The 461,373-nt window shown below is 40.4% G+C and carries 417 protein-coding genes, 7 tRNA genes, 6 rRNA genes, 14 pseudogenes and 7 riboswitches (1 of these 451 only partly in view); of the genes and pseudogenes, 304 read left to right on the forward strand and 140 right to left on the reverse strand.

Going from position 1 to position 461,373, the window contains the following annotated elements:
- The first annotated feature begins 120 nt into the window (after nt 1–120).
- Nucleotides 121–696 carry a hypothetical protein gene (locus NSS77_RS07090; protein ID WP_342470965.1) on the forward strand — a complete coding sequence of 192 codons (576 nt, stop codon included), beginning with the start codon at nt 121–123 and terminating at the stop codon, nt 694–696.
- A 12-nt stretch (nt 697–708) separates the two neighbouring features.
- On the opposite strand, the gene NSS77_RS07095 is transcribed toward NSS77_RS07090, so the two are convergent.
- On the reverse strand, nt 709–2,478 hold the full coding sequence (locus tag NSS77_RS07095) for an IS1182 family transposase (RefSeq protein WP_342470967.1): 1,770 nt from the start codon (nt 2,476–2,478) through the stop codon (nt 709–711).
- Nucleotides 2,479–2,778: 300 nt separating this feature from the next.
- Nucleotides 2,779–3,999 (reverse strand): IS110 family transposase, encoded by a 1,221-nt coding sequence (locus tag NSS77_RS07100; protein WP_342468463.1) that lies wholly within the window; start codon nt 3,997–3,999, stop codon nt 2,779–2,781.
- Nucleotides 4,000–4,336: 337 nt separating this feature from the next.
- Here NSS77_RS07100 and NSS77_RS07105 point away from each other — a divergent pair, with 337 nt between their 5' ends.
- The 3 genes from NSS77_RS07105 (at nt 4,337) to NSS77_RS07115 (ending at nt 7,530) form a co-directional block, all read left to right on the forward strand.
- Nucleotides 4,337–4,897, forward strand: coding sequence for a DUF4256 domain-containing protein (locus NSS77_RS07105; protein WP_342470968.1), 561 nt, complete (start codon nt 4,337–4,339; stop codon nt 4,895–4,897).
- A gap of 181 nt (nt 4,898–5,078) precedes the next feature.
- Nucleotides 5,079–5,912, forward strand: coding sequence for a radical SAM protein (locus NSS77_RS07110; RefSeq protein ID WP_342470969.1), 834 nt, complete (start codon nt 5,079–5,081; stop codon nt 5,910–5,912).
- Nucleotides 5,913–6,204: 292 nt separating this feature from the next.
- Complete coding sequence (locus tag NSS77_RS07115) at nt 6,205–7,530, forward strand: globin-coupled sensor protein (protein WP_342470970.1); 1,326 nt, start codon at nt 6,205–6,207, stop codon at nt 7,528–7,530.
- An 89-nt stretch (nt 7,531–7,619) separates the two neighbouring features.
- Here the strand turns inward: NSS77_RS07115 and NSS77_RS07120 are convergent, their stop codons facing one another.
- Nucleotides 7,620–8,588: a DMT family transporter gene (locus tag NSS77_RS07120; protein ID WP_342470971.1), complete on the reverse strand. Its 969-nt coding sequence runs from the start codon at nt 8,586–8,588 to the stop codon at nt 7,620–7,622.
- 135 nt (nt 8,589–8,723) lie between these two features.
- On the opposite strand from NSS77_RS07120, the gene NSS77_RS07125 reads away from it, so the two are divergent.
- The 7 genes from NSS77_RS07125 (at nt 8,724) to corA (ending at nt 16,434) form a co-directional block, all read left to right on the forward strand.
- On the forward strand, nt 8,724–9,605 hold the full coding sequence (locus tag NSS77_RS07125; RefSeq protein WP_342470972.1) for a LysR family transcriptional regulator: 882 nt from the start codon (nt 8,724–8,726) through the stop codon (nt 9,603–9,605).
- A gap of 88 nt (nt 9,606–9,693) precedes the next feature.
- On the forward strand, nt 9,694–10,644 hold the full coding sequence (locus tag NSS77_RS07130) for a bile acid:sodium symporter family protein (protein ID WP_342470973.1): 951 nt from the start codon (nt 9,694–9,696) through the stop codon (nt 10,642–10,644).
- Between the two features lie 119 nt (nt 10,645–10,763).
- Complete coding sequence (locus NSS77_RS07135; protein ID WP_342470974.1) at nt 10,764–13,019, forward strand: spore germination protein; 2,256 nt, start codon at nt 10,764–10,766, stop codon at nt 13,017–13,019.
- A complete protein-coding gene (locus tag NSS77_RS07140; RefSeq protein WP_342470975.1) occupies nt 13,016–14,125 on the forward strand; it encodes an endospore germination permease in 1,110 nt (369 codons plus the stop codon). Before NSS77_RS07135 ends, NSS77_RS07140 begins: the two co-directional genes overlap by 4 nt.
- Nucleotides 14,115–15,281, forward strand: coding sequence for a Ger(x)C family spore germination protein (locus NSS77_RS07145; protein WP_342470976.1), 1,167 nt, complete (start codon nt 14,115–14,117; stop codon nt 15,279–15,281). The genes NSS77_RS07140 and NSS77_RS07145 overlap by 11 nt, the downstream gene beginning before the upstream one ends.
- Before the next feature lies 1 nt (nt 15,282).
- Nucleotides 15,283–15,450 (forward strand): hypothetical protein, encoded by a 168-nt coding sequence (locus NSS77_RS07150; RefSeq protein WP_342470977.1) that lies wholly within the window; start codon nt 15,283–15,285, stop codon nt 15,448–15,450.
- 33 nt (nt 15,451–15,483) lie between these two features.
- Nucleotides 15,484–16,434: a magnesium/cobalt transporter CorA gene (gene corA, locus NSS77_RS07155; protein ID WP_342470978.1), complete on the forward strand. Its 951-nt coding sequence runs from the start codon at nt 15,484–15,486 to the stop codon at nt 16,432–16,434.
- On the opposite strand, the gene NSS77_RS07160 is transcribed toward corA, so the two are convergent.
- Nucleotides 16,435–16,698 carry a YqhV family protein gene (locus tag NSS77_RS07160; protein ID WP_342470979.1) on the reverse strand — a complete coding sequence of 88 codons (264 nt, stop codon included), beginning with the start codon at nt 16,696–16,698 and terminating at the stop codon, nt 16,435–16,437. It abuts the gene before it with no gap.
- Nucleotides 16,699–16,764: 66 nt separating this feature from the next.
- On the opposite strand from NSS77_RS07160, the gene NSS77_RS07165 reads away from it, so the two are divergent.
- Nucleotides 16,765–17,100, forward strand: a complete 336-nt coding sequence (locus NSS77_RS07165) for a thioredoxin family protein (RefSeq protein ID WP_342470980.1) — start codon at nt 16,765–16,767, stop codon at nt 17,098–17,100.
- Between the two features lie 40 nt (nt 17,101–17,140).
- On the opposite strand, the gene NSS77_RS07170 is transcribed toward NSS77_RS07165, so the two are convergent.
- Nucleotides 17,141–17,368, reverse strand: coding sequence for a phosphate-starvation-inducible protein PsiE (locus NSS77_RS07170; RefSeq protein WP_342470981.1), 228 nt, complete (start codon nt 17,366–17,368; stop codon nt 17,141–17,143).
- Between the two features lie 179 nt (nt 17,369–17,547).
- On the opposite strand from NSS77_RS07170, the gene NSS77_RS07175 reads away from it, so the two are divergent.
- On the forward strand, nt 17,548–18,057 hold the full coding sequence (locus NSS77_RS07175) for a pyridoxamine 5'-phosphate oxidase family protein (protein ID WP_342470982.1): 510 nt from the start codon (nt 17,548–17,550) through the stop codon (nt 18,055–18,057).
- Nucleotides 18,058–18,103: 46 nt separating this feature from the next.
- On the opposite strand, the gene NSS77_RS07180 is transcribed toward NSS77_RS07175, so the two are convergent.
- Nucleotides 18,104–18,796 carry a glycerol acyltransferase gene (locus NSS77_RS07180; RefSeq protein ID WP_342470983.1) on the reverse strand — a complete coding sequence of 231 codons (693 nt, stop codon included), beginning with the start codon at nt 18,794–18,796 and terminating at the stop codon, nt 18,104–18,106.
- Nucleotides 18,789–19,514 carry a glycosyltransferase family 2 protein gene (locus tag NSS77_RS07185; protein ID WP_342470984.1) on the reverse strand — a complete coding sequence of 242 codons (726 nt, stop codon included), beginning with the start codon at nt 19,512–19,514 and terminating at the stop codon, nt 18,789–18,791. The genes NSS77_RS07180 and NSS77_RS07185 overlap by 8 nt, the downstream gene beginning before the upstream one ends.
- Nucleotides 19,515–19,848: 334 nt before the next feature.
- Between NSS77_RS07185 and NSS77_RS07190 the strand changes: the two genes are divergently transcribed.
- Nucleotides 19,849–20,979 (forward strand): glycosyltransferase, encoded by a 1,131-nt coding sequence (locus tag NSS77_RS07190; protein ID WP_342470985.1) that lies wholly within the window; start codon nt 19,849–19,851, stop codon nt 20,977–20,979.
- 42 nt (nt 20,980–21,021) lie between these two features.
- Here the strand turns inward: NSS77_RS07190 and NSS77_RS07195 are convergent, their stop codons facing one another.
- Nucleotides 21,022–21,324 carry a DUF1805 domain-containing protein gene (locus tag NSS77_RS07195; protein WP_342470986.1) on the reverse strand — a complete coding sequence of 101 codons (303 nt, stop codon included), beginning with the start codon at nt 21,322–21,324 and terminating at the stop codon, nt 21,022–21,024.
- 191 nt (nt 21,325–21,515) lie between these two features.
- Between NSS77_RS07195 and NSS77_RS07200 the strand changes: the two genes are divergently transcribed.
- From NSS77_RS07200 to NSS77_RS07210, 3 genes are all read left to right on the forward strand, one after another.
- Nucleotides 21,516–21,656, forward strand: a complete 141-nt coding sequence (locus tag NSS77_RS07200) for a YpzG family protein (protein WP_342470987.1) — start codon at nt 21,516–21,518, stop codon at nt 21,654–21,656.
- Between the two features lie 525 nt (nt 21,657–22,181).
- Nucleotides 22,182–22,784: a hypothetical protein gene (locus NSS77_RS07205; protein ID WP_342470988.1), complete on the forward strand. Its 603-nt coding sequence runs from the start codon at nt 22,182–22,184 to the stop codon at nt 22,782–22,784.
- A 98-nt stretch (nt 22,785–22,882) separates the two neighbouring features.
- Nucleotides 22,883–24,151 (forward strand): cytochrome P450, encoded by a 1,269-nt coding sequence (locus NSS77_RS07210; protein WP_342470989.1) that lies wholly within the window; start codon nt 22,883–22,885, stop codon nt 24,149–24,151.
- Between the two features lie 141 nt (nt 24,152–24,292).
- On the opposite strand, the gene NSS77_RS07215 is transcribed toward NSS77_RS07210, so the two are convergent.
- Entirely contained in the window at nt 24,293–25,822 is a 1,530-nt protein-coding gene (locus NSS77_RS07215) for an NAD(P)H-hydrate dehydratase (RefSeq protein ID WP_342470990.1), read from the reverse strand.
- A gap of 199 nt (nt 25,823–26,021) precedes the next feature.
- On the opposite strand from NSS77_RS07215, the gene NSS77_RS07220 reads away from it, so the two are divergent.
- Nucleotides 26,022–26,636: a DedA family protein gene (locus tag NSS77_RS07220; protein ID WP_342470991.1), complete on the forward strand. Its 615-nt coding sequence runs from the start codon at nt 26,022–26,024 to the stop codon at nt 26,634–26,636.
- Between the two features lie 81 nt (nt 26,637–26,717).
- Here the strand turns inward: NSS77_RS07220 and NSS77_RS07225 are convergent, their stop codons facing one another.
- The gene (locus NSS77_RS07225) at nt 26,718–27,881 is read right to left on the reverse strand and encodes an MFS transporter (RefSeq protein ID WP_342471219.1); all 1,164 of its coding nucleotides are present in this window, start codon (nt 27,879–27,881) and stop codon (nt 26,718–26,720) included.
- Nucleotides 27,882–28,111: 230 nt separating this feature from the next.
- On the opposite strand from NSS77_RS07225, the gene NSS77_RS07230 reads away from it, so the two are divergent.
- Nucleotides 28,112–29,326: an MFS transporter gene (locus NSS77_RS07230; RefSeq protein WP_342471220.1), complete on the forward strand. Its 1,215-nt coding sequence runs from the start codon at nt 28,112–28,114 to the stop codon at nt 29,324–29,326.
- 34 nt (nt 29,327–29,360) lie between these two features.
- Here the strand turns inward: NSS77_RS07230 and NSS77_RS07235 are convergent, their stop codons facing one another.
- From NSS77_RS07235 to NSS77_RS07260, 6 genes are all read right to left on the reverse strand, one after another.
- Nucleotides 29,361–30,545 (reverse strand): NAD(P)/FAD-dependent oxidoreductase, encoded by a 1,185-nt coding sequence (locus NSS77_RS07235; RefSeq protein ID WP_342470992.1) that lies wholly within the window; start codon nt 30,543–30,545, stop codon nt 29,361–29,363.
- A gap of 37 nt (nt 30,546–30,582) precedes the next feature.
- Entirely contained in the window at nt 30,583–31,005 is a 423-nt protein-coding gene (locus NSS77_RS07240; RefSeq protein WP_342470993.1) for a DUF1641 domain-containing protein, read from the reverse strand.
- A gap of 443 nt (nt 31,006–31,448) precedes the next feature.
- Nucleotides 31,449–31,997 (reverse strand): isoprenylcysteine carboxylmethyltransferase family protein, encoded by a 549-nt coding sequence (locus tag NSS77_RS07245; RefSeq protein ID WP_342470994.1) that lies wholly within the window; start codon nt 31,995–31,997, stop codon nt 31,449–31,451.
- Nucleotide 31,998: 1 nt separating this feature from the next.
- On the reverse strand, nt 31,999–33,081 hold the full coding sequence (locus tag NSS77_RS07250) for a 3-oxoacyl-[acyl-carrier-protein] synthase III C-terminal domain-containing protein (RefSeq protein WP_342470995.1): 1,083 nt from the start codon (nt 33,079–33,081) through the stop codon (nt 31,999–32,001).
- A 72-nt stretch (nt 33,082–33,153) separates the two neighbouring features.
- Nucleotides 33,154–33,834 (reverse strand): hypothetical protein, encoded by a 681-nt coding sequence (locus NSS77_RS07255; protein ID WP_342470996.1) that lies wholly within the window; start codon nt 33,832–33,834, stop codon nt 33,154–33,156.
- Nucleotides 33,835–33,975: 141 nt separating this feature from the next.
- Complete coding sequence (locus NSS77_RS07260; RefSeq protein ID WP_342470997.1) at nt 33,976–34,737, reverse strand: MerR family transcriptional regulator; 762 nt, start codon at nt 34,735–34,737, stop codon at nt 33,976–33,978.
- A gap of 145 nt (nt 34,738–34,882) precedes the next feature.
- Between NSS77_RS07260 and NSS77_RS07265 the strand changes: the two genes are divergently transcribed.
- The 7 genes and pseudogenes from NSS77_RS07265 to NSS77_RS07295 all read left to right on the forward strand — a co-directional run bounded on the left by NSS77_RS07265 (nt 34,883) and on the right by NSS77_RS07295 (nt 40,877).
- A complete protein-coding gene (locus tag NSS77_RS07265; RefSeq protein WP_342470998.1) occupies nt 34,883–35,518 on the forward strand; it encodes a GntR family transcriptional regulator in 636 nt (211 codons plus the stop codon).
- A 153-nt stretch (nt 35,519–35,671) separates the two neighbouring features.
- The gene (locus tag NSS77_RS07270) at nt 35,672–36,874 is read left to right on the forward strand and encodes a glycine betaine/L-proline ABC transporter ATP-binding protein (RefSeq protein WP_342470999.1); all 1,203 of its coding nucleotides are present in this window, start codon (nt 35,672–35,674) and stop codon (nt 36,872–36,874) included.
- Nucleotides 36,867–37,718 (forward strand): proline/glycine betaine ABC transporter permease, encoded by an 852-nt coding sequence (locus NSS77_RS07275; protein ID WP_342471000.1) that lies wholly within the window; start codon nt 36,867–36,869, stop codon nt 37,716–37,718. Before NSS77_RS07270 ends, NSS77_RS07275 begins: the two co-directional genes overlap by 8 nt.
- A gap of 18 nt (nt 37,719–37,736) precedes the next feature.
- Nucleotides 37,737–38,108, forward strand: a pseudogene (locus NSS77_RS07280) (glycine betaine ABC transporter substrate-binding protein); the annotation flags it as partial.
- A 144-nt stretch (nt 38,109–38,252) separates the two neighbouring features.
- Nucleotides 38,253–39,533: an IS4 family transposase gene (locus tag NSS77_RS07285; RefSeq protein WP_342471212.1), complete on the forward strand. Its 1,281-nt coding sequence runs from the start codon at nt 38,253–38,255 to the stop codon at nt 39,531–39,533.
- Between the two features lie 219 nt (nt 39,534–39,752).
- Nucleotides 39,753–40,262, forward strand: a pseudogene (locus tag NSS77_RS07290) (glycine betaine ABC transporter substrate-binding protein); the annotation flags it as partial.
- A 471-nt stretch (nt 40,263–40,733) separates the two neighbouring features.
- A complete protein-coding gene (locus NSS77_RS07295; protein ID WP_172597779.1) occupies nt 40,734–40,877 on the forward strand; it encodes a hypothetical protein in 144 nt (47 codons plus the stop codon).
- 215 nt (nt 40,878–41,092) lie between these two features.
- On the opposite strand, the gene NSS77_RS07300 is transcribed toward NSS77_RS07295, so the two are convergent.
- Both NSS77_RS07300 and nagZ read right to left on the reverse strand, forming a co-directional pair.
- Nucleotides 41,093–41,536, reverse strand: coding sequence for a hypothetical protein (locus NSS77_RS07300; protein WP_342471001.1), 444 nt, complete (start codon nt 41,534–41,536; stop codon nt 41,093–41,095).
- Between the two features lie 120 nt (nt 41,537–41,656).
- Entirely contained in the window at nt 41,657–43,327 is a 1,671-nt protein-coding gene (gene nagZ / locus NSS77_RS07305) for a beta-N-acetylhexosaminidase (RefSeq protein ID WP_342471002.1), read from the reverse strand.
- A 215-nt stretch (nt 43,328–43,542) separates the two neighbouring features.
- Between nagZ and NSS77_RS07310 the strand changes: the two genes are divergently transcribed.
- From NSS77_RS07310 to NSS77_RS07330, 5 genes are all read left to right on the forward strand, one after another.
- Entirely contained in the window at nt 43,543–44,211 is a 669-nt protein-coding gene (locus NSS77_RS07310) for a nuclease-related domain-containing protein (RefSeq protein ID WP_342471003.1), read from the forward strand.
- Between the two features lie 26 nt (nt 44,212–44,237).
- A complete protein-coding gene (locus tag NSS77_RS07315) occupies nt 44,238–45,083 on the forward strand; it encodes a putative RNA methyltransferase (RefSeq protein ID WP_342471004.1) in 846 nt (281 codons plus the stop codon).
- Between the two features lie 70 nt (nt 45,084–45,153).
- Nucleotides 45,154–45,756, forward strand: a complete 603-nt coding sequence (locus tag NSS77_RS07320) for a 1-acyl-sn-glycerol-3-phosphate acyltransferase (RefSeq protein ID WP_342471005.1) — start codon at nt 45,154–45,156, stop codon at nt 45,754–45,756.
- Between the two features lie 43 nt (nt 45,757–45,799).
- Nucleotides 45,800–46,279 (forward strand): low molecular weight protein-tyrosine-phosphatase, encoded by a 480-nt coding sequence (locus NSS77_RS07325; protein ID WP_342471006.1) that lies wholly within the window; start codon nt 45,800–45,802, stop codon nt 46,277–46,279.
- 127 nt (nt 46,280–46,406) lie between these two features.
- Nucleotides 46,407–47,126, forward strand: coding sequence for a YebC/PmpR family DNA-binding transcriptional regulator (locus tag NSS77_RS07330; protein ID WP_342471008.1), 720 nt, complete (start codon nt 46,407–46,409; stop codon nt 47,124–47,126).
- A 197-nt stretch (nt 47,127–47,323) separates the two neighbouring features.
- Here NSS77_RS07330 and NSS77_RS07335 read toward each other — a convergent pair whose 3' ends face one another.
- Nucleotides 47,324–47,827 carry a hypothetical protein gene (locus NSS77_RS07335; protein WP_342471009.1) on the reverse strand — a complete coding sequence of 168 codons (504 nt, stop codon included), beginning with the start codon at nt 47,825–47,827 and terminating at the stop codon, nt 47,324–47,326.
- A gap of 234 nt (nt 47,828–48,061) precedes the next feature.
- Between NSS77_RS07335 and NSS77_RS07340 the strand changes: the two genes are divergently transcribed.
- From NSS77_RS07340 to NSS77_RS07350, 3 genes and pseudogenes are all read left to right on the forward strand, one after another.
- Complete coding sequence (locus tag NSS77_RS07340; protein WP_342471010.1) at nt 48,062–49,141, forward strand: AI-2E family transporter; 1,080 nt, start codon at nt 48,062–48,064, stop codon at nt 49,139–49,141.
- 85 nt (nt 49,142–49,226) lie between these two features.
- On the forward strand, nt 49,227–49,385 hold the full coding sequence (locus NSS77_RS07345) for a hypothetical protein (protein ID WP_342471011.1): 159 nt from the start codon (nt 49,227–49,229) through the stop codon (nt 49,383–49,385).
- Between the two features lie 271 nt (nt 49,386–49,656).
- A pseudogene (locus NSS77_RS07350) lies at nt 49,657–51,168 on the forward strand (IS1182 family transposase); the annotation flags it as partial.
- A 117-nt stretch (nt 51,169–51,285) separates the two neighbouring features.
- Here the strand turns inward: NSS77_RS07350 and NSS77_RS07355 are convergent.
- The 3 genes from NSS77_RS07355 to NSS77_RS07365 form a co-directional block, all read right to left on the reverse strand.
- Nucleotides 51,286–52,302, reverse strand: a complete 1,017-nt coding sequence (locus tag NSS77_RS07355) for an inorganic phosphate transporter (protein ID WP_342471013.1) — start codon at nt 52,300–52,302, stop codon at nt 51,286–51,288.
- Nucleotides 52,303–52,324: 22 nt separating this feature from the next.
- Nucleotides 52,325–52,945: a DUF47 domain-containing protein gene (locus NSS77_RS07360; RefSeq protein WP_342471014.1), complete on the reverse strand. Its 621-nt coding sequence runs from the start codon at nt 52,943–52,945 to the stop codon at nt 52,325–52,327.
- A 210-nt stretch (nt 52,946–53,155) separates the two neighbouring features.
- Nucleotides 53,156–54,322: an SAM-dependent methyltransferase gene (locus tag NSS77_RS07365; protein ID WP_342471015.1), complete on the reverse strand. Its 1,167-nt coding sequence runs from the start codon at nt 54,320–54,322 to the stop codon at nt 53,156–53,158.
- Nucleotides 54,323–54,602: 280 nt separating this feature from the next.
- Between NSS77_RS07365 and putP the strand changes: the two genes are divergently transcribed.
- From putP to zupT, 11 genes are all read left to right on the forward strand, one after another.
- Complete coding sequence (putP, locus tag NSS77_RS07370; RefSeq protein WP_342471016.1) at nt 54,603–56,093, forward strand: sodium/proline symporter PutP; 1,491 nt, start codon at nt 54,603–54,605, stop codon at nt 56,091–56,093.
- A 173-nt stretch (nt 56,094–56,266) separates the two neighbouring features.
- Nucleotides 56,267–57,913, forward strand: a complete 1,647-nt coding sequence (locus NSS77_RS07375) for an IS1182 family transposase (protein ID WP_342471017.1) — start codon at nt 56,267–56,269, stop codon at nt 57,911–57,913.
- Nucleotides 57,914–57,995: 82 nt separating this feature from the next.
- The gene (hflX, locus tag NSS77_RS07380) at nt 57,996–59,276 is read left to right on the forward strand and encodes a GTPase HflX (RefSeq protein WP_342471018.1); all 1,281 of its coding nucleotides are present in this window, start codon (nt 57,996–57,998) and stop codon (nt 59,274–59,276) included.
- Between the two features lie 290 nt (nt 59,277–59,566).
- Nucleotides 59,567–61,054 (forward strand): peptide MFS transporter, encoded by a 1,488-nt coding sequence (locus NSS77_RS07385; protein ID WP_342471019.1) that lies wholly within the window; start codon nt 59,567–59,569, stop codon nt 61,052–61,054.
- Nucleotides 61,055–61,245: 191 nt separating this feature from the next.
- Nucleotides 61,246–62,199, forward strand: coding sequence for an ABC transporter permease (locus NSS77_RS07390; RefSeq protein WP_342471020.1), 954 nt, complete (start codon nt 61,246–61,248; stop codon nt 62,197–62,199).
- Nucleotides 62,189–63,145 (forward strand): iron chelate uptake ABC transporter family permease subunit, encoded by a 957-nt coding sequence (locus NSS77_RS07395; RefSeq protein WP_342471021.1) that lies wholly within the window; start codon nt 62,189–62,191, stop codon nt 63,143–63,145. The genes NSS77_RS07390 and NSS77_RS07395 overlap by 11 nt, the downstream gene beginning before the upstream one ends.
- Entirely contained in the window at nt 63,142–63,909 is a 768-nt protein-coding gene (locus NSS77_RS07400; protein ID WP_342471022.1) for an ABC transporter ATP-binding protein, read from the forward strand. The genes NSS77_RS07395 and NSS77_RS07400 overlap by 4 nt, the downstream gene beginning before the upstream one ends.
- A gap of 166 nt (nt 63,910–64,075) precedes the next feature.
- Nucleotides 64,076–65,104, forward strand: coding sequence for a siderophore ABC transporter substrate-binding protein (locus tag NSS77_RS07405; protein ID WP_342471023.1), 1,029 nt, complete (start codon nt 64,076–64,078; stop codon nt 65,102–65,104).
- A gap of 169 nt (nt 65,105–65,273) precedes the next feature.
- Complete coding sequence (locus NSS77_RS07410; protein ID WP_027725900.1) at nt 65,274–66,476, forward strand: transposase; 1,203 nt, start codon at nt 65,274–65,276, stop codon at nt 66,474–66,476.
- A gap of 243 nt (nt 66,477–66,719) precedes the next feature.
- Nucleotides 66,720–67,331, forward strand: coding sequence for a phosphatase PAP2 family protein (locus NSS77_RS07415; protein ID WP_342471024.1), 612 nt, complete (start codon nt 66,720–66,722; stop codon nt 67,329–67,331).
- A 125-nt stretch (nt 67,332–67,456) separates the two neighbouring features.
- Nucleotides 67,457–68,272 (forward strand): zinc transporter ZupT, encoded by an 816-nt coding sequence (zupT, locus tag NSS77_RS07420; protein WP_342471025.1) that lies wholly within the window; start codon nt 67,457–67,459, stop codon nt 68,270–68,272.
- Nucleotides 68,273–68,320: 48 nt separating this feature from the next.
- Here zupT and thrB read toward each other — a convergent pair whose 3' ends face one another.
- Both thrB and thrC read right to left on the reverse strand, forming a co-directional pair.
- On the reverse strand, nt 68,321–69,241 hold the full coding sequence (thrB, locus tag NSS77_RS07425) for a homoserine kinase (protein ID WP_342471026.1): 921 nt from the start codon (nt 69,239–69,241) through the stop codon (nt 68,321–68,323).
- Complete coding sequence (gene thrC, locus NSS77_RS07430) at nt 69,238–70,290, reverse strand: threonine synthase (protein ID WP_342471027.1); 1,053 nt, start codon at nt 70,288–70,290, stop codon at nt 69,238–69,240. The genes thrB and thrC overlap by 4 nt, the downstream gene beginning before the upstream one ends.
- A 243-nt stretch (nt 70,291–70,533) precedes the next feature.
- Here thrC and NSS77_RS07435 point away from each other — a divergent pair, with 243 nt between their 5' ends.
- The 3 genes from NSS77_RS07435 to NSS77_RS07445 all read left to right on the forward strand — a co-directional run bounded on the left by NSS77_RS07435 (nt 70,534) and on the right by NSS77_RS07445 (nt 73,889).
- The gene (locus tag NSS77_RS07435; RefSeq protein ID WP_342471028.1) at nt 70,534–71,772 is read left to right on the forward strand and encodes an MFS transporter; all 1,239 of its coding nucleotides are present in this window, start codon (nt 70,534–70,536) and stop codon (nt 71,770–71,772) included.
- A gap of 186 nt (nt 71,773–71,958) precedes the next feature.
- A complete protein-coding gene (locus tag NSS77_RS07440) occupies nt 71,959–72,819 on the forward strand; it encodes a MurR/RpiR family transcriptional regulator (protein WP_342471029.1) in 861 nt (286 codons plus the stop codon).
- Nucleotides 72,820–72,962: 143 nt separating this feature from the next.
- Complete coding sequence (locus tag NSS77_RS07445) at nt 72,963–73,889, forward strand: manganese-dependent inorganic pyrophosphatase (protein WP_342471030.1); 927 nt, start codon at nt 72,963–72,965, stop codon at nt 73,887–73,889.
- Nucleotides 73,890–73,932: 43 nt separating this feature from the next.
- Here NSS77_RS07445 and NSS77_RS07450 read toward each other — a convergent pair whose 3' ends face one another.
- On the reverse strand, nt 73,933–75,309 hold the full coding sequence (locus NSS77_RS07450; RefSeq protein ID WP_342471031.1) for an FAD-dependent oxidoreductase: 1,377 nt from the start codon (nt 75,307–75,309) through the stop codon (nt 73,933–73,935).
- Nucleotides 75,310–75,435: 126 nt separating this feature from the next.
- Here NSS77_RS07450 and NSS77_RS07455 point away from each other — a divergent pair, with 126 nt between their 5' ends.
- The 3 genes and pseudogenes from NSS77_RS07455 to NSS77_RS07465 all read left to right on the forward strand — a co-directional run.
- Nucleotides 75,436–75,774 carry a DsbA family protein gene (locus NSS77_RS07455; RefSeq protein WP_342471032.1) on the forward strand — a complete coding sequence of 113 codons (339 nt, stop codon included), beginning with the start codon at nt 75,436–75,438 and terminating at the stop codon, nt 75,772–75,774.
- Between the two features lie 54 nt (nt 75,775–75,828).
- Nucleotides 75,829–77,112, forward strand: a pseudogene (gene istA, locus NSS77_RS07460) (IS21 family transposase).
- A pseudogene (locus tag NSS77_RS07465) lies at nt 77,112–77,522 on the forward strand (ATP-binding protein); the annotation flags it as partial. The pseudogenes istA (NSS77_RS07460) and NSS77_RS07465, both read left to right, overlap by 1 nt.
- 49 nt (nt 77,523–77,571) lie before the next feature.
- Here NSS77_RS07465 and NSS77_RS07470 read toward each other — a convergent pair.
- The 3 genes from NSS77_RS07470 to NSS77_RS07480 are packed head-to-tail and all read right to left on the reverse strand — an operon-like array spanning nt 77,572 to nt 79,889.
- On the reverse strand, nt 77,572–79,167 hold the full coding sequence (locus NSS77_RS07470; protein WP_342469277.1) for an IS66 family transposase: 1,596 nt from the start codon (nt 79,165–79,167) through the stop codon (nt 77,572–77,574).
- Between the two features lie 49 nt (nt 79,168–79,216).
- On the reverse strand, nt 79,217–79,573 hold the full coding sequence (tnpB, locus tag NSS77_RS07475; RefSeq protein WP_141603366.1) for an IS66 family insertion sequence element accessory protein TnpB: 357 nt from the start codon (nt 79,571–79,573) through the stop codon (nt 79,217–79,219).
- Complete coding sequence (locus NSS77_RS07480) at nt 79,563–79,889, reverse strand: hypothetical protein (protein ID WP_096550474.1); 327 nt, start codon at nt 79,887–79,889, stop codon at nt 79,563–79,565. Before NSS77_RS07480 ends, tnpB (NSS77_RS07475) begins: the two co-directional genes overlap by 11 nt.
- A 90-nt stretch (nt 79,890–79,979) precedes the next feature.
- Between NSS77_RS07480 and NSS77_RS07485 the strand changes: the two are divergent.
- The 15 genes and pseudogenes from NSS77_RS07485 to NSS77_RS07555 all read left to right on the forward strand — a co-directional run.
- A pseudogene (locus NSS77_RS07485) lies at nt 79,980–80,336 on the forward strand (ATP-binding protein); the annotation flags it as partial.
- Between the two features lie 66 nt (nt 80,337–80,402).
- On the forward strand, nt 80,403–80,798 hold the full coding sequence (locus tag NSS77_RS07490) for a DsbA family protein (RefSeq protein ID WP_342471033.1): 396 nt from the start codon (nt 80,403–80,405) through the stop codon (nt 80,796–80,798).
- Between the two features lie 116 nt (nt 80,799–80,914).
- Complete coding sequence (locus NSS77_RS07495) at nt 80,915–81,553, forward strand: FMN-dependent NADH-azoreductase (protein WP_342471034.1); 639 nt, start codon at nt 80,915–80,917, stop codon at nt 81,551–81,553.
- 311 nt (nt 81,554–81,864) lie between these two features.
- Complete coding sequence (efeO, locus tag NSS77_RS07500) at nt 81,865–82,734, forward strand: iron uptake system protein EfeO (RefSeq protein ID WP_342471035.1); 870 nt, start codon at nt 81,865–81,867, stop codon at nt 82,732–82,734.
- The gene (gene efeB, locus NSS77_RS07505; RefSeq protein ID WP_342471036.1) at nt 82,731–83,984 is read left to right on the forward strand and encodes an iron uptake transporter deferrochelatase/peroxidase subunit; all 1,254 of its coding nucleotides are present in this window, start codon (nt 82,731–82,733) and stop codon (nt 83,982–83,984) included. The genes efeO and efeB overlap by 4 nt, the downstream gene beginning before the upstream one ends.
- The gene (locus tag NSS77_RS07510; RefSeq protein ID WP_342471037.1) at nt 83,959–85,704 is read left to right on the forward strand and encodes an FTR1 family protein; all 1,746 of its coding nucleotides are present in this window, start codon (nt 83,959–83,961) and stop codon (nt 85,702–85,704) included. The genes efeB and NSS77_RS07510 overlap by 26 nt, the downstream gene beginning before the upstream one ends.
- A 378-nt stretch (nt 85,705–86,082) precedes the next feature.
- Nucleotides 86,083–86,994: a UDP-N-acetylmuramate dehydrogenase gene (gene murB, locus NSS77_RS07515; protein WP_342471038.1), complete on the forward strand. Its 912-nt coding sequence runs from the start codon at nt 86,083–86,085 to the stop codon at nt 86,992–86,994.
- Nucleotides 86,995–87,124: 130 nt separating this feature from the next.
- The gene (locus tag NSS77_RS07520) at nt 87,125–87,907 is read left to right on the forward strand and encodes an exodeoxyribonuclease III (protein WP_342471039.1); all 783 of its coding nucleotides are present in this window, start codon (nt 87,125–87,127) and stop codon (nt 87,905–87,907) included.
- A gap of 217 nt (nt 87,908–88,124) precedes the next feature.
- Complete coding sequence (locus tag NSS77_RS07525) at nt 88,125–88,409, forward strand: late competence development ComFB family protein (RefSeq protein ID WP_342471040.1); 285 nt, start codon at nt 88,125–88,127, stop codon at nt 88,407–88,409.
- Nucleotides 88,410–88,533: 124 nt separating this feature from the next.
- Nucleotides 88,534–88,947, forward strand: a complete 414-nt coding sequence (gene mntR / locus NSS77_RS07530; protein WP_342471041.1) for a transcriptional regulator MntR — start codon at nt 88,534–88,536, stop codon at nt 88,945–88,947.
- Between the two features lie 23 nt (nt 88,948–88,970).
- Complete coding sequence (locus NSS77_RS07535; RefSeq protein WP_342471042.1) at nt 88,971–89,825, forward strand: S1-like domain-containing RNA-binding protein; 855 nt, start codon at nt 88,971–88,973, stop codon at nt 89,823–89,825.
- A gap of 105 nt (nt 89,826–89,930) precedes the next feature.
- Nucleotides 89,931–90,845, forward strand: coding sequence for a DUF1002 domain-containing protein (locus NSS77_RS07540; protein ID WP_342471043.1), 915 nt, complete (start codon nt 89,931–89,933; stop codon nt 90,843–90,845).
- 52 nt (nt 90,846–90,897) lie between these two features.
- Nucleotides 90,898–91,176 (forward strand): GNAT family N-acetyltransferase, encoded by a 279-nt coding sequence (locus NSS77_RS07545; RefSeq protein ID WP_342471044.1) that lies wholly within the window; start codon nt 90,898–90,900, stop codon nt 91,174–91,176.
- 111 nt (nt 91,177–91,287) lie between these two features.
- Complete coding sequence (locus NSS77_RS07550) at nt 91,288–91,590, forward strand: hypothetical protein (protein WP_342471046.1); 303 nt, start codon at nt 91,288–91,290, stop codon at nt 91,588–91,590.
- 415 nt (nt 91,591–92,005) lie between these two features.
- Nucleotides 92,006–93,793, forward strand: coding sequence for an IS1182 family transposase (locus NSS77_RS07555; RefSeq protein ID WP_342471047.1), 1,788 nt, complete (start codon nt 92,006–92,008; stop codon nt 93,791–93,793).
- Here NSS77_RS07555 and NSS77_RS07560 read toward each other — a convergent pair.
- Together NSS77_RS07560 and NSS77_RS07565 are read right to left on the reverse strand one after the other, a co-directional pair.
- Nucleotides 93,786–95,306: an acetyl-CoA hydrolase/transferase family protein gene (locus NSS77_RS07560; protein WP_342471048.1), complete on the reverse strand. Its 1,521-nt coding sequence runs from the start codon at nt 95,304–95,306 to the stop codon at nt 93,786–93,788. The genes NSS77_RS07555 and NSS77_RS07560 overlap by 8 nt on opposite strands.
- A gap of 326 nt (nt 95,307–95,632) precedes the next feature.
- Nucleotides 95,633–96,283 carry a LytTR family DNA-binding domain-containing protein gene (locus tag NSS77_RS07565; protein WP_342471049.1) on the reverse strand — a complete coding sequence of 217 codons (651 nt, stop codon included), beginning with the start codon at nt 96,281–96,283 and terminating at the stop codon, nt 95,633–95,635.
- A gap of 482 nt (nt 96,284–96,765) precedes the next feature.
- On the opposite strand from NSS77_RS07565, the gene NSS77_RS07570 reads away from it, so the two are divergent.
- The 3 genes from NSS77_RS07570 to NSS77_RS07580 all read left to right on the forward strand — a co-directional run bounded on the left by NSS77_RS07570 (nt 96,766) and on the right by NSS77_RS07580 (nt 99,411).
- Nucleotides 96,766–97,566, forward strand: coding sequence for an AraC family transcriptional regulator (locus NSS77_RS07570; protein ID WP_342471050.1), 801 nt, complete (start codon nt 96,766–96,768; stop codon nt 97,564–97,566).
- Between the two features lie 90 nt (nt 97,567–97,656).
- A complete protein-coding gene (gene yidC / locus NSS77_RS07575) occupies nt 97,657–98,415 on the forward strand; it encodes a membrane protein insertase YidC (RefSeq protein WP_342471051.1) in 759 nt (252 codons plus the stop codon).
- Nucleotides 98,416–98,526: 111 nt separating this feature from the next.
- Nucleotides 98,527–99,411 carry a D-alanyl-D-alanine carboxypeptidase family protein gene (locus NSS77_RS07580; protein ID WP_342471052.1) on the forward strand — a complete coding sequence of 295 codons (885 nt, stop codon included), beginning with the start codon at nt 98,527–98,529 and terminating at the stop codon, nt 99,409–99,411.
- Between the two features lie 57 nt (nt 99,412–99,468).
- Here NSS77_RS07580 and cls read toward each other — a convergent pair whose 3' ends face one another.
- The 3 genes from cls to NSS77_RS07595 form a co-directional block, all read right to left on the reverse strand.
- The gene (gene cls / locus NSS77_RS07585; protein WP_342471054.1) at nt 99,469–100,923 is read right to left on the reverse strand and encodes a cardiolipin synthase; all 1,455 of its coding nucleotides are present in this window, start codon (nt 100,921–100,923) and stop codon (nt 99,469–99,471) included.
- Between the two features lie 115 nt (nt 100,924–101,038).
- Entirely contained in the window at nt 101,039–101,830 is a 792-nt protein-coding gene (locus tag NSS77_RS07590; RefSeq protein WP_342471055.1) for a YwqG family protein, read from the reverse strand.
- Nucleotides 101,831–102,001: 171 nt separating this feature from the next.
- Nucleotides 102,002–103,171, reverse strand: a complete 1,170-nt coding sequence (locus NSS77_RS07595; RefSeq protein WP_342471221.1) for an MFS transporter — start codon at nt 103,169–103,171, stop codon at nt 102,002–102,004.
- A 242-nt stretch (nt 103,172–103,413) separates the two neighbouring features.
- Here NSS77_RS07595 and NSS77_RS07600 point away from each other — a divergent pair, with 242 nt between their 5' ends.
- Nucleotides 103,414–103,545, forward strand: coding sequence for an Lmo0850 family protein (locus NSS77_RS07600; RefSeq protein WP_342471056.1), 132 nt, complete (start codon nt 103,414–103,416; stop codon nt 103,543–103,545).
- A gap of 44 nt (nt 103,546–103,589) precedes the next feature.
- On the opposite strand, the gene NSS77_RS07605 is transcribed toward NSS77_RS07600, so the two are convergent.
- Entirely contained in the window at nt 103,590–104,783 is a 1,194-nt protein-coding gene (locus tag NSS77_RS07605; protein WP_342471057.1) for an FtsW/RodA/SpoVE family cell cycle protein, read from the reverse strand.
- A gap of 206 nt (nt 104,784–104,989) precedes the next feature.
- On the opposite strand from NSS77_RS07605, the gene NSS77_RS07610 reads away from it, so the two are divergent.
- From NSS77_RS07610 to NSS77_RS07635, 6 genes are all read left to right on the forward strand, one after another.
- Complete coding sequence (locus NSS77_RS07610; protein WP_342471058.1) at nt 104,990–105,739, forward strand: hypothetical protein; 750 nt, start codon at nt 104,990–104,992, stop codon at nt 105,737–105,739.
- Nucleotides 105,740–105,844: 105 nt separating this feature from the next.
- Nucleotides 105,845–106,918 carry a D-alanine--D-alanine ligase gene (locus NSS77_RS07615; protein WP_342471059.1) on the forward strand — a complete coding sequence of 358 codons (1,074 nt, stop codon included), beginning with the start codon at nt 105,845–105,847 and terminating at the stop codon, nt 106,916–106,918.
- Between the two features lie 12 nt (nt 106,919–106,930).
- Nucleotides 106,931–108,301, forward strand: coding sequence for a UDP-N-acetylmuramoyl-tripeptide--D-alanyl-D-alanine ligase (murF, locus tag NSS77_RS07620; protein ID WP_342471060.1), 1,371 nt, complete (start codon nt 106,931–106,933; stop codon nt 108,299–108,301).
- Between the two features lie 105 nt (nt 108,302–108,406).
- On the forward strand, nt 108,407–109,096 hold the full coding sequence (locus NSS77_RS07625; RefSeq protein WP_342471222.1) for an alpha/beta fold hydrolase: 690 nt from the start codon (nt 108,407–108,409) through the stop codon (nt 109,094–109,096).
- 333 nt (nt 109,097–109,429) lie between these two features.
- Entirely contained in the window at nt 109,430–110,854 is a 1,425-nt protein-coding gene (locus tag NSS77_RS07630) for a DEAD/DEAH box helicase (protein WP_342471061.1), read from the forward strand.
- 464 nt (nt 110,855–111,318) lie between these two features.
- Complete coding sequence (locus NSS77_RS07635) at nt 111,319–111,468, forward strand: hypothetical protein (protein ID WP_342471062.1); 150 nt, start codon at nt 111,319–111,321, stop codon at nt 111,466–111,468.
- Nucleotides 111,469–111,542: 74 nt separating this feature from the next.
- Here NSS77_RS07635 and NSS77_RS07640 read toward each other — a convergent pair whose 3' ends face one another.
- The gene (locus NSS77_RS07640; protein WP_342471063.1) at nt 111,543–113,126 is read right to left on the reverse strand and encodes a long-chain-fatty-acid--CoA ligase; all 1,584 of its coding nucleotides are present in this window, start codon (nt 113,124–113,126) and stop codon (nt 111,543–111,545) included.
- 184 nt (nt 113,127–113,310) lie between these two features.
- On the opposite strand from NSS77_RS07640, the gene NSS77_RS07645 reads away from it, so the two are divergent.
- Both NSS77_RS07645 and NSS77_RS07650 read left to right on the forward strand, forming a co-directional pair.
- Nucleotides 113,311–113,790: a PH domain-containing protein gene (locus NSS77_RS07645; protein ID WP_342471064.1), complete on the forward strand. Its 480-nt coding sequence runs from the start codon at nt 113,311–113,313 to the stop codon at nt 113,788–113,790.
- A complete protein-coding gene (locus NSS77_RS07650; RefSeq protein ID WP_342471065.1) occupies nt 113,780–115,288 on the forward strand; it encodes a PH domain-containing protein in 1,509 nt (502 codons plus the stop codon). Before NSS77_RS07645 ends, NSS77_RS07650 begins: the two co-directional genes overlap by 11 nt.
- A gap of 106 nt (nt 115,289–115,394) precedes the next feature.
- Here the strand turns inward: NSS77_RS07650 and NSS77_RS07655 are convergent, their stop codons facing one another.
- On the reverse strand, nt 115,395–116,000 hold the full coding sequence (locus NSS77_RS07655) for a rhomboid family intramembrane serine protease (RefSeq protein ID WP_342471066.1): 606 nt from the start codon (nt 115,998–116,000) through the stop codon (nt 115,395–115,397).
- A 70-nt stretch (nt 116,001–116,070) separates the two neighbouring features.
- On the opposite strand from NSS77_RS07655, the gene acpS reads away from it, so the two are divergent.
- The 26 genes from acpS to tsaD all read left to right on the forward strand — a co-directional run bounded on the left by acpS (nt 116,071) and on the right by tsaD (nt 135,371).
- Nucleotides 116,071–116,427 (forward strand): holo-ACP synthase, encoded by a 357-nt coding sequence (gene acpS, locus NSS77_RS07660; protein WP_342471067.1) that lies wholly within the window; start codon nt 116,071–116,073, stop codon nt 116,425–116,427.
- A 101-nt stretch (nt 116,428–116,528) separates the two neighbouring features.
- The gene (locus tag NSS77_RS07665) at nt 116,529–117,539 is read left to right on the forward strand and encodes an outer membrane lipoprotein carrier protein LolA (protein ID WP_342471068.1); all 1,011 of its coding nucleotides are present in this window, start codon (nt 116,529–116,531) and stop codon (nt 117,537–117,539) included.
- Nucleotides 117,540–117,637: 98 nt separating this feature from the next.
- A complete protein-coding gene (alr, locus tag NSS77_RS07670) occupies nt 117,638–118,756 on the forward strand; it encodes an alanine racemase (protein WP_342471069.1) in 1,119 nt (372 codons plus the stop codon).
- 138 nt (nt 118,757–118,894) lie between these two features.
- Nucleotides 118,895–119,167, forward strand: coding sequence for a transcriptional regulator (locus tag NSS77_RS07675; RefSeq protein WP_342471070.1), 273 nt, complete (start codon nt 118,895–118,897; stop codon nt 119,165–119,167).
- A 5-nt stretch (nt 119,168–119,172) separates the two neighbouring features.
- Complete coding sequence (locus NSS77_RS07680) at nt 119,173–119,523, forward strand: type II toxin-antitoxin system PemK/MazF family toxin (protein ID WP_342471071.1); 351 nt, start codon at nt 119,173–119,175, stop codon at nt 119,521–119,523.
- 306 nt (nt 119,524–119,829) lie between these two features.
- Entirely contained in the window at nt 119,830–120,231 is a 402-nt protein-coding gene (locus NSS77_RS07685) for an anti-sigma regulatory factor (RefSeq protein WP_342471072.1), read from the forward strand.
- Between the two features lie 15 nt (nt 120,232–120,246).
- Complete coding sequence (locus tag NSS77_RS07690) at nt 120,247–121,245, forward strand: PP2C family protein-serine/threonine phosphatase (RefSeq protein WP_342471073.1); 999 nt, start codon at nt 120,247–120,249, stop codon at nt 121,243–121,245.
- Nucleotides 121,246–121,319: 74 nt separating this feature from the next.
- The gene (locus tag NSS77_RS07695) at nt 121,320–121,664 is read left to right on the forward strand and encodes an STAS domain-containing protein (protein WP_342471074.1); all 345 of its coding nucleotides are present in this window, start codon (nt 121,320–121,322) and stop codon (nt 121,662–121,664) included.
- The gene (rsbW, locus tag NSS77_RS07700; RefSeq protein ID WP_342471075.1) at nt 121,651–122,124 is read left to right on the forward strand and encodes an anti-sigma B factor RsbW; all 474 of its coding nucleotides are present in this window, start codon (nt 121,651–121,653) and stop codon (nt 122,122–122,124) included. The genes NSS77_RS07695 and rsbW overlap by 14 nt, the downstream gene beginning before the upstream one ends.
- Nucleotides 122,099–122,881 (forward strand): RNA polymerase sigma factor SigB, encoded by a 783-nt coding sequence (gene sigB / locus NSS77_RS07705; protein WP_342471223.1) that lies wholly within the window; start codon nt 122,099–122,101, stop codon nt 122,879–122,881. Before rsbW ends, sigB begins: the two co-directional genes overlap by 26 nt.
- 186 nt (nt 122,882–123,067) lie before the next feature.
- A complete protein-coding gene (locus tag NSS77_RS07710; protein WP_342471076.1) occupies nt 123,068–125,257 on the forward strand; it encodes a Tex family protein in 2,190 nt (729 codons plus the stop codon).
- 140 nt (nt 125,258–125,397) lie between these two features.
- Nucleotides 125,398–125,865 (forward strand): SprT family protein, encoded by a 468-nt coding sequence (locus tag NSS77_RS07715; RefSeq protein ID WP_342471225.1) that lies wholly within the window; start codon nt 125,398–125,400, stop codon nt 125,863–125,865.
- Between the two features lie 193 nt (nt 125,866–126,058).
- Nucleotides 126,059–126,133: transfer RNA gene (locus tag NSS77_RS07720), tRNA-Asn, on the forward strand.
- Nucleotide 126,134: 1 nt separating this feature from the next.
- Nucleotides 126,135–126,206: transfer RNA gene (locus tag NSS77_RS07725), tRNA-Glu, on the forward strand.
- A 12-nt stretch (nt 126,207–126,218) separates the two neighbouring features.
- Nucleotides 126,219–126,294 (forward strand) — tRNA-Asp (locus NSS77_RS07730).
- An 11-nt stretch (nt 126,295–126,305) separates the two neighbouring features.
- A tRNA-Gln gene (locus NSS77_RS07735) sits at nt 126,306–126,380 on the forward strand.
- Between the two features lie 9 nt (nt 126,381–126,389).
- A tRNA-Lys gene (locus NSS77_RS07740) sits at nt 126,390–126,461 on the forward strand.
- 65 nt (nt 126,462–126,526) lie between these two features.
- A tRNA-Leu gene (locus NSS77_RS07745) sits at nt 126,527–126,612 on the forward strand.
- 36 nt (nt 126,613–126,648) lie between these two features.
- Nucleotides 126,649–126,722 (forward strand) — tRNA-Gly (locus tag NSS77_RS07750).
- A gap of 120 nt (nt 126,723–126,842) precedes the next feature.
- Nucleotides 126,843–128,395 (forward strand): 16S ribosomal RNA (locus NSS77_RS07755).
- A gap of 195 nt (nt 128,396–128,590) precedes the next feature.
- Nucleotides 128,591–131,517 (forward strand): 23S ribosomal RNA (locus NSS77_RS07760).
- A gap of 59 nt (nt 131,518–131,576) precedes the next feature.
- Nucleotides 131,577–131,692 (forward strand): 5S ribosomal RNA (gene rrf / locus NSS77_RS07765).
- Together the 16S, 23S and 5S rRNA genes with 7 tRNA genes alongside form the textbook arrangement of a ribosomal RNA operon.
- 1,020 nt (nt 131,693–132,712) lie before the next feature.
- The gene (gene tsaE, locus NSS77_RS07770) at nt 132,713–133,162 is read left to right on the forward strand and encodes a tRNA (adenosine(37)-N6)-threonylcarbamoyltransferase complex ATPase subunit type 1 TsaE (RefSeq protein WP_342471226.1); all 450 of its coding nucleotides are present in this window, start codon (nt 132,713–132,715) and stop codon (nt 133,160–133,162) included.
- Nucleotides 133,159–133,866 (forward strand): tRNA (adenosine(37)-N6)-threonylcarbamoyltransferase complex dimerization subunit type 1 TsaB, encoded by a 708-nt coding sequence (tsaB, locus tag NSS77_RS07775; RefSeq protein ID WP_342471077.1) that lies wholly within the window; start codon nt 133,159–133,161, stop codon nt 133,864–133,866. Before tsaE ends, tsaB begins: the two co-directional genes overlap by 4 nt.
- Entirely contained in the window at nt 133,863–134,306 is a 444-nt protein-coding gene (rimI, locus tag NSS77_RS07780) for a ribosomal protein S18-alanine N-acetyltransferase (RefSeq protein ID WP_342471078.1), read from the forward strand. The genes tsaB and rimI overlap by 4 nt, the downstream gene beginning before the upstream one ends.
- Nucleotides 134,307–135,371 (forward strand): tRNA (adenosine(37)-N6)-threonylcarbamoyltransferase complex transferase subunit TsaD, encoded by a 1,065-nt coding sequence (gene tsaD, locus NSS77_RS07785; RefSeq protein WP_342471079.1) that lies wholly within the window; start codon nt 134,307–134,309, stop codon nt 135,369–135,371.
- Here tsaD and NSS77_RS07790 read toward each other — a convergent pair.
- Nucleotides 135,361–137,013 carry an IS1182 family transposase gene (locus NSS77_RS07790; protein ID WP_342470373.1) on the reverse strand — a complete coding sequence of 551 codons (1,653 nt, stop codon included), beginning with the start codon at nt 137,011–137,013 and terminating at the stop codon, nt 135,361–135,363. The genes tsaD and NSS77_RS07790 overlap by 11 nt on opposite strands.
- Before the next feature lie 828 nt (nt 137,014–137,841).
- Nucleotides 137,842–139,782: an ABC-F family ATP-binding cassette domain-containing protein gene (locus NSS77_RS07795; RefSeq protein ID WP_342471080.1), complete on the reverse strand. Its 1,941-nt coding sequence runs from the start codon at nt 139,780–139,782 to the stop codon at nt 137,842–137,844.
- A 136-nt stretch (nt 139,783–139,918) separates the two neighbouring features.
- Between NSS77_RS07795 and NSS77_RS07800 the strand changes: the two genes are divergently transcribed.
- The 3 genes from NSS77_RS07800 (at nt 139,919) to tatC (ending at nt 141,789) form a co-directional block, all read left to right on the forward strand.
- Nucleotides 139,919–140,551 (forward strand): redox-sensing transcriptional repressor Rex, encoded by a 633-nt coding sequence (locus tag NSS77_RS07800; protein WP_342471227.1) that lies wholly within the window; start codon nt 139,919–139,921, stop codon nt 140,549–140,551.
- Nucleotides 140,552–140,642: 91 nt separating this feature from the next.
- On the forward strand, nt 140,643–140,897 hold the full coding sequence (locus tag NSS77_RS07805; RefSeq protein WP_096549778.1) for a twin-arginine translocase TatA/TatE family subunit: 255 nt from the start codon (nt 140,643–140,645) through the stop codon (nt 140,895–140,897).
- 19 nt (nt 140,898–140,916) lie between these two features.
- Nucleotides 140,917–141,789: a twin-arginine translocase subunit TatC gene (gene tatC / locus NSS77_RS07810; protein WP_342471081.1), complete on the forward strand. Its 873-nt coding sequence runs from the start codon at nt 140,917–140,919 to the stop codon at nt 141,787–141,789.
- Nucleotides 141,790–141,861: 72 nt separating this feature from the next.
- Here tatC and NSS77_RS07815 read toward each other — a convergent pair whose 3' ends face one another.
- A complete protein-coding gene (locus NSS77_RS07815; protein WP_096549776.1) occupies nt 141,862–142,593 on the reverse strand; it encodes a type II CAAX endopeptidase family protein in 732 nt (243 codons plus the stop codon).
- A gap of 243 nt (nt 142,594–142,836) precedes the next feature.
- Between NSS77_RS07815 and groES the strand changes: the two genes are divergently transcribed.
- The 4 genes from groES to NSS77_RS07835 all read left to right on the forward strand — a co-directional run bounded on the left by groES (nt 142,837) and on the right by NSS77_RS07835 (nt 148,110).
- The gene (gene groES / locus NSS77_RS07820) at nt 142,837–143,118 is read left to right on the forward strand and encodes a co-chaperone GroES (protein ID WP_342471082.1); all 282 of its coding nucleotides are present in this window, start codon (nt 142,837–142,839) and stop codon (nt 143,116–143,118) included.
- 106 nt (nt 143,119–143,224) lie between these two features.
- Entirely contained in the window at nt 143,225–144,847 is a 1,623-nt protein-coding gene (gene groL, locus NSS77_RS07825; protein WP_342471083.1) for a chaperonin GroEL, read from the forward strand.
- Nucleotides 144,848–145,456: 609 nt separating this feature from the next.
- Nucleotides 145,457–146,662: an EAL-associated domain-containing protein gene (locus NSS77_RS07830; protein ID WP_342471084.1), complete on the forward strand. Its 1,206-nt coding sequence runs from the start codon at nt 145,457–145,459 to the stop codon at nt 146,660–146,662.
- A 158-nt stretch (nt 146,663–146,820) separates the two neighbouring features.
- Complete coding sequence (locus tag NSS77_RS07835; RefSeq protein ID WP_342471228.1) at nt 146,821–148,110, forward strand: glycoside hydrolase family 18 protein; 1,290 nt, start codon at nt 146,821–146,823, stop codon at nt 148,108–148,110.
- A gap of 247 nt (nt 148,111–148,357) precedes the next feature.
- Here the strand turns inward: NSS77_RS07835 and NSS77_RS07840 are convergent, their stop codons facing one another.
- Nucleotides 148,358–150,184 carry an IS1182 family transposase gene (locus NSS77_RS07840; protein ID WP_342471085.1) on the reverse strand — a complete coding sequence of 609 codons (1,827 nt, stop codon included), beginning with the start codon at nt 150,182–150,184 and terminating at the stop codon, nt 148,358–148,360.
- Between the two features lie 248 nt (nt 150,185–150,432).
- On the opposite strand from NSS77_RS07840, the gene NSS77_RS07845 reads away from it, so the two are divergent.
- Entirely contained in the window at nt 150,433–150,765 is a 333-nt protein-coding gene (locus NSS77_RS07845) for a metalloregulator ArsR/SmtB family transcription factor (protein ID WP_342471086.1), read from the forward strand.
- Nucleotides 150,766–150,812: 47 nt separating this feature from the next.
- Entirely contained in the window at nt 150,813–151,772 is a 960-nt protein-coding gene (locus tag NSS77_RS07850) for a cation diffusion facilitator family transporter (protein ID WP_342471087.1), read from the forward strand.
- A 30-nt stretch (nt 151,773–151,802) separates the two neighbouring features.
- Here the strand turns inward: NSS77_RS07850 and NSS77_RS07855 are convergent, their stop codons facing one another.
- Complete coding sequence (locus NSS77_RS07855; protein WP_342471088.1) at nt 151,803–153,644, reverse strand: DNA ligase D; 1,842 nt, start codon at nt 153,642–153,644, stop codon at nt 151,803–151,805.
- 96 nt (nt 153,645–153,740) lie between these two features.
- Here NSS77_RS07855 and NSS77_RS07860 point away from each other — a divergent pair, with 96 nt between their 5' ends.
- Nucleotides 153,741–154,565: a Ku protein gene (locus tag NSS77_RS07860; protein ID WP_342471089.1), complete on the forward strand. Its 825-nt coding sequence runs from the start codon at nt 153,741–153,743 to the stop codon at nt 154,563–154,565.
- A 61-nt stretch (nt 154,566–154,626) separates the two neighbouring features.
- Here the strand turns inward: NSS77_RS07860 and NSS77_RS07865 are convergent, their stop codons facing one another.
- On the reverse strand, nt 154,627–156,072 hold the full coding sequence (locus tag NSS77_RS07865; protein ID WP_342471090.1) for a tryptophanase: 1,446 nt from the start codon (nt 156,070–156,072) through the stop codon (nt 154,627–154,629).
- A 270-nt stretch (nt 156,073–156,342) separates the two neighbouring features.
- Between NSS77_RS07865 and NSS77_RS07870 the strand changes: the two genes are divergently transcribed.
- Entirely contained in the window at nt 156,343–157,503 is a 1,161-nt protein-coding gene (locus tag NSS77_RS07870) for an endonuclease Q family protein (RefSeq protein ID WP_342471091.1), read from the forward strand.
- A 176-nt stretch (nt 157,504–157,679) separates the two neighbouring features.
- On the opposite strand, the gene NSS77_RS07875 is transcribed toward NSS77_RS07870, so the two are convergent.
- Nucleotides 157,680–158,426, reverse strand: a complete 747-nt coding sequence (locus tag NSS77_RS07875; protein ID WP_342471092.1) for an alpha/beta fold hydrolase — start codon at nt 158,424–158,426, stop codon at nt 157,680–157,682.
- 221 nt (nt 158,427–158,647) lie between these two features.
- Between NSS77_RS07875 and NSS77_RS07880 the strand changes: the two genes are divergently transcribed.
- The 10 genes from NSS77_RS07880 (at nt 158,648) to NSS77_RS07925 (ending at nt 171,268) form a co-directional block, all read left to right on the forward strand.
- Nucleotides 158,648–159,535 (forward strand): LysR family transcriptional regulator, encoded by an 888-nt coding sequence (locus NSS77_RS07880; protein WP_342471093.1) that lies wholly within the window; start codon nt 158,648–158,650, stop codon nt 159,533–159,535.
- 16 nt (nt 159,536–159,551) lie between these two features.
- The gene (locus NSS77_RS07885; RefSeq protein WP_342471094.1) at nt 159,552–159,677 is read left to right on the forward strand and encodes a hypothetical protein; all 126 of its coding nucleotides are present in this window, start codon (nt 159,552–159,554) and stop codon (nt 159,675–159,677) included.
- Nucleotides 159,674–160,429, forward strand: coding sequence for a tetratricopeptide repeat protein (locus tag NSS77_RS07890; RefSeq protein ID WP_342471095.1), 756 nt, complete (start codon nt 159,674–159,676; stop codon nt 160,427–160,429). The genes NSS77_RS07885 and NSS77_RS07890 overlap by 4 nt, the downstream gene beginning before the upstream one ends.
- Before the next feature lie 185 nt (nt 160,430–160,614).
- Complete coding sequence (gene hemG, locus NSS77_RS07895) at nt 160,615–162,006, forward strand: protoporphyrinogen oxidase (protein ID WP_342471096.1); 1,392 nt, start codon at nt 160,615–160,617, stop codon at nt 162,004–162,006.
- Nucleotides 162,007–162,085: 79 nt separating this feature from the next.
- Nucleotides 162,086–162,189, forward strand: a riboswitch (SAM riboswitch).
- Nucleotides 162,190–162,290: 101 nt separating this feature from the next.
- Nucleotides 162,291–164,138: a bifunctional homocysteine S-methyltransferase/methylenetetrahydrofolate reductase gene (locus NSS77_RS07900; RefSeq protein ID WP_342471097.1), complete on the forward strand. Its 1,848-nt coding sequence runs from the start codon at nt 162,291–162,293 to the stop codon at nt 164,136–164,138.
- Nucleotides 164,131–167,562 carry a methionine synthase gene (gene metH, locus NSS77_RS07905; protein WP_342471098.1) on the forward strand — a complete coding sequence of 1,144 codons (3,432 nt, stop codon included), beginning with the start codon at nt 164,131–164,133 and terminating at the stop codon, nt 167,560–167,562. Before NSS77_RS07900 ends, metH begins: the two co-directional genes overlap by 8 nt.
- 212 nt (nt 167,563–167,774) lie before the next feature.
- Nucleotides 167,775–168,263, forward strand: a complete 489-nt coding sequence (locus NSS77_RS07910; protein WP_342471099.1) for an N-acetyltransferase family protein — start codon at nt 167,775–167,777, stop codon at nt 168,261–168,263.
- A 153-nt stretch (nt 168,264–168,416) separates the two neighbouring features.
- The gene (locus tag NSS77_RS07915) at nt 168,417–169,442 is read left to right on the forward strand and encodes a fatty acid desaturase (RefSeq protein WP_342471100.1); all 1,026 of its coding nucleotides are present in this window, start codon (nt 168,417–168,419) and stop codon (nt 169,440–169,442) included.
- A 285-nt stretch (nt 169,443–169,727) separates the two neighbouring features.
- Entirely contained in the window at nt 169,728–170,663 is a 936-nt protein-coding gene (locus tag NSS77_RS07920; protein WP_342471101.1) for a sensor histidine kinase, read from the forward strand.
- Complete coding sequence (locus NSS77_RS07925) at nt 170,660–171,268, forward strand: response regulator transcription factor (RefSeq protein ID WP_342471102.1); 609 nt, start codon at nt 170,660–170,662, stop codon at nt 171,266–171,268. The genes NSS77_RS07920 and NSS77_RS07925 overlap by 4 nt, the downstream gene beginning before the upstream one ends.
- Before the next feature lie 53 nt (nt 171,269–171,321).
- Here the strand turns inward: NSS77_RS07925 and NSS77_RS07930 are convergent, their stop codons facing one another.
- A complete protein-coding gene (locus NSS77_RS07930) occupies nt 171,322–172,299 on the reverse strand; it encodes a proline dehydrogenase family protein (RefSeq protein WP_342471103.1) in 978 nt (325 codons plus the stop codon).
- A 118-nt stretch (nt 172,300–172,417) separates the two neighbouring features.
- Nucleotides 172,418–172,630 (reverse strand): hypothetical protein, encoded by a 213-nt coding sequence (locus NSS77_RS07935; RefSeq protein WP_342471104.1) that lies wholly within the window; start codon nt 172,628–172,630, stop codon nt 172,418–172,420.
- A gap of 217 nt (nt 172,631–172,847) precedes the next feature.
- Here NSS77_RS07935 and NSS77_RS07940 point away from each other — a divergent pair, with 217 nt between their 5' ends.
- From NSS77_RS07940 to purD, 24 genes are all read left to right on the forward strand, one after another.
- Complete coding sequence (locus tag NSS77_RS07940; protein ID WP_342471105.1) at nt 172,848–174,308, forward strand: nicotinate phosphoribosyltransferase; 1,461 nt, start codon at nt 172,848–172,850, stop codon at nt 174,306–174,308.
- Nucleotides 174,286–175,152 (forward strand): ammonia-dependent NAD(+) synthetase, encoded by an 867-nt coding sequence (nadE, locus tag NSS77_RS07945; RefSeq protein WP_342471106.1) that lies wholly within the window; start codon nt 174,286–174,288, stop codon nt 175,150–175,152. Before NSS77_RS07940 ends, nadE begins: the two co-directional genes overlap by 23 nt.
- 225 nt (nt 175,153–175,377) lie before the next feature.
- Nucleotides 175,378–175,722 (forward strand): hypothetical protein, encoded by a 345-nt coding sequence (locus NSS77_RS07950; protein WP_342471107.1) that lies wholly within the window; start codon nt 175,378–175,380, stop codon nt 175,720–175,722.
- A 297-nt stretch (nt 175,723–176,019) separates the two neighbouring features.
- The gene (locus NSS77_RS07955) at nt 176,020–176,964 is read left to right on the forward strand and encodes a MoxR family ATPase (protein ID WP_342471108.1); all 945 of its coding nucleotides are present in this window, start codon (nt 176,020–176,022) and stop codon (nt 176,962–176,964) included.
- A gap of 2 nt (nt 176,965–176,966) precedes the next feature.
- Nucleotides 176,967–178,148, forward strand: coding sequence for a DUF58 domain-containing protein (locus NSS77_RS07960; RefSeq protein WP_342471109.1), 1,182 nt, complete (start codon nt 176,967–176,969; stop codon nt 178,146–178,148).
- The gene (locus tag NSS77_RS07965) at nt 178,145–180,313 is read left to right on the forward strand and encodes a transglutaminase domain-containing protein (RefSeq protein WP_342471110.1); all 2,169 of its coding nucleotides are present in this window, start codon (nt 178,145–178,147) and stop codon (nt 180,311–180,313) included. The genes NSS77_RS07960 and NSS77_RS07965 overlap by 4 nt, the downstream gene beginning before the upstream one ends.
- Before the next feature lie 67 nt (nt 180,314–180,380).
- Nucleotides 180,381–181,928, forward strand: a complete 1,548-nt coding sequence (guaA, locus tag NSS77_RS07970) for a glutamine-hydrolyzing GMP synthase (RefSeq protein ID WP_342471111.1) — start codon at nt 180,381–180,383, stop codon at nt 181,926–181,928.
- A gap of 323 nt (nt 181,929–182,251) precedes the next feature.
- Nucleotides 182,252–182,353: riboswitch (purine riboswitch) on the forward strand.
- Nucleotides 182,354–182,483: 130 nt separating this feature from the next.
- Nucleotides 182,484–183,788 carry an NCS2 family permease gene (locus NSS77_RS07975; protein ID WP_342471112.1) on the forward strand — a complete coding sequence of 435 codons (1,305 nt, stop codon included), beginning with the start codon at nt 182,484–182,486 and terminating at the stop codon, nt 183,786–183,788.
- Nucleotides 183,789–184,228: 440 nt separating this feature from the next.
- A 16S ribosomal RNA gene (locus tag NSS77_RS07980) occupies nt 184,229–185,781 on the forward strand.
- A gap of 238 nt (nt 185,782–186,019) precedes the next feature.
- Nucleotides 186,020–188,946: ribosomal RNA gene (locus NSS77_RS07985) — 23S ribosomal RNA — on the forward strand.
- 65 nt (nt 188,947–189,011) lie between these two features.
- A 5S ribosomal RNA gene (gene rrf, locus NSS77_RS07990) occupies nt 189,012–189,125 on the forward strand.
- Between the two features lie 700 nt (nt 189,126–189,825).
- On the forward strand, nt 189,826–190,026 hold the full coding sequence (locus NSS77_RS07995; RefSeq protein WP_342471113.1) for an NETI motif-containing protein: 201 nt from the start codon (nt 189,826–189,828) through the stop codon (nt 190,024–190,026).
- A gap of 80 nt (nt 190,027–190,106) precedes the next feature.
- Nucleotides 190,107–190,206: riboswitch (purine riboswitch) on the forward strand.
- Between the two features lie 153 nt (nt 190,207–190,359).
- Nucleotides 190,360–190,848, forward strand: a complete 489-nt coding sequence (gene purE / locus NSS77_RS08000) for a 5-(carboxyamino)imidazole ribonucleotide mutase (RefSeq protein ID WP_342471114.1) — start codon at nt 190,360–190,362, stop codon at nt 190,846–190,848.
- Nucleotides 190,845–191,966: a 5-(carboxyamino)imidazole ribonucleotide synthase gene (purK, locus tag NSS77_RS08005; RefSeq protein WP_342471115.1), complete on the forward strand. Its 1,122-nt coding sequence runs from the start codon at nt 190,845–190,847 to the stop codon at nt 191,964–191,966. The genes purE and purK overlap by 4 nt, the downstream gene beginning before the upstream one ends.
- 19 nt (nt 191,967–191,985) lie before the next feature.
- On the forward strand, nt 191,986–193,284 hold the full coding sequence (purB, locus tag NSS77_RS08010; RefSeq protein ID WP_342471116.1) for an adenylosuccinate lyase: 1,299 nt from the start codon (nt 191,986–191,988) through the stop codon (nt 193,282–193,284).
- Between the two features lie 43 nt (nt 193,285–193,327).
- The gene (gene purC / locus NSS77_RS08015; protein ID WP_342471117.1) at nt 193,328–194,038 is read left to right on the forward strand and encodes a phosphoribosylaminoimidazolesuccinocarboxamide synthase; all 711 of its coding nucleotides are present in this window, start codon (nt 193,328–193,330) and stop codon (nt 194,036–194,038) included.
- A 2-nt stretch (nt 194,039–194,040) separates the two neighbouring features.
- On the forward strand, nt 194,041–194,289 hold the full coding sequence (gene purS / locus NSS77_RS08020) for a phosphoribosylformylglycinamidine synthase subunit PurS (protein WP_342471230.1): 249 nt from the start codon (nt 194,041–194,043) through the stop codon (nt 194,287–194,289).
- A gap of 2 nt (nt 194,290–194,291) precedes the next feature.
- Nucleotides 194,292–194,969, forward strand: coding sequence for a phosphoribosylformylglycinamidine synthase subunit PurQ (gene purQ / locus NSS77_RS08025; protein WP_342471118.1), 678 nt, complete (start codon nt 194,292–194,294; stop codon nt 194,967–194,969).
- Nucleotides 194,962–197,187 carry a phosphoribosylformylglycinamidine synthase subunit PurL gene (purL, locus tag NSS77_RS08030; RefSeq protein WP_342471119.1) on the forward strand — a complete coding sequence of 742 codons (2,226 nt, stop codon included), beginning with the start codon at nt 194,962–194,964 and terminating at the stop codon, nt 197,185–197,187. Before purQ ends, purL begins: the two co-directional genes overlap by 8 nt.
- Complete coding sequence (gene purF, locus NSS77_RS08035) at nt 197,163–198,587, forward strand: amidophosphoribosyltransferase (protein ID WP_342471120.1); 1,425 nt, start codon at nt 197,163–197,165, stop codon at nt 198,585–198,587. The genes purL and purF overlap by 25 nt, the downstream gene beginning before the upstream one ends.
- Nucleotides 198,588–198,599: 12 nt before the next feature.
- Nucleotides 198,600–199,658 carry a phosphoribosylformylglycinamidine cyclo-ligase gene (purM, locus tag NSS77_RS08040; RefSeq protein ID WP_342471121.1) on the forward strand — a complete coding sequence of 353 codons (1,059 nt, stop codon included), beginning with the start codon at nt 198,600–198,602 and terminating at the stop codon, nt 199,656–199,658.
- The gene (gene purN, locus NSS77_RS08045; RefSeq protein ID WP_342471122.1) at nt 199,655–200,224 is read left to right on the forward strand and encodes a phosphoribosylglycinamide formyltransferase; all 570 of its coding nucleotides are present in this window, start codon (nt 199,655–199,657) and stop codon (nt 200,222–200,224) included. Before purM ends, purN begins: the two co-directional genes overlap by 4 nt.
- Nucleotides 200,225–200,273: 49 nt before the next feature.
- The gene (purH, locus tag NSS77_RS08050; RefSeq protein ID WP_342471123.1) at nt 200,274–201,800 is read left to right on the forward strand and encodes a bifunctional phosphoribosylaminoimidazolecarboxamide formyltransferase/IMP cyclohydrolase; all 1,527 of its coding nucleotides are present in this window, start codon (nt 200,274–200,276) and stop codon (nt 201,798–201,800) included.
- 111 nt (nt 201,801–201,911) lie between these two features.
- Nucleotides 201,912–203,168: a phosphoribosylamine--glycine ligase gene (purD, locus tag NSS77_RS08055; protein ID WP_342471124.1), complete on the forward strand. Its 1,257-nt coding sequence runs from the start codon at nt 201,912–201,914 to the stop codon at nt 203,166–203,168.
- A gap of 170 nt (nt 203,169–203,338) precedes the next feature.
- Here the strand turns inward: purD and NSS77_RS08060 are convergent, their stop codons facing one another.
- Nucleotides 203,339–204,613, reverse strand: coding sequence for an ISL3 family transposase (locus tag NSS77_RS08060; RefSeq protein ID WP_342469082.1), 1,275 nt, complete (start codon nt 204,611–204,613; stop codon nt 203,339–203,341).
- A 130-nt stretch (nt 204,614–204,743) separates the two neighbouring features.
- Nucleotides 204,744–205,214, reverse strand: coding sequence for a DUF2892 domain-containing protein (locus NSS77_RS08065; RefSeq protein WP_342471125.1), 471 nt, complete (start codon nt 205,212–205,214; stop codon nt 204,744–204,746).
- A gap of 173 nt (nt 205,215–205,387) precedes the next feature.
- On the opposite strand from NSS77_RS08065, the gene NSS77_RS08070 reads away from it, so the two are divergent.
- The 10 genes from NSS77_RS08070 to gatB all read left to right on the forward strand — a co-directional run bounded on the left by NSS77_RS08070 (nt 205,388) and on the right by gatB (nt 218,417).
- Nucleotides 205,388–207,121: an adenine deaminase C-terminal domain-containing protein gene (locus tag NSS77_RS08070; RefSeq protein WP_342471126.1), complete on the forward strand. Its 1,734-nt coding sequence runs from the start codon at nt 205,388–205,390 to the stop codon at nt 207,119–207,121.
- 17 nt (nt 207,122–207,138) lie between these two features.
- A complete protein-coding gene (locus NSS77_RS08075) occupies nt 207,139–208,191 on the forward strand; it encodes a DUF3048 domain-containing protein (protein WP_342471127.1) in 1,053 nt (350 codons plus the stop codon).
- A gap of 13 nt (nt 208,192–208,204) precedes the next feature.
- The gene (locus tag NSS77_RS08080) at nt 208,205–208,522 is read left to right on the forward strand and encodes a YerC/YecD family TrpR-related protein (protein WP_141603113.1); all 318 of its coding nucleotides are present in this window, start codon (nt 208,205–208,207) and stop codon (nt 208,520–208,522) included.
- 171 nt (nt 208,523–208,693) lie between these two features.
- Nucleotides 208,694–209,386 (forward strand): heptaprenylglyceryl phosphate synthase, encoded by a 693-nt coding sequence (locus tag NSS77_RS08085; RefSeq protein ID WP_342471128.1) that lies wholly within the window; start codon nt 208,694–208,696, stop codon nt 209,384–209,386.
- 63 nt (nt 209,387–209,449) lie between these two features.
- On the forward strand, nt 209,450–211,687 hold the full coding sequence (gene pcrA / locus NSS77_RS08090; protein WP_342471129.1) for a DNA helicase PcrA: 2,238 nt from the start codon (nt 209,450–209,452) through the stop codon (nt 211,685–211,687).
- 30 nt (nt 211,688–211,717) lie between these two features.
- Complete coding sequence (gene ligA, locus NSS77_RS08095; RefSeq protein ID WP_342471130.1) at nt 211,718–213,724, forward strand: NAD-dependent DNA ligase LigA; 2,007 nt, start codon at nt 211,718–211,720, stop codon at nt 213,722–213,724.
- A 14-nt stretch (nt 213,725–213,738) separates the two neighbouring features.
- Nucleotides 213,739–214,887, forward strand: coding sequence for a CamS family sex pheromone protein (locus NSS77_RS08100; protein WP_342471131.1), 1,149 nt, complete (start codon nt 213,739–213,741; stop codon nt 214,885–214,887).
- A 227-nt stretch (nt 214,888–215,114) separates the two neighbouring features.
- A complete protein-coding gene (gatC, locus tag NSS77_RS08105) occupies nt 215,115–215,408 on the forward strand; it encodes an Asp-tRNA(Asn)/Glu-tRNA(Gln) amidotransferase subunit GatC (protein WP_342471132.1) in 294 nt (97 codons plus the stop codon).
- A gap of 101 nt (nt 215,409–215,509) precedes the next feature.
- On the forward strand, nt 215,510–216,970 hold the full coding sequence (gene gatA, locus NSS77_RS08110) for an Asp-tRNA(Asn)/Glu-tRNA(Gln) amidotransferase subunit GatA (RefSeq protein WP_342471134.1): 1,461 nt from the start codon (nt 215,510–215,512) through the stop codon (nt 216,968–216,970).
- 1 nt (nt 216,971) lies between these two features.
- Nucleotides 216,972–218,417 carry an Asp-tRNA(Asn)/Glu-tRNA(Gln) amidotransferase subunit GatB gene (gene gatB / locus NSS77_RS08115; RefSeq protein WP_342471135.1) on the forward strand — a complete coding sequence of 482 codons (1,446 nt, stop codon included), beginning with the start codon at nt 216,972–216,974 and terminating at the stop codon, nt 218,415–218,417.
- A 53-nt stretch (nt 218,418–218,470) separates the two neighbouring features.
- Here gatB and NSS77_RS08120 read toward each other — a convergent pair whose 3' ends face one another.
- Nucleotides 218,471–218,842 carry a hypothetical protein gene (locus tag NSS77_RS08120; RefSeq protein ID WP_342471136.1) on the reverse strand — a complete coding sequence of 124 codons (372 nt, stop codon included), beginning with the start codon at nt 218,840–218,842 and terminating at the stop codon, nt 218,471–218,473.
- Between the two features lie 90 nt (nt 218,843–218,932).
- Here NSS77_RS08120 and NSS77_RS08125 point away from each other — a divergent pair, with 90 nt between their 5' ends.
- The 4 genes from NSS77_RS08125 (at nt 218,933) to NSS77_RS08140 (ending at nt 223,126) form a co-directional block, all read left to right on the forward strand.
- A complete protein-coding gene (locus NSS77_RS08125) occupies nt 218,933–219,496 on the forward strand; it encodes a thioredoxin family protein (protein WP_342471137.1) in 564 nt (187 codons plus the stop codon).
- Between the two features lie 139 nt (nt 219,497–219,635).
- Nucleotides 219,636–220,550: a diacylglycerol kinase gene (locus tag NSS77_RS08130; RefSeq protein ID WP_328216001.1), complete on the forward strand. Its 915-nt coding sequence runs from the start codon at nt 219,636–219,638 to the stop codon at nt 220,548–220,550.
- A gap of 204 nt (nt 220,551–220,754) precedes the next feature.
- On the forward strand, nt 220,755–222,101 hold the full coding sequence (locus tag NSS77_RS08135) for a cytochrome ubiquinol oxidase subunit I (protein WP_342471138.1): 1,347 nt from the start codon (nt 220,755–220,757) through the stop codon (nt 222,099–222,101).
- Complete coding sequence (locus NSS77_RS08140) at nt 222,098–223,126, forward strand: cytochrome d ubiquinol oxidase subunit II (protein ID WP_342471139.1); 1,029 nt, start codon at nt 222,098–222,100, stop codon at nt 223,124–223,126. Before NSS77_RS08135 ends, NSS77_RS08140 begins: the two co-directional genes overlap by 4 nt.
- A gap of 148 nt (nt 223,127–223,274) precedes the next feature.
- Here NSS77_RS08140 and NSS77_RS08145 read toward each other — a convergent pair whose 3' ends face one another.
- On the reverse strand, nt 223,275–223,754 hold the full coding sequence (locus tag NSS77_RS08145; protein ID WP_342471231.1) for an HXXEE domain-containing protein: 480 nt from the start codon (nt 223,752–223,754) through the stop codon (nt 223,275–223,277).
- Nucleotides 223,755–223,924: 170 nt separating this feature from the next.
- Between NSS77_RS08145 and rlmD (NSS77_RS08150) the strand changes: the two genes are divergently transcribed.
- Entirely contained in the window at nt 223,925–225,292 is a 1,368-nt protein-coding gene (gene rlmD / locus NSS77_RS08150; protein ID WP_342471140.1) for a 23S rRNA (uracil(1939)-C(5))-methyltransferase RlmD, read from the forward strand.
- A gap of 428 nt (nt 225,293–225,720) precedes the next feature.
- Nucleotides 225,721–226,257 (forward strand): hypothetical protein, encoded by a 537-nt coding sequence (locus NSS77_RS08155; RefSeq protein WP_003515960.1) that lies wholly within the window; start codon nt 225,721–225,723, stop codon nt 226,255–226,257.
- 379 nt (nt 226,258–226,636) lie between these two features.
- Here the strand turns inward: NSS77_RS08155 and NSS77_RS08160 are convergent, their stop codons facing one another.
- Nucleotides 226,637–226,942 (reverse strand): hypothetical protein, encoded by a 306-nt coding sequence (locus tag NSS77_RS08160; protein ID WP_342471141.1) that lies wholly within the window; start codon nt 226,940–226,942, stop codon nt 226,637–226,639.
- Nucleotides 226,943–227,600: 658 nt separating this feature from the next.
- Here NSS77_RS08160 and NSS77_RS08165 point away from each other — a divergent pair.
- The 9 genes and pseudogenes from NSS77_RS08165 (at nt 227,601) to NSS77_RS08205 (ending at nt 238,454) form a co-directional block, all read left to right on the forward strand.
- Complete coding sequence (locus NSS77_RS08165; protein ID WP_340715080.1) at nt 227,601–229,097, forward strand: TIGR02677 family protein; 1,497 nt, start codon at nt 227,601–227,603, stop codon at nt 229,095–229,097.
- A gap of 47 nt (nt 229,098–229,144) precedes the next feature.
- Nucleotides 229,145–230,275 carry a TIGR02678 family protein gene (locus tag NSS77_RS08170; RefSeq protein WP_117017513.1) on the forward strand — a complete coding sequence of 377 codons (1,131 nt, stop codon included), beginning with the start codon at nt 229,145–229,147 and terminating at the stop codon, nt 230,273–230,275.
- On the forward strand, nt 230,265–234,416 hold the full coding sequence (locus NSS77_RS08175; protein ID WP_342471142.1) for a TIGR02680 family protein: 4,152 nt from the start codon (nt 230,265–230,267) through the stop codon (nt 234,414–234,416). The genes NSS77_RS08170 and NSS77_RS08175 overlap by 11 nt, the downstream gene beginning before the upstream one ends.
- Nucleotides 234,417–234,428: 12 nt before the next feature.
- A complete protein-coding gene (locus tag NSS77_RS08180) occupies nt 234,429–235,721 on the forward strand; it encodes a TIGR02679 family protein (RefSeq protein WP_340704958.1) in 1,293 nt (430 codons plus the stop codon).
- Nucleotides 235,722–235,969: 248 nt separating this feature from the next.
- Nucleotides 235,970–236,062, forward strand: a complete 93-nt coding sequence (locus tag NSS77_RS08185; protein WP_232019924.1) for an ImmA/IrrE family metallo-endopeptidase — start codon at nt 235,970–235,972, stop codon at nt 236,060–236,062.
- Nucleotides 236,063–236,507: 445 nt separating this feature from the next.
- Nucleotides 236,508–236,690 (forward strand): annotated as a pseudogene (locus NSS77_RS08190) (hypothetical protein); the annotation flags it as partial.
- Nucleotides 236,691–236,731: 41 nt separating this feature from the next.
- Entirely contained in the window at nt 236,732–236,977 is a 246-nt protein-coding gene (locus tag NSS77_RS08195) for a DUF2703 domain-containing protein (protein WP_342471234.1), read from the forward strand.
- 5 nt (nt 236,978–236,982) lie between these two features.
- Nucleotides 236,983–238,035 (forward strand): ACR3 family arsenite efflux transporter, encoded by a 1,053-nt coding sequence (gene arsB, locus NSS77_RS08200; protein WP_061857590.1) that lies wholly within the window; start codon nt 236,983–236,985, stop codon nt 238,033–238,035.
- Between the two features lie 17 nt (nt 238,036–238,052).
- On the forward strand, nt 238,053–238,454 hold the full coding sequence (locus NSS77_RS08205) for an arsenate reductase ArsC (protein ID WP_014097261.1): 402 nt from the start codon (nt 238,053–238,055) through the stop codon (nt 238,452–238,454).
- A gap of 214 nt (nt 238,455–238,668) precedes the next feature.
- Here the strand turns inward: NSS77_RS08205 and NSS77_RS08210 are convergent, their stop codons facing one another.
- Nucleotides 238,669–238,884, reverse strand: coding sequence for a DUF4368 domain-containing protein (locus NSS77_RS08210; protein ID WP_328216870.1), 216 nt, complete (start codon nt 238,882–238,884; stop codon nt 238,669–238,671).
- A gap of 272 nt (nt 238,885–239,156) precedes the next feature.
- Here NSS77_RS08210 and NSS77_RS08215 point away from each other — a divergent pair, with 272 nt between their 5' ends.
- Both NSS77_RS08215 and NSS77_RS08220 read left to right on the forward strand, forming a co-directional pair.
- Complete coding sequence (locus NSS77_RS08215) at nt 239,157–239,330, forward strand: hypothetical protein (protein WP_342471144.1); 174 nt, start codon at nt 239,157–239,159, stop codon at nt 239,328–239,330.
- A gap of 591 nt (nt 239,331–239,921) precedes the next feature.
- Entirely contained in the window at nt 239,922–240,383 is a 462-nt protein-coding gene (locus NSS77_RS08220) for a DUF4064 domain-containing protein (RefSeq protein WP_342471145.1), read from the forward strand.
- Between the two features lie 316 nt (nt 240,384–240,699).
- Here NSS77_RS08220 and NSS77_RS08225 read toward each other — a convergent pair whose 3' ends face one another.
- Nucleotides 240,700–241,113 carry a hypothetical protein gene (locus tag NSS77_RS08225; protein ID WP_096549690.1) on the reverse strand — a complete coding sequence of 138 codons (414 nt, stop codon included), beginning with the start codon at nt 241,111–241,113 and terminating at the stop codon, nt 240,700–240,702.
- Nucleotides 241,114–241,301: 188 nt separating this feature from the next.
- Between NSS77_RS08225 and NSS77_RS08230 the strand changes: the two genes are divergently transcribed.
- The 3 genes and pseudogenes from NSS77_RS08230 to istB all read left to right on the forward strand — a co-directional run bounded on the left by NSS77_RS08230 (nt 241,302) and on the right by istB (nt 244,190).
- The gene (locus NSS77_RS08230) at nt 241,302–241,604 is read left to right on the forward strand and encodes a hypothetical protein (RefSeq protein ID WP_342471146.1); all 303 of its coding nucleotides are present in this window, start codon (nt 241,302–241,304) and stop codon (nt 241,602–241,604) included.
- Nucleotides 241,605–241,915: 311 nt separating this feature from the next.
- A pseudogene (gene istA, locus NSS77_RS08235) lies at nt 241,916–243,445 on the forward strand (IS21 family transposase).
- Nucleotides 243,438–244,190, forward strand: a complete 753-nt coding sequence (istB, locus tag NSS77_RS08240; protein ID WP_342471147.1) for an IS21-like element helper ATPase IstB — start codon at nt 243,438–243,440, stop codon at nt 244,188–244,190. The pseudogene istA (NSS77_RS08235) and the gene istB overlap by 8 nt, the downstream one beginning before the upstream one ends.
- Before the next feature lie 56 nt (nt 244,191–244,246).
- Here the strand turns inward: istB and NSS77_RS08245 are convergent, their stop codons facing one another.
- The 4 genes and pseudogenes from NSS77_RS08245 to NSS77_RS08260 all read right to left on the reverse strand — a co-directional run.
- Complete coding sequence (locus NSS77_RS08245) at nt 244,247–245,842, reverse strand: IS66 family transposase (RefSeq protein WP_342469277.1); 1,596 nt, start codon at nt 245,840–245,842, stop codon at nt 244,247–244,249.
- Nucleotides 245,843–245,891: 49 nt separating this feature from the next.
- Complete coding sequence (gene tnpB, locus NSS77_RS08250) at nt 245,892–246,248, reverse strand: IS66 family insertion sequence element accessory protein TnpB (RefSeq protein WP_141603366.1); 357 nt, start codon at nt 246,246–246,248, stop codon at nt 245,892–245,894.
- Entirely contained in the window at nt 246,238–246,564 is a 327-nt protein-coding gene (locus NSS77_RS08255; RefSeq protein WP_096550474.1) for a hypothetical protein, read from the reverse strand. Before NSS77_RS08255 ends, tnpB (NSS77_RS08250) begins: the two co-directional genes overlap by 11 nt.
- Before the next feature lie 88 nt (nt 246,565–246,652).
- Nucleotides 246,653–246,814: pseudogene (locus tag NSS77_RS08260) on the reverse strand (IS21 family transposase); the annotation flags it as partial.
- 111 nt (nt 246,815–246,925) lie between these two features.
- Here NSS77_RS08260 and NSS77_RS08265 point away from each other — a divergent pair.
- Nucleotides 246,926–247,258, forward strand: coding sequence for a DUF402 domain-containing protein (locus NSS77_RS08265; protein WP_342471235.1), 333 nt, complete (start codon nt 246,926–246,928; stop codon nt 247,256–247,258).
- A gap of 187 nt (nt 247,259–247,445) precedes the next feature.
- On the opposite strand, the gene NSS77_RS08270 is transcribed toward NSS77_RS08265, so the two are convergent.
- Nucleotides 247,446–247,793 carry a DUF4183 domain-containing protein gene (locus tag NSS77_RS08270; protein WP_141603368.1) on the reverse strand — a complete coding sequence of 116 codons (348 nt, stop codon included), beginning with the start codon at nt 247,791–247,793 and terminating at the stop codon, nt 247,446–247,448.
- 106 nt (nt 247,794–247,899) lie between these two features.
- Between NSS77_RS08270 and NSS77_RS08275 the strand changes: the two genes are divergently transcribed.
- Nucleotides 247,900–248,280 carry a DUF4183 domain-containing protein gene (locus tag NSS77_RS08275; RefSeq protein ID WP_141603369.1) on the forward strand — a complete coding sequence of 127 codons (381 nt, stop codon included), beginning with the start codon at nt 247,900–247,902 and terminating at the stop codon, nt 248,278–248,280.
- Nucleotides 248,281–248,841: 561 nt separating this feature from the next.
- Here the strand turns inward: NSS77_RS08275 and NSS77_RS08280 are convergent.
- From NSS77_RS08280 to NSS77_RS08295, 4 genes are all read right to left on the reverse strand, one after another.
- On the reverse strand, nt 248,842–250,077 hold the full coding sequence (locus NSS77_RS08280; protein ID WP_342471148.1) for an IS256 family transposase: 1,236 nt from the start codon (nt 250,075–250,077) through the stop codon (nt 248,842–248,844).
- 402 nt (nt 250,078–250,479) lie between these two features.
- Nucleotides 250,480–252,210 carry a M48 family metalloprotease gene (locus NSS77_RS08285; RefSeq protein WP_342471149.1) on the reverse strand — a complete coding sequence of 577 codons (1,731 nt, stop codon included), beginning with the start codon at nt 252,208–252,210 and terminating at the stop codon, nt 250,480–250,482.
- Nucleotides 252,211–252,234: 24 nt separating this feature from the next.
- Nucleotides 252,235–252,843 (reverse strand): YIP1 family protein, encoded by a 609-nt coding sequence (locus tag NSS77_RS08290; protein ID WP_041269747.1) that lies wholly within the window; start codon nt 252,841–252,843, stop codon nt 252,235–252,237.
- Between the two features lie 5 nt (nt 252,844–252,848).
- On the reverse strand, nt 252,849–253,262 hold the full coding sequence (locus NSS77_RS08295) for a stage II sporulation protein M (protein ID WP_342471236.1): 414 nt from the start codon (nt 253,260–253,262) through the stop codon (nt 252,849–252,851).
- A 308-nt stretch (nt 253,263–253,570) separates the two neighbouring features.
- Between NSS77_RS08295 and NSS77_RS08300 the strand changes: the two are divergent.
- Nucleotides 253,571–255,216, forward strand: a pseudogene (locus tag NSS77_RS08300) (IS1182 family transposase).
- A 42-nt stretch (nt 255,217–255,258) separates the two neighbouring features.
- A pseudogene (locus NSS77_RS08305) lies at nt 255,259–255,394 on the forward strand (IS982 family transposase); the annotation flags it as partial.
- 45 nt (nt 255,395–255,439) lie between these two features.
- Here the strand turns inward: NSS77_RS08305 and NSS77_RS08310 are convergent.
- Both NSS77_RS08310 and NSS77_RS08315 read right to left on the reverse strand, forming a co-directional pair.
- The gene (locus NSS77_RS08310) at nt 255,440–255,850 is read right to left on the reverse strand and encodes a DNA cytosine methyltransferase (protein ID WP_342471150.1); all 411 of its coding nucleotides are present in this window, start codon (nt 255,848–255,850) and stop codon (nt 255,440–255,442) included.
- Nucleotides 255,851–255,930: 80 nt separating this feature from the next.
- Complete coding sequence (locus NSS77_RS08315; protein WP_342471151.1) at nt 255,931–256,233, reverse strand: DNA cytosine methyltransferase; 303 nt, start codon at nt 256,231–256,233, stop codon at nt 255,931–255,933.
- A gap of 180 nt (nt 256,234–256,413) precedes the next feature.
- Here NSS77_RS08315 and NSS77_RS08320 point away from each other — a divergent pair, with 180 nt between their 5' ends.
- The 6 genes from NSS77_RS08320 to NSS77_RS08345 all read left to right on the forward strand — a co-directional run bounded on the left by NSS77_RS08320 (nt 256,414) and on the right by NSS77_RS08345 (nt 261,143).
- Nucleotides 256,414–256,644, forward strand: a complete 231-nt coding sequence (locus NSS77_RS08320; RefSeq protein ID WP_342471152.1) for a hypothetical protein — start codon at nt 256,414–256,416, stop codon at nt 256,642–256,644.
- 253 nt (nt 256,645–256,897) lie between these two features.
- Complete coding sequence (locus tag NSS77_RS08325) at nt 256,898–258,259, forward strand: transposase (RefSeq protein ID WP_342471153.1); 1,362 nt, start codon at nt 256,898–256,900, stop codon at nt 258,257–258,259.
- 63 nt (nt 258,260–258,322) lie between these two features.
- Nucleotides 258,323–258,631, forward strand: coding sequence for a DUF3784 domain-containing protein (locus NSS77_RS08330; RefSeq protein WP_244878053.1), 309 nt, complete (start codon nt 258,323–258,325; stop codon nt 258,629–258,631).
- A 34-nt stretch (nt 258,632–258,665) separates the two neighbouring features.
- Complete coding sequence (locus tag NSS77_RS08335) at nt 258,666–259,046, forward strand: DUF393 domain-containing protein (RefSeq protein WP_048623302.1); 381 nt, start codon at nt 258,666–258,668, stop codon at nt 259,044–259,046.
- 166 nt (nt 259,047–259,212) lie between these two features.
- Nucleotides 259,213–260,574 carry a transposase gene (locus NSS77_RS08340; protein WP_342468410.1) on the forward strand — a complete coding sequence of 454 codons (1,362 nt, stop codon included), beginning with the start codon at nt 259,213–259,215 and terminating at the stop codon, nt 260,572–260,574.
- A gap of 272 nt (nt 260,575–260,846) precedes the next feature.
- The gene (locus NSS77_RS08345) at nt 260,847–261,143 is read left to right on the forward strand and encodes a hypothetical protein (protein WP_100664556.1); all 297 of its coding nucleotides are present in this window, start codon (nt 260,847–260,849) and stop codon (nt 261,141–261,143) included.
- Between the two features lie 472 nt (nt 261,144–261,615).
- Here the strand turns inward: NSS77_RS08345 and NSS77_RS08350 are convergent, their stop codons facing one another.
- Nucleotides 261,616–262,782, reverse strand: coding sequence for an IS256 family transposase (locus tag NSS77_RS08350; protein ID WP_342471154.1), 1,167 nt, complete (start codon nt 262,780–262,782; stop codon nt 261,616–261,618).
- A 237-nt stretch (nt 262,783–263,019) separates the two neighbouring features.
- On the opposite strand from NSS77_RS08350, the gene NSS77_RS08355 reads away from it, so the two are divergent.
- Nucleotides 263,020–265,191 carry a YhgE/Pip domain-containing protein gene (locus NSS77_RS08355; protein WP_342471155.1) on the forward strand — a complete coding sequence of 724 codons (2,172 nt, stop codon included), beginning with the start codon at nt 263,020–263,022 and terminating at the stop codon, nt 265,189–265,191.
- 263 nt (nt 265,192–265,454) lie between these two features.
- Nucleotides 265,455–265,592 carry a LacI family DNA-binding transcriptional regulator gene (locus tag NSS77_RS08360; RefSeq protein WP_233504918.1) on the forward strand — a complete coding sequence of 46 codons (138 nt, stop codon included), beginning with the start codon at nt 265,455–265,457 and terminating at the stop codon, nt 265,590–265,592.
- 502 nt (nt 265,593–266,094) lie between these two features.
- Here NSS77_RS08360 and NSS77_RS08365 read toward each other — a convergent pair.
- Nucleotides 266,095–267,323, reverse strand: a pseudogene (locus NSS77_RS08365) (IS256 family transposase).
- A 65-nt stretch (nt 267,324–267,388) separates the two neighbouring features.
- On the opposite strand from NSS77_RS08365, the gene NSS77_RS08370 reads away from it, so the two are divergent.
- Nucleotides 267,389–267,613 (forward strand): hypothetical protein, encoded by a 225-nt coding sequence (locus NSS77_RS08370; RefSeq protein ID WP_342471156.1) that lies wholly within the window; start codon nt 267,389–267,391, stop codon nt 267,611–267,613.
- Complete coding sequence (locus NSS77_RS08375) at nt 267,613–267,906, forward strand: hypothetical protein (protein WP_342471157.1); 294 nt, start codon at nt 267,613–267,615, stop codon at nt 267,904–267,906. The genes NSS77_RS08370 and NSS77_RS08375 overlap by 1 nt, the downstream gene beginning before the upstream one ends.
- Before the next feature lie 87 nt (nt 267,907–267,993).
- On the opposite strand, the gene NSS77_RS08380 is transcribed toward NSS77_RS08375, so the two are convergent.
- Complete coding sequence (locus NSS77_RS08380) at nt 267,994–269,394, reverse strand: PLP-dependent aminotransferase family protein (protein ID WP_342471158.1); 1,401 nt, start codon at nt 269,392–269,394, stop codon at nt 267,994–267,996.
- A 157-nt stretch (nt 269,395–269,551) separates the two neighbouring features.
- Between NSS77_RS08380 and NSS77_RS08385 the strand changes: the two genes are divergently transcribed.
- The 3 genes from NSS77_RS08385 (at nt 269,552) to NSS77_RS08395 (ending at nt 272,891) form a co-directional block, all read left to right on the forward strand.
- Nucleotides 269,552–269,965 (forward strand): DUF2000 domain-containing protein, encoded by a 414-nt coding sequence (locus tag NSS77_RS08385; protein ID WP_342471159.1) that lies wholly within the window; start codon nt 269,552–269,554, stop codon nt 269,963–269,965.
- Nucleotides 269,966–269,980: 15 nt separating this feature from the next.
- Entirely contained in the window at nt 269,981–271,267 is a 1,287-nt protein-coding gene (locus NSS77_RS08390; protein WP_342471160.1) for an amino acid permease, read from the forward strand.
- A 322-nt stretch (nt 271,268–271,589) separates the two neighbouring features.
- Nucleotides 271,590–272,891, forward strand: a complete 1,302-nt coding sequence (locus NSS77_RS08395) for an NCS2 family permease (RefSeq protein WP_342471161.1) — start codon at nt 271,590–271,592, stop codon at nt 272,889–272,891.
- A 1,349-nt stretch (nt 272,892–274,240) separates the two neighbouring features.
- Here NSS77_RS08395 and NSS77_RS08400 read toward each other — a convergent pair.
- The 5 genes and pseudogenes from NSS77_RS08400 to NSS77_RS08420 all read right to left on the reverse strand — a co-directional run.
- Nucleotides 274,241–274,774: a hypothetical protein gene (locus tag NSS77_RS08400; RefSeq protein ID WP_342471162.1), complete on the reverse strand. Its 534-nt coding sequence runs from the start codon at nt 274,772–274,774 to the stop codon at nt 274,241–274,243.
- 310 nt (nt 274,775–275,084) lie between these two features.
- Nucleotides 275,085–275,654, reverse strand: a complete 570-nt coding sequence (locus tag NSS77_RS08405; RefSeq protein ID WP_141601949.1) for a manganese catalase family protein — start codon at nt 275,652–275,654, stop codon at nt 275,085–275,087.
- 29 nt (nt 275,655–275,683) lie between these two features.
- A complete protein-coding gene (locus NSS77_RS08410; protein WP_342468387.1) occupies nt 275,684–275,947 on the reverse strand; it encodes a spore coat protein CotJB in 264 nt (87 codons plus the stop codon).
- Nucleotides 275,944–276,168 (reverse strand): spore coat associated protein CotJA, encoded by a 225-nt coding sequence (locus tag NSS77_RS08415; RefSeq protein ID WP_141601935.1) that lies wholly within the window; start codon nt 276,166–276,168, stop codon nt 275,944–275,946. The genes NSS77_RS08410 and NSS77_RS08415 overlap by 4 nt, the downstream gene beginning before the upstream one ends.
- Before the next feature lie 252 nt (nt 276,169–276,420).
- Nucleotides 276,421–276,777, reverse strand: a pseudogene (locus NSS77_RS08420) (ATP-binding cassette domain-containing protein); the annotation flags it as partial.
- 219 nt (nt 276,778–276,996) lie between these two features.
- On the opposite strand from NSS77_RS08420, the gene NSS77_RS08425 reads away from it, so the two are divergent.
- On the forward strand, nt 276,997–277,989 hold the full coding sequence (locus NSS77_RS08425) for a lipoate--protein ligase (protein ID WP_342468388.1): 993 nt from the start codon (nt 276,997–276,999) through the stop codon (nt 277,987–277,989).
- Between the two features lie 179 nt (nt 277,990–278,168).
- Here NSS77_RS08425 and NSS77_RS08430 read toward each other — a convergent pair whose 3' ends face one another.
- Nucleotides 278,169–278,699, reverse strand: coding sequence for an ECF transporter S component (locus NSS77_RS08430; protein ID WP_342462921.1), 531 nt, complete (start codon nt 278,697–278,699; stop codon nt 278,169–278,171).
- A 210-nt stretch (nt 278,700–278,909) separates the two neighbouring features.
- Between NSS77_RS08430 and NSS77_RS08435 the strand changes: the two genes are divergently transcribed.
- A complete protein-coding gene (locus tag NSS77_RS08435; RefSeq protein ID WP_342468389.1) occupies nt 278,910–279,407 on the forward strand; it encodes a GNAT family N-acetyltransferase in 498 nt (165 codons plus the stop codon).
- A 266-nt stretch (nt 279,408–279,673) separates the two neighbouring features.
- On the opposite strand, the gene NSS77_RS08440 is transcribed toward NSS77_RS08435, so the two are convergent.
- Complete coding sequence (locus tag NSS77_RS08440) at nt 279,674–280,411, reverse strand: SDR family NAD(P)-dependent oxidoreductase (protein ID WP_328220161.1); 738 nt, start codon at nt 280,409–280,411, stop codon at nt 279,674–279,676.
- Between the two features lie 378 nt (nt 280,412–280,789).
- Here NSS77_RS08440 and NSS77_RS08445 point away from each other — a divergent pair, with 378 nt between their 5' ends.
- Nucleotides 280,790–281,272, forward strand: a complete 483-nt coding sequence (locus tag NSS77_RS08445; protein WP_342468390.1) for an N-acetyltransferase family protein — start codon at nt 280,790–280,792, stop codon at nt 281,270–281,272.
- Nucleotides 281,273–281,357: 85 nt separating this feature from the next.
- Here the strand turns inward: NSS77_RS08445 and NSS77_RS08450 are convergent, their stop codons facing one another.
- Nucleotides 281,358–281,705 (reverse strand): hypothetical protein, encoded by a 348-nt coding sequence (locus NSS77_RS08450; RefSeq protein WP_342468391.1) that lies wholly within the window; start codon nt 281,703–281,705, stop codon nt 281,358–281,360.
- Between the two features lie 289 nt (nt 281,706–281,994).
- Here NSS77_RS08450 and NSS77_RS08455 point away from each other — a divergent pair, with 289 nt between their 5' ends.
- Genes NSS77_RS08455 through NSS77_RS08475 form a run of 5 tightly spaced genes read left to right on the forward strand, consistent with a single transcriptional unit; the run spans nt 281,995 to nt 285,697 of the window.
- Nucleotides 281,995–282,522: a sigma-70 family RNA polymerase sigma factor gene (locus NSS77_RS08455; protein ID WP_342468392.1), complete on the forward strand. Its 528-nt coding sequence runs from the start codon at nt 281,995–281,997 to the stop codon at nt 282,520–282,522.
- A complete protein-coding gene (locus NSS77_RS08460) occupies nt 282,523–283,293 on the forward strand; it encodes a hypothetical protein (RefSeq protein ID WP_342468393.1) in 771 nt (256 codons plus the stop codon).
- Nucleotides 283,280–284,116, forward strand: coding sequence for a hypothetical protein (locus NSS77_RS08465; protein ID WP_342468394.1), 837 nt, complete (start codon nt 283,280–283,282; stop codon nt 284,114–284,116). Before NSS77_RS08460 ends, NSS77_RS08465 begins: the two co-directional genes overlap by 14 nt.
- Nucleotides 284,097–284,825 (forward strand): hypothetical protein, encoded by a 729-nt coding sequence (locus tag NSS77_RS08470; RefSeq protein WP_342468395.1) that lies wholly within the window; start codon nt 284,097–284,099, stop codon nt 284,823–284,825. Before NSS77_RS08465 ends, NSS77_RS08470 begins: the two co-directional genes overlap by 20 nt.
- A complete protein-coding gene (locus tag NSS77_RS08475; protein ID WP_342468396.1) occupies nt 284,822–285,697 on the forward strand; it encodes an ABC transporter ATP-binding protein in 876 nt (291 codons plus the stop codon). The genes NSS77_RS08470 and NSS77_RS08475 overlap by 4 nt, the downstream gene beginning before the upstream one ends.
- 69 nt (nt 285,698–285,766) lie before the next feature.
- Here the strand turns inward: NSS77_RS08475 and NSS77_RS08480 are convergent, their stop codons facing one another.
- From NSS77_RS08480 to NSS77_RS08490, 3 genes are all read right to left on the reverse strand, one after another.
- Nucleotides 285,767–285,967: a hypothetical protein gene (locus NSS77_RS08480; RefSeq protein WP_342468397.1), complete on the reverse strand. Its 201-nt coding sequence runs from the start codon at nt 285,965–285,967 to the stop codon at nt 285,767–285,769.
- Between the two features lie 79 nt (nt 285,968–286,046).
- Nucleotides 286,047–286,616 (reverse strand): hypothetical protein, encoded by a 570-nt coding sequence (locus tag NSS77_RS08485; protein ID WP_342468398.1) that lies wholly within the window; start codon nt 286,614–286,616, stop codon nt 286,047–286,049.
- 72 nt (nt 286,617–286,688) lie between these two features.
- Complete coding sequence (locus NSS77_RS08490; RefSeq protein WP_342468399.1) at nt 286,689–287,294, reverse strand: TetR/AcrR family transcriptional regulator; 606 nt, start codon at nt 287,292–287,294, stop codon at nt 286,689–286,691.
- Nucleotides 287,295–287,458: 164 nt separating this feature from the next.
- On the opposite strand from NSS77_RS08490, the gene NSS77_RS08495 reads away from it, so the two are divergent.
- From NSS77_RS08495 to NSS77_RS08505, 3 genes are all read left to right on the forward strand, one after another.
- The gene (locus tag NSS77_RS08495) at nt 287,459–288,850 is read left to right on the forward strand and encodes a DHA2 family efflux MFS transporter permease subunit (RefSeq protein WP_342468400.1); all 1,392 of its coding nucleotides are present in this window, start codon (nt 287,459–287,461) and stop codon (nt 288,848–288,850) included.
- Nucleotides 288,851–289,078: 228 nt separating this feature from the next.
- Nucleotides 289,079–290,194: a hypothetical protein gene (locus NSS77_RS08500; RefSeq protein ID WP_342468401.1), complete on the forward strand. Its 1,116-nt coding sequence runs from the start codon at nt 289,079–289,081 to the stop codon at nt 290,192–290,194.
- A 117-nt stretch (nt 290,195–290,311) separates the two neighbouring features.
- Nucleotides 290,312–290,467, forward strand: coding sequence for a DUF1540 domain-containing protein (locus NSS77_RS08505; RefSeq protein WP_342468402.1), 156 nt, complete (start codon nt 290,312–290,314; stop codon nt 290,465–290,467).
- 156 nt (nt 290,468–290,623) lie between these two features.
- On the opposite strand, the gene NSS77_RS08510 is transcribed toward NSS77_RS08505, so the two are convergent.
- The gene (locus NSS77_RS08510; protein WP_342468403.1) at nt 290,624–290,881 is read right to left on the reverse strand and encodes a hypothetical protein; all 258 of its coding nucleotides are present in this window, start codon (nt 290,879–290,881) and stop codon (nt 290,624–290,626) included.
- A gap of 449 nt (nt 290,882–291,330) precedes the next feature.
- On the opposite strand from NSS77_RS08510, the gene NSS77_RS08515 reads away from it, so the two are divergent.
- From NSS77_RS08515 to NSS77_RS08575, 13 genes are all read left to right on the forward strand, one after another.
- Complete coding sequence (locus tag NSS77_RS08515) at nt 291,331–291,723, forward strand: hypothetical protein (protein WP_342468404.1); 393 nt, start codon at nt 291,331–291,333, stop codon at nt 291,721–291,723.
- A 106-nt stretch (nt 291,724–291,829) separates the two neighbouring features.
- Entirely contained in the window at nt 291,830–292,564 is a 735-nt protein-coding gene (locus NSS77_RS08520) for a hypothetical protein (protein WP_342468405.1), read from the forward strand.
- A 20-nt stretch (nt 292,565–292,584) separates the two neighbouring features.
- Nucleotides 292,585–292,833, forward strand: a complete 249-nt coding sequence (locus NSS77_RS08525) for a hypothetical protein (protein ID WP_342468406.1) — start codon at nt 292,585–292,587, stop codon at nt 292,831–292,833.
- Nucleotides 292,834–292,848: 15 nt separating this feature from the next.
- Complete coding sequence (locus NSS77_RS08530) at nt 292,849–293,193, forward strand: DUF3267 domain-containing protein (RefSeq protein ID WP_342471237.1); 345 nt, start codon at nt 292,849–292,851, stop codon at nt 293,191–293,193.
- A 183-nt stretch (nt 293,194–293,376) separates the two neighbouring features.
- A complete protein-coding gene (locus NSS77_RS08535) occupies nt 293,377–293,604 on the forward strand; it encodes a hypothetical protein (protein ID WP_342468407.1) in 228 nt (75 codons plus the stop codon).
- 327 nt (nt 293,605–293,931) lie between these two features.
- Nucleotides 293,932–294,441 (forward strand): type 1 glutamine amidotransferase domain-containing protein, encoded by a 510-nt coding sequence (locus NSS77_RS08540; RefSeq protein ID WP_342468408.1) that lies wholly within the window; start codon nt 293,932–293,934, stop codon nt 294,439–294,441.
- Nucleotides 294,442–294,993: 552 nt separating this feature from the next.
- Nucleotides 294,994–296,217, forward strand: coding sequence for a Fic family protein (locus NSS77_RS08545; protein WP_342468409.1), 1,224 nt, complete (start codon nt 294,994–294,996; stop codon nt 296,215–296,217).
- A gap of 347 nt (nt 296,218–296,564) precedes the next feature.
- Nucleotides 296,565–297,926: a transposase gene (locus tag NSS77_RS08550; RefSeq protein ID WP_342468410.1), complete on the forward strand. Its 1,362-nt coding sequence runs from the start codon at nt 296,565–296,567 to the stop codon at nt 297,924–297,926.
- Between the two features lie 133 nt (nt 297,927–298,059).
- Complete coding sequence (locus NSS77_RS08555) at nt 298,060–298,518, forward strand: GNAT family N-acetyltransferase (protein ID WP_342468411.1); 459 nt, start codon at nt 298,060–298,062, stop codon at nt 298,516–298,518.
- Between the two features lie 217 nt (nt 298,519–298,735).
- Nucleotides 298,736–299,731, forward strand: a complete 996-nt coding sequence (locus NSS77_RS08560) for a helix-turn-helix transcriptional regulator (RefSeq protein ID WP_342468412.1) — start codon at nt 298,736–298,738, stop codon at nt 299,729–299,731.
- Nucleotides 299,732–300,219: 488 nt separating this feature from the next.
- Nucleotides 300,220–300,894: a DUF2225 domain-containing protein gene (locus NSS77_RS08565; RefSeq protein ID WP_342468413.1), complete on the forward strand. Its 675-nt coding sequence runs from the start codon at nt 300,220–300,222 to the stop codon at nt 300,892–300,894.
- Nucleotides 300,895–300,919: 25 nt separating this feature from the next.
- Nucleotides 300,920–301,276 (forward strand): hypothetical protein, encoded by a 357-nt coding sequence (locus NSS77_RS08570; protein WP_342468414.1) that lies wholly within the window; start codon nt 300,920–300,922, stop codon nt 301,274–301,276.
- A 190-nt stretch (nt 301,277–301,466) separates the two neighbouring features.
- Entirely contained in the window at nt 301,467–301,913 is a 447-nt protein-coding gene (locus NSS77_RS08575) for a YjdJ family protein (RefSeq protein WP_342468415.1), read from the forward strand.
- Nucleotides 301,914–302,019: 106 nt separating this feature from the next.
- Here the strand turns inward: NSS77_RS08575 and NSS77_RS08580 are convergent, their stop codons facing one another.
- Entirely contained in the window at nt 302,020–302,769 is a 750-nt protein-coding gene (locus tag NSS77_RS08580; protein WP_342468416.1) for a glucose 1-dehydrogenase, read from the reverse strand.
- A 433-nt stretch (nt 302,770–303,202) separates the two neighbouring features.
- Here NSS77_RS08580 and NSS77_RS08585 point away from each other — a divergent pair, with 433 nt between their 5' ends.
- Genes NSS77_RS08585 through ssuD form a run of 4 tightly spaced genes read left to right on the forward strand, consistent with a single transcriptional unit; the run spans nt 303,203 to nt 306,967 of the window.
- Nucleotides 303,203–303,970: an ABC transporter ATP-binding protein gene (locus NSS77_RS08585; RefSeq protein WP_342468417.1), complete on the forward strand. Its 768-nt coding sequence runs from the start codon at nt 303,203–303,205 to the stop codon at nt 303,968–303,970.
- A 13-nt stretch (nt 303,971–303,983) separates the two neighbouring features.
- Nucleotides 303,984–304,985, forward strand: coding sequence for an aliphatic sulfonate ABC transporter substrate-binding protein (locus NSS77_RS08590; protein ID WP_342468418.1), 1,002 nt, complete (start codon nt 303,984–303,986; stop codon nt 304,983–304,985).
- 31 nt (nt 304,986–305,016) lie between these two features.
- Nucleotides 305,017–305,808: an ABC transporter permease gene (locus tag NSS77_RS08595; RefSeq protein ID WP_342471238.1), complete on the forward strand. Its 792-nt coding sequence runs from the start codon at nt 305,017–305,019 to the stop codon at nt 305,806–305,808.
- Nucleotides 305,809–305,836: 28 nt separating this feature from the next.
- Nucleotides 305,837–306,967 (forward strand): FMNH2-dependent alkanesulfonate monooxygenase, encoded by a 1,131-nt coding sequence (gene ssuD, locus NSS77_RS08600; protein WP_342468419.1) that lies wholly within the window; start codon nt 305,837–305,839, stop codon nt 306,965–306,967.
- 101 nt (nt 306,968–307,068) lie between these two features.
- Here the strand turns inward: ssuD and thiO are convergent, their stop codons facing one another.
- Entirely contained in the window at nt 307,069–308,205 is a 1,137-nt protein-coding gene (gene thiO, locus NSS77_RS08605; RefSeq protein ID WP_342468420.1) for a glycine oxidase ThiO, read from the reverse strand.
- 118 nt (nt 308,206–308,323) lie between these two features.
- A riboswitch (TPP riboswitch) is annotated at nt 308,324–308,431 on the reverse strand.
- Nucleotides 308,432–308,782: 351 nt separating this feature from the next.
- On the opposite strand from thiO, the gene NSS77_RS08610 reads away from it, so the two are divergent.
- Together NSS77_RS08610 and NSS77_RS08615 are read left to right on the forward strand one after the other, a co-directional pair.
- Nucleotides 308,783–309,463 (forward strand): response regulator transcription factor, encoded by a 681-nt coding sequence (locus tag NSS77_RS08610; protein ID WP_342468421.1) that lies wholly within the window; start codon nt 308,783–308,785, stop codon nt 309,461–309,463.
- Nucleotides 309,453–310,787, forward strand: coding sequence for a HAMP domain-containing sensor histidine kinase (locus tag NSS77_RS08615; protein ID WP_342468422.1), 1,335 nt, complete (start codon nt 309,453–309,455; stop codon nt 310,785–310,787). The genes NSS77_RS08610 and NSS77_RS08615 overlap by 11 nt, the downstream gene beginning before the upstream one ends.
- Nucleotides 310,788–310,879: 92 nt before the next feature.
- Here NSS77_RS08615 and NSS77_RS08620 read toward each other — a convergent pair whose 3' ends face one another.
- From NSS77_RS08620 to NSS77_RS08635, 4 genes are read right to left on the reverse strand one after another with little or no spacing between them, the layout of a single operon-like run.
- Complete coding sequence (locus NSS77_RS08620) at nt 310,880–311,437, reverse strand: ferric reductase-like transmembrane domain-containing protein (RefSeq protein WP_342468423.1); 558 nt, start codon at nt 311,435–311,437, stop codon at nt 310,880–310,882.
- On the reverse strand, nt 311,434–312,372 hold the full coding sequence (locus NSS77_RS08625) for an FAD:protein FMN transferase (protein ID WP_342468424.1): 939 nt from the start codon (nt 312,370–312,372) through the stop codon (nt 311,434–311,436). Before NSS77_RS08625 ends, NSS77_RS08620 begins: the two co-directional genes overlap by 4 nt.
- Nucleotides 312,344–312,607 carry a hypothetical protein gene (locus NSS77_RS08630; protein ID WP_342468425.1) on the reverse strand — a complete coding sequence of 88 codons (264 nt, stop codon included), beginning with the start codon at nt 312,605–312,607 and terminating at the stop codon, nt 312,344–312,346. The genes NSS77_RS08625 and NSS77_RS08630 overlap by 29 nt, the downstream gene beginning before the upstream one ends.
- A 14-nt stretch (nt 312,608–312,621) precedes the next feature.
- Nucleotides 312,622–313,299 carry a copper amine oxidase N-terminal domain-containing protein gene (locus NSS77_RS08635; protein WP_342468426.1) on the reverse strand — a complete coding sequence of 226 codons (678 nt, stop codon included), beginning with the start codon at nt 313,297–313,299 and terminating at the stop codon, nt 312,622–312,624.
- Between the two features lie 115 nt (nt 313,300–313,414).
- Here NSS77_RS08635 and NSS77_RS08640 point away from each other — a divergent pair, with 115 nt between their 5' ends.
- On the forward strand, nt 313,415–313,567 hold the full coding sequence (locus NSS77_RS08640; RefSeq protein WP_342468427.1) for a hypothetical protein: 153 nt from the start codon (nt 313,415–313,417) through the stop codon (nt 313,565–313,567).
- 157 nt (nt 313,568–313,724) lie between these two features.
- On the opposite strand, the gene NSS77_RS08645 is transcribed toward NSS77_RS08640, so the two are convergent.
- Nucleotides 313,725–314,408: a hypothetical protein gene (locus NSS77_RS08645; RefSeq protein ID WP_342468428.1), complete on the reverse strand. Its 684-nt coding sequence runs from the start codon at nt 314,406–314,408 to the stop codon at nt 313,725–313,727.
- A gap of 205 nt (nt 314,409–314,613) precedes the next feature.
- Between NSS77_RS08645 and NSS77_RS08650 the strand changes: the two genes are divergently transcribed.
- A complete protein-coding gene (locus NSS77_RS08650; RefSeq protein ID WP_342468429.1) occupies nt 314,614–315,462 on the forward strand; it encodes an ADP-ribosylglycohydrolase family protein in 849 nt (282 codons plus the stop codon).
- Nucleotides 315,463–315,658: 196 nt separating this feature from the next.
- Entirely contained in the window at nt 315,659–316,705 is a 1,047-nt protein-coding gene (locus NSS77_RS08655) for a site-2 protease family protein (protein ID WP_342468430.1), read from the forward strand.
- 28 nt (nt 316,706–316,733) lie between these two features.
- Here the strand turns inward: NSS77_RS08655 and NSS77_RS08660 are convergent, their stop codons facing one another.
- Nucleotides 316,734–317,360, reverse strand: a complete 627-nt coding sequence (locus NSS77_RS08660) for a LysE family translocator (RefSeq protein WP_342468431.1) — start codon at nt 317,358–317,360, stop codon at nt 316,734–316,736.
- A 160-nt stretch (nt 317,361–317,520) separates the two neighbouring features.
- Here NSS77_RS08660 and NSS77_RS08665 point away from each other — a divergent pair, with 160 nt between their 5' ends.
- A complete protein-coding gene (locus NSS77_RS08665) occupies nt 317,521–318,186 on the forward strand; it encodes a hypothetical protein (RefSeq protein WP_342468432.1) in 666 nt (221 codons plus the stop codon).
- 64 nt (nt 318,187–318,250) lie between these two features.
- Here the strand turns inward: NSS77_RS08665 and NSS77_RS08670 are convergent, their stop codons facing one another.
- The 3 genes from NSS77_RS08670 to NSS77_RS08680 all read right to left on the reverse strand — a co-directional run bounded on the left by NSS77_RS08670 (nt 318,251) and on the right by NSS77_RS08680 (nt 321,992).
- Entirely contained in the window at nt 318,251–319,897 is a 1,647-nt protein-coding gene (locus tag NSS77_RS08670) for an IS1182 family transposase (RefSeq protein WP_342468433.1), read from the reverse strand.
- Between the two features lie 211 nt (nt 319,898–320,108).
- Nucleotides 320,109–320,699, reverse strand: coding sequence for a PepSY domain-containing protein (locus tag NSS77_RS08675; protein WP_342468434.1), 591 nt, complete (start codon nt 320,697–320,699; stop codon nt 320,109–320,111).
- A 459-nt stretch (nt 320,700–321,158) separates the two neighbouring features.
- A complete protein-coding gene (locus tag NSS77_RS08680; RefSeq protein WP_342468435.1) occupies nt 321,159–321,992 on the reverse strand; it encodes a methyl-accepting chemotaxis protein in 834 nt (277 codons plus the stop codon).
- A gap of 198 nt (nt 321,993–322,190) precedes the next feature.
- On the opposite strand from NSS77_RS08680, the gene NSS77_RS08685 reads away from it, so the two are divergent.
- The gene (locus NSS77_RS08685; protein WP_342471239.1) at nt 322,191–322,937 is read left to right on the forward strand and encodes a glucose 1-dehydrogenase; all 747 of its coding nucleotides are present in this window, start codon (nt 322,191–322,193) and stop codon (nt 322,935–322,937) included.
- 53 nt (nt 322,938–322,990) lie between these two features.
- Nucleotides 322,991–323,578 (forward strand): TetR-like C-terminal domain-containing protein, encoded by a 588-nt coding sequence (locus NSS77_RS08690; protein ID WP_342468436.1) that lies wholly within the window; start codon nt 322,991–322,993, stop codon nt 323,576–323,578.
- Between the two features lie 321 nt (nt 323,579–323,899).
- Here NSS77_RS08690 and NSS77_RS08695 read toward each other — a convergent pair whose 3' ends face one another.
- Nucleotides 323,900–324,808, reverse strand: a complete 909-nt coding sequence (locus tag NSS77_RS08695) for a cation diffusion facilitator family transporter (RefSeq protein WP_342468437.1) — start codon at nt 324,806–324,808, stop codon at nt 323,900–323,902.
- A gap of 225 nt (nt 324,809–325,033) precedes the next feature.
- On the opposite strand from NSS77_RS08695, the gene NSS77_RS08700 reads away from it, so the two are divergent.
- The 4 genes from NSS77_RS08700 to NSS77_RS08715 are packed head-to-tail and all read left to right on the forward strand — an operon-like array spanning nt 325,034 to nt 327,997.
- Nucleotides 325,034–326,155 carry a helix-turn-helix domain-containing protein gene (locus tag NSS77_RS08700; protein WP_342468438.1) on the forward strand — a complete coding sequence of 374 codons (1,122 nt, stop codon included), beginning with the start codon at nt 325,034–325,036 and terminating at the stop codon, nt 326,153–326,155.
- Complete coding sequence (locus tag NSS77_RS08705; protein WP_342471240.1) at nt 326,155–326,340, forward strand: PLD nuclease N-terminal domain-containing protein; 186 nt, start codon at nt 326,155–326,157, stop codon at nt 326,338–326,340. The genes NSS77_RS08700 and NSS77_RS08705 overlap by 1 nt, the downstream gene beginning before the upstream one ends.
- Nucleotides 326,337–327,221, forward strand: a complete 885-nt coding sequence (locus NSS77_RS08710; protein WP_342468439.1) for an ABC transporter ATP-binding protein — start codon at nt 326,337–326,339, stop codon at nt 327,219–327,221. The genes NSS77_RS08705 and NSS77_RS08710 overlap by 4 nt, the downstream gene beginning before the upstream one ends.
- Nucleotides 327,218–327,997: an ABC transporter permease subunit gene (locus tag NSS77_RS08715; RefSeq protein ID WP_342468440.1), complete on the forward strand. Its 780-nt coding sequence runs from the start codon at nt 327,218–327,220 to the stop codon at nt 327,995–327,997. The genes NSS77_RS08710 and NSS77_RS08715 overlap by 4 nt, the downstream gene beginning before the upstream one ends.
- A gap of 48 nt (nt 327,998–328,045) precedes the next feature.
- Here NSS77_RS08715 and NSS77_RS08720 read toward each other — a convergent pair whose 3' ends face one another.
- Nucleotides 328,046–328,483, reverse strand: a complete 438-nt coding sequence (locus NSS77_RS08720; protein ID WP_342468441.1) for a hypothetical protein — start codon at nt 328,481–328,483, stop codon at nt 328,046–328,048.
- Nucleotides 328,484–328,643: 160 nt separating this feature from the next.
- Between NSS77_RS08720 and NSS77_RS08725 the strand changes: the two genes are divergently transcribed.
- On the forward strand, nt 328,644–329,516 hold the full coding sequence (locus NSS77_RS08725; RefSeq protein ID WP_342468442.1) for a DNA/RNA non-specific endonuclease: 873 nt from the start codon (nt 328,644–328,646) through the stop codon (nt 329,514–329,516).
- 100 nt (nt 329,517–329,616) lie between these two features.
- Here NSS77_RS08725 and NSS77_RS08730 read toward each other — a convergent pair whose 3' ends face one another.
- Nucleotides 329,617–331,308: a methyl-accepting chemotaxis protein gene (locus NSS77_RS08730; protein WP_342468443.1), complete on the reverse strand. Its 1,692-nt coding sequence runs from the start codon at nt 331,306–331,308 to the stop codon at nt 329,617–329,619.
- A 625-nt stretch (nt 331,309–331,933) separates the two neighbouring features.
- Between NSS77_RS08730 and NSS77_RS08735 the strand changes: the two genes are divergently transcribed.
- The 3 genes from NSS77_RS08735 (at nt 331,934) to NSS77_RS08745 (ending at nt 336,178) form a co-directional block, all read left to right on the forward strand.
- Nucleotides 331,934–333,928 (forward strand): methyl-accepting chemotaxis protein, encoded by a 1,995-nt coding sequence (locus NSS77_RS08735; RefSeq protein WP_342468444.1) that lies wholly within the window; start codon nt 331,934–331,936, stop codon nt 333,926–333,928.
- Nucleotides 333,929–334,187: 259 nt separating this feature from the next.
- On the forward strand, nt 334,188–335,171 hold the full coding sequence (locus NSS77_RS08740; protein ID WP_342468445.1) for a tRNA-dihydrouridine synthase: 984 nt from the start codon (nt 334,188–334,190) through the stop codon (nt 335,169–335,171).
- A gap of 146 nt (nt 335,172–335,317) precedes the next feature.
- Nucleotides 335,318–336,178 (forward strand): zinc finger protein, encoded by an 861-nt coding sequence (locus tag NSS77_RS08745; RefSeq protein ID WP_342468446.1) that lies wholly within the window; start codon nt 335,318–335,320, stop codon nt 336,176–336,178.
- Between the two features lie 74 nt (nt 336,179–336,252).
- Here NSS77_RS08745 and NSS77_RS08750 read toward each other — a convergent pair whose 3' ends face one another.
- Nucleotides 336,253–336,693 (reverse strand): spore coat protein, encoded by a 441-nt coding sequence (locus NSS77_RS08750; protein WP_342471241.1) that lies wholly within the window; start codon nt 336,691–336,693, stop codon nt 336,253–336,255.
- A 724-nt stretch (nt 336,694–337,417) separates the two neighbouring features.
- On the opposite strand from NSS77_RS08750, the gene NSS77_RS08755 reads away from it, so the two are divergent.
- The 4 genes from NSS77_RS08755 to NSS77_RS08770 are packed head-to-tail and all read left to right on the forward strand — an operon-like array spanning nt 337,418 to nt 340,834.
- Nucleotides 337,418–337,891: a hypothetical protein gene (locus NSS77_RS08755; RefSeq protein ID WP_342468447.1), complete on the forward strand. Its 474-nt coding sequence runs from the start codon at nt 337,418–337,420 to the stop codon at nt 337,889–337,891.
- Nucleotides 337,892–337,933: 42 nt separating this feature from the next.
- Nucleotides 337,934–339,325 (forward strand): hypothetical protein, encoded by a 1,392-nt coding sequence (locus tag NSS77_RS08760; RefSeq protein ID WP_342468448.1) that lies wholly within the window; start codon nt 337,934–337,936, stop codon nt 339,323–339,325.
- Nucleotides 339,326–339,352: 27 nt separating this feature from the next.
- A complete protein-coding gene (locus NSS77_RS08765) occupies nt 339,353–339,490 on the forward strand; it encodes a hypothetical protein (protein WP_342468449.1) in 138 nt (45 codons plus the stop codon).
- A complete protein-coding gene (locus NSS77_RS08770; protein ID WP_342468450.1) occupies nt 339,491–340,834 on the forward strand; it encodes an ArsB/NhaD family transporter in 1,344 nt (447 codons plus the stop codon).
- A 107-nt stretch (nt 340,835–340,941) separates the two neighbouring features.
- Here the strand turns inward: NSS77_RS08770 and NSS77_RS08775 are convergent, their stop codons facing one another.
- Entirely contained in the window at nt 340,942–342,009 is a 1,068-nt protein-coding gene (locus NSS77_RS08775; protein WP_342468451.1) for a CotH kinase family protein, read from the reverse strand.
- A gap of 93 nt (nt 342,010–342,102) precedes the next feature.
- Here NSS77_RS08775 and NSS77_RS08780 point away from each other — a divergent pair, with 93 nt between their 5' ends.
- Both NSS77_RS08780 and NSS77_RS08785 read left to right on the forward strand, forming a co-directional pair.
- Nucleotides 342,103–342,705: a hypothetical protein gene (locus NSS77_RS08780; protein WP_342468452.1), complete on the forward strand. Its 603-nt coding sequence runs from the start codon at nt 342,103–342,105 to the stop codon at nt 342,703–342,705.
- Between the two features lie 129 nt (nt 342,706–342,834).
- Nucleotides 342,835–344,487, forward strand: a complete 1,653-nt coding sequence (locus NSS77_RS08785) for an IS1182 family transposase (RefSeq protein ID WP_342468453.1) — start codon at nt 342,835–342,837, stop codon at nt 344,485–344,487.
- A 20-nt stretch (nt 344,488–344,507) separates the two neighbouring features.
- Here NSS77_RS08785 and NSS77_RS08790 read toward each other — a convergent pair whose 3' ends face one another.
- Both NSS77_RS08790 and NSS77_RS08795 read right to left on the reverse strand, forming a co-directional pair.
- A complete protein-coding gene (locus NSS77_RS08790) occupies nt 344,508–346,130 on the reverse strand; it encodes a methyl-accepting chemotaxis protein (RefSeq protein WP_342468454.1) in 1,623 nt (540 codons plus the stop codon).
- Nucleotides 346,131–346,407: 277 nt separating this feature from the next.
- The gene (locus NSS77_RS08795) at nt 346,408–347,355 is read right to left on the reverse strand and encodes a zinc-binding dehydrogenase (RefSeq protein WP_342468455.1); all 948 of its coding nucleotides are present in this window, start codon (nt 347,353–347,355) and stop codon (nt 346,408–346,410) included.
- A gap of 201 nt (nt 347,356–347,556) precedes the next feature.
- Between NSS77_RS08795 and NSS77_RS08800 the strand changes: the two genes are divergently transcribed.
- From NSS77_RS08800 to ltrA (NSS77_RS08815), 4 genes are all read left to right on the forward strand, one after another.
- Nucleotides 347,557–347,841 (forward strand): phage holin family protein, encoded by a 285-nt coding sequence (locus NSS77_RS08800; protein WP_342468456.1) that lies wholly within the window; start codon nt 347,557–347,559, stop codon nt 347,839–347,841.
- A 130-nt stretch (nt 347,842–347,971) separates the two neighbouring features.
- On the forward strand, nt 347,972–349,210 hold the full coding sequence (locus NSS77_RS08805) for a Zn-dependent hydrolase (RefSeq protein ID WP_342468457.1): 1,239 nt from the start codon (nt 347,972–347,974) through the stop codon (nt 349,208–349,210).
- Between the two features lie 186 nt (nt 349,211–349,396).
- Nucleotides 349,397–350,452 (forward strand): NAD(P)/FAD-dependent oxidoreductase, encoded by a 1,056-nt coding sequence (locus NSS77_RS08810; protein WP_342468458.1) that lies wholly within the window; start codon nt 349,397–349,399, stop codon nt 350,450–350,452.
- 649 nt (nt 350,453–351,101) lie between these two features.
- Nucleotides 351,102–352,358, forward strand: coding sequence for a group II intron reverse transcriptase/maturase (gene ltrA / locus NSS77_RS08815; protein WP_342471176.1), 1,257 nt, complete (start codon nt 351,102–351,104; stop codon nt 352,356–352,358).
- Nucleotides 352,359–352,646: 288 nt separating this feature from the next.
- Here ltrA (NSS77_RS08815) and NSS77_RS08820 read toward each other — a convergent pair whose 3' ends face one another.
- Nucleotides 352,647–353,771 carry an IS4 family transposase gene (locus NSS77_RS08820; protein WP_342468459.1) on the reverse strand — a complete coding sequence of 375 codons (1,125 nt, stop codon included), beginning with the start codon at nt 353,769–353,771 and terminating at the stop codon, nt 352,647–352,649.
- 210 nt (nt 353,772–353,981) lie between these two features.
- Nucleotides 353,982–355,121 carry an IS110 family transposase gene (locus tag NSS77_RS08825; protein WP_342468460.1) on the reverse strand — a complete coding sequence of 380 codons (1,140 nt, stop codon included), beginning with the start codon at nt 355,119–355,121 and terminating at the stop codon, nt 353,982–353,984.
- 357 nt (nt 355,122–355,478) lie between these two features.
- Here NSS77_RS08825 and NSS77_RS08830 point away from each other — a divergent pair, with 357 nt between their 5' ends.
- Entirely contained in the window at nt 355,479–356,570 is a 1,092-nt protein-coding gene (locus NSS77_RS08830; protein WP_342468461.1) for a glycosyltransferase, read from the forward strand.
- A 154-nt stretch (nt 356,571–356,724) separates the two neighbouring features.
- Complete coding sequence (locus tag NSS77_RS08835) at nt 356,725–358,377, forward strand: IS1182 family transposase (protein WP_342468462.1); 1,653 nt, start codon at nt 356,725–356,727, stop codon at nt 358,375–358,377.
- 182 nt (nt 358,378–358,559) lie between these two features.
- Here NSS77_RS08835 and NSS77_RS08840 read toward each other — a convergent pair whose 3' ends face one another.
- From NSS77_RS08840 to NSS77_RS08860, 5 genes are all read right to left on the reverse strand, one after another.
- The gene (locus NSS77_RS08840; RefSeq protein ID WP_342468463.1) at nt 358,560–359,780 is read right to left on the reverse strand and encodes an IS110 family transposase; all 1,221 of its coding nucleotides are present in this window, start codon (nt 359,778–359,780) and stop codon (nt 358,560–358,562) included.
- 265 nt (nt 359,781–360,045) lie between these two features.
- Nucleotides 360,046–361,068 (reverse strand): glycosyltransferase, encoded by a 1,023-nt coding sequence (locus NSS77_RS08845; protein WP_342468464.1) that lies wholly within the window; start codon nt 361,066–361,068, stop codon nt 360,046–360,048.
- Between the two features lie 5 nt (nt 361,069–361,073).
- Entirely contained in the window at nt 361,074–361,586 is a 513-nt protein-coding gene (locus NSS77_RS08850; RefSeq protein WP_342468465.1) for a hypothetical protein, read from the reverse strand.
- A gap of 30 nt (nt 361,587–361,616) precedes the next feature.
- The gene (locus NSS77_RS08855; protein ID WP_342468466.1) at nt 361,617–362,078 is read right to left on the reverse strand and encodes a hypothetical protein; all 462 of its coding nucleotides are present in this window, start codon (nt 362,076–362,078) and stop codon (nt 361,617–361,619) included.
- A 256-nt stretch (nt 362,079–362,334) separates the two neighbouring features.
- Nucleotides 362,335–362,526, reverse strand: coding sequence for a hypothetical protein (locus NSS77_RS08860; RefSeq protein ID WP_342468467.1), 192 nt, complete (start codon nt 362,524–362,526; stop codon nt 362,335–362,337).
- A gap of 970 nt (nt 362,527–363,496) precedes the next feature.
- Here NSS77_RS08860 and NSS77_RS08865 point away from each other — a divergent pair.
- A pseudogene (locus tag NSS77_RS08865) lies at nt 363,497–363,691 on the forward strand (hypothetical protein); the annotation flags it as partial.
- Nucleotides 363,692–364,056: 365 nt separating this feature from the next.
- Nucleotides 364,057–364,248, forward strand: a complete 192-nt coding sequence (locus NSS77_RS08870; protein WP_342468468.1) for a hypothetical protein — start codon at nt 364,057–364,059, stop codon at nt 364,246–364,248.
- Nucleotides 364,249–365,289: 1,041 nt separating this feature from the next.
- On the opposite strand, the gene NSS77_RS08875 is transcribed toward NSS77_RS08870, so the two are convergent.
- Nucleotides 365,290–365,610, reverse strand: coding sequence for a hypothetical protein (locus NSS77_RS08875; RefSeq protein ID WP_342468469.1), 321 nt, complete (start codon nt 365,608–365,610; stop codon nt 365,290–365,292).
- Between the two features lie 482 nt (nt 365,611–366,092).
- On the opposite strand from NSS77_RS08875, the gene NSS77_RS08880 reads away from it, so the two are divergent.
- Nucleotides 366,093–366,878 carry an enoyl-CoA hydratase-related protein gene (locus NSS77_RS08880; RefSeq protein WP_342468470.1) on the forward strand — a complete coding sequence of 262 codons (786 nt, stop codon included), beginning with the start codon at nt 366,093–366,095 and terminating at the stop codon, nt 366,876–366,878.
- A gap of 107 nt (nt 366,879–366,985) precedes the next feature.
- On the opposite strand, the gene NSS77_RS08885 is transcribed toward NSS77_RS08880, so the two are convergent.
- Entirely contained in the window at nt 366,986–367,678 is a 693-nt protein-coding gene (locus tag NSS77_RS08885) for a Crp/Fnr family transcriptional regulator (RefSeq protein ID WP_342468471.1), read from the reverse strand.
- Between the two features lie 164 nt (nt 367,679–367,842).
- Between NSS77_RS08885 and NSS77_RS08890 the strand changes: the two genes are divergently transcribed.
- Nucleotides 367,843–368,076 (forward strand): DUF2249 domain-containing protein, encoded by a 234-nt coding sequence (locus NSS77_RS08890; RefSeq protein ID WP_342468472.1) that lies wholly within the window; start codon nt 367,843–367,845, stop codon nt 368,074–368,076.
- Between the two features lie 141 nt (nt 368,077–368,217).
- Complete coding sequence (locus tag NSS77_RS08895; protein WP_342468473.1) at nt 368,218–369,984, forward strand: IS1182 family transposase; 1,767 nt, start codon at nt 368,218–368,220, stop codon at nt 369,982–369,984.
- Between the two features lie 61 nt (nt 369,985–370,045).
- Here the strand turns inward: NSS77_RS08895 and NSS77_RS08900 are convergent, their stop codons facing one another.
- From NSS77_RS08900 to NSS77_RS08915, 4 genes are all read right to left on the reverse strand, one after another.
- Nucleotides 370,046–370,843, reverse strand: coding sequence for a TatD family hydrolase (locus tag NSS77_RS08900; RefSeq protein ID WP_342468474.1), 798 nt, complete (start codon nt 370,841–370,843; stop codon nt 370,046–370,048).
- 162 nt (nt 370,844–371,005) lie between these two features.
- Complete coding sequence (locus NSS77_RS08905) at nt 371,006–372,247, reverse strand: aminopeptidase (protein WP_342468475.1); 1,242 nt, start codon at nt 372,245–372,247, stop codon at nt 371,006–371,008.
- Nucleotides 372,248–372,318: 71 nt separating this feature from the next.
- Nucleotides 372,319–372,858, reverse strand: a complete 540-nt coding sequence (locus NSS77_RS08910; RefSeq protein WP_342468476.1) for a ribonuclease H-like YkuK family protein — start codon at nt 372,856–372,858, stop codon at nt 372,319–372,321.
- A 136-nt stretch (nt 372,859–372,994) separates the two neighbouring features.
- A complete protein-coding gene (locus NSS77_RS08915) occupies nt 372,995–374,518 on the reverse strand; it encodes an alpha/beta hydrolase (protein ID WP_342468477.1) in 1,524 nt (507 codons plus the stop codon).
- Between the two features lie 229 nt (nt 374,519–374,747).
- Between NSS77_RS08915 and NSS77_RS08920 the strand changes: the two genes are divergently transcribed.
- A complete protein-coding gene (locus NSS77_RS08920) occupies nt 374,748–374,939 on the forward strand; it encodes an ABC transporter permease (protein ID WP_342468478.1) in 192 nt (63 codons plus the stop codon).
- Nucleotides 374,940–375,049: 110 nt separating this feature from the next.
- On the opposite strand, the gene sstT is transcribed toward NSS77_RS08920, so the two are convergent.
- Both sstT and NSS77_RS08930 read right to left on the reverse strand, forming a co-directional pair.
- Nucleotides 375,050–376,267: a serine/threonine transporter SstT gene (sstT, locus tag NSS77_RS08925; protein WP_342468479.1), complete on the reverse strand. Its 1,218-nt coding sequence runs from the start codon at nt 376,265–376,267 to the stop codon at nt 375,050–375,052.
- 194 nt (nt 376,268–376,461) lie between these two features.
- Nucleotides 376,462–376,878 carry a DUF1284 domain-containing protein gene (locus NSS77_RS08930; protein WP_342468480.1) on the reverse strand — a complete coding sequence of 139 codons (417 nt, stop codon included), beginning with the start codon at nt 376,876–376,878 and terminating at the stop codon, nt 376,462–376,464.
- 195 nt (nt 376,879–377,073) lie between these two features.
- Between NSS77_RS08930 and NSS77_RS08935 the strand changes: the two genes are divergently transcribed.
- The 3 genes from NSS77_RS08935 (at nt 377,074) to NSS77_RS08945 (ending at nt 378,523) form a co-directional block, all read left to right on the forward strand.
- Nucleotides 377,074–377,274, forward strand: a complete 201-nt coding sequence (locus NSS77_RS08935) for an alpha/beta-type small acid-soluble spore protein (protein WP_342468481.1) — start codon at nt 377,074–377,076, stop codon at nt 377,272–377,274.
- 472 nt (nt 377,275–377,746) lie between these two features.
- Nucleotides 377,747–377,884, forward strand: a complete 138-nt coding sequence (locus tag NSS77_RS08940; protein WP_342468482.1) for a hypothetical protein — start codon at nt 377,747–377,749, stop codon at nt 377,882–377,884.
- 501 nt (nt 377,885–378,385) lie between these two features.
- Nucleotides 378,386–378,523 carry a hypothetical protein gene (locus tag NSS77_RS08945; protein ID WP_342468482.1) on the forward strand — a complete coding sequence of 46 codons (138 nt, stop codon included), beginning with the start codon at nt 378,386–378,388 and terminating at the stop codon, nt 378,521–378,523.
- A 144-nt stretch (nt 378,524–378,667) separates the two neighbouring features.
- Here the strand turns inward: NSS77_RS08945 and NSS77_RS08950 are convergent, their stop codons facing one another.
- The 3 genes from NSS77_RS08950 to NSS77_RS08960 form a co-directional block, all read right to left on the reverse strand.
- Nucleotides 378,668–379,963, reverse strand: a complete 1,296-nt coding sequence (locus NSS77_RS08950; RefSeq protein WP_342468483.1) for an arsenic transporter — start codon at nt 379,961–379,963, stop codon at nt 378,668–378,670.
- A gap of 137 nt (nt 379,964–380,100) precedes the next feature.
- Entirely contained in the window at nt 380,101–380,994 is an 894-nt protein-coding gene (gene dapA / locus NSS77_RS08955) for a 4-hydroxy-tetrahydrodipicolinate synthase (RefSeq protein WP_342468484.1), read from the reverse strand.
- Between the two features lie 109 nt (nt 380,995–381,103).
- A riboswitch (Lysine riboswitch) is annotated at nt 381,104–381,282 on the reverse strand.
- A gap of 363 nt (nt 381,283–381,645) precedes the next feature.
- Nucleotides 381,646–382,293 (reverse strand): restriction endonuclease, encoded by a 648-nt coding sequence (locus NSS77_RS08960; protein WP_342468485.1) that lies wholly within the window; start codon nt 382,291–382,293, stop codon nt 381,646–381,648.
- A gap of 156 nt (nt 382,294–382,449) precedes the next feature.
- Here NSS77_RS08960 and NSS77_RS08965 point away from each other — a divergent pair, with 156 nt between their 5' ends.
- Entirely contained in the window at nt 382,450–383,514 is a 1,065-nt protein-coding gene (locus NSS77_RS08965) for an LLM class flavin-dependent oxidoreductase (RefSeq protein WP_342468486.1), read from the forward strand.
- A 107-nt stretch (nt 383,515–383,621) separates the two neighbouring features.
- Here NSS77_RS08965 and NSS77_RS08970 read toward each other — a convergent pair whose 3' ends face one another.
- Complete coding sequence (locus NSS77_RS08970; RefSeq protein ID WP_342468487.1) at nt 383,622–384,545, reverse strand: ketopantoate reductase family protein; 924 nt, start codon at nt 384,543–384,545, stop codon at nt 383,622–383,624.
- Between the two features lie 487 nt (nt 384,546–385,032).
- On the opposite strand from NSS77_RS08970, the gene NSS77_RS08975 reads away from it, so the two are divergent.
- The 3 genes from NSS77_RS08975 (at nt 385,033) to NSS77_RS08985 (ending at nt 388,584) form a co-directional block, all read left to right on the forward strand.
- Nucleotides 385,033–385,881 (forward strand): DegV family protein, encoded by an 849-nt coding sequence (locus tag NSS77_RS08975; protein ID WP_342468488.1) that lies wholly within the window; start codon nt 385,033–385,035, stop codon nt 385,879–385,881.
- 140 nt (nt 385,882–386,021) lie between these two features.
- Entirely contained in the window at nt 386,022–386,498 is a 477-nt protein-coding gene (locus NSS77_RS08980) for a flavin reductase family protein (RefSeq protein WP_342468489.1), read from the forward strand.
- A 190-nt stretch (nt 386,499–386,688) separates the two neighbouring features.
- Nucleotides 386,689–388,584 carry a PrkA family serine protein kinase gene (locus NSS77_RS08985; RefSeq protein WP_342471242.1) on the forward strand — a complete coding sequence of 632 codons (1,896 nt, stop codon included), beginning with the start codon at nt 386,689–386,691 and terminating at the stop codon, nt 388,582–388,584.
- Nucleotides 388,585–388,640: 56 nt separating this feature from the next.
- Here the strand turns inward: NSS77_RS08985 and NSS77_RS08990 are convergent, their stop codons facing one another.
- Entirely contained in the window at nt 388,641–390,287 is a 1,647-nt protein-coding gene (locus NSS77_RS08990; protein WP_342468490.1) for an IS1182 family transposase, read from the reverse strand.
- A gap of 266 nt (nt 390,288–390,553) precedes the next feature.
- Between NSS77_RS08990 and yhbH the strand changes: the two genes are divergently transcribed.
- The 3 genes from yhbH (at nt 390,554) to NSS77_RS09005 (ending at nt 394,030) form a co-directional block, all read left to right on the forward strand.
- Nucleotides 390,554–391,714: a sporulation protein YhbH gene (gene yhbH / locus NSS77_RS08995; RefSeq protein ID WP_342468491.1), complete on the forward strand. Its 1,161-nt coding sequence runs from the start codon at nt 390,554–390,556 to the stop codon at nt 391,712–391,714.
- Nucleotides 391,707–393,134, forward strand: coding sequence for a SpoVR family protein (locus tag NSS77_RS09000; protein WP_342468492.1), 1,428 nt, complete (start codon nt 391,707–391,709; stop codon nt 393,132–393,134). The genes yhbH and NSS77_RS09000 overlap by 8 nt, the downstream gene beginning before the upstream one ends.
- A gap of 209 nt (nt 393,135–393,343) precedes the next feature.
- A complete protein-coding gene (locus NSS77_RS09005) occupies nt 393,344–394,030 on the forward strand; it encodes a hypothetical protein (protein WP_342468493.1) in 687 nt (228 codons plus the stop codon).
- A 68-nt stretch (nt 394,031–394,098) separates the two neighbouring features.
- On the opposite strand, the gene NSS77_RS09010 is transcribed toward NSS77_RS09005, so the two are convergent.
- The 3 genes from NSS77_RS09010 to NSS77_RS09020 all read right to left on the reverse strand — a co-directional run bounded on the left by NSS77_RS09010 (nt 394,099) and on the right by NSS77_RS09020 (nt 397,751).
- Nucleotides 394,099–395,712: a catalase gene (locus NSS77_RS09010; RefSeq protein WP_342468494.1), complete on the reverse strand. Its 1,614-nt coding sequence runs from the start codon at nt 395,710–395,712 to the stop codon at nt 394,099–394,101.
- A 17-nt stretch (nt 395,713–395,729) separates the two neighbouring features.
- Nucleotides 395,730–397,400 carry a ribonuclease J gene (locus NSS77_RS09015; RefSeq protein ID WP_342471243.1) on the reverse strand — a complete coding sequence of 557 codons (1,671 nt, stop codon included), beginning with the start codon at nt 397,398–397,400 and terminating at the stop codon, nt 395,730–395,732.
- Between the two features lie 117 nt (nt 397,401–397,517).
- Nucleotides 397,518–397,751, reverse strand: coding sequence for a glutaredoxin family protein (locus NSS77_RS09020; RefSeq protein WP_342468495.1), 234 nt, complete (start codon nt 397,749–397,751; stop codon nt 397,518–397,520).
- 236 nt (nt 397,752–397,987) lie between these two features.
- On the opposite strand from NSS77_RS09020, the gene NSS77_RS09025 reads away from it, so the two are divergent.
- Together NSS77_RS09025 and NSS77_RS09030 are read left to right on the forward strand one after the other, a co-directional pair.
- Nucleotides 397,988–398,656 (forward strand): hypothetical protein, encoded by a 669-nt coding sequence (locus NSS77_RS09025; protein WP_342468496.1) that lies wholly within the window; start codon nt 397,988–397,990, stop codon nt 398,654–398,656.
- A 146-nt stretch (nt 398,657–398,802) separates the two neighbouring features.
- The gene (locus NSS77_RS09030) at nt 398,803–399,930 is read left to right on the forward strand and encodes a TIGR04053 family radical SAM/SPASM domain-containing protein (protein WP_342468497.1); all 1,128 of its coding nucleotides are present in this window, start codon (nt 398,803–398,805) and stop codon (nt 399,928–399,930) included.
- Between the two features lie 125 nt (nt 399,931–400,055).
- Here NSS77_RS09030 and NSS77_RS09035 read toward each other — a convergent pair whose 3' ends face one another.
- Both NSS77_RS09035 and NSS77_RS09040 read right to left on the reverse strand, forming a co-directional pair.
- Nucleotides 400,056–400,553: a L,D-transpeptidase family protein gene (locus NSS77_RS09035; RefSeq protein WP_342468498.1), complete on the reverse strand. Its 498-nt coding sequence runs from the start codon at nt 400,551–400,553 to the stop codon at nt 400,056–400,058.
- Between the two features lie 192 nt (nt 400,554–400,745).
- Complete coding sequence (locus NSS77_RS09040; protein ID WP_342468499.1) at nt 400,746–401,810, reverse strand: diguanylate cyclase; 1,065 nt, start codon at nt 401,808–401,810, stop codon at nt 400,746–400,748.
- Between the two features lie 172 nt (nt 401,811–401,982).
- On the opposite strand from NSS77_RS09040, the gene NSS77_RS09045 reads away from it, so the two are divergent.
- A complete protein-coding gene (locus tag NSS77_RS09045) occupies nt 401,983–402,876 on the forward strand; it encodes a DMT family transporter (RefSeq protein ID WP_342468500.1) in 894 nt (297 codons plus the stop codon).
- Nucleotides 402,877–402,977: 101 nt separating this feature from the next.
- Here NSS77_RS09045 and NSS77_RS09050 read toward each other — a convergent pair whose 3' ends face one another.
- Nucleotides 402,978–403,547 (reverse strand): YitT family protein, encoded by a 570-nt coding sequence (locus NSS77_RS09050; RefSeq protein ID WP_342468501.1) that lies wholly within the window; start codon nt 403,545–403,547, stop codon nt 402,978–402,980.
- Between the two features lie 227 nt (nt 403,548–403,774).
- Between NSS77_RS09050 and NSS77_RS09055 the strand changes: the two genes are divergently transcribed.
- The 3 genes from NSS77_RS09055 to ltrA (NSS77_RS09065) all read left to right on the forward strand — a co-directional run bounded on the left by NSS77_RS09055 (nt 403,775) and on the right by ltrA (NSS77_RS09065) (nt 408,131).
- Nucleotides 403,775–404,464, forward strand: a complete 690-nt coding sequence (locus NSS77_RS09055) for a hypothetical protein (protein WP_342468502.1) — start codon at nt 403,775–403,777, stop codon at nt 404,462–404,464.
- A 189-nt stretch (nt 404,465–404,653) separates the two neighbouring features.
- A complete protein-coding gene (locus tag NSS77_RS09060; protein ID WP_342468503.1) occupies nt 404,654–406,300 on the forward strand; it encodes an IS1182 family transposase in 1,647 nt (548 codons plus the stop codon).
- A gap of 574 nt (nt 406,301–406,874) precedes the next feature.
- Nucleotides 406,875–408,131: a group II intron reverse transcriptase/maturase gene (gene ltrA / locus NSS77_RS09065; RefSeq protein ID WP_342471167.1), complete on the forward strand. Its 1,257-nt coding sequence runs from the start codon at nt 406,875–406,877 to the stop codon at nt 408,129–408,131.
- A gap of 359 nt (nt 408,132–408,490) precedes the next feature.
- Here the strand turns inward: ltrA (NSS77_RS09065) and NSS77_RS09070 are convergent, their stop codons facing one another.
- Complete coding sequence (locus NSS77_RS09070; RefSeq protein WP_208650901.1) at nt 408,491–409,762, reverse strand: IS4 family transposase; 1,272 nt, start codon at nt 409,760–409,762, stop codon at nt 408,491–408,493.
- 426 nt (nt 409,763–410,188) lie between these two features.
- Between NSS77_RS09070 and NSS77_RS09075 the strand changes: the two genes are divergently transcribed.
- Nucleotides 410,189–411,211, forward strand: a complete 1,023-nt coding sequence (locus NSS77_RS09075; protein ID WP_342468504.1) for a pirin family protein — start codon at nt 410,189–410,191, stop codon at nt 411,209–411,211.
- Nucleotides 411,212–411,255: 44 nt separating this feature from the next.
- On the opposite strand, the gene NSS77_RS09080 is transcribed toward NSS77_RS09075, so the two are convergent.
- Together NSS77_RS09080 and NSS77_RS09085 are read right to left on the reverse strand one after the other, a co-directional pair.
- Nucleotides 411,256–411,696: a universal stress protein gene (locus NSS77_RS09080; RefSeq protein ID WP_342468505.1), complete on the reverse strand. Its 441-nt coding sequence runs from the start codon at nt 411,694–411,696 to the stop codon at nt 411,256–411,258.
- 218 nt (nt 411,697–411,914) lie between these two features.
- Nucleotides 411,915–412,475: an FAD-dependent oxidoreductase gene (locus tag NSS77_RS09085; RefSeq protein WP_342468506.1), complete on the reverse strand. Its 561-nt coding sequence runs from the start codon at nt 412,473–412,475 to the stop codon at nt 411,915–411,917.
- Nucleotides 412,476–412,656: 181 nt separating this feature from the next.
- On the opposite strand from NSS77_RS09085, the gene NSS77_RS09090 reads away from it, so the two are divergent.
- From NSS77_RS09090 to thiT, 10 genes are all read left to right on the forward strand, one after another.
- Entirely contained in the window at nt 412,657–413,343 is a 687-nt protein-coding gene (locus tag NSS77_RS09090; RefSeq protein ID WP_342468507.1) for an arginase, read from the forward strand.
- Nucleotides 413,344–413,405: 62 nt separating this feature from the next.
- Nucleotides 413,406–413,648 carry a hypothetical protein gene (locus NSS77_RS09095; protein WP_342468508.1) on the forward strand — a complete coding sequence of 81 codons (243 nt, stop codon included), beginning with the start codon at nt 413,406–413,408 and terminating at the stop codon, nt 413,646–413,648.
- Between the two features lie 191 nt (nt 413,649–413,839).
- Nucleotides 413,840–415,312 (forward strand): S-layer homology domain-containing protein, encoded by a 1,473-nt coding sequence (locus tag NSS77_RS09100; RefSeq protein ID WP_342468509.1) that lies wholly within the window; start codon nt 413,840–413,842, stop codon nt 415,310–415,312.
- A gap of 180 nt (nt 415,313–415,492) precedes the next feature.
- The gene (locus tag NSS77_RS09105) at nt 415,493–416,713 is read left to right on the forward strand and encodes an ATP-grasp domain-containing protein (protein WP_342468510.1); all 1,221 of its coding nucleotides are present in this window, start codon (nt 415,493–415,495) and stop codon (nt 416,711–416,713) included.
- A complete protein-coding gene (locus NSS77_RS09110; protein ID WP_342468511.1) occupies nt 416,710–417,411 on the forward strand; it encodes an amino acid racemase in 702 nt (233 codons plus the stop codon). The genes NSS77_RS09105 and NSS77_RS09110 overlap by 4 nt, the downstream gene beginning before the upstream one ends.
- A 191-nt stretch (nt 417,412–417,602) precedes the next feature.
- Nucleotides 417,603–418,742: a DEAD/DEAH box helicase gene (locus tag NSS77_RS09115; protein ID WP_342471244.1), complete on the forward strand. Its 1,140-nt coding sequence runs from the start codon at nt 417,603–417,605 to the stop codon at nt 418,740–418,742.
- A 10-nt stretch (nt 418,743–418,752) separates the two neighbouring features.
- On the forward strand, nt 418,753–419,982 hold the full coding sequence (locus NSS77_RS09120; RefSeq protein ID WP_342468512.1) for an aminopeptidase: 1,230 nt from the start codon (nt 418,753–418,755) through the stop codon (nt 419,980–419,982).
- Between the two features lie 225 nt (nt 419,983–420,207).
- Nucleotides 420,208–421,383, forward strand: coding sequence for an exonuclease SbcCD subunit D (locus NSS77_RS09125; RefSeq protein ID WP_342471245.1), 1,176 nt, complete (start codon nt 420,208–420,210; stop codon nt 421,381–421,383).
- Nucleotides 421,380–424,457, forward strand: coding sequence for an SMC family ATPase (locus NSS77_RS09130; protein WP_342468513.1), 3,078 nt, complete (start codon nt 421,380–421,382; stop codon nt 424,455–424,457). The genes NSS77_RS09125 and NSS77_RS09130 overlap by 4 nt, the downstream gene beginning before the upstream one ends.
- A 64-nt stretch (nt 424,458–424,521) precedes the next feature.
- Nucleotides 424,522–424,627, forward strand: a riboswitch (TPP riboswitch).
- A gap of 87 nt (nt 424,628–424,714) precedes the next feature.
- Entirely contained in the window at nt 424,715–425,278 is a 564-nt protein-coding gene (thiT, locus tag NSS77_RS09135; protein ID WP_342468514.1) for an energy-coupled thiamine transporter ThiT, read from the forward strand.
- Nucleotides 425,279–425,372: 94 nt separating this feature from the next.
- Here the strand turns inward: thiT and NSS77_RS09140 are convergent, their stop codons facing one another.
- On the reverse strand, nt 425,373–426,344 hold the full coding sequence (locus NSS77_RS09140) for an acyltransferase family protein (RefSeq protein ID WP_342471246.1): 972 nt from the start codon (nt 426,342–426,344) through the stop codon (nt 425,373–425,375).
- Nucleotides 426,345–426,597: 253 nt separating this feature from the next.
- Here NSS77_RS09140 and map point away from each other — a divergent pair, with 253 nt between their 5' ends.
- Nucleotides 426,598–427,353, forward strand: a complete 756-nt coding sequence (gene map, locus NSS77_RS09145; RefSeq protein WP_342468515.1) for a type I methionyl aminopeptidase — start codon at nt 426,598–426,600, stop codon at nt 427,351–427,353.
- A gap of 35 nt (nt 427,354–427,388) precedes the next feature.
- On the opposite strand, the gene NSS77_RS09150 is transcribed toward map, so the two are convergent.
- A complete protein-coding gene (locus NSS77_RS09150; RefSeq protein ID WP_342468516.1) occupies nt 427,389–428,117 on the reverse strand; it encodes a hypothetical protein in 729 nt (242 codons plus the stop codon).
- Between the two features lie 109 nt (nt 428,118–428,226).
- Between NSS77_RS09150 and NSS77_RS09155 the strand changes: the two genes are divergently transcribed.
- Entirely contained in the window at nt 428,227–428,982 is a 756-nt protein-coding gene (locus NSS77_RS09155) for a polyphosphate kinase (RefSeq protein ID WP_342468517.1), read from the forward strand.
- A gap of 180 nt (nt 428,983–429,162) precedes the next feature.
- The gene (locus tag NSS77_RS09160) at nt 429,163–429,723 is read left to right on the forward strand and encodes a GNAT family protein (protein ID WP_342468518.1); all 561 of its coding nucleotides are present in this window, start codon (nt 429,163–429,165) and stop codon (nt 429,721–429,723) included.
- Between the two features lie 92 nt (nt 429,724–429,815).
- On the opposite strand, the gene NSS77_RS09165 is transcribed toward NSS77_RS09160, so the two are convergent.
- Nucleotides 429,816–430,397, reverse strand: coding sequence for a carbonic anhydrase (locus NSS77_RS09165; protein WP_342468519.1), 582 nt, complete (start codon nt 430,395–430,397; stop codon nt 429,816–429,818).
- A 609-nt stretch (nt 430,398–431,006) separates the two neighbouring features.
- On the opposite strand from NSS77_RS09165, the gene motA reads away from it, so the two are divergent.
- A complete protein-coding gene (gene motA / locus NSS77_RS09170) occupies nt 431,007–431,807 on the forward strand; it encodes a flagellar motor stator protein MotA (protein WP_342468520.1) in 801 nt (266 codons plus the stop codon).
- Nucleotides 431,791–432,576: a flagellar motor protein MotB gene (motB, locus tag NSS77_RS09175; RefSeq protein ID WP_342468521.1), complete on the forward strand. Its 786-nt coding sequence runs from the start codon at nt 431,791–431,793 to the stop codon at nt 432,574–432,576. The genes motA and motB overlap by 17 nt, the downstream gene beginning before the upstream one ends.
- A 144-nt stretch (nt 432,577–432,720) precedes the next feature.
- Here the strand turns inward: motB and NSS77_RS09180 are convergent, their stop codons facing one another.
- Nucleotides 432,721–432,942 (reverse strand): DUF1128 domain-containing protein, encoded by a 222-nt coding sequence (locus tag NSS77_RS09180; protein WP_342471247.1) that lies wholly within the window; start codon nt 432,940–432,942, stop codon nt 432,721–432,723.
- 160 nt (nt 432,943–433,102) lie between these two features.
- On the opposite strand from NSS77_RS09180, the gene NSS77_RS09185 reads away from it, so the two are divergent.
- Both NSS77_RS09185 and NSS77_RS09190 read left to right on the forward strand, forming a co-directional pair.
- A complete protein-coding gene (locus tag NSS77_RS09185) occupies nt 433,103–433,435 on the forward strand; it encodes a YtxH domain-containing protein (protein ID WP_342468522.1) in 333 nt (110 codons plus the stop codon).
- Between the two features lie 20 nt (nt 433,436–433,455).
- Nucleotides 433,456–434,388 carry a YihY/virulence factor BrkB family protein gene (locus NSS77_RS09190; protein WP_342468523.1) on the forward strand — a complete coding sequence of 311 codons (933 nt, stop codon included), beginning with the start codon at nt 433,456–433,458 and terminating at the stop codon, nt 434,386–434,388.
- A 61-nt stretch (nt 434,389–434,449) separates the two neighbouring features.
- On the opposite strand, the gene NSS77_RS09195 is transcribed toward NSS77_RS09190, so the two are convergent.
- The gene (locus tag NSS77_RS09195) at nt 434,450–436,354 is read right to left on the reverse strand and encodes a heavy metal translocating P-type ATPase (protein ID WP_342468524.1); all 1,905 of its coding nucleotides are present in this window, start codon (nt 436,352–436,354) and stop codon (nt 434,450–434,452) included.
- A 236-nt stretch (nt 436,355–436,590) separates the two neighbouring features.
- Here NSS77_RS09195 and NSS77_RS09200 point away from each other — a divergent pair, with 236 nt between their 5' ends.
- Nucleotides 436,591–437,964, forward strand: a complete 1,374-nt coding sequence (locus NSS77_RS09200) for an L-cystine transporter (protein WP_342468525.1) — start codon at nt 436,591–436,593, stop codon at nt 437,962–437,964.
- Between the two features lie 142 nt (nt 437,965–438,106).
- Here the strand turns inward: NSS77_RS09200 and NSS77_RS09205 are convergent, their stop codons facing one another.
- From NSS77_RS09205 to NSS77_RS09225, 5 genes are all read right to left on the reverse strand, one after another.
- Nucleotides 438,107–439,657 carry a fumarate hydratase gene (locus NSS77_RS09205; protein WP_342468526.1) on the reverse strand — a complete coding sequence of 517 codons (1,551 nt, stop codon included), beginning with the start codon at nt 439,655–439,657 and terminating at the stop codon, nt 438,107–438,109.
- A 183-nt stretch (nt 439,658–439,840) separates the two neighbouring features.
- On the reverse strand, nt 439,841–440,287 hold the full coding sequence (locus NSS77_RS09210) for a pyridoxal-phosphate dependent enzyme (RefSeq protein WP_342468527.1): 447 nt from the start codon (nt 440,285–440,287) through the stop codon (nt 439,841–439,843).
- Nucleotides 440,288–440,565: 278 nt separating this feature from the next.
- Nucleotides 440,566–440,754: an SE1561 family protein gene (locus NSS77_RS09215; protein ID WP_141601829.1), complete on the reverse strand. Its 189-nt coding sequence runs from the start codon at nt 440,752–440,754 to the stop codon at nt 440,566–440,568.
- Nucleotides 440,755–441,162: 408 nt separating this feature from the next.
- On the reverse strand, nt 441,163–442,302 hold the full coding sequence (nspC, locus tag NSS77_RS09220) for a carboxynorspermidine decarboxylase (protein ID WP_342468528.1): 1,140 nt from the start codon (nt 442,300–442,302) through the stop codon (nt 441,163–441,165).
- Nucleotides 442,302–443,528, reverse strand: a complete 1,227-nt coding sequence (locus tag NSS77_RS09225; RefSeq protein WP_342468529.1) for a saccharopine dehydrogenase family protein — start codon at nt 443,526–443,528, stop codon at nt 442,302–442,304. Before NSS77_RS09225 ends, nspC begins: the two co-directional genes overlap by 1 nt.
- Before the next feature lie 333 nt (nt 443,529–443,861).
- Here NSS77_RS09225 and NSS77_RS09230 point away from each other — a divergent pair, with 333 nt between their 5' ends.
- The 4 genes from NSS77_RS09230 (at nt 443,862) to NSS77_RS09245 (ending at nt 448,333) form a co-directional block, all read left to right on the forward strand.
- A complete protein-coding gene (locus NSS77_RS09230) occupies nt 443,862–444,242 on the forward strand; it encodes a GntR family transcriptional regulator (RefSeq protein WP_342468530.1) in 381 nt (126 codons plus the stop codon).
- A gap of 13 nt (nt 444,243–444,255) precedes the next feature.
- Complete coding sequence (locus NSS77_RS09235; protein WP_342468531.1) at nt 444,256–445,359, forward strand: DUF5808 domain-containing protein; 1,104 nt, start codon at nt 444,256–444,258, stop codon at nt 445,357–445,359.
- A 158-nt stretch (nt 445,360–445,517) separates the two neighbouring features.
- Nucleotides 445,518–447,230 (forward strand): glycosyltransferase family 4 protein, encoded by a 1,713-nt coding sequence (locus NSS77_RS09240; protein WP_342468532.1) that lies wholly within the window; start codon nt 445,518–445,520, stop codon nt 447,228–447,230.
- Complete coding sequence (locus NSS77_RS09245; RefSeq protein WP_342468533.1) at nt 447,227–448,333, forward strand: glycosyltransferase; 1,107 nt, start codon at nt 447,227–447,229, stop codon at nt 448,331–448,333. The genes NSS77_RS09240 and NSS77_RS09245 overlap by 4 nt, the downstream gene beginning before the upstream one ends.
- Nucleotides 448,334–448,415: 82 nt before the next feature.
- Here the strand turns inward: NSS77_RS09245 and NSS77_RS09250 are convergent, their stop codons facing one another.
- A complete protein-coding gene (locus NSS77_RS09250) occupies nt 448,416–449,693 on the reverse strand; it encodes a nucleotide sugar dehydrogenase (RefSeq protein WP_342468534.1) in 1,278 nt (425 codons plus the stop codon).
- Nucleotides 449,694–449,883: 190 nt separating this feature from the next.
- On the opposite strand from NSS77_RS09250, the gene NSS77_RS09255 reads away from it, so the two are divergent.
- From NSS77_RS09255 to NSS77_RS09265, 3 genes are all read left to right on the forward strand, one after another.
- Nucleotides 449,884–450,855, forward strand: a complete 972-nt coding sequence (locus tag NSS77_RS09255; protein ID WP_342468535.1) for a glycosyltransferase — start codon at nt 449,884–449,886, stop codon at nt 450,853–450,855.
- A 74-nt stretch (nt 450,856–450,929) separates the two neighbouring features.
- Nucleotides 450,930–452,036: a DegT/DnrJ/EryC1/StrS family aminotransferase gene (locus NSS77_RS09260; RefSeq protein WP_342468536.1), complete on the forward strand. Its 1,107-nt coding sequence runs from the start codon at nt 450,930–450,932 to the stop codon at nt 452,034–452,036.
- A complete protein-coding gene (locus NSS77_RS09265; RefSeq protein WP_342468537.1) occupies nt 452,033–452,989 on the forward strand; it encodes a Gfo/Idh/MocA family oxidoreductase in 957 nt (318 codons plus the stop codon). Before NSS77_RS09260 ends, NSS77_RS09265 begins: the two co-directional genes overlap by 4 nt.
- Nucleotides 452,990–453,053: 64 nt before the next feature.
- Here NSS77_RS09265 and NSS77_RS09270 read toward each other — a convergent pair whose 3' ends face one another.
- The 3 genes from NSS77_RS09270 to rlmD (NSS77_RS09280) form a co-directional block, all read right to left on the reverse strand.
- A complete protein-coding gene (locus NSS77_RS09270; RefSeq protein ID WP_342468538.1) occupies nt 453,054–453,740 on the reverse strand; it encodes a DapH/DapD/GlmU-related protein in 687 nt (228 codons plus the stop codon).
- A 75-nt stretch (nt 453,741–453,815) separates the two neighbouring features.
- Nucleotides 453,816–454,919, reverse strand: coding sequence for a glycosyltransferase family 2 protein (locus NSS77_RS09275; protein ID WP_342468539.1), 1,104 nt, complete (start codon nt 454,917–454,919; stop codon nt 453,816–453,818).
- Between the two features lie 181 nt (nt 454,920–455,100).
- Nucleotides 455,101–456,486: a 23S rRNA (uracil(1939)-C(5))-methyltransferase RlmD gene (gene rlmD / locus NSS77_RS09280; protein WP_342468540.1), complete on the reverse strand. Its 1,386-nt coding sequence runs from the start codon at nt 456,484–456,486 to the stop codon at nt 455,101–455,103.
- 145 nt (nt 456,487–456,631) lie between these two features.
- Nucleotides 456,632–456,766: riboswitch (FMN riboswitch) on the forward strand.
- A gap of 227 nt (nt 456,767–456,993) precedes the next feature.
- Between rlmD (NSS77_RS09280) and ribE (NSS77_RS09285) the strand changes: the two genes are divergently transcribed.
- Genes ribE (NSS77_RS09285) through ribE (NSS77_RS09295) form a run of 3 tightly spaced genes read left to right on the forward strand, consistent with a single transcriptional unit; the run spans nt 456,994 to nt 459,349 of the window.
- Nucleotides 456,994–457,638: a riboflavin synthase gene (ribE, locus tag NSS77_RS09285; protein ID WP_342468541.1), complete on the forward strand. Its 645-nt coding sequence runs from the start codon at nt 456,994–456,996 to the stop codon at nt 457,636–457,638.
- A gap of 14 nt (nt 457,639–457,652) precedes the next feature.
- Nucleotides 457,653–458,840 (forward strand): bifunctional 3,4-dihydroxy-2-butanone-4-phosphate synthase/GTP cyclohydrolase II, encoded by a 1,188-nt coding sequence (locus tag NSS77_RS09290; protein ID WP_342468542.1) that lies wholly within the window; start codon nt 457,653–457,655, stop codon nt 458,838–458,840.
- Between the two features lie 41 nt (nt 458,841–458,881).
- Nucleotides 458,882–459,349, forward strand: a complete 468-nt coding sequence (gene ribE, locus NSS77_RS09295) for a 6,7-dimethyl-8-ribityllumazine synthase (RefSeq protein ID WP_342468543.1) — start codon at nt 458,882–458,884, stop codon at nt 459,347–459,349.
- Nucleotides 459,350–459,710: 361 nt separating this feature from the next.
- On the opposite strand, the gene NSS77_RS09300 is transcribed toward ribE (NSS77_RS09295), so the two are convergent.
- Nucleotides 459,711–460,481, reverse strand: a complete 771-nt coding sequence (locus NSS77_RS09300) for a polysaccharide deacetylase family protein (protein ID WP_342471248.1) — start codon at nt 460,479–460,481, stop codon at nt 459,711–459,713.
- Nucleotides 460,482–460,641: 160 nt separating this feature from the next.
- Between NSS77_RS09300 and recX the strand changes: the two genes are divergently transcribed.
- Nucleotides 460,642–461,373, forward strand: partial view of a recombination regulator RecX gene (gene recX / locus NSS77_RS09305; RefSeq protein ID WP_342468544.1) — the 5' portion only. 69 nt of this gene lie beyond the right edge of the window; 732 of the gene's 801 nt are visible here — the first part of the coding sequence; it begins with the start codon at nt 460,642–460,644; the stop codon falls past the right edge of the window.

A 461,373-nucleotide genomic window follows, 5' to 3' on the forward strand; every position in this document is an offset into this window, starting at 1 on the left:
ATATTCCCTGTTTTGTCATGATGTAAACCGTTTAGTAGTTTTTTGAAGGGGCAGGAAGCATATAATATATATAGAAATGTTTTCCTGAACCAGGAGTTTTAAAAACAGTGGGGGGAGAAAATGGATCGAAATGAAATAAAACATTTGCGAATCAAGCAGTTGGCAGTTGTAAATGGAGCCATGATAACCGTTTTACTCCTCTTTTCTGCCATCATTCGTTTTGCCCCTGGCAGCTTTGCTTATTTCACCTTGGCTTTCGCTATACTCTCTTTTATTTATGCTGTGGTTGCGTTGGTAAAGAAGGATTCTCCAAAGTCGATCATTCCGCTCTTTGAAAAAGTGGCCGCATATGAAAGAGAAAAGTTGGGAGACGGATGGTATAAGCAAAGAAAAGCAGTCATTGTGTGCTATTTTATCATCGGATGCAATTTATTGGCGTCATCATTCTCTTCCTGGAATAACAGTTCCATAGAAAATATTCAACCGGATACCTTTTTTATGGGGGTCATCTCCATTTTGACTTTGGGAATGGTCAATCTCTTGATGCTGTTTCATAACCGGAAAATCGATCATTCAACAAAGGAAGATTTAAAAGGGTATACTTGGAAGTCCACCCTTATTGCTGCCGCAGTGGGAATTGCAGTTGTAACATTATTGATTGTATTTACGATTCATTATATTTTTTCAGGTATATAAAAAATTGGAAAATCAAGAAACGGGCTTGTCTAAAAAGTCCATAAAAACAGAGCGAATGGAGAAAACAATGAGTTTTTCCATTCGCTCTGTTTCCTTATTTTTGAAATTGGTTTGGGAATTTGCGGCCCATTTCAGTATGTTGTGGGCCATTGCCACAATCCCGAATTCTGTTCGGACTTTATGAAGCCCCCGTAACAGAAATCGAGTGAAACGCAAATTGCCCTTGATGTTCCCGAACACACTTTCGACATCCACTTTACGCTTCGCATAAAGAGCTGCCTTTTGTTCGTCACCAAGAGCTGCTTTGGCTTTCGCTTTCATTTCTTCATAAATCGTGTTCCAATATACTCGACGATTTCCTTTGGCTTTCGTACACCCATTCTTCAACGGGCAATCCGTACAATCTTCACACTCGTACACTTTCAAATCTTGTATGTATCCAGATGCATTTTTTCTTTTTTGATAATACTTGAATACGACTTTCCGATTGTTCGGACAGATAAAGCAATCGTCTTCTTCGATGTATTTCCAGTTTTGTACTTTTGATAAATCCTTTTTAAACTTTTTACTTTGTTCCTTCAAATAGGTTTGGTATGGGGCTAATAATTCAAAACGAGGTTCTTTTTCTTCGCCAATCGCATATAAATAGTTTTCTTCACTCGCATATCCTGCATCGGCAATGACATACTTGAGTTTCTTTTCCTTCGGTATCGATTCCAATAACTTTTCCATAAATGGTTGGAAACAGCGAGTATCTCCTGGATTTTGATAAATTTCAAATCCCACGATAAATTGATGTTGTGTGGCGAGTTGAACATTATAACCCGCCTTGAGTTGGCCGTTTTTCATATGGTCCTCTTTCATTCGCATAAAAGTGGCCTCATGGTCGGTTTTCGAGTAGCTATTTCGTTCACCTAGAATCTGTTTTTGTACTTTGTATTTTCGTAATCGTGGAAGATAATCCGTTTGAATCGTTTTCAGTTGTTTGGTGAGTTGGGATTTTTTAGAGCGAAGTTCTTTTTTTCTTTCTTTGTCTTCTTCCTGTTTATAATCTTTTTCCAAAGCTTCTATTCTCTCAGAAAGTTGTGCCGATGATTTTTCTAATTCTTCTTCTAATTGTTCTTCTTTTAATTCCTCCAAGGCGATTTGGTGCGCTTCTTGTAGAAACGATTGAATTTTGGCTCGTAGTTTCTGATCATATTTTTCTACGGATTTTCGCCATACAAACGTATATTTGTTGGCATTCGCTTCTATTTTCGTACCATCCACAAAAATATGGTCGAGGTCGATAAATCCTTGTTCTACTAGTTGAAGGACAAATTGTTCAAATACAGAATCCATCATGTTTGACATACGAACACTACGAAAATCATTTATTGTGCGATGGTCAGGGGTTTGCAATCCCGCCAACCACATCATCGGAAGATTTTCTTTCACCATTTGCGCCATTTTCCGACTTGAATAAACGTTTTGAGTGTACGCATATAAAATCACTTTCAATAACATTTTAGGGTGATAGGGTGCACGACCCCCACCAACATAATGAGTATACAACACTTCATCCGGAATCGATTCCACCATTTCATCCACTAAACGGGCGACATGATTTTCAGGAATATACATTTCGATATCTAAAATGCTCATGACTTGACGATTGCAATAAGGTTGGAAAACTAGCTTTTTGCGTTTCTTATTCTTTTGAACCTCTATTTTTTGAATACCCTCTAGAGTCATTTCTAATTGCGTGTTATAATTTTCTTGAATAGTCATTTGATTATTCATAAAAAATCGTCCTTTCTTTAGAATGTTTTTTGGTCAATTTCATTCTATAAAAAAGGACGATTTTTTTGTACCCTAAAAACAGAAAAAAGGGCTGAGCCGAAGGTCGATTCAATCGACTTTTCGGACAGCCCCGTTTCTTACCTCTAGTCAAGTGTTTTTTATTAAATAATTTGGTTAACATAGATTTTATTTTGGAAGGAAGGGGTACCCCTTCCTTCCAAAATAAATTTTCGCATGACAAATAGACCTCACGATTTCCATTTTTTTCGCCAGGTCTTTGTGATATAATCTTACTTACGATTACTGATGCATTGTTGCCTTTTCGTAATCGTATTTCAGATTATGTGTGATAAGGTGATAAGCCGATTTCAAGAACTTATTCACGCATGCTATGGACGCAACTTTATGAGGTTTCCTCTGGGGTTGCGTTTTTAATTTATCATAATAATCTACAATATGATTTTGTGTATTTTTCCGTAGTTGGATCATGGTCTGGATCATGTAAAATAGAATCTTTCTAAGTTTGTTATTTCCTCTTTTATTAATCTTGTCTTTATAAAAGGTATTCCCAGATTGATATCTCATGATATCAATACCGACGTAAGCATTCAGTTGTTTATGGTTTTTGAATCGTCGAATATCTCCTAGTTCTCCAATTAAACGAACTGCAGTCGTTTCTCCGATTCCTGGAAATGAAATTAAAATCTGATACTCTTGTTTATCTTTCGATAATTTAACCATCTTTTGGACAAGTTGATCTCTTTTCTCCTTCAAGTCTGCAATCCGTTTGGCATAATCCCGCACTTGTTCACAGCGAATATCATCTTTTGAAATTGCTGGATACGCTTCTTTTGCTGCTTCGATTAAAGCGATCCCTTTTTCTTCAGCACGTGCCAATGATAAGTTTTTTCTTGTGTTGGCTTTTAAACGATTACGAATCACTGTTTTTGAACAAACTAACACATGATCCGGATGAGGGTATAATTGAACGACATTCAAAAATAAAGCAGAACGTTTACTGAATAGCTTTTCTAACTCGGGAAAACTCAATTGTAGAATCGCATGTAAACGACTATATAAATGCGTCATTTCACTACTTAATTCATCATAATATCTCGTCATTGCACGCATTTGTTTATAATAATCCTCTTCTTGATAAGTTTGTTCACGTTCAACTCTAAAGTGAGTTTTCGCAAGTTCATGAGCGTCGCTTTTATCTGTTTTTTGTCTCCTCATTGAAGCCATTTGAATATTCGCTTCGAGTGGGTTAACTCGATAATACATATAACCTTGATCACCTAAGAATCGTTCTAGTGGTTTTGAATATACGCCTGTTGCTTCAAAGACAATATCAGGTGCCTGTCCATCTTTTTGTGTTAAAGATATAAGGGTTTCGTTTAATTTCTTGAAAGAGTAACGGTTATGGGTTATTTCACCCTCATATTCGCATTGACGATAACGGTCGTAAATGACCATTGTACTTTTCCCCATACTGACATCAAATGCCACTACGTGTTTCATATTTTCTGCCTCTCCTTTTTAGCCAAACATAGAAGTTCTTCACATTGCCTTATCGATTCCATTTTCTTATACACGGTCTCTTCGGACCCAACATACTAAACTGATTCAAATAAGGATGTGAAGTTGGTCTGTTTTTAATACGGACTCTATTTGGTCCCAGGGGCTGTTCGACCTTCCTTCACTTCTACTATAAAAAAAATAGTAGCACAAACCTTGGCCTAGGTCTGTACTACTAATGTTAGTATGTTTTTTGTGTGTCCCGCAACGGTAAAAAGATTATACGTCTGTAAAGAGGGTACAATAATACGGAAATATAACAATGAGGGAGAAATGATGGATGGATCAACAGATTTTAACAAAAGCGCAACAGGAAGAGTTAATTGGCATACTGAAGGAGCGCTTTGAAAAAAATATGCATCGCCATGAAGGATTGGATTGGGGACCGATTCAGGAGAAACTGGAAGCGAATCCGGATAAGCTTGGGTCTTTATATAAAATGGAAATAACTGAAGGGGAACCTGATGTAATAGGATATGATGAAAAGACAGAAGAATATCTGTTTTGCGATTGCTCCAAAGAAAGTCCCAAAGGGCGCAGAAGCCTTTGTTATGACCGTGAAGCATTGGAGTCGAGAAAAAAACACAAGCCTGAAAACAGCGCGATGGATTTGGCAAAAGAAATGGGCATTGAGATGTTGACGGAAGCACAATACCGCGAACTGCAAAAATTGGAGCCTTTCGACACCAAAACATCCAGTTGGATTTTGACGCCGGAGGATATCCGCCAGCGGGGCGGGGCATTGTTTTGTGACTGTCGTTATGGCCATGTTTTTGTTTATCACAATGGAGCGGATTCTTATTACAGTTCCAGAGGATTTCGCGGGTTGTTGAGGGTATAACCTCGCACCAATCATATGTGGGAGATTTTCCCCTGTCCTATTGTTTGCAGGAAGGGATGATGTGCCAGATGCAATCATCGGTATATGGTCTATTTTCTTGCCCCTGTTTTCACGGTAATTGCCGCATTTCCAGAAAGTCTCTCAACACTTTCAAAAACAAGTTTTTAAAGGAGAAGATGATATGGCTATCCAATATAAAGAGATTCTTTCAAAATCAATACTGACGGAAGCGTCTGGGTATCTGGATATCGGATTTACCCATTCATTGAATCCTTATGGCGGCTGCGCTTTTGCTTGCCGCTATTGTTATGTCCGCGAATTGCCGATTCAAAAGTTTAAAGGAATTTCATGGGGCGAATGGGTGGATATCAAAATGAATGCGCGGGAAGTTTACAGGAAAGAAATCATAAAACTTCGAAAAAAAGAACGTCCCATCAATCTTTATATGTCTTCCGCAACGGATCCATATCAGCCGATTGAAAGAAAGGCGTGCATCACAAGGGGGATATTGGAAGAAATGCTCCAAAATCCCCCGGATCTCCTTGTCATTCAAACAAGGGGCCCTTTGATTGAAAGGGATATAGATCTGCTTGTCCAACTGAAAGAACAATGCAAATTGATCGTATCCATGACCGTTGAAACGGATCGGGAGGATGTCAAACGGGTTTTTGCCCCTTTCGCCCCAAGCATAGAAAAACGGATTGAAACGCTGGAAAAATTGCACCTTGCCCAAGTTACAACACAAGCGGCCATTTCCCCGGTGTTGCCATTCACTCCCGGGTTTCCCAAAAAACTTGATGGCATTGCCGATTATATATGGATAGATACATTGACGATTGGTGATGGAGCGGCAGGAAAACGTTCTGCCCGTTTAAAAATGCCTCAACTCTTTTCAGAAAATCAATTTTCGGAATGGTACCAACAGAACTTACATGTCAAAGTGGAAAATTATTTCAAACAATTCTTTCCAAGTGAAATGATTCGCGTATCCAAACAGGAAGCTTTTTTAAAATAACCGGATTGAGGGGTAAAAAAGTATAAAAGTTTATCCACAAATGATAAATTATTCCCATGTATATTAGAAAAATAAAAAAATATTTTAATTTTCAACTTCCGAAAATTTACACAAAATAAGAAAAATGATTTATAATAATAGTTAATATTGTAGCGGTTCAATTTTTTTAAATAAAATTAATGGTGCAAAAGAACTATTAATATAATTGGTTTTTTAATTTTTGAAAATTTGCCGAAAGATTCACTAGGAAATAAGTCTTATTTTGGGTTTCGGTTATATGGGAGGGATAAAAATGGTGTTATTTAAAAGTTTCAGCAAAAACAGCAAAATTAAAGCAAGCCAAGATGAGCCAAAATGGGCGGAAGCGGTGGGTCTTCAAGAGAAAAGAATGAATGTAAACGGTGATTCTGATATACCCAAACAATTAAAATTGATTAATTTGACGGAGAACGATTTACAATTATTAGCTTGCCTAAAACCGTATATTGAAAAAAATATTGAAGAAATCGTAAACGCATTCTATGGGGATCTCACTTCCATTCCAGTTCTGAATGAAATCATCAATAAACACAGTTCTGTTGAACGGTTGAAAAAGACTTTGAAAATACATATTTTAGAGATGTTTTCCGGAAAAATAGATAAAGCATTTATTGAAAAAAGGATAAGAATCGCACAAGCGCATTTGAAAATCGGATTAATTCCAAAATGGTACATCGGCGCCTTTCAAAATATATTGAATTCCTTCATTAATATTATTAGCCGGAGTGATTGGTCAAGGGAAAGCATCGAAAAAGCCACTCTCCTGTGTACAAAACTGATCAACTTTGAAACACAAATTGTTCTGGAAGAGTATGAAAAAGAAAAAAGGGAACATATACATATTCAGCACGAAAAAGTGAAAGGGGAATTGAAAAACAATTTATCCCTCATCACAAAAAATTTGGCGCACCTTTCTGAAGAGACGACAAATTCCATTAAAGAGATTATTCATTATTCGAATGAAATTAAGAACGATACCGAAAGCTATATCCATGATGTCAGAGAAATGGAGAAGAATACAAACAACGGCAATATATTAATGGAAGAATTGAAAGAGAAAATAAACTCCATTTCAGAGAAGACAAAAGAAATGGAAACTCTTGTACTGGAACAACAAAAAGCATCGGACAAAATCAACAACATTATCTCTCTTGTCACTCAAATTGCTGATCAAACAAATCTCCTTGCGTTAAACGCGGCTATTGAGGCGGCGAGAGCAGGAGAACACGGAAAAGGGTTTGCTGTCGTTGCGGAAGAAGTGCGCAAACTGGCGAACCAATCCAAAGAATCGGTTAAACAAATTACGGAAATTATTGAAAGTACATCCAAAATTACGAAAGATACAGTCTCTACAACTTCCATGATCCGGGATACAGTCACATCCGGCTTGGAAAGCGGTGTAAAAGTAAAAGATACCTTCTATCAAATCGAAGTATCGCTGCAGGATAGCAAAAATAAAATTGAAGTCGTCGGAAAAGATATTGAAAATCTTGTGGAAACGATTGAAAAAATTAAACATTATACTTCCGATGTCGCAAATCAAGCAAAAGAATTGTATGAAAAAACAGTGAACCTCTAATACTTTCAGGAATAAACGGATTTTAGTATTTATACACAATAATGATTATCCAACGGGGATTGGATAATCATTTACTGATTTTGCCTCATTTATAAAGGCCTTTCTTGGAAAGTTTGGCTCTTTTGAACATTGGATTTTCTCTTTTCTACAAATCTCAGAAAAATATTGTTCGAGATGAGGGCGGAAATGATGAAAATGGTTCCGATTGTCTCAAAAATGGTTAAGGCATAACCTTGTATGAGGGAAATGAATAAGGTTGTTACCGGAACAAAGTTGATAAAGAGCAACCCATTTAACGGGGATAATAAACTGACTCCAATATTCCAACCGAGTAACGCAATAACCCCGGGAAAGATAATCATAAAGAGCAAATGGGGCACAACTTCAACTAAATCGTTCTTCACAGGAAACGATACAACCCCAAAAAGCGTTGCCCCAATTGTGATAATGAATGCTGTCAATGTTCCAAGCAAACAGCTTAAAGTGGAATAACGCAACGGAGACCATCCATCAAATCGACTCCCGCCGATTGTGTAAATGACCCAGCTAATGACTGCTATTAATAACAGAAAAACCGGAATGATACTATCAGCCGCTCTGAAAAATGACTGAATATCTCCCTTCGTAATGACGAAACAAGCACCGGCAAAAGAAAAAAGAACACAAACCAATGTAAAAGACAGCGGCCGATGCTTAAGGAAAATCCACGCAATAACAATGGAAATCATAGGCATGAGGGATTCCATAATGGAAGCGGCCATCACACCGGATTGCCCCAGCAAATCTTGCCCCAAGAAAATAAATAAATTATAAACGGTAAAGGCCATTGTGCCGTAAAACCAGAGAGGCAAACCTTTCCCTTCTAAACGAAAGGCCTTTCTCCCTTCCCGCCAATACAAAATTCCAGCGAGAATGATAGTGACGGTTCCATAACGGAAAATGGTGAAGTAAAAAGGATCGATAAATCGGAAGGCGGAATGGGCCACCGGAAACATGGCTCCCCATGAAACAGCTGCTATAAAGCATAGTAGTGCCCCAATGAGAATTTTATTCTTCAATTTAAGCTACCCCTTTCTGCAAAAATTGTTATAATCAATATTAGCTTCAATTTAATATCACGTAAAATGAATAAAATGGATGGTTACTATCATTTTTTGTGATGAAGAGAGAGTGGCAATCAAGGAGGTTTAATTGTGGAATTAAAGGATTTAGAAATATTTCAATTGGTGGCGGAAAAGGGGACAATCACAGAAGTGGCAAAAGAATTGAATTATGTCCAATCGAATGTTACGTCCCGCATTCAGAAACTGGAAGCCGAACTGAACACACCTTTATTTCATCGACACCGCCGTGGAATGACGTTAACGCCGGAAGGAAAAAAACTATTATCATATAGTGAAAAAATACTGAAGCTCACAGACGAAATGAAAAAAGCCGTTAAAAATCATGATGAACCAACCGGAAAATTGGAAATTGGTACGGTGGAGACCGTTTATCATCTGCCAATCATTTTATCTTCATATATAAAAAAATATAAAAATGTGGAGCTGTCTCTTTTTACAGGGGTGACGGAGAGTTTGGAAAAAGAGGTGCTCAATCATAAGTTGGATGGCGCTTTCGTGACAAAATCCAACTTCCACCCCGAACTGGAAGTTTTTGATGTTTTTGATGAGGAACTTGTGTTGATTTCGGATTGCCGCGAACGAACAATGGAAGAATTAAAACATGAGCCGTTTTTATGCTTCAGCACCGGTTGCGGCTACCGTGCGCGGCTTGAACAATGGTATAAAGATCAAAACATTGCACCGCAAAAAATTATGGAGTTTGGCACATTGGAAACCATATTGCGAAGCGTTGCGATGGGGCTGGGAGTTTCCTTCGTTCCAAAATCCGCAGTTTCACACCTTGAACAAAGCGGTGAGATTCGGTGCCACCGGTTGCCGGAACAATACAGCAAAGTAAAAACCGTTTTCATTCGAAGAAAAGATTCCTATTTAACGGCCAGCATGGAAAAATTTTTGGAAACGATTGAGAAAAGCAAAGAGGCCATTTATCGCAATCTTGAATCAAATTAATATCCGATAGCTATTTTTATTTTTTTAATAGAATTGTTAAAATATATAAATCATCTGTTCTTACTTGGAATGAAAGAAGGATTTTTGCATGTTAACGACCTTTAATGCCAAGCTGCAAAAATTGATGCCCGTTTTGACCCCTTTAAGTCTTGTCATAGGGGTTTTTTTAGATGAAATTGGTGGGCATTTGCGGTTCCTCGTTCCTTGGATTTTTGCGGTGATGACCTTTGCAGGAAGCATCAGCATCAATTTTCAAGGCTTGCGAAGTGTCAGGAAACATCCGAAATTTATTTTGTTGACAATTGCTTTTTTGCATATTCTCATGCCGATTTGGGCGTACATATTATCCATACTTGTATTTGATGATCATTTACTGACGGTCGGTTTTATTTTGTCCGTAGCCGTTCCAACGGGTGTGACCAGTTTTATTTGGGTCAGCATCTGCAATGGAAATAAACCGCTGGGACTGTCCATTATCTTAATCGATACGCTCCTCTCCCCGATTGTCTTCCCGCTTCTTTCCAAAATAGCAGTGGGGCGGAAAGTGATGATTGATACCACATCCATCATGTTGGATTTAATTTGGATGGTGGTGCTTCCATCCATTCTCGGTATGCTTGTGAATGAATGGGGAAAAGCGGATTTTGTATCGAAGCTGAACAGAGTGTTTGCACCGATGCAGAAATTAAGCATTTTTCTCATTGTGTTTATCAATAGCAGTGTGATTGCGCCATATATAAAAAATATATCTTGGGAAATTATGGATATCATTTTGTTGGTTTTAGTCGTCTCTTTATCCGGTTATAGTTTCTGTATTTTAATAGGGCATTTCTTATGGCGGAAAATGGACTTGATCACGACCTTTGTTTTTACAGGAGGCATGCGGAATATCGCTGTCGGTGTGGTTGTGGCAAGCACCTATTTCCCGGCGAGATCGGTTCTTCCTGTGGTGTTCGGCATGCTGTTTCAACAAGTATTGGCATCCCAATTCGGTAAAATCCTTGAAAAATATCAGCAAAAATTTAATTTGGAATATTAATGCAAAAACTGTTCAAAGGAGATCTTTGGACAGTTTTTTTTATTTATTGGTAGATGAATGGTATAAAAACTAATTAATGAACCACATTAAAAGTAAATGTTATAAGTGGGAGTATATGTATGAGACGTTTTTACCGAAAAGTGCCGAAGAAAAGTTCAACCAATGCAAATTCCGCAAACAAGCGAAATGAAATGTTGCAGCAATTCTCCGGACAGAACGAAAACTTGGGCGGATCAAACAACCAATCCAATATGAGTGGAAGCACAGAAAATGATCAAAAATTAAGTTCCAGTGTTCAACATATAATGGATGCCCAAGAGGGGAATCCGGAAAATCAAAAGGAAAGTCAAAACAATGGACAACCAATAACGGATCAACAAAACCGGCAGATTCAATCAAATACTCAAAATAATCAAAACCAACCATTGGTTTCTTTTAGCCAGACGAATAATCAGCATGTCCAACTTCAGCCTGACAACCCTCAAGGCAATCAGAACCGTGAAGGGGGTCAGGCAAATCAAGCAGATCAAACTAATCAAGCAGTTCAAATCAATCAAGACAATCAATTCAATCAAAACAATCAAGCAAATCAAAATAATCAAAGCAACCAACCAAATCAAGCCAACCAATTGAATCAGGGCAATGGACAGGGCAACCAACCAAATCAAGCCAATCAATCGAATCAAGGCGATGGACAGGGAAGCCAATCGAATCAAAACAACCAAGCCCAAGACATGCAAAACAGTCAAAGCCAACAGCCAAATCATCAAAAACCGATGCCAAACACGGATCAAAATGTATCCGCTCAAATCAGTGTACTGATTTATAAAAAGCTGGAGGACAATATTGAATACATTAAAAAAATCTTGGGAAATCCGTATGATTTAGTTGTCCGGGAATTAAGATTGGAACTTTTCGAAGACGATCCGACTCCAGACCAACAAACATCCACCAATACACAGCTGTTTATGGATGAAAAGAATGAGCAAACAGTTTCAAAAATCCAATGCAGCATCCTTTATATCAGTGGTCTGGCAAACTCAAAAATCGTGGATGACAACATATTAAGAACGCTGCAAGAGAAGGCCAGGGACAAACAGTTTAAGGAGAACCCACTTGAGCAAATCAATCAGGAAGTTATTGCAATCACAAATACAAAAAAAATCAACACTTTTCAACAAGTGATTGATGCCCTCTTATGTGGAAGTTCCATTTTCATGATTGAAGGGGAAAAGATGGCCCTTGAGATGGGAACGGCCGGGGCTGAAAAGCGTTCCCTCGAGGAATCACAGTCAGAAACGGTTATCCGTGGATCCCGAATATCATTCATTGAAGATATCGATACAAACATTTCGCTGCTAAGAAGGGAATTAAAAGATCCGAATCTCCGCATCGAAAGTTATGAAATAGGAAGACGATCCAATCAAAGAGTGGCCGTTTGTTATGTGGAAGGAATCACCAATCCGGATATTTTGGATGAAGTCAAGAGGAGACTCAAAACAATAGACATAGATTTTGTTCCGGATTCGGGAATCGTTGAACAATGGATAGAAGATAGTTCCTTATCCCCTTTCCCGCAAGTGCTCGATTCGGAAAGACCCGATCGGGTGAGTTACAATCTTATGCAGGGGAAAGTGGTCATTTTTTTGGATGGAAGTCCCTTTGCCATAGTGACACCCATTACGGTGGGAGATGCTTTTTTAACAGTGGAAGATTTCAGCCAGCGATGGATTGTTGCATCTTCCATGAGATTGTTAAGATTTTTTTCAGTATTGATCGCCTTATTTTTGCCTGGGCTTTATGTGGCATTGACCTCTTTTCATCCGGGCATGCTTCCTACCCAATTAATCTTGGCGATCACAGCCGCAAGGGAAGGGGTGCCGTTTCCGGCCCTCATCGAAGTGCTTTTGATGGCCGTCACCTTTGAAATATTGCAAGAAGCAGGGATCCGGCTTCCGAAACCGATCGGCCAGACCGTCGGCATCGTTGGAGGGGTGGTCATCGGCGATGTTGCAGTCAGTGCGGGGATTGTCGGTCCGGCATTGGTGATTATTACATCCCTTACCGCCATGAGTTCCTTTACGATTCCGAACTACAGCACGTCCATCAGTTTCCGTATTTTAAGATTCATTTTTGTTATTGCGGCATCCATTTTAGGACTATATGGAATTATTCTTGTTTTCATTATGCTCTGCATTCATGTCGTCAATCTAAAAAGTATGGGCATTCCATACTCAGCGCCGATTGCTCCATATTTCCTTGACAGTTTAAATAACCTTGTTATCCGCACACCTATTACGACACTCAAAAGACGTCCGCCATATTCGGAGCCATTGGATTTGCAAAAAGTGAACAGTGGGGGTCAAAGGCAATGAATCGATCGCCCGATACGGTAGGAATCATTATCGACCGGGATCTTTTCATTTCTATCATAACCAATATTATTGGAGTGTTGACACTGACCTTTCCAAGGGTGATTGCACAAGATACGTCCGGCTCGGATGGCTGGATTTCCATCTTGATGGGTGGTCTGATTGCCAGCCTTTTTGCCTGGATTGTTTCGAAAATTGCCATTTCCTTTCCGAATCAATCCTTTTATTCCTACGCTTCCTTCCTGCTTTCCAAGCCGGTTGCTTTTGTGATTACATTTATTTTTTCACTGCTGTTTACTGCGGTTTCCGCATTTAATGTAAGTGAAATCGTCTTCCTTTCCCATCAATACTTGTTTGACCGGACTCCCGAGGAAATCATTGCACTTACATTTTTGCTTGTTGTCGTCTATGCGGTGTCCGGTTCCCAGGCCGCCATTTTCCGTTTGAATATTCTTTTTTTCCCGATTTTACTTGTCGGGTTGTTATTGGTCATTTTTCTGCCAATCAGTATTGTGCAATTGAAAGAATTGTTTCCCATCTTCCAAACGGATTTTACGGGATATATAAAATCGACCGGTACAAGCACCATTTGTTTTTTAGGTTTTATCATCAACTTTTTTTATATCGCTCTTGTGAAAAATCCGAAAAAAATTCCAAAATTGTCTGTCATGGCGGTTTCGATTTCCACTTTTTGTTATCTCATTATTTTTCTTGTTTGCATATCCGTTTTTGGAAATGTCACAACAGGCAATTTGTTTTATCCGACATTTGATTTGTCGAGAACGGTTGAAATTCCCGGCGGTTTTTTCGACCGTTTTGACGCGATTTTATTTGTGTTTTGGACAATCATTTTTTTTACATCTGCAATGATGGGCTTTGATACTGCCGTGATGGCCCTCCGGATGCTTTTTCGTAGATTGAAAAAAATGACCGCCATCTTGATCCTGTCGCCCATCATTTTCTATATCAGCATGTTGCCAAAAAGTTATTTGGAATTAATTTATTATAACAAAGGTCTTGGCTATTTTACGTTGTTCTATTTGATCATTGTAACGATTTTATTGGGTGTGGCATTTAAAATCAAAGGTGGGAAGTCCGGTGGGGAATAGAGCTCCGGTATGGATTTTCATCATTTCAGCAATCCTTTTATCCGGTTGTTGGGATCAAATTGAAATTGAACAACGGGCATTCATATCGGTAGTGGCGATTGATGCCACGGATAATCCGGGGGAAGTCAAATTTACAGAACAACTGGTGAACCCTGAGAATATTTCCACCATAGCGGCTGGCGGCGGGCAAGGGAAACCCTTCAGAAATCTTTCAGGCACTGGAAGGTCCCTTTTTGAAATCAATCAGGAAATTGCGAAAAAGACCAGCCGGGTGTTGGATACAACCCATTTAGACGCCATTATTTTTTCTGAAGAAATCATGAAACAACCCGGTGCGTTTAAAGATTATTTTGATCTGTTTTTCCGTTCCAAAACCATGCGGAGGGGAATCAAGATTGCCGTTTCCAGCGGAGATGCGTGGGAATTGTTGGAGGTTGAGGCGGAACACGAGAAAATACCGGGCGAATACATTATCGAACTGCTGGAAAATAAAGAGGATTTGAATGTGGTGGATTTAATCAGAATCGGGGATATTGATGAAAAGCTTTATTCAAAAATGAGTTTTCCGATGGCACAAATCAAAAAGAAGAGTGACAGGGAGATTGACTATAGTGAAATAGCCATTTATAACGGCCCTCAGGAGCGGATGATCGGCACGTTGAAGGATGATGAAGCAAAAGGGTTGAGTTTTATTCGGGGAATGAAAAACAATGGCGCAATAACAGGAACATTGGATAATGAAGAAATTACGGTTGAAATAGGAAGTATTAAAAGTAAATTTACTCTTGTAAATCCGGATCCGAAACAAATGAAGTTTGCCCTGGATATAAAAATGACCGCGAGTCTTGCTGAACAGGCCGGATGGAACGATTTTTTCAAACGTGAAGTATTGACGGAATTGGAACGTGCTTCAAAGAGAAAAGTGGAAGAAATGGTGAAGAGCGCAATCAAACGTCTACAGGAAGACTTCCGAACAGATGCGATGGGGTTGGGTGAATACTTACATCATTACCATCCAAAAATATGGAAAAAAATTGAAGGGGATTGGGAGGAAGGAGCAAATTATTTCTCCAATAGCGAAATTAATCTTAATGTGAAGCTCACAATTGCGGAACCGGGAAGTATTAACCGGACAACTACTCCAAGAGGTGAGTGAGATGGACTTTATTGTTAAATTGGTGCCGGATATGCCTACGATTTTGGGCATGATTGCGGCTTTCATTGTTCCACTGTTGGTTTACAAAGTCAACGAGAAAATCCATCAGAAGATAGACCCTCCTTGGAAACAGGAAGACCGTCAAAAAATTAAAAATCAACAATCGTGAAAATCGTCGAAACTGAAAGAAAAGGTGTATCCCATGATTTACTACATCGGTATTACAAAGGAAGGCCATTTGGAAAAAGGGGATTCCTTAAATCAGATCCTCTTTTCAGGTTTCAAATGGTTTTGGGTGGATTTCAGCGAACCGACGGAAGAAGAAATCCGGTATTTATCAGACACGTTTCATTTTCATCCTTTGGCGATTGAGGATTGTGTGCAGGACCTTCAAAGACCGAAGCTGGATTATTTTAACCATTATACGTTTTTTATAACCCATACCCTTCGTGAAGAGAATGGTGAACTGATTAAGGAAGAGCTGGATTTTTTTGTAGGGGAAACGTTCATTGTCACTTTTCATAAACAACCTTCAGTGGAGGTGATCAAAGTATGGAATGAATTGATTGCGGCAACTTCCGTACAACAATGGGATCCCTATTACGTTTTTTACGAAATATTAGATAAAATTGTCGATAATTATTTTCCCATTGTTTACAAAATAGAGGATGAACTTGCAAAGATCATTATGCAGCAAACGGGTATCCAGCCGATGAACGACTTGATGGAAACAAGAAATATGTTGCTAAAATTGTTGCATTCCGTGAACCCGATGAGGGATTTGCTATATCGCATGTTGAATTCCCATCATTTAAACCTGAATCAGATTGATGAAAGGAGAGAATATTTTTCCAATATCCATGACCATCTATTAAAATTGTCGGAAATGGTCATGTCCAATCGTGAAGTGACGGCGGATATCCGGGACAGCTATATATCATTGAACGCCCATCAAACCAACAATGTCATGAAGGTGCTTACGATTATCACCTCCATTTTTGCCCCATTAACATTCATTGCCGGAATCTATGGAATGAACTTTCGAAACATACCTGAATTGTCCTGGAAGTATGGTTATTTTGCGACCCTTTTCGTCATGTTTCTCATTGGTGCATCAATGCTTTTGTGGTTCAAAAGAAAAGGCTGGTTTTAATCATTTGATTCTCATTCCGATAATAATGAACACAATGCCTGCGAAGAGAAAGAGCATTTTCAAGAAAGAGATTTGCCCGGAAAGTCCGCTGATGCCGATGCCGGTAGTCACAATCAAGATCGTCGGACCAACCAACGCCAACATGGAATTGATCATCAGGGCTTTTTCCAAGTCATTGAATTTCCACATGAGGGTCGCTGCGGATAATTCGATGCTGCCGGATAAAAATCTTAATAACACCATGTAGAGCAATGCACTTTCCAATCCTTCATCCTTCCGCTGTTTCTTGGAACATGATATGCTTGTCCATGAAAAAATATTAATGGTTTGGTGAGTCAATTGATTAAATTATCTTCTTTGGATGAAGCGAATTCATTTATTGAACAAAATCCGCTTGCTTTTCTTTTTATCTCAAGAACGGATTGTGGGGTTTGCCATGCGCTGCTTCCGCAAGTGGAGAAGCTGTTGGAAAGCGATCACCGCATTGCTTTGGGATCTATCGATGCGGAAGAGGTGAAGGAAATCGCGGGCCGTTTTTCGGTCTTTTCGGTTCCGGCATTATTGTTCTTTGTGGAAGGAAAGGAATATTTCCGGGAAGCCGGAATTGTGCATATGGACTTGTTGAAAGAGAAAATCGGCAAAATTTCCAGGCTGTATGAGGGATAAGAAAAAGGAGGCGTTCTGAACGGACGTCTCCTTTTCATCATTATAATTCGTTTACTAGTGCGTGTAATGTTTCTTTTAACTCTTCGTCATGTTCTGAAAGTTGAATTAGGTTTGCAAGGCGTTCTTTTAAAATATGGCGTTCAATAATTTGTTTTTCGTCAAGAACGCTCACAAATAGTTTAATAATTAAACTGTCTAGAATTTTTAACGCTTCTTCTTTGCGTTCAGGTACAATTTTTGCATCTGTTCTTAAAGCTTTACTACCCATATTTCATTCCCCCTAAAAGTTTTCCTATGTTCCATAGTACCATAATATTATATATTTTTGGATATTGAAATACAGACGTGAAATGGAATTTTTTATTCAAAGAGGAGGGATTATAAAAATTTTTCCCTTTTTAAAGGATTTTAAAAGATGTATTTAGAATATATATTTAAGGAAAGGGGATGAGTGAAGTGAGAGGAATCATTCACAATAAAAAAAGAGAAATTTCTGTCGAAGATGCATATGATTTTTTAAGAAAGGCGAAAGTGGCCCATGTGGCAACGGTGGGCGAAGATGGCTATCCTTACGTGATTCCATTTGTTTTTGTCTATGAAGAGGGAACAAAATTATATTTGCATATAGGAAATTTGAGAGAAAGCCATTTTTGGGAAAATATTAAAAAGAATCCGCGGATTTGTATTGAAGTGTGCGAGATGGGAGAAATCGTTCCAGGAAAAAAATATGCCTGCCAATCGGCTTTGGCATATATAAGCGTCGTCGTGTTTGGAAAGATTCATCGCATTGAAGATGAGCAAAAGAAAGAATGGTTTTATGATTGTCTTTGGAAAAAATATGGAGACCCAAATTGGCAATTTGAAAATGGCGGATATCCTATATTGCCAAAGACGGAGGTATTCGAAGTGGAGATTGAGGACATCACAGGGAAATTGAGCGATGCCATCAGCCATTAAAAAAATGGGCGACTTAATTTGTTAAGTCGCTTTTCTATTTTGTCTATTACTCAATATCCCCGCATTGTTTCGCCAATTCTTGCAGTTTGTTTTTCATGTATTCCCCGATCCGTTTTTGACCGCTTGAAAAATCTTCGCCTTCCTGAAAAGCGATGGGCTCATCCGAAATAATGAGCCGATTGTTTTTGCTGACGTATAACGGCACAAAATGAACATGTTTGCCTGTTTCTTTAAAATAATATTTTTCGATAAAAAGATAGCCTTCATACATATCCTTCGCTTCATTGGAAGTGTTCGTATAGTCGATTGTTGGATAAATGGCGATGCTTTCCCCTCTTTTTAACGCTTCCACCGATAAGCGGAAAGTCTCCAGAATTTTTCTTGACTCCCTGTATACAGGTATCCCTTTCCCGGATTTTAAAAGGGCTGAAATAATAAACGAAACGGGATATGCGCAAATTTTAGCGATAGTCCGATTCATGCCAAACCGTTTTGTAAAGGTATAATCCACATATTGCCGAAAGCACATTTTCCGGTCAAGAAATACATGCAGAATCCAGGTTCTCAAACTCTTTGGAAACCATAAATAAATAACAAAAGGATTGAAAAGGTTTTGATGATGGGAAATGTACACAACAGGATCTTTTACTTTTTCATGGATTTGGACGCGATAGGAAGGATATATTTTTCGGACGATCCATTGGGACAACAGGAAGAACTTGCCGTAAATATTAGACATGCTCTTCACCTTCGTTCAGCTTTTTATTGGCGACGCTTCCGGAAATGATGATTGAAAAGATTTTTAATGAGTCTTTGAACGGATGGTAATAGGAGCTTTTATTCTTGTTGATGTAAATGGTTTGAATCGGAATTTGACGGATTGGGATTTTTCTTTTGGCAGCCGCAATCAGCATGTTCATTTCATATTCATACCTTTCCCCCTCCAAAGAAAGAAGGAAAGGAAGCATTTTGATCGGAATGCCTCTAAGGCCTGTTTGTGTATCTTGAAGTTTGATTTTAAATAATAATTGGAATAAAAAACTTGTAATTTTATTGCCTGCATAGCTTCTGGCAGGGACGTGATTCTGGTCGAAATCCCGGACACCGAGGAGAATTCCGTTCTGAACATCGGCCATTTTTTTGGCGATGTTGATTACATCCTCGACGGAATGTTGACCATCCGCGTCAGCAGTTATCACTCCATGCACATTTCGGTTTTTCAGGATGTATTCGAAGGCGGTTTTTAATGCACGTCCTTTTCCTTTGTTCCTTTCATGTGTCAGCACTGTGCAATTTTGGATCAGTTGAATTTGATGGAAAATGGGTTTGCAGCTTTCCATGCTTCCGTCATTAACAACCACAATTTCCGTAACATTAAAATTTAATAATTCGTAAATATAGTCGATCAATTCACGAGTCGGATTCAAGGCAGGAATGATAACGCAGACTTTGTTCATAGCGTCCCTTCCTTTCTCAACTTTTAAGTCGGCCTTACAATAGATTGATAGTATTATAGCATAAAACAGACAATTTGAAATATTTTGAATTTATGGGAATGATGAAATCGATGCCGAAGAATCTTTTATTCATATATATTCAAAAATAGAAATTTCATTACAGTCGGGAAGGTATTTAAATATATACTATTTTAATAAAATTTTATTTTCCCTTAAGAAAACATTTTTATGTTCATTTTTCACAATTGATATAGCATAAAATTATGATGAAAACAGTCAATTCCTATGAGGTTTATTTTCTATCAAGTTGGATTCCGTTATCGAGGGTGATATTGTGGAGAAGGATTTGAAGATTCTTCTTTTGACGGGGAGCTATGGGAACGGCCATTTAAAAGTTTCAAATACTTTAAAAAAAACGTTTTCCAAAATGGGAAAGAACGATGTAATAGAATCGGATCTTTACCATGTCTCCCATCCGTTATTGACGAGAGCTTCAAAATATTTATATATAAAAAGTTTCAATTACGGGAAAAAACTATATGGATTAATTTATTACGGAGGAAGCAGAAACAAAAGGTTTTTCGATATAAAATTCCTGAACTATTATGGAATGAGAAAACTGAAGGGGATGGTGGAGGATGTACAGCCGGATGTGATCATTAACACCTTTCCCATGCCGGTTGTGCCAGAATTGAAAAGAAGAACAGGAATTCAAATTCCCATTGTTCATGTCATTACAGATTTCCGGGCCCATAAAAATTGGGTTCACGATTCCGTTGACCGATATTATGTTGCCACGGAAGAGCTGAAAGAAAATTTGGTAAGCGTTGGCATTCACGTCAACAAAATAAAAGTGTCAGGCATTCCGATCGATCCCCGGTTTGAACAGCCGGTGGATCGGAAACGGTTGTTGGCTTCTTATGGCTTGGAAGCTGAAAAACCTGTCATTTTAATTGCGACAGGGGCTTATGGAGTTTTAAAAGATATGGAAGGCGTCATGAAAAAAATATTGGACCATGGCGAGTATCAAATACTGGTCATTTGCGGAAAGAATGAGGTTTTAAAAAAGCAGTTATTGGATGAATTTTCGCGAAGTCCCAATGTCCGGATATTTGGATTTACAAACCATATGGATGAAATGATGAAAATGGCGACGGTGATGATTTCAAAGCCGGGCGGTATTACGTTGAGCGAAGCGCTTGCCGTTCAAGTGCCGATGTTGCTTTATCGGCCTGTACCCGGCCAGGAGTTGGAAAATGCGAATTATTTTCAATCGAAGGGTGCGGCAATTGTCGCAAATGATCCGGATGAATTGGTTGAACATGCGGTCCGGTTGGCCACGGACGAAGAGCGACGTAACAGAATAATGAAAAACATGAAAAAGATACATTTCCCCAATGCCGCGGAGGTTATTTATGAAGATGTCATGGCTCTGATTGAAAGTAAACATCAAATTATAAGCTAAAAGGAGGTTCGGCAAATGGAGCCTCCTTTTATGCACAAATGATTAAACCATTTTTAATAATGCTTCTTCTCCGATCATGCCTTTGAAAATCCCCAATTTTTCCGCCTCGGTTGTAACGGATTCCAAAGGGGCTTTTAACAATTCGTCAATCGTCCGAACCCCAACCGCACGACCGGCGATGATTTTTCTGTCTGCAAGGCGGGTGTTCAATAATTGTACATCAAGCGCTCCGCACATAATGTATCCAATTTCATTGGAAATCGTTAATAAAGTTGTTTTCGGCAAATGGACAGTGATGGCGGTATACATATGTCCCTGCAATTCAATCGGTTCAATGGAAATCAATCACATCGCTCCTTTCTTTAATAAAATATGGAGCGATGGAAAAAATGTTCTGATAAAGTGCGGGATTTTCCTTTTATTCAAAGTGTGCTTCGAAAAAATGAAAATATAAGGTAAGCATAACTGCCGACGAATATTTCATACTAAGAATACTTTCACAAAACAATCGACCATGATGAAAGAGGTGATTGCCGATGGCTGGTAAAGATGCTTTTCCGAAACTCAGAAACCAAAGCTTGAAACCGAAGTATCAAAAATCGCTGATTAATGGTCAAACGGAAATATCGCTTCATAACCAATTATTGAGAACCGATGCGAAGGCAAGACAATACTAACTCATCATGGCGATTCAGTGAAAGGGCCCGGAACTCAGTTTCCGGGTTTTAAAATTTTAAAAAAATGATTTTTCGTGTATAAATTTTTTTTAAAAAGTCATAATAAATAATGATTTCACAAGACAAAGCGACATGAACAACAGGAGGGATTTCCGATGGACAAAATCACTGAGAATTTTGACTCTGATACTCCACCGAAACTCAAAATGGTGAAGTAAAAGTCCATTGTTCAAGCGCAAATTTGAATATGGATCAAGCACCTTTGAGTTGATTGTTTCATGTCGTAATTTGTGAAATCCGGACCCGGAACTTAGCTTCCGGGTTCTGTTATTTTTTGAATAACGAAACAAATGGAAAACGTCCGCAATTTGACAAATAAATTCCGCACAAATATCCACCTTTTCCATAATCTTTTCTCTAATCCTCAACAACCTGATTTCCACCTCTTTTATTTCCAATGGATTTGAAAATACGACTTAAGACTGAATAGAATTTATTTCTTTAGTCGGTTTATAGGTTGATGCGTTGTCTTTAGAATGGGGGTATATTACAAAGGAGAAAGTCGATATGGAGAAAGTGTATTTATTGTTTACTGATACGGGAACACTTTTTACGAGAATTATCAAACTTTATACGAGAAAAAATTATAATCATGCCTCCATCGCTTTTGATTCGGATTTTCAGGAAGTGTACAGTTTTGGGAGAAAAAATCCCAATAATCCATTTATCGGCGGGTTTGTAAAAGAAGATTTGCGGAATAAACTTTTTTTAAGGAGCAGAGGGGCGATTTACAGTTTTTGGGCAACCGATGAACAAGTTCTTCGCATGAAAGAAATCATAAAAGCCATTGAAACGAATCAACAAAATTATAAATACAATCTGACCGGGCTTATTACATACACGTTCAATAAACCCTCTTATCGGAAAAATGCATATTTCTGCTCGCAATTTGTTGCCCACGTATTAAAAGAAGGGGCAAATTTCAATTTCCGGAAACCCGTTTCCCTTGTATCCCCCCATGATTTGCAATGTTTATCCAATTTACAATTGGAATATGAAGGTCCGTTATTCCATTTGGTGATGAACAAAAAGAGATTGGGCAAGCTCTATCGTTACAATGTCGGATAAAGAATGAAAACTTTGGGAAATGTTGCACCTTTGAATGAAATAGAAAACATGGAGCAAAATAAACAACATAGCAAACGAATGGTTTGAGAGGTGCAACGATGGAAAATATCAATGAAATCCCGAGAGATCAAGGTATCGATCATAGCCTGACCCTGTTGAAAGAAGGATATGAATACATTTTAAACCGCAGAAAAAATTTGCAAACAGACATTTTCGAAACAAGAATATTGGGGAAGAAAGCGGTTTGTTTAGGGGGAAAAGAAGGAGCCCAATTGTTTTATGACCAATCAAAGTTTCAACGGCAAGATGCTTTTCCGAACCGGGTCGTCGAAACATTGTTTGGAAAAAATGCCGTTCAAACTCTTGATGGAGAAGCCCATCGCCATCGGAAAAAAATGTTTTTAAATGTCATGACGAAAGAAAAAGTAGATAATTTCTTGGACATTATGAAAATCGAATGGGAGAGGGCATTGGACGAGTGGAGTAAAAAAAATGAGATTGTCTTTTATGAAGAAATGAAAACTTTATTATGTAAAGCGGCTTTCAAATGGATCGGATATCCGCTTCATGAAGACAATGCAGAGACCTTTATGAATGAATTGGGGGCGATGTTTGAATCACCGGCCGCTTTTGGTCCGGAGCATTGGGCGGGAAGAAACAAAAGAAATCGAATGGAAAAAAAGATGGAGAAATTGGTGGAAAAAATCCGCTCTGACGAAGTGCAAGTACAGCAAGACTCCATCATGCATCAGTTCGTTTTTTATAAAGATTTGGACGGAAACGTGTTGGATGCCGAAACGGCCGCTGTTGAAATCATCAATATTTTACGTCCCGTGATTGCGATTTCCGTCTATATCAATTTCATTGTCATGGCATTGGCACAATATCCTCATGAAAGGGTAAAGCTGAAAAAGCACCCCGGTTATACCCCGCTTTTTATTCAAGAAGTCAGACGATTTTATCCATTTTTTCCTTTCGCTGCGGCAAAGGCGAAAAGCAGCTTTACATGGAACGGTTACGCAATTCAAGAGGGGACTTTGGTGCTGCTTGACATTTATGGGACAAACCACGATCCAAATTTATGGGACAACCCTGATGAATTTCAACCGGAGCGTTTTGCCAATTGGAAAGATGACCGGTTTAGCCTGATTCCCCAAGGAGGGGGAAATGTTGAAACCACACACCGGTGCCCGGGTGAACAATTGACCATCGAAACGATGGGAATGGCGCTGGATTATTTGATAAATAAAATGGATTATGAAGTGCCGGAACAGGATATGTATATTACAATGAATACGATTCCGAGCATTCCAAAAAGCAAAGTGATTTTGAAAGATGTGAAGCGGGTAAGGGAAAGTATTCATTAAGATGGACTGGGCTGTCTGAAAAGGGCCTTCTTTCAGGCAGCCTATATTTGTGCCATTGGCAATTGGAATCCCAGGAGGCCAGGAATCGAGATGATACAGAATAGCCCCACCCGGAGAAAATCCTGGGTGGGACTATCAAAATCATGTTCGGCCAAAAAGCACAGGGATAGCATGGATAATGTCCATCGGTGTGACTCCATAATTGGATGTTTCTTTTCCTAACTCCTCCGCGGCGGTTGCATGATAGTAGCTTGCGCTCAACATGGCTTTTAATGGATCTTTTTGTTGAGAAACCAGGGAGGCAATCAAACCTGTCAACACGTCCCCGCTGCCGCCTTTCCCTAATGCATCATTTCCATGGGGGTTGATCCAAAGCTCTCCCTTTGGTGTAGCAATGATTGGACGATGCCCTTTCAACAATAGATAAATGCCGTATGTGGATGCCAAATGTTTCGCGGTTTCAAGACGGCCCGCTTCAACTTCGGCAACAGTTTTTCCTGTTAAAGTCGCCATTTCTCCGGGGTGGGGAGTTGCAATAATATCGCCGCTATAATGTTGTAATTGATTCAAATGATTCTTCAGAAAATATAACCCATCCGCATCAACGATCAGCGTTTGCGTTGTCAGCTTTTCCAGCAATATTTGAATCATCGCATCGCCGTCACATTCTCTTCCCAATCCCGGACCGAAGACAATGGTTTTAAATTTGGAATAGTCTATGTTTTCAAGAGCCTTGCAATCTATCGAACCATTGGTATCCGGAAGCGGGAGGAAGAGACTTTCATGGCACGTTCCGGCAACCTGTGAATAAATCGTTTCCGGGATGGCAAGGGTGACAAGGCCGATGCCGGAATGGAAGGCTGCCTTCGCGGTATAAATAGGTGCCCCTACATAATATTTCGAACCGCCAATGATCAAACAATGGCCGAAAGTCCCCTTATGTCCATGTTTTACCCGTTTTGGCAGCGAAGTTTTCGCCGTTTCCGCATCCAACAGTTTTGGCAATGGCAATTGAAGGATTTCAACAATCGAATCGGGAACAGAAATATCAGCCACTTTCCATTCCCCGATCACTTTCGGTCCATCCCCGACGAAAAATCCGATTTTCGGCAGGGCAAAAGTGATGGTTTTTTTTGCTTTGATGGCGATATTCGCCACTTCCCCCGTGTTGCTGTTCAAACCTGAAGGAACATCTACACTGATTACATCTTTATGAGATTCATTCACCGCTTGAATGATTTCGTAAAAAGGGGAACGCACTTCACCCGAAACGCCTGTCCCAAGCATCGCATCAACAATCACATCCGCCGATTGAATATGGAAGAAGATGTCTTCTTCTCCGGCCCGATAAACATAAAGAGGCAACCGGCGATTTTGATACACTTGATAATGAATATGAGCGTCACCTTTCAACTTTTCCTCATTGCCGATAAAGCAAAGCGACACATCATATCCAAAGTCGATCAGACGTCTTGCAATAACAAAACCATCGCCGCCGTTGTTTCCTTGTCCCGATAAAACCAACACACGGGTATAGTTGGGGTAGTCGCGCAAAATCTCCTGCACGACCGCATTTCCCGCGTTCTCCATCAATACAACACCGGGCAGTCCCAACTGTTCCATTGTATAACGGTCCATGATTTGCATCGATTTTTGATCGGCAACATACATAATTTAATCCCCTTTTCATAAGATATTTTGAGATTCTTCCACTTTACTTAATTTTACAATAATCATTTTATCGGTAGTGTGAAACTTATGGGAAAGAACAGGAGTCTTATTATGATAGGTTTGACTAAGTGAAAGAAGAGCTTCATAATGAAAGAGTTAATGTAAAAATCAAGAATGAAGAGAACAAGGGGAAGAAAAAATGGAAACATGGATTCAGGGAATCATGGAGGATTTTGGATATATAGGCGTCTTCTTTTTAATTATGTTGGAAAACTTGTTTCCTCCAATACCATCAGAAGTCATTTTAACCTTTGGCGGCTTTATGACCACTTTTACGGATTTGACGGTGACAGGAGTCATTATCGCTTCAACCCTCGGGTCGGTAGCGGGGGGGATTATTTTATACGGTATTGGTTTGCTATTGGATGTAGAGCGTCTTGTCAAAATCGTTGATAAATACGGGCGCATTCTAAGATTAACAAGAAATGATGTTTATAAAGCGGATGCATGGTTTGACCATTACGGTTTTTGGACAGTCTTTTTCGGCCGGTTTGTGCCGGTCATCCGCAGTTTAATCTCCATTCCGGCTGGGATGAGCAACATGAAATTCTGGCTGTTCCTATTGCTGACGACATTAGGTACATTGATTTGGAACACGGTGCTGGTCCATGTGGGTGCCGCAGTTGGCGACAATTGGACGAAAATTGTTGAAGTGATGGATGTTTATTCAAATATCGCCTATGTTGTGATTGCCATTGCCTTTCTTTTATTTGTCTTCTGGTTCATCAGAAAAAAGCAGTTATTGAAAAAATAAGGATGGGAACGAGTGCCCATCCTTTTTGATTGGAACAAGGAGCTTGCTTTTGTCTTGAAAGCGAATGTCGCTCACCGTTTTTCATCCTTCCTTTTCCACCTGGTCTTTTGGAAGGAAAAATGCAACCAAAAGAATGGCCGGCAAGAGGGAAATAATTTTCATTGTCAAGTTGATTCCAATCGTATCAAGAAGCCAGCCAATCGCAACAGAACCGATTGCGCCCATTCCAAAGGCGAATCCGGTTGTCAGCCCCGCCATTGTTCCGATTTTCGATGGAACGAGTTCTTGTGCATAAACGACCGTAACGGAGAAGCTGATCATAATCAGCGTGCCGATGACAATGAGAAAAACGGGAACAAGCCAAAGGGGCATGTACGGAAGCAGCAAACATAAAGGAATCGGCACGACCACTGAAAGTAGAATCACATTTTTTCGGCCGATGCGATCGGAAAGGGATCCCCCAAAAAATGTCCCGACGACGCCAAAAGCCATAAAAATGAAGATGAAGATTTGGCCGATACGGGTAGTTAAATGATAGTGGTCTATTAAATAGAACACATAGTAATTTTGGATATTTGTTGTGTAAAAAGAACGGGCAAAAATGATGGTAAAGAGCAATAACAGAGCAATTCCCACCTGCTTTTTCGTTAAAGGCGGCAGGGAAGAGACCAGAATTTTCTTTTTCTTTTTATTCAACTTTTCCGCGCGCAATTGGCGTGCATACCATTTTGAAATGTTGAATAATAGAAATATACCGATGGCTACGAGAAGAAGGAGTACAGCCGCTCCCCGCTGCCCCAAAGCATTCAGAATAAAGGCGCCGATCAAAGGGGCAATGGCTTGTCCCGAATTGCCGCCCACCTGGTAAATGGATTGGGAAAGTCCCCGTTTGTTTCCGGCAGACATAAAGGAAACCCGGGACCCTTCCGGATGGAAAATGGCGGAACCAAATCCTAAAAAGATGGCCGCAATTAAGATGATGTAATATTGACCTGCGAACGCGAACATGCATAAACCGATGAAGACACTTATCATTCCGATCGGCAAAGCGTAAGGCATCGGCTTTTTATCGCTGATGAAGCCGACGATTGGTTGAAGGGTTGAAGAAACCATATTCAAAATGAACGTTATAAGCCCCAACTGTGTAAAAGTAAAACCTAAGTCTCTTGAAAGATAAGGGAACATGGCCGGCGCTATATTTTGGACCGTATCATTGATCAAATGTCCAAATGCGATGGCAATCATAATCGGATAAATGGGTGCTTGAGCATTTTTTTCCGCCAATGTAGTCACACCTTCTATCAAATTTCAAATCCGTTAATTTCCATTTTATATAAAAGTCCGTTCAAATGTGAACAATTTGCTTGCTTCCCAGCGATTTTGCGCTGTTTTGTAGAAAATTATACCGGGTGATGGAATACTTTAGTAAAACAAATCAAACAAAGGGGTACTTACTTGTGACAGCAAACCAGTATATGAATTGGAAACGAAATATCAGCATTTTTCTGGCGAGCCAAACGATATCGCTTTTTGGCTCTTCCATTGTCCAGTACGCCATCATGTGGTATATCACTTTGACGACCCAGTCGGGAGTCATGATGACGATTGGGATTCTTTGCGGATTTGTTCCCACCTTTTTATTATCGCCTTTTGCAGGGGTGTGGGCGGATCGGTATAACAGGAAAATATTAATTATCCTGTCCGATTCGGCGATTGCCCTTGCCACACTTATCCTGGCCATTTTCTTCCTGAGCGGTTATAAGTCTCTTTGGATGCTTTTTCTGATGTATATCATCCGATCGATTGGCACGGGTATCCAAACGCCGGCAGTAGGCGCCATATTGCCGCAAATTGTACCGGAAAAACAGTTGACAAAAGTGAACGGAATTAATGGAAGTATCCAGGCATTTGTCATGTTGGTTTCCCCAATGATCAGCGCGGCATTGCTTTCGATCACCACATTGGAAATGTTGTTTTTCATTGATGTGGTAACCGCTGCGATTGCGGTGGCAACATTATTGTTCTTTTTGCGGATCCCGCCGCATGAAAAAGCTTTGGAACAAGGGAAAGTTGGATATTTTGATGACTTTAAAAAAGGATTATCCTATATTAAAAACCATGCCTTTTTAAAAACTTTGTTCACTCTCTTTGCAATCTTTTTCGTTTTGGCGGCGCCGGTTTCCTTCCTTACGCCACTGCAAGTAACCCGCACCTTTGGGGGAGACGTTTGGCGGCTTTCGGCAATCGAAATTGCATTTTCTGTCGGCATGATGATTGGGGGAGCGGTCATTGCCGTATGGGGCGGATTTAAAAACAGAATGCATACCATGGCATTATCGAGCATTTTTCTTGCGGTTTGTACTTTATTGTTAGGGATTGTGCCAAACTTCTGGATTTATTTATGTATTATGGGAATAGCCGGTGTAGGAATGCCCCTGTTTAATACACCTACGACTGTATTGTTGCAGGAAAAAGTGGAGGGGGATTACTTGGGAAGGATATTCGGCGTGTTTTCGATGATTTCAACATCCATGATGCCATTGGGAATGCTTATATTCGGGCCGATAAGCGATTTGATTGACATCGAATTGTTATTAATTGGTACGGGCATTGCCATGCTGATGATCAGCTTCTTTTTAGTGGGCAATAAAGTGTTGGTGGAGGCAGGAAAACCAAAAGAAGAGAAATGAAAAGTGCGGCATTGCGCCGCACTTTTCATATTTATTAATAAGCCAAACCGTATAATGCTTTGATATGTGATAGGTAGCGTACGTGGCTTGCTTCTTTCATTAATGAAGCTGGCAGACCTTTTAATAAAATATTGTTGCTGCCGACTGTCGCTACGCCGTCTTTGCGTCCAAGGCTTGCAAGGGTACCGGAGTTCACTGGGCTGAACTCTTTTAATTTTTGCCCTTTAATTGTGGCATAAATGTTGTAACCTGCAAATTCACCCATTTGCCATGCGTTTTGGGCAGTAGGGGCATATAATGGACGGCCTCCTCCTTCAGGAAGCGCAACGGAAGCGTCACCAACCACGAATACATCCGGATGGGATTTGGAGCGTAAGTATTCGTCAATGATGGCTTTACCGCGGTCGCATTCAAGGCCGGATTCTTGTACGATTGGCAGAGCTGCTACACCGCCTGTCCATACAAACGTATTGGCTGTGATAGTTGAGCCGTCTTTTAATGAAATCACATTGCCTTCCACGCCTGTTACAGGAAGACCTGTCAAGAATTCAACGCCGCGGGCTTCCAAAGATTTTGTTGCACGTTCAATGAGTTCATCAGGCAATACCGGCAAAATTTTTGGACCTGCTTCAATCAATTTGATTTTTAATTCGCCAGGGTCTACGGCGTATTTAGCGCAAATGGTTGGAGCGTTATCGACGATTTCACCGACAAGTTCCACACCTGTTAGACCGCCGCCGCCAATGACGATGGTTGCATCCGCTTCGTCTTTTGTTTTCGCATAAGACGCAATTTTGTTTTCAATATGATTGTAGATTTTTTTGGCGTCATCAACGGATTTCAATACCATTGAATTTTCTTCCAAGCCTGGAATGCCGAAGAAACCGGTTTGGCTGCCAAGTGCCACAACTAAGTAGTCATAGGATAAAACAGAACCGTTTGCCAAGAATACTTCTTTATTTTCAACATTAAAGGATTTTACTTCTTGGATTACTGTTTCAATATTTTTGCCTTTAAATAATTTTTTTAATGGAAAGGAGATTGCTTTTTCTGAAATTGTTCCTCCGGCTAGGCGATGCAATTCAGTAATTAATTGATGATCGGGATATTTATTGACAACTGTTATTTTTGCTTCATCTTCATTTGCATATTTACGTAAAGTTAAGGCAGTTAATAAACCACCATAGCCAGCACCTAAGATGACGATGTGTTTTGACATATTATTCCTCCGTCCTTACTTTATTAAATGACAACCATTATTGATTTTTACGTTCAGCTGAAACTTCCAAGAAGGCGTTCGCAAAGCGTAAAAGTTTTTGAACTTCCGGATTTTTTAACAGTTTTAACACGCCGAACAAGCCGATTGATTCACTGGATTCATCAGCACGATCTTTGGCTTCAATGGCAGTCTGTGCCAAGTTTTTGACTGTGCCGACAACAGGTTCGGAAACTTCTTTGATTGCGTTCACTGTATCGCTTTTTAACACTTCATCTGTCGCCACTTGTTGCGCAAAATCGTAAGCTTTTGTAAGAAGTCCCACCAATTCAGCCAGCTTTGGGAGTTGTTCTACTAAATATGTCAAGGACTCTTGCACTTCAGGTTTTAATAACTGATCGAGTAAATCTTGCTTTTCCTTGTTTACAGCGGACTCAACTTGATTCACTAATTCTTCTGACATACCCATTCTCCTTTACTTATCTTTGTGCCCATCTAAAAACAACATTTGGGAAGAAAAAACTCAACATGAAACTATGTGAAACATTTAACAAAGTTTACTACAGTTTAAATATAATACAAAAATCCGTTAAATCAAGTGCTGTTTTTACAGAGGGCAATATTGTCTTCAACAAAAAGAAATGAAAACGTTTTCCTTTTTTATCACCTTTTTATAAAAAAGAAAAGCATATCGTTTTTTGAAAATTTATAAAATTATGCCAATTATATTGCGAAATTGTTGAGTTTTTTTGAACTTTATTTTTTCCATTAATTGAATTATACGCTTTATCTATTTTAATTTCTAATATTATTTTGTTATTTGTTTTTATAAATTGATAAATAACTATCATTTTTTATTATTATGTTTACACCCAAAAAATTTATGTTGTTGAAAAAGGAAAAAATTCAGCTGGGATGCTGAATTTTTTTGTTATAGGTATATTCACCATTGGTCGCTTCTATTAATGCTTTATTTTCAATCGGTATACGTATGGATAACATGATCAAGTTGAGAACGGTGAACACAATGGCTGTGAAGTAGGCTTGGAACATCATCGGCAATAGAATGATTTCACAACATACGACCAGGTAATTCGGGTGTTTGAAAAATGCATATGGTCCCGTTTTAATGGTTTTGGCCCCGGGCAGGACAATGATTTTTGTATTCCAAAACATCCCTAGTGATGATAAACACCAAACTCTCAAAGATTGCACCAGTAAGAAGAGGAACAATAGATAGCCAAAAAAAGGGGATATTGATCGTTCAAATACAATGACTTCCACTATGAGACTGATAAAGAAACCGGCATGGAGCAAGATCATGAACGGATAATGGGAAGCCCCCACTTCGTATGCACCAAGTTTCCGCATTTGTTTTTCATTCCGTTTTGCGATAATCAATTCGCTGATTCTTTGCAAAATGACGAAGGAGATGGTAAAAATAAAAATCTGCAACTTAATCCCTCCATTGGAGCAGTACGGCTTCCCCGCTAAATCCGGGTCCCAGAGCGACCAGTAAACCGTATGCCCCGGCTTTACCCGCAATTTTCATATATTCATCCAAAACGTATAATACGGTCGGTGAAGACATATTGCCGTTTTCTTGCAGAACTTTTTTGGAAAGGGCGGTATGGTTTTCGCTCAGTTGAAGCGCATCCTGATAGGCAAGCAGCACTTTCTTTCCCCCGGGATGAGCGATGAAATGTTCCAGATCTTTTAATGAAACGCCTGCTTCGTTGAAAAATGATTGAATAAACGGCCCAAGCCAATTTGAAATAATTGTCGGGATATCTTTTGAAAAGATGACATGAAAACCATCATTTTTTATATCCCATCCCATTACATTTTCTGAATCGGGCATCCATTTTGAAGCCGTTCGCAGAATATAGGGGATCTGTTTCCGGGTTTCCACTTCCGCTTCATCGCCGCAGACCAAAGCGCAAGCGGCACCGTCCGCGAAAAGGGAAGCTCCGACCAGGTTGCTTTTTGAATAATCGTTGCGCTGAAAGGTGAGGCTGCATAATTCGACGCAGACAACGAGCACTTTTTCTTTGGGATGGGCAAGGCAATAATCAAATGCCCTACTGATGCCGGATGCGCCTCCCACACAGCCGAGCCCCCAAATCGGCAACCGTTTGATCCGGTCGGAAAATTTCAGTTTGTTCATGATGCGTGCATCAATGCTGGGAGTGGAAATGCCGGTGCTGGATACAAAAAAGATGGCGTCAATTTCTTCCGTCGATATCGGCCGATTCAAAAAGATTTCATTCTGAAGGCAATTTTGAATCGCCTTCACGCTATATTCCACCGCAATTTGAATATATAATTCATTCCGTTCTTCAAAGGTATGTTCTACTTTGTGCCATTCCAACGGCACGCAAAAATGCCGGGTCTTGATTTCCCCATTTTCAAACACTTTTAATAGCCTTTCTAATCGGGGAATTTTATTTTGAAATAATGCCTTTGTAAACTGCTCAATTTCATGCTGATGGAGAGTGTATTGTGGTTTATGGGTGCTGACCGAAACAATTTTAGGCATTTGTGACCTTCCTTTTTTTATCTATCATTTCCAGGCGGTTGACCGGTTATGCAAAATCATGAAGCGCCTTTTTTACGCTTCTTTTTCTTTGCGTTTTTCATTTAATGAAAAAGTTTTTTGCAATAACTCTAAATATAGTAAAAAATAATCGATGCAATCTTTTACGAGTTCAGTATATGAGGAGAATTCCGGTCCCTTTTGATAATGTAGATAGTCATTTTTTAAGACTTCCAATAATTTTTTTGAGAATAAGTGGATATTGGTTGAATGGAATTTTTCCAAGCAGTGGATGAGACTGCTGAACAGCACCGTATCTTCCGAATCCGGGTGCTCAATGATTACAATGTCTTTTACAAGAACTTCAAGGGATTTGATATAACCGAAAAAGGCGATATCATGATTGCCGTGCAATTCCGCATGTACGGATTGGGTATATAAATTTTGAAATTTTTTTGATGTGTTTTGAATCAGGGATTCGTTTCGAAAGGTGTATTCAGGAATCGTAAATAAATATTGATTTTGGGCATTGCTCAATGCCTCGCATTTATTGACGACAAAATAATCGTTTCTGCAGGAAGGGCAAGTCAACGATAACACTTGGATATGAAAACTTTTATTTTCAAACCGGTAAGTGTTTTCGACCGTTGGATGAATATCCAAATTGCAGTGAGGGCATTTGTTCAGGATTATGTATTCTCGATTGTCATAATGGTATTTAGTTTTTGTTAATTTGTTCTCCTTTTTTTGCATCATCAGGGCAAATCTCCTTTATGTGCAGTTGGTGGCATTTTCTTCAACTATTCTTTCCAAATAATTAAAAAATCATTCAAATTTTATAAAAAAATGGAAAAAAACCGCTCCGACTATTCGGAACGGCTTTTCATCAAGTTTATATTAATTTTCCTCCAAATAATGAATAACGGCGTCTCTCAAAAATTCCGCCGCCCCTCCACCTTTTTTGTCGTAGTAGGCTTTAAAACGGTCGTCTGCCACATACATTTCCACCAATCCGCGATGGGCCTCTTTTGAATAAGAGGACCAAGTGTAAGTGAGCCATTGTTTATGTTTTGCGGCCAGTTCCCGGGCAAGAGGGGAAGCAGGGTCACCCGTTCTCTTAGCCTTTTCCAACAGATCAAGAATTTCTTCTGCCAGTTGTTTGAATGCCTCAAAGTCTTCTTTTGACATATTGCGGAATTTATTATTGGACCCGTTGACTGCATCGTCGCCGTACTTTTGACGGATTTCTCCGCCGTATTTTTGTTCATTTTCTTCTATTAACCGCTCTTTGAAAGCTTCAAATTTTTCTTCATTATTCATTGTCATCTCTCCTTTTTCATGGGCGATCGTTTTTTTCACAGAATCGATCAAGTTGTCCAGTCGGGATCTCTTTTTCATCAGCTGTGCCAAGTGGCTTTCCAAAGCTTTGAGTGAATCAAAGTTTGGGTCATTCATGATGGAAAGAATTGTTTCAATACTGACGCCCAATTCCCGGAAAAATAAAATTTGTTGCAACCGGTCGACTTCTTCTTGGCCATAAATCCGGTAGCCGGAGCTGTTGATTCTTTTCGGTTTCAATAAGTTGATTTCATCGTAGTATCGCAACGTTCTTGTACTGATTCCTGCCAATTTCGCTAATTGGCTGATCGTGTATTCCATTGAAATCCCTCCTGACAATCTCATCTTAAAGGTTGACGCAACGTAAAGGTCAATAGAAAAATCAAAATAATGAAGAAAAACTGGCTACAAAATTCAGCATGGATTATATTTAAATTTGTAGTGAAGGAATGAAAGGTTGTCGAAAATGGAAAATAAAGATTTAAAAATTGTGAAGCAGCCAAAATATCAAAAGATTGCCGCCGATATCGCCTCCAAAATTGTAGAAGGCAAATATACCATTGGTGAAAAAATTTACGCCAGATCTTCCCTTGCCAGCCAGTACGGGGTTTCAGCGGAGACGGCAAGAAGAGCAATCGCTGTTCTTCAGGATTTGGAGATTGTGGAAGCGACAAAGGGCAGCGGTGTTGTCATCAAGTCTTACGAAAAAGCGGCAAATTTTATAAAACAATTTTTGGATGTAGAATCCATTCATCAAATTCAGTTGGAGATGTTTGAAAGCATCAATCGGCAAAAGAAAGAACTTGAAAATTTGAAAGAGATTACCGAAAGATTGGTCAGCCGTACGGAACGATTTCGTTCAATCAATCCTTTTGTTCCTTTCCATATTGAAATAAAAGGGGATTCTCCGCACTTGTCCAAGACCATTGGAGAAATCAACTTTTGGCACCACACAATGGCAACCATTGTCGGTATCCGCAGAGGGGAAGAATTGATTATTTCCCCAGGCCCCTATGCGACCATCGAGATGGATGATGTAATTTATTTCATTGGTAATGATGAATGCTTGGAAAGGGTTCAAAAATTTCTGTTTCCTAATTAAAAAAGGCTTACAAAAGCAATTTCGAGCTTTTGTGAGCCTTTTCTATTATTTTTTTGCAGTTTTTGAGATTGATAATTTGACTAAAGTAACAACTTATTGTTATCATAGAGTTGTTACTTTTTCCGGTAGCTGGTTTGCTGAGAGGTGATGAACATGGAAAAAATTAAAGTGGAACATGTGACGAAAATATTCGGAAAACATGTAAATGCTGCTCTAAAACTTGTAAAACAGAAAAAGAGCAAGACGGAAATATTGAACGAAACCGGTGCGACAATCGGAGTGTACGATGCAAATTTCACGGTGAATGAAGGTGAGATATTTGTCATCATGGGACTTTCCGGAAGCGGTAAGTCGACATTGATCCGTTTGTTAAACCGGTTGATTGATCCTACAAGCGGGAACATCTATATCGATGGTCAAAATATATCGAAACTGAATAAGAAGGAATTGAGAAACATCCGGAGAGAGAAAATGAGCATGGTATTCCAGAACTTCGGTTTATTTCCCCATCGAACGATTTTGCAAAATACGGAATATGGCCTCGAAGTGAAGGGAGTACCAAAAGAGGAAAGACGATTGAAAGCAGAAAAGGCTTTAGACAATGCCGGTTTATTGGCTTATAAGGACCAGTATCCAAGTCAATTGTCAGGCGGTATGCAACAGAGGGTCGGTCTTGCAAGAGCCCTTGCAAATGATCCAGACATATTATTGATGGATGAAGCTTTTTCTGCTCTCGATCCACTCATTCGGAAAGAAATGCAGGATGAATTGTTAGAACTGCAACAAAAAATGAAAAAGACGATTGTCTTTATTACCCACGACTTAAATGAAGCTCTTAGAATAGGGGATCGCATTGCATTGATGAAGGATGGACAAATCATCCAAATTGGAACAGGAGAAGAAATATTGACAAATCCGGCAAACGATTATGTTCGAAGCTTCACGGAAGATGTGGATCGTTCAAAAGTGTTGACGGTGGAAAACGCCATGATACGGCCTGTGTCCATCAATATTGAAACGGACGGTCCAAAAGTCGCTTTACAGCTGATGAGGGAGGAAAAAGTGAGCGTCATTTTGGCTGTTGATAAGCAAAGAAATTTCAAAGGTTATATTACAGCTAGTGATGCTCACGAAGCTTCAAAACGGGGTGAAAAGCATCTTCATGGAATATTGAGGCAAGATATGTTGACCGTTTCACCAGATACGTTGATCCAAGATGTATTAGGTCCGATTTCCGATTCTCCGACTCCGATCGCTGTTGTAAAGGACGGCAAACTCTTGGGCGTATTGATAAGAGGCGTCGTGATTGAAGCATTATCTTCATCGAACGGAAGTGGAGGTGTTGACGATGAATAAAATGTTGGATTCGATTCCTTCACTCCCGATTGCCGATTGGATTGAAACGTTGATGGATTGGCTGACGGAAAATTTTGCATCCATGTTCAGTTTCATTCAAAAAACGGGCAAGAATTCAATGGAATCCTTTACTGATTTATTGTTATATATTCCACCCATTGTATTTATCTTGATTGTTGCAATCATCGCATTTTTTGCGACGAAAAAAAAATTTGGTTTAGCTGTATTTTCGGTTGTAGGTTTGCTGTTTATTTATAATCAGGGGCTTTGGAAAGAATTGATGAACACCGTTACATTGGTGGTATTTTCAAGTGTGATCGCCATTCTGATCGGCATTCCCATTGGCATTTTCATGTCAAAAAGCAGAGTGGCGGACAACATCATTAAACCGATTTTGGATTTCATGCAAACCATGCCGGGGTTTGTATATTTGATTCCGGCTGTCGCCTTTTTCGGCATTGGGGTCGTTCCGGGGGTGTTTGCATCGGTCATATTCGCATTGCCGCCGACGGTAAGATTTACGAATTTGGGGATTCGCCAAGTGCCGAAAGAGCTGGAAGAAGCGGCGGATTCCTATGGAAGCACGGGATGGCAGAAGCTGTTCAAGTTGGAACTTCCATTGGCCAAATCGACCATTATGGCAGGGATCAATCAAACGGTGCTTTTATCATTATCGATGGTCGTAATTGCATCGATGATCGGTGCACCTGGATTGGGCCGCGATGTGCTTTCCGCATTGCAAAGGGCACAAGTTGGAAACGGATTTGTTGCGGGAATTAGTCTGGTGATTTTTGCTATTATCATTGACCGTTTAACGCAAAGCTTGAATAAAAAGAAATACTGATCAGGGAGGAAGATTTTTATGAAAATAAGGAAGCTCATGTTAATTGTTTTTGCAATAGGCCTCCTATTGGCCGCATGTGGGGGAAATGAGGGTGAAGGCACTTCCAAAAAGGAAGAGAAAGCCATCAACTTGGCCTATGTCGAGTGGGATTCGGAAATTGCATCCACCCATGTGATCGGAAAAGTGTTGGAGGATTTAGGTTATGATGTAACACTGACACCATTGGACAACGCCATTATGTGGGAAGCGGTTGCCAATGGGGAAGCCGATGCATCCGTAGCGGCTTGGCTACCGGTGACCCATGGTGCCCAATATGAAGAATATAAAGAGGATATTGTCGACTTGGGGGAAAACTTGACAGGTGCCAAAATCGGATTGGTGGTTCCATCCCAATGTCATCAACTTAATGTTACATTTAATGGAAAATAATATTTAATTTAACTTTTATAAAATTAGGTAATAAGCCTCTTGTAATTTTAAAAAGGACACCAAAATCGTTTTAGAAGCCAATTTTTGGTTAATAAAACGAGGATGGTGGTTTTTTTGAAAACAAAAAGTACTTTTTTAGGGGCAATTGAGATTACTCGAAAGTTGCTGAATGATGTGATGTTTATGCTTGAATCTCGGACAAAAGAAACGTATTTTACACGAAAAGAAAAGAAGTTAAATTTTAAAAATACTATTCTATTTAGCTTAAACTTTGTTAAAAAGAGCCTCCAAATTGAACTTGACGACTTTTTCGACAAATTTAATTTATCAGAAATTAGTATTTCCAAACAAGGCTATTCAGCCGCACGAAAAAAGATTTCTCCTCTCGCTTTTGTAAAACTTACAAAAGCGATTGTGAATTGGTATTATGAAGAAAATTCCTTTAAAACTTATCGTGGATTTAGACTTTGCGCAATCGATGGAAGTGTGCTCCAAATTCCTGATACTGAGGAGCTTCGAAATTATTTTGGGTATGGAAAAAATCATAAGACAAGTTATGCAAGAGCTAGTGCCTCTTGTATTTACGATCTTGAGAATGGAATCATTATTACTTCTAGAATCAATCCATATAAGGTAGCTGAGCGAGATAGTGCAAAGGATATGATTGAAGAACTCGTACAAATTGGATTAAAAAATGATCTTTTTTTATTTGATCGAGGGTATCCATCGAGAGATTTTATTGCCTATTTAGATGCCCTTGGTATCAAATATGTGATGCGATGTCAAAAAAATACGATAAAGGAAATTGTCGAAGCGAAAGATGCTGATCAAAACATTCATATAATACATAGGAAACAAGTGATTACTGCTCGTGTAGTTAGATTCCCACTGGATTCTGGCACGGAAGAAATACTTGTCACAAATTTAACCGAGGAAGAGTTTGATATCTCTGAGTTTAAATCTCTTTATTTTAAACGCTGGGGAATTGAAACAGAATATAATGATGTGAAAAATAAAATCGAAATAGAAAATTTCACGGGTAGTTCGAAAATCGCAATTGAACAAGATTTCTATGCATCAATATATTTATCGAATATGGTCAGTTTATTGAGAAATGATGCCAATGAAACAATTAATGAGGAGAGTAAGAAAAAAAGACGAAAACATGATTATCAAGTAAACACAAATATCTTAATAGGAAAATTAAAGGATAGGATGGTTCACTTATTATTAGAAGATTGTCCAATCAAAAGAGAGAGAATGTTTACAAAAATCATGAAAGTGATTATAAGAAATAAGACACCTATTCGGTCTGGGAGAAGCTACCCACGAAGGAATGGTCTGTTCTCAACAAAGTATCCCCTAAACCAAAAAAGGTGTCTATAAACAAAACATAGGATAAATATAACCTATTTGTTTATTAAATGTAAATAAATTAGGGGCTTAAAAAAATAAAAATTTAAGCCCCGGGCATCCTATTGCCTTTTTTAGCCGATTTTAGAAAATTATCAACACTTTGTAGGTTGAATAGTATTTTTAAAAGTAGACAGCCAGATGGTTGCCTACTAACTGTAAATTATTGGTTGAATAAGTTTCTGACATTGGGTTCCATCCTATATGGATGATGTCAATTCGATTGAAGATTTATCAAAACATGCAAATATGCAAATCACTGGAATCGAATCGGGTGCCGGTGTGATGCAGGCAACGGAAAGAGCCCTTCAAGAATATGCCAATTTAAAGGACTGGGAATTGGTTCCATCATCATCAGGTGCGATGGCGGTCGCTTTGGGAGAAGCGATCAAAAAGGACGAAGAGATTGTTGTAACTGGATGGACGCCTCACTGGAAATTTGCAAAATACGATTTGAAATATTTGGATGATCCAAAAGGGGTATTTGGCGGGGAAGAATCCATTCATACCTTTGTGAGAAAAGGGTTGGAAGAAGACATGCCGGAAGCTTATCAAGTGTTGGACAAGTTCCACTGGACAACCGATGATATGGAAGCGGTCATGCTTGATATATCGAATGGCATGAGTCCGGAAGAAGCAGCGGGCAAATGGGTGGAAGAAAATGCGGAAAAAGTCGCTGAATGGACGTCAGGAAATAAATAAGGGAAAGAATTTCAAAAAGAGCGGATGAAGCGTTTCATTCGCTCTTTTGGTGCGCCCGGCATGTACATGAACTATAGGGTGTAAGTCCCGAACCCCGAAGACAGAAGTAGAGGTTAGCCAAGAGCAAGGGTGTCCGTGGTGACGCGGAATCTGAAGGAAGCTGGAGGCAAAACACCGGTCCGAGGAACACGAACCTCATATAAGGCTAGGTATGATTGAGTGAGTTTGCCAAACAAAACAAAGCTCTTTCTGTCGAAGGTCATATCGAGTAAATGAGGCGGATAGATGGTGTGAAAGTGCATGTACTTACCCGGGGAGGTCTGGCGGATAGGTGAAATACGCTTCATAACCTACTTAGTGATAAGTAGCTGAACCGTCAGAAGTCAGCAGAGGTCATAGTATTAGTTGGTTTAGAACTACTAAGAAGGACCGAACAATTAAGAGAGAATAGCCCTTGGCATTCAGTGAGTCATGATGAACACAGAAAACGTAGTACCTCACTTGAGGAAGGAAGCGGTGAATCCCGTGGGAGACCTCTTGGAGGGTGGAGTGACCACTGGCATAAAGAGAACAGCTATTCACGGAAGTTATAAAGACTTGCGTCAATCATCTTAATTGAACCGCCGTATACGGAACCGTACGTACGGTGGTGTGAGAGGACGGGAGTTAATCACTCCCTCCTACTCGATTATGGGAGGAAGAATATTTATTTGGGAAGGTTGAGAGTTCCCCACGGATGTTTGGTCCTTATACAAGGAATTCTGCATTCATTGTTGTGAATGAAAAATAAGCAGGCTGCCTGGAAAGCGAATTTTCCGGGCAGCCCGTTTTCATTTTCCGTTTTCATCATATCCAACTACGGTCCAAATGCCTGATTCCTCTTGCCGAATGAGCCTTTTTAAATAAACGGTATGGATATTTGTATCTGGATCATTTACTTCTACAATCGCCACTTCATTATCGCTGTGAAGCAATTTTAAATTGTTCAGTTCAATTGGATACTCCCCTTCAATGCCGCTTGGCGAAATTTGCAGGCTGACGAACACTTGGGTTGTTGCAACAGGATCGAGCCTCCAAGGGGAATGCCCTTTATCGACGCTTTTTTGAGTGTTTTTTTCCACTTCTACATTATATTGAACTTCCACTTGAGGAGAAATTTCCTTCGCTGATACCGGAAACATGATGTTTTCGTATATTCCAACACTTTCCAATTCAAAGGTCAGCTCCGTTGATTCTAAGTAGGCCGGAATTGCATTGTAATCCATGATTTCCACAGTGAAAACCTCCGTCCTTGTATTGGATGATTTCTAGTTTCCAGAGAACGAAACATTGAATAAACATTTTTACATTGATTCTGGATTTTAGCTTTATTATTTACAAATTAGAAAAAAATATTAATTATACTTGTCAAGAATTGTATGAATTTCTTTGTTCAATTCTTCAATGCTGGCATATTCCACCGATGAATGCGTTAGCTGATATTTTTCCTTCAGACGGAGAATCCGAATGACGCTTTCGTTGATTTGTTGCTCGGAAATTTCGCCGCGCTCGACGGCGGAAATAAGCCGGTTAAGAACGGAAGCTATTTTTTCTTCATGATGGGCAATCAATACGATATCACTGCCGGCTTTGACAGAGGATATAGCGGCTTTTTCCAAGGAGTATTGGTTCGTAATGGCTTTCATCGTCAGATCATCCGTGATGACAACTCCGTCAAAGCCGAGGTTTTTTCTCAATAAATCGGTGATGACCGTTTTTGACATGGATGCAGGATAATGCTGATCGATTTGAGGCAGTAAAATATGGGCTATCATTACCGCATCCGCGCCGTTTTCTATTGCGTTTTTAAATGGAAGCAATTCCATTTTTTTTAATTCATTCATCGATTTGTTTACTACAGGAAGTGCCAGATGGGAATCGACGGAAGTATCGCCGTGGCCGGGAAAATGCTTAATGACAGAAATAATATTCTCAGCTTGTATGCCTTTCATGATTTGAATGCCCAAATTTGATACTGTTTCAGGGTCGTTGCTGATAGCGCGGTTGCCAATGACCGGATTATTCGGATTGCTGTTCACGTCCAAAACCGGAGCAAAATCCACGTTAAAGCCGAATGTGGATAATTGTTTTCCCAACAGTCTTCCAAAATCGTAGGCGTAAGCGGCATTGTTCTTTAATCCAATCAAATGATTGGATGGCAAAACGGCCACTTCATCCGGGAGCCGATTGATGCTGCCGCCTTCCTGGTCGATACCCAGAAAAAGCGGATATGGATTGCCGCTGTTCAAATTTTTGACTTCATTTAATAATGAAGTAATTTGACGGCTGGATTTTAAGTTTTCTTTAAGAAAGATGATGCCGCCAATTTTTCTTTCGACAACCAATTGTTTGATATGTTCGTTCGTTTGTTCTCCGGAAAAGCCGGCAAAAACCATTTGCCCGATTTTTTCTTCCAATGACATATTGGCCACTGCATTCGCGATTTTTGATGGATTATCTGCTGTAATGACGGAAATATGATGAACTTCAGGATTTGGCGAAGCTGTTGTCGGTTTCTGTAAAATCCATTTGATCAAATAATCATTATTTACGGTGTAATACAGAATGATTTGAGAAATCGTGCCATCTTCATAGTAAGTTTCCTTCTCCGGCTCTCCCAAAGTATCCAGAATATCTTGCAAATGAATAGCGGATAACCGTTCATCATAGGATCGGACATCAAAAACCAGTGGTCCATCAAATCCAAGGGACAAATGATGGGCTGGATAGTAGGCATATTCACCAACGGACGATTTTTCGGTTTTTTCAGGTGAACCCAAAATGTTTTCCACCTCTTCCCATTTCGTATTTCCTGCAATAACCGGGATATGAAACACTTTGCCCTCTTCCGCATTTTTCATAATTTGCCGGATGAGTTCTTCCGCAGTCTGTTCCTCGTTTTGTGATGGCGGGTTTTTAGGCGAATCTCCATCATTTGGGGTTTTATGGCTTCGATTCAAAGTCAACATAACGCCCAAAGCAACAATCACTATCAGTATCAGAACGGCAATGATCAGTTTCTTCATTTATCATTTTCTCCTTTTTTGTCTCTTCATTGAATTGGTTGTATGGACAAAAGAAAAGTAACAATCGACAAGGAAAGAGTGTAAAGAGATTCAATCGACAATATTTCCAAGGAAATATCAATGATTTTCGACATGTATTGAATGTTTTCATGATAACATAGCCAACATATGGGGTGTTTGGTAGAATAATGAGTAATATATAAGGAGGGACGAATATGGCAATTTTGTTTCTTACTATTTTCATTTTGATAGGAATCTTATTCGCCTTTCGTGTGTATACATATGAAAATAGTGAATTTAGGAAAATGACTGGGTATTCTTTATTTAATATTTGGACAAACCCACACATAAAAAATACATATTTATTAGTGCAATCTTTAAAATATTTACAAGGGGAATATAAATTATTATTAAACTTGGCCTTTCCAACATCGGGCGGAAAAAGAAAATTGGATGCCATTGTCATCCATGAATCGGGCATTTACGTCTTCAATATCCAACAAAAAAACGGTTGGATTTATGGACGGGAACAGGATGAGCAATGGGCCCAGGCGACTAATAATAAAAATAAACTGATACCATTCGCTAATCCGATTATTGAAACGAAAAAATCGATCCTTGATTTGCAGGATCAAATCGCGAATGAAAAAAGTGATTTGTTCCACTTAGTCATTCTTTTTACGGACAATTGTTCCTTTAAGAAAATCGTTGTAAAATCAAACAATGTTTCAGTCATGAAGATAAATGAAATGAAACATTTTTGGAAAGCCGGAACGGAACAAAAGATGTCGGCACAAGAAATCGATTCGGTTTATCAAACCTTGAAACAATATACCGGCGGCCAAAACACTTCATTTCATATGAATCATGCTACAAATCATTAGAATCAACAAATTGAAAGGACATGGCAATGGAAAAACGCTCAAAACGGCAAAACAGCATTGATTATATGAAAGAAAATGATAGGCTTTTCAGCTGTCCGATTTGCAACGGAGCAATGGAGGTACTGGAACAAGGAGAAGTGGTTTGCGGCAATCGCCATAGCTTTACCATCGCAAAACAGGGGTACGTCAATTTTTTGACGAAGCCGGTCCGTTCCATGTATACGAAAAATTTGTTTGAATCGAGAAAAATGGTGATAGATGCAGGATTATACAATGAATTGCATAATCAGATTGCAAAAGTCATCGGGGATTCCGTTCAAACCATATTGGATACCGGTTGCGGGGAAGGTTCCCACTTGGTGGGAATCTGCGGGCGATTAAACAACAAAGAAGCGGTTGGTGTAGGGATCGATATTGCAAAGGAAGGGATTATGACCGCGGCAAAGTACTATGAAAAGAAAATTTGGTGTGTTGGGGACTTGGCGAGCAGCCCTTTTCGGGAACGGTCCTTTGATGTCATCCTGAATATTTTGTCACCTGCCAATTACGATGAATTTAAACGATTGCTGAAAAGTGATGGGAAAATCATAAAGGTGGTTCCCCAATCGGGATATTTGATGGAATTGCGGAAGCAAATTTTTGTCGACTCCGAAAAAGAAAACTATACCAATGAACGGACCGTCAAACGTTTTTATGAGCAATTCCCTTATGTGCAAAGACAAAGGATTACGTACAAGATGCCGATTGAAAAGGATCTGGTTCCAAGATTAATTGAAATGACGCCATTGGGATGGCATGCGGAAACAAGAGGGATTGATTTAAATGAAGTGACCATCGATCTGGAATTGCTGGTGGGGGAATGTCAACGGTGATTCGATTGAAAGAACAGGACGTTTTTTTTAAAATAGATTAATAAAACTAGATTAAGGGTAGGAATCTGCTGTGTTATATGATATCGGAGCAAAAATAGTGGGGCCGTTTCTGTCATTGAACGGTTCAAGAGCGAAAGAATTCGGCAAAGAAAATATACCGAAGGATGAAGGGTATGTTTTGGCATGTACCCACAACGGATATATTGATATTTTGAATCTGGGCCTTTCCATTTATCCCAGACAAATTCACTTTATGGCAAAGAAACAGCTGTTTGATATAAAAGGTCTGGGATGGTTGATTACGAAGTTGAACGCTTTTCCCGTTGACCGTGACAATCCGGGGCCAAGCGTCATTAAAATCCCGCTTCAATTATTGAAAAAAGGGGAAATTGTTGGTATTTTTCCGAGCGGCACCCGAACGACGAATAATAGCGAATTGAAACAAGGGGCGATCACCATTGCGCAACTTGCAAAAGCGAAAGTCGTTCCGGCGGCTTATATTGGTCCAAAAAATCTGAAAGAAGTGTTTCAACGGAAAAAAGCGTATTTGATTTATGGAAAGCCTTTTACAGTTCCTGCAGGCAAAGAGGCCAGGGAAGAATATACCGCTTTTTTGGAGAAAGAGTTTCAAAGACTAACGGAAGAACTGAAACAAAAAATAGAAATGAAATAGCACTTTCCGTCTTCGGAAGGTGCTTTTTAAAGGGGGTTATGTAATGAAACGTGTGATATTTGTGTGCTTGGGGAATATCTGCCGCTCACCGATGGCTGAAGCGGTGTTCAGGGACATGTTGAAAAAGAGAGGGTTGGAAGGCAAGATAGAAGTGGATTCGGCAGGTACAAGTTCCTGGCATGTCGGTGAACCGCCCCATTACGGCACGGTAAGTAAATTGAGGGAACATAACATTCCCACGGACGGTATCATTGCCCGTCAGTTGAAAAAAGAGGATTTTGAAAAATTTGATTATATTGTCGGTATGGATGAAAGCAATGTAAGGAATATCCGTCGATTGTTAGGTCAGCCCGACCATCCTAAAATATTCCGCTTTTTGGATTTGACAGAACACAAAAAGGATGTTCCGGATCCATATTATACAGGCGATTTCCAAGAAACATATGAATTGGTGACCGATGGATGTGAAGCATTATTGAATAAAATTTTAGAAGATATGGAAATTGGGGACCAAACATTATAAAGGTATTGCGGAGAAAAATCAAGTAGGGATTATTTTCATAATACAAATCATGTTGTATAATGGTACAGTCATATAAATTGAATGCTGATTAAATTGATATCTTAAACTAGGAAAGAGAGTGAATCCAATGGGTCGTAAATGGAACAATATTAAAGATAAAAAGGCGGAAAAAGATAAAAACACCAGCCGAATTTATGCGAAATTCGGTAAGGAAATTTATGTAGCTGCGAAAAAAGGTGATCCGGACCCAGAGTTGAACCAGGCGTTAAAAGCCGTTCTGGAAAGAGCGAAAACGTATAATGTACCGAGACATATCATTGACCGTGCTATTGAAAAAGCAAAAGGTGCGGGCGGAGAAGATTATGACGAATTGCGTTACGAAGGATTTGGCGTAGGCGGAACAATGGTGATTGTCGACGCTTTAACAAATAACGTGAATCGTACCGTATCTGAAGTGCGTGCCGCTTTCGGGAAAAACGGCGGAAACATGGGAGTGGCAGGATCCGTTTCTTATATGTTCGATCCTACAGCCGTATTTGGAATTGAAGGAAAATCCGTGGATGAAGTGTTGGAAATATTATTGGAAGCGGACATTGATGCACGGGATGTATTTGAGGAAGATGGAATGACCATTGTTTATGCGGAACCAAATCAGTTCCATGCTGCACAAGAAGCGTTCAAAGCGGCGGGAATTGAGGAATTTGCAGTAGCCGAACTTACAATGATTCCTCAAACGGAAGTAAAATTAACTGGGGAAGATAAAGCAAAATTCGAAAAAATGATTGATGCGTTGGAAGATTTGGAAGATGTGCAACGCGTCTACCACAATGCGGATTTGGAAGATTAATATTCCTGAATGTTGGAATTAATATTTCCCAACAAACAAAATTAGCAAAAGTCGCAATCAACGATACGGACTGTCATATACATCTTGATTTTATCTCAATGGATTGCGATATCCTAACTCCTCAAAAGTATTGTCACGAATGAGGAGGCATTTTTTGTCGCTTGAAAAATTGTAAGAATTGACAGTTGTTGTCTTAGTTACGGTTGGGTAATCGTCATTTTCCGGGGAGCTGGACGATCAAAAAAAGCTTCTAAATCTTCCAATGTTAATACATGCAAAGGAATGATTCGATGGGGAATTTCCGCCATGTCGATTAAGTAATCGTCCTGGATGACTCGCCATATCTCCAATTCTCTCCATAAATTCGCATATTTCAACAAATAATAGGCGACATGTGGAATGATTTCGCTGCTGACATTAGACAGTTTATAGACATATTTTTTGTCCGATAAGTATCGGGCGTAAGGATTATGAGAGTCTTTTTCCACTAGCAGCGGGCTATTCAAAAGTTCATCCGGCAACCGGATCCAGAAAACCTTTTTGTCACGGTCGATGCCTTTTAAATCCACCCCCCGTATGGCAATTTGCTCTTCCGAAAGCCCCAATGCCAAAAGTTCGTTATAGGATTTCATCTGTTCATCTTCAAGCGCTTCTTGAAAAGTGGGCAATTTTTGATTGCATGCAATAAATTCATAAATCATGACATTCCCTCATTTCCACTGATTCTTTCCCTTTTATCTCAGTTTAGTATATAGATGGAGGGAAAAATATAGATAGCTGGAACTTTTTGTTTAATCTGGCCGTATAAAAAAATAACATTTGTTGTTTATATACATTTTTTGTAAGATAATTTTATTAAGTGAACCCCAATTTGGTACAGGTTGTATAGGGGGTGCTTATAAGTGGGTAGACTTGGATAAGGGAGTGATGGAGCGATGACAAAAAAACTATGGTTTCAAGTGGGCATTGGTATTTTAATTGCTCTACTAATTATTAAATATGTAATAGAAATACATTGGATTTTTAATCCAATTGTGATCATCATAAAAACGATTTTTGTACCTGTATTATTGAGCGGTGTACTTTTTTACATATCAGAACCTCTTCAACGCTGGCTGGAAAAAAAGGGGCTGCCAAGATGGGCAAGCATATCTACAATTGTCCTGGTTTTTGCGGGTTTGGTGACCGGATTGTTGTTGATTATCGGAAACCCGATTGCCGAACAGGTGAACCGTTTAGTGCAAAACGCGCCAAGTATAGGGGACAAAATTATGGATACAACGGATTTTATTTTGGAAAATAAAGATAATTTGCCGCCGCAAGTTGAAAACTTTATCGATTCCGTTACAAATTCCATTCAAGATATTGTAGTGGTGGGAAGCAAAAGCATTGTAAACCTGGTAAGTGGTACCGTTTCAACGATTTTTACCCTGATTTTGGTGCCGTTCTTTTATATATTCATGTTAAAGGATCATGAAAAGTTTGCACCCAATATTTATAAACTCTTTACCGGTGAACGCCGGACTTGGGTGAAAAATACATTGGAAGACATCAATGAAGTGTTGAAAAATTATGTGCAGGGACAAGTGCTCGTCAGTTTGATTCTTGCCACAATGATGCTGATCGGGTATTTGATCATCGGTCTCGAATATGCGCTATTACTTGCAATTTTCTCATTCTTCATGAACATGATCCCGTTCATCGGTCCGTGGCTCTCTCTGGCGCCGGCGATTCTTGTCGCCATCATCCAAGACCCGATTTTGGTGATTTGGGTATGTGTCATTACTCTGGTTGCTCAGCAATTGGAAAGCAATTTAATCACTCCAAATATCATGGGTAAATCTTTGGACATTCATCCATTAACGGTTATTACCATTGTACTCGCTGCAGGGAATATTGGCGGATTTGTTGCAATCATCATTGGCATTCCGACTTATGCCGTATTGAAAGTCATTGTGAAAAATATTTACGAAGAGAGAAAGAAAATTAAGGAGACTGCGACGAAAACGCTATAACAAATTCCATGCCCCGCGGGTGATGAGGTATTGTATACTAAACTGTGAAAGGCAGTCGAACGATTATTAGAAAAGGGGATTTCGAATGAGCGGAAAAAAAGCGGCAATCATTCTTATGGGCATTATTCTTTTAGTAAGTCTGTTGGTCGTTATTGCATTGACCATTTTTTACGCCGTTTATGAACCATCCATCAATCAAAGCACTCAATCTTTGGAATTCATTTCATCCAATAAAAAAATATAAGGGGCTGTCCGAAAAGTCGATTGAATCGACCTTCGGCTCAGCCCTTTTTTCTGTTTTTAGGGTACAAAAAAATCGTCCTTTTTTATAGAATGAAATTGACCAAAAAAACATTCTAAAGAAAGGACGATTTCTTATGAATAATCAAATGACTATTCAAGAAAATTATAACACGCAATTAGAAATGACTCTAGAGGGTATTCAAAAAATAGAGGTTCAAAAGAATAAGAAACGCAAAAAGCTAGTTTTCCAACCTTATTGCAATCGTCAAGTCATGAGCATTTTAGATATCGAAATGTATATTCCTGAAAATCATGTCGCCCGTTTAGTGGATGAAATGGTGGAATCGATTCCGGATGAAGTGTTGTATACTCATTATGTTGGTGGGGGTCGTGCACCCTATCACCCTAAAATGTTATTGAAAGTGATTTTATATGCGTACACTCAAAACGTTTATTCAAGTCGGAAAATGGCGCAAATGGTGAAAGAAAATCTTCCGATGATGTGGTTGGCGGGATTGCAAACCCCTGACCATCGCACAATAAATGATTTTCGTAGTGTTCGTATGTCAAACATGATGGATTCTGTATTTGAACAATTTGTCCTTCAACTAGTAGAACAAGGATTTATCGACCTCGACCATATTTTTGTGGATGGTACGAAAATAGAAGCGAATGCCAACAAATATACGTTTGTATGGCGAAAATCCGTAGAAAAATATGATCAGAAACTACGAGCCAAAATTCAATCGTTTCTACAAGAAGCGCACCAAATCGCCTTGGAGGAATTAAAAGAAGAACAATTAGAAGAAGAATTAGAAAAATCATCGGCACAACTTTCTGAGAGAATAGAAGCTTTGGAAAAAGATTATAAACAGGAAGAAGACAAAGAAAGAAAAAAAGAACTTCGCTCTAAAAAATCCCAACTCACCAAACAACTGAAAACGATTCAAACGGATTATCTTCCACGATTACGAAAATACAAAGTACAAAAACAGATTCTAGGTGAACGAAATAGCTACTCGAAAACCGACCATGAGGCCACTTTTATGCGAATGAAAGAGGACCATATGAAAAACGGCCAACTCAAGGCGGGTTATAATGTTCAACTCGCCACACAACATCAATTTATCGTGGGATTTGAAATTTATCAAAATCCAGGAGATACTCGCTGTTTCCAACCATTTATGGAAAAGTTATTGGAATCGATACCGAAGGAAAAGAAACTCAAGTATGTCATTGCCGATGCAGGATATGCGAGTGAAGAAAACTATTTATATGCGATTGGCGAAGAAAAAGAACCTCGTTTTGAATTATTAGCCCCATACCAAACCTATTTGAAGGAACAAAGTAAAAAGTTTAAAAAGGATTTATCAAAAGTACAAAACTGGAAATACATCGAAGAAGACGATTGCTTTATCTGTCCGAACAATCGGAAAGTCGTATTCAAGTATTATCAAAAAAGAAAAAATGCATCTGGATACATACAAGATTTGAAAGTGTACGAGTGTGAAGATTGTACGGATTGCCCGTTGAAGAATGGGTGTACGAAAGCCAAAGGAAATCGTCGAGTATATTGGAACACGATTTATGAAGAAATGAAAGCGAAAGCCAAAGCAGCTCTTGGTGACGAACAAAAGGCAGCTCTTTATGCGAAGCGTAAAGTGGATGTCGAAAGTGTGTTCGGGAACATCAAGGGCAATTTGCGTTTCACTCGATTTCTGTTACGGGGGCTTCATAAAGTCCGAACAGAATTCGGGATTGTGGCAATGGCCCACAACATACTGAAATGGGCCGCAAATTCCCAAACCAATTTCAAAAATAAGGAAACAGAGCGAATGGAAAAACTCATTGTTTTCTCCATTCGCTCTGTTTTTATGGACTTTTTAGACAAGCCCTTTTTTTTAGAAGAACAGATTCAAAATAAGGTAAATGCCTGCAGAGATTACAGCGGATATCGGCATTGTGATAATCCAAGTCAACACGATTTTGCGGGCAACTCCCCAATTTACCCCCTTCGCACGTTGGGCAGATCCAACCCCCATAATGGATGAAGAAATAACGTGGGTTGTTGATACAGGTAAATGAATCAATGTTGCCCCGAAGATGACCGTTGCGGATGCCAAGTCAGCTGCAGCGCCGTTGACAGGACGAATTTTCATAATCTTTGTTCCAACGGTTTTGATGATTTTGTATCCCCCGATGGAAGTACCTAATCCCATTGCAATGGCGCAGGCAATTCGCACCCATTCTTGTACTTCATTATCATGTTGCATACCTGCTGCAATTAAAGCCATTGTAATAATCCCCATGGCTTTTTGGGCATCGTTTGTACCGTGCGTAAAGGCCTGTAATGCAGCGGTGAAAATTTGCATTGTCCGGAAACCTTTGTTGGTGCGATAAAGATTCAAATTCTTAAACATCAGTTTAAACAGGGACATAAATAAAAAGCCGACAGTAAACGCAATGAAAGGAGAAAAAATTAACGCTTCCAATATCCCGATAAACCCTGAGTAATTAAGAATATCAAATCCCGCGGCAGCAATGGCCGCACCTGCGATGGATCCAATCAATGTATGGGATGAACTTGATGGGATTCCAAAATACCAAGTGGCCAAATTCCATAATATTGCTGAAAGCAATGCCGCTAAGATCACGACTGAACCGGTTGTATCATCCGGCGTCTGGTTCAGCGAAAATGGGTCAACAATATCGCTGGCAATGGCCTTTGCCACACCTACGAAAGAAATGGCCCCAAGGAAGTTCATGCTTGCAGCAAGCAATACAGCTACTCGCGGTGGAAGTGCACGGGTGGAAACAGACGTAGCAATGGCGTTTGCTGTATCATGAAATCCGTTAATAAAGTCGAATGCTAATGCACAAATCACGATTAATATTGTTATGATAAAAATGGTATCCATATCCTATTTCTCCGCTCCGTTTTTACGCATTGCGCATGATGATTGTTTCAAGGGTATTTGCTACGTCTTGACAATAATCTGCAATGTCTTCTAATTGATTGTAAATATCTTTGTATTTAATTAAACGGATTGGATCTTTTTCATTTAAAAATAATTGTTTGATGGAAGAACGGGATATTTCATCACACTCACGTTCATAGTCCTTGATTAAAATAATATGGTTTCTCATGGAAGGTAAATCTTTTTTATTTAACAAGTCGATTGCGGCTACAATTTCATCTGCACTTCTTGTTATGTATTTTAGAAATGCGCGCATGTTGTCATCCAATTCAGGAATTGAGAACATTTCCAAGTGTGCAAAACATTGTTCTATACCATCTAATACATCGTCCATCTTAATTGCTAATGCTAAAATATCTTCTCTTTCGATAGGTGTCATGAATGATTTGTTTAACATCACAATCAGTTCATGAATCAAATTGTCCCCATCTGTTTCATACTGTTTTACTTTGATACTTAATTCCTTTAAATCAGCCATAGAATCAACATTGAAGTCATTGGCATAATGAACTGCATCCCGCATGTTTTCTGCAATCTTGTGCAATGACGAAAAAAATGGATCTGATTTTCTTGGATTAAACATGAATGTAATGCCCCCTGATATGCGTTAGTTTATTCAAACCTTTTTTATGATAGCAAAAAATAGTCCAAAACCATAGAATAGAGGTGTCGAAAATGACAAAATTTACATTCCTGTAATATTATTTGTAACAATTTTTTCAGATGGATCAATGGAGAAAGAAAAAAGTATATTAACGGGCACAGCCACATTAATATACTTTATTATGGTTTCTCATGATATGAAATATTCTTCCAGTTCCTTTTGCAAAAACGGTTTTGCCGATAAGAAATCAATAAACCCTTTGTATCGTTCGAATTCGTGTTTGGTTGGTTTTCTGCCGGTATAATAGGCTCGGATTAATATATTTTTGGGTGTATGCTCCATATCAATGAATTCCATCAGTTGCACTTCGTATCCGACCAATTTTAGGATTTCTGCACGGATGGAATCCGTTGCTAGGGCGGCGAAGCGCTCTTTGATTAATCCATGTTGTGTCATAATTTCCAATTGGGGAGCATTCAATTGGCGGTTCAATTCATGTTGGCAGCATGGCACGCTCAAAATGACTTTAGCCCCCCATTTTACTGCGCGGGCCAACGCCATATCGGTTGCAACATCGCAAGCATGCAACGTGACAACCATGTCCACGGAAGTTTCATCATGATAATCGCTGATGTCCCCTACAAGAAACTCCAAATGGTCATATTGCAAATCTTTTGCAATCTTGTTGCATTCCTCAATCACTTCTTTTTTCAAGTCCAGGCCCGTTACTTTGATATCCAGTCCCTTCTCCATTTTTAAATAATGATATAAGGCGAAGGTTAAATAGGATTTTCCTGAACCGAAATCGAGGATCCGGATTTGCCGGTCTTTCGGCAAATAATCGAGCGAATCATCGATAAATTCAAGAAAGCGGTTGATTTGGCGAAATTTATCGTATTTTTGTTTTTTCACTTTTCCTTCAGGGGTTTGGACACCAAGGCGCACCAGGAACGGATATGGAGTGGATTCATTCAGCAAATAATTCTTTTTGCGATTATGGGATAAAGACACTTCTTTGATTGATTCCGTTTTCTCTTCTTTCCAGAAAACTTTATTCTTTTTCGACAATTGGACTTGTATAGTGCGATCAGTGAATTGCCCATGAAATTGTCTGAATTTTTTAAAAATACTATCTAAGACTGAACAAAAATTTTCCAGTAAAACATTTTCATGCTTTAATACTCTTTCAAATTGATATTCCAGCTGAATGTGGTACTGTCCTTTAATTTCAACCGGTTTCAATTTTATCCTTTTCAACCCGTCGGATTTTTTTCTGGGCTGACTGATTGTAGCTGAAACCAATTTTTTTTGTTGGATCAGTTCCAGCAACAGCTGCTTCATTCCATCAAATTCCATTACTATCAACCTTCTTTGATATAGGATAATCGTCATTAGTTTAACATATAATCCGTGGTTTTGAATAAGGTGGAAAGCCCATGGAAAAAATAAAGTAAAAATTTCGTATGCGGAATTTTATTAGAAAATCGAATTTTTTGAAATAATATTATATTCAAGAAACATATTCATGTGGTAAAGTAATACTATAAAATAATTTTCTAAGAATCGTCCCCTTTCCGCTGCTTTATGTATCAAAGTATTCGAAAAAGAAATAGTAAAAGAAATGGAGGAATATTTTATGCAAGAATATCACTACCAGATGCTGGCAATCGTTTTGTATATGGCCGCAATGTTATTTATCGGTTGGTATGCATTCAAAAGAACTAGCAACTTAAAAGAATTCATGTTGGGAGGCCGGGGATTAGGTCCTATTACAACTGCGTTAAGTGCCGGTGCTGCAGACATGTCCGGCTGGCTCTTGATGGGATTGCCTGGCGCGATTTATGCAGCCGGTCTAGTGGAAGCATGGATCGCCATCGGGCTGACAGTCGGACAATATTTGAACTACGTTTTAGTAGCGCCGCGTTTGCGGGTTTATACACAAGTTTCAAAAGATTCCATTACGATCCCAAGCTTTTTGGATAACCGTCTACGTGACAATACAAAATTGTTGCGAATTGCTTCAGGAATCGTCATTCTAGTATTCTTCACATTCTACGTGTCATCCGGTATGGTATCTGGAGGGAAGTTTTTCCAAAGTTCCTTCGGGCTTGATTACCACTTAGGGATGATTATTGTGGCAGCGGTAGTCGTTTTATATACACTCTTTGGCGGCTTCTTGGCGGTAAGTTATACGGATGTGGTACAAGGGACAATCATGTTCCTGGCATTGATCTTGGTTCCGCTTGTAGGTATTTTCTTTACAGGTGGTTTCGGAGATACCCACAGTGCCATCACAACTGTAAATACGGAACATTTATCTTTACTTCCGTCAACAGCGGCTGCAGCCGGAATTATTTCATCAGTCGCATGGGGTCTTGGATATTTCGGTCAACCGCACATCATCGTTCGCTTCATGGCGATAAACACGGTGAAAGAAATGAAAAGTGCCCGTCGCATTGGAATTGGGTGGATGATTCTAAGTTTGGTCGGTGCGATCTGTACAGCGCTTGTAGGGGTTGCGTATTTCCAACAAAATGGATTGACGCTTGACGATCCGGAAACCATTTTCATTGAAATGGGGCAAATCTTGTTCCATCCATTTGTTGCCGGAGTTTTATTGGCAGCCATTTTGGCGGCGATTATGAGTACAATTTCATCTCAATTAATCGTTACTTCTTCCGCTTTGATTGAGGATATTTATAAAGCATTATTTAAAAAAGACGCTTCCGACAAGCATTATGTGACAGCCGGACGATTAGCCGTTTTGGTTGTATCCATTATCGCCATGATTTTAGCTTGGAATCCAAATAACTCCATTTTGGATTTGGTAGGATTCGCTTGGGCAGGGTTCGGTTCAGCCTTTGGTCCGATTATCCTTTTGGCATTATATTGGAGAAAGCTGACGAATATCGGTGCATTAAGCGGAATGCTCGTAGGTGCCGTGGTTGCATTTATTTGGGGTCAATCTTCCACACTTTCCGGAATCATTTATGAAATGGTGCCAGGATTCTTCTCCTGCTTGATCGTTGCGTTGGTTGTAAGTTTAATCACGTATAAACCAAATCCGGAAATTGAAGAGGAATTCAATCAAACTTTGGAAGTTTTAAAAACGGAAAAAGAAAAATAATATATTATATAGAAGGAGGCTGGGACAAAACCCTCCTCTAAAATGGAAACAGCCCATGAAATGTTGGAATGAAATTTCATGGGCTGTTCTTCATTTTTTCAATAAAAATAAGGACATCTTCTGATAAAATTTAAGTATCTACCCCAAAAAATTTTATCAAAGGAAGTGTCCTTATGTTCAAATATTATAACATGAATCAATTAGTTTTGCCTCTAGATTTAGAAATAAAATTACAAGAAAATGATATTGCCTTCCACATTCACCATTTAGTTGAAAGTATTCCAGATGAAGCCTTCCAGCCGTTTCTTCGAAATACAGGTTGTCCTGCTTATCATCCACGCATGATGCTAAAAATTATTTTGTGTGCCTATTCGCAGTCTGTCTTTTCAGGTCGAAAAATTGAAGCGCTATTAAAGGACAGTATACGAATGATGTGGTTGGCACAAGGATATGAACCAAGTTATCGGACGATCAATCGTTTTCGTGTGCATCCGGAAGTAAAAGAATTAATTCGTCAATGTTTTGTCCAATTCCGTTGCCAACTGGTGGAAGAAAAGTTAATCGATCAAGAAGCCATTTTTATCGATGGTACGAAGATTGAAGCGAATGCCAATAAATTTACTTTCGTATGGAAGAAATCCATTGAAAAATACAACCAAAACTTAATTGAAAAGTCCAATCAGTTATACAACGAACTATTAGAAAAAGAAATCATCCCTGAAATGGAGCGGGAAAATGAGGGAGAACTGTCCGTTGAAGAACTCGCTCAAATGGTGCAACAAGTCGATGAAGTCATTAAGGAATATGACCAAAAGATAGAAACATCGCCCGATGCCACAGAACGAAAAGCATTAAGAAGCGAACGAAAATATCCAAAACAAGCGTACAAACAATTAATAGACTTCATTCTACGAAAACAAAAATACCAAAAAGACTTGGACATCTTGGGGGAACGGAACAGTTATTCCAAAACAGATCAAGATGCAACGTTCATGCGAATGAAAGACGACTATATGAAAAACGGTCAATTGAAAGCTGGATACAATGTACAAATCGCAACAGAAGGTCAATACGCACTAGCTTATAGCATCTTTCCAAATCCTACTGATACACGTACATTGATTCCGTTCTTGAATGAGATTGAGAAGCATTATTTTCCATTGCCAAAATATATTGTCGCAGATGCTGGTTATGGTAGTGAACAAAACTATGAAGACATCCTTTCGAATCGAAAATGTGAGGCACTCATTCCATATACCATGTATGAGAAAGAACAAAAGAAGAAATATAAACAAAATCCATTTCATCCAGACAATTGGATGTACGACGAAGAAAGTGATACCTACATTTGTCCAAATCAGCAGCGAGTAACCTTCCGTTATCGTTCTGTACGTACAGATAAGACTGGTTTCAAACGAGAATTGAAAATCTATGAATGTGAAAACTGTTCAGGATGTCCATTTCGTTCATCATGCACAAAAGCAAAGGAAGGCAATCACCGAAAGGTCATGGTGAATGAAAAATGGGAACAACAAAAAGAATATGTAAGAGCGAAGCTTTCAGAAGAAAAAGCTGGTTCTATTTTCCGTCAACGTAAAATAGACGTAGAACCAGTTTTTGGATTCTTGAAGGCTAATTTGCGTTTCACTCGATTTTCCGTTCGAGGAAAATCGAAAGTGGAAAATGAAATGGGCATTGCCTTAATGGCCGTGAATTTACGAAAATACACGGCCAACAAAGATCAACTGACCAAAAATAATGGAGAGAAATGGAAAAAGGAGAATTTGAGTTGGCTCAAATTCTCCTTTTTCCTATTTTGAAGCTAGTTTTGTCCCAGCCTCTTTCTTTTTATGGGAATGGTATACTGAAATTATAAGGATGAGCCGTATTGGAGGGAAAAGGATGACGCGATTAAAAGAAGTGGAGGCGCCGAAAGAAAAAGCGATATTAGTCGGCGTCAATTTAGGCGATCCAAATTTTGAATATTCCATGGAAGAATTGGCAAATCTTGCGGAAGCTTTGGAAGTGGAAGTGTTGGGGCAAGTGACACAAAATTTGGAACGCATCAACCCTTCGCATTATGTGGGAAAAGGAAAAGTGGTTGAAATAAAGAATTTCTTTGATGAGACGGGAGCGAACCTCATCATATTCAACGATGAACTTTCTCCATCTCAAATTCGCAATTTGGAACATGATTTGGATTGCAAAGTTATTGACCGGACAACATTAATTTTGGATATTTTTGATCGGCGTGCAAAAACGAAAGAAGCAAAATTGCAAGTGGAGTTGGCTCAGCTGCAATACATGCTGCCAAGGCTTGTGGGACTGCATTCTTCCTTATCGAGACAAGCCGGTGCGACAGGCGGTAGTCTCCGGAACAGAGGGCTTGGTGAAACAAAGTTGGAGCTCGATCGCCGGAAAATCGAGGACCAAATTGCAAGGCTGCGAAAAGAGCTTGAGGAAGTGGAAGAGCAGAGGGAGACCCAGCGAAAGAAACGGCGAAAAAATGAAATACCCGTCGTATCGCTTGTGGGGTATACAAATGCCGGAAAATCGACGATCATGAACAAATTGATTGGGAAATTCGGCCATGCGGAAAAAGAAGTATTTGAAAAGGATATGCTTTTCGCCACATTGGATACCTCAGTCAGAAAAATTGAATTGCCGGATAAAAAACAGTTTTTGCTTACGGATACCGTTGGATTTGTCAGCAAGCTTCCCCATCAATTGGTAAAAGCTTTCCGTTCCACATTGGAAGAAGCAAGGGAAGCGGATCTGTTGCTGCATGTTGTTGATGTTTCCAACAAGGAATACAGGTTTATGATGGATGTGACAAATCAGACGTTAAAAGAAATCGGGGTTGAAAATGTGCCAACCCTTTACATTTATAATAAGTGTGATTTGGCCGGAGTCCCTTACCCACAAGTTTACGGAGATGACCTCTGGATTTCTGCAAAAGAAGAAAAAGGGCTGGATGAGTTGATCGATTGTATTCGGAAACATATTTTCTCCGATTATTATACGTGTGAAATGATCATCCCTTTCCATCGGGGGGATATCGTTTCATATTTGAATGATATTGCATCCATCATTTCGACGGAATATGAAGAAGACGGTACGAGATTAAAAGTGGAATTAAAGGAAGCGGATTTTAAAAAGTTTGAGGAATATGTGGTGAAATAGTATAAAAAAGAGCGGAAGGAATCTAATTTCTTCCGTTTTTTATTTTAATTGAACTATGCGGAAGGTTATAAGTTATTTTAATATAGGAATTAAACGGAATGTAATTTGAACGAAACAGTTGGAATGATTGGAAATTTAGAAAAATGCGAAATTAACTTAAAATTTAAACATTATGCAAATATATTGAAAAAGTTTTGGTTATTATTTATAACTAGTTAATGTAGTTGAATCTAAGTGGCGGAATTTTCAGAAAAAAGAAAAAAGTGTAATAAAGGAAAGAAGGAGAATCAATGTTATCCAAGGAAGAGATTGTAAAATCGGTCCCCCAAAAGGGATTTGTAGGACATCCTAAAGGATTGTTCACATTGTTCTTTACCGAGTTCTGGGAACGCTTTTCCTATTATGGAATGCGGGCGATTTTAATATTCTACATGTATTATGAATTGAACGAAGGCGGTTTGGGACTGGACAAAGGTACCGCAAACTCCATTATGGCCATCTATGGTTCGTTGGTATATATGTCCGGCATTATCGGCGGTTGGTTCTCTGACCGCGTATGGGGCCCCCGCAAGACGGTATTTTATGGCGGCATATTAATTATGATAGGGCATTTTATTTTGGCTTTGCCTCTTGCATTGACCGGCCTTGTTATTTCGATGGCTTTCATCATTATTGGCACAGGCCTATTAAAAACGAATGTGTCCTCGATCGTTGGTGACATGTATGCCGAAAATGATGCCCGTCGCGACTCCGGTTTTAGTATTTTCTATATGGGAATCAATATGGGTGCGTTTTTATCACCGTTTATTGTTGGGACAATCGGTGAAACATACAGCTTCCATTTAGGATTCGGTTTAGCGGGTATTGGTATGTTGATCGGGTTGATTACTTACTTGGCAACCCAAAAGAAAAATCTTGGTCTGGCAGGGGTTCAAGTGCCAAACCCATTGAATGATTCTGAAAAGAAAAAAGCCGTCATGTATTTTACGTTGATTTTTGCTGCAATTGCCGTTGTACTGGGCAGATTGTACATTTCCGGTAATTTGACAATGGCGGTATTCAGCACAATCATTACAACATTGGGTGTGTTGATTCCAACAGCGTTCTTTATCATCATGTACCGAAGCCCGAAAACGACAAAGGATGAAAAATCCCGGGTGTTGGCATATATTCCATTATTCATTGCCGCGGTGATGTTCTGGGCAATACAGGAACAAGGGGCAACAATATTGGCGACATATGCTGATACGAGAACAAATTTGAATGTCGGGGGTTTTGAATTAAAAGCTTCCTGGTTCCAATCATTAAATCCATTGTTTGTCATCATCTTCGCTCCGGTTTTCGCATGGATATGGATAAAACTTGGCGATCGCCAGCCATCAACCCCGCTCAAGTTTTCCATTGCCCTATTCTTCGCAGGAGCATCTTTCTTAATCATGATAATTCCATCCAAGCTTTCCGGTGGAACAGAATTGGTAAGCCCATTATGGCTGGTGTTATCATTCTTTTTAGTTGTTATTGGGGAATTGTTGCTTTCTCCGGTTGGATTGTCTGCAACGACAAAACTTGCCCCTCAAGCCTTTGCATCTCAGACAATGGCCCTCTGGTTCTTGACAAGTGCGGCTGCGCAAGCAATTAACGCACAGCTTGTAAGACTTTATGAAGCAGTAACGGAATTTACTTACTTCGGAGCATTGGGCGGATTGTCCATTATCTTGGGCATGATCATATTATTATTGACTCCAATCATTTCCAAAGCCATGAGAGGAATTAAGTAAAAATTTACAACTTATATATGTATTATTAATTTGACCGATGGAAAATTTTCTATCGGTCCTTTTTTATTAGCTTGTAATCTTTTCATATGGAATTGATTTTTTATTGTTTTATCATTATAATGATAATGTACTCGAAGATGAGAATCATTTTCATTCTCATTTGAAAATATAGGGAAATTTGGGGATAAAAAATGAGGCTATGGATGTTGATACTTACAGCAATCATCCTGTCGCTCGTTTCGCTGTTTATTGGCGCGATTGATATAAAACCGACTGATTTATTGGACTGGGAATCCCAGCAAACGCAAATATTCCTGATCAGTAGGGTGCCAAGGCTGATGGCGATTATTTTGGCAGGCGCAGGAATGAGTATTGCTGGTTTAATCATGCAAAGTTTAAGTCGCAATAAGTTCGTTTCACCAACTACAGCAGGCACATTGGATGCAGCAAAATTGGGAATTCTCATTTCCATCTTGTTGTTTTCACAAGCAGCATATATGGAAAAAATTCTTTTTAGCTTCATCTTTGCGTTCGGCGGTACCATTTTATTTATGCAAATTTTAGATCGCATCAAGTTTAAAGATGCCGTTTTTGTTCCGCTGATCGGTATCATGTATGGAAATATTTTATCTTCCATTACAACTTTCTTTGCATATGAGGGAGACTTGATTCAAAATATCAACACTTGGTTGATGGGCAGTTTTACATTGGTCATCTCCGGGCGGTATGAACTGCTGTATGTAAGTGTTCCTGCCATCCTATTGGCTTATTTATATGCAAATAAATTTACGGTTGCCGGAATGGGCGAGGATTTTGCCAAAAACTTGGGGCTCAGTTACAAAGCCGTATTGAATCTTGGTTTAATTCTTGTTGCCGTCATTTCAACGACAGTCGTATTGACGGTCGGTGTAATCCCTTACTTGGGGCTGATTGTTCCGAATATTGTGTCCCTTTATATGGGGGACAACTTGCGGAAAACGATTCCTCATACAATTATGTTAGGAATTGTGTTCCTGTTAATTTGCGACATTATTGGCCGGGTAGTGGTTTATCCTTTCGAAATTCCGGTCAATGTGACAGTCGCAGTAATAGGCAGTTTGCTCTTCTTAATCATGTTGTTTAGGGGGAGAGCATATGCGAAATAATATATTGAAACTCATCATTTTAGCGGTTATAGCAATCATTTGTATCTTGCTTTACGGATTTTATGATATCAAAGGCGGTTTCAGTTATGCTTTCCCTCGGCGTATGATGCGTGTTGGCGCGATGGTTGTAACCGGTTTTGCGATTTCTTATTCAACTGTCGTATTCCAGACAATCACCCATAACCGGATTTTGACCCCATCGATTATGGGGATTGATTCGATGTATCAAGTTGTCCAAACGCTCATTTTCTTCTTTGCGGGATCAGCGTCGATTTGGGTAGCGAATCAATATTTGAATTACTTTACGGCATTAATTGCAATGGTGGTTTTTGCCATTTTACTATACCGCACACTATTTAGAGCGGATAAGTATCCAATCTTTTTGCTTTTATTGATCGGGATGATCATTGGCACTTTCTTGGGAAGTCTCGTATCTTTCCTGCAAGTGTTGATCGATCCGGTGGAATATTTAAGTTTGCAGAACCTGTTGTTTGCAAGCTTTACGAGAATCAAAGTGGAACTTCTATACATTTCATGTGCCATTTTATTCATCGCTTTTATTGTTGGTTACAAATTGTTGCATCAATTGGATGTGGCGATATTGGGCCGGGAAAATGCCATTAATTTGGGCGTGAACTACGATCGTTTGGTAATGAATGTGCTGGTTTTATCTGCGGTGCTTATTTCAACATCGACGGCGCTGGTTGGACCAATCACCTTCTTTGGGTTGATTGTTGCAAATCTTTCTTATCATTTATTCACAACATATAAACATTCCGTTTTGATTTTAGGCGCCGGTTTAATCAGTGTGATTGCATTGGTTGGCGGACAGTTTTTAGTGGAACATGTTTTTGAATTCAACACCACTTTGAGTGTCATTATCAACTTTATTGGTGGAGTCTACTTCATTTATTTATTACTAAAGGAGAGTAGGGCTGCAGGATGATTGAAATTAAAGGGTTGACGAAAAAATACAATAATAAACCGGTCGTTAGTGATGTCTCATTGTCTATCAAGCCTCATGCGATCACTTCCTTCATCGGGCCGAATGGTGCCGGGAAGTCCACGTTGTTGTCCATGGTGAGCAGACTGATTGATGCGGATACAGGTGAAGTATTATTGGATCAACAAAATGTGAAGAAATGGAAATCCAATGAATTCGCAAAACGTGTATCGATTTTAAAACAATCGAATTTTATTAATGTCCGTTTGACGGTAAGAGAATTAGTATCTTTTGGACGCTATCCTTATTCAAAGGGCCGTTTGACGCCTGAAGATGAGCAGCATGTAAATCAAGCCATTGAGTACATGAATTTGCAGGAAATAGAACACAAATTTTTGGACCAGTTATCTGGAGGGCAAAAACAGCGGGCATTTATAGCGATGGTGATTGCGCAAGATACGGATTATATTTTGTTGGATGAACCATTGAACAATCTGGATATGAAACATTCGGTGCAGATTATGAAAATATTGCGCCAGTTGGTTGATGATTTGGGAAAAACCGTTGTCATCGTATTGCATGATATCAACTTTGCTTCCGTATACTCGGATTACATTGTTGCCTTAAAAGACGGAAGAGTCGTGAAAAACGGGCCTACAGAAGAGATCATCAACTCGGAAGCGTTACGTGAAATTTACGATATGCATATTCCCGTCCAAGAACAAAATGGTTGCCGTATTTGTGTATACTTCAATTCTAATACGTGATCGTCAAAATGATTTAGAAAAGTGTTGCTACTTTTCTAAATCATTTTATTGAAAAGAAGAAAAAATATATTGACTAGCCTAAATTTGATAATTATAATTAGATTCAGTTATTGATAATGATTATCATTATCGCCAAATAAACAAAAAGATAGGAGAGAACGATCAAATGAAACAATGGAAGCTTTTCGCAGTTATTCTAGCTATGTTCGTCATTGTTTTGGCTGCATGCGGTGACGAAAAAGCTGAACAAGACAAAAATACAAATACTGATGACACGAAACAAGAAGCAGCACAGGGAGAAAATGCTTCATTCCCAATCACTATCTCCTCTACAATTTCTGAAAGCAAAAACGAAGAGTCTGGTCAAACTACAGTATTTGATGATGTAACTTTCGAAAAAATGCCTGAAAGAATCGTTGTATTCGATTACGGTTTCTTAGATACGCTTGATGCTTTAGGCGTTGAAGGGATCGTTGGTGTTGCAAAAGATGGTACATTACCAGAACACCTTTCTAAATTTGGTAGCGATGAATATGCAAGCGTTGGAAACTTAAAAACTCCAAACCTTGAAGAAATTGCGGCATTGGAGCCGGATGCAATCTTCATTTCAGGCCGCCAAGCCACATTCTATGACCAATTGAAAGAAATCACTCCAAACGTAGTATTCGTTGGTACTTCCCAAGATGATTACTGGGGCACATTTGAGAAATCTGTTGATATCGCTGCAAAACTTTTCGGCAAAGAAAAAGAAGCGGAAGAACAGTTGGCAAAATTCGATGAAAAACTGAATGAACTAAAAGAATTGGCTGGCCAATACAAAACTTCATTAGTCACAATGTACAACGAAGGAAAATTATCCGGATTCGGCACAAATTCACGTTACGGATATGTTTATGACATTTATGGATTCACTCCTGTATCAGACGACATCGAAGCTTCTTCCCACGGATCCGATTTCGGGTTCGAATCGATCTTAAAATTCGATCCGGAAGTATTGTTCGTAATTGACCGTACAGCAGCTGTAGGTGGACAATCCAACATCGAAGCGGACATGGAAAACGACATCATCAAAAAAACCAAAGCTTACAAAAACGGCAAAATCGTTTACTTGGACGGTCCGCTATGGTACTTGGCTGGCGGCGGTTTACAATCTGAAATGATGAAAATCGAAGAAATCTTAGATGAATTAAAATAATCAAAAATAAAGCTGTCCATTTCCGGACGGCTTTTTTTATATTGAGCATTTTGCACATTTTTCAACCCAAGAACCATAAGGTTTTCTAAAGCATAAAAAAGGACTTCACCCCTTATTTGTAGAATTTTGAAGTGACCAAACCACAAAAATCCATAAGGAGGAAGTCACTTTGTATATTCTACAAGAAAGTCTATTTTCCTTTGAAGAATTGCAAATTTTAGAGTCAAAAGAGAAATTACCGATCTTTTTTAGTGCTCTAGATTTGCGTCCTTATGCTAAACAATTGAAAAGTTCTTCACCCCAAGGGGCTGAAGGACATTCCAAAGAAGGGATATTAAGGGCTCTTATCGCTGCCCCATTAGAAGGTATTGATACTTTTACTTCTCTTCACAATCGATTAAAAAATGACCTGCGTTTTCGTTACCAATGTGGTTTAGATATTAGCAGGCCTGCACCATCCATCTCTACTCTTAGCCGAGTATTTTCTTCACTAACCAAAACTGGACTTGTGAAAAGAATCTTTCAAGATCTCGTCCAGTTAGCTCAAGAGGAAGGAGTAATTGATGGAAAACATCAGGCTATCGACAGTGCCGCCATTGATGCTTATGAAAAGAAGCAGCCTAAGAAGCGAAGTGAACAAACAGGCAACGCCAATTGGGGGGCAAAGTTTGATTCCTTCGGTAATAAAATTACTTGGTTTGGCTATAAGATGCATCTTTCCGTTGACACCAAAAGTGAATTACCAATGGCGATTGAAGTAACCCCTGCTCATATCAACGATGGGGATGTCGCACCACAATTAATTGAACAAGTAAAGAGTTGTACAAACTCTAAAATTGATTTCCTGATAATGGATGGTGGGTACGACCAGCTAAAAAACTACGAATCCGCCAAGAACATCGGGGCTCAAGCTATTATTCCACTCAATTTGCGTAATGAAAAGGAGCCTCCCGAAGGAATTGCCTCCAATGGAACCCCACGTTGTTCGATGGGGTACGAAATGACTTATTGGGGCGCCAATAAGGATCAGCTCAAATTCAGATGTCCACACGCAACCGGAAAAGTGGATTGCCCATTAGGAATGGCAGCCTGTTCATCCTCCAACTATGGAATGGTAGTAAAAATTAACGTGAATAAGGATCTTCGCCGGTACTCTAATCCACACCGCGATTCCAAACGTTGGAAAGAACTTTACAATGAGCGAACCAGTGTAGAACGGTGCAATTCAAGAATGAAAAGTTATCTTACAGCGAACTCCCTGCATGTGTGGGGAATCGATAAAGTAAAAACTCATATTTACTTGAACGCCATCGTATTACTGGTTTCAGCTCTCGCAATGGCAAAAGAGAGTAAAAAGCAACAAACCGCTTAAAAAATTTTTAAAGCGAAAAATTCTGCAAGTACGCCCAAAAAAGGACAAACAGAATATTTGTAAACCAAAGATACAAAATACCCCAATTTATTTGGGTTTCTTTTAAAACTCTTTTTAATAAAAATCTAATTTTGCAAAACTCTCATATTAAAAATATAATGGATATGCCAGCCATGTATCATTGATACATGAAAAAGGCAATTTAAAAAATGAAAAAAATCATCTATTCAGGAGAGGGAAACGTTGAATAACCGGATCATTCTTGCAGGCATTATCACTTTTGTTTTGTTTTTGATTTTAAGATACACATACGATTCTCCTCTGTTTGAGTCCTTTGATGAAAATATGCAATTATTGGTTGGCGGGAATCGGTTTATCGGCATTTTCCATTATCTAGGGGAAATGAAATTTATTATTTTCATTACATTGGTTTTGTTGTTGTGGCTATGGTTGAAACTTCACCATTACCGGGGGATGCTTTTGGTGATATTGACTATTCCAATGGGCTTTTTGCTCAACCAGTTGGTGAAACGATGGGTGGAGCGCCCAAGACCTGAGATTGAAAATCAGCTGAAAACCTTCAGCTTTCCATCCGGTCATGCGATGTTGGGAATCCTTTATTTGTTGACAATCGCTTATTTATTGTCAGAGCGCACACATGATGAAAAAAAGAAATGGTGGTACTGGATTGGAGCGATTCTTATCGCCTTTTTCGTTGGGTTATCAAGAGTGGCGGAAAGCCGGCATTTTGCAACGGATGTGATTGCCGGATGGTGTTTAGGTATTACTTGGCTTTGCATTTGCATATATTGGTATAAACATAAGGAAAAGGGGCATACGGGTATGAAACGCTGATCAAGCGTTTCTTTTTTATCACAAGTTTTCCAGGTGCACAAAATATAGTTTCATCAAAAAAAGTTGCACTAAGGAAAAAAACATGTGTATAATAAACAAAGGATACAGGATGAAAGGATGTTCATATGAACGACATCGTTTTAGCGTTTGGCTTGACGTTATTGGCGGGATTGGCGACAGGCCTCGGTGCGCTCATTGCATTTTTTACTGAGCGGACAAATAAAAAGTTTTTATCAGCCGCATTAGGATTTTCAGCAGGAGTTATGATTTATGTTTCATTGATTGAAATTTTCTTTAAAGCAAAAGATGCCTTAACGGTTGCATTGGGAGATACAAAAGGTTACTGGATGACGGTGATCGGCTTTTTTGGAGGAATGCTGTTCATCGCGCTGATTGATAATTTCATTCCGACCAAAACAAATCCCCACGAAGTCAAAACGGTGGAGGATGTACATCGGGCGGAACAGACGCATAAAGAGTCCGAAGAAGCAAAGTTAATGAAGGTTGGTATTTTTACGGCACTTGCGATTGGCATTCATAATTTCCCTGAAGGAATTGCGACTTTTATGTCAGCGATTCATGATCCGAGCGTCGGCATTGCCATCGCCATTGCCATTGCCATTCACAACATCCCTGAAGGAATCGCCGTGGCAATCCCGATATTTTATGCAACAGGGAAGAGAAAAAAAGCTTTTAAATTGTCCTTCTTTTCCGGATTGGCGGAACCTGTCGGGGCATTGGTCGCCTATTTAATTTTGCTGCCATTTTTGAATGATGTGATGTTTGGGGCTATTTTTTCAGCGGTTGCGGGGATTATGGTGTTTATTTCCCTTGATGAACTGCTTCCTGCCGCGAAGAAATACGATGAGACCCATTCGTCCATCTATGGGCTGATTGCGGGGATGGCTGTCATGGCCGTAAGTTTGATTTTATTAGCTTAAAAGGGAAAGGAGTTGTTCGAAAGCTTTGGCCCCCGAACAACTCCTTTATTATTTTGCATTGGATACGCTTGAGATTTCTTCTACATGAACGCCGCGTTGGTCCGGTTTTGTAAGTACGATTTTATGCGTCGGGAACAGTTCCTCCATTTTTGCAACGAACTGTTCGCCAATGGAGTGCGGTATAATCGAAATCATGGTTGGCCCGGCGCCGCTCAATGCAGTGCCAAAGGCCCCGGCTTTTTTCGCTTCTTTGCGGATTTCATGATAGTGAGGAATTAAATCTGCCCGGAATGGTTCATGGAATAAATCCGATTCCATATATTTTCCGACACGTTCATAATCTTTCAAAACCAATGCAGCTGCAAGCATATTCGCCCCGGCGCTCGCCTGAACGGCATATTGCCGCTGGAATGTTTTCGGCAATACGTCCCTTGCCTCGGAAGTTTTTAATTTCACATCAGGGATAAATAGCACAAAGGATGCATCAAGATCATGGATGTGAATTGTATCCACATTCCCATCCTCATCCATTGTGGAGATGGTCAATCCCCCTAAAACAGATGCCGACGCATTATCCGGGTGGCCTTCAATCTGTGAAGATAAATTTAATTTATCCTGAACAGTCAAATGAAGGTCACAAAGGAGATTGGCGATCTCAATGCCTGCAACAATCGCTGCCGCACTGCTGCCGATTCCTCTGGCAAAAGGCAATTCGCTTGTCATTTCAATTCGGCAGCCTGGCATCTCTTTATTGAATCTTTTGGCTGTTTCATTGGCGATTTTATAGATCAAGTGATCCTTTAATTCAAATTTTTTCGGCAAGCCTTCTGATAAATGGATCATTTCCCATTCGTCCTGTGGGGAAACCGTTAATTCCAAATACAAAGATAGACTGAGACCGATTGAGTCAAATCCAGGTCCTAAATTCGCAGTGCTGCCAGGAACTGTGATTTTCCATTTTTTACTCATACTAAACCCTCAATATAGTTTCGAATTTCTTCCATATCGTTTTTCAAAGAAACGACTTCCACCGTTGACGCGTTCATCGCTGTATCAGGATCTTTTAGTCCGTTTCCTGTAAATACAGTGACCACTGTGCTGCCTTTTGCGATTTTACCGTTATTCACGGATTTGATGACGCCGGCAAGGGAAGCGGCGGAACCCGGTTCTACAAAGACACCTTCGCTTCTTGCGATTTCTTTGTAGGCTGCAAGGATTTCATCATCCGTTACCGAATCGATGATACCGCCTGATTCATCGCGGGCAGCTTCTGCAAATTTCCAGCTTGCCGGATTACCGATGCGGATGGCAGTCGCAATCGTTTCCGGATTGGCAATCGGTTCGCCTTTTACGATGGCTGCCGCCCCTTCCGCTTCGAAGCCGTACATTTTTGGAAGACCGGTATTTTTGGCTGCATGATATTCTTTAAAACCTTTCCAATAGGCAGTGATGTTTCCGGCGTTACCGACAGGGATGCATAGATAGTCAGGAGCTTTGCCTAACGCATCAACGATTTCAAAGGCCGCCGTTTTTTGTCCTTCAATGCGGTACGGATTCACAGAGTTTACGAGCGTCACTTTTCCTTCTTCACTGATTTTGCGGACGATGGACAATGCATCATCAAAATTACCGTCAATTTCGATGATTTTTGCACCATACATGCAAGCTTGGGCAAGTTTCCCAAGAGCCACTTTTCCTTTAGGGATGACAACGATGGATTGAATGCCTGCCCGGGCAGCATAAGCGCTGGCCGCTGCAGAAGTATTTCCAGTCGATGCGCAAATGACGCATTTTGCACCTTCTTCCACCGCTTTTGCCACTGCAACCACCATGCCGCGGTCCTTAAAGGAGCCGGTTGGATTTAATCCTTCATATTTGCCGTATAATTCAATACCCATTTTTTTTGATAAATTTCCCAAATAAATCAAAGGAGTATTTCCTTCGTTCAAAGTTAATGCAGGTGTTTTATCTGTCACAGGTAAAAATTCTTTATATTCTTCCAATAGACCTTTCCACATAATAAATGTCTCCTTTTGTTTTCGCTGGATGAACAATTGTTTTCATATAAAAGACATTTTAACGCACAATAATAGTATATTTCAATAGGAAACCAAAAATTTAAAGGATTATTAACAATATTTTTTTATCATTTTTCATCATGCCGATGAACTTGAAAAAGTTTGGTAATTTGCTTGCGATAAAAAGCATATGGGTATATTGTAAAAGTATCAATTCAATTGTAAAGACAGGTGGAAAAGCAGATGAAGAATCATTCGGAGCAAAACACCGGCCCTGGAATTTCCCGCAATAAATTGCTGGGGGTAGCAGGAATCGGCTGGTTATTTGATGCAATGGATGTAGGCATTCTGTCATTTATCATTGCTGCATTAACGGTTGATTGGAACCTTTCATCCAATGAAATGGGATGGATCGGAAGCATCAACTCCATCGGAATGGCGGTGGGTGCCTTTCTTTTTGGGTTGTTGGCAGACAAAATCGGGAGAAAAGCAATTTTTATTACGACTTTATTATGTTTCTCCATCGCCAGTGGGCTTTCTGCCTTTACAACAACATTGGCTATGTTTTTAGTATTGCGCTTCATCATCGGCATGGGGCTTGGAGGAGAGCTTCCCGTAGCCTCCACACTGGTTTCTGAAAGCGTTCCTGCCAAAGAGCGCGGACGGATTGTAGTATTGTTGGAAAGCTTTTGGGCTGTGGGCTGGCTATTGGCCGCAATCATTGCTTATTTTGTCATTCCAAGCGACATTTGGCCGGTTGCCGGATGGCGTGTAGCATTGATTTTGACGGCAATTCCCGCTTTATATGCGGTGTTCCTTCGCTTGCATTTACCGGATTCTCCTCAGTTTTCCGCGAAACCGGAAGCGAAAAGGCGCACCTTCATTCAAAACATTGCCGGGGTATGGTCCAAAAATTATGCCAAATCCACGTTGATGTTATGGGTTCTTTGGTTTACCGTCGTGTTTTCCTACTATGGCATGTTTTTATGGCTTCCAAGTGTCATGGTTGGAAAAGGGTTCAGCTTAATTTCCAGCTTTAAATATGTATTAATCATGACGATCGCACAACTTCCAGGTTATTTCACTGCGGCATGGTTTGTAGAAAAACTCGGCCGAAAATTTGTGCTCGTCACTTATTTATTGGGAACAGCGGCAAGCGCTTATGTGTTTGGACAAGCCGAATCTGTGACGGTACTATTAATTTCAGGTATTCTATTATCGTTCTTTAACCTGGGTGCGTGGGGCGCATTATATGCTTATACACCGGAACAGTATCCATTGTTGATTCGCGGTACAGGAGCCGGTATGGCAGCGGCGGTTGGACGCATTGGCGGCATATTTGGCCCGCTCCTTGTAGGTTGGATGCGTACAGCGGAATTTGACTTTGGAACGATATTTGCTGTATTCTGTGTTTCGATTGTGATTGGAGTAGCGGCAGTGGTATTTTTAGGAAAAGAAACGAAACAAGTGGAATTGGAGTAATTTTCCTAAAGGAAGCTTTTTAAGAGGAAAAAGCTTCCTTATAAATTTGACAAAATCATGAACATTGGTATGTTACTCTATCATATTTCTGAAAACTCATTGTATTCAATCAATATACGTGCTAACCTACTTTATTATAACTTGGATATAATTTTGAATCTCATGAAGGAGGAATTTTAAAAGAAAATGAGTTTTTGTGATGAAGTGAAGAAACGCTTTATCCGGCTTTCAAGGGGGCAGCGGAAGGTGGCGCAACTTGTGATCGAAAATCCGAATGTCGTTGCCACCCATATCGCCTCTGAAGTAGGAAAATTCATTGGTGTAAGTGAGTCGACAGTAATTCGTTTTTGCTATGCGATGGATTTATCCGGCTATAGCGAATTGCAAGAAAGAATTCGGAAAGATTTATCCGAATCAAAGAAGGTTGTAACAAAGGAACCGCTAACCATCGGGAAAAAACACGAATATTTATTCAGTGAAATCATGAATCGGGATGTTACAAGCATTTTAAATACAATCCAATATGTGGATGCTGAGAACTTCCAAAAAGCCTCGCACTACTTGCATGAAGCGGAAGAGATTTATACTTTGGGATTCAGGCAATGCGCCCCTTCAGCAAGTTATCTGACTTCAATGTTAGAAAATTTCGGAAAAAAGGCATCCCAAATCCAATTTGATGTCAATGATATAGTGAAACAGATAAAAAGAATGGATAAGGATTCACTGCTGTTTGTAATAGCTTTTGATTCTGTATCGGAAGATGTATTGACAATTTCGAAAATTGCAAAAAATAAGAAAGTTAAAGTGATTGCTATTACGAATTCAACAATTTCTCTTGTCCGTGATTATGCAGACATCAGCTTCGTTGTGGGAACACAAAAACAATTTTCATTTGAAGCGGACACTGCCGCCAGCGCGATCGTACATGCTTTGATTGAAGGAATGACTTTGCTTAACAGAAACCATTATAAAAAATACTACAATCTTAATGAACAATTGGATCATGATCTCCGGCTATTGGAAGAGGAAACAATCGCGACGAAGTGATAATAACAGCATATTCGTAAAACTTTGAATTTTACGAATATGCTGTTATTTTATGGCCAAGTTGCAAGTTACGTTTTTCTATTTATAGGAAGTTGTGATAAAATAATCGGGGATGATATACAAGATTGGGAGGAACTAATTGTATGAGCAAAGTATTAGTTTTTGGACATAAAAATCCTGATACAGATTCCATCACATCTGCCATTGTGTATGCGTATTTGAAAGAACAGCTGGGAGCTGAAGTTGAAGCGGTAAGACTTGGCGAAGTAAACAACGAAACAAAATACGTATTGGAAAAATTTGGATTTGAAGCGCCGAGATTGGTTTCCAATGTGGCGGAAGAAGCCAAAGAAGTCATTCTTGTGGACCACAATGAACGTCAACAATCCGCTGACGGAATCGAAAATGTCAAAATTTCGGAAGTTATCGATCATCACCGCATTGCAAATTTCGAAACAGCGGATCCATTATATTACCGTGCAGAACCTGTCGGATGTACAGCAACGATTTTAAATAAAATTTTCAAAGAGAAAAATGTTGAAATTCCTTCAAACATTGCAGGTCTGATGCTTTCAGCCATCATTTCGGATACATTATTATTCAAATCCCCTACTTGCACAGAAGAAGATGTGCAAGCCGGGAAAGAGTTGGCGGAAATCGCGGGCGTCAATGCGGAGGAATACGGTCTTGCCATGTTAAAAGCCGGTGCGGACCTTTCTGATAAATCATTGGAAGACTTGCTCACTTTAGATGCGAAAGAATTTACATTCGGCACAGTGAAATCCGTTGTTGCCCAAGTGAATGCGGTGGATGTGAACGATGTATTGGGCCGAAAAGAAGAATTGGTGAGCCTGTTAAACAAGAATGTTGAAGAAAAAGGTCTGAATTTATTCTTCTTCTTTGTGACTGATATTTTAAACAACGATTCCGTAGCGATTGTTGCAGGAAGTTCGGCTGAAGATGCTGCAAAAGCTTTCGGCAAAGAATTAGTAGAACATCAATTTGATTTGCCTGGCGTTGTATCCCGCAAAAAACAGGTGGTTCCAGTATTGACAGATGCATTGAGCTGAAAAATAAAAACGGTGTTCAAGGAAAAATCCTTGGCACCGTTTTTTATTCTAAAATGAGAGGATACACTGCCGGCCCTTCGATGACATTGCCGTATTTATCAAACCGGGATCCGTGGCAAGGGCAATCCCATGTTTCATCCGCTTCATTCCATTGGGTTTTGCATCCCAAATGGGTGCATTTTGGAGCTTCCGCCCGTATTAAATAACCTTCCGCAAGATTTGATACCGTGAAGCCGATCGCCTTCAACATCCGCATAAACGTTTTGCCAAATAAATTTCTTGAAGGGCTGTACAGGTGCTGGGCTGGATGTTTTCCACTTGTCAGTTCTGTGGAAATGATTTCTCCCGCAACAAGGGAGTTGGAAAGTCCCCATTTTCGGTATCCTGTGGCAATATAGATTCTCGGTTCACTGTCCGAAATGCGTCCGATGTACGGAATATAGTCGGCGGTGTTCGGATCTTGCGCGCTCCACAAATATTCCGGTTTAGGCAAACCATATTCCGAAACAAGCTCTTTCTCCAGCATTTCATAATATACTTGTGTATTTTGCACAGCCCCTGCTGTGTGGGAACTGCCTCCGAAAATAAAGTAAGGCTGATTGTCAATGAAGGCCGTGCGCACCGTCCGGGAAGATGAATCGGTGGACAAATATTGCCCTATCAATAATGCCGAAGTTTTTGTTGCCATTAAATAGGAGCGGTCAATAGATAACTTTGCAATGTGCAGTCCCTTGATTGCTTCGATTGGATAGTGGGTTGCAAGAACAACCGACTTGAAATTCACTTCAAAATCATTCTCTGTCAGCAGGCGATGTTCATCAACGGCCAGCTTCGTAACCCTTGTATTCACATATAATTTAGCCCCGGCTTTCAATGCCAACTCGGCAAAATGTTGGGCAAAGTTGACGGGATGAATTTGATAGGTGTTTTCCATCTTCAATGCGGTCTTCACTTCGAAGGGAAGTTCCGTCTCCGTTGTTTCGATGCCTTGTATACCAACTTTATGATAAGCTGCCAATTCCTTTTTTATTGTTTCCGCTCCTTGGTCTGTCGTTGCATACAAGTAAGAATCGGCCTGCCGGAAAGTTTCTGCCGCCGCTTCCCGAAGAGCGTTTTCGATCGCGTTCACATTCGCTTCATAATAAGTCCGCACTTCCTCTTCATTAAAAGTATTCAACAATAGATCAAAGACTGCTCCATGTTGAGGGGTTAATTTTCCAGTGGAATGCCCCGTTGTGCCGGAAGCGATTGAGGAGTTTGCTTCCAACAAAACGACATCGACCCCTTTTGTTGCAAGGAGATAGGCCGTATATATCCCTGTCAATCCCCCTCCCACAATGCAAACATCGCAATTCAATGAAGAGGATAAAGAATTCAAAGAGGTAGGGGCCACATTTTGCAACCAGAGCGAATTTTGCATAAAAAATCCTCCTAAATCACCGTTTTTTAGGAGTATGCTAAAAAAACTGGCACATTATTCAATGAAAGCAAATCTGTTGTTGTTTTAAGAAGGGAAAAGTAAAATAGCGGAAAAGGGGGAGAACACATGAAAGTTGAAGTTTGGTCAGATTTCGTTTGTCCATTTTGTTATATCGGGAAGAGACAGCTTGAAATAGCCATCCGAGATTTGGGGTATGCCGGTCAAGTGGAAGTGGAGTTGAAAAGTTTTTTACTAGATCCGACAACAGATGAAAATTCGAATGAATCCACCTACGAACATTTATCCAAAAAATACGGGATGCCGTTGGATGAAGTGAAGAAAATGACAGAGAGCGTCGTACAGCGGGCCAAGGAAGTGGGGCTCCAATATAATTTCGAGCAATTAAAAACAGCGAATACGTTAAAGGCTAGAAATGATAATTTAAATTTGTACACAAATGCTTGAATAATAATGTACAAAATTGATTTTAGATTACATACTAATCTTGAGGTGATTAGTATGTACATATCGATAAATGTCGAAACTGATTTTAAGATTAAGAGTCTTGAAGACTTACCAAAATTAAAACAACTAATGGAGCATTTGAAGATGAAAATTAATAAAAGTCAATTAGCTAGAGATCTAGGTGTAGATCGAAGAACCATTGATAAATATTTAAATGGATTTATTCCTAAACGTACACGAAAGAAGCCCTCCAAAATTGATGAATACTATGAAATCATCGCTGCACTACTTTCGGAAGATGCTAAGCAAAAGTTTTATTATCGTCGTGTGCTATGGCAGTATTTAAAGGATAATCATGGACTGGATTGTGCAGCATCGACGTTCCGAGCGTATATTGCGAAAACGCCCGAATTTAATGCTTACTTTGAAGAGGATAAACGAATTCCTTCTCCTAAAGGCACAGCACGTTTTGAAACGCCTATAGGAAAACAAGCACAATTGGATTGGAAAGAGAGTATTCCTTTTGAAACAAAGGATGGTCAGAACGTTGAAATCAATGTTGCAGTACTGATTCTATCTCATTCACGTTTCAGAACCTTCCTAATGAGTATTTCTAAGTCACAAAGTGTCCTGTTTTCCTTCTTAACAGAAACATTCGAAGCTCTTGGAGGGGTGCCAGCTGAAATCATCACGGATAATATGAAAACCATTATGGATTAGGCAAGAACAGAACATTCCCCAGGAAGAGTAAATGCCAAGTTTGCACAATTCGCTAAGGATTTTGGTTTTGAGGTGAAGCCATGCATTGCTGGACGTCCAAGGACAAAAGGAAAAGTGGAAACCACAATGAAAATATTAGATGAAATTCATGCTTATCAAGGTCAGTTGACCTTGGAAGAATTACATCAATTTGTGCAAGATTTATCTCATCGAGTAAACCATGAGGTCCACCAAGGAACTGGAAAAATTCCTGCGATAGAATTCAAAAAAGAAAGGAATCACCTACTCCAGTTACCAACTGAGAAAGTAAGAGATTCCTATCGGATCAAACATACGCTTGTAAAAGTAAATGCATCCAACATGATTTCCTACAAATCAAACCAATACTCGGTACCAGCACAGTACCAAGGAAAGAAAGTAGGCTTACAAGTGTATGATAATCAATTATGGATTTATTATAACACGGAACTGATTGCGCAACACCCAATAAGTAATAAGAAATTAAATTATCAGGAAGCACATTATCAAGAAGCCTTGGGCGTTTCCATGCCGAATTATCCGGATATTGATGATTTAGCGAAACGGAATTTAGCAACGATTGGAGAAGTGTATAAATAATGAATCCTACAACAAACTATCAACAACTCATACAAAACTTAGATTATTTGAAGCTCAAGCAAATGTCCTTACATTTAAATGAAGTCTTAGACTTCAGCGTTAACCATCAATTGTCACTGGTAGATACGCTAGTGAAACTGACGAATTACGAAATTGATGTACGTGAACAAAATATGATTCAATCGATGGTGAAGGTTGCGGCTTTTCCGCATTTGAAAGAAATAAAGGATTTTGATTTTAGTTTTCAACCGTCAATAAATCAAAAACAAATTTTAGATTTTCTAACACTTCGATTTATTGAAGCAAATGAAAACATAGTTTTTCTAGGGCCAAGTGGCGTAGGAAAAACACATTTAGCCACTTCCATTGGGATTGAGGCAGCGAAGAAACGTACAAGCACTTATTTCGTAAGCGTAAAATAACGCCCACGTGTTTTTTCGTGGGCGTTTATTATATGCTCTATTTAGTTTTATTTGGTACGCGACATTCTTCTGGAATTGTCTTCGACCAAGGAAGGAGTTGATCGATGGCTTCTACATCATTGTGATCTATCAATGGTAATTGTTCGAAAAGATAGGTTAAGTAGTTCAATGGATTTAATTGATTCTCTTTAGCTGTTTCGACAATGCTATAAATAATAGCGCTGGCTGATGCACCTTTCATCGATTGTGCAAATAGCCATGCCTTCCGGCCCATCACGAATGGTTTAATCGATCGTTCCGCACGATTATTATCGATTTCAAGTCGACCATCTTCTAAAAACACTATGAGCTTACTCCATTGATTTATACAATATGTAATTGCCTCTCCCAATTTGCTTTTTGGGGGAACTTGAGGGCGTTTTGTTTTTAGCCATGCCAAAAAAGCGTCTAACACAGGTTTACTGTGTTCAAGACGGTATTCTTTGCGCTGTTCGGGAGTACAGTTCTCAAATTTTTCACTGATTTGTCTTTCAATCTGGAATAATTGATTACAGAATTGAATTCCTTCTGCAGCGGTTGATGATGTTTTATCCACATTGGCTGGTAATGCCTTCAGTGCTTCATCGAATTTTCGCCTTGCATGTGCCCAACACCCTACCAGTTCGACATCCTTTAATTCATGATATCCTGCATATCCATCTACATGCAGATATCCCTTAAATCCTTTTAGAAAAGCCTTCGGATGTTTACTGTGACGAGTCGTTTGATAATCATATAAGATGATTGGCGGTACGTCTCGTCCTGTTCGATACATCCACATATAAGACTTCGAATCCGCTTTTCGTCCAGGTTCTGCTAGAACTTGAAGTGTAGTTTCATCCGCATGTAGAATATCGTTTTCGAGTAATAGCTCATGCATCCGTTTATATAGAATGGAAAGCCAATTGGTTGCACCATAAATCATCCAGTTGGCGAGCGTTTGGCGTGATAAATACACACCGAATCGTTCCAACTGCTTTTCTTGACGATAAAGAGGCATTCCTTCCACGTATTTTTGGTTCATGATATAGGCCATAGCCGATGCAGATGCCAAACTTTTTGGGTAAATTGGTGTTGGCATTTTGGCTGTGACAATCGGTGTCTCGATTCCTTCCCGTTCACATTGACGGCAACTGTAAATATGTTGAACATGCTCAACGACTTTTACTTGAGCAGGAATAATCTTGATTTCTCTTCGTATTTCCGTACTCATTTCGTGTACGGTTCCACCGCAACACAAACAAACCTGCTCTTCTTCGGCTAAACGATAGTGAATCGTTTCCGTCGGCAAGTTCTCTAGTTTCGCATCGCGTTGTCCTACAGACTTCTTCCGTTTATAAGTAATGGTTTCAAGTGTAGGTTCTTCCACTTCTGTATCCGCTGTGATTTCAGCTTCATTAAAAAGAGGAAGTTCGAGTTGATCCGGATTCGTTTTTTCACTGGAAGCCCCAAATTTTTTATGTTGGCTAAGGCGGAATTGTTCTTCCAACCATTTGATTTTAGCCTGTAAGGCTTCATTTTGTTTTTTGAGTTCCGCATTTCTCGCTTGCAGTTCTTCAATTGTTGATTCATTGGTTTGTTTGTGTTTGTTCATAAGTTAAAGAATAAAGGAAAGGAATTGACAGGTCAATGTCAAATTCCTTTTAAACCATGATTTTAGCTGATACTTGTTCATGTGCTTGTTTTTGTTCAAATGAAAGACCATCGAGCAACCAACTGAATTGGCGGGGAGTGATGCACAAAGGGCCGGGAGTTCTTTCATCAGGCCATTGAAAGACCCCTTTCTCTAAACGACGATAGTACAACCAAAACCCATTGTGATCCCAATGGAGAATTTTCAATTTATCTCGTTTCCGATTACAGAAAACAAAGAGATTAGAAGAGAAAGGATTTAACTGAAAGCTCATTTGAATAATGGCTGCTAATCCATCAATCGACTTGCGTAAATCCGTTGCCCCCGCTGCTAAATAAACATGTTGAATGGGTGTTTTACTTAACATGTGTTTTCAGCACCTGAACCACTTCGTTGAAAAGGAGTGGATTGAAACCTTCTTTTACTTCGATGGAAAATTCCCCAATGTTAACGATGAGCGGGGAGTTTTTTTCATCCAACGGATGGGATACTTCAACAGTTAGCCATTGAGGGGAAGTCCGTGAAGTTTCAGTTGTCTCTAACTCTAGTCTTTTCATCCATTTATACATACTTTGGTGACCTACTTGATTTTGTTTGCACCAAGCTTTTACACTTGACTCTCCACTAGATCGATAAGATTCAATTCGTTGTTGCCACAATTGTTTTCGTTCATCTGGGGACATAAAAATAAAAACCTCCTAACTTTTGATGTTGATCTCATTATCACAAAACATCAAAATGGTTAGAAGGTGTGGGATATTTGGCGCTTACCTTATTTCATTAAGTGCCATGACTTAATTCAAAATCTGAAGAAAGCACGTTTAGAAAATCGGTTAGAGAGTAGATTAAAACACTATACAAAATATAAACTCTTAATTATCGATGAGATCGGTTATTTACCGATTGATGCCGAGGACGCAAAGCTTTTCTTCCAACTCATCGATATGCGTTATGAGAAGCGTAGTACGATTCTTACAACGAATGTGAATTTTAAAGCATGGGATGAAATCTTTCAAGAACCCAAGCTGGCCAATGCGATTTTAGACCGCATTTTACACCACGCAACCGTTGTCACTATCGTTGGAGATTCTTATCGATTAAAGAATCATTTAGAGAAAGAAAACGAGTGATTTTGTACATCCTTAAACAAGCAAAAGTGTACATATTTGTGTTGACATTTATAAAAGGCCCATCAATTGGCCAAATGGGCTTACACAAAAGGAAAAGGTTCGGAGTTTAGTGAACGGGTATTCCATGCCTACTTCATTGAAGGCAAGGAGATCGGAAAACGGGATGTGTTGATCCGGTTGGCGGAAGAAGTCGGGCTGAACGGGAAAGAAGCCGCAGAAGTATTGGATGGCAATCAATTTTTGAAAGAAGTCGAAAAAGAGATCCAACAGGCGCAAGTCTATGGCATCCGGGGAGTTCCGTTCTTCGTCATAGAAAATAAATATGGCATTTCTGGAGCTCAGCCGCAGGGAATTTTCGAACAGGCAATCAAGAAAGTGGCGGAAGAAAAAGGGATGAAGCCATCATTGCAAATGGTTGGAGAAGAAGGAAACTTCTGCTCTGATGGGCAATGCGATCTATAAATTCAGCCAAAAGTATGAGAGGTGCTTTCTTGATATAATGTTTGGGCTCCTTTATACTATTTAACGAATCTTGAAACCGAGATATTTGAAAATAGGGAAAGGAGCCGTTAGACAGCATGAAAAATGTATTAGTCATTAAGGCAAATAACCGACCAGACGGGATTTCTACAAAAATGTTCGAAACATATATCGAAGAAGCGAAAAAAGTGGAAGATATCAATCTGAAAATTTACAATGTTTTCGAAGAGGATATGCCATACTTTGGACAACAATTATTTGATGCATTGGCGAAGCAAAGTGAAGGAAAAGCGTTGACGGAATCAGAAGCCCGTTTGCTTGCAGCCAAGAAGAAAGCGATGGATTTGGTAACAGAAGCGGAAATCATCGTTCTTGCGTTCCCATTATGGAACTTGACAATTCCTGCTCCGTTGCATACATTCATCGACTATATTTATCAAGCCGGATTCATGTTTAAATACAATGAACAAGGACAATTGGTGCAATTATTGACAGATAAGAAATTTGTCATTCTAAATGCCCGTGGGGGATACTACTCTTCACCGGAAGCACAACCTATGGAAATGAGCGTAAATTATATTAAAAATGTATTAGGCAATATTGCGGGTATGGAACTTCTTGATGAAGTGATCATCGAAGGCCATAACGCAGAGCCAAATCGAGCAAATGAAATTATAGAAGAAGGGCTGAAACGGGTAAAAGGTTCCGCGCAAAAATTGGCGGCTGTGACAGTTTAAAGGGAAAGAGGCATCTGTAATCTAAAGATGCCTCTTTTTTTGAGTTCTTTTTTTGCAAAAATATTCACAAAAAATGAATACATACTCTCCTTGATGCAGTTTCAACAGAAAACACTTAATGGATAGTAAAATAATTCCCTTCGAAAATGCCTGTGCATGATCGAAAAGGAATGATTTTTGTTACACAAGTTGCATTCTATTAAGTTGTGTATTTTTTTGTAATTGAAAAAATTACTACTTGTGATTTTAAATGATAATGATTATCATTTTTAATAGAATCGATTTGTAAAAACATAAGGAGAGGTTTATTCATGGCAAAAAAAATTCCAGTATATTCAGCCTTATTGATAGGAGCTTTATTATTGGGAGGTTGCGGCGAAGAAGCGACGAACAAAGATAATGAATCAAAAACTCAAATAGAGCAGAAGGAAAATCAGGCAGGCGATTTTTCCGTTGAAGTTACAAGTTATCAAGAATTTGCATTGGATCAAATCGATCAATTTTTAGTAGAAACAGAGAAATTTGTAAATTTAATAAAAGCTGGGGATATTGAAGGGGCAAAAGCGCTTTATCCTTTAGTGCGGATGTATTATGAACGTTCAGAACCGATTGCCGAGAGCTTTGGAGATTTGGACCCCCGTATTGATGGCCGTTTGGCGGATATCCAGGAAGAAGGCAAAGGCGAGGAAGAATGGACAGGCTATCATAAATTGGAATATGCCCTTTGGGTGGAAAATACGACAAAAGGTTATGAAGATATGGCAGATCAATTGCTTGCAGATGTAAAAGAGCTGCATGCTTTGGTACAAACCGTTGAAGTGACGCCGGATTTACTAATCACTGGAGCTGTCGATCTTTTAAACGAAGTATCCACTTCAAAAATTACCGGGGAAGAAGAAATTTATTCACATACAGATCTTTATGACTTCAAGGCAAACGTTGAAGGGGCTGAAAAAATCTTTTCCATTTTGCGCGAAAAACTCGAAAAGAAAGATAAGGAGTTAGTAAAAACATTGGATGAAAGATTCAAAACAGTGAACGAGTTGCTGGCAAAATATGAAACTGCGGATGGCGGTTTTGTTTCATATGAAGAATTGACTGAAGAGGATACAAAGGCATTGGCAAGTGCAGTGAACCAATTGGGTGAACCGTTAAGTCAAATGGGTATCGTTCTGGAGTGAGAGAGATGAACGAAGGAAAATGGTTAAATAAAAAAGTTTCTAGACGCGAAATGCTCAAAATGACTGGGGTTGGAGTCGTAGGAGTGGCAATAGGGGCTACCGGTCTTGGAGGTGCAATGAAAGTCATGGGATACGATGTTTTGGAGGTCGTATCCGACAATCCTTTATCCAAAAATAAAGTCAACTTTTATGGCAAATATCAATCCGGTATTGCCACACCCGTACAAAAACACGTTTATTTTGCTTCATTGAATGTGTTATTTGACACGCCTGAGAAATTAAAACAACTATTCCAAAAATGGACTCCGATGATTGTCCGTCTCATGAATGGGGAACAAATCGACGAAATGTCTTCAAATTCATATGTCCCTCCTGTTGACACTGGAGAAGCGGAAGGTTTGAATGCCAATAACTTGACGATTACAGTCGGTGTTGGTCCTTCGCTGTTCAAAAAATTAAATATTGAACACATTAAACCAAAAGAACTGGAAGATTTGCCACATTTTCCGAAAGATCAATTGCAAGAAGCATACACAGGAGGAGACATTTGCATTCAAGCGTGTGCCGATGATCCGCAAGTGGCCTTCCACGCAGTAAGGAATCTCGTGCGGCAAGCTTCGGGACAAGTGGTGATTCACTGGGCACAGGCAGGATTCAACTCTTTCCCTGAAGGGGGAGGCACTCCAAGAAATTTGTTTGCTTTTAAAGACGGTACAGTGAATCCAAAAACCGATGAAGAATTTAAAGAAGTTGTTTGGTGTGATTCCGGATGGATGAAAAACGGCACTTATTTAATTGTACGAAAAATACAAATGCATTTGGAAACATGGGACCGCACCTCTCTGAAAGATCAGGAAACCACTTTTGGTCGTTATCGTGATAGCGGAGCACCGATTGGTAAAAAGGACGAATTTGACGACTTCGATATTGAAGAAAAGGATGAGAATGGAAACTATATCATACCGGAAATATCCCATGTTCATTTGGCTCGCAAATCAGGCGCAAAAATTTTGCGGCGTGCATTTTCCTATGCTTCCGGAATTGTTGATAAAACAGGTGCCCATGATGCGGGGTTATTGTTCATTTCCTTCCAGAAGTCACCGAAACAATTCATTACGATTCAAAACAGTTTAGGCCGTATGGATAAATTGAATGAATATATTACCCATCGAGGTAGCGCGATATTTGCATGCTTCCCAGGCGTAAAAGAGGGAGGATATCTTGGTGAAACACTTTTTAAAGCGTTGTAGTCTCATTTGCATCTTGCTGCTTACATTTGTATTGCCGGTTCGTGCGGAAACCTCTTACAGCAGTTTTTATATCACGATCAGTGATGCGCTGATGAATACAAAGCAGGGCAATGGGGAAAAAGCCGAAGCGGCCATCGACCGTTTCACGAAAGAGTGGGAGTCTGTAGAAAGCAGTGAAACAAAAGAAAAAGAAGCGGTGAATAAAGCATTGCAAAAAGTTCAAAAGGCAACCAACAAGGATGAGCGCATTGCCGCTTTGAAAGAATTATCTACTGCATTGCGGATCCTTGAGGAGAAGGAAAACCCGATTGACGAGAAGGCGCAGCGAGAAGAATTCGCCCGAAAAATCACCCCGGCTTTGGAACGATTTGAAAACGCTTTGGCAACAGGCGATTTGGAGCAAATAGAAGCGGCATATAATACATTCAATACAAAATGGAATCAAAATGAACGTCCTGTCCGGGATTTTAGCACAGCGATGTATGGAGAAATCGAAACGCAAATGGCTTTCATCCGCATGTCGATTGCTTCAGAAACAGCGGATATTGCAACAATACAAGAACAGTATGCAATGTTAAAACAAAAGATTGAAGATTTCATAGCCGGAAAGGAAACGGCACAAGCGGTGGAAGGGGATTATTCAATAGAAACCCTTGTCCAGTATATTGATGAGGCAATAAAGCACATTGGGGAGAAACACTATGCTGAAGCAGCGGCAAGCATTCAGAAATTCATCATCATTTGGCCTCAAGTGGAACAGGAAGTTTCCACACGGAATGGAAGCCTCTATACAAAAATTGAAAGTGATATGCCGATGATCGCAAACAGCTTGATGAAATCAAATGTGGATGCCGAACACATTACCCAAAATTTGAAGAAATTTAAGACGGAAATCGAATTGTTGAAGGCAGATACAAATTATTCCTTCTGGGATTCAGCCATGATTTTATTGCGCGAAGGATTGGAAGCTTTGCTCATTATCGTGGCATTGGCGGCTTTTCTTAAAAAATCCGGCCAGCAGGCAATGGAAAAATGGATTTATATCGGTGCCCTTTTGGGTGTCGTATGTTCTATCGTGGCGGCAGTGCTTATGTCCACCGTTTTAAATTCGGCAACGGTGGATAGCAACAGGGAAGTATTGGAAGGATATATTGGGTTAGCCGCAGCTGCCATGATGATCGGCGTGGGAGTATGGTTGCACAATAAATCAAGTGTCGAAAGTTGGAATCGGTATATTTCGAATCAAATGAATCAAGCCATTTCCACCGGTTCGGTCGTTTCCATGGCGGCTGTCAGTTTCTTATCGGTATTCCGCGAAGGAGCAGAAACCATCGTCTTTTATATCGGAATTTTGCCGAAAATGGAAATGTCCCAGTTTTTGCTGGGGATAGCTATGGCGTTGGCAATATTGGCTGCTACGGCGGTTGTGTTGATGAAGGTGTCAGGCAAAATTCCTGTGCATAAATTTTTCATTGTGGCGACCATTTTCATTTATTTATTGGCGTTCAAAATTATTGGTGGCAGTATGCACACCCTCCAATTGCAAGGACGGTTGGATACGACGGTGGTGGATGGTTTGCCGGTGCTTTCAACAGTAGGTTTTTATCCAACATTTGAAACGATAATTGGCCAAGCTGTATTAATTTTGCTGATTCTTGCGACGATTATATATAAACGATTCATCAAGCCAAATGCGGTGATGGTTCGGAAACCGAAATAACCGCAAGTTTAATCTCCCGATGGAAAGATGGATGGATGCATTCATTTTTCTAATTGGGAGTATTTTTTTATAATGGAGATGGCGGGCAAAAACGCCTGAATTCCAGCGCTTAAAATTCAATGTAACCGATTGTATAAAAAAGGGATTTTACAACATAGGATATTGTTACAGAAACAATACTTCCAAGTATTATGTATTATCACTCCAAAACTTTTGCAATAAAATGAAACATGGTACACTTATTGATAACAGCTGGGCTATTGCAGGCAATAGTCGAAAAATAGCCATAAGTTTTATGGAAGTGAAAGCATATAATGATTTTTCAGAAAGTATACAATTACAGATACAAGGTTTAATACAAGAAAGGAATATGCTTTTATGACAATTGATCAATGGGCTAAGGAGTTAGCGGACATTACAAGTCAAGAAAATATAAAAATCAATGAATCGTTGAAAAAATATACTATGACGAAAATTGGCGGAAATGCGGATATATTGGTGATGCCTGAAACGGAAGAAGAAGCGGAAGGGATTGTAAAATATACACACAACAATAAAATCCCTTTATTAGTCCTGGGGAACGGTTCCAACATGATTGTACGTGACGGAGGCGTCCGGGGCATTGTCATGAATTTATCGAAGCTGAATGAAATCCGGATTGAAGGAACGGAAGTGTATGCCCAAAGCGGCGCGCTGATTATGGATGTTTCGAAAAAAGCGGCGGAAGCAAGTTTGACAGGTTTTGAATTTGCTTGCGGCATTCCAGGGTCTGTCGGCGGAGCCATGGCGATGAATGCCGGAGCTTATGGCGGGGAAATCAATGACGTCATTGTTCATTCAACTGTTTTGACGAGGGAAGGCGAAAGACTCGTATTATCGAAGGAAGAACTGGAATTAGGATACAGAAAAAGTATCATTGCGGATAAAAACTATATTGTTCTTTCATCGCTATTCCGATTGGAGAAAGGGAATAAAGAAGAGATTGATGCGAAAATTGCGGATTTGACTTTTAAACGGCAATCGAAGCAGCCATTGGAGTACCCTTCAGCCGGAAGCGTCTTTAAACGTCCGCCGGGATATTTCGCCGGAAAGTTGATTCAAGATAGCGGCCTTCAAGGAAAAGGGGTTGGCGGAGCGGAAGTTTCCACAAAACATGCTGGTTTTATCATTAATAAAGGAAATGCTACAGCGACGGATTATATTGAAACCATAAAAATGGTTCAAAGAACGGTTAAGGAAAAGTTTGGCGTCGATTTGGAACTGGAAGTGAAAATTGTAGGCGAAGATTGATTTCAGAAAAAGTAAAAAGTATCGTGAAAATTTTTGATTCATAGGGAGACAGCATCCTTCGTAAACATAAATGGCTGCTGCTCCTTTATTTTGTGCAATGAAAGAATTTCCATACATAGCAGGTGAGATTATGAAATTTGTATCATGGAATGTCAATGGGATACGGGCTTGTTTGAAAAAGGGGTTCTTGGATTATTTTAATCAAATGGATGCGGATTTTTTCTGCATCCAAGAAACAAAATGCCAGGATGGACAAGTAGAGTTGCCGCTTGAAGGCTATCATCAATTTTGGAACTATGCCGAGAAAAAAGGATATTCCGGGACGGCCGTATTTACAAAGCATATGCCTCTTTCAGTCAAGTATGGTGTCGGTGAAAGAGATTCGGAGCCAGAAGGACGAATTATCACTTTGGAATATGATTCATTTTATTTAGTCAATGTTTACACACCAAATTCCCAGAGAGATTTGGCGCGGTTGGACAAACGATTGCAATGGGAAGATGAACTGTTTATTTATTTGAAAGAATTGGATGGAAAAAAACCCGTTATTTATTGCGGCGATTTGAACGTGGCCCATCAAGAAATCGATTTGAAAAACGCAAAATCCAATATTGGAAATTCCGGATTTACTTTTGAAGAAAGGGGAAAAATGACAAGGCTATTATCGGCCGGGTTTACCGATACGTTCCGATTTTTGTATCCAAATCGCAAAGATGCCTATACATGGTGGTCATATATGAATAAAGTAAGAGAACGGAATATTGGATGGCGCATAGACTATTTTATTGTTTCTGATCGGATTAGGGAGGCTGTCGTTGACAGTGAAATCCACTCGGAAATTTTGGGAAGCGATCATTGCCCAGTTGCCCTGGAATTGAATGAATCCCGGATGCATTTTAAAAAGGTGGAATGATCATCAACCATACTTCAATAGGTCTAATAGCACAGGAGATGTTCAATCCAATATGGAATTAGCGCTGAAAAAAAGAATCTCATAACGGAAAATGTTGTTAAAGACCTATATGTTTTTAAGAAAATTAAGAAAAATAGTCCTCTTACTATTGAGTATTTTGTATTAAATGTATATAGTTATAAATATAAAATACTAATTTTGAATAGGGAGGGTAAATATGTCACGACAAAAGTTGGTGAACGTCATGGAAGAAATGGTCAGTGGTCTTGTCCGGTACTTTTTGCGCAGTCCTGATTATCAAACATTTTGCAATTGTGATGAATGTGAATTGGAAGTTGTGGCAAAAGCGCTGAATAATTTACCTCCGTATTATGTAGCGTCCAAAACCGATCGGGAAAAAATCTTCAATGAATTGAAAGTTTCGAAAAACATTGAAACCATCAACAAAGAAATCATCCGCGCCATCTATGATGTTGGAAAAAGAAGAAACCATGTGGTATGAAAAGCCCAAAAAGTGATGAAAAACTTTTTGGGCTTTTTACTTTTTGGAAAGCCTTTAACTGTTACATTTTTTCCTTATATTGTAGTAAACTGAATATGATAGATGGAAAGTGAGGGGTCATGTTATGCCTACACCAAGCATGGAGGATCATATCGAACAAATATATTTATTAATTGAAACAAAAGGATATGCCAGGGTGTCTGACATAGCGGAAGCTTTATCGGTTTTGCCTTCCTCCGTAACAAAAATGGTGCAAAAATTAGATAAAGATGGGTATTTAGTATATGAAAAGTATAGAGGGTTAACACTAACACCAAAGGGAGAAAAGCTTGGGAAGAGGCTGGTGAAAAGACATGAGCTTCTTGAACAATTTTTGCGTCTCATTGGTGTTGATGAAGATAAAATCTACCAGGATGTGGAGGGGATCGAACATCATTTGAGTTGGAATTCCATCGACCGCATCGCCGATTTGGTCCAGTTGTTAGAGGAAGATAAAGAAATCGTAAAAAAGCTTGAAAAAATGAAACAACAACAATAATGATTGGTGGAAGGAAAGCGATAATGGAAGAATTGAAAGCTGGTCAAGCAGTAGAGTTAACAGTCTTAGAAAATGCCGGGTCGCGTTGGATTTTAACCGATGGCAATACGGAAATTCCGTTGAATAGCTCGGAAGTCACTACACCCCTTGAAGCCGGGGATCGTATAAAAGTATTTTTGTATGCGAATCGTCGTGGAGAGCTGTCAGCAACGACATTTATACCGCATATTGTGCAAGGAACCTATGGCTGGGCAAAAGTGATGAAAGTGACAGAGGAAGGTGCCTTCGTGGATATCGGCACTTCCCGGGAAGCGCTTGTAAAAGCCGAGGACTTGCCCAAACTGCGCTCACTTTGGCCAAAAGCGGGGGATCATTTATACATCACCTTATATACAAACCGAAAGGGAGAATTATTTGGCCGCCTCGTTACGGAAGAAAAGGTGAATGAACTGTATGAAGAAGCTTCGGAACAGTTGTTTAATAAAAATATAAAAGCGCGGGCCTATAGGCTTTTGCCGGTTGGGTCTTTTTTGTTGGGAATTGATATTCCTTACCGCATTTTTGTGCATCACAGCCAAATGGAGGCTGAACCAAGATTAGGTCAAGATGTGGAAGTACGGATCATCGGAGTAAAAGAGGACGGAACAATGAATGGCTCATTGCTTCCGCGCAACTATGAAAGATTGGGAAAAGATGCCGAAAAAATTTATGAATACTTGAAAAGTGTGGGAGGCAAGATGCCGTTCAGTGATGAATCGACTCCGGAAGAAATCAATGCTATGTTCGATATGAGCAAAGGGGCATTCAAAAGGGCATTAGGCGTTCTGATGAAACAGAAAAAAGTGAAACAAAAGGATGGTTGGACAGAACTTATATAGCGCTTCTATGAATACACAAAAGGATGATGACGGAAACCTTTTGTGTTTTTTGTCGTACTAATTAATGGCAAACCTGAAAGGATAGGTTTGAAAGGAGAATGATCAATGAAGAGATGGCTGTCTATTCTTGCCGCATTGTTTTTGGTGGCATCGTTAATTCCTCGACAAGCATTTGCAGCACCCAAAGCGATTAATGAAAAATTGGGAGTTCCAATTGTAGTTTATGGAGCAAACCTTTCTGATTCTGAAAAAGAAAAGGTAAAAGAAGTTTTGAGAGTAGATGAAGAACCGGAAGTCGATGAAATTACGGTCTCCGGTCAGGACTTGGCAAAATATATCAGCAATAGCAATCCAAATGCCCGGATGTATTCCTCCGCAAAAATTACCCGTGAAGAAGAAGGGAAAGGTCTTACCGTAAGCATTGTGACGCCTGAAAATATTACAGAAGTGACTTCTGAAATGTATGCGAACGCCATGTTAACAGCCGGACTTAAAGATGCAACGATCGAAGTGGCAGCACCCAAACCGGTAACAGGACATTCCGCTCTTGTCGGAATTTACAAAGCTTATGAAGTAAAGACAGGGGAAACATTGGACGTAGAAAGAACAGATGTTGCGAACGATGAATTGCAAGTCGCAACGGAACTGGCGGATAACGCCAATATCACAGATGAACAAGTGGCCCAATTATTGACGGAAATTAAAAAGCAAATTGCCGAAATCGATCCTCAGACGAGAGAAGAAGTGGAACAAATCGTACAAGATCAGCTATCAAAACTCAACATTGAGTTGAGTGATGCCGACCGTCAAATGCTGATTGATTTAATGGACCGCATTCGCAAATTGGACATTGATTTTTCCCAATGGAAAGACCAATTGTCAGATTTGAGTTCAACAATCGAAGAAAAGCTGGGATTTTTGAAAGATGAAGGATTTTGGGAAAAAGTGAAAAACTTCTTCAATAAATTGATCGATACGATTTCATCATGGTTCTCCTCCAAGGAAGAAAAATCAAATTAAATTACAATATCCACTCCCTGTGATATAGTAATTTCAAAAGGGAGGAATGTGAATGGAGTTCAAACTTGTTGAAAGAGGAACGAACTATTTTGCTTTCGAGTATGAAGAAAATGGGGAAATGTTGGCTGAAATCACATGGAATGAGCATGATGGAACGATGGATATGACCCATACTTTCGTTTCTCCTAAACTCCGCGGCCAAGGGGTTGCAAAAAAGTTGCTTGAGAAAGCCGTGGCCTATGCAAGGGAGCATCAATATAAAATGAATCCAATCTGCTCCTATGTGGTGGCTGAATTCCAAAAAGGTGAATATGACGACGTAAAAGCGTAAATGATAAGTGACATAAGAACAGTTTTGTTTTTATGTCACTTTTTTATTGTTCAGAATGAAAATAAGAAAGATGGGAAAAAGTAAGTAATAAAGATGGAAAGGAGAAAAAACATGGCAAAAGGGAAAGGCGTCTTGATGACTGCGTTTTTGGCGGGTGTGACAGCCTATTTGAGCAAAAAAGAAAATCGTGACAAAACGGTGAGGATGATAAAGAATATGAGATCCACTTTCTCAAAGGAAACCGACTTCGGTGAAAAAAGATATAGCAAAACCAATAATAATGATTTGAGGGAAATTGCGGAAACGGCAGCGGATGATACGGAAACAAAAATCAGAGAAAATAATATGATCGCTGAAAGCGGGTTGCAAACGGCCGTTATTTATTACAATGAAAACAATCAGGAAGTGCAATAACCAAATATTAATAAGAAATAACAAATAGCCGCAACAGCTATTCATTGTGCGGCTATTTCGTTTTAAAAGTATCTTGCAATTTCCCTTTAATTCAATGGAATGATGCCTGTAAACGAAACCTCCCTTTGAATCCCCGAATTCTTCAAATCCATGAAGGTGAAGTTTGCAACAGTTCCTCTTGAAAGCGCACAGCCCCAACTGGAAATTCCTCATCAACGCAATTCCGATACATAGCGCATAAGTGGAGATACTTGATGAAACATGCGGTCCAGCAAAAAAATAGGGGCTGTCCGAAAAGTCGATTGAATCGACCTTCGGCTCAGCCCTTTTTTCTGTTTTTAGGGTACAAAAAAATCGTCCTTTTTTATAGAATGAAATTGACCAAAAAAACATTCTAAAGAAAGGACGATTTTTTATGAATAATCAAATGACTATTCAAGAAAATTATAACACGCAATTAGAAATGACTCTAGAGGGTATTCAAAAAATAGAGGTTCAAAAGAACAAGAAACGCAAAAAGCTAGTTTTCCAACCTTATTGCAATCGTCAAGTCATGAGCATTTTAGATATCGAAATGTATATTCCTGAAAATCATGTCGCCCGTTTAGTGGATGAAATGGTGGAATCGATTCCGGATGAAGTGTTGTATACTCATTATGTTGGTGGGGGTCGTGCACCCTATCACCCTAAAATGTTATTGAAAGTGATTTTATATGCGTACACTCAAAACGTTTATTCAAGTCGGAAAATAGCGCAAATGGTGAAAGAAAATCTTCCGATGATGTGGTTGGCGGGATTGCAAACCCCTGACCATCGCACAATAAATGATTTTCGTAGTGTTCGTATGTCAAACATGATGGATTCTGTATTTGAACAATTTGTCCTTCAACTAGTAGAACAAGGATTTATCGACCTCGACCATATTTTTGTGGATGGTACGAAAATAGAAGCGAATGCCAACAAATATACGTTTGTATGGCGAAAATCCGTAGAAAAATATGATCAGAAACTACGAGCCAAAATTCAATCGTTTCTACAAGAAGCGCACCAAATCGCCTTGGAGGAATTAAAAGAAGAACAATTAGAAGAAGAATTAGAAAAATCATCGGCACAACTTTCTGAGAGAATAGAAGCTTTGGAAAAAGATTATAAACAGGAAGAAGACAAAGAAAGAAAAAAAGAACTTCGCTCTAAAAAATCCCAACTCACCAAACAACTGAAAACGATTCAAACGGATTATCTTCCACGATTACGAAAATACAAAGTACAAAAACAGATTCTAGGTGAACGAAATAGCTACTCGAAAACCGACCATGAGGCCACTTTTATGCGAATGAAAGAGGACCATATGAAAAACGGCCAACTCAAGGCGGGTTATAATGTTCAACTCGCCACACAACATCAATTTATCGTGGGATTTGAAATTTATCAAAATCCAGGAGATACTCGCTGTTTCCAACCATTTATGGAAAAGTTATTGGAATCGATACCGAAGGAAAAGAAACTCAAGTATGTCATTGCCGATGCAGGATATGCGAGTGAAGAAAACTATTTATATGCGATTGGCGAAGAAAAAGAACCTCGTTTTGAATTATTAGCCCCATACCAAACCTATTTGAAGGAACAAAGTAAAAAGTTTAAAAAGGATTTATCAAAAGTACAAAACTGGAAATACATCGAAGAAGACGATTGCTTTATCTGTCCGAACAATCGGAAAGTCGTATTCAAGTATTATCAAAAAAGAAAAAATGCATCTGGATACATACAAGATTTGAAAGTGTACGAGTGTGAAGATTGTACGGATTGCCCGTTGAAGAATGGGTGTACGAAAGCCAAAGGAAATCGTCGAGTATATTGGAACACGATTTATGAAGAAATGAAAGCGAAAGCCAAAGCAGCTCTTGGTGACGAACAAAAGGCAGCTCTTTATGCGAAGCGTAAAGTGGATGTCGAAAGTGTGTTCGGGAACATCAAGGGCAATTTGCGTTTCACTCGATTTCTGTTACGGGGGCTTCATAAAGTCCGAACAGAATTCGGGATTGTGGCAATGGCCCACAACATACTGAAATGGGCCGCAAATTCCCAAACCAATTTCAAAAATAAGGAAACAGAGCGAATGGAAAAACTCATTGTTTTCTCCATTCGCTCTGTTTTTATGGACTTTTTAGACAAGCCCCTGTTAAGGTGTGCAGTGATTATTTAACTTCTACATTTTTTTTCATTGTATTGTTTTTCAAAAGATTGATGTGCCAGCTTAATGCTTCCTCAAGGATATGAGGTGTTTGGGAATTGCCTGTTGCTTCAACAGCGCGGTTGTAGTAATCCCATAATTGATCTTTGAAGTCTGGATGTGCACAGTTTTCAATGATCAATGGCACACGTTCTTTTGGAGCAAGACCGCGTAAATCGGCAATACCTTGTTCAGTCACGATTACATCAACATCATGTTCTGTATGGTCAACGTGTGAAACCATAGGAACGATGGATGAAATAGCGCCGCCTTTTGCATAAGATTTTGTAACGAATACTGTTAGGCGGGCATTTCGGGCGAAGTCGCCGGAACCGCCGATACCGTTCATCATTTTTGTACCTGCTACGTGTGTAGAGTTTACGTTACCATAAATATCCACTTCAAGAGCAGCATTGATTGAAATTAATCCGAGTCGGCGGACAACTTCTGGGTGGTTGGAAATTTCTTGTGGACGTAAGCAAATTTTATCCGCATATTTTTCAATGTTGCCATATACTTTTTGTTGTGCTTCAGCAGATAAAGTAATGGATGTTGCTGATGCAAAGTTTACTTTTCCAGCGTCAATCAAATTAAATACTGCGTCTTGCAGACATTCAGAGTATACTTGCAGATTTTCGAATTCAGATTCTTTGAAGCCGTCCAATACAGCGTTTGCTACTGAACCTACACCTGATTGGATTGGCATTAATTCGTTTGTTAAGCGTCCAGCTTTGATTTCAGAACGGAAGAAGTCAAGCAATAGATCTGCCATTCTTTGTGTTTCTTCATCTGGCGCTACGATTAATGATGGAGCATCTGGCTCTTCGGAAATGACAATCGCTTTAATTTTGTCAAGGTCAACGCGGATACCTTTTTCACCGATGCGTTGATTTGCATTTGTAATAGGAATCGGTTCACGTTTACCTTGTGGACCTGGTACATAAATATCATGAATACCGATTAATGTTTCAGAATGTGAAATATTTAATTCAAGAATAATATTTTCAGCGTATTGAGCGAAAATCGGTGAGTTACCTACAGAAGTTGTCGGAATCAATAACCCGTCTTCAGTAATCGCACAAACTTCGATAATTGCATATTTAATAGGGCCGATGATTCCTTGGCGAACCAATTCGGCATTGTGGGAAAGGTGGGCATCTACATATAAAATGTCCCCTTTATTGATAAGGTTGCGCATCGCTTTTTCACCTTGGTATGGCCCACGTTTGCGAATAACGCCCGCCTCAGCTAAATAATGGTCTACTTCAGGTCCAAGGGAAGCACCTGTATAGACGTCAATTTTGAATTTCTCTTTTTTCGCCCGTTCAACAAGAGCCATCGGAACAACTTTCGCATCCCCAGCACGTGTAAAACCGCTCAAGCCCACAACTGCGCCATCAGGAATAAGGGCAGCTGCCTCTTCAGCAGAAACAATACGATCTCTTAGTTTTGGTACACCAATTCTTTTTTCAATGATTGAATCCATAGTATCCTCCCCTTTATTTGTTATACAGAGAAAACTTTGTAAGAATTTTCAGTATATTGGGCGAGCAATTAAACTGCGCTCAAGAGTAAATTAATAATAGCACGTCTTTGTCACACAATCTTCATGTGTTGCATGAAAATGCTTAATAAAAGTATTAACGAGAAAATACGAGATCTTTCGACAAATATATTATTTTGGAAAACCAAGATTCGGTAAACTTAATAACAAATTGAATGGACAAAAAAATCACCATTTTCCGTTTCGGAAAAATGGTGATTTTTTTACCATAGAAATAGAAAGAGAAGCCATATATATTTGATACCAAATCAGAATCCCAATGAACGACGGAAGTAGCTTGCATATCTTTGGCTTACAGGAATTCTTGTTCCATCTCTCATCACTAAAAGGAATGTCGAATGGGAATCAGGTTGAATTTCATCGATAAAATCAATATTCACAATGTAAGAGCGATGGCAACGAATGAAATGGTCGCTGGACAGGAATAACTCAAGATCGCTGAGATTTAAACGATGGAATCCTTCTTTATCCATTGTTTTGACGAAAGTTTTTCGAAGTTGGGTTTCCAAATAAACAACTTCATTATGTTTGATTGGGTACCAGCAGTCATCGATTTTAATTGTGATGTAGTTTGTCAAAAATGGTGATGGCTTTTGAGGGAAAATAGCAGTGACTGCCCCTTTAATTTCTCCTTCAGTGATTAAAGGGATGCTCATTCCGTAGTAAGGGACTCCAAAAACATCCGATTCGATGTAAGTGTTGATTTTTTTTCCGTACTGTATCGCTTTATAGGCAGCAGAACCTTCTTTGATCGGATCACCAGGTTTAATTTTCAAGTCTACAAGTTTACTTGGCTGATAATATATATATTCTTTAGTATCTGAAATAGCGATGGATGTATTTTCCGGGAAGAATTCTTTAATCACATCCATAATTTCTTCTATTTCTTTTGGATCCACTTTTAAACACCTCGTTTGTCCACATTAATGTTTTAATATTTTTATTTTACTACATATTTTTAGAAATGAAATAGAGAAGAATGTATAATTGTGAGAACATTTTGTAATGAAATTTATTTTTTCTTGAACAATAGCATAGTTTATTTTAAAACATTTTAGCAATATTTTTTTAGTATTTTTTTATGCATTTATGATATTTTACATAGTGTAAACAATATATAATATTTTTCAGTAATTTAATTTGCTAAATAGTGTTGAAAAAAAAACGAAAATTATGGTAATATTCACTTTAGTTATAAATAATTATTTAAATTTTTGAATTTTTTTGCGATAATAGATAAAATTTTAGCATTTTATACTCAAAAAGGCACCTTTCGCATGTTAAAATTTTTTTATTTTTATCAGATTTACGCTGAATATACCAGTATAGTGATTATGGACATATGATGCAAATTTCATTCTGAAGAAAGATGGGGTTAATGATGCAGTTACAGCAACATTCAATTTCTGAAACAATTTCGAAACGATATTTTCAGGAAATTGATAGTATTAATCAATATAATGGGATTGAAGACTTTTTTAATATTGAATCAAAACTGTTGTTTGAAATATTTCATTTAGAGGCGGAAAAAGCAAAAAAGTCATTGCATGAAATTATTGATATTTTATCGATTCGTTTTGGAAAACAAGTCATTAAAGAAGTAAGAAATTATTTTATGACCCTTTCGTCCATAGTTGCTAGAAAGCTTATGGAGAACCAAGTGCCTTCGAAAAAAGCTTTTGCCTTTAATGTTGCTTGCATTGACATGATTCAAAATAAAATGAAGGATGCGGAATTTTTACAATTTGCAGATGAGTTGATCGACTTCTATGTAAGTTTTATCGCCGACCGGAAACAGCCTACATTCCGCCATCAAACAGTCAACAAAGTCATCATGTACATAAATGATGAATTGGAAAATGACTTGACGGTAGAAAGTATCGCACAAAAATTCCACATTAGTACAAGCCATCTTTCCCGCATTTTCCGAGAACATGTCGGGATCACGTTGGTGGAATATTTAAATGTGAGAAGAGTTGAAGAGTCGCAATATTATTTGAGACATACGAATAAAAGCATCACTTCAATTTCTGAACAATTTCATTTTTGCAATCAAAGCTATTTTACTCGAATTTTTAAGAAGTATACGGGAGTTACGCCAAAACACTTCAGAGATGAATTGCATCATGAATTTTATCGATTCGAATTTCCGGAAACAGCGAATGTCGAAAAAGAAAAATAAGATGCTGTTCATTTTTACACCTGCTATTTGAAATTATAATGTTTATTCCGTATACTTCAATTTAGTGAAAAATAATTAGTAGGTGGAAAAATGAAGAAAATAATGTTATTTTTACTTTTCGGCATTGCGCTGTTTGTTTTGTCGGGGTGCCAAGCAGTTGAAAATCAAGAAGGATTCTTTTACCACACATTTGTCAAGCCGATGGATTGGTTATTGAATACGTTGGGCGAATGGTTCGGCGGCAGTTACGGATTGGCCATCATTGCGATTACAATTTTTGTCCGCCTCATTTTGATGCCTTTTATGTTGCGCAATTATCGTCAACAATCCATCATGAAATCCAAAATGGATATCATCAAACCGAAAATGGATGAGATCCAGGAAAGATTGAAAAAGGCGAAAACAAAAGAAGAACAAATGAAAGTGCAACAGGAAATGATGGCCTTATACCGCGAACACAATATCAATCCATTGAATTTAGGTTGCTTGCCTATTTTGATTCAAACACCGATCATCATGGGATTATATTTTGCCATCCGCTATTCCGATGAAGTGCTGTCCCATAAATTTTTATGGTTCAATTTAGGAAACCCTGATCTCATTATTACAGCCATTGCGGGACTTGTTTATTTCGTTCAGGCAAAAGTCTCATTATGGACAGTTCCGGAAGCCCAAAAGCAGCAAATGAAGATGATGGTTTATATTTCGCCGATCATGATTGTCGTTTTCTCGCTTTCATCAATGGCTGCTTTACCTTTATATTGGTCTGTCAGCGGTTTATTGCTTATATTCCAAACTTACTTGGGAAGAAAATATTATTCCGAACATCCTGTTGAACAAGCAAAATAAGCACAAAGGTCGAGTCTTTACGGCTCGGCTCATTTTTTTGCAGTAAAACTATGAAATTAGTGATAAAATAAAAGAGCAAATTTTTCAGATAGGACGGAATCAGGTGATGATATGAAAAATAACAAAAAGAATTATATACTGATCGGTTCATTGCTTGTGGCGGTGGTTGCCATCGTGGCGATTATATTGGCCGTCAATATGAACCGCGATGCAAATGAGTCATTGAAGGATGAGGAAGAAAATGTTGCCGTAAGTCCTGAAGAAAAAGAAAATGAGGCAGATAAAGAAGAACCTCAGGAAGAAAAGGACAAATCCGGCGAATTGCAGGAAGAAGCCACTCCTTCAAAAGAAGAACCGCAGGAACAACCGCAAGTCAAACAGCCGGAACAACAACAACCTAAAACTGAACAACAGCAAAAAGAGCAGGGAACAAAAGGGAACAACGGATATATTGAAGGTCAACAACTTCCAACTAAGCCGACGTATATTCAAGGCGTGCTGATCGCCAATAAAAAATATCCGCTTCCAAAGGATTTTGCTCCAGGGGAAAACAAAGAAGCCCGGGCAGCCTTTGAAAAAATGGCGCAAGATGCAAAAAAACAAGGATTTGAGTTAGTGGCATTCAGCACCTATCGTTCTTATGAATATCAAGCGACGCTTTATAACAATTATGTAGCGAGGGATGGAAAAGAAAAGGCGGACCGCTACAGCGCGCGTCCAGGATATTCCGAACACCAGACAGGGCTCGCCTTTGATATTGGAGAAAAAGGGCGGGAAGATTTATGGTTGGAAGAAGCATTTGGAGAGTCGCCTGCCGGCAAATGGCTTGCTGAAAATGCTCATAAATACGGATTCATATTAAGATATCCGAAGGGGAAAGAACATATTACAGGCTATATGTATGAAGCATGGCATTTCCGTTATTTAGGAGTGGAGCTTGCCACGAAAGTAAAAGATTCCGGACTGACATTAGAAGAATATTTGGGGATTAATTAATAAAAAGAATTCGTTTTTCCAAGGGGAAAAGTCCCTTTTGGAGAAACGAATTCTTTTTTATAGGATCGGGGAGAGCAGCCTTGAAATGGATTCTTTGAATTTAATGCCATACGAACGGTTATCATAATGCTCCAAAGTCAATTCCCGGGAATCCAAAATATCCTTTTCAAAGATTTCGGCCAATTCATGGGAAATTTGACAATCATAGATAAATGCATTAACTTCAAAGTTCAATCTGAAACTGCGGACATCAATGTTGGCAGTGCCGACTGAAGCGGCTTCGTCATCGATGACGATCATTTTCGCATGAATGAAACCTTTGTCATAAATATAGACTTTCGCCCCTGCCTTCAACAATTCACCGATGTAGGAATACGTGGCCCAATAAACGAACATATGGTCAGGTTTGTTTGGAATCATGATGCGCACATCAATCCCGGAAAGGCTGGCGACTTCTATGGCATTCAAGAAACTGTTATCCGGAATAAAATAGGGGGTTTGTATATAAATATACCGTTTCGCTTCCATCAATAACTTCAAATAAGCATTTTTAATGGCAGGCCAATCCGTATCCGGGCCGCTGGAGATGATTTGCATTGCCACATCCCCTTTTTTCGGGATGGCCGGAAAATAGCGTTCCGCATATTCGATTTTATGTTCGCTCGCCTGGTTCCAATCCAATATAAACCGCGTTTGAAGAGGATGAACCGAACTGCCTTCAATGCGCAGATGGGTATCTCTCCAATAACCGAATTTGCTGTTCAAACCGATATATTCATCACCGACATTGAATCCGCCAATGTATCCGATACGGCCATCAATCACCACGATTTTCCGGTGGTTTCTGAAATTCAGCCGCGGATTCAGTAGGGGGAAAATGGAAGGGAAAAAGACTTCAACTTCTCCGCCCAATTCAATCAGCTCTTTAAATTGTCTTTTTTTGATTCCCCTTGACCCCATTTCATCGTACAGGATTCGGACCTTAACCCCTTGTTTTGCTTTCTTTTTCAGCACATCATAAATTCTTTGCCCTAAATTATCGAGCTTAAAAATGTAATATTGTATGTGAATATGATCTTTGGCATTGGAGATATCATTGATCAAAGATTGGAATTTTTCGACCCCATCATCAAAGATCCGGATCTTATTGTCTTGGGTCAGGACTGCATCTCCAGTAATCAGGTTCATTTGAATGAGGTTTTTATAATTTTTCACATAGTCCTCATTAAAATGAAAAGTATCACTTTCAAGCGCATCAATTTGATACTTAATTAAATTGTCGATGCCAATATCCTTTTTGCCATCCCAGCGGAACAAATGCTTTTTCCGCAACTGTCTGCCAAGCATTAAATATAAAATAAATCCAAGTAACGGCAGGAAAAATAGCACAAGAATCCATGCCCAAGTGGAAGATGCATCTCTTCTCTCCAAAAAGATAATGGTGATGGCGAGAATAATATTTAAAACAAATAAAATTGGAATGAAAGGAATTGAATTAATGATGACACTCATTCCATACCCACCTACTCCCCCGCATTATTATATATCATTATAACTTAATTACCATTCAAATAGAAATTATTGGTATATAAAAAGGCAACCTTCTTTTCAGTTGGTTGCCCAATCATCAGTATTGTTCAGTTTGCAAATAAATATCAGTAAAGTCACCTTGGGCGAGCTTTTTGCTATTGATAAAAAACTTGATGATTCCCGAGTCTCCCCACATGATGTTTTGTTCATCATCCGAAACGATTTGTAAAAGCAGCGTATCATACCGCTTTAGAAGGGTTGAATGACTTCTGGTATCGTAGTGAATAAAGTATGGATAACCGCCGATTTTATGTTCCGCTCCCAAAAAATGTTCAAAGTAGTGTTCTTCAAGAGTGCGTCCGTCATGAAGACGCTTCGTAAGATCACCGAGGCCGATATATTTTTTCAGCCGATAATCCATGGCGGAGACAGGTTCGATCGAATTGATAAATCGAAGCGCCATCGGGTGTTTAAACGGGGAGTATGTGGTTTTTGGCAAGAACGAAAAATCGGTGGCCAGTTCCTTTTCGGGCAAAATGGTTGGAAAATACCGCACTTTAAAATATTGCTGAAAAATTTCTTCACCCTTCTGATATGTAACAAAAGAAGGGGAGATGAAAAATTGTAAAATCCCTTTTGAAGGAAAAGGATGAAATGAATGAACTTGTTCAAAATTTATTTGGGCAAGGAAAATCAAATGATTTCCATCAATGTCTTTAGGATAGTGCATTGTTTTTGGCAAGTACGGAATCCCGGAAAATTTGCTGTCCGTAAGACCGGTTTGTTGTATTTTAGGATAGATATTAATCGTTTTCAACGATGATGCTTCAAGTCTTGTTCGGATTCCTTCAAATTGGGATGGCAGAGGGAATGAATGTAAAAAGTCCAAGTTTGATCCTCCAACATAATTTTTATATTCTTATAACCGTTTATAAAAAATATATGCACCATTTAACATGTTTTTTAAAATTATTGATAAAAAAGCGCCTGGAGAATCTAGGCACAGATCAGTTTTACAAATTTTTTTAAGATAAGTTGTTTCTGAATGGAGTTTATCCAATCAACCTTCATACTCTGCACGAAGAGATTTCTTTGACTGTTTGAAGAAGAAAATTAAACCGATTACAATCAGGGCTATCACTGTTGCAACATAATAAGTCAGATTTGTTCCGAAATTAAATAATCCGGTAAAAAACAGCGGGCCGATAATTCTTCCCAAGTTATCCATGGAGTAGGAAAGTCCGGAAGCGAGACCATACTTTCCGCCGGATTCTTTCGTCGTTAAAGAAACGACACAAGTTCTGGCTAATGCATTTCCTGCTGTGAAGACACAGAGAGCAACACCCGCCATTACCAAACCGGATGTCATGGTGATTAATACCAGTCCGATGGCAGAAATGATCTGAGCTGCAAATAACCATTTTGTTTCAGTACCATCTTTGATTCGACGAATGATGCCTCCTTGAACGAATGCATCGACGAATCCGCTAAACATAAATAAAGATCCTAATTGCGACGGTGTGATATCGATGCGATCAATTTGGAAAAGCTGGAATGTGGCTTCTACACCGGCTAAGATGAATGTAACGAAAAATGAAAAGAAGAATAAATAACGGACACGATATTTAAAAAGTGTAGATGCCCCTTTTGGAAGCAGTTCCCGTTTCGTTGCCTCCCCTTTTCTTTCCGGCTCTTTCAACAAAATCAGTGCAATAATAAAGAGAACGGCAATCAATGCGGCAGAAATTGTAAACGGCAAGTGCAGTTGAATTTCACCGAGCACACCGCCTACAGCCGGTCCGAAGATGAATCCAAGACCGATCGTCATTCCCATAAGTCCCATGTATTTGTTTCGGTTTTCGTTTGTGGAAACATCGCTGATATATCCAGTAACGGAAGTATAGAGCGCACCAGAGAACAAACCGCCAATAAAACGGGAAAGGTATAAAATGAATAAATGATCGATAAATAGGCTGAAAATAAGAAAACTTAAACTAAAACCGACCAAACCTACCAGTATCAATGGCTTTCTTCCGATTTTATCCGAAATGTTTCCCCAGAAAGGGGCCGTGAAGAAGCTGGCTAATGCATAAACCGTCAATAATCCGCCTACATGAACATCATTCCATTGATTTTCCACAACCACTTCCGGCAAAACAGGAATGATGATTCCAAAGCCCAAATAGACGAGAAATTGTATGGATAACAATAAGGATATATTTTTCATAATCTTCCTGCCTTTATTTTTTTATTTTTTAATTAGTATGAACATGTACATTGTAACTTTACCTTTTTTTGAAAACAAGTAAATGGTATACTGTAAAAAATCCCCTTTTTCATAAACTTGTAATATATTTGAAAAATATAAAGGAAGATTATCATGTTACAATAACTTGAAGATGTAGTGCGCGAAACTTTTCCACTATTTGAACGTTATTTATAATATATATTTTTAAGGGATAGGTGGTAGGTATGGCGAAGGACGTGGATTTGAGGAAAATCGCTTTGAAATTATCAAAAACAGGTGTAACGGTAACAGTAACGAAATCACGGTTGGAATTGTTGAAAGTATTGGCACCACCAAAAACAACTACCCAATGTTAATTCGGATGAACAAAAATAAAAATTCCCGCATAGCGGGAATTTTTTTATAAATCATCCTCATCTTTTGCCGAGAACATGTATTTTCTGTAATGGTACTTCATGCTGAAGACAAGTCCGATCGCCAGGGCGTTTCCCATGAGTGAACTTCCTCCGTAACTGATGAAAGGCAAAGGAATACCCGTGATTGGAAGTAATTGGATCGTCATTCCGATGTTTTCGAATACATGGAAAGTGATCATTGCGATAATTCCGGCACAAACATATGTACAGAATGGATCTTTTAAGGTAAGGGTGATTTTGGTTAAATGGTAAATCAACAGGAAGTAAAGGCAGATAACAAAACTTGCGCCGATAAATCCCCATTCTTCACCAATGACTGAAAAAATGAAATCGGTGTGGTTTTCGGCAACATAAACTTCCCGGTTCATATACCCTTTGCCGAAGATTTCCCCTGATCCGATGGCGTTAAGGGAAGTGATCAAGTGATAACCCGCTTCATCCGCATAGGAATATGGATCAAGCCATGAATAAATCCGTCCAAAATGGTATGGCTTCACACCCAAGTGGTCTGCAAGGAAATCCTGCATATATAAAGCCATCCAAATTACGGTACTTCCTATAGCGGCGCCGCCTATAAAAATCGGAAGAATAATTTTCCAAGAAATACCTGCTGCAACAATTAACGCGGCGGTAATGGCAATAAACACCAATGAAGATCCCAAGTCGGGCTGTTGCATGATAAATGCAAGCGGAACGAATAAAGTGAGAGCGATTTTTCCTAATAATAATAAATCGGTTTTAATGGTTTTGATTGTGTATTTTTCGTGGTGAGCACTGATCAGTCTTGCGGCTGCCAGTATATAAAAAGTCTTCATGAATTCGGAAGGTTGAATGCTTCCAATTGGAAGGTGGTACCAGCTTTTGGCTCCGTTTTTTGGTTCACCGATTTGTCCTGGGCCTTCCGGCATAAAAATGAGCAAAACTAATAGAAAAATTCCGAAGCCATATAAATACCAAGACATTTTTTTGTATTGTTCCGGCTCGAAGTACATGACAAAAGCAATGATGAAGGCGCCGATGACGTACCATTGCAATTGTTTTATGACGAAATTTGTTTCGCCATATTGCCCCGTCGTTTGGGCTGAGGATATGGCCAACAAACTGATAATTAAAAATGTAATGAGTATAGCAGCAAGTTTCCAATCGAATCTTTCTGCAAAGTTTCTGTTATTTTCCATTTTGTCCACCTATGTTCTATAATATTGCATTTTACAATGTTCATCTATCAATATACTGTATCATATTTTATTATGCATTATCCCAAAAAAATGCCCATTACAGATTTAAACATTAGTTAAAGACGAATCCAATATGAAATTGTTTCAAAAAAACATAATTACATCATATAATAAACTTAACGGTTGTGGTAATGGAGAGTGATTGGATGGCAAAAAAACATAAGACGGTTGACGACTACTTTTATCATTTGTTTATACATATGAATGATGTCGATCGGTTTGTTATTTTTAGCGGTTTGACTTTGAAACAGTTTATTGGATCTGTTGATTCCATAAAAAATATTTTGCTTTTAAAGCACAATTACGAAGATGGTTTATTTAATATGCATACCCAGCTGGATTATATTCCGAATGACGAAATAAAAAACTTTGTGAAAAAGATGGAAGATTCAAATCGTGACTTATGCTGGGTGGATTTTTCGGACGAAAAGCAAATCAATCAGCTCACTCCCATGGAGCAGGCAGAATTATTATATTTAGGGCATAAAAAAGAACCTGTCACTACACCATTTTTTGTGAAATTGCAAAATCGTTATGTGTATTGTTCATCTGCGGATGATAAAACAACGAAAATTTACTTCCGTTATTTGGAAGATTTTGAAATGCTGATCTCAACCCTCATCAATAATATTATAAAGGAAAACGGTGGTAATGGAGGGTTCTGGCGAAGAAGATCGAAAGAGAGAATCCCAAAAATGGATGCCGCTTCATTAAAAGCATATCGCAGTTATTTCAAAGAGGGCGCAATTATTTCGATCTACAAGATGGAAAAACCGGAAAATCATTTTGGTGTTGAAATTCGCACACTCTCCGACTATGATTACCCTGATGAAGTATGGAACGATTTGAAAATCATTCTGAAACAGGACTATGACGAACTGATTAAACTGACGTAAACTTCCCTGTCCAAGGGTGCAGATGACAGGGAGTTTTTCTTTTGTATTCATGAAGACATTCTTTTCATGATAAACTAGTATTACTTAAAACTTGGAGGTCGAACAATGAAAAAACGGATCGGATTATTATATGGGGGGAAATCCGCAGAGCATGAAGTATCATTGATTACTGCCACTGCGGTAACGAAAGCCATTGATTTTGACAAATATGAAGTAATTCCGATTTATATCACCCTTGACGGTGAATGGTGCAGAGGTCCCCAACTGACAAAACCGGCGGAATCTGTTGAAGAATTGAAATTTACGAAGGAAGAAAGCAATCCGAATTATATTCTCGAGTTCATTTTAGATGAAAATGACAAACAAGCCAAATTTGATGTGGTTTTTCCTTTGCTCCACGGCACATATGGAGAAGACGGCACTGTTCAAGGGCTTCTTGAGCTGTTGAATCTGCCTTATGTTGGAAATGGTGTATTATCTTCCGCTGCCGGCATGGATAAAGTGATCATGAAGCAATTGTTCAGCGTAGCAGGATTGAACCAAGTGCCATTCGTGTATTTTATCCGCTACGAATGGGATCAAAATAAAGAAGCGTTGCTTTCAAAATGCGAGAATGAATTGACTTATCCGATGTTCGTCAAACCGGCCAATTTAGGTTCCAGCGTCGGCATCAACAAAGCATCCAATAGAGAGGAATTGGAAAAGGCCATCCACATCGCTTTTAAATATGACCGGAAAGTTGTTGTTGAACAGGGGATCGAAGCGCGGGAAATCGAGATGGCTGTGCTTGGCAACAATGAACCGAAAGTGTCTGTTCCAGGCGAAATCAAACCGACGACGGAGTTTTATGATTACGAATCAAAATATAAGGACGGATCCACCCAATTGATCATTCCTGCCGAAGTTTCTCCGGAAGTGGAAGCGAAAATGAAAGATATGGCCATCCGTGCATTTAAAATCTTGGATTGCGCCGGCTTGGTGAGAGCCGATTTCTTTGTGCGCGGAGATGAAGTATTGATCAATGAAGTGAATACAATGCCAGGTTTTACGCCGTTTAGCATGTATCCGCTTTTATGGCAGAACACCGGATTAAATTATCCGGAATTGATTGATCAGCTCATTGAACTTGCGATTGAACGACACAAAGAAAAACAACAACTTCAATTTAACAGAGAATAGTTGGGATGAACGATGAGAAAAAGAATTCAAGACATTGCAAAATGGTTAAATATTGATGCCGGAAATGACGGCGAGAAAATTGTAACGGGGGTTTCCATCGATACAAGAACCATTAAGGAAGGGGATTTGTTCATTCCTTTTCGCGGAGAAAAAACAAATGGGCATCAATATGTACGTCAGGCATTTGAAAAAGGAGCAAGCTGTTCTCTATGGCTGAAAGATGAACCGAATCCCCCAAAGGATGTTCCGCTTCTTTTCGTGGAAAATTCCGAGGCGGCGTTGCAGCAAATGGCGCGCAAGTACCGCGAAGAGTTGAAAGCGACTTTTATCGGAATTACCGGTTCAAACGGGAAAACATCTTCAAAAGATATTTTGGCAAGCTTGCTTTCCCCTTACTATAAAGTGCAAAAAACGATCGGGAACTTCAACAATGAACTGGGCTTGCCCCTGACTATCCTGTCTCTTGATGAGGATACGGAAATGGCCGTGTTGGAAATGGGGATGAGCGGGTTTGGCGAGATTGAATTTTTATCCACACTCGCGAAACCGCATTATGCGATTATTACAAACATTGGGGAAGCCCATATGCAGGAGCTCGGTTCCAGAGAGGGGATCGCGAGGGCGAAATTTGAAATTATCAAAGGTTTCGATTCGGACGGCGTTCTTTGTTACGACGGCGATGAACCTTTATTGAGGGCGTTGGTTGAAAAAACGCCTCAATTAAAGTCAAAAGCATTCGGTTTTGGAACAGGCAACGATTTGATGGTCAAAGCAATCGAAACGACGGAAAAAGGAAGCCGCTTTATTGTCGAAGGAGAGTTAAACGGAGAATTTTTCATCCCGATTTTAGGCAAACATCAAGTGAAAAATTCCTTGGGCGCCATGCTCGTGGCCAAATCTTTGGGCTTGTCCGAAGAGCAAATCCGCAAAGGTTTGTCCCAAGTTTCTTTGACAGATATGCGGATGCAGCTTATTCCTTTGGGAGATGTCTTATTTATTAACGATGCATACAATGCAGCTCCGACATCCATGAAAGCCGCCATTGACTTTGTCCAAACCACATCGATGCGGAAGGATAAATGGCTTGTTTTAGGAGATATGTTGGAGCTTGGGGAAAAAGAGCGCGAGTTCCATGAACAATTGGCGGAGTATATTGATGAAAACCGGATTTCGAGAATTTGTTTGTTCGGCCCCCGGATGGAATGGTTATATTACCGGCTGGCTCCAAAATTTTCAGGACGCATTATTCATACGAAAGAGGATTACGGAAAAATCATTGAGTATATCAAACAGCATGCAAATGAAGATTCGCTGATTTTATTAAAAGGATCCCGGGGCATGAAGCTGGAAACCATCTTAAGAGCTTTTCAACAAAATAAATAAGGATTCATCAAGAAAGTGAAATTCATGGAGGCTCCACCGATTAAAATGAACCAACGGATGGTCGAAGTGAATTTCACTTTTTTGTTGAACAACGGGGGGATTGCTGTGTCTATCGGTGTATTAATGTTGCATGGATTTTCCGGAGGGCCTTATGAAATGGAGCCTTTGACGGAATACATCAAAAACAATACGGATTGGATTGTGGAAACACCAACATTATGCGGCCATGGAGAGGAACTTTCATTAAAAGGTTTCACTGCGGAGCATTGGCTGATTGATGCGGAATTGGCCTATAAAAGATTGTCCGAAAAGGTGGAAAACGTCTATGTTGTGGGCTTTTCCATGGGAGGAGTCATCGCATTATATTTGGCGATGCGTTATCCGGTAAAGAAACTTGTGCTTCTGAGTGCAGCTGTAAAATACATCGCGCCGAAGCAGTTGATTGTGGAGCTGCAAAAAATTGCCAAGGAAGCGGTGGAAGGACAATTGAAAAATAATGAATTATTTAAGCAATATGAGTACAAGCTAAGAAGTGTACCTGTTAGTGCCGCAATTCAATTCATGCGAATCGTTCGGCGGGTGGAACCTTATATTGAAACAATCGATATCCCGACATTCATTGTGCAAGGTAAATGCGATGGGATCGTCCCATATTCGACGGCTCAATATCTATATGACAAACTTCCCACAACGGAAAAATATATTTATTTTTCATCTTGCGGAAAACACCATATTTGCTTCAGTGAAGATTGCGACACATGGTTTTCGGATGTTTTGCATTTTTTAAAGTCGTAAAAATGATACTTTTTAAGCAATATCATTGCATCCTTTGTGAGTACCTGTTAGACTAGGGAAAGCAATGGATACATTTTGTACCAAAGGCTCTTCAAAAGGTGTGAAGAGTACTTTTTTTTGAATGAATCGGTTTTATTCTATCCAAAACTGAGTAAAGCATAGAATGGAACCGCTCGGCAAAGACCGGGCTTTCCTTTTCATATAATTTGAATTATCTGAATGAGAAAATGATTATTTTGACGCAACGTTTCAATTTATAGCTCGACATTTGCCGACACTTCATCTGAAAAATGTAACCATTTGTCGACTTAAGAAAAAAGGAGATTGAAGAGTTTGACAAATTTTTCAGAATTTAATATCAGCGAATCTACATTACGTTCATTAAAACGGATGGGATTTGAAGAAGCAACACCAATCCAGGAAGGGACAATCAAGTTTGCTTTGGAAGGTCGCGACATTATCGGTCAAGCACAAACAGGTACAGGTAAAACGGCGGCGTTCGGTATCCCGATCATTGAGAAAATCGATACGAAAAATCCTGAGATTCAAGCTTTAATTATTGCACCGACACGTGAGCTCGCGATCCAAGTGTCAGAAGAACTTTATAAAATTGGATATGATAAGCGGGTGAAAATTTTATCGGTTTATGGGGGCCAAGATATCGGGCGGCAAATCCGCGCTTTGAAAAATAAACCTCAAATCATTGTAGGTACGCCAGGCCGGATCATTGACCATATCAACCGTCGCACATTGAAACTTGATCAAGTTCAAACCCTTGTTTTGGATGAAGCGGATGAAATGTTGAACATGGGCTTTATCGATGATATCAATGCGATTTTGGAGAAAGTGCCTAAAAATCGCCAAATGCTGTTGTTCTCTGCAACAATGCCGCCGGCGATTCGCAAAATTGCAACGAAATTTATGAGTAATCCGCAAGAAGTGAAAATTAAATCCAAGGAAATGACGGTTGAAAATATCGAGCAATACTTTGTAAAATCCCAAGAACGGGAAAAATTTGACATTTTAACCCGCTTATTGGATGTCCATCAGCCTGAACTCGCGATTGTTTTTGGCCGGACAAAACGCCGCGTCGATGAATTAGCGCAAGCGCTGAACATCCGTGGATATTTGGCGGAAGGCATTCACGGGGATTTAAGCCAATCAAAACGATTATCTGTGTTGCGTCAATTTAAAGAAAATAAAATTGATATCCTTGTTGCAACGGATGTTGCGGCACGGGGACTGGATATTTCCGGTGTTTCTCACGTCTACAATTTTGACATTCCGCAAGATCCGGAAAGTTATGTTCACCGCATCGGGCGAACTGGCCGTGCGGGGAAATCAGGCATTGCCGTTACGTTTGTAACGCCTCGGGAAATGGGATATTTGCGAATTGTGGAAGAAACAACGAAAAAACGCATTTCGCCCCTTCGGCCACCCACGCAAGATGAAGCTTTGGCAGGTCAACAAAAATTGGCTGTTGAAAGGCTCATCGAAATTGTTCAAGCGAACGACTTAAAAGATTACCGCATACTTGCGACGGAACTTTTGGAAAACTATGAAGCGGTGGATCTTGTAGCTGCAGCGATTAAATCATTCACAAAAGAGCCGGATGCTACACCGGTAAAAATTACAGAAGAAGCTCCTCTTCCAAAACGAAGAGAACGCTCCACAAGCGGTCGTGGAGGGGGACGCGGCGGGGTACGGAAAGAAGTCCGTGGCCGAAAAGAGAGAAGCGGACGCCGCAAAGGCAGATAGGAAATGAAAAAGCAGGAAGGAAAATCCTTCCTGCTTTTTATAGTGCGCCTGGCATGGGTGTAATCTATAGGGTGTAAGTCCCGAACTGTGAAGGCAGAAGTAACAGTTAGCTTAACGCAAGGGTGTCCGTGGTGACGCGGAATCTGAAGGAAGCGAGCGGCAAACTTCCGGTCTGAGGAACACGAACTTCATATAAGGCTAGGTATCATTGGATGAGTTTGCTAAACAAAACAAAGTCCTTTCTGCCAAAGGTGGTACAGAGTAAATGAAGCAGATAGATGGAAGGAAAGATTACATTCTTACCCGGGGAGGTCTGGCGGATATGTGAAGTACGCTTCATAACCTACTTAGTGATAAGTAGCTGAACCGTCAGAAGTCAGCAGAGGTCATAGTATTAGTTGGTTTAGAACTACTAAGAAGGACCGAACAATTAAGAGAGAATAGCCCTTGGCATTCAGTGAGTCATGATGAACACAGAAAACGTAGTACCTCACTTGAGGGAGGAAGCGGTGAATCCCGTGGGGTTCCTCTTGGAGGGTGGAGTGACCACTGGCATAAAGAGAACAGCTATTCACGGAAGTTATATAAAGACTTGCGTCAATCATCTTAATTGAACCGCCGTATACGGAACCGTACGTACGGTGGTGTGAGAGGACGGGAGTTAATCGCTCCCTCCTACTCGATTTTTTTATACTTTTTGGATTGATTCGACATATTGTTTGCGCAATTGGACTTTTTGGATTTTACCGGACGCTGTTTTTGGCAATTCATCCACGAAAGACGCGCTTTTGATCGCTTTAAAGTGGGCCAATTTCGAACGGGTGAAGTCAATGAGTTCTTGTTCAGTAACGCTGTGGCCTTCTTTTAATACAACGATGGCATGTGGCGTTTCCCCCCATTTTTCATGAGGAACCGCGATAACAGCCGCTTCCTTCACGGCTGGATGTTCATAAAGAACGCCTTCCACCTCGATGGAGGAGATATTTTCCCCGCCGCTGATGATGATGTCCTTTTTGCGGTCAGTGATATCGATGTATCCTTTTTCGTCAATTGTTCCTACATCACCGGTATGCAGCCAACCGTCCACAATTGTTTCCATAGTGGCGGTCTCGTTTCTCCAATAACCTTTCATTACACCGTTGCCGCGGACAACAATTTCACCCATCGTTTTTCCGTCATGAGGCACTTCTTCCCCATTTTCGTCCACCACTTTTACTTCCGTACCGATAAATGGCGTACCCGCTTTCGCTTTCAACCGGAATTTTTCTTCTTCCGGCAAATCCACGTATTGGGAAAGAATTCGGGAACCTAAACTGAGCGGTGAAGATTCCGTCATTCCATATACTTGAATGAATTCCCATCCCAGGTCTTTTTCAACTCGTCCGACAAACGCAGGTGGCGGAGCAGAACCCGCAATGACAACCCTGATATTTTTAGGAGTTTCAGGTTTGTGTTCATCGTAATATTGCAATAATGTATTTAATACCGTTGGGGCCATATGAATAACCGTTACATTGTATTTTTGGATGGCATCAAAAATTTGATCGGCTGCAACCTTTCTCAAAGTGACATGGGTTGCTCCGTTGGCAGTATAATAAAACGGTGAACCCCAGCCATTCACATGGAACATTGGCAGAACGTGCAAATATACGTCTTGATCTGTGACGCGCAAGAAATGCATCGAACTTAAAGCATGCAAATAGTTGTTGCGATGAGTGAGAAGAACCCCTTTTGGATTTCCGGTTGTTCCGCTTGTATATAATAAACTGCACTCATCATTTTCATCCAATTCCACACGGTCGAATTTCGAATCGTCGAAGCCTGCAAGCCACTCGTCATAACCGATTTCATTGGTTTCGTTATCTTTGTTATGAACAATGATTGTTTTTACGGTAACCAATTTTTCTTTGATCGGTTCAATTAAATGATAAAGCTCCTGGTCAACGAACAAAACTTTCGATTCGCTGTGATTTAAAATAAAAAGATAATCTTCCGGTTTCAAACGGATGTTTAAAGGCACCATCACTGCACCAACTTGGTAGATGCCATAAAAGCCCTCCAGCATTTCAATAGTGTTTGGCGCAAGATAAGCCACTTTATCGTATTTTTGGATGCCCAATGATTGCAGGCCTCTCGAGAGCTGGTTCACCCGATTATTGAACTCCCGATACGTGAAGCGCCGATCCCCTTCATAACCGATGACTGCTTCCTTGTCCCCATATAGTGCTACGGCACGATCTAAGAAATGGGTTAAAATTAAAGGTACATTCATTCTACATACACTCCTCCAATTCTTTTAAACGTGAACAATTCTCGCAACTTCATTGAAGATACAATAAGTTTATATGAATTTACATACCATAAAATGAGTCTTTTTCAAAGAGAATTTTGAATTTTGAAACAAATTTGAAAGTGAATCCGTATAGAATAGGAGTGACGGATTAGAGGTGAGGACAATGAGAAAAGAACTTGAACATCAAATACCACGAAAAGGGTTGACCGTGTGGCGGCTGTATGGTCTTATTTATACTTTGATTCTATCAATCATTGCAGGGATCCTTTGTTTTTTAACTTATCAATTGGATTGGTTGGACATTTTTTATTACATAGCGATAGGAGCAGTGTTGATCGTTGGATTCGCCTTCATTTGGCTGTTCCCAAAAATCCGGTGGGATCATTGGCGGTATGAGGTGAGGGAGCAGGAAATTGAAATCCAGAGCGGTTTGTTTGTCGTGAAAAGAACTTTAATCCCTATGGTTCGCGTACAACATGTGGACACCACACAAGGACCGATTCTCAAAAAATATGATTTGGCCAATATTGCGATTTCCACAGCGGCGACAACGCATGTGATCCCGATGCTGATAACGGAAGATGCCGACCAGCTGCGGGCGAGAATTTCCGAATTGGCGAGGGTGGCTGAAGATGATGTATAAGAAATATCGGCTCCATCCCATCTCTGCAGTCATTGGTTTTTTGAAAGGACTCAAAGACCTTTTTCCACCATTGCTTATTCTATTGATAGCGAACGGATTTAATTTCCGTGCGGATGCGAAACATTTTTGGGAGTACATTCCTGTTATCATCTTTATAGTGGTTATTATTTTTTATTTGATTTCCGGAATTATCGAATGGAGGACTTTTGTCTATTGGTTTGAAGATAATGAACTGCGGGTGGAATATGGATTGATTGTCAAAAAGAAGCGTTATATCCCTTTTGATCGGATTCAAAGCTTCAACTATAAAGAGACGATACTCCATCGCCTGTTCGGACTCGTGGAAGTCAATGTGGAAACGGCAGGGACCACATCCGGAAAGCCGGAAGCGGTATTCACCGCCATCACAAAAGAGGCTGCGGAGATTATTGAAAACGAAACAAAAAGAGCAAAAACCGGACAAAAACCGGGCGATGAACCGTTGGATGAAGCTGTTCAATCCAATCCCGAGGAGGAAGTATCGCAACCATCCCATGTGATATATAAAATGGCGCCAAAGGATTTGATATTACTTGCGACGACTTCCAATAGCATCGGTGTCGTTATTGCGGGGGTGGCGGCCTTTTTTTCCCAGTTTGCGGATATTATCCCGTCCGACTGGATTGTCGAAGAAGTGGCCGCAATTGTTCAATTCGGAATGATGTTCGTCGCGTTTCTCCTTTTCATCGCATTTTTCATTGCCTGGATACTGTCGGTCATGATCACATTTGTGAATTATTATGATTTCACGGTTGTACAGGAAAATGATCGGATCATTATTACACGGGGGCTGTTGGAAAGAAAGCGGATTATTATTCCACTCAATCGGGTGCAGGGAATCAAGATCATCGAGAATCCTTTGAGACAGCTTACCCGTTATGCAACGGTCGTTGTGGAAAGCGCGAGCTGGGGATTTGGGAAGAATGATACAAATATCGCGATGTTCCCGCTCATTTCAAAAAAAGAAATGTACGAACCATTGCGGCGTTTATTTCCACAGTTTTCGCTCCAATTTGAAAACGGATTGATCCGTCCGCCAAAAAAATCCCGGCCGCACTTTTACAGAGTGTATATCATAGGTTTGATTCCAATCATTGCGATATGTTCATATTTCTTTTATCCGGTCGGGTTATTGTCCATCTTGCTCCCATTTCTTGTTTTCGTGTTGGGTTTGTGGCAATACAAAACAAATGGCTATTTGATTTCCGGAAACCAGTTGACATTAAGGTATCGCATCATCAGCCGGTTGACATTTATCGCCGAAAAGAAACGGATTCAAGTCATTCAAAAGAAACAAAATTATTTTCAAAAAAGGAAAAACATCGCTACCGTTCAGGCAACGGTCATGTCCGGCATTGGCGGTGCAACAGGGAAAGTCGCCCACCTGGACGAATCGGATGTCGATGCGATCCTGTCTTGGTTTGAACGGTCCAAAGAAAATAAAGGGACGGCAGAATAAATTTTCGATATATCAAAAAAACATCATTTTGGTGTTGCGCCAAAATGATGTTTTTTGCATTTGTCCCAGCCTTTAATAAATCATTTTTTGTTGTCCAATTTTAGTGTTATTTCATGCGCCAACGTAATATATTTTTTGGTGAGAAGTAAGCAAGTCCCAACAAGAATCCGGTAATCAATCCACCAATGTGGGCGTAAATGTTAATATTTGGCTGTAAAAAGGTCATAATCAACCCAATAATAATGATCGGCATAATGATTTGTTTCAGTTGAGGCATTGTGTTTCTGGTATAGTAGACAAGTGCTGCATAAGCTCCGAAAATGCCATAAATCGAACCACTGGCCCCCACACTTGCATATTCCCCGGATTGAAAAATGAATGTCGCAACGTTACCGAAAATTCCCGAAAACAAATAAATGGTGATAAAACGCAGTTTCCCTGCAATTCTCTCCAATTCTGGCCCGAATAAAAACAACGAAAACATATTAAACAATATGTGGAAAAACCCTGCGTGCAAGAATGTGGAAGTGATGACCCGCCACCACTCGCCTTCAGCAATCAACCAATTGACGCTCATTCCCATGTAAAATATCGTATCACCAATAACAGGAATCATTGTTAGTATATAAATGATAAGATTTAGCGCAATAATCGTTGCAACAACCGGATAATATTTGATATATTGCCTGAAATTTTCTGTACGAACAAACATAATCGTCACCTCAATTTATAAAATTATTATACATTGTTGTTAGAGATTAATAAAAGGAGAACTTCATCATATGATAAAAGGAATAGGTTTGGACATAGTGGAGATTGAACGGATCAAGGAGCTGATGAATCGGACTGATAAATTTCATAAGCGCATTTTATCGGAGCGGGAGTTGGATATTTTTAATCATCTTTCTGAAAAAAGAAAATATGAATTTTTAGCAGGGAGATTTGCAGCAAAGGAAGCTTTCTCAAAAGCCAATGGCACTGGAATAAGGGAGGGATGTGAATTTCATCAGATTGAAATCTTAAATGATGAACTGGGAAAACCGGTACTTTACTTTCATGGCCAAGCAGTCAATGGTTTTGTCAGCATCACCCATTCAAGGGATTATGCTGCGGCACAAGTGATCATTATGAGTTCATGATGCCATCAATGATTTTTTGTTGTTGTCCAATAGTGATAGCATAAACCTCTATTTGCCTTCATATATTTGTCCTATCCAGTTAGAGTAGAAAGGATGGAGTTTTGAGACAGAAGTTAACGATATTTATTGTTTTGCTGTTAAGTGTCATCGTACTTGGTGCTTGCGGTAAAGATTCAAAGGAAGAAGTTTTGGAGAAGTTGCATGAAAAATGGGCTGAAGGGAAAGGCTATGAACTGGATGCGACGATGGAAATCAAAACGGGAAGCGAACCGAGAGTGTATGATGTCAATGTATGGCATACACGGCCGGATTTCTATCGCGTTCAAGTTTCACAAAAAGATGAAGATGTAACGCAGATGATCATCCGCAATAAAGAAGGAGTATTCGTAGTCACGCCTTCGCTCAAGAAAACGTACAAGTTCCAAAGCGAGTGGCCGAAACAAAATAGCCAGCCGTATTTAATCGGAGCGTTGGCCGAGGATTTGTTGGCGGATAAAAATGTGGCGATGGAAGAAACGGATGACAGCTACATTTTTACAGCGGCAACGAGAAACAACCATAAGAGCATCATGCCGACACAAAAGGTGACTGTAGATAAGAAAACGCTGTTGCCGAAATCCGTTTCGATCCTGAACGAAGCTGAAGAGGAGCAAATGCTCATCACCTTCAAAAAGATTGATTTAGGCGTCCAACATAAGGAAAAAGAATATGCAGTTGAGCAATTTACAAAAGATGAAGAAAATGTGGCAACTGAAGAAAAGGAAAGCGCCGATTTCCAAACATATTATCCGGTGCTTGCTTGGGACAACACGACTTTAGTGGATGAAAAAAGAATCGAAGGCGAAGATGGAGTCGAACGGGTGATTTTAACATTTGAAGGGGATAAATCCTTCACATTGGTACAAGAACCGATTGAAATAGGTGAATCCGCAACGATTCCGGTATTCCAACCAGGGGAATTACTGGATATGGGCTTTACAATCGGAGCTATTACGGATCATTCCATCAGCTTCGAAAAGGATGGCATTTCCTTCTTCATTGCATCCAATGACTTAACGCAAGAAGAAATGATAGAAGTGGCAGCTTCCATTACGGCAGGCAGTCTGAAATAGTAATTCGTTGCGTTGTTGGACGGAGAGTTTTACAATACAAGAAGAAAACCTATAGAAATTTCATGGTTTAAAAAAAGAAAAAGAGGGAAAACTAACAAATGCGTAACAATAAGCACTTCCGTCCAACAAAAGCTATCATCGATTTAGATGCAATCAAATATAATGTTTTACAATTAAAAAAACATATCCAACCTAATGTGAAAATTATTGCAGTTGTGAAGGCAAATGCTTATGGACATGGTGATGTGGAAGTGACGAAAGCAGCCCTTGAAGCGGGGGCAAGCATGCTCGCAGTGGCCACTCCCGAAGAAGCGCTTCATGTTCGTAAGCATTTACCCACTGTTGATATATTGGTATTAGGATATTCGCCTGTTTCATTTGCCGAATATGCGGCAAATGAAAATATTACATTGACGGTTTATTCTTCCGATTGGGTTGAAGAGGCCAAAAAAAGTTGCAATAAACCATTAAAATTACATATTAAAGTCGATACCGGAATGCATAGGATCGGCGTAACATCAGAAAAAGAATTGCGCTCACTGTATGAAAAGATACAATCTGCCGAACAATTTATTTTGGATGGGATTTTTACCCATTTTGCGACTGCTGATGAAGAGGATGATTCCTACTTCCAAAAACAAGCCAACCGATTTGAACAATTCCTGAAAGCATTGCCGGAAAAGCCGAGACTTGTGCATGTTGCGAACACGGCAACCGCTTTAATCAAGGATGCACGTTTACAATATGATGCAGTACGTTTCGGCATATCCATGTATGGCTTGGCACCTTCCGAATTTGTCAAATCCAAATTGCCTTATCCGTTGAAACCGGCCTTTTCTTTGGAAACGGAATTAGTTGCCGTTAAACAAATCGGGCCTGGTGAGTCAGTTGGCTACGGTGCCACTTTTACCGCAGAACAACCAACTTATATCGGTACATTGCCGATCGGTTATGCAGACGGATTAATTCGTAAATATAGCGGACAGGATGTTTTGATCGATGGGAAAAGAGTTCCCATTGTGGGAAGAATTTGTATGGATCAATGTATGATTGCATTACCTGCTGCATATAATATTGGTGAAAAAGTCGTTTTAATAGGAAAACAAAAAAACGAAGAAATTACAATTGATGAGTGGGCTGCCAAAGTAGACACTATAAACTACGAAGTTCCTTGCATCATCACTTCTAGAGTACCCAGAATTTACTACAAAAATTAATAAATATCGACAAAAACCTCAACAAAAACTGTGAAAAACCAAAAAATTGTAACATCTTGTCTTTTCTTCTCTAATTGATGGTGTTAGAATGAGAGAGAGTGATGAGATTAGGTTATGGTTTTTGTGGAGGTGCTTATTGTGTACGCAAAGAGAGTGAATGATGCAAAGGAAATTACGGTGGCTCTTCCTCACGAAATGATGAAATTTTGCGGTGTGGAGAACGAAAACAATGAGGTAATTGTTTACGTTTCTAAACGCAGAGTGGTTGCATGTAAACCAAATCAAATACGGGAGGCTTTAATCAGAGGGTATGTAGAAATGGGACAAATTAATTTGTCGATTTCAAGCGAATGTCTACATGCCGAGTATGAAGCAGAGCATACAGTGGAGCGTCTCGTAAGCGGGGGATGACATTATTGATTGTTAAACGTGGGGACGTTTTCTTTGCAGATCTGTCACCTGTCGTTGGTTCTGAACAAGGTGGCACTAGGCCTGTCTTGATTATCCAAAATGATATTGGTAATCGATTCAGTCCTACTGTGATTATTGCAGCGATCACTGCGCAAATTCAAAAAGCAAAATTACCTACCCATGTCGAAATCGATGCGAAAAAGTACGGTTTCGAAAGGGATTCGGTAATTTTGCTTGAGCAATTGCGTACCATCGATAAGTCCAGATTAACAGACCGAATAACCCATTTGGATGATGAACTAATGGAAAAAGTGGATGTTGCTTTAGAAATTAGTCTAGGGTTAATAAAATTTTGAATACATAAGAAAGGGTGGCTGATAAAGCGGACAACGCTTTATCAGCTTTTTTTGCAAAAAAGAGGAGATTGGCATCCCAATTCAGAAAATAATATATTCACTGGGCGAAAAGGGGAAATCGGACAAATTCCCTTTATGCTACTAGTATTAAGTATCCAATATAATTTATGTCATTGATGGAAAGTAATTCAATACGTTATGATAAATACATACTACGATCCTTTTTTAAAAATTTTTCTCTACATAATAAATTCATAGATATAGAGAGATAGTAATCGTTAGGGAAAATCAATGGGGGTGTTAAAAATGAGAGATCACCCGACAGTAAAGATTGTGACAGAATTAGATATTGTTGCTGCACGTCGATTAAGTCGCTATATGGCGAAAGAGATCGGATTTGGAGTTGTTGATCAGGCGAGAATCGCCACTGCCACCAGTGAATTGGCAAAAAATATATATTTATATGCCACCACAGGCGAAATTATTGTAGAGAAAATAGAGAAAGACGGGCAAAAAGGGATTGCCATAACAGCGATAGATAATGGTCCAGGCATTGCGAATCCCCACAAAATACTGGAAGACGGTTATGCAAAATCAAGCAGTCAAGGCGCCGGACTTCCAGGTGTAAAGCGATTGATGGATTCAATACAAATCAACTCGGAAATCGGTAAAGGAACTGTCATCAGGATTGAAAAGTGGGTGAAATAGGGGAGTGAATTCTTCTTGAAAGAATTGAAAGTTCAGTACGAAAAAGTGTTGTCAGATTATCTGTTGAATCAAAATGAGAGCAATTTATATATTGGCCAAAATCTGGTGCGGGAATTAATGAGAAGCAATGTTTCACCGGAAGATTTGGTCAGCATTCATAAACAATCGATGGAAAATATCGTTCCAAACCTTCCTGAATCCGTTTCGAATTCTTTCGACTTTTTAATCGAAGTGATGGTTCACTTTGGGCTCAAGCTGAAGGAACACCAAAGTCTATTATTAAAGCAGGAAGAAATCCGGATCGAAATGGAAATAGCGGCAAAAATCCAAAATTTATTGCTTGAAACGAAAATTCCAAAACCAAATGGACTCGATATCGGAATGGTTTCTGTGCCGGTCCGGAAAATGAATGGGGATTATGTCCATTTTATGCATGATGACGGAAACTATTTCAGTGTTGCGGTGACAGATGTGGTTGGAAAAGGTGTGCCGGCAGCACTGTGCATGTCCATGGTGAAATATGGGTTGGATACGTTGGAATATGCAAACAATAACCCATCTTATGTACTTGAAGTGCTGAATCGCATCATCGAAAAAAGTGTCGATGACAGCATGTTTGTATCGATGTTCTATGGCCGGTATGATTTGGAGAACGATATCTTCACTTTTGGTTCAGCCGGCCATGAGCCTGCACTCTACTATAATTCTAAAGATCAAACTTTTTCAGACCTGGATTCCAAAGGATTGTTGCTGGGAGTATTGCCTGAAATCAAGTATTCCCAAAAAGACATTCATCTATCAGAAAACGATTTTATCATTTTGATTACAGATGGGGTGACAGAATTCAGAAATATGGACAATTTTGATTCCCGCGCCTATATCAAAAGGCTGGCGAAATCGTTAAGCCATTTAAGCGCACAGGATATGTGCAACAAGATATTTGAAAATTTGAATAAATTGCATAATTTTCAATTGGCGGATGATTTTACGATTGTTACTATTAAAAAATATTAAAAGGTAATATATATTCAGGTTTAATCACTAAGAATTTTGGGAAAGGTACTATAGTCAATTTGGAGGTGTCCTGGATGAATGTCAACGTGCAATTTCGGGAAGAGGAAAATAGAATTTATGGAATTATAGAAGGGGAAATTGATACTTTCACGGCTCCTATTTTAAGAGATGAGCTGGATATTATTTCGATCAAGGAAAACATGAACATTGAATTGGACTTATCAAAGGTTACTTATATGGATAGTACAGGATTGGGTGTGTTTGTTGCATTTTATAAGAAGGTATTGAAAGAAAATGCCAATTTAAAGTTGGTACGCCTATCTGGTCGCTTAGCCAGACTTTTTGAAATCACAGGGCTGAGTGAATTAATGGATATTGAAACTGATAAAAAGGTGGAACCTGCAAATGAGTGCATTTGACTATGTAGAAATTCGAATACCTGCTAAACCGCAATATGTAAGCGTCATTCGTCTAACAATCTCCGGATTAGCTGCCAGATTAGGTTTTTTGTACGATGAAATAGAAGATATGAAAATCGCGGTGAGCGAAGCGGTCACAAATGTGGTGCAGCACGCCTATCAAGGTGTGGATGAGGGGGAAGTTGTTATCGGATGCGCATTGTACAAGGACAAAATGGAAATTATGGTCTCCGATTACGGCAATGGGTTTAATTTTGAGGAAATTAAATCAAAAATCGGACCATATCGGGAAGATGAAAATATCTCAAGTTTACGCGAAGGTGGACTTGGCTTTTATCTAATGGAAACTTTAATGGACGAGGTGAGAGTGAACAATGAAGGTGGAGTTACTGTTTTCATGACGAAATTTGTCGCAAGAGAGCAGGTGAATGAAAATGTCCACAAGATCCCAATCACTTAGACCTGAAGAAGAAGTCATTTCCGACATCCTTGAATATCAAAAAAACGAAGATGAAGAACTTCTGACAAAGATAGTCCTTTATTATGAAGATTTAGTGGAATCCATTGCTAAAAAATATTCGTACGGAAAATCTCTCTATGATGATGTGTATCAAGTAGGGATGTTAGGGTTATTGGGGGCAATCAAACGCTACGATCCTTCTCTCGGAAAAAAATTTGAGGCTTTTGCCATCCCTACAATCATAGGTGAAATCAAACGTTTTTTGCGGGATAAAACTTGGGATGTGCACGTTCCACGACGCATAAAAGAACTGGGACCGAAGATCAAAACAGCAGTTGAACATTTGACGATTAAGTTGCAACATTCTCCATCCATACCCGAAATCGCAGAATACTTGGGCGTTGAAGTGGAAGAAGTATTGGAAGCGATGGAAATCGGCAAAAACTATCAAGCTTTATCGATTGATCATTCCATCGAATCGGATACGGACGGAAGCACTGTGACATTATTGGATATGATTGGACAGGAAGATGATCGCTATGAACTGACCAACAAAAGGATTGTCTTTTCCGAAATCATCAATGTATTATCCGAACGGGAGAAGAAAATCATTCAACTCACCTTTTTGGAGCAATTAAGTCAAAAAGAAGCCGGTGAAATGTTGGGAATATCTCAAATGCATGTTTCCCGAATCCAGAGAAAGGCGATTGAAAAATTAAAAAGTGCCATTGCGACAAACAGTAGCGTTTCAATTTGATAGTTTCATAGATTGTGGACAAGCCTGCTCGTTTATTTTTGGAGTAGGCTATTATTTTTTTTGCAAAAATGCGTATGACAGCTATCTTCACTAGTACAGCAGAGATGATAATGTTACAATAACCTTGTCTATTTCCAAATTTGATTATTATATCGGAAGGCTGTAACGTAGAAAGGCTGTGGAAAAATGGATGAAAAGCAAATGTTTCAATTGATCGCAAAGGATACGAATGTGAAACCATCCCAAGTGGAGGCGGTCATCAAGCTGTTGGAAGACGGGAACACCGTGCCGTTTATAGCCCGTTATCGTAAAGAAGCAACGGGTTCCCTTGACGAAGTGCAAATTAAATCAATTGAAGAACGGTATCACTACGTACAACAACTGGAGCAAAGAAAAGAAGAGGTCATCCGGTTAATTGATGAACAGGGAAAACTCACGGAAGAACTGGCCGCTGAAATCCGGGCAGCTACAATACTGCAGCGGGTGGAAGACTTATATCGTCCATACAAACAAAAACGCCGCACGAAAGCGACCGTTGCAAAAGAACGGGGGCTTGAACCGTTAGCGGATGAATTGATGAAATTTGGGATGGATCCGATAGAAACTCTGGCAAGTCCATTCATGAACGAAGAAAAAGAAATATTGACGGTGGAGGATGCCATCAATGGAGCCAAAGATATTTTGGCGGAGCGATTCTCTGATGATGCCAAAGTCCGGGATTTACTTAGAAAGCTATCATGGAGGGAAGGGATTATTACTACCTCCGTAAAAGATGGGGAAAAAGATGAGAAGAAAGTATTTGAAATGTATTACGAATACGAAGAACCAGTCAGAAGCATCGTTCCCCATCGAACGCTCGCCATCAATCGGGGAGAAAAAGAAGAAGTGTTGAAAGTGTCCATTCATGTACCATTGGACAAAGCGCTGCAAATCATGGAGAAAGAATGGATTCCATCAAAATCAATCTCCCCTTCAATTGTACCGGTAAAAGAAGCGATTGAAGACAGTTATAAACGGCTCATCCAACCTTCCATCGAGAGGGAAATTCGTAATGAGTTGACAGAAAAGGCAGAGGCTCAAGCAATCCATATTTTTTCAGAGAATTTGAGAAGCTTGCTTTTGCAACCGCCAATGCGCGGCATTACTGTGCTTGGGGTGGACCCTGCTTATCGGACTGGATGCAAATTGGCCGTTGTGGACGAAACCGGGAAATTGCTGGAAGTGTCAGCAATCTATCCGCATCCGCCTGTATCGAAAGTGGAAGAGTCGAAAGCGATAGTAAAGGCGCTGCTAGATAAATATCCCATTGATATCATTGCGATTGGCAATGGTACGGCATCAAGGGAAACCGAACAATTTATTGCAGATGTATTAAAAGAAGTGGATCGGGATGTATCTTATGTCATCGTCAATGAAGCAGGAGCTTCCGTATACTCCGCTTCCGAAATTGCACGGGAAGAGTTTCCGGATTTGCAGGTTGAACAGCGGAGTGCCGTATCCATTGCACGACGTCTTCAAGATCCGCTGTCCGAACTTGTGAAGATTGATCCAAAAGCGGTGGGTGTAGGCCAATATCAGCACGATGTATCCCAAAAGAAACTGGCGGAATCATTGTCATTTATTGTTGAGACGGCCGTAAACCAAGTGGGAGTGGATGTAAATACCGCATCGAGCTCACTATTGCAATATGTATCGGGACTTTCGAAAACAGTGGCGGAGAATATAGTTAAAATGCGCATCGAAAATGGGAAATTTACATCCCGCACCCAGTTGAAGAAAGTGCCAAGACTTGGCGCGAAAACATATGAACAAGCGATCGGGTTCTTGCGCATACCAGACGCCAAAAACCCATTCGATGCAACGGGAATTCACCCGGAAAGTTATGAAATAGCGGAAAAAATTCTTGAACTTTGCGGTTTATCCAAAAATGATATTGGCACCGAGAAATGTGAGCAGACTTTAAGCGACGTTAACATTAATCAGTTAAGCGAGCAATTGGGCGTTGGCGAAATTACGGTAAAAGATATCGTTGATACATTAATGAAGCCGATGAGGGATCCCCGTGATGAGTATCCGCAACCGCTGTTAAAAACAGATGTATTAAAAATGGAAGATTTGAAAGCGGGAATGGAATTGCAAGGAACTGTCAGAAACGTTGTTGACTTTGGAGCTTTTGTTGATATCGGTGTGAAACAGGATGGCCTTGTGCACATTTCAAAATTGAAAAAAGGAAGGGTCAAACATCCCCTTGACGTCGTTTCATTGGGAGACATTGTGACGGTTTGGGTTGAAAAAGTGGAGAGCGAAAAAGGAAGGATTGCTCTAACAATGATACCGCCGGAAAAGCAAACCGTTGGAAATGAAGAAGCAAACTAAAAAATCAATGTCCGTTTTCACATTGCTTGATATGTTAAAAGGTGAGGTGTCTAACAAATTAGGCACCTCTTATTTTTGGTATGCTAACATTATTGCAGATAATATTATTTATGATATTGAGAAAAAAGATGGTGAAGAAAATGACGGATCAGGAACTTCAACTATTAGTGGAACAAATGTCTTTGGAATACTTTGGGCGCAGTTTTTTACATAAAGCATATTTTAATCCCCGATTGAAAACGACTGGCGGCCGGTATTTGCTGAAAAGCCATAATATTGAATTGAACAGAAAATCATATGAACTCTTTGGCATGGAAGAATTGAGGGGCATCATACTTCATGAACTTTGCCATTATCATCTTCATATTCAAGGAAAAGGGTATAAACACCGGGATAAAGACTTCCGAAATTTAATGGCAAAAGTCGGGGCACCGAGATATTGTTCCAGAATTGAAGAAAGCTATCGGAAACACAAAACGGTGCATCTGTACGAATGTGCAACTTGCCATCAACAATACATACGAAAGCGAAGAATGGATGTCAGAAAATATCGTTGCGGCATTTGCCGAGGGCCATTAAAAAAAGTGAGCGAATTTAAGAAGAATTAACTTTACAACATTAATTTTTCGTGGTAAATTAATTAGCGTTGTCGCAAGATATACTTTATAATAATGCTTAGAAAATATGGGGAATATCAAAGATTTTTCCGAATGAATAAATGAAAAAAGTTGTTGACTTTTATATAGATAGTCATTATAATAATAAAAGTCGGCAGGGAAAACCGATAAATAAAATCATTATTCCGAAGTAGCTCAGTGGTAGAGCAATCGGCTGTTAACCGATTGGTCGTAGGTTCGAATCCTACCTTCGGAGCCATGGCCCCTTGGTCAAGTGGTTAAGACACCGCCCTTTCACGGCGGTAACACGGGTTCGAATCCCGTAGGGGTCATCTTGTTTTTACGGTCTCGTGGTGTAGCGGTTAACATGCCTGCCTGTCACGCAGGAGATCGCCGGTTCGATCCCGGTCGGGACCGCCATTACAAGTTATTGGGGTATAGCCAAGTGGTAAGGCAACGGATTTTGATTCCGTCATGCCCAGGTTCGAATCCTGGTACCCCAGCCAACTAAATATGAGCCATTAGCTCAGTGGTAGAGCATCTGACTTTTAATCAGAGGGTCGAAGGTTCGAGTCCTTCATGGCTCATTTTTTTAAAAAAATAATTGACAAATCCAAATGGATATGTATAATTAATAAAGCCACCGATAAATGCGGTCGTGGCGGAATGGCAGACGCGCTAGGTTGAGGGCCTAGTGGGGGCAACCCCGTGGAGGTTCAAGTCCTCTCGGCCGCACCAATTGAATGCGCGTTATTTCAAATCAAATAATAATATGCGGGTGTAGTTTAATGGTAAAACCTCAGCCTTCCAAGCTGATGTCGTGGGTTCGATTCCCATCACCCGCTCCATTTTTGTCTTATGAACCTTGAAAACTGAACACCGAAACGTTAATGTTATAAATTTTCCAATTCGTTGACCCTCGTTGACGGATTGGATACGGACAAAAGTTTGAGCTAATCAAATTTTCTTTTATGGAGAGTTTGATCCTGGCTCAGGACGAACGCTGGCGGCGTGCCTAATACATGCAAGTCGAGCGGACCAATTAGAAAGCTTGCTTTTTAATTGGTTAGCGGCGGACGGGTGAGTAACACGTGGGTAACCTGCCCTATAGACCGGGATAACTCGCGGAAACGCGTGCTAATACCGGATAACACACCGAAGCGCATGCTTCGGGGTTGAAAGATGGTTCTGCTATCACTATAGGATGGGCCCGCGGCGCATTAGCTAGTTGGTGGGGTAACGGCCTACCAAGGCGACGATGCGTAGCCGACCTGAGAGGGTGATCGGCCACACTGGGACTGAGACACGGCCCAGACTCCTACGGGAGGCAGCAGTAGGGAATCTTCCACAATGGGCGAAAGCCTGATGGAGCAACGCCGCGTGAGCGAAGAAGGTCTTCGGATCGTAAAGCTCTGTTGTAAGGGAAGAACAAGCGCAGCAGTCACTGGCTGCGCCCTGACGGTACCTTACTAGAAAGCCACGGCTAACTACGTGCCAGCAGCCGCGGTAATACGTAGGTGGCAAGCGTTGTCCGGAATTATTGGGCGTAAAGCGCGCGCAGGCGGTCTCTTAAGTCTGATGTGAAAGCCCCCGGCTCAACCGGGGAGGGTCATTGGAAACTGGGAGACTTGAGTGCAGGAGAGGGAAGTGGAATTCCATGTGTAGCGGTGAAATGCGTAGAGATATGGAGGAACACCAGTGGCGAAGGCGGCTTCCTGGCCTGTAACTGACGCTGAGGCGCGAAAGCGTGGGGAGCAAACAGGATTAGATACCCTGGTAGTCCACGCCGTAAACGATGAGTGCTAGGTGTTAGGGGGTTTCCGCCCCTTAGTGCTGCAGCTAACGCATTAAGCACTCCGCCTGGGGAGTACGGTCGCAAGACTGAAACTCAAAGGAATTGACGGGGGCCCGCACAAGCGGTGGAGCATGTGGTTTAATTCGAAGCAACGCGAAGAACCTTACCAGGTCTTGACATCCCGCTGACCGCCATGGAGACATGGCCTTCCCTTCGGGGACAGCGGTGACAGGTGGTGCATGGTTGTCGTCAGCTCGTGTCGTGAGATGTTGGGTTAAGTCCCGCAACGAGCGCAACCCTTGTCCTTAGTTGCCATCATTCAGTTGGGCACTCTAAGGAGACTGCCGTACAAATACGGAGGAAGGTGGGGATGACGTCAAATCATCATGCCCCTTATGACCTGGGCTACACACGTGCTACAATGGGTGGTACAAAGGGCAGCAAACCCGCGAGGGGGAGCGAATCCCAAAAAGCCACTCTCAGTTCGGATTGCAGGCTGCAACTCGCCTGCATGAAGCCGGAATCGCTAGTAATCGCGGATCAGCATGCCGCGGTGAATACGTTCCCGGGCCTTGTACACACCGCCCGTCACACCACGAGAGTCTGTAACACCCGAAGTCGGTGAGGTAACCCTCCGGGAGCCAGCCGCCGAAGGTGGGACAGATGATTGGGGTGAAGTCGTAACAAGGTAGCCGTATCGGAAGGTGCGGCTGGATCACCTCCTTTCTAAGGATATAAACGGAAAACATTAACGTTTTGGGTTCAGTTTTGAAGGTTCATGCCTTCAATCAAGAGTTTTGTTCTTTGAAAACTGGATAAACGACATTGAAAGCAAGAAATTTACTGTAAAGTTCTTACGCTTTTCTGATAGAAAAGCAAACCATCAAGGGTTACGAGGCGCAAGCAAATCGTAAGCCGTAAGGTTAAGTTAGTAAGGGCGCACGGTGGATGCCTTGGCACTAGGAGCCGATGAAGGACGGGACTAACACCGATATGCTTCGGGGAGCTGTAAGTAAGCTTTGATCCGGAGATTTCCGAATGGGGCAACCCACTGCTCGTAATGGAGCAGTATCTTAACGTGAATTCATAGCGTTAAGAGGGCACACCCAGGGAACTGAAACATCTAAGTACCTGGAGGAGAAGAAAGAAACATCGATTCCCTGAGTAGCGGCGAGCGAAACGGGAACAGCCCAAACCAAGAGGCTTGCCTCTTGGGGTTGTAGGACACTCTATACGGAGTTACAAAAGGATGGGTTAGACGAACCGTTCTGGAAAGGACGGCCGTAGAAGGTAACAGCCCTGTAGTCGAAAATCCATCCTCTCCAGAGTGGATCCTGAGTACGGCGGAACACGTGAAATTCCGTCGGAATCCGGGAGGACCATCTCCCAAGGCTAAATACTCCCTAGTGACCGATAGTGAACCAGTACCGTGAGGGAAAGGTGAAAAGCACCCCGGGAGGGGAGTGAAAGAGAACCTGAAACCGTGTGCCTACAAGTAGTCAGAGCCCGTTAACGGGTGATGGCGTGCCTTTTGTAGAATGAACCGGCGAGTTACGATTACGTGCAAGGTTAAGTCGAGGAGACGGAGCCGCAGCGAAAGCGAGTCTGAATAGGGCGAAAGAGTACGTGGTCGTAGACCCGAAACCAGGTGATCTACCCATGTCCAGGGTGAAGGTGAGGTAACACTCACTGGAGGCCCGAACCCACGCACGTTGAAAAGTGCGGGGATGAGGTGTGGGTAGCGGAGAAATTCCAATCGAACTTGGAGATAGCTGGTTCTCTCCGAAATAGCTTTAGGGCTAGCCTCGCGTAACGAATACTGGAGGTAGAGCACTGTTTGGACTAGGGGCCCACCTCGGGTTACCGAATTCAGACAAACTCCGAATGCCAGCTATTTAGACGCGGGAGTCAGACTACGAGTGATAAGATCCGTGGTCAAGAGGGAAACAGCCCAGACCACCAGCTAAGGTCCCAAAGTAACCGTTAAGTGGAAAAGGATGTGGCGTTGCTTAGACAACCAGGATGTTGGCTTAGAAGCAGCCATCATTTAAAGAGTGCGTAATAGCTCACTGGTCGAGTGACGCTGCGCCGAAAATGTATCGGGGCTAAACGGTTCACCGAAGCTGTGGATTCGTGCTTCGCACGAGTGGTAGGAGAGCGTTCTAAGTGCGCAGAAGTCAGACCGGAAGGACTGGTGGAGCGCTTAGAAGTGAGAATGCCGGTATGAGTAGCGAAAGATGGGTGAGAATCCCATCCACCGAATGACTAAGGTTTCCTGAGGAAGGCTCGTCCGCTCAGGGTTAGTCGGGACCTAAGCCGAGGCCGAAAGGCGTAGGCGATGGACAACAGGTTGATATTCCTGTACCACCTCCCCGCCGTTTGAGCAATGGGGGGACGCAGGAGGATAGGGAAAGCACGCCGTTGGTCGCGCGTGTCCAAGCCGCAAGGCGGGGAAGTAGGCAAATCCGCTTCCCGTAACGCCAAGCGGTGATGGGGAGCCTCTTTGGAGGCGAAGTTCCTGATTTCACACTGCCAAGAAAAGCCTCTAGCGAGGCGGGAGGTGCCCGTACCGCAAACCGACACAGGTAGTCGAGGAGAGAATCCTAAGGTGAGCGAGAGAACTCTCGTTAAGGAACTCGGCAAAATGACCCCGTAACTTCGGGAGAAGGGGTGCTCATTGGGGTGCAAGCCCCGATGAGCCGCAGTGAATAGGCCCAGGCGACTGTTTATCAAAAACACAGGTCTCTGCAAAACCGCAAGGTGACGTATAGGGGCTGACGCCTGCCCGGTGCTGGAAGGTTAAGAGGAGGAGTTAGCGCAAGCGAAGCTCCGAATTGAAGCCCCAGTAAACGGCGGCCGTAACTATAACGGTCCTAAGGTAGCGAAATTCCTTGTCGGGTAAGTTCCGACCCGCACGAAAGGCGTAACGATCTGGGCACTGTCTCAACGAGAGACTCGGTGAAATTATAGTACCTGTGAAGATGCAGGTTACCCGCGACAGGACGGAAAGACCCCGTGGAGCTTTACTGTAACCTGATATTGAATTTCGGTGCAACTTGTACAGGATAGGTAGGAGCCGTAGAAGGGGGAGCGCCAGCTTCCCTGGAGGCGCCCTTGGGATACTACCCTGGTTGTACTGAAATTCTAACCCGCAAGCCTGATCGGCTTGGGAGACAGTGTCAGGTGGACAGTTTGACTGGGGCGGTCGCCTCCCAAAAGGTAACGGAGGCGCCCAAAGGTTCCCTCAGAATGGTTGGAAATCATTCGCAGAGTGTAAAGGCATAAGGGAGCTTGACTGCGAGACCTACAAGTCGAGCAGGGTCGAAAGACGGGCTTAGTGATCCGGTGGTTCCGCATGGAAGGGCCATCGCTCAACGGATAAAAGCTACCCCGGGGATAACAGGCTTATCTCCCCCAAGAGTCCACATCGACGGGGAGGTTTGGCACCTCGATGTCGGCTCATCGCATCCTGGGGCTGTAGTCGGTCCCAAGGGTTGGGCTGTTCGCCCATTAAAGCGGTACGCGAGCTGGGTTCAGAACGTCGTGAGACAGTTCGGTCCCTATCCGTCGTGGGCGCAGGAAATTTGAGAGGAGCTGTCCTTAGTACGAGAGGACCGGGATGGACACACCGCTGGTGTACCAGTTGTCTTGCCAAAGGCACAGCTGGGTAGCTATGTGTGGACGGGATAAGTGCTGAAAGCATCTAAGCATGAAGCCCCCCTCAAGATGAGATTTCCCATTGCATAAGCAAGTAAGATCCCTCAAAGACGATGAGGTAGATAGGTCCGAGGTGGAAGCACGGTGACGTGTGGAGCTGACGGATACTAATCGATCGAGGACTTAACCAAAAGAAAGCTTTCAATGCCGTTATCCAGTTTTGAGAGAACAACCTCTCAACTAAATATGGTGAAGTGACGATGGCAAAGAGGTCACACCCGTTCCCATACCGAACACGGAAGTTAAGCTCTTTAGCGCCGATGGTAGTTGGGGGCTTCCCCCTGCGAGAGTAGGACGTCGCTTCGCAAGCAGAAACACCACGAAAGTGGTGTTTTTTTATTGCCCAAAATAAGCCCCCAACTACCAAAGACCGGAGGTCAGCTCGGCGCGATACAGAAGCAGGAACCAAAAAGTGAAGCGGCAAACCGATTAGAAGCAGACGAGAAGCACGGGGACCAAGAAGATCAAGGAAGTGAGGAACCGGAGCGCAAGCGTCGGGTACGTGAGCACCGGACCGCCGAAACTGACGAGAGTAGCCGGTCAACGTGCTTCGGAGTTCGCGCCGATGGTAGTTGGGGGCCCTCTGCGAGAGTAGGACGTCGTCAATGTTTTTTCATTGAAATTCCACACAAATAAGACAGAAAGTCTGTTCATTTCTAGAAAAGGAGACAATATTCGATTTAATTTAATATTAATATTTAGAGGATACAAGAAAACAAAGAAAGACGAGTGTTCCAGTCCCATAAAACACCAACCACTAAACTTGACGAAAGTGGAAGGTCAACGTGCTTCGGAGTTCGCGCCGATGGTAGTTGGGGGTCCCTGCGAGAGTAGGACGTCGCATTAAAAAATTGAACATTTAAATATTTATGCTTTGTAACCATTATCAAAGACAGGAAGTCTTATTCATTTTCATTTTTTGAAGAAGCAGAATTTAAGTTATAGCAATATTAGTGTTCAGAGGACTGAAAGTCTGTAAGATATTCAAAATCCTCCCCTCTCCCCCCATCTAATGTCAGAAAAGGGTGAAAAGAATAAATATATAATAACAACCCTTTTTGAGGTGAAAATATGCGACGGTTAAAAAGAAACACCATTGTGATAATTTTCATTATTGTGGCGAGCATGATTCATTTTCTCTTCAAATTTTTTCTATAAACCGGATATGGAAATACATCTCTCTATAAATTGAAAACAATTTATTTCTAGAAAGGAAATGAATGAGTTACTATATAGAGAGATGTTTTTATTTTGCTTTTCGTTGATGAATCGAAGTCCTTTTAGATAAACTATTGTTGATGTGAAGTGAGAGGATATGTGATGGAAATGTATGAAAAGGAAGTCCATTCATTAGAAGAAACAAATCAATTAGCCATTCGTCTGGCCAATTTACTTGAGCCTGGAGATAATATTACTTTCGAAGGAGATTTAGGGGCTGGAAAAACCACATTTGTTCAAGCATTGGCAAAAGGGCTTGGCATTTCAAGAACGGTAAACAGTCCGACATTTACAATCATGAAACAATATGAAGGAAGATTGCCGCTTAATCACCTGGATGTCTATCGGTTGGAAAACAGCGATGAAGATTTGGGCTGGGAAGAAATATTCTATGGTGATGCGGTTACAGTTGTGGAATGGGCGCATTTAATAGAAGATCATTTGCCGGAAGAACGATTGGAAATTGAAATTCAACGATTGGATGAAAATAAAAGAAAGTTTATATTTAGACCGATTGGAAATCGGTATGAACGGTTATGTGAGGAGTTATTTCAATGATTTGGTTAGGGATAGAAACTTCAAATAAACCACTTTCCGTCGCCATTGCAAAGGATGGACAAGTGTTGGCGGAAATTGTGCAAAATTCGAATATGACACATTCTGTCACTTGTATGCCAGCGATTGAAGAAGTTTTTCGGAAAGCCAATTTACAACCGGCTGATGTCGATGCCATCGCCGTTTCGGAAGGACCGGGTTCGTATACCGGATTGCGGATAGGGGTTACCATTGCTAAAACATTGGCATGGACTTTAAAGAAACCTTTAGTTGGCGTATCCAGTTTAAAAGTGCTTGCAAGCAATGCAGAATTGTATAATGGCACTATTTGTGCGCTGTTTGATGCAAGAAGAAAAAATGTATATGCAGCAGCATACAGCGGTATGGATTTGAACACGATCATCCCGGAACATCACGGTTCGTTGGAGGAACTGTTGCAGCAGTTAAAAAGAGATGATGGACCGATTATGTTTGTTGGCTTGGATGCAACAAAATTTAAGGAAGACATCCAAGCCGTGTTAGGGGAACTGGCTGAATTCGCACCCCCTTCTCTCCATTTGCCGAGAGCATCAAAATTAATTGAACTTGCTGAAAAAGAACCGATACCGCCATTAGAAGCGATCCATTCCTTTGTTCCCCAATATCACCGTTTAGCCGAAGCAGAGGCAAATTGGATAAAGGAACAAAAGAAGGGGCAGTCACGATGATTCGATATCGGAAAATGACTCCGCAAGATGTGGAGGCCGTGCATGCAATCGAAGTCGAATCGTTTCCGATTCCCTGGTCGTTGGATTCCTTCCATTATGAAATGCGAGTCAATCCTTATGCTTATTATATTGTCGCAGAAGATGAGGCGGGAACGATTGTCGGCTATTGCGGCATGTGGATTGTCATTGATTCGGCCCAAATCACCAATGTGGCAGTGACCGAAAAAGCAAGAGGCCAAGGTATTGGTGAAGGGCTGATGAGAGAAGCGATGCGGGTGGCGAAAGAACATAATGCGGAAATGATGAGTTTGGAAGTACGGGTATCCAATGAAGTTGCCCAAAATTTATATCGGAAACTTGGATTCCAGGATGGCGGAATTCGAAAAGGATACTATACAGATAACCATGAAGATGCTTTAGTAATGTGGGTGAAATTATAAATGGAAAACTTGATTTTAGCAATTGAAACAAGCTGTGATGAAACGGCTGCAAGCGTCATACGCAACGGGAATGAAATCCTCTCAAGCGTAGTCGCTTCACAAATCGAAAGTCAAAAAAGATTCGGTGGGGTCGTACCGGAGATTGCGTCCCGTCACCATGTTGAACAAATCACGATTGTAATTGAAGAAGCTTTGGAAAAGGCGAATGTGGTTCCGTCTGATTTGGATGCCGTTGCGGTGACAGAGGGACCGGGTCTTGTCGGCGCATTGCTCATAGGAATCAATGCCGCGAAAGCTTTTGCCTTTGCCCACGGTTTGCCGATCATTGGTGTGCATCATATTGCCGGGCATATATATGCAAGTGCGCTGGTGGAACCGTTGCAATTTCCTCTGCTGGCGCTTGTAGTGTCTGGGGGGCATACGGAGCTCGTCTATATGAAAGGGCACGGTTCTTTTGAAGTCATCGGAGAAACCCGTGATGATGCGGCAGGTGAAGCCTATGACAAGGTGGCACGGGTGTTGAACTTGCCTTATCCGGGAGGACCGCATATCGACCGGATGGCTCACGAAGCGGAAAAGGGCGTCGATTTTCCACGGGCATGGTTGGAGGATACGTATGATTTCAGTTTCAGTGGTTTAAAATCGGCAGTCATCAATTATAAGCATAATTTGGAGCAGAGGGGACAAGAAATCATTCCGGAAGAGATTGCAAAAGGCTTCCAAGATAGTGTGGTCGAAGTGTTGACAACCAAAACGGTGAAAGCGGCAAAAGAGCTGGGTGTCAAACAAGTGATTGTGGCCGGTGGTGTTTCGGCGAACCGCGGACTAAGAGAAAGTTTGCAAAAAGCGCTCGATCAAGAAGGGATACCATTTACGGCTCCGCCACTCTCTTTATGCACTGATAATGCGGCGATGATTGGCGCCTGTGCAGCATACATGTATGAAGCCGGCGTAAGGGGAGACCTGTCAATGAACGGTTTGCCCGGAAAAGAATTAAAAAGTTGGATTCAAGACGACAATCTTCGCCAACCGAATCAAGGAGGCTGGGACAAAACTAGCTTCTAGATAGGAAAAAGGAGAATTTGAGCCAACTCAAATTCTCCTTTTTCCATTTATCCCCATTATTTTTGGTTAGTTGATCTTTGTTGGCCGTGTATTTTCGTAAATTCACGGCCATTAAGGCAATGCCCATTTCATTTTCCACTTTCGATTTTCCTCGAACGGAAAATCGAGTGAAACGCAAATTAGCCTTCAAGAATCCAAAAACTGGTTCTACGTCTATTTTACGTTGACGGAAAATAGAACCAGCTTTTTCTTCTGAAAGCTTCGCTCTTACATATTCTTTTTGTTGTTCCCATTTTTCATTCACCATGACCTTTCGGTGATTGCCTTCCTTTGCTTTTGTGCATGATGAACGAAATGGACATCCTGAACAGTTTTCACATTCATAGATTTTCAATTCTCGTTTGAAACCAGTCTTATCTGTACGTACAGAACGATAACGGAAGGTTACTCGCTGCTGATTTGGACAAATGTAGGTATCACTTTCTTCGTCGTACATCCAATTGTCTGGATGAAATGGATTTTGTTTATATTTCTTCTTTTGTTCTTTCTCATACATGGTATATGGAATAAGTGCCTCACATTTTCGATTCGAAAGGATGTCCTCATAGTTCTGTTCACTACCATAACCAGCATCTGCGACAATATATTTTGGCAATGGAAAATAATGCTTCTCAATCTCATTCAAGAACGGAATCAATGTACGTGTATCAGTAGGATTTGGAAAGATGCTATAAGCTAGTGCGTATTGACCTTCTGTTGCGATTTGTACATTGTATCCAGCTTTCAATTGACCGTTTTTCATATAGTCGTCTTTCATTCGCATGAACGTCGCATCTTGATCTGTTTTGGAATAACTGTTCCGTTCCCCCAAGATGTCCAAGTCTTTTTGGTATTTTTGTTTTCGTAGAATGAAGTCTATTAATTGTTTGTACGCTTGTTTTGGATATTTTCGTTCGCTTCTTAATGCTTTTCGTTCTGTGGCATCGGGCGATGTTTCTATCTTTTGGTCATATTCCTTAATGACTTCATCGACTTGTTGCACCATTTGAGCGAGTTCTTCTACGGACAGTTCTCCCTCATTTTCCCGCTCCATTTCAGGGATGATTTCTTTTTCTAATAGTTCGTTGTATAACTGATTGGACTTTTCAATTAAGTTTTGGTTGTATTTTTCAATGGATTTCTTCCATACGAAAGTAAATTTATTGGCATTCGCTTCAATCTTCGTACCATCGATAAAAATGGCTTCTTGATCGATTAACTTTTCTTCCACCAGTTGGCAACGGAATTGGACAAAACATTGACGAATTAATTCTTTTACTTCCGGATGCACACGAAAACGATTGATCGTCCGATAACTTGGTTCATATCCTTGTGCCAACCACATCATTCGTATACTGTCCTTTAATAGCGCTTCAATTTTTCGACCTGAAAAGACAGACTGCGAATAGGCACACAAAATAATTTTTAGCATCATGCGTGGATGATAAGCAGGACAACCTGTATTTCGAAGAAACGGCTGGAAGGCTTCATTTGGAATACTTTCAACTAAATGGTGAATATGGAAGGCAATATCATTTTCTTGTAATTTTATTTCTAAATCTAGAGGTAAAACTAATTGATTCATGTTATAATATTTAAACATAAGGACCCTTCTTTCTGTTAGTTTTGGTGGTAACTTAATTTTAACAGAAGAGGTCCTTATTTTTTATTGAAAAAATGAAGAACAGCTCATGAAATTTCATTCCAAAATTTCATGAGCTGTTTCCATTTTAGAGGGGGTTTTGTCCCAGCCTCTTTTTTATTTTAGAATGAATTAAAGTTATGCACATTTGTTATTTTTCTGAAAACTTATCCACAAGTATGTTAATATCTTTCCGGATTTGTCAAGACGAACATCCGTACTTATACACAATTTGTGGATAACTTGTGCATAACCTGTGATAATTTTGTGGGAAATCAATATATTGTGTGTATTTTTTCAGAATCAAATGTGAATAAATAAAAATCCCAATGTGGATAGTGTGGAAAAGGTTGTTGATATGTTGGTATAGCTGTATTTTCATTGTGAATAAAATTGTGGGAAAAATTTATCGAAAATGTCTATTGACCAAGATATATGTATACAAAACAATAAGGACCAAAGGGTGTTGCATTCCTGGAACAATAAAGAGGCTGGGACAAAAGATAAAAAACACCATTTTCTCCCGGGAGAAAATGGTGTTTTTTTGATAATTGAAGAAAATTGATTTCCGTTCCGGGGACGCTTTCCGCGGGCCCGGCTCGAGCCTCCTCGGAGCTCAATCCTTCGCTCCTGCGGGGTCTCGAGACTCGGGCTGTTCCCGCAGGAAAGCTTTTGCTTTGCGACTAAGCGTGCGCGACAGGAGCACTCGCCCCGTCACTCCAATCAATTTATTACAAAAAAATCTTTTTGCAGCTCGTTCACTTTATTAGTTATGTCCCAGCCTCGACATTATTTCAGATTTTCCAATTCTTCATGCAGTTCAAGCCATTCGAGTTCCAGCTCACTGTGGGTTTGTTTTAATGAGTCCAACTCGTTTTGCAGCTCCAATGCTTTTTCGTAATCGCTGAAAATTTCAGGTTTGCAGAGCTCAAGTTCGATGTCATTGATTTTATTTTCAATTTGGGACATGTCTTTTTCGATTTCTTCCAATTTTCTTTGTATTTGTCTTTCCCTTTTTCTGATTTCTTTCGCATTTGCCATTGATGAATGGTCCGTTTTGGTTTCTTGTTTTTCTGCCTGTTTTGCCGCATTCATTTCTGCCAATTCCATCAATTCTTGTTTTTTCTCAACATAGTAGTCGTAATCCCCTAAATATTCGAACGTTCCCGTTGAAGATAGTTCGACGACTTTAGTGGCGATCTTATTGATGAAATAGCGGTCATGGGAAACGAAGAGAATGGTTCCCGGATAATCCATCAATGCATTTTCAAGCACTTCCTTGCTGTCTAAATCGAGATGGTTTGTCGGTTCGTCCAAGACAAGGAAGTTCGCTTTTTGCATCATCAGCTTTGCAAGGGCAAGCCGGGCTTTTTCTCCACCGGACAGTGCGTTGACAGGTTTTAACACATCATCGCCGCTGAATAAAAATTGCCCCAATACGGTGCGGATTTCCTTCTCGGGCAGTAACGGCCATTCATCCCACAGTTCATTCAGCACCGTTTTATTACTGTGAAGTTTTGCCTGATCTTGATCATAATAGCCGATTTTGACATTCGTTCCGTATCGGATGTTTCCGGAAAGTGCCGGCAAATCTTTCACAATGGTTTTTAAAAAGGTGGACTTGCCGACACCATTTGGACCGACGATGGCCACCCGATCCTGCCGGAAGATACGCAAATTGATGTTTCTTGAAACGATATGATGTTCATCATAACCGATGGCCAGGTCATCAACGGATAACACATCGTTTCCGCTTTGCCGTTCAATGTCGAAACCGAATTTTGCGGATCTTTCATCGCCTGCCGGGGCATCCATCCATTGCATGCGTTCCAGCATTTTTCTCCGGCTTTTCGCCAGTTTGGAGGTAGATGCGCGGGCGATGTTCTTTTGAATGAACTCTTCCAGCTTGGCTTTCTCATCCTGCTGATGTTCATACATTTTTAAGTCGCGTTCATATTGCTTCGCTTTTTGATCCAAATAATCGCTGTAATTTCCAACATATTTTGTGACGCGGCCTCTTGATACTTCATATACGATATTGACGATCTGATCCAAAAAATAGCGGTCGTGGGAAACCATTAAAATGGCACCGGAATAGGATTTTAAATAATTTTCAAGCCAGCTTAATGTTTCAATATCCAAATGGTTGGTAGGCTCGTCCAAAATTAATAAATCCGGTTTGCTGAGCAGCAGTTTTGCAAGGGCAAGACGGGTGCGTTGACCACCGGATAAGGAAGAAACGGGTTGGTCATACATGTCGGGATAAAATTTCATTCCATGGAGGACGGAACGGGTATCCGCTTCATATTGGTAACCGCCCGCATCTTTGAAGGCATGCTGCAGTTGGTCATATTCCGCCATGATTCGGGAGTAATTCGTCGGATTTTCATAGACGGATGGATCCGCCATTTGCTGCTCCAATTCACGCAACCGCATTTCCTGCTTTTTCAACGGTTCAAAGACCGTCATCATTTCTTCCCAAATGGTCCGCTTCGATTCGAGGCCTGTATGTTGCTCCAAATAACCGATTGTTATATCTTTAGGAATGATGATTTCCCCGGAATCGTATGACATTTGACCGGCGATGATTTTTAACAGGGTGGATTTCCCGGCCCCGTTACGTCCAACCAAAGCAACGCGGTCCCGATGTTGAATTTCCAGTTTGACATCCCTTAATATTTCATCAGATAGGAAAGATTTCGACAGTTGATTCACTTGAAGTATGATCAATTTTTACACCTCAATTCACTCTTCTATAGTGTAATAGAAGAGGGGATTTCAAGCAATGCGCATGCTTTACTTATTGAGCTATGTTTAGTAATATAAAATCAATTTCGATTTGAAAGTAAACAGGGGGATTATCGTGGTGAAAAAAGATATAAAAATTCCACAAGCGACAACAAAAAGACTTCCTCTTTATTATCGCTTCTTGCAAAATTTCGCAAATGCCGGAAAACAGAGAGTTTCATCTCAAGAATTAAGCGAGGCAATGAAAATTGATTCCGCAACAATTCGAAGAGATTTTTCTTATTTCGGAGCTTTAGGAAAAAAAGGATACGGATATGATGTTGCATACTTGCTGGAATTTTTCCGGCAAATTCTCGACCAGGATGAGGGGGCAAACGTTGCCCTTATTGGTGTGGGAAATTTAGGAAATGCTCTATTAAAATATAACTTCCAGAAAAATCATAATACAAGAATCGTCGTTGCTTTTGATACGAAGGCGCCGATGGAGGGGCATGAAGTCAATGGGATCCCGGTTTATCATCCGGATCGATTAGAGGAAATGTATCAAAAATATAATGCGGAGCTTGCCATCTTGACGGTTTCTTCGCGTTCAGCCCAAGCCATTGCGGATCGCCTGGCAGCCATCAATGCAAAAGGGATATTGAATTTTACACCGGTCCGGCTGAACGTTCCGGATACGATGAAAGTGATGAATATCGATTTGGCTGTGGAATTGGAGGCTTTAATCTATTTAATTCGCAATAGTGATTGATGAAAAGTTTTCACAAACATTCATTTGATATGTAATGCAAAATGTGTCGAATTGGGGTAAAATAATTACATATTTAGAGGAGGTGGCATCAATGGTTGTGCACTTAAGTGCAATTTCACCAGCAGCTCTTGTCGTTATAGGGATTGTGGCTTTAATCATTTTTGGACCGAAAAAATTGCCTGAATTTGGACGAGCAATGGGAACGACATTGCGCGAGTTCAAAAAAGGTACGCAAGGGTTATTAGATGATAACGAAAGTACAGAAAAAAAGAATATTATTGAAATAGATCAGCAGCAAAAATCCATTGAAACGGTTGAAACGAAAGAAAGAGAACAGAATAAGTAATTTTGAGGATGTCTAGCAAATGGATCCAAAAGAACTTCCGGTTATAGAACATATAGAGGAATTAAGAAAGCGCTTAATCATATGTGCGGTTTTTTTCGTTATTGCATTATTTGCTGGATTCTACTTGGCGGAGCCGATTATCAAATACATTCAGTATGATGCAGAGCCATTTATCGAACACTTTAAGCAGAATAATGAACAGTTGGATCAATCAAATGAACTCACGTTAAATGCTTTTAAAGTGACCGATCCGCTCACCGTTTATTTGGAAGTGACATTTTTTGTTGCATTGATTTTGACATCGCCGGTGATTTTATATCAACTTTGGGCGTTTGTTGCACCGGGATTGTATGAAGCGGAACGGAAGGCGACATTAAAATATATCCCTTACGCTTTCATCCTGTTTTTGGCGGGCGTATTGTTCGGTTATTTTATCCTTTTTCCGAATGTCATGAATTTCATGATGAATTTGTCCGAGCGGTTAGGAATTCAACAAGTGATTGGGATAAACGAATACTTTTCCTTTCTCTTCAAATTGGTGATTCCTTTTGGGCTTTTGTTTCAACTCCCGGTCATCACCCTGTTTTTATCACGGCTCGGTGTATTGAATCCGAAGTGGATGGTCAAATTCAGAAAGTATTCTTATTTCGTGCTCTTTGTGATTGCCGTACTGATTGCGCCGCCTGATTTGGTTTCGTATATCATCCTGTCGATTCCGTTGTTCATTCTATATGAATTCAGCATTGTGATTGCAAAAATCGGATACAGGAAATTTGAAAAATCGGAAGAACAGCGGTTGAAGGAAGAAAAGGAAGCGGAACAGAAACAACAGGTGGAAGCGGCACTGGCGGAACAACGCCGCCAAATCGAACAAATGAAAGAACAAAATTAAAGCCTATTTTCAATGATGTGAATTCATTGAAAATAGGCTTTTTTTTTTTTCATCTTTAAATTCCTGCAAAAATCAATGATTGAAAAATTGTTGGATTTTATCAATGTTCAATTGCAAGTAAGTAACGAAACCATTCAACAGCATATGGGCAATAATCGGAGTAATTAAACGCTTTGTCTTATAATACAAGTAAGATAGGATAAAGCCGGTAATTGTATAAAGGATAATGTGACTGAAATCCAAATGGATGATGGCAAAGAAGATGGCACTGACAAATGCGGCCACCCAAAAGTTGTTTTGTGCTTGCATGATGGAACCGAAAATTACCCGGCGAAACACAAGTTCTTCCAGGACAGGCCCAAAAAATACGGAAGCAAAAATCATCACCGGTGCGATTTTTGTCACTTTGATAATGGCTTCCGTGTTTTCGGAGCCGGGATTGATGCCTAATGATGATTCAATTTGTACGCCGATCACTTGGCCAAGATAAATCATGAAAAACCCGACAATTCCCCAAACAATGGCCACGGGCAACGGCTTTTTTTCTCCCTTTAAGCAATTCCAAAAGTTTTTATTCCTTGAAATAAGAAGAATGGAGATGATGAATGCAATCCCCGCCGTGATGGAAGACCACCATCCGGCCAAGGCAATATTCGCTGAACTTCCTTCCAAATCAATGAAACTTAAAAAGAAGTTTTTTAGGGGAGGTATCCAAAGTAAAAAGGAAGAAAGTTGAAAAGCGATGTAAGTGATTAATACATAAAATGCTGTTTTTTGAGTTTGCAAATTTTTTGAACTGGCCAATCGTATGATTCCCTCTTTCCCGAAAAAATGTTAAAAATGTAATTGGAGGCATAAACTGACAAGTGTGATTGCTTCTTTTTACTAACCATATTCTATTGTAGAGGAAGTTAGAAAGAAAAGAAATTTTTTATACTTCTCACTTGCAAAAATAGGAACGATTCATTATTATATAATTGTGTTAGCACTCGGTTGGGTGGAGTGCTAATAATGGTAGTTAAAATATGATTTAGGAGGTTGTTTCACTTGCTAAGACCATTAGGAGATCGCGTGATTATCGAATTAGTTGAGGTAGAAGAAAAAACTGCTTCCGGACTTGTACTTCCAGATTCCGCGAAAGAAAAACCACAAGAAGGTAAAGTGGTGGCAGTAGGTCCTGGCCGTGTATTGGACAATGGAACTCGCGTTGAACCTGAAGTAAAAGAAGGAGACGTTATCATCTTCTCCAAATATGCGGGAACAGAAGTGAAATACGAAGGCAAAGAATATTTAATTTTAAGAGAAAGCGACATCTTAGCTGTTTTATAATAAATAGACCGAACAATCAAAATTGCGCCTACTAATTTTTATGAAATGGCAGGCATTTTTATCCCAATTTTGATTACCGAAAGAAAAAATACGGAGGTAAGACAAAATGGCAAAAGACATTAAGTTTGCAGAAGAAGCTCGCGCGTTAATGTTAAAAGGTGTTGATAAATTAGCGAACGCGGTGAAAGTGACATTGGGTCCAAAAGGCCGCAACGTTGTTCTTGAAAAGAAATTCGGTTCACCTTTAATCACAAATGACGGTGTAACAATCGCAAAAGAAATCGAACTTGAAAACCCATATGAAAACATGGGGGCAAAATTGGTTGCTGAAGTTGCTTCCAAAACAAACGAAGTGGCAGGGGACGGTACAACAACTGCAACTGTTTTGGCACAAGCGATGATCCGTGAAGGTTTGAAAAACGTAACAAGCGGTGCAAACCCTGTTGGAATCCGCAAAGGGATTGACAGAGCGGTTGCTGCTGCTATCGAAGAATTGAAAAATATTTCCCGTCCAGTTCAAAACAAAGAAGAAATCGCTCAAGTCGCTTCCATCTCTGCAGCTGATGAAGAAGTGGGTAAATTCATCTCTGAAGCGATGGACCGTGTTGGTACTGACGGTGTTATCACAATCGAAGAATCAAAAGGTTTCGCTACTGAATTGGATGTAGTGGAAGGTATGCAATTCGACCGCGGTTACGTATCCCACTACATGGTAACTGATACAGACAAAATGGAAGCAGTTCTTGAAAATCCTTTCATCTTAATTACAGATAAAAAAATCTCCAGCATCCAAGACATCCTTCCATTATTGGAACAAGTTGTTCAACAAAGCAAACCATTATTAATCATCGCTGAAGATGTTGAAGGTGAAGCTTTGGCAACATTAGTATTGAACAAATTGCGCGGAACATTCCAAGTTGTGGCTGTAAAAGCTCCTGGATTCGGTGATCGCCGCAAAGCGATGCTTGAAGATATCGCTATCTTGACAGGTGGACAAGTGATCACTTCAGACCTTGGTTTAGACTTGAAAACAGCTGACCTTTCTCATCTAGGACGCGCTGGCAAAGTGGTTGTAAACAAAGACAACACTACAATCGTTGAAGGCGCTGGAGACCAAGCTGCGATCGAATCACGCGTAAATCAAATCCGTGCGCAAATCGAAGAAACAACTTCAGAATTCGATAAAGAAAAATTACAAGAACGCTTAGCGAAATTAGCTGGCGGTGTGGCAGTAATCAAAGTGGGTGCTGCTACTGAAACAGAATTGAAAGAACGCAAACTTCGCATTGAAGACGCATTAAACGCTACACGTGCAGCGGTGGAAGAAGGTATCGTTGCAGGTGGTGGTACTGCATTAGTAAATGTTTACAAAGCAGTAGAAAAAGTATTGGATGAAACAGAAGGCGATGTAGCAACTGGTGTGAAAATCGTGCTTCGCGCCCTTGAAGAACCAGTTCGTCAAATCGCAGAAAATGCCGGCTTAGAAGGTTCAATCATCGTAGACCGCTTAAAACGCGAAGAAGTGGGAATCGGCTTCAATGCTGCTACAGGTGAATGGGTGAACATGATCGAAGCTGGTATTGTTGACCCAGCAAAAGTAACTCGTTCCGCATTACAAAATGCTGCATCTGTTGCTGCATTGTTCTTAACAACTGAAGCGGTGGTGGCTGACATTCCTGAACCACCAGCACAAAATCCAGGTATGCCAGATATGGGCGGCATGATGTAATCGAAAGACTTCAATAACACCATCTTTTGGAAACGGTGAAATGGTTAAAGGGTTCTTTCCATCCCAATGGAGAGAACCCTTTTTTATGCTTTTATATTGAAATTTATGCTCAATCAGAATAATCTGTTCGCGCGGAAAAAAGATACCTGTTTTCTCTTTCGTTCTACATGGCTTTCAAGATAAAATAATTGAACTAGCAGTTTTAAATCTATAAAACCTAAAAGAAGAATTCGCCCCAAAAGCCGGAGTTGGAATCAAACTTTTGGGGTGATTTTATATTTCTATAATTTAAAATAAAATTTATAAGAATAGTATGTTTTAAAATCTGAAAAATTATTTTATAATAATGAATAATTCACTATGCTATGTTGTATTTTATATGGAACAAAAATTTCAAAGGAATATTGGATAGATTTTTCACGGGTTGGTATTGAAAATCATCTGAAACGAAGAACAAATGGAAGTGCAAAATCGTTTTATTATATAAAACAACCGTATGTAAGATGCAACCAATGTTCCATATCTGTTTCTTTTTGATAATTTTCTTTTCATGTATAATACAATTAGCTAGTTTTTGTAATGAAACATCATTGTGTGTGGAGGTTTCTTATGGAAGCATTAGATATTTTAGATAGTTTAAACGAAATGACCGTGTTTTATGAGCCAATTTTTAGTGCGGATTCGCATTCGATTGTCGCTTATGAAGTTTCCGGAAAACTTACAGTAGACGACAAAACGATCGATATTATCGATTTTACATACGATTCTACGATGCCTGAAGATTTGCGGAAAGAAGTGGAGCTTTATTTAATTGATAAAGCTTTGTCGGAAACGAAGGACGCACTAAAAGAATATTATCTTTACCTTCCTTGCAACCCAAATCTGTTTATGACGGATATAGGTGACGCCTATTTCCAAACTATCAAGAAAAATGTTGATGAATCGCTATTATCAAAAATCTACCTGGTGATTCCGGCGCATAAGTATGAAGGGGAAGCCGAGGATTTGCATCATCCGATCCGGTATATGAAAACATATGGAGTCAAAATTGCTTTGGACGAAATCGGAAAAGACAGCAATCTGGATCAAATTTTAATGTTGGAGCCCGCCGTCTTAATCATTAATATCAGCCAATTGAATTATGATGCATGGGGTTCCCAAAATCCCGTTTTTACGACTATTCAAAATTTGGCGATCAAAATGGGCGCCGCTTTAATGTTTCATGATATTAAAACGGACTATCAATTGCATCATGCTTGGAAACATGGTGCCCGTTATTTCAAGGGAGAATATTTACAGAAACCTTCTACACAGTTGAATCCGAAAGATGCATTAAAAGAGCGGTTCCGCAATGATTGCAAACAGTTTATCGCAACGGAAAGAAAGCAGCTGGAATTGAAATATGAAGAAATGAAAAAATTGAAACGAAACATTTCGACCATCGTGGAACAATCAAAAATACAAAGCAATGATGTGGAGTCACTCTTGGCGTTGGCAAGAAAACTGAATCAATATGCTTTTCGATTTTATATTTGCAATGAAGAAGGTTTTCAAATTTCACCAAATATCGTGCGCAAAAATGGTGAATGGGTAGTGGAAGAAGAGGCGCTCGGAAAAAACTGGAGTTGGCGACCATATTTTCTATTGAATATCATTAAATTAAAAGATGATGCGAAAGGTGAATTGTCAAATATCTATAGCGATATTAAGACAGGGGAATTGACGCGCACGTTTTCAATGAAACTGGATGACGATGAATATTTATTTGTCGACATTTCGCACGATTATTTATATGAACATAACCTATTGATATGATGATGCTGTTCATAACCAACCAACAGCAGTGTCGGAGGCCGTCCGGAAAGCCTGACTTTCTGGATGGCTTTATTTTTTGCGGCAAGGAAAACGAATTTTCCTTGCAAAGGCATCATAAAATCTATTGATTGTCATAAGCGCGTAAAGGAGGAAGTGCCATACAAATACATGTCGTTCGGCCGGGAGAAACGATTTGGGGAATCGCGCAAAGCTACAATGTAAATGCTCAAACAATCATACAAACCAATCAAATCGAAGCCCCCGATGAATTAGTGGTAGGGCAAGCCATTGTCATTCCGATTGTAGGAAGCTTTTACTGGGTTCAGCCTGGGGATACCCTTTTTACCATCGCCCAACGTTTTGGGGTGAACTATATTACCCTTGCGCAAGTGAACGGTCTCAATCCCAATCAACCATTGCTTCCAGGATTAAGATTATACATTCCTCCGCGGCAGAAAACGGATGCCGAAGTGAATATTTACATTGAACCGACCGGAGATGCAGTCAGCCAAGTACTGTTGAACAGCGCCAGGGAGGTGGGAAGACACCTCACTTACTTGGCGACATTCAGTTATCAGGCAAGAAGAGATGGCAGCCTTGTGCCGATGCCGATTCAGGGAATCCCGGAGGTGGCCCGCAATAGTGGAGCTTCCTTGATGCTTGTTGTGACGAATTTGGAAAATGGCCAGTTTAGCGGGGAACTGGGCAGGGATATACTGCAAAGTTCAGCCGTGCAAGATGTTCTTCTCGATAACATCATTGAAGAAGCAAAACGCATTGGAGGCGTATCGGATATTCATTTTGACTTTGAGTTTTTGCCGCCGGATCAGAGAGAAGCCTACAATAATTTTTTAAGGAAAGCGGCGGATCGTCTACATGCGGAAGGATTGCTGATTTCCAGTGCGTTAGCGCCGAAATTGTCCCGGGAGCAAGCGGGGCAATGGTACGAAGCCCATGATTACAGAGCCCACGGGGAAATTGTTGATTTTGTTGTATTAATGACTTATGAATGGGGGTACTCAGGGGGACCGCCAATGCCGGTGTCGCCCATTACGGAAGTGGAGAAAGTATTGAATTATGCTTTGACGGAAATTCCTCAGGAAAAGATTATGATGGGGCAAAATTTATATGGCTATGATTGGACTCTTCCCTATGTGGAAGGGGGAAAATACGCGAGAGCCATCAGTCCCCAGCAAGCCATTGCCATCGCCCGCGATCATCATGCGGAAATCCAATATGATTACGTTGCCCAAGCGCCATATTTCTATTATATCGATGATGAAGGAAACCGGCATGAAGTGTGGTTTGAAGATGCCAGATCCATTCAGGCTAAGTTCGATTTGCTGAAACGATTGAATTTGCGCGGAATCAGTTATTGGAAGTTAAGTTTTGCGTTTCCGCAAAATTGGTTGTTGATCCAGGACAACTTTAACGTGACAAAAAGGTGAGAGGGTATTCGTGTCCGTTAAAAAGTAAAAGAAATCCTCCAAATGAAAAGCCCGGCTTCCGGCAGAAAGGTTTGATGCTTCAAATGGATTGAACCGGGCTTTTTTGTGTTTATGTCTTAAAATCTCTCTTTTATAACAAAAAATTACTTGATAATAGCAATCAAATACCGGTATATTGAGCTGGGAATCATACCGGCAGAAAATAACAAGTTTAATCCGAAGCGCTCTGTCACATATACTGAATTTGTTACGTCCGCTGTACGATTTGCCCGCAAAGCGGTTGAAATGGACGTTGAGTTTTAAACAAGCCACTGGGCTTGTCTAAAAAGTCCATAAAAACAGAGCGAATGGAGAAAACAATGAGTTTTTCCATTCGCTCTGTTTCCTTATTTTTGAAATTGGTTTGGGAATTTGCGGCCCATTTCAGTATGTTGTGGGCCATTGCCACAATCCCGAATTCTGTTCGGACTTTATGAAGCCCCCGTAACAGAAATCGAGTGAAACGCAAATTGCCCTTGATGTTCCCGAACACACTTTCGACATCCACTTTACGCTTCGCATAAAGAGCTGCCTTTTGTTCGTCACCAAGAGCTGCTTTGGCTTTCGCTTTCATTTCTTCATAAATCGTGTTCCAATATACTCGACGATTTCCTTTGGCTTTCGTACACCCATTCTTCAACGGGCAATCCGTACAATCTTCACACTCGTACACTTTCAAATCTTGTATGTATCCAGATGCATTTTTTCTTTTTTGATAATACTTGAATACGACTTTCCGATTGTTCGGACAGATAAAGCAATCGTCTTCTTCGATGTATTTCCAGTTTTGTACTTTTGATAAATCCTTTTTAAACTTTTTACTTTGTTCCTTCAAATAGGTTTGGTATGGGGCTAATAATTCAAAACGAGGTTCTTTTTCTTCGCCAATCGCATATAAATAGTTTTCTTCACTCGCATATCCTGCATCGGCAATGACATACTTGAGTTTCTTTTCCTTCGGTATCGATTCCAATAACTTTTCCATAAATGGTTGGAAACAGCGAGTATCTCCTGGATTTTGATAAATTTCAAATCCCACGATAAATTGATGTTGTGTGGCGAGTTGAACATTATAACCCGCCTTGAGTTGGCCGTTTTTCATATGGTCCTCTTTCATTCGCATAAAAGTGGCCTCATGGTCGGTTTTCGAGTAGCTATTTCGTTCACCTAGAATCTGTTTTTGTACTTTGTATTTTCGTAATCGTGGAAGATAATCCGTTTGAATCGTTTTCAGTTGTTTGGTGAGTTGGGATTTTTTAGAGCGAAGTTCTTTTTTTCTTTCTTTGTCTTCTTCCTGTTTATAATCTTTTTCCAAAGCTTCTATTCTCTCAGAAAGTTGTGCCGATGATTTTTCTAATTCTTCTTCTAATTGTTCTTCTTTTAATTCCTCCAAGGCGATTTGGTGCGCTTCTTGTAGAAACGATTGAATTTTGGCTCGTAGTTTCTGATCATATTTTTCTACGGATTTTCGCCATACAAACGTATATTTGTTGGCATTCGCTTCTATTTTCGTACCATCCACAAAAATATGGTCGAGGTCGATAAATCCTTGTTCTACTAGTTGAAGGACAAATTGTTCAAATACAGAATCCATCATGTTTGACATACGAACACTACGAAAATCATTTATTGTGCGATGGTCAGGGGTTTGCAATCCCGCCAACCACATCATCGGAAGATTTTCTTTCACCATTTGCGCCATTTTCCGACTTGAATAAACGTTTTGAGTGTACGCATATAAAATCACTTTCAATAACATTTTAGGGTGATAGGGTGCACGACCCCCACCAACATAATGAGTATACAACACTTCATCCGGAATCGATTCCACCATTTCATCCACTAAACGGGCGACATGATTTTCAGGAATATACATTTCGATATCTAAAATGCTCATGACTTGACGATTGCAATAAGGTTGGAAAACTAGCTTTTTGCGTTTCTTATTCTTTTGAACCTCTATTTTTTGAATACCCTCTAGAGTCATTTCTAATTGCGTGTTATAATTTTCTTGAATAGTCATTTGATTATTCATAAGAAATCGTCCTTTCTTTAGAATGTTTTTTTGGTCAATTTCATTCTATAAAAAAGGACGATTTTTTTGTACCCTAAAAACAGAAAAAAGGGCTGAGCCGAAGGTCGATTCAATCGACTTTTCGGACAGCCCCATTTTGGTATTGGGCAGATAGTTGAAAAATAAAAAAATGCTTCCCGAAGACTTCGTTATTGTTTATAATATTCGTATATGAATAAATGTTTATATACGAATTGGTGGTGAGTGCAGTGGAAAACGATAAAGAACTTCATGATAACGATGAAGAACTATTTGATTTGGATGAAGAGACATTGTTTTTAGTATCCCAAACCTTTAAAGCGTTGAGCGATCCAACCCGAATCCGGATCTTATACTTGCTTTCCAAAAAAGAGTGTTCAGTGAGTGAGATTGCAAAAAAATTAAATTTAAGCCAACCGAACGTTTCCCATCAATTGCGTTTTTTAAAAAACTTGCGCCTTGTCAAATATCGGAGGGAAGGAACGACGCTGTATTATTCCACCGATGATGACCACATTATGCATATGTTGTACCAAACGATCGAGCATTCGCAGCATAATTAACAAAAAAATATATATGAACATATACTAATATAAAAGGAGGTATGATGATGGGACATGGACATCATCATGCACATCACGATCATACACATGGTGCCAATAAGAAAACATTAACCATCGCATTTTTTATCATCGCCGCCTACATGGTTGTGGAAGCAATCGGCGGTATAGTGACAAACAGCCTTGCATTGCTTTCCGATGCCGGACATATGTTGAGCGATGCCATTTCATTGGGTGTCGGTGTCCTTGCTTTCAAGTTTGGAGAGAAGGTGGCGGATTACAGCAGGACTTACGGGTACCGGCGTTTTGAAATATTGGCCGCCGTTTTTAACGGGGTCACATTGATGATCATTTCCATTTTCATTTTTATTGAAGCCATTGAACGCTTTGTTCGCCCCACGGAAATTTCATCCCATGGCATGTTAGGGATTGCAATTTTCGGATTGGCAGTCAATATGCTTGTGGCATGGATATTGATGCGCGGCGGAGATACGCACGATAATTTAAATATGCGGGCGGCTTTTCTCCATGTGATCGGTGACATGTTGGGCTCTGCTGCCGCAATTCTGGCCGCGATATTCATAATGCTTTTTGATTGGAAATGGATGGACCCGCTGGCAAGTATCATCGTGGCGCTTATCATCATCAAGGGCGGCTACCGGGTGACGAAAGATTCCATTCATGTATTGATGGAAGGCACGCCAAGCAACGTCAACATCGATGAAATCATATCATTATTTAATAATACGCCAGGCATTATCGGGATTCACGATTTGCATGTATGGTGTATTACCAGCGGTCAAAATGCGTTATCGTGCCATGCGGTAGTGGAAGACAGTTTATCATTAAAAGACATACAAAAAATATTAAAAAATATCGAACACGAACTGTTGCATTTGGGGATTGCCCATATGACAGTGCAAATTGAGGACGGGGAACATGTGCATGATGATTCCGTCTTATGCAAGAATAACGGCCATTCCCATCATCACCACCATCACCATCACTAAAATGAAGCCTCCATCAAGGGAAGATGGAGGCTATCGTTGTTGCAATATTTTCTTTAACTCTTCCAAGACCTCTTTCAGCGGCTGTTTTTCTCCCGCTTCAAAAAAGTGGTTGAACGGATCTCCTGATGCCTTTACCCTTTCCATGACGGTTGGAATGGTAAAGTTATTTGGATGCAATCCTTCCTTCACTTCTTCCCATAGCAGCGGTGTGGCTACACATCCCCATTCATTTCCCCGCGGCGAGTAGGGGGCGATGATGGTTTTTCCCTCGGCATGTTGCACATAGTCCAAGTATAATTTATTCCCTCTTTTCTTTTTCAGCCTTTCCAATGTGAACATTTGCGGGTTCCGATCGACTAAGAACCGGCAAATGAATTCAGTAAAAATACGGGTTTCATCATAAGTGAACCGGTTTTTTGGAAGGGGAAGATAGACTTGCAACCCTTTGCCGCCGGAGGTTTTTACGAATGAATGGAGTTGAAACTGGTCAAAGATGGCTTTCATTCTTAATGCGGCTTCCATTGCAAGCGGAAATTCATTCACCGACGGCGGATCCAAATCGAATACGATTTCAGTCGGACAATCGGTATCGACCGTCTGAAAAGGGATATGGAATTCCAATGCCAATTGATTGCCGAGCCAGAATAAGGTTTCCAAGTCATTGCAAACAATATAATCAATATCATCGATCCGTTTGGTTTGTACAAAATCCGGTGCATAATCCGGAACATTTTTTTGATAAAAATGTTCTTCAAGTACGCCGTGGGGAAACCGGATGGTAGTTAGAACACGGTTTTGCAAAAAGGGAAGCAAATAAGGGGCAATGGTTTCCAAATAAAGTAGATAATCCACTTTCAACAAATTCATTTTCGGCCAAACCGGTTTATCCGGATGGGTGATTTCTACTTGTTCGGGGATTGGATGAAGTTGATTCTGGAAAGTTTTCCAATTACATTCTTCAGGTGTCAAGTCGAAACGGAAAGAATGGAATCTCGGCTCCCTCAATTTTTTTCCATCAAAATCGATGCATGCGATATCGACGCAAATGGAAGGGGGCAAAGTCCAAATGGAATCGAAAGTTTTTTCTCCCTTTGTCTGGAAAAAGGCGGCGAGTGTCTGAAATTCTTCATTGGAAAGGCCATGTTTAAAAGCGGTGACTTCCATTAATTGATTGTCCTTATATATGGCGCCGGTGAAATAATCATTTTCTTTGTTGAAAGTGTGAACGATAACCGATACATAGCGCCAATTTTTTATTTTCAGCCAGTCCGTTGTTCTTTTTCCGCTTGTCCAAAGGCTGTTTTTTCGCTTGGCGACCATCCCTTCACCATTATGTTTTTTGATTCTTTCCCAAAGTGCATCGCCTTGTTCATAGCTTTCAATACATTGGATTTGCCCGCGATGATAAAATGTGGTTTTTCCTGGAATTCCGGCTTTTCCAAACAATTGGGATAATTGTTTTTTCCGTTCGACGAGAGGAAGCCTTTGCAGATCTTCCCCCTTTGCCATCAACAAATCAAAGGCGATGTATTGGCAAGGAAATTGTTTGCTTGCCTGTCGGATTTTTTGAGTGGATTTTGTTTTTCCGCGGGATTGGACGACGGAGAAATTGCTTCGAAAATTGTTTTCCAAGTAGACGATTTCACCATCCAATGTCAGCGGAAGAAAAGGTTTTACCTTTGGATAAGAATGTTTGCAAAAATCGATCAGTTCCGGAAAGAGGGGCGACAAATCCCGATGATTTCTGCTGATGATTGCGGGAACTTCTTCTTCCCATTGCAAAATCGCCCGATATCCATCATATTTTGCCTCATATATCCATTGATCTCCTGTTGGCCATTCGTCAGCGGATGTCAACAACATCGGTTTCATGGCATAACCTCTTTTTTCATTATTGTTCAACGGCACGCAAAGGATATACATAGTTCTTTTTCAATAAAGCATAATAAGAAAAAAGTAGGTGACGTTATGCACACGATGTGGAAAGGCAGCATCAGTTTCGGTTTAGTGAACATACCAGTAAAGCTGCATGCGGCCACAGAAGATAAAGATGTGAAATTGAGGCAACTCCATAAAGAATGCCATACGCCGATCAATTATAAAAAGGTGTGTCCCGTTTGCGACCGGGAAGTAAAAAATGAGGAGATTGTCAAAGCTTTTGAATATGCAAAGAATAAATTCGTCGTGCTGGACGAGGAAGATTTGGAAGCATTAAGAAAAGAAAATGAAGAAAAAGCGGTTGAGATTCTGGAATTTGTGAAGCTGGAAGAGATTGACCCGATTTATTTTCAAAGAAGCTACTTTTTATCGCCGGATACAGGAGGAATGAAAGCCTACGCATTGCTCCGGCAAGCCTTGAAAGAATCAGGAAAAATAGGCGTGGCGAAAATTACGATCCGTTCAAAAGAGCAGTTGGCGGTTGTGAGAGTATATGAAGATACCTTGTTGATGGAAACCATTTATTTTCCGGATGAAGTGAGAAAGTCCAGTGATGTACCAAACATTCCCGGTGCGGAAAAAGTGGTGGAAAAAGAATTGGAAACGGCATTGATGTTGATCGATCAATTGACGGTGAAATTCGAACCGGAGAAATATCATGATGAATACCGCACAGCTCTTCTTGAATTGATCGAGAAGAAAAAAGCGGGAGAAACGGTGACTGCCGCAGAGAAAAATCCGGCCATCCCGCCGGATATGACAGATTTAATGAGCGCTCTCGAAGCATCATTGAACAAAGTGAAAAAGAAACCTGCAGCCAAAAAGAAAAAGGCAAAAGAGAAGAAGGAAGCGTAGCGCTTTATTAAAAAAGGACATTCCAAAGGAGATGCCTTTGAAATGTCCTTAATCTTTTGGATTATAAACTGTCGCCGAAATCCGCTCTGAATTTTTCGACAAGGCGTTCCGGCCAATCGGATAACGCATCCAATTTTCCAACGAAGAATCTTAATACTTTTGGCTCGTCCACATATTTTAAGCCCTCGATGATGTCCCGGTTTTCATATAGCCAACTAACCCGGTCGACTACATATTGAATTTGGGACAATGTGAAAACTCGTCGAGGAACGGCAAGGCGAACCAATTCCATATTGGCAAGTTGTTCTACGCCGTTTTCATCCCGGGCTTCCGACATCGTTCCCCGTTCCATGCCCCGCACTCCGCTTGCGATGTAAATGGCAGCCGCCAATGCTCCCGCAGGATACTCATGTTGCGGTACATGTGGCAGGAATTCCATTGCATTGATATGGCAGCCGAGACCTCCAGGAGGTGTAACAACCGGCACACCCTTTTTAAGCAATTCATTCGTCATGTATTCGATGAAGAGCGGTCCCTGGTTGATCATTTCTTCGTCCATTGTTTCTTCCAAACCGATGGCAATGGCTTCGATTTCACGGACACTCATTCCGCCATATGTTAAGAATCCTTCATATAGTGTCACATACTCACGCATTGCACGCATATCTTCTTCACTATCTGTGATGATGCCTCCACCGCGGGCGAATCCGAGTTTACGTGCAGAGAAGTAGATAATATCGCACAAGTCGGAAATTTGCCGTGTGATTTCACGGATTGTCATATTCTTGCATTCATCTTCTCTCTGTTTGATGAAGTACAAGTTGTCTTGCAGCAAGCTTGCATCAAGCACCAATTTGATTCCGTATTCATCACAAACTTTGCGCACTTCCCGCAAATTGGCCAAAGAGAATGGTTGTCCACCGATCAAGTTTGTACCGGCTTCCATGCGGACAAATGGGACATTTTCAGCCCCGACCTCCCGGATGAGGCCGATAAGTTTTTCGATATCGATGTTTCCTTTGAAAGGATGATCGCTGTTTAATTTCAATGCTTCATCCGTAAAGATTTCAACAACTTTTCCGCCGTTTTTTGTTATATGGGCATGGGTTGTTGTAAAGTGATAGTTCATTGGAACATATGTGCCTGGTCTTACATATGTAGTGCTTAAAATATTTTCACAAGCACGGCCTTGGTGAGCCGGAAGGAAATATTTTTTTCCGAAGATCTCTTGAATGGTTTTTTCCAGTCTTGTGAAAGAAGCGCTTCCCGCATAGCTGTCATCCGCTTCTAACATGGCAGCTTGCTGGCGGTCACTCATGGCGTTGACACCGCTGTCTGTCAACATATCCAAAAATACGTCTTTATTTTGCAGAAGAAACGTATTAAACCCGGCTTCTTTCATCGCCTTTAAACGTTCTTCCACCGGCAGCAAATTAAGTTTTTGAATGATGCGGACTTTATGCATTTCCAAAGGTATCTTTTCCCCTGAATAAAACTTAACAGTCATTTGATCTTCCTCCTGCCTCTTTATCCCTTTATTACTTTAACGCTTCAACGCTTCAACTCGATGAAACATTGCTATTTTAATCATACATAATTTCTGAAAAAAATTAAGATGCTATTAATATCATTAGAAGAAATGGTTACTTTAGATTAAAAACTTTATATTAAATAGAAAATTGATTAATAAAAGTTATAGCGAAAATGAAGTTTCGATCCACTACATAGAAAGCAACCGGAAAAGACATGATAAAATAAAAGAAAGGACGGGATGATCTTGAAAAATTATTATGTCGATTTACATATACATATCGGGAGAACGGAGGGCGGACGTGCGGTAAAAATAACGGGAAGCAAAGATTTGACGCTAAAAAATATTTTAAAAACCGCTTCCAGTCAAAAAGGTCTTGATATGATCGGCATTATCGATTGCCACTCACCGGAAGTCATAAAGGAAATGGAAGAAATGATGAATGATGGAAGGATGGAACCTCTTCCGGAAGGCGGTTTAAGATTTGAAAAGACGACCCTTATTCCGGGTTCCGAAATTGAAATCTACGATGAACATTGTAAAGGACCCATCCACGTGCTTGCTTTTTTTCCAACCCTCGAATGGATGAAAGAATTTTCCGGGTGGATGCGAATGTTCGTCAAAAATATCCATTTAAGTTCCCAGCGGATTTATTGCAGCGGTAGGGAATTGCAGGGAAAAGTCAAAGAAATGGGAGGGCTTTTCATACCTGCCCACGTTTTTACCCCTTTCAAAAGCTTATATGGAAAAGGGGTCGAAAAAAGTTTGACGGAAGTGTTCGATCCTGAGAAGATTGATGCGGTTGAGCTCGGATTAAGTTCCGATACATACATGGTGCAGGGTATTAGTGAATTGGAAAAATACACGTTCGTCACCAATTCCGATGCCCATTCCCTCGGGAAACTGGCGCGGGAATATCAAAAAGTGCAGATGGTAAAGCCGAATTTTCAAGAACTCGTATTGGCCCTCAAGGAAAAGGGAGAAAGAAAAATTGTAGCCAACTATGGCTTAAACCCGCTACTCGGAAAATACTATTCCACTGCTTGCCAGGAATGTGGTGAACGGGTGGAAGAAGGGGAAAGTTGTCCGAAATGCGGAAGCCATCATTTCGTAAAAGGGGTTTCGGTAAGAATTCGGGAATTGACGGATCTTGAACGGCCTACCCGTCAAAGGCCCCCGTATATCCATCAAGTGCCGCTCGATTTTATACCGGGTGTTGGAAAAAGGACGATTCAACGGCTGATTGATGAGTTTGGAACGGAAATGGCCATTCTGCATGAAGTGTCATTGGAAGAACTCGGTCAAGTGGTGCCTGGAAAAATCGCCAAAATGATCGATTTGGCAAGGAAAGGGGAATTGAATATTGAAAGGGGTGGAGGCGGAGTGTACGGGAAAGTCGTTGAATGAAAACGGCACTTTAGTTTATCCTGAAAAATTGCACAAAAAAACAAGCTACGAAATTTGACGGGGATCATTTTCGTAGCTTGCTAAAGGGATGTATGTCTCAAGGACATATTTATATCATAGCAAATTGGGGAATTTGCTAGGGGATACATTATTATTATGGCAAGAAGAATCGAATTTTATTCTTCCCAATCCAAACTTTCAAAGAACCGGTATACTTCTTCAAATACAAGTTCACGTTCTTTGTCAACCGTTAAAATGTGACCTGAATTGATGAAGCTTTTTACCGATTTAATGCGCGAATTGACGGAATTGTAAATATAATCCGCGCTTTTGCAATAGTACTCATCATCATGTAAGCCGCGCAAGATGTGAACAGGTTTATCAATTTTATTCAATTTTGCGCTTGTATCATTAATAATGCCTTGCAAATATTCAAGCTTCGGCATTTGATATCTTTTTGCAATAACTTCTGGTTTATCTTCTTCTTCATTATATGTTCCAGTCAGCTTTTTGTAATTAATTGTATAGCTAATGATGCGTTGTTGCAAGCTATCAACACTTTTATCCAATGCTGGTGCGGACATTGTTACAATCGCTTTGATTGGACGTTCTTCGCCAAGGCGCAATGAGAAAATGCCTCCGAGAGAAACACCAGCAACGGCAATTTCTGTATAGCCACGTCTTCGAAGCTCATCATAACCCTCAACTGCACTGTTCCACCATTCAATCGGATCGGTTTGAATGAGGGCTAAAGGATCACCGCCATGGCCTTTATACAAAGGAGCGTGAACCGTATAGTTGCGTTCTGCTAAATAGCGGCCTAAACGTTTCACATCATTTGTGTTGCCTGTAAAGCCATGCAATAATAAGACAGCACGTTTTCCCGCCTCAATCGTAAATGGTTTTGGCGAAATGATTTTCATTCTGAAGAACTACTCCTTTTTAACCGTAATGTGACAGAAAATTTAAAAAGAATTTGAAAATTGTTTGAAAATTTAAGAAAAATACTTGTGTTTTTTTAAGATTTTTGGTATTCAAACTCAACGTTTAACTTTATTATAGATATAGACTTACATAAATACAATTTATTATTTCTATCAAATTGATTCGATTCGGTTATCATTTTTTAAGAAGGGAATTCGCTATGGAAATACAACAATTAGAGTACTTTAAAGTAGTGGCTGAAACGGAACATATGACCCATGCTGCTGAAATGTTAAACATTTCCCAACCCGCCCTGAGCAAATCCATTTCAAATATTGAGCAGGAGATTGGCGTGCCCCTTTTCGATCGTCAAGGGCGGTCCATCATATTGAACCGCTATGGGAAGCTGTTTTTGGAAAGCGTCAATAAGATTTTGGATGAATACAGCAGGGCCAAACAGGAAATCAACGGTCTTGTCATGCCGGGTTACGGTGAAGTGTCATTTGGATTTATTCATACGTTGGGAATGGAAATTGTGCCCGAGTTGATGGCCCATGTCCATGATAAATATCCAAATATTAAGTTTAACTTGACGCAGGCATCTTCGTTGAATTTATTGGAACTTTTGGAAAAAGGGGATATTGATTTATGTTTATCCCAGCGTATTGAGTCAAAAGTGGTTGAAATAGAATGGATTGAATTGTGGAAAGAAGAATTGTTTGTGATTGTCCCCATAAATCATCCTTTGGCAAAAAAAGATTTTATTGAGTTGAAGGAGATTAAAGATGAACCTTTTGTTTCGATCAAAAAAGGGAATGCACTGCGTCACATGGTGGATAAACTATTGAAGGATGTAGGGATTTCCAAAACAAACATCACATTTGAAGGGGAAGATCCGCATACGGTAGCGGGATTTGTCAGCGCAGGCCATGGTGTTTCCATCATTCCATCCATTAAAGGATTATCGGAATATAATGTCAAAAAAATTTCCGTAAAAGAACCAATTTGTGAACGTAAAATTGGGGTATCATGGGTTGCAGGGAGATATATTTCTCCGTCAACGAATCAATTTCGAAATTATTTGGTGGAATATTTCAAAGGAAAATAGAAAAGGTGTAGATGGCGTGGTAGATAAGCAAGATAAATTTGAAGAGTTATTGCTGCGGTTCCAGCATTTACTGACAGTCGAGCAATTGATCCAAGCGAGAGATATTTATCGCCTTGCCCATGAAAAAATGTGGAAGCTATGATTGAATTGGCCTATCTTTATAAAATTATGGAAGAATATTCCCTCGTGGTATTTTGGCTGCAAAAAGCCGGCAAAGCCGGGAATAGTGAAGCCCTTTATCAGCTTGCAAACTGTTATTATGAAGGGCTTGGGGTGGAAGAAGATGTGAAGATGGCTTTTCAATTATATAAAAAGGCGGCAAAAAAGGGACATCCGGATGCCCAAAATAACTTGGCCGATATGTATTTGAACGGAGAAGGGGTCCCTGTAAATTACAAGGAAGCATTGAAATGGTTCAAAGAGGCTGCAAAACAGAATGTGGTGGAAGCGATGTTTACGCTGGGGATCATGTATGAACAAGGAATCGGAATCAATAAAGATGAAGATAAGGCCTTTCACCATTATTTGAAGTCCGCTCAAGGCGGTTATGAGGATGCCCAGTACCGTATGGGTTCCATCTATTTGGACGGGCTATTGGGTGTGGAGAAAAACATTTCAAAAGCCGTTGAATGGTTTGAGAAAGCGGCTGAATCCCATCATATCGATTCCATTTATAATTTGGGATATTTATATGAGAACGGCATTGGGGTGGAAAGGAATGGAAAGAAAGCGCTTTACTATTATAAGCGGGCTTCATTGCTCGGCGATTATCAGGCAAAGTTGAATATCGCCCATATTTATGAAAATGGAATCGATGTCGAGGTTGATAAGAAGGCTGCCTCCCGTTGGCGGGAATTGGCAAGACAACAAATGGAAAACGAATATGTTCAATAATTCCGCAATTTCCTCCATCCACTTCTTGGAATGCACATTCCCTTGGACAATTCGAGTGGAAGTCTATTGAATTATGAAATTTTTCGACTATTATTCAATAAAATTTGCTAAAGCCGACACAAAAATAGCTAAAAAAAGCGATTATACTTAAAATAGTCAAATTGAATGTATAGGAGTTGTATTGAATGAAAACGGTAACAGTGATTGGTGGAGGAATTACAGGACTTTGCACGATGTACTATTTGCAAAAACAATTGAAAGAAAAAAATGTTCCTGCCCGTTTGGTGCTTTTGGAAAAAAATCCTTACCTTGGCGGCAAAATGCACACAGCGCGGGAAAACGGATTCGTCATGGAAACGGGGGCGGATTCCATTGTAGCCCGTTATCCAAGTGTCCAAGAACTGATAAAAGAACTCGATTTTGAATCGGAAGTTGTTTATAACGAAACGGGGATTTCCTATATCCATACGAACAATGAATTACATGCAATTCCTAAGGAGTCTGTTTTCGGTATTCCGATGACGGTGGAATCATTGAATGCGAGCACATTGATTTCAGAAGAAGGAAAACAACGCTTTTTAAAAGATGAAGAAATTCCGAATACGAAATTTACAAAGGAAAATTCAATCGGAGAATTTTTGGAATACTTTTTGGGAAAAGAAATCGTTGAAAAGCAGATTGCCCCAGTACTTGCCGGCGTTTATTCCGGAGATATTTATAAATTGTCCATCGCTTCCACCCTTCCGTATTTGGTCGATTATAAAAATGAATATGGCAGCCTGATGAAAGGATTGCAAGCGAATCGGGAAAAATTTGAACGGGAAGCAAATAAAAAATTCTTGTCTTTTAAAAACGGTTTAAGCCAATTGATCGACCGATTGGAAGAACTGTTGGATGATGTAGAAATTTATAAAGGCACGGAAACGGTTCAAGTCGAGAAGAAAAATGATCGTTATGAAATCACTTTGGCTAGTGGCGATAAAATGGAATCGGATGTTGTTGTTTTGGCATTGCCTAACAAAGTGATTAAACATCTTTTGAATAATGAAGAATTGGAACCTTATTTCAACCAATTCAAAGATGCATCCGCCATCACAATGTATTTGGGCTTTGATCTGCCGGATTCCGTATTGCCGCAGGATGGCACCGGATTTATCGTTTCCCATAACAGCGATTTGGCATGTAATGCATCCACTTGGACAAGCCGCAAATGGAAACATACGTCCAAAGAAGGGAACCTGTTGGTGCGCGTCTTCTATAAGGAAAGTAATCCACGTTATCAAGAATTGATCAACATGACTGATGAAGAGCTGACAAAAGTGGCATTGAACGATATTAAACTCAGCTTGAATATAGAAGCGCAACCTAGCATTGTGAATATTACGAAATGGATTGAAGCGATGCCGACTTATGATTTGGCCCATCACGAAGCATTGGATCAAGTGTTGGCAAAATTGGATCAGCTCTATCCAAATCTGTTCATTGCAGGATGTTCTTATTTCGGCGTAGGAATCGGCGCATGTATCGATAATGGTAAAGAAACGGCAGAGAAAATTTTCGATATCATTTCGCATTAATTCCGATTAGTTAACTTGACAAAATGTAGAATACCGTTTATGATGTAAGCTATTATATCGGTATTTCAAAATTGAATATTACTTATCGAGAGAAGTGGAGGGAACTGGCCCTGTGAAGCTTCAGCAACCACTAATGAAATTAGTAAGGTGCTAAATCCAGCGGCAATGGCCGAAAGATAAGGTGACTTCAAAAGGAAATGACAAGCCTTCTTTCGCAAGAAGGCTTTTTCTTTTAGATGAATTAACTGAATATTTAAGAAGTAAAGAAAAGTGAGGGAATTTGGATGGGGCTACTGGAAGCTTTAAGAAATAGAGTGTTGGTTGCAGATGGGGCGATGGGAACCCTTTTATATTCGTACGGACTTGAATACTGCCATGAAGAAATGAATATTAAAAGACCGGACATCATCGAAAAAATTCATAGCGAATACATACAGGCCGGCGCTGATGTGATTCAAACGAATACTTATGGAGCCAATGGAATCAAGCTTGCCCGTTATGGATTGGAGTCCAAAGTGGCGGAAATCAACCAAGGGGCGATTGCTGTAGCCAAGCGTGCAGCAGAAGGCCACAACGTCTTTGTTTTGGGTTCCATCGGCGGAATTCGCGGCGTACGGAAAGTTGACCACACATTGGAGGAAATTTTGGAAGCTGTCCGTGAACAGGCGGAAGTGTTGATTGACGGACAGTTGGATGGTTTATTGCTTGAAACTTACTATGATTTTGAAGAACTTACGGAAACGTTGAAAATGCTAAGGCTAATGACGGATATGCCTATCATCGCCCAAGTTTCCATGCAGGAACCTGGCGTGTTATTGAACGGCATGAAATTGAATGATGCGTTGAAGCGGCTTGAACAATTGGGGGCAGATGTCGTAGGAGTGAACTGCCGTCTTGGCCCTTATCACACATTACAGGCCTTTGAAGAGGTGGAAATTCCCGAACGGGCCTTTTTATCGGCTTATCCGAACGCATCCCTGTTGGATATCGAGGATGGCCGCGTCGTTTATGAATCGGAAGTGGATTATTTTGCCCGTGCCGCAGTGGAACTTTGCAATGAAGGGGTAAGGCTCATCGGAGGATGCTGCGGAACGACGCCAAAACATATTGAAGCGATGAAAAAGAAACTGGCCCATTTCCAGCCGGTTGAAAAGAAAGCGGCAAAACCCCAAAGGGAAATTGTCATTCAAGAAGCAGAACCGCGGAGTTTCGAGCCGCTTCATGAAAAAGCGAAAAGGGAACGTTCGGTCATTGTCGAGTTGGATACACCAAAGCATCTTGAAATCGACAAATTTATTGAAGGGGCCAAAGCGCTGTACGAGGCCGGGGCAGACCTTATCATGATGGCCGACAATTCCTTGGCTTCCCCAAGAGTCAGCAACTTGGCGATGGGGGCCATCTTAAAATTGCAATACGGAATCCGCACAATGCCCCATATTACATGCCGGGACCGGAATTTGATCGGGTTGCAATCCCATTTGTTGGGGTTAAGCGCCCTTGGTCTCCATGATGTATTAGCCGTTACAGGAGACCCGACAAAAGTGGGGGATTTTCCGGGCGCCACAAGCGTTTATGATGTTTCATCCATGGAATTGATCTCCCTCATCAAACAATTGAACGAAGGGATTTCTTTCTCCGGAAAAGCCCTTAAAAAGAAAGCCAACTTCTCTGTAGCGGCCGCTTTCAATCCGAATGTAAGGGTGATTGATCGCGCGGTAAGCCGCCTTGAGAAAAAAATCGAACATGGTGCGGATTACTTCATTTCCCAGCCGGTATACTCCAAGGAAAAAATCGTGGAAGTATATGAAGCGACGAAACATTTGGAAACACCGATTTATATCGGAATCATGCCGCTCACAAGCTTTAAAAATGCGGAGTTCTTGCATCATGAAGTGCCAGGAATCAAATTGTCCGATGATGTGTTGGAAAGAATGAAACAAGTGAGCGGAAATAAAGAAGAAGAAACAAGAGTGGGTCTTGAAATTGCGAAAGAGTTGTTAGATACGGCAACGAAATACTTTAACGGAATCTATTTGATCACGCCGTTTATGCGATACGATATAACATCACAACTATTGCAATATATCCAACAACTTGATGAGCAGAACAAAGGAGTTATAGCAAATGGTTAACCATCCAATCGAAGAACAGTTGCAGAAACGAATTTTGATCATTGACGGGGCAATGGGTACAATGCTCCAGCAGGAAAATTTGTCAGCGGAAGATTTCGGTGGCGAACAATATGAAGGATGCAATGAACATCTTGTCTTGACAAGACCGGATGTGATTTCAAAAATCCACCGTGCCTACTTGGAGGCGGGGGCGGATATTATTTCGACCGATACTTTTGGGGGAACGCCCCTTGTTTTGAACGAATACGGCTTAGGGCACAAAGCTTATGAAATCAATAAAAGGGCAGTGGAACTTGCAAAGGCGGAAGCGGAAAAATATTCAACCAGTGATTGGCCTCGATTTGTGGCAGGATCCATGGGTCCGACAACGAAAACATTGTCTGTCACAGGCGGCGTGACATTCGATGAACTAGCGGAAAACTTTTATATTCAAGCCAAAGCCTTAATTGACGGCGGAGCGGACCTGCTTTTGCTTGAAACAAGCCAGGATATGCTGAATGTAAAAGCGGCAACCCTTGGCATCAAGCGGGCTTTTGAAGAAACGGGAAAAGAGCTTCCGGTCATGGTTTCCGCAACAATTGAACCGATGGGAACAACATTGGCCGGTCAGTCCATTGAAGCTTTCTATATTTCCATTGAGCATATACATCCAATTTCCATTGGTCTGAACTGTGCGACAGGACCGGAGTTTATGACGGACCATATCCGCTCCTTATCCGAATTGTCCACAAGTTATATCAGCTGTTATCCGAACGCCGGATTGCCGGATGAAGAAGGGCACTATCACGAAACGCCGGAATCGTTATCGACCAAATTGAAAGGATTTGCTGAAAAGGGCTGGCTAAACATTGTCGGAGGATGCTGCGGAACGACTCCTGCCCACATTAAAGCCATTCGTGAAGCGATCAAAGATTACAAACCGCGTCCGAAGAAGGAAAAATCCCACGGGCATGCAGTATCCGGCATTGAACCGCTTGTTTATGATGATTCCATGCGTCCGTTGTTTATTGGTGAAAGAACGAACGTCATCGGTTCCCGCAAATTTAAGCAATTAATCATTGAAGGAAAATACGAGGAAGCGGCGGAAATCGCCCGTGCCCAAGTGAAAAACGGGGCGCATGTCATCGATATTTGTTTGGCAAATCCTGACCGGGATGAGCTTGAGGATATGCGCAAGTTTATGCAAGAAGTTGTGAAGAAAGTGAAAGTGCCTTTGGTGATTGACTCAACGGATGAGCGCGTCATCGAGGAGGCGTTGAAATATTCCCAAGGAAAGGCCATCATCAATTCTATTAATCTGGAGGATGGTGAAGAGCGTTTCGACAAAGTGCTCCCGATTGTAAAAAAATACGGGGCTTCGGTTGTGGTTGGAACAATCGACGAAGAAGGAATGGCCGTTACGCGCGAAAGAAAATTGGCCATTGCGGAACGCTCGTACAAAATCTTGACGGAAAAATGGGGCTTGGCACCGGAAGATATCATTTTTGACCCATTGGTGTTCCCGGTAGGTACGGGGGATGAACAATACATTGGCGCCGCGGAGGAAACGATTGAAGGAATTCGCCTCATTAAACAAAAATTCCCGAGAGCTTTGACGGTGCTTGGTATCAGCAACGTTTCCTTTGGTCTTCCACCTGTGGGACGGGAAGTGTTGAATGCGGTATTTTTATATCACTGCACGCAAGCGGGGCTGGATTATGCCATCGTCAATACGGAAAAATTGGAGCGTTACGCTTCGTTGCCGGAAGAAGAAATTCAACTTGCCAATGATTTGATTTTCAATACGAACGATGAAACCTTGGCGAAATTTACGGCCTTTTACCGGGATAAAAAGAAAGAGGAGAAAAAGGTCGAGCTTCCTGCGACGGTGGAGGAACGTTTGAAATATTACATCGTCGAAGGAACAAAAGAAGGATTAATTGAAGATTTGGAGGAAGCAAGAAAAATCTTTGATACGCCACTCGATATTATAAACGGGCCGCTTATGGACGGCATGGCGGAAGTCGGCCGCTTATTCAACGATAACCAATTAATCGTGGCGGAAGTGTTGCAAAGTGCCGGCGTCATGAAGGCAGCCGTTGCCCACCTGGAACAGTATATGGAGAAAGTGGAGGAAAGCGCCGGAAAAGGGAAAGTCATTTTGGCTACGGTAAAAGGCGACGTTCACGATATCGGGAAAAACTTAGTGGATATAATTTTGAGCAACAACGGTTATCAAGTCATTGATTTAGGGATCAAAGTAACCCCTGCGGAATTGATTGAAGCCATCCGCAAAGAAAAACCGGATATCGTCGGCTTATCTGGACTACTAGTGAAGTCGGCACAGCAAATGGTGTTGACGGCACAAGACTTTAAAGCGGCCGGCATTGATGTACCGATTCTTGTTGGGGGAGCCGCTTTGACGAAACGCTTTACGGAAACGAAAATCGCCGCGGAATACGATGGACCGGTGATTTACGCAAAAGACGCGATGCAAGGGTTGGAACATGCCAACCGTTTGATGGATTCAAACGAACGGGAAGCCTTCCTGCAAGAAATTCGGGAATCCCGTGAAAAACGGTTAGAAGCGGATGCGAAACGGGCAAACCGGCCGAAAAAAGAAGCGCCGAAAAAGCAAGCCAGAACGGTGGAAGATGCGCCGGTGTTCGTACCAAAAGATTTGAAAGTGCATATTAAGAAAAATTATTCGGTTCAACATTTGCTGCCATATGTCAATATGCGCACATTGCTCGGCCATCATTTGGGCTTGAAAGGCAATGTGGAGAAATTGCTGGCAGAGAAAGACGCGCGGGCGGTGGAATTATACAATTTGGTGATGGACATTTTAAATTCCGGAGTCTTGAAGCCTTCAGGCATGTATCAATTCTTCCCTGCCCAAAGTGATGGGGACGATGTGATCATTTACAGCCCGGATGATATGAAAACTGAAATTGAGCGATTTCATTTCCCACGGCAACAAGTAGAACCATATTTATGTCTTGCCGATTACTTGAAATCTGTTGATAGCGGAGAAATGGATTATGTGGCGCTCATGGTGGTTACTGCCGGCCATGGTGCAAAAGAAAAGGCGGAACGATTAAAAGAAGAAGGAAAATTCTTGGAAAGCCATGCGCTCCTTTCCACAGCATTGGAGCTTGCGGAAGGATTTGCAGAACGATTGCACCAGGAAATCCGCGACGTTTGGGGATTCCCGGATTCGACAGACTTTACGATGAAGGAACGTTTTGCCGCCAAGTATCAAGGTCAGCGATTCTCCTTTGGTTACCCTGCTTGTCCGAATTTGGAGGATCAGGAGAAGCTGTTTAAATTGTTGAAACCGGAGCAAATTGGCGTACATTTGACGGAAGGTTACATGATGGAGCCGGAAGCAAGCGTTTCGGCCATCGTCTTTGCCCACCCAAGCGCGAGATATTTCAACGTATGACAATGAGCATCCCCTGGAAAAGGGGATGTTTTTTTATTAAGATTAAGCTATCGCCTGATTTTGTGAACATAACGACATCTCCCGTTTTTAATGACAGGTTTTGTGTCCGTATCAACAGAAATTGTGACAATCGCCCCGATTTTTGTGTCCATATCATCAGGTTGCTTTTTATCAACAAAATATTTCTGAACCGTATCAAGGAGGGAGATTGGATGATTCGGCCAATGACGGCGGAAGATCTTGAAAGTGTATCAGCCATCTACAACGAAGCCATTTTGAATACGACATCCCTTTATCGCACACATCCGGAGACGTTGGAAGAAAGAAAGCAATGGTTTATAGAAAATGAAAAGGAACATAATCCGATGTTTGTCTATGAAGAGGATGGGGAAGTGGCGGGTTTTGCCACATTCAAACGATTTTATCCCAATGAAGGCTATAAATATTCCATGGAACATTCCGTTTATGTTTCATCCAAACACCAAGGAAAAGGAATCGGAAAAAAGCTTTTGCAAACAATCATTGAAGAAGCAAAGAAACGGAATGTGAGAACACTGGTGGCTGTCATCGATTCGGAAAATATCGCAAGTATCAAGCTGCACGAACAGTTCGGTTTTCACCTGGCCGGCCGATTAAAAAATATCGGCTACAAATTCGGGAAATGGTTGGACATTGAATATTATCAATTGCATTTTTATTGAATGAAAAAGGGATCCATCTCAAAGAATAACAGGGATGGATCCTTTTTATATGACATTTGTAATGTGGAAAAGGTGATATTTGATTCTATTGGTCCGTGACAATCCATTGTACGATGAGAATACTAATTTATAGGAATAGGTGAACCTATGTCGATGACTAATGCTGAAAAGACGAAAAAATTACGTAAAGATGTTGCACCCTTTGCCAAATCGGAAAGGAAAAAAAGTATCCTTCAAATGATGGATACCCTCATTCCCCTCCTCATCATTTGGGGAATCGGATATTATTTTGCGAGTACCAATCCGTGGATAGGCGTCCTTTGTGGCGTGCTTGCTTCCGGATTTGTCGTGCGCACATTCATTATTTTTCATGATTGCACCCATGGATCCTTTTTCAAGAGCAAAAAGGCCAATGATTTTGTAGGAAACATTACTGGAATCCTCACTTCCTTCCCTTATGCGAAATGGAGAAGGGAGCATTTGATTCACCATGCCACAAGCGGCAATTTGGATAAACGCGGCATCGGTGATATTGATATGTTGACGACGGATGAATATTTGGCCCTTTCAAAAACCAAAAGATTTTTCTACCGTTTATACCGTAATCCTTTTGTGATGTTCGGGTTGGGGCCATTGTATTTAGTGCTGGTTTTAAATCGTTTCAACCGGAAAGATGCGAAGAAGAAAGAGCGCATGAACACGTATTTCACCAATATTATGGTGGCGCTATTAATCACAGCCCTGATTTTGGCCTTTGGCTGGAAAGCGGTACTCCTAGTTCATGGAGTGACGATGTTTATTGCGGGATCCCTTGGCATTTGGCTGTTTTATATCCAACATACGTATGAAGATTCATATTTCGAATACGATCCGGAGTGGGATTATGTAAAGGCGGCCGTGGAGGGAAGTTCTTTTTATAAATTGCCGAAAGTGCTGCAATGGATTACAGGGAATATCGGTTACCATCATGTGCACCATTTGGCGCCGAGGGTACCAAATTATTATTTGGAAGCGGCCCATAATTCCGTGCCTCCTCTTCAAAAGGCGACAACGATAACGATTAAAACAAGTATCGAATCGATTCGTTATAAATTGTACGATCCGGAGAAGAAAAGGTTTGTCACTTTTAAAGAAGTGGAAAAATTATATTCCGGAAAAGTAAAGTCGGTTGAAGTCTAAAGGAAGAGTCCCAAAAGTATAGCCTGCTTTTGGGACTTTCGTGTTTTCACAATGTATAATGAAAAGAAAAAGGTTGCGAGGAAAACGATGAAGCGCTGGTACATGATTTTACCGAGAAGCAAGTGGATTAGCATTTATATATGGATCATCTTTTGTATTCTCCCTTTTTACTTCCTTGTTGTACGGACATTATCCCAAGTGCAAATATTTTTCGGGGTTGTTTTGATTTTGCTTTATTTTTTATCTTACTATTTTTCTGTCCATTCCAAAAACGGGGTTGTCTATATGTGGGTCAGTTTCGGAATGGCGCTGAATATTTTGATGACGTTATTTTACGGGTATGTGTATTTATCCATCTTCACCTCTTTCTTCATTGGTAATATCAAAAGCACGGTCGGTTTTTATATCATGTACGGCTTGCATATTGGATTTACGATTCTTTCCATCGTCGCCGGTTATTTCATTGAATTGGAATCATTCCTCCACCAGACGACATTTATCATCATCACCGTAGTGGGTGTTGTCATTTTGCCGATCGCCATCTATAGCAGGAACAAGCAGGAAAATCTGGAAGGTGAATTGGAAAGTGCAAAAGAGCGGATTGCGGAACTGATTATCCACGAAGAACGGCAGCGTATTGCCAGGGATTTGCATGATACGCTGGGACAAAAGCTCTCCATGATCGGTTTAAAGAGCGATTTGGCGAGCCGGCTTGTGGAAAAAAATCCGAAAGCGGCGATCAAAGAAATTCAAGAAATCCGGCACACGGCAAGAATCGCATTAAAAGAAGTGCGGGAACTCGTTTCGAATATGAAAGCTGTCAAGTTGAGCGAGGAATGCAAGCGGGTGGAGGAAATGTTGCAAGCTGCCGGGATTCACTATCAGTTGATCGGGGATATTCATAAATTAAAAATCCCCGTTTTAGTGGAAAATGTACTAAGTATGTGTTTAAAAGAAGCGGTGACCAACATTGTGAAGCATAGCGGTGCAAAGAACTGCACCGTTGAAATTCAACAGGATAAAAATGAAGTGATGCTGTTGATCCAAGATGATGGAAAAGGATTAAATGAAAACGCCGGGTTTGAAGGGAATGGATTAAAAGGGATGCGTGAACGATTGGAATTTATCAATGGAACAGTGACGATTGAAAATAATCCTGGAGTGAAATTGAAGATTACGATACCCCTCACCATTACCCACCAGGAAGGAAGTGCAATATGATAAGAATTGTGATTGCGGAAGATCAAGGGATGTTGCTTGGCGCATTAAGTTCACTGCTAAACATGGAAGACGATATGGAAGTAGTGGGACTTGCCAAAAACGGGGAAGAAGCGGTGCGGCTTGTCGACGAATTGAAACCGGATATTTGCATTATGGATATTGAAATGCCGGTGAAAACAGGGCTTGATGCTGCGGAAGAGTTGAATGGGAAAACCGATTGCAAAATTATCATTTTAACGACCTTTGCAAGACCCGGTTATTTTGACCGGGCAAGAAAAGCCGGAGTGAGAGGTTATTTGTTGAAGGACAGCCCGATTGAAGAGCTCGTGAACGCTATACGGGTGATTATGGAAGGAAGACGGATCTATGCACCGGAATTGGTGGATATCGTCTATGATGAAGAAAGCGAAAATCCATTGACCGAACGGGAAAGTCAAGTGTTGGAGCTTGTGGCGGAAGGAAAAACCACAAAGGAGATCGCTGCGGAGTTATATTTATCCACAGGTACCGTAAGAAATTACATCTCCACCATTTTGGATAAGCTGGGCGTCGGCAATCGTATCGAAGCCATTTCCCGCTTTAAAGAAAAAGGGTGGAATAAATAAAAAAGAGAGGACATAACAAGCGTTTAAGCCGATGTTATGTCCTTTTATTTTCATTATTTATTTTTTTTCGTAAGGCGTCCCAATGCAAAGGCGGCAGCCATTAAGCCGATGACTGTATTCGTCTTTTTATTAAACACTTGTTTTGTGACAAGGTTTATGTTTTGAGGACGTTCAGCAAGTCGGCGCATGAAGTATCCGTACCAGTCACTGCCGAAAGGAACATAAGTACAGAAATTATAGCCTTCTTTAGCCAATTCCAATTGCATATCTTTGCGGAAACCATAAAGCATTTGGAATTCAAACCGGTCATTAGGAATATTGTGATCTTTCACGAATTGTTTGACGTGATTGATTACATTATGATCGTGTGTCGCGATGGACGTAAATTTGCAATTCAATAAGGAGTATTCAATGATTTCAATAAAGTTCAAATCAATATCGCTTTTATCTTGATAAGCAACGCTTGGCGATTCTTTATAAGCGCCTTTTACGATGCGAAGGCGGTAATCTTTATATTTTTCCGCATTTTCTTTCGCATTGAAGAAATAAGCTTGGATAACCGTACCGACATTATCGTAAGTTTCGGACACTTTTTCCATCAATTCAAATGTAGGCTGCAACAAATCGTAAGTTTCCTGGTCAAAGTTTACGTGCATATTATATTTATGGGCAGTTCCTACAATTTCCATCACATTATCGTAACAGAAGTCAAAGTCAATTTTTAAACCTAATTGGGAAGGTTTGATTGAAATATGGGCATCGACACCGCTTTCATGAAGCGCTTCAATTGTTTCGATAATGTAATCTTTCGCTTTGATTGCTTCTGACCGATCGTTTACAAATTCACCGAGGACATCCACTGTACATGAAATACCGTGTTTGTTCAGTTCTTTGATACTTTCGATAACTTCAGGGATATTTGTACCAGCAACAACACTTTGAGCTCCGAGTTTTAAACCATATTTTTGTGCTGCCTTATTCAAAAGCTGATTTTCTGATAGTGCGATGAAAAAGTCACGTAATACTGGCATAAACGATCTCCTCTTTTCCTGATAAGATATACAAAAATATTATAGCATAGAAGATTTTGAAGCTTTAGAATACATAATTCGCTAATTATTGTTTTTTTGTGAAAATTGCAATTGCTCATCAAATAATGTCGATACAATATTCCCTACCGTTATTATATTTCCCGAAGAAGTGGAAATTAATCCATATAATAATGGACGTTTTTCCTGCATCTGAAGGACCGGCAATTGTGGCGATTTTGCCGACGTAGAAAATGACCGGCACCTTCTTCTGATATAAGCGAACCATTTTTTCTGACAAACATATTTCAGAATGAATTATTGCGTTTGTCATCACAATCTCCTATCCTATATAAGTATAATTGAGTCTTAAGCCAGAAAAAAGTGAAAATAATAAATTTTTATCAAAAGTGAAGAAAAGAAAACGGTGTGCCATTCATTTGTTTGTTTTTTGAATGTGAGATTTGTATGATAATTTTGCCGAAAACTTCGAATAGAAAATTGGAATAGTGTATACTAAAATTAACGAATAATGGAAGAAGGGATCTTGAATGAAAGAAATGTATCAAGACGATTCATTAACTTTGCACACGGATTTATATCAAATCAATATGGTGGAATGTTATTGGGCTGACGGTATTCATAATCGCAAAGCCGTTTTTGAAATTTTCTTCAGAAAACTTCCTTTCGGGAACGGGTTTGCCATCTTTGCGGGACTTGAACGGATTATCGACTACTTAAAAAATTTCCGCTTTAGTGAAACGGACTTGGCCTATTTAAAAGAGTTGGGTTATGATGATGAATTTCTTGATTACTTAAAATCTTTACGTTTTACCGGTTCCTTGCATTCGGTCGTGGAAGGGGAAGTCGTTTTTGCGAATGAACCGTTGCTTCGTATTGAAGCACCGTTGGCAGAAGCGCAACTTATCGAAACAGCCCTATTAAATATTGTCAATTTTCAAACTTTGATCGCCACTAAAGCAAGCCGGATTAAGCAGATTATCAAAGATGAAGCGGCTGCGGAATTTGGTTCCCGCCGGGCGCAAGAATTGGATGCCGCCATTTGGGGAGCACGGGCTGCCATTATTGGCGGTTTTGATTCCACTTCCAACGTCCGGGCAGGAAAAATATTCAATATCCCGGTGTCCGGTACACATGCCCACGCTTTTGTACAAGCTTACAAAGATGAATATGAAGCTTTTAAAGCCTATGCAAGAAGACACAAAGATTGCGTGTTCCTGGTCGACACATATAATACATTGAAATCAGGCGTTCCCAATGCCATCCGCGTAGCCAAAGAATTGGGAGACCAAATCAATTTTATCGGAATCCGCTTGGACAGCGGGGATATCGCCTTTTTATCAAAAGAAGCACGACGCATGTTGGATGAAGCTGGGTTCACCAATGCGAAAATCATTGCATCCAATAATTTGGATGAATACACGATTTTAAACCTGAAAGCACAAGGCGCCAAAGTGGATTCTTGGGGAATTGGTACAAAGCTCATCACGGCTTATGATCAACCTGCATTGGGCGCCGTTTATAAAATGGTGGCGATTGAAAATGAACATGGTGAAATGGAAGATACATTGAAGATTACTTCCAATGCAGAAAAAGTGACGACACCAGGTTTAAAAAGAGTGTTCCGCATTATCAACAAAGAAAATGGAAAAGCGGAAGGGGACTACATTACATTGGCGGATGAGAACCCGCAGGAAGAAAAACGTTTAAAAATGTTCCATCCTGTGCATACCTTTATCTCAAAATTTGTGACTAACTTCGAAGCGAAAGAATTACATAAAAAAATTATAGATGAAGCTAAAATCGTGTATGAAAGCCCATCTGTTCTGGAAATGCGCGAATATGCAAAGGAAAGTTTGGAATTGTTATGGGATGAATATAAACGCTCATTGAATCCTGAAGAATATCCTGTGGACCTCAGCCAAAAATGTTGGGATAACAAAATGAAAAAAATTCAAGAAATCCGTGATGCAGTCGAAAATTTGGAATAGTTTAGGGGGGCTTCATTTGGAAAGTTTACAAAAACAGATTATTGAAGAGTTGCACGTCTTGCCCGAAATTGACCCTGCAGAAGAGGTGCGGAAATCCGTCGAATTTTTAAAGGAATATGCAAAGAAACATCCTTTTATAAAAGGGTTTGTCATTGCCATCAGCGGAGGGCAGGATTCCACACTGGTCGGAAAGTTGACGCAAATGGCCGTCGATGAATTAAATGAAGAAGCCGGTGAACAGAAATATTCCTGTTACGCAGTCCGTCTTCCGTATGGGGAACAAAAGGATGAACAAGATGCGCAGGATGCCATCCAATTTATTCAGCCGACAAAAGTCATTACGGTAAACATTAAAAAGGCCGTGGATGCAAGTGTCGAAGCCTTGCGGGAAGCGGGGATCGTGTTGAGCGATTACGCGAAAGGAAATGAAAAAGCCCGCGAACGGATGAAAGTGCAATATTCCATCGCTTTAATGACCAACTCTGTCGTTGTCGGAACGGATCATGCGGCGGAAGCGGTGACGGGATTTTACACGAAATACGGCGATGGAGGCGTCGATTTGGTGCCGATTTTCCGATTAAATAAGCGGCAAGGAAAGCAGCTGCTTCAATATTTAGGCTGCCCTGAACATTTATACAAAAAAACGCCTACCGCAGACTTGGAAGATGATCGGCCTCAACTGCCGGATGAAGCGGCTTTAGGGGTATCTTATGAAATGATTGACGATTATTTGGAAGGAAAAACTGTGCCGGAGGAAGCAAGAAAAACAATCGAAGGCCACTATTTACGCTCGCAGCATAAACGCCATTTGCCGATCACCATCTTTGATGATTTTTGGAAGTAAGGGCGGATAGGCAAAAAACTGTTGATCTGTGTCTCCCATCTGGACGATTAAGGTGGGAGACAATTTTTTATAAAAACCCGCATACCATGAAACAACGAAGGTTTTCTTGCGATCAATTGAAAGAAAATTCAGTATTATTTGATGGTGGAAAGATTGAAGTTTATTGTTATGTACCGATATTAATAGAAATAAATAGTATAGACAGGAAGCGGAGGTGAGTGTCATTTGAGAACTTCTCGCGTTCAATCGGTTGTGAATAGCACTTACACAAAACGTTATTTGCATTCCAGTCATGATCAAGTGTTCAAAATGATGAACGACGGTGGCGGACGGCATTTTTTCTCGAAAAATCCGAGGGAACAGCAAAAAAATAAAAGGAATAATACGGAGCAAAACCGTTCATCGAATGCAATTTTAAACCGCAACACCAAAAGAATGGTCATTATTGGGCAACCACTTGATAGTGAAACGGTTGAAAAAATGCGCAACCGTTTAATGCAACATCAAATGAACATCCAAAAAGCAAGAAATAAGGAAGCTCTCATTCGCACTTACCGTAAATCCATTTGATATCGCCTTATAAACTGTTAATTCGGTGAAATTGGCAATTCCTGAATCGGCCGTGTTCAAAGAGTGGGGTGGATATAGAATTGAATAGGGAATTTGATAAGATGGAGGGCGAAGTGGCAACACTTCGCTTTTCTTTTTCGTTTAATTTTTCGGATAAAGGTGGAAAATATACTAATGGTATATAATTTCCTTTTTCGAATTGAAATTAGTTGTTTTTTATCCAGTTTTTATTTTATGCTTGAATTAAATTATTTTTCGTAAATTCTGACTTTTTCCCGAGTTTCAGGAGGATACTTTATGCACAAAAAAATCGAAAAAATTATCAGTAATATAGAGAAAGTAATGATAGGAAAACGGGAAGTGGCTGAACTTAGCATAATCGCCTTGCTTGCCGGTGGACATGTATTGCTTGAAGATGTGCCGGGAGTCGGAAAAACCATGATGGTACGTTCCCTTGCGAAATCCGTGAGCGCGGAATTTAAGCGGATTCAATTTACTCCTGACTTGTTGCCTTCTGATGTCATCGGAGTTTCCATCTATAATCCGAAAACCATGCAGTTTGAATTCAGACCCGGCCCCATCGTAGGAAATATTATTTTAGCTGATGAAATTAACCGTACATCCCCTAAAACCCAATCCGCTTTACTGGAATGTATGGAAGAATCGTCAGTGAGCATCGATGGGGAAGTCATTCAGTTGCCAAAACCTTTTTTTGTCATGGCCACGCAAAACCCGATTGAATACGAAGGAACTTTTCCATTGCCGGAAGCCCAATTGGATCGGTTTTTAATGAAAATCCGCATGGGTTATCCGACAACACTGGAGGAAATCGAAATCTTAAGACGCGCTGAAAATAAAGTGCCCATTCAAACTTTGGAGCCGGTGATCACCATCGGGGAATTATTGGAATTGCAAGAAGAAGTGAAAAATGTTTACGTGGATGATTCCGTAAAAGGATATATCGTTCAACTAGCGCGGGCGACCAGAACCGATGAAAATGTATATTTGGGGGTCAGCCCTCGGGGAACGATTGCATTGATGAGGGCATCCCAAGCCTATGCCAAAATGTTTGACCGGGATTTCGTAAAACCTGATGATGTCCAATATTTGGCGCCTTTTGTCTTCGGTCATCGAATCATTTTAAAACCGGAGGCGCGCTATGAAGGTGTGACGGTGGAGGATATCATCAACAATATCATTGCCGAGTCCGTCATTCCTATTAAAAGGTTTGCAGAAAGATGAGCATGTGGAAAGGAATAATCAGCAAGTTTGGCCGCTTTGTCGTCAATGTTTTATTGATTGTCGTTACATTCAGTTATGCGATGTTTCAAGGGGGATTTGTCAGCTGGTTTCTGTTTTACACGTTGATTCCTTTTTTGCTCTACTCTTTGCTTCTTCATTTTGTCCCCCTCCGCATTGAGGAAGTCCGGAGGGAGATTCAGCCGGCAAGACTTGAAAGAGGCGATATAGCGTCCGTGACGGTGCATTTTATTAATAAGACTTGGTTTCCATTAGCGTTTCTGACAATCAGGGAGATTGGACTGGACGATGATATGGTTGAAAAAATGAAGGGAAGTTCCAATGTATTTTTTGTCGGTTTGAAAAGGAATTTTTCTTGGACGTATGAAATACCTGATTTGGAACGGGGTGTCATTGAATTTTCCGCATTGCAATTCACCTTCACCGATCTTTTTGGATGGACTGTCAGGCATAAATTTGCCGTTCAAAAACAAAAGGTGATGGTTTATCCAAAAATCACAAAGATGAAATACCGTGAAATGCGGAGGCAGTTTGATCAGGGAGTAGTATTGGCTCCTTTCGCTTTTATGAAAGATACTTCCATGGCAACGGGTGTCAGGGATTATCAAGCGGGAGATCGATTTTCATGGATTCATTGGAAATCCTTTGCGAAGGATGAAACATTGAGGACGAAAGATTTTGAAGTGCGGCACAGCCAGGAAGCATTGCTTGTTCTGGATGCTACAGTGAAAAGCCATTTTGAAGAGTCCCTTGAATTGGCGGCTTCTGTTTTGCAAACGATTGTTGATCATCAAGGAGATGTGTCGTTTTTCATTGCGGGAGAGGAACAAACATTTTATTCCCATTTGAAACGGGGACAACTGGAGCGGATCATGCGGCAATTGGCGATGGTGAAAGCAAGCGATTCAAAAAATATCGAGCTTCTTTTGACGAAGGAAGGCAAGACACTCGATTCCTTTATTCTTCTATTTACGGGGGAATTGAGCGATTCATTAAGAAGTTTCTTTAAAAATCATGGGAGAAAGACAAAGGGCATCATCTGTTTTGTGGTTGCATCCAAGCAGGAAGAGCAGCTGCGAATGAAAGGGGACTATTACAACGTAAAAATTGTGCCGATTACAAAACCGATGTTCAGCGAAGTGTTCACGGAGGTGTTAAAACCGTGAAAAATGAAGTTTTCAATAAATTCGAGCTCGCATTATATGGCATTATGATTTTTTTGATATTGCGGGAATGGCTTTTGCCGATCATGATGTTGACGGGTATGGGGTATGTGGAATTAATTTTGTTGTTCATCTTATTGTGCCTTTTGTTCAGTCTGTTCCGCATCCCTTTTTTTATATCGTGGGTTGTAAAAATATGCTATATTTCATGGTTTATCGTTTATGTGTACAGCGATTTTTCCTTGTTCTCATCGGAAGGTATCCAGTTTCTGTTCAATGAACTGTATTATAATGTTTCATTGATTCTGCAAGGAAGTTTCTTTTATATCACAAACGCTTTCCAATCGGTTTTATTTTTCCTGCTTATGTGGATGCTCGTCTATATCGTGCATTATTGGTTGACGGTAAGATTGAACATCTTCTATTTCCTTGTGTTGACGGTGATTTTCATTGGAATCTTGGACACGTTCACCAATTATGATGGTACGGTTGCCATTGTTGAAGTGGTGCTGATTGGATTGCTGATGCTTGTATTTTTGTATATTAAAAAACTGATGTTGCAATCTGGCGCTTCATTTAATTGGCATCAGTATTTTAAGCTGGCATTGCCGGTCCTGTTGATGATCGGGGTTGTCGGGGCGGTGGCGATCCTGTTGCCAAAAGCGGCTCCCCAATGGCCTGATCCGGTTCCGTATATAAAATCCGCAGCAAACCAGGGCGGACGCATATTTGGAGAGCCGGTGAAAAAAGTCGGTTACGATGAAGATGATTCGGCGCTGGGGGGTTCCTTTGTAGGGGATGACACGGTCGTTTTCATTGCGCAAGCGGCAACGAAACAGTATTGGCGGGTGGAAACGAAAGATTTCTATACGTCAAAAGGTTGGGAGTCTTCGGGCGATACCATTTTATTGCAACAAATCTCTTATGGACAACCTATCAATCATTCATTGCCGGTAGGTCCTGAAGGCGAGGAGCAATTTGCCCATATTGAACCGAAGTATCCTTACGATTTTGTTATTCAACCATACGGACTTGTTTCCATCAATGTCTCCGGTGATATGGCAGATCAAGTGAATATGGCAATGAATTTAGAAACGGAAAAAATCGCCACCGATTACACGGGGGAGTATATGTATCATATTAAATACAGCACGCCGGAGTATTTATACAGCGATTTGACTTCGACAATCCAACAACCGATCGATATAAGTATTCGGGAAAAATATTTGCAGCTGCCTGATTCCCTTCCGCAAAGAGTCATTGATTTGGCAAGGGAGATCGTGAAGGACAAAGGCAATGATTATGAAAAGGCGCGGGCCATCGAAAGTTATTTTGCAACGAATGGCTTCCGGTATGAAACGGAAGGGGTGCCTGTTCCTGAAGAAGACCAGGACTACGTTGATCAGTTTTTATTTGAAACCAAATATGGCTACTGTGACAATTTTTCATCGGCAATGGTTGTGATGCTGCGGGCCGTGGGGATTCCCGCGAGATGGGTAAAAGGATTTGCCGGTGGAGAAATGGTGTCCAGTGATGGAGAGCTGAAAACTTTCGAAATTACAAATAACGATGCCCATTCCTGGGTGGAAGCCTATATCCCTAAAGTAGGCTGGGTTCCTTTTGAACCGACGATCGGCTTTTCAACAAACCGCAACATTGAATATGATTTTGAAACCGATGCATATCAGGATGAAATGCTGACAGTCGATGATGACACAAAACCGGAAAACCAACGGGATCAAGATGAAACGATGAAACAGGGGAACGGCATTTTTGCAGGGTTATTGGATTTCATCAAAAATCTCCGCTTTTTATTGTACTATGCCTTGATCGGTCTGCCTGTTGCAGGCATCATCCTGTTCTTTTCCCGCAAGTTATGGATGCCGAAATGGTATAGCCGATGGTTAAAAAATCAAAATATTAATGAAACAAACTTTGAAAAGATTTATATGAGACTGTTAAAAATGTTAGAATTAAAAGGGCTGAAAAGGAAGGAAGGACAAACGCTGCAATCTTTTGCAACAGAAGCGGACGAAGCATTTGATTCCCCATATATGTCGCAGATTACGGCCGCATATGAAAATTATCTTTACGGGAATAAAACAAAAATCGATTATATAAAAGTGAAAGAAAGTTTGGAAAATTTAATCAATCGTACTAGCGGTTGATTTTAAATGGGAGTCAGAGTAAAATTTAAAAAATTATAAGGCAGAAAATATAGAAGAGGTGTAAAACGTGACGACTCAATTAAAAGAGCAAGAAAAAATCGTTGTTCTCGACTTCGGAAGCCAATACAATCAATTGATCACGCGCCGAATTCGTGAATTTGGAGTATTTTCCGAACTACAACCCCATACAATTTCTGCGCAGGAAATCAAAGAAATGAACGCTGTGGGAATCATCTTCTCAGGCGGTCCGAATTCCGTGTATGATGAAAATGCGTTTAAAGTGGATGAAGAAATTTTTAATTTAGGTTTACCTATTTTAGGGATTTGCTATGGAATGCAATTGATTGCCCATACCCTTGGCGGGAAAGTGGAAAGTGCGGAAACCCGCGAATATGGTAAAGCGGAAATTGAAATTACAAAAGACAACCAATTGTTTGCAGACCTTCCAAAACAACAAGTGGTTTGGATGAGCCATGGCGACTTGGTGACTCAATTGCCTGAAGGTTTTGAAACAATCGCGACAAGCCCAAGCTGCCCAATTACGGCAATGGAAAATACGGAACGCAAAATCTACGGCGTTCAATTCCATCCTGAAGTACGCCATTCTGTTCATGGTAATGATATTTTGCGCCACTTTGTATTCAATATTTGCGGTGCAAAAGGCGACTGGACAATGGAAAACTTCATTGAACTGGAAGTGAAAAAAATCCGTGAACAAGTGGGAGATAAAAAAGTATTATGTGCTCTTTCAGGAGGGGTCGATTCTTCCGTTGTTGCGGTATTGATCCATAAAGCCATCGGAGACCAATTAACTTGTATGTTCGTGGACCATAACTTGCTCCGCAAAGGCGAAGCGGAAAGCGTAATGGAAACATTCGAAGGCAAATTTGGCATGAAAGTGATCAAAATCGACGCCCGCGAACGTTTCATGAATAAATTGAAAGGCGTTTCAGATCCGGAACAAAAACGTAAAATTATCGGAAACGAGTTCATTTATGTATTCTCTGATGAAGCAAGCAAATTGAAAGATATGGATTTCCTTGCACAGGGCACACTTTATACCGACATCATTGAATCCGGTACGGCTACAGCTCAAACAATCAAATCCCACCACAATGTCGGCGGTTTACCGGAAGATATGAAATTTGAATTGATCGAACCGTTAAAAACATTGTTTAAAGATGAGGTTCGTGCATTGGGTACTCAATTAGGGTTGCCTGATGAAATTGTTTGGCGCCAGCCATTCCCGGGACCAGGTCTTGCCATTCGCGTGCTTGGCGAAGTAACAGAAGAAAAATTGGAAATCGTTCGTGAATCCGATGCTATCTTACGTGAGGAAATCAAAAAAGCCGGTCTTGACCGTGAAATTTGGCAATACTTCACAGTACTTCCTGAAATCAAATCCGTCGGCGTCATGGGAGACCAACGCACATATGACTACGCTATCGGCATTCGTGCGGTTACATCCATCGATGGAATGACTTGCGACTGGGCGCGCATTCCTTATGATGTGTTGGAAAAAATCTCAACACGCATCGTGAACGAGGTGCCTCATGTCAACCGCGTGCTTCTTGACATCACTTCCAAGCCGCCAGCTACGATTGAATGGGAGTAATTTGCATACATCAGTCTATTTAAATTGAATACAACACATGATAACTCTCTTTCAATAACTAAATGGAAGGGAGTTTTTTATGGACAACTTTGCACAATGTGTCATTTGGGAACTGTTTCTGTAATCTTCCTGCAACGCCCTCAGTGGAAGGATTTACAGGATAAAATGCCCATCACTTTACGCCTGTATGAAAACTGAACGTTTTTTACCAAAATATAGAATTTGTTATTAATGTACGGTTTTTTACGAACTTTAAAATAAAAAAAATAAAAAATGTTCGTGAATGGTATTGAAATAGGAAAAAATAGATGCTATATTACTTGAGTAATAATTAAATAAAACGTCGTATAATGTCGAGAATATGGCTCGATAGTCTCTACCAAGCTACCGTAAATGGCTTGACTACGACTTTGTTAATAGAGTTTCCCTTTGGATTCTATTATGGAGTTGTAGTCGTGCAAATGTGGCATGACTTTTTATTTTTTTGAATTTTATAGGCAAGGTGGGACATACTGAAACTGAATCGACAGAAGCGACGGGAAGACGGAGGAAATTATGAGAAAATATTTCCAATTTGATGAACTGGGAACCACATATCGTCAGGAAATTATCGGTGGGCTTACAACATTCTTAGCGATGGCTTACATTTTGGCTGTTAACCCTGCCATTCTTTCGGAAAGTGGAATGAATCAAGGGGCGGTATTTGTTGCAACAGCGGTTTCTTCCGCAATCGGATGTTTTATCATGGGACTATTTGCCAAATATCCGCTTGCATTGGCTCCGGGACTTGGATTAAACGCATTCTTCACTTTCGAAGTGGTTTTAGGACATGGTTTCCCATGGGAATATGCGTTAGCGGCTGTATTCATTTCATCACTTTTCTTCTTTATTTTGACTTTGACTGGATTGCGCGAAAAATTGATTAATGCAATCCCGATGGAATTAAAACTGGCTGTAGGTGCCGGAATCGGATTGTTTATTGCTTTTATCGGTTTAAAACTATCCGGAATTGTTGTGGATGATCCGGATAATTTATTGAGCATCGGTGATTTAAGAGAGCCTCAAGTGTTATTAGCGATTTTCGGTATTTTTGTAATCGTCATTTTGATGGTGTTAAATGTCAGAGGTGCCGTATTCATCGGTATGGTGTTGACAGCGATTGTTGGTATGATTTTTGGCCTTATTCAAACGCCAAACGGTATTTTATCAACACCTCCAAGTGTTGAACCGACATTCGGCAAGTTATTTTCCGCATTCGGTGATCCGGCGTTCTATACGATTCCGATGTTAACTTCAATCTTAACATTCTTATTCGTAGACTTTTTTGATAATGCCGGTACATTAATGGCCGTAGCAAACCAAGCGGGCTTTGTAAAAGATAACAAATTGCCTCGCGCGGGCAGAGCATTGATTTCTGACTCAATTGCGTCAATTATCGGTTCCATTTTTGGTACATCCACTGTTACATCTTACATTGAATCTTCTTCAGGTGTGGCAGCTGGTGCAAGAACAGGTTTTGCTTCCCTTGTTACAGGAATTTTATTCTTATTAGCATTATTCTTCTCACCGGTCTTAAATATAGTAACAAATGCGGTTACTGCACCGGCTCTGATTGTAGTGGGAGTATTGATGGTTGCATCTTTAGGTGAGATTGAATGGAAAAAATTCGAGATTGCAGTGCCTTCCTTCTTGACAATGGTTATGATGCCATTTACAGGATCCATCGCAACTGGTATCGCGGTAGGTTTCTTATTCTATCCAATCACAATGGTACTAAAAGGAAGAGCAAAAGAAGTGCACTGGATCATGTATGTCTTTGCAGTAATTTTCCTACTTTTCTTGGCGACAACAGGTCATTGATATAATCAAATTTAAACCGATTATTCAGAAATCCCCAACCTAAGTAAAAGGAGAATTTGAGTTTGCTCAAATTCTCCTTTTTCATTTGGCTGTTTTTTTCTTTTAAAGTTTATCTTATTTAATAGAGGGTACATATTCTATGAAGTCAATTTTAGAATAGAGCGAAAAATAGGAATTGATTTTTTATTAATTTATGCTTGAAAAACTAAATCAACGGTGTTATATTAATAAACGTTGCTGCTGAAAATAAAAAACAGCAAAAAAAGTTCTTGACACGGTTTTTGGAACGTGTTATTATATTAAACGTTGCTGTTGAAGCGGTTAAGAAAATGAACCTTGAAAACTGAACACCGAAACGTTAATGTTATAAATTTTTCCGATTCGTTAACCCTCGTTGACGGATTGGATACGGACAAAAGTTTGAGCTAATCAAATTTTCTTTTATGGAGAGTTTGATCCTGGCTCAGGACGAACGCTGGCGGCGTGCCTAATACATGCAAGTCGAGCGGACCAATTAGAAAGCTTGCTTTTTGATTGGTTAGCGGCGGACGGGTGAGTAACACGTGGGTAACCTGCCCTATAGACCGGGATAACTCGCGGAAACGCGTGCTAATACCGGATAACACACCGAAGCGCATGCTTCGGGGTTGAAAGATGGTTCTGCTATCACTATAGGATGGGCCCGCGGCGCATTAGCTAGTTGGTGGGGTAACGGCCTACCAAGGCGACGATGCGTAGCCGACCTGAGAGGGTGATCGGCCACACTGGGACTGAGACACGGCCCAGACTCCTACGGGAGGCAGCAGTAGGGAATCTTCCACAATGGGCGAAAGCCTGATGGAGCAACGCCGCGTGAGCGAAGAAGGTCTTCGGATCGTAAAGCTCTGTTGTAAGGGAAGAACAAGCGCAGCAGTCACTGGCTGCGCCCTGACGGTACCTTACTAGAAAGCCACGGCTAACTACGTGCCAGCAGCCGCGGTAATACGTAGGTGGCAAGCGTTGTCCGGAATTATTGGGCGTAAAGCGCGCGCAGGCGGTCTCTTAAGTCTGATGTGAAAGCCCCCGGCTCAACCGGGGAGGGTCATTGGAAACTGGGAGACTTGAGTGCAGGAGAGGGAAGTGGAATTCCATGTGTAGCGGTGAAATGCGTAGAGATATGGAGGAACACCAGTGGCGAAGGCGGCTTCCTGGCCTGTAACTGACGCTGAGGCGCGAAAGCGTGGGGAGCAAACAGGATTAGATACCCTGGTAGTCCACGCCGTAAACGATGAGTGCTAGGTGTTAGGGGGTTTCCGCCCCTTAGTGCTGCAGCTAACGCATTAAGCACTCCGCCTGGGGAGTACGGTCGCAAGACTGAAACTCAAAGGAATTGACGGGGGCCCGCACAAGCGGTGGAGCATGTGGTTTAATTCGAAGCAACGCGAAGAACCTTACCAGGTCTTGACATCCCGCTGACCGCCATGGAGACATGGCCTTCCCTTCGGGGACAGCGGTGACAGGTGGTGCATGGTTGTCGTCAGCTCGTGTCGTGAGATGTTGGGTTAAGTCCCGCAACGAGCGCAACCCTTGTCCTTAGTTGCCATCATTCAGTTGGGCACTCTAAGGAGACTGCCGTACAAATACGGAGGAAGGTGGGGATGACGTCAAATCATCATGCCCCTTATGACCTGGGCTACACACGTGCTACAATGGGTGGTACAAAGGGCAGCAAACCCGCGAGGGGGAGCGAATCCCAAAAAGCCACTCTCAGTTCGGATTGCAGGCTGCAACTCGCCTGCATGAAGCCGGAATCGCTAGTAATCGCGGATCAGCATGCCGCGGTGAATACGTTCCCGGGCCTTGTACACACCGCCCGTCACACCACGAGAGTCTGTAACACCCGAAGTCGGTGAGGTAACCCTCCGGGAGCCAGCCGCCGAAGGTGGGACAGATGATTGGGGTGAAGTCGTAACAAGGTAGCCGTATCGGAAGGTGCGGCTGGATCACCTCCTTTCTAAGGATATAAACGGAAAACATTAACGTTTTGGGTTCAGTTTTGAAGGTTCATACCTTCAAACGTTGCTCCTGCGCGATGCGTATTCGAGAAGTGAAATCATTACTCGTCGCAAGCCTGCATGGAGCTGATTCGCTGACGTAAATTCAAGTTGCGAACGAAGTCAGTAGGCTTGTTCTTTGAAAACTGGATAAACGACATTGAAAGCAAGAAATTTACTGTAAGCTCTTAATTTTTAGGTTAAGTTAGTAAGGGCGCACGGTGGATGCCTTGGCACTAGGAGCCGATGAAGGACGGGACTAACACCGATATGCTTCGGGGAGCTGTAAGTAAGCTTTGATCCGGAGATTTCCGAATGGGGCAACCCACTGCTCGTAATGGAGCAGTATCTTAACGTGAATTCATAGCGTTAAGAGGGCACACCCAGGGAACTGAAACATCTAAGTACCTGGAGGAGAAGAAAGAAACATCGATTCCCTGAGTAGCGGCGAGCGAAACGGGAACAGCCCAAACCAAGAGGCTTGCCTCTTGGGGTTGTAGGACACTCTATACGGAGTTACAAAAGGATGGGTTAGACGAACCGTTCTGGAAAGGACGGCCGTAGAAGGTAACAGCCCTGTAGTCGAAAATCCATCCTCTCCAGAGTGGATCCTGAGTACGGCGGAACACGTGAAATTCCGTCGGAATCCGGGAGGACCATCTCCCAAGGCTAAATACTCCCTAGTGACCGATAGTGAACCAGTACCGTGAGGGAAAGGTGAAAAGCACCCCGGGAGGGGAGTGAAAGAGAACCTGAAACCGTGTGCCTACAAGTAGTCAGAGCCCGTTAACGGGTGATGGCGTGCCTTTTGTAGAATGAACCGGCGAGTTACGATTACGTGCAAGGTTAAGTCGAGGAGACGGAGCCGCAGCGAAAGCGAGTCTGAATAGGGCGAAAGAGTACGTGGTCGTAGACCCGAAACCAGGTGATCTACCCATGTCCAGGGTGAAGGTGAGGTAACACTCACTGGAGGCCCGAACCCACGCACGTTGAAAAGTGCGGGGATGAGGTGTGGGTAGCGGAGAAATTCCAATCGAACTTGGAGATAGCTGGTTCTCTCCGAAATAGCTTTAGGGCTAGCCTCGCGTAACGAATACTGGAGGTAGAGCACTGTTTGGACTAGGGGCCCACCTCGGGTTACCGAATTCAGACAAACTCCGAATGCCAGCTATTTAGACGCGGGAGTCAGACTACGAGTGATAAGATCCGTGGTCAAGAGGGAAACAGCCCAGACCACCAGCTAAGGTCCCAAAGTAACCGTTAAGTGGAAAAGGATGTGGCGTTGCTTAGACAACCAGGATGTTGGCTTAGAAGCAGCCATCATTTAAAGAGTGCGTAATAGCTCACTGGTCGAGTGACGCTGCGCCGAAAATGTATCGGGGCTAAACGGTTCACCGAAGCTGTGGATTCGTGCTTCGCACGAGTGGTAGGAGAGCGTTCTAAGTGCGCAGAAGTCAGACCGGAAGGACTGGTGGAGCGCTTAGAAGTGAGAATGCCGGTATGAGTAGCGAAAGATGGGTGAGAATCCCATCCACCGAATGACTAAGGTTTCCTGAGGAAGGCTCGTCCGCTCAGGGTTAGTCGGGACCTAAGCCGAGGCCGAAAGGCGTAGGCGATGGACAACAGGTTGATATTCCTGTACCACCTCCCCGCCGTTTGAGCAATGGGGGGACGCAGGAGGATAGGGAAAGCACGCCGTTGGTCGCGCGTGTCCAAGCCGCAAGGCGGGGAAGTAGGCAAATCCGCTTCCCGTAACGCCAAGCGGTGATGGGGAGCCTCTTAGGAGGCGAAGTTCCTGATTTCACACTGCCAAGAAAAGCCTCTAGCGAGGCGGGAGGTGCCCGTACCGCAAACCGACACAGGTAGTCGAGGAGAGAATCCTAAGGTGAGCGAGAGAACTCTCGTTAAGGAACTCGGCAAAATGACCCCGTAACTTCGGGAGAAGGGGTGCTCATTGGGGTGCAAGCCCCGATGAGCCGCAGTGAATAGGCCCAGGCGACTGTTTATCAAAAACACAGGTCTCTGCAAAACCGCAAGGTGACGTATAGGGGCTGACGCCTGCCCGGTGCTGGAAGGTTAAGAGGAGGAGTTAGCGCAAGCGAAGCTCCGAATTGAAGCCCCAGTAAACGGCGGCCGTAACTATAACGGTCCTAAGGTAGCGAAATTCCTTGTCGGGTAAGTTCCGACCCGCACGAAAGGCGTAACGATCTGGGCACTGTCTCAACGAGAGACTCGGTGAAATTATAGTACCTGTGAAGATGCAGGTTACCCGCGACAGGACGGAAAGACCCCGTGGAGCTTTACTGTAACCTGATATTGAATTTCGGTGCAACTTGTACAGGATAGGTAGGAGCCGTAGAAGGGGGAGCGCCAGCTTCCCTGGAGGCGCCCTTGGGATACTACCCTGGTTGTACTGAAATTCTAACCCGCAAGCCTGATCGGCTTGGGAGACAGTGTCAGGTGGACAGTTTGACTGGGGCGGTCGCCTCCCAAAAGGTAACGGAGGCGCCCAAAGGTTCCCTCAGAATGGTTGGAAATCATTCGCAGAGTGTAAAGGCATAAGGGAGCTTGACTGCGAGACCTACAAGTCGAGCAGGGTCGAAAGACGGGCTTAGTGATCCGGTGGTTCCGCATGGAAGGGCCATCGCTCAACGGATAAAAGCTACCCCGGGGATAACAGGCTTATCTCCCCCAAGAGTCCACATCGACGGGGAGGTTTGGCACCTCGATGTCGGCTCATCGCATCCTGGGGCTGTAGTCGGTCCCAAGGGTTGGGCTGTTCGCCCATTAAAGCGGTACGCGAGCTGGGTTCAGAACGTCGTGAGACAGTTCGGTCCCTATCCGTCGTGGGCGCAGGAAATTTGAGAGGAGCTGTCCTTAGTACGAGAGGACCGGGATGGACACACCGCTGGTGTACCAGTTGTCTTGCCAAAGGCACAGCTGGGTAGCTATGTGTGGACGGGATAAGTGCTGAAAGCATCTAAGCATGAAGCCCCCCTCAAGATGAGATTTCCCATTGCATAAGCAAGTAAGATCCCTCAAAGACGATGAGGTAGATAGGTCCGGGGTGGAAGCACGGTGACGTGTGGAGCTGACGGATACTAATCGATCGAGGACTTAACCAAAAGAAAGCTTTCAATGCCGTTATCCAGTTTTGAGAGAACAACCTCTCTACAATACATAAAACAAGTCTAGTGATGATGGCAAAGAGGTCACACCCGTTCCCATACCGAACACGGAAGTTAAGCTCTTTAGCGCCGATGGTAGTTGGGGGCTTCCCTGCGAGAGTAGGACGTCGCTAGGCTCAAAAAGTCATTACTGACAGAAAGTCGGTAGTGGCTTTTTTTTGCCCCCAACTACCAAAGACGGGAGGTCAGCTCGGCGCGATACAGAAGCAGGACCAAAAAGTGAAACAGCAGACCGATTAGAAGCAGACGAGAAGCACGGGGACCAAGAAGATCAAGGAAGCGAGGCGGCCCGGAGCGCAAGCGTCGGGTACGTGAGCACCGGACCGCCGAAGCTGACGAGAGTAGCCGGTCAACGCGCTTCGGAGTTCGCGCCGATGGTAGTTGGGGACCCCCTGCGAGAGTAGGACGTCGCCAATGCTTTTCTATGTTGAAATTTGAAGTTCCATACAAATAAAGACAGAAAGTCCATTGATTTCTTGACAAGGATAAAAAGTTCGATTAATTCAAAATTAACATTTAGAGGATAAAAAATATCAAGAAAACCCCTTTCTGCATTTTATTTATAAAACTAAAATTCCATACAATCAAAAACTGAAAGTCTGTTCTGTTATATTAGACCAAAACCCAAAAAGGCACCCCGATCATAGTGGTGCCTTTTTTACTTCCTGATTTAACCCGGAAAGCCAACCATTTTTTCGTCTTAATTAAAGGAAGTTGGTGAATATTTTAATGAATTTTTGTTCGATAGGAAGCCCAAATATTAGCATAATAAAAGAAAGATCCAATTCTTTGATAAAAGGTGAAAGGGTGAAGGATTTGCCGAAAAAGACTATTTGGTTCGAAATGGAGGAAAATGAAACACCGGAACAGTGTATCGAAAGAATGTTGAAAATGGGGTACAGACCGGTTTTAAGAAAAGAAGAACCGGTTTTTCAAAGGGTTGACGGTGAAGTGGTTTATTTTCGCCAAAAAGTTCGATTTAAAGGAGAATTGATGGAAGAAAAAAATAAAAAATAATTCAAAACACGAACATTCAATAATTACTTTATATAAACGTTCGCATTTTTTCATTGATTTTCTCCTCCACCCTTGCTACAATGAACAGAGGAAAAGTCCCACATATATGCTAGAGGATATGGCTCTAGTGTCTCTACCCGACACCGTAAATGTCGGACTATGCGGGAAAGCAACTTTTTGGATGATTCGGCAGGTTGGAATTGAATAAACACCGGCCTCCTATTGCTATGTCCTCAGGTAAGCTGCTTTCTATCGTATAGCGAAGGCGGGCTATTTGAGGACTTTTTATTCGGAATCAAAAGTAAGAGATTGAAATAAAAAGGAGCGTTTTGGATGAATCCTAAAATCGGCGTCATTATGGGAAGTTCCAGCGATTGGGAAACAATGAAACATGCTTGTGATATTTTAGACGAGTTAAAAATTCCTTATGAAAAAAAAGTGGTATCAGCCCATCGGACTCCTGATTTAATGTTTGAATATGCTGAAACTGCCCGTTCACGGGGAATCGAAGTGATTATTGCCGGAGCTGGGGGAGCTGCCCATTTACCGGGGATGGTTGCAAGTAAAACAACCTTGCCAGTTATCGGTGTACCTGTGCAATCAAAAGCATTAAATGGACTTGATTCATTACTTTCCATTGTTCAAATGCCAGGAGGGGTTCCTGTGGCGACGGTGGCGATAGGGAAAGCCGGCGCAACGAATGCAGGACTCTTAGCGGCGCAAATTTTATCCATTACAGATAAACAATTGGCAGAGAAACTGGAAGCTCGACGGGAACAATTAAAACAAAAAGTGTTGGAAAGTTCAGGTGACTTAAAGTGATGAAAACGATCTACCCCGGCCAAACAATCGGCATCATCGGTGGCGGACAGTTAGGACGAATGATGGCTCTCAGTGCAAAAGAGGCTGGTTTTAAAATTGCGGTTCTTGATCCGACAATGGATTCACCATGCGGACAAGTCGCAGATATACAAATAGTGGCTCCTTATGATGATCAAACCGCACTTGAAGAGTTGGCGGAAGTAAGTGACGTTATCACTTACGAATTTGAAAATATCGATTATGAAGGACTCAAAAAATTAACAGAGATCGCCTATGTGCCTCAAGGTGCTGAAATTATCCGCATCACCCAAAACCGTGTGACAGAAAAACAGGCAATTGTGGAAGCGGGTTGCCCGGTGGCTCCTTATATCGTTTGTGACAGCTATGAGGAACTTGTAGAGAAAATCGATCAAATCGGTTATCCGAGCATTGTAAAAACTGCCCGTTTCGGATATGACGGAAAAGGCCAACAAAAGCTTCAATCAAAAGAGGATTTGCCACTCGCAAAAAGCTTGTTTGAACATTCCCAATGTATCGTGGAAGGCTTTATTCCTTTCGAAAAGGAAATTTCGGTAATTATCCAAAGGAACGGAAACGGAGAAACGTATTGCTTGCCAGTGGGCGAAAATATTCATGTGAATCACATTTTGCATGAAACGATTGTTCCAGCCCGTATTTCCGATCAAACGAAACAATTGGCGGAAGAAGCGGCCCATAAAATTGCGGAACACTTGCAATTAATTGGAACGTTGGCGGTAGAAATGTTCGTGCTGAAGGATGGACAAATTATTATTAATGAATTGGCTCCAAGACCTCATAATTCCGGCCACTATTCCATTGAAGCGTGCAATATTTCTCAATTCGGACAACATATCCGTGCGATAGCCGGTTGGCCGCTAAGAAAACCGAAATTGCATTCTCCGGTGGTGATGGTGAATGTATTGGGTCAACATGTAGCGCCACTGATCAATTCCATAACCAAATATCCACATTGGTCTGTTCACCTTTACGGAAAAAAAGAGGCGAAAGTGAACAGAAAAATGGGACATGTAACCATACTAACAGATGACATTGATGCAACATTAAAGGAAATTGAAGATTCTGGCATTTGGAGATAAAAGAAAAGGAGATTCGCAGATGATTGAACGTTATACTCGCCCTGAAATGGGGGCTATTTGGACTGAAGAAAATAAATTCAACGCATGGCTTGAAGTGGAAATTTTGGCTTGCGAAGCTTGGTCTGAACTTGGTGTCATTCCAAAAGAAGATGTTGAAAAGTTACGTCAAAATGCAACATTCGATATCAACCGCATTTATGAAATTGAACAAACAACCAAACATGACGTCGTAGCGTTTACCCGCGCGGTATCCGAGTCGCTGGGCGAAGAGAAAAAATGGGTTCATTATGGACTCACTTCAACGGATGTTGTCGATACAGCCCTTTCTTATTTGATTAAACAAGCCAACAACATTTTACGGAAAGATCTTCACAACTTTATTGATGTATTGACAGAAAAGGCAAAAGAACACAAATACACAGTTATGATGGGACGCACCCATGGCGTACATGCGGAACCGACAACATTCGGTTTAAAGCTGGCTCTATGGCGTGAAGAAATGTTGCGTAATTTAGAACGCTTTGAAAGAGCGGCCAAAACGATTGAAACAGGAAAAATTTCCGGTGCGGTCGGAACTTATGCCAACATCGATCCATTTGTTGAAAAATATGTGTGCGAAAAATTGGGACTTACTCCTGCACCAATTTCAACCCAAACATTGCAGCGGGACCGCCATGCGGAATACATTGCGACATTGGCTTTAATTGCGACATCCATCGAAAAATTCGCAACGGAAATCCGCGGTTTGCAAAAATCCGAAACTCGCGAAGTGGAAGAAGGATTTGCAAAAGGACAAAAAGGTTCTTCCGCAATGCCGCATAAGCGCAACCCGATCGGCTCCGAAAACATGGCCGGAATTGCCCGCGTGATTCGTGGACATGTGGTTACCGCTTATGAAAATGTTCCATTATGGCATGAACGGGATATTTCCCATTCATCCGCAGAACGAATCATCATTCCTGATACGACAATTGCATTGAACTACATGTTGAACCGTTTCGCAAATATTGTGAAAAACTTGACTGTTTTCCCTGAAAATATGAAACGCAATATGGATGCAACGTTTGGACTTATTTATTCACAACGCGTTCTATTGAAGTTGATTGACAAAGGCCTGTCCCGTGAAGAAGCTTACGATACAGTCCAACCGCTCACTGCGAAAGCATGGGATGAACAGCGTCCGTTCCGTCCATTGGTGGAAGCGGATGAAAAAATCGGTTCGCTTTTATCGAAAGAAGAAATTGATGATTGTTTCGATTACAACTGGCATTTGAAAAATGTGGATTACATTTTTGACCGTTTAGGATTAAATGAGTAATTCAAAAAAAAACACCAATTCTAAATTACTGGGGGAAACGGGTATGGAAAAAGGCGCATTGTTATATGAAGGAAAAGCGAAACGCTTATATGCAACAGATCAGGAAGACGTATTGTTTGTGGAATATAAAAACAGCGCCACTGCCTTCAACGGTCTTAAAAAAGCAGAAATTGAAGGCAAAGGGATCTTGAACAATAAAATTTCCACCATCATTTTTGAACAACTGAAACAACAGGGAATTGAATCCCATTTTATTAAAAGAATTTCCGAAAACGAACAGCTTGTTAGAAAAGTGGAAATCATCCCGCTTGAAGTGGTTGTCCGCAATATTGCAGCAGGCAGCTTTTCAGAGCGTCTGGGCATTGAAGAAGGCACAGCCTTAAAGCGTCCGATAGTGGAGTTTTATTACAAAAACGATGCATTAAAAGATCCGATCATCAATAACGACCATATTGATATTCTTGGTCTTGCAACAAAAGAAGAAGTTGAAACAATCACAAATCTCGCTTTAAAAGTGAACGAAGCCTTACGGAAGATTTTTGAAAAAATCGGTGTCATTTTGGTGGACTTTAAATTGGAATTCGGCCGGGACAAAGACGGAAACATATTGCTTGCCGATGAAATTTCACCGGACACATGCCGGCTTTGGGATGCAGAAACGAAAGAGAAATTGGACAAAGACGTGTTCAGGCGAGATCTTGGAAGTTTAACAGATGTATATAACATTATACTTTCTAGACTTGGAGGAAATTGATGATGAAAAAAGTGAAGATTTACGTCACATTGCGTGAAAGTGTATTGGACCCTCAAGGTTCAGCCGTGAAAGGTTCTTTAGTCAACATGGGATACAAAGAAGTGGAAGATGTCCGCATCGGGAAATATTTGGAATTGCTCATTTCCGATACAGAGCGGGATATCGATGCATTGGTAAAAGAAATGTGTGAAAAGCTGCTTGCGAACACAGTGATCGAGGATTATCGCTTTGAAATCGAGGAGGCTCAATAATCATGAAATTTGCTGTACTCGTTTTCCCAGGGTCGAACTGTGACGTCGATATGTACCATGCCATCAAAGACGAACTTGGCGAAGAAGTGGAATACGTTTGGCATGATGCGGAAGATTTGAGCGAATTTGACGCCATTTTGATTCCGGGCGGTTTCTCATATGGTGACTATCTACGCTGTGGTGCCATGGCAAGCCAGTCAAAGGTGATGCAAGCAGTGAAAAAAGCGGCGGAAGAAGGAAAACCAATTTTGGGAGTCTGCAACGGATTCCAAATTTTGACGGAAGCCGGACTTTTACCTGGCGCACTGCTCCGCAATAAAAACTTAAAATTCATTTGCCGTACGGTTCCGTTAAAAGTTGAAAACAACCAAACATTGTTTACCAATCAATATGAACAAGGGCAAATCATTCAAATTCCGATTGCCCACGGTGAAGGAAACTACTTCTGTGACGAGGAAACGTTGAAAAAATTAAAAGAAAACAACCAAATCGTGTTCACTTATTCAGGAGAAAATCCGAACGGAAGTCTTGAAAACATTGCTGGTATTGTGAACGAGCGTGGCAACGTTCTTGGCATGATGCCCCATCCGGAACGCGCGGTGGATGCATTACTTGGCAGTGCAGATGGACTGGCGTTATTCAAATCAATTGTGAAACAGTGGAGGGAATCACATGTCTAATTTTGAACCAACAGCAGAACAAATTAAGGAGCAGAAGCTTTACCGCGACTTGGGGTTAAGTGATGAAGAATTTGCGAAGATTGAAGAAATTTTAGGTCGTCTTCCAAATTGGACAGAAACAGGTTTGTTCTCTGTAATGTGGTCTGAACACTGTTCTTATAAAAACTCTAAGCCGGTGTTGCGCAAATTCCCTACAAGCGGTCCCCGCGTATTGCAAGGTCCTGGTGAAGGGGCAGGGATTGTGGACATTGGTGACGAGCAAGCCGTTGTATTCAAAATGGAATCCCATAACCATCCTTCAGCCATTGAACCATACCAAGGAGCCGCAACAGGGGTTGGCGGAATTATCCGCGACGTATTTTCCATGGGAGCGCGTCCAATTGCACTGCTAAACTCTTTGCGTTTTGGCGAATTAAAAACACCTCGGGTGAAATACTTGTTTGAAGAAGTTGTCGCCGGGATCGCCGGTTATGGTAACTGTATCGGAATTCCGACTGTTGGCGGCGAAGTACAATTTGACCCATGCTATGAAGGAAATCCTTTGGTTAACGCCATGTGCGTTGGGTTAATCGATCATAAAGACATCCAAAAAGGTGTTGCCAAAGGTGTTGGAAACACAGTGATGTATGTAGGTGCAAAAACGGGCCGCGACGGAATTCACGGTGCCACTTTCGCGTCGGAAGAATTGAGTGAAGAATCCGATGAAAAACGTCCGGCGGTTCAAGTGGGAGACCCATTCATGGAAAAACTTCTGCTTGAAGCATGCCTGGAAGTGGTAAAATCCGATGCGCTTGTCGGAATCCAGGACATGGGAGCGGCAGGACTCACTTCATCTTCTTCAGAGATGGCATCAAAAGCCGGATACGGTATTGAAATGAACCTGGACTTGGTTCCTCAACGGGAAACAGGAATGACTGCCTATGAAATGATGCTTTCCGAATCACAGGAACGGATGCTTTTAGTCGTGAAACAAGGCCGTGAAGAAGAAATCAAAAAAATCTTTGAAAAGTACGGTTTGGACGCGGTGGCAATCGGCCGGGTAACAGAGGATAAAATGCTCCGCCTCATTCATAAAGGGGAAGTGGTGGCAGAAGTCCCTGCGGATGCGTTGGCGAAAGATGCGCCAGTTTACCACAAACCATCCAAAGAACCGGAATATTATAGAGAGTTCCAAGCGATGGAAAACAGCGAACCGGAAGTGGATGATTTCAAAGAAACATTGAAACAATTGCTTCAAGCCCCTACGGTTGCATCAAAAGAATGGGTATATGATCAATTTGACTACCAAGTGCGTACCAACACAGTGGTGACACCTGGTTCCGATGCGGCTGTATTGCGCGTAAGAGGCACAAATAAAGGGCTTGCGATGACAGCTGACTGCAACTCCCGCTACATTTTCCTGGATCCGGAAACAGGCGGTAAAATCGCAGTGGCGGAAGCTGCCCGCAACATTGTCGCATCCGGTGGAGAACCATTGGCAATCACGGACTGCTTAAACTTTGGAAATCCGGAAAAACCGGAAATCTTCTGGCAACTTGAAAAAAGTGCCGATGGAATTGCTGCGGCATGCACCGCTTTAGAAACACCGGTTATCAGCGGAAACGTATCCCTTTATAACGAACACTCCGGTCAAGCGGTATATCCAACACCAACAATCGGCATGGTTGGATTAGTGGAAGATTTATCCCATGTAACAACGCAAGAAGTAAAACAAGCTGGCGACATCGTTTATTTACTTGGGGAAACCAAAACAGAATTCGGCGGATCCGAACTTCAAAAATTGGTTTATGGAAAAATCTTCGGTAAAGCACCGTCAATCGATTTGGAAGAAGAGGCTGCACGCCAAAAAGCATTGCTTTCTGCCATTCGCGCAGGACTCGTTCAGTCTGCTCATGACGTGGCTGAAGGCGGCGTAGCAGTTGCATTGGCGGAAAAAACTTTTAATGCGAATGGTCTCGGAATCCACGTGAAATTAGAGGGTTCACCTGTAACCGCATTATTCAGTGAATCACAATCCCGCTTTATTGTAACGGTGAAAGAAGAAGATGCGGCATCGTTTGAACAAATGATTCCGGATGCGCAAAAAATTGGTGTAGTAACAAACGATGGAAAAATCACCATTGAAGGGGAACCAGGTTTATTGGTTGAAGGTTCTGTAGATGAATTTTGTTCTGCTTGGAAAGGAGCTATCCCATGCTTGCTGAAATCAGAGGCTTAAACGAAGAATGTGGTGTTTTTGGGATATGGGGCCATGAAGCAGCAGCCAAAATGAGCTACTACGGCCTGCATGCGCTTCAACATCGAGGACAAGAAGGTGCTGGCATCGTCGCGACAGACGGCCAGTACTTTAAAATCGTGAAAGGTGAAGGCCTGGTCAATGAAGTATTCAATGAAGAAAAATTAAATAGTTTGGAAGGAAATGCTGCAATTGCCCATGTTCGCTATACAACGGCAGGTGGAGGGGGAATTGACAACGTTCAGCCCCTTTTATTCCGTTCCTCCACTGGCACAATGGCAGTAGCCCATAACGGAAATTTGGTGAATGCCAATCATCTAAAACAACATCTTGAGCGCTCAGGAAGTATTTTCCATTCAACTTCAGATACGGAAGTCATTGTGCATCTTATCAAAAAAAGCAAAAAACCCAATTTTCTCGAGCAAGTGAAAGAAGCCCTTTCCTTGTTGAAAGGGGCTTTCTCCATCATTATTTTAACGAAAGATAAAATGATTCTAGCCCGGGATCGCAATGGGTTGCGCCCGCTTTCCATCGGCAGAGTGGGTGATGCATGGGTGGCTGCTTCCGAAACATGTGCTTTCGATTTAATTGGTGCGGAATATGTCCGGGAAGTTCAACCGGGTCAATTGGTCATTATTTCGAATAATGGCATCGAGGAAGACCGGTACGCGTTAATGGAACGCCGGGCAATGTGCGCAATGGAATATGTTTATTTTGCACGTCCTGATTCCAATATCGATCAAGTCAACATTCATATGGCCCGCAAACGGATGGGAAAACAATTGGCCAGAGAAATGGGTCATATCGATGCGGATGTTGTGACAGGTGTTCCGGATTCTTCCATTTCCGCTGCCATTGGATTTGCTGAAGAAATCGGGATTCCTTATGAAATGGGATTAATCAAAAACCGGTATGTCGGCCGGACATTTATTCAACCAACACAGGAATTGCGTGAACGCGGAGTGAAAATGAAACTTTCACCTGTTGTTCAAGTGGTGCGCGGCAAACGTGTCGTAATGGTGGATGATTCCATTGTCCGCGGAACGACTTCACGCAGAATCGTCAAAATGTTGAAAGAAGCAGGAGCGAAAGAAGTGCATGTGGCAATCACTTCTCCGCCAATTTCCAATCCTTGTTTCTATGGCATTGATATTTCATCCGATGAAGAATTAATTGCTACTGGAAGAACGATTGATGAAATCCGGGAAGCAATTGGTGCGGATTCCTTGACGTTTTTATCGCCCGAAGGATTGGTAGAAGCCGTTTCAAGACCTTTTGATGATGAGTACGGCGGTCTTTGCATGGCTTGCTTTACTGGAAAATATCCAACAGAAATTTTCCCGGACACTGTCTTACCACATATCAAGGAACTTTCACGTTAAGGAGGAAGAATCATGTCAAAAGCATATGAGCAAGCGGGGGTAAATATTGAAGCGGGTTATGAAGCGGTTAAACGCATGAAGTCCCATGTCGAGAGAACAAACCGCCTTGGGGTGATGGGAGCGTTTGGCAGCTTCGGTGGCATGTTCGATTTATCTTCACTGAACTTAAAGGAACCGGTTCTTATTTCTGGTACAGATGGTGTCGGGACAAAATTGAAACTGGCATTTATGGCAGATAAACACAACACAATCGGCATTGATTGCGTGGCCATGTGCGTCAATGACATTGTGGCCCAAGGTGCGGAACCATTGTATTTTCTCGATTATATCGCGATTGGAAAAGCGGATCCTGCAAAGATTGAACAGATTGTCAGCGGTGTTGCGGACGGCTGTGTGCAGGCAGGCGCAGCATTGATCGGCGGTGAAACGGCTGAGATGCCAGGTTTATATGATGAAGATGAATACGATGTGGCCGGTTTTGCTGTGGGTGCTTGCGAAAAATCGAAAGTGGTCACTGGAGAAAAAATTGTGGAAGGTGACGTGCTTGTCGGACTTGCATCCAGTGGTGTGCATTCCAATGGCTATTCCTTGGTACGCAAAATTGTTTTTAATGATTGCGGTTATCAATTTGATGAAGTGATTGAAGGCTATGAGGATTTGGGGCCAATTGGCGGGTCGCTTCTCACACCGACGAAAATTTACGCGAAACCGGTGCTGGAAGTGTTGAAACAAGTGGACGTTCACGGAATGGCCCACATCACGGGCGGCGGATTTTATGAAAACTTGCCTCGCATGATGCCGGAAGGATTGGCAACGGAGATCGATTTAGGAACATGGGAAATCCCACGCATTTTTGAATTCTTAAAAGATAAAGGATCACTGCAGGATCGCGACTTGTACAACGTATTTAATATGGGAATTGGATTCGTCCTTTCCGTTTCAGCCGAAGATGCGGACAAAGTGGTGGAAATTGCGGAAGCCCACGGGGAGAAAGCGTTCAAAATCGGCCGTGTTGTTAAAGGCGAAGGAGTAATATTTAATGGAAATCACGATGGGAGCTTAAGTCAATGACAACAAAAATAGCGGTTTTTGCTTCAGGCAGCGGGACAAATTTCCAAGCGATCCAAGAATCCATTGAACGTGGGGAATTGGATGCCAAAATTGAATTGGTGGTAACGGATAAACCGAATGCATATGTGGTCAAAAGGGCAGAAAAATTCGGCATTCCGGTTTTCGCTTTCTCACCGAAAGAGTACGGTTCAAAGGCTACATATGAATCTGCCATTGCCGAAAGATTAGAAGAAAAAGAAGTGGAATGGATCGTTTTGGCAGGCTATATGCGATTAGTTGGCGAAACGCTGCTTTCCAAGTATCCGAATAAAATTGTCAATATTCATCCCTCTTTATTGCCGGCATTCCCTGGCAAAGATGCCATTGGACAAGCGATGGAGCACGGTGTGAAAATTACCGGTGTGACAGTCCATTATGTGGATGAAGGGATGGATACCGGCCCAATCATTGCCCAACAAGCAGTGGAAGTGGTGGAAGGCGACCGGGAAGCGACGGAAGAACGCATTCATCAAGTGGAACATGTACTTTACCCAAAAACGTTAAAAAAATTATTTGAAAATAAATAATTTCAAAAAGATAGGCTAAATTTGAAAAAACAAATTGGAGGCTTTGACTGTGGCTAAACGTGCACTGATTAGTGTTTCAAACAAAGATGGAATTGTAGAATTCGCGAAAGAATTGGTTGCTTTAGGGTATGAAATCTTATCTACAGGCGGTACGAAAAAATTGCTTCAAGAAAATAACGTGCCCGTAACCGGAGTAGATGAAGTGACAAAATTCCCTGAAATTCTTGATGGCCGTGTGAAAACATTAAATCCGATGATTCACGGCGGATTATTGGGGAAATTTGATGATCCTTCCCACCAGGCGCAAATGAAAGAACATGGAATTGAACCGATTGAAATCGTTTGTGTCAACCTATATCCATTCGTAGAAACCATTTCTAAACCGGATGTGACGTATGAAGAAGCGATTGAAAACATCGATATTGGCGGTCCGACAATGTTGCGTGCGGCGGCGAAAAACCACCAATATGTAACAGTCATCGTGGACAGCAACGACTATGCTACGGTGCTTGAAGAATTGAAAGCAAATGGTGCAACAACTTTCGAAACGCGCAAAAAACTTGCTGCGAAAGTGTTCCGTCACACAGCAAGCTATGATGCATACATTTCCAACTATTTAACGGAAGAAGAATTCCCGGAAAACTTAACATTGACATACGAATTAAAACAAACTTTGCGCTACGGTGAAAACCCTCACCAAAAAGCGGCATTTTATAAAAAACGCTTAGGATCGGACTTCTCGCTTGCTTATGCAACGCAATTGCATGGGAAAGAACTTTCCTACAACAACATCCAAGACGGAAATGCCGCTCTTCAAATCGTGAAAGAATTCAAAGAGCCGGCTGCAGTGGCGGTAAAACATATGAATCCATGCGGCGTCGGAATTGGAAGCACAATTGAAGAAGCCTTTGACCGTGCTTATGAATCTGACCCTGTTTCCATTTTCGGCGGAATCATTGCATTAAACCGTGAAGTGGATGCAGCGACAGCCGAAAAATTGAGCAAAATCTTCCTTGAAATTATCATTGCGCCTTCATTCAGCGAAGAAGCATTGGAAATTTTAACGAAAAAGAAAAATATCCGTTTGTTGACAATCAACTTCGCCCAAGAAAAAAGAGATCCGTTTAAAGTGGTTTCCGTTGAGGGCGGCCTGCTCGTCCAAGAAGATGATACGTACGGTTTCGAGGATGCAGAGATTAAAGTGGTAACGGACCGCGAACCAACGGAAGAAGAATGGGAAGCTTTAAAACTTGGCTGGGCGGTTGTAAAACACGTGAAATCAAATGCCATCGTCGTAAATAATAAAGAAATGACATTAGGAATCGGCGCTGGTCAAATGAACCGTGTCGGTGCCGCAAAAATCGCTTTGGAGCAAGCAGGGGAAAAAGCAAAAGGAGCCGTGTTGGCATCCGACGCATTCTTCCCAATGCCGGATACAGTGGAAGAAGCGATTAAAGCGGGAATTACAGCGATTATTCAACCAGGCGGATCCATCCGGGACCAAGATTCCATCGATGCGGCGAACAAAGCTGGAATAGCCATGGTATTTACAGGAGTAAGACATTTCAAACATTAATGAATAAAGGCGGCTCGATTCGTAGCCGTCTTTTCTAAAGCTGCGGGCATTTTTGAAATTTATCCCTTGAAAAGTAATATTCCCAATAGTATATAGGAGGGGACTGACTATATGAAAGTGTTAGTAGTTGGCAGTGGTGGACGCGAGCACGCAATCGCCAAGAAATTCAGCATTTCCCCATCGGTTGAAAAAGTGTATGTGGCACCGGGAAATGACGGAATGCGTGACTGTGCGGAATTGGTTGCCATCGATGCATTGGATTTTGAAAACTTGGCCAAATTCGTGAAAGAGCAACAAATCGACTTAACGTTTGTAGGACCAGAACAACCACTTGCAGCAGGAATCGTGGATTATTTCCAGGAACAAGGTTTGGCGATTTTCGGTCCAACAAAAAAAGCCGCACAAATCGAAAGCAGCAAATCGTTTGCAAAACAATTGATGAAAAAATACAACATTCCAACCGCTGTATATGAAACATTCACTGAAGTGGATAAAGCGATTGAGTATATCAAAGAAAAAGGTGCGCCAATCGTTGTCAAAGCCGATGGACTGGCAGCCGGAAAAGGCGTAGTGGTGGCCATGACGGAACAGGAAGCCATTGATGCGGTAACGGACATGATCGGCAATCAGCGCTTCGGGGAATCTTCATCGAAAGTGGTCATCGAAGAATTTTTGGAAGGGGAAGAATTCTCTTTCATGTCCTTTGTACATAAAGGACAAATTTATCCAATGGTGATTGCCCAAGACCATAAACGCGCATATGATGGGGATCAAGGTCCAAACACAGGCGGCATGGGCGCATATTCTCCGGTTCCGCAAATTCCGGAAGAAATGGTTTCCCGCGCCTATACAGAAATCATTGAACCGACTGTCAAAGCCATGGAAGCTGAAGGGGCATCCTTTACCGGCATTTTATATGCAGGGTTGATTTTGACAAAAGAAGGACCGAAAGTGATTGAATTCAACGCGCGTTTCGGTGACCCGGAAACACAAGTGGTGCTTCCTCGCATGTCATCCGATTTTGGAGAGTTCATGAAAACATTGATGGATGAAAAACCTTTCGATTTGCAATGGTCTGATGAAGCAATGCTGGGCGTTGTGATTGCCGCAGAAGGATACCCGGGAGAGATTGAAAAAGGTAATCCGCTTCCAAACTTGGAAGAGCTGAGCGGAGAAGTGGAAGTATATCATGCCGGAACGAAGCTGAAAGATGGACAATATGTCGGAAACGGCGGCCGCGTGTTACTCGTGGCGGCAAAAGCAAACACTTTGAAAGAAGCGAAAGAAAAAGTATATGCAGCCATTGGAAAATATTCGTGGGATCATTTCTTCTACCGCAAAGATATCGGTTGGAGAACGTTCAAATAATTTTTATGGGATAAATACGGCAAAAAAGCACAAACCAATAATGAGGTTTGTGCTTTTCTTAACGAGTGTTGATTATTTTGGTTCTTTGTCAAATGGTGTTGGTGAATAAATTTTAGTGACATTATTTGGTAATATGTAATCGGATGGCTTAGGGGAAATTCGAGGTTCCCCTAAGCTGTTTTTATTTTCGCTAAGTTTTGGGTAATGAATATTCGGTTTCTAAAGTGATAGAAGGATCGATAACCGAAAGAAATGCGTTTAATCACTTTGATTTTGTTATTAATCCCCTCTAAAATGCCGTTGCTATAATCATATTTCAACGTATTCTCCATGTAATTGATGTATTTGTTGATTGTCTTGATGGCGGTTTTCATATAGCTGGAAACGATATTTTGTTTATTCTCTAATGTTTTCTTTAGGAGCTCAAAGTCTTTGGTTTTGATGCAATGGCGAACGTATTGGTATAACTCATAGGACGCTTTTAATTCAGAATCTAAATCAATGAGATAGTGGAGAATCTCCACCTCACACATATGCTTTTTAAAGCAACGATGATATTTATAGTTCTTATAATCAAGTTTTGTTTGATCTTTCAGAAGGAGCTTCCAGTATTTTTTCAATTTATTGTAATTCTTTTTATCCCGATTCATGACGTTGATGCGCGTTTTGTTTAAAGCTCTGCTAAATAGTTGGAGGATATGGAATTTGTCGAGTATGATTTCCGCTTTAGGGAAAACTTCTTGGATTAAGGAAATATAAGGGCTGTACATATCGATGACAATCGTTTTTACCGCATCTCTCGCCTTCTTGGAATACCGTAAGAAATACTCTTTGAGGACATGTAATCTTCGGTCCTCCACGATATCCACCATCTCCCCCGTTTCAGAGTCACAGAAAATAAAGGACATCGCTCCAGCTGCGGATTTCACTGATTTAAACTCATCAAAACACAAATGCTTTGGAAGGTAGTGAACATTTGGTTGATAGTAGATATAAAAGCTGTCAATGACTCGACTGACAGTGGCATGAGAAACATTATGTTTCATCGCAATATCTTTTTCGGATATTTTATCTTTGGCGTTTAAAGCAATCGATACTTTAGTATTGTTGGAAATACAACAGTTTTTAGCCACGACGCTCGTTTTTAAAGTAAACGTGGAATGACAATGTTTACAGAAATAACGCTGTTTACGCAATTTTAAGTAGGTATGAAAACCTGAAACACTAGGCATTTTAATGAGAGACGTTTTAAAACCGTGTTTAATGATTTGATCATCAAAGACATGTCCACAAGCATAGCACGCTTTTGGTTGGTAAGTTAATTGGCCATAAAAGACTTTTGATTGGACCCCTTTAATGAGTTCTTCTGCACAAAAATTTTCATCAAATGTGATATTTTTATCTTTTATATTGAGTAGGTTTCGTATAGAATGATGGTGAGACATGTGACACAACTCCTTTGGAAAATGTGTTTTGGCGATTACATTTTACCAGAGTTTTGTCACTGTCTCATTTTTTTTGTTCAAAAAAATTGGTGCTGGTTTATATTCACCAACACCAAATATTATAGAGCCATTATTTTGAGCGTTTCTGACTGTTGGCAACGGCTTTAACCGCTTTTGCAGCCTGATTTGCTTCAGTGCCGGCAGGAGTTGTGCTGGCAACCTTTTCAGCCACATTTGCAGCAGTTTGCAACAGTTCAGCCCCTTCGTTACCGCTTGCGCTTTGGGCTTGGGAACTTTGGCTTTGATTCTGGTTGCCGCTATTGTATTTTGAGTTGAAAGCGGTCATTAAACTGTCCGCATCCATAAAATCCTGGATGGAACTGGATACCGCATCTTTTACGTTATTGCTGAAGAGGGCCTTCGTTGGACAATAGAAGAAAAGACCTTCCGCAATTTTCATCGCACCGGCTGCAACAGACAGGGTTCCCAACATTCTGCTGCCGTTTTCTTTCACTAAATGGCTGATTCCGCAAGCTGTCAAACCAATCCCTAATACAAGACGGACGAAGGCGCTTTTTTCAGAAATATTTTCTTCCAACAAGAAAATCCACCCCTTTTCGCATGAAATGAATTGAATGAATTCACTTTAATTTAATAAAGTGCTGTGTTACGATAAAAGCAACTGCGCTTGCTTTTCAGCAATGTTAGTATGTGCGAATAAAACGCAAATAAACGAAATAAATAATTTATATATAATAGAAGGGAGTGTAACAAATGCCACAATCGTTTTGGAAAATACAAGAAATCCGCGATCAAGTTGCAGTCATCGAAGGAAAAAAATCGCCAGCAATCGTTTTGAAAAATGCACGATACATACATAGTGTGTTAAAACAATGGTTATATGGAAATATTTGGATATTAGGGAGCCGGATTATTTATGTGGGAAAAGAAATGCCGGAAAACGTATCTGAAGCCGAAGTGATCGATTTGGAAGGAAAGACGGTTGTACCAGGTTATATTGAACCGCATGTTCACCCATTCCAACTGTATAATCCGGTGTCGTTTGCAGATTATGCAGCCCAATTTGGGACAACGATGTTTATCAGCGACAACCAGCACTTTGCTTTACAACTCCCGACCAAGAAAGCGTTTTCACTGTTGGATGAGCTGAGTAAATATCCATTTGCTTTTTACTGGTGGACCCGCTACGATTCGCAAACGGAAATGGAAAATGAAGATCAGATTTTTACAAATAAATCGATTTTTGAATGGATTGAAAGGGACGACGTATTGCTTGGCGGGGAATTGACAGGATGGCCCCGCCTGTTGCGCGGCGACGACCAGATGCTCTATTGGATCCAGTCATCGAAGAAAAAAGGGAAAAAAATTGAAGGGCATTTTCCGGGCGCTTCGGAAAAAACCCTTGTGAGAATGAAGCTTCTTGGAGCGGACGGCGATCATGAAGCAATGACGGCAGAGGATGTGGAAAAACGCATTTTACATGGCTATGGGGTCACTTTAAGATATTCCTCCATCCGTCCTGATCTTCCAAATCTATTAAAAGGGATCTTGGAGAAAAAGTTAAATATATTCGACCATCTCATGATGACAACAGATGGCTCAACCCCTGTTTTCCATCGTGATGGCGTGATGGACATGTGCATCCGGCAGGCGCTCGATACCGGAGTCGATCCGATTGATGCGTATAACATGGCGACCTACAATATTGCAAGATATTATAATTTATCCCACTTGCACGGCATGATTGCGACAGGCAGATTTGCCACGTTGAACATTTTGACGGATGAATTCCATCCAAATCCTGAATCGGTATTATCCAAAGGAGTTTGGTTGAAAAAAGAAGGACAAAAAGTGCAGTCTTTGCCGGAAATCGATTGGAATCAGTATTTTGAACCACTTGAAATCGGCTTCGATTTAACCGATGATGATTTCCAATTATCAACGCCAATTGGAATTGAATTAGTGAACGATGTGATTACAAAACCTTATTCCGTCAATTTCCCATTGCACAAAAATGAACTTTCTCCTGATTCCGATGAGAGTTTATTGATTTTAATAGATCGGAAGGGTAAATGGCGAATTAATACGATGCTGAAAGGCTTTGCAAAGAATGTAAGAGGGTTTGCTTCTTCACATCCCAATACCGGAGACATCGTTTTAATCGGAAAAAATAAGCAGGATATCATGAAAGCCTTTCACGAAATGAAAAAGATGAAGGGCGGTATTGTCCTCACAGAAAACAATGAAGTGATTGTGTCGCTCCCATTGGCCGGCGCCGGAAACTTCTATATCGGGAACATGGAAGAGTTGATAGAAAAAGAAGCCGCGCTGAAAGCTGCCTTAAGAGAAAGAGGATATAAGCATACCGATGCGATTTATACATTATTCTTTTTAGAATCAACCCATTTACCTTATATTCGCATCACACAAAAGGGAATTTTTGACGTCATGAAAAAAGAGGTTATGATTCCTTCTGTGATGCGCTAGCTGAAAGGATGAAAAGCATGATTTCAAAAAAAGCGTTGTTTTGTGTTTTCGCCAGCATTTCGCTGCTTGCGGCATGTGGAGATAAAGAAAAAAGCATAGAAGATTCAGAGGAACCGGTTGAACCAATTGAAGAAGAAACGGAAGAATTGTATCCGGCGCCATTCACGGGAGAAATGCTTTCAGAAGAGATCACAATGAGACCTGTTCTTGCGACAATCAATAATCACCCCGCTGCCCGTCCCCAATCCGGCATAGCAAGTGCGGATGTCGTTTATGAGATGCTTGCGGAAGGGGATGTAACAAGATTTTTGGCACTGTACCAATCGGAATTTCCTGAGAAAATCGGTCCAATCCGAAGTGCCCGCTCCTACTTCGTTGAACTGGCGGAAGGACTTGACGCCTTCTACATTGCCCATGGTTTCAGCCCTGAAGCAAAGCGGATGCTTGAGAGCGGCATGGTGGACAACATCAACGGAATGTATTACGATGGCTCATTCTTCAAGCGCTCCAAAGATCGGGTGGCACCGCATAACTCCTATTTTATTACCGACAATTTGGAAGCTGCGGCGGAAAAAGTGAACGCTTCACTTCTCTATCAGAAAAAAGTATCGTATACTTATTATGATAAAGAAGAAAGTCCTAAAACCGGTGTGCAAGCAGACAAAATACAAGTCCGTTACGGCAGGAATGAAAACTTTAACAGCAGCTATACCTATGATTCTGCCAGCAACACCTATACCCGTTCTTCCGGTGGGACAGTGACGACGGATTTATTGACTGGAGAACCGGTGAAGGTATCCAATGTATTAATATTTGAAATGGCGCATACGGTGATTGACGATAAAGGCCGCCGTGACATCGATATTTATTCGGGCGGAAGCGCATATCTCTTCCAACAGGGAATGATGCGGGTCGTTCGATGGGAAAACAAGGATGGCGTTTTAACGGCGGTGGAAAGCGACGGCAGTGAAGTGAAATTTGTACCAGGTCATACATGGATTCATTTTGTTCCAACAAATCCAGGAATCGATGCTTCTGTAACTTACACAGCTTCTGACCAGCAAAGTTGAAAGGGTGATGAAAATGCAGGTTGATAAAATTCGTGGTCCTCAGACAGATCAACTATTCAGAGCAATATTGGAACTACGGGACCTTGAAGAATGTTATAGATTTTTTGACGATTTATGCACAATCAGCGAAATCCAGTCGATGGCTCAACGATTTGAAGTGGCCCACCTGTTGAGATTGAAAAAAACGTATGAAACAATCAAAAAGGAAACAGGGGCTTCCACGGCAACCATTTCCCGGGTGCGCCGCTGTTTCGATTATGGCAACGACGCATATGAGGAAATGTTGAGCCGTTTATATCCCGATGAAAAACCATATGAACCAAAAAAATAAACCCTTAATCAGGTTGTCTTACGCTTCAAAAGCGAAGGCAACTTTTTTGTGCATCCACGCCGATGAAAAATCTGTCCGCTTTTGTGGATGATGAAGTTGTGAATTTCGGAAAGTACAACTTTGAGATATACTAATAAGCACAGAATATGATTAGGAATAGGTGAGACCTTTATGGATTTTAAACATTGGAGACATGCATTTAAAATTGATCCATCGAAAGAACTTTCGGATGAAGATTTGGAAAAGGTATGCGAATCCGGCACAGATGTCATCATCGTTGGCGGAACGGATGATGTGACGTTGGATAACGTGCTCGAACAGCTTGTCCGGATTAGAAGATATTCTGTACCGGTCGCATTGGAAATATCCACGATCGAATCCATCACGCCCGGATTTGACTATTATCTGATTCCAACCGTATTAAACAGCACGAATACAAAATGGGTAAAAGATTTGCATCATGCTGCCATCAAAGAATACGGAGACATCATGGTTTGGGACGAGCTGATCGCGGAAGGCTATGTTATATTGAATCCGGATTGCAAAGCGGCAGGGGCAACGGAAGCCGATGCCAATTTATCGAAAGAGGACGTCATTGCTTATGCAAGACTTGCGGAAAATTACTTTAAACTGCCCATCTTTTATTTGGAATACAGCGGTACATATGGGGATGTAGAAATCGTCAAAGCCGTCAAGGAAGTGCTGGAGGACGCGCGATTATTTTACGGCGGCGGCATCAAATCGGCGGCCCAGGCGGAAGAAATGGCCCAATTTGCTGACACGGTCGTTGTTGGAAATGTCATTTATGAAGATTTGAAAGAAGCCTTGAAAACGGTGGAGGCAGTGAAAAGCTTGTCAAAGTGACCGATGAGAAAATAACGGCATTGTAGTATAATAGAACAAACGTTTGGTATAGTGAGGTGCACCATGGAACAGTTGACAAAAAATTTATTGAACGGAATGAATCCACAACAACAGGAAGCGGTCAAAACGACAGAAGGCCCCCTTCTCATCATGGCTGGTGCAGGTTCGGGGAAAACAAGGGTATTGACCCACCGGATTGCATACTTGATTGTAGAAAAACAAGTGTATCCATCCAATATTTTGGCGATCACTTTTACGAATAAAGCAGCAAGGGAAATGCGGGAGCGGATTGATGCACTTCTTGGCAGCGGCATATCCGAAAACATGTGGGTTTCCACTTTCCACTCCATGTGCGTGCGCATTTTGAGAAGACATATTGATCGCATCGGCATTTCCAAAAACTTCTCCATTCTCGATGCTTCCGACCAGTTGACGGCCATTAAAAACGTCTTTAAACAACTCAATATTGATACGAAACAATATGATCCAAGATCCGTTTTATCTGCCATCAGTTCCGCCAAAAATGAATGTATCACAGCGGAACAATATAAAAAGAATGCGAATCCATTCAACCCATTCGAAAAAATGGCGGGGGAAGTGTATGAAGCGTATGAAAAAACCCTTCGGAAAAACCAGTCCCTCGATTTCGATGATTTAATTATCATGACGATTACACTGTTTGAGAGAGTGCCGGATGTTCTTGAATATTATCAAAATAAATTCCAGTATATTCATGTCGATGAGTATCAAGATACGAACCACTCCCAATACAAGCTGGTCAAAATGCTCGCATCGAAATTTAAAAACATCTGTGTTGTAGGGGATTCCGACCAGTCCATTTATCGTTGGCGCGGTGCGGACATTCGGAACATTTTATCCTTTGAAAAAGACTATCCGAATGCCAAAGTGATTTTGCTGGAACAAAACTACCGTTCCACCAAACGGATTTTGCAGGCGGCCAATGATGTCATTTCCAACAACGAAAGCCGCTATCCGAAAGTGCTGCGTACAGAGAATCCAACAGGAGAAAAAATCGTATTTTATACAGCCCGCGATGAACGGGATGAAGCGCAATTCGTCGTGAAAACAATCAAAGAATTGATGGAAACGGAAGGGCGCACGTTAAAGGATTTCGCCATCCTCTACCGCACAAATGCCCAATCCCGTGCAATGGAAGAAGTGTTAGTGAAATCGAATTTGCAATATACGATCGTCGGCGGCACGAAATTCTACGATCGGAAAGAAATCAAGGACCTGCTTGCCTATTTGCGTCTCATTGCGAACAATGACGATGATCTATCATTGGCCCGCATCATCAATGAACCGAAACGGAACATTGGAGCATCCACTTTTGAAAAGATTGCCACATATGCCATTGAAAATGATCTATCCATTTTTAAAGCGCTTTATGAGGTTTCTTCCATTGGTTTGACGCCGCGGGCAATGAACGCCCTTGAAAACTTCCGCAATTTGATTGAAGGATTTTCAAAAATGCAGGATTATTTATCCGTGACCGAATTGGTGGAAGAAGTTATTGAAAAGTCCGGATACCGGGCAATGCTCGAGAAGGAAAACACGATCGAATCCCAAAGCAGACTGGAAAACCTGGAAGAGTTTTTATCCGTGACAAAAGCCTTTGAAGAAAGAAGCGAAGATAAATCCCTTGTCGCTTTTCTAACGGATCTTGCTTTGATCGCGGATATCGATTCACTGGATGAAGAAAACAATTCAAATGAAAGCATTGTCTTGATGACGATGCACTCGGCAAAGGGCTTGGAGTTTCCGGTCGTATTCATCATCGGAATGGAAGAAAATATCTTCCCGCATTCCCGTTCCATTGGTGTCAAAGAGGAGTTGGAAGAAGAACGGCGCTTGGCCTATGTGGGAATCACGCGGGCAGAAGAACGGCTATATTTGACTTGCGCCTCTTTCCGCACCCTTTTTGGACGTCCGAATTCCAACCCGCCTTCCCGTTTCATTGATGAAATTTCAGAGGACATCCTGGATGCCAAATCCTTCAGTTTTGAATACAGGGAAGACAGATTGCCATTTGGACAGAAGAAAACTTCCAATAATGCCCGAATGAACGTCCAACCGAAAGCGAAATTCGCCACACCTCAACGGACAGGCGGTGAGCAAATGCAATGGAAAGTGGGAGACAAAGCCATTCACGGGAAATGGGGTACAGGCGTTGTCGTCAGCGTAAAAGGGGAAGGCGATGATTTGGAATTGGATATCGCTTTTCCGGATAAAGGAATCAAGCGGCTTTTGGCCAAATTTGCCCCAATTACAAAAGCTTAGAGAACATTTCGCAAATTGTGGAGGATGACGATGAAAGATAAAGACCTTGAAAAACGCGTCGCTGAATTGAATAAATTGTTGCATGAATATGCCCATGCGTACTATGTGTTGGATAATCCATTGGTGCCGGACGCCGTCTATGACCAGCTGATGCAAGAATTGATGGCGATTGAAAAGGAGCACCCGGAACTCATTTATCCCGATTCCCCAACACAGCGGGTCGGGGGAAAACCGCTTGAAGGGTTCAATAAAGTGACCCACAGATACCCGATGTTGAGTTTATCCAACGCTTTTAACGAAGAAGATTTGCGGGATTTTGACCGGAAAATCCGCCAGGCCATTGGCGACAAATACAACTATGTGTGTGAGCTGAAAATCGACGGCCTCGCCATTTCATTAAGATATGAAAACGGCATTTTTGTACAAGGAGCTACCCGCGGCGATGGAACAGTGGGCGAAGACATCACGGTGAATTTAAAAACTATCAAAGATATCCCGTTGCGATTAAAAGAGCCTGTAACAATCGAAGTGCGCGGGGAAGCCTACATGCCGAAAAAGTCTTTTCTGGAATTAAATATGGAGCGGGAAGAAAATGGCGAAGACCTTTTTGCCAATCCCCGCAATGCCGCTGCCGGTTCCCTTCGCCAATTGGATTCAAAAATCACCGCTTCACGGAACTTGGCGACCTTTATTTACGGAATCGGCGGAGACGGGGAAGCATACGGAATTGACAGCCACGCGGAAATGCTCGATTACTTGGAATCCCTCGGTTTCCGCGTTAATAAAGAACGGACGCTTTGTGAAACAATTGATGATGTTTTGGCGTTTATTAAAAAGTGGACAACCGAACGTCCAAACTTGCCTTATGAAATCGATGGCATTGTCGTGAAAGTGAACCGATTTGCCCACCAGGAAGAACTGGGAACGACCGTAAAAAGTCCGCGCTGGGCGATCGCTTATAAATTCCCTGCGGAAGAAGCCATCACAAAAGTGCTTCATATTGACTGGACAGTTGGCCGTACGGGAGTTGTGACGCCAACAGCGATTTTGGAGCCGGTAAAACTGGCCGGTTCGACTGTCAGCCGGGCTTCCCTTCATAATGAAGATTTGATTCGCGAAAAAGACATCCGAATCGGGGATACCGTAATCGTTCATAAAGCGGGCGATATCATTCCGGAAGTGGTCCGTGTCATTTTGGAACAGCGCCCGGAAGGCACCGTTCCTTATGAAATGCCAAAAACTTGCCCTGCCTGTGGAAGCGGACTGATCCGCATTGATGATGAAGTGGCGATCCGCTGTGTGAACCCTGCATGCCCTGCGCAAATTGCGGAAGGCATTAAACATTTCGCTTCCAGAAATGCGATGAATATCGACGGCTTAGGGGATAAAATTACGGAATTGCTATTAAAAGAAAACTATATTCGGGATGTGGCGGATCTTTACTTTTTAAAAGTGGACGAGCTGACCAAATTGGATCGGATGGGACAGCTTTCCGCAACCAATCTGGTCAATGCCATTGAACGTTCAAAAGAAAATTCATTGGAGCGTTTATTATTCGGCCTCGGCATACGCCATGTCGGCGAAAAAGCGGCAAAACTCATTGCGGAGGAATTCGAAACAATGGACCGCATCATGGAGGCAACAGAAGAAGAATTGGTGGCCATTCATGAAATCGGCGAAAAAATAGCCCAATCGGTGGTTTCCTATTTCAAAAAAGAGGAAGCGAGACAATTGATTGCCCGGTTGAAAGAAGCCGGCGTCAACATGACATACAAAGGCAAAAAAGCCAGCACAACAATAGCGGATAGCCCGTTTGCCGGAAAAACGGTCGTATTGACAGGAAAATTGGAACGATTGACACGCAACGAAGCAAAGGCGAAAATAGAAGAGTTAGGTGGTAAAGTGACAGGAAGCGTAAGCAAAAAGACGGATCTTGTCATTGCGGGAGCCGATGCAGGCTCAAAATTGACAAAAGCGCAGGAACTGGGAATAGAAGTTTGGGACGAAAATCGCTTTATTGAACAATTAGAAGAGTAAAGGGGATTCAGGCAATGAACCGATTTCGCTGGATACCGGCGATGGTCGTTGTTGCAATGCTTGCAGGTTGTGTACCTTCCGTTCGGGAAGATACGGAAGTGGTTGGACCAAATCAAAAATCTGAAGCAGAAGTTGAAACGACAATCATCCCAAAAATGCAGTTAGACGAAAGTTATTATAAAACGCTCATACCATATAAAGAGAGCGCAGCCCGTGGCCTTGTCGTGTCCAATATTTATACGAAATACGACATTAAAGAAGCGGAAGAAGGATTAATGCGCATTTCGCAAAACGAATACAGCACCGACAGCTACTATTTCCAAGAAGGCCAATATTTGGACAGTGAAACGGTAACCAATTGGCTGTCACGGAGCAATAAAAATGAAGAAGGATTGAATCCTCCGGCGGAAGACGGCATGGATCCTGAAAAACGGGCAAAAGAAGCGCCAATTTATTTAGCGCATATTATTGAACAAAACTACTTAAAGAAAACGAGCGACAATAAAGTGGCCCTTGGAGGGATCTCCATCGGCCTCGCGCTGAATTCCATATATTATTATCAAAAAGAACAATACGGCGAATGGTATGATGAACCAATTCCTCAAGCGGAGTTGGAGAAAAAAGGGAAAGAAATGGCGGAGGAAGTGGTCCGCCGCTTGCGTGCCCGTACAGAATTGCAGGATGTGCCAATCTTAGTCGCTTTATTTAAACAGGAAGCCCGCAATTCCATTGTTCCTGGAACTTATTTTGCCTACAGCGTGGCAAAGCCGGGAAAAAGTGATTTGGGAGATTGGGTTGGCATCAATGAAAAATACGTGACCTTCCCTATGTCAACGCCGGAAGACATCTACCGAGATACGAATACGAAATTCCTGAACTTTAAACAAGATATTCTAAAATATTTTTCCAACTATACAAATGTGATAGGCAAAGGGTTTTATCAAAACAATCAGCTGGTCAAATTGTCGGTTGAGGTGCCGATCCAATTTTATGGCACGACAGAGATTATCGGCTTTACTCAATATTTGACAGGCGTTATTATGAAAAGATTCCCGGATAGTGTTGATATTGAAGTAAGCGTTACATCCATCAACGGTCCGGAAGCGGTGATCATAAAAGATCGAAATGAAAAAGAGCCTTTTGTACACATTTATGATTACTGAAATTGGCGCCAAAAATGAATCAAATGTGATGGGAAACAGTGTTGCGGATGACGTAACACTGTTTCAAATTGTTTGAATTTATTTGAAGAAGTGTTTGAAAATATGCTTTTTTTGGAGATAATTGAAAAGTAATCGTATTATTATGGGATTTTCCAATAAACGTGTGATTTTTCAATCGAAAAATGGTATTATTATTGCCAGGTTTATGAAATGTGGAGGTGTAATCAATGGCAAAATTGACGAAGGAAGAAGTAAAGCACATTGCCCACTTGGCTCGTTTGGCAATCTCCGAGGAAGAAGCGGAAAAGTTCACTGAACAGCTCGGGAAAATTACGGAATATGTAGAAACATTAAATGAATTGGATACAACAGATGTGGAGCCAACTTCCCATGTGTTACCAATCGTGAACGTAATGCGTGAAGACGTGGCCAAAAAAGGCTTGGAGCTTGAAAAAGTGCTCTTGAATGTAAAAGAACATGAAAATGGCTTAATCAAAGTTCCGCCAATTTTAGAAGAATAAATTCGATTGTTTAATGGCAGCGGCCATTATTTTTGTGTTTGTAAAAATAGATGCTTGTATTTTCCAATTTTATCGATACCCATATTAAAGGAGGGAACTTCATGACGTTGTTAGAACGTTCATCGAAAGAATTACAAGAAGGTTTACATAAAGGTGAATTTAAAATTGTCGATTTGATCAATGAAACCTATAAAAGAATCGAAGAAGTCGATGGAGATGTACAAGCGTTTCTTGCCTTAAACAAAGAAAAAGCACTTGAAGAAGCAAATGAAAAAGATCAAGTGCCGGTGAGTGAACGTGGACCATTGTTCGGTCTTCCTATCGGCATAAAAGACAATATCGTGACGGAAGGCCTTGAAACGACTTGCGCTTCTAAAATTTTGGAAGGGTTCATCCCGATTTATGACGCGACAGTGGTGAAAAAGCTTCGCGAAGCAGGCATGATCACAATTGGTAAACTCAACATGGATGAATTCGCCATGGGTTCTTCAACAGAAACTTCTTATTATAAAAAGACAAAAAACCCTTGGGATCTTGAACGTGTGCCAGGCGGTTCTTCCGGCGGTTCTGCAGCGAGTGTCGCAGCGGGTGAAGTGCCATTCGCATTAGGTACAGATACAGGCGGTTCCATCCGTCAACCTGCCGCATTCTGTGGCGTTGTGGGAATGAAACCGACATATGGCCGTGTTTCCCGTTTCGGAGCCGTTGCCTTCGCATCTTCCCTTGACCAAATCGGGCCAATCACCCGCAATGTATATGACAATGCCTTATTGCTTGAAGTGATTGCCGGCGTGGACCCTAACGATTCCACAAGCGCAGATGTGCCAGTGCCTAACTATGCATCCAAATTGGATGGTGATATCAAAGGGTTGCGCATCGCCGTGCCAAAAGAATTCTTGGGAGAAGGTGTGGAAGAAGGCGTACGCAAATCCGTAATGGATGCCCTTGAAGTGTTCAAAGGTCTTGGCGCAACAGTGGAAGAAGTATCCCTTCCTCACTCCAAGTACGCATTGGCGACTTATTATATCCTGGCATCTTCAGAAGCTTCATCCAACCTTGCCCGTTTCGACGGTATCCGCTACGGTTTCCGTGCTGAAGGCGTGAAAAACTTGTTGGAATTATACAAACAAACACGCGCCCAAGGCTTTGGCGATGAAGTGAAACGCCGCATCATGCTTGGTACGTACTCTTTGTCTGCCGGCACATATGATGCTTACTATAAAAAAGCGCAACAAGTCCGTACATTAATCAAACAAGACTACGATAAAGTGTTTGAAGATTATGATGTGATCGTTGGTCCAACAACACCAACACCAGCATTCAAAATCGGCGAAAACATTGACGATCCATTAACAATGTACGCAAACGACATTTTAACAATTCCAATCAACTTGGCGGGGGTACCTGCAATTTCGATTCCATGCGGATTTGAAAACGGCTTGCCATTAGGCTTGCAAATCATCGGCAAACACTTCGATGAAGAAACGGTATACCGCGCTGCATACGCATTTGAACAAGCAACAGATTTCCATAAACAATCTCCTAGATTGGAGGGTAAATAATATGAACTTTGAAACAGTCATTGGTCTAGAAGTACACGTTGAATTAAAAACGGAATCCAAAATTTTCTCGACTGCACCAAACCAATTCGGTGCGGAGCCAAACACAAATACAACAGTTTACGACCTTGCATATCCGGGAGTGCTTCCTGTTTTAAATAAAAACGTTGTGGAATACGCAATGAAAGCGGCTTTGGCTTTAAACATGAAAATCAACCAACATACGAAATTTGACCGGAAAAACTATTTCTATCCGGACAATCCGAGCGGCTACCAAATTTCCCAATATGATAAACCAATCGGCTATGATGGATGGATTGAAATCGAAGTTCCGGAAAAAGACGGTCAACCAGGCTATACAAAACGGATCGGCATCACACGCCTTCATATGGAAGAAGACGCCGGTAAATTGTTGCATGGCGATGGCTACTCCCTTGTAGACTTCAACCGTAAAGGGACTCCGCTTTTGGAAATCGTTTCTGAGCCGGACATCCGCACACCTGAAGAAGCGTACTTATATTTGGAAAAATTAAAATCCATCATCCAATACACAGGCGTATCCGATGTGAAAATGGAAGAAGGTTCATTGCGCTGCGACGCGAACATTTCCCTTCGCCCATACGGACAAAAAGAATTCGGTACAAAAACGGAATTGAAAAACTTGAACTCTTTCAACTTTGTTCGTAAAGGACTTGAATACGAACAAAAACGCCAAGCGGAAATCTTAATGAGCGGTGGCGTGATCAGACAAGAAACACGCCGTTTTGATGAAAAAACAGGCAAAACGATCTTGATGCGCGTCAAAGAAACAGCGGAAGACTACCGCTACTTCCCAGAACCGGACTTAGTGCATCTTGTGATTGATGATGAATGGTTGGAACGCGTAAAAGCTTCCATTCCTGAGCTTCCAGATGCCCGCAAAAAACGCTACATCGAAGAACTTGGCTTAACTGAATACGATGCAAACGTATTGGTTGTAAACAAAACACTTTCAGATTTCTTCGATGAAATGGTGAAATTGGGCGCCGATGCAAAACTTTCCGCCAACTGGTTGATGGGCGACGTTTCCGGATACTTGAATGCAGAACAAGTGGAAATCACGGAAACAAAATTAACGCCTGAAAACTTGGCAGGATTAGTAAAATTGATTTCAGACGGCACAATTTCATCCAAAATTGCGAAGAAAGTGTTCAATGAATTAGTGAAAAACGGTGGAGACCCTGAAAAAATCGTCAAAGAAAAAGGCATGGTTCAAATTTCAGATCCAAACGTACTTCTTCCGATTATTACAGAAGTGCTTGACAACAACCCGCAATCCATCGAAGACTTCAAAAACGGTAAAGACCGCGCAATCGGCTTCTTAGTAGGTCAAATCATGAAAGCGACTAAAGGACAAGCCAACCCGCCAATGGTCAACAAATTATTGCTTGAAGAAATTAATAAACGATAAGTTAAGAGGTTTTTCTGCGCCGCATAAGCTGTTATGGCTTATGCGGCTTTTCATTATTTGAATTGAATGAGGGCTTTATCTGATAGTTGATAGGATTGTAGAATTGCAAATCGTGCGTAGACCACTTTATTTAGTGTGCTTACTTCCACATTTCGTGCGGATGAGGACCCATTTCGTGCATTTGCTACTTTAATTCGTGCGGATGCTGCTTTATTTAGTGCGTGTATCTTCCCATTTGGTGCGGATGAGAACCCATTTCGTGCATTTGCTACTTTAATTCGTGCGGATGCTGCTCTATTTAGTGCGTGTACCTTCTTATTTGGTGCAGATACTGCTTCGTTTCGTGCGTTTACTTCCTCAATTAGTGCATATACAACAGCAATTAGTTCGGATGGAACCACATTTGGTGCGGATACTATCCTCACTCTTATAAATATCTACTCAACTCCTGCAAAATCAAAAACATTGCCAATCCCTCCCTTTCCATGCAGAATAGAACAAAAGGGGGTTATCACGTGAAAACAGAACAACAATATTTTGAACAAGGGATTTCCATAGCGGAATACATGGACAGAATGAAAACGAATTTAAAAGAAGGAAGCTATGAAATCTACAACAATTTTACGATTGATGAAAATGACGAACTTATCGCCTTACTGAAAGAAAAAAAGCCGCGCATTTTAGCCATTACAGAAGATTGGTGCGGGGATGCCATGCTCAATAACCCGATCATCCGCAAAATTGCCGAAGCTGCCCAACTAGACATTCGCTGCGTTTACCGGGATGAAGACACAGACTTGATCGACCGTTACTTGACAAACGGAGGAAGGGCCATTCCAATCTATTTATTTCTCGATCAAAACGGACAAGTAATTGGAAAATGGGGGCCAAGAGCACCTGAACTGCAGCAAATGGTGGTGGAAGCAAGAGCAAAATTGCCGGAAAAAGATGATCCAACATTTGAAGAAAAGCAAAAAGAATTGTATACTACATTGCAGGAGAAATTTGTCAAAGACCCGCAATGCGCGAAATGGGTTTATGAAGATATGAAAAAAGTTATAATAGAGATGTTGTCTTAAATAAACATCGATAGAAAGAAAAAATTCCCTTCCACTGGACGGGGAATTTTCTATTGTTCAATCTCTTTTTGATCCTGGAACTTTCCTGATTACATAAGCGTTGATAAATTAAATGATAATAAAATAGGATGGCGAAAATATGAAAAGAGCGAGAATTATTTATAATCCAACATCAGGCAGAGAACTTTTCAAAAAGCATTTACCAGAAGTGCTGGAGAAGCTGGAAATGGCCGGCTATGAAACTTCCTGCCATGCAACGACGGGAGCAGGGGATGCAAAGGAGGCAGCCGCAAAAGCGGTGGAACGGGGATTTGATATTGTTGTTGCAGCAGGCGGGGATGGCACATTAAACGAAGTCGTATCCGGAATCAGTCCATTTGAAAATCGTCCGAAACTCGGTGTCATTCCAATGGGGACAACGAACGATTTCGCCCGTGCCCTCCATATCCCGAGAAAAATTGAGGATGCCGTTGATGTCATTGTAAAAGGTGACACAATCCCGGTTGACGTTGGATTATTAAATGAGGAGCGCTATTTCATCAACATCGCAGCCGGTGGACGCATCACGGAATTGACCTATGAAGTGCCAAGCAAAATGAAAACGGTTTTGGGTCAGTTGGCATACTATTTGAAAGGGCTCGAAATGCTTCCTTCCATCAAAGCGACCAACATGCGCTTTGAAATTGATGATGAAATATTCGAAGGGGAAGTGATGGCCTTCTTATGCGCCCTTACGAATTCCGTCGGCGGTTTTGAAAAAATCGCTCCCGATTCCAGCATCAATGACGGCAAATTCACGATGATGATTTTGAAAAAATGCAGTTTGGCCGATTTCATCAAAGTGCTGACATCGGCTCTCCGCGGCGAACATTTAAGCGACCCGAATGTCATTTATCGCAAAGCCAGCATCGTGAAAGTGACGTCCGATGAAGAAGTGCTGATCAATTTGGATGGTGAATTGGGAGGAAAAGCGCCGGCCACTTTCCAAAACTTGAAACGGCATATTGAAGTGTTTGTGCCGATTGATAATATCCGTGAACTCGACCGTGTGTAATTCCCGATGGAAGAACCTATACAAATGCTATGAAGCGTTTGTATAGTTTTTTTTTATTGACGCAAAATAACTGGGGATGAAAGGGGTTCATAGAAAATGTATAAAAAGCAGGAAAAATGGTTGATTTATTTATCCTTTGGCGTTGCCATCATTATGCTTCTTTCCATCATCGGGAGAATCTTCGGCAGTTAGGAGGTGCCACGAATGAACGAGCCCGCCGTGTTTTGGAGCCGGTTGTTGACAGAGCTGACGTTAACCTTTCATATTATTTACGCAACGATTGGCGTTGGAGTGCCTTTAATGATTATGATTGCCCAGTGGGTTGGGATGAAGAAGAACGATGAACATTATATTCTCCTGGCCAGAAGGATTACGAGGGGATTTGTCATCACGGTGGCCGTCGGGGTGGTGACCGGAACGGCGATCGGTTTGCAGCTTTCCCTGCTGTGGCCCAATTTTATGCAGCTGGCAGGACAAGTCATTGCACTGCCGCTGTTCATGGAAACATTCGCTTTCTTCTTTGAGGCGATCTTTTTGGGGATCTACTTATATACGTGGGACCGGTTTGATAATCAAAAAAAGCATATGTTTCTTCTCGTTCCGGTTGCCATTGGCGCATCCATTTCCGCCGTTTTCATCACCATCGTGAATTCGTTTATGAATACGCCGCAAGGATTTGAAGTGGTGAACGGTCAACTTGTGAACATCCAGCCGCTTGTTGCCATGTTCAACCCATCCATGCCGACGAAAGTGGCCCATGTTTTAGCTTCCGCCTACATGACCTCCGCCTTTTTATTGGCATCCATTGCAGCCTATCGGTTGTTGAGGGGATCAAATCATCCCTATTATAAAAAATCGCTGTTTCTCATGATGAAGATGGGCTTGATTTTCTCCATCGCCACAGCGGTCATCGGCGACTTTTCAGGAAAGTTTTTGGCGGAATATCAACCGGAAAAATTGGCCGCAGCCGAATGGCATTTTGAAACGGAAGAAGCGGCTCCTCTCATTTTAATGGGATTCATGGATGAGGAGCAAAATATTAAATTTGCCATTGAAATCCCTTATCTGTTGAGCATTTTGGCTTACGGAAATCCAATGGCGGAAGTGACCGGGCTGAACGACTTTCCGGAAGATGAAATTCCGCCGCTTTATATCCATTATTTATTTAACCTCATGGTGTTGATTGGAACGGCAATGATACTTGTGTCTGTTCTGTATGTGGCAGGAGTATGGAGGGGATGGGGGTTTATTCACCGTCCTTGGTTCCGATGGGTTACCGTTCTGGGCGGGCCATTAACCATCATCGCCATTGAAGCGGGTTGGTGGCTCGCGGAAGTGGGGAGACAGCCGTGGATTTTACGGGGATATATGCGGACAGCGGAAGGCGCGACGACAAGCGATCAGGTGGATCTGATGTTTATTTTATTCTGCATTTTATATCTTGTTTTGGGGATTGGAAGTGTCGTTGTATTAAGAAGAATGTACCGTTTAAACCCGATTGAGCGGGAAATCGAAGACCGGATGGCTGAAATGAAAGGGGTCGGACGATGAGTCTTGAAGTGTTGGGAATAATCGTGTTATGGATTTTTCTTTTCGGATATGTCATTGTGGCTTCCATTGATTTTGGCGCCGGTTTTTTCAATGCGTACAGCTTATTGACGGGAAGATCCCATATTTTATCGAACATCATTCAGCGGTATTTATCGCCGGTATGGGAAGTGACCAACGTTTTTTTGGTGTTTTTCTTTGTCGGCATCGTCGGGTTCTTTCCCAAAACCGCCTTTTATTACGGCACGGTTTTGTTGGTGCCCGTAAGCATTGCGATCATTTTATTGGCGATCAGGGGTTCATATTACGCCTTTGAATCATACGGGTCGAGGGGGCATAAAGGATATGCCTTCGCGTATGGGGTATCCGGCTTATTGATTCCATCCTCCCTTTCCGTCGTGCTGACGATTTCGGAAGGGGGATTTGTGGAGATCGTTGACGGCTCCCCTGTCCTTGATTATTGGGCGCTTTTCACAAGCCCTTTGACGTGGAGCATCGTTCTCTTAAGCATTGCCAGCGTACTGTATATTTCCGCCGTGTTTTTAACATGGTATGCATGGAAGGCGCAAGATCTGAATGCTTCTGAACTGATGAGAAAATACGCACTCACATGGTCGGGTCCCTTAATGTTAATGGCGGCGGCGATCATTATTCAAATGCAGGAGCATAACCCGGACCGGTTCCAAAATATGATTTCCATTTGGCCGATGTTTGGCGTTTCCGCAATTTTATTTTTGTTGACGGTCTGGCTGTTGTGGAAGAAACGGGGTCTCGGGCTTTCGGTCGGATTGTTGATTCTTCAGTTTCTATTCGCCTTTTTTGCATACGGCATTTCCCATTATCCGTATTTGTTGTATCCATATTTGACCATTTACGAAGGATTCACGAATCAGGAAATGGCCATCGCGTTGGTCATTGCCTTTATTGCAGGGCTCTGCCTGCTCATTCCATCCCTCTATTTAATATTCCGGTTGTTTGTGTTTAACAAGGAGTACGTGACGGGGAACCAAAAAGATTTTCATGCGTAGGAGGGTTTGCGATGAATGAATTTATGATGTTTGTGGCCCCTTTTTTGATGGTCCTGCTTTCGTTGGTGGTCGCCTTTTTTACGGCCCCTTTGGATCAAGGGGTAAGGGAAGAAGAAAAATAAACTCCCGCTCAAACTGCGGGAGTTTTTTATTTGGGTTCACGGGAAGAAGCCATTTTTCCGCCCGCTTTAAATAATAACGGAATCAAGGTGAGTAGAAGGCTTCCAACCGCAATGGTCGATATGATAAGCTCTTTCCAAGTAATATAATGGTTTTGGAACATTCGAACGATGATGAATGTATTGATGGGAAGGTTCAGGAACAATCCTGTGAGAAGCCCGGGGGCATACTGTTTCATCAAAATGGTTGTAATAAGATGCGGAAAAATCGCATTCACGATCATGGAACCTAAAAATCCGATGAAAAACCATTTTGCCAATTCTGATTCAGGCTTATAGAAAAAATAAAATGCGGATAAATAAGCCAGGATAGTAATGACAATCACGGCAAAATGAAATTCTCCCGGGGTGACGGGTTTATGAAACATCGAAGCTTGTTGTGACCATTCCGGCAACCAAACGGCTTCTTCCGTGTTATGAAAGGTAATGGCAAAACAATGCGACAAGATAAAAGTCCATCTTCATCCACCCAATACATAGTGATACTTCAATTTTACAAGCGGTTCGGAAAAAATGAAATTTCAATATATCCTTATTCTATTTTGAGGTAGAATAATATTTGTTTGATTTTAATAAAAACTCCGTGCGACAAAGAAAAACGAAATGGAGGACGGAATGTATGACAGCACCCGTAAAGAAAAATGATCGAGTAACGGTTTATATAGAAGATTTGACCCATGATGGCTTAGGCGTGGGGAAAGTGGATGGGTATCCATTATTTATCCATGGAGCGTTGCCTCAAGAAACCGCGGAAGTGCATGTATTAAAAACGTTAAAAAGCTACGGCTTTGCGAAAATTGTTGAATTGAAAGAACCTTCACCGGACCGGGTGGAAGCGCCTTGCATGTACTTTGGAAAATGCGGCGGTTGCCAATTGCAGCATTTATCTTATGAAGGCCAATTGCATTGGAAAGAAAACATGGTCCGCAATGTGATGAAACGCATCGGGAAAATCGAAGCGCCGGTGCGTCCGATTAAAGGAATGGAACACCCTTGGAATTACCGCAACAAATCGCAAATTCCGTTTGCGATGGGTGAGTCCGGTCCGATTGCGGGATTCTACAAATCAAGAACCCATGACATTGTGGATATGGAACGCTGCCTCATCCAAATGAGTGAAGCGGATATCATCATGGCCAATTTGAAAAAAGAGCTGGAGAAGATCGGGATCGAGCCATACAATGAAACGACCCATCAGGGAATGTTGCGCCATGTGATTGTACGGACAGGAAGAGCTACCGGCGAAGTGATGGTGGTGCTCGTTACAAAAAAACGCAAATTTCCTCAGAAGGATGCGGCGGTGGAAGTGATTCGAAAACTCATTCCACACGTCACATCCATCGTACAAAATGTGAACAGTGAAAAAACGAATGTCATTTTAGGAAAAGAAACGATGACGCTTTGGGGGAAAGAGACAATAGAAGACACAATCGGCGATATCCGATTTGAAATTTCTGCTCGTTCCTTCTATCAAGTGAATCCTGTGCAAACAGAAGTATTATATAATCAAGCGTTGGAGTATGCAGGGTTAACGGGTGAAGAAACAGTAATTGATGCCTATTGCGGTATCGGAACAATCTCCTTATTTCTAGCGAAAAAAGCGAAACAAGTGATGGGCGTCGAAATCGTCGAGGAAGCCATCGAGGACGCCAAACGGAATGCGGAACTGAACGGATTTACCAATACGTATTTTGAAGCGGGCCCGGCGGAAGAAGTGATTCCCCGTTGGTATCAGGAAGGAAAACGTGCGGATGTGCTCGTTGTCGACCCACCCCGCAAAGGCTGCGACCAGGCATTGCTGAACACCATCATCGAATTCAAACCAAAGCGGGTGGTGTATGTATCCTGCAACCCTTCCACTTTAGCGCGGGACTTGCGCATTTTGGAAGACGGGGGATATAAAACGATGGAGATTACCCCAGTGGACATGTTTCCGCAGACGACGCATGTTGAGTGTGTCGTCTTGATGTCAAGGGTGAATAAATAGAAGGCTGAAAATGCCTACAAATAAAGGGTTTCCAGACTAGGTGGTACAGTAATAGCAGCAGGTACTTGGTTATATAACAAAGTTGTTGATTGGTTTGAAGCTAGAGCGGAAGAAAAAATAATTGATAAAGCTTTAAAAGATTTAGGTGGACAGCCTAATAAGCAAAGACATATAAAAGATCCAAAACATGATTGGGATAAAATTATTAAGGGAACAATTACATGGGAAAAAGTAAGAGATATAATAGAAAAAGTTATGAAAAAAGGAACAGAAAGCAGATACGGTTCTGCATATAAAAGAGTTTTAAAAGTTGGGAAAGAAACAGTAACAGTAACATTTCAAAAGATAAATGATAGTATATGGAAAATTAGCGATGCATGGGTAAATAAGAAATAAATAGAATATTATTTGAAAGGTTATGATGTACAATGGATTTAGATAAGTTAGAGAGAATTATAAAAAATGAAAAATGGGAAGAACTTATAGGTTTTTTTGATGCTATTAATGAAGATTATTTAAAAACAGTTGAGAAATATGATCTTTTCAGAATTTCTTTTTACACTTGGTATGTTATGGCTGAATGGGGAAGATTATCACCAAAATTAGAAAAATGTTTAAACCAAGCAGAAAATATATTACTAGATGCCTTTAAAATAGCAACTGAGAAATATTCAAATGACGGAGATTATTTGTGGTTTTATGGTTATTTAATTAGTGTTTTTCCGGAACACTTTGTATCAGTATATTCTGATTATTTAAAAGCAGAAAATACAGGAAAACAAATGTTAAATGTGGCTTCACAAATGCAATATACTTTAGCAATTATTTTTAATGAAAAGTTTTCGGAAAAAGATGTTTTGGAAAGTGGGAAAAAAGACTTAGAAAACATATTTGATAAAAGTACAGAAGTATATAATTATTTTATTAAAATGATAGAACTGATAGAGTCTGAGAATAAAAAATAGAATATTTCAAATAGAAAAATATATAATGTTTCTGTTAAAGCAAAGTTATAAGCGTTCATCTTGAATTCATAGGGGGTAAAATTAAAATACTCCCTTATTTTTCTGTGAAAATTTATCACCTTTCTATCAAAACACATGTTGAGTGCGTCACATTGATGTCAAGGGTTTAGAAATAAAGAACAGAAAAGCTTGTAAATAAAGGGTTTCCAGACATTTAGTTTTTCCCGAAGCCGATCTGCCGGATGTGGCAATGTCAGGAAACCCTTATTTTGGTTGCTTGAGGGAACATATCAACCGTCCAGAAAATTAATAGTTGAGTTACCAGATTAGATAACCCCCTTTTTTACAGGGGGTTGAGGGTGCAGGATGGATGTATAATTTAATCTTCTCGCTCAGCATCCGTATCAAAAATTCTATCAAGTTCCTCGTTTGATGTAATGCCACGAACTTTATTTCTAACAGCTACTTTTGCCATATCAAGTCTATAGAAATGTTCACGACCGTCTAATCCTTTCTTTTGCCGGATAAGTTGAATTCTTCCAAATTTATCCAAATGTTTCTCTGCGAATTTTGCTAGGCCAACTGCCTTGGGATAATTGTCCTTACGGCTGGGGTCGTGTGGTTCTAGAATATCAAAAATGTAACCTTGTACATCAGCTCTCACTACCACTAAATCAGGAAACATAGGATTGTATCACGTCATGATCATAAAGTTTGTTAAAGCTTCAATATTTTTTCCGCTATACATTCTCATTATTTTGTCGTTTGCAGGTTATGCCGAAACATCAATAGAATGATTATATAACAGTGTTATAACAGAATGTATCGGTGTTTTGACTAGTGATATAGACGAAGGACTAATATTGATTGAACTGAGAGACGTGTGTACCTAGTTAAGAATGAAGGAATCTGCTTTAAGAAAGTATGCTCTCATTCTCCAAGCAAGACGCGGGTGGGAGCGAGGCTATTTAGAAAAGACATTATATTCTCTTGAAGCGTTTTATGGATATAAAATAGAGCAGCGATATGACCTATGACCCGATGATGGACTGGTTTTCTGAATGGAGATGGAACCGCGTGGATCACCGCTTGCCGGGAGTATTTCGGAAAACGGCAGGAACACCGATTTACAAGCATTAAAAGTGTTGAAAGGGTTTTAAAAAACAAAAGAGGCACACACAAACAGGATGAGATGGTTGGCGAACGCTTACAAAACAGATCGTAAAAACGAAATATACCCAAAAAATCAAAACATCAAAAAAATCCCCATCAAAATCTTATCTCAATCTCTCTGCAAATCTATTACAATAGAAATAAAAACATAATTTATAAGGTGATGCATAATGGATTCTTCATGGCTGAAGCCGATTTCTGAGGCAAAGTATTTGGCAACGGACAATGCTTATCGCTATCGGGCGATTTTACGATATTTTTATATGCAGCATGAACGAATGCGGCAATATTTGTTTCCTGAAGAAGTATTTGCATTTTTAAAAGAACATGAGGAGTTTCAGAACTATACGGACGACGATCTCCAGCAGGATTTAGATCAGCTTGTCAAATGGAAAAACTTAATTGCTCGGCAAGAGACGGTGAATATTCGCACAATCGAAGAATTTAAAAAGAAACGGTTTCGTTATCAATGCAGTCCTTACACGGTTGAAATTGAGAGGATGATCCGCACGTTAGAGAAGCTAGGGGATTCATTCGGAGGATCTTTAGAAAAAACGCGTTTTGACCGTTTATACTCTTCACTCGTTCGGATAGAAAATATTATACAAAACGATTTTCAAGAAAAACGAGAAGAGATTAATCAAAATTGGGAAGAAACATTCGATTATTTCAAAAAAATCATTCAAAATTCTGCAGATTACATCGCTTACCTTAACAGTGAGAACACGGAAGAACGAATGATGTCGGAAGCCTTTCTTGTATATAAAGAAAAATTTACGACATATTTACGTGATTTCATCGTTGCCTTACAGAAAACATCGTTAAAAATTGAAAAGTTGTTGGAAGATATCAGAGAAGATGATGTTCACAAACTAGTCGCAATTGTTGCTGATTATCAAATGACGATTCCTCGATTAGAAGAAATGGAAGTGACGAAAAAACAACTTGAAGAAGATTTATTCGAAAAATGGAAAGGTCTAAAAGAATGGTTTTTAGGCAGAGAAGGACGTGAAAGCGAATTGTATTTTCTTCAGCACCAAACGAATGAAGCCATTCGCCGCATGACCCGGGTCGTGCAAAGGCTGGGGGAACGTCATCACAATTTCCGCAGCCGCAAGAAAGATTTTCTCCATTTAGCAAAGTGGTTTTCCGAGCTTCCGAGTTTAGTAGACGCCCACCGACTATCCTCTGTTGTTTTCGGCTGTTTCCATACAAAGCATCTCATAACAGAGAACGATGCAACAGAAAACTTTTATCGCGATATTTGGGAAGAAGAGCCGACAGAATGGACGGTAAAGCCTCGCGTTCGCCATTACCGTGAAAAGAAAAAGCCGGAAGCGATCGAAACACATGAAAAAGAGAAACAGGAGATGAAGGAGAAATTTTTGCTTGAGAAAAAACGTGAGAAAGAAGAGTTAGAGAACCTCATTCAAGACAATAAAATCGTATTACGAGAGTTGCCGGTGATCGAACCGCACATTCGAAAAACATTGTTAAGCTGGATAGCAAAATCAATGACAAAACAAGACGGAGTCGTAAAAACGGAAAACGGGTGGAAAGTGAAAATCTTGCAAAAGGATTCTTCCTCGATTCAATTGAAAGCCTCTGACGGTACACTTACGATGCCGAATTATGAACTTTATGTCCTCGAAAAGGGAGAGATGTAACATTGGAAAAGACGGAGCAAGGGTTTGATGAAAAAGCGAAAGAAGCCATGACAGCCCTGTTTGAAAACTTCTGGATTGTCCGGGAAGAGGAACCAGAGCTTTATCAAAAGATTAGAGAACGTGAAAAAGTATTGAAACGTTACTTGCAAGAAAAGTTTGGATATCGGCTAATCATTCACCGCTATTTTGCAAAGCTCGAGAAAATCCCGGCTGAGCCAGAATCGTGGATGGGTATTCAAGATTTTCAAGATATATTAGATTATGCCTTGTTTTGCTGCTTATTAGCATATTTAGAGAGCAAAGCCGTCGATGAAAAATTTCTTCTGTCCGATTTATGTGAAGAGATTCAAGCGATGTATCCTGGGGAACTGCCAATCGATTGGACGAATTATCAACATCGGAAGTCGCTCATTCGCGTGCTGAGAACGTCGGAGCAAATTGGTATCGTAAAACGCGTCGATGGGGATCTTGAAGGGTTTGCAAATAAAGAAGACCATGAAGCACTCTATGAAGTTCCCGTTGTATCCCGCTATTTTATGAGATCATATCCGAAAGACTTGTTTCAATATGAAACGATAGAGGAGATTTTAGAAGAAGAATGGAAAGCGTCCCCGCAAGACTATCGCCGCCATCGGATATATCGGCAACTATTTTTGTCGCCAGCCATTTATCGAAGACAAAAAGACGATCCTGACTTTTATTATTTAAGAAACTTTCGCCATCGTTTGCGGGAAGATATTGAAAAACATACTGATTATCACTATGAACTTTTTAAAAATGCGGCACTTTTAACTTTACCGGAACGTCAAAGCCGCTATACGCTGTTTCCGGATCAAAAAGGTACTTCGGAGATTATTCTTCATTTTTCCAAAATTATTCGCCAGCATCTTGATGTTCACATGCCTGATGAATATGGACAAATCCGCTTAACACCAAATGATTTTTTAGGTCTGTTAAAAAAATGCCGTGACGAATTTTCCGAAGGATGGAGTAAAACATACCGCGACATGACAATCTCTCAGCTTTCTGATGAAGTATTGAGTGCATTAAAGGAGTGGAAAATGGCAGAACGTGAAGCGGAGACTGGGATGATTATTCTCTACCCTCTTTTAGGTCGATTAGTCGGAACATATCCTGATGATTTTCTAATGAAAGGAACGAATGAAGATGACGAGTAAATGGGAGTTATATCGAGCGGGAGTGTTAAATTTTTGGTATTATGATGAAGAATTTTTTCATTTCGCAGACGGAAAACTTTTATTGCGTGGAAGCAACGGCTCCGGCAAATCGGTGACGATGCAAAGTTTTCTTCCGGTTCTGCTTGATGGAAAAAAGAGTCCTGACCGCCTCGATCCGTTCGGTTCCCGAGCTAGAAGAATGGAAGATTACTTGCTTGGGGAAAAAGAACTCGTCGACAGGGACGAACGAACAGGCTATTTATTTTTAGAATATAAGCGGAAAAACTCTGAACAATATATCACAACGGGTATCGGCTTACGGGCAAAACGGCAGAAAAATATGGATTTTTGGGGATTTGTCGTTTTTGACAATCGGCGCATCGGCAAAGACTTGCGTTTATATAAAGAAGAAAAGACAGACGGGAAGACGCAAAAAATTCCTTTAACGAAACGGGAGTTGATCACTGTTATTGGTGAAGGCGGTACGGTTGTTGATTCGCAACGTGAATATATGGAGTTAGTGAATAAACATATTTTTCGATTTGAGTCGCTTGATGCGTTCCACGAATTGATTGAATTACTCATTCAATTACGCAGTCCGAAGCTTTCAAAAGATTTTAAGCCAACTGTGATCTACGAAATATTAGAAAGCTCGCTGCCAGCACTTACAGATGAAGAGCTGCGACACTTGTCAGAAACGATAGAAAACATGGATCAAGCAAAACAACAATTAGAACAGCTTGAAAAAGACGAGAAGGCTCTAAAGCATCTTTGCCAGCATTATTCGACTTACAATGAGTATATGTTGGCTGAGAAAGCGAATGAATATTTAAAATCGGAAAAAAGCTTTAAAAAGTTAGCTGAAGAAAAGGAACAGCTTGTCGCACAACATCGTGAATATGAGGAAACACTTGCGACATTGAAAGAAGAAACTAGCAAATTATCGATTGAACAAGATGTGCTTCTTAAACGGGAACGTGATTTATCCAATCATGAAGTGTTTCAGGCAGAAGAAAAGCGTAATGAAACAGCGGAAAAACTGCAGAATGTAAACAAAGAGCTCAAAAAGAAAGAAAGATTTATAGATGAAAAACGAGAGCAAGAACGGAAAATTGAACAAAACTTAAACATGTATGAAGAACGTTTCGAACAGTTATTGAAAAAGCTAACAGAACAGTTAGAAATGATGCGGAACGATGCGTTAGAAAGCTCTTTTTCCGAGCATACAATCAACGAAGAAGATTTTCAGCGGAACCGAGAATATGAATTTGATTTTACCGTATGGAAGCGGGAAGCTAATGCACATTTTGATCGACTGGAGCAAATTAACGGACTTTGGAAAGAACATGATGAAATTCAATTACGTTATGAAGAAACGTATAAAGAGCTCGGCGAATTAAATAGGGAATTAGACCAACTAAAAAATGAAGAGAAAAAATGGTATGAACTGGTTGAAGACGAAAAATCCCGTTTGCAGGAAAGCGTGTTTGAATGGAGCAAAATGTATCCGGATATAAAGGTGGATGACGAAGCATTTCAAGTATTTTTACAAAGGTTGAATGAGCTATATGAGCGCTATCATTTCGAAGAGGTGAAACGACCGTTTACAAATCAATATTATCAATCTTTAGAATCGTGGAAAGCGGAAAAAATTAAAAAACAACATGAAATGAAATTGATAGAAAATGAAATTCGTGAAACGGAAGAAAAATTACGCTATTGGAAGGAACAAAAAGATCCTGAACCAGAACGAGACATGCAAACGGTGCAAACAAGGGTTTTGTTAAAAGAGAAAGGAATACCTTACGTTCCGTTTTATGCAGCTGTGGAATTTCAGGAGCACGTTTCTGAAGAGTTGAGGGAACGGATCGAATCTACATTAAATCATGCTGGATTGCTCGACGCTTTAATTGTGGAAGCGGATTTAGATATCCAATATGATCGAGTAATCATGCCAAACCCGGCAATGATGGCACACACGCTAGAGGATTATTTAAAACCTGATGTAGAGAATGACTCAGGTGTTACTAAGGAACGAATCGAAGCGGTATTGCGCAGTATTATCGTATCGGACGAACCGCAAGAAAAGGATTATTTTGTCATAAACGAATCCGGACAATATTCACTAGGACTTTTAAAAGGACATGCCCCTGAAAGGGAAAAGACAAAGTATATTGGAAGAGCCGCACGGAAACGGCTGCGTCTTGAGAAAATTCAGCAATTTGAGGAAGAATTACAGCTTTTAAACACTCAACTCAGAGAAAAACGAGAGCAGCTGGTAGCCATTGATGAACGAATCCGCCACATTACGGAAGGGTTTCAATTGTTTCCAACTGACAAAAATGTCAAATATGCCTATGACCAGTGGGAGCAAACGAAACTCCTGGCAGCAAGCAAAGAACAAGAAACAGTAAGGAAAAATGAAAAACTCGGACAAATCGCTAGAGAATGGCAGCAAGTGAAAAATACTTTGCGCAACAAGACAGAAGGACTGGACCTTAAGTTTTCAAAAAAAGGGTACGAAGATGCTTTGTCTTATATGAAATCATATTTAAAAGAGTTAAATGACGTACAAATTACTCATGGAAACATTGTGCACACCGATGAAATGATCAAAAATCTAAATGATCAGCTTGAAACATTACAAAACGAAATAGACGAAGCGAAAGGCGAAATCAATGTTCTTCTCGATCAACAACAGCGGGTATCACTTGAACTTGAGCATATCGAATCGATGTTAACGAAAATGGGAGCGGAACATATTCGCCAAGAGATTCAACAGATTCGAGAACGATTAACGTTTTTAAAAACGGAAATTCCTGAGATAATTAAGAAGCAAGAAGGTATAAGGAATCAACTTTCAAACATGGAAAACAAATTAAGCAGTTTAGAGAGAAAACTGGAATTTGCAAAGGTTCTTGTCCAAGCATGGGAAGAGCTATTTGCCAAAGAATTGGAACGAGGGCTAGTGTTTGTTGACGAAAATGAAACAGGCTCACTTTTGGACAAAGCAATAGACATTTCCAAGAAATATGGTTCTGTATTAAAAGAGAATACACGACTTTCTGTCACCGAACGATTAAACCGAATATTTTTCCAAGAACAACCGAATTTAATCGAATATCGTCCGACACAGGAACCTGCCGATTGGAACAAACAAAATCCGTTCGTCGAGCTTTCATTAGATGAGGAATCGGAGCTAAAAGCGAACGATTGGAAGGAAAAAGCAGGACGTATCATCATTTTACTAGACTACAAAGGACAACGCGTCACACCATATTATGTATTAAAAGAGATTGAAAAAGATATATTGCTGCAAAAAGAATATATTAACGAACAGGACCGCGAATTGTATGAAGATATTATTTTGAAAACGATCGGGCGAATATTGCGAAGCCGCATACAGCGTGCCGAACGCTGGGTAAAAGATATGAACGCATTAATGGAAAAACGTGATACTTCTTCAGGTCTGACGTTTTCAATTCAATGGAAGCCGAAGACCGCGGAAACCGAAGAAGAAATGGACACGAAAGATTTAGTCGAATTGTTGCGAATGAATTCGCGGCTGCTAAAGGAAGAAGATTTGCAGCGGGTTACGATGCATTTCCGCTCAAAAATCAACCGAGCGAGAGAAATGCTTGAAGAAAGTGGGCAGGGCAATACGCTTCACCAAGTCATTAAAGAAGTGCTCGATTACCGAAAGTGGTTCTCGTTTACGCTTTATTACCAAAAAACAAATGAACCAAAGCGGGAATTAACGAACCAAAAGTTTTATAAATTTAGCGGCGGAGAAAAGGCGATGGCGATGTATATTCCTCTTTTTGCCGCGGCATATTCACGATATCAAGAGGCTGCAGAGGATGCTCCATATATTATTTCGTTAGATGAAGCGTTTGCCGGCGTTGATGAAAATAACATTCGTGATATGTTTGCTTTAGTCGAAGAGCTTGGTTTTAACTATATCATGAACTCTCAGGCGCTTTGGGGAGACTACGACACGGTACCATCGCTTTCTATTTGCGAGCTAGTTCGTCCGAAAAATGCACCGTACGTTACGGTTATTCGTTATCATTGGGATGGAAAAGTGAAACGACTTGCGTCAAATCTGGATGAAGAATTTACTTTTACATCATCCATATAGGAAGGATGGTTCATGTTGGAACAAAAAGTAGCGGATGCTGTTGAGTTTTTTCGCGGTGAACCCGGCTTTCACCGCCTTTTTTTGCTGATGAAAAAGAAATATCAATCACTTGGGAGAATCGGCGGAACGGTCAAATTAGACGGTTTTTCATTTGAAGAAAAAGAAGCGCTCGGGGCGTTTTTTGGGAAGGATTTTCATCAAGAATCTACTCCTTCGGTTTCATTAAAAATGTTTGCCGAACAATTAGAGAAAACGCGCTTTGCCGGTATATCGCTCGTTACGTTACTTGAGAATTATTTTGGTGAAGACATTACAACCAATCAAGAGAAGAGGGAAACAGATCGGAAGAAAAAAGAAGAATTTTTTCAAAACCTTATTCATCAATATCCCGAACAAGCAAGGCTTCTCTCTTTTATAACTGAATCAGCTCCCCAAAACCGCTTTATTCATATCGCCTATTCGCAAGATCGGGAACATTTGGAGACTGTTTTAAAGAATGTGTGCACTGCGCTTCAACATTTGCCGAAAAAAGGTGATTATGAACGTCTTTCAATTTTTTCACAAAAAGTGCTAAAAGATCCGCACGCATTTGACTTACATACGTTTCAAGGAAAAGTATTTCTTCATGCACTTCAATTTTACTCTGATCAAGACTATGACTTATCCTCAGTCGAGGAAGTCAATGAACTCCTGCAATCATTTGGCATTTTACGGGAAGATATTTTAAACTTTGTGACATGTGCGGGAATTTTGACAGAAACGGAACAGGGAATTCATTCTGTGTTTGCTTCTGCTGTAAAAACCAATACAGTACTCAATGTGCCATTGCGGGAAATATTGAAGTTAAAGCGTGCATATCCTGCTAAGGGGCAGACCGTATTTGTCGTTGAGAACTCAGGCGTATTTTCCGCTTTGTTGGATTTATTTCCTGACGCTTTCCCGCCGCTGATTTGCACAAATGGGCAATTTAAACTAGCGTCACTGATGTTAATAGACTTAATCATCCAAGAAGGTTGTCAAATATATTATTCTGGAGATTTTGATCCTGAAGGACTAAAAATGGCGCAGCGATTAAAGGAGCGGAATCAGGAGCATATTCATTTATGGCATTTCCAATTAGAAGATTACTTAGCGTCATCTCCAGAGGTTTTGCTGTCGGATGACCGAGTAGCGAAACTAGAAACTGTTACGATCGAAGAATTGCAGCCGATCAAAGAGAAAATACGGGAAATCAAAAAAGCTGGGTATCAAGAAGAAATCCTGAAGAAGCTTTATGAAGGTATTTGTCGCCACATGTGGGATTAGGCTGGAAGCATGATTTGCGAGTCTGTTCCCATTCGATTTGCTAACAATGTGCGAATGGGACAGGTGGTTACATAGTAAAGAAAATACACGTTTGGATAGACGTGCTTACTTTTCGAGTTTATATTAACATATTTCATTATTTGAGGTTTTAAGCTTCTTGTTGGTTTTAAATTAACTCGAATGTCTATTTCTTTATTATGATGAGCTTGCTCATTTTGGTGCAAGTGGTCAATAATTCCTATGTTGAAATGGAAAGACAAGCGAATTATTTTGCAGCTGCTCTAATATTGCCGTGGAAGCTCTTCCTATACTTATATAAGTTAGAGGGGTTTATTAATTGAAAGAAATTTTGGATGGTTTCTATAAATGCGATGATTGTAAGAAGTTATCATATATGTTTAATAAGTTATAATTCAATACCAATGCCAGCAAAAGCAAATGTACAAAAGGAAATAAAAACACTCAGTTGAAATTAAGTTGGACCGCCAAACTCTAATGGAGAAAAGATTTGAAAGTACCAAAACAAGATTAATCTAGATTTAGAAATTTTGCATCAACTCTTTCAAGGAAATTCAAAAAATTCGCGGTTAAAATAAACCAGATTTTACAAGCTCAAGCATCTGAAAGGATCGGATTTGAAATTGGCTAGTATTTTTAACCCATCCATTTTTACACAATTATACGGACTTAACTCTATTAAATAGATGTATGACTGGAAATGATATATATTGTAAAATTTATGATAAAATAGCACTATATACATGTTCTTATGGGTGAGGTGTGTATATGTCGCAAAATTTTCACTTTTTAGAAGAAAAATGGGAAGTTCTCGCCCGTGTTGGGGAAACGGCAGAACGAAATGTCTATCAAAATCCCAATGTGGCGATAAGTGAGCTTAGAAAATTTGCTGAAACTATAACAAAATATATTTTAGCGTTAGAAGAAATAAAGGAAGAACGTAGAACTGATCATTTTTAAGTTCTCCAACAATTCGTGTAAATGCCAGGGATATTGCTCTTGAGGTTAAGGAATCTTCCTGCAAGGAATGTGGAAATCTATGTGGCGACTCTGTGGATTGCAGAGTTTGGGTGCAGGATGGTATAGAGTATACGGAACCACCAAAATCCATGATTATTAACGCTATTTTGAAAGAAGTTTATGATGGCCATAGTTCAATCCCCTTGACAAATGAGAAATATGAAATCCCACAAAACTTAATTACATTTTTTGATAGCTTAGAAAGAAAGGAGGATTGATTTACATGAGTAAGGAACGTAATAGTGGAATTGGATTTTTTGAAAAGTACTTAACCGTATGGGTTATTTTATGTATGTTTGCAGGTGTATTGATTGGAAAGTTTTTACCCGGAATTCCAGCGTTTTTAGGACGTTTTGAATATGCAAATGTTTCAATACCTATGGCGATTTTAATCTGGCTTATGATATATCCAATGATGCTAAAAGTAGATTTTCAAAGTATTAGAAATGTAGGCAAAAATCCTAAGGGGCTTTTTGTTACATGGATAACTAACTGGTTGATAAAGCCTTTTACCATGTTCGGCATTGCATGGCTGTTTTTCTTTGTAATTTTTAAATCTCTAATTCCGGCAGAATTGGCACAAGACTATCTTGCGGGAGCAATACTTCTTGGAGCGGCACCGTGTACAGCGATGGTATTTGTATGGAGTTATTTGACCAAAGGCAATGCGGCTTATACCGTCGTGCAAGTAGCAACCAATGATCTTATAATTCTCATAGCTTTCACGCCCATAGTTGCGTTTCTTCTAGGTGTGGGCGGTGTAACCATACCCTGGGACACTCTTGTTTTATCTGTAGTATTGTTTGTTGTTATCCCGCTGGCAGGTGGTATAATTACCCGTAATTACATCACAAAAAAGCGAGGACTCGATTACTTTGAAAAGAGTTTTATACCGAAGTTTGGGAATATCACTACCATAGGTCTATTGCTAACATTAATAATAATCTTTTCATTCCAGGGCGATGTAATTCTGAACAATCCACTCCATATTGTTTTAATTGCTATACCATTAATTATTCAGACTTTCCTAATCTTTTTCATTGCATATCTAGCAAGTAAGGTTATAAAACTACCTCATGAGATAGCAGCGCCTGCTGGTATGATTGGTGCCTCTAACTTTTTTGAACTGGCAGTTGCCGTTGCGATTGCATTGTTTGGAACACAAAGCCCAGCTGCACTTGCTACCATTGTAGGGGTTCTAACAGAAGTGCCTGTTATGTTGATATTAGTAAAGATAGCGAATAATACAAGGCACTGGTTTCCAGAAAAAAGCTAGAAAGGAGGTAATGCTTAGTGAGTAATAAACTAAAGGTCGCATTTATATGTGTTCATAATTCATGTCGAAGCCAAATAGCCGAGGCACTTGGTAAGCACTTTGCAGGAGATATATTTGAAAGCTACTCTGCTGGCACAGAAACAAAACCTCAAATTAACCAGGATGCTGTGCGCCTAATGAAAGAGCTTTATGATATAGATATGGAGAAAACTCAACATTCAAAGTTGCTTGATGAAATACCTCCAGTAGATATTGTTATTACAATGGGGTGTAATGTGGAATGCCCTTACCTTCCATGTAAACACAGGGAAGATTGGGGGTTGGATGATCCTACAGGTAAGAGTGATGAGGAATTTAAAAAAGTAATATCAACTATAGAAACAAAAATAAAAGAGTTAAAAGCAAAACTAAAGTCATAATAATTATAACGCCAATTACAAATCTAGTAGTTGGCGTTATAATTATATATGTCGATATGTTCCCGCCTACCGATAGTGCAAAAAGTGCCTTTGACTTGTTTCCGACTACCGACAATGTAAAAGACATCAATCCACCCCGCTCGTTGCACGTTGAGTGTGTAACGCAGTTAATATTAAAATAAAAATAAGGCAAGATGAGTTTCCTTATCTTGCCTTATTCAATTTTTGGTGTAGAAAATCGATAGTAAATAATCGGTGAACCGTCCGCTTTTACTTCGATTCGATCAATCAGACGATGAAGCATATCCTCAGTTAATTCATCAAAGTTTAAGAACTGAAGTAATTCCTTTTTTAACTTCTCAAGGATTTCAATAGTATTTTCACTTTCCATTAGTTCATTTTTTTGTTTTATTAATTCATTTAATTCCAAATTTATTGCTTCAACACTCTCATGATAGTCATCACGAGTGATGATTTCATCCGCTAATAGGTTAATGAATTTTCTTTTTCTATTTTTTAAAACGTCTATCTTTTGGTTAATCTTGGTGGTATTGAAAAAACTGTAAAAGAAATTTATAATCGATATAAACTGTTAAAAAGTTGGAATTATAGAACATACCAAGTGATCTTCGTAATGCATTTTTAGACTTTTTTGGCATAGCGAATATTATTAGGGCATGTACTTAAGATGAGGAGGATAAAATGAGAAAGCCCGTGATTCCTTCTAATTTAGCTTTTATTCTGCTGGCATTAATTCAACTATATATAATATTTGCTAATTGGGGAGGAGACACTCTAACTATTATTTTTTCTTTTCTAATTTTTATTGGCTGCATAGCTATTTTAATTGTAAGTATACTTTATAAAAAAATATAAAATAATCAAATAAAATACTATAACATAATAAAGCTATAAAATAGTTTTTTCAGTATTTTATAATATGACTTTTCCAAATAAAAATTAGCTTGGAAGGAAATCTTTTCCTTCAAACTTTTATTTTTGCTTATTTTACATTTGCTATTATTCGACATACACTTTGTAAGTATATTTCTTATAGATTTTCGTAGATTGATAGTTTCCTCAAAATAAATAAAAAAACTAATTATAGAAGATAACCAAATTTTTTACATTTAATTCTAAATAATGTAACATTATCAATAAATAGATATAAATAAGAGGTGATGTTTAAGAAAGTACCGGTTTAAATTTTTACATCTTTCTCCCACTAATGATGGAAATGGATTTTTGAAAAAGAAACGCATCACGTTGAGTGTGCATTTCAGATGATTTTAAAGTAAAAAATAAGGCAAAATGAGATTCCTTATCTTGCATTAAATAGTTGTTAAGAAAATCTTCAGATCCTCTCTTCCTTTCTCTTCATAATTGTTACCTATACTGAATACGTTGTTTACAATTCAATCAACTGCACCATACCTTTTCAATCAGTATATTAATGGAAGAATAAATATGAATAGAACGGTAGAAAAAGTATTAGGGATTATCGGGCTGATAATTAACATTTTATCGGCAGTTCCGATTTTTTTTATGTTATTTTTTTTAAATGGGATTGCAGATGATCCAATGTTTGAAAGAGAATTAGAAGATGCGTTATATTCAACCGGTTTTACTGAAGCGGATCTAGATCTTCAGTTTGCAAATGATTTCTTGGCATGGTTTAGTGGATTCAGTTGGTTTATTGGGATACTAACAATTATTGCAATTGTTCTTACGATTATTGCCCTCGTTAAATTAAAGAGTAACAGCAAACTGGCTGGAATTCTCTTTATTATTTCTGGTGTGATTTCCGGATTTATTTCGATTCAAGGTATTTTATTATTAATCGCTGGTACTGTGTGTTTAGTCCGCCAACCAAATCAAGATGAACCAATAATAAAAGTTGATGAAAATGGCTCTTTCCTTGAAGAATAAAGGGAAGCGCTATTTCGTTTTAAAGGCCATATTCGAAAAGATATTGTTAGGAAAAGGATATCCAACAACAGTGGAAACTTTTAAATTAAACTTAAATAATGATAGAAAAATGAACTTTATTTTCGGATGTGCAAATGGCATTATTCTATTATTAGATTATAGTAGCAACGTTTATTAAGAATAGTAATTAATATTTTTATTTGACGTAATAAAAAATAGGCATCTACATTGTAATCGGGTAGATGCTTTTCTTATGTTTCACTTCCTCCAAGATCTTTCTTTTTGAAAGGTGTGTCTGAAAAGTTCCATCACTTGATTATTTTATTTTATCAGCAATATGAATTGTATATCCTTCACTATTTATTTGATAACTAACACTTGTTGCAAAATGTCTATTTTTCGGATAAATCAGCTTCAAATGGATTTTTCCATTTATTTTACTATTTGGTTTCACTGTCACATATCTAATTACATCATTTTGGATTCCGCTCGGTACGTTAATTCCAGAACTAATATATAATTTTGTGATAGGCTTAGCCACCCTAATTTCATCATCGGTTTGATTATAAATTCTTGTTTGAAATGTGGTGATAAATAGTAAATAATTATTAATTTTTACTTCAACTAAAACCCCATTCTCTTCACCTAAATATACATATTCCTTATGAAGAAGCTTACTAGAAAATAAAATAAAAAATATAATGATAATTAAATAAAATTTTTTTTTCATTTAATCACCCTATTTTCAAATTTTTTGTTGATTTCTATATACCAATATTATACGATTTAGGTAAAAAAAGGGAGGTATTTGAGATAAGATTAATTAATCATTTACTAGTTTTTTTTGTTACTTTTTTTCTTTTTTTCACTAGTACATCTTTTGTAATGGCTTCCGAGATTAATAGAAATCCGACTCAAATGGAATTGGAGAAAAACATTAAATTAAGGAAAACCCTTGGATTTGATATAAATAGAAATCATGTATTATCAATTTTAAATGATGAAAACAAAGAAGAACGCTTTTCTTATGGATTTACAAAAGAAGAAGCAAAAGAATTTGATAGACGAATGAAATTCCAAAAAGATGAAGTACCGAAGATTAAGCAGAAGGTCTTTGAAAAAATTAATGAGAATAACATTGGTTCATTTTACATTGATCAGAAAAATAACGGAAAACTAATTTTGGGAATTACAGTAGGTACTCCAAAACTGAAAAAATAAAAAAAGAGATTAATGAATTAACAACGGAATCTGAAAATGTTGAATTTATTTTTGTTGAAAACTCACTAATTGAATTAGAGGAATTACGTGACAAAATTATTGAAGAAAGTGGAAATTTATTAAATCAAAATATAAAAATTTTAGATATAACACTTAATATGAAATTTAATAAATTAGTAATTGGTGTAAACGATAAAATAAAATCAACAGATTCCGCTCATTTGGATTGAACACTTTTTCACTATCAAATACACTTCTAATAAACTAGTTTATTAAGTTTATTGGAGGTTGTACTAGTGGAGGAGAAGCTTGTGTTATATATTGAAATCCATCAATTACGTACTAAAAGATTGCGAATTTCACAAATCGCAAGGAAATTGAAAATCTCACGTAATACAGTTTATAAGTATTTAAATATGACATTTGAAGAAGCGGTGGAGGAGTTTGGCACGATTGAGCGAAAGAAAAAGTTAGATCCCTATCGGGATTGGATTGTGACATGGTTACAAGAAAATCCAAGCATGAGTGGAGCACAAATTTTGGACTGGCTTCAAGAAAAGTTTCCTGACTTACAAGTTGGAGAAAGTACAGTTCGTCGGTATGTCAAAGAGATGAGAGAAATTTATCAAATTGAAAAAACGGATGAACCCCGAGAACATGAAGCTGTTGATGAATTACCACCAGGAAAACAAATGCAAGTAGACTGGGGACAAACCATTCAGAAAACAATAGATAATAAGGACATCAAACTTTATTTTATTGCCTTTGTATTATCTCACTCTCGACAAAAGTATATGGAATGGCAAGACCGCCCCTTTACAACCAAAGACACCATTCGTTGTCACGAAAATGCCTTTAGATATTTTGGGGGAATGACTGAAGAAATTGTTTATGATCAAGACAATCTTATTGCGGTAAGCGAAAATGCTGGAGATCTTATCTTAACAAAGAAATTTCAGGCATATGTGAACGAACGTAAATTTCAGATTTACCTATGTCGAAAAGCAGATCCCCAATCGAAAGGAAAAATTGAGAACGTTGTGAAATATATCAAGTATAATTTCGCAGCACATCGTATCTTCTCAACAATCGGAGATTGGAATGAAAAAGCCTGGAATTGGCTAGAACGTACTGGGAACTATAAAGTGCATCAAACAATAAAAAAGAGACCTTACGAAGTGTATCAACTGGAAAAGAAACACTTACGAAAGATCTCCTCACCGCTTTCTTTAACAGAAAGCAACCCTATTGAAATTATAACAAGGAATGTGAATAAGGACAACACGATTCGTTACAAATCGAATCGCTATTCAGTACCTATCGGCACATATACGAAATGCTCTACAGTGAATCTGCAAATCAATAATGAAAAATTAATCATCATAGAACCTACAACTGGTGAAATACTTGCCAAGCACACGATAAGTTTAGAAAAAGGAAAGCTAATTAAAAATACGAATCATGCACGAGATCATACAGAATCGCTTGATATGCTTAAACAAAGAGTGCTTCATTTATTTCCTACTGGAGAAGCATCGAGACAATATATTGATGAAATCTGCCAGAGATATAAGCGCTATCGCCGTGATTAATTACTCATTTTACAAAGAGTTGCCGAAAATGATCCTCATTGGATTCCAATGGCGTTAGAGAAATGTATCCGTGAAAAACTGTATAGTGCAAATGCTTTTCAAGATGTCGTAAATTACTTAAAGCTACAAGAATCTAATCCCATTCTTGAAATACAGGTCAATTCTACTAAACTTGTTTCTTCGATAGCTGTAGAAACAAGGGATTTCAATACATACATTCAAAGAATGGGAGGAAAAACAAATGAATAAAAGTGTTCCAGAAATTCAACAAGCCTTTAAACAATTGAGATTATCCGAAACAGCGGAGGAGCTCCCAGAGCTCCTTCGGAAAGCAGAGCAATCATCTTGGACATATTTAGAGTTCTTAGAACAGATAACTACGTATGAACTAAAAAGACGTGAGGAGAAAAAAAGTATTGAAAGACGAATGAATTGGGCTCGTTTCCCGTTCTATAAACCTTTAAGTATGTTTAATATAGATGAGCAAACAGCCATTACAGAGCGGCAATTAAGGCAATTACGTGAATTTCAATGGTTAGAACAAGCATACAACTTAATATTACTTGGACCACCTGGAGCGGGAAAAACTTTATTATCCGTTGGCCTTGGAATTGAAGCGATTCAAAAAGGCTTTCAAGTGTATTTTGTGACCATGGGGGAATTAATTCAGCTATTAAAAACAGAAGAATATGTCAATAAGTCAAAAACTAAGTTAAAGAGACTGCGTGCATCAGATCTTGTGATAATTGATGATGTCATGTATATGGCAATGGATCAACGAGAAGGCACATTGTTCTTCCAGCTTATTCATCAATTATATGAACGAAGTTCGTTAATTTTAACATCCAATCGAAGCCCAGAACAATGGATAGAACTCGTAGATAATCCAGGGATGATGACTGCAATACTTGACCGTCTGTTACATCGAGTTGAAGTGATTCATATGAACAACGAAAGTTACCGATTAAAACATCAAGAAACAATTTTTTCTTAGCAAAGTAAGCGTAAAATAACGCCCACGTGTTTTTTCGTGGGCGTTTATTATATGCTCTATTTAGTTTTATTTGGTACGCGACATTCTTCTGGAATTGTCTTCGACCAGGGAAGGAGTTGATCGATGGCTTCTACATCATTGTGATCTATCAATGGTAATTGTTCGAAAAGATAGGTTAAGTAGTTCAATGGATTTAATTGATTCTCTTTAGCTGTTTCGACAATGCTATAAATAATAGCGCTGGCTGATGCACCTTTCATCGATTGTGCAAATAGCCATGCCTTCCGGCCCATCACGAATGGTTTAATCGATCGTTCCGCACGATTATTATCGATTTCAAGTCGACCATCTTCTAAAAACACTATGAGCTTACTCCATTGATTTATACAATATGTAATTGCCTCTCCCAATTTGCTTTTTGGGGGAACTTGAGGGCGTTTTGTTTTTAGCCATGCCAAAAAAGCGTCTAACACAGGTTTACTGTGTTCAAGACGGTATTCTTTGCGCTGTTCGGGAGTACAGTTCTCAAATTTTTCACTGATTTGTCTTTCAATCTGGAATAATTGATTACAGAATTGAATTCCTTCTGCAGCGGTTGATGATGTTTTATCCACATTGGCTGGTAATGCCTTCAGTGCTTCATCGAATTTTCGCCTTGCATGTGCCCAACACCCTACCAGTTCGACATCCTTTAATTCATGATATCCTGCATATCCATCTACATGCAGATATCCCTTAAATCCTTTTAGAAAAGCCTTCGGATGTTTACTGTGACGAGTCGTTTGATAATCATATAAGATGATTGGCGGTACGTCTCGTCCTGTTCGATACATCCACATATAAGACTTCGAATCCGCTTTTCGTCCAGGTTCTGCTAGAACTTGAAGTGTAGTTTCATCCGCATGTAGAATATCGTTTTCGAGTAATAGCTCATGCATCCGTTTATATAGAATGGAAAGCCAATTGGTTGCACCATAAATCATCCAGTTGGCGAGCGTTTGGCGTGATAAATACACACCGAATCGTTCCAACTGCTTTTCTTGACGATAAAGAGGCATTCCTTCCACGTATTTTTGGTTCATGATATAGGCCATAGCCGATGCAGATGCCAAACTTTTTGGGTAAATTGGTGTTGGCATTTTGGCTGTGACAATCGGTGTCTCGATTCCTTCCCGTTCACATTGACGGCAACTGTAAATATGTTGAACATGCTCAACGACTTTTACTTGAGCAGGAATAATCTTGATTTCTCTTCGTATTTCCGTACTCATTTCGTGTACGGTTCCACCGCAACACAAACAAACCTGCTCTTCTTCGGCTAAACGATAGTGAATCGTTTCCGTCGGCAAGTTCTCTAGTTTCGCATCGCGTTGTCCTACAGACTTCTTCCGTTTATAAGTAATGGTTTCAAGTGTAGGTTCTTCCACTTCTGTATCCGCTGTGATTTCAGCTTCATTAAAAAGAGGAAGTTCGAGTTGATCCGGATTCGTTTTTTCACTGGAAGCCCCAAATTTTTTATGTTGGCTAAGGCGGAATTGTTCTTCCAACCATTTGATTTTAGCCTGTAAGGCTTCATTTTGTTTTTTGAGTTCCGCATTTCTCGCTTGCAGTTCTTCAATTGTTGATTCATTGGTTTGTTTGTGTTTGTTCATAAGTTAAAGAATAAAGGAAAGGAATTGACAGGTCAATGTCAAATTCCTTTTAAACCATGATTTTAGCTGATACTTGTTCATGTGCTTGTTTTTGTTCAAATGAAAGACCATCGAGCAACCAACTGAATTGGCGGGGAGTGATGCACAAAGGGCCGGGAGTTCTTTCATCAGGCCATTGAAAGACCCCTTTCTCTAAACGACGATAGTACAACCAAAACCCATTGTGATCCCAATGGAGAATTTTCAATTTATCTCGTTTCCGATTACAGAAAACAAAGAGATTAGAAGAGAAAGGATTTAACTGAAAGCTCATTTGAATAATGGCTGCTAATCCATCAATCGACTTGCGTAAATCCGTTGCCCCCGCTGCTAAATAAACATGTTGAATGGGTGTTTTACTTAACATGTGTTTTCAGCACCTGAACCACTTCGTTGAAAAGGAGTGGATTGAAACCTTCTTTTACTTCGATGGAAAATTCCCCAATGTTAACGATGAGCGGGGAGTTTTTTTCATCCAACGGATGGGATACTTCAACAGTTAGCCATTGAGGGGAAGTCCGTGAAGTTTCAGTTGTCTCTAACTCTAGTCTTTTCATCCATTTATACATACTTTGGTGACCTACTTGATTTTGTTTGCACCAAGCTTTTACACTTGACTCTCCACTAGATCGATAAGATTCAATTCGTTGTTGCCACAATTGTTTTCGTTCATCTGGGGACATAAAAATAAAAACCTCCTAACTTTTGATGTTGATCTCATTATCACAAAACATCAAAATGGTTAGAAGGTGTGGGATATTTGACGCTTACATTTAAATATTTATCAATGGTTCTTCGATCTACACCTAGATCTCTAGCTAATTGACTTTTATTAATTTTCATCTTCAAATGCTCCATTAGTTGTTTTAATTTTGGTAAGTCTTCAAGACTCTTAATCTTAAAATCAGTTTCGACATTTATCGATATGTACATACTAATCACCTCAAGATTAGTATGTAATCTAAAATCAATTTTGTACATTATTATTCAAGCATTTGTGTACAAATTTAAATTATCATTTCTAATACAATTGCTTATTATTGGCTGGATCGTCCATATAACTTATATTTTTGGAGAGACCAAGCAGGAAATTATTTAGCTTCATATTTTAACATTGTAAAGAATACAAAGTTTGAAGATAACATGGTAATATTCGAAGACTTGATTATCGATGTACTGGCGCTGCCAAATGGAGAGTATTTTATTTTGGATGAAGATGAATTGCCTGAACCCTTTGAAACATTTGAGAAGGGGTACGCCAAAGGTGCGTTGGAAACATTATTAAGTTCAATGGACGATGTACTCACGCAAACGATTGCAGAATCCGAAAGTATTTATAATCATAAAAGGTTTATTCCCCTATTAGAAAAGGGTTAAGTTGTTTTTATTGCATTTCCTACAATCAGGTTATTGTGCGTTATCCTAATTTTTTAAACTAAGTTGAAGGACACTACTTGCTGCATGTGCAGCCTGTAGTGTCTTTTTTATTCTTAAGAAACATCCATAAATCTCTGAATAATTCATCTCGAAAATTTAGGATAGACATGCTTATTACGTGTATTTTTTAAAACTTAAACATTTGCAGAATAATCGGTGCACCTTTTGGCGGCAGGTCTTCAGTTATTAACTTGAGCATGCCGCACTCTACTTCGTAATTTTCTTTAGGTTGAAGCACTCCGTTAATAAATAAATTCATATAGGAGACTGTACTTGGATCCATGATTTTGTGATGTTTTCCTTTTGTAATCCCATCTTGATCTCTATAGACTCTTGACTTCCCATTTGAAATTGTAAAGTACTCAAAAACTTCAACCTTTTTTGGAAGGCGAAAGGAAAATTCTGTCGGCGGCAAAGGAGGGATTCTTAATAATGGCTTGGGTAAATTATTTACACCTGTTTGTTTGTTCATCATTCCGATCCTTCCAGATAATTACTAACTCTTTTTTTATTTTATGCCTAAGTCAATAAAAAATTTCACCATATAATAAAGCGAAAATGAACTTCAAGGAGGAAACTTCATGCCATTGGAAATTTTGAAGCTTGCAATTAATGCGGCCACAACTGTAGTTACTTCTCCAGATGTACAAAAATTTTTTTATGTAGTAGATGCGGATGTATCTGGTGGAACAACGTTAACCATTGACGCAGATGATTTTATGGATGATACAGGGGCAACAGGAGTTACACTTCCGGAATTAGCTGATGAAAATAGTTATTTTATTGTTTATGTAAATGGTGTCCAAGTAATGCAAGACTTAGTGACATATAACCCAGGCGGATCGGGTGCAGGATCTCTTGTAATTAATGTCCCTGCAGGATCCGATATTATTGCAAATTCACCGGTCGTTCTTGTCGTAACAAACTTTAATCCAACAGCCCAAACGACTATTAATACTTAAGAAGTTGTATAATAAATGAATTAAGATTATCCGTATACAAAGGCAAAGCACCTCCTTTCGATTAGAAGAGGTGCTTTGTTAGTTTAGAGAATGTGGACGAGATAAGTTATTTGAAATAAATTACTAATAGAAATTCCCATGATGTACAAGGCCGGATTAAAAAACTAATTGAACTCCCCTTAAATCTTTAGATTGGAAGAGGATGAGAAAGAAAATGGAAAAGAGGAATTTAAATTTAATCTTTATGGCTTCAAATATATTGATTGGTGTAATTCTTGGATTATTCATCGTTTACAGTATAAAGAAGGAGTTCAACTTAAGTGTTTTCCTCGGTGCTTTAACATCCACCGTGGTCAAGTCCAAATTATTGTGTAAATTCCCCTTTGATAGAAAACATGGACCTGATGACTTGACGTATGGTAGGTAAGTCCGGCAAGTCTCCCTGCCGGTCGTCTTCCCGGACCAATGATCATGTTGTCAAGGAACAGGTGTGTCAAGGAGCTTTCGCGGCAACTCCTCGCTTCCGAGGTATTCCACGTTCTCCTTGACACAGCGAAGGGGTTATCCCACTCTCTTGATCGCCGGAGCCTCCTGATTCACCGATCGGACTCCTTGCTCTTTCATTTTCCGCCACCGCCAATATTCGGACATATCCAAGTATTTGCGCCCTGACATCCATTTTTCGTCGATTTCGATCAACACGGCGCCAACGAGGCGATACACCGATTCCCGGTTCGGAAAGATGCGGATGACCCGTTCTCTGCGGCGGATTTCCTCGTTCAGCCGTTCCACTCCGTTGGTCGTGCGCAGGCGCCGCCGGTAACGGTCCGGATAGTCCAATACGGCGGTGGCGTCTTCGAATCCCTCTTCGAGGATTTGCATGGCTTTTGGGGCTTTTTCTTCCCATTTGGCCAGCACTTGTTCCAATAACAGCCGGGCCGTTTGCTTATTTGGAGCATGAAGAATCCCACGAATCTCCTCGAGCAAGGCATCCTGCATATACTTTGGTGCGGCATCGAGGATATTACGAATAAAATGTGTCTGGCATCGTTGCCATGTAGCGCCTTGGAAATGCTTTTCAATGGCTTGCACCAGCCCACCGTGCTGATCCGAGATGATCAAGTCCACTCCCCGGAGTCCCCGGTCTTTCAGCCATCCGAAGAACTCGCTCCAGCTGGACTCCGATTCACTGTTTCCGATTTGCAGGCCAAGAATTTCTCGATATCCTTCCTCATTCACTCCTATAGCGATCAACACGGCTCTGGAGCGTACTCGTCCATCCTCCCGGACTTTCGTATAAATAGCATCTACTAGCACAAACGGATACACGTGTTCATGAAGGGAACGATAATTCCAGTCTTGGATAATCGGATCCAGTCCCTTGCACAGTGAGGAGACCGTGGATTTGGAAAACGAAGTGCCGCATAATTCCTCCGTGATTTGAGTGATTTTTCGGGTAGACACCCCGTTTACCACCATTTCCATTAGTGCCAGTACCAGTGCTTGTTCGCTCCGTTGATACCGTTGGAACAGTTCCGTAGAGAACTCCCCATCTCTTGTCCGTGGAACGCGCAAGGTCAACCGTCCTACCCGGGTCGTCAGCTGGCGTGGATACGAACCGTTTCGATAGCCTTTTCGTTCTTCCGTTCGTTCATAACGGCGAGCTCCCAGCTGTTCTTCTACTTGTGCCTCAAGGATTTGATGGAGGACTTGTTTTAGCAGCTTAGATAATCCCTCATCTTTGGTGAATAACCCGTGCAAAAATTCATCATTTACGGTAATATGGTATTGAGCCATGGTTGCATTCCTCCTTATGTTTGGTGTTTTTGGTCCACTGTTTATTCTACCAAAGGGGAAGCAACATGGCTCTTTTTCTATTCCTTTTTTACACAATTATATGGACTTAACTCACTAACCCCTCGAGCTGTGACAGTATGATGCACCCATTATAATATAACGAACACGATGCTATCTCGATAGCTAGAATGTACGAAGGGAAATAGAATGTCATCATCAGAAAAACATCAGGGATATAAGTAAGGCGATTAAACTGAAAACAATTCGACGAGTGCTAGAGGATGATGAGACAGTCGTTGTAGTGGCGGAGAAATTAAACCTTTGTTATCGCGATAATATTATCAATGGATTAAGAAATATAAACAATATGCCCCCTGTAGACTTCAGGGAGCATATTGCATCTTAATGTCGAAATGATGATCGTCTGTTTTTTGGGAATTGACCATGGAGCTGTTGCAGATGCCGTACTCTAACATCTATGCTCGGATGTGTTTTAAAGTATTTAATCGGTCCTTTGACACTTGTCGAGGTGTAGTTAAGTCGTGATAAGGTAAGCAATGCAGAAATCATTCCATTTGTATCTCCCATGTGGAAAGCAGCAAAACGGTCTGCTTCCAATTCATATCTTCTCATATAGAAGCTGCTGACCAACAATAGAACTATTAAATACAATGGAATACTTGTCCAACCAAAAATGGGATGAAAGTAGAGAATGGCTTGAAATGTAATTAATGTTACACATGTTACACCTAGCAACTTAACTAAATGTTTTCTCTTAATATGAGCTATTTCATGCAAAATGACAGCCTCTAATTCTTGATTTTTTAAATTCTCTACTAAATAGTCATATAGGTATAGGTTCTTATGGATATATCCGGATACCATCGCATTAGCTATCCTAATATTCTTAGACGACTGCACGTAAATATTGTTAAAATGGATACCATGCTTTGCACTTAATAAATTGATACGGTCTAATAGTTCCCGTTCCTTTAACTTACGCTTTGGAAGGAGCAAGTTATATATATATGGTGCCGAGATATATGCAACAGTAATAATACATATCTGAACCATATAGGAGGTAATGATGTTTGTAACCATTGAATCAAATTTAGCAATATTAACTGGAATAAAATAAATCACGATATTAACCAAAATAGTGATTACAATGGGAACCACAAGAGGAACAAGCATACTCCATATTTCCGAGACAGGAGTATTGTCCTCTTTGGCAAGTTCTCCGTTTTCAATTTCCTTTATAATACGCTGTTGTAGGTAAATGAAATAAACAATCATAAAAAAAGCACTTATAACAAAAGGACCAAAGGCCAGTAGTACGCCACCAATCCCTCCCAGAAATATTTCATACCCCAGAAACAAGCCCGTCATTATGACATAACCCAATTGTAGGGCAACAAGAAGCAGTGCTGGAATCTGATATTTCTGACTAACACTTCGAACGTTTGCAGGTATCACATGGTTTGTTCTTACATGTTTTCGCAAAAGAGTTCCCATCCAAGTCGTAACCACCATTGAGATAATAGTAAGCAAGATATATATTAGAGTTTTGAGGACGACCTCATTTTCGTTAATATTTCCCTTCAATGTTAAAATTCCCATATTTCGGAATGAGTTTATATCTCCAATGAACTCGTCTTTACGTTCACTTAACAAACTGAATACTGGACGAAAACCTATTTCATTCAAATTTTTACCTTCTTCTGTTCTCCAGTCAATCATTTTATTTGTAAACAATGTCACCTGTACAGGTTGTTTTGCATGAAAAGGACTTGTAATATCCTTAGGTGATACATGTAGGATAAGGTTCTTACCTTCCTTTTCATATAACTCCTTCATGAACAGCGTAATTGTTGTGAAACTTGCACTATACTCAACTCTAGACCTATCAACATGTAATTTTTGAGAAGAAACCAACTCTTTTTCTAATGCATTAGCAGAACCATCATACATCTGCCTAGGCACCTTATATACAATGAAGTTTGTATCTCCAGTCACATGAATTTCAATGAGCAAAGGAGGGGTGTCTGATTTAGCCATTGCAGACGACACTAATTGAAGAAAACTGAAAATAATAACAAAGATGATTAATATACTAGAAGTTTTTTTAATCAAGGTAATAATTCCCTCCCTTAGATATTAGGAAAATATAAGACGGGCACTTATAAAAAGAATCACAAACATGAGAATAGGAGTGTATACAACAATAACAGAAGCCCATGTAGTTACTTTCACAAAATGTTTAATAAGGAACCAGCATAGAATAGTGCTGCTGACATATCCTATTATCCTAACGGAATCTGTTATCTGTTTATAAAATGATGAGTCTATTTCCTGCTGAAATTTTGTTACATCAGTTATATTCCGCAGATCTATGACAGGTGCATCAAAGATTGTGATGATATTAATAATAACAGACGCTATAACCATTGGAATAAATGAAAGTGATACAACTTTTAACATATCACGAAACAATACAGGCTTTCCAAGGAGAGAATTAACGCCAATATAGAGTATAAAGGAGAATAGTAGCCATATTACAAGTATTGTTGCTATACCAGTAACTATATTGATAACCGAGACAATCTCGCCAAACATAGTACTTCCAACTAATTCATCAATGTGAAATTTGTTGGACAGAAGCTTATAAGTCAGATAATTAAACAAAATTAAAATTGCAACAGGTAAATGGGATATAGATTTTAAACCGATTCCCTGTGGTACATTTAAGTTATTGTTATTCTTCATGTCTATCACCATAGTCCTAGTAGTTTAAATGAAACAAAATACTCAATAATGGCTGCGATACAAACTAAGCCTACAGATATGCTGAAATCACTGATGAGTTTAGGAAAAAATTGATGAGCCATACTTCTGTTGTCTATATAATTTAGTAAGAATATTCCCTGCAATCCCCAAGCTCCAGCTATAATAAATGCGGCCCACTCTATTAGGGCATGCGGAAGTGTCCCTGCCAGTAAAACGCTGATAGAAGCTTGACTTGCAATAAAAGATTTCAGTAGCTGACCAAACATAAACCCGTTATACACAAGCGTGGCGAAGGCTAGTAACCCAAATGAAAATAGACCCATGAATGCAGTAATCATCACTACTGTATTATTAACCAGAATATCCCAAAAAACAGATATAGTTATTTGATTTTGCAGTTCATGAACTTGTCCTACCGTTTTTTACAATAGGCGCATCAACATAGTAACCAAGACAAATGGATAACGTGAAAATCAAGGTAGCTATAAAGTAGAGTTTTTTCATACACACCCCTAATTTAAACTAATTTAAATTAAAAAGGAACAAATGAGGCTGGGACAAAACCCTCCTCTAAAATGGAAACAGCCCATGAAATGTTGGAATGAAATTTCATGGGCTGTTCTTCATTTTTTCAATAAAAATAAGGACATCTTCTGATAAAATTTAAGTATCTACCCCAAAAAATTTTATCAAAGGAAGTGTCCTTATGTTCAAATATTATAACATGAATCAATTAGTTTTGCCTCTAGATTTAGAAATAAAATTACAAGAAAATGATATTGCCTTCCACATTCACCATTTAGTTGAAAGTATCCCCGATGAAGCCTTTCAGCCGTTTCTTCGAAATACAGGTTGTCCTGCTTATCATCCACGCATGATGCTAAAAATTATTTTGTGTGCTTATTCCCAATCAGTCTTTTCAGGTCGGAAAATTGAAGCCCTTTTAAAGGACAGTATTCGGATGATGTGGTTGGCACAAGGCTATGAACCAAGTTATCGGACGATCAATCGTTTTCGTGTGCATCCGGAAGTAAAAGAATTAATTCGTCAATGTTTTGTCCAATTCCGTTGCCAACTGGTGGAAGAAAAATTAATTGATCAAGAAGCAATTTTCATTGACGGTACAAAGATTGAAGCGAATGCCAACCGATTTACTTTTGTGTGGAAAAAATCCATTGAAAAATACAACAAAAGCTTAATTGAAAAATCCAATCAGCTCTACAACGAACTGTTAGAGAAGGAAATCATCCCTGAAATGGAGCGGGAAAATGAGGGAGAACTGTCCGTTGAAGAACTCGCTCAAATGGTGCAACAAGTCGATGAAGTGATTACGGAATATGACCAAAAGATAGAAGCATCGCCCGATGCCACAGAACGAAAAGCATTAAGAAGCGAACGGAAATATCCGAAGCGAGTGTACAAACAGTTGATTGACTTGATTTTACGTAAACAAAAGTATCAAAAAGACTTCGAAATCTTGGGTGAACGGAATAGTTATTCCAAAACAGACTTAGATGCGACGTTCATGCGAATGAAAGACGACTATATGAAAAACGGTCAATTGAAGGCTGGATACAACGTACAAATCGCAACAGAAGGTCAATACGCACTGGCTTATGGCATTTTTCCAAATCCTACCGATACACGTACATTGATTCCGTTCTTGAATGAGATTGAGAAGCATTATTTTCCATTGCCAAAATATATTGTCGCAGATGCTGGTTATGGTAGTGAACAAAACTATGAAGACATCCTTTCGAATCGAAAATGTGAGGCACTCATTCCATATACCATGTATGAGAAAGAACAAAAGAAGAAATATAAACAAAATCCATTTCATCCAGACAATTGGATGTACGACGAAGAAAGTGATACCTACATTTGTCCAAATCAGCAGCGAGTAACCTTCCGTTATCGTTCTGTACGTACAGATAAGACTGGTTTCAAACGAGAATTGAAAATCTATGAATGTGAAAACTGTTCAGGATGTCCATTTCGTTCATCATGCACAAAAGCAAAGGAAGGCAATCACCGAAAGGTCATGGTGAATGAAAATGGGAACAACAAAAAGAATATGTAAGAGCGAAGCTTTCAGAAGAAAAAGCAGGTTCTATTTTCCGTCAACGTAAAATAGACGTAGAACCAGTTTTTGGATTCTTGAAGGCTAATTTGCGTTTCACTCGATTTTCCGTTCGAGGAAAATCGAAAGTGGAAAATGAAATGGGCATTGCCTTAATGGCCGTGAATTTACGGAAATACACGGCCAACAAAGATCAACTGACCAAAAATAATGGAGAGAAATGGAAAAAGGAGAATTTGAGTTGGCTCAAATTCTCCTTTTTCCTATTTTGAAGCTAGTTTTGTCCCAGCCTCCATACTTATTTCAAACATTTAAGATACGTCGAAACAACTTTTTCTGTACTTGTAGATCAGTTTCACATCACATCGATCCGTGTAAACAGCATCGAAGGTTTTGAAACGGCATTTACTAGCTTACACACCTGTTGTCCTTGTGCTAGTTGCACAATAGAGTTCAACTGACACCATGGGAAAAATTTAATATTCTACTAGCTTTTTAGTGTGACGTTAGTAAATGTTTAACTGCTTTAGCAATTACCCTTGACATAATAGGAGGAACAGCATTCCCTACTTGTACAAATTGTGCTGTTCTAGGTCCCTCAAATTTGTAATTATCGGGAAAACCTTGAATTCTTGCAGCTTCACGTACAGTCAACGAGCGTGCTTGCTTAATATCCGGATGAATATTATAATGTCCATCTTTAGCAATATGAGCTACAATAGTATGAGGGATCTCATTCCAATTATGCACTTTAAATCGGTCTAAAAACGATTCCTCATTTTGATGAGTTTTTAAATCATTAGGTAACTCGTTATATTTTAATTGAATGCCTTGATTCGAGTATTCTATAGCTATCCTATAAATCATTCGATCATGATCTCGAACAGCTCGTGCTTTATGATTCATAATCCCCATACTATTTTCTCGCATTTTTTTCTGATACTCAGAAAGTTCACTATTGTTTTGTAATGGATACTCTATTAACTTTAAATCTTCTCCCTCTCCAGGAGATAGCGAAGGTAAATCACCAATAACATTCCTTGTATTTTTTCTTCATTCCAGTATTCTGTGAAGCGAGAAAAATCTGGGTAAGTATAATTGAGTTCTTTCTTAAAACCAAATAATACTACCCTTTTTCTTCTTTGGAAAACTCCATAGTCAGAAAAATCAATAATATTGTTCTTATGTTCAGGATCATTACCAGATAGTATTGTATACCCGATGTTATCAAATTCTTCTTGAATAACCGAAAATATCTGTCCATCTTTAGCTGTTAAAATACCAGGCACGCATTCAATGGTGAGCGGTATTACGATCCAGAGACGGCAAGGTTTATCTCAATTTATCCATATCCTGGTAATAGAATATGGTAACTCTCCAACAAATGTAATTCAACCCTTTTTTTATAATTTTTTACTTTTATAATAAAAAATGTAGATTAAATTCTATATAAAAAAGAGGAATTATCTATGTTAACTAAAACAAATAACCAATTAAGATTATCTATGTTTGTAATTATTTCTAGTTTAGTATTGGTATTTAGTACATTACTCGCTCCACTGAAATCCGAAGCTGTAACTTCCAATGATATTCCGGATCATTCAGAAATTAATTCAGAAATAACTAATATTGTGATTGCATATACTAAATTCGATGAGAAGAAAAATAAGATTGTTATTACAAATAAGAAAGAGTTATAAAGGAACAGCTAAATTTAATAAATAATGCGCCATCATACAAAGAGGTAGTTAGTGTCATTAAAAAATTTAACAAAGTTACTCAACTTTCGCAGTGAAAAATTTATGAATAATCCTTGATTTGATAGGTTTCTTTGGGTATCTCATATTCACTTGACACTGAAAAAATTCGTCTAAAAACCAAAAAGACACCTCTTTCTTTTGGTAAACTATTGGTGACCAAACCAAAAACCAAAGAAAGAAAGGTGTCACCATTATGATAACGAAAAAAGAGTATTTTGCGCAATTACCAAAAGAAATAAAAGACGGATTTTCTGAATTACAAATTGGTAAACATTTAAGAAAAGCTGGAATTATCAAGGCTTGTGGTTATTCTTGTTTATCGATTTTTCAACTATTATTTCTTCTTGTTTTTCAATACAGAAACTGGTACCACGCCTTACAAAGCAAAAAGGCTGCCGATTTACCAGGAAAAGATACCATTTATCGTTTTTTGAACTCGTCTACGTATAACTGGAGAACCTTTTTACTGTCTCTGAGCTCCGAAGTGATTCGTCGTGTGAAACAAACGATTTCGAAGCGCCGTGTTACCGTGTTTATTGTAGACGATTCGATTTATTCTCGTAACCGTAGTAAATCGGTTGAGCTTCTAGCTAAAGTATTCGATTATTCAACTCGTCAGTTTGTCAATGGTTTTCAACTATTAACGCTCGGATGGTCCGATGGCTTTACATTTGTACCTATCGATTTCGCTCTTTTGAGTTCAGCGAACCAAAAGAATCGCTTGAACGGAATCCATTCGTCCATTGATAAACGAACCACAGGCTACAAACGACGGCTCGAGGCATTGGAAGCAAAACCAAACATGGTGTTGAAATTAGTAGAACATGCATTGGATAAAGGAATTTTCGCTGATTATGTGCTCATGGATACATGGTTTACTCATGCCCCGTTGGTGGAGAAGATTCACTCCAAAGGCCTTTTTGTCATTGGCATGGTCAAACAGCTGAAACAACGGTATCTTTTCAACGGAGAACGTTTAACCTTGGAACAACTGTATCGAAAAGCGAAACGAGACATTGGCAAAAAAGAAACACTCGGCTCGATTCACGCAACCCTTCATACGGGTTTACCAGTGAAAATTGTGTTTGTGCGGAATCGAAACAACCAAAGTGAATGGCTGGCAATTTTGAGTACAGATACCACGCTGTCTAATGAAGAAATCGTTCGAATCTATGGGATGCGTTGGGACATCGAAACCTTTTTTAAATTCAGTAAATCGTTTTTACATTTAGCCAAAGAGTTTCAAGGTCGTTCCTATGACATGATGATTAGCCATACTACCATTGTCTTCACTCGGTATATCTTGATTGCTTGGCAACTTCGGAAAGAAGAGGATCCGAAGACCATGGGCAACTTATTCTTGTTTCTATGTGACGAAGTAAAGGAGATGGACTTTAAAACGGCTTTACTACAATTGATTTCTCTTTTCCAAACTTTGGCTGAAGCTAAGGTTTATTTGAGTATGGACATTTTTCAGTGTCAAATGTCCAATTGGATTACTTCTTTACCTCGTTATATCAAGGACTGTCTTCATATTTCTGTGTGCGAAAGTTGAGTTTATAATTAAACATTCGGAAAAATCATTCCAAAAATGTCCATTTATTACGGAGGTGGAAATATGTCCTTAAATACAGATTTCTCTACTGCTATTGTTATTTGTATTATTACTGGTTTATTATTCATTCTTGTTGGTTGGCTTATTTGGAGAAAAAAGAAATTGAAATTAATTGCCGGGTATGATGAAAAACAATATAAAGGAGATAAGAATAAATTAGCAAGAGTGATGGGAATATATTCGATTACTCTTGGGATTATTATAATAATTTTCCCTTTTCTAATGGAATATCTGGGTGACTGGTCTTCATGGATATTAATTGGAATCATTGTGCTTTTAACGTTTTTCACTTTAATTAGAGTCTATTTTTAAATGAATACAAAATATGAAATAAGGTGAATTAATTATGTCTAAAATTATTGTCCTTTATGATAGTTGGTGTCCTCTCTGTGTGAGTATGAAAGAAAATATACAACGTCTTAATTGGTTACGTCTTATTGAATTCCAAACCATACGTGATGATTCAAGAATAATAAACATTCCCATACAGAAATTAGAAAAAGAAATGCATTGTATAAATATTAATAATGGAAAGATTGCAACTGGAATTGATGCAATTGCTTCAATCATCGCTAGAATTCCCTTGCTGACCATCTTTTACATTCCAATTAAATTATCAAGTTATTTCGGATTCGGTCATTATGTTTATAATTATATAGCAAGCACAAGAAAAATTGTACCAATAGGCAATTGCTCAGAAGAAACTTGTGATATTAAAAACATTTAAGTAACTCAACTTTCGCAGTCCAAAATCTTGTTTAAATGCTTGATGTAAATGGGTTTTGGAAGTACAAAATTATCATTTGACATTTTTTAAAACATAAAGAAAGACACCTATTCTTTTGGTAAAATATTGGTGACGAAACCAAATCCAAAAGAAAGGTGTCACCACTATGATAACGAATAAAGACTACTTTGCGCAATTACCAAAAGAAATTAAACAAGGATTTTCCGAATTAAATATTGGATATCATATAAGAAAAGCGAATATTACGAAACTTTCCGGGTATTCTTGTCTTACTGTTTTCAAACTGATTTTTCTTTTAGTCTTCCAATATAAGAACTGGTTTCGTGCTTTTATGAGTAAACGATCTCAGGATCTGCCCGGAAAGGATACAGTCTATCGCTTTTTAAATACACCAACCTATCATTGGAGAAAGTTTCTGCTTTCATTAAGCAGTGAAATGATCCGTCTGCTTCAACCATTAACTTCAAAAGATCGTGTCACAGCTTTTGTGATTGATGATTCTGTCTTTTCACGAAACCGTAGTAAGTCGGTTGAACTGTTGGCTAAGGTTTTTGATCACTCTACGCATCAGTACTTGAAAGGGTTTCAAATGCTTACCCTTGGCTGGACCGATAGTTTTACTTTTATTCCTATTGATTTTGCTCTTCTAAGTTCACCGAAAAAGGAAAATCGCCTGCAAGAAATCAATACCAATATTGATAAACGAACATCTGGCTATAAGCGTCGCCAGGAAGCTCTGAAATCAAAACCGGACGTGGCTTCAGCTTTACTTGATCATGCGCTTGAAAAAGGGATTATAGCTGACTATGTTCTCATGGATTCCTGGTTTACACAAGCGCCTTTAATTGAGAAGATTACGAACAAAGGGTTATTTGTCATTGGCATGGTGAAGCAATTAAAGCAGCGATACGTTTACAATGGTGAACGTTTCACACTGAATCAACTTTACAAATTGGCAAAAACGCACATGGGTAAAAAAGACATTCTCGGATCCGTTTATGCTACTTTAGACAATGGAATTCCAGTAAAAATTCTATTTGTACGAAACCGTAATAAACGGAGCGAATGGCTTGCTATTCTCAGCACAGATACAACATTAGAAAATGAAGAGATCATTCGTATTTACGGCATGCGTTGGGACATTGAAGTCTTCTTCAAATGCAATAAATCCTTTTTAAATTTAGGGAAAGAATTCCAGGGTCGTTCATACGACATGTTAATTAGCCATACAACCATTGTTTTTACACGATATATTCTCATTGCCTGGCAAATGCGAAAAGAGGAGGATCCTAAGACGATTGGCAACCTTTTTTACATCCTTTGCGAAGATGTAAAAGACATAGATTTTATTACTGCCCTTCAATCGCTTATTGACCTTTTCCAAACTTTGGCGGAATCCAAGGTTTCTTTAAACATGGACATCTTTAAAAATCAAATGAATAAATGGTTGGTTACTATACCTAATTATATCAAGCAATGCTTAAATATTACTGTGTGCGAAAGTTGAGAAAGTTATAAATAGTGCTGAAGGTGAAAACTTAAAAGAAAGTATTTTAGAAGAAGTAAATACACAAAATAATAATATAGTATCGATACAAAAAATCAGCGGTTGTGGAGCAGCATCCATTGCAGGTTTCGCGCATACTACTGCGTTTACTGGTCTTATGACTCTTGCTGGAATAAGTGGTCCAGCTGGTTGGGCAATAGGAACTGGTGTTGCCGCGGTATGGTTAGGGGCTAGTGCTGCTGCTGGTTGCTTACGATAGTAAGGGGGATAATATGAGCAAAAGTGACTTTAAAGCATTTCTGGGTGGAAAGGTAGATATTTTTTCTCGAGGCACTTTTCAGCAACTCACTTTTCTAATTATCTTTTCTCCCCTTTTCACAAGCATGTTTAAGGAAAAAGTTTTGCTTTATGCCATCTTTGTTTTATTAATTACAATCAGTAATTTGGGTGTTGAGTATTTTGCTATAACAAAAAAAGGTCCTAGTCCTAAAAATTATATAGGATTGTTTTTGTTAATTAGTCTCCCTATCAATATTATAATTTTGTTGATTTTTTATATCATGCCTTAATAAGTATTTTCAAAGTAATGACCCTATAATTTATCATTTTATAAAAAAACGCCTAGCAGAATGAAGTAATCCAAAAGAAAACACCTCCTGAATCGAATGTATAACTCCATTCGATTTGTGGAGGTGTTTGTCGTATGGGGACAAGAGTTCATATGATTTAACCGTCCTTCTTTTTTATTTAGGCTATGTTAATGACTATTGTTGATAATAATTTTTAGAGTATTCCATCTTCAACAAACCTGCCCCGTTAGTTAACCAAGAAATCGTTCCACAACTTTTAAAAAATGAGCACTTCAAATTTTAAATTTCGTCAGGTACCGTCAAGAATTTTGTGTAATGTAAATGGGGTAGGGTTTCTCTGAAATGGATTTGAATTGATAGGGGACTGATTTTCTCCACACAGGAGACTGAATATTCAGTCTCCTGTGTGGAAAGGGAGAATCCCCCTATTTTGTTTATTTACAGTATTTGGTTAATGATAACGTTCTTCAAACATTCGCTCGAGGGCTTCCTGCGCTTCGGCAAATCCTCTTAACTTTCGCCCTGCCCATTTCTCATTAAAATCTTGGATGGTCAAATACACGACTTTTTCCGCGGCTTCTAAACTGCTCAAACTGTTCATCGGCTTTAGACGTTTCCGAATCTCTTTGATCGTTCGTTCGATGACATTCGTCGTGTAAATCACACTTCGAATACTGCTTGGATCATCCATAAATGTAAGGAGGACATCCAACTCATTGGCCCAAGATTGAACTTCTCTTGGATATTTGCTGGACCATTTCGACTCAAACTGTTGAAACATTTGTAACGCCATCTCCTTATTCGGCGCGCGATAAATCAGCTTGAGATCCTCGGCCACTTCGAATTGGTCTTTTTTCCGAACACGGCTGAGGGTGTTGCGGACTTTGTGCACGACACAGCGCTGCACATCGGCTTTCGGATACACCGACTTAAAGGCTTCCTCCAGCCCCGGTAGTCCATCAAATACGCCCAGAAGCACTTCCTTTACGCCTCTGTTGTATAGTTGTTGAAGAATCTCCTGCCATACATAGGTGCTTTCTTGTCCTCCCACAAAGAAATCAAGAATTTCGCGATATCCTTCTTCGTTCACCCCTAACACCACATAAACGGCTTCTTTCTCCACGGTTTCGTGACGAAGTTTTACGTATAAACCATCCAAATATAAGACGGAATAACGCTTGTGCAGTGGACGAGTGTGCCATTTCTCGATGTCTTCTTTCACGACATCGGTAATACGGCTGATCGTCGCTGGAGAATAGGCATTGCCTAAAATTCGTTCAATAAACTTGCCAATTTCACGCGTACTCATGCCACTTTGATACATCCTGATGATGGCTTCCTCCAGCCAGCCGGTGTGGCGTTGGTAAGGAGCGAACAATTGGGTTTGAAATTCTCCGTTTCGGTCTCTAGGGACCAAAAGACCTTCAATCCGACCATATTGCGTATCTAGATTTCGTTGATAGTAGCCGTTTCTCATATTTGATGTTCCGGCCTGTTCTATTTCGAGGAAATTCTTGATTTCTTCCCGCATGATCAGTTCTAATTTTTCCTTTACAAACTGACGAATGACACTTTCCAGTTGATTTGCCCAGTCGACATTCGGTATACTTTTAGACATAGGTAGGGTTCTCCTTTCTCTGGAATGTTTTTCGTCCAATCAGAGAATACCCTACCTTTTTTCTTTTGGTCTAGTAAAATGCTTTACACAAAATTTTATACATCATCTGCTGGTTAGCCAGCAGTTTTTTGTAAACATACTGTGCTCGTTTCCAATCCGCCGCTTATGTTTAGTTTTTTTTTCATTGGTTTATACTAACAAAAGCAGTTTAATCACACTAAAGGGAAGTTGAGGTTCGTGAAAAAGATATGGAATCTTTATGTTCACGATATGAAGCAAATAGCAACAAACTGGGTAGCGGCGGTATTGGTAGGCGGATTGCTTCTTCTGCCATCGCTTTATGCGTGGGTGAATATCGAAGCTTCTATTGATCCGTATGCCAACACGAGAAACATTAAAGTAGGAATTGTCAATGAAGACAAAGGGGCAAAAATTCAAGGACATGCGTTTAACGCCGGAAAAGAAATTGTTAGGGCGCTACGAAACAATCATGACTTAGGCTGGAAATTTGTTGGCAAACAAGAAGGAATGAAAAACGTCCGCAATGGCGATTATTTTGCGACGATCGTCATTCCAAGCGATTTTTCAGAAAAATTGGCTACCATTGTGCAAGATAGGCCGGAGCAGGCCGTCATTCATTACTATGAAAATGACAAAAAGAACGCGATTGCGCCGAGAATCACATCCAAAGGAGCAAGCACCATCACCGAGCAAGTAAGCGATCAATTTGTCGCTGTTGTCAACAGCGTTTTGTTTTCTATCTTTCATGAAGCGGGGGTGGCATTAGAACAACAGCTGCCAGATATTCGCCATTTTGAGACCCTGATTTTTCAGCTGCAGACGAAGCTGCCGGAAATCAAGCGGCTGTTAAACCAATCGATGTCCGACGCGAAAGAGGCGGAACGGCTTGTCAATAAAGCGGAAAAAACGCTTCCCGAAGCGAAACGGATCGTCAACAGCGGCATTGCGTTTCTTGATGAAATGAATCAGTTTTTCACGAAAGCGGAAGCAAAAGCAAAGACATTGACGCCGCAAATCACGGAAAATTTGCGTACGCTGCAGCAAATCGCCATGTCCATCTATGCCGTAACTAACAAGCTGCAAGAAAACCTTTCCCTTGCCCAGCAGCGGCAATGGCTTTCCGACGTCCAGAGCATGGCCGCAGCTGGGGAACAAATGGCAGATGAAGCGCAAACACAGCTTCGCATATTCAATAACATGATCGAAAAGCGAGCTTTCTCTCGCACGGCTTCCGCCAATATGGAACAATTGTCCGGCCGTCTGACAGGCATAAAATCCAATTTAAGAGAAGCACAACGCCTTGCCAAGTTAGCGTACGAGCAAAGTGAAAACGGGGCGCAGCTAGGCAACCATCTTCTCACCGACCTAAATGAGCGGGCGGCAGCTGCGGTAAAGCAAGTCGATCGGGTGATGAATGAATACGAGCAACATATCGCACCACTCATGAAAGAAAAAATGAACGAAACGAATCAGACGCTTCAAGACGCCCGCAGCATACTCGCGGACATCGCCAACACCATTCTGGAATTAGAGCGGTTTCTTCAGCACGCCGGCAGCGGTCTCAAGCAGGGGGAAGAAATGTTGCAGACGGCAAGCGATCAGTATCCGTTTCTTGCGCGGAAAGTCAACGATATCGCTTCCTTTCTTGTAAAATTGAAAAAAGAGACAAACATCTACGACATCATTCGTTTATTAAAAAATGATCCAAGAGCAAAAGGTGAATTTTTGGCCCATCCCGTCGACTTAAATACGCATAGATTGTTTCCGCTTCCGAACTATGGATCGGGGATGAACCCGTTTTATACCGTCTTGTCCATATGGGTGGGCTGTCTGCTGTTAGTGTCGTTACTTTCTACCGAACCTTATGAGGCAGAAGGGTATACCAGCAGAGAAATTTATTTTGGCCGGCTGCTGACGTTTTGGACATGCAGCAGTATTCAGGCGCTTATTGTCACGTTAGGAGATGTATTTCTTTTAAAGAATATTTATATTCATGACTCCGGCTGGTTCATCCTCTTTGGGCTGTTATGCAGCTTTGTGTTTATTGTCATTGTCTTTACGCTCGTATCAGTATTCAGCGACGTCGGCAAGGCGCTGGCCATCGTCCTGCTCGTTTTTCAAATCGCCGGAGCAGGGGGGACGTATCCGGTTCAGCTTATTCCGGAATTTTTCCAAAACATCAACCTGTTTTTGCCGTTTACGTATGCGATTGATTTGATGCGCGAAGCAGTCGGCGGCATTGTGTGGGGAAAAGTGAAAAACGATGCGGTTCGTCTCATGATGTTTGCCGTCCTGGCTCTCTTATTAGGTACGCTTCTGAAAGAACCGTTGAACAAATACATGCATTCGCTGCATGCGAAAGCGAAAAAAAGCGGATTGTTTCATTAAACCATGCGGCATAGGCAAAATGACCGCCCGGCTTTTTTGTTTATATCCGATGACGCCATCGATGGGAAACAGAAACAGCCAGCGCGGATATGGACGCTGTTTTAAAAAAAATAGATTCGTTACGGCGGAAGGCACGGATTTGATTCGTGCCTTTTTTCATGACGAAGTTGCAAATGATTTGACAAATGAATGCATGTATAATATCCATCTTGGAATGAGGCTTTGAAAACGAACCGGACCAAACGGTATAGAGGCTAACTTTAGTGGGCTACACCATTAAAGACATCGCGTTGAGGGCTGGTGTTTCGAAGTCGACGGTTTCGCGCATCATTTCGGGAAAAGGGGTTGCAAGTCCAGAGACGCGTGAAAAAAGTATTAAAGATGAAGGAGCTGCAGTATAAACCAAATGCCTTGGCAAGGGCGATGGTTTCGCAGCGAACGAACAATATAAGCGTAGTGGTTTATCATTCACGTTCTCCAATGGCTTCGATCCTATAATTTTTCTTGAAACATGCTCATTTTCCTGCTTTTCCAAAAGTTTGTTATTCTACAGTAACAGATAGTTAAAGATGGAAACTTCTTGTATACTAAATACGTATAACCATTACGTCGATGGATTGTCTTTGTTTAAGGGGGATAGAGAAATCATGAATGGAGAGCCCGGAAAAAGAATCTCCGAACGAGCGCTATCGGTCAAGTCCAAATTATTGTGTAAATTCCCCTTTGATAGACAACATGGACCTGATGACTTGACGTATGGTAGGTAAGACCGGAAAGTCTCCCTGCCAGTCGCCTTCCCGGACAAATGATCATGTTGTCAAGGAACAGGCGTGTCAAGGAGCTTTCGCGGCATATCCTCGCTTCGCTCCGGTATTCCACGTTCTCCTTGACACGGCGTAGAGGTTATCCCACTCTCTTGATCGCCGGAGCCTCCTGATTCACCGATCGGACTCCTTGCTCTTTCGTTTTCCGCCACTGCCAATATTCAGCCATATCCAAGTATTTGCGCCCTGACATCCATTTTTCGTCGATTTCGATCAACACGGCGCCAACGAGGCGATACACCGATTCCCGGTTCGGAAAGATGCGGATGACCCGTTCTCTGCGGCGGATTTCCTCGTTCAGCCGTTCCACTCCGTTGGTCGTGCGCAGGCGCCGCCGGTAACGGTCCGGATAGTCCAATACGGCGGTGGCGTCTTCGAATCCCTCTTCAAGGATTTGCATGGCTTTTGGCGCTTTTTCTTCCCATTCGGCCAGCACTTGTTCCAATAACAGCCGGGCCGTTTGCTTGTTTGGGGCATGAAGAATCCCGCGAATCTCCTCAAGCAAGGCATCCTGCATATACTTTGGTGCGGCATCGAGGATATTGCGAATAAAATGTGTCTGGCATCGCTGCCATGTCGCTCCTTGGAAATGCTTTTCAATGGCTTGCACCAGTCCACCGTGCTGATCCGAGATGATCAAGTCCACTCCCCGGAGTCCTCGGTCTTTCAGCCATCCGAAGAACTCGCTCCAGCTGGACTCCGATTCACTGTTTCCGATTTGCAGGCCAAGAATTTCCCGGTATCCTTCCTCATTCACTCCCGTGGCGATCAACACGGCTCTGGAGCGCACCCGTCCATCTTCCCGGACTTTCGTATAAATCGCATCCACCAGTACAAACGGATACACGTGTTCATGCAAGGAACGATGATTCCAGTTTTGGATAATTGGATCCAGCCCCTTGCACAGCGAGGAAACCGTGGATTTGGAAAACGAGGTGCCGCACAACTCCTCTGTGATTTGGGTGATTTTTCGGGTAGACACCCCGTTTACCACCATTTCCATGAGTGCCAGTACCAGTGCTTGTTCGCTCCGTTGATACCGTTGGAACAGTTCCGTAGAGAACTCTCCCTCTCTTGTTCGTGGAACGCGCAAGGTCAACCGTCCCACCCGGGTTGTCAGCTGGCGTGGATACGAACCGTTGCGATAGCCTTTTCGTTCTTCCGTTCGTTCATAACGGCGAGCCCCCAGCTGTTCTTCTACTTGTGCCTCGGATTGAGGACTTGTTCCAGTAGCTTCGCTAATCCTTCATCTCTGGTGAATAACCCGTGCAAAAGTTCATCATTTAGGGTAATATGATATTGAGCCATGGTTGCATTCCTCCTTATGTTTGGTGTTTTTGGTCCACTGTTTATTCTACCAAAGGGGAAGCAACATGGCTCTTTTTCTATTTCCCTTTTTACACAATTATATGGACTTAACTTCCACTTTTTTCGAGTCTGTGAAGAACTGGCTTGGTGAATTGGAAAAAGTGCTGGAAAACAATCGGCTTAAGGCTTGTTCAGATATTGCCATTTACCGGGGAACATTGATTTCCGTTGAACGTGGTTTAGTACCGGCAGATTTGATTTTTACCAAACGGAAATCCCAAAAAAAGTAATGGATGCCGTTGCCATTGAAACGTTGAAAAAAGCAAATGAACTTATCAATACCATTATCAGTGGACCCTTGGCTCAAATCAATGAAGCGGAAAGATTGATTCGTCAAATTATCCCGATAGCGGAACTGAAAGGATTCCTGCCACCTTATGAAAGCAACGCCAATCGGACGATATATTTGAATCAAGTATGGACGCAAATGTCCAATGATCCGGATCTGGCCAATATATGCCTGCATATTAAAGGTTTAGTGACTCAACAGGATATTCTGATCCTATTAGATCGAAACTTATGATTCCTAAAATCCGCTTTCTGAAGGTGAAAGTGCCAATTGTTAAAAAACGCCAAACCCCAGTTGCAAAAGGTTTGACGTTTTATAATTTTATACAAGTGCTTGTTTTAATCGATCAATGCCTTCTTGAATCTCCTCTGTTGATAAATTACCATAACCCAAAATCACTTTATTTTGATGAACGCCTTTTTGAATGGCATGGTGTTCGACAGGATAGATTTTCACTTTATGTTCTTTCATTATCTTTGCAACTGTTTGATCAGTAAATTGACGATTTTTAAATTCCGCAATTAAATGTAACCCTGTTGAATCTCCTGAAATATGGACAGTTTCTCCAAATGCCTCTGTTAAACATTTTCTTACTTGTTTTCGCCGTCCGTCGTAAATTTTTTTCATTTTTTGAATATGCCGTTCCAAATGTTTTTCTTCAATAAATCGGGCGATGGTTAGTTGTTCCAGCGAAGGTGCGTGAAGGTCCATATACCATTTTAAATCCTTCGATTGCTTTATTAAGGATGGAGGAAGAATTAAATATCCCAATCTGAGCGCAGGGGATAGTATTTTACTAAAGGTTCCCACATAGATGACCCGGTCAGGATCAAGTCCCTGCAGAGAACTAATGGGAGCTCCCTGATAACGGAATTCGCTGTCATAATCATCCTCAACAATAAAACAATCCGCATTTCTGGCAAATTGAATAAGCTCAATCCGGCGTTGAATTGGCAACGTTCCTCCAAGTGGAAACTGGTGGGACGGTGTAACAAAAATAAACTTTGGCTTTTTCTTTTGCGGCAGAAAATCGGTTTGCATTCCTTGTTCATCCACAGGGATAGGATAAAGGGATGCCCCTTTCGAAGTGAAAATCCTTTGAATTTCAAAGGTAATCGGATCTTCAATGATGACTTCATCCCCGGCGGAAAGCAAAAGATTTGCGATTAACGTGAAGCCTTGAGTTGCTCCGGAAGTGATGACAATTTGGTCCGGATGGCAATCCACCCCACGCATTCTCTTTAAGTATTGGGAAAGGATATAACGCAATTCCGCCCTGCCTTCCGGATACCCGTAGCCAAATACAGAATTGGCTGCATTTAAACAAACCTCTTTCGCAATTTTTCCCCATGTATTTCTTGGAAACAAATTTAAAGCAGGTATACCGGAACGGAAATCGATCACGTCATTTGCATTCTCTTCTGATTGATGTATTTCTACAAAAGACAAGACATCTTTTTTCTTTTGCTGATTTAAAAAAGCTCCTTCCGCAACGTATGTTCCGGAACCTTGCCTCGCTTCAATATATCCTTCCGCTAATAATTGCTCGTATGCTTCGATGACGACATTTCGGGATATTCCTAAATGGGATGCCAACTCCCTGGTAGGGGGAAGTTTTTCACCAGCCATAAGCTCCCCATCCAATATGCGGATGCGAATTTGCTCATATACTTGCCGAATTAATGGGATATCCATTGTTCGGTCGATTTCCAACCAAATCATAGCGATTCACCCTTATAAATTGGTACTATAAAAATCCTTTAAAAGTGGCTCTTATAAAAACCATTTTAGCATGATACATTATGAGAGAAAATGATAAATTACACATATTGGAAATTGTAGCATGCGTATGACAAATCAATGATTTGGAGGAATTCGGATGGAAATGAAATGTGTCATGGTGATTGATGCAAATTTGCCAACAGGATTAATTGCCAATACAGCTGCCGTACTTGCGCTTACATTGGGAAAGGAAATTGAAGGGATTATCGGGCCAAATGTGGTAGATGGAAGCGGCCAAAAACATAGAGGAATTACAACGACTCCGATTCCCATATTAAAGGGGGATGCTGTGACAATTAAAGAATTAAGAGAAAAGGTATGTAGCGATGAATTTTCGAATTTACTGGTAGTTGATTTCAGCAATGCAGCACAAACAACCAAAAATTATGAGGAATATACGGAAAAAATCGCATCTTGTACAGCCAATGATCTTGAATATTTAGGGATAGCTCTATATGGGGACAAGAAAAAGGTGAATAAACTGACTGGAAGTATGGGGCTTCTAAGATAATAAGGGGGGAATTTTTTGAATTTAAAAAGAAAGTTAGGTTGGAAAGAGGCCGCTGCTCTTGGGATTGGAGCGATGGTTGGTGCGGGGATTTTCATTCTTAGCGGTGTAGCCATTGGGAAAGCGGGGCCGGCTGTCTTGCTTAGCTTCATCATTGCGGCCATTTTGGAAATCCTGCTTGGATTATGTTATGCGGAATTAGCCTCAAGATATCCTAGGGCAGGGGGAGCTTATGAATATGTCAGTCAAACCATGGGGCCGTTTGTCGGGACATTAATTGGCTGGTCCTATTGGGGGGCATGGCTTGCAGCGAGTAGTTTCGTGTCCCAAGGCTTTGGCAATTATCTTCATTCGTTGACAGGGGCGCCTCCCTTATTAAGCGCGGTCCTTCTTCTTCTTGTTTTGGGACTATTCAATATGTTAGGCATCAAGTTTAGTGGGGCTGTTCAAGTAGGCATAGTCATTGTTGAAATCATCGTCCTCATTTTATTTTTTGTTTCAGGTTTTGGCCATGTAGATCCTTCTTTTTATAAACCGTTTGCTCCGAATGGAATGGAAGGAATATTGGCTGCTGCATTGGTTGGATTTCTATCCATGGTTGGATGGGATGTTATAGTGGATGCTGGAGAGGAAATGAAAAATCCAAGTAAGACGATTCCTAGGGGGATTTTATCTTCTATTATCATTGTCCTTGTATTATATTGCGGTCTATTATTCATTTCGATTGGGGTTGTTCCGTGGCAAGAGTTGGGAATATCCAATGTGCCTGTCGCTTTTGCCAGTCAACAGTTTTTAGGGGATTTTGGCCCGACGTTAGTAAGTATCATCATTGTTATTTCATTACCGGCAACAGCGAATGCCTTTATCATCTCGATTTCAAGGACCGCTTTTGCCATGGGAAGAAGGGGATTCTTGCCTAAAAAAATTGGCACGATTCATTCCCGATTTCAAACCCCCGTTTGGGCCATAATACTAGGGGTCAGTATTCAGATTCTATTTACACTCATTAGCTCCATTAATATTGCTGTGAATGCAACAGGATTTTTATATCTTATAACGTTTATTTTTACCATAATGGCGCTGTTTATTTCCAGAAGGAAAACAACAAAGGAAGAAAGAAAATCCCAATTCTCGGTCCCCTTTTATCCATTTTTACCGGCTGCCGCTTTCTTCATCTGCGTTTGCTTACTAATTCCTGTTGGGCATTCAGGGCTTATTTCAGGATTCATTTGGCTTTCAATTGGTGTTGGTATCTATTTCATTCGCTATAAATCGATGAAAGTGCGTTTACTAGATTCAGTATAAATTAACTTTCCAGGATAGCGCTGTTTCATATGAGGGTAACCGGATTATTCTGGTTGCCTTTTTTGTTTAGCTAGTATTGGGACAAAGCCCCGTTTAACAAATAAACTTAAAAGGATAAGCGATTAATTTAATGTTCATCAGGGGAAGATGAAGGCAAACGTTCTTTCCGTTCCTCTCCGGCAACAAATCATTCTGAATATTCCTATTATAAAAACTTTTTGTCTGAGGAGAAAATATACATAAAAACACTTGCATTAAGATTGAAAGCCGAATATTATTATATTCGTTGTGTTTAATGTTCGTATTTAGGGGGATGAACTTTTTGTTTCGACTTAAAGAAAATAATACGACTGTAAAAACTGAAATTTTTGCGGGTTTAACAACTTTCTTAACAATGGTATACATTGTCATCGTGAACCCTTCAATTTTAACGATCGCTGGTGTGCCCAGTGAACAAGTATTTACAGCGACCATTATCGCTGCAGTATTTGGAACACTATGGTTGGCGCTATTTGCCAATTATCCAATTGCAATGGCTCCCGGTATGGGGCTGAATGCATTCTTTACGTTTTCGGTTGTCCAAGCTTCCAAAGGTGAAATTGACTATATGACAGCATTTTCCGCTGTTTTCGTGGCTGGTATTATTTTCTTTATTATTAGCTTAACGCCTTTACGGCAAATGCTGGTTAAAGCAATACCGAATAATTTAAAATTGGCCATTACTGCGGGGATCGGTTTATTTATCGCTTTCATTGGCATGCGCTCAGCGGGCATCGTGACAGATGACGAATCGAACTTAGTCAAATTGGGGGATTTATCAAGCCCTATGGTTTGGTTAACAATTGTAGGGGTTCTTGTTACGGCGATCTTCATGATGTACCGTGTATTTGGTGCGATTTTCTGGGGGATGATTGTCACATCCATCATCGCTGCCATTACCGGCAATTTAACCTTTCATGGGGTTATGGCAATGCCGGCATTACCAGAAGGGATTTTAGTATGGAATCCAATCGAAGCCTTTGGCGATGTTATTAAATATGGCTTATACGGTACCGTATTTTCATTTATTTTAGTTACATTGTTTGACACGACAGGTACCATGATCGGCGTTGCCAAACAAGCGGGTATTTTAAAGGGCGATCAATTGCCGCGAGCCCGTAAAGCATTCCTTGGTGATTCATTGGCAACCATCATCGGTTCGATGTTTGGTACAAGCCCCACAACAGCCTATATCGAATCTTCTGCCGGTGTAGCGGTAGGTGGGCGGACTGGTCTAACGTCGTTAACAGTTGCAGTGCTATTTGTCATTACGTTATTCTTCTCGCCATTAGCGGGATCCTTGGCAAGTGTACCTGCCATCACTTCCCCTGCATTAATTATCGTAGGAAGTTTAATGATTGGTGCTGTTCGCAAGATCGAATGGGATAAAGTAGAAGAAGCTATTCCGGCATTTTTAGTCATTTTAATCATGCCGTTAACGTCCAGTATTTCAGACGGCATCGCATTCGGGTTTATTTCTTACCCACTATTGAAGTTATTTAAAGGCAAGGGGAAAGAGGTTCACCCATTACTTTACCTTTTTGCGATTTTATTCATTATCCAGTTAGTAATAATATCTCATTAAAATGAAAAGCCTCTCATTTTGCGAGAGGCTTGTTTTTTGTTTGGAATGACTTAGGGGATTATTTCATCTATATCCAGAAACTCACGTTACTTTTTTATGTTGGACAAAGTGTTTTTCCCAATTAGTAGTTTTCCATCCCCCCTCTAAGGTCAAGGTTTTGGGTTTTTTTTACATACGCCCTAATTATTGCAGCGTTATTAATTTTGCCGTTTTTCTTTGACGGGTTGGATGGTGTCCATCGATGGATATCTGTTGGACCCATCAATCTATATATCGCAAGTATTGTGCTGCCTTTATTTGGTTATCTGATTTCCATTACCTGGCTTCATCAAAATAAAGAGTTAAGCCTTCCATCAAAAAGGACCACTGTGTGAAAGGCTTATAACTTTTAATATTGCCGATTGAAATTGCCGTTGATCCCGGAATCAACATTTTGCAAATATCATTGCTTCCCTCTCTTATTCAGGTATCCAAGCAGGGTGAAGACGGCAGCTCCTGACAAATAGATGAACCCGTCCAGTACGTCTTTAATAATAAAATTAATGACCGATCCAAGAAAGAGGAGACTGCTTACTAAAAAATAGAAGTTGTAGAGTTTTTTTGTCATAAGTCACTCCTGATAATCCGGCTTGTTTAGAAAAAAATAATTTCCTGTAATATTATGATACTAAATTTGGAATGCAGCATTTGGATGGATTGCGATGAAAATGTTATGTTTTGGTGAATATTTGACTTCCTGAGATAAGCCTTATTTTTCAAAATCGTCGAGTAAAATCAATTAGTCAGGACTTTATCAGAAAACCTGTTGAAAAAACAACGGTATATGGTGGCAGGATATTGACCTTTTGTTGCCATTTCATCATACAAGTTCATAAACAAATTAAAATTTTTTTGATATAATAATAATGTAATGTTGCGAATGCAATGGTCCACCTGGATGACGGGGGATTGGAATCCTCCATTTCCGCTATGTTATGCTGGATTAGCATTAAAGGATTAATAACCCACCATGACATTCTATTAGACCGGAATTTATGACTTATAAATTATTGGAAGATGCAAAATCCGCTCTCTTGCCGCTGATTAAGGTTGATTGGCGTTTTTTTGTTTCTTACATCATACAGGAAATGGAAAAAACTGAATGGAAGAAAACATCCTCTTTTTTGTGCGGGAGGCATAAGTTTTCTTGCCGTGGCGTACATAAGAGCCGCGAATCCGCGAAGTTGGGGTCAAGGAGGAACCATTTGCAAAGATGGGGATCAATATCCATGATGAACATTTCAATTACTTGTCGCAAGATTAGTCTACGAAAATCATGCTAGTATTTAAGTAATACAAATGAAATGTAATTAAATAAAATGATGCCTTTTTAAACACTCTAAGTAAAATTGAAATCTTCTATCATTGACATCTTTTCGATCCAGTTCATCCTTGGGTAAGCCGATAAGTGCAACAAGATACGTTGTTAAATATTCGGAAAAGCCGTAGACTTTTGCATGACTTACATGAATACCATCCCCGGATTCCAACACCACAGAAATTCTATACCCTTTATTATGTTCATTGATTAAATTATTGTATGTGATTTCGTCATGGGGGACTTCCGCTTCTGTTTGATCTTTGCGCTCGTCTTCGAATAGTTCTTTTTCTTTCCCGTTGCAGATTTTATTTAAAATTTCCGGATTCGTGATGGTAAACAATTTATAAATTTTGGTTTCATCCACTTCATCATCGTTTCTGTAATCATCCGGATGAATGCTGTACAATGGTATTTCAATTGCTTTGAATTTTTTCATTAAAATATGTTCGATAAATTCTTTTGTTGGTGACGGTAAATTCAAGTTTTTCAGTTTGTTTGCCAATTTACCATAATCCAAATCCATCTAATCCCTTCCATTTTTTATCCTGTCTGAGCAACTCCATGCATTTTGGTGTCTTTTATTATCCTTTTATCGTGATCTAATCTCACTTATAAAATGATAGAAAAGAATCCGTGGCGCCTCAATATATTTTGAAAATTCGGTAAATAATGACTGGTTTTATTAATGGTTTATTACTTTTATAAGTAAATATCATGTCAGATTGATTGGATAAAAGCAGATTTATTATATATCCAGAAAAAATATACAAATTGATTAAAATAAAACAACCAAGTTGAAAATCCAACTTGATTGTTTTAGATAGCATTTACTTTTAAAAGAATTTTTTTGTATTCCGTTCTTCTTTGAGGATTTCGACGGCCTCTCTGAATCGGAGGGAGTGGACAATTTCTCTTTCCCTTAAAAATTTCAAACTGTCATTTAAATCCGGATCGTCAGACAAATCAATGATCCACTGGTAGGTTGCGCGAGCTTTTTCTTCTGCGGCAATGTCCTCGTACAAATCGGCGATCGGGTCGCCTTTTGCCTGAATATATGAAGCGGTAAATGGTACGCCGGACGCGTTTTGGTAGAACAGGGCTTTATCATGATTCACGTAATGATCCGCCAGCCCCGCCGCCTTTAATTGTTCCGGTGTCGCATCTTTTGTCAGTTTGTAAATCATCGTGGCAATCATTTCAAGATGGGAAAGTTCCTCGGTCGCGATATCCGTTAATAGGCCGACCACTTTATCCGGAAGGGTATAGCGTTGGTTCATATAGCGCAATGCGGCTGCCAACTCCCCATCAGCGCCTCCATATTGTTCAATTAAATACTTTGCCAGCATTGGATTGCAGGTACTTACCTTCACCGGATATTGAAGTTTTTTTTCATAATACCACACCATTTGTTCCTCCTAACGAATATAGGTGATTAAACCTGCCAAGGCCAAGGGGTATCCATCCAATTAAACGGGTAATTCGAAAAACTTTTGCCAAAATTCATCAGCGGCCCGAACTTCTTTTCAAATTGTATTTTCAATTTCATACTTTTCTCAGTGAAGTCATTGAATTGCTTGATGGCTTCAAAATCGTTAGGGTGAGTATCCAAATATAGGTTCAACTCCACAATGACAAAATCGATCGCCTGAATTTCCTCCAGCATCCGATAATACTCCGGGGGCATTGTTTTACTCACGATTTTTCATTCCTTTTTTGTGGATTTGGATAAGGACTGTAAAGCTGAGGCCATAATGTACCGTGCATCAATGCTTCTTTCGCGGTTGGAAATTGAGGTAATCCAATTGGTTGGAATGCTATATAAAGTTGAGGGGGAGTAGAATAGCTTTTGATTTTGATAGGGGGACAAGGATCGTGTGGACTGACATAAGGGTACCAATATTTATATTGGGTAAACAAAAAATCCTCCTCTCCGTATTCTGCTTATTAATGTATGGCGATGATGTTTTAAATATGATGATGCCTTAGTGAAAAAAGGATGTACACTATCAGGGATTTTCACGTAAGTCTACATATGAATGGAGCCATCTTGATCATCCGTTTTGTTCTCTCCTTAGATTGAAAGTGTGGACAACTTTTCAATTCAAACTGAGAGAAGAAACGGAGATAAGATGGCCCATCAATTCAGCTGTACAAGATTTTATTAGAGGATCAATTTATATAACTGAATGCCTTATCGTCTTTTTCCAATTTAAAATGATTGATCCGATAGACTTCATCACATAGCAACGTGATGTCTTCGTGGTGATGGCTTGTCAATAGGATGGTTCTTCCTTCCTCTTTAAATGATTTTAATAATGCCCGCACTTGCTGTACACTATCATAATCCAATGCATTGAACGGCTCGTCCAGGATAAGTATTTGCTGGTTTTCCATGATGGCCTGGGCAAGGGCCAATTTTTGTTTCATTCCCAGTGAATAATTTCTCACTTTTTGTTTTATGTCCGGACGCAATCCGACAAGTTTCATACTCTGCACAATATCTTCATCCGTTATTGGAGAAATAATAGATAGAAGAAATGCATAGATTTTGGCCTTTCTTCATTTCTTTTACAACATTCATCCAACCAGATGAAATGCCCAACCTTATTTCAGAAAGTGTTGAACCGGAATCTATCTAGCAAAATTTGCAATGGTTGAGGAAAAATTCAATCATACTAAAAAAATCAGTATGAGCCATTTTTCGTGTAAAATAGATATGGACAATTTGCATAGGAGGCTACATAGATGTATTTTGTTGATAATAAAGGCATTACAGACCCAAGGGTGAACTTGGCGATTGAAGAATATCTTATAAGAAACATGGATATTGAGCAGGATGATTTTTTGCTGTTCTATATTAATCAACCGTCGATCATTATCGGCAAAAATCAAAACACATTTGAAGAAATCAACACAGACTACGTTGAAGAAAATGGCATTATTGTCGTTCGTCGGCTTTCCGGCGGTGGAGCGGTGTACCACGATTTAAATAATTTAAACTTCAGCTTTATCACAAAAGACGACGGAAACAGCTTCAGCAACTATAAAAGATTCACGCAGCCTGTGGTGGACGCGTTGGCAAAATTGGGGGTAAAGGCGGAACTTTCCGGCCGCAATGACATTTTAGTGGAAGGACGGAAAGTGTCAGGGAACGCGCAATATGTAACGCGCGGCCGTTTGGTCAGCCACGGTACATTAATGTTCAATTTGGATCTGGATGCGGTGACGAATTCGTTGAAAGTGAAGCAGGACAAAATTGAGTCCAAAGGCATCAAATCCGTACGTTCCCGTGTTGCCAACATCATCGATTTCCTGCCTGAAAAAATTACCGTTGAACAGTTCCGGATGGAAATTTTGAAATCCATTTTCGGCGGCGAGGAGAATATCCGATATTATGAGTTGACGGAACAGGATTGGGAAAAAATTTATGCTTTGTCGGAAGAACGCTACCAAAAATGGGAGTGGAACTATGGAAAATCCCCGCGCTTTAATATGCAAAAGCAGAAACGCTTCCCATCAGGGGAAATTGATATCCGTTTGGAAGTGAACAAAGGCATCATTGAAGAAATTAGGATTTTTGGCGATTTCTTTGGCATGGGGGATGTAGAAGAAGTCGAGCAACGTTTAGTTGGGGTCCGCTACGCTTATCAAGACATTGAAGAAGCATTGGCGGATGTCGAAATCCCTACATACTTCGGAGGCGTGACGAAGGAAGATTTCTTGCACTTGATTTATTAAGATGAAAAACACAGAAACAAAGGGATTTTGCCTAATCATCAGAATTTGGATCGATAGGCAAAATCCCTTTTTATATTTCCCAACAGAAGATATTCGGAATCGCTGTACTATGAAACTCATTTTGTGGAAAACGGGTTATTAAAAATGGGAAATATTGAATGAACATTTTCCATACACAATTAATTATTACTGAGAATCATTTTGTCATACAGTTTATGAATTCCGCATTTCCAGCATAAAATCATCCCTAATATGGCGCCGATTGCTCCTTGTGCGATTTCATATGGAAGTTTCAAAATGGCGTATTCCAAAGTAGCATATACATAAATTTTTCCAAGGGTATAACCTGTTACCATGATGATGACACCAATCGTTACACCAATCCCGGAAGAAAGGATTGGTTTGCTTTTCAGCACCTTGTGGGAAAAAAGCGAGATGACAAAAGCTTGCAGTCCATGAGTGACAAGTGAAACGAACATTGGAGGCGGATAAAAAAGAAAATCCCCGAGAAATGATCCGAAACCTGCCACGATAAGGGCTTCAATAGGGTTAAGCAGGATGGCTGCAAGAACAATGGCAATATCAACGAAATACAGATGTCCTCCAGGAACAGGGAGTCCAAAAGAGCTAAGGGCTACAATCATAGCCATAAACATGGCGCAAGTTGTCAAACGTATGGTTGTTATTTTTCCGGATTGAATATGCTGCATTGAGGGCCCTCCTTCTATTTCTAATATTCTACAAATTAACATCATAGTGGCAATATTAAAATAATCAGAAATATAAAATTTTATATGGTCAGATGATATGCTATTTTTTAAAAGATAAGATGGAAAAATATGCATAAATATCCTTGAAAAACACTTGGAATAATATGGTAAACTATTAACAATAATTGATTGAAAGGGGGAATAGAAAAGATGATTACTTTAAGAAATGTACATTCCGAAGATCTGCAAGATTTGTTGCGCATTGAAAATGAAGCTTTTTTGAAGAAAGAGGCCGCAACGAAAGAAGCTTTTGAAGAAAGGATTCAAATGATTCCCGATACGTTTATTGTTGCGGAAAAGAATGGGGAAATTGTCGGGTATATTAATGGGCCGGTGATTCAACAACCGTACATTACAGACGATCTGTTTAAGCGGATCAATAGAAATCCGGAAAAAGGTGGCTATCAAAGCATTTTGGGGGTAGCCGTGGATAAGCGCGCCAGAAAACAGGGAATCGACAAAATCCTGATTAGGAAAATGGAAGAACTGGTGAAAGAAAATGAAAGGGAAGGAATTACTTTGACATGTAAACTGGAATTGGTTCCTTTTTATGAGAAACTGGGATTTGCAAATCATGGCATATCCAAATCACAACATGGCGGAGTTGTATGGTATAATATGGTAAAAATGAAGGAAGATATAAAATAGTATTGCCCATCCGTTTTAGGGATTCAGTGATTATCGGCAATAAAAAAGTGGCAAAACAGCTCGGAAGTGCAGGATTTCAAAAAGGAAATGCCGCAACATACTCTACTGAAAGTGCAGGCTATTGTCGTTGTGAGTGAAAATATCATCACACCTCATACTCTGATAGATGAACCGGCATTTATACGGAAAAGATTGTCAAAATGAAAATAATAAATAAAAGGTAGAAGGGATTTGACCCTCTACCTTTTTTATAGAAATGATTTGCCTTATTGCGCCGTATAGCCACCATCAACAACCAGGGCGCTTCCGGTCATGAAGGATGAATCATCGCTTGCTAAAAATAAGACGGCTTTTGCAATTTCTTCCGGTTTACCCAAGCGTTTCATCGGTGTCGCCTCAATTAAACCGTTCCGATCTGTATCCCCTAAAATTGGAGTGTCTATAAATCCAGGGCATATCGCATTGATCCGGATATTTCGGTTAGCATATTCCAACGCAATGGAACGGGTAAAGTTGACAACCCCGGCTTTTGCTGCATTGTAGGCGGCACTTCCTGCGGCACCTACCAAGCCGTACATCGAAGCGGTATTAACAATGACACCGCCGCCGGATTGTAAATATTCTTTGATGGCTGCACGTGCAAACAGAAATACACCGTCCAAGTCAACGGCAATTGTTTTCCGCCATTCACTGAATGGAAGTTCATCTGTCGGTTTCACAGCCCCAATACCGGCGTTGTTGAAAAGAATATCAACTTTTCCGAAAGAGGCTTTTGCCTTTGCGAATACATTTTGAACATCTTCTTCATTGGTTACGTCCGCTTGTACAAAAAGCGCTTCTCCGCCTTGATTTTTTAATTCTTCTTCAAAGGCTTTTCCTTTTTCCTTATTCACATCAACAATAACAACTTTTGCGCCTTCTTCCACAAAAAGTTTTGCGGTTGCTGCGCCAATTCCTGAAGCTCCACCTGTAATGATTGCTACTTTGCCGGTTAATTTGCCCATAACATCAAACCCCCTTTTTATTCAGTATAGCTTATTATGTAAGGGTTTTCATAAAAAGATTAAAGTATTGTTGATTTGTAAAAAAAATGATACATAAGTCCCCCCCTTGCAATAAAGAAGCTCATATTTTTTAACAGAAAATAAGAGGAATTTGATAATATGGTTAAAAAGAACTCCAAGATGAAACATCCTTACATGCATTGGTAATTGAAGAGGATCCCACCATGTGGGCACCAGTAGGATAGGGTTTGAAAATAGTCTAGCTTTGCAATTCGGGAATGCCAGTTCGAAAAAAGCAGCGGCTGATGTTGATTGGGAAACATTGAAATAACTATTCAGGCATGGATCAATGTGTCAAAAATAAAGGGGTTATGTGCAATGATCAGATTTTTGGAAAAGAAGGATATTCCGGAAGTGCTGAAAATTTATCAATCAGGAATTGATACAGGCATAGCGACATTTGAAACAACCGTACCTTCCATGGATGAATGGGATAAAAAATATCATCCATCCCTTCGATATGTCTATGACGAAAATGGAACAATTTTCGGTTGGGTATCCATTACCCCCGTTTCTCAAAGGGAGGTTTATAAAGGTGTCGGCGAAGTGAGCATATATGTACACCCTGATGCCCAAGGGAAAGGGGTTGGTTCCAGGCTGCTATTGCATTTAATTGAACAAGCCCAACTCTCCGGTTACTGGATGTTGCAAGCATCGATTATCGAAGTGAATAAAGCGAGCATTCAACTACATAAAAAGTGCGGTTTTCGAATCGTGGGAGTCCGGAAAGGAATTGCCAGAAAAAATGGACAATGGAAGAACACCGTTTTAATGGAAAAACATTTAGTACTTGATTCGTAATAGATGGTCAGAACCGTTTACAACTATTTCTTCATAGTGGCACGATTGCTAAATAAAAAATCTCCTCAATCCTATGTAAATGTAATTATTTTAGCATTCCAGCCATTTTGAAAAGAAAGATCCCTAAACAAATAATAAACAGTGCAATAAACCCAAATCCCCATTTATTGTGGTAACCGATTAATAGCATCAGTGCCAATTGGAACATGACGATTGCAAGGCACGCCCAAAGAGCGATGATAATCGCGTCATGCCTGTCCGTTTCAAACAAAATGTTGAATTTGTTTATTGAAAAAAGCACTGCCAGCACAAAGGATATGGCAGCCGGGATCACGATGAAATCCCCGATTTTGCTGTGAAATACGAACTGGAAAACTTTTGATAGAACCGTTAAGATGAGAGCGATAATAAGAAAGAGGAAATATAAATTCACATTTTCACCCCGTTTTCAGATCCATTAACGGATAAAAAGTTAAGAATATCTACAATATTAAACTAAATATTTATATATGCCAAAGGCGAGAGATGCAGATAATGAAGATGTTTTAGCGCCGCTTAAACGATTTCCGGTTCCGGAAGTCGTTTTTTTTTAGGAAAAGTATGGATCCATATACCGGAAATATTAAAGAAATTAACATTTTATACAAATTTCTAAAAAAGTAGAAAAAGTTTAAATCCTTTTCCTTATAATTTGTGTTTAAGAGGTAGATGGAGGTTTTGCCATGTTAGAGGATGATGGAACATTAATAAAGTCAATTTTGCTTGGAGATGAGCAGGCGATGGAAATGCTCGTCCGCCGTTACTACGATGAAATATTTAACTATATTTACCGTTTAGGCAGTTCATATGAGGAAGCGAAAGACATTACACAAGAAGTGTTTATTGCCATGTTGAAAGCTTTGCCTACATATAAAGAACAAGGAAGTTTTAAAGCTTGGCTTTTCAAAATTGCACATAACCATACGATGAATTCCTTTCGAAAGAATAAGCACTTCATTTCTTTTTCTATAGAGCATGAAAATGTAAAGGTGGGGGCGGATATCAGTGAACATATTGCCAATCAATCCGTCGTCAAAGAAATGTTGAATGCATTGCCTTATACGCAAAAGAACACCATCATTTTGAAATATATTTATGGATTTACAGCGAAAGAGATCGCAAAAATTACAGGAACCCCCATACCAACTGTGAAATCCAGGCTTCGGCAAGGTTTGGAAAAAGTGAAAAAACAGATGAGGGAGGGAAAGTAGTTGGAACAGAACAAAAATTTTGAGGATAAACTTGAAGCGCTTCTTCAAACATATCCATTACCCAAAATTCATGAAGGGGATAAGCAAGAAACGATTGACGTGCTAAAAACATACATGCCGATTCGACGGGAAAGAACCATCGTTTTAATGAAAGAACTAATTTGGAAAACATTTATCGATTTGTTGTGGCATTATAAACGGCAATTATGTATGACCATCTTACTTATGTTTTTCATTTATACGGTACTTCCTTTAACAATGGAGAAATGGCTGTTCTTTATTTTCACATCACCTCTTCCTATATTGGTCATCGGTTGGCATTTCATGAATGAACAGACCGAAGATATGGTTGAATTGGAAAGTACTTATAAATATTCTTTTCAACAAATTTTATTTTCCAAAATTGTCGCCATGACGATCAGCAGCATTGTCATTTACACCTGCACCGTGTTTTATATGATACTTATCCATCATGTAGAACTGTCATTGTCCATCTTTCGGATTGCAAGTTTGGGATTGACTCCCATTCTATTGTTTAGCTTAACATTATTATTTCTAAGCGTTCGATATCGGGATGTATTGTCCTGGACTGTGATTATACTCATTTGGATTTTCTTTGTTTTACTATCAATCTCTACATCAATTGGAACGGTCCTTTTATCAATCAATTATTTGGTTTATTTCGTAATCAACGTTGTTTTATTGGCGTTGTTAGTATACCGGTTGGTAAGGGTTTGGGGAATGGAGAGGTTGCCTTATGAGTTTCATTAAGTTGGGGCTGACGGAAATGAAAAAATTGTTTCAACAGCCGGAAATATATATCGCTCTCTTTTTATGTACAGTCTATTACTATTTAGGTTTGCGGGATACCGGGGATTCCTTCAATCCGACTTCCGGATTATGGAGAGCAATGTTAGATGCAGTTCCTTGGTTCGGATTTTGGATGATTGCTGTATTGGTTGTAATTGGAAGTGCAAAATGCCTGCCAATTGAGCGGGAACAGGAAATGAATGAATTGTTGTTGACGTATAAGAAGGGACAAGTCCAATTATTAATGGTGAAACAAGCAGTTATGTTCATTTATTGTGCCATCATCGTTTCGTATTTTTATTTAGTCAGCTTTTTTACCTTGGTATCTAAATATTCTATCTCAGGTGCATTTAATCAAATTAAAGTCAATCCTCCTGTTTATTTCATCAATGCCAACCCCGATTGGACCTTTGCCCAACTTTTGCTTTTTCAGTTCGGCTATATGGTGTTGGCAAGCTATATTTTTTCGTTGTGTATACTCGCTTTATCCTTCTTTATAAAACGAAGCGTTTTTATCATGATGATTGCAGGAAGCGTTTTTGCGCTGGAAGAACTGTATGATAAATACTTGTGTTATTACACTGGATCAATGAAATTGGATGTTTATCTTCGAAATATTTATGATTATGGATTTAATGGGATGTTAGGTCATCAATACTTGGAAGGGTTATTACCATTCTCGGAAGGTGAAATATATATTCTATTCATGGTTTTTGCTTTGTTGCTATTTGCTTTTAATCTTGCCATTGGCAGGTGGAGAAGATATGCTTCTGTGGGAAATTAAGAAACTTGCAAAAAATCGGTGGAATCTTTTTCTTTTTGCGGCATTGATGAGTTTTTGGGGGATTCGGCTATATTTTGCCGCACAAAAGGGGGCAGATCGCTTTTTTATGACATCAATCAGCTTTTGGCATTTAATAGGTTCATTGATGATAGGATTTATGATTCTATTTGTGAATACAAGATTGTTTTCCTGGGATGAAGAAGAGAAAGTGAAAGAGGCTATTCTGGCGACGAAAAGCGGAAAAGCCAGGCTGTTTTTATTCAGGATGCTGGCAAACGCTCTATATACAACAGGCATTGCGATTTTATTTTTATTCATTCAAGTCTTGGGATTCTTTATTTTCAACCGTTATGAAAATTTATCTATCACCTTTATAGTAGAGTGTTTGGAAAGTTTTCCTTATGTGTGGGCGGGGAGTGTATTATTTTCCGTTTTTGCGGCTTGTGTTTGTACGGTATTTCAATCCCACATGGTAGCCGCAGTTTTATGCGGAATTTTATTTGGAACAACTTACTTGTTGAGAGGCAATCTTCTTCAGCCGTATTCTTTGGAATGGTTTTTGGAAAAAGGATTTTTCTCGTACTTCATCAGGGCGAAAGACATTGTCCTTGATTCGCAATTTATGGTCTTAATGATATGGTATGGAATTTTCCTTGCAAGTGTTTTGGTGCTGACGATTACATTACAGATAAGGAGACACGAACTATGATGCTAAAAATCGAAAACGTCACTCATCATTATAGAGGGTTTGAAGCATTGAAAAATATCAATTGTGAATTGTCTCCCGGCATTTACGGACTGCTCGGTCCAAATGGAGCTGGAAAAACCACTTTATTGCGGATATTGGTTGATGTGATTGCTCCCTCAAAAGGCAGGGTTCTTTATAATCATCGGGATATTTCGGCATTGGGGGAACGTTATCGGGATGTTTTAGGATATTTGCCGCAGGAATTTCATGGATATCGGAATTTTACGGCCGAAGAATTTTTAAAATATGTGGCCAATTTAAAGGGGCTGGATAGACAAACAGCTGCGTCAAGGGTAGAACAGCTATTGGACATGGTTGGTTTGACGGAGGTACGGAAGAAAAAACTGAAAGGATTTTCGGGTGGAATGAAACGGAGAATCGGAATTGCACAAGCATTGCTGAATGATCCGGAGATTTTGATTTTGGATGAACCGACGGCAGGATTAGATCCCAGCGAACGGATACGATTAAGAGGCATCTTATCCAAACTTTCAAAGAATAAGATTATTATTTTATCAACCCATATTGTATCCGACATTGAGTATGTAGCGGATGAAGTGTTATTGCTCAAAAAAGGTGAACTGATTCAAAAGGCAACACCAAGCGCGCTGTTAGGACAATTGGAAAATCAAGTGTGGCGCTTACGTATTCAGGAAGAGGAATTGGAAAAATATTCAACAAACTATGCTGTATCGAATGTTCATCAACTAGGGAATGACATCGAGTTGCGCATTATTTCAGAGGAAAAACCGAATGAATCTGCTGTGAACGTGGAACCAAGAATGGAAGATATCTATGTCTATTATTTTGGAACACAAAAAGTTGAACTGTGAAGGAGAAAACGGATTTCACATTTAAAGTAAAAAGAGCCTTGAAATTCAAGGCTCTTCGCAGATATCCCGCTATCTATATCCGATATCCGGCATAATTTGAAACGTATGTATAAACTCTTCAAAACATTTTTCACACAAATCAAATGTCCATGTTTGTTCGTCAAATTTGCTACCATAGCCAAAATTCAACTGAAAAGATTGAAACGTATCCAACATGTATACTCTTTCAATTAATTTCACGTTCAATTCGACGGTGCTGTTGCCGTCCATTCATTACAAGATACCATCCCGACCGCTACTCGTTCAGTTGTAATTTAACTGTTTAATATCGGATGCACTAAAGCGTTACTTATCTTTTATCCGATTTTCTGTACTTCATAAAAAAATAGCTTAAACCAATAATGCAAATAAACACTCCGAATAATGCAGGTTTTAGAATGGATATGCCTGCTTCACCGCCAAATGTGATACTCCAAATAAATTTCAGCGCAGCTGCTCCGATGATGACACCTGCAAGCCATTTCCAGTTTCTTTTCCAAGCTGCGGTAAGAAGCATAAAGAAGAATAAAGGAACTGCTAAACTCATAACTATTTTGGGAGTGGTCCATGGACTTTTCAGATAATCCATTTCAAAAGCCAAAAACTCCAATACCCGAGGATGGCTTGTATCTGGGGCAGGAAACCAGAACATACTCGTAAATAATGCAAATATGGAGACAAAGATGCCAGTAAAACTTTTCTTCAATGCGAATATGACCATTGGTATTATAAACAAAGGGCGTATATACCAACTTAATATGTTGTGGTGCCGTTCAAATGCCCAACGAAAAAACACATCATTGGTCATAAAGAATACTAAGAATGCAAGGGTGGCAACGCCAAATATCATCCCGATTAGAAAATCTGTCTTCTTATTCATAGTTTTCCCCTAAAAATTTATTCTGCACAGCAAAGAACAGCATAATGGAATGGTTATACATATTTTAGCTCATTAAGGTGCCAGAAAAACCGGGAGTAAAATTTCATCAACCAATAACTCAAGACGTTTTTCATCGATTACGTCTTTTCGTATCAAATACTCCACGCGGATCAAGTCAAAAGGGAGAGTCAGTGTAGTATTGCTGACTTTTTTTATTTTTTCCCCTCTTGCTATTGCAAAGCCAAGCAGTTTTCGCATGACAAGAATATTTTTATTGGTTGCGCCCACTGTGATTTCAGCCATTTTCTTGTTATTTTGTCCCATTTCAAATAAAATCGCATTCATTATTTCCGGGCCGACTTCTGTATATAGTTTGTTATATAGTGTGAGCAATTGCAACAAGTCCCCGCGCAGACTTCCCGTATCCTTAATCTTATCGATCAACTCACCATCGCCGAGTGCTTTTTTCGTTTTATATACCCAAATTTCGTGAATTAAATCAAACTTTGTTTGCCAACGTCTATATATTACGGTACGGCTTGTTTTTGCGGCTTGTGCAATTTCCTGGAAAGTGAGATTGACATAGCCGCCCTTTTTGATCAATTCAATAGTGGCATTATAGATGCTTTCGCTTAGAGCATCTCCCCTTCTGCGGCTATTCCCGCCTGCCTTATTCATTTACTGATCAACCTCTCCGGAAAAAGTTTAAAAATAGTCGTTATCACATATCCCTATCATCAATTATTATAACATATAACAAGGTTAAATAAGGTACAACTTGAACCTTATCAAACTAGTGTGTATACTATTAAGGTACATTTTGTATCTTAGGAGATGAGGGTATGGAAAAAGAAAAACTGCCAAAGGAAATCATTAGTATCGCCTGGATTCTAGTGTTTGGTGCAATTCCGCCAATGCTGGATACCACTATTGTTAATATCGCCGTCAATGACATTACGAAGATGTTTTCAACAAATTTGGCCGTTGCTCAATGGATTGTGACCGGTTATACCTTGGCTTTGGGGATTGCTGTCCCTTTTTCGGGATGGTTGATGAAAAAATATGACGGCAAAAAAATATTTATGGGAGCTTTAGGACTGTTTTTGGCCGCTTCACTCCTTTGTGGCCTTGCATGGGACATGCCAAGCTTAATTGCTTTCCGGGTGTTGCAAGGTTTTGCTTCCGGACTCATGATTCCAACACTGACCGCCTTGGTTGTTCAAATTGCAGGAAATGAAAATATCGGGAGTTTAATGTCCATTGTAGGAATTCCGATTGTTTTTGCACCAATTATCGGTCCTGTAATCGGAGGATTGATTTTACAATACTTATCATGGCATTGGCTCTTTTTTGTGAATCTTCCAATTGGGGTTATCGCATTGCTTTTGATGCAGTGGAAATTGCCGAAATTTGAGGCGATAGACAAATCAGCCAAAATGGATTGGCCGGGTGTTTTATTATTAGCGCTAATTTCAACGATGTTTATCCTTGGAGTGACAGAGGGAAGGGAACCGGACTTCCGTACAACAAGTATTTTGGCATTTGCAGTCGGAGTTGTTTCCCTGATTGCATATCTGGTTTATGCATGGAAGAAAAATGACCAAGCGCTGATACCATTGTCACTTTTTAAATCCAAAAATTTCAGTGCCTCCTTTGTTTCCCTGTTCCTGGCCGGATTTGCCACCAATGGTCCAATGCTTCTTTTACCAATGTTTTTTCAGAATGTAAAAGGGTTGAGCGTCATTGAATCCGCACTTTGGTTGGTTCCACAAGGTATAGGAATGCTGGTGGCGCGGCCATTGGTTGGAAAACTTACTGATCAGTTTGGTGCCCGGCTTGTCGTTTTGCCTTCCATCGTCATATCCTTACTTGGCACTCTGCCGTTTGTATATTTTGATTCAGGCACATTGCATTGGATGATTTGGATGGTTTTGTTCATACGCGGAATAGGCATTGGTGGAATCACTGTTCCGGTAATGAGCGATTCTTATGTAGGGCTTGAAAAGTCGCTAATTCCTGCGGCAAGTGTGGCTACCCGTATTACCCAAAACATCGGGGCCGCATTTGGTTCCGCCATATTGGCAACAGTCGTAAGCGGCGCTCTAAGTGCAAAGGAAACGACAGTAACCAACATGGCTGATGCTTATCATCTTGGATTTTTAACAAGTCTGATTTTCATGATGATTAGTATCATCCCTTCCCTGTTTTTGACTGACAAAAAACGGATTCACTAAAGGTACAATAGAGATTTCAATAGCAACAGCAGGTTTATATGAACTGGCAAGATTCCAATGTGATCTGATAAACAGTGAATATCAATTCCAACATTCAAAAAATGGTAATACAATTGTCAGAGAATATTGATTAATTTTTATGTAGAAATCCAGCAAAATTGAAGTAGATAATAAAATCCCATTTTCCTTTGGATGATGGGAAGGGTCAAAAACAGATATTGAAAGTTTGTGATTATATTGAATAAATATATTGTCGCCTTTTTTCTGTTCAGCTTTCTTGGCTGGGTTTGGGAAAGCATTTATTGCACTATACGGGGACGGAAGTGGGCGAATCGGGGATTTCTATATGGCCCGATTTGTCCCATTTATGGATGTGGTTCGTTATTAGGGTATTTCCTATTTGATTTAATAAAAAACGGATATGTGCCAGATCTTGATTGGTGGATGATTTTTATCCTTGGTTTTATTGCCAGTATGGTTTTAGAATATCCGACTTCCTGGATTCTTGAAAAACTGTTCAAGGCCCGATGGTGGGATTATAGCCGTTACCCTTTGAACATCAACGGCAGGACAAGTGTGCCAACATCCATCGGTTTTGGTGCTGCCGCCATTTTGTTGATGAAATGCCTGATTCCTTTGGCGGATCAATGGCTTACATTGATACCTGAAACTGTATTGAATATACTGGCCCTTATCCTTGTTTCCATGATATCCATCGATACAACATTGACCGTTTCGTCGCTGACCGATTTCCAAAAACGGGTTTCTTCCATAGATGAAGCCTTCCAGCATCGTATGACGGACATTGTGAGCCGGGTTTATAACTATCAAACCGCTTTTTTCAATAAAGCCATTCAACGCATTGTCGTTTTTGAACTTCCTGAACGGAAAAGCCGCATAGCCAAGCATCTCCGGGAAAAACAATTTATCGAACTGATCAAGGATTACTACAATTCGGATATGGCCGGACAGATGGATAAAAACTTCGAGCATGGTGCGACCACCACGCGGGAACATTGTGAAAATGTGGCCTGGATCAGTTATTTGATCAACGAAAAATTACATCTCAACGCGAACGAAAAGGAATTGGTGGAAGCGGCCATGCTTCACGATTTATTTCTCCATCAATGGAAGACGGGAGATGCTTCTGATGAAGCGGATCATGGGATGGCCGGCAATCATGCGGAAAAGTGGGATAATGAAACATTGCGGAGCCATATGTGGCCAATCAAAATTTCAAAAATCCCAAAAAGCAGGGAAGCGATGATTATCTATTTTGCCGATAAATATTGCACTCTCATTGAAACCATTAGGATGAATAAACGGTTTGGACTAAGAAATTAAGGCAGAATGTTTCAAAAAAATAACCTTAATACATGTTAAGAAAGCGGGTAAGGGAAATCAATAAAGTATGAACCCGCGGAAATTTGTCAAAGATTTCAATAGAGGAGGTGTGAAAAAATGACGCAAGAAATCCTTTGCGAGGTAAACAATTGCAAGTATTGGGTTGATGGAAACAAATGTTCAGCCGAAAAAATTTACGTAGTCAGCCACACTGGAAAAGAAGCGAACACGACCGAAGAAACAGATTGCAAGACATTCACACCGGAGAATTAATGTTTATTGCCGTCTCGAAAGCCGGACACTTTCTGGACGGCTAATTTTTTGTTTCGGCATTTAAGGAGCAGTGACTTATCAGAATGCGAATATTCTCGGATCTTTCAATTATAGTATTGATAATTAGTATCATTTTCATTCAAATGTTTGCGATTATTATATTTTTCCTTGTGTACCAATATGGGGAATTCTGTGCTTTTTTATGATCGAATGAGATTTTTCCAATTTATCTTCAATGTAATCCAAAGAAAAACAGCCGTATGGATCCGCAAATTCACCGATTGCGCGGGACAGGTTGTCAACTACAACCCTTAAATCCTCAAACTGCCTCTGGTCTTCCAAAGAATTGATTTCATACATAATTTCATGGGCAAGGTGTTGAATCTTTTGAAGACGCACTTCTTTTTCCTGCACACATTTCCTCCTTTGCTTGGCATACAACAATCATTATATGGCGGAAGATTGAATAACATGAAAATACTTAGATAAAAAGGTAAAAGCATTGACTGTTTGGAAAACGGCTGCTCGATTATTTTCAGGCTGTTAATATAAAACATTTTCCAAAGTCAGTTAATCGCCAATCTGGATAAGAAAATCGCCGATGAGAAGAACATAATCGCCAAAGGGAAAAGTATCATGCCAGATTGAAGTCCCATTAAGAGAAACAGATCACTATTATGAATAGGAAATTTCCAAAGTTCGTTTTGAAATAAATGTCAGAATTTTTTATTAGATAGAGATGTTTTAAAATGATTAATAGTGGTACGATTTTAGAAAAGGGTTGAAAATATTTTCTTCTCCTTGAAATTTAAGGGATATTTTGCAGTAAAATACTGAAAGGTTCCTTTTTAGCGGGAATAACGATGACGGATTTGAAAACAGAGGAGGGGTTGAAAGTGAGGCTTGCCGGCATCCTTTTTGGTGTAATAGCTGGATTATTCAGTATTGGCTTGTGGGTTATTTTTGTTTTTTATAATCCTTATTCATCCACACCAGTTGAAGGAAATACGGTGATGACGACATTTTTGATGTTGTGTCTCCCTGCGTTATTGGCAATCTTTTCTTCATTCATCCAAAAAGAGTATCTGATGTTCATCGCTTTTATTTTGTCCTTGCCAATAAGTTTTTATTTATTTGGAACACCGGGAATCTTCCGTTGGTTCTTTGCATCCTGCATTGCCTATTTCATCGGTTTCCTTCTCCTGTTTTTTTCCAGGAAAAACAGAGTGCAGTTCTTTAAATCAGAAAAGCAATAATGTCAATGACCTCCCTCTCTCAAACCAGGATAAATTTCGTTTTTTAAAAAAATTTAAATAAAAGTGACTTTCAAACAAACATAAGTAAGTAGAGGATATGGAGAAGATGAGAAGACTGAGAGATGTATTTTATATCAATGCCAATTTTGAAGAGCAATCTTTCATTTATTATGGCATGGAGTTTCAAGAATTTATCAAGTATTGCCCCGTGGAATTGGAAAATCTTTTAATTACGGACGGGCAATTTATTACAAACGGATTTAATTATCATTGGAACTTTGAAACAGCAGAGGGAAAAGAGGGGATTTTGGAACTGACGGAAGAAGACATTTACGGTTTAGGCAATTTCCATTGGATCGATTACAGCAATGAAGAAGCTTTGAACCAGTGTACGCCGGAAGAGCAGGCGGAAGTGTTGTACTTATCGCACTTTTGCAAACCGTTAAAATCGCCTTTTTTTGACCGCATCAATAATCAATTTGTCTATCTGGCCCATGACGACGGATGGTTTTGCAAACTCTATTGCCGGGACCTTTCAACATTTAAAGAGATCATCGCCAATAAAATTATCGGGGCCGTTTCGACGAATAAAAGAAGAAAAATTTATCCGATGTCGGATGAGGTGAAAAATCAGCTCTTTGAATTCACGAAAGAAGGATTGCTGATCGATTTTTCCCATATTTTTCGGGATAGCCGCTCCGTCGGTTTATATTTTTACGTGATTGGCCACTACAAAAATATGGATGAGATGTATAACAATTTGGAACGAAACAAACAAAAAGCAAAAGTGAGAGGCTATTTGGAACAAAAAAATAAACAATGGAAAATTGATATTTGTTAATTAAAAGCGGGTTGAGCGAAATGAAATTCATCAGGAAGTTGCCCAGTGTGGATCCTGTTAAACACGAAGAACTGACTCGGGCGCAATGGCATCCTTTAAAAGAACAAAAAACTTTTCTTGGAGCATTTTTATTATCCATCCCTTTTATGGTGATTGCGGTATGCATTTCTTTTTGGATCATAACAACCTTTTCTGGCATTTCTCTTAGTGAGTTTGGGATTCATGAAGACCGGATCCGATTTTCGATTCCTATCAGTTCATTCTTATGATTGCTTCTTTTATTGGTGCTGCACGAATTGCTTCATTTAATTTTTATACCAAACTTTATTCAATCGAAGAAAACCTATGTGGGAATAAATGGATTTGAAGCGTTTGTCACAACAGAAGAGGAAATAACCAAATCGAGATTTATTCTGGTTACGGTAACGCCTTACCTAATCATTTCAGTCCTGTTCCCGCTATTATTGGGGAAATTTGGCCTGCTTACACCGGCATTCAAGTTTTTCATACTTTTAAATGCAGCGGCCTCTTCCATTGATCTGCTCACCTTATTTCTTATCATTTTTCAAGTGCCGACTTATGCGGTTTTAGTTAATAATGGGACGCGGACTTATTGGAAAATAAAATAACAGCTGATTAAATCTGGTGATTATTAAATTAAGCTTATATAAATGGAATTTGTGATCAAACCCTTGCAAAAGGGGTTTGATTTTTTATGTTTTTGCAGGGGTGGCTGCGCCTATATTTTTGATTTTTTGTATTCTACTTTCTTCTAAAAGCATATACAATAACTGGAAAGGGGGCGCGTGTTGATGAGAAATATCGGATTGTATATTTTATGCCCTGTGTTATCGTTTATTGCCGGAATCTTCTCATACATGCTTATTTTAAAATGGGTGTGGAATGAAACGTTAGGCGGGGATTTGGCTACCATCTTGTTTTATGGCGGAATTATCTTTTTAACAATCTGTTTTCCAATTTATTTAGGAGTTATCCATTTGATCGATAAATGGTTTCATCAAGACAAAGGGATTCTGTAGCCTCTTGGCTGCATGCTTGTATTTTTATACCGACATTATTTCTGAACCTTTTATTTGGAAGTTTTGATTTATTGTCGCCTGAATCGATGCTGTTCCACTCATTTTTGGGGTATGCCATTGGTGTCTAAAAAACACGTTCATCTAGCTGGAAAATCTTTTTGCGTGGTAATTAAAAAGTGGCATTCCCATAGGAAAATTAAAAACTATTGGATAAGGAAACGGATGAGATAATCGATTCAATGAAATTATAGGAAACTTCATATTTTGCAATTTTATACAAAAATAAATTATACTAATATTATAAGATTACTAATAGGAGGTTTTCTAATGGCAAAGGTTGCATTTTTACTTGCAAATAACTTCGAGGATTCGGAAATGAAAAATCCATATGAAGCGGTGAAAGAAGCAGGGCATGAAACGGTGATCGTCGGCTTGGAAAAAGGTGCGGAGTGCAAAGGGAAAAAAGGGACGGTTTCGTATACGGCGGATATCGGAGCGAGTGAAGCGAAAGCGGAAGATTTTGATGCGGTTGTCATCCCGGGAGGAAGTTCGCCTGAAGCATTGCGGGTCAATGACGATGTTGTCCGTTTCGTAAAAGAAGTCAATGAACAGGGCAAATTGATTGCCGGAATCTGCCACGGTCCGCAAGTAATGATCAGCGCGGATATTTTAAAAGGAAAAGCGGCGACTTGCTACATCGGCATTCGGGATGATGTAAAACTGGCTGGTGCAGACTATCGTGATGAAGAAGTGGTTGTGAGCGAAAACATCGTCACATCCCGGACACCAAAAGATGAACCTGCATTTATCCGGGAAATTTTAGAAAAACTGAAATAATTAATATGCTGGTAAGTGCAAGATCAAATTATAGTCTAATACTAGGTTGGATTCAAAATAAAAACCGAACGATACTGAATCTTTTTGTTATAGTAGAGATTCAAGTAATCGTTCGGTTTTTATTTTGGCAGTACACCTTTTCCAAACCCGTTTATTTTAAAAAGAAGAAGTCATAAAAAGCAAAATTAAAACATTTAGATAATATGCAAAAGACAATAATTCAATATTTATGGAACTCTGTTTATATTCAACTGAAAAGATATGTAAAAATGCAATCTAAGAATAATCTTATTTTTTTCTGCCCATAATGGGATTGTTAACAATCAATAGGAGGCAGTCTTATGATAATAAATTGTCCTTCGTGTAATAGAAAGATAAAAATTAAAAAAAATGGTCATGGCAGATGTAAATGTGGAGCACATGTAAAAATAATCAAGTGAATTATAAAGATAAAAAAATCGAAAAAAATACAAATAAAAGTAGAATTTTTAAAATTAATATGTAAAAATATTAAAAAAGTTACATTTTCAGTGTCAAAAGGAGGTATGAATCATGAGATATTTATATAAGTTTTTCTATGAAGTAGAAAAAAATGAATTTGAAGATAAATATATACAAAGAATAAATTCAGATGCTGCCAAACGTTTAATGTTATTTATAAAACCAATGAATCAGCCAAAATCATTTCAACTATTCTATGTTCCAACTAATTATATAATTGATATTGTAGCTAAAATTTATAAATTATCCGGAGAATTAAATTTTATCTTTAATCAATTACCTAAAGTAGCAAAAGACCATTTCATTCTTGAATGTTTAGTTGAAGAATTATTTAATACCAATGAACTTGAAGGGGTAAAAAGTTCAAAAGAAGAAATTGCTAGAAGTGTTAAAAACATTAAAATGAATAAACATGTTAATAATAGATTTAATAGTATGGTAAAGTCATATATGAATTTAATTAATGGAAATACGTCGCTCCCTTCCAGTCCAGTAAATATAAGGAAAATATATGATGAAATAACTGAAGGTGAAATTGAGGAAAGTGAATTACCAGATGGAGAAATTTTCAGAAAAGAAGTTACACATGTATTAAAAAAATCGGGTACCGGTAAAGTTATACATAGAGGGTTAACTCCGGAAGTAAAGATTATAAATGAAGTAGAAAAATTATTAGTTTTTATGAATCAGCCTGATGAAGTTCCAGAAATAATAAAAGTAGCAATAGGACATTACTTTTTTGGTTATATACATCCTTTTTATGATGGAAATGGGAGAACTTCAAGATTTATTAGTAGCTTATATTTATCAAAAACATTAGGCAATATCCCCTCACTTTCTTTATCAAGGGGTTGTAACAAATATAAGACAAACTATTTAAAAGCCTTCGAAATTACTAATAGTATTGCAAATAGAGGGGAAATGAATTATTTCATTGATACATTTTTAGAAATTATTTTAAAAACTTTAAAAGAAATGCTTTTTGAATTAAAAGAAAAAGTTCAATTAATTGAAAGCGCTTATGATAAATTAACAAAAGATACTAGGATTAAAAAAGAAAAAAAATCTTTTGAATTTATGTTTATTTTAGCACAAAATCATTTCTTTCATTTTAATGATGGTCTATCTGTTAAAGAACTGTCCAATGAAATGAATATATCTGAAGTAACTGTTAGAAAAATTGCAAAAGATTTACTGGAAAAACAATTAATTAAACAAGTTGGAAAAAGGCCTGCATATTATATCATTGATTCTATTTATTTTGAAGAAACCTGAATAGGTTGCTTTAATGTCTGTTACCCTTTAGTGATTAACCTGTAATTATAAGGCGAATTTTAGAAAAAATGTATGAAGATTTTTATAAGTAGAGGGAGATTCCGGCCACCCCTCTCCTTTTTTATGATAAAAAGTATCAGTGCATGTGAACTGTTTAACGTTTTTGATTAAGTATTAATTAAGCTCTCAACTTTCGCAGTCCAAAATCTTGTTTAAATGCTTGATGTAAATGGGTTTTGGAAGTACAAAATTATCATTTGACATTTTTTAAAACATAAAGAAAGACACCTATTCTTTTGGTAAAATATTGGTGACGAAACCAAATCCAAAAGAAAGGTGTCACCACTATGATAACGAATAAAGACTACTTTGCGCAATTACCAAAAGAAATTAAACAAGGATTTTCCGAATTAAATATTGGATATCATATAAGAAAAGCGAATATTACGAAACTTTCCGGGTATTCTTGTCTTACTGTTTTCAAACTGATTTTTCTTTTAGTCTTCCAATATAAGAACTGGTTTCGTGCTTTTATGAGTAAACGATCTCAGGATCTGCCCGGAAAGGATACAGTCTATCGCTTTTTAAATACACCAACCTATCATTGGAGAAAGTTTCTGCTTTCATTAAGCAGTGAAATGATCCGTCTGCTTCAACCATTAACTTCAAAAGATCGTGTCACAGCTTTTGTGATTGATGATTCTGTCTTTTCACGAAACCGTAGTAAGTCGGTTGAACTGTTGGCTAAGGTTTTTGATCACTCTACGCATCAGTACTTGAAAGGGTTTCAAATGCTTACCCTTGGCTGGACCGATAGTTTTACTTTTATTCCTATTGATTTTGCTCTTCTAAGTTCACCGAAAAAGGAAAATCGCCTGCAAGAAATCAATACCAATATTGATAAACGAACATCTGGCTATAAGCGTCGCCAGGAAGCTCTGAAATCAAAACCGGACGTGGCTTCAGCTTTACTTGATCATGCGCTTGAAAAAGGGATTATAGCTGACTATGTTCTCATGGATTCCTGGTTTACACAAGCGCCTTTAATTGAGAAGATTACGAACAAAGGGTTATTTGTCATTGGCATGGTGAAGCAATTAAAGCAGCGATACGTTTACAATGGTGAACGTTTCACACTGAATCAACTTTACAAATTGGCAAAAACGCACATGGGTAAAAAAGACATTCTCGGATCCGTTTATGCTACTTTAGACAATGGAATTCCAGTAAAAATTCTATTTGTACGAAACCGTAATAAACGGAGCGAATGGCTTGCTATTCTCAGCACAGATACAACATTAGAAAATGAAGAGATCATTCGTATTTACGGCATGCGTTGGGACATTGAAGTCTTCTTCAAATGCAATAAATCCTTTTTAAATTTAGGGAAAGAATTCCAGGGTCGTTCATACGACATGTTAATTAGCCATACAACCATTGTTTTTACACGATATATTCTCATTGCCTGGCAAATGCGAAAAGAGGAGGATCCTAAGACGATTGGCAACCTTTTTTACATCCTTTGCGAAGATGTAAAAGACATAGATTTTATTACTGCCCTTCAATCGCTTATTGACCTTTTCCAAACTTTGGCGGAATCCAAGGTTTCTTTAAACATGGACATCTTTAAAAATCAAATGAATAAATGGTTGGTTACTATACCTAATTATATCAAGCAATGCTTAAATATTACTGTGTGCGAAAGTTGAGTTAAGCTTAAAAGCAGAGGGTTGCATTTTTCTATCCAATCCTTATTGGACCGGGATAGTGGATGGTCCCCATTATCATCGATGATGTGCGTTTATATGGCATAATAAAAAGATTATAAGATGGTGAAGTCTAATGATCAGAAAAATGAAAAAAGAGGATGCGGATATTTTCTATTATTTGGCGGAGCAATTTTATGCTTCTGATGCCGTACTGCATCCCATCCCGAAAAAACATCACATTGATGCGTTCAATGAAATCATGCGCTCCAATGTGTATCTGGAAGGGTATATTTTTGAATATAATGACCAGCCTGTCGGATATGCGATCACTTCAAAAATGTATTCCCAAGAAGCGGGAGGAATTATGCTCTGGATTGACGAAATTTATATTTTGGAGGAATATCGTTCAAAAGGATTGGGGAAAGAATTTTTCCATTATCTCAAAACAACACTTGATTCTTCAATTGTAAGATTGAGGCTGGAAGTGGAAAAAGAGAATGAAAGGGCCATTGAATTATACAAAAGTTTGGGTTTCGGTCCATTGGCATATGATCAGATGATTTTGGATATAAAAGATGGGTCAAGGAAATAAAATAATGGAACATCTTGGATACATCTCCTCTGTTTTTATCTGGAGGTGTTCTTTTTATAAGGAAAGAATACATATGAAAAAAATCCAGTAATCATGCGGGTTGCAACCGCCAGTTGACATATTTCCAATCCCGCTTTATAGAGTGCAACTGAACTTTTGAGTAGGATGTGATTGAACAAAGGAAAGACAATCAAAAAAATAAAAAAGGATGATGAACATGATATTAGCGGACAAAATTATTGAAGAAAGAAAGAGGAATGGCTGGAGCCAGGAAGAGTTGGCGGAAAAGCTTGGAGTATCAAGACAGTCCGTGTCCAAATGGGAAAGTGCCCAATCGGTTCCGGATCTTAACCGCATCATCAAGATGGCGGAATTGTTCGGAGTGACAACGGATTATTTATTGAAGGATGAAATAGAAAATCGGGAAACGCCGGAAGCTTTGACGGAAGTGGCGGAAGTGCCCGTAAAAATTCGCAAAGTCAGCATGGAAGAAGCGACGGAATTTTTAAAATTGCAGGAAAAACATGCACCGTTGATTGCCTTTGGGGTATCCTTATGCATCCTCTCTCCGGTGTTATTGATCCTTTTGGCAGGACTGGCGAACAGCAAGATCATTGGCATTTCGGAAAATGCCGCCGGCGGAATTGGAATTACCGCATTATTATCCATGATTGCCGTGGGCGTTTATATTTTTATTAAATGTGCGAATGAAGGGGAAAAGTATAAATATTTAGATAAAGAGGCCATTGAAACGGAATATGGAGTAAGCGGCATGGTGCGGGAGAAGAAAAATGCCTTTATGAGCAAGTTCAACTTATCGATTACCATTGGTGTCATTCTTTGCATTTTAAGCTGCTTGCCACTAATTATCAGCGGTTTTCTTATAGATGAAGTTTATATCATTTCGTCAATGGTTGCGTTACTTTTAGTCTTAATTGCGATTGCCGTGAATATGTTTGTAAGAGTTGGAATCATCCGCGAAAGCTATGAAAAACTTCTTCAAGAAGGGGAATACACATTAGGCAAGAAAAAATCATCGGTTGTGATTGGAAGAATCAGCGGTGCTTATTGGTGTGTGGTCGTTGCCATTTACCTTGCATGGTCACTCTTTAGCGAGAATTGGGACAATACGTGGGTTGTATGGCCGGTTGCAGGTGTTCTTTACGGGGCGTTCATATCCATCGTAAAATTGGTGATCAAAGCGGAAGAATAAAAACAACTTGGATCCCGGGTATCTGAAACAGAGCCCGGGATTTTTTTTGCCATTCACCCGCAACTGTCATTAGCGATCGGTGTAAATATTGGTTGCTACCGATTATGTATGGATTGTTTATCCCGTAGAAAAGAGTGATACAGTCAAGGATACATCATGTCGGTGCCGACAGCAAATGACGCAACCGTTGATTGCATCCACTTTTGGCTTTCTGATTGACGATATTTTGCACGAAGAAAAGTGCCAGGAATTGAAGAGAAGGGTTCCTATTTTTAACAGCTGAAACACGCCTTTCTTACCAATAAAATTTTAATATTTAATTAAAAATACCTAAATACCTAAACAATAATACGAGAAAAAAGTTATAATATAAAAAAGACTTTAGATTCATAATATGGGTGGATTTTAATAAAAATTCCTGGTCTTTTCGTAATGTTAAGTTTGTTATTACAACATGATGTCAGTAAAGTTAAAAGGGTTGGTATCGTATGTCAATGAATTATGATTATTACGAAAGTAAAGTTGTATGCAATTTTTGCAAAAAGCAATATACAACGTATAAAGTGCGCCCCGGCCGTTATAAAGCCGCGGGGCAAGATTCGGATTTTATGCCGATTTACGAAGGGTTAAATCCACTTTTTTACGAAGTCGCCGTTTGCCCCCATTGCGGTTATGCGTTACATAAATCCATGACCCGGACTTACGGACCTTTTATGTCACTTATTGAAGAAGACTATATAAAGAAATTGCAAAAAGTGATGGACCTATGCAAAGAACGGACGGTTGCTGAAGCGATCGCAAGTTTTCAATTGGCTTATTTGGTGGCGAAAGTTTCAATGGAAGAACCGCTGATTCTGGCCAACTTTGCCATGAAAATCGCCTGGCTGTATCGATTAATACATGATAAGGAGTCTGAGAATCGTTACCTCCATGCTGCAAGGGATCTATTCAATAAATCCCATACAAAAAGTAAAGAAAGCGAAGAAAGGATCCAATATTTGATTGCTGAAATCAGTCTGCGATTAGGGGATATTGAGGATGCGAAAAGAGGATTTTCCCGATTAATCACAGGCAAAGAAGTTTCAAATAAATACCGCAACTATGCAAAAAAACGGTGGGATGACTTCAAGTACGACCATCAAACGGTTGTAGGAGAAGGATGACATCAGGAAGAAAGGAGGAGTTGAAATGAAACTGCCTATCAAGAAAAAATTGGATTTATCGGAAGAAGAAATTTTTTCTGAATTGCATCACTTCCTATTAAGAAAAAATCATCGGCTGCTCAGCAATGAGGAAGTGGTCGAAAAAACAGGTGTTTCTCATGAGCTTATACATAAGTGGGTGAAAACGGGAAAATTAAAACCTACATTGTTCCCAAACCTTGGCGCACCCTGTGAAAGATGCGGACAAATCACAAACTACTCCAAACTGTGCTTGGATTGTTCCATTACCATTACAGCCACCCTGGAAAAAGAAGAAAAGGAAAAAGAATGGTTCAGACAAATTCAACAAATGAATAGAAAGCATACATATCATTTGAAATAAAAGTTCGCAGGATATCAAGTTTTTTAGTGAAGGATTATTACAATGAAAGGCACTTTTCCATAGGGGAAAATGTGCTTTTTTCTTTATTCATAAATGAAAGAAATTGAATGAAGGAGATAAAATTCATAGAAAGGATGAAACGTCCGGGAAACTGCAACGTCTTAAATGTAAAGTTATTGGGAGGGTAGCGATGGGTAAATATGGATTGCAAATGATCATAGGAATGGCACTTTTTGTTCTTTCCACATTTTTCGCATGGTATGAAGGAAGCGAAATAGTGGAAAACCCGTTTGAATGGAAATATTCAACTCCGTTTACACATTTAATGATGCAAGAAATTACGGATGGACGGAATATCAACCAATTGGATTATTTTGTTTATGCATTAAAATTTAGACCTTTATTTCCTGCCATGATGATTGTGAGTTTCATTTATATTTTAAGTGTGGCAGGCATTGTTCTGACAAAAAAGAAATCGAATTGGGCAAAATGTTATTGGGGCAGCCTGGGATTGATTTTGTTATTTTTCAGTATTATCGTTTCCGATTCCTTCACTGTTGGTGACAGTCCTTTCTTTTGGATTCCATTGATCACCGGACTTTTCTTCATGGCGGCTTCATTATTGCAGTGGGTATGAAAAATGAAACAGCAGAATATGGAAATCACAAAGGTGATATGAAATGGGGAAAGGAGGATCTTGTAAAGCCATTTGGGTGTTTACAAGGTCCCCTTCCTTTGACTGTTCATTCCTCATAGATCATTTTTCTTGTCATTCCGCCATCTACAATCAGATTAACACCTGTGACGAAATCATTTTCTTTCGCCGTCAAATAAAAACATGCCCGCGCAATATCATCCGGTTTTCCTACCCGTTTGGATAAATGCTGCTCGTGATCGATTTTACGCAACTTTGAATAGTCGCCTGTTTCAATCCAACCCGGCGAAATGGCATTCACAGTAATTCGATATTCGCTGAATGAAGCGGCAAGGGCATGGGTCAAAGCGATGATTCCGCCTTTTGATGCGGCGTAAGCTTCCGAATTCGGTTCGGACATGATGGCCCTTGTGGAGGCGATATTCACAATGGAACCGCCTGCTTTGTTCTTCCGCATATATTTTGCCGCTTCCCTGGATGCCAAAAAGACACTCCTTAAATTCGTGTTGATGATATCGTCCCATTCTTCAATCGACAATTCAAAAGGGGACTTGAATACCGATACCCCTGCATTATTGATCAAAATATCGATTCGGCCGAATGTCAGATTTGCTATTTCCATTAAGCGGACAATTTCTTCCTCATCTCTGACATCCGTTTTGACAAAAAGCGCGTTTCCACCCTTTTCTTTGATTGCATCCACCGTTTTTGCCCCTGCTTTTTCATCAACATCCGCGACAATGACATTGGCTCCTTTTTCCGCATAAAGCAACGCAATCCCTTTTCCGATCCCGTTCCCAGCACCTGTAACGATCACGGTTTTATTTGAAAAATCCATATGATTTCCACATCCTTATTTTCTATTATTGAAAATATTAACATAGTTGGTTCCATAGTGAAAAATGTTAGGTATAGAAAAAATCTAAGAACGTAAAGTAATCGGTTTTCATTTTGAGTTCAGGTTTTGAAATGTCCGATAGGCGATCCTTTCGTTTAATAAAAACCTTGGACAGGTTATCTATAAACATCATCTTATTTCAAATAATAAGAAAATTGAAAAAATGTGTTGACATTTTTATACAACAATTTTATATTAAACATATAAAATTACTAGGTTATATTAAACGTTGTTTTTAGTTCAGTTAAGTTAATACCTGGTAAATAAATGAAAAAATAAGAAAGACTGGCCAGACAACTGGAGGTCTTCATTCATGGCATTGTACCATGATGGGGGTCTCTTGTTGTCTTTTTTTGTTGGGAGGAAGTTATTTATGGGGGTACAAATTCAAATCCTTGAAAAAAGCTTTCAAATGGAACAAGAGCGCAAACTTGTACTTGATGGCATTGATTTGCATCTTAATAAAGGTGATTTTTTAACCATTATCGGTCCAAGCGGATGTGGTAAAAGTACTTTGTTGAAAATTGTAGCTGGACTGGATACCGAATATCGGGGAGTTGTGCTGGTAAATGGCCGTCAAATCGTGAAACCGGGAATCGCCCAAGGTTTTATTTTTCAAGAGCATCGTTTATTTCCATGGTTGACGGTTGAACAAAATGTTGCGGCAGACTTGAATTTGAAAGATCCGGAAGTTCGCAAAAAGGTAGATGAAATGCTGGAAATCGTTAGATTAAAAGGATATGAGAAGGCGTATCCGAGCGAAATATCAGGCGGTATGTCACAAAGGGTGGCCATTGCGCGGGCACTCATCCGGGATCCGGAAATTTTGTTGCTTGATGAGCCCTTTGGTGCCCTTGATGCATTCACACGCGGGCATTTGCAGGATGTTCTCATCGATATTTGGCAGCAAAAAAACATTACAATGCTGCTTGTAACCCACGATATTGACGAGGCTGTTTATCTAGGAACGGATATCGCAATTCTAGGTGCGAATCCGGGTAGGGTAGAAAAGCTGGTGCATGTTGAATTAAGTTATCCTCGTTCCAGAACAAGTCCTTCTTATCAGCAGATAAGGCAGCGGGTACTGGAGGAATTCGAAAAAACTGAAAGTGAAAAATATAAAGATGGAGAAGGCATCTAGGAGGAGTAAAGATATGAAAAAAGCATTTTTATTATTTTTGGCAGCAATCGGATTATTATTGGCGGCATGTACATCAGATTTGGAAAATAGCAGCGGCAACAATACATCCTCATCTTCAACAAAAACTATCAATCTGGGAATCCAACAAGCTCTTTCGCCACTATGGATTGCAAAAGAGAAAGGATGGTTGGAAGAAGCCTTTAAAGAAGTGGGAGTGGAAATTGCCTGGACAGAATTCCAAAGCGGGCCACCACAATTTGAAGGAATTGCAGCGGGAAAATTGGATATTACAGAAGTAGGGAATACACCACCGCTTTCAGGGCAAGCGGCAGGGATTGATTTTAAAGAAATTGCTTTATTATCTGAGGGCGAAACAAATAATGCCATTCTACTTCCAGAAGTTAGTGATATTAAATCAGTAAAAGATTTGGAAGGAAAAAAAGTGGCGGTTGCAAAAGGCAGCAGTGCATTTGGTTTGCTATATGCCGCATTCGAAAAAGAAGGTGTTGATCCATCAAAAGTTGAGATTATTCAACTTCAGCCCGATGAGGCACAGCCGGCATTTGAAAACCGTTCCGTTGATGCATGGGCGACATGGGAACCTTTTATTTCTTATCAAACAGTTGGAAATAACGCAAAAGTATTATTAAAAGGCAAAGATGTCGATACGTATGGATACATGTTTACGATTGCACGTACAAAATTTGTTGAAGATAATCCGGATTTAGTATCTATTTATCTGGAAGTATATAAAAAGGCAACCGATTGGATGAATGAACATCCTGAAGAAGCAGTACAGTTTTTTGCGAATTTAAAAGGAATTGATCCAACGGTTGTGGAGGAAGTATTGAAAAACACTCCATATAAAATGCAAGCAATCGATGAAAATGTCATTTCCAGTCAGCAAAGCGCGGCAGATTTGTTTGTGGAGCAAGATGTATTCAGCAACAAAATTAATGTTGAAGAAGTGGTGGATAATCGATTTATTGAAAAAGTATTAAAAGGAGCTGAGTAATTTGGTGCGGGTACAAGCGTTAAAGCGACCAATTGCACATGAGAAGAAAAAACGGGGAGTCACAATCCTTTGGGGAAAAGGACTCGTTTTACCCTTAGTGATTATCGGAATTTGGCAGATTGTTTCGTCTTACGGTTTGGTATCCGCTACGGTACTTCCAAGCCCGCTTCAAATTGTTACAACGTTTTATCACTTAATAATTAACGGTGTATTATTGGAAAATTTGAAGATTAGTATATACCGTGCACTAGCCGGATTTTTTCTTGGAGGAAGCATTGCATTGATTCTGGGGTTTACTGTCGGCTTTTCCAAGCAATTTGAAAGTTATTTGGATCCAACGATGCAAATGCTGCGAACAATTCCAAGTTTAGCGGTGACTCCATTATTTATCTTGTGGTTTGGATTTGATGAATTATCGAAAATATTGCTCATTGCGTTCGCTTCATTCTTTCCGTTATATGTCAACACTTATAATGGCATACGTTCAGTCGATATGAGGCTTTTTGAAGTGGCGCAAGTACTGGAGTTCAACAGATGGAAAAAGCTCACAAAATTAATTTTGCCGTCTGCACTGGGCCACATTCTTGTCGGAATCCGCCTATCGCTCGGGATTGCCTGGCTTAGCCTTGTCGTAGCTGAGCTGATGGGTTCCAGTTCCGGTGTCGGCTATATGATTATGGATGCACGGCAGTTTTCCCAGACAGATAAGGTGTTTGTCGGCATTATCATTTTCGGGGTGGTTGGTAAACTGACCGATTCCCTTGTCCGTTTATTGGAGAAAAAATTGCTGAAATGGCAAACCAACTTTGAAGGTGTTGAATAACAAATTCTTATAAAAAGGAGAGAGTGTGATGGACTTTTTCTGGTTTATTCCAACTTATGGAGACGGCAGATATTTAGCTACAACGAAAGGTGCACGCGAAACAAATTTCCCGTACATTAAACAAATAGCTCAAGCAGTTGATGAGCTTGGCTACGAAGGGGTATTAATACCGACGGGCAAGCCATGCAATGATCCGTGGGTGACAGCGTCAGCGCTGGCCACAGTTACGCAAAAATTGAAGTTTTTAATTGCGGTCCGTCCAGGGGTGATGAAACCGACTGTTGCGGCACGCATGACAGCGACACTCGATCAAATTTCAAACGGACGTTTATTGATTAACGTTGTTGCCGGAGGAGATCCGGTGGAGCTTGCAGGTGATGGCATCTTCGCTTCCCACGATGAACGATATGAAGTGACAGATGAATTTTTGGATATTTGGCGTGCTTTATTAGCTGGGGAAACAGTAAATTATGAAGGCAAACATTTAAAAGTGGAAGGCGGGGAAATCATGTTCCCTGGCATCCAAAAACCTCATCCTCCGATTTTCTTCGGAGGTTCATCTGATGCGGGAATCAAAGTGGCGGCAAAACATTCCGATGTGTACTTAACATGGGGGGAACCGCCTCAACAAGTGAAAGAGAAAATTGACAAAGTGCGTGAAGAAGCGGCAAAACATGGCCGTGAAGTGGAATTTGGATTGCGTGTCCATGTCATTGTCCGCGAAACGAATGAAGAAGCGTGGAAAGCTGCCAATGACCTAATTAAATATGTGGATGAGGATGCGATTCAAAAAGCGCAACAAGTGTTTAGCCGCTATGATTCCATCGGCCAAAAGAAAATGACGGAGTTAAACAAAGGGAATCGCAGCAATTTGGAGATATATCCAAATTTATGGGCAGGAGTCGGCCTTGTGCGCGGAGGCTGCGGAACAGCGATTGTCGGCGATCCGGAAACGGTGGCGGAACGCATTCGCGAATACCAGTCAATTGGAATTGATAAGTTTGTATTATCAGGCTATCCTCATTTGGAGGAAGCATATCAATTTGCTGAACTCGTGTTCCCGCTGCTCGGGTATAAGCAAGATAAACAATCAACCGGCGCTCCAAAAGGGGAAGTCGTTGGTTATGATTATACGGCCGAGAAATTGGCGCGGGTATAAACTTTACATGACAATTCAGTTTGCAAAAGCAAAGCGAATGGGGGAAGACAAAGGTTCCCTTCATTCGCTTTATTTTTTGAATATGTGGAGTGCAGGATACTTCAAGTGATTGGGGTTTCTGCTTTGTGCCGTGTCAGTGAAAACGGTGATAAATCGATTCCCGTTTCTTTCCGTTCAACCAAGTCCGCCATCAACTGACCGGTGATCGCGCAAAGTAAAATCCCGTTTCGGTAATGGCCGGCAGCGACAAACAATCCCCGCCGTTCCGGATGTTCCCCGAAGTATGGCAAGCCGTCTTTTGTCTGTGGCCGGATTCCGCTCCACGTGTTGATCCATTCCGCTTGTTGTATGTCCGGAATGAGGGTGGTCGCGCGGTGGAGCAAACTCATCACCCCGCCTGCTGACACACGCCGTTCAAATGTATCCGGAGTGGAGGTTGCGCCAATCAGCAATTGATTGCCCCGCTTCGGCACGATATAGCAGCCGTTTTTGGCAAATACGGTCGACTGCAGCAATGGAACATGAGTGCGCACCATGATGCATTCCCCTTTGACCGGGTACACAACAAGTGGAAGGCCGAGGGATGTACCGAGCCGCTCAGTCCAGGCACCGGCGGCGACGACAACAGCCTCGGCAGCAAACGTTCCAACCGTTGTATCCACGAGATGGATGCCTGCTTCGGACCGAATGTTTAATACTTCTGTATGTTCATACAATTGGGCGCCGGCTGAAATTGCAGCATATGCAAGGGCTGTGGCCAAGTCCGGGGCGCTTACTTGACCGTCTCCTTCAATATATATGGCACCAGCAATTGCTTCTTTTGCAAGAGACAGCTCCATTTCAACCGCTTCTTCATTCGTCAGCCACCGCACCGGTTCATCCGCACCGCGCCAGAATGCATAGTGGCGTTGAAGCTCTTCCGCCTCTTCCTCAGTGGCCGCTATTTTGATCATTCCCTTTTCAACAAGACCGATATCAATCCCCGTCCGCTCCCTCAACTCTTCCGCCAGGGACGGCATAAGGGCCCGGCTTTGCAAGGCGAGCGGCACGAGGGGACTTGGCGAGAAAAACTCCGATTGTGCTCCGAGCATACCGGCAGCAGCACGGGATGCTTCACAAGCCATTGTTCCTTTTTCTAAAATTGCGACGCGATGATGCCGTTTGGAAAGTTCAAAGGCGATCGCGGTACCAATCACTCCGCCGCCGACAATTACTGTGTCATAACGTTGTATAGTCATTGGATCCACTCCTTTTAATCAATTGCTTTGTTTTAAAACAAAAACGCCGCTTCCTTTACCAGAGTAAAGAAAGCGGCGTGAGTCTACAGCATCTCATAGCAACACCATGTCGACCATGTAAAACCCATCTCCACTTCCCTCCGCTGGTATTACCCAGATCAGGTGCTAAGGGTCTCAAAGGTACACTTTGATCTCAGCCTATCTAAAGGCACCCCTAGTGGATGTTTCACAATCACAATTTCCAATTTATGTTTATCATATCATGCACAAGCTGGTTGTCAACCAACTTTCTGCCCAATGTTTGCGCAGTCTTCCACAATCCGCTGTCATCAAACGATCGAATGAAAGTAAAACGGTTCGTAAAAGCCCATGGACCAGGAAGAAAGTGCGGGCGGAGCGATAATGAACGGCCAAAGTTTTAGAATGTGCAAGACCTTCGATATGGAGGCCATTTTTTTTATGTTTAAATATGAAAGACATTAAATAGCCTTAAAGTATATGGGAATTTTTCATTTTTTTTTCAGCCTTTTTTGATACGCTTGTATAAAAAGACTGTGCACAAGAAGGTGAAGGTCGAATGAATATCTTATTTGCTGAAGATGACGAGAATTTGGGAAAAATGGTCCATCATTTATTGCAAAAGGAATATGGCCGAGTGGATTGGGTGAAAGACGGCCAAAGCGCTTATGATTATTCCATATTCACCGATTATGACGTGATCATTTTGGATTGGATGATGCCTGGTATGAGCGGGCTTGAAGTATGTAAGCGCCTCAGAGAAAAAGGTTTTAAAGGTGGAATTTTGTTTTTGACAGCCAAAGATTCCGTTGAAGATGTGGTGGAAGGATTGGACTCGGGGGCTGATGATTATTTAGTGAAGCCTTTCAAATTCGAGGAGCTTGTGGCGAGACTCCGGGCATTGTCACGTAGAGTCGATAAGCCTTTTGAAGAAATTCTATCATTGGATGATCTGGAATTGAATTTATCCAATCATGTTGTAAAAAGAAATGGCAAAGTGATAGAACTTTCAAAGAAAGAATATGAGTTGCTGGAACTGTTGCTGCGCAATAAACACCAAGTGTTGACAAGGGAAATGATCATTGAAAGAATATGGGGATTTGATACAGATGTAACGGAAAACGCATTGGATGCGTTAGTGAAACTGCTTCGGAAAAAAGTGGACGAGCCGGGAAAACCATCGATCATCAAAAATGTGAGAGGCGTCGGCTACAAGTTGAGGGATAGCCATGGAAATTAATAAAGTGAAATTGAAGCTCACCTTGATTTATTCAGGATCCCTCCTGCTTATTTTAATGATGTTTATTTTCGTGCTGTATCTTTTTATTTCGAATGCGATCAATAAACAGGAGATTGAAGAACTGGAACGGTTTTATGAGAAGGAAAACCATGAATTTTTAGAAGAACTGTACAAAAAAAATTATATAAGAATCATACCGGAGAGTAAGCGTAAAAAGAGATTTTTCGAAGATTTTGAAGAAGAGGATTATGATGAAATCGACGAAGAATTTGAAGAGAATGAGCCGTTGAAATATCGACCGGAAAGGGATATTTTCTACTACGTATTGGATGAAAATTTTCAATTAATCGAAGGCGAAGGGACCGTCCAAGGTTTTGAAGAGTATTTTGAAACAGATTTCACCCCTCCATCTTCAAGAACCGTAAAAGAAATCGAATGGGATAAGGTCCATATCCTTTATATCTATTATCCCCTTCAAATGGATGACCGGTTGATCGGAAGCGTTGTTGTCGGAAAGGATATTACCGACGAAAAGCATTTGTTTCAACGAATTATTTGGATATTATTGTTTTTAACCATCTTTTTCAGTTTGCTTTTTGCTCTGGCAGGGAACTTCTTTGCCGGCCAGGCAATGAAACCGATTATAAAAGCATATGAGAAACAAAGAAAGTTCGTTTCTGATGCGTCCCACGAACTAAGAACACCTCTCAGTGTTTTTTATAGTTCCATTGATGTGTTGGCGAGTGAAGAAGAGGAACACTTGAGTCCATTTGGAAAACAAGTGTTGGAAGATGTGAAACAGGAAGCGGAAATGATGCATAAACTTTTGGACGATTTATTATTTTTGGCAAGACATGACCAAGGAAACTTTAAATTGGAACTGGAAGAATTCGATCTCTCTTCACAGGTTCATTCATTGCTGAACCGGTTCAAAAGAATTGTACCATCCCAATTGACACTTCAAGAAAATATACAGGACGGGATCCGGATCAAGGGAGATAAAGTAAGAATTCAACAGCTCCTTTATATATTGCTGGATAATGCCGCACGCTATACGAAAGAAGGATCCATCACATGCTCATTGGCCGAACAGGGAGAGAAAATCTTGTTAAGCGTGAAAGACACGGGAATCGGCATTTCTCCAAAGGATTTGCAACATATTTTTGAACGTTTTTACCGGGGAGATAAATCAAGAAAACGAAACGGAACAGGGCTGGGTCTATCCATTGCCAAAACAATTGTGGAAGCCCACGGAGGAGAAATCGAAGTGAAGAGTGAAGTCGGGAATGGGACAGAGTTTATAATTAAATTGAAGAAATATTAATTGCATATAAAATCAAAAGGTTATCCGGGAAAGATTGGATCTTTCCCGGATAACCTTTTTAAGAGGGGTTTCAATACGGTATATTAAGGAGGTTAATTAGCACTTTTACTATGAACGGCTTTTAATTTGCCTTCAAAATATCGGATTATAAGCAATGTTGTAACGAAAACAATTCCTAAACAGTAGATAAAGATTGCCCAAACCTGGTCGGAATCGGTTCCGATGAAAATGCCATGGAGAATCATAAACACCCATGCAGGAATCACTAAGAAGTGAAGTTTTTTCCATAGTTTGAAACCGAGTTTTTTCATGAAGAAATCGGAAGTGGCCATGACGATTAAGAACAGATAGAAGGAGATTGTTCCGATTCCGGACAAGAACGGTTCATTTTCGGCAGCGAATGGAATGATTAATTCACTGATTTTATAAGGAACGTAATGATCCACCAATAGCAAGGTGCCATGGAACACAATGGTCAACATCCCAATCCATCCGCTGATTTTGTGCAGTTCCATCATAAGCTGTTTTTGATTTTTAAAAGAAGAAATCTTTTGCATCAGACCGGCCATGATGGAAAGGGTTAGTAGAAAATAGGCAAGAAAGCCGGATACACGTATGAGATTCCAGTTAGAAAACAGATCCAGTATCATCGGGTTTTATTCCCTCCCGTCTCAATTTTTCCATCAGATTTGACAAGGACATAACTGAACTTTTGGCTGATGTTGGATAAAACAGAGTCAACAGATGCGTCATTCGCCATAAAGCAAACTTTGGCGCCGACTTCCGCATCGATGCAATGGTCCATAACCACCGTTGCCTGGACAATTTCTGTATCTACAGGCATTCCATTTCTACCGTCCAATAAATGATGTTTTTTCACGTTTCCTTGGGTCCAGCTGCGGTACACAATATTGGATGTGGCAATTCCTCCATTTTGGATGGAGAAAGATCCAATGGTTTTTTCCTCGTCGAAAGGATGTTGGATTCCGATTTTCCACGTTTTCTCTCCGTTCGACCATATGGACATATCTCCGCCGCCGTCCACGATTCCATATTTGCTGCGAGTGTTATTTTGCAGCCATTTGGCAATGGATTCCACTGCATAACCTTTCGCAATTCCGCCCAAATCAATTTTTTGGTCTGTATGTTTGATGATTTGATAGTCGTCCATAAAAATGAGGGGTTCCGATTCGTTTTCATAATGTACATTCGTTGAATCATTGTTGGCCGTATTAAAAGGAAAGGATCGATTATATCCATGGTTCTCCAAAGGTATAAGCATATAAGGGGAAAATCGCCCCTCCGTTTTTTGCCGATATTCTTCCGCTTTTTTCAGAAGGTCGTACAGAATGGGTGAAACACGTACCGTTTCATTTTTTTTGGCTTCATTGAATTGCCAAAGTTCATTATTTTTGCGAAATCTTGAAAATTCCTGTTCGATATATTCAAGAAAGGAAATGACATAACTTTTCCATTCGGTTCCATCCCGATTTTCGATGGTAATGCGAAAATTTGTATTCATGATATTGAGTTGGATGGAATCCATTTCTCTGGCATTATGATCTTCTTGTTTTGTAGTAACCATAATCATCGGCACCTTGATATTGGTTTTGATTGAGCGTAAAGTTGCTCCAGTCCAGTTTAACCAGTTCTTTTTCACGTTCACTCATGGAATCATTGATCTCAATTTCCAGTGCAGCATCGTTAGGGTTCGTTGCTGATGAATGGACCGGCGTACCATTGATTTGGCCCAATACAAATGCAGAAAATGCAACACCTGTAATACCGACAATCCATTTCGCTTTATTGTTTGCTTTCATTTTTTCCCTACCCTTTAAAATTGTTGTAAGACAAATGTTTCGTTTGTTTCGTCCCATTCCACGCTATAACCAAAGGCATTGGCTATAACTGAAAGAGGAAGATAAACCGTTTTTTCATAACTGAAGGCTTTTGCAGGCATTGGTGTTTTGATCATATTTTCATAAGCGGTGTTTGTTCCGGCACGAACGATCAATTCTTCTTTGCCATTGGAAAGTTCAAGAATTCGGCTTTGTTCGTAATATTTCGATTTGATACCGAAAAGTTTTGCCATTTTTTCACCTGACACGAGCAATTGACCATTGGAAGGGAGAACAAGAAGAGTTTCTGTTTTTCCGTTCAATTTAAAGGGAACTTTTTTTGCTTCTTCAACTGGTAAATTGTTGCTGATCGTAATATTGGTATCTCTTGTCCAAACATTCCAGTAAGATGGTTGAACGGTATTTTGTTGGAAGTTTTTATAGTTTCCTTCCCGTTCATATTCTCCTTTCCATTTATAATCGTCGTCATCGTCATCATGGTCGTGTTTATCAAACTTTTCGAAGTAGTTGTTTTTATCGCTCTTTTCGTATTTCGGATAATAGTAGCGATCCCCCTTATAATGGTCATCCGCACTTGCAATGTTTACGACTGATTGAAAGGCAAAGAATAGAACAATAATGAAAATTCCATATTTCAATAATTTGTTTTTCATTTTCCTTTCCTCCTTTTGATTATCATTTTAGGAGCCATTTCTGAAAAAAAAATGAAAGAAAGGGGGAGGGGTAAAAAATTTTTTATTTTTTTGACCAAAAATAGGCAGCATCAGGATGAAAGAGGAACAATTCGTACGAAAGAGGGGGTTCACTTCAAAAAGAGTGGTATCCGCACCAAAGGAGGGGCTTTCCGCACTAAAAAGGGCGGTATTCACACCAAAAAAAGGTGGCATCCGCACCAAAGGAGAACCTATCTGCACTAATTAAGGCAGCATCCACACCAAAGGAGAACCTATCTGCACTAATTAAGGCAGCATCCACACCAATGAGGGAATCATCCGCACTAATGCAGCTCCCTTCTTCTCCGAAACATAATGTTATCTCAAGAAAAAAAGAGCGAATCTCCTCCTTCGCTCTTTTGTGACTAAAATGAATATGGACACCGGAAAAGAGAATAAAACTGCATGACGATCGCCGATGCAATCAAATCCGACAATATTTCAGTTTCAATTTCATCAAACACATCAATATCTGCTTGGAAATTTTGTTGAATCATCGTCACAGCTTCGTTTTTCGTCAATTCCAAATGGGTGTAAAACATTTCTTTCAGAATGTCCTTTGATAAATACGGATTGATCCTGCTCAAAAATAAAACAATTGCATCTGCATTTTCATACCATTCTTTCTCTTTGGCATTCACTGTGCCAGTATCCCCTTTTACCGCTGCTGTTACAAGCTCGGCGGCAATGACCAGGTGTTCTTTGATCAGTTGGGCATAGGCATCTGCAATCTGGTTGCCGTAAAAAGGTCTCAGACAATTGCCCAAATCGGTTGCGTTTTGCAAAAGACGTTTCTGAACAAACGGTAAATCGGGCAACTGAAACACAATACTGATGATGATCATCCGGGTCCAATTCACATGCTCCATCCATAGCAGCCGGTTCATCGCCATAAAATCGGACTCATTTTTACTTATACAACGGTGATCCGGATAGTATTGTTGCCGAGTTATGATGTGCCGCAGTGGTGCGGAGTATTGGGAAAATGGTTGCGGATAGGAGGCGCTGAGGGAGTAAGTGAAAGAACCGTTTGAGGTAAATGGGTTCATATTTGATCAATCCCTTCGAATCGTGAATCATCGGGCCCTTTTCTAGTTTACTCAAGAGCAGTGATGATGGTGAAAATCAACGGATTGTTTTCTCCATTAAATTGAGCTTTTTTCACACCAGCCTTTGTAAAAGGGATTATAATGAATGTAGAGTGTTGGTAACAGTTCTGATGAACATAATCAAAGGAGTGCGGAGTTAAGCCGAATGATTGGCGCAATTATTGGAGATATCGTTGGTTCACGATTTGAGTTTAATAATTATAGAAGAAAAGATTTCGATCTGTTCACGAAGGATTGCAAAGTGACGGATGACAGCATCATGACTCTCGCCGTCGCCAAATCCATTATGGAGGCAGAGAAAATCCTCAAACCTTCTTTTCACAGTACTCATCCCATTTATTACGCACAAGTGGAAAAAATGAGCGTCAAATATATGCAAGAAATTGGACGCAAATATCCGAATTGCGGTTACGGCGGAAGATTTAAGGAATGGGTTCACAGCGACAATCCCCGTCCTTATAACAGTTTTGGAAACGGCGCGGCCATGCGGGTAAGTCCGGTCGGATTTGCGGCGAAGACAGAACGGGAAGTTTCCCTGCTTTCTAAAGCTGTGACGCGGGTAACCCATAATCATCAAGAAGGAATCAAAGGTGCTGAAGCGGTGGCGGTCGCAATTTATATGGCACAACGCGGATGGTCAAAAGACGAAATCCAGAAAAAAATCGAAGGACAATATTATCCATTGGATTTTACAATTGATGAAATCCGGGATTCCTACAAAACGGATCTATCCTGCCAAGGAACCGTTCCGCAAGCCATTAAAGCCTTTCTTGAATCCACTTCCTTTGAAGACGCGGTACGGAATGCCATCTCCATCGGGGGAGACAGCGACACGATCGCTGCCATCACTGGGGCTATTGCAGAAAGCTATTATGGTGTACCAGCCGATTTGAAAGAAAAAGCCCTTACTTATTTGGATAATGAACTGCTTTCCATTTATCATGACTGGGAAGAGTATTATGAGGAACGAAAGAACAACAAGCAAATTTCGTGATTTTGATAGGGACTTCAGCTATTTGTCAGCTGAAGTTTTTTTATGCGCAAAGAGATAATCCATTAGTTGCAAGTCGGAAATGTGAGAGCAGAAATAAAGTTTTTGTGATAAAATAACATAAAAATTCCATTACAGGATTTTATAAACAGTGCATTGAATGCAGCAGGATGACGTACTATGTTGTGGAGGTAAAAACATGGAAGAATCAAAGAAGAAAACGACGGCGTGGGGAATCATCGGTGTCGGGGCACTTTTTTTGTTGGGCAAGTTGAAATGGATCCTGCCTATATTGAAATTCCTGAAAATAAAAACATTGATTAGCATGGCGATATATTTGGCAACTTACGCCGTTTTTTACGGATGGAAGTTTGCCTTGGCACTTGTATATCTGTTGTTTGTACATGAATCCGGGCATTTGGTTGCTGCCAAAAAATTAAAATTGCCGACAACTCCTGCTGTGTTCATTCCTTTTGTGGGGGCGTTCATCGGTATGAAAGAGCGGCCCAAAAATGCAAAGGATGAAGCCTTTTTGGCTTACATGGGGCCATTATTTGGACTGCTTGCCTTTTTGCCCGCCATCCCTTTGTATATTTGGACGAAAGAACCTTTTTGGGCATTTGTCATTGTGTTGGGTTCCATCATCAATCTCTTCAATCTCATTCCAATGACACCGCTGGATGGAGGACGGATTGTTTCGGGGATCAGTACTAAGTTGTGGGCAGTCGGCTTGGTTTTGCTTTTGGCTTATGCGATTTGGGCAGGAAGCTTTATAGGTTTTATGGTGCTAATCATGGGGATCATTGAGTGGCGGAGAATTCGGGAAGAGCAGAAGAATATTGAGTATGATCGAAATCGCGTAAAAGATTATCAAGAGATGTTAACTTCACTCAGAAATATAGCGGAAACGTCCACCTATGAACATTTGCAATATTTCGCCCAATCATTGAAACCGAATTTGCAGGTTGAGGAAAAATTGCAAAACACTTTGCATCTATTGGATGAAGAAGATGGAGAAATGACGGATGAGGAAAAAGAAAGAAAGAGGGAGCTGAAGAAACAGGAATTTCTTTCGGCTTTTGAGAAAGAAGTGGAGAGAATACATAACTATGTTGAGGAAACCGCTTCTTATTATCAAACAGATGGAAAAGTGAAGGCAGGTCTTTTCGTCATTTATATTGCACTGGCAATCGTATTAGGAGTTAGTAGTTATTTAAGTTATCCGTTACTTCCTCCTTTGGAATAGGGAGGCGGATTTGGAATGGCCGACAACTTTAATCGGCCTTTTCCAAAGCCAGCTTGATTCCAAATCCGATAATGATGGTGCCGGTGATTCCTTCAATCACATGTTTGGCTCGCGGTTTTCTCATCAAATCGTTCACCACATTGATGAAATAAACAAAAATCACCAGCCATAAAGCGGACAGTACAGTAAAAGTGAGCCCCATTATCAGAAAGGGCAAAAAGGTGTCATTGCCCCGCTCCACAAATTGAGGGAAAAAGGAGAGGAAAAAGAGAGCCACTTTTGGATTTAATAGATCTGTAAAAAATCCTTGTTTGAAACAGGATTTGTTTTCATTCGGTCTTTTGATGTCCACCGGAATGTTGGTTCCATCCTTTTTCACTAAAGACCATAAAATCTTGGCACCCAAGTAAATTAAGTAAACCGCACCAGCGTATTTAATGATGGAAAATAAAAGGGCGGATTTCACAATGATTGCCGATAATCCCAAAACAGCGGCAAACGTATGGCAAAGAAGGGCGCAAATTATGCCCAAAGATGTTTTCAGGCCGCCGATCCGCTGATTGATTAGCGTGTTTTTCGTTACAACAGCCGTATCAGGGCCGGGTAATATTATAAGAAAAATGCACATGAGGACAAATAAAAAGAAATTTTCCAATTCAAAACACCTTTCTAACGGAGTATAGGATGTAATTTATTATATATAAAGGTGAGAAAATTGGAGAAAAAATTTTTAATATTCCCTCATTTAAATTCGGGATTGTAAGAATCATCACAGAATGGGTGGTACAAATCATTTGGAAGCATGGAGACATAAAATGAGAGAGATGTTAAATAAAATTCGGGAACCGGAAGGAATTTCTTCATCGAAAAAAATAGGGTATACAACTTTATTCTGTATTTTAGGTATGATGATGGGGATTATTTCCAAAATATTGGATACTTCCGCAATTAATGAATTGCCTTATGTCCTTCAAGTCTTGGATTTGGGAAACTTTCTTTCCCGTTTGGGAGTTTGGCTTTTCTTCGGAGTGATGATATCGGTTTATAGTAAATCGCCGATGAGGGCTGCATTAAATGTGCTAATGTTTTTTGCAGGAATGGTGGGGAGTTATTATTATTACACTGTTGCAGTGGCCGGGTTTTTTCCAAAATCCTACATGATGATTTGGGTGGCACTGACAATCCTTTCGCCGGTTTTGGCCTTTGTTTGTTGGTATGCGAAAGGAAAAGGATTGGTGCCGATCATCCTTTCCTCCGCCATTTTTATGTTCATGACAAGCCAAACTTTTGTTTTTGTTTTCTGGTATTTTGATCTTACGCATCCATTGGAATTGCTGATTTGGATCGCCTCAATCCTTGTTTTATACCAATCACCCGGACAAATCGCTAAAGTGGTGATGATAGGAATGGTCCTTTTCATTATTGTAGGGAGCCAAGTGCCATTATATTATGGTTTGTCCGTTCTTCTTTTCTTGAACTGATAAAGGCTTATTAGGGAAGGTTCCCTTTTTGATGCCAAAAAATGAGGCTGGGACAAAACTAGCTTCAAAATAGGAAAAAGGAGAATTTGAGCCAACTCAAATTCTCCTTTTTCCATTTCTCTCCATTATTTTTGGTCAGTTGATCTTTGTTGGCCGTGTATTTCCGTAAATTCACGGCCATTAAGGCAATCCCCATTTCATTTTCCACCTTCGATTTTCCTCGGACGGAAAATCGAGTGAAACGCAAATTAGCCTTCAAGAATCCAAAAACTGGTTCTACGTCCATTTTACGTTGACGGAAAATAGAACCTGCTTTTTCTTCTGAAAGCTTCGCTCTTACATATTCTTTTTGTCGTTCCCATTTTTCATTCACCATGACCTTTCGGTGATTGCCTTCCTTTGCTTTTGTGCATGATGAACGAAATGGACATCCTGAACAGTTTTCACATTCATAGATTTTCAATTCTCGTTTAAAACCGGTCTTATCGGTACGTACAGAACGATAACGGAAGGTTACTCGCTGCTGATTCGGACAAATGTAGGTATCACTTTCTTCGTCGTACATCCAATTGTCTGGATGAAATGGGTTTTGTTTATATTTCTTCTTTTGTTCTTTCTCATACATGGTATATGGAATAAGTGCCTCACATTTTCGATTCGAAAGGATGTCCTCATAGTTCTGTTCACTACCATAACCAGCATCTGCGACAATATATTTTGGCAATGGAAAATAATGCTTCTCAATCTCATTCAAGAACGGAATCAATGTACGTGTATCGGTAGGATTTGGAAAAATGCCATAAGCCAGTGCGTATTGACCTTCTGTTGCGATTTGTACGTTGTATCCAGCCTTCAATTGACCGTTTTTCATATAGTCGTCTTTCATTCGCATGAACGTCGCATCTAAGTCTGTTTTGGAATAACTATTCCGTTCACCCAAGATTTCGAAGTCTTTTTGATACTTTTGTTTACGTAAAATCAAGTCAATCAACTGTTTGTACACTCGCTTCGGATATTTCCGTTCGCTTCTTAATGCTTTTCGTTCTGTGGCATCGGGCGATGCTTCTATCTTTTGGTCATATTCCGTAATCACTTCATCGACTTGTTGCACCATTTGAGCGAGTTCTTCTACGGACAATTCCCCATCACTTTCCCGCTCCATTTCAGGGATGATTTCCTTCTCTAACAGTTCGTTGTAGAGCTGATTGGATTTTTCAATTAAGCTTTTGTTGTATTTTTCAATGGATTTTTTCCACACAAAAGTAAATCGGTTGGCATTCGCTTCAATCTTTGTACCGTCAATGAAAATTGCTTCTTGATCAATTAATTTTTCTTCCACCAGTTGGCAACGGAATTGGACAAAACATTGACGAATTAATTCTTTTACTTCCGGATGCACACGAAAACGATTGATCGTCCGATAACTTGGTTCATAGCCTTGTGCCAACCACATCATCCGAATACTGTCCTTTAAAAGGGCTTCAATTTTCCGACCTGAAAAGACTGATTGGGAATAAGCACACAAAATAATTTTTAGCATCATGCGTGGATGATAAGCAGGACAACCTGTATTTCGAAGAAACGGCTGAAAGGCTTCATCGGGGATACTTTCAACTAAATGGTGAATGTGGAAGGCAATATCATTTTCTTGTAATTTTATTTCTAAATCTAGAGGCAAAACTAATTGATTCATGTTATAATATTTGAACATAAGGACACTTCCTTTGATAAAATTTTTTGGGGTAGATACTTAAATTTTATCAGAAGATGTCCTTAATTTTTATTAAAAAAATAGTAATAGCCCATGAAATTTCATTCCAACATTTCATGGGCTGTTTCCATTTTAGAGGAGGGTTTTGTCCCAGCCTCATTTTGGTTGGAGGGTTGACTTCTATCATTTATTGGAGGGTTGACTTCTATTATTAATCATCGATTTTTACTTCCAGAATATCTCCGTTGACGGCGTTGATTTTAATATCGATTTCTGTGTATTTTTGTTTGAATTCAATTTCATAAATTTGCATTCCATAGTCTGCGTCAAGGGACCAGCTTGTTGGGGCAAGCCCTTGCACTTCCGGCACTTGTAAAGCGATTGCGATGGCTTCACTTGGATCCATCACGCTTGAAAGATCCAATATTTCATCAGTATTTTTGTTTCTTTCAAATTCATTTGCATAGATTTCTTTTGTGGTTGCATCAATTTTTAGTTTGTATTCATTTCTTGAATCAAAACCATCGATATCGTAATATAAACCTCCCAATCCGGTTTCTAAATCAACAGATTCAATTTTTGCATCCGGGTAAGTTTGGTTAAAGATTTTCAAAGCCTCTGAAAATGAAACTTTTGGATTAACGATATCAACATTGTTGGCCTGATTTCCTGTTGAAAGATTTTGAATTGGATTTGAAGTGCCCGCTTGATTAAAGGAATCAACATTTTCGGTTGATGTATTTGCGCCGCATCCAGCTAATAAAAGTAATGTGCATCCTGTCAATGTCAATTTTTTTAACATATTTATCCGCTCCTTCTAATTGCCTGCATGATAATCCTTTTGCAAGCTTTCATTTTTTACTTTTTACTTCTACAAGAACATACCTGCCTGATTATCCCCTTTTTATCTCCTGTCTTCCGATCAAGTATGTTCACCTCTTTCCTTTCCGTTTCGATTTCTATAAAATGATCAGAAATATTTCACCGCCATCCAGCACTTCGAAACCAATATCATCTTTGTGATTATCAAGATACTACTGAATTCTGAAAATTGTATGAAAGAAGCGAAAAAGGATTAAGAAAATAAAAAAAACAACCGGAAGACGGGTCCCGGTTGTCGTTATGGCGTATGGTGAGGAATTGTTTCGGTGGATCATGAATCCCCATTTTATCTTGGGAATGATGCAAAAGGAATAAGAATTGGGGCTATATAAGCGGGCGGTAAAATCTCCTTTCCGATTTTGCCGCCTGAGTTTTGGTATTAATGATTCAATACTTCTTTCATATAGTCGACCAATTCTTTGCTGCGTTTTTCCAATAATTCAATTTCATTGAAAACTTCCTCCGTTATGGAAGCCTGTTCTTCGGAAGCAGCGGAAACTTCTTTTGTCCCATTATTTAATTGATCTAAGTTGTCCCGAATGGTATTTAATGACTTACTGATTGTTCCCAAAGCTTCTTTAGTATGCAGGGAAAGCTTCCGAATTTCTTCGGCCACTACACCGAATCCCCTTCCGGCTTCACCGGAGCGGGCTGCTTCGATAGCGGCATTTAACCCTAAAAGATTCGTTTGACTTGAAATGCCTTCAATCAATTTAACGACTTCTTCAATATGTTTCGATTGTTCAAAGGATTTGGATGCCTGTCCGCTGATATCAGTGCTTGTGGCAGTCAGTTCCTGGGATTTTGCGGAGAGCCGTTCCATATTTTTATGTAAAGTTTGAATGATTTTATTCATTTCTGCCAAGGCGTTGTCAATATTGGCTTCATGATCGAGAGGTTTTGAGTATGTAAGAATCCCGACAACTTCTTTTGTTTCAAAGTCGTGAATGGGCAAGATCTTTGAGGCTACGGGCATCCCAAAATATTCAGGCGGAAGGGTCATGGAAATTTTTTCACCTTTTAATACATTTTGAAAGGCATTATCGTCGTTGGAAAAAATGGAGTCCCCCACTTTCACATCTATATAGATTTTATCAGAGGGTGAAAAATAAATATATTTTTCCTTATCAGTGATTGCCAGAGCTGTGGAAGATCCCAGCGTTTCTTTGATCACAGGGGCAATGTTAATAAAAGCTTGCAAACTACGATTCAACTTTAAACATTCCTTTCATGGATTGTAATGTTTTGCCAGTATAGCGGTTATTTTTTATATCGACAACTTCCAATTTTTTTCGACCCTGTTTATTAATCAATTCTTATAAATTGATTTGAAATATATTATAAACTCTGTTATTTTATGGGTAAACTAATTTACATTTTGTAAATTAGTAATAATAATTAGGAGGTTTTTATAATGAGATTGAAAGACAAAGTTGCCATCATTACTGGCGCGGCAAGCGGCATGGGTGCTGCAGAAGCGAAATTGTTCGCCAAAGAAGGGGCGAAAGTTGTAGCAACTGACGTGAATGAGGAATTGCTGCAAAAAGTGGCCGAAGAAATCAAAGCGGAAGGCGGGGAAGTGTTGGCTATCAAACATAACGTGGCTTCCGAAGAAGAATGGAAATCAGTTGTTGCAAAAGCCGTTGAAACATTTGGAAAAGTGGATGTACTGGTGAACAATGCGGGCATTTCAACCGATAAAACGCTTGCAAATATGACGATGGAAGAATGGAACCGCGTGATGGATATCAACTTGAACGGCTGTGTGATGGGAATGAAATATACGATTCCTGAAATGCAAAAAGCGGGCGGAGGTTCAGTGGTCAACATTTCATCTATCGGCGGCATTGTCGGTATGGCCGGTTCAAGCCCATATACGGCGGCAAAAGGCGCATTGCGTGCATTATCAAAATCCGCTGCAGTGGAATACGCAAAAGATAAAATTCGTGTAAACTCTGTGCATCCAGGCATTATCGTGACGCCGATGACGGCACCGACAATGGAAGCGGCAATGCCATATTATAAAGCGTTCACACAACTTCCATATTTCGGAGAACCTGAAGATGTGGCTTATGGCGTACTATTCTTGGCTTCCGATGAATCACGTTTTATGACGGGTGCCGAATTAGTGATTGATGGCGGTTGGACAGCGTTGTAATTTGTTTTTTCATTGATATTTTCATGCTACTATACAAGTAGTAGGTGATATCAATGAAACTGGACCCAAGACAGGCAAAATCGAAAGAAAAATTACATAGCGCATATTTATCTTTGATGAAAGATGGAAACGTGCAACTCACGATTCAGCAAATATGCAAAGAGGCCGGTTTGACGAGGCCGACATTTTATAAACTTTACAACGATATCAATGAGCTCAGAAGGGATCTATTCAATCATCTGTTGTTGCAGTTGAAAGAAGCCTTGACAATTCAATCCCCGAAACCACTGAAAGAAATGCCGAAAGAAGAAATGCCAAGAAACTTATTTTTGCTTTTTGAGCATATCCAAAATCATCGCATTGCTTATGAAACTTTTTTAATTCATCAACCGGATGCGTTATTTATTCAGGGCATTTTGGATATATTAAAGAGATATGTGGAAGAAGGGATTCATTATACCGAAACCCGCCAATATTTGCTGAGTGAAAATGAGGAATTGATCATTTCGTATATTGCGGGCGCCTATTTGGAAAGCATCCGATGGTGGATTACCACCAATTACAAATGCACTCCAAATGAAATGGCAGCCACCCTTATCGAATTATCGATAAATGGTCCATACATAAAGCGATTTAATTAGATGGTTTGATTGGCTTATCATCCATTAGGTGTCAGGCCTTTCACAAAAAGAGGCTGGGACATAACTAATAAAGTGAACGAGCTGCAAAAAGATTTTTTGTAATAAATTGATTGGAGTGACGGGGCGAGTGCTCCTGTCGCGCACGCTTAGTCGCAAAGCAAAAGCTTTCCTGCGACGAGCCCTCTCGAGACCCCGCAGGAGCGAAGGATTGAGCTCCGAGGAGGCTCGAGCCGGGCCCGCGGAAAGCGTCCCCGGAACGGAAATCAATTTTCTTCAATTATCAAAAAAACACCATTTTCTCCCGGGAGAAAATGGTGTTTTTTATCTTTTGTCCCAGCCTCTCTGAAGATTGTTTCTTTTTTCAATTTGAATGGTCATATGATGCAATGAAAAATCATCGTGAAGCATCTTCTGGATTTTTCTTAATACAACTTGCTCATCCGCATCTTGTGAAACAATTACGTGGCATGTAAATGAAGGGTAGTCGGAAGTGATCATCCACAGATGCAAATCCGCCACTTCTTGCACTTCTTCAATCGTAAGCAATTTTTCTTTAATCATGAGGGTTGATAATTCCTTCGGTGCCGCTTCCATAAATATGTTGAATGATTCCCTCACCACCCGGAACCCACTGGTACTAATGACTATGGCCACAATCATGCTGGCAATGGGGTCCGCCAATTTCCATCCGAAAAGCAGGATTAAGATCGCAGCGGTAATCGCGCCAACAGATCCGAGCATATCCCCGAGCACATGGAGAAATGCGCTTCTCACATTTAGATTATCCTCATTTCCTTTGTTTAAAATAAGAGCAACCGCAATGTTTACCAATAAGCCAATCACCGCTACAATCAACATTCCCATGCTGGCGATTTCCGGCGGTTTCGTAATGCGGTGGATCGCTTCGATCACGATAATAATGGCGATACCAATCAATGTCATCCCGTTCAGGAGGGCGGCAAATATTTCAATTCTGCGGTATCCGTAAGTTTTTTTGCTGTTAGCCTCCTTTTGGCCAATGATGATGGCAAATAAACTGAAACCCAATGATAAAGAATCCGTCAACATATGTCCGGCATCGGACAGCAAAGCCAAACTGTTTGTGATCAGTCCCCCAACCACTTCGACAAGCATAAAACTGGTAATAAAAATAAAAGCCCATTTTAGAGCATTTTTATTTTTATTATCTTCGAGCTGACCGTGGTAATTAAGATGATTTGGATCCATCATAAATAACACTTCTTTCCATTCGTCTTTATTTTTTATCATAGCAAATAAAAGGTGGAAATAATTTGTATTTTTTAGGTAAAATCTCATCTTCATATTATAGTATGCCGCGCCCCTTTTTGGTAATCAAATCAACCTGCAGTTGATGAATGTTCAAAAACGTAACTATTATTTGATATAAATTCGTTCCCTTTTTCATTAAGATAAGAATAAAGGATGATGATAAATATGGATCATTTTCAATTTACAAAGATTTTTGCAAATCGTCGAAAAGAATTGAAGTTGACACAGGCACAAATCGCTGAATATATAGGGGTTTCAAGAGCGGCGGTTTCCAAATGGGAAAAGGGGCAAAGTTATCCCGACATTACACTGTTGCCCAAATTGGCGAAATTATTCCATCTCTCAATTGACGAATTATTGGGTTACAATTCCCAGATGACCAAAGATGAAATACGGCAAACCTACATCCGGCTTTCAAAGGAGTTTTCAAAACAGCCTTTTGAACTGGTTGAACAAGAAATTGAGGAACTATTGAAGGAATATTATTCCTGCTTGCCATTTGTTCTAAAAATGGCACAACTTTATTTAAATTACGCTCCCAAATCGCCTGATCGGCAAAGAACATTGAACAGAGTCATTCAACTTTGTTCCCAAGTAAAAATGTTCAGTAAAGACTTTTTGCTCATTAACGAAGCGACGATGATGGAGGCCGTTGCATTATTGCAATTGGGGAAACCGGAAGAGGTTTTGGAATTATTGGGAAATGATATAAATCATCCTGTGGAGGCCAACCAGCTCATTGCAACTGCCCATCAAATGATCGGAAATTCAAAGAAGGCTAAAGAAATCATCCAAGTCAGTTATTATCAAAATTTGGTGCAACTGGTTTCCTATGCAACGGAAAGCATGATGATGGAGATGGAAAACGGGGATTATGTGGAGGAAACGGTTCAAAAAATTCACCGGCTTATTCAGCTCTTTGATTTGGAAAGCCTTCATTTCAATACTTGTCTGATTTTCTACTATAAAGCTGCCGCAGTATTTGTTTTAAAGGGTCTCCAAGAACAAGCGATGGAGATGCTGCAATGTTACGCAAAGCTTTGTATAAAAATAAAATTTCCGATGAAGCTGCAAGGAAATTCTTATTTTTATTTAGTGACCGATTGGATAGAAAAAACATCCGTCATTGGCGGAGAAGCTCCGAGGGATGAACAATCCATTAAAAAGGATTTGGTGCTGACCATTTGGAACGATCCAATTTTTGCACCTCTGAAAGAAATCAACGAATTTAAAGCAATGATGCTTAATTTGGCATGTCATTTAAAGGTGGAGGAGGTTCTAAAATGATGGACATCAATTGGGCGTTAGTGGCCCCGCTGTTTGTAATTCAAGTTGTTTTGCTGATTGTTGCGCTGGTGGATTTAATCCGCATTGAGTCGACGAACGGGCCGAAGTGGCTATGGGCGTTGGTTATCATTTTTATTAATATCCTTGGACCAATTGTGTATTTTATTTTCGGGAGGAAATCATGATTACCGTTCAACATTTAACCAAAAGTTTTGGTACGCAAACTGTGGTATCGGATGTTTCGTTCACCCTTGAAAACGGTTCTTTTACGGCGCTGATTGGTCCAAATGGCGCCGGGAAAACAACCATATTGTCCATGCTCGCCGGCTTATTGAAACCAACCAAGGGAACCGTGAGCATGGAGGGGATCAAGGATATCCGGAAGGAAATCGGATTTTTGCCCCAATATCCGCAATTTTATCCATGGCTGACGGGTCTGGAATTCATTGAAATGACGGCAAAGTTGAGCGGGATTTCCGCAAAGGATGCCAAAAAAGAAGCGGAAAAAGTTTTGGAATTTGTCGGCCTTAAAGACGCCATCCGCAAAAAAACATCCCAATATTCCGGCGGTATGAAACAACGGCTTGGCATTGCCCAGGCAATTGTCCATAAACCGAAACTGCTGTTATTGGATGAACCTGTATCTTCCCTCGACCCGGTTGGAAGAAGGGAAATCATGAATCTGTTGAAACAATTGCAGCTTGATTCCACGATATTGTACTCAACCCATATTTTAAATGATGCGGAAGAAATGACCGATCAACTTCTTTTTTTGAAAAAGGGACAGGTTGTGGAAAAAGGTTCTTTAAACAAGATTCGGGAAAAATTTGATGTGCCCCGTATTCGAATTCAATTTGCGAAAGTTGAAGAAGCTACCGGTTACGCTTCTCAAACAAAATGGTCCACTGAGGTGGAAGGAACCGTTGTTTATATCCATATAAAAGATCATTTCCCCACAATGCAGCAAGTGATGGGGGAACTATCCAATTCCCCATTTACGGTATTAAAGATTGAACGGGAACTGTTGACCCTTGAAGAGATTTTCATGAAGGTGGTATCGCCATGAGGACATTCACCACACTATTTCAAAAAGAATTGCGGGAAAGTTGGCGCAGTTTCAAGTTTTTGTGGATGCCGCTCCTTTTTATATTTCTTGGCATCTCGGATCCTATCATGAATTATTATATGGAAGATATTTTAAATGCGGTGGGAAATTTACCGGAAGGATTCACCATGACATTTCCTGATTATACTCCTGCGGATATTTTGCTCGCTTCCACTGGCCAGTTTCAGTCGATCGGTCTTATTGTACTCGTGATACTTGCGGCGGGGATGATCAATCGGGAGAGGCAAAATGGAACGGCCCTTTTCTTATATGTGCGGCCCATTTCATTTACAGCTTTGTTTTTCAGCAAATGGGCGGCAATAAATTTGCTTGCCGTTTTCAGTGTTATTTTGGGTTATGGGGCGAGCATGTATTATACAGCCATTTTATATGGTACTGTGAAGCCCCTTCTTTTTATTCAAATGGTTGCAAGTTATTGTGTCTGGATTTTCTTTGCAACGACCATTGCCCTTATGTTCAGTGCCATGTTCAAAACAGCCCTTTCCATCACATTCACGGTGATCCTTTTGCCTATTGGCGTTCTTATCCAGTCATTGATAGGACAGTTTTGGAACGTTTCACCATGGAAATTGGCGGATTACAGTGTCCAATTATTAACCCAAAGCGAAAACGAATATTATTTGAAAACATTGGTGTTAACAATCGTTTTAACGGTCATCTTTATGATCATCGGTGTCCTATTCACCCGGAAAAATGCTTCGACAGTTAAAATCTAAAAAAGTTGGAAGACCTTTTTCATCATCGAGAAAAGGTCTTCCGCTTCATTAATAGCCCCAATCGATTACTTGCCATTTTCCTGTTTTACTGTTTCGCTTCAATATCCACATCCAATCCGTATAGGTTGAATCAGGATTAAATCCTTGATTGATGCTTGACGGGCCGGTTTTGAAATTGGAAAACAGGATGATTATATCTTCTTTTTTCAGGCTTTTTCTCACTTCATCACCGGAATTCACATAAACTTCAATTTCTTTTTCGTAGTCCTCTTCGGAATACCATAACTTTGTCAAATGGCATCCTTCGAAAGATTGGAACTGTTCTTTTACTGCTTCCATTGCCTCATGAATTTCTTCTTCGGTAAAGTGCCTCGATTTCTCCATTTCAATAACGGCATCTTTTGTTTCCCCATTTTTCGCGCACGCTGTTAAGACAAAGATAAGGCAAATGAATCCCAGAAAATACACCCACTTTTTTGCGTTCATATAGAATCCCCCAATTCAATTCATTTCTTAATAAGACAATATGAATCAAAAATGAGTTCCAAAAAATATGAATTCAACACTTTGAAAATAGTACAACCTGTTATATGCTAATATAATTGGATGGATGTAAAATCAAAAAATTACTATAAGGAGTTATAAAATGAAAAAGATATTAAACTCTTTCATTTTGACGATGGCCGCCATTATTATGATGGTTGGTTGCACAAGTATTGAACCGTCAACAAACGGCAGTGATCAAACAGTTGAACAATCCGCAACGAAGGAGAGATCCGCCGAAACCATTACCGAACGTTTTCCAGGATATAAACTGATAGAAGTGGATGGAGGGGATTTGTCCGGGCATCGCGAACCCAACGTGGTAGTGGATATTGGCTTTGGCGATCGGGAGTACTGGGCATTTACGAACGAATACGGGCAGCTTGTAAGGGTGATTGCCGATGAAATCATTTTGCAGGATGACCGCACAGAACCTGTCACATCATCCGGAAGATATTATGATGATGAAGCGAAAGTCCCTGGCGTCGAAAGACCGGATTTGGATGAAGGGCATGTCATTGCCGATTCTTTGGGAGGGGTATCCAATGCATATAACATTACACCGCAAAATAGCACACTGAACCGGCATGGCGATCAGGCCTATATGGAAGATGTGATTCGTAAAGCGGGGGGAGCAACGGATTTTGAAGCGATCATTACATATCCAAATACAACAACACAAATACCTTCCCATTACAAATACACTTACACGGTGAACGGGCATAAGGTTGTGGATGAATTTGATAATGTGGATCCCGATAAAGTAAACGAGTCGCTTGGATTGACCCGCAATAAAAATTCGAAATCAGCCGGTTCCAACAAAAAAGGGGATATTTCCGCGATCGATACAAACGGTGACGGCCAAGTATCCATAAAAGAAGCGAAAGCGGCAGGATTCAAGATGCCGATTACGAAGGATCATTGGCTCTACCCTTATATGCATGATGCGGATCAAGACGGTTTGGTAGGAGAATAATCTGCATTGACGATAAAAGATAACGGTTGTTTGTGCGGATCGGTTTGTAAACAGAAAAAGCTCTGCAATCCTGATTGGATTGCAGAGCTTTTGATTCTTATTAAGATAAAACTTTAAATTGACTTACTTCTTCCTGAAGCATTCGGGCGCCATCACTCAAAGATTTTGCAACATCATTGATCTCATTCAAGCTGGCTGTTTGTTCTTCGACAGAAGCATAAACCGTATTTGACTGTTCCGCCGCATGATTAGCCAAATTCGCCATCTCTGAAACGGAGGCGGCGACTTCTTCCGTGCTTGCCGAAATTTCTTCTGTGGAAGCGGAAATTTCTTCAATTTGAGATGACATGGTTGTAATGGCATCCAAAATATCGTTGAAGGCCACTTGGGCATCTTGCAAGTATTCCACACCTTGATCGACGTTTTGGACAGTTAGGTTCACACTGTTTTCCACTTCTTTTGTACCGGTTTGAATTTGTGAAGTAAGTTCAATAATTTTTTGAGCCGAGTTCTTAGATTCTTCTGCAAGTTTCCGGACCTCGTCTGCCACAACGGAAAATCCTTTTCCATGTTCACCCGCCCGTGCAGCTTCAATTGCAGCATTAAGGGCCAACAAGTTTGTTTGCTCCGTTATATTCGTTATTACATTGGTGATGTTTTCGATTTCCGCTGATTGGCTGCTTAAATGTCTTATTTTTTCTTTGGTTTCATAGGATGATTGTTGAATCACTTTCATTTGTTGTTCGACTGTTTTTATTGTTTTGCCGCCTTCTTCAGAAATGGAACGGGTATTGATTGTTTGTTCCAACAGGGTTTGAGCGGCTTCTGCGATTCTGCCGACTCCTTTTGCTGTATCGTCAGTTGCAGCCGCGCATTCCTGGCCGGTAGCCGCCGCTTTGGAGCCGTTATTTGCAAGAAGTTCCACTGAGTTTGCGACATCTTTTGAAGCGTGGGCGATTTCTTGAGTGCTGGCAGCCAATTGTTCGGCGGCCGCAGTCGTTTGGGAAACATTTGCCGATACGTTGCCGATTAAGTGGGCAAGGTTATTTTTCATTGTATTAAAGGCTTGTGCCAAATCATTTATTTCATCTTTTGTTTTCACGGATACATCTTCTTCGCGAAGATCCCCGGTAGCCATCACTTGAGCTGCTTTTGTCAATTTATTTAAAGGAGCAGAAATATTTCTTACAATAATGATGGTTAATAGAATCGAAACGATTGCCGATAAAGCCGCAATCACTATTTGAATGATTATGCTTCTCTCCGCATGGGATGTAGTGTCCACTTTTGTTGTATTCATTTGTTCTGTTTGAAAATCAATGATGGTATTGATTGCATCCTGAATCGCTACATTCGCCGGCACCGCATTATTAAAAAGCACATTATAAGCTTCGTCCAACTGTTTTTTATCGACATAGTCAATCACTTGATCGACATATTCACTGTATAATTGTTGCTGTTCTTTGACGATTTTGAATTGCTCGATCATGGAAGCATCCCGGAATAAAGATTCGATTTTTTCGACCGTTTCAGCAACAATTTTCCTTTGTTCATACAATTTTTCCAAGTCTTCATCGCTCTGGCGCAATACATAAGATCTGAGATACAAACCTTGCAGAGAAGAAGCGTTTTGAATTTTCCCGACTTCAACGACCTTATGCACTCGATCGTCAATTAAGTAAGAATAATCGTCATTCACTTTTGAAATTTGGATGGAAGAATAAGTTGCAAGAACGATTAAAATGAAGATAATTGTACCGAAGCTTGCAAGTAACTTGTTTTTGATTGACATATTTGCTCACTCACTCCGTTAATTTTTTGATATTTTATAATGAAAAAAATTGTAAAACAAAAATAAATAATAAAACAAAAGAATAAATATGGGTATTTTAACCCTATAATATAAAACCGTATAATTATTTTAATGGTATAAAAAAAGTCTAAGTTTATTGCAATTATAATTTCGACAGAATGAAATAGAATTTAATAGGAAAATTGATTTTTACCGTTTTTTCATAACTAATAAAGTAAATTCCGGTATAAGTAAGCCAAAATGATCCGTTATTGATGACTATAAGAAATCAGGCCAGGTAATCCTACACACAGATCCCCTGATTTTGAGCCGATTGAAATATGAAATTAAACAAGTAAACGGCGATTCAATCAGAAGAATCGCCGTTTTTTGTTGAAAAACATTTTGAATCAATTAAAACTATTTCAATCTAATTTAGAAATGACTTTTTATACGGTTGCATCTATGATTTCGTAATCATAAAAATTTTTCATTTATAAAGATTTTTCTTAAGTTTTACAAAATATAAACTATAAAAAAACATATTTAAAAAATAAAAGTTTTATCGATAAAAAAATAGGCTCCGTTTGACAACAATGGTTGATCATTAGAGGAAGGTGGAGAAATGAAAAATACCTCAACAAAAATACATAAATTCAGTATTCGTAATTTCCATGTGAAAATACTTGTCTTTATGACCTTAATCTTGATTATTTCTTCTATGTTAATTGGAGTAATTTCTTATCAGTCTGCAAAGAAAAAATTGGAATCACAAATATTGGATGATATTTCGGATAATGTATCGATGATGAATATCGTCATTAACGATGTGATTGATCCTAAAATAACGGACATTCATGTACTCACAAATCAAATGAAAACATCCAAGTTCCAAGAGACGGATCAACTGGAAATACGGAAATGGCTGGATTTTTATCAGGAATCGCATCCGGAAGTTGCCGGTGTTTATTTAGGAAACGAAGATGGGAAGTTTGTAAAGGAGCCGGCGGAGTTGGGGGTTCCGGAAGGATACGATCCCAGAAAAAGAGATTGGTATAAACAGGCGATGGAGCAAAAAGGCGAAGTGATTATTTCCGAACCCTATGTTGCGGCAAGTACAGGAGAAATGGTAATCACCATTTCAAAAACAGTCAACGATGGTAAAGGCGTAGTGGGCATTGATATCAATCTGAATAAATTGCAAGAAGTAGTCAAAGATATACATATTGGCAAAGAAGGCTATGGTTTTGTTATAGACGATAACAACAAATATATTGCCCATCCCAATGCTGAGTTGGGAAGTGAAGCGAAAGGATCGGTTTTTGAAAAACTGCATGAAAAAGAGAGGGGTCAGTTAAACGAACAATTAAACGGAAAATCCGTCGCAATAGTGTATGTGACGAATGAACTGACCAAATGGAAAATCGGCGGGTTGATCGACAAAAAGGAGATAGATGAAGCTAACGCGTCCATTCTGTACACCTCTTTGATGGTGGGGATCTTTGCGATCATTTGTGGAACGATTGCGGTGGTCTTCATCATTTCGTCTGTGAGCAAACCGATTAAACAAATCGTTGAATTATCGGCAAAAGTCAGCAAAGGGGATTTGACCCAATATGCGGCAATACGGTCCAATGACATTATCGCCAAATTGGGAAATGCTTTTAATGAAATGATTGATGGTTTACGTACACTCACCAACCGAATTGATGAAACAGCTGAAAATGTCGCCGCTACGGCAGAACAGCTGTCTGCAAGTTCCGAAGAAACAAGCGCCGCGACAGAACAAGTGGCCAACTCCATTCAAGAGGTATCAAGAAACGCAGAGGTGCAAACCAATACGGTTGAGAAAGTATCCCAAATTTTTAAAGAAGTTTCACGTGGCGTAACATACATTGCGGAGCGTTCATCAAAAGTAACGGATCTTTCCCATCAATCCGTTGCAGAGGCGGATGAAGGCGGAAAAGCGATGTCTAAAACAGTGGAACAGATGAAATTTATTCATTCATCTGTCAGTGAATCACAAGATATCATCCAATCTTTATATGAAAGTTCCAAGGAAGTGAATGAAATCTTAAAAGTGATTACCGATATTGCGGATCAAACGAATCTTCTTGCGTTGAACGCAGCCATTGAAGCGGCCCGTGCAGGCGAACATGGCAAAGGTTTTGCGGTTGTTGCCGATGAGGTAAGAAATCTTGCTGAACAGACACAAAATTCGGCGAAGGAAATTCATGCGATTATCGAAAAAATTCAAGCGGATACGGAAAATACAGTGAAGACGATGGAACGGATTACGACAGATGTAAAAGACGGAGTGGTGATTACTGAAGAAGCCATTGGGAAATTCAATCGGATTCTACAAACAACGAAGGAAATTTCACCGCAAATGGAGGAAGTTTCTACAGCCGTTTCGGAGATGTCCAGTGCCATTCGAAATGTTGGTCTGGAGATGGAAGGAATTGTGGAAGTGGCACAAGAAAATACCGCCGCTTCCCAAGAAGTGGCTGCATCTGTGGAAGAACAATTGGCGGCAATGCAGGAAATTTCCGCTTCTGCCCAATCGCTTTCTTCCATGGCCGAAGATTTGAAATCAGCCATTTCAAATTTCAAATATTAAAAGGAATGGGAGCTTCTCTGGGGAATAACCCCCGAGAAGCTCTTTTCATGCCATTTTAGACACTGGCAGCTTTCTTCAGTTTGTTGAAATCCGGACGAAGTCTTTTTCATTATTGGTTGATTTATATTATATTAATTAACGGAGAATATAGAATATCCATACTTTTACGTTTGATAACAAGCAAGAAATCATGTTATAAGAATATGTAAATAATCGAGACTGTTTCAAGATTATCATCATGAGAGGAATTGAGGTTTGAATGAAAGAGAATTTTTGGTTGAATTTGCCTCGACCATTTTTTGTATTGGCCCCAATGGAAGATGTAACAGATGTGGTATTCCGCCATGTGATTAGCAAAGCGGGCAGACCGGATGTATTTTTCACCGAATTTACAAATACGGACAGTTATTGTCATCCGGATGGCCGGAAAAGCGTACGGGGACGTTTATTATTTACAGAAGATGAGCAGCCGATTGTGGCGCATATTTGGGGAGACAAGCCGGAATATTTCCGCCAGATGAGTATTGGCATGACTGAAGAAGGATTTAAAGGGATCGATATTAACATGGGCTGCCCGGTGCCGAATGTTGCATCACGGGGAAAAGGCAGCGGACTTATTTTACGGCCGGACGTGGCAAGTGAATTGATCCAGGCGGCCAAAGAGGGCGGGCTTCCTGTGAGTGTGAAGACACGGTTGGGTTATACAAGCATCAGCGAATGGGAAGAGTGGCTCACTCACATTCTCAAACAAAAGATTGCCAACCTTTCCATTCATCTGCGGACAAGAAAGGAAATGAGCCAAGTACCTGCCCATTGGGAACTTATTCCGGAAATTAAGAAACTTCGGGATCGTATTGCGCCTGAAACGGTTTTGACAATCAATGGCGACATTCCTGACCGTCAAACGGGACTTGAACTTGCAGAACGATATGGTGTGGACGGAATTATGATCGGAAGGGGCGTATTTAAAAATCCTTTTGCCTTTGAAAAAGAGCCGAAAGAGCATACCGTTCAGGAATATTTAGATTTATTGAGATATCATTTAGATTTGCATGACAAGTTTATCGAAGAAATACCACGTTCCATTACGGCGCTTCATCGCTTCTTCAAAATCTATGTAAAAGGCTTCCGTGGGGCAAGTGAGTTGAGAAACCGCTTGATGAATACAAAATCTACGGAGGAAGTAAGAGCGTTGCTGGAAGAAATGGAGCAGCGGATTGATTTATCGGCTTATGTAAAATAAAGCACCTGTCCAAAGACCATCCAATATGAGATGGTCTTTTTTCAATGGAGAAAAAATATATAACAAATGGTCATCGTAACTGTAATTTTGGATTTTTCAGAAATTTCTATGTATGATTGAATTATGAGTAAATCATGAGGATGTGAATGACAATGCCGAAATGGACTTGTCCCCATTGTTATCATATGAACAACAGCCATGCAACCTATTGTTTGAAGTGCGGTTATTACAAAGAAGATGCCAAAACGGATTTCTATTGGACATGTCCGGAATGCCAGGAGGAAAACAGCAATCATACCCTTTATTGCATAAAATGTGGACACCATTATGAGGAATTTCAGCCGAAGCTGGCAAAAAATCCGAAAGAAACATCAAAATTGCCAAAATTAACCGAAAACGCACGGGCCATTCTTATCGTGGAACTTATCATCATTGGAATTGCAAGTTTCATCTCCATTTATAATAAAGAAAGTGTCAGCGACATCTTTCTGTCCATCTTGATCGTCCATTTATTTTTTGGATTGTATTACATAATGGTGGCATTTATAAAAAGTGGATTCGGAGAGATGATGAAATCGATTTTCATTCAAGGCGGAATCATCATCGGGATGTTGATCGTGGCAGGCTTGACAAGCGGGGCAACCGGTCAAACCGGGTTGAATGCTTACTCATTGAATTATTTAAAGAATCACGCGATTGAAGTGGATTATGATGAGTTGCATCAAATCGCCTTTGAACGTTATGGAAGCCAAAGAAAACAGCTGGTCAAATTTTCGGGCAAAGTCTTTCTTTTGGATGGCACTGAATATATGATGATTGATATGTCGACGGAACCGTTAAAAAATCAAGTGGTATATGTAAAAAGAAAAGAGCAGGATTATGAAGTCGGCCTAAATGACCAAGTGGAGATATATGGAAAAGTGTTGGGAACCGCTTCAACGGCCAAACATCTGGAAGAACAAATGACAGTGCCGGTCATCGAGAGTTATTCACTATTATTACGCTGATAAACGGTATTATTTGGCTGAAAAAAATAGTAAAGGGTGCAGCGTTTGCGGCGCTGCACGATCCATTCTGCCCTTTAGAGGACGTCGATTCTTGCCATTAAAGCGATTAAAATTTGCAGTAATAATTGGATGTTGATGATCAGATCTGTGTCAGTTGTAGTAATTCTGACTCCTCTGGAATTTTCGACATATGTTTGTTGTCTATTGATTTGTTTTGATTTTACATTTGCAATTAATTCTTGCGTGATTCTTTCAGCTTCTCTGCTGCTGCCAATGGAAATGCTGAGAACCAAACTGATGGCAGCCTGCAATGCCACTTGCAGGGACAATGCCGCTTGCGTATCTGTCGTTGTAATTTCAACATCTGCTGAATCAATGACAATAATTTGCTCATAGGATTCTTGAATATTATCGATTGATCCTTCCAAGTTGTTTTTATCCCGATCCATAGGATGTACGGAAGAAGGATCTAATGCACTCCAACTTCTTTCTCTACTTCTTTTAGTCATATCGATTCCTTCAACAGCAGGCATATTTCCACGCCAAACTGTGCTTTTGCCCATGCCATTATTCCTCCTTTTGCGGTTTATGGGTCTCACTTCTTAATTGTTTTCACCAATTTGTTCACATTATTTTCTAAGTCCATAAGCAAGTTTTTTAACTTTCTTTTTTCTTGCACGCTTAATCGGGGTTTTCTAAGTTTTACCCCGTTCCTTTTAAGGACACTGTCTATCAGAAGGTTCACACTTTGATCGGTAACGGAATTCATACGGCGGTTTCTCCTGTCCAATATAATCCCTCCTTTCTATTTGGCTGCCATTAGATTATGTGAGAATCAAATCTATATTTGGGTAATTATTACGAGTTTTTTTAGAAAAATATAATAGAAAAAAACCGGATTCCTTTTGGTGAAAGTGAAGGTATAAAAAGTATGGGGAGAAATTTTTCTGAATGGAGGATTTTTTAGTCGGACTTTGACAATGGAAGTGGCCGAAAATCAGGGGAAATGAAAAAGAACATCTATATAAACATTCCATCACATAAAAAAAGCCGGATTCAATTCAAATCCGGCTTTTTTATGTTTTGTCATGAATAATCAATATCAGATTTCATTCACCGTTCATACAATAAACATAACGCCAATCCCTAATTAATTATTGATGAATAGGCGTATAACTATGTACCTTTTTGCCTTTACACGTATAAATAATAATGAATTTTATAATGGGAGGAACAACAATGAACAGGGAGCTTATGCAATCTTTATTGAACAAAGTTGTCAGAGTTGACCGTGGAGGACCTGAGTCAAGGGTTGGAAAAGTGATTTCTGCACAAAGTGATTATTTCGCATTATTGACGGAACAAGACGGTGTAGTGTTCTATAAACTGCAACATGTTAAAAGCATTACACAAGATTCAAGAAATGAAATGAAGTTGAATGCAGAAGTGCCGGAAGATTTCAAACGGTTTGAGAGTTTTATGGATTTCAAATCCGTATTGACAGAGTTGCGTCATCGATGGGTGAAAATTAACCGTGGAGGACCTGAGTCAGTGGAAGGGGTATTGGAAGAAATATTTGATGATTATGCCACTATCGTCAAAAATAATGAAGTCATCCGTGTAGCAATGTTCCATATCCGCAATGTGAGCTATGGCTTGAAACCTGAAAAGAAAGAACCTGAAAAACAACAGGATGAAAACAGCCAACAATAGGGGAAACTTTGTGCGGATTGCATGTAAAAGGAGGCCCTAATTTTGAATGCGGATAATTTGTTGGATACTATCAGAGGTTTAGAAGGCTTAGAGATCGAATTATTTCTGGCTGAAAACCAATCCATTCATGGCACCTTATTAAGTGTTCAAGATGATCATTTGATTGTTAAAGCGGATGAAAAGATTTTATATTTTCCTATCACCCAAATCAAAGCCATTTCGAAGAATGTGAATGATTCAGGATTAAACAATAACGGTTCAAAAATTGCAACCATCAACCGGGCGAAACTGGATGAAATTCTAAAAACAATGTATTTGCAATGGATCACCGTCAACAGTTTCAACAATCAAAGCTTTTCGGGAGTGCTTAGCAGGGTTTTCAACGACTATATATTATTGATTAACGGAGACAGACAATTCTTTATATTAAAATCGCAAATTACAAATGTTCTTAATGAGCAAGTGGATGAAAATCAAATCGAAAATCTTGTATCCAATGCGGCATCAAACATCACCTTTGTTCCATCAGATTCAAACTTGTCTAACACGGATAACCAATTGACAGAAGAGCAGAAAAAAGCGATAGCGGAAACGATCAAAGAAAAAATGAAACAGCTTGTTCCAAGGGCAAATGAAGAAGAGACGACGCATCAGGATTCTCCGGAACAAACAACAGTTGCCCAACAAGAAGAACAGCACGAAGAACAAACAAACGTAACGGTCCAAGATGAGAATATCGAAGTAATTACGGCAAATGACACCTTCCTTCACGAATCACCTCGAAACGAATCGGAAAACCCGCAAGAGATTGAAATAAAATCAACCACAGCGGATGAAGATATGGAGAAAAAGCAGACAGCCACACTCGCTAAAAAGAAGAAAAAACACCAAAAAAGACCTCACTTCCAAGAAGTAAAATTCAACTCTCCAATACAAGATTGCACTTGGGAATTGACGACAATGGAAGCGGATGTTCCAAGTGATAAGAACAAGGAAACAGATGAATTGAATCCGGAACTAAAAAAAACGGATATTGCTTTGACAGAAGATATTGCAGCAATTGCAGAGAAAGAAGACTTCGACATCGGAATTGTTTCTGAATCCTTGGAAGAAACAGAGCAACCGGCTGATCAAGTGCATGAAATTCAACCAGTGACCGGAGAAATTGCGGTGGCAGCGGAGCAGGAAAATGCGGAAGAAAACGTTGAAGAGATTTTGGAGCCAATCGTGCACGCAGCTTCCGGTGAAGAAACAGACTTCTTGCATGAGCCGGTGAAAATGCTCATGGAAGATAATAAGCGGCTATTGGAATATCAGTACTATGCATTAATGAAATTTGCAGAAAGAATGTATCACATGGAAAACCAATATAGAGCCATCATGAAACATGCAGAAAAAATGTATTTGCAGTTAAAGGAGAGACGTTATTATTAAAGGTTGATAGGAGAAGGAGGGAAAACATTGATGATGCTCCTTTACTTCTCAATTGTAGGTGTTTTGTTTTATAAGTTATTTCTGAAATCACCGGTGCCAACAAAGGAAGAAGCAGTGGTGGAAACGACCAAGTCGACATATGAAGAATCTAAGGCGGCTGTTTAAATGGTAGATTTTTCTACGATTCTCATGTTAATCATTTTTACTCTCTCCATTGCATTTATGCTTTGGAGACCTAAGGGGATCAATGAAACGATTCCGGTGACAATAGGGGCTGCGATGATTGTCGTACTAGGATTTGTAAGCATCCAAGATCTAAAAAACATTCTGAGTATTGTAAGTGGCCCCTCACTTACAATACTTTCCGCTATTATGATGTCCATTGTATTGGAGAGTATCGGTTTTTTTAAATGGATTGCCCAAAACATTATCATAAAATCGAATAATTCAGGAATCAGGCTCTATGTATATATCAATCTATTATGCTTTTTTATGACGATGTTATTCAATAACGATGGAAGCATTCTCATTACAACCCCCATCATCATCCATATTATCCGGTTTTTATCATTGAAACCCCATCAATACACCCCATATCTGATTTCCGGAGCACTGATTGCAACAGCTTCAAGTGCACCGATAGCAGTAAGCAATATTTCCAATTTAATAGCGTTGAAAATTGTTGGTCTGGATTTAAACGGTTATGTGAAAATCATGTTCATTCCTTCGATGATTGGCATTTTTACAATGAGTCTGCTGCTATATTTCTTATTCAGAAAGAGTATTCCGAAACAATTGGGATTAATTTCGATTCACGACAAACCATCGAATATTTTTACCCATCCTCTTGATCCGTCAGCTGATACGGATATCGATCATCATTTATTTAAAATTTGCATTGCGGTTGTGGTGATTACCAGAGGAGCCTTTTTCGCCCTTTCCCCATTCGGAATTCCTCTGGAGTTGATCGGTTTAATTGGAGCATTTGTACTGATAGCGATCCGTTGGTTCAAAAGAAGAATGGGCATAAAAGATGTGGTCATGAATTCTCCATGGCACATTTTATTATTTGCCTTCAGCATGTATGTACTTGTATATGGGTTGAAAAATCTCGGATTAAATACGCTGATTATAACCACATTCAAAGAGATCGTTGAGCAAGGTGCATTCAACGCCACAATCATAATGGGAATATTGACGACAGTTCTTTCAAATATTTTCAATAATTTGCCTGCTGTAATGATTGGGACGCTGGCAATAACGGAAATGGGTTTGAATCCGGCATTATTGCAGGTTGCCTATCTTGCCAATGTCATAGGAAGCGATATCGGGTCATTGCTGACACCCATCGGCACATTGGCCACACTTATCTGGATGTTTATACTAAAAAAACACAATATAAGGATGACTTGGGGAAAATATATATGTATTACAATTTTGATCATACCAGTTGCGCTGACGGTCAGTCTATTAAGTTTGTATTTGTGGGTATTGCTTGTTTTATTATAAAACATCAGAGTGGAATAAAATGATGAGGTGTAAAGAAATTACGGAATACACTCATTCTCCTCCTCTATGAAAAAGGATTTCCAATTGGATAGGGGGGGGAGAAGTTATTAATAAAGCGAATCCAACTGCTCCCGCAAAAATTTGTTTCGCTTTTCAATGAACTGCAGAATAAAATCCCTCTCCTTCAGGAATTTTTTTCTGCGCTTCTTTATGTAGGGATCTTTTTGGAGATAAGGCAGAATTTCAGATTGCAGTTCATCGATTTGCGGCTGAATGGTTGAAATTGTGAACTGTTCCTGCAGTATGCTTTCCAAAATCCCCCGATACATTTGCTTAAATTGTTCGATTTCCAATAATCTGGCTGTTAAAGTGTTATATCCCTTAATCGGAACAAATTCAAGCCCAAGTGGTTCACCATGCAGGTTTCTTCCCCACGAACCATCATAATCCCATGGGGAGATTTCGAATAATTGGGTGGCACTATTGTGATATAAGGCGTAATTATGGATAAAACCATCAAAGTTTTGTGTACATACAACCCCTGCAAGCCACCTCAAATATTTCCCAACATCCAATATTTTTTGAATTTCTTCCCGAAATGTTTCATCAGGATAAGTGTTGATGATAATCAGCATATTTTTCAAGTGTTCATGGGTTTGGTAGGAATATTTTGTTGTATATCCATCCATCAAAGATTTTTTCAAGTATCCTTCAGGGGTGTACAAAGAAAAATTGGCATCATCATTCGTGGCATAATAGATCGAGCCCTCGGGCAAATTTTTTCTTTTTAAAAAATACTGATCGAATGATTCGATGGCTAAATAGATCCCTTGTTTTTCCCCGTTGATCAACAAGCGGATATGTCTCGATTCCGGTGCAAGCACACCGATTTTTTGGAAAAAAACAAAGGAGAGTTTATTCCGAATCAAGGATGGATCTTTGTATTCCGCATTTAAATGGATTTCGTGATGCCCCTCCATCAAATGAGGCTGTTCAAAAATGATATGGTAGGATTTCTTTTTGTGTTTCCGCAGTTGATTCCCTCTTAAACCGATACGAATGTCATAACGTTGGTCATTGATGGTTAACCGGGCATCAACATAAACATCTGCCCAAATATTTTTATTGATTCTTTTCAAATTCTTCTTAGATATTTCGATGGAATATGTTTCCACATGGATGCCTCCCAAAAATTATTCTTGAAGTTGGAAAATCACCCAAAGCGTGAGCAATGAAATACATAAACTATAAAGAACAAATCTTTGTATATGGAGGGGATTAAGATTAGTACTTTATTAGTTGATGATGTCAGAAAACTGGTTGAAATTGCCGGAGAGAACGATTTACTTCAATATATGTTTAACAACCCGATCGAAGACCCGGAACTGCTCCAGGCGGCGGTTGAAGTGAAAAACAAGAAATCAAACGGTAGCAAAGGGAAATCAAAAGGGAATAAAGAAAGAAGCAAAGGTTCAAAAGGGAACAAAAGTGCCGGATCCAAAGGGGGAAAAGAGAGAAGCAAAGGCAACAAAAGCGGCGGTTCCAAGGGAGATAAACAAAAAAGCAAAGGCTCCAAAGGCAATAAGAGCGGCGGTTCCAAGGGGGATAAACAGAAAAGCAAAGGCTCCAAAGGCAATAAGAGCGGCGGTTCCAAGGGGGATAAACAGAAAAGTAAAGGCTCCAAAGGCAATAAAAGTGGTGGCTCCAAAGGAAATAAACAAAAAAGTAAAGGGTCGAAAGGAAATCAAATGGCAAGCCGCGATTCGAAAGGAAGGGAAAGAAACATCAACTCCTCCCTGGTTGCTGAAATCCAGCAGAAAGTGAAGGAGTATGTTGAAAAGCAAAAGAGGCTGGGACAAAACCCCCTCTAAAATGGAAACAGCCCATGAAATTTTGGAATGAAATTTCATGGGCTGTTTTTCATTTTTTCAATAAAAAATAAGGACCTCTTCTGTTAAAATTAAGTTAGCACACAAAACCTAACAGAAAGAAGGGTCCTTATGTTCAAATATTATAACATGAATCAATTAGTTTTGCCTCTAGATTTAGAAATAAAATTACAAGAAAATGATATTGCCTTCCACATTCACCATTTAGTTGAAAGTATTCCAGATGAAGCCTTCCAGCCGTTTCTTCGAAATACAGGTTGTCCTGCTTATCATCCACGCATGATGCTAAAAATTATTTTGTGTGCCTATTCGCAGTCTGTCTTTTCAGGTCGAAAAATTGAAGCGCTATTAAAGGACAGTATACGAATGATGTGGTTGGCACAAGGATATGAACCAAGTTATCGGACGATCAATCGTTTTCGTGTGCATCCGGAAGTAAAAGAATTAATTCGTCAATGTTTTGTCCAATTCCGTTGCCAACTGGTGGAAGAAAAGTTAATCGATCAAGAAGCCATTTTTATCGATGGTACGAAGATTGAAGCGAATGCCAATAAATTTACTTTCGTATGGAAGAAATCCATTGAAAAATACAACCAAAGCTTAATTGAAAAATCCAATCAGCTCTACAACGAACTGTTAGAGAAGGAAATCATCCCTGAAATGGAGCGGGAAAATGAGGGAGAACTGTCCGTTGAAGAACTCGCTCAAATGGTGCAACAAGTCGATGAAGTGATTACGGAATATGACCAAAAGATAGAAGCATCGCCCGATGCCACAGAACGAAAAGCATTAAGAAGCGAACGAAAATATCCAAAACAAGCGTACAAACAATTAATAGACTTCATTCTACGAAAACAAAAATACCAAAAAGACTTGGACATCTTGGGGGAACGGAACAGTTATTCCAAAACAGACTTAGATGCGACGTTCATGCGAATGAAAGACGACTATATGAAAAACGGTCAATTGAAGGCTGGATACAACGTACAAATCGCAACAGAAGGTCAATACGCACTAGCTTATAGCATCTTTCCAAATCCTACTGATACACGTACATTAATTCCGTTCTTGAATAAGATAGAAAAGGATTATTTTCCGTTGCCAAAGTATATTGTCGCAGATGCTGGTTATGGTAGTGAACAAAACTATGAAGACATCCTTTCGAATCGAAAATGTGAGGCACTCATTCCATATACCATGTATGAGAAAGAACAAAAGAAGAAATATAAACAAAATCCATTTCATCCAGACAATTGGATGTACGACGAAGAAAGTGATACCTACATTTGTCCAAATCAGCAGCGAGTAACCTTCCGTTATCGTTCTGTACGTACAGATAAGACTGGTTTCAAACGAGAATTGAAAATCTATGAATGTGAAAACTGTTCAGGATGTCCATTTCGTTCATCATGCACAAAAGCAAAGGAAGGCAATCACCGAAAGGTCATGGTGAATGAAAAATGGGAACAACAAAAAGAATATGTAAGAGCGAAGCTTTCAGAAGAAAAAGCTGGTTCTATTTTCCGTCAACGTAAAATAGACGTAGAACCAGTTTTTGGATTCTTGAAGGCTAATTTGCGTTTCACTCGATTTTCCGTTCGAGGAAAATCGAAAGTGGAAAATGAAATGGGCATTGCCTTAATGGCCGTGAATTTACGAAAATACACGGCCAACAAAGATCAACTAACCAAAAATAATGGGGATAAATGGAAAAAGGAGAATTTGAGCCAACTCAAATTCTCCTTTTTCCTATCTAGAAGCTAGTTTTGTCCCAGCCTCACTACTTAATAATGAAACCGATTAATGATACCGTTCAAGTGGATGGCTTCTTCCGCAAGTTTTGAAGCATTCTGCGCGAGGGTGTTAATTGCCTCCACTTGAATATCCACGCTCTCATTTGTTGCGGCTACCATATTTGTAAAGTCATTTGCGATGGTGTTCACTTGTTTCATAATTTCTTGAAGTTTATTTCCATCTTCATGGACAAGATCTACAAATTTACGGTTATTCAATACCAAGTTTTTAGTGGAAACAGAGGTTTGAATCAATTGTTCAATCACTTTGTCTGTTTGGGAAACGGCTTCCATGCCTTTATCGATCGCTTTAACATTATTCTCCACTTGGCTGACGGCCGTTTCCAAATCGTTGTATGTTTTTTCTAATAAAGTCATAATCTCTTCCGCAAATTCGTTCGTTCCTTCCGCCAGTTTCCGAACTTCATTGGCTACAACGGCAAATCCCTTCCCTGACTCCCCGGCGCGGGAAGCTTCAATGGAAGCATTGAGGGCAAGCAAGTTTGTTTGCTTTGCAATTCGGGTGATGGAAGCAACTTTCTCTTTCACGATATTGGCTTCTTGGGTAATTTTTAAAATTTTCGATGCGGAATTGACAACATCGTTTTGGATTTTTTCCATTTGTTGTTGCGCAAATTGAATGGCTTCTTGTCCCTTTCCGGCATTTTGTAATGCTTCGTCCGCACCTGAAACCGCTTTTTCCACTTCTTCCTGCATCTCTTGAACTTGACTCATCATGGTTTCCACCATTTCATTGGCATTGGCAATCGAATACCGCTGTGTCTCGGCACCGCTTCGGAAAGTTTGAACAGCTGCCGACAATTCTTCAAAAGTAGTAGAAATTCGTTGTGTTTCTTTCTCCTGCTCTTTACTGATCCGCTCCACGGTTTCGGCGGCATGTTTAAATTCATCGATGATTGCGCGGAGTCCTAAAATGACTTTATTGATTTCATAACCGATTTGGTGAAATTCGTTGCGGAAGCCCACCTTTTCCACCTGGGCATTCAAGTTTCCGGAAGATATTTTTTTCGTAACCCCATACCATTCCCGCAATCTTCTCATAATGATATGGTGGAAAATGAAACTTAAAATCCCGCTCACCATCGAAGTTCCGAATAAGACACTGGCTGCGGCGACGATGTCTTTGCTTGCTATGTATGTGATGATGGCGGAAACGATGCCGGAGACCGCTGTTAAACTTCCGAAAATGGCCCCGATAAACGGCTCGTGAACAAGCCTGCCCAATCTTATATTAAAGCGTTTGCCATTTTTATCCGTTAAAAGTGGACATGATGCATCAATCAGTATTTCTCCCGTATTTCTTGGATAGATTTGCAGCAATCCTGTGTTAGTCTGTGCAGCTGCCAAACCGACTTTGTCATTGAAAGAAGAACCTTCTCTTAAACGGTTGGTATGGATGTATCCGAAGCCGTCTTCATCGACAATGACCAGATATTCGTCCCGATCCAGCTCCTTATCCAACACGTCCCGAATTACACTTATCTGCTCTTCAATCTCTTTTTCATAATCCCACTTGTCTCTGACTTTTGTGGCTACATTTTGCACTTTCATAAGCGCTTTTTTTGCAACACTTGATCGTAATAATCTCTCCATACAAATTCCCCCTGGATAGATAGAAAAATATGTTTGATCCCCTTTGTGAAAATCAACTATGTATTTAGTAATGCTAATATAGGAAATAATACCAAAAGACTCAGCTAATGATGTAAATTAATTCTATTATATCAGTAAATCAGTTTGGTTTTAAGAAAATGTTAGTGAAAAAGTAATATACTTTGTGTTGGACGAGAAAAAGTGTCCATTTTGGAACAATCCAAATAAAAATCAGTTTTCAAAAAATTGAAACCTGATTTTAATATCGGTAATTTAGTTATTCAAATACAGCCACCAAACGACCTTTTACTTCATGGTTTTTCAATTTTTCCAAACCTTTGTCGATTTCTTCGAATGGGATTGTGACCAAGTTTGGAGACATTTTTCCTGTCGCAAAACAATCATATACACCTTTCAAGTCTTCAACAGTACCGCCGTTGCTTCCTAACAGTTTAATTTCTTTTGTAATCATCAAGTAAGTGTTGATGTTGGCTTCCAAAATTCCCATACCAACGATGACGACTGTTCCTTGAGGTCTGATCGCTTCCAATGCCTCAGCAGTTGTTTGTCCAAAACCAGCAAAGTCGACAATGACGTCACATTCCGCTTCTTTCATATCAAGAATCGAATCGTACACTTTGTGTGCGCCGAGTTCTTTTGCCAATTGTTTGGCCTCTGGAGAAATATCTGTCGCGTATACTTTGCATCCTTTGATTAATGCCATTTGCAGAGCAAACTGTCCAAGTCCGCCGACACCGATAATCCCCACTTTTGTACCTTCTTTGGCTTGTCCGATGGTGAAGAGGGCACGATAAGCTGTGATGCCGGCATCGGTTGCAGCTGCTCCTTCCACAAAGGAAACGCCATCAGGAATTTTTACGCATTGTTTAGCAGGAACGCGCACTTTTTCCGCATATCCGCCATCATAGTTATACCCGGCGGTAATTTTTGTTTCCCGATCCATCGGGTTTACTCCGACGCGATCCCCAACTTTTAAATCTTCAACACCTTCTCCCACTTCAATAACGACACCGGCAAATTCATGGCCCATAATGACAGGTCCATTCGGGAACAAAGGCATCCAGCCCGGATCTTGCAATGCTGCGACATCTGAGTGGCAAAGACCGGCAGCCTTCACTTCAAGGACTACATGGCCAGGAATCGCCTTTGGATCTTCTTTTTCAATCGGTTTGTTTGTACCGGAAAATAGCCATCCTCTCATCATAAAACGCCTCCAATATTAATAGTCAATAATATTGTACCCTTATTATTAAATGTAAAAAGTAACAAATGTGTTAAAATTTAATTTTTTTAAACTAGCAACGTTCTATTGCCAAAGAACCGTTTTTTCATCCTGAACATAGAATATTTAGAGGAATCTTTATAGATTTTATTCAATTCATTCTGGAACAAAGAGGGATGAAAGATGGATTTTTTTATATTGGAAAATTATATATATCCTGAATCGGTCGTGATGATTCCTGTGCTTTATTTAATCGGGCTGTTCCTGAACCGGACCCCGAAAGTCCCTCCTTGGGTCACTCCATGGGTTCAAGTGGTTTTGGGGATCGCTTTTTGCATCGCCAATTACGGCTGGGTTGTTGAAGCGGTGTTGCAAGGGATATTGGTGGCAGGAGCAGCCGCTTTGATGAAAGATTTGTTCCACAAAGCAAATTACCTGGCGAAAAAGGAGAGAAACGGAAAAGAGTGATTTGGTACAAAATTATTGGGGCTGGGACAAAACCCGCCTCTTTATTTTTGCCTGCAAAGATAGTTTATATTGGTAGCAAATCTATCATATAATGATTAAATACAGTTAAATGATGAGGCGGGTGATGTCTATGAATTCGAAAGAAAGATATCAAACTCTGTTGGACAAAATGAACCAATACAATTCCGGAGAAATAGGAATTACTAGAGTAGCCTATACAAATGAAGAACAAGCCTGCACGCAAGCGTTCATGAGAATGTGCATGGATGCGGGACTTACCGTTCGTATGGATCAATGCGGAAATGTGATTGCAAGAAGGGAAGGGAGAATGAAAAACCTTCCTCCCGTTTTGGTGGGCTCCCACTTGGATACGGTATATCAAGGCGGTAAATTTGATGGGGTCGTGGGTGTGATCGCGGCATTGGAAGTGGTGCACCGGCTAAATGATAAAAGGATTATCACGGATCATCCAATTGAAGTAATCTCCTTCGCCTGTGAAGAATCTTCCCGTTTTGGTGTCGCCACATTGGGAAGCAAAGCGATGACCGGAATGTTTGATAAAGAAAAATATAGACACTTAAAAGACCGGAATGGCATCACCCTGGAGGAAGCAATGGCTTTATGCGCGCTTGAAATAGATACGGTGGAAGAAGCAAATAGACAAGGCGAGCCGATCAAAGCTTTTTTTGAATTGCATATCGAACAAGGACCCGTATTGGAAAAGGAAAATAAAAAAATTGGCATTGTCACGGGCATTGCGGCTCCCATCCGGTATGCCATCAAAATTATTGGGGCCCCTTCCCACTCCGGCACGACACCGATGAACTTGAGAAGAGACGCATTGCTTGGTGCGTCGGAAATCGCTTTGGAATTGGAAAAGATCGCAATACAAGAACAACCGTATGGTACCGTTGCCACGGTCGGAGTGCTCGAGGTTGCTTCCGGCGCCATGAACGTGGTGCCGGGGGAAGTGGAAATCAAAGTGGATATCCGTGGAACTTCCATTGAATCTCGTCAAAGGGTCGTAAATCATCTGCATGAAACGATCCATTATGTTAAACAAAAACGGGGATTGGATGTGATTTGCCAGGAGCTGTCTTTCGAAGAGCCGGTGCCGCTTTCGGAACAAATCATAACAATGACGGAAAAGATATGTGAACAGAAAAACATCCCTTATAAAAAAATGCCGAGCGGTGCGGGCCATGATGCGATGAATATGATGAAACTTTGTCCAACAGGTTTAATCTTCATTCCGTCGGTAAATGGACTCAGCCATCACCCGGACGAATTTACGAGTTTGGAGGATATTTTAATAGGGGTCGATGTATTGGAGGAAATGGTCCTTCAATATGCATCATGCAATGAATAAAGCCAAACATAGGCAAGGTTAGGAAGAAGGAAAGCTACTTTCTTAACCTTGCTTTTTAATTGAATAAACATTTTATTTTCAGTGTCCAATTAAATTGTCCATTCCCATGTGAATGTTGGTATGTTAAAATTCATAATGAGATTGATTATCATTATCGTAACAGGGTTTTGACCAGGAGGATTCATAATGAAATTACATGATATATATGATGTGACCATTATTGGCGGAGGACCCAGTGGACTATTTTCCGCCTTTTACAGCGGTTTAAGGGAAATGAAAACCAAAATTATCGAATCCCAGCATTATTTGGGCGGGAAAGTCAATGTTTATCCCGAAAAATTGATTTGGGATGTGGGGGCATTAACACCGATTACCGGGGAGAAATTAATTCAGCAGATGGTGGAGCAGGCAATGACCTTTGAGCCTACCATTGTGTTAGGGGAAAAGGTGACGGAGATTTCCAAGGACGATGAAGGGATTTTCGTATTAAAAACGGATCGCGGACAAACCCACTTTTCCAAAACGGTCATTTTGGCAATCGGAGGAGGCATCATCACTCCCCAAAAACTGGAGGTGGAAGGCGCATCCAATTTTTATAGCGCCAATTTAAATTATACAATCAAATCTTTAAAGAAATTCAAAGACAAAGTTGTCCTCGTTTCAGGGGGCGGCCACACAGCGGTTGACTGGTGTAATGAGTTGGAACCGGTTGCAAAAAAAGTATATTTAACGTATCGGAAAGACCAGTTGAATGCCCATGAAGCCCAAGTTTCCCAATTGATGAACAGCACGGTGGAATGCCTTTTCCATACGGAAATTACGAAATTGATTCCTGACCAGGAGGGCACAGCCATAGGGCAAGTGGAATTGACAAATAATGAAACGGGAGAAGTCACAAATGTAACGGTGGATGAAGTGGTTGTAAACCATGGCTACATAAGAGAAAAATCATTATTTGAAAATAGTCCATTAAAGGTTGAATTCGTGAATGAGTACTATATTAAAGGAAATGAACATTGTGAAACCAATGTTCCGGGACTTTATGCGGTGGGAGATGCGGTGGATTATGAAGGAAAAGTCCACTTGCTTGCCGGAACATTCCCGGATGCCATCAAAGCGGTGAATAAGGCAAAACTGTACGTTCAACCTGATGCGGAAGCGATGGGTATGGTGTCTTCGCATAATGAAATCTTTTATCAAAAAAACCGGGAGCTCATTCATAAAATGATCAGTTCATGTTAGTGTGTTTATAGAAATGCGGGGTTTTATAATAAGGACTTTGAAAAAATCCGGAAATAGCGGATGGAAAAAAAGGACATGGTGTTAGGCCATGTCCTTTTTTCGTGCGCCCGGCATGTACATGAACTATAGGGTGTAAGTCCCGAACCCCGAAGACAGAAGTAGAGGTTAGCCAAGAGCAAGGGTGTCCGTGGTGACGCGGAATCTGAAGGAAGCTGGAGGCAAAACACCGGTCCGAGGAACACGAACCTCATATAAGGCTAGGTATGATTGAGTGAGTTTGCGAAACAAAACAAAGCTCTTTCTGTCGAAGGTCATATCGAGTAAATGAGGCGGATAGATGGTGTGAAAGTGCATGTACTTACCCGGGGAGGTCTGGCGGATAGGTGAAGTACGCTTCATAACCTACTTAGTGATAAGTAGCTGAACCGTCAGAAGTCAGCAGAGGTCATAGTATTAGTTGGTCTAGAACAACTAAGAAGGACTGAACAATTAAGAGAGAATAGCCCTTGGCATTCAGTGAGTCATGATGAACACAGAAAACGTAGTACCTCACTTGAGGAAGGAAGCGGTGAATCCCGTGGGGGACCTCTTGGAGGGTGGAGTGACCACTGGCATAAAGAGAACAGCTATTCACGGAAGGAGAATAACGATGCTTTTGAATCAAATCCTGTCACGGGAGAACATGCTTCAAGCACTAAAACGTGTAGAACAGAATAAAGGAAGCCATGGAGTAGATATGATGCCCGTACAAAACTTACGACAGCACATAGTCGAAAACTGGCTATCTATTAAGGAGGCAATTCTCAAGGGAACTTATGAACCAATGCCAGTCCGCAGAGTCGAAATCCCGAAACCTGACGGCGGTGTTCGTTTACTAGGAATCCCTACCGTAACAGACCGTTTGATTCAACAAGCAATCGCCCAAGTACTTTCAAAAGTGTATGACCCTACATTCTCTGAAAACAGCTACGGATTTCGACCAAACCGAAGTGCTCATGATGCGGTGAGGAAAGCGAAAGAATATATAAGAGATGGACATCGATGGGTTGTAGATATGGACTTGGAGAAATTCTTTGATAAGGTCAACCATGACAGATTAATGGGTACACTCGCGAAGAGAATCCAAGATAAACCATTACTGAAATTGATTCGTAAGTATTTACAATCGGGAGTCATGATTAATGGTGTGGTGTCAAGCACATTAGAAGGAACTCCACAAGGAGGACCATTAAGTCCGCTACTATCTAACATTGTACTAGATGAACTAGATAAAGAATTGGAAAGAAGAGGACACAAATTCGTTCGATATGCGGATGACTGTAACATTTACGTGAAAAGTAAACGAGCAGGACTTCGCACAATGGCAAGCATTCAACGATTCATTGAAGGAAAACTACGACTGAAAGTAAATGAAAAGAAATCAGCGGTCGACCGTCCATGGAAACGTAAGTTTCTAGGATTTAGCTTTACCTATCATAAAGAGCCAAAGGTTCGTATCGCAAAAGAAAGCCTTAAACGAATGAAGAATAAAGTTCGTGAAATCACATCACGCAAGATGCCCTACCCGATGGAATACCGCATTCAGAAACTGAATCAATATCTAGTGGGATGGTGTGGATATTTTGCGTTAGCAGACACCAAATCTATATTCCTTGAATTAGATAAATGGATTCGTAGAAGACTTCGAATGTGTCTATGGAAGAACTGGAAGAAACCGAAAACAAAGACACGCAACCTTATTCAGCTTGGCGTACCACAATGGCAAGCGTATGAATGGGGAAATACTCGGAAGAGTTATTGGCGTATTTCAAATAGTCCAATATTACACAGAACCCTTGGTAACTCCTATTGGAGAAACCAAGGGTTGGAAAGTCTTGAAGCTCGTTATGAAAACTTGCGTCAATGATCTTAATTGAACCGCCGTATACGGAACCGTACGTACGGTGGTGTGAGAGGACGGGAGTTAATCGCTCCCTCCTACTCGATTATAACAGGGGAAGACTTGCCGGCTCACAAAATCTAGTTCATTCATATACTAATATGAATTCTCACTAGTGTCGCATAAATAGTTTCTGAAATTTCAGTTTTTATTTTTTCTACGAAATAGAAAAAATTGAAAATACCTAAACAAAGGTAGTAAACATCCATTTTTTTACTATAACTTGTGACTAGTGCAACAACAACAAATAAACCCTTATGGGACGCTTTTTCCCTCAATTTTTCGTAACCAAATGTGAGCGGATTTCCATAAAGAGGCCTTTAAATAGCGAGTAATTTGTATGTAGCTTCGATTGCTATTTGTGTTCAACTGTGCTAACACATTTAGACAATATACAATCATCGCTAGATACACTTGGTTGTGTACGGCTTGTTCACTATGTCCATAAAACTTTTTGATGTTCAAATGCTGTTTCATCCATTTGAAGAACAATTCAATAGCCCAGCGTGATTTATAGATTTCTGCGATTTCATCCGCACTCATGTCGAAACGATTCGTCAGTAGATGCAGTTCGTTTCCTTTTGTATCAACCAATTTCAGTAAACGGAACGCATTCTCAGAACGATTTTGTGTAGTGCCAATGACCACCATTTCATCAGACAAAACAGATGAATTTTCTGGTAGTGAAAAGGTCTCCAATACACGGACTACAGCGTTTTTCCGTAAACGGGAAACAAAGAAATAGCCATCATCCGTCATACGATCAAAGCGCTCGTAGTCTAAGTAGCCCCGGTCGAACACATACAGGCATTCTTGATCGTCGATGAATATCTCTAATTGCCCTCGATCATGTTCAATGGCGTTCGTCAATGTGGCTTTGTCTGGGTAAGAGTACCCTTTTTCCATGAAAACAAGGCGCAAGTGCAACTTGACACCTGATTTTGTTTTTCGAAACGTTGCCCACGGATAGTTGGCTAAAGGAAGTGGTAATGTACTCGAATCAACGATTTTGAGTGGTGTTGTCACTTTTCTTCGCTTTTGAAAATGAGTTTTCTCATGAATTTGGACCACTAAATCAAGAAAAATGGTTTGAAAGAAAACAGTAGGAATCGAATTGATGCGTCTTCCTAACTGTGAAAAGCTAATCGATTCTAATCCCGTTGCACGTTGTAATTCTTCGGAGAAAACAGCGTCGCTCAATGCTCGCAAACTCTCTGTTTCATGAAGTTGAGCATATAAAAGGAGTTTCACAAAAGAAGCCATATAAAGCTTCTTGGTATAGCGATTTAATTGATGTGTTTTCACCAATTCCTTAAATAAGGAAGAATTAATGGGTGAAAACCATTGTTCAAATGATGTTTTTCGTGTAAACTTATCCATACATGTGTTCCTTTATTTTGGATTTGGATAGGTTTACTACCACCAAACCATTATAAAGGATTTTTCTGTGAAAATAATTTAATTCCACTTAGCCCATGAATAGCTTCAATCTATTGAGGGTAATATATAAATAACCTAAAAAAGACAATAAGAAAGCAGAGCTACCTAATGGAAGGTAACTTTGTTTAAACTTATTCTTCTTTGGTTATACTAATTAATTAAAGGTTCTTTATAAGGCTCCTTATTAATTAGCATGGAGTAAATGATTCGAAGCATTCGATGCGATATGGCAACGAGTGCTTTTTTCTTTCCTCTTCTTGCAGCAATCGACCAATATTTAGCAGCTAACCAACGATTCCTACTTCTAGAGATTGCCCATGCTACTTCGCACAGTACAGTTTTGATATGAGGATTCCCTTTAGTCGTTTTAGTTGACTTTCGTTTTCCTGCACTTTCATGATTTCCTGGAGCAACTCCGGCCCAAGACGCTAAGTGTTGAGAGGTAGGAAATTGTTCCATGTTCACCCCAATCTCTGCAATAATAATTGCTGCGGAATCCTTTTTAATACCCGGAATCGTTAGTAATAACTCCACTTCTTCTTTATAATTCTTCAGAATTTCATCTATTCTTTCCTCGATTTGGCTGATTAATGATTCTAAATAAACGATGTGTTGCCAAGATTGTTTGATTAGAAAGATTTGATGATCGTTTAAAGTACCGAATAAAGAGTCTGTAATCATTTGTTTTTTGTGCTTCATTCTTCCGTGAATACTAATTTCTACATCAATGGAATCAACATATCCATTTTGAATTAATTTGGATAGAAGTTTTCTTCCAGAAACACCAAACACATCTGAAATAACTGAATTTAGTTTAACATTTGAGCATTCTAATACTTTCAGAATCCTATTTTTTTCTGAAGTCAAATGGCCGATCCATTTTTTACGAAGCCGAGTTAAATCACGAAGGTTTCGTATATCTTCTGGTGGAACAAAACTTTTTTCAATCAGTCCATAACGCAATAACTTCGCAATCCACTCTGCATCCGAAACATCTGTTTTTCTTCCAGGGACATTCTTGATTCTTTGAGCATTCGCTAATGTAATATCAAAGTAATCCTCCAAAATGTTATAAACAGGTTTCCAATAAACTCCAGTACTCTCCATCGCAATGTGCGTAATGCCATGGTTTTCCAACCACTTTAGTAAACGAAAGAGATCCTTTGTTAAAGTGGGGAAAGTTTCTGTTTCAATGAATAATTCATCGTCCTGTTCGCCAATCATGACACAAGCAACAATTGTTTCAGCATGTACATCTAATCCTGCACAACGTGTCATCAGTACATCCAATATAATCCCTCCCATAAAGTAGATTCACAAACAGCGAGTGAATTTGAAATATAAGCATTTTTCTGTACGTAGTCATCATTCCAAATGAATGAGCTAACAATGGGTTGTTCACCAAATCCACTCAAACAGTTTTTTATTCAGGGTATCATCCACCATAAAAGCCTACGTATTGTTAACTGTTTGTGTTATCTACATTATGGGAAAGAAATATCCATTTTCATGCCAGGGTTGTGAATGAAAATTCATGATTGTTTTTTATGGAAAAGTTTACTAACAGAATATTCTGTATTATCAATCGAATTGTGTTATTTTAATGCGACGGTAGTGATGAATTCTGTATATATGGAGGATTGATGCATGGTTACAATCAGCTTATGCATGATTGTCAAAGATGAAGAAAATGTGCTGGAGCGCTGTTTAAATAGCGTAAAAGATCTTGTGGATGAAATCGTTATTGCCGATACGGGCTCGTCCGATCGAACAAAGGAAATCGCCCGGAAATATACGGATAAAGTTTTTGATTTTGAGTGGGCGGATGATTTTTCGGCAGCAAGAAACTTTGCTTTTCAGCAGGCGACGAAAGACTACGTTTTCTGGATGGATGCGGATGATGTCCTTTTGGATGAGGATCGGGAGAAATTCAAAAAGTTAAAGGAACAATTGCCGTCCGAAGTGGATGCGGTGTCGATGCTCTATCATCTTGCTTTTGATGAGTATAATAATCCAACCTTTAGCTTTAGAAGATACAGACTGGTGAAAAGGGAGAAAAACTTTGTTTGGAAAGGGGCAGTCCATGAGTACTTGGAGGTTTCCGGAAAAGTGCTGCATTCAGATACAGCGATTACTCATCGAAGGGAAAAAAAGGAAGACTCCAGTGACCGGAATTTAAAAATCTATGAAAAGCGTTTGAAAAAAGGGGAAGAATTTACACCTCGAGATTTATTTTATTACAGCAATGAATTAAAAGATCATGGACAGTATGAAAAAGCAATCGAACATTACGAAGAATTTTTGAAGCTTGAAGATGTACGGGAAGAAGAAAAAATCCGTGCATGCATCAATATGGCTTATTGTTACAGAAGATTAGGGAATCTGGAAAAAGAGATTGAATCTTTGGTGCGTTCAATACAATATGATGTGCCGAGACCGGAAGTTTCTTGCCGAATGGGTGATTTGTATCTTGAAAGAAAATTATACGATAAAGCGATTATGTGGTATCAGTTGGCTTTAATGGTTGATACATCAAAAATTCTGGGTATTGTACAACAGGCATACTCCACTTGGTATCCATACTTGCAGCTTTGCGTTTGCCACTGGCACAAAGGCGATAAAGAAATGGCCGTTGAATATAATAAAAAAGCCAAAGAATATCGTCCGAATGACCGGGCGGTTCTTTATAATGAAGAGTTTTTCAGAAAACATTTTAAAGAAGTCGGCGATGAAAAATAAACGAGGCTGGGACAAAACCCCCTCTAAAATGGAAACAGCTCATGAAATTTTGGAATGAAATTTCATGAGCTGTTCTTCATTTTTTCAATAAAAAATAAGGACCTCTTCTGTTAAAATTAAGTTACCACCAAAACTAACAGAAAGAAGGGTCCTTATGTTTAAATATTATAACATGAATCAATTAGTTTTACCTCTAGATTTAGAAATAAAATTACAAGAAAATGATATTGCCTTCCACATCCACCATTTAGTTGAAAGTATTCCAGATGAAGCCTTCCAGCCGTTTCTTCGAAATACAGGTTGTCCTGCTTATCATCCACGCATGATGCTAAAAATGATTTTGTGTGCCTATTCGCAGTCTGTCTTTTCAGGTCGAAAAATGGAAGCGCTATTAAAGGACAGTATACGAATGATGTGGTTGGCACAAGGATATGAACCAAGTTATCGGACGATCAATCGTTTTCGTGTGCATCCGGAAGTAAAAGAATTAATTCGTCAATGTTTTGTCCAATTCCGTTGCCAACTGGTGGAAGAAAAGTTAATCGATCAAGAAGCCATTTTTATCGATGGTACGAAGATTGAAGCGAATGCCAATAAATTTACTTTCGTATGGAAGAAATCCATTGAAAAATACAACCAAAACTTAATTGAAAAGTCCAATCAGTTATACAACGAACTATTAGAAAAAGAAATCATCCCTGAAATGGAGCGGGAAAATGAGGGAGAACTGTCCGTAGAAGAACTCGCTCAAATGGTGCAACAAGTCGATGAAGTCATTAAGGAATATGACCAAAAGATAGAAACATCGCCCGATGCCACAGAACGAAAAGCATTAAGAAGCGAACGAAAATATCCAAAACAAGCGTACAAACAATTAATAGACTTCATTCTACGAAAACAAAAATACCAAAAAGACTTGGACATCTTGGGGGAACGGAACAGTTATTCCAAAACAGATCAAGATGCGACGTTCATGCGAATGAAAGACGACTATATGAAAAACGGTCAATTGAAAGCTGGATACAATGTACAAATCGCAACAGAAGGTCAATACGCACTAGCTTATAGCATCTTTCCAAATCCTACTGATACACGTACATTAATTCCGTTCTTGAATAAGATAGAAAAGGATTATTTTCCGTTGCCAAAGTATATTGTCGCAGATGCTGGTTATGGTAGTGAACAAAACTATGAAGACATCCTTTCGAATCGAAAATGTGAGGCACTCATTCCATATACCATGTATGAGAAAGAACAAAAGAAGAAATATAAACAAAATCCATTTCATCCAGACAATTGGATGTACGACGAAGAAAGTGATACCTACATTTGTCCAAATCAGCAGCGAGTAACCTTCCGTTATCGTTCTGTACGTACAGATAAGACTGGTTTCAAACGAGAATTGAAAATCTATGAATGTGAAAACTGTTCAGGATGTCCATTTCGTTCATCATGCACAAAAGCAAAGGAAGGCAATCACCGAAAGGTCATGGTGAATGAAAAATGGGAACAACAAAAAGAATATGTAAGAGCGAAGCTTTCAGAAGAAAAAGCTGGTTCTATTTTCCGTCAACGTAAAATGGACGTAGAACCAGTTTTTGGATTCTTGAAGGCTAATTTGCGTTTCACTCGATTTTCCGTCCGAGGAAAATCGAAGGTGGAAAATGAAATGGGGATTGCCTTAATGGCCGTGAATTTACGGAAATACACGGCCAACAAAGATCAACTAACAAAAAATAATGGGGATAAATGGAAAAAGGAGAATTTGAGCCAACTCAAATTCTCCTTTTTCCTATCTAGAAGCTAGTTTTGTCCCAGCCCCGTTCTTACCTCTAGTCAAGTGTTTTTTATTAAATAATTTGGTTAACATAGATTTTATTTTGGAAGGAAGGGGTACCCCTTCCTTCCAAAATAAATTTTCGCATGACAAATAGACCTCACGATTTCCATTTTTTTCGCCAGGTCTTTGTGATATAATCTTACTTACGATTACTGATGCATTGTTGCCTTTTCGTAATCGTATTTCAGATTATGTGTGATAAGGTGATAAGCCGATTTCAAGAACTTATTCACGCATGCTATGGACGCAACTTTATGAGGTTTCCTCTGGGGTTGCGTTTTTAATTTATCATAATAATCTACAATATGATTTTGTGTATTTTTCCGTAGTTGGATCATGGTCTGGATCATGTAAAATAGAATCTTTCTAAGTTTGTTATTTCCTCTTTTATTAATCTTGTCTTTATAAAAGGTATTCCCAGATTGATATCTCATGATATCAATACCGACGTAAGCATTCAGTTGTTTATGGTTTTTGAATCGTCGAATATCTCCTAGTTCTCCAATTAAACGAACTGCAGTCGTTTCTCCGATTCCTGGAAATGAAATTAAAATCTGATACTCTTGTTTATCTTTCGATAATTTAACCATCTTTTGGACAAGTTGATCTCTTTTCTCCTTCAAGTCTGCAATCCGTTTGGCATAATCCCGCACTTGTTCACAGCGAATATCATCTTTTGAAATTGCTGGATACGCTTCTTTTGCTGCTTCGATTAAAGCGATCCCTTTTTCTTCAGCACGTGCCAATGATAAGTTTTTTCTTGTGTTGGCTTTTAAACGATTACGAATCACTGTTTTTGAACAAACTAACACATGATCCGGATGAGGGTATAATTGAACGACATTCAAAAATAAAGCAGAACGTTTACTGAATAGCTTTTCTAACTCGGGAAAACTCAATTGTAGAATCGCATGTAAACGACTATATAAATGCGTCATTTCACTACTTAATTCATCATAATATCTCGTCATTGCACGCATTTGTTTATAATAATCCTCTTCTTGATAAGTTTGTTCACGTTCAACTCTAAAGTGAGTTTTCGCAAGTTCATGAGCGTCGCTTTTATCTGTTTTTTGTCTCCTCATTGAAGCCATTTGAATATTCGCTTCGAGTGGGTTAACTCGATAATACATATAACCTTGATCACCTAAGAATCGTTCTAGTGGTTTTGAATATACGCCTGTTGCTTCAAAGACAATATCAGGTGCCTGTCCATCTTTTTGTGTTAAAGATATAAGGGTTTCGTTTAATTTCTTGAAAGAGTAACGGTTATGGGTTATTTCACCCTCATATTCGCATTGACGATAACGGTCGTAAATGACCATTGTACTTTTCCCCATACTGACATCAAATGCCACTACGTGTTTCATATTTTCTGCCTCTCCTTTTTAGCCAAACATAGAAGTTCTTCACATTGCCTTATCGATTCCATTTTCTTATACACGGTCTCTTCGGACCCAACATACTAAACTGATTCAAATAAGGATGTGAAGTTGGTCTGTTTTTAATACGGACTCTATTTGGTCCCAGGGGCTGTTCGACCTTCCTTCACTTCTACTATAAAAAAAATAGTAGCACAAACCTTGGCCTAGGTCTGTACTACTAATGTTAGTATGTTTTTCATGCATTTATTTTTTAAGATTTACCCAATTTTTCCAAACATTGTTTTTTATAATGTTCCGCTTTAAAACTTCCTGTTCCTTTTAGGATCAAGTATTTGGATTTTTGTTCCCCAAGCTCCAGGCATTTTTCAAAACTTGCCAAAGCCTCATGATAATGGTTCGTTTGATAAAGGATCAATCCTTTTAGAAAATGCAAATCAACATAATCAGGGTATAATGCAATCGCTTTTTCAATTCCTTCCAACGCGTGATCCAAACTGTTCGTATCGACGAGAATGCCGTATTTTAAGCGGTAGAGGATGGAAGGCGGTTTGATGCCTTCCAGCAAAAACCGGAAGATCGATTCGTTTAGATAATCAAAGGCTTTTTTATAATCTCCGCTGCGATAATATTCATTTGCCAAATGATACTCAATCCATGGGCTGTGATTCGGATCTTTATATTCTTCTTGGATAAGCTTCAGGTTTCGTTCTGCTTTATTGCGCTTGGCGGTTAATTCTTCGATATATCCATAATGATGGATGGGGATTTCCAAATAATCGGTTGTGAAGCTGGAATCTTGGACAGTTGGGAAAATAGGGGCTTCGTGAATGCGATTATAGAATTTAATTCCTTTATGATTTTGAAATAAACGTTGTTGATAATAGATAAATGCATTTTTCGGATTTACCGGAAATGTTTCGCCGTAATAATTCAAAACGGGCATTAAATACATGGTCGCAGTGGAATTGTTTAAGGTTTGCTTTAACAATTGTTCATGGCCGGTTTCCATTTCTTCATCCGCATCGAGCCACAAAATCCAATCCCCTTTGGCTTTTGAAAGGGCGAAGTTTCGTGCTTCAGCAAAATGATCTTTCCATTCAAAAGGGAAAACGGAGGCATTATATTTTTTGCAAATTTCCACTGTTTGGTCGTCCGAGCCGGTATCAACAATAATGATTTCATCCACGATTCCTTGAACACTTTTTAAACATTGTTCAATAAAATCCTCTTCATTTTTGACAATCATACAAAGGGAAATTGAAGGGGAAGACAATGAACCTACACTTCCTTTTTCCGTGGTATATGCATATTGTTGGCCAACCAAGGTGGAGGTAAGGGTGACAAAATAATCGTTACGTGATTTGATTCGTCTTCATCCGATTCCTTATTGGTTTCTTCATAAATACGGATGTAATAATAGTTCAAAATCTGGGCAACCGTTTTTTCGGAAATCATTTGATGTTCTTCAAGAAGAAATGGATATTGTTGCAATAACATTTGCATCTTTTCAAACAGTTCTCTATTTGCATCTGTAAAAAAAGGTGATATTGCTTCGGAAGAAATGAATGTTCGGTAAATATAAAAGTGGAGTAAAAGCAGCATGTGCAATTTTTCGATTAATACTAATGATTGGATGACTTGTGTTTCACTTTGAAGCAGTTCTTCATCCGATAGTTCTTGCGTTTGATGGCGACGTTCAAAAAAGTTGATCAGGAATTGGGCAAAAGAATGAATGAATGTTGAAAAGTTCAGCGAACATTGTAGCAACTCAACTTGATGATTTTCTTCCATTGTTCACCCCCCTCGTAAAAAGCATAATGCTTAATGATCGTAATTTTTTTCGGATTTACACTTTGGACAATGACAATCCCTCTTCTTCTTGTTAGGGCAATAGCATAATGAAGAATCGAACGGGTCTTTACAATGATGATGTTTACATTTACAATCTTTCTCTTCCTTGCATTCTTTACATTTGTAATGTTTACGAGGATGACAGCAAGATTTTTGATTCAGTGTCACCACATCTTCAAGCTTGAATTGGAGCAAGATTTGCGATTTCACTACGGTGCGCAAGGTTTGATTGACGCTCTCATTGATTTTTAAGTAGCCATGAAAATCGCAAGGAGACTTTTTTATAAACATTTGAAGTTTTTCGGCTTCAGCATTCAAAATATGGGAAAGACCAATTTCCTCCATTGCAATGGAAGAAAGAAATAAATTGATGGTCTTACATCGATCTAATGTAATCTCAGGAGTAATATCGGGAATGGTAGGCAAAGACATTCAAAGTGACCTCCTTAAATAGATAACCATCCATGTGGCTCAATGTACTCTCATACACCCTCTAGTTTATTGAAACGAAGCTGGATTTGTGCCTAATTTCAATGATTTCGTTCATTTTTGAATCATTAATTTCAGAGTGCCTGTCACTAGTTTCCAAATGAAAACTGAGTAAAATTGATGTTGTAATGAGTGATTTCAAAAAAAACTGCAGACCACTTGAATCATTCAAGTGAGTCTGCAGTTTAAATGGATTGGCTTAAGCAATTCGATGGATGGACCAAACGATTGGAGCACCACCACCGCCAAGGTCTATGGTAATTGATAATCCATCATCGATATAGAATAGGCCTATTACATCACCTTCAGTAAGTTCCACTTCTCCTGCTAATGTGACCGTTCCATTACCAAGAACCCCTCTTATGTTAACTAATGCTAAACCAATGTTCAAAATTGGGAATAGTCCTACGATTAAATCATCGCCGGTAGTAATATTACGTACTGCAAATGCCGGGTTGCCAGCAAATGATATAGATAAAGCTACAGTTGTACTATAACTGATAGTTGCTGAGATCGAGTATCTACCAGTAGCTGGAACCGTAAAGTTACCACTAACAGGATCAAAGTCAGTTGTATTAAAGTATGGTGAAGCTATAGTCCAGTTGCCAAGCTGACCACCAGCGGCTACACTAGCTGCTGTTCTAACTGCTGAGAATCCTTCGATTGCAAAGTTTGGTCCCGTCGGTCCAGTCGGTCCCGTCGGTCCCGTCGGTCCCGTCGGTCCAGTCGGCCCTGTTGGTCCCGTCGGCCCTGTTGGTCCCGTCGGCCCTGTCGGTCCCGTCGGCCCTGTCGGTCCCGTCGGCCCTGTCGGTCCCGTCGGCCCTGTCGGTCCCGTCGGCCCTGTCGGTCCCGTCGGCCCTGTCGGTCCCGTCGGCCCTGTCGGTCCCGTCGGCCCTGTCGGTCCCGTCGGCCCTGTCGGTCCCGTCGGCCCTGTCGGTCCCGTCGGTCCAGTCGGCCCTGTCGGTCCTGTTGGTCCCGTCGGCCCTGTTGGTCCCGTCGGTCCAGTCGGTCCTGTTGGTCCAGTAGGCCCTGTTGGTCCGGTCGGCCCTGTCGGTCCAGTCGGCCCAGTCGGTCCAGTAGGCCCTGTTGGTCCGGTCGGCCCTGTTGGTCCCGTCGGCCCTGTCGGTCCCGTCGGTCCCGTCGGTCCAGTGGCACCCGTTGGTCCAGTGGCACCCGTTGGTCCCGTCGGTCCAGTAGGCCCTGTTGGTCCGGTCGGCCCTGTCGGTCCAGTAGGTCCCGTCGGTCCAGTAGGCCCAGTCGGTCCGGTCGGCCCTGTTGGTCCCGTCGGTCCAGTCGGTCCTGTTGGTCCAGTAGGCCCTGTTGGTCCGGTCGGCCCTGTCGGTCCAGTCGGCCCAGTCGGTCCAGTAGGCCCTGTTGGTCCCGTCGGTCCGGTCGGCCCTGTTGGTCCCGTCGGCCCTGTCGGTCCAGTAGGTCCCGTCGGTCCAGTGGCACCCGTTGGTCCAGTGGCACCCGTTGGTCCCGTCGGCCCTGTTGGTCCAGTGGCACCCGTTGGTCCCGTCGGTCCGGTCGGCCCTGTTGGTCCAGTGTTACCTTGAGGTCCAGTCGGTCCAGTAGGTCCAGTGGCACCTTGAGGTCCGGTAGGTCCAGTAGGTCCAGTGGCACCTTGAGGTCCGGTAGGTCCAGTCGGTCCAGTGGCACCCGTTGGTCCCGTCGGTCCGGTCGGCCCTGTTGGTCCAGTGTTACCTTGAGGTCCAGTCGGTCCAGTCGGTCCAGTGGCACCTTGAGGTCCGGTAGGTCCAGTAGGTCCAGTGTTACCTTGAGGTCCGGTAGGTCCAGTTGGTCCAGTGTTACCTTGAGGTCCCGTCGGTCCGGTCGGCCCTGTTGGTCCAGTGTTACCTTGAGGTCCAGTCGGTCCAGTAGGTCCAGTGTTACCTTGAGGTCCAGTCGGTCCAGTGGCACCTTGAGGTCCGGTAGGTCCGTCGGTCCGGTCGGCCCTGTTGGTCCCGTCGGCCCTGTCGGTCCAGTAGGTCCCGTCGGTCCAGTGGCACCCGTTGGTCCAGTGGCACCCGTTGGTCCCGTCGGCCCTGTTGGTCCAGTGGCACCCGTTGGTCCCGTCGGTCCGGTCGGCCCTGTTGGTCCAGTGTTACCTTGAGGTCCAGTCGGTCCAGTAGGTCCAGTGGCACCTTGAGGTCCGGTAGGTCCAGTAGGTCCAGTGGCACCTTGAGGTCCGGTAGGTCCAGTCGGTCCAGTGGCACCCGTTGGTCCCGTCGGTCCGGTCGGCCCTGTTGGTCCAGTGTTACCTTGAGGTCCAGTCGGTCCAGTCGGTCCAGTGGCACCTTGAGGTCCGGTAGGTCCAGTAGGTCCAGTGTTACCTTGAGGTCCGGTAGGTCCAGTTGGTCCAGTGTTACCTTGAGGTCCCGTCGGTCCGGTCGGCCCTGTTGGTCCAGTGTTACCTTGAGGTCCAGTCGGTCCAGTAGGTCCAGTGTTACCTTGAGGTCCAGTCGGTCCAGTGGCACCTTGAGGTCCGGTAGGTCCAGTAGGTCCAGTGTTACCTTGAGGTCCGGTAGGTCCAGTAGGTCCAGTGTTACCTTGAGGTCCAGTCGGTCCAGTCGGTCCAGTGTTACCTTGAGGTCCAGTAGGTCCCGTCGGCCCAGGTGGCCCCGTCGGTCCTCCAGTGTCCGTAATTAACTCCGAAACTTGTTTTAGCTTATTGTCTAATAATAATTCTTTCTTAATCGACATTGCGATTGTATCATGAACACTGTTATTGACTTGTAGAAGATCTTCAAGGGACGCTGCTGGTGATAGCCCAGAAATACCGGGAATTGTTCCTAACGCGTATTGGATTTTTTCGCCCTCAGCGTTAAGAATATGAGCCAAACTTAATTCTTCCATTGCAATGGAAGCAAGGAGTAAGTTTATTACGTCAGCTCTTCTGATGGTAATATTGGGGGTTATATTCGGTAGATTGGGCTGAGACATTCCATAACTCCTTTCCTTGAAAAGTAAAACGCGTTACCATGGGAGTAACTCGATGATTTCGCATCAGTTAATGACCATTGGCAATACGGTCGTTTATAATCTATTCCTTGTTGGAAAGGAGATAAGGAATAAAAGCCCATTTTCATTGCAAAATCTACTATTAACAAAAAATCAATCTACGATGATAGTTTTAATGCCATAAGATGAAAAATTAATAGTGCTTATGTTTATTCTTTATTAATTCAATTACTTGTTTTAATTTATTATCCAATAAAAGTTCCTTTTGGATTGTTGATGTTAAAGTATGGTTAACGCTGTCGTTGATTTTTAAAATTAAATCTGTTGTCGTCGGAAGATGGGTGGGGGCTTCGTTCAGTTTTCCAATGGCAAATTGAATTTTCTCACCTTCCGCATTTATAATGTGGGCCAAACCAATTTCTTCCAATGCGATGGAAGCTAATAAAAGATTAATGACATCTTCACGGTCTATACTGATTTTGGGCGAGATGTCGGGAATATTCGGCATCGACATAGACTGATCTCCCTCCACATGGACTTAAACGTACGTCCGTTTTAGGCATACATACAATAGTAATATATTCATCATTTATTGTGGGGTTCATCCGGCAATTAAGACGGGGCATTTGCCAGCATCTCAAGTGGAAGTATCCGCAAAGGTGCGGCAGTAATGGATGAATGGGTGAAAGTCCGCATATAGAGGGGATATTCGTAATTAGCTGCAGTTTTTTCTCCAACCGTTTTTATCATTATCTTTCCTATTAAACATAAAGGTGCTCTTTAAAGAGCCGGATCCTTTGAAAGTGCGGACCGAATCAATGGTCGATCTGTTACCGGCTTTTTTCAAAATATGGATTAAAATTATGAAGGATTTTTCTTGGAATCAAAGCCGATTTCCAAAAGGCATAAAAAATGTTGAAAAAAGTAAATTTAATTCTCTTGACCAGAAAAATCAGAAGATTCAAAATGAAACTATACAAGAAAAGGGGTGGAGAAATGGAATATTTACAATATCGTCAAACAGGGGAAATCGGTTACATTACCATCGATAATATGCAGGAATTTAACACTTTAACCTTGGATTTGCTTGAAGAATTGGATGAACTATTGAAGCGGATCGCAGCGGCGCGGGAAGTGAAAACCGTTGTGATTGAAGGTTCCGACAAAGTTTTTTGTGCGGGACACAGTTTGCGGGAAATTGAAGAAAAGACAGAAAATGAAGTGCTGAAGCTTTTCCAAACTTGCTATAGAGTGATGCGTACAATGCGCGATATGCCGCAACTGGTTATTTCAAAAGTGAAAAAAGCGGCGGTTGCAGCCGGCTGCCAATTGGTTGCTGCCAGTGATATGGCGGTTGCCAGCGAAGAAGCCAAATTTGCAACACCAGGTATTAATAGCGGTCTATTTTGCAGTACGCCTGCGGTATTTTTGAGCCGTAATATAGGTAGAAAAAAAGCGGTGGAAATGTTGTTTACCGGGAACTTTATTACTGCGCAGGAGGCCCTTCAACATGGTCTTGTAAACAAAGTGGTTCCAGCCGAATTGCTGGATGAGGAAACGGAAAAGTTGGCAAAAGAAGTGACGAAACAAAGTTTAAATATCATTGAATTAGGGAAGCGGCAATTCTATCAACAAATTCATATGGAAGACTTCCAAGCGCTCAATTATGCGACAGAAGTGATTGCTTTGAACAGCAAGCATCCCGATGCGCAGGAAGGAATCCGGGCGTTCTTTGAAAAACGCAAGCCAGTTTGGAATGATACCAAGACTACTGTAAATTAAATAAGTTAGGTATATGAAAAGGGGAATCTGAGCGTATTCAAATTCCCCTTTTTGATTTGGTTTACTGAATTTCACAGGGCATTCATGATCTTTCAAAATGTTCCCCATCAATAGCGTTCCTCTTTCAATTGCCCGATATTCAGAATGAAATGGCCTTCTTTATTGACCCGGAGCAGTTCTTTTTTCTTCAATTGATTTAGCGTACGGTTGACCGTTTCCCGGCTGGTGCCAATCATGTTGGCCAAATCGCGGTTTGTGAATTGATTTTTTATAATAAAAATATCGTTTTCCATTTCTTGACCATGGTTTTTCGCCAAACGGATCAGAAGGGAGACGACTTGTTCATAAGAATTTTGTAAAATTTTTTCTTCCAAACGATTTTGCAGGTCAACGATTAAATCCCCCAGAATACGGAAAATTTTTATACATACTTGAGGATTCTTCATTAAAAATTCTTCAAAGGAATGAATCGGAATATAAATCAATTGCGATTTTTCCACCGCTTGTGCATGGGCAGGATAATTTCCTTTTCTAAAAAACCCTTGATGGGGAAACATTTGCCCTGAAACGAGTACATTAAGGATTTGTTCTTTTCCTTGCAAATCGGTGCGGTAAATTTTTATCATTCCTTCTTGGATAAAGTAAACGTTTGCCAAAGGATCCCCCTGCATAAATACATGGGTACCTGCTTGATACTGGCGGGATTTTGCAATATTCACAATGGGCATCATTTCATGGTCTGACAAATCTTTAAAAAGAGCAAATTGTTGAAGAAGGGATTGGATGGATTGATTATTCATAAATTCAACACCTTTAAACATGTATGTTATATATTACTTTAACATAGTGATGGATTGTTTGTAATAAAAAATTTTGCAGAGTGTGTTTTACCTCACAACCCATTCATCAATACAAAGCTATGATTGATGTTGAAAGCATTGAAATGAAAATGGAGGTTACGAATATGAAAAAAATTTCTGTCAGCATAATTGCTCCGGATTTTGAACCGAGAATTCGCCATGCAAAAATTTTTGAGACATTTGAGGGGTTGAAATCCGGCGAATATATGGAACTGATCAATGACCACGATCCAAAACCGTTATATTATCAATTTATGATGGAACGGGAAGGTCAATTTTCTTGGGAATATATTGAAGAAGGTCCTGACAGATGGAAAGTCATTATCGGCAAAATTTAAATTTGTACAGGGGCTGTCCGAAAAGTCGATTGAATCGACCTTGGGCTCAGCCCTTTTTTCTGTTTTTAGGGTACAAAAAAATCGTCCTTTTTTATAGAATGAAATTGACCAAAAAACATTCCATAGAAAGGACGATTTCTTATGAATAATCAAATGACTATTCAAGAAAATTATAACACGCAATTAGAAATGACTCTAGAGGGTATTCAAAAAATAGAGGTTCAAAAGAATAAGAAACGCAAAAAACTAGTTTTCCAACCTTATTGCAATCGTCAAGTCATGAGCATTTTAGATATCGAAATGTATATTCCTGAAAATCATGTCGCCCGTTTAGTGGATGAAATGGTGGAATCGATTCCGGATGAAGTGTTGTATACTCATTATGTTGGTGGGGGTCGTGCACCCTATCACCCTAAAATGTTATTGAAAGTGATTTTATATGCGTACACTCAAAACGTTTATTCAAGTCGGAAAATGGCGCAAATGGTGAAAGAAAATCTTCCGATGATGTGGTTGGCGGGATTGCAAACCCCTGACCATCGCACAATAAATGATTTTCGTAGTGTTCGTATGTCAAACATGATGGATTCTGTATTTGAACAATTTGTCCTTCAACTAGTAGAACAAGGATTTATCGACCTCGACCATATTTTTGTGGATGGTACGAAAATAGAAGCGAATGCCAACAAATATACGTTTGTATGGCGAAAATCCGTAGAAAAATATGATCAGAAACTACGAGCCAAAATTCAATCGTTTCTACAAGAAGCGCACCAAATCGCCTTGGAGGAATTAAAAGAAGAACAATTAGAAGAAGAATTAGAAAAATCATCGGCACAACTTTCTGAGAGAATAGAAGCTTTGGAAAAAGATTATAAACAGGAAGAAGACAAAGAAAGAAAAAAAGAACTTCGCTCTAAAAAATCCCAACTCACCAAACAACTGAAAACGATTCAAACGGATTATCTTCCACGATTACGAAAATACAAAGTACAAAAACAGATTCTAGGTGAACGAAATAGCTACTCGAAAACCGACCATGAGGCCACTTTTATGCGAATGAAAGAGGACCATATGAAAAACGGCCAACTCAAGGCGGGTTATAATGTTCAACTCGCCACACAACATCAATTTATCGTGGGATTTGAAATTTATCAAAATCCAGGAGATACTCGCTGTTTCCAACCATTTATGGAAAAGTTATTGGAATCGATACCGAAGGAAAAGAAACTCAAGTATGTCATTGCCGATGCAGGATATGCGAGTGAAGAAAACTATTTATATGCGATTGGCGAAGAAAAAGAACCTCGTTTTGAATTATTAGCCCCATACCAAACCTATTTGAAGGAACAAAGTAAAAAGTTTAAAAAGGATTTATCAAAAGTACAAAACTGGAAATACATCGAAGAAGACGATTGCTTTATCTGTCCGAACAATCGGAAAGTCGTATTCAAGTATTATCAAAAAAGAAAAAATGCATCTGGATACATACAAGATTTGAAAGTGTACGAGTGTGAAGATTGTACGGATTGCCCGTTGAAGAATGGGTGTACGAAAGCCAAAGGAAATCGTCGAGTATATTGGAACACGATTTATGAAGAAATGAAAGCGAAAGCCAAAGCAGCTCTTGGTGACGAACAAAAGGCAGCTCTTTATGCGAAGCGTAAAGTGGATGTCGAAAGTGTGTTCGGGAACATCAAGGGCAATTTGCGTTTCACTCGATTTCTGTTACGGGGGCTTCATAAAGTCCGAACAGAATTCGGGATTGTGGCAATGGCCCACAACATACTGAAATGGGCCGCAAATTCCCAAACCAATTTCAAAAATAAGGAAACAGAGCGAATGGAAAAACTCATTGTTTTCTCCATTCGCTCTGTTTTTATGGACTTTTTAGACAAGCCCTTTTAAACTAAAGAAAGAGCTTTCATTCATGACGGATCAGCCGTCTGAATGAAAGCATCATGTCAAATTAGACTTCCGGCAGTTTAAACAACTTTCTTGTGTTCTCTGTTGCGGATTTTGCAACAACTTCCGGTTCTACACCCATATATTTTGCAATTTCGTTGACGATATGCGGCAAAAAGGCCGGTTCGTTCCGACGATTTTTCGGTTTGTTTTCCATGTTCCGTGGAAGAAGATACGGTGCATCGGTCTCAATCAATAAACGGTCCAGAGGAATGAATTTTACTGCGTTTTGCAAATCTTGTCCTCTACGTTCATCGCAAATCCATCCAGTGACTCCTATATAAAATCCCATCGAAACATATTTTTTCACTTGCTCTACATTGCCTGTAAAACAGTGGACCACCGATTTTTCCGCCAAATCGCGAAAGCCCGCAAAAATTTCGCAAAAGCGTTCATGGGCATCGCGTTCGTGCAAAAAGAGTGGCATTGAAAGTTTTCTTGCCAACTCCAGATGGGCTTCAAAACATTTTTCTTGAATGTCTTGGGGAGAAAACATCCGATTGAAATCAAGGCCGCATTCCCCTATGGCAATCACTTCGTCATGCTGTGCCAACTTTTCCAATTCATTCATTGTGTGATTCGTGAAAGTTTTTGCATCATGGGGATGAATGCCGGCAGTGGAAAACAGCGTGTTTGGATAGTTCTTTGCAATTTCCAAAGCTTGTTTGCTGCTTTTTAAGCTGGCGCCAGTCAATATCATTTGGACGACACCGTTTTCGATCCCCCGTTTAATCACTTCTTTTCGATCATTGTCAAATTGCTTATCCGTTAAATTGACTCCTATATCGATCAATTGCTGCATTGAAGTTCCTCCATCTACTGTTGAGTGAAAAAGTATATCAAAAACAATATACATTACCGTGGAGGAAATTTCATGAATAACGGGTCAAATAAATGGAGGCCGAAAATTGATGAAAGGAGAATTTGAGTGTACTCAAATTCTCCTTTCTCCTTTCAAACGAGATTAGAATGCCCAGTCGCCTTTGCGGAAAATCGGCACAATGGAGCCGTCTTTTAGGATTCCGTCAATGTCCATCTCGGCTGATCCGATCATAAAGTCGACATGGACATTGGAGATGTTCAACCCTTGTGCCCGCAATTCCTCTTCGTTCATTTTTGTGCCGCCCTCAATGGTAAAAGGATAAGCGGAACCGATGGCAATATGGTTTGATGCATTTTCATCAAATAACGTATTGAAGAATGTGACTCCGGATTGGGAAATTGGCGAAGGATCCGGAACGAGGGCCACCTCCCCTAAGCCGGTTGCCCCTTCGTTATCAAAAACAAGTTTTTTAATGGCTTCGTCGCCTTTTTCAGCGGAAATGTCCACAATTTTACCGTCTTTAAAGTGGACAACAATGCCTTCGATTAATTGTCCCGCATAGCTCAAAGGCTTCGTGCTGCGAACAACCCCTTCCATACGGCGGGTATCGGGTGCGGTAAAGACCTCTTCCGTCGGCATATTGGCAATGAATTCTTCGCCTTTAGGATTGTAGCTTTCGGCACATGTCCAAATATGATTTTTCGGCAAACCTAATTTAAAGTCCGTGCCTGGCGCTTTAAAGTGCAATGTTTCAAATTGGTATTCATTCAGTTTTTTCGCTTTTTCATTCAATGTATTTTTATGTTTTTCCCAAGCGGCAATCGGGTCGTCTTCATATACCCGGCAAGTTTTGAAAATTTGATCCCATAACGCATCGACTTGTTCTTCGGCCGTTTCTAAATGAGGGAACACTTTTTTTGCCCAAGCGCTGCCAGCCGCTGCTGCAACCGTCCATTTAATATCGTTGTTTTGTGTTGCTTTTCGTTGGATGTGGAAAGCTTTGGTGGCCGCTTTCTGGAATGCGGCTACTTTGGCCGGATCCGCAGAGTCGAGCAAACTTGGGTCACTGGAAAGAATGGAAAGTCTTGAAACTTTTTTATTTAACACGTGGTCTTCGGATTCCTCAATTTCATATGGAGGAATGTCCGTAAGCACTTCTGTCGGTTGGTGTAGATAATGCAATTTTGTGATTTCATCATCGGTCCACTTCACAATGACTTTTTCCGCCCCTAATGCATAGGCTTCTTCCGTAATGTAGCGGGCAAGCGGTGCCTGGTCGACGGCAATGGTCATTTTCACCCAATCGCCGGGTTGCACATTGATTCCTTTTGCCACGAGAAGCTTTGCATATTTTCTTAACAGTTCATCGAAATTTTGCAACATATCAATTCCTCCATATGTGTTTTTTACCAATTTTACCACATTCGTTAATAAGATTTTCGGAACGGTTCAAATTATTTTTTTGTAAAACGATTGGCGTAGGTGCTGGCAACAAAGGAATCCGGTTTGATTTTTGCTTCAATTCCCAGGGAGTTCATCCTTGCAATCATTTCATTGACAAAGACCCTTGTTTTGTTCCGGTTCCCGCACCCGATGTCAATATGTCCTTCAATGGTGAAACTTGCACCTTTATAAACATGGGGCAAAACGAGATTGATCAATTGCTCCTTCTTTTCTTCCGTAAACATCGAAACGACTTCTTCAGTCAGGGAAGTTTCGTAGGAGATGCGTTCGTGCAGGTTCGTCATTCTTCTGGGAACAATCACTTTTCGGAAGCAAGCCCAAACGCCTTTTCCTTTTTGTTGAATGACGATTCCGGTGATAAATTTTGTTTCTTTGCTGAATACTTGTGAATCCGTTCCAAACATCAACGTAAAATTGCCGGTCGGATCTTTTTTGATAAACTGGACAATTGCTTCAAACACTTCCTCAAATGTCATGTTTTTTTGACTCAAATTCTGAAAGGTTCCGTCCGTCACTCTGTCGCTGTTCATCAATCTTACCTTTCTTATATGTTTTTGAATTAGTAGTACAGTTTATTCATGACCGGAATAGAAATGTGCATATCCAACCGTTTCGGGAAGGAGCATGGTGCGGAGGGTAGATTTCCCATCCCGCTGTTAAGCAAACTTATTCAATGTGCGGATCAACCTCATTGCCTGTTCTTATGTCAATCACTTTTTCATTGTTCTCTGGTGTTGGAATGATCTTGCTTTCAGGAGGCTGTATATTTTTTTCAACCCAATCCACCAATAAAAGAAATGCTTGATGGGCATAAGGCAATAACGGTTGAAGCTCTTTTTCAGGATCGGTTATCGGATTCCAAACGAGTCCATCTACATGATTTCCTTTTTCGACAATATATAGTCGATGAAGATGATCTTTTCCTGCCTGTTTCACTAATTTTTCATAACCCTTTGCATGGATATCCGGGAAAATGAGCGTGTCCAAAGATCCTGTAATACTGATGAGCGGAACATCGATGTTGCCGGTGTTTTCGATTTCCTTGATTTTTTCCTTCATAAATTTTCTTCTTTCCTCGTAATGATAATTTTTGAAAATATGGTCGTAAGAACGGTCGCGTAATCCGATGGCATTATAATTTAAGTAATTTGGCCAATTGATCCGGTTTGGTGCCGTCGGGTCAAAATGATCCCGGTAAATGTTCAAAGTGATAAACCAGTAAATTTGGTCATGGTATGCCCATAATTTCTCGGATCCTTTTGGAACACCCGCTTTATACAATTCTTTTATTGCTTCTTCCTTTGCTTCACCGTTGCCATAAATCGCTTGTTCCGCATAATTGACGACAGGAATCAAAGAACTGATGAGATTTGGGGGTTCTTCTGTCCAAAGTACGCCTTCCCAATCGACGCCGCCATCAAACAGCCGCCCTTCCCCCGTCTTTTCCGGGTCATCGTTTTCCAACGCATAGCGAACTACATAGCCCCCGTTGGAAATCCCGATGGCATATGTCGGTACTGGATGATCCGGGCGTATTAATTTGCTTGCCGGATTTGAAGCATCATTCGGATCAATGAGTTTGTCGCCAAAGTTCTTTATTAAATATTGTTGTGCCGCTTTCGTTATTTGCCTGAAGCGGAAATGCCATTCTGCGACGGAATTCTTTTCGTCCGCCAGCGCATTTTTTGCTTTCGCCAATGGATCACCTGCAACTTCCTTCCCTTGTGTTCCTTTATCTGTAGTTGCGAAGGCAAATCCCTTTTCGAGGACAAAATCGCTGAACAACAGGTCCGTTGCCGTTTCATTTCTCGTTGCCGGGATGCCGGATACCACCAATTTGCCATTCCAATGGTCAGGAACGCGAATAATAAATTGTGCATCCTCAAAAGCGCCGTTCACTTGGATGCCAGTAATTTTCCCCGGCTTATACATTTGATGCCAACCGGTTCCTTTTTCGGGATTACCCCAAAAAATTGGAGCCAAAAAATTATTTCCATAAAGATTTGCTTTTTCCAGCTGTCTTGGGTTCAAAGTTGTCAACCATCGCTGCTTTTGTCCATCAAAATGGGTCACTTTCACTGAGTGGGCTCCTGGTATGATTTCATCGTCAGTATGTGAAGTTGTCCCTTTGTCAAAAGAATTGAAGAAGAAAAAAGAGGTTGAATGAATTCCAATCAGTTTCCGATACAAGAAAAAACGCTCCTTTTTTTATGAAAGAATTTTACTCTATTTGTATATTCATTTTTCTGGAAACTTATGAAATTCCGTTGTGATATGGGGAGACGGACACCGGAAAAGGGAATAAATTGATATAACAGCAGCACAAGGAAGAAAAATTGTTGAATTAGAGGTGAAAAATTTAAAAAAACATCATAAAATATAGTTATAAGAAAAAATTTATTTAATGGGAGGAATGCCGATGATAACCGGTCAGTTAGAGCGGGCCTTTCAGTTAGCTGAAAAGCATCGTCTCGAAGTCAGTACCATTTTGGAATTAGACAAAATCATAAGGAAGGAAATTAATTCGACCCCAGTGGTGGAAGAAAAAATTCTTCAGCAAGTCATAAAAATATTGGAAAATAACAAGAGATTTTTGAAGGAGGCAACATAACAATTGGAAAAACAAGTTGAATTGTATGGTGATATAGACGAATTTGATTATAGGCACTGCTCTGGAAAACAAGGAAATGAGAGCAGTGCCTTTAATATTTTATACATAATTTAATTTTTTTTTGCTTTACGTTTTTTTGCCAATTCCGCAGTCGCTGTAAATAAAACATCAGAAGATGAGTTCAATGCCGTCTCGCAAGAATCCTGCAATACACCGATGATGAATCCGACAGCCACCACTTGCATGGCGATATCATTGGAAATGCCGAATAAACTGCATGCAACCGGAATCAACAGCAAGGATCCTCCGGCAACACCTGATGCACCGGCAGCGGAGATGGCCGAAATGACTACTAAAATGATGGCCGTCATTACATCCACTTCAATTCCGAGCGTATGGCTCGCCGCAAGCGTTAAAACGGAAATGGTGATCGCGGCACCGGCCATATTGATGGTAGCGCCCAATGGAATCGATACAGAATATGTATCTTTATCCAACCCTAATTTTTCGCATAACGCCAAGTTGACAGGAATGTTTGCCGCGGAACTTCGGGTAAAGAAGGCAAAGATTGCACTTTCTTTGAGCGTCATCCAAACAAGCGGATATGGATTTTGCCGCGTACAAATGAAAGTGATGAGCGGGTTCACCACTAAAGCGACAAAGAACATACAGCCAAGAAGAACAATGAGCAATCTTCCATATTCAACCAAAGCAGACAGACCGTTGGATGCAATTGAATCAAACACAAGCCCCATAATACCGATAGGTGCAATATTGATGACCCATTTGACGATAGTTGAAATGGCTTCTGAAAGATTGTCGATCATGGTTTTCGTAGAATCCGCCGCTTTTTTTAGCGCTATCCCGAGAACTACCGCCCAAGCCAAAATTCCGATGTAATTGGCATTCATCAATGCGCTAACCGGATTTGAAACAATATTAAACAGCAATGTCTGAAAAACCTCAGCGATTCCTTCCGGCGGAGTCACATCTTCAGCACTTGTTTTTAATGTCAAATTCGTTGGAAAAAGAAAGCTGGCAATGACCCCGATGGCACCGGCAGCAGTTGTACCGATTGCATAAAGAACTAAAATGGTTTTCATATTGGTCTTCTTGTTGCTGTTATGATTGGCGATCGCTTGGATGACCAGTACCAACACAAGCACTGGGGCCACCGCTTTTAAGGCGCTGACAAACAAACTTCCTAAAATCGATAGCCAACTGAAAGCGTTTGGGACTGTGACCGCCAAAAGAATGCCTAAAACTAGTCCGATGATGATCCGTTTGACTAGGCTAATGCTGCTCCATGTACTCCAAATATTTTTCATAAAACCCTCCAAAGAATAAATTCTCGTTGGAAATACAATTGTTTACTCCAAAAAGACAATTAAGACAGATATAGTGTAGCACGGATTTTTGAAATCTTAAGAAATTTGTTATTTCCGAATAATAAGAAAAGTTTATTTATTTTGATTAAATAAAAAAATCTCCTCTAAAGGAGATTTCAACATTATTGATTCGCTTATTTTATTTCCCACAAACCTGCCCCATTCAATATCCGCTGGATGCCTCCCTTGCAAAGGCCGTGGGAACGCCAAGTGCAAGTATAACAAAGGATATCGATATCCTCCGGAGTGACATATTTTCGGATGCGGGACTCCACTTCTTCCCATGTTAGTACTTGTCCAACTCTCAAACCTAATTTTTCCAAAACTTGATGATCCCGATCGAAAATGCTTTTATCCAGGCAATGATATTCTTTGCATTCGGGATATTTTTCGCAAATCTGATCAATGCCGTCGATAATCTGAATTTCCGTTTTTGGGTCGGTTCTCAATTCATGGTGAATCTTCTTCATATTTTTTGCAAATTCTTCTGAATATCCCATTCCTCTAAAACCGACAAGGCAAAAAAGATGATGACCACGCAGCTTATACATCGTTTTCCTCCTAAAGGTAACGTTATGACGTTAATTACATGATACCATTTAGGAGGAAAAAATTGTATATGAAGAAATAAAATGATGTTTCAGCGAAAGTGAATGGTTTTTCCAAACAATCTCAATGTTCCCTACATTTCTAAAGTATTAATGACTTCCACATGTACATTCTAATGGCACAAGGAGGTGAACGACATGGCGGACCGCAGTTCCAACAAATTAGTGTTTCCAGGTGCAGAAGCAGCTTTGAATCAAATGAAATATGAAATCGCACAAGAGTTTGGCGTAAACCTCTCACCAGATACATCTTCCCGGGCTAACGGTTCAGTTGGTGGGGAAATTACGAAACGTCTTGTGCAAATGGCTCAGCAACAATTGCAAGGAAAGTCAGAATAAACGTTTGACTATTAAAAAGAGCGAAATTTACTTTCGCTCTTTTTCTTTAGGTGCGCCCGGCATGTACATGAACTATAGGGTGTAAGTCCCGAACCCCGAAGACAGAAGTAGAGGTTAGCCAAGAGCAAGGGTGTCCGTGGTGACGCGGAATCTGAAGGAAGCTGGAGGCAAAACACCGGTCCGAGGAACACGAACCTCATATAAGGCTAGGTATGATTGAGTGAGTTTGCCTAACAAAACAAAGCTCTTTCTGTCGAAGGTCATATCGAGTAAATGAGGCGGATAGATGGTGTGAAAGTGCATGTACTTACCCGGGGAGGTCTGGCGGATATGTGAAGTACGCTTCATAACCTACTTAGCGATAGGTAGCTGAACCGTCAGAAGTCAGCAGAGGTCATAGTATTAGTTGGTTTAGAACTACTAAGAAGGACCGAACAATGAAGAGAGAATAGCCCTTGGCATTCAGTGAGTCATGATGAACACAGAAAACGTAGTACCTCACTTGAGGAAGGAAGCGGTGAATCCCGTGGGAGACCTCTTGGAGGGTGGAGTGACCACTGGCATAAAGAGAACAGCTATTCACGGAAGTTATAAAAACTTGCGTCAATGATCTTAATTGAACCGCCGTATACGGAACCGTACGTACGGTGGTGTGAGAGGACGGGAGTTAATCGCTCCCTCCTACTCGATTGCGCCTGGCATGGGTGTAATCTATAGGGTGTAAGTCCCGAACTGTGAAGGCAGAAGTAACAGTTAGCTTAACGCAAGGGTGTCCGTGGTGACGCGGAATCTGAAGGAAGCGAGCGGCAAACTTCCGGTCTGAGGAACACGAACTTCATATAAGGCTAGGTATGATTGAGTGAGTTTGCAAAACAAAACAAAGCTCTTTCTGTCGAAGGTCATATCGAGTAGATGAGGCGGATAGATGGTGTGAAAGTGCATGTACTTACCCGGGGAGGTCTGGCGGATAGGTGAAGTACGCTTCATAACCTACTTAGTGATCAGTAGCTGAACCGTCAGAAGTCAGCAGAGGTCATCGTATTAGTTGGTTTAGAACTACTAAGAAGGACCGAACAATGAAGAGAGAATAGCCCTTGGCATTCAGTGAGTCATGATGAACACAGAAAACGTAGTACCTCACTTGAGGAAGGAAGCGGTGAATCCCGTGGGAGACCTCTTGGAGGGTGGAGTGACCACTGGCATAAAGAGAACAGCTATTCACGGAAGTTATAAAAACTTGCGTCAATGATCTTAATTGAACCGCCGTATACGGAACCGTACGTGCGGTGGTGTGAGAGGACGGGAGTTAATCGCTCCCTCCTACTCGATTCAATTAAATCCGATATTATTTTAACCATAATGCCCAATATTAGACGTGCGATACGAAAAAACATTAAAAAATTAAAAACGTCAAATACAAACCGGCCAACGTGAAAAATAATATTGGGAGGGTTAACACAATTCCCATTTTAAAATAAGTTCCCCAGGAAATTTTGATTCCTTTCGTTTTAAGAACATGCAGCCATACAAGTGTTGCAAGCGATCCGATCGGTGTAATTTTTGGTCCTAAATCGGAACCGATGACATTGGCGAAAATCAAAGCATCCTGAATGGTACCGGATGTATTTGTTTCTGCGATGGCCAATGAGTCAATCATGATGGTCGGCAAATTATTCATCACGGAAGAAAGAAAAGCTGCAAGATAGCCCATTCCAATGGTTGCAGTGAATAATCCTCCCTGCGAAGTCCATTCAATCACGTAAGCGATTGCTTTTGTAAAGCCGGCATTCCCAAGACCATATACAACGAGATACATACCGATGGAGAAAAATACGATATTCCAGGGTGCCCCTTTGATCACCGCCTTAATATTCACAGCCGGACTTTTCCAAGCCAAAGCCAGAAGGAAAATCGCCATGATCCAGCCGATGACGCAAACAGGGATATGTATCAGTTCAGCTGTAAAATAACCGATTAATAATACAACCATCACGGGCCATGCCAATTTGAACAATTTTTTATCCCGGACGGCTTCCCGGGGATTTTTGAGCATTGCTGCATCATATTTTGGTGGAATGGATTTTCGGAAATACAGATACAACACAAGGATGGTTGCCATCAAAGAAAATAAATTTGGCACTATCATTCGCAGAGCATATTCCTTGAAACTCACACCAAAAAAATCGGCGGCAATGACATTCACCAGATTGCTGATTAGAAAGGGAAGAGAGGTGGTGTCAGCGATAAAACCGCTTGCCATAATGAAAGGAAAAATCATTTTTTCGCTTAATTGCAGATTCCGCACCATGGCTAGCACTATGGGTGTCAAGATCAATGCGGCACCATCATTGGAGAAAAAGGCTGAAACAAAAGCTCCAAGGACTGTGACGAAAATAAACATTCTTACGCCGTTCCCTTTCGCGATACGGGCCATGTGCAACGCGGACCATTCAAATAAACCGATTTGATCCAAAATCAATGAAATAATGATGATGGCGATAAATAACAAGGTGGCATTCCAAGTGATATCCACAACCGAAAAAACGTCTTTAATATCCACCACTCCGACGAGCAGCGCCAGGACTGCCCCTCCGCATGCAAACCATCCGATACTTATATTTTTTGGTTGGCGTATTACGAGGAAGAGCGTAAAGATGAATATTAGGACAGCGAATAGTAAGTTAAGCAAAACCGGATCCTCCAACCCAACTGAATTGTTTGAATGTCTAAATGTCACAATTGCTATTTTATAATATTGATTTCCATTTTCCCATTAATTCTTTGTGTCGTTTGCATAAAAAAAACCTGCCGGCAAAAGGCAGGGGATTAAGAAATCAATTCCAATTTAAGATCCAGATTTTTTAATAATTGTTCAATCGTTTTTTGTTGTTCTTCGTTCAATGGCACTAATGGCAGGCGCACACCACCGACGGATATGCCTTTTAAGTTTAATGCAGCTTTTACAGGTACAGGATTTGGTGCTATGAACATCCCTTTCATGATTGGCAATAGTCTGCGATGCTCTTTCGCCGCTTCATGAATATCGCCATTTAAGAAATGTTGAATCATTGTTTGCATTTCGTTGCCGATGATATGGGAAGCCACGGAAATGACCCCAGTGCCTCCAACAGCCAAAGAAGGCAATGTCAAGCTGTCGTCTCCGCTATAAAGGGAGAAGTCATCCGGCGTATTTTCGATGATTTGCGCCATTGCATCCAAACTTCCACTTGCTTCTTTGATGGCAACGATATTCGGGATTTCCGCAAGGCGAACTACAGTGTCAACGGATAGATTGACTACGCTGCGACCCGGAATATTATATAAAATCACTGGCAGTTTAGTACTTTGAGCGATGCTTTTGAAGTGTTCGTACATGCCTTCCTGGTTCGGCTTATTGTAGTATGGTGTAACTAACATGACACCATCCGCACCGGCTTCCTCCGCTTTTTCCGTAAGTTCAATGGAAGCTCTCGTATTATACGAGCCGGTACCTGCAATTACAGGAACTCTTCCATTTACGGTTTTTACGACAAATTTGAATAGTTCGACTTTTTCACCTTCTGTTAAAGTAGGTGATTCTCCGGTTGTACCGCATACAATCAAGCCGTCTGTTCCATTGGCAATCAAATAATCGACCAACTTTTGCGTAGCGTCAAAATCTACATCACCATTTTGGTCAAATGGCGTTACCATTGCAGTTAATACTCTTCCAAAATTCATTTCTTCTCCACATCCTTTTCATTTTTTTGTAATGGAGAAGGGCAATTGTCAATTAAACGCAAAAAGCAACAACGAAGAGCTTCGTTGTTGCAAAAAAATTGAATTTTTTGCGTAAGATAGCCCTCCATATAGTTTCCTATATGACAGTCCTGCACTTATTCAATGCAGAACCAGCCTCTGGAAAAATGAGTTTCCAGAGACTTCGGCAAATCCCCCTTTCCACAATCATCATTGGACCTCATTATCCTCAAACTGTGTACTCTTGGTCTTTGCGCCTCTATCCTTACTTCAAAACAATATTGAATTGAAATAAGTCGATGTATAATTAAATACATTTTATATTCTTTTTATTGGAAATGCAATATTTATTAAGTATCAAGAACGTATAAATGTTTTTAATATTATATAAAATGCAGAAAAATTTGAAATATTCAAGTGGAAGGGTGAAAAATTAAGAAATTTAATTGTTATTCTTACTTTCATGAATAATGAAGATCAATTGGATTTGGTGTGGACTGCAATGAATCAAACGGCCTTGGGGAACCAGGGTTTCCCAAGCGGTAATGCGGATGACTTGAAAAGAGTGCCCTAAAGGGGAATATTGGAAAAATGGATTCGCCGGTTTTCAATGAAAAAACCGGCGAATGGTTTTTATTTATGGTGCAAAATATAGGATAAAGCCGATTGGAAAAAGTACTTCTTCTTTTCGTCATTCATCTTCAACAGTTCGTCCTGATTGATTAACTGTATGTGGTGCAACGGGGAATATTTCTTTGCAGATGCAGTAAAGGATTGATTGGAAACGATCAATGCGCCATTCGCCCCATGCCTTTTTCTTTTGGCGGCTATTTTTTGGACCCTTCGAATATCGCCAGCCTTTTGTGACTCGAGAATTTGGACAATATATTTTTTTGTGCCTTTCCATAAAATAAGGTCAACATCATAACCATCCAGCTCTTTTGTGACGATTGCGACATATCCCCGCTTTTCAAAATGGGATTTTAATAAATAAAGGTATTCAATTTTTTGTAAATGGTCTTGTGTCAAATCCGCTTCCCAGTCATCATTTTTCACCATGTGAATCATGCGGCAAATCAAATAGAAAAGAAAGCGGAAACTGGATACTCTGAAAGGTTTATAAAAAATGATCACCGTGATGAAAAGCATCAAATACAATTTAAGATCAAATATATCCGGATTGATTGAAAAGGAACTGTAAAGGGCAATGACAATTCCGAAACTGAACATGAGAATCATTAAAAACTCAATCGCTTTGCTGCCAAAATTTCTTTGTTTCATCGTTGTTCATTCCTTGTTTTTAATTCTATTTTTTACGTGTTGCCCGAAATCTATTCCTAAAACAGAATAATTGATTACCACCGGGATATTTGTGTATGATAAGAAAAACATTTCAATTTCGAGATAAATAGAGTTGGAATTTTTGGAGGATGAAGAATGGAAATAGGATTAACGACATTTGTTGAAACGACTCCCGATGTAAGAACCGGAAAAGTGATCAGTCATGCTGAACGCCTCCGGGAAGTGGTGGAAGAAATCGAACTGGCGGATGCAGTGGGATTGGATGTTTACGGTGTTGGGGAACATCATCGGAAGGATTACGCCTGTTCAGCTCCTGCCGTTTTGCTTGCAGCTGCGGCAACGAAAACAAAACGCATCAGGCTGACAAGTGCGGTAACGGTATTATCATCCGATGATCCTGTCCGGGTGTATCAACAATTTGCCACGGTGGATGCGATTTCCAATGGACGGGCGGAAATTATGGCCGGCAGAGGTTCTTTCATTGAATCTTTCCCGCTGTTTGGGTATGACTTAAAGGATTATGATGAATTGTTTGAGGAAAAATTGCAATTATTGCTGCAAATTCAAAAAAATGAATTGATTCATTGGAACGGGAAACATCGTCCAAGCATTGATGGCAGAGGAGTGTATCCGAGACCGGAAAAAGAGGTTCCCATTTGGATTGCAAGCGGCGGGACTCCACAATCGGTAGCACGGGCAGGGGCATTGGGATTGCCATTATGTTTGGCAATCATCGGCGGCAGTCCATTGCAATTTGCCCCTTTGGTGAAGCTGTATTACCGCGCGGCTAAAGAAGCGGGACATGATCTTTCAAAACTTAAAGTGGCCACCCATTCTCACGGGTTTGTGGCAGATACGACGGAAGAAGCGGTGGAAAAATTTTTCCCTCCAACCCAATATGCAATGAATGTTTTAGGCAGGGAACGGGGATGGGGACCATATACCCAAGCGACTTTCGATTACGCCAGAAGTATGGAAGGGGCACTGTATTGCGGGGATGTTAAAACCGTCGCCGAAAAAATAATTTTCTTGCGCAAAAATGTGGGAGTAACCCGCTTTATGCTGCACTGCCCTGTTGGCTCTATGGCACATGAAGATGTGATGAGATGTATTGAGTTGTTAGGAAAAGAAGTGGCGCCGATTGTCCGGGAAGAAGTGGCAAAATGGGAAGCGGAAGGGAATGGGCAAATCGAATTTTAAGCAATAAAAAAAGCGGATTGGAAAATGGTTCTTTTTCCAATCCGTTTTTTGACCGACAAAAGTATTCCCCAGGAAAACAACCGTCAAATGATGACCATATCCGGAGGTTAATGAACGTATTCGGCTTCCATTTCTTTTATTTTTTCGTACAGCATTTTATTCACAGGCGTATCGATTCCGTATTTTTCTCCAAGTTTAAGTACGGTGCCGGAGAATAATTCCACTTCACTTGGCCGCTTTGCATCTACATCTTGCGCCATGGATGGTTTTCCATCAGGGCTTAAAGTGCTTAATACATCGAGCCAATATTGCAAATCCTGTTCGGATAACGGGACACCCGCTTTCTCGGAAATGGCAATGACTTCTTTCATCGCAGCAATCATCGTATTTCTTGCTTCCCCTTCATTTTGCACTGTCCCGTAATTGCCCTTGTAGACGGCGACCGTTTGATTGACCCCAACGTTCAACATAAATTTTCCCCAGAGGCGATGGGTCATGTTCGTATCTACTTGATGGGGGAGTTGGACGGAATCGAAAAATTCTCTTAGGCCTTTTGTTTTTTCGCTGATGATGCCTGGTTCTTTATCGCCAAAAACGAGAATCCCTTTATGGTCATAAGTCAGTTTGTTGCCGACTTTTACTGCATCCATGCCTTGCGCAACGCAGTAAAGGACTTTGTCAAAACCGTAAGCTTGCCCGATCATTTCTTCGCTAATGATGCCGTTCAACGCGGAAATGATGATTGTATTTTCTCCAACGTGGTGTTTGGCAAAGCGAATGGCTTCCTCCAAACCGTGAAATTTCACCGTAAAAATAAGCAAATCTGCCGGTTCCACCTGTTCATCAGGCGTTACATAGCGAAATTCACATTTTTCCCCATTGCAGAATACGCCTTCATTTTTATATTTTTGTATGCGTTGTTCATCGGCGATGATCCGTACATTTTCTTTGGGCAATTTTTTTGATAAATGGTGGCCATACATGATGCCCAGCGCACCGAGACCGATGATGGATACCCTTTGTATTCTCATGATTGAACCTTCCTTCATTCTCTTCATTTTTTACAACCCTTTGTTTAGTTTACCAAATACTGCCGGATGAAAGAACCGATTTGCTGTGGGGAATTTATCCATTCAATGTTCCTTGCAAATTGTAAAAAGTGGTTTGGAACAAAAAAGAGGTGCGGGAGGATTCCCGCACCAAAGGGAGTAGATAAGAAAGGGGTTTTGAAAGTAAGGATTTAAAGCATGGGGCAACAATGTAAATGCTTTTACAAATTGTAATCCATCCATCCTTTTGTCTAAATTGTACCCCGAATGAGTGAAGTTTAAAAGCAAGATAATGGATTTTCAAAGATTATTCAAAACTTTTTGAACAGTTATGGACAAACGATTATTCAAATGTTTTAAGGAAAAGTACTTCATGATGCTTTTACGGATATGGAATGTGTTATAGATATGGAATGTGTTATAATTGAAGAAATTTTGTGGGATAAGAAAAATATTTGAGGTGAACTGTATGATTAAAATTACAGCTGATAGTACATGTGATTTATCTCCCCAAATTATAGAACAATTTGATATTTCATTAATGCCTTTGCATGTATTGATTGATGACGAAGATTTCCGTGATGGAATTGATATTGAACCGAAAGATATATTCCGTTATGTCGGACAGGAAGGAAAATCATGCAAAACGGCGGCGGTCAATACGTTTGAATATGAAAATTTTTTCAAGGAATTTTCCCAAAATTATGATGCGGTGATACATATCAGTTTAGGTTCAGGTTTTTCCTCTTGCTGCCAAAATGCAAAAATGGCTGCCCAACAGTTTGATAATGTGTATGTGGTGGATTCGCAAAATCTTTCAACTGGAAGCGGCCACATTGTTTACGAAGCCGCACTGATGGCACAAGAAGGGGTTCAACCGGAAGTGATTGTCAAACATTTGGAAGAGGTGGCTCCTAAAGTGGATGCCAGCTTCGTTATTGATACAATGGAATACTTGAGAAAAGGCGGACGTTGTTCTGGAATTGAAGCGTTCGGCGCCACTTTGTTAAGAATTAAACCGTCCATCGAAGTGGTCGATGGAAAAATGATTGTCGGCAAAAAATATCGGGGAAATTTTGACCGTTGCATCGTGAATTATGTAAAAGATCGTCTTGAAAATAACAATGATATCGATTATTCAAGAGTGTTTATCACCCATTCCTATTGCTCGCCGGAAACGGTTCAAAAAGTGAGGGAGGCCGTTGAAACCTATGCTAATTTCGAACAAATCATCGAAACGACTGCAGGCTGCACCATTTCCTCCCACTGCGGACCCAATACGTTAGGAATTCTGTATAAAAGAAAAAGTAAAAAATGACGGGAATAGCAAACTGTCTGGAAGAACTTCCGGACAGTTTTTTTCGTGTGCAAAGCAAGTCCTAAAATGTGGAAAAATATACACGGTTGTTTGTATAATAAAACTAGAATCATTATAAAAGAATACTAGGAGGGATTGGAATGGATCCGAAGGCGAAAAGAACAGCACTTAGAGGTATCACATACGGGTTGTATATTATTGGTACAAAAGATGATGAAGGGGTAAACGGCTTTGCTGGAAACTTTTTAACACAAACTTCTTTTGAGCCGCCTCTTGTAGCCATTGCTGTAAAAGAGGGCACCCGCTCCCAAAAACAGATCGCAGAAAGCGGCGTATTCAGCGTCAATATTTTGGAAAGCGGACAAAAAGATATGGTCACTGCTTTCTTTAAATCATTGCAACCGGAAGGCAATACATTGGCTGGCTATGAATTCTACACGGAAGAAACAGGCTGCCCGATTTTTAAAGATGCATTGAGTTTCTTCGAATGCAAAGTGGTGGACAAGGTTGAAAAAGGAGACCATTACATTTACGTTGGAGAAGTGATCAATGCCGGCGTCCATCGCGAAGGCGATCCGCTTACAATGAAAGAAACCGGCTTCTATTATGGCGGATAAAATTTTTCATAAAAACAATGTCCCAACATAATATGGTATTGGGAGTTTTGAAAAGCTTTCCTAAAGCAATCATGCTTAGGGGAGCTTTTTTCTATCTCATAGACTCGCAAATTAAAATTCTTTGGTATCAGAAACAAAACGTAAACATACTATGATATAAATTAAAAGCCCTGAATGGAGGGAAGGCGCTATCGATATCTTAAAGAAAATCAGAGAACATAGAGAAGAAGAGGAAAAGCTGAAGTGGGAAGGTACCTTTGCCGAGTATTTGGAAATTATAAAAAAACGGCCAGAAGTTGCACAATCCGCACATGCTCGCGTTTACAATATGATTAAAAGCGCAGGGATAGAGGAAAAAAATGGACAAAAGATATATAAATTTTTCAGCAATGAAATCTTCGGATTGGAGTCAACGATTGAACGGCTGGTGGAAGAATATTTCCATCCCGCAGCAAAAAGACTGGATGTACGGAAACGGATTTTGCTTCTCATGGGGCCGGTCAGCGGTGGGAAATCAACCATTGTCACTTTGTTAAAGCGGGGATTGGAGAAATATACCCGCACCGATGAAGGAGCGGTCTATGCCATCAAAGGATGCCCGATGCATGAAGATCCATTGCATTTAATCCCCCATCATCTCCGGGAGGATTTCTACAAAGAATACGGCATCCGCATTGAAGGCAGTTTATCGCCATTGAATCAATTGCGTTTGGAACAGGAATATGGCGGCCGTATTGAAGATGTCATCGTGGAGCGCATTTTCTTCTCGGAAGATAAACGCGTCGGAATTGGGACATTCACCCCATCCGATCCAAAATCCCAAGACATCGCAGATTTGACAGGCAGCATCGATTTCTCGACGATTGCGGAATACGGTTCGGAATCCGATCCGCGAGCCTACCGTTTTGACGGCGAATTGAATAAAGCAAACCGCGGGTTGATGGAATTCCAGGAAATGTTAAAACTTGATGAGAAATTTTTATGGCACTTATTGTCTTTGACTCAGGAAGGAAACTTCAAAGCGGGCCGGTTCGCGTTAATTTCAGCCGATGAGCTTATCGTGGCCCATACGAACGAAACCGAATACCGTTCCTTCATTGCCAATAAAAAGAACGAAGCGCTTCACTCAAGAATTATCGTAATGCCTGTACCATACAATTTAAAAGTGAGCGAAGAAGTGAAAATTTATGAAAAAATGATCAAGGAAAGCGATATGGCCCATGTGCATATAGCCCCGCACGCATTAAGAGTCGCCGCCATCTTCTCAGTATTGACAAGACTGGAAGTGCCGAAAAAACAAGGCATAGACATTGTGAAAAAAATGCGGCTTTACGACGGTGAAACGGTGGAAGGATATAATTCAGCGGATGTGGAGGAATTGAAAAAAGAATATCCGAATGAAGGAATGAAGGGCATCGATCCACGCTATGTCATCAACCGCATTTCATCGGCCATTATCCGCAAAGAAGTGCCATCCATCAATGCGTTGGACGTTTTAAGGTCATTAAAAGATGGACTAGATCAACATCCATCCATCTCGCCGGAAGAGCGGGAAAAATATTTGAACTACATTGCCATCGCAAGACGGGAATATGATGAAATCGCGAAAAATGAAGTGCAAAAAGCCTTCGTATATTCCTATGAAGAATCTGCCAAAACGCTTTTAAACAACTATTTGGACAATGTGGAAGCTTATTGCAACAAACAAAAAATCAAAGATCCGCTGACTGGCGAAGAATTGCCGCCGGATGAAAAATTGATGCGTTCCATCGAAGAACAAATCGGCATCTCCGAAAATGCGAAAAAGGCATTCAGGGAAGAAATTCTCATCCGCCTTTCCGCTTATGCCCGGAAAGGGAAGAAATTCGATTACAATTCCCACGAGAGACTGCGGGAAGCGATCCAAAAGAAACTGTTTGCGGATTTGAAAGATGTAGTCAAAATCACAACTTCCACTAAAACGCCGGATGAAGCACAGTTGAAAAAGATTAACGAAGTGATTGCCAGATTGATTGATGAATATGGTTATAATTCCACTTCAGCGAATGAATTGTTGCGTTATGTCGGCAGTTTGTTGAACAGATAAACCGAATACCGTTTCTGAACCATCAAACACTGTATGAGGCTGGGACAAAACTAGCTTCAAAATAGGAAAAAGGAGAATTTGAGCCAACTCAAATTCTCCTTTTTCCATTTCTCTCCATTATTTTTGGTCAGTTGATCTTTGTTGGCCGTGTATTTCCGTAAATTCACGGCCATTAAGGCAATCCCCATTTCATTTTCCACCTTCGATTTTCCTCGGACGGAAAATCGAGTGAAACGCAAATTAGCCTTCAAGAATCCAAAAACTGGTTCTACGTCCATTTTACGTTGACGGAAAATAGAACCTGCTTTTTCTTCTGAAAGCTTCGCTCTTACATATTCTTTTTGTCGTTCCCATTTTTCATTCACCATGACCTTTCGGTGATTGCCTTCCTTTGCTTTTGTGCATGATGAACGAAATGGACATCCTGAACAGTTTTCACATTCATAGATTTTCAATTCTCGTTTGAAACCAGTCTTATCTGTACGTACAGAACGATAACGGAAGGTTACTCGCTGCTGATTTGGACAAATGTAGGTATCACTTTCTTCGTCGTACATCCAATTGTCTGGATGAAATGGATTTTGTTTATATTTCTTCTTTTGTTCTTTCTCATACATGGTATATGGAATGAGTGCCTCACATTTTCGATTCGAAAGGATGTCTTCATAGTTTTGTTCACTACCATAACCAGCATCTGCGACAATATACTTTGGCAACGGAAAATAATCCTTTTCTATCTTATTCAAGAACGGAATTAATGTACGTGTATCAGTAGGATTTGGAAAGATGCTATAAGCTAGTGCGTATTGACCTTCTGTTGCGATTTGTACATTGTATCCAGCTTTCAATTGACCGTTTTTCATATAGTCGTCTTTCATTCGCATGAACGTCGCATCTTGATCTGTTTTGGAATAACTGTTCCGTTCCCCCAAGATGTCCAAGTCTTTTTGGTATTTTTGTTTTCGTAGAATGAAGTCTATTAATTGTTTGTACGCTTGTTTTGGATATTTTCGTTCGCTTCTTAATGCTTTTCGTTCTGTGGCATCGGGCGATGTTTCTATCTTTTGGTCATATTCCTTAATGACTTCATCGACTTGTTGCACCATTTGAGCGAGTTCTTCTACGGACAATTCCCCATCACTTTCCCGCTCCATTTCAGGGATGATTTCCTTCTCTAACAGTTCGTTGTAGAGCTGATTGGATTTTTCAATTAAGCTTTTGTTGTATTTTTCAATGGATTTTTTCCACACAAAAGTAAATCGGTTGGCATTCGCTTCAATCTTTGTACCGTCAATGAAAATTGCTTCTTGATCAATTAATTTTTCTTCCACCAGTTGGCAACGGAATTGGACAAAACATTGACGAATTAATTCTTTTACTTCCGGATGCACACGAAAACGATTGATCGTCCGATAACTTGGTTCATATCCTTGTGCCAACCACATCATCCGAATACTGTCCTTTAAAAGGGCTTCAATTTTCCGACCTGAAAAGACTGATTGGGAATAAGCACACAAAATAATTTTTAGCATCATGCGTGGATGATAAGCAGGACAACCTGTATTTCGAAGAAACGGCTGAAAGGCTTCATCGGGGATACTTTCAACTAAATGGTGAATGTGGAAGGCAATATCATTTTCTTGTAATTTTATTTCTAAATCTAGAGGCAAAACTAATTGATTCATGTTATAATATTTGAACATAAGGACACTTCCTTTGATAAAATTTTTTGGGGTAGATACTTAAATTTTATCAGAAGATGTCCTTATTTTTATTAAAAAAATAGTAATAGCCCATGAAATTTCATTCCAAAATTTCATGGGCTGTTTCCATTTTAGAGGGGGTTTTGTCCCAGCCTCTTTTTTTAATAGAAAAATGTTGTGGTAATTCCATAAATCACGCGCATATGATAAAAAAAGTGATTTTCCAAGAGAATACGGGAAAATCATGAAAGATGGGTGATGATCAAATGAAAAAGAATAATAGGGACTATATCGTTTCAAGGGAAAATTGGTCTTTACATCGCAAGGGATATCAAGACCAGCAACGGCATATGGAAAAAGTCAGGGAAGCCATAAAAAATAATTTGCCTGATTTAATCAGTGAAGAAAGCATCATTATGTCAAACGGCCGTGATGTCATTAAAATTCCGATCCGTTCTCTCGATGAATATAAAATTCGATACAATTACGGAAAATCCAAACATGTTGGGCAGGGGCAAGGAGACAGCAAAATCGGCGATATTGTCGCGCGGGATTCCCAAGGCGGAGCCCAAGGGCCAGGGAAAGGAAAAGAGGCGGGAAATCTGCCTGGCAGAGACTATTATGAAGCGGAAGTCAGTCTGGAAGAAGTGCAAAACATTTTATTCAGCGAATTGGAATTGCCGAATCTGGAACAAAAGGAACTGTCCAATATCATAACAGAAAAAATTGAATTCAACGATATCCGCAAAAAAGGGTTAATGGGGAATATAGACAAAAAACGCACCATCCTTTCAGCCATTAAGCGAAATGCGCTGAGAGGAAAGGCGCAAATTACGCCGATCACCGAGGAAGATTTGCGTTTTAAAACCTGGAATGAGGTAGTGAAACCGGAATCCAATGCGGTTGTATTAGCGATGATGGATACAAGTGGAAGTATGGGCAATTTTGAGAAATATTGCGCCCGGTCATTTTTCTTTTGGATGACCCGCTTTTTGCGGACGAAATACGAAAAAGTGGAAATTGAGTTTATTGCCCACAGTACGGAAGCGAAGGTCGTAACGGAAGAAGAATTTTTCACAAAAGGGGAAAGTGGAGGAACGATTTGTTCGTCCGCCTATTTGAAAGCGCTCGAGCTTATTAAACGGAAGTATAGCCCAAACCGTTACAATATATATCCAGTTTACTTTTCAGACGGTGAAAACATGTCCAGCGACAATGAAAAATGTTTGAAGCTTGTCGGTGAACTGATGAAAGTTTCCCAAATGTTCGGATATGGGGAAGTGAACGCTCTGAACCGTTATTCCACATTAATGAACACGTATAAAAAAATCGATAACCCGAAATTCCGCCATTATGTGATCCGGCAGAAAAGCGATGTCTACGAAGCGTTAAAAAGCATGTTCCGCAAACAGGAAGCGAATGCTTAAAGGGGTGAATGAAGTGGATAAAGAACTTCAAAAAGCAATCGATGAAATTACGGAAATCGCGATCGGATTCGGGTTGGATTTTTACCCAATGCGATATGAAATCTGCCCTGCGGATATCATTTATACAATCGGAGCCTACGGGATGCCGACGAGGTTTTCCCACTGGAGCTTCGGAAAGCAATTTTACAAAATGAAATTGCATTATGATTTGGGCCTTAGCCAAATATACGAACTTGTCATCAATTCGGATCCATGTTACGCCTTTTTGCTGGAATCCAACACCCTCACGCAAAACAAACTGATAGTTGCCCATGTATTGGCCCATTGCGATTTCTTTAAAAATAATGTCCGTTTTTCCAATACGAGAAGGGACATGGTGGAAAGCATGACGGCCACGGCTGAACGCATCGCAAGCTATGAACGGCAATATGGCAAATATGAAGTGGAACAATTTTTGGATGCGGTTTTGTCCATTCAGGAACATATCGATCCTTCTTTAATAAGACCGCAGTTATTGTACGAAGAGGAAGAAGAGGGTGAAGAAGAAAACATCATACTGCCAACACCTTACGACGATTTATGGAAGCTGGATGAACGGTTGGAGGAAAAAAAGGAACAGCCGAAGAAGCAAAAAAAGAAAAAATTTCCTCCAAAACCGGAGAAGGATTTGCTGCTGTTCATAGAACAATACAGCCGGGAGTTGGAAGAGTGGCAGCGGGACATCATGACCATGATGCGGGAAGAAATGTTGTATTTCTGGCCGCAACTTGAAACAAAAATCATGAATGAAGGATGGGCATCCTATTGGCATCAACGGATCATGCGGGAGCTTGATCTGGATACGGCTGAAACGATTGAATATGCGAAGCTCAATGCCGGGGTGCTCCAACCATCGAGAACCTCCATCAACCCTTATTATTTAGGATTAAAAATTTTTGAGGATATTGAACGGCGTTACGACAACCCGACGGAAGAAATGAAAAAAATGGGGGTCAAACCGGGATCAGGCAGGGAAAAAATCTTTGAAGTGCGGGAGATCGAATCGGATATTTCCTTCATCCGCAACTATTTGACAAAGGAACTGGTGGAACAAGAGGATCTATATTTGTTCGAGAAAAAAGGCAATACGTATCAAATTACGAACAAAGACTTTGAAAAAATCCGGGACCAACTTGTTTCGATGAGGGTGAACGGAGGATTTCCATACATCGTTGTTGAAGACGGGGATTATTTAAGAAACGGAGAATTGTATTTGAAACATTACTATGAAGGAATGGAACTGGATTCGTATTATTTGGAAAATGTATTGCCTTATATTTATCGTCTCTGGGGACGCCCTGTCCATATGGAAACGGTGGTTGAAGGAAAACCTGTCCTTTATTCTTATGATGGGAAACGGAATTCAAGAAAGACTCTATGAATCCATGATGGGTTTTGTTGAAGCTCATGAAAAAATTCATGGGCTTTTATTTTTTTATTGCTATGAATTTATTATGTTTACGAAGAAATAGCATCAACATCGCACTTAACGTTAGGTAACTCTTCTAAAATTTTGCTAATATAAAAGTATAGCACAATGGAACTAGTATTTTGAATTTTGTGTTATGCACCTAGGAGAGAAAAACAATTATGTTAAGAAAATTAAATTGGAAAAAAATCACTTGGGCTATTTTGTTTGTTTCATTATTGCTTTCGGTTATCTTTATCATTTCCCGGATGATCATGGCACCTTCGGAATTGAAAGCGATGGAGGAGCATGCGAAAGTCAAGACCGATTATGTTTTGATGCTTTTGCAATGCATTTCGGGATTATTGATTATGATGATTCCGACTTTCATTGAACGGAAAATTTCGATCGATATTCCCGACTCAATCGAAGTCATCTTTTACACTTTTCTCTTTTGTGCCATCTATTTGGGGGAAGTGAGAAACTTTTATTATTTGGTTCCTTATTGGGATACGATACTGCATGCATTCAGCGGAGTGATGCTGGGAGCCCTGGGATTCATTTTGGTGAGATTTTTGAATGAGTCAAAACATACACATATTCAATTAACCCCGTTTTTCGTTTCTTTTTTTGCTTTTTGTTTTGCGGTCACAATGGGGACACTGTGGGAAATTTATGAGTTTTTGGCAGATGGGCTTTTATCAACCAATATGCAAAAATTTATCGCATCGGATTTTACGGTGCTCATTGGAAGAGAAGCTTTGAGTGATACGATGATGGATTTGATTGTGGATACAGTGAGCGCATTTTTTATTTCCTTGTATGGTTACATCCAATTAAAAAGATGGGAGAAACAAGGTTATCTTTAATCTTTGATAAAGATGAAACAAGCGTGTAGAAAGTCAGACTCTACACGCTTTTTTGACATTCGGCAATATTAATAAGATTGCGTTTCCCGCCCTTTCTGAACGGCTTCTTCCACAGCCTTTTTCGCATTGTGAGCGCCAAGCGGATGGAACTCTTCCGCAATTTCTTCACGGTTTTTCTCTTTATTTTTTGCTTCCAATCCTTCCCGTAAGCGTCTTCCGTATTCTTCATCGGCCGCTTCCGCATAAGAAATCATCTTTTCTTGTATATCTTTTGGGCAAATGGACAAGTCGTTGACAAGGTTATTGATCAGCTCGTCTTTTTCCCATTGTTCGAAATTGCGGTAAGTTTCTCCCGCTTGTTTAAAATCATTTCTCCGGTCGATCGGTTCCCGTAAAAGTTCCCCTTCGATCCATGGAGTATGTTCTGTTCCGACTTGTTCCGCTTCTTTCAAGCCGCCCATGCTGGAAGGCTCATAGTTGACGTGCGGGTTTTGATTTGGCCCTTTATCGTTGTGGTACCGCATTATACCGCCTTCATGGTTTGTGGCCACCCGTTTTTTTGGAGCGTTGATCGGGAGTTGCAGGTAGTTGGCCCCAAGGCGATAGCGCTGCGTATCGGAATAGGCGAAGGTTCTTCCTTGCAGCATTTTGTCATCGGAGAAATCAAGCCCATCCACAAGTACGCCTGTTCCAAAGGCGGCTTGTTCCACTTCAAGAAAATAGTTTTCAGGATTTTTGTTCAACACCATTCGTCCAACAGGAAGCCATGGGAACTGATCTTTCGGCCAAAGTTTCGTGCAATCCAACGGGTCAAAGTCCAGCTCTGGATGAGGACCGTCCTCCATTATTTGAACGAACAATTCCCACTCCGGATAATCGCCTCTTTCGATGGCTTCATATAAATCCTGGGTGGCGTGGTTAAAGTTTTTCCCCTGTATTTCCTGGGCTTCCTTCGTCGTCAAATTCCTGATTCCCTGTTTTGGTTCCCAATGATATTTGACAAGAACCGCTTTTCCTTCACTGTTCACCCATTTGTAGGTATTTACTCCGGATCCCTGCATCATGCGGTAGTTTGCAGGAATTCCCCATGGGGAATAAATAAGGGTCACCATATGAAATGATTCCGGGGAATTCGCGCAAAAGTCAAAGAATCTTTTGGCGTCTTGAATATTTGTGACAGGATCCGGACGGAATGCGTGAATCATATCCGGAAATTTCATCGGATCCCGGATGAAGAAGATTTTTAAATTGTTACCGACCAGATCCCAGTTTCCATCTTCCGTATAAAACTTCACCGCAAAACCTCTTGGGTCCCGAACGGTCTCCGGGGAGTGGAGTCCGTGCACAACCGTTGAGAAACGGACGAATACAGGCGTTCTTTTTCCTTTTTCCTGGAACAATTTCGCTCTTGTATACTTTGAAGCGGGCTCGTTTCCGACGGTGCCGTAAGCTTCAAAGTAACCGTGGGCTCCGGCACCCCGTGCATGAACGATGCGCTCCGGAATTTTTTCCCGGTCAAAATGGCTGATCTTTTCAATGAAATCGTAGTTTTCCAGTAATGCCGGACCACGGTTACCGACTGTCCGGATGTTTTGATTGTCCGTCACCGGGTGGCCCTGACGGTTCGTTAATGTATCATCTTTTTCAATATTGGTCAGGTGTTTCTCATCGTTGTTTGTCATGATGTTCAACTCCATTATTAAATTGGCACAATAATTGGCAAAATCATCGGTTTTTTCTTCGTCTTTTCATATAAAAATTGTCCCACTTCTTTTTTGACGGCTTTTTTCATGGCAAAAAGATTCGGATCTTTCTCTTTGAAAGGTTCAATCGCTTTTCTTGCCATTTGATTGATATGGCGGATTAATTCCTCCGACTCTTTTGCATAGACAAAGCCTCTGGAAATGGAGTCCGGTTCTGATACCAGACTGCCGTCAGACTTGTCGATGGTAATGACAATGACGAGCATTCCTTCTTCTGACAACTGTTTTCGGTCTCTTAAGACGATATCTTCAATTCCTTCTTCACCAAATCCATCTACATAGGCATCTCCAGCCGGAATTTTTCTAGTTTGCCGTGCATCTTGATACTGAATATCCACCACATCGCCGTTGTTCAGAATGAAAATATTTTTTGGATCTACCCCGACATCTTCCGCCAATTTGGCATGCAAATGCATCATGCGGTATTCCCCGTGAATCGGTATAAAGTATTTTGGCTTCATTAATGTGAGCATCAGTTTCAAGTCTTCTTGATAGCCATGACCGGAAACATGCATTCCTGTTTTGCTGGCAGCACCGTAAATGACATTGGCGCCAAGTTTGAATAAGTTGTCCACAATTTTTGTGACATCTCTTTCGTTGCCAGGGATGGGGGACGCCGCAAAAATGACCGTATCTCCCGGGTCGATTCGAACATCCCGATTGCTGTTTGTAGAAAGTCTTGAAAGAGCGGCGAGAGGTTCACCCTGACTGCCTGTACAAAGAACAACGACTTTTTCGGACGGCCATTGTTTTACATCCTTTGCATCAATCAGCAGCCAATCAGGAATGTCGACATACCCGTATTTTTTGGCGACGCTGACGACATTCACCATGCTTCTGCCGAGCAAGGCTAGCTTACGGTCCGTCTTGATGGTTGCTTCAACGATCTGTTGTATACGATTAACATTGGATGCAAAGGTCGAAATAATAATTTTACCTGTTGCATTGAAGAAGGATTCTTCGATTTGTTTTCCCACTTCTCTTTCGGAAGGTGTCGACCCGGGCCGCTCCGCATTGGTGCTTTCCGAGATGAGAAGCAGCACACCGTCGTCTCCGGTCTTTGCCATTTTATGGATCTCTGAAAATTGCTGGTTTACAGGAGTGAGGTCAAATTTGAAGTCGCCTGTGTGAACCACTTTTCCCTCAGGCGTATGGAAGACGATGCCTAAGCAATCCGGTATGCTGTGGCTCACTTTAAAGAACGTCACTTGAATTTGGCCGAAATTCAATTCGGAGTCTGAATGAATTTCAATCAATGTGGATTCGCGGAAAATTTTATGCTCTTTCAGCTTTAATTCGATTAGTCCCAATGTAAATCGGGTCGCATACACGGGCACATTGATTTTTTTCAGAAAATACGGTATCCCTCCAATATGATCTTCGTGACCGTGGGTGACGATTATTCCCCGTATTTTATGTTGGTTTTCCAAAAGATAAGTAAAATCCGGAATGATTAAATCGACACCCAAAAAAGACCGATCGGCAAACTTTCCTCCACAGTCCACTATCACTAAATCATCGCCGTATTCAATCACATACATATTTTTCCCAATCTCGTTGATTCCACCGAGTGCAAAAATTGAAAGCATATCTTTAGATGACAAAATCATCCCCTCAATCCATCAAATTTCCTTTTATCAGTATTGGTTTTTCTTTTGTTTCATATACAGTGGAAAACAAAAAGGGCCTGCTTCCCAAATACCTTTGGGAGGCAGGCTGAACGGCTAATTTGATAATGCACGCATGATGGCGCTTGGATTGAATCCGACAATCCATTGGCCGTCAATTTCGATTTGAGGAACGCCCATTTGTCCGGTTTTGTTAACCAGATCAAACATGAGTTGAGGACTCTCTTCCACATTAATTTCTTTGAAAGGGATGTTTTGTTGCAGCAAAAAGTTTTTCACCATGACGCAATAAGGACAACTGCTCGTTGTATACACTGTTACGCTCTTCAAAAAATTTTCCCCCTTTTTCAAATTTTATAAATACCCCTATATGTATATTATTTAATTTCGAATTAAATGTCCATTTATAAGTATTTTATTTCGTATTATTCATTTTTACCTACAAGGGTATAAAACGACAAAATTGAACCGAATAATCATAAATCTCTTTTTCACGAATAGTATGGTTAATAAATAATAGAAAGATTGGAGTTTTGACGAATGATTTTACTAGAGGTGATGATGGAATGACTCTCATTATTTGCGTGTTGGAAATAGTCTATTTGTTTTTATGGATGGGCTCGGGAAACAAGTTATTTTTCCTTGTCGCATTGGCCATTTTTCTCTGGTGGATTTATGAAATGCGCAAAGAGGCGAAAATCCGCCAAGAGAAAATCGAACAGGATACGATTCAGAAACTGGAAAGAATTCCCCATAACAGAAGAGCGGTTTCGGAAGATTGTTTATCGGCCATATTATTGGACGAGACCGCAGAAACCTTTTACTATCTGCAAAGGGAAGATGTTGAATCGAATTTCAAAAAGAAGAGCTATTCATTCGATGAAATCTACGAATGCGCCATTGCGGTAAACGACAGTATATGCTGCCTCATCTCGAAAGGGGGCATTCATGGATGGTCAATTCTTCAAGATGATGTTGAAATCTATAATGAAGAGGATTTTAAAGAAGAGGATACCATCAAGAAATTAAGTTTAAAAATCATTGTAGATGATCTTTCAAAACCCCTGATTGAATTCACATTCTTCGAGGACAAACGCGGCATTGAAAAAGACTCTGATGAATATGAGGAAATATGGCGGGAGTGCAAAAAATGGCATCAAAAAATCAGCGTCATCATTAAACGGGACAACCGGGAAAGGGACAAGATTGCGGTAAACAGCTGGGCTCACAATTAGTTTGTTGGGAACGATCCTGAAAGGTTCAGTAAGGGTCGTTTTTTTATGGAAATTGTTATTTTTTATTCACAACTTTTATGTATTCCATCGGTTACAATTGTTTTAAAGATGTATATAAAATATTACTTTTAGAGAGTGTGATTGGAATGTTTAATCGAGATTATAATCAAAATCCCTTTATTGTCATTTGGGAGTTGACGAGGGCTTGTCAGCTGCATTGTTTGCATTGCCGTGCGGAAGCCCAGCACCACCGACATCCTTTGGAACTCGATTTTGAAGAAGGAAAAGCATTGATTGATCAGATTTATGAAATGGATAATCCGATGCTTGTCTTCACAGGAGGGGATCCCCTTGAGAGGGAAGATGTATTTGATTTGGCGGAATACGCAATCTCAAAAGGGATGAGGGTATCGATGACTCCATCGGCGACTCCGAATGTGACAAAAGAAGCCATTCAGAAGGCGAAAGAAATTGGGCTTGCAAGATGGGCGTTCAGTTTGGATGGGCATTGTGCGGAAGTGCATGACCATTTCCGGGGGACAAGCGGTTCATTTAATCTGACAATGAAAGCGATTTCATTTATACATGAGTTGGATTTGCCTTTGCAGATCAATACGGTCATCTCCCGCTACAATGTTGATTATTTGGATGAAATGGCAAAATTGGTGGAGGATTTGAATTGTGTTTTATGGAGCGTTTTTTTCCTTGTTCCAACCGGCAGAGGGAAAGAATCGGATATGATTTCCCCAGTAGAACATGAGAAGGTGTTCCGATGGCTTTATGATTTGTCGAAGAGAGTGCCTTTTGACATTAAAACAACGGCTGCCCAGCATTACCGCCGCGTCGTCATCCAGCAAAAATTCCGGGAACGCCAAGGAATGGGCGACCTTGACCATATTGATTATGAGGATGCATTAATGAAGGGGAAAACTGGCCAATTTGACGGCTTGGGAAGGGCTCCGCAAGGCGTCAATGACGGGAACGGCTTTTTGTTCATTTCCCATATAGGTGATGTCTATCCAAGCGGGCTCTTGCCAATTAAGGCAGGAAATGTACGCAAAACTCCATTGGCAGAAATCTATCGGGAATCAGAGATTTTTAAGAATCTAAGAAATCCGGATTTGTACAAAGGAAAATGCGGAGTGTGCGAATTCAATAAAGTATGCGGGGGTTCCCGTTCAAGAGCGTACAGTGTGACGGGAGATTATATGGAAAGCGAGCCGTATTGTGTATATATTCCAAAAGCAATGCGCAAGAAAGCCAAAGTGGAATAGGATATCAAATAGATGCCATAGGCGGTGAAGGGAATATCTTTTTCGCCTATGGCATCCTTTTGGTTATATGTATTGAATGGGGTGAAAACAAAGGGGACATCGGATGATGAGACGCCCCCAAAACATTAATAATGGATGTATACTGCTGTTCCATTGGGCACGATGCTTGCCAATTCTTCCACATCTTCATTCCGCATGCGGATGCAGCCTTTCGAAACGGCATAGCCGATGGAACTGGGATCATCCGTGCCATGGATGCCATAGGTTTCTTTTGAAAGAGTGAGCCACATCGTGCCAAATGGACCTCCCGGGTTAGGGGCTCTGTTGACAATGACAAAGTTTCCGGTAGGCGTTTCGAATAGCATCCGCCCCACAGCGATTGGGTAGGTTTTTACTAAAACTCCGTTGTTGTATAAGGATAAAGTGCGGTTATTGATGGATACATCGATTTCATATGGAATTGTACTTGGATCGGGCAATCCGGGAATATTGATCGGTTGACCGACATATAACAAATCCGGGTTTGTAATTTGAGGATTGTTTTCCAATAAAATAAGGTATTCCACCCGATAATCCCTTGCAATTTGTGCAAGGGTTTCCCCTGGTTTCACATAATGAATCATCAGCGCACCTCCAGCCTTATTCACTAAATACATATTATTCCGGGCAATTGTAATCGGTGCGAATAATCGAAATTTTGATAAGGCTGGATGAAGTTTTATGTAAGTGTTGCGAAAACTTCAAATTTCTTATGTTTCCCTGAAGTCAAAAAACGAACCGGTCCGGACCGTTTAGACTTTTGCAATCCACATATCTCAAACTGGACTGACCAGGCAATCCCGTCCGTTGCTTTTCGCTTTATATAAGTTTTGATCCGCATAATATACCGCTTCCAATATGTCGATTTCATCCTTTAATTCAGCCAGCCCGATGGAAACGGTCAAGTTGACCTTTGTGTCATTACTATATACGAAGGAAGTGTGTTTGATTTCTTCGCGTATTTTTTCCAATATGCTTTTGGCTGAATCCAAATCCGTTTCCCCTAAATAAATGATGAATTCTTCTCCCCCAAATCGTCCGGCAACCAAATGATGGGATTCATATTTTTTTAATATATTCGCCACTTCCGCTAAAATTTTGTCACCGAATAGATGACCATATGTATCGTTCACTTTTTTAAAAAAATCAATATCGAGCATGGCAATATAATGGCAAGGTTTTAATGAAACGGTTTTCTCTTCGACCACTTCATAAAATTTTCTCTTATTTACGAGTTTTGTCAGCGGGTCTTCATCAGCCATTTTTTCCAACTGGCTATTTAAAAATTTCCTTTGTCGATCTTGCATGATGAACATATAAAGAATGGCTGATGTTGCAACAAATGAGGTAACGCGGGTCAGTGCGGTCTCCTTGAAAATTTCAAAGCCGTTTGGAACAAGAAAAATGATAGGAAAATCACAAACAAACCAGCATAAAAGGATAATTAAAATTTTTTCGATATAATGCTTTTTCAATTGGGAACGGGGATGGAAGGCAAGAGCTATAATTGTTGGCAGCACCATTCCGAAGATAATCCCCGGAACCATCCCGTTTCCACCCATAAAAAATCTCCAAGCGGATGCGATCAACAACGCCGGAATTGCAATCCATCCTTGCAAATACGCCAAGAAAACGAGAGGAATGAACCGCATATCGACAAAATATCCTTCATGTAAATGGATCGGCAAATAGAAAAGCGATATTGCACAGCCGGAACTCAGCACAATTGTGATGGCGATTCTTAATGGATGGGGGATTTTTTTCTGGTTGTCCAATATAAAAGTCATCGTTAAATGCATCAGCAAAATGACCGCTATGTTTGAAAGGATTGATTGTAACAAAAGGTTTGCACCCTTTCTAACTATTGCTTTCCGAACGATCAAGAAAAATATAAACTGTCAATAATTTTATCATATTTATGATAATTGTAAGAATAAAGTTTTAGAAAATAGAAGAAATTTCATGTTAAAATATAAAATTATAGTATGGGTGAAACTTTGCATGGAGGCAATTATGAGCAAATATATAGGGGAAATCATGTTGTTTACAACAGCCATTATTTGGGGGAGCGGATTTGCATTCAGTGCGATTTCTTTGGATTACTTTACTCCCTATCAAATATTGGCTATCCGTTTTTCTGTTGGAGTATTGATTTTGAGTATCATATTTTATAATCGATTGAAACATATTAAGAAATCGACAATCAAGAGAGGCTTCATTTTGGGTTTTCTTTTATATTTGGCGTTTCTGCTGCAAACGGTCGGCTTGCAATATACAACTCCATCAAAAAATGCTTTTATTACAGCCATCAATGTAGTCATAGTTCCATTTATCGCTTTTTTTATGGACAAAAGGAAAGTCGATAAATTTGAGTTGTCGGGAGCATTTTTGGCGATTATCGGCATCGGCTTCCTTTCGTTGCAATTGTCCGTTGCCGACATCAATGTGGGGGATCTTCTGACATTAGGGTGTGCATTTGGTTTCGCTTATCAAATTTATTACACAGCAAAATATGTGAAAGATGAAGATCCGATATTGCTGACAATTGTTCAAATGGGAGCGGCTGCCCTTTTTGCGTGGCTATTTGTGCTGGCAAAGGGGGAAGTCGATTTCAGCCTTGAATGGGAAGGGGTACTTTCCACTTTGTATTTGGGGATTTTCTCCACAACGCTTGCATACTGTTTCCAAACAATGGCCCAAAAATTTACGAGCGAAACAAAAACAGCGATCATCTTATCGACAGAGGCCTTATGGGGAATGGTTTTCTCCGTCATCATATTAAGCGAAGTGTTGACGGGAAGAATGATCATTGGAGCCGCCTTGATTTTAACTGCCATTATTTTGGCGGAAACAAAGCCGGACTTTTTCAAAGGAAAAAGTTTGGAAGATATTAAAGAAATAAAATGATGAATCTCGGTGGAAAAACGGTCTTTTGGCAAAATCCTGGAGAGTTCTCCGAGATTTTTTTTGGATTGTTCCCGTATAAAAAATAAAACAAAGGAAAGAAGTCAATATTTTCCGGTTACAGCACTTGTTGTAATGCCGACAACCGTAATCGCAATAATCGATAATAGCAATGTGCTGGCGGAGAGTAAAATTCCACCGATTAAAACAATAATGGAATCAATCAGTAAAATAATGATGCCCACATTGATTTTCGTTTTGTCGCTGATAAATTGGGCCAATAAATCGGTTCCTCCGGTGCTTGTATCAAATCTCAGCATCATCCCGATTCCAAATCCTACAAATACCCCACCGATAATTGCCGCGATGAAGGAGTTAATGTGCAACAGGGAACGAAGAGGCTTAAAAATATCGATGATCACAGAAGAGACTAATAAACCGTGGACACTGTTATAAAAATAATGTCTATATTTGAACCACGCCAAAATGAAAATTGGCATGCTCAATACAATGACCATCAGTCCGATTTTGAGGTGGAAAAGGTAATGCAAAATAAGGGAGAGGCCAATTATGCCCCCGTCCAATATTTCATTCGGTGCCAAGAAAAGATTGATTCCGATGGATAACAAAATGCTTCCAAGAAGGATGGCCAGTCCCTTCTGTACATAGTACATGAACATTCCTCCATCTAGCAGGACATGCACTATTGTATGAAAGGACAATAAAGAAAATGCTTAATTGTTTTGCACCGATTCGAAAGGGATTATTCGCCCGTTTCTTATAAGGAAATAATTGCGGGAATGCCTGCTTTCATGATTGGAAGAAAATGAGCGGCAACCATGATGAATAATTCACATTAAATTTAGCATGATAAAGGCATAACACTTATGGAGGTGCAAAGATGGCAAATAACAATAAACAATTTACGCAAACAGGAACAAATATTGAAGAAGTGAAACGTCAAAATGCTCAAGGCAGCAGTTCAACATTCGGAACGAATCCCCAAAAAGTGAGGGAAGAAATTGCTCAGGAAGGCGGCTTTGGGAATCAAAGCTTCTCACAACCAAGCCAACCTGGTAAAACACCTGCAGGAACGGACATCCAGCAAGTGAGGGAAGAAATCGCCCAAGAGAGCGGTTTTGCAAATCCAAATAAACCACAGCCAAGCCCTGCTCCAGGTAAAACACCCGCAGGAACGGACATCCAGCAAGTGAGGGAAGAAATCGCCCAAGAGAGCGGTTTTGCAAATCCAAATAAACCTCAACCAAGCCCTGCTCCAGGTAAAACACCCGCAGGAACGGACATCCAACAAGTGAGGGAAGAAATCGCCCAAGAGAGCGGTTTTGCAAGTCCAAATAAACCACAGCCAAGCCCGGCTCCAGGTAAAACACCCGCAGGAACGGACATCCAACAAGTGAGGGAAGAAATCGCCCAAGAGAGCGGTTTTGCAAGTCCAAATAAACCACAGCCAAGCCCGGCTCCTGCCAAAACACCAGCTGGAACAAACATCCAACAAGTGAAAGAAGAAATTGCCGAAGAAAGCGGATTCCAACCGCAACAACGGTTCAGAAAGAATCAGCCGAATTCTTAATAGGAAAAGAGGCTGGGACAAAAGATAAAAAGAGGCTGGGACAAAACCCTCCTCTAAAATGGAAACAGCCCATGAAATGTTGGAATGAAATTTCATGGGCTGTTCTTCATTTTTTCAATAAAAATAAGGACATCTTCTGATAAAATTTAAGTATCTACCCCAAAAAATTTTATCAAAGGAAGTGTCCTTATGTTCAAATATTATAACATGAATCAATTAGTTTTGCCTCTAGATTTAGAAATAAAATTACAAGAAAATGATATTGCCTTCCACATTCACCATTTAGTTGAAAGTATCCCCGATGAAGCCTTTCAGCCGTTTCTTCGAAATACAGGTTGTCCTGCTTATCATCCACGCATGATGCTAAAAATTATTTTGTGTGCTTATTCCCAATCAGTCTTTTCAGGTCGGAAAATTGAAGCCCTTTTAAAGGACAGTATTCGGATGATGTGGTTGGCACAAGGCTATGAACCAAGTTATCGGACGATCAATCGTTTTCGTGTGCATCCGGAAGTAAAAGAATTAATTCGTCAATGTTTTGTCCAATTCCGTTGCCAACTGGTGGAAGAAAAATTAATTGATCAAGAAGCAATTTTCATTGACGGTACAAAGATTGAAGCGAATGCCAACCGATTTACTTTTGTGTGGAAAAAATCCATTGAAAAATACAACAAAAGCTTAATTGAAAAATCCAATCAGCTCTACAACGAACTGTTAGAGAAGGAAATCATCCCTGAAATGGAGCGGGAAAATGAGGGAGAACTGTCCGTTGAAGAACTCGCTCAAATGGTGCAACAAGTCGATGAAGTGATTACGGAATATGACCAAAAGATAGAAGCATCGCCCGATGCCACAGAACGAAAAGCATTAAGAAGCGAACGGAAATATCCGAAGCGAGTGTACAAACAGTTGATTGACTTGATTTTACGTAAACAAAAGTATCAAAAAGACTTCGAAATCTTGGGTGAACGGAATAGTTATTCCAAAACAGACTTAGATGCGACGTTCATGCGAATGAAAGACGACTATATGAAAAACGGTCAATTGAAGGCTGGATACAACGTACAAATCGCAACAGAAGGTCAATACGCACTGGCTTATGGCATTTTTCCAAATCCTACCGATACACGTACATTGATTCCGTTCTTGAATGAGATTGAGAAGCATTATTTTCCATTGCCAAAATATATTGTCGCAGATGCTGGTTATGGTAGTGAACAGAACTATGAGGACATCCTTTCGAATCGAAAATGTGAGGCACTTATTCCATATACCATGTATGAGAAAGAACAAAAGAAGAAATATAAACAAAACCCATTTCATCCAGACAATTGGACGTACGACGAAGAAAGTGATACCTACACGTGTCCGAATCAGCAGCGGGTAACCTTCCGATATCGTTCTGTACGTACCGATAAGACCGGTTTCAAACGAGAATTGAAAATCTATGAATGTGAAAACTGTTCGGGATGTCCATTCCGTTCTTCATGTACAAAAGCAAAGGAAGGCAACCACCGAAAAGTCATGGTGAATGAAAAATGGGAACGACAAAAAGAATATGTAAGAGCGAAGCTTTCAGAAGAAAAAGCAGGTTCTATTTTCCGTCAACGTAAAATGGACGTAGAACCAGTTTTTGGATTCTTGAAGGCTAATTTGCGTTTCACTCGATTTTCCGTCCGAGGAAAATCGAAGGTGGAAAATGAAATGGGGATTGCCTTAATGGCCGTGAATTTACGGAAATACACGGCCAACAAAGATCAACTGACCAAAAATAATGGAGAGAAATGGAAAAAGGAGAATTTGAGTTGGCTCAAATTCTCCTTTTTCCTATTTTGAAGCTAGTTTTGTCCCAGCCTCTTTTTGTGCGCCCGGCATGTACATGAACTATAGGGTGTAAGTCCCGAACCCCGAAGACAGAAGTAGAGGTTAGCCAAGAGCAAGGGTGTCCGTGGTGACGCGGAATCTGAAGGAAGCTGGAGGCAAAACACCGGTCCGAGGAACACGAACCTCATATAAGGCTAGGTATGATTGAGTGAGTTTGCAAAACAAAACAAAGCTCTTTCTGTCGAAGGTCATATCGAGTAGATGAGGCGGATAGATGGTGTGAAAGTGCATGTACTTACCCGGGGAGGTCTGGCGGATAGGTGAAGTACGCTTCATAACCTACTTAGTGATAAGTAGCTGAACCGTCAGAAGTCAGCAGAGGTCATAGTATTAGTTGGTCTAGAACAACTAAGAAGGACCGAACAATTAAGAGAGAATAGCCCTTGGCATTCAGTGAGTCATGATGAACACAGAAAACGTAGTACCTCACTTGAGGAAGGAAGCGGTGAATCCCGTGGGGGACCTCTTGGAGGGTGGAGTGACCACTGGCATAAAGAGAACAGCTATTCACGGAAGGAGAATAACGATGCTTTTGAATCAAATCCTGTCACGGGAGAACATGCTTCAAGCACTAAAACGTGTAGAACAGAATAAAGGAAGCCACGGAGTAGATATGATGCCCGTACAAAACCTACGACAGCACATAGTCGAAAACTGGCTATCTATTAAGGAGGCAATTCTCAAGGGAACTTATGAACCAATGCCAGTCCGCAGAGTCGAAATCCCGAAACCTGACGGCGGTGTTCGTTTACTAGGAATCCCTACCGTAACAGACCGTTTGATTCAACAAGCAATCGCCCAAGTACTTTCAAAAGTGTATGACCCTACATTCTCTGAAAACAGCTACGGATTTAGACCAAACCGAAGTGCCCATGATGCGGTGAAGAAAGCGAAAGAATATATAAGAGATGGACATCGATGGGTTGTAGATATGGACTTGGAGAAATTCTTTGATAAGGTCAACCATGACAGATTAATGGGTACACTCGCGAAGAGAATCCAAGATAAACCATTACTGAAATTGATTCGTAAGTATTTACAATCGGGAGTCATGATTAATGGTGTGGTGTCAAGCACATTAGAAGGAACTCCACAAGGAGGACCATTAAGTCCGCTACTATCTAACATTGTACTAGATGAACTAGATAAAGAATTGGAAAGAAGAGGACACAAATTCGTTCGATATGCGGATGACTGTAACATTTACGTGAAAAGTAAACGAGCAGGACTTCGCACAATGGCAAGCATTCAACGATTCATTGAAGGAAAACTACGACTGAAAGTAAATGAAAAGAAATCAGCGGTCGACCGTCCATGGAAACGTAAGTTTCTAGGATTTAGCTTTACCTATCATAAAGAGCCAAAGGTTCGTATCGCAAAAGAAAGCCTTAAACGAATGAAGAATAAAGTTCGTGAAATCACATCACGCAAGATGCCCTACCCGATGGAATACCGCATTCAGAAACTGAATCAATATCTAGTGGGATGGTGTGGATATTTTGCGTTAGCAGACACCAAATCTATATTCCTTGAATTAGATAAATGGATTCGTAGAAGACTTCGAATGTGTCTATGGAAGAACTGGAAGAAACCGAAAACAAAGACACGCAACCTTATTCAGCTTGGCGTACCACAATGGCAAGCGTATGAATGGGGAAATACTCGGAAGAGTTATTGGCGTATTTCAAATAGTCCAATATTACACAGAACCCTTGGTAACTCCTATTGGAGAAACCAAGGGTTGGAAAGTCTTGAAGCTCGTTATGAAAACTTGCGTCAATGATCTTAATTGAACCGCCGTATACGGAACCGTACGTACGGTGGTGTGAGAGGACGGGAGTTAATCGCTCCCTCCTACTCGATTGATAATTGAAGAAAATTGATTTCCGTTCCGGGGACGCTTTCCGCGGGCCCGGCTCGAGCCCAATGTCAGAAACTTATACAACCAATAATTTACAGTTAGTAGGCAACCATCTGGTTGTCTACTTTTAAAAATACTATTCAACCTACAAAGTGTTGATAATTTTCTAAAATCGGCTAAAAAAGGCAATAGGATGCCCGGGGCTTAAATTTTTATTTTTTTAAGCCCCTAATTTATTTACATTTAATAAACAAATAGGTTATATTTATCCTACGTATTGTTTATAGACACCTTTTTTGGTTTAGGGGATACTTTGTTGAGGACAGACCATTCCTTCGTGGGTAACTTCTCCCAAACCGAATAGGTGTCTTATTTCTTATAATCACTTTCATGATTTTTGTAAACATTCTCTCTCTTTTGATTGGACAATCTTCTAATAATAAGTGAACCATCCTATCTTTTAATTTTCCTATTAAGATATTTGTGTTTACTTGATAATCATGTTTTCGTCTTTTTTTCTTACTCTCCTCATTAATTGTTTCATTGGCATCATTTCTCAATAAACTGACCATATTCGATAAATATATTGATGCATAGAAATCTTGTTCAATTGCGATTTTCGAACTACCCGTGAAATTTTCTATTTCGATTTTATTTTTCACATCATTATATTCTGTTTCAATTCCCCAGCGTTTAAAATAAAGAGATTTAAACTCAGAGATATCAAACTCTTCCTCGGTTAAATTTGTGACAAGTATTTCTTCCGTGCCAGAATCCAGTGGGAATCTAACTACACGAGCAGTAATCACTTGTTTCCTATGTATTATATGAATGTTTTGATCAGCATCTTTCGCTTCGACAATTTCCTTTATCGTATTTTTTTGACATCGCATCACATATTTGATACCAAGGGCATCTAAATAGGCAATAAAATCTCTCGATGGATACCCTCGATCAAATAAAAAAAGATCATTTTTTAATCCAATTTGTACGAGTTCTTCAATCATATCCTTTGCACTATCTCGCTCAGCTACCTTATATGGATTGATTCTAGAAGTAATAATGATTCCATTCTCAAGATCGTAAATACAAGAGGCACTAGCTCTTGCATAACTTGTCTTATGATTTTTTCCATACCCAAAATAATTTCGAAGCTCCTCAGTATCAGGAATTTGGAGCACACTTCCATCGATTGCGCAAAGTCTAAATCCACGATAAGTTTTAAAGGAATTTTCTTCATAATACCAATTCACAATCGCTTTTGTAAGTTTTACAAAAGCGAGAGGAGAAATCTTTTTTCGTGCGGCTGAATAGCCTTGTTTGGAAATACTAATTTCTGATAAATTAAATTTGTCGAAAAAGTCGTCAAGTTCAATTTGGAGGCTCTTTTTAACAAAGTTTAAGCTAAATAGAATAGTATTTTTAAAATTTAACTTCTTTTCTTTTCGTGTAAAATACGTTTCTTTTGTCCGAGATTCAAGCATAAACATCACATCATTCAGCAACTTTCGAGTAATCTCAATTGCCCCTAAAAAAGTACTTTTTGTTTTCAAAAAAACCACCATCCTCGTTTTATTAACCAAAAATTGGATTCTAAAACGATTTTGGTGGACTTTTTAAAATTACAAGAGGCTTATTACCTAATTTTATAAAAGTTAAATTAAATATTATTTTCCATTAAATGTAACGTTAAGTTGATGACATTGGGCTCGAGCCTCCTCGGAGCTCAATCCTTCGCTCCTGCGGGGTCTCGAGAGGGCTCGTCGCAGGAAAGCTTTTGCTTTGCGACTAAGCGTGCGCGACAGGAGCACTCGCCCCGTCACTCCAATCAATTTTTTACAAAAATTCTTTTTGCAGCTCGTTCACTTTATTAGTTATGTCCCAGCCTCATTTCATTATTTTGTACGATTTTTAATTTTTTATCAAAGTCAAAATTTGCTAGTATGGAATTAGAACAGACGAGGTGTGAGGTGACATTCATGCAAAACAGAAAAATTATCGGGTTGCAAAAATTGGGAACGCAATGGACTACAGAAAGCCCTTTTATTTTGACTGCATATCACAAAGACATGTATCCGCCGGGCAACGAAGAGCAGGGAGTAGACGCGGAACTGCTGGAAGGACGGGACCTGGGGGAAGATTTTAAATTAAAGGATGGCTTTCGTATGTACCATGGAAAGGCGATTCCCGGATTTCCCGTTCATCCTCACAAAGGGTATGAAACAGTCACAATCGTTCTGCAAGGGGTAGTTGATCACTTCGATTCCAGGGGGTCTGTTTGCCGATATGCAAGCGGCGATGTCCAATGGTTGACTGCGGGGAAAGGATGCCAGCATTCTGAAATGTTTCCGCTTGTCAATAAGGAACAGACAAATCCACTTGAATTGTTTCAAATTTGGTTAAACTTGGATCAAAAAGGAAAAAAAGCGGAACCGGAATACCGAATGTTTTGGAGAGAAGATATCCCGGTTATTGAAAATGATTTCGATGGAAACAAAACAACAGTGAAAGTGATTGCCGGGGAAATGTATGGAATCACGGCTTTGGAACCGAACATGGCTTCTTGGGCGAAAAATAATAACCATCATGTGGGGATTTATTTGATACATATGGAGCCGGGAGCCATCATGACTCTTCCGAAAGTATCGGGTACCATCAATAGGAATTTGTATTATTATGAAGGGGGAACAATACAAATTGATGGTGCGGCGATACAAGCGAATTATCGCTGCAAACTGGCAGGGGACGAAGAGATTGTTATCCAAAACGGAGATCAATACAGTTCCATCCTTGTATTGGAAGGTGAGCCGATCAATGAGCCCGTTGCTCAATTCGGTCCTTTTGTGATGAATAAAAAGGAAGAAATTTATGCGACTTTTGCCGAATATAATAAAACAAAATTTGGCGGTTGGAAATGGGATAGACCGGATCCCGTGAATCATAGAGATGCGGGCAGATTTGCCAAATATCCGGATGGGATCATCGAAAAGCCGGGAGAATAAAAATTAAGGGTTTCAAGCAAGGAAACTTTCCTTGCTTGAAACCCTTATTCCACATTTCGTACGACAAGCACATCACATTTTGCGGAAGTGACGATATGCTGTGTGACAGATCCCAAAAAGATTTGTTCAGCAGGAGTCAATCCCGTTGCACCGCAGATGATTAAATCCGCATTCACTCTTTCGGCGACATCGATTGGAATCAGCTTTTTCGGGGAACCTTTTTCAATGATCACTTCAACATCTTCTATGTTTTGGGATGTTGCCTCTTTGCGGTATTGGTCCATCCGTTTATTTATTTCTTCAAGATTTCGCGTCAAAATTTCTTTATATTTTTTTGCCCTTGCTACACGGGTTGTATCAATAATCGTCACCAATTTTAAAGAAGCCTGATTTTCTTTCGCAATCCTAATTCCTTCATGAAGAGCCGCCTCAGACTCTTTTGAACCATCCATAGCGACTAAAATGTTTTTATAATTCGCGATCATGCCAATCACTCCTTTTGTTGGAAATATTATATCATGAAAGCGCATACAAAAATTTTGCAATATTGTGGAAGAATCATCCGTTTATGTTTATAAATCGATAATATGCTGATTCATGAAAAAAATTGCAAAACGGGGTTTCCAAAAAGCGAAATTGAAGGAATGAAAAAAGCCGGGGCAGAAATCTTCTTTCCGCCTCGGCTTATCAAGATTTTATCAAATTATTTCAACACATCGTGATCCACGTAACGTTCGCCGTTCAGTTCACTGATGACATTGATGGCAACCTTCGCACCGTCACCCGCTGTAATGATGGTATGGACGCTCACACCTGCGCATGTACCAGCAGCCCAGATGCCTTCCACATTTGTTTTGCCATTTGCGTCCACATCAAAAATAGTTTTTACTCTTGGCTCAGTCCCTGGTTTCGTATCAAGTCCGATGCTTTCCGCCAGATCAGTTAAAAAACCTGTGGCAAGGATGACATGTTTTGCTTCCACTTCGCCATTTTCATATTGGAGTTTAAATCCGTTTTCAGTTTTTGAAATGCCTGTCACTTTTGCTTCAATCAGTTCAGCACCGTAATGTTTAGCTTGTTCAATTCCTGTTCTCACCAATTCCGGTCCAGTAATTTCTTTCACGCCGTAGTGATTGTAAAGCATTGCACGTTTTGTTACGCCTTGGTCGCTGTCCAAAATCACCGTTTTCTTTCCTGCTTTTGCCGTAAAAATCGCAGCGCTTCCTCCGGCTGGTCCTGCGCCGATAATTGCTACATCATACATAAGCCATATCCCTCCTAAAATCTTCTATATTTATAATTCTACCAAAATAAAAGCACCGACTCTAAAAATATGGCTTTTTTTTCAAAAATTAAGGAGATTGTTTGATATTCCACTGATCGAGTATTACGATTTTATTAGCGACAGTTTTTGATTTTTGGAGGGGTTTGCAGTGGCAAGTTAATTGTCAATCGACTGGGACTACTTCATATCCGCTGAAAATCAAGAAATAACATCAAGTGTTGAAAATAAAAGAACGATCAATGATTTATGGTATAAGCGTTATTTTCAATACAAATCCTATGGAAAAGATTTTGAAAAATCTTTTGCCCTTTCGAAAGATGTTGATTTTTTCTGGAATAAAATTAAACAATTTTTCCGATGGGATCAAGAAGTGAACGTTTATGTATCGGATTCCCATGCTTTATCATACAAATTCGCGGAAAAATTTAATGTGGATGAAGTGTATCTTTTTGATGCCCATTCGGATCTGGGATACGGCGGGCTTGCTTCATTGCAGTTCGAAGTCAATTGTGCCAATTGGCTTGGAAAACTTTTGAAAAATGGAATCATCAATAAAGCGTATATCATCTACAGTCCTTTTACGAAGGAAAAGCCGGAATTTTTTAAAGAAATCAATAAAGCATTCAACATACAATATTTAAAATTTGATGATTTGTATGAAGGAATCAAAACCGCCGCCATCCATATTTGCCGTTCAGGGGCATGGAGTCCGCCTTGGTTTGATGGAAAATTTGTGGAATTCGTCAGAACTCTTGGATTGCCTTACAAAGTCTATCAATGTCCTATCAGAAAATGGAACCCGAACAATGTGACTTTTGCGCAAAAATTGGAGTATATGATGGCATGAATCTTCATTGATGAATAAAGCGGTACCGTCAACACATACTACCATAAAGGAGTGTGTTGCATATGAAAAAAGATTCATTGCCGGATTCAAAGAAGAAATTTGCTGATATTCCATATGAAGAAAAACCGGACCGGGTGCCATCAGACAATATCAGCCTTTTTGATTTGCATGAGGATATGCAGACAGTGGATTCGATTCCGGTGGATGAACTCAATAAACGGGTGAAAGCGGAAGGGGACGAGTTATTGGAAGAACTGTTCCGCAAAGAATCGCCGGATGAAAAGCATCATTTTGACAACGCTTAAAGCGGGGACAAAGCTGTCTTCCCTATAGAAAAAGGAGAAATTGAGAAGGCTCAATTTTTCCTTTTTTCATTTCACGCCATTTGGTAAGTTTATCATCATTTCGTGCACAAGTTGTCAAAATTTTCTTAGAAAACATAAACATTTACTCTTATAATAGAATCATACAGGGCACTTGAAGGAGTGTGACCTCCATGCGAAATTTGGTTATGAAAGGCTCCATGTTTCTCCATCTGTTATTCCTCGCTTGTGTATTTGTTTTTATTCCACATGATGTGAAAGCGGAAAAGCATTTTCAGGATATCGGTTCCGCCGACAGCCACTATGAAGCAATCAACTATTTGAATCAATTGGACGTCTATGATTATAAAACGGATGACAAGTTTCATCCCAATCAAAGTATTTCACGCAAGGAAGCGGCCAAAATCCTCCATACATTGTTCCATGACCATTTGCATGGAATCAGGGATTATAGCGGGGATCCGTTTAAGGATGCAGCGCCGTCGGATCCTTATTATGATTCCATCCTTTGGGCTTATGAAGCGGGAATATTTGATGGAGACGGAGGACGCTTTAGAGGGGAAGAACCTTTATACCGGGCCCAGTTGGCCAAAATTTTGGTGAATACATTCGATTTGCAATATTCGGGATGGATCCGGTTATTCCAGGATGTCCCAAAAGGGCATTGGGCATATGACTATATTTATACATTATACGGGCTTGGCATTACAACCGGAAGCAACGGGTATTTCATGCCTGAACAATATGTGACAAACGGCCAATTTGCCAGTTTCCTGTATCGAACCATCCTGGTTGCGGACTATGATAAAATCCTTGCGGCCGGCAAAATTCCGGAAAGAAAGCAGGCAAGCGGAAAAGTATTGGCCAGCTACAACTCGGAATACGAATTTGTTTGGCATCAAATCGGAAGAAATGAGCAATTGGAATTGGAAGGGGTCAACGAAAACAACGAAGTCGTCGGCTTTTACAGCACAATCAAAGGCAAAGAATTATTCGGGATAACGATTGGGAAAAGTGACAAAAACCAGGTTTTAAAGCAATATGGAAAAGGAATCGAAGCGATTTTAAAAAATAATCTTTGGTATAAACTGTTGAAAGATGAAGGCTATTCGATGTATTTCATCGAAGGGAAATATGTCACGTTCTTTTTCGATTTATACAACCGCGACACGGTAAGGTCGATTCTTTGGGTTGAAAGGGAATACGAAAAGAAAAAAGAAGGGTATTACGGAGATAATCGGGTGGAAGACCGGCGGGAAGGCTTTGAAAATTTAATGGTGGAATTGATGAATCAGGCCCGCGCCGCTGAAGGAATCCCCCCGCTTATCAGTGCGCAGCAATACCGGGAAACCGCCAGAAAACATAGCCTGGATATGGTGCGGAACCATTTCGTCTCCCATATCGGCAGCGACGGAAAAAGCGCTTTGGAGCGGATGCTTCTGGATGGCATGAATTTTGTCCAAGGCGGTGGAGAAAATATAGCGGCTGGCGCTTATAATACGATTTATGCCCATGAAGCTTTGATGAACAGCCTGGAACATCGGGAAAATATCTTGTATGGACGTTTTACCCATGCCTTCACCGGGGTTGCTTTTGATGGTACAACCCCTTATTGGACGATTGATTTTTATTTTGAAAATAAATAGTTTGGGATATGGACAATTGATTTCAATATTGCAAAATAAATATTGTTTCAACATAGATAACAGTTGTATATTACTTTGCCCAAATGATTGATTTTGATACCATTTCATGCTACTTTCATTTTAGTCAAGAAAATTGTTGGCAATGATTAAAGAGAATAGATGAAGAGAGATGAAGGAACAATGACTCAACCATTTTTGCCAGTATTATGTGGTTCAGATATGAATGCCTATGGAATGGCCCGTGCCTTCCATGAAGCATATGGAATAAAGTCCCTTGTAGTGGGCCGTTCCCACTTGACAGCGACGCAAGACAGCAAAATCATCCTTTTTGAACAAGTGGACAATTTTAATAAGCAGGAAGTCTTTTTGCCTGCATTGGAAAAGATAGCGGAAAAATACAAAGACACTAAACTGTTGCTTCTTGCTTGCGGGGATGATTATGCGAAACTGATCATTAAAAATAAGCCGGAACTACAAAAGCATTTCATTGTGCCATATATTGACGAATCGCTGATGGATCAAATTTTATTGAAAGAAAACTTCTATAAAATGTGCGAAAAATACGGTTTTAAATATCCGAAAACAACGATTATCAGCTATGAAAACTATAAAGACTTTGAAATCCCATTCGATTATCCAATCATCATCAAAGCTTCCAATTCCGTCGCTTATTGGGCATGCAAGTTCCCAGGCAAGAAAAAAGTGTTTGTCGCCCATGATGAAAATGAGAAAAATGCAATTTTGGACGCCATTTACAGCTCCACTTATAAAGACAATTTAATCATTCAGGAGTTCATTCCAGGCGACGATTCCTACATGCGCGTGTTAAATGCCTATGTAGGAAAAGACGGAAAAGTGAAGTTGATGTGTTTGGGCAATCCGATCTTGGAGGAACATTCGCCGGAAGGAATCGGAAGCTATGCGGCGATCATCACCACATACGACAAAGAATTGATGGATCGGGTGCGTTATTTCCTTGAAGATATCGGATTTACCGGCTTTGCGAATTTCGATATGAAAAAGGACCCTAGAACCGGGGAATACAATTTATTTGAAATCAATTTGCGGAATGGGCGTTCAAGCTATTTCGTGACGGCAGCCGGATACAACCTGATGAAGTATGTAGCGGACGACTATGTGTTCAATATCAAACAGGATCTGACTTATGCGGATAACAAACATTTATGGCTCGTCATTCCAAAAGGGGTATTATTTAAGTATGCTTCAAATGAGAAGTTGAAAATCGAAGCCAAAAAACTGATCCGCGAAGGAAAATGGACAAACTCCCTCTACTATCCTTACGATATGAATGCAAAACGTTGGATCAAATTGACATTGAACAAATTAAATTATTATCGAAAATATAAAAAATACTTTAATAAAAAAGGTTTGGCGGAATGATGAAAAAAACTTTGGGAATCATCGGAGGCGTCGGCCCCCTTGCGACAATGTTCCTTGGGGAAGCCATCGTACGCCTGACAAAAGCTGCAACAGACCAAGAACATGTTCATACGATTATTGACAACGACACAACCATTCCGGACCGTACAGCTTTCATTTTAGGAAAGTCAAATGATAATCCGGTGCCTGTCATTATTCGGGATGCCAAGAAACTGGCCGACTTTGGCGCTGATTTGGTTTGCATCCCGTGCAATACTGCCCATACCTTTTATGAAGAAATCCAACAGGGGTCCCCTGTACCCGTGATCCATATGATCAGGGAAACGGCGAAACGGGCACATGAACTTGAAGCCAATAGAGTGGCCATTTTAGCGACGGATGGCACCATTTTTTCGAAGGTGTATCAAAAGGCGCTGATGGAACAGGGAATCGAGCCGGTCATCCCTGATGAACATACGCAAAAACTTGTGATGTCCGTCATTTATGATGATGTGAAATCCGGAAAAGACGTATCGAGGGAAAAATGGAAAGAAATCGAAGAAGCGGTTTTTGCCCTTGATTGCGACCGGATCATTTTAGGATGTACAGAATTGTCCGTTGTGAATAAAAACTTGCAATTGGGGAATCGTTATATCGATTCATTGCTGGTATTGGCTGAAACTGCAATCATCCGCTGCGGATATGAAGTGAAGAAATAGAATGGACGTAAAAGAATTCGCTTGTATTCAAGGACCGTGCTGGAATGGAACATATCAATTCCGGCACGAATGGCGAATTCTTTTTTCATCATTATCGGGCTCCATGCTTTTTTACATAATATCATTGGTGGAACGATGGAATGAATCCTTACGAAAAAGTGGTAAACTTGACAAGGGAAGGTGGGAAAAACGTGTCAGTAATAGAATTATTAAATGAAACATTGAAGCAAAAGTGGAAGTTTGAACGGACGATGAAAGTGCAGGATGAAATGATCCCGGCCATGTTGGAAGGAAAAGATATCGTGGCGGAATCCCCGACCGGTTCCGGCAAAACATTGGCATATGTTCTTCCGATGCTACATAAATTGGATGGTTCGAAAAAAAGTACTCAAGGTTTGATTGTCGCACCTTCTCAGGAACTTGCCATGCAAATTGTAGAAGTGATCCGGGAGTGGAGTGCCGGAACAAATATTACCGTTCAACAGCTCATCGGCGGAGCGAACGTGGCCCGTCAAATTGAAAAGCTGAAGAAAAAACCGACCATCGTGGTTGGAACGCCCGGCCGAATAAATGAGTTGGTCCGCGCCAATAAATTAAAGTTAAGAGAAATTGAAATCATCGTATTGGATGAATGTGACCAATTATTGAGCAGAGAGTATCGGGTTATTGTGAAATCCTTTATAGAGGGTGCATCCCCTAAGCGGCAAGTGGTTTTGGTGTCAGCAACCATTACGGACGAGATCCGGTTGGTTGCAAGCCGGATGATGAAAGATCCGTTGAATATTCAAATCAAACCGGAAGATATGGTGAAAGTCGGAAAAGTGGTTCATTCATTTGTGAAAGTGGAAGAACGGGACAAAACGGATGCGTTAAGAAGGCTTGCCAATATTGAAGGAGTTCGGGGCCTTGCGTTCATCAACAATTTGGATCAATTGTTATTGAAAGAAATGAAATTGAAATATAAGGATACAAAAGTGGTATCGTTGCATGCGGACATGAGCAAAGAGCAGCGGAAAAAATCTTTGGAAGATTTCCGCAAAGGCGAAGCGCGCATTTTATTGGCAACCGATTTGGCTGCACGGGGATTGGATATTGAAGGACTTACCCATGTGATTCATGTGGATCTCCCGCATACAGTGGAACAATACTTGCATCGGTCCGGGCGCACGGGCAGAGCGGGAGCCGATGGGGAAGTGCTGACGCTTCTTTCATATAAGGATGAAAAAAATTATAAGAAGCTGTTGCGGCAAGCAGGGCAAAAACCTGTCCAAAAGGTGATCTACAAAGGACAATTAATTGAAGGAAATGCGAATACCATCGCCAAAAAGTGAGGGAATGGCCATGACTTTTGAGGAAAAATTGGAACAATATGCGGAACTGGCTGTGAAAGTCGGTGTGAACATTCAAAATGGGCAATATTTATTAATCAATACGACGACAGACACTTTGGATTTCACAAGATTGGTTGTGAAAAAAGCTTACGAAGCCGGAGCCGGGATAGTGCATGTCAATTTGACGGATGAAGAGATTACCCGTGCGTTTTATGAGCATGGAGCGGAAGAAGAATTCGGCAAGTTTCCGAAATGGATTGTTGCTCAACGGGATGAATGCATCGAACGGAAAGGCGCCTTTCTTTGGATTGATGCAGAAGATCCGGATTTATTGAGCGGCATTCCTGTACGCCGAATTTCAGCTCAGCAAAAGGCAAGCGGAGAGGCGCTGGTCAATTACCGGAAAGCCATCATGAATGATGAAATCGCCTGGTCCATTATTGCGGTGCCTTCAAAAAAATGGGCTGCAAAAGTATTTCCGGACTTGCCGGAAGAAGAGCAAATCAATGCGTTATGGGATGCCATTTTCAAAGCAGTACGCATCGGTGAAGGGGATGCGGTCGAAAATTGGAAAAAGCATCTCGCAAATTTGGAGCAGCGGGCAAGTCAATTGAACAGCAAAAAATATGTCCAATTGCATTACAAAGCGCCGGGCACGGATTTGACGATCGAACTTCCAGAAAAGCATATTTGGTGCACAGGCACAAGCAGAACGCCGGAAGGGGTGATCTTCACCGCCAACTTGCCGACGGAAGAAGTGTATACACTCCCTTCAAAATATGGCGTGAATGGTTATGTAAGCAATACGAAACCTCTTGTATATCAAGGGAATATTATCGACCAATTCACACTCACTTTTGAGAAAGGGAAAATTGTTGAAGCCCACGCAAAAGTCGGTGATGAATTGCTTCAGGAATTAATTCAAACGGATAAAGGATCCGCCTATTTAGGGGAAGTGGCACTTGTGCCGCATGAATCGCCGATTTCATTATCCAATATTTTGTATTACAATACGCTTTTTGATGAAAATGCCTCCAATCATTTGGCGATCGGGGAAGCTTATCCGACTTGTTACGAAGGCGGCAGGGATTTGGAGGAAGGTCAGCTGGAATCTTTGGGCATCAATGTATCGATCACCCATGAAGATTTTATGATTGGCAGTGCCGAAATGGATATTGACGGCATTCTACCGGATGGAACACGGGAACCGATCTTTAGAAATGGAAATTGGGCTTTTTAGTGTCTTGTGTCAAACCACATCCTTTCTTATTTGGAGGAAGGATGTGGTTATTTTTTTTTGTGATGGTTTTGGAGGACAAGCAATGATGCAAGTATTTCCTCAATATCCGCAATAAAATGAAGAAATTCCCAAAACAGAACGGAACATACATTCGGTTATGGTGTAGTCACACTTTTTTTCCCGTGCTACAATAGAAGCATAGCAAGAAGTGGAGGTCGATTGATTTTGAAAATTTTCCATACGGCAGATTGGCATTTGGGAAAGCTTGTGCAAGGGGTTTACATGACTGAGGATCAGCGGTATGTACTCAACCAGTTCCTGCAGGCCATCGATGAAGAAAAGCCGGACGTTGTGGTCATTGCAGGGGACTTGTACGATCGGGCCCTTCCTCCGGTGGAAGCGGTGGATTTGCTGAATGAAATGTTTGAGGAAATCGTTTTGAAACGGAAAGTGCCGGTACTGAGCATTGCAGGAAACCATGACAGCCCAACCCGACTTGAATTTGGCAGCAGCTTGATGAAAGAATGTGGATTGTACATTGTCGGTGAGCTCGATGACAAACTAGGACCGATTGTCTTACAGGATGAATATGGGGAAGTGCATTTCCATTTGGTTCCTTTTGCAGAACCTTCCACTGTGAAAAATGTGTTTCAATGCGAATCCATTCATACATATGATGATGCCATGAAAACGATCATTGGAAAAATCGAAGAGAACATGGATCAAACGAAGCGGCATGTATTCGTTGGACATGCCTTTGTCACCCATTCCGGAGAGAAAGGGGAAAATACTAGCGATTCCGAACGGCCATTAGCCATCGGAGGTTCGGAATGCGTGAACGCCCATTATTTCGAGCCGTTCCATTACACTGCCCTCGGCCATTTGCATAAGGCGCATTTTGTGCTCAATGAAACGATAAGATATCCTGGCTCGCCATTAAAATATTCGGCATCCGAAGCGAATCATCAAAAGGGCTTCTTGATTGTCCAATTGGACGAAAAAGGGCAAGTTTCCGTTGAAAAACGAAACTTCGCACCAAGACGGGATTTACGCATCATTGAAGGTTCCATCCATGAAATATTAAAGCATGACTATTGTGAGGATTATGTGTTTGTAAGGCTTACAGACTTGACTCCTGTCGTGGGGGCGATGGAACAAATCCGCACCGTATATCCAAACGCCATGCATGTGGAACGGAAAACGATCCAAAGAACGGAAAATGCGGAAGAAAATATAAAAGTGCGGCGGGAACAGCTGGATGACATAACTCTATTTAAAGCGTTCCATAAAGAAATGATGGGCACTGAGCCGACGGAAGAAGCCCTTCAATTGTATCGGGAAGTGCTGGAAGAATTGTTGCTGGATGAAAGGGAAACAAAAGAGGCGGTGGTGGCAAAATGAAGCCGATTCGATTGAAAATGACAGCTTTTGGTCCTTACAAGGATGAAGAAGTGATCGATTTCACGAAATTGCAAGAGAGAAAACTTTTTGTCATTTCAGGCCAAACGGGAGCGGGAAAAACGACGATTTTCGATGCCATCTGTTTTGCGCTGTACGGTTATGCCAGCGGGCAGGACCGGAAAGAACCGAAAATGCTGAGAAGCGATTTTGCGGATGATGACGTCCATACCTCCGTCGAATTCATCTTTGAAATTCGCGGCAAAAAATACCGTGTATTGCGCAGGTTGCCCCACTTGAAAAAGGGAAGAAAAACGGCAACGGGGGAAAAATACGAGCTGTTTGAAATATTGCCCAATAACGAAGAAATTCCGGCAGTGGAGCGCCAGCGGGTAACGGATATCAATCAAAAGCTTGAAGAAATCATCGGGCTGACTTACGAGCAATTTTGCCAAATCGTGATGCTTCCCCAAGGGGAGTTTCGAAAGTTATTAACTTCAAAATCCGATGAGAAAGAAGAGATTTTAAGAAAAATTTTCAGAACCGAACGTTTCATCAAAATGGCCGATAAATTGGAAGCGAAGAAGCGGGAAATGGATCAACAATTGAATGAAGCGAACGCCTTGAAAAACAGCTATATCAATCAAATTGAAGGAGCATTGCCAAAAAGGGACTCGGCCCTGTTTACGGCATTGAGCCAACATTCCAACATTTATCAAATACTGGATGGGCTTGCGGAAGAGCAGCAATATTATCAGGAAAAAATCAAAGAAGATGAACGGCTCTATCGGGAAGCTTTCAACAAGCACAAAGAGAAATACGAAGTCTATGTGGCAAACAAAAAATTAAATGATGAGATTGAAATCTTTGAAATGAAGAAAGGGCAGCTGCTCCGTCTGCAATCACAAAGAGCCTATTATGAACAAGTAAAAGGAACGATTGATGCTGCCAATCGGGCAAACAGAATTTCACCAATCTATTCCCAACTGTTGGAACTGGAGAAAGAAAAAACGGATCTTGAGAAAAAGCGTTCGGATGTGGAAAAACAATTAGAAGATGCCAATCAAAATTTGATGGACGCAAAAGAACGCTATGAACAAGAAGCGGCAAAAGAAAAGGAACGGGAACGGGCCAATGAACGGGTAAAAGAATTGGAAAACCTTGTTCCGATTTATGAACAAATGAATGAACAAAGCGTACTCGTTGAAAATTTATGGAATGAAAAAAATCAATTGCAATCCCACATCCAACTTTTAGAGCAACAATTGGCAGAGAAGGCGGAGGCTGTTTCAGAGCTGAGTCAAAAAATCGAAAAGCTTGAAGAAGCCACAGAATCCTATAATGAGCTGTTGGAAGAGGAACGCCGATTAAAAGAAATTGCAGATGCTTTCTCCAAATACCATGAAACAAAGTCACATATTCAAAAGTTGGAAGATGAATACAAAAAGGCCAATGAAGCATATGGGAGAATTCATGAACTATATGCGAAGGAAGAAGAAAAATGGTTGAATAACCAAGCGGCGATTCTTGCTGCAAGCCTTAAGCCTGGCATGCCTTGCCCGGTTTGCGGCAGCACGGAGCATCACATCCAACATAAAGAGACGACGGAAATTGTAGAGCAGGATGAATTGAAAAAACTGAGAGCGGCTTTGGAAAAAGCGCAGCAACATAAATTTGCTGTACAAGGTCAATTGGAATCAAAGCGCCAACAATTGAGTGAAATCGAAGAAACTTTCATTGCCTTGAATGCGCCGATGGTTGAAGAATCGCATTTTATCAATCAATTGCAGACCATTCATAACAAGGTAAAAGAAGTGGAAAAACAAAAAGAAGTACTCTCCTCCGGCAGAAAACGGCTAAAAAGGCTGCAGGAAGAAAAAGAACAGGTTGGGAAGCTTCAAAAGGAAAGTGCGCAAAGATACAATGAAGTACATGAAAAATATACGAAGGAAAAAACAATACTTGAGCAGCAAAAAAAATCCATTCCTGAAGAATTGAAGGATCTTTCACAATTGAAAGCTGCATTGCAAGAAGCCAGCCGTCTAAAAGGGCAGTTAAAAGAATCCTGGGAGCGGGCGCAAATGGCATACCAGGAAGCGGGTAAACAAACCGCGGCGGTGGAAGAGGCATTTAAACAAACAATGGAACAAGTCGGACATATACAAAGAAAAGTTCAAAGGGTGAAAGAAGAGTTTCTTTCCGCCCTTAAGGAAGCGAACTTTGCTTCAACGGAAGAATTTTTGCAGGCCCGGCTTTCGCCGCAAAAAATGGAATCATTGCAAAAGCAATATGACGATTATTCGAAAGAGCTTCATTCATTGGAAATGCAAGTGAGGGAAGGGGAAGAAAAGCTGAAAGGCAAAGAAAAGATGGACTTGACCGAAGCGGAAAACGAGTTGGGAGAGCTTCAGTCCAATTATGAAAAAGCCCTGGATGCTTTAAATCATTCCAAAGCTTGCGAAAAGCATTGCATTGACTTTGCGGAAAAGCTCGAAGGAATCGCAAACGATATTTTCCGGATGGAGGAAAAATCCAATCAAATCATCGAGCTTTACAATTTGCTCCGCGGCCAAAACAGCAAAAAAATATCCTTTGAACGCTATGTGCAAATGGGCTATTTGGAGCTCATTACCGAAGCAAGCAACCTGCGCCTGAAAAACTTATCAAACGGCCAATATTATTTGCAAGTTTCCGACAGGGTTGAATCATACGGAAGAGCGAGCGGTTTAGGGTTGGATGTCTATGACACGTATACAGGACAAGCGAGGGATGTAAAAACATTATCCGGAGGGGAAAAATTCAATGCATCTTTAAGCCTGGCATTGGGTATGGCGGATGTGATCCAAAGCTATCAAGGAAATGTCAATATTGAAACAATGTTCATTGATGAAGGATTCGGCTCCCTTGATGAAGAATCCTTAATGAAAGCAATCGACACGCTCATTGAACTTCAAAAATCCGGCCGGATGATCGGAGTCATTTCCCATGTGGAGGAATTAAAATCGGCAATGCCAGCTGTGTTGCAAGTGGAAAAACAAAAAGAAGGATACAGCAAAACAACAATTCTATTAAAATAAACCATGAAGTTGAAATATTTATAGAATTTGATAAAATGGCATTGTTCCCAACAGAATATTTTAGGTGTACCACAAGGGGTGCTGATGAAGTCAGCTGAGAGTGTGCCGTATGCACTAACCCTTCGAACCTGTAAGTTAGTACTTGCGTAGGGATGTGGGATAGAAACCGAAACAAATGCGTCTCGGATCTGTCCGGACGCTTTTTCTTTTCTATCCTTCTCTCGCGTTTTAATAACGAAGAGAAAGGAGTATGCGGAATGAGAAATCAAAAACTGTTATGGATGATTGAAATTGCCATTTTTGCGGCTATCGGTTATGTGTTGGACCAATTAAAATTTTCGATTTGGGCCCAGGGCGGATCCATCAGTTTAGTGATGCTGCCAATTATTTTGATTGCGATTCGTTGGGGACTATCTGCAGGGCTTGTTACGGGTTTGCTGATAGGGCTGTTGAACATGACGATTAATCCGTTTATCGTCCATTGGGCGCAAGCAATCCTGGATTATATCTTTGCTTTCACGTTTGTGGGATTTGCCGCAATTGTTCGGAAACCGGTGTTGGCCGGCGTATTGCAAAATAACAAAAAGAAAATTGCATTATATGTTGTGATCGGTACGGTTGTCGGAGGATTGTTGCGCTTTATTTGCCATACAATTGCCGGAGCGATTTTCTTCAAAGAATACGCAGGCGATCAAAATGCCTGGATTTATTCCATCGTATATAACGGTTCCTATATGCTTCCTGCCATCATCATAACGGCTATTGTGGCGGCATTCATTTTTACAGCAAGCCCAAGACTCATAAAAAAAGAAAATGAATAACGGTTACATGCCGATTTGAAAAGCGTTCTGAACAATAAAAAAAGCGGATTGAGAACACCGGAAGGTTCCCAATCCGTTTTTCTTTGCCGTCCGTTTATCGAATTTTCCCTACAATCCATTTTCCAAATGGGAGATAGGAGATGGTTTTGGAAACAATAATCGATACAAGAACCGCAAAAATGATCATTCCCAAAACGGCCAAATAGCCATTGGGTAGAAATCCCACGAAATACTTGGCCGTCAATGAGAGAACATTCCAATGGATCAGATAAATCATGAATGCATATTTGCTTATGATGCGAATGATTCTATAAGATGGAATGAGTTGTCCATAAGCCAAAACCGCATTTGTCATTCCGACGACAAACGGAACCAAATCCATTCTGCGGGAATGGATTTCCACCATTCCAAACTTATAACCATACCAAATATATAGCGCGGATAGAGCCGTAAATAGTAAAGTGAATATACGATATTTTATTAACAACGGTTGAATTTTTTCGTAATTTGAACCAATGAAATATGCCATTGCAAAATATATGTACCAACCCGTTCCATAAAGTTTTTCATACATGTGGTTTTCCTGGAAGAAAGGATAGGGCGTCCCAAAAAGCCGATGCTGCAAAAAATAAATGATGATGCATATTGGCAACACGACAAAGGATGGCCATTTCCATTTGACCATCATCCAAAACAGCAAATATAACTGAAAAATGACCAATACAAACCAGCCGACAAATTCTCCATAAATCACATTGTTCCAAAAGGATCGCCAAAGAAGGCCATGCCGATACTGTAATTCAATCACAACGGCATCGATGAAAGCCCAAAAAACAAAAGGCAGCAAAATGAATTGAATCCGGCTCGGCCAAAAGGAGCCTGGCAACTGGTCTTTATATTTTGCGGAAAGGATGATGACAGAAAGCATGATAAATGTCGGAGTAGCATAACATAATAGGATCCGAACATAATGGATCATTACAGAATTCTCAGTCAGTCCTTGTTCCATGTTATAAAATGTAGTCGAATGCAGGAGCAATACGGATAAACATGCAACAACCCTCAGTAAGTCCCATTATTTGATTCTCAATGCCAAAACTCCTAATCAAATTTTTCTTTGTTTGTAAGAAATAATGCACGATTATAACATGGAATCATATCTTTGGTACCGGTAAATCATGATTTTCCAACATATACCTAAAGTCACTGTCAATATATTAATGAACCCATATCGAATAAAATAAACATGAAATTCCCGAATTCGTAATAGAATATGTTATATTATTAAAAGAAATTGTTTAGAAGAAAGGATCTTTTACATGATTGTCAAAACACAGGAAGAATTAGAAGCATTAAAAAAAATCGGACGCATTTGTGCGGAAATCCGTGATGCATTAAGAGCGGCGACTAAACCGGGCATCACAACGAAAGAGTTGGATGAGATTGCCGGCCGCATGTTTGCTGAGGCGGGGGCAATTTCAGGGCCGAAGGGAGAATATGATTTCCCGGGTTATACATGTATAAGCGTCAACCACGAAGTCGCACACGGCATTCCGGGAAATAAAGTGATTAAAGAAGGCGACATGGTGAACATTGATGTTTCTGGTTCTTTGAACGGCTATTTTGCCGATACAGGCATTTCTTTTGTTGTCGGAGAAGGCTATGAAGACAAAGAAAAACTTTGCCGTGTGGCTAAATCCGCTTTTGACCGGGCCATGACAAAAGTGAAAGCAGGTTCTAAATTAAACCAAATCGGAAAAGCGGTTGAACGGGAAGCAAGAGATCATGGATTAAAAGTCATTATGAATTTGACGGGGCATGGGGTTGGACGCTCATTGCATGAAGATCCTCAGCACGTATTGAATTATTATGATGCCTGGGATAACACAATCATGAAAGAAGGGATGGTTCTTGCAGTGGAGCCGTTCATCTCCGAAAGAGCGGATCACATCATTGAATCCGGAGATGGATGGACGTTTATAACGCCGGACAAGTCCCTCGTCGCACAAATTGAACATACAATTGTAGTGACTAAGGATAAACCGATCATTTTGACTCAAATCGATGAAGAATAACGCTAAATGCCTGTAAAACAGAAAATCCTGTACGTTCATTGACGTGCAGGATTTTTTTTCATAAATAATATACCGGCAATTAATACTCCGCTTAAAAAGAGGGAAGAAGTGGTCACTAAAAGTTCGTCGAATCCGTTCGCGATGGCGATGCCGATAAAGCACCAGACAAATACGAGCGGATAGGCGATATCATAATGATGATAGCGCAAATGCAATGCCACCAAAGTGGCGAAGGTCAAAATGATGACCACCCATAAAGCATTGCTCAGACCAAAACCCTGCCATTCATGATATAAAAGCAAGGAGCAGACATTAATGATAAAAATAAAAGTTGTCCAGCCGAAATAAATAGCGATGGGAGTTCTCTTTTTCAAAAAATCTCCCTTCATTGGATATGTAAGATATAATGCAAATAAGAACAAAAGTTGCAATGCTATGGATATGGAGGAATAGAGCAATTTTTCATTATTCCATAAGTGAATGGAAATGATTTGAAACAACATGACCAAAAGAAAAAGAACGGTCTGAACAGTTGAAATAAAGGTCTCGGATTTGCGATTTTTGGAATAATTGATAGCCCAAATAAATAAAACAATAAAAAGGAAAAACCAAAATATATATACATATGATGACGGCGAAATTAGCAGTGGTAAGCGGTTGATCATTTCAATTGTGGATTTGCCTTTTATTGGCAGCCAAAAGGAATATAAAGTAAAAACGGCAGCTGCAATAAGGCTGCAAAATATAACAATCATTCGACCCATGTTTCGCACTCCTTTCCATAAAATTATATACATTAAAAAATGATTGAACAACTTTTACTAAAATGATTCCTTTATTTGTTAAATTTTCATTTGAAAGAAGCGGAGATTCATGAAAAAACTTGAAGATTTGGACTTGACATTGAAACTTGAGAAACAAGAGTACAAGAAAAGATTAAAAAAATTGCAATTTGAGATGCTCAATATTCAACAGTTTCTTTATCAAAACAAAATCGGTCTCATTATCGTCTTTGAAGGCATGGATGCGGCAGGCAAAGGAGGAGCAATCAAGAGATTGACCCGTCCGCTTGACCCAAGAGGTTTCGTAGTCCATCCCATCTCGGCTCCGCAGCCCCATGAAAAAAGATACCATTATTTGCATCGGTTTTGGAGAAAACTCCCACAGTACGGCCAAATTGCCATTTTCGACCGCTCATGGTACGGACGGGTGTTGGTGGAAAGAATTGAAGGGTTTGCCAAAAAACAAGAATGGTCCAGAGCGTATAAAGAAATCAATGAGTTTGAAAGATTGTTGACGGATGATGACTATATCATCATCAAGTTTTGGATTCATATTGACAAAGATGAACAATTGGCCCGCTTTAAAGAAAGGGAAACGAATCCGTTTAAAATGTGGAAGCTGACTGAGGAAGATTGGAGAAATCGCAAAAAATTTGATGAATATGTCGAAGCGGCGAATGAAATGTTCGCAAAAACGGATACAGAGAATGCCCCATGGGTGCTGATTCCCGGAAATAATAAGCTGTACGCCCGCATAAAAGTGCTGGAAGAGACCATCAAACATGTAGAAAAAGAAGTTCTTCGCCGCGGCATAAAAATTAAATCCTCTATCAAACGGAAGAAATGAATCGTCATTGAACCACAAGTTTCTGCTTCAAATAACGACGCATATCCAAAAATTTGTTTAAGGTTTGCTTATCCACACTCTTAACCGCTTTATTGATGCAACAGGAAATGATGAAAGAAAGGCATAGGTATATCAATGATGAGGAAATTACTTAAAGTTTTTCATAAGAAGGGTGATCATGTGATTCGAATCGAAAGTGACAGGCTGCATTTACGCACCTTTGTGGAAACGGATGCAAAAAACTTGGCAAAACTGATGCAAAGAAACAAATATTTTTGGGCGACTTATGAGCCATTGCATGATGAGGATTTTTACACGGAAGAAGCGCAATATCGAAAAATACTGGAAGGGTTGCATCTTCAACGTTCGAATCGCGAATTTTCCTTTGGGATTTTTACAAAGAATGAAGAACAATTGATTGGCCACATCTCTTTGTATGCCATCAAGAGATTGCCTTATAACAGCGCTTTTATCGGATATTCCATCGATGAGCAGTTTACTAGGCAGGGAATTGCGACGGAGGCTGTAAGGGAAGTCGTACAATTTGGATTCAATGTATTGAATTTGCATCGAATCGAAGCATATGTATCACCCAAAAATATCGCTTCTGTGAAAGTTTTGGAGAAAGCCCATTTTAAAAAGGAAGGGTTATTGAGAGAATTGCTGTATATTAATGGATCTTGGGAAGACCATTATATTTATGCGCTTTTGCAGGATGATTTTTTCCAAAAAGGAAAATAACTCCCGTGCCTGGCACATTGCCTCCCAACGGTCCCGGTTGGAAGGAATATAAAAATCCATCCGCTCAAGCGGATGGATTTGACATTCAGTGATTATGCATGTTGTTGTTCCAAATATTCATGACCATTAGTCAATAAATCCAATTTTCCTGTTTCAGGATGGATGACCAATCCATGTACCGGCGTATTTTTTGGGAAAAGCGGATGGTTGCGGATGATGTCCACGCTGTTCAACACATTCTTTTCAACATCACCAAATCCCCGTAACCATTCAACCAAATCGATTCCTGAATACTTGATCGATTTGATGATTTCCTGACTTACCCCTTTTTCAAGCATATGCCCAATCATGCGATGAGGGTCGACTTTGCTCATGCCGCAATCATGGTGGCCGATTACATATACTTCATCCGCTTGCAGTTCATAAACCGCCACCAAAATGCTTCTCATGATTCCCCCAAAAGGATGGGCAACCATGGCACCGCCGCTTTTTATGATTTTGGCGTCGCCATTTCGCAAATTCATGGCCTTTGGCAATAATTCAATTAAACGTGTATCCATGCATGTAAGGATCACGATTTTTTTATTTGGAAATTTATCAGTGATATAAGGTTCATATAATTTATTTTCAACAAACTCTTTGTTATAATGCAAAATTTCATTCAAAGATGCCATTCCAGATCCCCTTTCTTATGTAAGTCCGATTATAGCAATATAAAGGGCCAAGACAACAGAATTATTAGAATATTAATAAATATAGGGAAAAAACATAAAAAAAACCGACAAAAACAGCTTGCCCTGTTTTGTCGGTTTTTAATTCAAACTATCAGTTAGTTTTTTGGATCTACTTTAACTGATTCTGCGGAATTTAAGCCTTTACGCAAATAATGAATGAACATTGCGACTGAAATCACAAGAAGTCCAAGCATGCCAGTTACAGTTGTTAAGAATAAGCCCATTATTAGACCCCTTTCTAATAAAGCAATAATGTTTACTATGATTATACTATAAATATATGGGGATTTTAAAGGTTTTACGAGAAAAATAACTTCAGTAATTCAAGGAAACGGAACCTGAAATTATGCCGGCCAGGAAAAATCTGATGGGCAAGTATAAAAATTGATATAAGGGCACCCTTATTTTTCAGGTTTTGATGAATAAACGGAAAAACGGTTCAGCCGGGTTTCAATCAAAAAATTATTATAGCCATCAAGCAAAAAGGTACTTTAAAAAATAATGGAAAATGACGAAATATAAAGTAGTGGAAGATTTGGAGGTACAGTTATGGACATATCTACAGTATTGGGTATAATTCTTGGAGTTGTTGCAATATTCGTCGGGATGGTATTAAAAGGCGCTTCTTTAAGCATCTTACTTAACCCGGCGGCGATATTGATCATTATCGTTGGTACGATCTCATCTGTTGTGATCGGATTCCCGATGAGGGAATTAAAAAGGATACCAAAATTGTTGAAAGTCATTTTTACTGAACAAAAAATGGTGAGTGATGTGGAAATCATTCAAATGTTTTCCAAATGGGCAGACTTGGCACGTCGGGAAGGGCTGCTGGCATTGGAAAGCGAAGCGCAGGAAATAGAAGATCCTTTCTTAAGAAATGGCTTGACGCTTGCAATCGATGGCCAAAGTGCAGATTACATACGTGATGTATTAAACGAAGAAGTGGAAGCGATGGAAGAGCGCCATGAGAGTGGTGCCCAAATTTTTTCTCAAGCGGGTACATATGCGCCGACCCTTGGGGTGCTTGGTGCGGTTGTCGGTCTGATTGCGGCTTTGGGCGATATGGAAGATATCGACACTCTGGGTTACGCGGTTTCATCCGCCTTCGTTGCCACTTTGCTCGGTATTTTCACCGGATATGTGTTATGGCATCCATTTGCCAATAAATTAAGACGCAAATCCGCTTTCGAAGCGAGACAAAAACGGTTGATGATTGAAGGTGTTTTATCTGTATTGGAAGGTGAGGCTCCGCGCATTATTGAACAGAAATTGGCTTCGTATTTGACAAATGAAGAGCGTAAACAATTCTATGAAAGCGGGGCTGGTGGCCTTGAAAAAGAAAAATAGTAAAAAAAACAAAGCGTCAAAAATCAATGAATCTTGGCTCTTGCCATATTCGGACTTGATGACGCTGTTATTGGCCTTGTTCATCGTTTTGTTCGCTTCCAGCAGTGTCGATCAAAGCAAATTTAATAAAATGTCACAAGTGTTTAATGAAATTTTCAACGGCGGCATTGGATTTATGCAAAACAGCTCTGTCATAGACAATCCGACGGCTGTCATCGATGGCATGACCGAAGAACAAAGAGCCTATTTCAGGGACCAGGCTCAGCTGAAACAGATTCAGAAAGATATTGATAATTTCATCGCGGTGAATGAATTGGAAGACACTTTTTCAACGAAAATGACGGATGAAGGCTTGCTTCTCACAATCCGCGACAGCATTTTATTCGATTCAGGGAAAGCGGAGGTCAAGCCTGAAAACGTTCCTATCGCACAGGAACTTGCGGGAATATTAAAATTTGATCCGCCGCGGTATATAGTTGTTACAGGGCATACCGATAATGTTCCTCAAAACACTCCGGAATTCAGGTCAAACTGGGAACTTTCGGTGATGCGCGCGGTCAACTTCCTGAAATTGATCATTGATTCCAATCCGGATTTGGATCCCAAATATTTCAGTGCAAAGGGATATGGCGAATACAATCCCATTGCATCGAATGATACACCGGAAGGAAGAGCGAAAAACCGCCGGGTCGAAGTGTTGATCCAGCAACTTGTTGATGAAGATGCAACCGCTACGGAATCAAACAAAAACAATGAGAATAAAAAATAAAAAGAGGAGCGTTTCATGATGAGACGCTCCTCTTTCATAATCCCTGTTTTTATGTGAAATTAAAAAAATCATTTGCGATATCATTGAATAATGATTTATAAAATGGGAAAAAGTATGCGGTAGTTATCCAATTGCATGAAAAATCTATTTGCGAAGTGAACCCAATTCGGAAACGATGGCCTGCATTTCGCTCGGGCTGAAGGTATCACGTTTCATAACCATTTCATATAAATCATATAAGTCTTCATAGTTGGCTTCTGTGAAGTCTTCTGAACGCAAAGCTTCAGAATTGACCATCTTCAACTTTTCTTTGATTTTTTCTACGATATACGCCACATTCTCTTTGGAAGGCGTTGTCAAATTCATTCTACTTAATCCACCTTTCATTAAGCTTTGTATCATCATTTCATGTCATTCTATTGTTGTCAAGTTTTTATCATGTATTCGCCTTACTTTCAAAAGGTTAAAAGTTCTTATAGAATATGATTAGAAAATCTTTACAAGATTCGACAGGAGGAGAAGGGTCATGAGCGGAAATAAATTGTGCAAAGGTATCGTGATTGGAGCTTTGGTGGGAGCGGCAGTGAGCATGTTTGATGACGAAACGAGAGAACGGACGATCGCAAAGGTGAAAAAAGCCAAAAATACCGTCGTTTACTATGCGAAAAATCGTGATGAACTCCAGCGGCTTGTTCGGGAAAAAATTGATACAATGCAAAAGCTGTATGAAGATACGAAAGACAATGTGAATTTTATTATGGAAAAACTGGATGAAGTCAAAGAAATTCCAGGGGCTGTCCAAGAGATTATCGAAGATACGAAGGAAGCTTTTTCTTCCAAAGAAGAAAGTCAAAGTTAAAGAGTGACGGATGAAGGGAAGTGAGCTGGCGCTTGAATAAACCGAAAATTTTGCAATCCAAGTGGGTCTTGTGGTTTCAATCCTTCATTAATCCAGTGGAATCGGAAATAAAAATAACCACATTCAAAGGATTTGTCCAAGAACTGATTGTTCGGATGAAGAAAGTGGACGTTTCCGGAAAAGGCGCGCAACTGGCTTACTTCTTTTTATTGTCCTTTTTCCCGCTTCTATTGGTGGTTGTATCTTTATTGCCGTTTTTTAACATTAATCAGGAACATGTTTTCCGTTTCCTCCAAACCATTGTGCCGACGGAAGTGTTTTTGCTGACCCAAGGTACGGTTGTGGAAGTCTTGACCACTTATGACGGCGGCGGGGCTCTATCCCTCGGGATTGTTGGTACGATTTGGGCTGCTTCAAGGGGAATGAATGCCATATTAAAAACAATAAACGAAGCTTATGAAACGGAACCGAAGATGGGCATCATCAATCGGGGCTGGTCATTGGTTTTTACGGTGTCCCTTATTTTAATCTTGCTGCTTGCTTTGGCTGTCCCGATTTTTGGCCAGAAATTCGTTTATCAATTGTTCGAATTTTTGGGGGTTGGGGCATCGTTCTATGTTTTCTGGAATTATGTTCAATGGACTTTGCCACCGCTTCTTATTTTTGGTGTATTGTTTTTTTTGTATTGGGTGATTCCATATACGGAACCTAAAGTGCCTCTATTTACCGTGTTGCCTGGAACGTTTTTTGCTTCGGTTTCCTGGGTTGTGTTGATTTACGGGTTTTCTTTCTATATAAAAAATTTCGGGAATTTCACATCTACATATGGAAGCATCGCAAGTGTCATTATTTTAATGCTATGGTTGTACTTTACCGGCATGATATTAATTTTTGGCGGATTGTTGAACGCAACCATGTATAAAAGATATTTGGCTAAGAAAATGAAAAAGTAGGTTTATAAAGTTAAAATAAAAAACGGTTTAAGCGCGTTTGATGGCTTAAACCGTTTTCTCTTTATTTGATGGTTTTGAGCATTCTTAAACCGTTCAGGATGACCAGGATGGTGCTGCCTTCGTGGCCTACCACACCAAGAGGCAGATCGACTATTTGCAAAAAGTTTGAAATGATCAGTAAAGCGATGACGGATGTAGAGAAGATGACATTTTGTTTGACGATCCGCTGCATTTTTCTTCCGAGTTTAACGGCATATGCAATTTTTGATAAATTGTTTTTCATTAAAACTATATCCGCCGTTTCCAATGCGACATCCGTGCCGCCGCCCATGGCAATGCCGACCGTTGATTTTGCAAGGGCTGGGGCATCGTTGATTCCGTCGCCGACCATTCCGACATATTGGTATTGGGCCAAGGCATTGTCGATAAATTCTGTTTTTGTCACCGGCGAACATTTTGCGATATATTGATTGACACCGGCTTCCCTTGCAATCACTTTCGCCGTTTTTTCATGGTCCCCCGTCAGCATGGCGATATGAATGCCAAGCTCTTTCAATGTTTGGACCGCTTCCTTCGCCTCATTACGTATCGTATCTTTCAAGGCAACCAAAGCGGCGATTCCTTGTTCATCCTTCATAAAGACTACGGTTTTTCCTTCATCTGAAAGGTGGGCCGCCTTGCAATCCGCAAATTGTTTCGCCTCTTCAACGCCAACAAAATCAGCGTTGCCGATGATATATGATTTCCCATTGATGACCGCTTTTAACCCGCATCCAGGAACGTCTTTAATATCAATGCCGGAAAGGATTTCGATTTGTTGTTCTTTGGCATGTTGAACGATGGATTGGGCAAGCGGATGGTTGGATTGGGCTTCGATGGATGCCATGATTTTCAGTGTTTCTTTTTCATCCAAACCATTTCGGACAATCACATCTGTAACGACTGGAGCGCCTTCTGTCAATGTTCCGGTTTTATCAACGGCAAGTAATCGGAGCACGCTCATATTTTCGAGATGGACTCCGCCTTTGAACAAAATGCCGTGCCGTGCCCCGTTTGAAATGGCCGATAATGTGGCAGGCATGATCGATGCAACAAGGGCACAAGGCGAGGCGACGACGAGCAGAACGATGGCTCTGTAAATGGTTGTGTTCCAATCCCAGCCAAGCAAAAAGTGCGGGAGAAACATCATGAGTCCTACAGCGATGAGCACCCCTTTGACATAGCGGCCTTCAAACTTTTCAATGAATTGCTGGGAAGGGGATTTTTCGCTTTGGGCTGATTGTACAAGCTCAATGATTTTTTGGAACAGTGTTTCGGAATTCGGTTTTGTCATGTGAATGGTGATGGTTCCATTTAAATTGATTGTTCCGGCAAAAACCTCGTCCCCGACATTTTTTGAAACAGGAATCGCTTCTCCGGTTATGGCGGATTCGTCAATGGATGAAGAACCTTTCAAAATTTTTCCGTCCACAGGAATCCGTTCCCCCGGTTTGACGAGAAGATGATCCCCCACCTGCAAAGAAGAAACCGGAACTTTCATTGGTTCAAAATCTCCCCGAACAAGCCATGCTTCTTCCGGCTGCAAATTCATTAAAGCGGAAATTTCACGATGGCTCCGGTTCATTGCATAAGTTTCAAGGGCACCGCTCAAGGAAAAAATGAAGATCAGTATGGCACCCTCTGTCCAGTAGCCGATCATCATTGAACCGATGGCTGCCAAAATCATCAATATCTCCACATTCAAAGTTTTGTTTTCTATTGTGTCAATGATTCCTTCCTTCGCTTTTGCGTAACCGCCAATAACAAAAGCGGTTATATATGAAAATACTGACGCTGTTGATAAACCTTCTTTTTCTAATTTCCATGCTACTAATATGATGATTCCGCTTATAATAGCTGCGATTAGTTCCTGATGTTGTTTCAAATTCTCAATTAGTGAGAACTTTTCTCGATTATTGTTATCCATACAATCCTCCTTGTGATAATGACTATCAGTTTCAAAACTTTATTTTTAAAGGGAATGAGAATCGATATCATTTATTTAAAATTAATTTTAATTTATAATTATTCTAATCTAATTCGGTTTTTTTGTAAAGAAGTAAACACCAAAAAGTATAGAAAATTTAAAATATATTAATCTTACTTGACTTATAGGAATAAAGATGTATTATAAAGTTTGTTCAGAAAAAAGGAGGTTATATGATGGGAATAATCATAAATATGGCGATTTTAATAGGCTTGTTGGCCTTTTTATATTTTCTAAAGAAAAAACATGTGAAATTTTCGAACAGGGTGTTCATAGCGCTCGCCATTGGGATCGTATTTGGCGTTGTTTTGCAATGGATTTATGGATATGGTTCCGAAACGATCGCAAAAACGATGCCATGGTTTAATATCATCGGAAATGGTTATGTAAAATTATTGCAAATGGTTGCTATGCCTTTAGTATTTATTTCCATTTTGGCGGCATTTACGAAAGTGACAATCGGAAAAAATTTAGGGAAAATTGCAAGCATTATTTTGGCGGTACTGATTGGTACAACGGCCATTGCCGCATCCTTTGGCATTTTGTCAACGGCCATTTTTGACTTGGATGCATCACAAATCGTGCAAGGGGAATCTGAAGCGGCACGCGGGGAGGAAATTGTGCAAAAAGCTGAATCGGTTAAAACTTTGCCGGAGCATATTTTGGAAATGTTCCCTGCCAATCCATTCCTTGATATGACAGGTGCCCGTTCCACTTCAACAATTGCGGTTGTCATTTTTGCGGCCTTTTTAGGGTTTGCCTATTTACAACTTCGACGAAAAGATGAGGAAACAGCAAACACAGTGAAAAAAGGCGTCGATGCCATCTATGGCCTCACAATGGGAGTTGTGCGCATCGTGTTGCAACTGACTCCATACGGGGTATTGGCGATTATGGCACGTACGGTTGCTACAAGCGACTTCGGGGCGATTGCCGATTTGGGCAAATTTGTCATTGCTTCTTATGCGGCGTTGATTTCCATGTTTATCGTCCATTTAATTATTGTTTCATTGACAGGTCTAAATCCGGTTTTATATGTAAAAAAAGTGGCGGAAACTTTATTATTTGCCTTTTCTTCCCGCTCAAGTGCAGCGACATTGCCGTTAAATCTTCAAACGCAAACAAAACGTTTGGGTGTTCCTGAAGGGATTGCCAACTTTGCAGGTTCTTTTGGTTTATCCATTGGCCAAAATGGTTGTGCCGGTGTATATCCGGCTATGTTGGCAGTGATGATCGCGCCGACTGTGGGAATTGATCCGTTCACACCTGGGTTTATTGCAATGCTGATTTTGATCGTTGCGATCAGTTCATTTGGTGTTGCCGGTGTTGGCGGTGGTGCAACGTTTGCGGCAATCATTGTCTTATCTGCGATGGATTTGCCGATCGCTCTTGCGGGTATTTTGATTTCCGTGGAACCGTTGATTGATATGGGGCGCACTGCGCTGAACGTAAGTGGTTCCATGGTGTCCGGTATTGTATCAAGCCGTATCACAAAAGAACTGGATACAGAAATTTATAATGACACGTCAGAAAAGACATCTTTGGTTTAACCATTAAATAGTACTCAAATTCGCCAAAGGAAAATGGGCATTCATCACAAGTGAATGTCCATTTTTTAATAAAAAAGCTGTTCAAAGAATCAAATGTCCATCTGATTCTTTGAACAGCAAAACTTAGTTCATTCCGATTGGATTAGAATACTCTTTCCGCATATTGAGCCAATTTTTCAAGGGAAGATTTTTCAACATCTGCGTGTAAAGAGTTTCCATGGGAATCCATTGTGACAACCGCTGTAAAGTCTTCCACAGTCAAGTGCCACATTGCTTCAGGAATACCGAATTCAAGGAAGTCCACACCGTCTACGCTCTTAATGCAATCCGCATAATATTGGGCAGCTCCACCAATCGCGTTCAAGTAAACGCCGCCGTGTTCTTGCAACGCTTTCAACGTTTTTGCACCCATACCGCCTTTACCGATAACTGCGCGGATGCCGAATTTTTTCATGATGTCGCCTTGGTAAGGCTCCTCACGGATGGAAGTTGTAGGACCAGCCGCTTTTACTGTCCAGTTTCCATTTTCGTCTTTTGCCATTACCGGACCGCAGTGGTAAATAATTTGTCCATTTAAATCAACAGGTGCATCGTGTGTCATTAAGTGATGGTGGATTGCATCGCGGCCTGTGTACATGCGTCCGCTGATTTTTACAACGTCACCCACTTTTAATTCACGAATTTGTTCTTCTGTGATAGGCGCTCTTAATTCAATTACGCGGCTTTCGGATTTTGTTTCAGTTTTTTCTTCTTCATCGCGGAATGTGATTTTTTCGCCATCTTGGTAGTGCCAATTTGTGATTTCGCCTGTATTGGCATCAATGTCAACCGCCATGCGACGGAATGCCCAACAGTTATACGCGATGGATACAAAGAATGAAGCCGGGATACGGTGCATAACGCCAATTTTACAACCCAATAATGTTGTTTCACCGCCGAATCCCATTGTTCCGACACCGAGTGTGTTTGCTTTTTCTACAATATATTCTTCCAATTTGGCAAGTTCAGGAATTGGGTTTGTATCTTCCAAATGACGGAATAATTGTTCTTTGGCAAGATCGTAACTGCTGGAGCGGTCTCCACCGATACCAACACCGATAAATCCTGCTGAACAGCCTTGTCCTTGTGCTTTCCATACTGCATGAAGGATACATTTGCGGATTCCGTCAAGGTCACGACCGGCACGGCCAAGTCCTTCCAATTCGCAAGGCAAGCTGTATTGGGCGTTTTTGTTTTCACAGCCGCCGCCTTTTAAGATGAGTTTCACTTCAATGTAATCTTTTTCCCATTGTTCGAATTTGATCACAGGAACGCCTTCACCAAGATTGTCGCCACTGTTTTTGCCGGTTAATGAATCAACAGAGTTTGGACGGAGCTTCGCATCTTCTGTCGCTTTTTTAACCGCATTGCGGATGGCTTCTTTGATTTCTAATTGGTTTGCGCCAATAGGAGTTTTTACTTTAAATGTTGGAAGTCCTGTGTCTTGGCAAATTGGTGATACATTGTCTTCCGCCATTACGATATTTCTTGTGATGGTTGCCAAACTCATGGCAGCCCGAGTGCCTGCATTTTCAGCTTCTTTTGCTCTTTTGATGGCACGGCGAACATCTTTTGGCAAGTTTGTAGATGTTTCGCAAATCAAATCATAAAGGCTTTTCTCCAACGTTTGCAAATATGTAGTTGCGACTGACATATTATTTTCCCCCCAAAAAAAATTCAATTCTAGAATATTATACATTTTTAAAATTATTATTAAAAGTCTGTTATATAAAAGTAAATGGCAGATTACAATTATAATAGAAATTTTTTTTGAACTGATAAATTATTTCAATTACGCTAACAAAAAAATATAGTTGACAACTATGAATAATATGTTTTAATTTTCGATAAATGATAAAAAAAGAATGATTAGTAAATTTTCCATTGCTTTTGCAAGGGCAGGGACTTCCGAGAATGGGATGACTTCACCGCCAAAGGCACGTATGACTTTCGTCCGTTCAATGCTGACATTGTCCTGGATGTAGACGCGGAATTTATAACCTTTGGCAGCTGCAATGGCAGCAACGCCGATGCCGGTATTTCCGCTCGTTGTTTCCACAATGGTATCGCCCTTTTTTAACAAACCCTTTGCTTCTGCATCTTCAATCATAGATTTGGCAATGCGATCTTTTACACTGTTGACAGGGTTAAAATATTCTAGTTTTACGATGAGTTCCGCTTCCAATTGGTTTTGTTTTTCATAATTGACAAGTTGCAATAATGGGGTCCGACCGACCAACTCGGTAATGGACTTTTTAATTTTATTTGTAACTGCCTGACTCATCTAATCTCCTCCAATCCAAATCATTTTATAACCTACTATTACAATTGGGATTATTGGAATGTTAACATGCGAAATTGAGCATTGACAATATGTTGCCGGTAAAATCATCAATAGAAATATTTAATTAACGAAAAAAATAATTTATTAAATAAATGGGGGATATGCAGGGGAAGAGAGGGGAAAGGGGACATGTAATCTTGAAAAAAAAGAGGTAATTAAATCCGCACATACAAAAAAATCAGTGAAGGAAAACCCTTCACTGATTATGTAAACAACCTTTATTCTTCTTCATACCGATGTTTAAACTGCTCCAATTTCTCTTCAATATCGTCAATCATTTGGATGAGGCGATCAATGTCTTCAAGATCGGCAGTTTCTTCATCAATCGCTTCCAAAACTTCAAGGAAAATCTCCAGGCGTTCTTTCAAATATTGCACCTGCTTATTTTTGTCATAAATCGCTTTCACATTTCCACCTCTTTCATCTAGGTCATCATAACGGAAAATCGCCAAATATGCAATCATGTAAAAAAGTATTTTTCTGTAAAAGTATAGGCATTTCATACCGATTTTATTTTTGATTATTCAGAATATTTACAATAATGAATCTTTGTGATATATTAATCTTAACTAAATCGCAAAGGAGTTGGTCGAAAAGTAAACGCTCACTCTATTGCAAAGGAGGGAGTCTAAACAATCTTTCGGCCCGGCTTGTAGCCGAAACTGTTTATGCAACGATAATGGTGGTTAGTAAGCGGTAAACCCCGGTGAGGTGCATCTTTTTGGATGCACAGGTCACAGGGGTTTTAAAGTTTCATAGATTTTTCTATAAAAAAGCGCCAATCGGAAACCGGTCCGAATTGGCGCTTTGACTGTTTAAGATAAGCGATTGCGATAATCTTCGTATTTAAATTGTCTTACGACTTTAATTCCTTCTTCATCGTTGTATAAACAGATGCTTGGCAAGTTGACACCGTTGAACATATGGTTTTTCACCATTGTGTAATGGGCCATGTCTGTAAATACAATTTTGTCCCCAGGTTTTAGCGGTTCATCGAAAGAATAGTCGCCGATCACATCTCCAGCAAGGCATGTCATTCCACCGAGACGGTATGTGTAAGGTTTATCATTAGGGGTACTTGCCCCGATAATTTGCGGACGATAAGGCATCTCAAGTACATCCGGCATATGACATGTGGCGGAAGTGTCGAGAATGGCGATCTCCATCCCGTTTTTGACAATATCCAGCACGGTTGCCACAAGGTAGCCTGTATTGAGAGCAATGGCTTCACCTGGTTCGAGAATGACTTGGACATCATATTTATTTTTAATATAGTTGATGAGATCGACCAGTTTGTCGATGTCATAATCCGGGCGGGTAATATGATGTCCGCCGCCGAAGTTGACCCATTTCATTTGATGCAAGTACTTGCCATACTTTTCTTCAAAATGAGGAAGGATCCGTTCAAGCACGTCGGAATTTTGTTCACACATCGCATGGAAGTGAAGACCCTCAACGCCGTCCAATTCATCCGGACGGAATTGATCGAAAGGAATTCCTAAACGGGAATTCAATGCACAAGGGTCATAAAGTGTCGTTTCCACTTCGGAATAACCAGGGTTCACTCTCAAACCGATAGAAACGTGCTTGTCCAGTTGTTGAATCTTTTGTTTATATTTATTTAATTGATTGAAAGAGTTGAATACGATATGGTCGATATATTTCAAATATTCATCGATTTCATGTTCAGCGTAGGCTGGTGAGTAGGCATGCACTTCTTTTCCAAATTCCTCGTATCCTAAGCGGGCTTCAAAAAGGGAACTTGCCGTAACCCCCTTCAAATATTTGCTCACTAAAGGAAATGTGGAAAACATGGAAAAACCTTTTAGCGCAAGCAATATATCGCAGCCTGTACGCTGTTGGACGGAATCCAATATCTCCAGATTCCGTTTTAGTAAGCGTTCATCGACAATATAACTTGGGGATGGTGCACTTTTCCAGTCAATCGCTTTCATTATTTTACCTCACGTTTTTCCAAATCTAATTCAAGCAATTCTGGATTGAAGCTTTCTTTCCATGGAAGTCCCCATTTATTTAATTCTTCCATGAATGGATCTGGATCGAATTCTTCTACGTTCCAAACACCCGGTTTTTTCCAAAGCCCTTTGATGACAAGGCTTGCACCAATCATGGCCGGTACGCCAGTTGTATAAGAAATCGCTTGGCTGCCCACTTCGCGATAGCATTCTTGATGGTCACATACATTATATAAATAGTATGTTTTTTCTTTACCGTCTTTTACGCCACGGAAAATACAACCGATATTTGTTTTCCCTTTTGTACGAGGTCCAAGGGATGCCGGATCAGGAAGAACCGCTTTCAAGAATTGAAGAGGCTGGATCATTTTGCCTTCAAATTCAATCGGTTCAATTGATGTCATTCCGACATTTTCGAGTACCCGTAAGTGTGTTAAGTATTTTTCAGAGAATGTCATCCAGAAGCGGATTTGTTTAAGCCCTTTCACATTTTTCGCCAAAGATTCCAATTCTTCATGGTAAAGAAGGTAAATATCTTTTGGACCTACTTCTGGGAAGTCGTAAACTTGTTTGTATTCCAAAGGTTTTGTTTCAACCCATTTTCCTTCTTTCCAATAGCGGCCATTTGACGTGATTTCTCGGATGTTGATTTCCGGGTTGAAGTTTGTTGCGAATGGCAGGCCATGGTCGCCGCCATTGCAGTCCAAAATGTCGATGTAATGAATTTCATCGAAATGATGTTTTAATGCGTAAGCTGTGAATACTCCAGTTACACCTGGGTCGAATCCGCAGCCTAATACTGCAGTAAGACCTGCTTTTTCAAATTTTTCTTTATAAGCCCATTGCCATTTATATTCAAATTTAGCTGTTTCAGGCGGTTCATAGTTGGCAGTATCCAAGTAATGAACACCTGTAGCTAAACAAGCTTCCATAATACTCAAATCTTGATATGGTAATGCTACGTTGATCACCACATCCGGTTTAAAACCATTGATTAATTCGACGAGTTCGTCCACATTGTCCGCATCTACTTGAGCAGTGTGGATAATTGTTTTGCCACCGTCGAGTTTCTCTTTCAATGCATCACATTTCGACTTTGTTCGACTGGCAATCATAATTTCCTCGAACACGTCTGAATTTTGTACACATTTGTGTACCACAACACTAGCTACACCGCCAGCACCAATAATCAATGCTTTACCCAATTCATTATGACCCCCTTAGGAAAAATAATAGTATTAAGCAATGCAATAGATTATACATAATTATTTCTTAAGTAGCAATTGTTTTTAAAATGAAAATAAAAAAATTTGCAATAATGTAACATTGCCGGATTTGATGTTTACTTTTACCAATCGGTATTCTCTTATAAGTATCTATTTTTCTTGTATATTCGACAATTTTCTCTGATTAGGGCGTAATGGATGTTCTTTCATTCCTTTTATTTGCAATAAAATTCCCATCAATAACGGATTTTTGTTCTACACAAAATAGAACAGATTTGTTATAATAAGTGTAGAACAGATTGGAGTGAGGAAATGATAATCCGAATTGAGCCGGAATCAGAAATTCCTATCTATATTCAACTGACAAACCAGATTATCGAAGGAATAGCAAAGGGTGAATTAAAACCGGGAGAATCCCTGCCTTCCGTCCGCACCTTTGCAGCGGACTTAGGTGTGAATATGCACACGGTCAATAAAAGTTATCATGAATTGGAAAAAAAGGGGATCATCGAAATTGTTCCCAAGTCAGGTGCCGTCATTAAAAGTCATCCCCGTGTGGATCAAAACACTTATGACAGACTTTATGAGAGATTGAAGCCTCAAATCGCGGAAGGCCTTGTATTGGGATTGACCGGCGAAGAATTGGTGGAACTGGTTGGGAAAATTATTAGCGAGATGAAAAAAAGTCCTTAAAAGGAGGAATATAATGGCTTTATTTATAGCGGTTTTCGTACTTTTATTTTTAGCGGTCATTCAAGCGGCAGTGCCTTATTTTGTAAAAAGAACGGTTGTTTTTGGCGTGTCGATACCGGAGCAATCAGTTCGGGATGATCGGGTACGTTCCTATAAAAGACAATATTTAGCATGGGCCAGTACGGTATCTTTTTTGATGATTTTGATTTTCTGTATATGGGTGGCAGTGAAAAAGCCCTCTGATGAATTGATCATACTCATTAGCACAGCCATCGAGTTTGGCATCATTTTTGTAAGCCTTGCATTGTACTATTATTTCCGTGAGAAGATGAAGCAATATAAAAGCGGATTGCAATGGACAAACGAATTGAAGCAGGTGGCGGTTGCCGATTTATCTGTCCGGTCCGAAGATTATTTGCCTCCTTGGTATATTTATCTGTTTCCGATGATCATTACGGTGGGATTGATAGGGTATACGGTTTATCAGTATGACTTGCTGCCGGATCAAATCCCTACCCACTGGGGTCCAAGCGGGGAACCGGATGCCTTTACTGAAAAGACGCCTTTTACCGCAGTTCAAATGCTTCTGATTTTGCTGTTGCTCCAATTGATGTTTTTGGGAATCCAATTGGGAGTGAAATATTCGGGAATCAAGCTGAGCGCTGCAAATCTGGGGGCATCGAAAAATCGCCAACTGACATTGCGAAAGTCGACGAGCTGGTTTACTTTTTATACAGTTTTATTAATCACCATGATGTTTTCGTTCCTCCAATTGACGACCATTCATCCGGAACTGTTTAACGATTCATTGTTGAAAATCCTTCTTCCCTTTGGCACATTCATTTTGATATTGGCAGGAACAGTCTATCTTTTTGTGAAAGTCGGACGTTCCGATAAATCATCATCTGAATTGGAAGAAGAAAAGGAAATAATGGATGTGAATGATGACCGGTATTGGAAAGCGGGATTGTTTTATTTTAATAAAAATGACCCGTCGATTTTCGTAGAGAAACGGTTTGGCGTGGGGTGGACGATCAATTTTGCAAATCCGATCGGTTATATCATCCTCTTTGCTCCAATCATCCTCATTTTCCTGTTAACGTTTCTTCTCAACTAATAAGAAATCACCTTGTGTTGTAAATGACATGACAGCCATCCCATACACTGGGGGATGGCTGTTTTTTTGCCGACAAAACGGTATCAAATGATAATCACTAAAACATCAATTTTACATAAACTACTTTGGAACGAACGAATGTCTGAGGGTGAAAACGATTGATTCAAAAACTTAGAAGTATAGAGTTTCAATATCGGTTATCCCGTATTTCGCATGCCGAGAAGCAAAGGATATTAAAACGTAACGGGAAAAACGGGGAACTTCATATCGTTTATGTGATGACCCATGTCGGCGTTTCGGGCGGGGTGAAAGTCATCTTTGAACACGCGAACAGACTTCGGCAACTTGGAGCGAAAGTCACCATTGTTACCCATTATATAAAGCCGGAATGGTTTCCAATCGAAGCGGATTATATTCAAGTCCCCTTTGGATTGGAGTTGGCAAAAGGGATACCTGACTGTGATTTGATTGTAGCCACCTACTGGGATCACATCCAACCGTGCGTTGAAACCGGTATAGCGCCGGTTGTGTATTTTGAGCAAGGGGATTTTCATTTGTTTGATTATCAAAGCATGAACCAAACATTAAAGCAATTCATCGGAAAACAATTTGAATTGCCGCCGTTTATTTATACCGTTTCCCGGTCAGCGGCTGAGCTGATAAATAGTATTTATGGAAGAGAAGCGAAGGTTTTTCCGAACGCAATAGACGAATCCATCTTCACCGTTGAAGGGCCGAAAGAAATGGGAGAGCGCCCGTATATTTTGATGATCGGCGGCGAAAGCGCGTCTTTCAAAGGCATCACTTATATTGTTGATGCCTATGAAAAACTCAAAGACGAGTTTGGTCTTGATTTATATTGGATCACCCCGGAAGCTCCATCGGAAAAAATGAAAAAACGCGTTACGAAGTATTTTGTCAGTCCTTCCCAACAAACGATTGCTTCCTTATATCGGGGGGCAAGTGCATACGTCAGCGGCTCCACCTATGAAAGCTTTTCCCTGCCTCCCCTTGAAGCGATGGCCTGCGGTTGTCCGGTTGTGACTACGGATAACAAAGGGGTGCTGGAATATGCCGAGCATCAAGTCAACGCCTTGATTTGCCGCATGAAAGATTCGGAGGATATGGTGGATAAAATAAAAGAATTGCTTTCCAGTCCCGGTTTGAAGGAAAAGTTGATTGAAAACGGATTGGAAACGGCAAACCGATATAACTGGACGGCCATTATGGAAAAGATTTTGGACTTTTATCAAGAAGCCGCAACCTATCAAGTGCAGCCGAAGAATCATTTGAGCGACTGGGAAATCCAAATTTCCCAAGAGGATTGTTTGAATCATGAAGACTTCATTAGGTTCGAAAAGTTTCTGCTTTCCACGAATGCGGATCTGGTGAAAGTGCCGGTGATTTATCAAGCGGATAAAATTCCTGTCATCGCCCGTTGGGAAACGGCGGCTGTCCGCAGAGATTGCTGGGATGGAATGGTGGAAACCTGCTTCTGCCCCGTATATCCGTCCAATCAATTCCAACTGTATAACATGAAAGGCTATCAATCTTTTCTGTTGAAACAATTTGAGCAAGCTTTGGAGGAATTTACGGAATTGCAGAATAAAGGGGATGAAAAGGAACAGGCCGTTTTTGGAAGATGGGTCATCCTGACATTAATGAGATTGCAAAGAAAAGAAGAGGCCAAGAGGAGATTGAAAGAATTGATGGATCAACATCCGTACAATGCCGATTTATATAAGTTGAATCAATTGCTGGAAGGGCAGCAAAAAGATGCCTATCCAATCAACATATTGGGCGATGCCGCCAATTATCCTGAATTTTTCTATAAGGTCGATTCTGAGGGGATAAAAGGGGTGAACAGATGATCAGTGTCATTATGTCAGTTTACAATGCCGGGGATTATCTTAAAGATTCAATCAATAGCCTATTACAGCAGACGGAAAAGGATTTTGAATTGATCATTATCAATGATGGATCAACCGACAATAGTGAAGAGGTCATCCTGTCATTCCATGATGAAAGGATCCGCTATATCAAGCATGAGGAAAACAAAGGGGTTGCCCATACCCGAAACGAAGGACTAAAACTTGCCAAAGGGGATTTTATTACATTCCACGATGCGGATGATTTGTCCCTTCCTCATCGTTTTGAGAGGTTATTGGCTGAATTTTGTTGTGAACACATCGGTTATGTCCATTCCGATATGCTGCTCATCAACGAGAATGATTCCCCTTTCAGCTATTGGCAGACAGGGAATATTTCACCGGATGATATTTACCCATTTTTCCTTAATGTAGGCACTCCTTTTAATAATGCCAGTATCCTGTTCAGAAAGGAAGCCGTGGAAAATCTTTATTATGATGAGAGCATCAAAGTCGGTTCCGATACGGATTTCGTATTAAAAGTGGCAAAAGGGGGATGGCGTTCTTCCCATGTCCCCGAACCGTTATATCTTTATAGAAGACATCAAATGAATTTGACGAAGAATAGAAGTTATGACGATTTGGCAAAACATATCCAGCTGAATATCAAAGAGGAAGATTTGAAAACTCTTAAGGAATTGGGAGAAGATGTAGAAAACCGGTTGCTTGCGGCCAAATTGATTGCAGGCCTCGCTTTATCTAGAAGATGGATGACAAGAGAGGGGTATGCCCTTTTTTATGAGGCGATACCATTAGTGAAAACGGAAAGGGATCGCCACTTTTTTGAAGGCATGAAGGGGCTCGTTGAAAAAAATTACGCCCATGCCGTCCATCATTTCCAACAAATAGAGAACCGGAACCATCTCGAGGAAAATTATCTGGGGGAAGCGCTGCTTCATATGAGGAAATACAAAGAAGCTTATGATCAATTTTTGAGGGCGTTGCAGCTGTCGCCAAATTACCATACCCCAGTGAAGAATTTGAAAGTGATCGGGATTTTGAGGGGGTATAATTTGATTGATAAACATGCGGATCCTTTCAGATAGGAATTTGTGAAAGGGAGCATAGCCAAAAGGCTGATTGAAAGCCGGTTCCACCGGACTTTCAATCAGCCTTTTTTGTGTGCCATTATTGCACGCCGATGCCCCGATATTTCATTCCAAGCCCCTCGATTGTTCTTTTGTCGAGGACATTTCTTCCATCTAAAACGAATTGGCAGTTAGGGAAGTTTTTAAAGTCGAAATTTTTGTATTGGTCATGAAAGGCTTGAAGAATGATGGCATCCATTTTTTCACGGTCTTTCATGGAAAACGGTTCAACTTGGAAAGCCGCGATTTCTTCGTCAGAGTACAGAGGATCATCGACGTACACTACAGCGCCTTTTTGTTTTAATTCTTCCACCAGGAGCAAAGTGGAGGAATTTGTTGTTTCTTTCACATTTTCCCGGAAAGAAAGGCCTAAAATGAGAATGTTTTTATTGTTTAAAGTGGTGAAATGCTTTTCGATCTCATTCACTGCATATTTGGCCATTTTGTCATTGATTTCCCTTGAAAGCTGAACCAACCCGCGGCTTAATCCATTGTTGATAAAAAAGTAAGGATATACCGGGATGCAATGGCCTCCCACTCCGACACCAGGTGAGTGGAGATGTGAAAAAGGTTGGCTGTTTGCAGCGTGAATGACTTCTTTCATATTCACTCCCAATGAGTCGGCATAAATGGCCAATTCATTGACCAATGCGATATTGACATCACGGTAAACCGATTCGGCCACTTTCGTAAATTCCGCCGTTTCCAAATTGCTGACAGGGATGATATCGCAGTTCAATGCTTTTTTATAGAAGGATATGACCATTTGGAGACTTTTCCCGCTATCACCACTGACGATTTTCGGATAGTTGGAGAGGTCTTGTATGATCCGATTGGAGTAAACCCTTTCCGGACTGTAGCCTAAATAAAAATCTGTCCCCAATGTCAGTCCTGAAAGTTCTTCGATCCTTTTTCCAAAACGGTTTCTCGTATCTCCGGCAGGCAGTGTCGTTTCGAAGATGACAAGTGTCCCTTTCCGGATCCCCTTTCCAATATCCTCTACCGCTGAGTCGATAAATTCATAGTTGATTTTTCCTTTATCATCCACCAACACCGGCACAATGACCACAACCACATCCGATTGGCTGACCGCTTTCGCCGTATCCACCGTGGCCCGGAAAGTACCCTTTTTCCAAGCCTGGTATAGCAGCTGATCCAGCCCCGGTTCATTTGAAATATGTGAAATTCCTTTATTCACGGTTTCCACGACTTTTTCGTTTTTATCGGCACCAATGACATTGAAATGGCCCGAGTTGGCGAAAACGGAGGCGAGAGGCAACCCGATTTTTCCTAAGCCGACAACAGTGACAGTTTCCATATATCCATCTCCTTTTCGTTACCTGAACAACAATGCGGTTTTCCTATAGGAAACCTCCACATAAATATATGTCGAAAACATTATGATCGTGTAAACGCAAATAATATTTTCAGAATTTGATTAGAACGTTTATACATTTGGAATCTATGAAACATATATTGGAAGTTGTGCAGGTTAGGAGGAGATATAAATGTCAAAAAAACTGAAGATATTGATCTTGATTCGTCCGTTTACCAAGAAATTTCCAAAACATAAAAATAAATTTGAAATGATCAGAGCAATCGAAAAATATGCAGAGGTCCAATATTGGTACAAGGACGGAAACATTCACGACATTCTGAAAGAAATCCCATTCAAACCTGATTTTATTTTCCATTATGATATCGGCTGGGGCTATGTATTGGCGCCGAGGATTTCGGGACTTGGCGAAGTCGATATTCCAAAGGGTTGCTATTTGTATGATGCCCATTATTCCCCTGGCGAGAGGAGAAAATATTTCGACCAAACCAAAATGGACCTCATCTTTTCCGCATCGAAGTCCACTTTTTTGAAAACCTATGGAAGATTTAAAGATAAATTCAGATTTTTCCCTTTTTCCATCGATCCGACCGTTTTCAAAGATTGGCAGTTGGAAAAGGATATTAATTTTTTATTGATGGGCCAATTGTATGACAGGACAAAAAAAACGGGCTATCAAACAATGACGCCAAAAGGGAGATACCCATTCAGGGAAGCGGTATTGGAGAAAATGAGGGGAATGGAAGGATTCGTCTTTCATCCGCATCCGGGCCATAACGCTCCTGAAAGTGCCTTGTTGAATGAGAAATATGCACAAGAACTGAATCGTTCAAAAATGTTCTTTACTTGCGGTTCCGTCTTGAAATATCCCGTTTTCAAATATTTTGAAGCCCCTGCTTGTAAAACCCTCCTTCTGGCAGAACCTGTTCCGGATATTTTGGAGCTGGGATTCAAAGACGGGGAAAATTTTGTTGCTTGCAGCCAGTCTGATTTCTATGAAAAGGCGATGTACTATTTGAAAAATGAAGAAGAGAGAAAGCGGATCACCGAAAACGGCTACCAATTCACCCATACGAGACATACGAATGATGTCAGGGCAAAAGAATTTGTCGATGAGGTGCAAAAGTTCATTCAAAAACTATAAAGGCACAATCAGATAGAAAACGAGTGCATAGTTTAATAATTAGCAAGTCTTATAAGGGATAAGGAGGGATTAAGTTGAATATTCCCTTGATCGACTTGAAAAAAGAGTATGGGTTATATGGAAAAAATATTGAAAAAGCTGTCATCGAAGTGCTGCAAAGCGGTTCATATATTCTGGGAAACAAAGTGGAGCAATTTGAAAAGGAGATTGCCAATTACTTGGGTGTCAAGTATGCGGCAGGCGTTGCCAACGGAACGGATGCATTGCTTCTCGCCCTTGCGGCATTGGGCATTGGAGAAGGCGATGAAGTGATCACTACGCCATTCACTTTTTTTGCCACGGCGGAAGTCATTGCGAAGGTTGGAGCTAAACCTGTATTTGTCGATATCGAGCCGGACACCTACAACATCGATGTCAATAAAATCGAAAAAGCGATCACGGATAAAACGAAAGCGATTATCGTTGTCCATCTGTTCGGCATGGCGGCGGAAATGGATAAAATAATGGAGATTGCTTCGGCGCATCAATTAAAAGTGATTGAGGATGCGTGCCAAGCGATTGGAACAGAATATAAAGGAAAACGGGTAGGCGGCATCGGCGATATCGGATGTTTCTCCTTCTTCCCGACAAAAAATTTGGGCGCATTTGGAGATGGCGGATTGGTTGTCACAAACGATCCGGATCTTTATAAGAAAATTTGCCAATTGCGAAATCATGGCAGTGAAGAGAGATATATCCATGATTTTATCGGGATGAATAGCCGGCTCGACGAAATCCAGGCCGCCATTTTGATCGAAAAACTTAAATTGTTGGATATGTTTCTATTTAAGAGAATCATCGTGGCCAACACATATACCCAGGAGCTTCCGAATATGAAGAAAAAACCGCCGCAATATACGGATCGAACCCATACGTATCATCAATATTGCATTGAAGTGGATGATAGGGAACAGCTTATCGGTTTTCTTAAGGAAAAAGGGATTGCAACAGGAATCTACTATCCGGTCCCATTGCATCTTCAAAAAGCTTTCGATTATCTCCAATACCGGCAGGGTGATTTTCCTGTTGCGGAAAATGCGGCAAAACATATTTTGGCACTGCCAATCAATCCTACGTTAACAGTCTCGGAACAGGAATATATCATTAAAACTATGAAAGATTTCGCAGGTGTTTCACCATGAGCGGAATCCGTGTCGGTGTCGCAGGTACCGGGAAAATGGGCTTTTTGCATTGTTCCAAATTGATCCAAATGAAAAATGTAAATTTTATCGGAGTTTATGATAAAGATTTCCAAAGAGCAGCTCAAATCAGTAAATCGTTCCATGTCAAAGCCTTTGATTCGTATTCCGAATTGCTGAAAAATATTGATGCGGTCATTATAGCGGCACCCACGACATTCCATTTTTCGTTGGTGGCGGAAGCGGTTATGAAAAACAAACATGTTTTTGTTGAAAAGCCGATGACAATGACGTTGGAAGAAGCCGATAAAATAAAAAAGTTGTTGAAAAATAAAAGACTGAAATTCCAAGTGGGCCACATTGAACGGTTCAATCCGGCCATCCAAAGAATCCACGAATATATTCAACCGGATCAAATTATCAATATTGACGCAAAAAGACTTGCTTATTCTGATCGTATAAAAGATACGGATGTTGTATTGGATGTCATGATTCATGATATCGACATTATTTTGAGTCTTATCAAAAGTCCAATCAAACGCGTATCAGCGGAAGGAATCCGATTGCGTGATTCCGATAAATTTGACACGGTTTCCGCATTGCTGCTGTTTGAAAACGGAATTGTGGCCAATTTGATGGCCAGCAATATTTCCCATGAAAAGGTGAGGGAATTTATTGTTTATGAAAAGGAAAAAGTGATTAAAACCAATTATTTGATGAGGCAGCAGCAATTGATCATGAAAGAATTGAATGATTATCATTTGACTTTTCTGGTCGGAACAGAAAATGTCATTGCCAATATTACTCTTCCATATTCCGATCCTCTGTTGGAAGAACTTCGCCATTTTGTTGACTGCATTGATTCGGATTCGGAGCCGCTTGTCGGCGTGGATGAAGGAAGGGCGGCCGTAGAAGTTGCATTGAAAATAAAACAATGTTTAATAGATTCAAAGTAAAAAAGAAATGTATAACTCTTTGCGGGTTGGTAAAAGAGTTATACATTTTTTGCAGTCAGCTCACTTATTTGGTTATTTTTTTCGCAGGGACGCCAACAACCGTCACGTTGGCCGGAACATCCTTTGTCACTACGGATCCAGCGCCGACAATGGCATTTTCGCCAATTGTGATATTTGGGAGAAGGGTGGCGTTATTGCCGATTTTCGCCCCCTTTTTTATATGGGCTCCCTTCAGTTGATACGGCTGTTTCCCCATGTATTTGTCATTGGACATGGACACGCACGGACCGATAAATACATCATCTTCCAAAATGGTATCTCCGGTGATATAAGCCAGGGTTTGAACGGTGCATCTTTTTCCGATAGACGTATTCAACTCGACGATCGCCCCTCTGCCGATGACCGTTTGGCTGCCGATCGTCGAGTTTTCGCGGATGCTGGCGTGATCCGCAACAAAAACATGATCGGCAATTTCGGAACCGGCATAAATTGTCACGTTGTTGCCGATTTTTGTATTTTCTCCGATGATTAAATTCGGCTGTTTGACATCGGAAGCCCTCATTTTTTGGTTTCCGCTTTTTTTGACTCCCAAAACACAATTGGAGCCGATGATGACATTATCACCGATCACCGTGCCTTTCAGGATTACTGTATGGTGGCCGATCGTTACGTTTTCCCCGATTTTGACCCCTTCCTCTATTACCACATGTTGCCCAAGTTTCACACTTTCAGGGAGTTGGGATTGCCCCACTTTGTCATCCTTTCGTTTCTGTATTCATAAAACAGTACCGGTATTCCAAATGGCCGGCTTGATCATGCGGTTCCGCTATTGATTGGCGTTTTTGCTGTTCTTGTAGTTTTTAAAAAATTCCTCATTAAATAAAACTTTTGGATCGTTGGGGATATATTGTTTTGTCAATTCATGATGTTTGATGGACTCTTCGACATTTCCCAATTGCCAGTAAGAGACGCAAAGAGCAAGGTGCGGATACCAGGTCGAATAAGCGGCTTGATGGAAACCGCCTGTTTTTTTATCTTTCATTTTTATTGCCAATTCATACCAAAATACGGCGGTTTTGAAATTATTCTTTGATTTGAAGATATCACCGATACGGCAACAAGCTTCTGATCTCGGTTCATCATAGGCAAAGGTTTTTAGCAGTGATGTAAGTTCGTTATCCTGCTCCCCGAGCTGGGCATAGCAGTCGGCCATATAGATGCAAGCCCGGATATTATCTTCTATCCAGCCCTTTTTGCCATCCAAAAATTCCCGGTAATAGGTAATCGCCTTTTTATATTGTTTATGGTCTTTGAGCTCGTTGGCATAATAAAATAAGTCCCTTGGCGAAAATTCTTCCCCTTTTTTGATCCGGTTTTCATAAATTCTCAGATTTCTGCCGATAGACTGAGAATCCGCTTTCTTCTTCTTTTTTTTGTTATGAAGAATGGAAACGTCCGCTTCCAATATATTTCCGTAAACCTCGAGATATTCATGGACAGGTCCGATCCATTTGAATCCTTTGCTGCGTTTCACAAGCCGGTTTCTCCGATAATGGAAGGTCGGGTTTCCGTGATTGTCGGTTTGAACGATATAGTTCATGGAAACAGCATCGATATCGTCAGTGAGCGTTTTTTTCAATGCTTTGAATTTTTCCTGTTCTTCCGTGGGAATCACGTCATCCGCATCCAACCAGAGAATATAATCTTTTGTCGCCAGGCTGAAGGAATAGTTCCTTGCTGCCGCGAAATCGTCAATCCAGGTGAAGTCATAGATTTTATCCGTAAATTTTCGCGCCACTTCCTTTGTATTGTCAGTCGATCCGGTGTCGACAATGATGATTTCATCACATATCCCTGCCACGCTTGATAAACAATTCGCCAGAACCTCTTCTTCATTTTTCACAATCATGCAAAGACTGATCGTCGGCATCCTTACACTCCTTAAGCATTAATACATTTTATATATATATGTGGCGATTAGAGATTTCGAAACCGCCAGTTGATTAATAAAAGAAAAAGGTGATTACCGATGAAACGATAATCACCTTGTGTGAGCGCGCGGCGCAGGACGATGATTCTGGCATAGTAAATGGCACTGGCTGCCCCCGATCTCAAGTCAGGCATTTGTGTTTTAATGTTAATTTCGCGACCACTTCAACCCTGGCTGTTTGAGGGAACATGTCAACGGGCTGGATATACTCCACTTTGTACATTTTTATCAGTTCTTTTAAATCCCTGGCGAAAGTGGAAGGATTGCAGGAGGTATAGACAAACCGCTTTGGCTTAATGTTTAATACGGTATTGATAAAACTTGGCGCAAGGCCGGTGCGCGGCGGATCGACCGTGACAACATCCGGAACAAATCCTTCATTCGCCCACTTCTTGAGCCATTCTTCCGCTGTGCCGGTGAAGAATTTCGCGTGAGAAAATCCATGTTTCCGGGCATTCTTTCTCGCATCTTCAACGGATTCCGGAACGACATCCATTCCCCGCACTTCTTTTGCGTCTTTCGCCAGCCACAGCCCAATCGTTCCAACGCCGCAGTAAGCATCGACCACGGTTTCGTTGCCGGAGAGTTGTGCCGCTTTTTTGATTTCATCATATAATACGACTGTTTGCTCAGGATTTAATTGAAAAAACGCACGGGAAGACAAATCAAAAGAAAGCCCGCCCAATTGTTCATGAATCGTTTCCTTGCCGTCAAGCACAATCGTCTCATCCCCAAAAATGAGGGAAGTTTTGGCCGGATTGATATTTTGGGTGATGGAAACGATACTGGAATCTAATTCTTTAATGCCTTGAACTAATTCCTTTTTACGAGGAATATCTTTTTTTGTTGTGACGAGGCAGACTTGCGTTTCTCCGGTTTGAATGCCTGTCCGGACAACGATGGTGCGAATGATTCCTTTTGATTTTCCATCATAGATCGGGATGCCGAGTTGTTCCAAAAGATTCCGGATGCCGACCGTGATCTTTGTTGTGGCAGGATGCTGCACAAGGCAGTCATCAAGATTTAAAAGTTTGTTTGTTCCTTCAATAAATAGCCCGGCCTTCACTTCATGTCCGATTTTACGGACTTGAAAAGCGCTCTTGTTTCGATAATGCCAAGGATTCTCCATCCCTATTGCAGGTCTTATCTCCACTTTCCCTACAATATGCGGAACGAATTTTTCCAGCGATTGAATCACAATGTCGCGCTTTTCTTTCAGTTGTCCTTCATAAGACAAATGCTGCAATTGGCATCCGCCGCATTGTTCGTAGACCGCGCAAGGCGGATTGACACGATGTTTTGAAGATTCTCTTATTCGCACAATTTCCGCCTCGGCATAATTGGGATGGATTTTCGATACTTTTGCTGTGATGACTTCACCGGGAAGGGCGCCTTTCACAAAAATGACATTCCGCTTAAAAAAACCGACCCCTTCTCCATTAATGCCAAGCCTTTTTATTGTTAAAGGGAATTTTTGACCGATTTCGATTTTTACTTTATCAGACATACTTTCACGTCCTTTATTTCATCTTCAAATATTATAGCAACCGAATAAGGGAAGGTAAAATTTCATAAGAATAAGTTAGCCATATGTATGGATTTTCTTCAGAATAAATGTTATTGTTATATAAAATATAAACTGAATATTCTTTCATATCCTTCGGGGTCGGGTGAAATTCCCAGCCGGCGGTGATGAAGCATTGCTTCTAAGCCCGCGAGCTCTTTTCGAGCAGGATTTGGTGCGAATCCAAAGCCGACAGTGAAAGTCTGGATGGGAGAAGGATGGTTTGTGAGAAAGTCCATTAGTCCGCTGATTAATGGCTTACTTTCGTATTCACTTTTTTGCAATCCGTTCTCCCGCAATTTGGCGGGAGTTTTTTATTTAGGTGTATTTTTAAAATGGGCCTGATTCAAGGCTTTTTTGTGCTGCCTAAAAATTTCATCGTTCTCCCAACCCCGTTAAGGCGACTTAGCGGGGTTTTTTACTTATATATATTGGAAAAGGGGGATTTTCATGTTTACCGGAATTATTGAGGATAAAGGGATTGTCACTGGGATTGAAAAAGACGAGAAAAGTATGAAGATTGTGATCCGCTCGCCAAAAATCGTGTCTGATGCGTCTCTTGGAGATAGTATTGCTGTCAATGGCGTTTGTTTAACGGTGACACATTTAACGAAGGACGAGATGACGGTCGATGTCATGCCGGAAACGGTGAAGGCGACGACGATTCATCAGTTGAAAAAAGGAGACTATGTCAATTTGGAAAGGGCAATGGCAGCTGGCGGCCGTTTTGGAGGGCATATCGTTTCCGGACATGTGGATGGAGTGGGAACAATCCGCAGCAAGAAACCGGTATCCAATGCCGTGTATTACGAAATCGAAATCCCAAAAGAGCTGCTGGAACAATGCATTCCGAAAGGTTCCATCACCGTCGATGGTACAAGTTTGACCATTTTTGGAGTCAGTGACACGGCCATCACCATTTCGCTCATTCCGCATACGTATGCAGAAACGATTTTGGGAATGAAGGGAATCGGCGATCAGGTGAATATAGAAACGGATATGCTCGGAAAATATGTGTTGCATCATTTGAAGAGAATAAATACTAAAGAAGAATCAAACATTACATTGGAATTTTTGACTCAAAACGGATTTTAAGGATGGTGGTTGATATGTTAAATACAATTGAAGAAGCAATAGAAGACTTGAAAAAAGGGAAAACCATCATCGTGGTGGATGATGAGAACCGGGAAAATGAAGGGGATTTGGTCGCTTTGGCGGAACATGCCACACCGGAAGTCATCAATTTTATGGCGACATACGGCCGCGGGTTGATTTGTACCCCAATAACGGAAGAATTGGCGGAAAAGCTGGATTTGCATGCGATGGTCGCCCATAATACCGACAATCACCAAACGGCATTTACAGTAAGCATCGACCATGTGAGTACAACTACCGGTATCAGCGCCTACGAACGCTCGACAACGATTTTAAAAATGCTCGAAGCGGATGCGGAAAAATCCGATTTCAGAAGACCGGGCCACGTTTTCCCGCTCATCGCCAAGAAAAACGGCGTGTTGGAAAGACAAGGGCATACAGAGGCTGCGGTGGATTTGGCCCGCATTGCCGGCGCTTTTCCGGCAGGGGTGATTTGCGAAATCATGGGGGATGACGGCAGAATGTCCCGTCTTGACGATCTCTTGAAGTTCGCAGAAGTCCATGATTTAAAAATTATTTCCATTGAAGAATTGGTCCGCTATCGCTTTAGAAATGAAAAGGTTGTGAAACGGGCGGCCTCTGTCAAAATGCCAACGACTTATGGGGATTTCCAAATGATCGGTTATGAGAACGAAATTGACGGCTTGGAGCATGTGGCATTGGTGAAAGGAAACATCCGTGAAGATGAAGCGCCGCTTGTGCGCATCCATTCGGCTTGTTTGACGGGGGATGTCTTTCATTCAAAACGCTGCGATTGCGGTCCACAGTTGGAAAAATCTTTGGAAATGATTGAAAACGAAGGCAAAGGCGTTCTTTTATACATGCAACAGGAAGGGCGCGGCATCGGATTGATTAATAAACTAAAGGCATACGCATTGCAGGAGCAAGGTTTGGATACGGTGGAAGCGAACTTGAAGCTCGGTTTCCCGGCGGAATTGAGGGATTATGCATTAAGCGCGCAAATGCTGAAGGATTTGGGCATTACAAAAATCCGCCTGATGACGAACAATCCGGAAAAGATCGAAGGCATCGAAAAATACGGCATCAAAGTGGTTGAACGGGTGCCTATTATCATCCAACCAAATCAAATCAATGCCTATTATTTAAAAACAAAAAGGGAAAAAATGCATCATTTTATTTAAGTTTGACATTCTGAATCAATTTTAAGAGGGAGCAATGGAAAATGGGAAAAGTATTTGAAGCAAATTTAGTCGGAACAGGATTAAAAATCGGAATCGTGGTGGGACGATTCAATGAATTCATCACTTCCAAACTGTTGGATGGAGCTTTGGATGGATTAAAACGCCATGGGGTGGATGAGGCAAACATCGATGTGGCATGGGTGCCTGGCGCTTTTGAAATTCCGTTTATCGCAAAACAAATGGCTGAAACGGGAGAGTATGATGCGGTCATCGGCTTGGGAACGGTCATCCGGGGATCCACAACCCATTACGACTATGTCTGCAATGAGGCGGCAAAAGGCATCGCCCAAGTTTCTTTGCAAACGAATGTGCCGGTGATTTTCGGTGTTGTGACAACGGAAAATATTGAACAGGCCATTGAACGGGCCGGAACAAAAGCGGGCAACAAAGGATATGATGCCGCAGTTTCTGCCATCGAAATGGCGAATTTGAAAAAGATGTTTAAATAATCATGAAGTAAGATTCCTCAATTGGGGAATCTTTTTTATTTTTGGGGAAATGGATTCGCACAAGAAGTGGATATATCTGAGGGGGAAGGGAAACATTTGAGAACGAGCAAGAGGGAGGGTTATCCGAGCAAGAGGGGGAGTTATCCGAGCAAGAGGGAGGGTTATCCGAGCAAGAGGGAGGGTTATCCGAGCAAGAGGAAGAGTCATCCGAGCGAGAGGGAGGATTATCCGAGCAAGAAAAGTTGCCATCCAAGCAAAAAGAACCGCCATCTGCGCAAAATAAAAAGCTAACCCCAAAAAACTTTATAAAAAAAGGAACCCATTCAACAATGGATTCCCAACGGCATATCAACCTGCCAAATCAAGAAGCTTCTCCCCAAAACATTTCATCCACCAAATAATCAAACACCAACTCATCCAAAGTTCCGAAAGTATATCCTTGCCGTTTCGCTTCTTTAATAAAATCCGGCAATGCATCCGCATTATGTTCAGCGACAGTGTGCATCAAAATAATGGCACCGGGATGCAGCTGTTTGACCAGCTCATTATATGCATATTCTGCACCTTTCTTTTGATCCGTATCCCAATCGCGAAATGCGATGGACCAGAAAATGTGGGTATAGCCATGTTCATTGCCAACCTCCAACAGCTCGGTGCTGAAAACGCCTTCCGGTGGACGAACGTAATAAGTCCGTTCAATCCCTGTGATTTCCTTTAATTTTTTATCGAAATTCTGCCATTCCTTCAACATGCCTTCACGGGTCAATCTCGCCATATTCGGATGTTTGTCGGAATGGTTGCCGATTGTATGCCCTTCCTTTACTATCCGTTTTACGATATCCGATGCGCTTGTCAAATAATGCCCAGTTAGGAAAAAAGTTGCTTTTACTTTTTCCTTTTTTAATGTATCAAGAATTTGCTCCGTATGACCCGCCTCAAATCCGTTATCGAAAGTCAAATAAATTACCTTTTTCTCCGGATTTCCCCGGTAAAATGCCCCGTACTCCCTCAATAATCGCTCAAATTCAGCACCTGCATCCGGTGGGTTTCCATCTTTGGCTTTTGTAAACCCCCAATGATATTCCTTCGCCAACGTTTGAGGTGCCGGAATCAACAAACCAAAAAGCAACATGATTGCGAATGCAAACTTTATTCCTTTCAACTTTCCGCCTCCTCTTCTTTTTGCTTTAGATTGTGCAAAAAGAAAACGATTATGCCGGCATGCTTTACAATGCCCCGGATATATGAACGAAACGTGATTTTGTGTATACTAAAAATCAAGGAGTGTTTTCATGCAAGTCATTACAAAAATCACCCGCCAAAAAAATCAGGAACGATATAATATTTATTTGAATGATGAATATGCTTTTTCGGTGGACGAGTCCACCCTTATAAAGTTTGGCTTAACAAAAGGAAAAATACTCGATCCTTTTGAGATGGATGAAATCGCCTATGAAGATGAAATTGCCAAAGCCTTTAACCGCGCGCTCCATTTTTTGAGTTATCAAATGCGCAGCGAATTTGAAGTGAAAAAGAAACTGCTCGATGCCGGCTTCGGTGAATCGGTCGTGCTTGAGGCGATTCAGAAGCTGAAGAAATTGGGTTTTCTCAATGATGAAAGCTATTCCAAGGCATTGCTTGAGACGAAGAAAAAAACCGCCAAAAAAGGTCCAATGGCCATCAAGCAGGATTTAAAGAAAAAAGGCATCGACAAAAACACGATGGAAAAAGCTTTGGAATCGTACACCCATGAAGAGCAATTGCAGCTTGCCATGCAGCTCGCCGAAAAAACGGTGAAAATGAATCCGAAAAAAACGCCCGCTCAAATCAAGCAAAAAATTCAAGACACATTGATTCGAAAAGGCTATTCCTTTGAAATCGTGAATGAAATACTTGACCAAATCGAGCTGGAGCGAGATGATGATGAATGGTACGAATTGATTGCTGTTCAAGGTGAAAAAATTTGGAATAAATATGTCCGGAAATTTGAGGGCAAACAGCTGGAATTGAAAGTGAAACAAGCC

The organism is Ureibacillus sp. FSL K6-3587, from assembly GCF_038593165.1.
Taxonomy (GTDB): Bacteria; Bacillota; Bacilli; order Bacillales_A; family Planococcaceae; genus Ureibacillus; species Ureibacillus suwonensis.

Coding starts and splice junctions, on each gene's coding strand:
- NSS77_RS07935 (WP_342471104.1), bottom strand. CDS start 172,630: ATGACAAACGCAATAATTCATTCTGAAATATGTTTGTCAGAAAAAATG.
- NSS77_RS08840 (WP_342468463.1), bottom strand. CDS start 359,780: ATGAAACACGTAGTGGCATTTGATGTCAGTATGGGGAAAAGTACAATG.
- NSS77_RS08645 (WP_342468428.1), bottom strand. CDS start 314,408: ATGAACCCATTTACCTCAAACGGTTCTTTCACTTACTCCCTCAGCGCC.
- groL (WP_342471083.1), top strand. CDS start 143,225: ATGGCAAAAGACATTAAGTTTGCAGAAGAAGCTCGCGCGTTAATGTTA.
- tsaB (WP_342471077.1), top strand. CDS start 133,159: ATGATTTGGTTAGGGATAGAAACTTCAAATAAACCACTTTCCGTCGCC.
- NSS77_RS07150 (WP_342470977.1), top strand. CDS start 15,283: ATGGACTTTATTGTTAAATTGGTGCCGGATATGCCTACGATTTTGGGC.
- NSS77_RS07560 (WP_342471048.1), bottom strand. CDS start 95,306: ATGGATTCAATCATTGAAAAAAGAATTGGTGTACCAAAACTAAGAGAT.
- NSS77_RS07580 (WP_342471052.1), top strand. CDS start 98,527: ATGAAAAATAACAAAAAGAATTATATACTGATCGGTTCATTGCTTGTG.
- NSS77_RS07480 (WP_096550474.1), bottom strand. CDS start 79,889: ATGTCCCCAGATGAACGAAAACAATTGTGGCAACAACGAATTGAATCT.
- NSS77_RS08930 (WP_342468480.1), bottom strand. CDS start 376,878: ATGTATAAGCTGCGTGGTCATCATCTTTTTTGCCTTGTCGGTTTTAGA.
- NSS77_RS09290 (WP_342468542.1), top strand. CDS start 457,653: ATGTTAAATACAATTGAAGAAGCAATAGAAGACTTGAAAAAAGGGAAA.
- NSS77_RS07390 (WP_342471020.1), top strand. CDS start 61,246: ATGAGGCTATGGATGTTGATACTTACAGCAATCATCCTGTCGCTCGTT.
- hemG (WP_342471096.1), top strand. CDS start 160,615: ATGAAAACGGTAACAGTGATTGGTGGAGGAATTACAGGACTTTGCACG.
- NSS77_RS08835 (WP_342468462.1), top strand. CDS start 356,725: ATGTTTAAATATTATAACATGAATCAATTAGTTTTACCTCTAGATTTA.
- NSS77_RS08320 (WP_342471152.1), top strand. CDS start 256,414: ATGTTAACTAAAACAAATAACCAATTAAGATTATCTATGTTTGTAATT.
- NSS77_RS07955 (WP_342471108.1), top strand. CDS start 176,020: ATGCACAAAAAAATCGAAAAAATTATCAGTAATATAGAGAAAGTAATG.
- NSS77_RS08080 (WP_141603113.1), top strand. CDS start 208,205: ATGCAGGTTGATAAAATTCGTGGTCCTCAGACAGATCAACTATTCAGA.
- NSS77_RS07440 (WP_342471029.1), top strand. CDS start 71,959: ATGAGTTTTTGTGATGAAGTGAAGAAACGCTTTATCCGGCTTTCAAGG.
- NSS77_RS07090 (WP_342470965.1), top strand. CDS start 121: ATGGATCGAAATGAAATAAAACATTTGCGAATCAAGCAGTTGGCAGTT.
- NSS77_RS07330 (WP_342471008.1), top strand. CDS start 46,407: ATGGGTCGTAAATGGAACAATATTAAAGATAAAAAGGCGGAAAAAGAT.
- NSS77_RS07110 (WP_342470969.1), top strand. CDS start 5,079: ATGGCTATCCAATATAAAGAGATTCTTTCAAAATCAATACTGACGGAA.
- mntR (WP_342471041.1), top strand. CDS start 88,534: ATGCCTACACCAAGCATGGAGGATCATATCGAACAAATATATTTATTA.
- NSS77_RS09110 (WP_342468511.1), top strand. CDS start 416,710: ATGATGAAAAAAACTTTGGGAATCATCGGAGGCGTCGGCCCCCTTGCG.
- NSS77_RS09050 (WP_342468501.1), bottom strand. CDS start 403,547: ATGTACTATGTACAGAAGGGACTGGCCATCCTTCTTGGAAGCATTTTG.
- tnpB (WP_141603366.1), bottom strand. CDS start 246,248: ATGTTAAGTAAAACACCCATTCAACATGTTTATTTAGCAGCGGGGGCA.
- NSS77_RS07930 (WP_342471103.1), bottom strand. CDS start 172,299: ATGCCAGTATTACGTGACTTTTTCATCGCACTATCAGAAAATCAGCTT.
- NSS77_RS07685 (WP_342471072.1), top strand. CDS start 119,830: ATGAGAGATCACCCGACAGTAAAGATTGTGACAGAATTAGATATTGTT.
- NSS77_RS08990 (WP_342468490.1), bottom strand. CDS start 390,287: ATGTTCAAATATTATAACATGAATCAATTAGTTTTGCCTCTAGATTTA.
- NSS77_RS07615 (WP_342471059.1), top strand. CDS start 105,845: ATGAAAAAACGGATCGGATTATTATATGGGGGGAAATCCGCAGAGCAT.
- NSS77_RS09165 (WP_342468519.1), bottom strand. CDS start 430,397: ATGGCATCTTTGAATGAAATTTTGCATTATAACAAAGAGTTTGTTGAA.
- NSS77_RS08900 (WP_342468474.1), bottom strand. CDS start 370,843: ATGCAGCAATTGATCGATATAGGAGTCAATTTAACGGATAAGCAATTT.
- NSS77_RS08130 (WP_328216001.1), top strand. CDS start 219,636: ATGAAAAGAGCGAGAATTATTTATAATCCAACATCAGGCAGAGAACTT.
- NSS77_RS08255 (WP_096550474.1), bottom strand. CDS start 246,564: ATGTCCCCAGATGAACGAAAACAATTGTGGCAACAACGAATTGAATCT.
- NSS77_RS08485 (WP_342468398.1), bottom strand. CDS start 286,616: ATGAATAAGAAGACAGATTTTCTAATCGGGATGATATTTGGCGTTGCC.
- NSS77_RS07455 (WP_342471032.1), top strand. CDS start 75,436: ATGAAAGTTGAAGTTTGGTCAGATTTCGTTTGTCCATTTTGTTATATC.
- NSS77_RS08540 (WP_342468408.1), top strand. CDS start 293,932: ATGGCAAAGGTTGCATTTTTACTTGCAAATAACTTCGAGGATTCGGAA.
- NSS77_RS07220 (WP_342470991.1), top strand. CDS start 26,022: ATGGAAACATGGATTCAGGGAATCATGGAGGATTTTGGATATATAGGC.
- cls (WP_342471054.1), bottom strand. CDS start 100,923: ATGAGTGTCATCATTAATTCAATTCCTTTCATTCCAATTTTATTTGTT.
- NSS77_RS09235 (WP_342468531.1), top strand. CDS start 444,256: ATGGCTTTATTTATAGCGGTTTTCGTACTTTTATTTTTAGCGGTCATT.
- NSS77_RS08435 (WP_342468389.1), top strand. CDS start 278,910: ATGATTACTTTAAGAAATGTACATTCCGAAGATCTGCAAGATTTGTTG.
- NSS77_RS07645 (WP_342471064.1), top strand. CDS start 113,311: ATGAGAAAAGAACTTGAACATCAAATACCACGAAAAGGGTTGACCGTG.
- NSS77_RS07270 (WP_342470999.1), top strand. CDS start 35,672: ATGGAAAAAATTAAAGTGGAACATGTGACGAAAATATTCGGAAAACAT.
- NSS77_RS08345 (WP_100664556.1), top strand. CDS start 260,847: ATGAGCAAAAGTGACTTTAAAGCATTTCTGGGTGGAAAGGTAGATATT.
- NSS77_RS08525 (WP_342468406.1), top strand. CDS start 292,585: ATGAAATTCATCAGGAAGTTGCCCAGTGTGGATCCTGTTAAACACGAA.
- NSS77_RS08920 (WP_342468478.1), top strand. CDS start 374,748: ATGATAACCGGTCAGTTAGAGCGGGCCTTTCAGTTAGCTGAAAAGCAT.
- NSS77_RS07910 (WP_342471099.1), top strand. CDS start 167,775: ATGATTCGGCCAATGACGGCGGAAGATCTTGAAAGTGTATCAGCCATC.
- NSS77_RS08715 (WP_342468440.1), top strand. CDS start 327,218: ATGAGGACATTCACCACACTATTTCAAAAAGAATTGCGGGAAAGTTGG.
- NSS77_RS07640 (WP_342471063.1), bottom strand. CDS start 113,126: ATGAATGTACCTTTAATTTTAACCCATTTCTTAGATCGTGCCGTAGCA.
- NSS77_RS07130 (WP_342470973.1), top strand. CDS start 9,694: ATGTTAACGACCTTTAATGCCAAGCTGCAAAAATTGATGCCCGTTTTG.
- NSS77_RS07405 (WP_342471023.1), top strand. CDS start 64,076: ATGAAACAATGGAAGCTTTTCGCAGTTATTCTAGCTATGTTCGTCATT.
- zupT (WP_342471025.1), top strand. CDS start 67,457: ATGAACGACATCGTTTTAGCGTTTGGCTTGACGTTATTGGCGGGATTG.
- NSS77_RS08880 (WP_342468470.1), top strand. CDS start 366,093: ATGGAATATTTACAATATCGTCAAACAGGGGAAATCGGTTACATTACC.
- NSS77_RS07235 (WP_342470992.1), bottom strand. CDS start 30,545: ATGTCAAAACACATCGTCATCTTAGGTGCTGGCTATGGTGGTTTATTA.
- sigB (WP_342471223.1), top strand. CDS start 122,099: ATGTCCACAAGATCCCAATCACTTAGACCTGAAGAAGAAGTCATTTCC.
- NSS77_RS08665 (WP_342468432.1), top strand. CDS start 317,521: ATGAGAGAGATGTTAAATAAAATTCGGGAACCGGAAGGAATTTCTTCA.
- pcrA (WP_342471129.1), top strand. CDS start 209,450: ATGGAACAGTTGACAAAAAATTTATTGAACGGAATGAATCCACAACAA.
- NSS77_RS08625 (WP_342468424.1), bottom strand. CDS start 312,372: ATGGTTACTACAAAACAAGAAGATCATAATGCCAGAGAAATGGATTCC.
- NSS77_RS08475 (WP_342468396.1), top strand. CDS start 284,822: ATGATGCTAAAAATCGAAAACGTCACTCATCATTATAGAGGGTTTGAA.
- NSS77_RS08490 (WP_342468399.1), bottom strand. CDS start 287,294: ATGAATAAGGCAGGCGGGAATAGCCGCAGAAGGGGAGATGCTCTAAGC.
- purF (WP_342471120.1), top strand. CDS start 197,163: ATGCTTGCTGAAATCAGAGGCTTAAACGAAGAATGTGGTGTTTTTGGG.
- NSS77_RS08280 (WP_342471148.1), bottom strand. CDS start 250,077: ATGGCTCAATACCATATTACCGTAAATGATGAATTTTTGCACGGGTTA.
- metH (WP_342471098.1), top strand. CDS start 164,131: ATGGTTAACCATCCAATCGAAGAACAGTTGCAGAAACGAATTTTGATC.
- NSS77_RS08640 (WP_342468427.1), top strand. CDS start 313,415: ATGAAAGAGGAACAATTCGTACGAAAGAGGGGGTTCACTTCAAAAAGA.
- NSS77_RS07865 (WP_342471090.1), bottom strand. CDS start 156,072: ATGACTGTTAAGTTTTATTCAGGGGAAAAGATACCTTTGGAAATGCAT.
- ligA (WP_342471130.1), top strand. CDS start 211,718: ATGAAAGATAAAGACCTTGAAAAACGCGTCGCTGAATTGAATAAATTG.
- NSS77_RS08670 (WP_342468433.1), bottom strand. CDS start 319,897: ATGTTCAAATATTATAACATGAATCAATTAGTTTTGCCTCTAGATTTA.
- NSS77_RS07840 (WP_342471085.1), bottom strand. CDS start 150,184: ATGAATAATCAAATGACTATTCAAGAAAATTATAACACGCAATTAGAA.
- NSS77_RS08375 (WP_342471157.1), top strand. CDS start 267,613: ATGGATGCCGTTGCCATTGAAACGTTGAAAAAAGCAAATGAACTTATC.
- nspC (WP_342468528.1), bottom strand. CDS start 442,302: ATGAAAGCGATTGACTGGAAAAGTGCACCATCCCCAAGTTATATTGTC.
- NSS77_RS08940 (WP_342468482.1), top strand. CDS start 377,747: ATGATGAACACAGAAAACGTAGTACCTCACTTGAGGAAGGAAGCGGTG.
- NSS77_RS09010 (WP_342468494.1), bottom strand. CDS start 395,712: ATGACAAACAACGATGAGAAACACCTGACCAATATTGAAAAAGATGAT.
- NSS77_RS08720 (WP_342468441.1), bottom strand. CDS start 328,483: ATGAACGCAAAAAAGTGGGTGTATTTTCTGGGATTCATTTGCCTTATC.
- NSS77_RS09195 (WP_342468524.1), bottom strand. CDS start 436,354: ATGGATAACAATAATCGAGAAAAGTTCTCACTAATTGAGAATTTGAAA.
- NSS77_RS08905 (WP_342468475.1), bottom strand. CDS start 372,247: ATGTTGCAAAATTTCGATGAACTGTTAAGAAAATATGCAAAGCTTCTC.
- NSS77_RS08290 (WP_041269747.1), bottom strand. CDS start 252,843: ATGAAGAATAACAATAACTTAAATGTACCACAGGGAATCGGTTTAAAA.
- NSS77_RS07375 (WP_342471017.1), top strand. CDS start 56,267: ATGTTCAAATATTATAACATGAATCAATTAGTTTTGCCTCTAGATTTA.
- purS (WP_342471230.1), top strand. CDS start 194,041: ATGAAAAAAGTGAAGATTTACGTCACATTGCGTGAAAGTGTATTGGAC.
- NSS77_RS08225 (WP_096549690.1), bottom strand. CDS start 241,113: ATGAAAAAAAAATTTTATTTAATTATCATTATATTTTTTATTTTATTT.
- tsaE (WP_342471226.1), top strand. CDS start 132,713: ATGTATGAAAAGGAAGTCCATTCATTAGAAGAAACAAATCAATTAGCC.
- NSS77_RS08675 (WP_342468434.1), bottom strand. CDS start 320,699: ATGTTAAAAAAATTGACATTGACAGGATGCACATTACTTTTATTAGCT.
- NSS77_RS09155 (WP_342468517.1), top strand. CDS start 428,227: ATGAAAAAACTTGAAGATTTGGACTTGACATTGAAACTTGAGAAACAA.
- NSS77_RS07200 (WP_342470987.1), top strand. CDS start 21,516: ATGGCTGGTAAAGATGCTTTTCCGAAACTCAGAAACCAAAGCTTGAAA.
- NSS77_RS07650 (WP_342471065.1), top strand. CDS start 113,780: ATGATGTATAAGAAATATCGGCTCCATCCCATCTCTGCAGTCATTGGT.
- NSS77_RS07470 (WP_342469277.1), bottom strand. CDS start 79,167: ATGAACAAACACAAACAAACCAATGAATCAACAATTGAAGAACTGCAA.
- NSS77_RS08830 (WP_342468461.1), top strand. CDS start 355,479: ATGGTTACAATCAGCTTATGCATGATTGTCAAAGATGAAGAAAATGTG.
- NSS77_RS08470 (WP_342468395.1), top strand. CDS start 284,097: ATGCTTCTGTGGGAAATTAAGAAACTTGCAAAAAATCGGTGGAATCTT.
- alr (WP_342471069.1), top strand. CDS start 117,638: ATGCGTAACAATAAGCACTTCCGTCCAACAAAAGCTATCATCGATTTA.
- purD (WP_342471124.1), top strand. CDS start 201,912: ATGAAAGTGTTAGTAGTTGGCAGTGGTGGACGCGAGCACGCAATCGCC.
- NSS77_RS07355 (WP_342471013.1), bottom strand. CDS start 52,302: ATGGATACCATTTTTATCATAACAATATTAATCGTGATTTGTGCATTA.
- NSS77_RS08850 (WP_342468465.1), bottom strand. CDS start 361,586: ATGGAAGAAAATCATCAAGTTGAGTTGCTACAATGTTCGCTGAACTTT.
- NSS77_RS08430 (WP_342462921.1), bottom strand. CDS start 278,699: ATGCAGCATATTCAATCCGGAAAAATAACAACCATACGTTTGACAACT.
- NSS77_RS07335 (WP_342471009.1), bottom strand. CDS start 47,827: ATGATTTATGAATTTATTGCATGCAATCAAAAATTGCCCACTTTTCAA.
- NSS77_RS07450 (WP_342471031.1), bottom strand. CDS start 75,309: ATGCAAAATTCGCTCTGGTTGCAAAATGTGGCCCCTACCTCTTTGAAT.
- NSS77_RS07340 (WP_342471010.1), top strand. CDS start 48,062: ATGACAAAAAAACTATGGTTTCAAGTGGGCATTGGTATTTTAATTGCT.
- NSS77_RS08895 (WP_342468473.1), top strand. CDS start 368,218: ATGAATAATCAAATGACTATTCAAGAAAATTATAACACGCAATTAGAA.
- purE (WP_342471114.1), top strand. CDS start 190,360: ATGAATCCTAAAATCGGCGTCATTATGGGAAGTTCCAGCGATTGGGAA.
- NSS77_RS08890 (WP_342468472.1), top strand. CDS start 367,843: ATGAAAAAAATTTCTGTCAGCATAATTGCTCCGGATTTTGAACCGAGA.
- NSS77_RS09085 (WP_342468506.1), bottom strand. CDS start 412,475: ATGTATGATGTAGCAATTATCGGCGCAGGACCAGCCGGAGGAAGCGCT.
- NSS77_RS08970 (WP_342468487.1), bottom strand. CDS start 384,545: ATGAGAATACAAAGGGTATCCATCATCGGTCTCGGTGCGCTGGGCATC.
- NSS77_RS07790 (WP_342470373.1), bottom strand. CDS start 137,013: ATGTTTAAATATTATAACATGAATCAATTAGTTTTACCTCTAGATTTA.
- purB (WP_342471116.1), top strand. CDS start 191,986: ATGATTGAACGTTATACTCGCCCTGAAATGGGGGCTATTTGGACTGAA.
- NSS77_RS07255 (WP_342470996.1), bottom strand. CDS start 33,834: ATGATGCAAAAAAAGGAGAACAAATTAACAAAAACTAAATACCATTAT.
- NSS77_RS07555 (WP_342471047.1), top strand. CDS start 92,006: ATGAATAATCAAATGACTATTCAAGAAAATTATAACACGCAATTAGAA.
- NSS77_RS08785 (WP_342468453.1), top strand. CDS start 342,835: ATGTTCAAATATTATAACATGAATCAATTAGTTTTGCCTCTAGATTTA.
- NSS77_RS08980 (WP_342468489.1), top strand. CDS start 386,022: ATGGATCCGAAGGCGAAAAGAACAGCACTTAGAGGTATCACATACGGG.
- NSS77_RS07115 (WP_342470970.1), top strand. CDS start 6,205: ATGGTGTTATTTAAAAGTTTCAGCAAAAACAGCAAAATTAAAGCAAGC.
- tsaD (WP_342471079.1), top strand. CDS start 134,307: ATGGAAAACTTGATTTTAGCAATTGAAACAAGCTGTGATGAAACGGCT.
- NSS77_RS08165 (WP_340715080.1), top strand. CDS start 227,601: ATGGATTCTTCATGGCTGAAGCCGATTTCTGAGGCAAAGTATTTGGCA.
- NSS77_RS09025 (WP_342468496.1), top strand. CDS start 397,988: ATGACTCTCATTATTTGCGTGTTGGAAATAGTCTATTTGTTTTTATGG.
- gatB (WP_342471135.1), top strand. CDS start 216,972: ATGAACTTTGAAACAGTCATTGGTCTAGAAGTACACGTTGAATTAAAA.
- NSS77_RS09000 (WP_342468492.1), top strand. CDS start 391,707: ATGCTTAAAGGGGTGAATGAAGTGGATAAAGAACTTCAAAAAGCAATC.
- rlmD (WP_342471140.1), top strand. CDS start 223,925: ATGACAGCACCCGTAAAGAAAAATGATCGAGTAACGGTTTATATAGAA.
- sstT (WP_342468479.1), bottom strand. CDS start 376,267: ATGAAAAATATTTGGAGTACATGGAGCAGCATTAGCCTAGTCAAACGG.
- NSS77_RS07175 (WP_342470982.1), top strand. CDS start 17,548: ATGAGTGAAGTGAGAGGAATCATTCACAATAAAAAAAGAGAAATTTCT.
- NSS77_RS07830 (WP_342471084.1), top strand. CDS start 145,457: ATGGAAGCATTAGATATTTTAGATAGTTTAAACGAAATGACCGTGTTT.
- NSS77_RS08585 (WP_342468417.1), top strand. CDS start 303,203: ATGGGGGTACAAATTCAAATCCTTGAAAAAAGCTTTCAAATGGAACAA.
- NSS77_RS09150 (WP_342468516.1), bottom strand. CDS start 428,117: ATGGGTCGAATGATTGTTATATTTTGCAGCCTTATTGCAGCTGCCGTT.
- NSS77_RS07260 (WP_342470997.1), bottom strand. CDS start 34,737: ATGGAATACACGATCAGCCAATTAGCGAAATTGGCAGGAATCAGTACA.
- NSS77_RS08580 (WP_342468416.1), bottom strand. CDS start 302,769: ATGGATTTTTCAAATAAAACCGTGATCGTTACAGGTGCTGGGAACGGG.
- NSS77_RS08885 (WP_342468471.1), bottom strand. CDS start 367,678: ATGAATAATCAATCCATCCAATCCCTTCTTCAACAATTTGCTCTTTTT.
- nadE (WP_342471106.1), top strand. CDS start 174,286: ATGCAGTCGAAAATTTGGAATAGTTTAGGGGGGCTTCATTTGGAAAGT.
- NSS77_RS09275 (WP_342468539.1), bottom strand. CDS start 454,919: ATGCCGACGATCAGTCTTTGCATGATTGTGAAAAATGAAGAAGAGGTT.
- NSS77_RS08060 (WP_342469082.1), bottom strand. CDS start 204,613: ATGTCTCACCATCATTCTATACGAAACCTACTCAATATAAAAGATAAA.
- NSS77_RS08615 (WP_342468422.1), top strand. CDS start 309,453: ATGGAAATTAATAAAGTGAAATTGAAGCTCACCTTGATTTATTCAGGA.
- NSS77_RS08755 (WP_342468447.1), top strand. CDS start 337,418: ATGAACAGGGAGCTTATGCAATCTTTATTGAACAAAGTTGTCAGAGTT.
- NSS77_RS08575 (WP_342468415.1), top strand. CDS start 301,467: ATGGGTAAATATGGATTGCAAATGATCATAGGAATGGCACTTTTTGTT.
- NSS77_RS07140 (WP_342470975.1), top strand. CDS start 13,016: ATGAATCGATCGCCCGATACGGTAGGAATCATTATCGACCGGGATCTT.
- ribE (WP_342468541.1), top strand. CDS start 456,994: ATGTTTACCGGAATTATTGAGGATAAAGGGATTGTCACTGGGATTGAA.
- NSS77_RS07525 (WP_342471040.1), top strand. CDS start 88,125: ATGTCACGACAAAAGTTGGTGAACGTCATGGAAGAAATGGTCAGTGGT.
- NSS77_RS08565 (WP_342468413.1), top strand. CDS start 300,220: ATGTCAATGAATTATGATTATTACGAAAGTAAAGTTGTATGCAATTTT.
- NSS77_RS07915 (WP_342471100.1), top strand. CDS start 168,417: ATGACTAATGCTGAAAAGACGAAAAAATTACGTAAAGATGTTGCACCC.
- NSS77_RS08655 (WP_342468430.1), top strand. CDS start 315,659: ATGGAAGAATCAAAGAAGAAAACGACGGCGTGGGGAATCATCGGTGTC.
- NSS77_RS08855 (WP_342468466.1), bottom strand. CDS start 362,078: ATGTCTTTGCCTACCATTCCCGATATTACTCCTGAGATTACATTAGAT.
- NSS77_RS08330 (WP_244878053.1), top strand. CDS start 258,323: ATGTCCTTAAATACAGATTTCTCTACTGCTATTGTTATTTGTATTATT.
- NSS77_RS09075 (WP_342468504.1), top strand. CDS start 410,189: ATGCAAAACAGAAAAATTATCGGGTTGCAAAAATTGGGAACGCAATGG.
- NSS77_RS08935 (WP_342468481.1), top strand. CDS start 377,074: ATGGCGGACCGCAGTTCCAACAAATTAGTGTTTCCAGGTGCAGAAGCA.
- ltrA (WP_342471176.1), top strand. CDS start 351,102: ATGCTTTTGAATCAAATCCTGTCACGGGAGAACATGCTTCAAGCACTA.
- NSS77_RS08570 (WP_342468414.1), top strand. CDS start 300,920: ATGAAACTGCCTATCAAGAAAAAATTGGATTTATCGGAAGAAGAAATT.
- NSS77_RS07635 (WP_342471062.1), top strand. CDS start 111,319: ATGATGAACACAGAAAACGTAGTACCTCACTTGAGGGAGGAAGCGGTG.
- NSS77_RS09130 (WP_342468513.1), top strand. CDS start 421,380: ATGAAGCCGATTCGATTGAAAATGACAGCTTTTGGTCCTTACAAGGAT.
- NSS77_RS08560 (WP_342468412.1), top strand. CDS start 298,736: ATGATATTAGCGGACAAAATTATTGAAGAAAGAAAGAGGAATGGCTGG.
- NSS77_RS07315 (WP_342471004.1), top strand. CDS start 44,238: ATGGAAAAACGCTCAAAACGGCAAAACAGCATTGATTATATGAAAGAA.
- NSS77_RS09300 (WP_342471248.1), bottom strand. CDS start 460,481: ATGTTGCTTTTTGGTTTGTTGATTCCGGCACCTCAAACGTTGGCGAAG.
- NSS77_RS08515 (WP_342468404.1), top strand. CDS start 291,331: ATGACGGATTTGAAAACAGAGGAGGGGTTGAAAGTGAGGCTTGCCGGC.
- NSS77_RS08535 (WP_342468407.1), top strand. CDS start 293,377: ATGAGAAATATCGGATTGTATATTTTATGCCCTGTGTTATCGTTTATT.
- NSS77_RS08910 (WP_342468476.1), bottom strand. CDS start 372,858: ATGAACAGCGACAGAGTGACGGACGGAACCTTTCAGAATTTGAGTCAA.
- gatA (WP_342471134.1), top strand. CDS start 215,510: ATGACGTTGTTAGAACGTTCATCGAAAGAATTACAAGAAGGTTTACAT.
- gatC (WP_342471132.1), top strand. CDS start 215,115: ATGGCAAAATTGACGAAGGAAGAAGTAAAGCACATTGCCCACTTGGCT.
- NSS77_RS07805 (WP_096549778.1), top strand. CDS start 140,643: ATGGTTGTGCACTTAAGTGCAATTTCACCAGCAGCTCTTGTCGTTATA.
- NSS77_RS08790 (WP_342468454.1), bottom strand. CDS start 346,130: ATGGAGAGATTATTACGATCAAGTGTTGCAAAAAAAGCGCTTATGAAA.
- NSS77_RS07860 (WP_342471089.1), top strand. CDS start 153,741: ATGCACACGATGTGGAAAGGCAGCATCAGTTTCGGTTTAGTGAACATA.
- NSS77_RS08180 (WP_340704958.1), top strand. CDS start 234,429: ATGTTGGAACAAAAAGTAGCGGATGCTGTTGAGTTTTTTCGCGGTGAA.
- NSS77_RS07535 (WP_342471042.1), top strand. CDS start 88,971: ATGGAAGAATTGAAAGCTGGTCAAGCAGTAGAGTTAACAGTCTTAGAA.
- NSS77_RS08335 (WP_048623302.1), top strand. CDS start 258,666: ATGTCTAAAATTATTGTCCTTTATGATAGTTGGTGTCCTCTCTGTGTG.
- NSS77_RS07610 (WP_342471058.1), top strand. CDS start 104,990: ATGGCAAAAAAACATAAGACGGTTGACGACTACTTTTATCATTTGTTT.
- NSS77_RS08340 (WP_342468410.1), top strand. CDS start 259,213: ATGATAACGAATAAAGACTACTTTGCGCAATTACCAAAAGAAATTAAA.
- NSS77_RS09045 (WP_342468500.1), top strand. CDS start 401,983: ATGAGCAAATATATAGGGGAAATCATGTTGTTTACAACAGCCATTATT.
- NSS77_RS07445 (WP_342471030.1), top strand. CDS start 72,963: ATGAGCAAAGTATTAGTTTTTGGACATAAAAATCCTGATACAGATTCC.
- murF (WP_342471060.1), top strand. CDS start 106,931: ATGAGAAAAAGAATTCAAGACATTGCAAAATGGTTAAATATTGATGCC.
- NSS77_RS09120 (WP_342468512.1), top strand. CDS start 418,753: ATGACTTTTGAGGAAAAATTGGAACAATATGCGGAACTGGCTGTGAAA.
- NSS77_RS09210 (WP_342468527.1), bottom strand. CDS start 440,287: ATGAGTCAGGCAGTTACAAATAAAATTAAAAAGTCCATTACCGAGTTG.
- NSS77_RS08730 (WP_342468443.1), bottom strand. CDS start 331,308: ATGTCAATCAAAAACAAGTTACTTGCAAGCTTCGGTACAATTATCTTC.
- NSS77_RS07890 (WP_342471095.1), top strand. CDS start 159,674: ATGATTGAATTGGCCTATCTTTATAAAATTATGGAAGAATATTCCCTC.
- NSS77_RS08380 (WP_342471158.1), bottom strand. CDS start 269,394: ATGATTTGGTTGGAAATCGACCGAACAATGGATATCCCATTAATTCGG.
- NSS77_RS09265 (WP_342468537.1), top strand. CDS start 452,033: ATGAGCGGAATCCGTGTCGGTGTCGCAGGTACCGGGAAAATGGGCTTT.
- NSS77_RS07925 (WP_342471102.1), top strand. CDS start 170,660: ATGATAAGAATTGTGATTGCGGAAGATCAAGGGATGTTGCTTGGCGCA.
- NSS77_RS08455 (WP_342468392.1), top strand. CDS start 281,995: ATGTTAGAGGATGATGGAACATTAATAAAGTCAATTTTGCTTGGAGAT.
- NSS77_RS09245 (WP_342468533.1), top strand. CDS start 447,227: ATGATCAGTGTCATTATGTCAGTTTACAATGCCGGGGATTATCTTAAA.
- NSS77_RS07310 (WP_342471003.1), top strand. CDS start 43,543: ATGGCAATTTTGTTTCTTACTATTTTCATTTTGATAGGAATCTTATTC.
- tnpB (WP_141603366.1), bottom strand. CDS start 79,573: ATGTTAAGTAAAACACCCATTCAACATGTTTATTTAGCAGCGGGGGCA.
- NSS77_RS07960 (WP_342471109.1), top strand. CDS start 176,967: ATGTGGAAAGGAATAATCAGCAAGTTTGGCCGCTTTGTCGTCAATGTT.
- NSS77_RS08440 (WP_328220161.1), bottom strand. CDS start 280,411: ATGGGCAAATTAACCGGCAAAGTAGCAATCATTACAGGTGGAGCTTCA.
- NSS77_RS08350 (WP_342471154.1), bottom strand. CDS start 262,782: ATGTCTAAAAGTATACCGAATGTCGACTGGGCAAATCAACTGGAAAGT.
- NSS77_RS08710 (WP_342468439.1), top strand. CDS start 326,337: ATGATTACCGTTCAACATTTAACCAAAAGTTTTGGTACGCAAACTGTG.
- NSS77_RS09200 (WP_342468525.1), top strand. CDS start 436,591: ATGGGAATAATCATAAATATGGCGATTTTAATAGGCTTGTTGGCCTTT.
- NSS77_RS07850 (WP_342471087.1), top strand. CDS start 150,813: ATGGGACATGGACATCATCATGCACATCACGATCATACACATGGTGCC.
- NSS77_RS08230 (WP_342471146.1), top strand. CDS start 241,302: ATGGAATTGGAGAAAAACATTAAATTAAGGAAAACCCTTGGATTTGAT.
- NSS77_RS07920 (WP_342471101.1), top strand. CDS start 169,728: ATGTGGGTCAGTTTCGGAATGGCGCTGAATATTTTGATGACGTTATTT.
- corA (WP_342470978.1), top strand. CDS start 15,484: ATGATTTACTACATCGGTATTACAAAGGAAGGCCATTTGGAAAAAGGG.
- NSS77_RS08480 (WP_342468397.1), bottom strand. CDS start 285,967: ATGGACGGCAACAGCACCGTCGAATTGAACGTGAAATTAATTGAAAGA.
- arsB (WP_061857590.1), top strand. CDS start 236,983: ATGAGTAAGGAACGTAATAGTGGAATTGGATTTTTTGAAAAGTACTTA.
- NSS77_RS07365 (WP_342471015.1), bottom strand. CDS start 54,322: ATGGAATTTGATGGAATGAAGCAGCTGTTGCTGGAACTGATCCAACAA.
- NSS77_RS08520 (WP_342468405.1), top strand. CDS start 291,830: ATGAGAAGACTGAGAGATGTATTTTATATCAATGCCAATTTTGAAGAG.
- NSS77_RS09055 (WP_342468502.1), top strand. CDS start 403,775: ATGGCAAATAACAATAAACAATTTACGCAAACAGGAACAAATATTGAA.
- NSS77_RS07550 (WP_342471046.1), top strand. CDS start 91,288: ATGGCAAAAGGGAAAGGCGTCTTGATGACTGCGTTTTTGGCGGGTGTG.
- NSS77_RS08705 (WP_342471240.1), top strand. CDS start 326,155: ATGGACATCAATTGGGCGTTAGTGGCCCCGCTGTTTGTAATTCAAGTT.
- NSS77_RS08545 (WP_342468409.1), top strand. CDS start 294,994: ATGAGATATTTATATAAGTTTTTCTATGAAGTAGAAAAAAATGAATTT.
- NSS77_RS09185 (WP_342468522.1), top strand. CDS start 433,103: ATGAGCGGAAATAAATTGTGCAAAGGTATCGTGATTGGAGCTTTGGTG.
- NSS77_RS08635 (WP_342468426.1), bottom strand. CDS start 313,299: ATGAAAAACAAATTATTGAAATATGGAATTTTCATTATTGTTCTATTC.
- NSS77_RS09035 (WP_342468498.1), bottom strand. CDS start 400,553: ATGATTCATTATGTGAAACCAGGGGAAACCCTTGCACAAATTGCAAGG.
- NSS77_RS07295 (WP_172597779.1), top strand. CDS start 40,734: ATGATGAACACAGAAAACGTAGTACCTCACTTGAGGAAGGAAGCGGTG.
- NSS77_RS07855 (WP_342471088.1), bottom strand. CDS start 153,644: ATGAAACCGATGTTGTTGACATCCGCTGACGAATGGCCAACAGGAGAT.
- purQ (WP_342471118.1), top strand. CDS start 194,292: ATGAAATTTGCTGTACTCGTTTTCCCAGGGTCGAACTGTGACGTCGAT.
- tatC (WP_342471081.1), top strand. CDS start 140,917: ATGGATCCAAAAGAACTTCCGGTTATAGAACATATAGAGGAATTAAGA.
- NSS77_RS07880 (WP_342471093.1), top strand. CDS start 158,648: ATGGAAATACAACAATTAGAGTACTTTAAAGTAGTGGCTGAAACGGAA.
- yhbH (WP_342468491.1), top strand. CDS start 390,554: ATGAAAAAGAATAATAGGGACTATATCGTTTCAAGGGAAAATTGGTCT.
- acpS (WP_342471067.1), top strand. CDS start 116,071: ATGATAAAAGGAATAGGTTTGGACATAGTGGAGATTGAACGGATCAAG.
- NSS77_RS08175 (WP_342471142.1), top strand. CDS start 230,265: ATGACGAGTAAATGGGAGTTATATCGAGCGGGAGTGTTAAATTTTTGG.
- NSS77_RS07325 (WP_342471006.1), top strand. CDS start 45,800: ATGAAACGTGTGATATTTGTGTGCTTGGGGAATATCTGCCGCTCACCG.
- NSS77_RS07100 (WP_342468463.1), bottom strand. CDS start 3,999: ATGAAACACGTAGTGGCATTTGATGTCAGTATGGGGAAAAGTACAATG.
- NSS77_RS07400 (WP_342471022.1), top strand. CDS start 63,142: ATGATTGAAATTAAAGGGTTGACGAAAAAATACAATAATAAACCGGTC.
- NSS77_RS08370 (WP_342471156.1), top strand. CDS start 267,389: ATGGCTCTTTTTCTATTTCCCTTTTTACACAATTATATGGACTTAACT.
- NSS77_RS08960 (WP_342468485.1), bottom strand. CDS start 382,293: ATGAAACAAAGAAATTTTGGCAGCAAAGCGATTGAGTTTTTAATGATT.
- NSS77_RS08770 (WP_342468450.1), top strand. CDS start 339,491: ATGGTAGATTTTTCTACGATTCTCATGTTAATCATTTTTACTCTCTCC.
- NSS77_RS07655 (WP_342471066.1), bottom strand. CDS start 116,000: ATGTTTGTTCGTACAGAAAATTTCAGGCAATATATCAAATATTATCCG.
- NSS77_RS08630 (WP_342468425.1), bottom strand. CDS start 312,607: ATGAAAGCAAACAATAAAGCGAAATGGATTGTCGGTATTACAGGTGTT.
- NSS77_RS08155 (WP_003515960.1), top strand. CDS start 225,721: ATGGATTTAGATAAGTTAGAGAGAATTATAAAAAATGAAAAATGGGAA.
- rlmD (WP_342468540.1), bottom strand. CDS start 456,486: ATGTCTGATAAAGTAAAAATCGAAATCGGTCAAAAATTCCCTTTAACA.
- NSS77_RS08800 (WP_342468456.1), top strand. CDS start 347,557: ATGGATTTTTTTATATTGGAAAATTATATATATCCTGAATCGGTCGTG.
- NSS77_RS07180 (WP_342470983.1), bottom strand. CDS start 18,796: ATGTCTAATATTTACGGCAAGTTCTTCCTGTTGTCCCAATGGATCGTC.
- NSS77_RS09255 (WP_342468535.1), top strand. CDS start 449,884: ATGTCAAAAAAACTGAAGATATTGATCTTGATTCGTCCGTTTACCAAG.
- NSS77_RS07230 (WP_342471220.1), top strand. CDS start 28,112: ATGAATTGGAAACGAAATATCAGCATTTTTCTGGCGAGCCAAACGATA.
- NSS77_RS08945 (WP_342468482.1), top strand. CDS start 378,386: ATGATGAACACAGAAAACGTAGTACCTCACTTGAGGAAGGAAGCGGTG.
- NSS77_RS08140 (WP_342471139.1), top strand. CDS start 222,098: ATGAGTCTTGAAGTGTTGGGAATAATCGTGTTATGGATTTTTCTTTTC.
- NSS77_RS08740 (WP_342468445.1), top strand. CDS start 334,188: ATGAAAGAGAATTTTTGGTTGAATTTGCCTCGACCATTTTTTGTATTG.
- NSS77_RS08735 (WP_342468444.1), top strand. CDS start 331,934: ATGAAAAATACCTCAACAAAAATACATAAATTCAGTATTCGTAATTTC.
- ssuD (WP_342468419.1), top strand. CDS start 305,837: ATGGACTTTTTCTGGTTTATTCCAACTTATGGAGACGGCAGATATTTA.
- NSS77_RS07095 (WP_342470967.1), bottom strand. CDS start 2,478: ATGAATAATCAAATGACTATTCAAGAAAATTATAACACGCAATTAGAA.
- NSS77_RS08170 (WP_117017513.1), top strand. CDS start 229,145: ATGACAGCCCTGTTTGAAAACTTCTGGATTGTCCGGGAAGAGGAACCA.
- NSS77_RS09230 (WP_342468530.1), top strand. CDS start 443,862: ATGATAATCCGAATTGAGCCGGAATCAGAAATTCCTATCTATATTCAA.
- NSS77_RS08795 (WP_342468455.1), bottom strand. CDS start 347,355: ATGATGAGAGGATGGCTATTTTCCGGTACAAACAAACCGATTGAAAAA.
- NSS77_RS08075 (WP_342471127.1), top strand. CDS start 207,139: ATGATTTCAAAAAAAGCGTTGTTTTGTGTTTTCGCCAGCATTTCGCTG.
- NSS77_RS07710 (WP_342471076.1), top strand. CDS start 123,068: ATGGATGAAAAGCAAATGTTTCAATTGATCGCAAAGGATACGAATGTG.
- thiO (WP_342468420.1), bottom strand. CDS start 308,205: ATGACTATACAACGTTATGACACAGTAATTGTCGGCGGCGGAGTGATT.
- NSS77_RS07975 (WP_342471112.1), top strand. CDS start 182,484: ATGAGAAAATATTTCCAATTTGATGAACTGGGAACCACATATCGTCAG.
- motA (WP_342468520.1), top strand. CDS start 431,007: ATGGACATATCTACAGTATTGGGTATAATTCTTGGAGTTGTTGCAATA.
- efeO (WP_342471035.1), top strand. CDS start 81,865: ATGGCAAAAAAAATTCCAGTATATTCAGCCTTATTGATAGGAGCTTTA.
- NSS77_RS07225 (WP_342471219.1), bottom strand. CDS start 27,881: ATGATTGCCATCGCATTTGGACATTTGATCAATGATACGGTCCAAAAT.
- NSS77_RS08085 (WP_342471128.1), top strand. CDS start 208,694: ATGGATTTTAAACATTGGAGACATGCATTTAAAATTGATCCATCGAAA.
- NSS77_RS07520 (WP_342471039.1), top strand. CDS start 87,125: ATGAAATTTGTATCATGGAATGTCAATGGGATACGGGCTTGTTTGAAA.
- NSS77_RS07715 (WP_342471225.1), top strand. CDS start 125,398: ATGACGGATCAGGAACTTCAACTATTAGTGGAACAAATGTCTTTGGAA.
- NSS77_RS07435 (WP_342471028.1), top strand. CDS start 70,534: ATGAAGAATCATTCGGAGCAAAACACCGGCCCTGGAATTTCCCGCAAT.
- yidC (WP_342471051.1), top strand. CDS start 97,657: ATGAAGAAAATAATGTTATTTTTACTTTTCGGCATTGCGCTGTTTGTT.
- NSS77_RS08810 (WP_342468458.1), top strand. CDS start 349,397: ATGAAATTACATGATATATATGATGTGACCATTATTGGCGGAGGACCC.
- rimI (WP_342471078.1), top strand. CDS start 133,863: ATGATTCGATATCGGAAAATGACTCCGCAAGATGTGGAGGCCGTGCAT.
- NSS77_RS07210 (WP_342470989.1), top strand. CDS start 22,883: ATGGAAAATATCAATGAAATCCCGAGAGATCAAGGTATCGATCATAGC.
- NSS77_RS08505 (WP_342468402.1), top strand. CDS start 290,312: ATGACGCAAGAAATCCTTTGCGAGGTAAACAATTGCAAGTATTGGGTT.
- NSS77_RS07275 (WP_342471000.1), top strand. CDS start 36,867: ATGAATAAAATGTTGGATTCGATTCCTTCACTCCCGATTGCCGATTGG.
- NSS77_RS08400 (WP_342471162.1), bottom strand. CDS start 274,774: ATGGATTTGGATTATGGTAAATTGGCAAACAAACTGAAAAACTTGAAT.
- NSS77_RS08160 (WP_342471141.1), bottom strand. CDS start 226,942: ATGTTTCCTGATTTAGTGGTAGTGAGAGCTGATGTACAAGGTTACATT.
- NSS77_RS07265 (WP_342470998.1), top strand. CDS start 34,883: ATGGAAAATAAAGATTTAAAAATTGTGAAGCAGCCAAAATATCAAAAG.
- NSS77_RS07605 (WP_342471057.1), bottom strand. CDS start 104,783: ATGGAAAATAACAGAAACTTTGCAGAAAGATTCGATTGGAAACTTGCT.
- purC (WP_342471117.1), top strand. CDS start 193,328: ATGGAAAAAGGCGCATTGTTATATGAAGGAAAAGCGAAACGCTTATAT.
- NSS77_RS07570 (WP_342471050.1), top strand. CDS start 96,766: ATGCAGTTACAGCAACATTCAATTTCTGAAACAATTTCGAAACGATAT.
- NSS77_RS07545 (WP_342471044.1), top strand. CDS start 90,898: ATGGAGTTCAAACTTGTTGAAAGAGGAACGAACTATTTTGCTTTCGAG.
- NSS77_RS08550 (WP_342468410.1), top strand. CDS start 296,565: ATGATAACGAATAAAGACTACTTTGCGCAATTACCAAAAGAAATTAAA.
- NSS77_RS08965 (WP_342468486.1), top strand. CDS start 382,450: ATGGAAATAGGATTAACGACATTTGTTGAAACGACTCCCGATGTAAGA.
- NSS77_RS07695 (WP_342471074.1), top strand. CDS start 121,320: ATGAATGTCAACGTGCAATTTCGGGAAGAGGAAAATAGAATTTATGGA.
- NSS77_RS07360 (WP_342471014.1), bottom strand. CDS start 52,945: ATGTTTAATCCAAGAAAATCAGATCCATTTTTTTCGTCATTGCACAAG.
- nagZ (WP_342471002.1), bottom strand. CDS start 43,327: ATGAAGAAACTGATCATTGCCGTTCTGATACTGATAGTGATTGTTGCT.
- NSS77_RS08310 (WP_342471150.1), bottom strand. CDS start 255,850: ATGAATCATAAAGCACGAGCTGTTCGAGATCATGATCGAATGATTTAT.
- rsbW (WP_342471075.1), top strand. CDS start 121,651: ATGAGTGCATTTGACTATGTAGAAATTCGAATACCTGCTAAACCGCAA.
- NSS77_RS07395 (WP_342471021.1), top strand. CDS start 62,189: ATGCGAAATAATATATTGAAACTCATCATTTTAGCGGTTATAGCAATC.
- NSS77_RS07170 (WP_342470981.1), bottom strand. CDS start 17,368: ATGGGTAGTAAAGCTTTAAGAACAGATGCAAAAATTGTACCTGAACGC.
- NSS77_RS08875 (WP_342468469.1), bottom strand. CDS start 365,610: ATGTCGATGCCGAATATTCCCGACATCTCGCCCAAAATCAGTATAGAC.
- NSS77_RS08975 (WP_342468488.1), top strand. CDS start 385,033: ATGATTAAAATTACAGCTGATAGTACATGTGATTTATCTCCCCAAATT.
- NSS77_RS07215 (WP_342470990.1), bottom strand. CDS start 25,822: ATGTATGTTGCCGATCAAAAATCGATGCAAATCATGGACCGTTATACA.
- NSS77_RS08820 (WP_342468459.1), bottom strand. CDS start 353,771: ATGGATAAGTTTACACGAAAAACATCATTTGAACAATGGTTTTCACCC.
- thrC (WP_342471027.1), bottom strand. CDS start 70,290: ATGTGGAAAGGTCTATTGGAAGAATATAAAGAATTTTTACCTGTGACA.
- putP (WP_342471016.1), top strand. CDS start 54,603: ATGCAAGAATATCACTACCAGATGCTGGCAATCGTTTTGTATATGGCC.
- NSS77_RS08275 (WP_141603369.1), top strand. CDS start 247,900: ATGCCATTGGAAATTTTGAAGCTTGCAATTAATGCGGCCACAACTGTA.
- NSS77_RS08445 (WP_342468390.1), top strand. CDS start 280,790: ATGATCAGATTTTTGGAAAAGAAGGATATTCCGGAAGTGCTGAAAATT.
- NSS77_RS08220 (WP_342471145.1), top strand. CDS start 239,922: ATGAATAGAACGGTAGAAAAAGTATTAGGGATTATCGGGCTGATAATT.
- NSS77_RS07250 (WP_342470995.1), bottom strand. CDS start 33,081: ATGCCTAAAATTGTTTCGGTCAGCACCCATAAACCACAATACACTCTC.
- map (WP_342468515.1), top strand. CDS start 426,598: ATGATTGTCAAAACACAGGAAGAATTAGAAGCATTAAAAAAAATCGGA.
- NSS77_RS07900 (WP_342471097.1), top strand. CDS start 162,291: ATGGGGCTACTGGAAGCTTTAAGAAATAGAGTGTTGGTTGCAGATGGG.
- NSS77_RS09205 (WP_342468526.1), bottom strand. CDS start 439,657: ATGTCAGTCGCAACTACATATTTGCAAACGTTGGAGAAAAGCCTTTAT.
- NSS77_RS08465 (WP_342468394.1), top strand. CDS start 283,280: ATGAGTTTCATTAAGTTGGGGCTGACGGAAATGAAAAAATTGTTTCAA.
- thiT (WP_342468514.1), top strand. CDS start 424,715: ATGAGAAATCAAAAACTGTTATGGATGATTGAAATTGCCATTTTTGCG.
- NSS77_RS07940 (WP_342471105.1), top strand. CDS start 172,848: ATGAAAGAAATGTATCAAGACGATTCATTAACTTTGCACACGGATTTA.
- NSS77_RS08135 (WP_342471138.1), top strand. CDS start 220,755: ATGAACGAGCCCGCCGTGTTTTGGAGCCGGTTGTTGACAGAGCTGACG.
- NSS77_RS09030 (WP_342468497.1), top strand. CDS start 398,803: ATGTTTAATCGAGATTATAATCAAAATCCCTTTATTGTCATTTGGGAG.
- istB (WP_342471147.1), top strand. CDS start 243,438: ATGAATAAAAGTGTTCCAGAAATTCAACAAGCCTTTAAACAATTGAGA.
- NSS77_RS08590 (WP_342468418.1), top strand. CDS start 303,984: ATGAAAAAAGCATTTTTATTATTTTTGGCAGCAATCGGATTATTATTG.
- ltrA (WP_342471167.1), top strand. CDS start 406,875: ATGCTTTTGAATCAAATCCTGTCACGGGAGAACATGCTTCAAGCACTA.
- thrB (WP_342471026.1), bottom strand. CDS start 69,241: ATGAGTAAAAAATGGAAAATCACAGTTCCTGGCAGCACTGCGAATTTA.
- murB (WP_342471038.1), top strand. CDS start 86,083: ATGACAATTGATCAATGGGCTAAGGAGTTAGCGGACATTACAAGTCAA.
- NSS77_RS09100 (WP_342468509.1), top strand. CDS start 413,840: ATGCGAAATTTGGTTATGAAAGGCTCCATGTTTCTCCATCTGTTATTC.
- NSS77_RS09060 (WP_342468503.1), top strand. CDS start 404,654: ATGTTCAAATATTATAACATGAATCAATTAGTTTTGCCTCTAGATTTA.
- NSS77_RS08425 (WP_342468388.1), top strand. CDS start 276,997: ATGTATTTTGTTGATAATAAAGGCATTACAGACCCAAGGGTGAACTTG.
- NSS77_RS07345 (WP_342471011.1), top strand. CDS start 49,227: ATGAGCGGAAAAAAAGCGGCAATCATTCTTATGGGCATTATTCTTTTA.
- NSS77_RS09005 (WP_342468493.1), top strand. CDS start 393,344: ATGTTAAGAAAATTAAATTGGAAAAAAATCACTTGGGCTATTTTGTTT.
- NSS77_RS08185 (WP_232019924.1), top strand. CDS start 235,970: ATGGAAAGACAAGCGAATTATTTTGCAGCTGCTCTAATATTGCCGTGG.
- NSS77_RS07540 (WP_342471043.1), top strand. CDS start 89,931: ATGAAGAGATGGCTGTCTATTCTTGCCGCATTGTTTTTGGTGGCATCG.
- NSS77_RS08650 (WP_342468429.1), top strand. CDS start 314,614: ATGATTGGCGCAATTATTGGAGATATCGTTGGTTCACGATTTGAGTTT.
- NSS77_RS07185 (WP_342470984.1), bottom strand. CDS start 19,514: ATGAACAAAGTCTGCGTTATCATTCCTGCCTTGAATCCGACTCGTGAA.
- purM (WP_342471121.1), top strand. CDS start 198,600: ATGTCAAAAGCATATGAGCAAGCGGGGGTAAATATTGAAGCGGGTTAT.
- NSS77_RS08385 (WP_342471159.1), top strand. CDS start 269,552: ATGGAAATGAAATGTGTCATGGTGATTGATGCAAATTTGCCAACAGGA.
- purL (WP_342471119.1), top strand. CDS start 194,962: ATGTCTAATTTTGAACCAACAGCAGAACAAATTAAGGAGCAGAAGCTT.
- NSS77_RS09095 (WP_342468508.1), top strand. CDS start 413,406: ATGAAAAAAGATTCATTGCCGGATTCAAAGAAGAAATTTGCTGATATT.
- NSS77_RS09105 (WP_342468510.1), top strand. CDS start 415,493: ATGACTCAACCATTTTTGCCAGTATTATGTGGTTCAGATATGAATGCC.
- NSS77_RS08100 (WP_342471131.1), top strand. CDS start 213,739: ATGAACCGATTTCGCTGGATACCGGCGATGGTCGTTGTTGCAATGCTT.
- NSS77_RS08700 (WP_342468438.1), top strand. CDS start 325,034: ATGGATCATTTTCAATTTACAAAGATTTTTGCAAATCGTCGAAAAGAA.
- NSS77_RS08620 (WP_342468423.1), bottom strand. CDS start 311,437: ATGATACTGGATCTGTTTTCTAACTGGAATCTCATACGTGTATCCGGC.
- ribE (WP_342468543.1), top strand. CDS start 458,882: ATGGGAAAAGTATTTGAAGCAAATTTAGTCGGAACAGGATTAAAAATC.
- NSS77_RS08780 (WP_342468452.1), top strand. CDS start 342,103: ATGGAGGGGATTAAGATTAGTACTTTATTAGTTGATGATGTCAGAAAA.
- NSS77_RS08725 (WP_342468442.1), top strand. CDS start 328,644: ATGAAAAAGATATTAAACTCTTTCATTTTGACGATGGCCGCCATTATT.
- NSS77_RS07495 (WP_342471034.1), top strand. CDS start 80,915: ATGAAAAATGTATTAGTCATTAAGGCAAATAACCGACCAGACGGGATT.
- NSS77_RS08690 (WP_342468436.1), top strand. CDS start 322,991: ATGAAACTGGACCCAAGACAGGCAAAATCGAAAGAAAAATTACATAGC.
- NSS77_RS07600 (WP_342471056.1), top strand. CDS start 103,414: ATGGCGAAGGACGTGGATTTGAGGAAAATCGCTTTGAAATTATCAAAA.
- purN (WP_342471122.1), top strand. CDS start 199,655: ATGACAACAAAAATAGCGGTTTTTGCTTCAGGCAGCGGGACAAATTTC.
- NSS77_RS08245 (WP_342469277.1), bottom strand. CDS start 245,842: ATGAACAAACACAAACAAACCAATGAATCAACAATTGAAGAACTGCAA.
- NSS77_RS08745 (WP_342468446.1), top strand. CDS start 335,318: ATGACAATGCCGAAATGGACTTGTCCCCATTGTTATCATATGAACAAC.
- NSS77_RS09080 (WP_342468505.1), bottom strand. CDS start 411,696: ATGATCGCGAATTATAAAAACATTTTAGTCGCTATGGATGGTTCAAAA.
- NSS77_RS08270 (WP_141603368.1), bottom strand. CDS start 247,793: ATGATGAACAAACAAACAGGTGTAAATAATTTACCCAAGCCATTATTA.
- NSS77_RS08555 (WP_342468411.1), top strand. CDS start 298,060: ATGATCAGAAAAATGAAAAAAGAGGATGCGGATATTTTCTATTATTTG.
- NSS77_RS08610 (WP_342468421.1), top strand. CDS start 308,783: ATGAATATCTTATTTGCTGAAGATGACGAGAATTTGGGAAAAATGGTC.
- hflX (WP_342471018.1), top strand. CDS start 57,996: ATGACGCGATTAAAAGAAGTGGAGGCGCCGAAAGAAAAAGCGATATTA.
- NSS77_RS08070 (WP_342471126.1), top strand. CDS start 205,388: ATGCCACAATCGTTTTGGAAAATACAAGAAATCCGCGATCAAGTTGCA.
- NSS77_RS07875 (WP_342471092.1), bottom strand. CDS start 158,426: ATGAAAATCATTTCGCCAAAACCATTTACGATTGAGGCGGGAAAACGT.
- NSS77_RS08695 (WP_342468437.1), bottom strand. CDS start 324,808: ATGATGGATCCAAATCATCTTAATTACCACGGTCAGCTCGAAGATAAT.
- NSS77_RS09250 (WP_342468534.1), bottom strand. CDS start 449,693: ATGGAAACTGTCACTGTTGTCGGCTTAGGAAAAATCGGGTTGCCTCTC.
- NSS77_RS08805 (WP_342468457.1), top strand. CDS start 347,972: ATGAATTCGAAAGAAAGATATCAAACTCTGTTGGACAAAATGAACCAA.
- NSS77_RS07135 (WP_342470974.1), top strand. CDS start 10,764: ATGAGACGTTTTTACCGAAAAGTGCCGAAGAAAAGTTCAACCAATGCA.
- dapA (WP_342468484.1), bottom strand. CDS start 380,994: ATGAATTTTGGAAGAGTATTAACTGCAATGGTAACGCCATTTGACCAA.
- NSS77_RS07385 (WP_342471019.1), top strand. CDS start 59,567: ATGTTATCCAAGGAAGAGATTGTAAAATCGGTCCCCCAAAAGGGATTT.
- NSS77_RS08215 (WP_342471144.1), top strand. CDS start 239,157: ATGAGAAAGCCCGTGATTCCTTCTAATTTAGCTTTTATTCTGCTGGCA.
- NSS77_RS07240 (WP_342470993.1), bottom strand. CDS start 31,005: ATGTCAGAAGAATTAGTGAATCAAGTTGAGTCCGCTGTAAACAAGGAA.
- NSS77_RS08325 (WP_342471153.1), top strand. CDS start 256,898: ATGATAACGAAAAAAGAGTATTTTGCGCAATTACCAAAAGAAATAAAA.
- NSS77_RS08495 (WP_342468400.1), top strand. CDS start 287,459: ATGGAAAAAGAAAAACTGCCAAAGGAAATCATTAGTATCGCCTGGATT.
- NSS77_RS07105 (WP_342470968.1), top strand. CDS start 4,337: ATGGATCAACAGATTTTAACAAAAGCGCAACAGGAAGAGTTAATTGGC.
- NSS77_RS09180 (WP_342471247.1), bottom strand. CDS start 432,942: ATGAATTTGACAACGCCTTCCAAAGAGAATGTGGCGTATATCGTAGAA.